Origin of the sequence: Sanguibacter hominis ATCC BAA-789, assembly GCF_012396185.1 — a bacterium.
Taxonomy (GTDB): Bacteria; Actinomycetota; Actinomycetes; order Actinomycetales; family Cellulomonadaceae; genus Flavimobilis; species Flavimobilis hominis.
Genome location: NZ_JAAXOW010000002.1, coordinates 1 through 461373, shown reverse-complemented (window position 1 = coordinate 461373; position 461373 = coordinate 1). Strand labels below are relative to the sequence as shown.

General features: G+C 71.1%; 408 protein-coding genes, 15 tRNA genes, 1 rRNA gene, 1 other RNA gene, 6 pseudogenes, 1 riboswitch and 1 other annotated feature (1 of these 433 only partly in view). Of the genes and pseudogenes, 189 read left to right on the top strand and 242 right to left on the bottom strand.

Features of this window, described 5'->3' with window-relative positions; all coding sequences use genetic code 11:
- From HF995_RS08660 to HF995_RS14120, 12 genes are all read left to right on the top strand, one after another.
- On the top strand, positions 1-99 hold the end of the coding sequence (locus tag HF995_RS08660; protein ID WP_168447382.1) for an acyltransferase family protein. The gene continues 1923 nt to the left of window position 1, outside the view; 99 of the gene's 2022 nt are visible here — the last part of the coding sequence; its start codon lies beyond the left edge, outside the window; its stop codon occupies positions 97-99.
- A 447-nt stretch (positions 100-546) separates the two neighbouring features.
- Positions 547-2370 (top strand): YhgE/Pip domain-containing protein, encoded by a 1824-nt coding sequence (locus HF995_RS08655; protein ID WP_168447381.1) that lies wholly within the window; start codon positions 547-549, stop codon positions 2368-2370.
- Positions 2371-2520: 150 nt separating this feature from the next.
- On the top strand, positions 2521-3453 hold the full coding sequence (fmt, locus tag HF995_RS08645; protein ID WP_168447598.1) for a methionyl-tRNA formyltransferase: 933 nt from the start codon (positions 2521-2523) through the stop codon (positions 3451-3453).
- Positions 3450-4973, top strand: a complete 1524-nt coding sequence (locus tag HF995_RS08640) for an RsmB/NOP family class I SAM-dependent RNA methyltransferase (protein WP_168447380.1) — start codon at positions 3450-3452, stop codon at positions 4971-4973. The genes fmt and HF995_RS08640 overlap by 4 nt, the downstream gene beginning before the upstream one ends.
- A 43-nt stretch (positions 4974-5016) precedes the next feature.
- Positions 5017-5679, top strand: coding sequence for a ribulose-phosphate 3-epimerase (rpe, locus tag HF995_RS08635; RefSeq protein WP_168447379.1), 663 nt, complete (start codon positions 5017-5019; stop codon positions 5677-5679).
- A gap of 95 nt (positions 5680-5774) precedes the next feature.
- A riboswitch (FMN riboswitch) is annotated at positions 5775-5917 on the top strand.
- A gap of 89 nt (positions 5918-6006) precedes the next feature.
- Positions 6007-7134 carry a bifunctional diaminohydroxyphosphoribosylaminopyrimidine deaminase/5-amino-6-(5-phosphoribosylamino)uracil reductase RibD gene (gene ribD, locus HF995_RS08630; protein ID WP_168447378.1) on the top strand — a complete coding sequence of 376 codons (1128 nt, stop codon included), beginning with the start codon at positions 6007-6009 and terminating at the stop codon, positions 7132-7134.
- Positions 7134-7733, top strand: coding sequence for a riboflavin synthase (locus tag HF995_RS08625; protein ID WP_168447377.1), 600 nt, complete (start codon positions 7134-7136; stop codon positions 7731-7733). The genes ribD and HF995_RS08625 overlap by 1 nt, the downstream gene beginning before the upstream one ends.
- Positions 7730-9040 carry a 3,4-dihydroxy-2-butanone-4-phosphate synthase gene (gene ribB / locus HF995_RS08620; RefSeq protein WP_168447376.1) on the top strand — a complete coding sequence of 437 codons (1311 nt, stop codon included), beginning with the start codon at positions 7730-7732 and terminating at the stop codon, positions 9038-9040. The genes HF995_RS08625 and ribB overlap by 4 nt, the downstream gene beginning before the upstream one ends.
- Entirely contained in the window at positions 9037-9504 is a 468-nt protein-coding gene (gene ribH / locus HF995_RS08615; protein ID WP_168447375.1) for a 6,7-dimethyl-8-ribityllumazine synthase, read from the top strand. The genes ribB and ribH overlap by 4 nt, the downstream gene beginning before the upstream one ends.
- 55 nt (positions 9505-9559) lie before the next feature.
- Positions 9560-9823 (top strand): phosphoribosyl-ATP diphosphatase, encoded by a 264-nt coding sequence (locus tag HF995_RS08610; protein WP_168447374.1) that lies wholly within the window; start codon positions 9560-9562, stop codon positions 9821-9823.
- 66 nt (positions 9824-9889) lie between these two features.
- Positions 9890-10735, top strand: coding sequence for an ATP phosphoribosyltransferase (gene hisG / locus HF995_RS08605; protein WP_168447373.1), 846 nt, complete (start codon positions 9890-9892; stop codon positions 10733-10735).
- Positions 10732-11193, top strand: a complete 462-nt coding sequence (locus HF995_RS14120) for a PH domain-containing protein (RefSeq protein WP_168447372.1) — start codon at positions 10732-10734, stop codon at positions 11191-11193. The genes hisG and HF995_RS14120 overlap by 4 nt, the downstream gene beginning before the upstream one ends.
- A gap of 117 nt (positions 11194-11310) precedes the next feature.
- Here the strand turns inward: HF995_RS14120 and HF995_RS08595 are convergent, their stop codons facing one another.
- Both HF995_RS08595 and HF995_RS08590 read right to left on the bottom strand, forming a co-directional pair.
- Positions 11311-13296 carry a DEAD/DEAH box helicase gene (locus tag HF995_RS08595; protein ID WP_168447371.1) on the bottom strand — a complete coding sequence of 662 codons (1986 nt, stop codon included), beginning with the start codon at positions 13294-13296 and terminating at the stop codon, positions 11311-11313.
- Positions 13297-13518: 222 nt separating this feature from the next.
- Complete coding sequence (locus tag HF995_RS08590) at positions 13519-14127, bottom strand: DUF4126 domain-containing protein (RefSeq protein ID WP_168447370.1); 609 nt, start codon at positions 14125-14127, stop codon at positions 13519-13521.
- Positions 14128-14258: 131 nt separating this feature from the next.
- On the opposite strand from HF995_RS08590, the gene HF995_RS08585 reads away from it, so the two are divergent.
- From HF995_RS08585 to HF995_RS08555, 7 genes are all read left to right on the top strand, one after another.
- Positions 14259-15170: a DUF881 domain-containing protein gene (locus HF995_RS08585; RefSeq protein WP_350308803.1), complete on the top strand. Its 912-nt coding sequence runs from the start codon at positions 14259-14261 to the stop codon at positions 15168-15170.
- Between the two features lie 22 nt (positions 15171-15192).
- Positions 15193-15525: a small basic family protein gene (locus tag HF995_RS08580; RefSeq protein WP_168447369.1), complete on the top strand. Its 333-nt coding sequence runs from the start codon at positions 15193-15195 to the stop codon at positions 15523-15525.
- Positions 15522-16403 (top strand): DUF881 domain-containing protein, encoded by an 882-nt coding sequence (locus HF995_RS08575; protein ID WP_168447368.1) that lies wholly within the window; start codon positions 15522-15524, stop codon positions 16401-16403. Before HF995_RS08580 ends, HF995_RS08575 begins: the two co-directional genes overlap by 4 nt.
- A gap of 125 nt (positions 16404-16528) precedes the next feature.
- A complete protein-coding gene (locus HF995_RS08570) occupies positions 16529-17020 on the top strand; it encodes an FHA domain-containing protein (protein ID WP_168447367.1) in 492 nt (163 codons plus the stop codon).
- The gene (gene ftsR, locus HF995_RS08565) at positions 17017-17790 is read left to right on the top strand and encodes a transcriptional regulator FtsR (protein WP_350308802.1); all 774 of its coding nucleotides are present in this window, start codon (positions 17017-17019) and stop codon (positions 17788-17790) included. Before HF995_RS08570 ends, ftsR begins: the two co-directional genes overlap by 4 nt.
- A 160-nt stretch (positions 17791-17950) precedes the next feature.
- Positions 17951-18562 carry a MerR family transcriptional regulator gene (locus tag HF995_RS08560; protein WP_434060852.1) on the top strand — a complete coding sequence of 204 codons (612 nt, stop codon included), beginning with the start codon at positions 17951-17953 and terminating at the stop codon, positions 18560-18562.
- 17 nt (positions 18563-18579) lie between these two features.
- Positions 18580-18801 (top strand): hypothetical protein, encoded by a 222-nt coding sequence (locus tag HF995_RS08555; protein ID WP_168447031.1) that lies wholly within the window; start codon positions 18580-18582, stop codon positions 18799-18801.
- 52 nt (positions 18802-18853) lie between these two features.
- On the opposite strand, the gene HF995_RS08550 is transcribed toward HF995_RS08555, so the two are convergent.
- A complete protein-coding gene (locus HF995_RS08550; protein WP_350308800.1) occupies positions 18854-20092 on the bottom strand; it encodes a phospholipase D-like domain-containing protein in 1239 nt (412 codons plus the stop codon).
- 198 nt (positions 20093-20290) lie between these two features.
- Between HF995_RS08550 and bsh the strand changes: the two genes are divergently transcribed.
- The gene (gene bsh, locus HF995_RS08545) at positions 20291-21238 is read left to right on the top strand and encodes a choloylglycine hydrolase (RefSeq protein ID WP_168447365.1); all 948 of its coding nucleotides are present in this window, start codon (positions 20291-20293) and stop codon (positions 21236-21238) included.
- Between the two features lie 107 nt (positions 21239-21345).
- Entirely contained in the window at positions 21346-21822 is a 477-nt protein-coding gene (locus tag HF995_RS08540; protein ID WP_210727272.1) for a GNAT family N-acetyltransferase, read from the top strand.
- 87 nt (positions 21823-21909) lie between these two features.
- Here HF995_RS08540 and HF995_RS14205 read toward each other — a convergent pair whose 3' ends face one another.
- Complete coding sequence (locus tag HF995_RS14205) at positions 21910-23040, bottom strand: ATP-binding cassette domain-containing protein (protein WP_434060851.1); 1131 nt, start codon at positions 23038-23040, stop codon at positions 21910-21912.
- A 1589-nt stretch (positions 23041-24629) separates the two neighbouring features.
- Between HF995_RS14205 and HF995_RS08530 the strand changes: the two genes are divergently transcribed.
- A complete protein-coding gene (locus HF995_RS08530) occupies positions 24630-24974 on the top strand; it encodes an RNA polymerase-binding protein RbpA (RefSeq protein WP_168447363.1) in 345 nt (114 codons plus the stop codon).
- A gap of 92 nt (positions 24975-25066) precedes the next feature.
- Here the strand turns inward: HF995_RS08530 and HF995_RS08525 are convergent, their stop codons facing one another.
- The 10 genes from HF995_RS08525 to HF995_RS08480 form a co-directional block, all read right to left on the bottom strand.
- Positions 25067-25840 (bottom strand): polyprenol monophosphomannose synthase, encoded by a 774-nt coding sequence (locus HF995_RS08525; RefSeq protein ID WP_168447362.1) that lies wholly within the window; start codon positions 25838-25840, stop codon positions 25067-25069.
- Positions 25837-27390 carry an apolipoprotein N-acyltransferase gene (gene lnt / locus HF995_RS08520; protein ID WP_168447361.1) on the bottom strand — a complete coding sequence of 518 codons (1554 nt, stop codon included), beginning with the start codon at positions 27388-27390 and terminating at the stop codon, positions 25837-25839. Before lnt ends, HF995_RS08525 begins: the two co-directional genes overlap by 4 nt.
- Before the next feature lie 77 nt (positions 27391-27467).
- Entirely contained in the window at positions 27468-29129 is a 1662-nt protein-coding gene (locus HF995_RS08515; RefSeq protein WP_168447360.1) for an amidohydrolase, read from the bottom strand.
- 107 nt (positions 29130-29236) lie between these two features.
- Entirely contained in the window at positions 29237-32119 is a 2883-nt protein-coding gene (locus tag HF995_RS08510; RefSeq protein ID WP_168447359.1) for a DEAD/DEAH box helicase, read from the bottom strand.
- A gap of 39 nt (positions 32120-32158) precedes the next feature.
- A complete protein-coding gene (locus HF995_RS08505) occupies positions 32159-33073 on the bottom strand; it encodes a diacylglycerol/lipid kinase family protein (RefSeq protein WP_168447358.1) in 915 nt (304 codons plus the stop codon).
- The gene (gene tatC / locus HF995_RS08500) at positions 33070-33855 is read right to left on the bottom strand and encodes a twin-arginine translocase subunit TatC (RefSeq protein WP_350308799.1); all 786 of its coding nucleotides are present in this window, start codon (positions 33853-33855) and stop codon (positions 33070-33072) included. Before tatC ends, HF995_RS08505 begins: the two co-directional genes overlap by 4 nt.
- Positions 33856-33858: 3 nt before the next feature.
- Entirely contained in the window at positions 33859-34203 is a 345-nt protein-coding gene (locus HF995_RS08495) for a twin-arginine translocase TatA/TatE family subunit (RefSeq protein WP_168447357.1), read from the bottom strand.
- A gap of 72 nt (positions 34204-34275) precedes the next feature.
- Positions 34276-34602, bottom strand: a complete 327-nt coding sequence (locus HF995_RS08490; protein WP_168447356.1) for a hypothetical protein — start codon at positions 34600-34602, stop codon at positions 34276-34278.
- Between the two features lie 57 nt (positions 34603-34659).
- Entirely contained in the window at positions 34660-35625 is a 966-nt protein-coding gene (locus tag HF995_RS08485) for a helix-turn-helix transcriptional regulator (protein WP_168447355.1), read from the bottom strand.
- Entirely contained in the window at positions 35618-36655 is a 1038-nt protein-coding gene (locus tag HF995_RS08480; RefSeq protein WP_350308798.1) for a helix-turn-helix transcriptional regulator, read from the bottom strand. The genes HF995_RS08485 and HF995_RS08480 overlap by 8 nt, the downstream gene beginning before the upstream one ends.
- A 33-nt stretch (positions 36656-36688) precedes the next feature.
- On the opposite strand from HF995_RS08480, the gene HF995_RS08475 reads away from it, so the two are divergent.
- The gene (locus HF995_RS08475) at positions 36689-37804 is read left to right on the top strand and encodes a DUF3866 family protein (RefSeq protein ID WP_168447354.1); all 1116 of its coding nucleotides are present in this window, start codon (positions 36689-36691) and stop codon (positions 37802-37804) included.
- A gap of 103 nt (positions 37805-37907) precedes the next feature.
- Positions 37908-38528, top strand: coding sequence for a Dps family protein (locus tag HF995_RS08470; protein ID WP_350308797.1), 621 nt, complete (start codon positions 37908-37910; stop codon positions 38526-38528).
- Between the two features lie 9 nt (positions 38529-38537).
- Here HF995_RS08470 and HF995_RS08465 read toward each other — a convergent pair whose 3' ends face one another.
- Positions 38538-38987 (bottom strand): hypothetical protein, encoded by a 450-nt coding sequence (locus HF995_RS08465; RefSeq protein WP_168447352.1) that lies wholly within the window; start codon positions 38985-38987, stop codon positions 38538-38540.
- Positions 38988-39287: 300 nt separating this feature from the next.
- On the opposite strand from HF995_RS08465, the gene HF995_RS08460 reads away from it, so the two are divergent.
- From HF995_RS08460 to HF995_RS08440, 5 genes are all read left to right on the top strand, one after another.
- Complete coding sequence (locus tag HF995_RS08460) at positions 39288-41759, top strand: glycogen/starch/alpha-glucan phosphorylase (RefSeq protein ID WP_350308796.1); 2472 nt, start codon at positions 39288-39290, stop codon at positions 41757-41759.
- Positions 41760-41998: 239 nt separating this feature from the next.
- Positions 41999-43144, top strand: coding sequence for an LLM class flavin-dependent oxidoreductase (locus HF995_RS08455; RefSeq protein ID WP_168447350.1), 1146 nt, complete (start codon positions 41999-42001; stop codon positions 43142-43144).
- Positions 43141-43647, top strand: a complete 507-nt coding sequence (locus HF995_RS08450) for a MarR family winged helix-turn-helix transcriptional regulator (RefSeq protein ID WP_168447349.1) — start codon at positions 43141-43143, stop codon at positions 43645-43647. Before HF995_RS08455 ends, HF995_RS08450 begins: the two co-directional genes overlap by 4 nt.
- Positions 43644-44261, top strand: coding sequence for an FMN reductase (locus tag HF995_RS08445; protein ID WP_168447348.1), 618 nt, complete (start codon positions 43644-43646; stop codon positions 44259-44261). The genes HF995_RS08450 and HF995_RS08445 overlap by 4 nt, the downstream gene beginning before the upstream one ends.
- A gap of 62 nt (positions 44262-44323) precedes the next feature.
- Positions 44324-44539 carry a hypothetical protein gene (locus HF995_RS08440; RefSeq protein ID WP_168447347.1) on the top strand — a complete coding sequence of 72 codons (216 nt, stop codon included), beginning with the start codon at positions 44324-44326 and terminating at the stop codon, positions 44537-44539.
- 162 nt (positions 44540-44701) lie between these two features.
- Here HF995_RS08440 and HF995_RS08435 read toward each other — a convergent pair whose 3' ends face one another.
- Both HF995_RS08435 and ppdK read right to left on the bottom strand, forming a co-directional pair.
- Positions 44702-45211: a gluconokinase gene (locus HF995_RS08435; RefSeq protein ID WP_168447346.1), complete on the bottom strand. Its 510-nt coding sequence runs from the start codon at positions 45209-45211 to the stop codon at positions 44702-44704.
- 107 nt (positions 45212-45318) lie between these two features.
- The gene (gene ppdK, locus HF995_RS08430) at positions 45319-48027 is read right to left on the bottom strand and encodes a pyruvate, phosphate dikinase (protein WP_168447345.1); all 2709 of its coding nucleotides are present in this window, start codon (positions 48025-48027) and stop codon (positions 45319-45321) included.
- A gap of 246 nt (positions 48028-48273) precedes the next feature.
- On the opposite strand from ppdK, the pseudogene HF995_RS08425 reads away from it, so the two are divergent.
- Positions 48274-50076, top strand: a pseudogene (locus tag HF995_RS08425) (heavy metal translocating P-type ATPase); the annotation flags it as partial.
- Between the two features lie 34 nt (positions 50077-50110).
- Here the strand turns inward: HF995_RS08425 and HF995_RS13885 are convergent.
- The gene (locus HF995_RS13885; protein ID WP_286189413.1) at positions 50111-51469 is read right to left on the bottom strand and encodes an APC family permease; all 1359 of its coding nucleotides are present in this window, start codon (positions 51467-51469) and stop codon (positions 50111-50113) included.
- Positions 51470-51585: 116 nt separating this feature from the next.
- Between HF995_RS13885 and HF995_RS08420 the strand changes: the two genes are divergently transcribed.
- From HF995_RS08420 to HF995_RS08410, 3 genes are all read left to right on the top strand, one after another.
- A complete protein-coding gene (locus tag HF995_RS08420) occupies positions 51586-52176 on the top strand; it encodes a DUF2238 domain-containing protein (protein WP_168447343.1) in 591 nt (196 codons plus the stop codon).
- Positions 52176-52907 carry a glycosyltransferase family A protein gene (locus HF995_RS08415; RefSeq protein ID WP_286189412.1) on the top strand — a complete coding sequence of 244 codons (732 nt, stop codon included), beginning with the start codon at positions 52176-52178 and terminating at the stop codon, positions 52905-52907. Before HF995_RS08420 ends, HF995_RS08415 begins: the two co-directional genes overlap by 1 nt.
- 113 nt (positions 52908-53020) lie before the next feature.
- Positions 53021-53206 carry a hypothetical protein gene (locus HF995_RS08410; protein WP_168447341.1) on the top strand — a complete coding sequence of 62 codons (186 nt, stop codon included), beginning with the start codon at positions 53021-53023 and terminating at the stop codon, positions 53204-53206.
- Positions 53207-53267: 61 nt separating this feature from the next.
- Here the strand turns inward: HF995_RS08410 and HF995_RS08405 are convergent, their stop codons facing one another.
- Positions 53268-54071, bottom strand: a complete 804-nt coding sequence (locus HF995_RS08405) for a TspO/MBR family protein (protein WP_168447340.1) — start codon at positions 54069-54071, stop codon at positions 53268-53270.
- 128 nt (positions 54072-54199) lie between these two features.
- Between HF995_RS08405 and HF995_RS08400 the strand changes: the two genes are divergently transcribed.
- Together HF995_RS08400 and HF995_RS08395 are read left to right on the top strand one after the other, a co-directional pair.
- Positions 54200-54787, top strand: coding sequence for a M15 family metallopeptidase (locus HF995_RS08400; protein WP_168447339.1), 588 nt, complete (start codon positions 54200-54202; stop codon positions 54785-54787).
- A 73-nt stretch (positions 54788-54860) separates the two neighbouring features.
- On the top strand, positions 54861-55268 hold the full coding sequence (locus tag HF995_RS08395; protein ID WP_168447338.1) for an HNH endonuclease: 408 nt from the start codon (positions 54861-54863) through the stop codon (positions 55266-55268).
- Between the two features lie 106 nt (positions 55269-55374).
- On the opposite strand, the gene HF995_RS08390 is transcribed toward HF995_RS08395, so the two are convergent.
- Positions 55375-55448, bottom strand: a tRNA-Pro gene (locus tag HF995_RS08390).
- 428 nt (positions 55449-55876) lie between these two features.
- Here HF995_RS08390 and HF995_RS08385 point away from each other — a divergent pair.
- The 7 genes from HF995_RS08385 (at position 55877) to HF995_RS08355 (ending at position 64042) form a co-directional block, all read left to right on the top strand.
- Positions 55877-56179, top strand: coding sequence for a WhiB family transcriptional regulator (locus HF995_RS08385; RefSeq protein ID WP_168447337.1), 303 nt, complete (start codon positions 55877-55879; stop codon positions 56177-56179).
- A gap of 113 nt (positions 56180-56292) precedes the next feature.
- Positions 56293-57072, top strand: a complete 780-nt coding sequence (locus HF995_RS08380) for a DeoR/GlpR family DNA-binding transcription regulator (RefSeq protein WP_210727271.1) — start codon at positions 56293-56295, stop codon at positions 57070-57072.
- A gap of 25 nt (positions 57073-57097) precedes the next feature.
- Positions 57098-58309, top strand: a complete 1212-nt coding sequence (galT, locus tag HF995_RS08375) for a galactose-1-phosphate uridylyltransferase (RefSeq protein ID WP_168447335.1) — start codon at positions 57098-57100, stop codon at positions 58307-58309.
- Positions 58306-59502, top strand: a complete 1197-nt coding sequence (galK, locus tag HF995_RS08370; protein ID WP_168447334.1) for a galactokinase — start codon at positions 58306-58308, stop codon at positions 59500-59502. The genes galT and galK overlap by 4 nt, the downstream gene beginning before the upstream one ends.
- A gap of 113 nt (positions 59503-59615) precedes the next feature.
- Positions 59616-61799 carry an MMPL family transporter gene (locus tag HF995_RS08365; protein ID WP_168447333.1) on the top strand — a complete coding sequence of 728 codons (2184 nt, stop codon included), beginning with the start codon at positions 59616-59618 and terminating at the stop codon, positions 61797-61799.
- Positions 61796-62296 (top strand): MarR family winged helix-turn-helix transcriptional regulator, encoded by a 501-nt coding sequence (locus tag HF995_RS08360; RefSeq protein ID WP_350308795.1) that lies wholly within the window; start codon positions 61796-61798, stop codon positions 62294-62296. The genes HF995_RS08365 and HF995_RS08360 overlap by 4 nt, the downstream gene beginning before the upstream one ends.
- Positions 62297-62353: 57 nt before the next feature.
- Positions 62354-64042 (top strand): long-chain-fatty-acid--CoA ligase, encoded by a 1689-nt coding sequence (locus tag HF995_RS08355; RefSeq protein WP_168447332.1) that lies wholly within the window; start codon positions 62354-62356, stop codon positions 64040-64042.
- A gap of 75 nt (positions 64043-64117) precedes the next feature.
- Here the strand turns inward: HF995_RS08355 and HF995_RS08350 are convergent, their stop codons facing one another.
- The 7 genes from HF995_RS08350 to HF995_RS08320 form a co-directional block, all read right to left on the bottom strand.
- A complete protein-coding gene (locus tag HF995_RS08350) occupies positions 64118-65764 on the bottom strand; it encodes an ABC transporter ATP-binding protein (RefSeq protein WP_168447331.1) in 1647 nt (548 codons plus the stop codon).
- Positions 65764-66744, bottom strand: a complete 981-nt coding sequence (locus tag HF995_RS08345; protein WP_168447330.1) for an ABC transporter permease — start codon at positions 66742-66744, stop codon at positions 65764-65766. Before HF995_RS08345 ends, HF995_RS08350 begins: the two co-directional genes overlap by 1 nt.
- Before the next feature lies 1 nt (position 66745).
- Positions 66746-67831 (bottom strand): ABC transporter permease, encoded by a 1086-nt coding sequence (locus HF995_RS08340; protein WP_350308794.1) that lies wholly within the window; start codon positions 67829-67831, stop codon positions 66746-66748.
- A gap of 64 nt (positions 67832-67895) precedes the next feature.
- The gene (locus HF995_RS08335) at positions 67896-69539 is read right to left on the bottom strand and encodes an ABC transporter substrate-binding protein (RefSeq protein WP_168447329.1); all 1644 of its coding nucleotides are present in this window, start codon (positions 69537-69539) and stop codon (positions 67896-67898) included.
- A 200-nt stretch (positions 69540-69739) separates the two neighbouring features.
- Positions 69740-71251 (bottom strand): leucyl aminopeptidase, encoded by a 1512-nt coding sequence (locus HF995_RS08330; RefSeq protein ID WP_168447328.1) that lies wholly within the window; start codon positions 71249-71251, stop codon positions 69740-69742.
- A gap of 13 nt (positions 71252-71264) precedes the next feature.
- Positions 71265-73064, bottom strand: coding sequence for an SLC13 family permease (locus tag HF995_RS08325; protein WP_168447327.1), 1800 nt, complete (start codon positions 73062-73064; stop codon positions 71265-71267).
- Between the two features lie 21 nt (positions 73065-73085).
- The gene (locus HF995_RS08320) at positions 73086-74723 is read right to left on the bottom strand and encodes an AbgT family transporter (RefSeq protein WP_168447326.1); all 1638 of its coding nucleotides are present in this window, start codon (positions 74721-74723) and stop codon (positions 73086-73088) included.
- A 310-nt stretch (positions 74724-75033) separates the two neighbouring features.
- Here HF995_RS08320 and HF995_RS08315 point away from each other — a divergent pair, with 310 nt between their 5' ends.
- Both HF995_RS08315 and HF995_RS08310 read left to right on the top strand, forming a co-directional pair.
- Positions 75034-76302 (top strand): nucleotide sugar dehydrogenase, encoded by a 1269-nt coding sequence (locus tag HF995_RS08315; RefSeq protein WP_350308793.1) that lies wholly within the window; start codon positions 75034-75036, stop codon positions 76300-76302.
- A gap of 93 nt (positions 76303-76395) precedes the next feature.
- Complete coding sequence (locus HF995_RS08310) at positions 76396-76959, top strand: GNAT family N-acetyltransferase (protein WP_210727269.1); 564 nt, start codon at positions 76396-76398, stop codon at positions 76957-76959.
- On the opposite strand, the gene HF995_RS08305 is transcribed toward HF995_RS08310, so the two are convergent.
- The 5 genes from HF995_RS08305 to HF995_RS08285 all read right to left on the bottom strand — a co-directional run bounded on the left by HF995_RS08305 (position 76956) and on the right by HF995_RS08285 (position 80150).
- Positions 76956-77378, bottom strand: a complete 423-nt coding sequence (locus HF995_RS08305) for a CoA-binding protein (RefSeq protein ID WP_168447325.1) — start codon at positions 77376-77378, stop codon at positions 76956-76958. The two genes, HF995_RS08310 and HF995_RS08305, sit on opposite strands and share 4 nt — an antisense overlap.
- Before the next feature lie 43 nt (positions 77379-77421).
- Entirely contained in the window at positions 77422-77850 is a 429-nt protein-coding gene (locus HF995_RS08300) for a VOC family protein (RefSeq protein WP_168447324.1), read from the bottom strand.
- 134 nt (positions 77851-77984) lie between these two features.
- Positions 77985-78056, bottom strand: a tRNA-Val gene (locus tag HF995_RS08295).
- 86 nt (positions 78057-78142) lie between these two features.
- Complete coding sequence (locus HF995_RS08290; RefSeq protein ID WP_168447323.1) at positions 78143-78985, bottom strand: aminotransferase class IV; 843 nt, start codon at positions 78983-78985, stop codon at positions 78143-78145.
- 55 nt (positions 78986-79040) lie between these two features.
- A complete protein-coding gene (locus HF995_RS08285; RefSeq protein ID WP_434060846.1) occupies positions 79041-80150 on the bottom strand; it encodes a chorismate-binding protein in 1110 nt (369 codons plus the stop codon).
- 165 nt (positions 80151-80315) lie between these two features.
- Between HF995_RS08285 and HF995_RS08280 the strand changes: the two genes are divergently transcribed.
- From HF995_RS08280 to HF995_RS08270, 3 genes are all read left to right on the top strand, one after another.
- Positions 80316-80387, top strand: a tRNA-Gly gene (locus HF995_RS08280).
- A 40-nt stretch (positions 80388-80427) separates the two neighbouring features.
- A tRNA-Cys gene (locus HF995_RS08275) sits at positions 80428-80498 on the top strand.
- A gap of 13 nt (positions 80499-80511) precedes the next feature.
- Positions 80512-80586, top strand: a tRNA-Val gene (locus HF995_RS08270).
- Positions 80587-80644: 58 nt separating this feature from the next.
- Here the strand turns inward: HF995_RS08270 and HF995_RS08265 are convergent.
- On the bottom strand, positions 80645-81700 hold the full coding sequence (locus HF995_RS08265) for a 2,3-butanediol dehydrogenase (protein WP_168447322.1): 1056 nt from the start codon (positions 81698-81700) through the stop codon (positions 80645-80647).
- Positions 81701-81863: 163 nt separating this feature from the next.
- On the opposite strand from HF995_RS08265, the gene HF995_RS08260 reads away from it, so the two are divergent.
- The 11 genes from HF995_RS08260 (at position 81864) to HF995_RS08210 (ending at position 94571) form a co-directional block, all read left to right on the top strand.
- Positions 81864-81935, top strand: a tRNA-Gly gene (locus tag HF995_RS08260).
- Positions 81936-81975: 40 nt separating this feature from the next.
- Positions 81976-82046: transfer RNA gene (locus tag HF995_RS08255), tRNA-Cys, on the top strand.
- A 13-nt stretch (positions 82047-82059) separates the two neighbouring features.
- A tRNA-Val gene (locus HF995_RS08250) sits at positions 82060-82134 on the top strand.
- Positions 82135-82246: 112 nt separating this feature from the next.
- The gene (locus HF995_RS13625) at positions 82247-83023 is read left to right on the top strand and encodes a helix-turn-helix transcriptional regulator (RefSeq protein ID WP_210727268.1); all 777 of its coding nucleotides are present in this window, start codon (positions 82247-82249) and stop codon (positions 83021-83023) included.
- A 190-nt stretch (positions 83024-83213) separates the two neighbouring features.
- Positions 83214-84521, top strand: coding sequence for a nitrate/nitrite transporter (locus tag HF995_RS08240; RefSeq protein ID WP_168447321.1), 1308 nt, complete (start codon positions 83214-83216; stop codon positions 84519-84521).
- Positions 84522-84545: 24 nt separating this feature from the next.
- Positions 84546-88334 carry a nitrate reductase subunit alpha gene (locus HF995_RS08235; protein WP_168447320.1) on the top strand — a complete coding sequence of 1263 codons (3789 nt, stop codon included), beginning with the start codon at positions 84546-84548 and terminating at the stop codon, positions 88332-88334.
- Complete coding sequence (gene narH / locus HF995_RS08230) at positions 88334-90001, top strand: nitrate reductase subunit beta (RefSeq protein WP_168447319.1); 1668 nt, start codon at positions 88334-88336, stop codon at positions 89999-90001. The genes HF995_RS08235 and narH overlap by 1 nt, the downstream gene beginning before the upstream one ends.
- The gene (gene narJ, locus HF995_RS08225; RefSeq protein ID WP_350308792.1) at positions 89998-90741 is read left to right on the top strand and encodes a nitrate reductase molybdenum cofactor assembly chaperone; all 744 of its coding nucleotides are present in this window, start codon (positions 89998-90000) and stop codon (positions 90739-90741) included. The genes narH and narJ overlap by 4 nt, the downstream gene beginning before the upstream one ends.
- Complete coding sequence (narI, locus tag HF995_RS08220; RefSeq protein ID WP_168447318.1) at positions 90738-91472, top strand: respiratory nitrate reductase subunit gamma; 735 nt, start codon at positions 90738-90740, stop codon at positions 91470-91472. Before narJ ends, narI begins: the two co-directional genes overlap by 4 nt.
- A 45-nt stretch (positions 91473-91517) precedes the next feature.
- Positions 91518-93683, top strand: a complete 2166-nt coding sequence (gene glgX, locus HF995_RS08215; RefSeq protein WP_168447317.1) for a glycogen debranching protein GlgX — start codon at positions 91518-91520, stop codon at positions 93681-93683.
- Between the two features lie 27 nt (positions 93684-93710).
- Positions 93711-94571, top strand: coding sequence for a PPK2 family polyphosphate kinase (locus HF995_RS08210; RefSeq protein WP_168447316.1), 861 nt, complete (start codon positions 93711-93713; stop codon positions 94569-94571).
- Between the two features lie 7 nt (positions 94572-94578).
- Here the strand turns inward: HF995_RS08210 and zapE are convergent, their stop codons facing one another.
- Positions 94579-95616: a cell division protein ZapE gene (zapE, locus tag HF995_RS08205; RefSeq protein WP_350308791.1), complete on the bottom strand. Its 1038-nt coding sequence runs from the start codon at positions 95614-95616 to the stop codon at positions 94579-94581.
- Positions 95617-95669: 53 nt separating this feature from the next.
- Between zapE and HF995_RS08200 the strand changes: the two genes are divergently transcribed.
- The 3 genes from HF995_RS08200 (at position 95670) to HF995_RS08190 (ending at position 98304) form a co-directional block, all read left to right on the top strand.
- Entirely contained in the window at positions 95670-96479 is an 810-nt protein-coding gene (locus HF995_RS08200; RefSeq protein WP_168447314.1) for a dihydrofolate reductase family protein, read from the top strand.
- Between the two features lie 21 nt (positions 96480-96500).
- Positions 96501-96986, top strand: a complete 486-nt coding sequence (locus tag HF995_RS08195; RefSeq protein WP_168447313.1) for a hypothetical protein — start codon at positions 96501-96503, stop codon at positions 96984-96986.
- 91 nt (positions 96987-97077) lie between these two features.
- A complete protein-coding gene (locus tag HF995_RS08190; RefSeq protein ID WP_168447312.1) occupies positions 97078-98304 on the top strand; it encodes a carboxylate--amine ligase in 1227 nt (408 codons plus the stop codon).
- Here HF995_RS08190 and HF995_RS08185 read toward each other — a convergent pair whose 3' ends face one another.
- Together HF995_RS08185 and gnd are read right to left on the bottom strand one after the other, a co-directional pair.
- The gene (locus HF995_RS08185; RefSeq protein WP_168447311.1) at positions 98305-99465 is read right to left on the bottom strand and encodes a DegT/DnrJ/EryC1/StrS family aminotransferase; all 1161 of its coding nucleotides are present in this window, start codon (positions 99463-99465) and stop codon (positions 98305-98307) included. It abuts the gene before it with no gap.
- 101 nt (positions 99466-99566) lie between these two features.
- Positions 99567-101000: an NADP-dependent phosphogluconate dehydrogenase gene (gene gnd / locus HF995_RS08180; protein WP_168447310.1), complete on the bottom strand. Its 1434-nt coding sequence runs from the start codon at positions 100998-101000 to the stop codon at positions 99567-99569.
- Between the two features lie 304 nt (positions 101001-101304).
- Here gnd and HF995_RS08175 point away from each other — a divergent pair, with 304 nt between their 5' ends.
- The 7 genes from HF995_RS08175 to HF995_RS08145 all read left to right on the top strand — a co-directional run bounded on the left by HF995_RS08175 (position 101305) and on the right by HF995_RS08145 (position 109110).
- On the top strand, positions 101305-101880 hold the full coding sequence (locus tag HF995_RS08175; protein WP_168447309.1) for a DUF3000 family protein: 576 nt from the start codon (positions 101305-101307) through the stop codon (positions 101878-101880).
- 84 nt (positions 101881-101964) lie between these two features.
- Positions 101965-103227, top strand: a complete 1263-nt coding sequence (locus HF995_RS08170; protein WP_168447308.1) for an HRDC domain-containing protein — start codon at positions 101965-101967, stop codon at positions 103225-103227.
- A gap of 23 nt (positions 103228-103250) precedes the next feature.
- Positions 103251-104252: a lipid II:glycine glycyltransferase FemX gene (locus tag HF995_RS14115; protein ID WP_168447307.1), complete on the top strand. Its 1002-nt coding sequence runs from the start codon at positions 103251-103253 to the stop codon at positions 104250-104252.
- A 109-nt stretch (positions 104253-104361) separates the two neighbouring features.
- Complete coding sequence (locus HF995_RS08160; protein WP_168447306.1) at positions 104362-105615, top strand: thiolase family protein; 1254 nt, start codon at positions 104362-104364, stop codon at positions 105613-105615.
- A gap of 9 nt (positions 105616-105624) precedes the next feature.
- Positions 105625-107763 (top strand): 3-hydroxyacyl-CoA dehydrogenase NAD-binding domain-containing protein, encoded by a 2139-nt coding sequence (locus HF995_RS08155; RefSeq protein ID WP_168447305.1) that lies wholly within the window; start codon positions 105625-105627, stop codon positions 107761-107763.
- Positions 107764-107951: 188 nt separating this feature from the next.
- Positions 107952-108791, top strand: coding sequence for a sulfurtransferase (locus tag HF995_RS08150; RefSeq protein WP_168447304.1), 840 nt, complete (start codon positions 107952-107954; stop codon positions 108789-108791).
- 28 nt (positions 108792-108819) lie between these two features.
- Positions 108820-109110, top strand: coding sequence for a DUF1416 domain-containing protein (locus tag HF995_RS08145; protein WP_168447303.1), 291 nt, complete (start codon positions 108820-108822; stop codon positions 109108-109110).
- A 111-nt stretch (positions 109111-109221) separates the two neighbouring features.
- Here the strand turns inward: HF995_RS08145 and pflA are convergent, their stop codons facing one another.
- From pflA to HF995_RS08115, 5 genes and pseudogenes are all read right to left on the bottom strand, one after another.
- The gene (pflA, locus tag HF995_RS08140) at positions 109222-110103 is read right to left on the bottom strand and encodes a pyruvate formate-lyase-activating protein (RefSeq protein WP_168447302.1); all 882 of its coding nucleotides are present in this window, start codon (positions 110101-110103) and stop codon (positions 109222-109224) included.
- Between the two features lie 47 nt (positions 110104-110150).
- Positions 110151-112549 (bottom strand): annotated as a pseudogene (gene pflB, locus HF995_RS08130) (formate C-acetyltransferase).
- Between the two features lie 175 nt (positions 112550-112724).
- Positions 112725-114605, bottom strand: coding sequence for a 1-deoxy-D-xylulose-5-phosphate synthase (dxs, locus tag HF995_RS08125; protein WP_168447299.1), 1881 nt, complete (start codon positions 114603-114605; stop codon positions 112725-112727).
- Between the two features lie 124 nt (positions 114606-114729).
- Complete coding sequence (locus HF995_RS08120; protein ID WP_168447298.1) at positions 114730-114969, bottom strand: hypothetical protein; 240 nt, start codon at positions 114967-114969, stop codon at positions 114730-114732.
- A gap of 11 nt (positions 114970-114980) precedes the next feature.
- Entirely contained in the window at positions 114981-116225 is a 1245-nt protein-coding gene (locus tag HF995_RS08115) for an inorganic phosphate transporter (RefSeq protein WP_350308790.1), read from the bottom strand.
- Between the two features lie 196 nt (positions 116226-116421).
- Between HF995_RS08115 and guaB1 the strand changes: the two genes are divergently transcribed.
- The 4 genes from guaB1 to HF995_RS08095 all read left to right on the top strand — a co-directional run bounded on the left by guaB1 (position 116422) and on the right by HF995_RS08095 (position 121417).
- Positions 116422-117870, top strand: a complete 1449-nt coding sequence (gene guaB1 / locus HF995_RS08110; RefSeq protein WP_168447297.1) for a GMP reductase — start codon at positions 116422-116424, stop codon at positions 117868-117870.
- A gap of 53 nt (positions 117871-117923) precedes the next feature.
- On the top strand, positions 117924-118661 hold the full coding sequence (locus tag HF995_RS08105; protein ID WP_168447296.1) for a type 1 glutamine amidotransferase: 738 nt from the start codon (positions 117924-117926) through the stop codon (positions 118659-118661).
- A 1-nt stretch (position 118662) separates the two neighbouring features.
- Positions 118663-119331 carry an NUDIX hydrolase gene (locus HF995_RS08100; RefSeq protein ID WP_350308789.1) on the top strand — a complete coding sequence of 223 codons (669 nt, stop codon included), beginning with the start codon at positions 118663-118665 and terminating at the stop codon, positions 119329-119331.
- Between the two features lie 79 nt (positions 119332-119410).
- Positions 119411-121417, top strand: coding sequence for a S9 family peptidase (locus tag HF995_RS08095; RefSeq protein ID WP_168447295.1), 2007 nt, complete (start codon positions 119411-119413; stop codon positions 121415-121417).
- A gap of 124 nt (positions 121418-121541) precedes the next feature.
- Here the strand turns inward: HF995_RS08095 and acnA are convergent, their stop codons facing one another.
- Positions 121542-124292 (bottom strand): aconitate hydratase AcnA, encoded by a 2751-nt coding sequence (gene acnA / locus HF995_RS08090; RefSeq protein WP_168447294.1) that lies wholly within the window; start codon positions 124290-124292, stop codon positions 121542-121544.
- A gap of 249 nt (positions 124293-124541) precedes the next feature.
- Here acnA and HF995_RS08085 point away from each other — a divergent pair, with 249 nt between their 5' ends.
- Positions 124542-125060, top strand: a complete 519-nt coding sequence (locus HF995_RS08085) for a glutathione peroxidase (protein WP_168447293.1) — start codon at positions 124542-124544, stop codon at positions 125058-125060.
- Positions 125061-125072: 12 nt separating this feature from the next.
- On the opposite strand, the gene HF995_RS08080 is transcribed toward HF995_RS08085, so the two are convergent.
- Together HF995_RS08080 and HF995_RS08075 are read right to left on the bottom strand one after the other, a co-directional pair.
- Entirely contained in the window at positions 125073-126428 is a 1356-nt protein-coding gene (locus tag HF995_RS08080) for a class I SAM-dependent RNA methyltransferase (RefSeq protein WP_168447292.1), read from the bottom strand.
- Positions 126425-128440, bottom strand: coding sequence for an APC family permease (locus HF995_RS08075; RefSeq protein WP_168447291.1), 2016 nt, complete (start codon positions 128438-128440; stop codon positions 126425-126427). Before HF995_RS08075 ends, HF995_RS08080 begins: the two co-directional genes overlap by 4 nt.
- A gap of 86 nt (positions 128441-128526) precedes the next feature.
- On the opposite strand from HF995_RS08075, the gene HF995_RS08070 reads away from it, so the two are divergent.
- Positions 128527-129177 (top strand): potassium channel family protein, encoded by a 651-nt coding sequence (locus tag HF995_RS08070; protein ID WP_168447583.1) that lies wholly within the window; start codon positions 128527-128529, stop codon positions 129175-129177.
- Entirely contained in the window at positions 129177-129863 is a 687-nt protein-coding gene (locus HF995_RS08065; protein ID WP_168447290.1) for a potassium channel family protein, read from the top strand. Before HF995_RS08070 ends, HF995_RS08065 begins: the two co-directional genes overlap by 1 nt.
- Here HF995_RS08065 and HF995_RS08060 read toward each other — a convergent pair.
- From HF995_RS08060 to dut, 4 genes are all read right to left on the bottom strand, one after another.
- Positions 129784-130572, bottom strand: coding sequence for a DUF3159 domain-containing protein (locus HF995_RS08060; protein WP_350308788.1), 789 nt, complete (start codon positions 130570-130572; stop codon positions 129784-129786). The two genes, HF995_RS08065 and HF995_RS08060, sit on opposite strands and share 80 nt — an antisense overlap.
- Positions 130573-130592: 20 nt before the next feature.
- Complete coding sequence (locus HF995_RS08055) at positions 130593-130967, bottom strand: OB-fold nucleic acid binding domain-containing protein (protein WP_168447289.1); 375 nt, start codon at positions 130965-130967, stop codon at positions 130593-130595.
- A gap of 42 nt (positions 130968-131009) precedes the next feature.
- Positions 131010-131726 (bottom strand): DUF3710 domain-containing protein, encoded by a 717-nt coding sequence (locus HF995_RS08050; RefSeq protein WP_350308787.1) that lies wholly within the window; start codon positions 131724-131726, stop codon positions 131010-131012.
- Between the two features lie 198 nt (positions 131727-131924).
- Positions 131925-132410: a dUTP diphosphatase gene (gene dut, locus HF995_RS08045; RefSeq protein ID WP_350308786.1), complete on the bottom strand. Its 486-nt coding sequence runs from the start codon at positions 132408-132410 to the stop codon at positions 131925-131927.
- 57 nt (positions 132411-132467) lie between these two features.
- Between dut and HF995_RS08040 the strand changes: the two genes are divergently transcribed.
- Entirely contained in the window at positions 132468-132971 is a 504-nt protein-coding gene (locus HF995_RS08040) for a DUF3093 domain-containing protein (RefSeq protein WP_168447287.1), read from the top strand.
- 172 nt (positions 132972-133143) lie between these two features.
- On the opposite strand, the gene HF995_RS08035 is transcribed toward HF995_RS08040, so the two are convergent.
- From HF995_RS08035 to HF995_RS08025, 3 genes are all read right to left on the bottom strand, one after another.
- Positions 133144-133443, bottom strand: coding sequence for a DUF4193 domain-containing protein (locus HF995_RS08035; RefSeq protein ID WP_098456800.1), 300 nt, complete (start codon positions 133441-133443; stop codon positions 133144-133146).
- A 279-nt stretch (positions 133444-133722) separates the two neighbouring features.
- Positions 133723-134565, bottom strand: coding sequence for an inositol monophosphatase family protein (locus HF995_RS08030; RefSeq protein WP_286189408.1), 843 nt, complete (start codon positions 134563-134565; stop codon positions 133723-133725).
- A gap of 2 nt (positions 134566-134567) precedes the next feature.
- Complete coding sequence (locus HF995_RS08025) at positions 134568-135215, bottom strand: trimeric intracellular cation channel family protein (RefSeq protein ID WP_350308785.1); 648 nt, start codon at positions 135213-135215, stop codon at positions 134568-134570.
- A gap of 124 nt (positions 135216-135339) precedes the next feature.
- Between HF995_RS08025 and sepH the strand changes: the two genes are divergently transcribed.
- Complete coding sequence (gene sepH / locus HF995_RS08020) at positions 135340-136449, top strand: septation protein SepH (protein ID WP_168447285.1); 1110 nt, start codon at positions 135340-135342, stop codon at positions 136447-136449.
- A 65-nt stretch (positions 136450-136514) separates the two neighbouring features.
- On the opposite strand, the gene HF995_RS08015 is transcribed toward sepH, so the two are convergent.
- From HF995_RS08015 to HF995_RS08005, 3 genes are read right to left on the bottom strand one after another with little or no spacing between them, the layout of a single operon-like run.
- Positions 136515-137699, bottom strand: coding sequence for an alkaline phosphatase family protein (locus tag HF995_RS08015; protein WP_168447284.1), 1185 nt, complete (start codon positions 137697-137699; stop codon positions 136515-136517).
- Positions 137696-138292, bottom strand: a complete 597-nt coding sequence (locus tag HF995_RS08010; protein WP_168447283.1) for a DUF5998 family protein — start codon at positions 138290-138292, stop codon at positions 137696-137698. The genes HF995_RS08015 and HF995_RS08010 overlap by 4 nt, the downstream gene beginning before the upstream one ends.
- 38 nt (positions 138293-138330) lie before the next feature.
- A complete protein-coding gene (locus HF995_RS08005; protein ID WP_168447282.1) occupies positions 138331-141126 on the bottom strand; it encodes a GNAT family N-acetyltransferase in 2796 nt (931 codons plus the stop codon).
- 117 nt (positions 141127-141243) lie between these two features.
- Between HF995_RS08005 and HF995_RS08000 the strand changes: the two genes are divergently transcribed.
- Both HF995_RS08000 and metH read left to right on the top strand, forming a co-directional pair.
- A complete protein-coding gene (locus tag HF995_RS08000; RefSeq protein WP_168447281.1) occupies positions 141244-143706 on the top strand; it encodes a DNA gyrase/topoisomerase IV subunit A in 2463 nt (820 codons plus the stop codon).
- A gap of 282 nt (positions 143707-143988) precedes the next feature.
- Entirely contained in the window at positions 143989-147537 is a 3549-nt protein-coding gene (gene metH / locus HF995_RS07995; RefSeq protein ID WP_168447280.1) for a methionine synthase, read from the top strand.
- A 31-nt stretch (positions 147538-147568) separates the two neighbouring features.
- Here metH and HF995_RS07990 read toward each other — a convergent pair whose 3' ends face one another.
- Positions 147569-148630: an EcsC family protein gene (locus HF995_RS07990; protein ID WP_168447279.1), complete on the bottom strand. Its 1062-nt coding sequence runs from the start codon at positions 148628-148630 to the stop codon at positions 147569-147571.
- Positions 148631-148936: 306 nt separating this feature from the next.
- Between HF995_RS07990 and HF995_RS07985 the strand changes: the two are divergent.
- The 3 genes and pseudogenes from HF995_RS07985 to HF995_RS07970 form a co-directional block, all read left to right on the top strand.
- Positions 148937-149290: pseudogene (locus HF995_RS07985) on the top strand (transposase); the annotation flags it as partial.
- Between the two features lie 6 nt (positions 149291-149296).
- Positions 149297-150052, top strand: a pseudogene (locus tag HF995_RS13875) (IS3 family transposase); the annotation flags it as partial.
- A gap of 418 nt (positions 150053-150470) precedes the next feature.
- Positions 150471-152315, top strand: a complete 1845-nt coding sequence (locus HF995_RS07970; RefSeq protein WP_168447277.1) for a DUF262 domain-containing protein — start codon at positions 150471-150473, stop codon at positions 152313-152315.
- Positions 152316-154234: 1919 nt separating this feature from the next.
- Here HF995_RS07970 and HF995_RS07960 read toward each other — a convergent pair.
- The 14 genes and pseudogenes from HF995_RS07960 to HF995_RS07895 all read right to left on the bottom strand — a co-directional run bounded on the left by HF995_RS07960 (position 154235) and on the right by HF995_RS07895 (position 168208).
- Complete coding sequence (locus tag HF995_RS07960) at positions 154235-154720, bottom strand: abortive infection family protein (protein WP_491044408.1); 486 nt, start codon at positions 154718-154720, stop codon at positions 154235-154237.
- 387 nt (positions 154721-155107) lie between these two features.
- Positions 155108-155290 (bottom strand): hypothetical protein, encoded by a 183-nt coding sequence (locus tag HF995_RS07955; RefSeq protein WP_168447274.1) that lies wholly within the window; start codon positions 155288-155290, stop codon positions 155108-155110.
- A gap of 310 nt (positions 155291-155600) precedes the next feature.
- Positions 155601-157172, bottom strand: a complete 1572-nt coding sequence (locus tag HF995_RS07950; protein WP_168447273.1) for a methyl-accepting chemotaxis protein — start codon at positions 157170-157172, stop codon at positions 155601-155603.
- A 98-nt stretch (positions 157173-157270) separates the two neighbouring features.
- On the bottom strand, positions 157271-157951 hold the full coding sequence (locus tag HF995_RS07945) for a DUF5701 family protein (RefSeq protein WP_168447272.1): 681 nt from the start codon (positions 157949-157951) through the stop codon (positions 157271-157273).
- A gap of 77 nt (positions 157952-158028) precedes the next feature.
- Positions 158029-158277, bottom strand: a pseudogene (locus HF995_RS07940) (HipA domain-containing protein); the annotation flags it as partial.
- A 42-nt stretch (positions 158278-158319) separates the two neighbouring features.
- The gene (locus tag HF995_RS07935) at positions 158320-158607 is read right to left on the bottom strand and encodes a helix-turn-helix domain-containing protein (RefSeq protein ID WP_168447271.1); all 288 of its coding nucleotides are present in this window, start codon (positions 158605-158607) and stop codon (positions 158320-158322) included.
- Positions 158608-158799: 192 nt separating this feature from the next.
- Positions 158800-159615 carry an ECF transporter S component gene (locus tag HF995_RS07930; RefSeq protein ID WP_168447270.1) on the bottom strand — a complete coding sequence of 272 codons (816 nt, stop codon included), beginning with the start codon at positions 159613-159615 and terminating at the stop codon, positions 158800-158802.
- Positions 159612-161264: an ABC transporter ATP-binding protein gene (locus HF995_RS07925; RefSeq protein WP_168447269.1), complete on the bottom strand. Its 1653-nt coding sequence runs from the start codon at positions 161262-161264 to the stop codon at positions 159612-159614. The genes HF995_RS07930 and HF995_RS07925 overlap by 4 nt, the downstream gene beginning before the upstream one ends.
- Entirely contained in the window at positions 161261-162349 is a 1089-nt protein-coding gene (locus HF995_RS07920; protein WP_168447268.1) for an energy-coupling factor transporter transmembrane component T, read from the bottom strand. The genes HF995_RS07925 and HF995_RS07920 overlap by 4 nt, the downstream gene beginning before the upstream one ends.
- Positions 162346-163071, bottom strand: coding sequence for a hypothetical protein (locus tag HF995_RS07915; protein WP_168447267.1), 726 nt, complete (start codon positions 163069-163071; stop codon positions 162346-162348). Before HF995_RS07915 ends, HF995_RS07920 begins: the two co-directional genes overlap by 4 nt.
- Entirely contained in the window at positions 163071-164162 is a 1092-nt protein-coding gene (locus HF995_RS07910; RefSeq protein ID WP_168447266.1) for a prenyltransferase/squalene oxidase repeat-containing protein, read from the bottom strand. The genes HF995_RS07915 and HF995_RS07910 overlap by 1 nt, the downstream gene beginning before the upstream one ends.
- A gap of 97 nt (positions 164163-164259) precedes the next feature.
- A complete protein-coding gene (locus HF995_RS07905) occupies positions 164260-164970 on the bottom strand; it encodes a lysoplasmalogenase family protein (protein WP_168447265.1) in 711 nt (236 codons plus the stop codon).
- Positions 164971-165048: 78 nt separating this feature from the next.
- Positions 165049-166038 (bottom strand): GNAT family N-acetyltransferase, encoded by a 990-nt coding sequence (locus tag HF995_RS07900; protein WP_168447264.1) that lies wholly within the window; start codon positions 166036-166038, stop codon positions 165049-165051.
- Between the two features lie 43 nt (positions 166039-166081).
- A complete protein-coding gene (locus tag HF995_RS07895) occupies positions 166082-168208 on the bottom strand; it encodes a DNA gyrase/topoisomerase IV subunit B (RefSeq protein ID WP_168447263.1) in 2127 nt (708 codons plus the stop codon).
- A 145-nt stretch (positions 168209-168353) separates the two neighbouring features.
- Between HF995_RS07895 and HF995_RS07890 the strand changes: the two genes are divergently transcribed.
- The gene (locus HF995_RS07890; protein ID WP_286189404.1) at positions 168354-168578 is read left to right on the top strand and encodes a DUF7455 domain-containing protein; all 225 of its coding nucleotides are present in this window, start codon (positions 168354-168356) and stop codon (positions 168576-168578) included.
- Positions 168579-168813: 235 nt separating this feature from the next.
- On the opposite strand, the gene HF995_RS07885 is transcribed toward HF995_RS07890, so the two are convergent.
- Positions 168814-170349 (bottom strand): RNA polymerase sigma factor, encoded by a 1536-nt coding sequence (locus tag HF995_RS07885; RefSeq protein ID WP_168447262.1) that lies wholly within the window; start codon positions 170347-170349, stop codon positions 168814-168816.
- A 228-nt stretch (positions 170350-170577) separates the two neighbouring features.
- The gene (locus HF995_RS07880) at positions 170578-171666 is read right to left on the bottom strand and encodes a DUF4192 domain-containing protein (RefSeq protein ID WP_168447261.1); all 1089 of its coding nucleotides are present in this window, start codon (positions 171664-171666) and stop codon (positions 170578-170580) included.
- A gap of 144 nt (positions 171667-171810) precedes the next feature.
- Here HF995_RS07880 and HF995_RS07875 point away from each other — a divergent pair, with 144 nt between their 5' ends.
- Entirely contained in the window at positions 171811-172917 is a 1107-nt protein-coding gene (locus HF995_RS07875; RefSeq protein WP_168447260.1) for a polyprenyl synthetase family protein, read from the top strand.
- Between the two features lie 19 nt (positions 172918-172936).
- Here the strand turns inward: HF995_RS07875 and HF995_RS07870 are convergent, their stop codons facing one another.
- Positions 172937-173344: an Rv2175c family DNA-binding protein gene (locus HF995_RS07870; RefSeq protein ID WP_168447259.1), complete on the bottom strand. Its 408-nt coding sequence runs from the start codon at positions 173342-173344 to the stop codon at positions 172937-172939.
- An 86-nt stretch (positions 173345-173430) separates the two neighbouring features.
- Here HF995_RS07870 and pknB point away from each other — a divergent pair, with 86 nt between their 5' ends.
- Positions 173431-175515 (top strand): Stk1 family PASTA domain-containing Ser/Thr kinase, encoded by a 2085-nt coding sequence (pknB, locus tag HF995_RS07865; RefSeq protein WP_350308783.1) that lies wholly within the window; start codon positions 173431-173433, stop codon positions 175513-175515.
- Positions 175516-175624: 109 nt separating this feature from the next.
- On the opposite strand, the gene HF995_RS07860 is transcribed toward pknB, so the two are convergent.
- The 3 genes from HF995_RS07860 to HF995_RS07850 all read right to left on the bottom strand — a co-directional run bounded on the left by HF995_RS07860 (position 175625) and on the right by HF995_RS07850 (position 179076).
- Positions 175625-176974 carry a class II 3-deoxy-7-phosphoheptulonate synthase gene (locus HF995_RS07860; RefSeq protein ID WP_168447258.1) on the bottom strand — a complete coding sequence of 450 codons (1350 nt, stop codon included), beginning with the start codon at positions 176972-176974 and terminating at the stop codon, positions 175625-175627.
- On the bottom strand, positions 176971-178188 hold the full coding sequence (locus HF995_RS07855) for a pyrophosphate--fructose-6-phosphate 1-phosphotransferase (protein ID WP_168447257.1): 1218 nt from the start codon (positions 178186-178188) through the stop codon (positions 176971-176973). The genes HF995_RS07860 and HF995_RS07855 overlap by 4 nt, the downstream gene beginning before the upstream one ends.
- A 93-nt stretch (positions 178189-178281) precedes the next feature.
- Positions 178282-179076 (bottom strand): lysophospholipid acyltransferase family protein, encoded by a 795-nt coding sequence (locus HF995_RS07850; RefSeq protein WP_434060845.1) that lies wholly within the window; start codon positions 179074-179076, stop codon positions 178282-178284.
- A 59-nt stretch (positions 179077-179135) separates the two neighbouring features.
- Here HF995_RS07850 and HF995_RS07845 point away from each other — a divergent pair, with 59 nt between their 5' ends.
- Positions 179136-179702: a hypothetical protein gene (locus HF995_RS07845; RefSeq protein WP_168447030.1), complete on the top strand. Its 567-nt coding sequence runs from the start codon at positions 179136-179138 to the stop codon at positions 179700-179702.
- A gap of 59 nt (positions 179703-179761) precedes the next feature.
- Here HF995_RS07845 and HF995_RS07840 read toward each other — a convergent pair whose 3' ends face one another.
- On the bottom strand, positions 179762-180712 hold the full coding sequence (locus tag HF995_RS07840) for an ROK family glucokinase (RefSeq protein ID WP_168447256.1): 951 nt from the start codon (positions 180710-180712) through the stop codon (positions 179762-179764).
- Between the two features lie 265 nt (positions 180713-180977).
- Here HF995_RS07840 and HF995_RS07835 point away from each other — a divergent pair, with 265 nt between their 5' ends.
- From HF995_RS07835 to HF995_RS07825, 3 genes are all read left to right on the top strand, one after another.
- Positions 180978-182792 (top strand): AMP-dependent synthetase/ligase, encoded by a 1815-nt coding sequence (locus HF995_RS07835; RefSeq protein WP_168447255.1) that lies wholly within the window; start codon positions 180978-180980, stop codon positions 182790-182792.
- Between the two features lie 101 nt (positions 182793-182893).
- Positions 182894-184864 (top strand): DEDD exonuclease domain-containing protein, encoded by a 1971-nt coding sequence (locus tag HF995_RS07830; RefSeq protein ID WP_434060844.1) that lies wholly within the window; start codon positions 182894-182896, stop codon positions 184862-184864.
- Positions 184864-185145 carry an Lrp/AsnC family transcriptional regulator gene (locus HF995_RS07825; RefSeq protein ID WP_168447254.1) on the top strand — a complete coding sequence of 94 codons (282 nt, stop codon included), beginning with the start codon at positions 184864-184866 and terminating at the stop codon, positions 185143-185145. The genes HF995_RS07830 and HF995_RS07825 overlap by 1 nt, the downstream gene beginning before the upstream one ends.
- A gap of 107 nt (positions 185146-185252) precedes the next feature.
- On the opposite strand, the gene trpD is transcribed toward HF995_RS07825, so the two are convergent.
- Positions 185253-186293 carry an anthranilate phosphoribosyltransferase gene (gene trpD / locus HF995_RS07820; RefSeq protein WP_168447253.1) on the bottom strand — a complete coding sequence of 347 codons (1041 nt, stop codon included), beginning with the start codon at positions 186291-186293 and terminating at the stop codon, positions 185253-185255.
- A 21-nt stretch (positions 186294-186314) separates the two neighbouring features.
- The gene (locus HF995_RS07815) at positions 186315-186743 is read right to left on the bottom strand and encodes a response regulator (protein WP_168447252.1); all 429 of its coding nucleotides are present in this window, start codon (positions 186741-186743) and stop codon (positions 186315-186317) included.
- 293 nt (positions 186744-187036) lie between these two features.
- Here HF995_RS07815 and ctaE point away from each other — a divergent pair, with 293 nt between their 5' ends.
- The 6 genes from ctaE to HF995_RS07785 all read left to right on the top strand — a co-directional run bounded on the left by ctaE (position 187037) and on the right by HF995_RS07785 (position 192345).
- Positions 187037-187696 carry an aa3-type cytochrome oxidase subunit III gene (gene ctaE / locus HF995_RS07810; protein ID WP_168447251.1) on the top strand — a complete coding sequence of 220 codons (660 nt, stop codon included), beginning with the start codon at positions 187037-187039 and terminating at the stop codon, positions 187694-187696.
- Between the two features lie 47 nt (positions 187697-187743).
- Entirely contained in the window at positions 187744-188526 is a 783-nt protein-coding gene (gene qcrC / locus HF995_RS07805; RefSeq protein ID WP_168447250.1) for a cytochrome bc1 complex diheme cytochrome c subunit, read from the top strand.
- Positions 188523-189548 (top strand): cytochrome bc1 complex Rieske iron-sulfur subunit, encoded by a 1026-nt coding sequence (qcrA, locus tag HF995_RS07800; RefSeq protein WP_350308782.1) that lies wholly within the window; start codon positions 188523-188525, stop codon positions 189546-189548. The genes qcrC and qcrA overlap by 4 nt, the downstream gene beginning before the upstream one ends.
- Positions 189545-191227: a cytochrome bc1 complex cytochrome b subunit gene (gene qcrB / locus HF995_RS07795; protein ID WP_168447249.1), complete on the top strand. Its 1683-nt coding sequence runs from the start codon at positions 189545-189547 to the stop codon at positions 191225-191227. Before qcrA ends, qcrB begins: the two co-directional genes overlap by 4 nt.
- 159 nt (positions 191228-191386) lie before the next feature.
- On the top strand, positions 191387-192010 hold the full coding sequence (locus tag HF995_RS07790; RefSeq protein WP_168447248.1) for a superoxide dismutase: 624 nt from the start codon (positions 191387-191389) through the stop codon (positions 192008-192010).
- A gap of 134 nt (positions 192011-192144) precedes the next feature.
- Complete coding sequence (locus tag HF995_RS07785) at positions 192145-192345, top strand: hypothetical protein (RefSeq protein ID WP_168447247.1); 201 nt, start codon at positions 192145-192147, stop codon at positions 192343-192345.
- 87 nt (positions 192346-192432) lie between these two features.
- Here HF995_RS07785 and HF995_RS07780 read toward each other — a convergent pair whose 3' ends face one another.
- Genes HF995_RS07780 through ctaC form a run of 3 tightly spaced genes read right to left on the bottom strand, consistent with a single transcriptional unit; the run spans position 192433 to position 195559 of the window.
- Entirely contained in the window at positions 192433-192831 is a 399-nt protein-coding gene (locus tag HF995_RS07780; protein ID WP_168447246.1) for a cytochrome c oxidase subunit 4, read from the bottom strand.
- On the bottom strand, positions 192828-194639 hold the full coding sequence (gene ctaD / locus HF995_RS07775; protein ID WP_168447245.1) for an aa3-type cytochrome oxidase subunit I: 1812 nt from the start codon (positions 194637-194639) through the stop codon (positions 192828-192830). Before ctaD ends, HF995_RS07780 begins: the two co-directional genes overlap by 4 nt.
- Positions 194639-195559 carry an aa3-type cytochrome oxidase subunit II gene (gene ctaC, locus HF995_RS07770; RefSeq protein ID WP_168447244.1) on the bottom strand — a complete coding sequence of 307 codons (921 nt, stop codon included), beginning with the start codon at positions 195557-195559 and terminating at the stop codon, positions 194639-194641. Before ctaC ends, ctaD begins: the two co-directional genes overlap by 1 nt.
- Before the next feature lie 190 nt (positions 195560-195749).
- Between ctaC and HF995_RS07765 the strand changes: the two genes are divergently transcribed.
- On the top strand, positions 195750-196931 hold the full coding sequence (locus HF995_RS07765; RefSeq protein ID WP_168447243.1) for a cysteine desulfurase family protein: 1182 nt from the start codon (positions 195750-195752) through the stop codon (positions 196929-196931).
- Positions 196928-197155, top strand: a complete 228-nt coding sequence (locus HF995_RS07760) for a sulfurtransferase TusA family protein (RefSeq protein WP_168447242.1) — start codon at positions 196928-196930, stop codon at positions 197153-197155. The genes HF995_RS07765 and HF995_RS07760 overlap by 4 nt, the downstream gene beginning before the upstream one ends.
- Positions 197156-197245: 90 nt before the next feature.
- Here the strand turns inward: HF995_RS07760 and erpA are convergent, their stop codons facing one another.
- Both erpA and HF995_RS07750 read right to left on the bottom strand, forming a co-directional pair.
- A complete protein-coding gene (gene erpA, locus HF995_RS07755) occupies positions 197246-197596 on the bottom strand; it encodes an iron-sulfur cluster insertion protein ErpA (RefSeq protein WP_168447241.1) in 351 nt (116 codons plus the stop codon).
- Positions 197597-197739: 143 nt separating this feature from the next.
- Entirely contained in the window at positions 197740-198933 is a 1194-nt protein-coding gene (locus HF995_RS07750; protein ID WP_168447240.1) for a glycerate kinase, read from the bottom strand.
- 68 nt (positions 198934-199001) lie between these two features.
- On the opposite strand from HF995_RS07750, the gene nadA reads away from it, so the two are divergent.
- The 3 genes from nadA (at position 199002) to HF995_RS07735 (ending at position 201461) form a co-directional block, all read left to right on the top strand.
- Positions 199002-200213 carry a quinolinate synthase NadA gene (nadA, locus tag HF995_RS07745; RefSeq protein ID WP_350308781.1) on the top strand — a complete coding sequence of 404 codons (1212 nt, stop codon included), beginning with the start codon at positions 199002-199004 and terminating at the stop codon, positions 200211-200213.
- A gap of 68 nt (positions 200214-200281) precedes the next feature.
- Positions 200282-200812 carry an acyl-CoA thioesterase gene (locus HF995_RS07740; RefSeq protein ID WP_168447239.1) on the top strand — a complete coding sequence of 177 codons (531 nt, stop codon included), beginning with the start codon at positions 200282-200284 and terminating at the stop codon, positions 200810-200812.
- A 40-nt stretch (positions 200813-200852) separates the two neighbouring features.
- A complete protein-coding gene (locus tag HF995_RS07735) occupies positions 200853-201461 on the top strand; it encodes a DUF3043 domain-containing protein (RefSeq protein ID WP_168447238.1) in 609 nt (202 codons plus the stop codon).
- 94 nt (positions 201462-201555) lie between these two features.
- Here the strand turns inward: HF995_RS07735 and HF995_RS07730 are convergent, their stop codons facing one another.
- From HF995_RS07730 to HF995_RS07715, 4 genes are read right to left on the bottom strand one after another with little or no spacing between them, the layout of a single operon-like run.
- Positions 201556-201774, bottom strand: coding sequence for a hypothetical protein (locus HF995_RS07730; RefSeq protein WP_168447237.1), 219 nt, complete (start codon positions 201772-201774; stop codon positions 201556-201558).
- Entirely contained in the window at positions 201771-202781 is a 1011-nt protein-coding gene (locus HF995_RS07725; protein WP_168447236.1) for a quinone-dependent dihydroorotate dehydrogenase, read from the bottom strand. Before HF995_RS07725 ends, HF995_RS07730 begins: the two co-directional genes overlap by 4 nt.
- Before the next feature lie 29 nt (positions 202782-202810).
- A complete protein-coding gene (locus HF995_RS07720) occupies positions 202811-203242 on the bottom strand; it encodes a hypothetical protein (protein ID WP_168447235.1) in 432 nt (143 codons plus the stop codon).
- Between the two features lies 1 nt (position 203243).
- Positions 203244-203600: a hypothetical protein gene (locus HF995_RS07715; protein WP_168447234.1), complete on the bottom strand. Its 357-nt coding sequence runs from the start codon at positions 203598-203600 to the stop codon at positions 203244-203246.
- Between the two features lie 86 nt (positions 203601-203686).
- Between HF995_RS07715 and HF995_RS07710 the strand changes: the two genes are divergently transcribed.
- Positions 203687-205153: a leucyl aminopeptidase gene (locus HF995_RS07710; RefSeq protein ID WP_168447233.1), complete on the top strand. Its 1467-nt coding sequence runs from the start codon at positions 203687-203689 to the stop codon at positions 205151-205153.
- Between the two features lie 90 nt (positions 205154-205243).
- On the opposite strand, the gene HF995_RS07705 is transcribed toward HF995_RS07710, so the two are convergent.
- Positions 205244-205597, bottom strand: a complete 354-nt coding sequence (locus HF995_RS07705) for an oxidoreductase (RefSeq protein ID WP_168447232.1) — start codon at positions 205595-205597, stop codon at positions 205244-205246.
- A gap of 135 nt (positions 205598-205732) precedes the next feature.
- Here HF995_RS07705 and lpdA point away from each other — a divergent pair, with 135 nt between their 5' ends.
- The 3 genes from lpdA to HF995_RS07690 all read left to right on the top strand — a co-directional run bounded on the left by lpdA (position 205733) and on the right by HF995_RS07690 (position 209912).
- On the top strand, positions 205733-207118 hold the full coding sequence (gene lpdA, locus HF995_RS07700; RefSeq protein ID WP_168447231.1) for a dihydrolipoyl dehydrogenase: 1386 nt from the start codon (positions 205733-205735) through the stop codon (positions 207116-207118).
- 30 nt (positions 207119-207148) lie between these two features.
- Positions 207149-208903, top strand: a complete 1755-nt coding sequence (gene sucB, locus HF995_RS07695) for a 2-oxoglutarate dehydrogenase, E2 component, dihydrolipoamide succinyltransferase (RefSeq protein WP_168447230.1) — start codon at positions 207149-207151, stop codon at positions 208901-208903.
- A 103-nt stretch (positions 208904-209006) separates the two neighbouring features.
- The gene (locus tag HF995_RS07690) at positions 209007-209912 is read left to right on the top strand and encodes a TIGR01777 family oxidoreductase (RefSeq protein WP_168447229.1); all 906 of its coding nucleotides are present in this window, start codon (positions 209007-209009) and stop codon (positions 209910-209912) included.
- Here the strand turns inward: HF995_RS07690 and HF995_RS07685 are convergent.
- On the bottom strand, positions 209896-211533 hold the full coding sequence (locus HF995_RS07685; protein ID WP_168447228.1) for a hypothetical protein: 1638 nt from the start codon (positions 211531-211533) through the stop codon (positions 209896-209898). The genes HF995_RS07690 and HF995_RS07685 overlap by 17 nt on opposite strands.
- Positions 211534-211600: 67 nt before the next feature.
- Positions 211601-212650, bottom strand: coding sequence for a Gfo/Idh/MocA family protein (locus HF995_RS07680; protein WP_168447227.1), 1050 nt, complete (start codon positions 212648-212650; stop codon positions 211601-211603).
- A gap of 33 nt (positions 212651-212683) precedes the next feature.
- Here HF995_RS07680 and lipB point away from each other — a divergent pair, with 33 nt between their 5' ends.
- The 3 genes from lipB to HF995_RS07665 all read left to right on the top strand — a co-directional run bounded on the left by lipB (position 212684) and on the right by HF995_RS07665 (position 215229).
- Complete coding sequence (gene lipB / locus HF995_RS07675) at positions 212684-213355, top strand: lipoyl(octanoyl) transferase LipB (protein WP_168447226.1); 672 nt, start codon at positions 212684-212686, stop codon at positions 213353-213355.
- Positions 213356-213460: 105 nt separating this feature from the next.
- Positions 213461-214462, top strand: a complete 1002-nt coding sequence (gene lipA / locus HF995_RS07670; RefSeq protein ID WP_168447225.1) for a lipoyl synthase — start codon at positions 213461-213463, stop codon at positions 214460-214462.
- Positions 214463-214482: 20 nt separating this feature from the next.
- Positions 214483-215229, top strand: a complete 747-nt coding sequence (locus tag HF995_RS07665) for a DUF4191 domain-containing protein (RefSeq protein WP_168447224.1) — start codon at positions 214483-214485, stop codon at positions 215227-215229.
- 87 nt (positions 215230-215316) lie between these two features.
- On the opposite strand, the gene HF995_RS07660 is transcribed toward HF995_RS07665, so the two are convergent.
- A complete protein-coding gene (locus HF995_RS07660) occupies positions 215317-215751 on the bottom strand; it encodes an RDD family protein (RefSeq protein WP_168447223.1) in 435 nt (144 codons plus the stop codon).
- Positions 215752-215935: 184 nt separating this feature from the next.
- Here HF995_RS07660 and glnA point away from each other — a divergent pair, with 184 nt between their 5' ends.
- Positions 215936-217360 carry a type I glutamate--ammonia ligase gene (gene glnA / locus HF995_RS07655; RefSeq protein ID WP_168447222.1) on the top strand — a complete coding sequence of 475 codons (1425 nt, stop codon included), beginning with the start codon at positions 215936-215938 and terminating at the stop codon, positions 217358-217360.
- A gap of 132 nt (positions 217361-217492) precedes the next feature.
- Positions 217493-218653 (top strand): AI-2E family transporter, encoded by a 1161-nt coding sequence (locus HF995_RS07650; RefSeq protein ID WP_350308780.1) that lies wholly within the window; start codon positions 217493-217495, stop codon positions 218651-218653.
- Here HF995_RS07650 and HF995_RS07645 read toward each other — a convergent pair.
- Together HF995_RS07645 and HF995_RS07640 are read right to left on the bottom strand one after the other, a co-directional pair.
- The gene (locus tag HF995_RS07645; protein ID WP_168447221.1) at positions 218641-221712 is read right to left on the bottom strand and encodes a bifunctional [glutamine synthetase] adenylyltransferase/[glutamine synthetase]-adenylyl-L-tyrosine phosphorylase; all 3072 of its coding nucleotides are present in this window, start codon (positions 221710-221712) and stop codon (positions 218641-218643) included. The two genes, HF995_RS07650 and HF995_RS07645, sit on opposite strands and share 13 nt — an antisense overlap.
- A gap of 14 nt (positions 221713-221726) precedes the next feature.
- Entirely contained in the window at positions 221727-223064 is a 1338-nt protein-coding gene (locus HF995_RS07640) for a glutamine synthetase family protein (protein ID WP_168447220.1), read from the bottom strand.
- A 94-nt stretch (positions 223065-223158) separates the two neighbouring features.
- Between HF995_RS07640 and HF995_RS07635 the strand changes: the two genes are divergently transcribed.
- On the top strand, positions 223159-224799 hold the full coding sequence (locus HF995_RS07635; protein ID WP_168447219.1) for an NAD+ synthase: 1641 nt from the start codon (positions 223159-223161) through the stop codon (positions 224797-224799).
- A 55-nt stretch (positions 224800-224854) separates the two neighbouring features.
- The gene (gene panB, locus HF995_RS07630; RefSeq protein ID WP_168447218.1) at positions 224855-225700 is read left to right on the top strand and encodes a 3-methyl-2-oxobutanoate hydroxymethyltransferase; all 846 of its coding nucleotides are present in this window, start codon (positions 224855-224857) and stop codon (positions 225698-225700) included.
- Between the two features lie 63 nt (positions 225701-225763).
- Here panB and HF995_RS07625 read toward each other — a convergent pair whose 3' ends face one another.
- Both HF995_RS07625 and HF995_RS07620 read right to left on the bottom strand, forming a co-directional pair.
- The gene (locus HF995_RS07625; protein ID WP_168447217.1) at positions 225764-226723 is read right to left on the bottom strand and encodes a DUF6636 domain-containing protein; all 960 of its coding nucleotides are present in this window, start codon (positions 226721-226723) and stop codon (positions 225764-225766) included.
- Between the two features lie 4 nt (positions 226724-226727).
- Entirely contained in the window at positions 226728-226928 is a 201-nt protein-coding gene (locus tag HF995_RS07620; RefSeq protein WP_350308779.1) for an SPOR domain-containing protein, read from the bottom strand.
- Positions 226929-226985: 57 nt separating this feature from the next.
- On the opposite strand from HF995_RS07620, the gene map reads away from it, so the two are divergent.
- Both map and ppgK read left to right on the top strand, forming a co-directional pair.
- A complete protein-coding gene (gene map / locus HF995_RS07615) occupies positions 226986-227861 on the top strand; it encodes a type I methionyl aminopeptidase (protein ID WP_168447215.1) in 876 nt (291 codons plus the stop codon).
- The gene (gene ppgK / locus HF995_RS07610; RefSeq protein ID WP_168447214.1) at positions 227858-228625 is read left to right on the top strand and encodes a polyphosphate--glucose phosphotransferase; all 768 of its coding nucleotides are present in this window, start codon (positions 227858-227860) and stop codon (positions 228623-228625) included. The genes map and ppgK overlap by 4 nt, the downstream gene beginning before the upstream one ends.
- Positions 228626-228684: 59 nt before the next feature.
- Here the strand turns inward: ppgK and HF995_RS07605 are convergent, their stop codons facing one another.
- The 3 genes from HF995_RS07605 to HF995_RS07595 all read right to left on the bottom strand — a co-directional run bounded on the left by HF995_RS07605 (position 228685) and on the right by HF995_RS07595 (position 230444).
- A complete protein-coding gene (locus HF995_RS07605) occupies positions 228685-229062 on the bottom strand; it encodes an STAS domain-containing protein (protein WP_286189401.1) in 378 nt (125 codons plus the stop codon).
- 118 nt (positions 229063-229180) lie between these two features.
- Positions 229181-229537, bottom strand: a complete 357-nt coding sequence (locus HF995_RS07600) for a DUF2510 domain-containing protein (RefSeq protein WP_168447213.1) — start codon at positions 229535-229537, stop codon at positions 229181-229183.
- Positions 229538-230165: 628 nt separating this feature from the next.
- The gene (locus HF995_RS07595) at positions 230166-230444 is read right to left on the bottom strand and encodes a hypothetical protein (protein ID WP_168447212.1); all 279 of its coding nucleotides are present in this window, start codon (positions 230442-230444) and stop codon (positions 230166-230168) included.
- An 82-nt stretch (positions 230445-230526) separates the two neighbouring features.
- Between HF995_RS07595 and HF995_RS07590 the strand changes: the two genes are divergently transcribed.
- From HF995_RS07590 to dnaN, 5 genes are all read left to right on the top strand, one after another.
- Positions 230527-231621, top strand: coding sequence for a type I restriction endonuclease (locus HF995_RS07590; RefSeq protein WP_168447211.1), 1095 nt, complete (start codon positions 230527-230529; stop codon positions 231619-231621).
- Positions 231622-231727: 106 nt separating this feature from the next.
- A complete protein-coding gene (locus HF995_RS07585) occupies positions 231728-232999 on the top strand; it encodes a replicative DNA helicase (protein ID WP_168447210.1) in 1272 nt (423 codons plus the stop codon).
- Positions 233000-233234: 235 nt separating this feature from the next.
- The gene (locus HF995_RS07580; RefSeq protein WP_168447209.1) at positions 233235-233456 is read left to right on the top strand and encodes a hypothetical protein; all 222 of its coding nucleotides are present in this window, start codon (positions 233235-233237) and stop codon (positions 233454-233456) included.
- Positions 233453-233656, top strand: a complete 204-nt coding sequence (locus HF995_RS07575) for a hypothetical protein (RefSeq protein ID WP_168447208.1) — start codon at positions 233453-233455, stop codon at positions 233654-233656. Before HF995_RS07580 ends, HF995_RS07575 begins: the two co-directional genes overlap by 4 nt.
- A complete protein-coding gene (gene dnaN / locus HF995_RS07570; RefSeq protein WP_168447207.1) occupies positions 233653-234747 on the top strand; it encodes a DNA polymerase III subunit beta in 1095 nt (364 codons plus the stop codon). The genes HF995_RS07575 and dnaN overlap by 4 nt, the downstream gene beginning before the upstream one ends.
- Here dnaN and HF995_RS07565 read toward each other — a convergent pair whose 3' ends face one another.
- Positions 234748-235050 (bottom strand): hypothetical protein, encoded by a 303-nt coding sequence (locus tag HF995_RS07565; protein ID WP_168447206.1) that lies wholly within the window; start codon positions 235048-235050, stop codon positions 234748-234750.
- A gap of 169 nt (positions 235051-235219) precedes the next feature.
- Between HF995_RS07565 and HF995_RS07560 the strand changes: the two genes are divergently transcribed.
- From HF995_RS07560 to HF995_RS07550, 3 genes are all read left to right on the top strand, one after another.
- On the top strand, positions 235220-235444 hold the full coding sequence (locus HF995_RS07560; RefSeq protein ID WP_168447205.1) for a hypothetical protein: 225 nt from the start codon (positions 235220-235222) through the stop codon (positions 235442-235444).
- Between the two features lie 296 nt (positions 235445-235740).
- Positions 235741-236181: a hypothetical protein gene (locus tag HF995_RS07555; RefSeq protein WP_286189399.1), complete on the top strand. Its 441-nt coding sequence runs from the start codon at positions 235741-235743 to the stop codon at positions 236179-236181.
- A gap of 412 nt (positions 236182-236593) precedes the next feature.
- Positions 236594-238078, top strand: a complete 1485-nt coding sequence (locus tag HF995_RS07550) for a phage terminase large subunit family protein (RefSeq protein ID WP_168447203.1) — start codon at positions 236594-236596, stop codon at positions 238076-238078.
- 142 nt (positions 238079-238220) lie between these two features.
- On the opposite strand, the gene HF995_RS07545 is transcribed toward HF995_RS07550, so the two are convergent.
- The gene (locus tag HF995_RS07545; protein WP_168447202.1) at positions 238221-238601 is read right to left on the bottom strand and encodes a hypothetical protein; all 381 of its coding nucleotides are present in this window, start codon (positions 238599-238601) and stop codon (positions 238221-238223) included.
- 214 nt (positions 238602-238815) lie between these two features.
- Between HF995_RS07545 and HF995_RS07540 the strand changes: the two genes are divergently transcribed.
- The gene (locus HF995_RS07540) at positions 238816-240297 is read left to right on the top strand and encodes a hypothetical protein (RefSeq protein ID WP_168447201.1); all 1482 of its coding nucleotides are present in this window, start codon (positions 238816-238818) and stop codon (positions 240295-240297) included.
- Between the two features lie 81 nt (positions 240298-240378).
- Here HF995_RS07540 and rnpB read toward each other — a convergent pair.
- Positions 240379-240749: RNase P RNA component class A (gene rnpB, locus HF995_RS07535), an RNA gene on the bottom strand.
- Positions 240750-240862: 113 nt separating this feature from the next.
- Here rnpB and HF995_RS07530 point away from each other — a divergent pair.
- Complete coding sequence (locus tag HF995_RS07530) at positions 240863-241645, top strand: YaaA family protein (protein ID WP_168447200.1); 783 nt, start codon at positions 240863-240865, stop codon at positions 241643-241645.
- Positions 241646-241657: 12 nt separating this feature from the next.
- Here HF995_RS07530 and HF995_RS07525 read toward each other — a convergent pair whose 3' ends face one another.
- Positions 241658-242398 (bottom strand): zinc ribbon domain-containing protein, encoded by a 741-nt coding sequence (locus HF995_RS07525; protein WP_168447199.1) that lies wholly within the window; start codon positions 242396-242398, stop codon positions 241658-241660.
- A 115-nt stretch (positions 242399-242513) separates the two neighbouring features.
- Positions 242514-243377 carry a Nif3-like dinuclear metal center hexameric protein gene (locus HF995_RS07520; RefSeq protein WP_168447198.1) on the bottom strand — a complete coding sequence of 288 codons (864 nt, stop codon included), beginning with the start codon at positions 243375-243377 and terminating at the stop codon, positions 242514-242516.
- A gap of 65 nt (positions 243378-243442) precedes the next feature.
- Here HF995_RS07520 and HF995_RS07515 point away from each other — a divergent pair, with 65 nt between their 5' ends.
- From HF995_RS07515 to HF995_RS07500, 4 genes are all read left to right on the top strand, one after another.
- A complete protein-coding gene (locus HF995_RS07515) occupies positions 243443-244822 on the top strand; it encodes a sensor histidine kinase (protein ID WP_168447197.1) in 1380 nt (459 codons plus the stop codon).
- Positions 244815-245492, top strand: a complete 678-nt coding sequence (locus tag HF995_RS07510) for a response regulator (protein ID WP_168447196.1) — start codon at positions 244815-244817, stop codon at positions 245490-245492. Before HF995_RS07515 ends, HF995_RS07510 begins: the two co-directional genes overlap by 8 nt.
- A 155-nt stretch (positions 245493-245647) precedes the next feature.
- Complete coding sequence (locus HF995_RS07505; RefSeq protein ID WP_168447195.1) at positions 245648-246583, top strand: ABC transporter ATP-binding protein; 936 nt, start codon at positions 245648-245650, stop codon at positions 246581-246583.
- Entirely contained in the window at positions 246580-247722 is a 1143-nt protein-coding gene (locus HF995_RS07500) for an ABC transporter permease (RefSeq protein ID WP_168447194.1), read from the top strand. Before HF995_RS07505 ends, HF995_RS07500 begins: the two co-directional genes overlap by 4 nt.
- Before the next feature lie 39 nt (positions 247723-247761).
- Here HF995_RS07500 and HF995_RS07495 read toward each other — a convergent pair whose 3' ends face one another.
- Both HF995_RS07495 and HF995_RS07490 read right to left on the bottom strand, forming a co-directional pair.
- Positions 247762-248613 (bottom strand): SDR family NAD(P)-dependent oxidoreductase, encoded by an 852-nt coding sequence (locus HF995_RS07495; RefSeq protein WP_168447193.1) that lies wholly within the window; start codon positions 248611-248613, stop codon positions 247762-247764.
- A gap of 28 nt (positions 248614-248641) precedes the next feature.
- The gene (locus HF995_RS07490) at positions 248642-249478 is read right to left on the bottom strand and encodes an aldo/keto reductase (RefSeq protein WP_350308778.1); all 837 of its coding nucleotides are present in this window, start codon (positions 249476-249478) and stop codon (positions 248642-248644) included.
- Positions 249479-249614: 136 nt separating this feature from the next.
- Between HF995_RS07490 and HF995_RS07485 the strand changes: the two genes are divergently transcribed.
- Positions 249615-250043 (top strand): ScoMcrA-related endonuclease, encoded by a 429-nt coding sequence (locus HF995_RS07485; RefSeq protein WP_168447192.1) that lies wholly within the window; start codon positions 249615-249617, stop codon positions 250041-250043.
- A 96-nt stretch (positions 250044-250139) separates the two neighbouring features.
- On the opposite strand, the gene HF995_RS07480 is transcribed toward HF995_RS07485, so the two are convergent.
- Positions 250140-250772: a DUF3060 domain-containing protein gene (locus HF995_RS07480; protein WP_168447191.1), complete on the bottom strand. Its 633-nt coding sequence runs from the start codon at positions 250770-250772 to the stop codon at positions 250140-250142.
- Between the two features lie 202 nt (positions 250773-250974).
- Here HF995_RS07480 and HF995_RS07475 point away from each other — a divergent pair, with 202 nt between their 5' ends.
- On the top strand, positions 250975-251340 hold the full coding sequence (locus HF995_RS07475) for a hypothetical protein (protein ID WP_168447190.1): 366 nt from the start codon (positions 250975-250977) through the stop codon (positions 251338-251340).
- 49 nt (positions 251341-251389) lie between these two features.
- Here the strand turns inward: HF995_RS07475 and HF995_RS07470 are convergent.
- From HF995_RS07470 to HF995_RS07460, 3 genes are all read right to left on the bottom strand, one after another.
- A tRNA-Val gene (locus HF995_RS07470) sits at positions 251390-251463 on the bottom strand.
- 36 nt (positions 251464-251499) lie between these two features.
- Positions 251500-251964 (bottom strand): peroxiredoxin, encoded by a 465-nt coding sequence (locus HF995_RS07465; protein ID WP_168447189.1) that lies wholly within the window; start codon positions 251962-251964, stop codon positions 251500-251502.
- Positions 251964-252395: a DUF3052 domain-containing protein gene (locus HF995_RS07460; RefSeq protein WP_168447188.1), complete on the bottom strand. Its 432-nt coding sequence runs from the start codon at positions 252393-252395 to the stop codon at positions 251964-251966. The genes HF995_RS07465 and HF995_RS07460 overlap by 1 nt, the downstream gene beginning before the upstream one ends.
- A gap of 327 nt (positions 252396-252722) precedes the next feature.
- On the opposite strand from HF995_RS07460, the gene aceE reads away from it, so the two are divergent.
- Entirely contained in the window at positions 252723-255464 is a 2742-nt protein-coding gene (gene aceE / locus HF995_RS07455) for a pyruvate dehydrogenase (acetyl-transferring), homodimeric type (protein ID WP_168447187.1), read from the top strand.
- An 87-nt stretch (positions 255465-255551) separates the two neighbouring features.
- On the opposite strand, the gene HF995_RS07450 is transcribed toward aceE, so the two are convergent.
- Positions 255552-256253, bottom strand: coding sequence for a hypothetical protein (locus HF995_RS07450; protein ID WP_168447186.1), 702 nt, complete (start codon positions 256251-256253; stop codon positions 255552-255554).
- Between the two features lie 115 nt (positions 256254-256368).
- Here HF995_RS07450 and HF995_RS07445 point away from each other — a divergent pair, with 115 nt between their 5' ends.
- The 5 genes from HF995_RS07445 (at position 256369) to HF995_RS07425 (ending at position 261320) form a co-directional block, all read left to right on the top strand.
- Complete coding sequence (locus HF995_RS07445) at positions 256369-257598, top strand: PucR family transcriptional regulator (RefSeq protein WP_168447185.1); 1230 nt, start codon at positions 256369-256371, stop codon at positions 257596-257598.
- A gap of 88 nt (positions 257599-257686) precedes the next feature.
- Complete coding sequence (locus tag HF995_RS07440) at positions 257687-258679, top strand: ACP S-malonyltransferase (RefSeq protein ID WP_168447184.1); 993 nt, start codon at positions 257687-257689, stop codon at positions 258677-258679.
- On the top strand, positions 258676-259677 hold the full coding sequence (locus tag HF995_RS07435; RefSeq protein ID WP_168447183.1) for a beta-ketoacyl-ACP synthase III: 1002 nt from the start codon (positions 258676-258678) through the stop codon (positions 259675-259677). The genes HF995_RS07440 and HF995_RS07435 overlap by 4 nt, the downstream gene beginning before the upstream one ends.
- Positions 259678-259724: 47 nt before the next feature.
- Positions 259725-259973, top strand: a complete 249-nt coding sequence (locus HF995_RS07430) for an acyl carrier protein (protein WP_098456704.1) — start codon at positions 259725-259727, stop codon at positions 259971-259973.
- 102 nt (positions 259974-260075) lie between these two features.
- Positions 260076-261320, top strand: coding sequence for a beta-ketoacyl-[acyl-carrier-protein] synthase family protein (locus HF995_RS07425; RefSeq protein ID WP_168447182.1), 1245 nt, complete (start codon positions 260076-260078; stop codon positions 261318-261320).
- 78 nt (positions 261321-261398) lie between these two features.
- Here the strand turns inward: HF995_RS07425 and HF995_RS07420 are convergent, their stop codons facing one another.
- The 6 genes from HF995_RS07420 to HF995_RS07395 form a co-directional block, all read right to left on the bottom strand.
- Positions 261399-261899 carry a DUF3145 domain-containing protein gene (locus HF995_RS07420; RefSeq protein WP_168447181.1) on the bottom strand — a complete coding sequence of 167 codons (501 nt, stop codon included), beginning with the start codon at positions 261897-261899 and terminating at the stop codon, positions 261399-261401.
- A gap of 158 nt (positions 261900-262057) precedes the next feature.
- A complete protein-coding gene (gene def, locus HF995_RS07415; protein ID WP_098456701.1) occupies positions 262058-262546 on the bottom strand; it encodes a peptide deformylase in 489 nt (162 codons plus the stop codon).
- Positions 262547-262622: 76 nt separating this feature from the next.
- Positions 262623-263456, bottom strand: a complete 834-nt coding sequence (locus HF995_RS13865; protein WP_286189396.1) for a hypothetical protein — start codon at positions 263454-263456, stop codon at positions 262623-262625.
- Entirely contained in the window at positions 263453-264097 is a 645-nt protein-coding gene (locus HF995_RS07405; protein ID WP_168447180.1) for a SatD family protein, read from the bottom strand. Before HF995_RS07405 ends, HF995_RS13865 begins: the two co-directional genes overlap by 4 nt.
- A gap of 46 nt (positions 264098-264143) precedes the next feature.
- A complete protein-coding gene (locus HF995_RS07400; protein ID WP_168447179.1) occupies positions 264144-265778 on the bottom strand; it encodes an ABC transporter permease in 1635 nt (544 codons plus the stop codon).
- Positions 265775-266740: an ABC transporter ATP-binding protein gene (locus tag HF995_RS07395; protein WP_168447178.1), complete on the bottom strand. Its 966-nt coding sequence runs from the start codon at positions 266738-266740 to the stop codon at positions 265775-265777. The genes HF995_RS07400 and HF995_RS07395 overlap by 4 nt, the downstream gene beginning before the upstream one ends.
- Before the next feature lie 127 nt (positions 266741-266867).
- Between HF995_RS07395 and HF995_RS07390 the strand changes: the two genes are divergently transcribed.
- Entirely contained in the window at positions 266868-268817 is a 1950-nt protein-coding gene (locus HF995_RS07390) for an acyltransferase family protein (protein WP_350308777.1), read from the top strand.
- A 124-nt stretch (positions 268818-268941) separates the two neighbouring features.
- Here HF995_RS07390 and HF995_RS07385 read toward each other — a convergent pair.
- Positions 268942-269014 (bottom strand) — tRNA-Asn (locus tag HF995_RS07385).
- Between the two features lie 65 nt (positions 269015-269079).
- On the bottom strand, positions 269080-269604 hold the full coding sequence (locus HF995_RS07380) for a hypothetical protein (RefSeq protein WP_168447177.1): 525 nt from the start codon (positions 269602-269604) through the stop codon (positions 269080-269082).
- A gap of 80 nt (positions 269605-269684) precedes the next feature.
- Between HF995_RS07380 and HF995_RS07375 the strand changes: the two genes are divergently transcribed.
- Both HF995_RS07375 and HF995_RS07370 read left to right on the top strand, forming a co-directional pair.
- Positions 269685-269758, top strand: a tRNA-Ile gene (locus HF995_RS07375).
- A gap of 4 nt (positions 269759-269762) precedes the next feature.
- A complete protein-coding gene (locus HF995_RS07370; RefSeq protein WP_168447568.1) occupies positions 269763-270209 on the top strand; it encodes a GNAT family N-acetyltransferase in 447 nt (148 codons plus the stop codon).
- 4 nt (positions 270210-270213) lie between these two features.
- Here the strand turns inward: HF995_RS07370 and dnaG are convergent, their stop codons facing one another.
- From dnaG to HF995_RS07340, 6 genes are all read right to left on the bottom strand, one after another.
- A complete protein-coding gene (gene dnaG / locus HF995_RS07365; RefSeq protein WP_168447176.1) occupies positions 270214-272175 on the bottom strand; it encodes a DNA primase in 1962 nt (653 codons plus the stop codon).
- 50 nt (positions 272176-272225) lie between these two features.
- A complete protein-coding gene (locus tag HF995_RS07360; RefSeq protein WP_168447567.1) occupies positions 272226-273446 on the bottom strand; it encodes a deoxyguanosinetriphosphate triphosphohydrolase in 1221 nt (406 codons plus the stop codon).
- 83 nt (positions 273447-273529) lie between these two features.
- The gene (locus tag HF995_RS07355; protein ID WP_168447175.1) at positions 273530-275389 is read right to left on the bottom strand and encodes a glycoside hydrolase family 13 protein; all 1860 of its coding nucleotides are present in this window, start codon (positions 275387-275389) and stop codon (positions 273530-273532) included.
- Positions 275386-276291: a sugar ABC transporter permease gene (locus HF995_RS07350; protein ID WP_168447174.1), complete on the bottom strand. Its 906-nt coding sequence runs from the start codon at positions 276289-276291 to the stop codon at positions 275386-275388. Before HF995_RS07350 ends, HF995_RS07355 begins: the two co-directional genes overlap by 4 nt.
- Position 276292: 1 nt before the next feature.
- Positions 276293-277927 carry an ABC transporter permease subunit gene (locus HF995_RS07345; protein ID WP_168447173.1) on the bottom strand — a complete coding sequence of 545 codons (1635 nt, stop codon included), beginning with the start codon at positions 277925-277927 and terminating at the stop codon, positions 276293-276295.
- 157 nt (positions 277928-278084) lie between these two features.
- The gene (locus HF995_RS07340; RefSeq protein ID WP_168447172.1) at positions 278085-279344 is read right to left on the bottom strand and encodes a sugar ABC transporter substrate-binding protein; all 1260 of its coding nucleotides are present in this window, start codon (positions 279342-279344) and stop codon (positions 278085-278087) included.
- Between the two features lie 267 nt (positions 279345-279611).
- Between HF995_RS07340 and HF995_RS07335 the strand changes: the two genes are divergently transcribed.
- From HF995_RS07335 to HF995_RS07325, 3 genes are all read left to right on the top strand, one after another.
- A complete protein-coding gene (locus HF995_RS07335; RefSeq protein WP_350308775.1) occupies positions 279612-280628 on the top strand; it encodes a LacI family DNA-binding transcriptional regulator in 1017 nt (338 codons plus the stop codon).
- 113 nt (positions 280629-280741) lie between these two features.
- Positions 280742-282460, top strand: a complete 1719-nt coding sequence (locus HF995_RS07330; RefSeq protein WP_350308774.1) for a glycoside hydrolase family 13 protein — start codon at positions 280742-280744, stop codon at positions 282458-282460.
- A 62-nt stretch (positions 282461-282522) separates the two neighbouring features.
- Complete coding sequence (locus tag HF995_RS07325) at positions 282523-283167, top strand: MOSC domain-containing protein (RefSeq protein WP_168447170.1); 645 nt, start codon at positions 282523-282525, stop codon at positions 283165-283167.
- 29 nt (positions 283168-283196) lie between these two features.
- Here the strand turns inward: HF995_RS07325 and dusB are convergent, their stop codons facing one another.
- The 3 genes from dusB to HF995_RS07310 form a co-directional block, all read right to left on the bottom strand.
- Positions 283197-284390: a tRNA dihydrouridine synthase DusB gene (gene dusB / locus HF995_RS07320; protein ID WP_168447169.1), complete on the bottom strand. Its 1194-nt coding sequence runs from the start codon at positions 284388-284390 to the stop codon at positions 283197-283199.
- Positions 284391-284424: 34 nt separating this feature from the next.
- Positions 284425-284964, bottom strand: a complete 540-nt coding sequence (locus HF995_RS07315) for a hypothetical protein (protein WP_168447168.1) — start codon at positions 284962-284964, stop codon at positions 284425-284427.
- A 95-nt stretch (positions 284965-285059) separates the two neighbouring features.
- Positions 285060-286448: a glycine--tRNA ligase gene (locus tag HF995_RS07310; RefSeq protein ID WP_168447167.1), complete on the bottom strand. Its 1389-nt coding sequence runs from the start codon at positions 286446-286448 to the stop codon at positions 285060-285062.
- Between the two features lie 127 nt (positions 286449-286575).
- On the opposite strand from HF995_RS07310, the gene HF995_RS07305 reads away from it, so the two are divergent.
- The 5 genes from HF995_RS07305 to HF995_RS07285 are packed head-to-tail and all read left to right on the top strand — an operon-like array spanning position 286576 to position 290157.
- Positions 286576-287520: a metal ABC transporter substrate-binding protein gene (locus HF995_RS07305; protein ID WP_168447166.1), complete on the top strand. Its 945-nt coding sequence runs from the start codon at positions 286576-286578 to the stop codon at positions 287518-287520.
- The gene (locus HF995_RS07300) at positions 287513-288316 is read left to right on the top strand and encodes a metal ABC transporter ATP-binding protein (protein WP_168447165.1); all 804 of its coding nucleotides are present in this window, start codon (positions 287513-287515) and stop codon (positions 288314-288316) included. Before HF995_RS07305 ends, HF995_RS07300 begins: the two co-directional genes overlap by 8 nt.
- Position 288317: 1 nt before the next feature.
- Entirely contained in the window at positions 288318-289214 is an 897-nt protein-coding gene (locus tag HF995_RS07295; RefSeq protein ID WP_168447164.1) for a metal ABC transporter permease, read from the top strand.
- 5 nt (positions 289215-289219) lie between these two features.
- The gene (locus HF995_RS07290; protein WP_168447163.1) at positions 289220-289597 is read left to right on the top strand and encodes a Fur family transcriptional regulator; all 378 of its coding nucleotides are present in this window, start codon (positions 289220-289222) and stop codon (positions 289595-289597) included.
- Positions 289594-290157 (top strand): DedA family protein, encoded by a 564-nt coding sequence (locus tag HF995_RS07285; RefSeq protein ID WP_286189392.1) that lies wholly within the window; start codon positions 289594-289596, stop codon positions 290155-290157. The genes HF995_RS07290 and HF995_RS07285 overlap by 4 nt, the downstream gene beginning before the upstream one ends.
- On the opposite strand, the gene HF995_RS07280 is transcribed toward HF995_RS07285, so the two are convergent.
- The 9 genes from HF995_RS07280 to HF995_RS07240 all read right to left on the bottom strand — a co-directional run bounded on the left by HF995_RS07280 (position 290118) and on the right by HF995_RS07240 (position 301794).
- Entirely contained in the window at positions 290118-290936 is an 819-nt protein-coding gene (locus HF995_RS07280; RefSeq protein WP_168447162.1) for an isoprenyl transferase, read from the bottom strand. The two genes, HF995_RS07285 and HF995_RS07280, sit on opposite strands and share 40 nt — an antisense overlap.
- Complete coding sequence (recO, locus tag HF995_RS07275; RefSeq protein WP_168447161.1) at positions 290937-291722, bottom strand: DNA repair protein RecO; 786 nt, start codon at positions 291720-291722, stop codon at positions 290937-290939.
- A gap of 134 nt (positions 291723-291856) precedes the next feature.
- Positions 291857-293611: a 2-isopropylmalate synthase gene (gene leuA / locus HF995_RS07270; RefSeq protein WP_168447160.1), complete on the bottom strand. Its 1755-nt coding sequence runs from the start codon at positions 293609-293611 to the stop codon at positions 291857-291859.
- A 221-nt stretch (positions 293612-293832) separates the two neighbouring features.
- A complete protein-coding gene (locus tag HF995_RS07265; RefSeq protein WP_168447159.1) occupies positions 293833-295782 on the bottom strand; it encodes a variant leucine-rich repeat-containing protein in 1950 nt (649 codons plus the stop codon).
- 113 nt (positions 295783-295895) lie between these two features.
- On the bottom strand, positions 295896-297815 hold the full coding sequence (locus tag HF995_RS07260; protein WP_168447158.1) for a DUF7937 domain-containing protein: 1920 nt from the start codon (positions 297813-297815) through the stop codon (positions 295896-295898).
- A gap of 139 nt (positions 297816-297954) precedes the next feature.
- Positions 297955-298893, bottom strand: coding sequence for a GTPase Era (gene era / locus HF995_RS07255; RefSeq protein WP_168447157.1), 939 nt, complete (start codon positions 298891-298893; stop codon positions 297955-297957).
- On the bottom strand, positions 298890-300233 hold the full coding sequence (locus tag HF995_RS07250) for a hemolysin family protein (protein ID WP_168447156.1): 1344 nt from the start codon (positions 300231-300233) through the stop codon (positions 298890-298892). Before HF995_RS07250 ends, era begins: the two co-directional genes overlap by 4 nt.
- Entirely contained in the window at positions 300230-300682 is a 453-nt protein-coding gene (gene ybeY, locus HF995_RS07245) for an rRNA maturation RNase YbeY (RefSeq protein WP_168447155.1), read from the bottom strand. Before ybeY ends, HF995_RS07250 begins: the two co-directional genes overlap by 4 nt.
- Positions 300679-301794, bottom strand: coding sequence for a PhoH family protein (locus HF995_RS07240; protein WP_168447154.1), 1116 nt, complete (start codon positions 301792-301794; stop codon positions 300679-300681). Before HF995_RS07240 ends, ybeY begins: the two co-directional genes overlap by 4 nt.
- A gap of 145 nt (positions 301795-301939) precedes the next feature.
- Between HF995_RS07240 and HF995_RS07235 the strand changes: the two genes are divergently transcribed.
- Complete coding sequence (locus tag HF995_RS07235; protein ID WP_168447153.1) at positions 301940-302440, top strand: Gmad2 immunoglobulin-like domain-containing protein; 501 nt, start codon at positions 301940-301942, stop codon at positions 302438-302440.
- 29 nt (positions 302441-302469) lie between these two features.
- On the opposite strand, the gene HF995_RS07230 is transcribed toward HF995_RS07235, so the two are convergent.
- From HF995_RS07230 to HF995_RS07210, 5 genes are all read right to left on the bottom strand, one after another.
- Entirely contained in the window at positions 302470-303243 is a 774-nt protein-coding gene (locus HF995_RS07230) for a 16S rRNA (uracil(1498)-N(3))-methyltransferase (protein WP_168447152.1), read from the bottom strand.
- 27 nt (positions 303244-303270) lie between these two features.
- Positions 303271-304383, bottom strand: a complete 1113-nt coding sequence (gene dnaJ, locus HF995_RS07225; RefSeq protein WP_168447151.1) for a molecular chaperone DnaJ — start codon at positions 304381-304383, stop codon at positions 303271-303273.
- Between the two features lie 60 nt (positions 304384-304443).
- Positions 304444-305463, bottom strand: coding sequence for a heat-inducible transcriptional repressor HrcA (hrcA, locus tag HF995_RS07220; RefSeq protein ID WP_168447150.1), 1020 nt, complete (start codon positions 305461-305463; stop codon positions 304444-304446).
- Between the two features lie 148 nt (positions 305464-305611).
- Complete coding sequence (locus HF995_RS07215; RefSeq protein WP_168447149.1) at positions 305612-306487, bottom strand: hypothetical protein; 876 nt, start codon at positions 306485-306487, stop codon at positions 305612-305614.
- Positions 306480-307142 carry a DUF6318 family protein gene (locus tag HF995_RS07210; protein WP_168447148.1) on the bottom strand — a complete coding sequence of 221 codons (663 nt, stop codon included), beginning with the start codon at positions 307140-307142 and terminating at the stop codon, positions 306480-306482. Before HF995_RS07210 ends, HF995_RS07215 begins: the two co-directional genes overlap by 8 nt.
- A 123-nt stretch (positions 307143-307265) precedes the next feature.
- Here HF995_RS07210 and HF995_RS07205 point away from each other — a divergent pair, with 123 nt between their 5' ends.
- Complete coding sequence (locus HF995_RS07205; RefSeq protein WP_168447147.1) at positions 307266-308120, top strand: DUF3097 domain-containing protein; 855 nt, start codon at positions 307266-307268, stop codon at positions 308118-308120.
- Between the two features lie 66 nt (positions 308121-308186).
- Here HF995_RS07205 and HF995_RS07200 read toward each other — a convergent pair whose 3' ends face one another.
- The 4 genes from HF995_RS07200 to lepA form a co-directional block, all read right to left on the bottom strand.
- Positions 308187-309089 carry a DUF2189 domain-containing protein gene (locus HF995_RS07200; protein ID WP_168447029.1) on the bottom strand — a complete coding sequence of 301 codons (903 nt, stop codon included), beginning with the start codon at positions 309087-309089 and terminating at the stop codon, positions 308187-308189.
- A gap of 197 nt (positions 309090-309286) precedes the next feature.
- Positions 309287-310261, bottom strand: a complete 975-nt coding sequence (locus tag HF995_RS07195; RefSeq protein WP_168447028.1) for a hypothetical protein — start codon at positions 310259-310261, stop codon at positions 309287-309289.
- A gap of 88 nt (positions 310262-310349) precedes the next feature.
- Complete coding sequence (hemW, locus tag HF995_RS07190) at positions 310350-311624, bottom strand: radical SAM family heme chaperone HemW (protein ID WP_168447146.1); 1275 nt, start codon at positions 311622-311624, stop codon at positions 310350-310352.
- Positions 311621-313516, bottom strand: coding sequence for a translation elongation factor 4 (gene lepA / locus HF995_RS07185; RefSeq protein ID WP_168447145.1), 1896 nt, complete (start codon positions 313514-313516; stop codon positions 311621-311623). The genes hemW and lepA overlap by 4 nt, the downstream gene beginning before the upstream one ends.
- 90 nt (positions 313517-313606) lie before the next feature.
- Between lepA and HF995_RS07180 the strand changes: the two genes are divergently transcribed.
- Positions 313607-314194, top strand: coding sequence for a type II toxin-antitoxin system PemK/MazF family toxin (locus HF995_RS07180; protein WP_168447144.1), 588 nt, complete (start codon positions 313607-313609; stop codon positions 314192-314194).
- Positions 314195-314421: 227 nt separating this feature from the next.
- Positions 314422-314682 (top strand): 30S ribosomal protein S20, encoded by a 261-nt coding sequence (gene rpsT / locus HF995_RS07175; protein WP_168447143.1) that lies wholly within the window; start codon positions 314422-314424, stop codon positions 314680-314682.
- A gap of 87 nt (positions 314683-314769) precedes the next feature.
- On the opposite strand, the gene holA is transcribed toward rpsT, so the two are convergent.
- The 4 genes from holA to HF995_RS07155 form a co-directional block, all read right to left on the bottom strand.
- A complete protein-coding gene (holA, locus tag HF995_RS07170; RefSeq protein WP_168447142.1) occupies positions 314770-315780 on the bottom strand; it encodes a DNA polymerase III subunit delta in 1011 nt (336 codons plus the stop codon).
- Positions 315781-315799: 19 nt separating this feature from the next.
- Positions 315800-317389, bottom strand: coding sequence for a ComEC/Rec2 family competence protein (locus tag HF995_RS14105; RefSeq protein ID WP_168447141.1), 1590 nt, complete (start codon positions 317387-317389; stop codon positions 315800-315802).
- Complete coding sequence (locus HF995_RS07160; protein WP_168447140.1) at positions 317386-318216, bottom strand: ComEA family DNA-binding protein; 831 nt, start codon at positions 318214-318216, stop codon at positions 317386-317388. The genes HF995_RS14105 and HF995_RS07160 overlap by 4 nt, the downstream gene beginning before the upstream one ends.
- Positions 318217-318326: 110 nt before the next feature.
- On the bottom strand, positions 318327-319190 hold the full coding sequence (locus HF995_RS07155) for a DegV family protein (protein ID WP_168447139.1): 864 nt from the start codon (positions 319188-319190) through the stop codon (positions 318327-318329).
- 55 nt (positions 319191-319245) lie between these two features.
- Between HF995_RS07155 and HF995_RS07150 the strand changes: the two genes are divergently transcribed.
- Positions 319246-321090 (top strand): helicase HerA-like domain-containing protein, encoded by a 1845-nt coding sequence (locus HF995_RS07150; RefSeq protein WP_168447138.1) that lies wholly within the window; start codon positions 319246-319248, stop codon positions 321088-321090.
- Positions 321091-321096: 6 nt separating this feature from the next.
- Here HF995_RS07150 and HF995_RS07145 read toward each other — a convergent pair whose 3' ends face one another.
- From HF995_RS07145 to leuS, 4 genes are read right to left on the bottom strand one after another with little or no spacing between them, the layout of a single operon-like run.
- Complete coding sequence (locus HF995_RS07145; RefSeq protein ID WP_168447564.1) at positions 321097-324435, bottom strand: ATP-binding protein; 3339 nt, start codon at positions 324433-324435, stop codon at positions 321097-321099.
- Between the two features lie 5 nt (positions 324436-324440).
- Positions 324441-325256 (bottom strand): DUF4194 domain-containing protein, encoded by an 816-nt coding sequence (locus HF995_RS07140; RefSeq protein WP_168447137.1) that lies wholly within the window; start codon positions 325254-325256, stop codon positions 324441-324443.
- Positions 325253-326782: a DUF3375 domain-containing protein gene (locus HF995_RS07135; protein ID WP_168447136.1), complete on the bottom strand. Its 1530-nt coding sequence runs from the start codon at positions 326780-326782 to the stop codon at positions 325253-325255. The genes HF995_RS07140 and HF995_RS07135 overlap by 4 nt, the downstream gene beginning before the upstream one ends.
- 3 nt (positions 326783-326785) lie before the next feature.
- Positions 326786-329638 carry a leucine--tRNA ligase gene (gene leuS / locus HF995_RS07130; RefSeq protein WP_286189439.1) on the bottom strand — a complete coding sequence of 951 codons (2853 nt, stop codon included), beginning with the start codon at positions 329636-329638 and terminating at the stop codon, positions 326786-326788.
- Between the two features lie 251 nt (positions 329639-329889).
- Between leuS and HF995_RS13855 the strand changes: the two are divergent.
- The 3 genes and pseudogenes from HF995_RS13855 to HF995_RS13845 all read left to right on the top strand — a co-directional run.
- Positions 329890-330387: pseudogene (locus tag HF995_RS13855) on the top strand (transposase); the annotation flags it as partial.
- A 50-nt stretch (positions 330388-330437) separates the two neighbouring features.
- Positions 330438-330758 (top strand): transposase, encoded by a 321-nt coding sequence (locus HF995_RS13850; protein WP_286189391.1) that lies wholly within the window; start codon positions 330438-330440, stop codon positions 330756-330758.
- Positions 330716-330830 (top strand) — a sequence feature (AL1L pseudoknot). It overlaps the preceding gene by 43 nt.
- 339 nt (positions 330831-331169) lie before the next feature.
- Positions 331170-331676: an IS3 family transposase gene (locus HF995_RS13845; RefSeq protein ID WP_434060843.1), complete on the top strand. Its 507-nt coding sequence runs from the start codon at positions 331170-331172 to the stop codon at positions 331674-331676.
- Here HF995_RS13845 and HF995_RS07115 read toward each other — a convergent pair.
- From HF995_RS07115 to HF995_RS07070, 10 genes are all read right to left on the bottom strand, one after another.
- The gene (locus tag HF995_RS07115; RefSeq protein WP_168447134.1) at positions 331673-332146 is read right to left on the bottom strand and encodes a hypothetical protein; all 474 of its coding nucleotides are present in this window, start codon (positions 332144-332146) and stop codon (positions 331673-331675) included. The genes HF995_RS13845 and HF995_RS07115 overlap by 4 nt on opposite strands.
- Positions 332147-333712 carry an RHS repeat-associated core domain-containing protein gene (locus HF995_RS07110; RefSeq protein WP_491044407.1) on the bottom strand — a complete coding sequence of 522 codons (1566 nt, stop codon included), beginning with the start codon at positions 333710-333712 and terminating at the stop codon, positions 332147-332149.
- Positions 333664-334326 (bottom strand): vitamin K epoxide reductase family protein, encoded by a 663-nt coding sequence (locus tag HF995_RS07105; protein WP_168447132.1) that lies wholly within the window; start codon positions 334324-334326, stop codon positions 333664-333666. Before HF995_RS07105 ends, HF995_RS07110 begins: the two co-directional genes overlap by 49 nt.
- An 80-nt stretch (positions 334327-334406) precedes the next feature.
- The gene (locus tag HF995_RS07100; protein WP_350308772.1) at positions 334407-335648 is read right to left on the bottom strand and encodes an MFS transporter; all 1242 of its coding nucleotides are present in this window, start codon (positions 335646-335648) and stop codon (positions 334407-334409) included.
- Positions 335645-336352 carry a metal-dependent transcriptional regulator gene (locus tag HF995_RS07095; RefSeq protein ID WP_168447131.1) on the bottom strand — a complete coding sequence of 236 codons (708 nt, stop codon included), beginning with the start codon at positions 336350-336352 and terminating at the stop codon, positions 335645-335647. The genes HF995_RS07100 and HF995_RS07095 overlap by 4 nt, the downstream gene beginning before the upstream one ends.
- A gap of 4 nt (positions 336353-336356) precedes the next feature.
- Positions 336357-337190 carry a metal ABC transporter permease gene (locus HF995_RS07090; RefSeq protein ID WP_168447130.1) on the bottom strand — a complete coding sequence of 278 codons (834 nt, stop codon included), beginning with the start codon at positions 337188-337190 and terminating at the stop codon, positions 336357-336359.
- Complete coding sequence (locus tag HF995_RS07085) at positions 337187-337996, bottom strand: metal ABC transporter ATP-binding protein (RefSeq protein ID WP_168447129.1); 810 nt, start codon at positions 337994-337996, stop codon at positions 337187-337189. The genes HF995_RS07090 and HF995_RS07085 overlap by 4 nt, the downstream gene beginning before the upstream one ends.
- Positions 337993-338931, bottom strand: coding sequence for a metal ABC transporter solute-binding protein, Zn/Mn family (locus HF995_RS07080; protein WP_168447128.1), 939 nt, complete (start codon positions 338929-338931; stop codon positions 337993-337995). Before HF995_RS07080 ends, HF995_RS07085 begins: the two co-directional genes overlap by 4 nt.
- 69 nt (positions 338932-339000) lie before the next feature.
- Entirely contained in the window at positions 339001-339675 is a 675-nt protein-coding gene (locus tag HF995_RS07075; RefSeq protein ID WP_168447127.1) for a YceI family protein, read from the bottom strand.
- 72 nt (positions 339676-339747) lie between these two features.
- Complete coding sequence (locus HF995_RS07070; RefSeq protein WP_168447126.1) at positions 339748-341574, bottom strand: metallophosphoesterase family protein; 1827 nt, start codon at positions 341572-341574, stop codon at positions 339748-339750.
- Positions 341575-341657: 83 nt separating this feature from the next.
- On the opposite strand from HF995_RS07070, the gene HF995_RS07065 reads away from it, so the two are divergent.
- Positions 341658-342647 (top strand): glutathione S-transferase family protein, encoded by a 990-nt coding sequence (locus HF995_RS07065; RefSeq protein WP_168447125.1) that lies wholly within the window; start codon positions 341658-341660, stop codon positions 342645-342647.
- 36 nt (positions 342648-342683) lie between these two features.
- On the opposite strand, the gene HF995_RS07060 is transcribed toward HF995_RS07065, so the two are convergent.
- Positions 342684-345146, bottom strand: coding sequence for an ATP-dependent DNA ligase (locus HF995_RS07060; protein WP_168447124.1), 2463 nt, complete (start codon positions 345144-345146; stop codon positions 342684-342686).
- 44 nt (positions 345147-345190) lie between these two features.
- Between HF995_RS07060 and ku the strand changes: the two genes are divergently transcribed.
- Positions 345191-345994 (top strand): non-homologous end joining protein Ku, encoded by an 804-nt coding sequence (ku, locus tag HF995_RS07055; RefSeq protein ID WP_168447123.1) that lies wholly within the window; start codon positions 345191-345193, stop codon positions 345992-345994.
- Positions 345995-346033: 39 nt separating this feature from the next.
- Here the strand turns inward: ku and pip are convergent, their stop codons facing one another.
- Positions 346034-347014, bottom strand: coding sequence for a prolyl aminopeptidase (gene pip, locus HF995_RS07050; RefSeq protein ID WP_168447122.1), 981 nt, complete (start codon positions 347012-347014; stop codon positions 346034-346036).
- Between the two features lie 134 nt (positions 347015-347148).
- Between pip and HF995_RS07045 the strand changes: the two genes are divergently transcribed.
- Both HF995_RS07045 and mqo read left to right on the top strand, forming a co-directional pair.
- Positions 347149-348771, top strand: coding sequence for a methyl-accepting chemotaxis protein (locus HF995_RS07045; protein ID WP_286189389.1), 1623 nt, complete (start codon positions 347149-347151; stop codon positions 348769-348771).
- 126 nt (positions 348772-348897) lie between these two features.
- Positions 348898-350385 carry a malate dehydrogenase (quinone) gene (gene mqo / locus HF995_RS07040; RefSeq protein WP_168447121.1) on the top strand — a complete coding sequence of 496 codons (1488 nt, stop codon included), beginning with the start codon at positions 348898-348900 and terminating at the stop codon, positions 350383-350385.
- Positions 350386-350394: 9 nt separating this feature from the next.
- Here the strand turns inward: mqo and HF995_RS07035 are convergent, their stop codons facing one another.
- Both HF995_RS07035 and rnhA read right to left on the bottom strand, forming a co-directional pair.
- A complete protein-coding gene (locus HF995_RS07035) occupies positions 350395-350883 on the bottom strand; it encodes a flavodoxin domain-containing protein (RefSeq protein WP_168447120.1) in 489 nt (162 codons plus the stop codon).
- A 161-nt stretch (positions 350884-351044) separates the two neighbouring features.
- Positions 351045-351533, bottom strand: coding sequence for a ribonuclease HI (gene rnhA, locus HF995_RS07030; protein ID WP_168447119.1), 489 nt, complete (start codon positions 351531-351533; stop codon positions 351045-351047).
- Positions 351534-351630: 97 nt separating this feature from the next.
- Between rnhA and HF995_RS07025 the strand changes: the two genes are divergently transcribed.
- Entirely contained in the window at positions 351631-352293 is a 663-nt protein-coding gene (locus tag HF995_RS07025; protein ID WP_168447118.1) for a hypothetical protein, read from the top strand.
- 61 nt (positions 352294-352354) lie between these two features.
- On the opposite strand, the gene HF995_RS07020 is transcribed toward HF995_RS07025, so the two are convergent.
- From HF995_RS07020 to HF995_RS07010, 3 genes are all read right to left on the bottom strand, one after another.
- On the bottom strand, positions 352355-355114 hold the full coding sequence (locus HF995_RS07020) for an alpha/beta hydrolase (protein WP_168447117.1): 2760 nt from the start codon (positions 355112-355114) through the stop codon (positions 352355-352357).
- A 199-nt stretch (positions 355115-355313) separates the two neighbouring features.
- Complete coding sequence (locus tag HF995_RS14100) at positions 355314-357386, bottom strand: Ig-like domain repeat protein (protein ID WP_168447116.1); 2073 nt, start codon at positions 357384-357386, stop codon at positions 355314-355316.
- A 187-nt stretch (positions 357387-357573) separates the two neighbouring features.
- Positions 357574-358626 carry a DUF2804 domain-containing protein gene (locus HF995_RS07010; protein ID WP_168447115.1) on the bottom strand — a complete coding sequence of 351 codons (1053 nt, stop codon included), beginning with the start codon at positions 358624-358626 and terminating at the stop codon, positions 357574-357576.
- Positions 358627-358740: 114 nt separating this feature from the next.
- Here HF995_RS07010 and HF995_RS07005 point away from each other — a divergent pair, with 114 nt between their 5' ends.
- Complete coding sequence (locus tag HF995_RS07005; RefSeq protein ID WP_168447114.1) at positions 358741-358878, top strand: hypothetical protein; 138 nt, start codon at positions 358741-358743, stop codon at positions 358876-358878.
- Between the two features lie 67 nt (positions 358879-358945).
- Here HF995_RS07005 and HF995_RS07000 read toward each other — a convergent pair whose 3' ends face one another.
- Positions 358946-359809, bottom strand: a complete 864-nt coding sequence (locus HF995_RS07000) for an SDR family oxidoreductase (RefSeq protein WP_168447113.1) — start codon at positions 359807-359809, stop codon at positions 358946-358948.
- A gap of 121 nt (positions 359810-359930) precedes the next feature.
- Between HF995_RS07000 and HF995_RS06995 the strand changes: the two genes are divergently transcribed.
- Positions 359931-360923, top strand: coding sequence for a Gfo/Idh/MocA family protein (locus tag HF995_RS06995; RefSeq protein WP_168447112.1), 993 nt, complete (start codon positions 359931-359933; stop codon positions 360921-360923).
- Positions 360924-360977: 54 nt separating this feature from the next.
- Here the strand turns inward: HF995_RS06995 and HF995_RS06990 are convergent, their stop codons facing one another.
- The 3 genes from HF995_RS06990 to HF995_RS06980 are packed head-to-tail and all read right to left on the bottom strand — an operon-like array spanning position 360978 to position 364116.
- A complete protein-coding gene (locus tag HF995_RS06990; RefSeq protein WP_168447111.1) occupies positions 360978-361694 on the bottom strand; it encodes a glycosyltransferase family 2 protein in 717 nt (238 codons plus the stop codon).
- Entirely contained in the window at positions 361691-363055 is a 1365-nt protein-coding gene (locus HF995_RS06985; protein WP_168447110.1) for a PIG-L family deacetylase, read from the bottom strand. Before HF995_RS06985 ends, HF995_RS06990 begins: the two co-directional genes overlap by 4 nt.
- Positions 363052-364116: an acyl-CoA dehydrogenase family protein gene (locus HF995_RS06980; protein ID WP_168447109.1), complete on the bottom strand. Its 1065-nt coding sequence runs from the start codon at positions 364114-364116 to the stop codon at positions 363052-363054. The genes HF995_RS06985 and HF995_RS06980 overlap by 4 nt, the downstream gene beginning before the upstream one ends.
- Before the next feature lie 179 nt (positions 364117-364295).
- Between HF995_RS06980 and HF995_RS13615 the strand changes: the two genes are divergently transcribed.
- Positions 364296-364607 (top strand): YtxH domain-containing protein, encoded by a 312-nt coding sequence (locus HF995_RS13615; protein ID WP_210727260.1) that lies wholly within the window; start codon positions 364296-364298, stop codon positions 364605-364607.
- Positions 364608-364642: 35 nt separating this feature from the next.
- On the opposite strand, the gene HF995_RS06970 is transcribed toward HF995_RS13615, so the two are convergent.
- The 3 genes from HF995_RS06970 to HF995_RS06960 all read right to left on the bottom strand — a co-directional run bounded on the left by HF995_RS06970 (position 364643) and on the right by HF995_RS06960 (position 369216).
- A complete protein-coding gene (locus HF995_RS06970; RefSeq protein WP_168447108.1) occupies positions 364643-366766 on the bottom strand; it encodes an acyltransferase family protein in 2124 nt (707 codons plus the stop codon).
- 123 nt (positions 366767-366889) lie between these two features.
- Positions 366890-368683, bottom strand: coding sequence for an alpha/beta fold hydrolase (locus tag HF995_RS06965; protein ID WP_168447107.1), 1794 nt, complete (start codon positions 368681-368683; stop codon positions 366890-366892).
- Between the two features lie 65 nt (positions 368684-368748).
- The gene (locus HF995_RS06960) at positions 368749-369216 is read right to left on the bottom strand and encodes a DUF4260 domain-containing protein (RefSeq protein ID WP_168447106.1); all 468 of its coding nucleotides are present in this window, start codon (positions 369214-369216) and stop codon (positions 368749-368751) included.
- 124 nt (positions 369217-369340) lie between these two features.
- Here HF995_RS06960 and HF995_RS06955 point away from each other — a divergent pair, with 124 nt between their 5' ends.
- On the top strand, positions 369341-370168 hold the full coding sequence (locus tag HF995_RS06955; RefSeq protein WP_168447105.1) for a MerR family transcriptional regulator: 828 nt from the start codon (positions 369341-369343) through the stop codon (positions 370166-370168).
- A gap of 55 nt (positions 370169-370223) precedes the next feature.
- Here the strand turns inward: HF995_RS06955 and HF995_RS06950 are convergent, their stop codons facing one another.
- Genes HF995_RS06950 through HF995_RS06940 form a run of 3 tightly spaced genes read right to left on the bottom strand, consistent with a single transcriptional unit; the run spans position 370224 to position 371920 of the window.
- Positions 370224-370838 carry a M23 family metallopeptidase gene (locus HF995_RS06950; RefSeq protein ID WP_350308771.1) on the bottom strand — a complete coding sequence of 205 codons (615 nt, stop codon included), beginning with the start codon at positions 370836-370838 and terminating at the stop codon, positions 370224-370226.
- A 10-nt stretch (positions 370839-370848) separates the two neighbouring features.
- Positions 370849-371283: an NAD(+)--rifampin ADP-ribosyltransferase gene (gene arr, locus HF995_RS06945; RefSeq protein ID WP_168447104.1), complete on the bottom strand. Its 435-nt coding sequence runs from the start codon at positions 371281-371283 to the stop codon at positions 370849-370851.
- Positions 371284-371332: 49 nt separating this feature from the next.
- Positions 371333-371920 (bottom strand): transglutaminase-like domain-containing protein, encoded by a 588-nt coding sequence (locus tag HF995_RS06940; RefSeq protein ID WP_350308770.1) that lies wholly within the window; start codon positions 371918-371920, stop codon positions 371333-371335.
- 43 nt (positions 371921-371963) lie between these two features.
- Here HF995_RS06940 and HF995_RS06935 point away from each other — a divergent pair, with 43 nt between their 5' ends.
- Positions 371964-372386, top strand: a complete 423-nt coding sequence (locus tag HF995_RS06935; protein ID WP_168447102.1) for an OsmC family protein — start codon at positions 371964-371966, stop codon at positions 372384-372386.
- A gap of 2 nt (positions 372387-372388) precedes the next feature.
- On the opposite strand, the gene HF995_RS06930 is transcribed toward HF995_RS06935, so the two are convergent.
- The 14 genes from HF995_RS06930 to HF995_RS06865 form a co-directional block, all read right to left on the bottom strand.
- Positions 372389-373012, bottom strand: coding sequence for a CueP family metal-binding protein (locus HF995_RS06930; RefSeq protein WP_168447101.1), 624 nt, complete (start codon positions 373010-373012; stop codon positions 372389-372391).
- Between the two features lie 135 nt (positions 373013-373147).
- Complete coding sequence (locus HF995_RS06925) at positions 373148-373603, bottom strand: DUF6153 family protein (protein WP_168447100.1); 456 nt, start codon at positions 373601-373603, stop codon at positions 373148-373150.
- Positions 373604-373730: 127 nt separating this feature from the next.
- Positions 373731-373803, bottom strand: a tRNA-Ala gene (locus HF995_RS06920).
- A 65-nt stretch (positions 373804-373868) separates the two neighbouring features.
- Positions 373869-374549 (bottom strand): histidine phosphatase family protein, encoded by a 681-nt coding sequence (locus HF995_RS06915; protein ID WP_168447099.1) that lies wholly within the window; start codon positions 374547-374549, stop codon positions 373869-373871.
- Complete coding sequence (gene rsfS / locus HF995_RS06910; protein ID WP_168447098.1) at positions 374546-374962, bottom strand: ribosome silencing factor; 417 nt, start codon at positions 374960-374962, stop codon at positions 374546-374548. The genes HF995_RS06915 and rsfS overlap by 4 nt, the downstream gene beginning before the upstream one ends.
- A 59-nt stretch (positions 374963-375021) precedes the next feature.
- Positions 375022-376509: a hypothetical protein gene (locus HF995_RS06905; RefSeq protein ID WP_168447097.1), complete on the bottom strand. Its 1488-nt coding sequence runs from the start codon at positions 376507-376509 to the stop codon at positions 375022-375024.
- Positions 376496-377128 carry a nicotinate-nucleotide adenylyltransferase gene (gene nadD / locus HF995_RS06900; RefSeq protein ID WP_350308769.1) on the bottom strand — a complete coding sequence of 211 codons (633 nt, stop codon included), beginning with the start codon at positions 377126-377128 and terminating at the stop codon, positions 376496-376498. The genes HF995_RS06905 and nadD overlap by 14 nt, the downstream gene beginning before the upstream one ends.
- Before the next feature lie 30 nt (positions 377129-377158).
- The gene (locus HF995_RS06895) at positions 377159-377308 is read right to left on the bottom strand and encodes a hypothetical protein (protein ID WP_168447096.1); all 150 of its coding nucleotides are present in this window, start codon (positions 377306-377308) and stop codon (positions 377159-377161) included.
- Between the two features lie 120 nt (positions 377309-377428).
- Positions 377429-378742 carry a glutamate-5-semialdehyde dehydrogenase gene (locus HF995_RS06890; protein ID WP_168447095.1) on the bottom strand — a complete coding sequence of 438 codons (1314 nt, stop codon included), beginning with the start codon at positions 378740-378742 and terminating at the stop codon, positions 377429-377431.
- Between the two features lie 76 nt (positions 378743-378818).
- Positions 378819-379952, bottom strand: a complete 1134-nt coding sequence (gene proB, locus HF995_RS06885; protein ID WP_168447559.1) for a glutamate 5-kinase — start codon at positions 379950-379952, stop codon at positions 378819-378821.
- A gap of 210 nt (positions 379953-380162) precedes the next feature.
- The gene (obgE, locus tag HF995_RS06880; RefSeq protein ID WP_168447094.1) at positions 380163-381683 is read right to left on the bottom strand and encodes a GTPase ObgE; all 1521 of its coding nucleotides are present in this window, start codon (positions 381681-381683) and stop codon (positions 380163-380165) included.
- A gap of 81 nt (positions 381684-381764) precedes the next feature.
- Complete coding sequence (gene rpmA, locus HF995_RS06875) at positions 381765-382019, bottom strand: 50S ribosomal protein L27 (protein WP_098458801.1); 255 nt, start codon at positions 382017-382019, stop codon at positions 381765-381767.
- A 71-nt stretch (positions 382020-382090) separates the two neighbouring features.
- Positions 382091-382399 (bottom strand): 50S ribosomal protein L21, encoded by a 309-nt coding sequence (rplU, locus tag HF995_RS06870; protein WP_219810427.1) that lies wholly within the window; start codon positions 382397-382399, stop codon positions 382091-382093.
- A 272-nt stretch (positions 382400-382671) separates the two neighbouring features.
- Positions 382672-386094 (bottom strand): Rne/Rng family ribonuclease, encoded by a 3423-nt coding sequence (locus HF995_RS06865; RefSeq protein ID WP_168447093.1) that lies wholly within the window; start codon positions 386092-386094, stop codon positions 382672-382674.
- Between the two features lie 453 nt (positions 386095-386547).
- On the opposite strand from HF995_RS06865, the gene HF995_RS06860 reads away from it, so the two are divergent.
- Genes HF995_RS06860 through HF995_RS06840 form a run of 5 tightly spaced genes read left to right on the top strand, consistent with a single transcriptional unit; the run spans position 386548 to position 394394 of the window.
- Entirely contained in the window at positions 386548-388089 is a 1542-nt protein-coding gene (locus HF995_RS06860; protein ID WP_168447092.1) for a cytochrome ubiquinol oxidase subunit I, read from the top strand.
- Between the two features lie 30 nt (positions 388090-388119).
- Entirely contained in the window at positions 388120-389157 is a 1038-nt protein-coding gene (cydB, locus tag HF995_RS06855; protein ID WP_168447091.1) for a cytochrome d ubiquinol oxidase subunit II, read from the top strand.
- Between the two features lie 13 nt (positions 389158-389170).
- Positions 389171-390907, top strand: a complete 1737-nt coding sequence (gene cydD / locus HF995_RS06850) for a thiol reductant ABC exporter subunit CydD (protein WP_168447090.1) — start codon at positions 389171-389173, stop codon at positions 390905-390907.
- Positions 390904-392691, top strand: coding sequence for a thiol reductant ABC exporter subunit CydC (cydC, locus tag HF995_RS06845; RefSeq protein WP_350308768.1), 1788 nt, complete (start codon positions 390904-390906; stop codon positions 392689-392691). Before cydD ends, cydC begins: the two co-directional genes overlap by 4 nt.
- Entirely contained in the window at positions 392688-394394 is a 1707-nt protein-coding gene (locus HF995_RS06840) for a sensor histidine kinase (protein WP_168447089.1), read from the top strand. Before cydC ends, HF995_RS06840 begins: the two co-directional genes overlap by 4 nt.
- A 22-nt stretch (positions 394395-394416) precedes the next feature.
- Here the strand turns inward: HF995_RS06840 and HF995_RS06835 are convergent, their stop codons facing one another.
- The 10 genes from HF995_RS06835 to HF995_RS06790 form a co-directional block, all read right to left on the bottom strand.
- Entirely contained in the window at positions 394417-395838 is a 1422-nt protein-coding gene (locus HF995_RS06835) for a dipeptidase (protein WP_350308767.1), read from the bottom strand.
- A gap of 29 nt (positions 395839-395867) precedes the next feature.
- Positions 395868-396539, bottom strand: a complete 672-nt coding sequence (locus HF995_RS06830) for a response regulator (protein ID WP_168447088.1) — start codon at positions 396537-396539, stop codon at positions 395868-395870.
- Between the two features lie 63 nt (positions 396540-396602).
- Complete coding sequence (gene mutM, locus HF995_RS06825) at positions 396603-397541, bottom strand: bifunctional DNA-formamidopyrimidine glycosylase/DNA-(apurinic or apyrimidinic site) lyase (protein WP_168447087.1); 939 nt, start codon at positions 397539-397541, stop codon at positions 396603-396605.
- A complete protein-coding gene (gene rnc, locus HF995_RS06820) occupies positions 397534-398235 on the bottom strand; it encodes a ribonuclease III (RefSeq protein WP_168447086.1) in 702 nt (233 codons plus the stop codon). The genes mutM and rnc overlap by 8 nt, the downstream gene beginning before the upstream one ends.
- A complete protein-coding gene (locus HF995_RS06815) occupies positions 398232-398765 on the bottom strand; it encodes a YceD family protein (RefSeq protein ID WP_168447085.1) in 534 nt (177 codons plus the stop codon). Before HF995_RS06815 ends, rnc begins: the two co-directional genes overlap by 4 nt.
- 188 nt (positions 398766-398953) lie before the next feature.
- A complete protein-coding gene (locus HF995_RS06810; RefSeq protein WP_168447084.1) occupies positions 398954-399439 on the bottom strand; it encodes a hypothetical protein in 486 nt (161 codons plus the stop codon).
- Positions 399436-399933 (bottom strand): pantetheine-phosphate adenylyltransferase, encoded by a 498-nt coding sequence (coaD, locus tag HF995_RS06805; protein WP_168447083.1) that lies wholly within the window; start codon positions 399931-399933, stop codon positions 399436-399438. Before coaD ends, HF995_RS06810 begins: the two co-directional genes overlap by 4 nt.
- Before the next feature lie 63 nt (positions 399934-399996).
- Entirely contained in the window at positions 399997-400569 is a 573-nt protein-coding gene (gene rsmD, locus HF995_RS06800; RefSeq protein ID WP_168447082.1) for a 16S rRNA (guanine(966)-N(2))-methyltransferase RsmD, read from the bottom strand.
- A gap of 31 nt (positions 400570-400600) precedes the next feature.
- Positions 400601-402817 (bottom strand): ATP-dependent DNA helicase RecG, encoded by a 2217-nt coding sequence (locus HF995_RS06795; protein WP_168447081.1) that lies wholly within the window; start codon positions 402815-402817, stop codon positions 400601-400603.
- A complete protein-coding gene (locus tag HF995_RS06790) occupies positions 402814-404385 on the bottom strand; it encodes a DAK2 domain-containing protein (protein ID WP_168447080.1) in 1572 nt (523 codons plus the stop codon). The genes HF995_RS06795 and HF995_RS06790 overlap by 4 nt, the downstream gene beginning before the upstream one ends.
- Before the next feature lie 298 nt (positions 404386-404683).
- On the opposite strand from HF995_RS06790, the gene rpmB reads away from it, so the two are divergent.
- Positions 404684-404875, top strand: a complete 192-nt coding sequence (gene rpmB, locus HF995_RS06785; protein WP_098458786.1) for a 50S ribosomal protein L28 — start codon at positions 404684-404686, stop codon at positions 404873-404875.
- Positions 404876-405028: 153 nt separating this feature from the next.
- On the top strand, positions 405029-405550 hold the full coding sequence (locus HF995_RS06780) for a GNAT family N-acetyltransferase (RefSeq protein ID WP_168447079.1): 522 nt from the start codon (positions 405029-405031) through the stop codon (positions 405548-405550).
- 19 nt (positions 405551-405569) lie between these two features.
- On the opposite strand, the gene HF995_RS06775 is transcribed toward HF995_RS06780, so the two are convergent.
- Positions 405570-406589, bottom strand: coding sequence for a thiamine-phosphate kinase (locus tag HF995_RS06775; RefSeq protein ID WP_168447078.1), 1020 nt, complete (start codon positions 406587-406589; stop codon positions 405570-405572).
- 40 nt (positions 406590-406629) lie between these two features.
- On the opposite strand from HF995_RS06775, the gene HF995_RS06770 reads away from it, so the two are divergent.
- Complete coding sequence (locus HF995_RS06770; RefSeq protein ID WP_168447077.1) at positions 406630-407127, top strand: DUF3515 domain-containing protein; 498 nt, start codon at positions 406630-406632, stop codon at positions 407125-407127.
- Positions 407128-407182: 55 nt separating this feature from the next.
- On the opposite strand, the gene HF995_RS06765 is transcribed toward HF995_RS06770, so the two are convergent.
- Positions 407183-408361 (bottom strand): D-alanine--D-alanine ligase family protein, encoded by a 1179-nt coding sequence (locus HF995_RS06765; protein ID WP_168447076.1) that lies wholly within the window; start codon positions 408359-408361, stop codon positions 407183-407185.
- Positions 408362-408437: 76 nt separating this feature from the next.
- Here HF995_RS06765 and HF995_RS06760 point away from each other — a divergent pair, with 76 nt between their 5' ends.
- Positions 408438-409598: a trans-sulfuration enzyme family protein gene (locus tag HF995_RS06760; protein WP_168447075.1), complete on the top strand. Its 1161-nt coding sequence runs from the start codon at positions 408438-408440 to the stop codon at positions 409596-409598.
- 63 nt (positions 409599-409661) lie between these two features.
- On the opposite strand, the gene HF995_RS06755 is transcribed toward HF995_RS06760, so the two are convergent.
- The 5 genes from HF995_RS06755 to leuC all read right to left on the bottom strand — a co-directional run bounded on the left by HF995_RS06755 (position 409662) and on the right by leuC (position 415200).
- Complete coding sequence (locus HF995_RS06755) at positions 409662-410708, bottom strand: NAD(P)H-dependent glycerol-3-phosphate dehydrogenase (protein WP_168447074.1); 1047 nt, start codon at positions 410706-410708, stop codon at positions 409662-409664.
- Positions 410701-411510, bottom strand: a complete 810-nt coding sequence (locus HF995_RS06750) for a lysophospholipid acyltransferase family protein (RefSeq protein WP_168447073.1) — start codon at positions 411508-411510, stop codon at positions 410701-410703. The genes HF995_RS06755 and HF995_RS06750 overlap by 8 nt, the downstream gene beginning before the upstream one ends.
- Positions 411511-411552: 42 nt before the next feature.
- On the bottom strand, positions 411553-412869 hold the full coding sequence (murA, locus tag HF995_RS06745; protein ID WP_168447072.1) for a UDP-N-acetylglucosamine 1-carboxyvinyltransferase: 1317 nt from the start codon (positions 412867-412869) through the stop codon (positions 411553-411555).
- A 172-nt stretch (positions 412870-413041) separates the two neighbouring features.
- Positions 413042-413683, bottom strand: a complete 642-nt coding sequence (gene leuD, locus HF995_RS06740; protein WP_168447071.1) for a 3-isopropylmalate dehydratase small subunit — start codon at positions 413681-413683, stop codon at positions 413042-413044.
- A 35-nt stretch (positions 413684-413718) separates the two neighbouring features.
- Positions 413719-415200, bottom strand: coding sequence for a 3-isopropylmalate dehydratase large subunit (leuC, locus tag HF995_RS06735; RefSeq protein ID WP_168447070.1), 1482 nt, complete (start codon positions 415198-415200; stop codon positions 413719-413721).
- A gap of 116 nt (positions 415201-415316) precedes the next feature.
- Here leuC and HF995_RS06730 point away from each other — a divergent pair, with 116 nt between their 5' ends.
- Positions 415317-416036: an IclR family transcriptional regulator gene (locus HF995_RS06730; RefSeq protein ID WP_098458778.1), complete on the top strand. Its 720-nt coding sequence runs from the start codon at positions 415317-415319 to the stop codon at positions 416034-416036.
- A 69-nt stretch (positions 416037-416105) separates the two neighbouring features.
- On the opposite strand, the gene HF995_RS06725 is transcribed toward HF995_RS06730, so the two are convergent.
- The 3 genes from HF995_RS06725 to HF995_RS06715 all read right to left on the bottom strand — a co-directional run bounded on the left by HF995_RS06725 (position 416106) and on the right by HF995_RS06715 (position 416570).
- A tRNA-Glu gene (locus HF995_RS06725) sits at positions 416106-416178 on the bottom strand.
- A gap of 171 nt (positions 416179-416349) precedes the next feature.
- Positions 416350-416422, bottom strand: a tRNA-Glu gene (locus HF995_RS06720).
- A 76-nt stretch (positions 416423-416498) separates the two neighbouring features.
- Positions 416499-416570 (bottom strand) — tRNA-Gln (locus tag HF995_RS06715).
- Between the two features lie 267 nt (positions 416571-416837).
- Between HF995_RS06715 and HF995_RS06710 the strand changes: the two genes are divergently transcribed.
- Entirely contained in the window at positions 416838-417497 is a 660-nt protein-coding gene (locus HF995_RS06710; RefSeq protein ID WP_168447069.1) for a hypothetical protein, read from the top strand.
- Positions 417498-417500: 3 nt separating this feature from the next.
- On the opposite strand, the gene HF995_RS06705 is transcribed toward HF995_RS06710, so the two are convergent.
- Genes HF995_RS06705 through HF995_RS06690 form a run of 4 tightly spaced genes read right to left on the bottom strand, consistent with a single transcriptional unit; the run spans position 417501 to position 421598 of the window.
- A complete protein-coding gene (locus tag HF995_RS06705) occupies positions 417501-418271 on the bottom strand; it encodes an HAD family hydrolase (RefSeq protein WP_168447068.1) in 771 nt (256 codons plus the stop codon).
- Positions 418268-419902 carry a glutamate--tRNA ligase gene (gene gltX / locus HF995_RS06700; RefSeq protein WP_168447067.1) on the bottom strand — a complete coding sequence of 545 codons (1635 nt, stop codon included), beginning with the start codon at positions 419900-419902 and terminating at the stop codon, positions 418268-418270. Before gltX ends, HF995_RS06705 begins: the two co-directional genes overlap by 4 nt.
- A gap of 57 nt (positions 419903-419959) precedes the next feature.
- On the bottom strand, positions 419960-420742 hold the full coding sequence (locus HF995_RS06695; RefSeq protein WP_168447066.1) for a fumarylacetoacetate hydrolase family protein: 783 nt from the start codon (positions 420740-420742) through the stop codon (positions 419960-419962).
- A 10-nt stretch (positions 420743-420752) separates the two neighbouring features.
- On the bottom strand, positions 420753-421598 hold the full coding sequence (locus HF995_RS06690; protein ID WP_168447065.1) for a class I SAM-dependent methyltransferase: 846 nt from the start codon (positions 421596-421598) through the stop codon (positions 420753-420755).
- Between the two features lie 80 nt (positions 421599-421678).
- Here HF995_RS06690 and HF995_RS06685 point away from each other — a divergent pair, with 80 nt between their 5' ends.
- The 4 genes from HF995_RS06685 to HF995_RS06670 all read left to right on the top strand — a co-directional run bounded on the left by HF995_RS06685 (position 421679) and on the right by HF995_RS06670 (position 426211).
- Entirely contained in the window at positions 421679-422278 is a 600-nt protein-coding gene (locus tag HF995_RS06685) for a sugar O-acetyltransferase (protein WP_286189376.1), read from the top strand.
- A gap of 24 nt (positions 422279-422302) precedes the next feature.
- Positions 422303-423337 (top strand): aldo/keto reductase, encoded by a 1035-nt coding sequence (locus HF995_RS06680; protein WP_168447064.1) that lies wholly within the window; start codon positions 422303-422305, stop codon positions 423335-423337.
- 221 nt (positions 423338-423558) lie between these two features.
- Complete coding sequence (locus HF995_RS06675; protein WP_168447063.1) at positions 423559-425193, top strand: methyl-accepting chemotaxis protein; 1635 nt, start codon at positions 423559-423561, stop codon at positions 425191-425193.
- A 100-nt stretch (positions 425194-425293) separates the two neighbouring features.
- Positions 425294-426211 (top strand): 3-methyladenine DNA glycosylase, encoded by a 918-nt coding sequence (locus tag HF995_RS06670; protein ID WP_168447555.1) that lies wholly within the window; start codon positions 425294-425296, stop codon positions 426209-426211.
- A gap of 22 nt (positions 426212-426233) precedes the next feature.
- Here the strand turns inward: HF995_RS06670 and HF995_RS06665 are convergent, their stop codons facing one another.
- The 5 genes from HF995_RS06665 to HF995_RS06645 form a co-directional block, all read right to left on the bottom strand.
- Positions 426234-427394, bottom strand: coding sequence for an ABC transporter ATP-binding protein (locus HF995_RS06665; RefSeq protein ID WP_168447062.1), 1161 nt, complete (start codon positions 427392-427394; stop codon positions 426234-426236).
- Complete coding sequence (locus HF995_RS06660; protein ID WP_168447061.1) at positions 427391-428296, bottom strand: ABC transporter permease; 906 nt, start codon at positions 428294-428296, stop codon at positions 427391-427393. The genes HF995_RS06665 and HF995_RS06660 overlap by 4 nt, the downstream gene beginning before the upstream one ends.
- Positions 428293-429216: an ABC transporter permease gene (locus tag HF995_RS06655; RefSeq protein WP_210727258.1), complete on the bottom strand. Its 924-nt coding sequence runs from the start codon at positions 429214-429216 to the stop codon at positions 428293-428295. The genes HF995_RS06660 and HF995_RS06655 overlap by 4 nt, the downstream gene beginning before the upstream one ends.
- The gene (locus HF995_RS06650) at positions 429216-430364 is read right to left on the bottom strand and encodes an ABC transporter substrate-binding protein (protein WP_168447060.1); all 1149 of its coding nucleotides are present in this window, start codon (positions 430362-430364) and stop codon (positions 429216-429218) included. The genes HF995_RS06655 and HF995_RS06650 overlap by 1 nt, the downstream gene beginning before the upstream one ends.
- A 130-nt stretch (positions 430365-430494) precedes the next feature.
- Entirely contained in the window at positions 430495-431025 is a 531-nt protein-coding gene (locus HF995_RS06645; protein ID WP_168447059.1) for a DUF488 domain-containing protein, read from the bottom strand.
- 85 nt (positions 431026-431110) lie between these two features.
- On the opposite strand from HF995_RS06645, the gene HF995_RS06640 reads away from it, so the two are divergent.
- Entirely contained in the window at positions 431111-433729 is a 2619-nt protein-coding gene (locus HF995_RS06640; protein WP_168447058.1) for a DEAD/DEAH box helicase, read from the top strand.
- A 42-nt stretch (positions 433730-433771) separates the two neighbouring features.
- On the opposite strand, the gene HF995_RS06635 is transcribed toward HF995_RS06640, so the two are convergent.
- Complete coding sequence (locus tag HF995_RS06635) at positions 433772-434236, bottom strand: VOC family protein (protein ID WP_168447057.1); 465 nt, start codon at positions 434234-434236, stop codon at positions 433772-433774.
- A 90-nt stretch (positions 434237-434326) separates the two neighbouring features.
- Here HF995_RS06635 and HF995_RS06630 point away from each other — a divergent pair, with 90 nt between their 5' ends.
- Complete coding sequence (locus HF995_RS06630; RefSeq protein ID WP_168447056.1) at positions 434327-435307, top strand: helix-turn-helix transcriptional regulator; 981 nt, start codon at positions 434327-434329, stop codon at positions 435305-435307.
- Here HF995_RS06630 and HF995_RS06625 read toward each other — a convergent pair.
- Positions 435304-435921 (bottom strand): GNAT family N-acetyltransferase, encoded by a 618-nt coding sequence (locus HF995_RS06625; RefSeq protein WP_168447055.1) that lies wholly within the window; start codon positions 435919-435921, stop codon positions 435304-435306. The two genes, HF995_RS06630 and HF995_RS06625, sit on opposite strands and share 4 nt — an antisense overlap.
- Positions 435922-435975: 54 nt before the next feature.
- Between HF995_RS06625 and ybaK the strand changes: the two genes are divergently transcribed.
- On the top strand, positions 435976-436485 hold the full coding sequence (gene ybaK / locus HF995_RS06620; RefSeq protein WP_168447054.1) for a Cys-tRNA(Pro) deacylase: 510 nt from the start codon (positions 435976-435978) through the stop codon (positions 436483-436485).
- Positions 436486-436503: 18 nt separating this feature from the next.
- Here ybaK and HF995_RS06615 read toward each other — a convergent pair whose 3' ends face one another.
- Both HF995_RS06615 and HF995_RS06610 read right to left on the bottom strand, forming a co-directional pair.
- Positions 436504-436890 carry a YccF domain-containing protein gene (locus HF995_RS06615; protein ID WP_168447053.1) on the bottom strand — a complete coding sequence of 129 codons (387 nt, stop codon included), beginning with the start codon at positions 436888-436890 and terminating at the stop codon, positions 436504-436506.
- A 28-nt stretch (positions 436891-436918) separates the two neighbouring features.
- Complete coding sequence (locus HF995_RS06610) at positions 436919-438373, bottom strand: DUF2079 domain-containing protein (protein WP_168447052.1); 1455 nt, start codon at positions 438371-438373, stop codon at positions 436919-436921.
- A 45-nt stretch (positions 438374-438418) separates the two neighbouring features.
- Here HF995_RS06610 and HF995_RS06605 point away from each other — a divergent pair, with 45 nt between their 5' ends.
- The 4 genes from HF995_RS06605 to HF995_RS06590 all read left to right on the top strand — a co-directional run bounded on the left by HF995_RS06605 (position 438419) and on the right by HF995_RS06590 (position 440086).
- On the top strand, positions 438419-439144 hold the full coding sequence (locus tag HF995_RS06605) for a YggS family pyridoxal phosphate-dependent enzyme (protein WP_168447051.1): 726 nt from the start codon (positions 438419-438421) through the stop codon (positions 439142-439144).
- Positions 439145-439264: 120 nt separating this feature from the next.
- The gene (locus tag HF995_RS06600; RefSeq protein WP_168447050.1) at positions 439265-439483 is read left to right on the top strand and encodes a hypothetical protein; all 219 of its coding nucleotides are present in this window, start codon (positions 439265-439267) and stop codon (positions 439481-439483) included.
- Positions 439483-439674 carry a helix-turn-helix transcriptional regulator gene (locus HF995_RS06595; protein ID WP_098458760.1) on the top strand — a complete coding sequence of 64 codons (192 nt, stop codon included), beginning with the start codon at positions 439483-439485 and terminating at the stop codon, positions 439672-439674. Before HF995_RS06600 ends, HF995_RS06595 begins: the two co-directional genes overlap by 1 nt.
- The gene (locus HF995_RS06590) at positions 439664-440086 is read left to right on the top strand and encodes a hypothetical protein (RefSeq protein WP_168447049.1); all 423 of its coding nucleotides are present in this window, start codon (positions 439664-439666) and stop codon (positions 440084-440086) included. The genes HF995_RS06595 and HF995_RS06590 overlap by 11 nt, the downstream gene beginning before the upstream one ends.
- Before the next feature lie 69 nt (positions 440087-440155).
- Here HF995_RS06590 and lplAB read toward each other — a convergent pair whose 3' ends face one another.
- Positions 440156-441223, bottom strand: a complete 1068-nt coding sequence (gene lplAB, locus HF995_RS06585; RefSeq protein WP_168447048.1) for a lipoate-protein ligase LplAB — start codon at positions 441221-441223, stop codon at positions 440156-440158.
- Positions 441224-441288: 65 nt separating this feature from the next.
- Positions 441289-442878 carry a citramalate synthase gene (gene cimA, locus HF995_RS06580; protein ID WP_168447047.1) on the bottom strand — a complete coding sequence of 530 codons (1590 nt, stop codon included), beginning with the start codon at positions 442876-442878 and terminating at the stop codon, positions 441289-441291.
- A 402-nt stretch (positions 442879-443280) separates the two neighbouring features.
- Between cimA and HF995_RS06575 the strand changes: the two genes are divergently transcribed.
- Positions 443281-444063 carry an Ig-like domain repeat protein gene (locus HF995_RS06575; RefSeq protein WP_168447046.1) on the top strand — a complete coding sequence of 261 codons (783 nt, stop codon included), beginning with the start codon at positions 443281-443283 and terminating at the stop codon, positions 444061-444063.
- Between the two features lie 255 nt (positions 444064-444318).
- Positions 444319-445128 carry a hypothetical protein gene (locus HF995_RS06570; protein ID WP_168447045.1) on the top strand — a complete coding sequence of 270 codons (810 nt, stop codon included), beginning with the start codon at positions 444319-444321 and terminating at the stop codon, positions 445126-445128.
- 73 nt (positions 445129-445201) lie between these two features.
- Here the strand turns inward: HF995_RS06570 and HF995_RS06565 are convergent, their stop codons facing one another.
- Positions 445202-446326, bottom strand: coding sequence for a branched-chain amino acid aminotransferase (locus HF995_RS06565; protein WP_168447044.1), 1125 nt, complete (start codon positions 446324-446326; stop codon positions 445202-445204).
- A gap of 96 nt (positions 446327-446422) precedes the next feature.
- Positions 446423-447466 carry a 3-isopropylmalate dehydrogenase gene (locus HF995_RS06560; protein ID WP_168447043.1) on the bottom strand — a complete coding sequence of 348 codons (1044 nt, stop codon included), beginning with the start codon at positions 447464-447466 and terminating at the stop codon, positions 446423-446425.
- A gap of 186 nt (positions 447467-447652) precedes the next feature.
- On the opposite strand from HF995_RS06560, the gene HF995_RS06555 reads away from it, so the two are divergent.
- Positions 447653-448567 carry a hypothetical protein gene (locus HF995_RS06555; protein ID WP_168447042.1) on the top strand — a complete coding sequence of 305 codons (915 nt, stop codon included), beginning with the start codon at positions 447653-447655 and terminating at the stop codon, positions 448565-448567.
- Between the two features lie 78 nt (positions 448568-448645).
- On the opposite strand, the gene ilvC is transcribed toward HF995_RS06555, so the two are convergent.
- The 11 genes from ilvC to rrf form a co-directional block, all read right to left on the bottom strand.
- Positions 448646-449671, bottom strand: a complete 1026-nt coding sequence (ilvC, locus tag HF995_RS06550; protein ID WP_168447041.1) for a ketol-acid reductoisomerase — start codon at positions 449669-449671, stop codon at positions 448646-448648.
- Positions 449672-449764: 93 nt separating this feature from the next.
- Positions 449765-450289 carry an acetolactate synthase small subunit gene (gene ilvN, locus HF995_RS06545; protein WP_168447040.1) on the bottom strand — a complete coding sequence of 175 codons (525 nt, stop codon included), beginning with the start codon at positions 450287-450289 and terminating at the stop codon, positions 449765-449767.
- 15 nt (positions 450290-450304) lie between these two features.
- Positions 450305-452170, bottom strand: a complete 1866-nt coding sequence (locus HF995_RS06540) for an acetolactate synthase large subunit (RefSeq protein WP_168447039.1) — start codon at positions 452168-452170, stop codon at positions 450305-450307.
- Positions 452171-452487: 317 nt separating this feature from the next.
- Positions 452488-454191, bottom strand: coding sequence for a dihydroxy-acid dehydratase (gene ilvD, locus HF995_RS06535; RefSeq protein WP_168447038.1), 1704 nt, complete (start codon positions 454189-454191; stop codon positions 452488-452490).
- A 133-nt stretch (positions 454192-454324) separates the two neighbouring features.
- Complete coding sequence (ilvD, locus tag HF995_RS06530; RefSeq protein ID WP_168447037.1) at positions 454325-456187, bottom strand: dihydroxy-acid dehydratase; 1863 nt, start codon at positions 456185-456187, stop codon at positions 454325-454327.
- A 106-nt stretch (positions 456188-456293) separates the two neighbouring features.
- A complete protein-coding gene (locus HF995_RS06525) occupies positions 456294-456959 on the bottom strand; it encodes a 4a-hydroxytetrahydrobiopterin dehydratase (protein WP_168447036.1) in 666 nt (221 codons plus the stop codon).
- A gap of 199 nt (positions 456960-457158) precedes the next feature.
- Positions 457159-457749 (bottom strand): GNAT family N-acetyltransferase, encoded by a 591-nt coding sequence (locus HF995_RS06520; protein ID WP_168447035.1) that lies wholly within the window; start codon positions 457747-457749, stop codon positions 457159-457161.
- Between the two features lie 3 nt (positions 457750-457752).
- Positions 457753-459258 (bottom strand): Asp-tRNA(Asn)/Glu-tRNA(Gln) amidotransferase subunit GatB, encoded by a 1506-nt coding sequence (gene gatB / locus HF995_RS06515; RefSeq protein WP_168447034.1) that lies wholly within the window; start codon positions 459256-459258, stop codon positions 457753-457755.
- Complete coding sequence (gene gatA, locus HF995_RS06510; RefSeq protein ID WP_168447033.1) at positions 459255-460766, bottom strand: Asp-tRNA(Asn)/Glu-tRNA(Gln) amidotransferase subunit GatA; 1512 nt, start codon at positions 460764-460766, stop codon at positions 459255-459257. The genes gatB and gatA overlap by 4 nt, the downstream gene beginning before the upstream one ends.
- Positions 460767-460768: 2 nt before the next feature.
- Positions 460769-461065, bottom strand: coding sequence for an Asp-tRNA(Asn)/Glu-tRNA(Gln) amidotransferase subunit GatC (gene gatC / locus HF995_RS06505; protein ID WP_168447032.1), 297 nt, complete (start codon positions 461063-461065; stop codon positions 460769-460771).
- A gap of 208 nt (positions 461066-461273) precedes the next feature.
- Positions 461274-461373: ribosomal RNA gene (gene rrf, locus HF995_RS06500) — 5S ribosomal RNA — on the bottom strand; the annotation flags it as partial.

The following is a 461373-nucleotide window of genomic DNA, read 5'->3' as shown; positions in this document are numbered from 1 at the left end:
GGCGAGGGGCTTGCCGCGGACGGCGTGCACCCGAACCGGGACGGGGCGAAGATCTACGCCCGTGTCGTGATGGACGCCTACACGCACCTTCCGCGCTGAACCCCTGACCAAGGTCCCATCTCGGCCTGAGCCGGGCCTGTGGGCGTCGTCGAGGCGGGATCGGGGAGCCGAGCAGCATCGGGGCGGTCGAGCCGCTGTGCAGGTCAGAGCCGTGTGGCGGGAGCTGCCGGGGTGAGCGCGCCACACCGTCGGTGTGATTCAGTTCACAAAAGGTCGGGTTCTTGGTAGGCTCTTTGCAGAGGTACCTAGTACTTCAAGTATCACTTAACCTCCGGCCCGGCTGATCTGGCCAGGAGGGGAGACCTGCCGACCCGCGGTGACCACCGCCCGACCCACGGACGTTCAACGACGAACGCGCCGAAGCCACTCCACCCAGCGCTGCGCGACCCAGCCACGGCGAATCCCCAGCGCGCCCTCAAGAGACCCGTGCCAGCCTCCGGCTGCTGAGAGACGCGCGCCAACGACGGCCGCGGACAGGAACGCCCCATGACATCACCCCGCTCAGCCGCACCCAGATCGTCCCTGGCGACCACGATGCACGTGATCGGTCACGTGCTTCTCGCACTCACCGCGATCGCACTGATCACCTTCCTGCTCGTCTTCCACGGGAAGGTCCGCGACGGCTCGATCAAGCTCTCCGACGGCTCCGGCCAGGTCGACGAAGGAGCGGCCACCCTCGCGGCCGGCGCCAGCACGGCCGCCGAGGGCGCCACGACGCTCGCGACCGGCGCCTCCGACCTCAAGACCGGCGCCGGTTCCCTGGACGAGGGCGCCACCCGCCTCGCCGAGGGTGCAGGCTCGCTCGCCGAGGGCACCGGCAAGCTTGTCGACGGATCGACCACGCTCGCCGAAGGCCTCGGCACCGCCGACGCCGGCGCGGCCCAGCTCGCTCAGGGCGCGACGAAGGCCTCGTCGGGGGCGGCCAGCCTCGCCGCGGGGTCGGCCGACCTCAACGCAGGAGCCGCCAAGCTGCACGCCGGCACCGGGACGCTCACCCAGGGATCCAAGACGCTCTCGAACGGGGCCGCCGCAGCGGCCGACGGCGCCGCTGCTGTCAACAAGGGTGCGCGGAGCCTCAAGGCCGGTGCGGAGAAGCTCGCCGACGGGAGCGACAAGCTCAACAGCTCGGCCGGCACCCTCGCCGATGGGATCAAGTCGGCCGACGGCGGCGCGGGCAAGGTCTCGGACGGCGCGGTCGCGCTGCGCGACGGCGCGCAGGGTGCGCTCGCTGCGTTCGCGGGCGACGAAGGTCTCGTCGCAGGTGCCTCGCAGCTCGCGACCGGGCTCGCGGCGGCCCCCTCGGGGGCGCGTGGACTCGCGGCTGGTGCCGCCGAGCTCGACTCGGGCCTGGCAGGGTCAGGGCCGGCCTTCGCGGCGATCGAGGGCATCCTCGCCGACGGCGAGGTCACCCCCGCCGAGTTCGGCACGCTCGACGCGATGGTCGCGGCGCTCGAGGGCGGCGTCAGCGACGCTCGGGCCGGAGCCCAGCAGATCAGCGCTCAGGCGACCGGTTTCGCCACGAAGCTCGACGGCGCACTCGCTGGCGCCAAGCGCCTCGAGGGCGGCACCGTGAAGTTCCGGGACGAGGCGCTCAAGCCGCTCGTCGGCGGCAGCAAGGAGCTGGCGGCCGGTACCGCAGAGCTCAAGGCCGGGACGGCGAAGCTCGCCGCGGCGACCGGTCCGCTCACGAACGGTACCGGCCAGATCGCCGACGGCAGCAGCGCCCTGGCGAAGGGCGCCAAGGACCTGCTCGCGGGCACCGACGCGCTCGCAGCGGGCACGGGCAGCCTGAAGACCGGCGCGTCGAGCCTGCTCTCCGGCGCACGCGACCTCCGCAGCGGTGCGGGCACCCTGGCGGCTGGCACGGGCACCCTCAAGGACGGCGCGTCGACGCTCGCGGCCGGCAACCAGGCGCTCGCGACCGGCGCGACCTCGCTGCAGTCGGGCACGGCGCGCCTCGCCACGGGCGCCGTCACCTTGCGTGACGGCCTCGTCGCGGCAGACGCCGGGGCTGGCGACCTGGCCGAGGGGAGCGACAAGCTCGCCGAGGGCGCCGATCGCCTCGCCGAGGGCAGCACCACGCTGGCCGACGGCGCCGCCCAGCTCTCCGAGGGCAGTGCGACGCTCTCCGCCGGCGCTGCTGACCTCAGCTCCGGCACGAACCGGGTCGCTGACGGCAACGCGAAGCTGCGTGCCGACGTCGAGGAGAGCCCGACGACGTCGCTCGCCCTCGGCGGTGGCGTGCTGACCGCGCTCGCGATCGGCGCCGCAGCGACCGGGCTCGCCCGTCGCAACCGCCTGGAGGACTGACCGACGACCGGACGTGGGGTGGGACGGCGTGACCGCCGTCCCCCCCCCCCCCCCCCCCCCCCCCCCCCCCCCCCCCCCCCCCCCCCCCCCCCCCCCCCCCCCGCGCCCAGGCCCGGTCTCAGGCGCGCCCGACGCCTAGGATGGGTGACCATGCGCCTCCTGTTCGCCGGCACGCCTGACGTCGCCGTCCCCACGCTCGACGCCCTCGTGGCCTCGCCGCACGACGTCGTCGCGGTCCTCACCCGGGCGGACGCCCCTGCGGGGCGTGGCCGGAAGCTCGTGCCGAGCCCCGTCCGGGTGCGCGCCGAGGAGCTCGGCATCGAGGTCATCACCGGCCGTCCGCGCGACCCCGAGGTTCTAGCGCGGTTGCGTGAGCTCGACCTGGACTGCGCCGCGGTCGTCGCGTACGGCGAGCTGCTCCGGCCCGAGGCGCTCGAGGTCCCGCGCATCGGCTGGGTGAACCTGCACTTCTCGATCCTTCCGGCGTGGCGTGGCGCAGCCCCCGTGCAGCGTGCGCTCATGGCTGGCGACGAGGTGACGGGCGCGACGACCTTCCTCATCGACGAGGGGCTCGACACCGGTCCGGTGCTCGGCACGCTGACCGAGACGATCCGACCTCGCGACACGTCGGGAGAGCTCCTCGAGCGTCTCGCGTCCGCGGGCGCGCCGCTGATGGTCGCGACGATGGACGGCCTCGCCGGCAACCAGCTCGGCCCGGTCGCGCAGCCGGCCGACGGCGTCTCCCACGCCGCCAAGCTCACTCCTGCCGACGCTCAGGTCGACTGGACGGTGCCTGCGCTCGCCGTCGACCGTCGCATCCGTGCGTGCACACCCGCTCCGGGAGCGTGGACGACCCTCCCGGGCGGCGAGCGCCTCGGGCTCGGTCCGGTCCAACCGGTCGCCGACACGACGGACCTCGCCCCGGGCGAGGTCCAGGTCTCGAAGCGCGACGTGCTCGTCGGCACTGCGACGGCGGCCGTCCGCCTGGGCGACGTCGTCCCGGTCGGCAAGAAGAAGATGGCTGCGGCGGACTGGGCGCGCGGCGCCCGGCTCGAGGCCGGCACCGTCCTGGGGGCACTGTGAGCTCCACCGAGCGTGCCGACGGCAGCGGACGCAGGCGCAACTCCCGGGGCCACGAGCGCGGCGCCGTCCGCCGTCCCGACCAGAAGGGCGCGCTCGCGCCGTCGCAACGCCGCCGGGGCTCCGACCCGGCTCGTGAGGTCGCCTACGAGGTGATCCGAGAGGTCGCCGAGCAGGGCGCGTACGCCAACCTGGTGCTGCCCCCCGCCTTGCGGCGCGCGCGCCTCAAGGGCCGTGACGCGGCATTCGCGACCGAGCTCACGTACGGCACGCTGCGCCTGCGGGGGCGCTACGACGCCGTCCTCGCCAGGTGCCTCACGAGGCCCCTCGACCAGGTCGACCCGCCGGTGCTCGACGTGCTGCGCCTCGGCGTGCACCAGGTGCTCGGCATGCGCGTGCCCGCGCACGCGGCCGTCTCGGAGACCGTGGGGCTCGCACGTGCCCACGTCGGTGCGGGAAGCGCCCAGCTCGTCAACGCCGTCCTGCGCAAGGTCGCCGCCACCCCTGCTGAGGAGTGGTGGCAGACCCTCGCGGCGGGGGAGACCGACGACCTGGCACGCGCGGCCCTGCTCGGCTCCCACCCCGTCTGGGTCGCGCGCGCCCTGCGCGACTCCCTCGCGGGCAACGGCCGCGACCCGGCGGAGCTCGAGGACCTGCTCGACGCCGACAACGGCTCTCCGCGCGTGACGCTCGTCGCCCGTCCGGGCCTGCTCGACGTCGCGGAGCTGCGCGCCGAGGCGGTCGAGTCGCTCGGCGAGCACGACGGCGCGCTCGTCTACGGCAGCTTCGCGGCGACCGCGGCGGTCCTCCCTGGCGCCGACCCGTCGAGCATCCCGGCGGTCCGCGCCGGAGCGGCGGGCGTGCAGGACGAAGGTTCCCAGCTGGTCACCCTTGCGTTCGCCGCGGTACCCGTCGACGGCTCGGACGAGCGCTGGCTCGACATGTGCGCGGGGCCGGGCGGCAAGGCTGCGCTCCTGGCTGCGCTCGCCGGGGAGCAGGGCGCGCGTCTCGTCGCGAACGAGGTCGCGCCGCACCGCGCACGTCTCGTCGAGAACGCCCTCGCCGCGGTCCCGGCGGACGCGGTCGAGGACGTCGTCGTCGGCGACGGTCGGCGCTTCGGCGAGGAGCAGCCCGGCGCGTTCGACCGCGTGCTGCTGGACGCGCCGTGCACCGGGCTCGGGGCGCTGCGCCGCCGGCCCGAGGCGCGGTGGCGGCGAGAGCCTTCGGACGTGCCCGCCCTCGCGGCGCTGCAGCGTGAGCTCCTCCGTTCGGCGCTCGCCACGGTCCGCGTCGGGGGAGTGGTCGGGTACGTGACCTGCTCGCCGCACCTCGCGGAGACGCGCGTCGTCGTCGACGACGTCCTGCGGGAGCGCGACGACGTCGAACGGCTCGACGCTGCGGCCGCGGTGCGGGAGGTGAGCGTCTCGCCGATCGATGTCGGCGACCGGGAGGACGTGCAGCTGTGGCCGCACGTGCACGGCACCGACGCGATGCACCTCACCCTGCTGCGACGCACCCGCTGAGAGCGTGCCCGGGCTGCGACCTGCACGCGGATAGGCTGACGCCATGGGCATCGCGATCAACCCGAGCATCCTCTCCGCCGACTTCACGAACCTGGAGCGTGACCTCCAGGCGATCGCGACGGCGGACGCGGCGCACGTCGACGTCATGGACAACCACTTCGTGCCGAACCTGACGATCGGGCTGCCCGTCGTCGAGCGCATCGTGCAGGTCAGCCCGGTGCCTGTCGACGTGCACCTCATGATCGAGGACCCGGACCGCTGGGCGCCCGGCTTCGCCGAGGCAGGCGCCGCCTCGGTCACGTTCCACGCGGAGGCCGCAACCGCGCCTGTCAGGCTCGCTCGCGAGCTGCGGCGCCTCGGTTCGCGCGCTGCTCTCGCGCTGCGACCTGCGACCCCGATCGAGCCTTACCTCGACCTTCTGCCGGAGTTCGACATGGTGCTGGTCATGACGGTCGAGCCCGGTTTCGGCGGCCAGTCCTTCATCGAGGGCACGCTCCCGAAGATCCGCCGCCTCCGTGAGGCGATCCGCTCGTCCGAGCTGTCGCTGCAGCTGCAGATCGACGGCGGCGTGTCGCGCACGACGATCGAGCGCGCCGCCGAGGCCGGCGCGGACGTGTTCGTCGCAGGATCAGCCGTGTACGGCGCCGACGACGTCCCCGGCGAGATCGAGACGCTGCGTCGCATGGCCGCCGCGCACCAGCACTGACCGTCGTGCGCACCGCGGATACCCGGGGTCCGCGCACCGAGACGTGCGCCACGATGCTGCTCAGGACGCGCCGGATGTGGGATGGTGGGGTCGAGCACGTGCTCCGGGGTCGGTGAAAATCCGAGCCGGCGGTGATAGTCCGCGAACCTGATCGTCCGCTCCACCCGGTGCGGACGTGACGGCCGACCTGGTGGAACTCCAGGACCGACGGTCAAAGTCCGGATGAGAGGCGTACGTGTCGCAGGTCTCGGCGACCCTCGTGGTCGTGCGCGCCTGCGCGGATCGTCGTCGCCGATCCTCGCCCCGGAGCTGACCTTCGGGAGCAGCATGAGCACCCTGGAACCCGGCGCGGTGACGGTTCCGTCCGTGGCGACGCTCGACGACGCCGTGGCGCTCGCCCTGAGCCTTGCCACGCTCGGTCCCGCGCACGGCCCCAACCCTCGCGTGGGTTGCGTCCTGCTCGCTCCTCCCCAGGCTGGCGCTCCCGCGCGCTCTCCGCGGCGCGTCCTTGGCGCGGGCTATCACCGCGGCGCCGGGACGGCGCACGCCGAGGTCGACGCGATCGACGACGCACGACGCCGCGGGAACGACGTCCGCGGTGCGACCGCCGTCGTCACGCTCGAGCCGTGCAACCACACCGGCCGCACCGGACCGTGCGCCGAGGCGCTGCTCGCCGCCGACGTCGCCGAGGTCTGCCACCTCGTCCCGGACCCCAACCCCTCCGCTGCCGGGGGTGCGGAGCGCCTCCGGTCGGCTGGCGTCCACGTCCCGGGTCCGCTCGAGGATGGCGCTGGACCGGGTCACGACCTGCTCCGCGTCTGGCTCCACGCGGTGACGACCGGCCGACCGTTCGTCACCCTCAAGACCGCGACCAGCCTCGACGGCCGCGTCGCTGCGATCGACGGGACGAGCCGGTGGATCACCTCCGCGGAGAGCCGCGCGCACGCCCACCGCGTCCGCCGCGCCGTAGACGCGATCGCCGTCGGCACGGCGACCGTGCTTGCGGACGACCCGACGCTCACGGCGCGCACCCCGGGCGACGGGACGCCGGGCGACGCCGACCACCAGCCGGTGCGTGTCGTGGTCGGGCGGCGCGACGTGCCGCCGCGCGCCCGGTTGCGCACCGTGCCGGGCGGGCAGCTCGTGCACGTGCGGACCCACGACGTGCGCGAGGTCCTCGCGGAGCTCGCGCGCCGCGACGTCCGGCACCTGCTCGTCGAGGGCGGGCCCACACTGGCCGCGGCCTTCCTGCGCGCGGGACTCGTCGACGAGGTGCACGCCTACGTCGCTCCCGTCCTCCTCGGCGCCGGGCCGCCCGCGCTCGCCGACCTCGGTGTCACGACGATCGACGAGGCCCTGCGCCTCGAGACCCTCGGCACCACCGCCCTCGGGACCGACGTCCTCGTCGTCGCCCGCCCTCAGCCAGTCCGTACCACGCACCACCAGGAGGCCTGATGTTCACCGGAATCGTCGAGGAGGTCGGCGAGGTCGTCGACGTCGAGGACCTCGGCACCGACTCGCGGCTCGTCCTGCGCGGGCCCGTCGTGGTCCCCGGGACCGTCCACGGCGCGTCGATCGCGGTCGACGGCGTGTGCCTGACCGTGACCGCGGCCGACGAGGCCGCGGGGACGTTCGCCGCGGACGTCATGCCGGAGACCTTGCGCCTGACGACGCTCGGCGACCTGCGGCCCGGCTCCCGCGTCAACCTCGAGCGCGCCGCGCGCGCGGACAGCCGCCTCGACGGTCACATCGTCCAGGGGCACGTCGACGGCGTCGGGCACCTCGTGTCGCGCACGCCCGGGCCGCGCTGGGACGACCTTGTCTTCGCGGCACCTGCCGATCTGCTGCGGTACGTCGCGACGAAGGGCTCGATCGCCGTCAACGGGACGTCGCTCACCGTCACCCACGTCTCGGACGAGGGCTTCGGCGTCTCGCTGATCCCCACGACGCTCGAGGCGACCAACCTCGGGCGGCTCGAGCCGGGGGACCGCGTCAATCTCGAGGTCGACGTGATCGCCAAGTACGTCGAGCGTCTGCTGGGGGCCCGGTCATGAGGCTCGCCAGCGTGGAGGAGGCGCTCGCCGAGCTCGCGGCGGGACGTCCCGTGCTCGTCGCCGACTCGCCCGAGCGTGAGAACGAGGCGGACGTCGTGCTCGCGGCGTCGACCGCGACGGCCGAGTGGGTCGCGTGGACCATCCGGCACTCGTCTGGCTACCTGTGCGCGCCCATGCCTGCCGGCCGTGCCGACGCGCTCGACCTGCCGCTCATGGTTCCCCACAGCCAGGACCCGCGGCGCACGGCGTACACGGTCACGGTCGACGCCGCGACGGGCGTGACGACCGGCATCTCGGCCGCCGACAGGACGCGCACGCTGCGCGTCCTCGCGGCGCCCGGCTCGGGTGCCGAGGACCTCATCCGGCCGGGTCACGTGCTCCCGCTGCGCGCGGTCCCTGGGGGCGTCCTGCATCGCGCGGGACACACCGAGGCTGCCGTCGACCTCGTCCGCCTCGCGGGGCTCGGCGAGGTCGGGGCGATCGCGGAGCTCGTCAACGACGACGGCACGATGATGCGCCTGCCCGACGCCGCGGCCCTCGCCGAGCGGGACGGCCTCGTGCTGATCACGATCGCCGACCTCATCGCGTGGCGTTCCGTGAACGACCCGGTGGAGGCCGTCGCCGAGACGGACGCGCCGAGCAGCCCGCGCGTCGCACAGACGGCCGTGGCCGCGCTGCCGACCGCCCACGGGGAGTTCCGGGTTCTCGGCTTCCGCGACCTGCGTACGGGGGCGGAGCACGTCGCGCTGGTCCCGGCCGCCGCTCCGAGCGCTCCCGGTGACCGACCGGTCGTGCGCGTGCACTCCGAGTGCCTCACGGGCGACGCGTTCGGCTCGTTGCGCTGCGACTGCGGGCCGCAGCTCCACGCCGCGATGCGCACGGTCGCCGAACGCGGGGGAGCGGTCGTCTACCTGCGGGGTCACGAAGGTCGGGGGATCGGCCTGCTCGCCAAGATCGGCGCGTACGAGCTCCAGGACGCCGGGCTCGACACGGTCCAGGCGAACCTCGAGCTCGGGTGGCCCGCGGACCGCCGCGAGTACGGTGCCGCGGCTGCGATCCTCGCCGAGCTCGGGCTCACGGAGATCGACCTGCTCACGAACAACCCGGCCAAGGTCGTCGGGCTGCGCGCGGACGGGATCACCGTGACCAGCACGATCCGGCTCGAGGTGGGCCACGGCCCGCACAACCACGACTACCTGGTCACCAAGAAGGTCCACATGGGCCACGTGCTCGACACCGTCCAGGTGCCGACCACGACCACGACAGCGGCGCCGGGCGCCGCCGACCACGAGGAGGACGCTCGATGAGCGGAGCAGGAGCACCCACGGTCCGGACCGACGGCGCAGGCCTGCGCGCGGCGCTCGTCGCCGCCAGCTGGCATACCCAGGTCATGGACGGTCTCATCGCGGGCGCACGCCGCGCCTTCGCGGAGTGCAACGTGACCGACGTCGTCGAGGTGCGCGTCCCGGGCTCCATGGAGCTTCCGGTGGCCGCAGCGACTGCCGCCTACCAGGGCTACGACGTCGTCGTCGCGCTCGGCGTCGTCATCCGCGGCGGCACGCCGCACTTCGACTACGTGTGCCAGGGCGTCACCCAGGGACTGACCGACGTCTCGGTGCGCAGCCGGGTACCCGTGGGCTTCGGTGTCCTCACGACCGACGACGAGGCGCAGGCCCTCGACCGTGCTGGCCTTCCCGGATCGAGCGAGGACAAGGGCGCCGAAGCGGTCGAGGCTGCCGTCGCGACAGCCGTCGCGCTGCGCGCGCTGTGACCGGCTGGCGGGACGCGCCACGAGGCGCGTCCCGCCTTCGATAGGCTTGACCCTCGTGAAGACCTTTGAGGACCTGTACGCAGAGCTGACCCGCAAGGCGATCGAGCGACCCGAGGGCTCGGGCACGGTCGCAGAGCTGGACGCCGGGGTCCATGCGATCGGCAAGAAGATCGTCGAGGAGGCCGCAGAGGTCTGGATGGCGGCCGAGTACCAGAGCAAGGCTGAGCTCGCCGAGGAGATCTCGCAGCTGATCTACCACGCCCAGGTGCTGATGGTGGCCAAGGGGCTCACGCTCGAGGACGTGTACTCCTACCTCTAGGCGGCCCCGCGTCCCCGCCCCGTTCACGCGCCCGCGCTGCGGGCTCCACCCGAAGGAACTGCCCCCGTGCTCCGTATCGCCGTCCCCAACAAGGGATCACTGTCCGAGCCCGCCACCGACATGCTCCGCGAGGCGGGCTACCGCCAGCGGCGCGACTCCCGCGAGCTCGTGCTCGCCGACCCCGAGAACGACGTCGAGTTCTTCTTCCTGCGCCCGCGCGACGTCGCGGTCTACGTGGGTTCCGGGACCGTCGACGTCGGCATCACGGGCCGTGACCTCCTGCTCGACTCGGGCGCTCAGGCCGACGAGCACCTCGCTCTCGGTTTCGCCGGCTCGACGTTCCGCTTCGCCGCGCCCGCGGGCACCGCGTCCTCCCTGGAGGACATCGCGGGCAAGCGCATCGCGACGTCGTACAACGTCCTCGTCGCGAGCTACCTCGCGGAGAAGGGCATCGAGCCTGCGGGCATCGTGCACCTCGACGGCGCGGTCGAGAGCTCGGTCAAGCTCGGCGTCGCCGACCTGATCGCCGACGTCGTCGAGACGGGCACGACGTTGCGCGCAGCCGGCCTCGAGGTCTTCGGAGAGCCGATCCTGCGCTCCGAGGCGGTGCTCATCAAGCGTCACGGCGTGGATGCCGCAGGCGTCGACACGCTCACCCGCCGCCTCCAGGGTGTCTTGACCGCGCGCGAGTACGTCCTCATGGACTACGACATCCCGCTCACGCTCGTCGACGCCGCGGTCGCGATCACGCCCGGCCTCGAGTCGCCGACCGTCTCCCCGCTGCACGACCGCGAGTGGGCGGCCGTCCGTGCGATGGTCCCGCGCAAGCAGACGAACCGCGTCATGGACGACCTCTACGACACGGGTGCGCGCGCGATCATCGTCACGTCGATCCACGCGTCGCGCCTGTGACGAACGAGCCCGCGGCGACGTCGCCCTACGCCCCCTTCCGGCCGCGCCTGACGCGGCTCTTCGGGAGGGTGACCGCCGTGGTGCTCGTGATCGGTGGCATCGTGCTCCTGTACACGTCGCCGGGCGCTGAGGGCCCCTGGTACGACCCCCTCAACACGATGGCGATGGCCCTGCTGGTCGTGCTGTGCGTGCTCCTCGTCCTGCGGCACTCGACGGTGTTCGCGCTCGTGGACCCGCAGGGGATCCGCGTGCGCAACCTCGTACGGTCGACGACCCTGAGGTGGGACCAGATCGAGGGTGTGCGGTTCGGCTCGGGCGAGCCGTGGGTCACGCTCGACCTGGTCGACGGCCACACGGTCGCGGTCATGGCGATCCAGTCGGCGGACGGCGCGTTCGCGCACCACGAGTCCCAGCGTCTTGCGTCGCTCGTGATCGCCGGGGGCGGGGGAGCCCGCTGATCGCTGCGACGGTCGCGTCCGTCTCTGCACCCTGATCACGCCGTACGGGCAGACGAGAGAGGCCGGGGGCCAGGCACGATGTGCCTGGCCCCCGGCCTCTGTGCTGTGCTCGCGGGGTCAGCCGCGCGTGCGCGGCTTGCGCGGCCCGTCGAAGCTACGGTCGTCGCGACGCGCCGAGTCACGGTAGCCACCCTCGCGGCGACCGGCCGGGGCTGCGTCGCGACGGTTGCTCCAGCCCGAGTCGCGACCGGAGTCGCGGCGGGCGCTCGGCGCACCGTCGTGGCTGCGCTCGTGCGAGCGCTCGGGGCGCGGGCCACGAGCGCCCGGTCCCTGGTCGATCGTGATGCGCAGCATCCGACCACCGACGCGGGCCCGCGAGATGCGGTCGATCGCGCCAGCATCGAGGGGGGCGATGATGTCGACGAGGGAGAAGCTCGGGAAGATGTCGATCTTGCCGAGGTCCTTGCCCTCGAGGCCACCCTCGTTCGTCAGCGCGCCGACGATGCCACCGGGCTGGACGCCGTGGTTGAAGCCGACGGCGAGGCGGTAGCGCGTGCCCTGCGCGTCGCGGGGGCCGTTCTCGCGACGTGGGCGACGGTCGCCGTCGCGCTGGTCGCGACGGCCGCCCTCGTCGTCGAAACGACCCGGGCGACGGGCGCCGCGCTCGGCGAGACGCTTCGCCTCGGCGCGCTCCTCCTCGGCTGCGACCTGCTCCGCGTGGGCACGAGGGCCGTCGTCGCCGACGTGGAGGGCGAGCATGACGGCAGCGAGCTCGGCGCCGTCGACGTCACCGTCGTTGTTCGCCAGGAACTCGTCGACGAGACCGCGGTAGAGCTCGAGACGACCAGACTCGCGGCGCTCCGCGATCTGGCCGAGGAGCGTGCGGGCGCCGTGGGCGGAGACGTCGGCGGGCGTCGGCACCTCGGTCAGCGTGAGCTGGGTGCGGATGGTGCGCTCGATGAACTTCAGGCGGTTGCGCTCGGCGGGCGTCACGAAGCTGATCGCCTTGCCGGTGCGGCCGGCGCGACCCGTACGCCCGATGCGGTGCACGTACGCCTCGGGCTCGCCCGGGAGGTCGAAGTTGACGACGAGGCCGATGCGGTCGACGTCGAGGCCGCGGGCGGCGACGTCCGTCGCGACGAGCACGTCGAGCGCGCCCGAGCGGAGGCGCTCGACGATCTTCTCGCGCTCCTTCTGCGCGACGTCGCCCGAGATGGTCGCGGCCGAGATGCCACGCTCGACGAGGGCTGAGCCGACCTCCTCGGCAGCACCGCGGGTGCGGCAGAAGACGATCGCGGCGTCGGCGTCGGACGTGGCAAGGATGCGAGTGAGGGCCCCCGTCTTGTGGCGGAAGGGCACGACGGCGTAGGTCTGCTCGACGGAGGTGACCGTCGAGGACTGGCGCGCGACCGTGATCTCGACGGGCGACGTGAGGTGCTCGGTCGCGACGCGGCGGATCTGCGGGGGCATCGTCGCGGAGAAGAGCGCGACCTGACGCTGCTCGGGGGCCTGGGCGAAGACCTTGTCGACGTCCTCCGCGAAGCCCATGCGCAGCATCTCGTCGGCCTCGTCGAGGACGAGGAAGCGGACGTCGGCCATCTTGAGCGCGCCCCGCTCCATGTGGTCGATCACGCGGCCGGGCGTGCCGACGACGATCTGGGCGCCACGCTCGAGCGAGCGCTGCTGCGGGATGTAGGGGGCGCCGCCGTACACCGAGACGACCTCGATGTGCGGGAGGTGCGACGCGAACGAGCGGATGGCGTCGGCGACCTGCATCGCGAGCTCACGCGTCGGAGCGAGGACGAGGGCCTGCGTGGCGCGCAGCGTCGGGTCGATGCTCGCGAGCATCGGGATGCCGAACGCGGCGGTCTTGCCGGTTCCGGTCTGGGCGACACCGGTGATGTCGCGGCCCGCGAGGAGGGCGGGGATCGCCTGCACCTGGATCGCGGAGGGGGTCGTGAAGCCCAGGTCGCGGACGGCGGCCATGAGCGGCTCGGGAAGGCCGAGCTCGTCGAAGCGGGGGGTGTCGGTGACAGCCGTCTCGAGGGCGGCGTCGGAGGTGCTGAGGGCGCGCGAGGGCGCGCTGATGTCAGAAGACGTCATGCGTGGGGAGACCCAGTTTCTTGAGGTTGTTCGGAGCCGGTGCACGGGACTTCTTGACCCGTACGGTCGCAATCCCGAAAACCCCAGCCCGACGGGCCACAAGAATCGATCTCTGTCTCGAGATCACACGCGGGACGCGCGACACACTCCAAGGTGACTGGACGAGCATACCGTCCGGAGGCGCGCTTGTCCGGGACGAGCCCCGGTGAGGTGCACCACGTGCTAGGCGGGCGCTGCTGCCGAGCGCCTCCGCGTGCGCTCGTCCCTCCGGCGCCGGAGCCTGCGCACGAGGAGCACGACGACGGTGACGGCACCGACAGCGGCGAGCACCGGGACGACGACCGCCGCGATGGTGAGCGCGACCGAGCCCGCGTCCTCGGCGACCGACAGGACAGGCGCGGCAAGGCCGCCGGTGACCGTGTTCGCGACGGGCCGCACCGACGCCTTGAGCAGGTGCACGACGAGCGCGACGCCGACCCCGACGAGGACCGGTACCCACGTGTTGTCGGCGAAGAACGCCGACGGGTCGTCGACACTGACGGTCTGCGACGTCGTGCCCGCCGCGAAGACCATGCCTCCCGAGGCGGGCCGGACCACGGTCTGCAGGACGTCGTTGATCGAGTCGACGACCGGCACCTTGTCGGCGACGGTCTCGACCACGAGGAGCACTGCCACGACGGCGAGCAGGCGCTCGTCCGTGAGCCAGGCCCACGCCTCCGGGAGCGTCACGAGACCGGTGAACCGGGCGAGCAGCCCGACGCCGAGCAACGGCAGGTAGGCGTTGAGCCCTGCGGCGGCTGCAAGGCTCGTGCCGGTGAGGACCTCGATCATGCGCGAACCTCCCTGTCGGGCGTGTGCGTGACGTCGCCACGCCCCCATAGGATGGCAGGCGTCGCGGCGCGTGACGAGCGCTGCGCCGCCCGGCGCGGACGGAGCCCCGGGGCGACGACGGGGGAGGGTGCGTGTCCACGAGCACGAACGTCTCCCGGCCGCGCCCCGACGCGTCGATGGTGCTCCTCGACGAGGTGATGCGGCGCCCCCTCGACCCTGGGTACGCCGAGGCCGCCGCGCGCCGTGCCGCCGGCACCGCGCCCCACCGCGGGCCCGTCCGGCTGACCCTCCTGCTCGCTGCGGCCGTCCTCCTCGGCGGCGGCACGGCCGCCGCTGCCGAGACGCTGCGCGCGCCGGTCGACGGCGTGCTCTCGTCGACGGCGATCCTCGAGGACCAGATCGTCGAGCGTCGTGCGGCAGTCGACGACCTCGTCGCGTCCATCCAGGAGACCACCGACGAGATCGAGTCCCTGCAGAACGACGCGCTCGGTGACCAGTACCCGCTCCTCCTCGACGCCGCCCAGCGCGACGGTGCGGCAGCCGGGACGACGGCAGTCACGGGTCCAGGCCTCGTGATCAAGCTCAACGACGCCGTCCCGCTCCTCGGCGAGACCGACGAGGCCGCTCGCGTCCAGGACTACGACGTCAAGGTCGTCGTCAACGCGCTGTGGGCCTCGGGGGCGGAGGCGGTCGCCGTGAACGGCCAGCGGCTGACGAGCACGAGCGCGATCCGCAGCGCGGGGGAGGCGATCCTCGTCGACCTCGTCGGGCTTTCCCACCCGTACACGATCGAGGCCATCGGGGACCCGGACACGCTTCCCGCCTTCTTCGCGCGCTCCCTCGGCCAGGAGCACATGATCGCGCTGGGCTCGCGGTACGGGATCACGTCGTCCGTGTCGCAGGACTCATCGATCATCCTGCGCGCGGGTCGTGCGCCCGACCTCCTCAGCGCGAGCCGAGGAACCTCCGCCGGGGGCGAGGGCGAAGACACGCGCACCGACGAGACACGCACCACCACGAGCATCGGGGGAGTACCCCGGTGAGCCCGACGAAGGAGCCCAACCCGTGATCGCTGTCATCGGCCTGCTGATCGGTGCCCTGCTGGGAGTGTTCTTCCAGCCTGACGTACCGGTCGCGCTGCAGCCGTATCTCCCGATCGCCGTCGTCGCTGCGCTCGACGCCATCTTCGGCGGTCTGCGCGCGCTGCTCGACGGCATCTTCGACGACAAGGTCTTCGTGGTCTCCTTCCTGTCGAACGTCGTCGTCGCTGCGCTCATCGTGTTCCTCGGCGACCAGCTCGGGGTCGGTACGCAGCTGTCGACGGGCGTCGTCGTCGTGCTCGGCATCCGGATCTTCTCGAACGCGGCCGCGATCCGCCGCCACCTGTTCAAGGCATGACGGCGTCCGAGCACCCCGACGAGGGGCCCGCACCCGAGGAGACGGCTGTCCCGGCTCAGCCGAAGGCTCCGGACGTGGCGGCGGCCGCGCCTGCTCCAGCAGGCACCGGGCAGCCCGTCCCCGGGCACGGCCGCCACGAGGCCGCTCCTGCGCCGCCACCGTCCGCCTGGCGGACCCTCGGCAAGGCCCTGCGTCCACGCCTCACCATGTCGCAGCTGGTCGCCGCCCTCCTGTGCGGGCTCCTCGGCTTCGCGCTCGCTGTCCAGCTGACTGCCGACGAGCGGAGCTCGCTCGCCGGACTGCGACAGAACGAGCTGGTGCGCATCCTCGACGAGGTCACACGTCGGGGGGAGGACCTCGAGCAGCAGGCGCAGACGCTCCGCGGGCAGCTCGCCGAGCTGCGCAGCAGCACGGACGACCGCGCGGCCGCGGTCGATCTGGCGCTCGCCCGGGCCGAGGTCCAGGGCATCCTGTCGGGACGGCTTCCTGCCGAAGGACCGGGCGTCGTCGTGCGCATCGACGAGGGCGACACGGCGCTCCCGGGGACCACGATGCTCTCCGTGCTCCAGGAGCTGCGGAACGCCGGCGCCGAGGTGATCGAGCTCAATGACGTCCGGATCGTCGCGTCGTCTGCGTTCACCGACACCCCTCAGGGCCTCCTGCTCGACGGGACGCTGCTCTCCTCGCCGTACGTGTGGCACGTGATCGGTTCCGCCGACACGCTGACACCGGCGCTCGAGATCCCGGGCGGCGCGATGGCCTCCGTCCGGAATGCGGGCGGCAAGGGAACCGTCACGGCGCAGAAGGAGATACGGATCGACGCGGTTCGCGAGCCCTCCGCACAACGGTTCGCGACGCCCGTGGCTCCCGCGCAGTGAGGATCCCCGCCCAGGTCGCGACAACATCGCTATGGCTCTGCGGCGGATCATGCATAAAGTGGAGGTGCAGGTCGACCGATGTGTGAGTGGTCGCGCAGGTGCGCGACCAAGGCCGAGGAGGGTGCATGACTGACGGTACGCACGAACAGGTTCCCGGCGGCTCGGTCGAGCCCCCGTCGGGGATCGAGGCGACCGTCGTCTTCGGCGCCGTCCCCCGAGACGCGGCCCCGTCGGCGCCACCGGCCGACGCGACCGCCGCGCTCGGCACCGAGGACCAGGCCGCGATCGCCGCCCTCCCGGCCGACTGCGCGCTCCTGATCGTCCAGCGCGGGCCCGGGGCGGGAGCCAGGTTCCTCCTCGACTCGGACCGTATCCTGGTCGGCCGCTCCGAGCGCTCGGACATCTTCCTCGACGACGTCACGGTCTCGCGCAAGCACGCGAACTTCGTGCGGGCGGGAGGCGAGTTCTCGGTACGCGACTCGGGTTCGCTGAACGGCACGTACGTCAACCGTGAGCGGGTGGACGCCGCCGTCCTCCGGTCGGGTGACGAGGTGCAGGTCGGCAAGTTCCGCATGGTCTTCTTCCCGAGCCGCCGCGCTGCGGGAAGCAGCCAGTGAGCCCGGCGTCCCCGCAGGCCTCGTCCGCGGAGGAAGGCGCTGGCGCGCGCCTCCCTCAGCTCGTCGAGACGTGGCCCGCTGGTGTGTCGACGCGGGCGTCGATGCGCATCTCCGACGTTCTTGCGGCGCTGCGGCCGGAGTTCCCGGCCCTGACGAGCTCCAAGCTCCGTTTTCTCGAGGACCAGGGGCTCGTCGAGCCTGTACGCACCCCGGCCGGGTACCGGCAGTACTCGCCTGCGCACGTCGAGCGGCTGCGCTTCGTCCTCGGGCAGCAGCGGGACCACTATCTGCCGCTCAAGGTGATCAAGGATCGTCTCGCGGAGATGGATGCCGGGCTCTACGAGCCAGCGCCCGTGGTTCCGCACCTGGCGACGGCCGACGGTGAGCGCGCAGACCTGCGTCCCGCTGACAGGCTGACGGCTGCGACGCTCGCGGCCGAGGCAGGCGTCGAGGTGCGGGTCGTCGAGGAGCTGTTGGAGGCGGGGATCATCCGAGCCGACGCTCGCGGCCGGTTCGACTCGTGGGCGCAGCAGATCGTCGTTCACGCCGCTGCGCTGCACCAGCACGGGATCGGGGCCCGTCACCTGCGTGCGCTCAGATCGTCCGCGGACCGGCAGCTCGCACTCGCTGAGCAGGTGGTCGCTCCTGTGCGGTCGCAGGGCACGCCTGCGGCGCGCGCGAGGGCGGACGCGACGGCGGTCGAGCTGGGGGAGTCCTTCATCCAGCTCCACGCGGCCCTCGTGCGGCAGGCGCTGTCTCACCAGGACTAGGTATTTCGAGCAGGGGGTCGCACCGCTGGGAGCGAACTCTCAACCTCAACTTGAACGTGAGACACGTCTCGCGACACGCCGAAACGACTTGACGGCACGGTCGTTGACGCTGTCAGGGGCGGCCCGTAGCGTAGCCATCAGAGACAGGGCCATGACGGCCGTGCAGGTCAAACAGGAGGCTGGCGTGAGCACCACGAGCGAGACCGGCGAGCAGCCGGCGGCGCGGGCAGCAGCCGCCTCGCAAGGACTGCTGTTCGGCGATGATCTCACGGAGCAGGACTCGGCGACCGGTTACCGCGGGCCTACGGCGTGCCGCGCCGCGGGGATCACGTACCGGCAGCTCGACTACTGGGCGCGGACCGGGCTGGTCGAGCCGACCGTTCGCCCCGCGAACGGCTCCGGGACGCACCGTCTCTACAGCTTCCGCGACATCCTCGTGCTCAAGGTGGTCAAGCGACTCCTGGACACGGGGGTCTCGCTCCAGCAGATCCGCACTGCGGTCTCGCACCTGCGTGAGCGTGGTGTCGACGACCTCGCCCAGATCACGCTCATGAGCGACGGGGCGAGCGTGTACGAGTGCACGAGCGCTGACGAGGTGATCGACCTGGTCCAGGGCGGCCAGGGAGTGTTCGGCATCGCTGTCGGCCGCGTGTGGCGCGAGGTCGAGGGGTCTCTCGCCGAGCTGCCGACCGAACGTCTGGGCGACGAGGAGTCGGCCAGCACCCCGACGGACGAGCTCGCTGCTCGCCGTCGTGCCCGCACCGCTGGATGATCTAGCCGGAGGCCATCATGGCCGAGAACACCGATCCTGCTGACGTCGCTGCAGCCGAGCTGGCTGCGCACCCGGAGTTCGCCGAGGTGCCGGTGATCGAGGCCGACGAGACCGTCCCGCCGCGGCCCGAGGAGGAGATCGCAGACGTGGTGCGGTCTGTCCCCGATCACCGCGAGGCGTTCAAGCACCGCGGGGCGACTGAACGCGCCGAGCCAAGACCCTCCTCGTCGCACGTCTGATCTCGAGCGGCGGCGGTTTGGGCGAGTGGGGCCGACCCGGGCGGCACGCGTGTCACATGAGGGGACGCAGGGGAGCGAGCACCCTCTCGCTGATGCGCGCGATGCGACCGCGGTTCTCCCATTCCTCGGCCGTGAGCTCGCGGCAGTTGCTGAGGTCGGTCTCGAAGACCTGTTCCATCTGCTTCGCGAGCCCTTCGTCGTAGATCTCCATGTTGATCTCGTAGTTGCCCGAGAGGCTCAGACGGTCGATGTTCGCTGTGCCGATCGTGGTCCACACGCCGTCGATCGTCGCGGTCTTCGCATGCACCATCGCATCCTGGAAGAGCCAGATCGTCACTCCGCCGGCGAGCAGGCTCGAGTACAGCCCGCGCGACAGCCAGTCCGTGACGACATGGTTCGAGTTGTCCGGGACGATCACCCGGACGTCGACACCGCGGCGGGCCGCCGCGAGCAGGGCGTCGAGGATCTCGTGGTCGGGGATGAAGTAGGCCTGCGTGATGTAGATGTGGCTCTGCGCCCGGTCGATCGCCTGGAGGTAGATGCCGCGGATCGGGAACAGGAGGTGGCCCGGCGCGTTGCGAGCTGGCCGGATGTGCGGCTCCCAGTGGTCGGAGCCCGGGTCGGGCAGGACCGGGAGGTGCGGGCGGCGTGTGCTGTTCCAGAAGTCGACGAAGGCGTTGCGCAGGTCCCACACCGCGGGTCCTTCGAGGCCGAGGTGCGTGTCGCGCCAGTCGGTCGCGTACAACGAGCCGATGTTGTACCCGCCGACGTAGCCGATCTCGTCGTCGACCACGAGGATCTTGCGGTGGTCGCGACCGGAGTGGCGCACGTTGAGCGTCAAGAGACCTGGCCGGAACGCGGGGTAGCGAAGCACGTGGATGCGCTCGGGGAACCGGAGGAACTCACGCGGGACGACGAGGTTCGCGAAGCCGTCGAAGATCACGTAGACGTTGACGCCGCGGTCCGCGGCCTCGATGAGCGCCTCTTTGAACTCAGCGCCGATCGCGTCGCCCTTCCAGATGTAGGACTCGAGCATGATCGTGTGCTGGGCGCCGCGGATCGCAGCGAGCATCGACGCGTAGAGATCCTCGCCGTACGTGAAGAGGCGCGTACGCGTCCCGGCAACCTCGCCGTCGAGCGGTGGCAGGTGCGGGAAGCTCACCTCCGCAGCGTCGCGGCGGTACTTCTTGATCGCGTCGGTCACGATGAGCGACGCAGCGACAGCGAACGGCGCAGCGACGGTCAGCGCGCCTGCTCGAACCACAGCGCGGGGGAGTCGGGGTCTGGGCACGCTGCCAACCTATATCCGCCTCCCTGCGGCAGCGAACCAGATCCGGGTGCCCGGGGCGGCGATACGTGCCACCGCGCCCGGGGTGCGCGGCGCGGATGGCAGCGGAACTCTGGAACTAGGGCAAAGGGCGCAGTTCCACATGCGCAGCACCCCGACGAAGCCCGGTACCGTCCGGGCCCGACCGAAGGAGCGGCCAGCATGTGCACCAGCATCAGGTTCTCGGACAGCGATGGGCACGCGTACCTCGCGCGCAATCTTGACTGGACGAACGGATACGGGGAGGGCGTCGTCATCACGCCCACCGGGTTTGTCCCTCGCTCACCGTTCGGTGCCATCCACGACGTCGAGCACGCGGTCATCGGCATGGCGATAGTTGAGGAGGATGTCCCGCTGTACTACGACTGCGGCAACGACGCGGGGCTTGCTGTCGCGGGCCTGAACTTCCCCGGCTACGCGCAGTACGCACCTGGTCCGCAGGAGGGCGCGACGAACATCGCAGCATTCGAGTTCCCGCTCTGGGTGACATCGCAGTTCACGACCGTCGACGAGGTCCAGGCGGCGCTGAGGAGCGTCGTCATCGTCGACCGTCCCATCAATGAGAGATTCCCGAGCGCGATGCTGCACTGGATCGTCGCGGACGACGACCGCTCGTTCGTCGTGGAGCAGACGGCGCACGGGATGCAGGTGTTCGACGACAACATCGACGTCCTCACCAACCAACCAGGGTTCGCCTGGCACCACGAGAATCTCCGCAACTACCTGAACGTGGCCCCTGGCTTCCCGGCCGAACAAGCGCTCGGGGGAGCGCGCCTGTCACCCTTCGGGTCAGGCTCCCAGATGCGCGGACTGCCCGGTGACTACTACTCGCCCTCACGCTTCGTGCGTGCCGCCTACGTCAACGCGCACTACCCGCAGAAGACCACGGAGGAGGAGAACGTCAGCCGCGCCTTCCACACGCTCCAGCAGGTCGCGATGGTCGAGGGAGCTGCAACGATGGAGACGGGCGAGTTCGAGAAGACGATCTACACGGGCCTGTTCTCGTCCCGCACGTCGACGTACTACTGGAACACGTACGACGATCCTGCGATCCGAAGCGCATCGCTCGGGGACCATGCGTCGACGGGCACCGATCTGGTGATGCTCTGAAGAGGAGGGGTGGGGCCGCCGCACAACCCGGGCGGGTGAGGGTGAAGTGACATAATGTAACTTATCGGCGACTAGGGGACGCGTGGCTCAGGAGTAGGATCCCGCCCGTGCGCAGCATCGAGGTCGTCGATCCCGGTTCTCCCATGGCCGCTGAGATCGTGCGCTCCTACATGCACGACGTGGCATCTCGTTACTACGGGCGCCCGGCAACGCCCGCCGAGGTCGACCAAGCGCTCCTGGACGAGCCTCACGACGACCTGACCGTCCCGACCGGAGTCTTCCTCCTGGCCTTCCAGGACGACGAGCCCGTCGGGTGCGCCGGCGCGCGGTTCATCGGCGACACAGCCGAGCTCACCAAGGTCTTCACGACCCCGGCCGCACGCGGATCAGGCCTGGCGCGCCAGCTTATCGCGAGACTCGAACAGATGTTCGCAGGGCGCGGAATCGTCACCGTCCGCCTGGACACGCACAGTCGTCTCGTCGAAGCTTGCGCGATGTACGAGAGGCTCGGGTACCGCCGGGTCGAACCGTTCAACGACGAGCCCTACTCGGACCGCTGGTACGCCAAGCCCGTCCCTCGCTGAGCCATCGCCGCACACGCACGCCGGGCCGGCGCGGCCCACGCGTCCCGGTGTCGCCAGAGCGTCAGGACCAGCACCGCTCGACGAGACTCACACCCCGACATACTCCGCGAGATGCTGACCGGTGAGCGTCGACCGGTCCGCGACGAGCTCTGCTGGCGTTCCCTCGAACACGACCCGTCCACCTTCGTGGCCTGCGCCTGGCCCCAGATCGATGATCCAGTCCGCGTGCGCCATGACCGCCTGGTGGTGCTCGATGACGATGACGGACTTCCCCGCGTCGACGAGCCGGTCGAGAAGTCCAAGGAGATGCTCGACGTCGGCGAGGTGCAGACCGGTCGTCGGCTCGTCGAGGACGTAGACGCCGGCCGCCTCCCCCATGTACGTCGCGAGCTTGAGCCGCTGGCGCTCACCACCGGACAGCGTCGTGAGCGGTTGCCCCAGGCTGACATAAGCGAGGCCCACGTCGACGAGTCGCTCAAGGATCTTGTGCGCCGCCGGGACGCGTGCCTCGCCCTCGGCGAAGAACGCCACCGCCTTCTCAACAGGCAGCGCGAGCACCTCCGAGATGTCGAGCCCGCCGAGTCGGTACTCGAGCACCGCCGGCTGGAACCTCTTGCCCTCGCACGCGTCGCACGTGCTCGAGACGCCCGCCATCATGCCGAGGTCCGTGTAGATCACGCCCGCACCGTTGCAGGCCGGGCAGGCACCCTCGGAGTTGGCGCTGAACAGTGCAGGCTTGACGCCGTTCGCCTTGGCGAACGCCTTGCGGATCGGCTCGAGCAGCCCGGTGTAGGTCGCGGGGTTGCTGCGGCGCGAGCCCTTGATCGCGCCCTGGTCCACCGTCACGACTCCCGCGTCCCGTGGCATCGAGCCGTGCACGAGCGAGCTCTTCCCCGACCCGGCCACACCGGTGACGACCGTGAGCACCCCGAGCGGGACGTCCACGTCGACGTCCGCCAGGTTGTTGGCCGTGGCACCGCGGATCGCGAGGTGGTCCCTCGGGGTCCGTACGGTGTCCTTCAGGCGCGCCCGGTCGTCGAGGTGCTGCCCGGTGAGGGTGCCGCTCCCCCGCAGTCCTTCGACCGTGCCCTCGAAGCAGATCTCCCCGCCCGCGGTGCCCGCGCCTGGACCGAGGTCGACGACGTGGTCCGCGATCGCGATGACCTCGGGCTTGTGCTCGACGACCAGCACCGTGTTCCCCTTGTCCCGCAGCCGCATCAGGAGGCGGTTCATCCGCGCGATGTCGTGCGGGTGCAGACCGATGCTCGGCTCGTCGAACACGTAGGTGACGTCAGTCAGCGCGGAGCCGAGGTGCCGGATGAGCTTGGTCCGCTGAGCCTCGCCGCCCGACAACGACCCGGACGGCCGGTCGAGCGACAGGTACCCGAGGCCGATCTCGACAAAGTGCTCGAGCGTGCTGTGCAGCGCCACGAGCAGCGGCCGGGCGGCGGGCTCGTCGAGCGCCGCGATCCACTCGGCGAGGTCGCTGATCTGCATCGCACAGAGGTCGGCGATGTTCTTGCCGGAGATCCGGGACGACCGTGCCTCCGCGCTGACGCGCGTCCCCTCGCACTCGGGACACACGGTGAACGTCACCGCACGGTCCACGAAGGCACGGACGTGCGGCTGCATCGCCTCACGGTCCTTGGAGAGGAACGACTTCTGGATCTTCGGGACGAGCCCCTCGAAGGTGACGTTGATCCCGTCGACCTTGATCTTGGTCGGTTCCTTGTAGAGCAGGTCGTGCAGCTCGCGCTTCGTGAAGTCACGGATCGGCTTGTCCGGGTCGAAGAACCCGGAACCCCGGTAGATGCGCCCGTACCAGCCGTCCATCGTGTAGCCCGGGATCGTGAGGGCGCCATCGCTGAGCGAGAGGTTCTCGTCGTACAGGGCCGTCAGGTCGAAGTCGTTGACCTTCCCCATGCCCTCGCACCGCGGGCACATGCCGCCGAGCTGGTTGAACGTCGCCTTCTCGGCCATCGTGCGACCGCCGCGCTCGACGGTGATCGCGCCGCTCGCGTGCACCGACGGCACGTTGAACGAGTACGCGTTCGGCGGGCCGATGTGCGGGTCCCCCAGACGGCTGAAGAGGATGCGCAGCAGCGCGTTGACGTCCGTCACCGTGCCGACGGTCGAGCGCGGGTTGGCCCCCAGACGCTCCTGGTCGACGATGATCGCCGTCGTGAGGCCCTCGAGGACGTCGACCTCCGGCCGACCCACGGTGGGCATGAACCCCTGCAGGAACGCGCTGTAGGTCTCGTTGATCATGCGCTGAGACTCCGCAGCGATCGTCGAGAAGACGAGCGAGCTCTTCCCGGACCCGGACACTCCGGTGAAGACCGTCAGGCGCCGCTTCGGGATCTCGAGACTGAAGTCCTTGAGGTTGTTCTCCCGTGCACCGCGCACGCGGATCACGTCGTGCGCGTCGGCGGCGTGAGCGACCGCTGCACCCGGCTGAGACTTGTTCACCGTGTCTCCCATGTTCGATCGGTCCGCGCGACGACGAGGCCGCACCAAGGCCATCATGCCTGGCGCGTCCGACACCTGTGTGGTCAGGCCCACGCGCCGCGGGAGCCCGGGACGCGTGCAGGACCGCCTCTCCCCCGTGTAATCTTCCGGGTGGCGCCATGCCATTTGCACGGCAGGATGGTTCTCAAACAGGCCGCTCGCACCGCGAGCCGGCAGGTGCAGTTCACCAGACCTTCACCGCCGACCTCCCGATCGACGGAACAAAGCAGCGCCCGACGAACGTTCTACCTGCAGACCCTGCACACGCAACGGCTGCACACAGCCCTCTGGAGGACACCATGGCCGACCGGTCACTGCGCGGAATGAGCATCGGCTCCAAGAGCATGGAGACTGACGAGGGAGTCGACTTCGCGCCTCGGTTCCAGGCGCACTACGACTGCCCCAACGGGCACACGATCATCCTCCCCTTCTCGACCGAGGCCGAGGTCCCGGTTGAGTGGGAGTGCCGGTGCGGCGAGCTCGCCCTGCTGCGCGACGCCGACCGCCCCGAGCCCAAGGCGACCAAGCCCGTCCGCACGCACTGGGACATGCTGCTCGAGCGCCGCACGATCAAGGAGCTCGAGGAGCTTCTCGACGAGCGTCTCGACCTCCTGCGGGCCGGAAAGCTGCGCCGCAGCGCCTGACGGACACACACGACGAGGGTCGGTTCCCACAAGGAACCGACCCTCGTCGTCATCTCTGCACCCGTCACGCACACCCGTTGAGGTCGTGCTGATCAGCGGCGGGAGAAGACCCGTGCCACCTGACGCCCGCGGCGTTGCAGACCCCACAGAGTCACCTTGCCGAGCGCCTCGACGATGATCGACCGGCTCATCTTCGACACGCCCGCCTCACGCTCGACGAAGGTGATCGCGACCTCGCCCACCGCTCCCCCGGCGTCGATCACGCGCTTGGTCATGTCTACCTGGAAGCAGTACCCGTGCGACGCGACCGAGCCCAGCTCGAGCCGGCCCAGCATGGGGGCGCGGAACGCCCGGAAGCCGCCCGTCGCGTCACCGACGCCGAGGCCGAGCATCACCCGCGTGTACACGTTGGCGCCGCGCGAGAGGATCTCGCGGTGCAAGGGCCAGTTGACGACCTTCCCGCCTGGCACCCAGCGAGCCCCGATCACCAGGTCGACGCGCGGCTCACCCTCGAGCCGCGCGAGCAGCACTGGCAGCTCTTCCGGCCGGTGGGAGCCGTCCGCATCCATCTCGCACACGACGTCGTAACCACGCTCGAGCGCCCAGCGGAACCCGGCGATGTACGCGGAGCCGAGTCCCTGCTTTCCGGAGCGGTGCATGACGTGGACGGCCGGGTCCTCCGCGGCGATCCGCTCCGCGAGGTCACCGGTCCCGTCCGGGCTGCCGTCGTCGACCACGAGGACGTCCGCGTCGGGGACGGCGCGACGCAACCGCTCGAGCGTCCCGGGAAGAGTGAGCGACTCGTCGTAGGTCGGCACCACGACCACCGTGCCCCGACCCGCGGCCCCCTGACCACCGTCCGTCATGACTTCCTCCTGCCCTTGCGCGCGCTCACCGCGACGATCATCCCCGCCACCGTAGTGGCTGAGGCCACGGCGACGACGATCCACGCGGGCACGGCACCCGCGCGTGTCGCGGGTGTCAGCGTGCTGCGCAGCGGCACAGACGCGACGAGCTGAGCAGGCTCGAACAACCGCGTGCGCTGCTGCACGCGCCCGGTCGCGTCGATCACGCCGCTCACGCCGACCGTCGAGATCTGGATCGTCGACCGCCCGGACTCGATCGCGCGCATCCGCGACATCGCGAGCTGCTGCGTGGACTCGGCGCTGTAGCCGAAGTTCGAGTTGTTCGTCTGGACGAGGAGCACCTCCGCGCCGCCCGCGACGGCGTCACGCACGACGTCGTCGTACGCGACCTCGAAGCAGATCACGGAGCCGAGGACGACCGTCCGCCCGAGGCGCGGTGACTCGAGCGGCAGCGTGCCGATCTCCTTGCCCGGGAGCATGTCCGTCGTGACGAGGTCCGTCATGTCGGAGAACCGGCTGAAGAAGGAACGCATCGGGATGTACTCGCCGAACGGGGCGGGGCGCTGCTTCGCGTAGAGGTCGACGATGCCCACACCCGGCTGCCACAGCAGGCTCTGGTTGTAGCGGCCGTTCTCGACGTACTGCTGCGACCCCACGAGCAGCGGTGCCGCGACGTCACGCGCGGCCTGGTCGATGACGTCCCACGCCTGCTGGTCCTTGCGGGGGTCGACGTCAGACGCGTTCTCCGGCCAGACGACGAGGTCGAGCTCTCCGGGCTCGACCGAGTCGAGCAGCGCACGGGTGCCGTCCGCGTGGAAGCCGAGCACCTGGTAGCGCGTCGCGAACGCGCGCAGCCCGGGCTCCGCCACGTTGCCCTGGACGGCGCCCACGGAGAGGCGCCCGCCCTCCGGCTGCGTCGTGAGAGGCACGAACAACCCGCCCGCGACGAGCACGAACGCGACGATGACGGCAGCGCCCGCACGCCCGAGGCGCAGCCGCACCAGGCTCAGGACGGCGAGCGCGACGAGGGCTCCGACGAGAGCGACGAGGAACGACACGAGGACGGTACCGCCGAGCCAGGCGTACCGACCGAGCGGCGAGTCGGCCTGGGAGAACGCGAGGCGGCCCCACGGGAAGCCGCCGAAGGGCCACGAGCTGCGCAGCACCTCGCCTGCCGTCAGCGCGAACGCGAACGTGATCGCGCTGAGGGCTTCCCGTCGCGCGATCACGGGGATCCGTGCGGCCCAGGCGAAGGCGGCGCACGAGACGCCGACGAGCAAGCCCTCCGCGGTCGCGAGCGCGAACCAGGGCAGGTCGCCTGCCGCGAAGCCGGCCCACGACAGGTGCGGGACGAAGAACGCGACGCCCCACACGCTCCCGATCACGAACGCCGCGCGCGCCCGGTGGCCGCGCAGCGCGATGAACAGGAGGCCGACGGCGACGTACGCGAGGGGCCAGACGCCGCGGTCCGGAAACGCTACGTCGAGCCCGAGCCCTCCGACGACCGCCAGCGGGAGGGCGAGCAGCAAGGGCGTCGGGCGAGGTAGCACGAGGGAAGCCTACGCGATCAGCCTGGGCTGACCGCGCTGCTCAGCGCCGTGCCCGAGGATGCGCGAGCCGCCCCGGCTCAGCCGAGCGCGTCGTAGATGACGACGCCGTCGCGCAGCGTCTGCAGGCATGTCGGAGCGGGCTCGTCAGGACCCAGCGCCGGCAGGAGCGGCGTCCCCGAGCGGGCGTCGGTGCTCCACGCCGCGATCGTCGTGTGCGGACCCTGGACGCCGAGGTGCTCGGCACGCCACAGCGCGAGGTGGGCGGGAGCCCCGACCCGGATCTCGCCCGCCCCCGTGTGGTCGAGCCCTGCGAGCCGCCAACCACCGCGCGTGTGCGCACGGAACGCCGCGCGGGCCGAGATCCGCTGGTCGGCGGCGTTGAGGAAGAGCGACGCGGCGACGCCACCCCACGGGTCGAAGGGCGTCACCGGCGTGTCCGACCCGAGAGCGAGCGGAACCCCTGCACCCGCAAGGTCGGCGAGCGGGTTCATCGCCTCGGCACGCAGCTTCCCGAGCCGCTTCTCGTAGAGGCCGCCCGGGCCGCCCCAGACGGCGTCGAACGCCGGCTGGACGGAGAGGCGGACACCCATGAGGACGATTGCTGCGAGGGCGCTCGCGTCGATCATCTCGGCATGCTCGAGCCGGTGGCCGGCGCCGCGGATCGCCGCGAGCCCCTCGAGGTCCGCAGCAGCCTGGAACCCGAGCACGACCTCGCTCATGGCGCGGTTGCCGATGACGTGGAACCCCGCCTGCACCCCGGCACGTGTCGCAGCGAGGACGTGGTTGCACACCTGCTCCGCCGTCAGCTCGAGGACGCCCGTGCGCAGGGGGTCGGTGGGGTCCCTGAGGTCGACGTACGGGCTCGTGAGCGCCGCCGTGTGCGAGCCGACAGAACCGTCGACGGGCATGTCGCCGCCCACCCCGGTCAGCCCGGGAACGGCCGTGAGAAGCTCGTGCACGTCGTCGGTCGTCTCGCACAGCTCGCCGCGGTAGCCGACGACGAGCGGCAGCCCGGAGTCTGCGGTGCGCGTGCGTGCGATGAGGTCCGCGAGGCCTGCGCGCGTGTCCGTCGACGGGAGCGAGTGCTCGTGGACGGACACGATGCCGCGGCTCGCGGCCAGCTGGAGCGCACGGTCGGTCAGCTCGCGGTGGCGGGCGTCGGCGTCGGCGCGCAGCTCGGCCATGACGGTCTCGTGGGCGTCGCCCGTGAGCCAGCCCTCGTCGGCCCAGCCTGCGCGGCGGTCGAGACCGAGGCGCTCGCAGACTGCCGTCGACGCGAGGCTCGAGTGCAGGTCGGGACGCACGAGCACGACAGGCGCACCCTCCGCTGCGCCGTCGAGGGCCCTGCGCGTCGCGCGGACCGCGTCAGGCCACGCAGAGGTGTCGCACCCCCACCCGACGAGCGGCCCACGCGACTGCGCCTCCCCGCGACGCAGGTCACGCACCCGGTTAGCGACGGCGGCAAAGGCCGACGTGGCGGTCGCGACGTCCGCCTCGAGCGACAGGTCGAGCCCTTCGAGGGCCATGCCGGTCGAGAGCAGATGAACGTGCGCGTCGACGAACGCCGGCGTCACGAGGGCGCCGTCGAGGTCGACGACCGTCTCGGCGCGCGACACGAACGAGCTCGCGGAGTCCTCGGCGCCGAGCCATGCCACGACACCATCCTCGACGAGGAGGGCTTCGGCGAACGGGTCCGCGGGCGAGTGGATCACGCCGTTGCGGTAGAGGATGGAGGCCACGAACGTTCACGATAAGCCACGGCGGACGTCCTCGGAGCGGTCTCGCCCGCCCCGTGACGCGCCTCACCCGCCGTGTCTGCCCCCACGGCCCTGCCGGCAGGCTCGTGTCACACGGACGTGTACGCGACGACGCCGCGCCTCAGCAGCCCGACCGCCTCGTGCGCGGAGAGCGCCGTCTCCTGGTCGGGGGCGGCGACCGAGATCTGGTCGAGGACGTCGATCACCTGCTTGCACCAGCGGACGAAGTCGCCGGCAGCAAGCTCTGTGCCCCGCAGGACCGACTCGAGCGAGCGTCCCTGAGCCCAGCGGTAGACCGGCGCGACGAGGGTCGTGTCGACGACCGGCGTGGGCTCGACCCGGTGCGCGACCTCGACGTCCTCGAGCCGAGACCACTCGCGCACCGTGCCCTCGACGGCCCGCCCCAGGCGCCCCTCCGGACCGCCCGGGAGGTGCGGCTCCTCACCGCCGTCGTCCCGGCGCGCCTCGTACACGACCGTCGAGACGACTGCGGCGAGCCCTGCTGCGTCGAGTCCTGACCACACGCCCGACCGCAAGCACTGCGCGAGGAGGAGGTCGTTCTCCGCGTACAGGCGCTTGAGCGCCTTGCCGTGGCCCGTGACCGTCGTGCGCAGGCGCGCCTCGGCGTCGTCGTGGTCGACGTCGTCGGTGTCGCGCGCAGGCCGCACCCGCAGGTACCCCAGGTCGACGAGCACGTCGCAGACCCGGTCGAACTCGCGTGCGATCGTGCCCGTGCGCCCCTCGATCCGGCGCAGGAGCGCGCGATGCTCCTTGTCGAGCCGCGTCCACCGCTCCGCCCAGCGCGCGTGCGCCTCCCTGTCCGGGCACGCGTGGCACGGGTGCTGGCGCAGCTCGCGGCGCAGGTGCTCGAGCTCGCGGTCGTCGGCCGCGCTGGCCCTGCCCTTGCCGCGGGGACGCGACGGCACGTCCTCAGCCTCGGCGAGGGCGGCACGCATGCGTGCGACGACGTCGCGGCGCTCCCGCGGGACGCGCGTGTTGAGCTGCTTCGGCAGCCGCACGCGCGTGACCTGCTCGACGGCCTCCGTGAGCTCCGTGACGCTCAGGCGGGACACTTTGCCGTCCTCGGTGAGGACCGTGGGCCGGGGCCCTTCGAAGGCCTCGGTCGTCCCGGCGTCGAGCACGACGGCGTAGCCCGCACGCCGCCCCGACGGCACCGTGACGACATCGCCCCGGCGCAGAACGCCGAGGGACGCCGCGACCAGAGCGCGGCGTCGCCCCTGGTCACGCTTGCGCAGCTCGCCCTCGCGGCTGGCGATCGCCGATCGCAGCCGCGAGTACTCGCGGAAGTCGCCGAGGTCGCACGTCATCGCCTCCGCATACCCTGCGAGGGCCTCCGCGTGCGATCGCGCCTGCTTCGCAAGACCCACGACACCACGGTCCGCCTGGAACTGCGCGAAGCTCGTCTCGAGGATCTCGCGTGCGCGCTCGCGGCCCACGCGGTCGACGAGGTTGACGGCCATGTTGTACGTCGGGCGGAAGCTCGACCGCAGCGGGTAGAGGCGCCGTGACGCGAGCCCGGCGAGCGCGACCGGGTCGAGCTGCGGGTGGTCGACGACGACCGCGTGCCCCTCGACGTCGATCCCGCGCCGCCCGGCGCGCCCGGTGAGCTGGGTGTACTCCCCCGGCGTCAGGTCGGCATGGGCGCGACCGTCCCACTTGACGAGCTTCTCGAGGACGACCGACCGTGCGGGCATGTTGATGCCGAGCGCGAGCGTCTCGGTCGCGAACACGACCTTGACGAGCCCGCGGGAGAACAGGTGCTCGACCGTCTCCTTGAAGATCGGGAGCATCCCGGCGTGGTGCGCCGCGAGCCCACGCGCGAGCCCCTCGACCCACGTGACGTAGCCGAGGACAGCGAGGTCGGAGGGCGCGAGCGTCGCGCACCGCTCCTCGGCGATCTGCCGGATGCGCGCTTCTTCCTCGGGGGACGTGAGGGAGATGCCCGAGGCGAGGCACTGCGCGAGCGCCCCTTCGCACCCGGCGCGGGAGAAGATGAAGTAGATCGCCGGGAGCAGACGCTTCTCGTGCAGGGCGTCGACGACGGAGAAGCGCGAGAGCGGGCGTCGCGACGGACCCCGCTCGAGGCGGCCTCCCCTGTCTCGCGCGTCGCGGGGGCCGCGCGCACCGCGGTTGCGGCCGTGCCGCGCGAACGGCTCCTGACCGCGTCGTAGGGCGATGCTCAGGTCGGGGTTGATCGGCGGGTTCACACCCGGGTCGGTGGGGTCGACGTGGCCCGCGTACAGGTCGAGGAGCTGGGCGCTGCGCTCGTCGGCGCGGGTCGCGACGTGCTGCCACAGCGGCACGGGCCTGCGTTCCTCGACGACGACGGCGGTATCGCCCCGCACCATCTCGAGCCAGTCGCCGAACTCCTCGGCGTTCGACACGGTCGCGCTGAGCGACACGAGCTGGACCGGCTCGGGCAGGTGGATGATCACCTCTTCCCACACGGGCCCGCGGAAGCGGTCGGCGAGGTAGTGGACCTCGTCCATGACGACGAACCCGAGGTCGTCGATCGTCGAGGACCCGGCGTACAGCATGTTGCGCAGCACCTCGGTCGTCATGACGACGACGTCCGCCCCGCCGTTGACGGACGTGTCACCCGTGAGGAGACCGACCCGGTCGGCGCCGTGGCGCGCGACGAGGTCGTGGTACTTCTGGTTGCTCAGCGCCTTGATGGGCGTCGTGTAGAAGGTCTTGAGCCCGCGCGCGAGGCCCAGGTGGACGGCGAACTCGCCGACGACGGTCTTGCCCGCACCGGTGGGCGCGGCGACGAGGACGCCCCGCCCCTTCTCGAGCTCGCGGCAGGCGTGCACCTGGAAGTCGTCGAGGTCGAACTCGAAGGACTCGCGGAAGCGGGCGAGCTCGGTGCGCTCGTCGACCTGACGCTGACGGGCCGCGGCGTAGCGCTCCGCGGGAGACATGGGCTGGTCCACCCCGGAGGCTGTGCTCATGGCGTCCACGGTAGTCGAGCGAGCGGCGCCCCCGCCGTCTCAGACGAGCAGCCGCACCGCCCGGGCGTGCACCTCGACGTGCAGCGGCAGCGGACCGATCGACTCGCCGTCGGCCATCGCGACGGGCGGGGCGAGACCTGCGTCGGTGGGCTCGACGAGGACCGACGTCGCCCGCACGACGTCGACGCTCGGGTGGCTGAGGTGAGTCCCGGGGTACAGGCGCGGCAGGATGCGCATCGCGCCCCACCGGGTGAACGGCCCGGCGAGCACGACGTCGAGCTGGCCGTCGTCGATCTCCGCGTCCGGCGCGATCCGTAGGCCGCCGCCGAAAGCGGGACCGTTGGCGACCGAGACGAGCGTGCCGGCCGACTCCCAGACCCGCTCCGCCATGGTTACGCGGTACCCGAACGGCTTGAACGCGCCGAGCTCGCCGACGAGCGCACGCAGGTACTTCAGGTGCCCGCGCGGGAACGACAGCCGGTTGGCGCGGTCGTTCACCGCCGCGTCGAGCCCTGCGGACAGGACGCCGGCGAACCAACGCCCGTCGAGATGCCCGGGAACGTTGACGTGGGCCGCGTCGACGGCGCGGAACCGGGAGCGCCCGAGCGCGTCCAGCAGGACGTCGACCGACGCGTCGACCCTGTGCCGCGGGAGGCCGGTCGCGCGGGCGAAGTCGTTGCCCGAGCCGACCGCGACGATGCCGAGCGGCACGGTCGTCGCCGCGACGGCGTTGAAGCCGAGGTGGACCATCCCGTCGCCGCCGACCACGACGAGCGCGTCGAGACCGTCGATCACGCCCTGCCGGGCATGGTGCATCGCGTCGAGCAGCGACGCCCCGGACAGGTCCACGACCGAGTGCCCCGCTGCGGTCAGCCGCTCGCGCGTGCGCGCACCCGCGGTGGCCCCTCGACCCTTTCCCGACGTCGGGTTGACGACGAGCCCGATCCGGCTCACAGGCCGTCCTCCTGCTCCTGCGCGGCACGGCGCCGATCACGCCGCCGGTCGTTGAGGGCAGACACGCCGACCGCCGCGAAGTACAGCACGATGATCGGGAGCGTCATCGCGAGCATCGTCACGACGTCGGGCGTGGGTGTCATGACGGCCGAGAACACGCACGCGAGGACGACCGCCCACCGCCATCCGCGCAGGTACGTGCGTGCACGCACGATCCCGACCATGTTGAACGCGACCATGAACACCGGCAGGAGGAACACGAGCCCGAACGCGAGGATGATCTGCGCGACGAACGACAGGTACGCCTGCGCGTCCTGGATGTTAAGGGCCTGGTCAGGGACGAACTCGACGAGGAGCACGACCGCGCGCGGCAGGACCCACCAGGCGAGGCACGCGCCCGCGAGGAAGAGCGGGACGGCCGAGCCGAGGAACCCGAGCGTGTAGAGCTTCTCGCGGCGGGTGAGCCCGGGGACGACGAACGCCCACACCTGGTAGAGCCACCACGGGCTCGACACGATCAGGCCGAGCCAGACGGCGATCTTCACCTGCATGTCGATCGCGCTCGCGACGCCGGCGAAGTTGAGGGCGACCGTGCGGCCCTTCTCGGCGGCGACGTCGAGGATCGGCTGCTGGAGCAGCTCGAAGACAGGTTCGTAGAGGAACCAGCCGACGACGGTCCCGACGAGGATCCCCAGCCCTGCGAGGAAGAGGCGGTTGCGCGCCTCGACCAGGTGCTCGCGCAGCGACATCCGTCCGTCACGAGCACGCTGCTGCGTGCGCACGGCTCAGTCCTTCGCGGGGGCGTCCCCGGAGTCTGGGTCGGCCGTCGGCACGGGAGCCGCGGGCGGCTGCGGGGCCGCCGGGGCGGCTTCAGCCGCTGGCACCGCGGGGGCAGCGGGGGCCGCCTGTGGAGCAGCGGGTGCCGGGGCGACGGGCGCCGGTGCCGTCGGCGCGGGGGCCGGGGCCGGGGCCGGGGCGTCCTCCTCCCGGAGCTCCTTGACCTCCTTCTTCACGATCTTCAGAGCGCGCCCCATGTTGCGGGCGAGGTCCGGGAGCTTCGAGGAGCCGAACAGCATCACGATGATGAGGATGAGGACCGGGATGACCCAGGGATGTGAGCGAAGGCCCATGACGGCGTTCTCCAGACTGTTCGGCGGACGGGGCAATCCTAGACCGCGCGCTCGGCGCGGATGTGCGAGGTCTCAGCGCCAGACGCTGCGCCAGCGCTCCCACACCTCGGGGCGCGGGCGCCTGCGCCACGCCTTGCGGGCGAGCCGCTCCTGGCGCAGCCGGTCGACCCGAGCGCGCAGCTCGGCGCGCGGCGCGGTCACGGTCGGTGCGGTCGACGGCGACTGTGCGAGGCGCTCCTCGGTGCGCTCTGCGGCGCGTTCCCAGACCTGGCCGAGCCGACCGGCCGACCCGCTCACCTCCGTGGCGGCGCGCCGGAAGCGGCGCCACGCGTCACGCCACACGAAGAACGCGGCGAGAGCGGCACCGAGCACGAGGGCCGTCCAGATCCAGAACCACACGGGTGCCACGCTACCTCGCAGCAGTCAGGCGAGGGGCCGTGCACGGCGGACCAGACGTCACGCGTAGCAGGCGAGGGCGTCGCGCGCCGCGCTCGCGACATCGTCGGCGACCCAGGCCGGCTCGATCGAGCGGACGTGGCGGGCGTTCTGCAGGAGAAGCTGTCGCAGCCACGCAGGCTCGGCGACGACGAGGTCAACGGCGAAGTCGCCGTCGTCCAGGTCGGTGACCGCTTCGACGGGGATCTGCTCGGCGATCCAGCGGGCCGGGCTCGCGAGCACGAGCCGGACGTGGTGCGTCGGCCCCGCGACGTCTCCGGGCCGGAACATCGCGTCCTTGATGCCCACGTGCTGCTCGGCAGGCTCGTCGAGGACGGTTGCCTCGAGGATCCGATCGGTGCGGAAGGACCGTTCGTCGTCCGCCCGCGTGCACCACGCGACGAGGTACGAGTGCTCGTCCTCGACCTGCAGGCGGATCGGGTCGACGACGCGCTCGGTGACGACGTCGGCGACGCTCGCGTACCGGATCAGGAGGCGGCGGCCCGACGTGAGGGCTGCGCCGAGCGCGGCCGTCACGGCGGGCGAGCCGCGCTCCGCGAGGCGGACGTCGAGAGCGGCCGCAGCCTCGCCCGTCGCCGCGGTGAGCACGGCGAGCGTCCCCTCGACCTCCTCGCCCAGGCGTGGGTCGATCGTGTCGTCGAGCGTCTCCTTCATCGCGCGCAGCGCGGCGATGAGCGCGACGGCTTCCCGCGTGCCGAGGCGCAGCGGGGTCGTCATCCCCTGCGGCTGCACGAGCGCGACGGTCCCGGCCTCGTAGTCGAGGTCGAAGTCGATCAGGTCGTCGGTCCAGTGCCCCGGAGTCCCGGACACCCACAGGAGGTCGAGGTCCTTGACGACCTGCTCGACCGTGACGCCGAAGTGCGCGGCAAGGTCGGCGATCGCGACCCGCGGCCGCTCACCGCCCGCGTCGAGGTAGGTGATGATCCCGAGGAGGCGGACGAGCCGCTCGCTCGTGCGCTCAGCCATGGTGGTCCTCCGTCGCGTGCTGGGCCTTGTCGGGAAGGTCTGCTGCGGCGTCGAGCATCGCGACGACGGCCGCGCGCACCTGCGGGGGCGCGAGGACGACGACGGCATCTCCGTAGCCGACGATCTCACCGGCGAGGGCGTCGGGGTCGTCCGCGTCGACGGCGAGGATCTCACGACCGACGAGACGCTCGGGGAGCTGGGCGGGAGCGCCGAGCTCGACTGCCTCGGCCGGGGTCACGACGCGGGCGTGGGCGCGCAGCGCGGCGGCGCGCTCCGGCACGACTGCGACGACGGCCGGCACGGCCACGCGGCTCGTCCCGAGCAGGTCGTCGACGTCGAGGTCCGCGGGGACGGGGAACGCGTTCTCCGGCCCGACGGCGCGCACGCGGCCCGCGATCCGGCTGAGGCGGAACGCGCGCGCTGCGTCGCGGCTGCGGTCGCGGCCGATCACGTACCAGCCGCCGCCGCGCGCGACCACGCGCCACGGCTCGACCGTGCGGCGAGTCAGCTCTCCCGTGCTCGCCGCCCGGTAGTCGAAGGTGACCGCCCGGCGCGACGTGGTCGCGTCGAGAAGTGGGCCGTAGGCGTCACCGGCCTCGCGGACGCGGGGCGCGAGAGCCGCGACCGCGGCACCCTCGGTGTCCGGCGCCGGTCCCCCGGCGGCGCGCAGCTTCGTGAGCGCGCGCGCAGTGTCGTCGCGGAGCATGCGGTCCTGCCAGAGCTCGGCGGCGACACCGAGGACGGCGAGCTGCGCGGGCGACAGCTCGAGCGGTTCGAGCGCGTACGCGTCCATGTCGATCCGGTAGCCCGTCTCGGTCGCGTGGGCGCCCTCGACGGTGACGATCGGTACGCCGAGCTCGCGCAGCAGGTCCTTGTCGCGTTCGAAGGTCCGCTCGAACGCGGCGTCCGACGTGCCGGCGTAACCGACGACCGAGGCCCGGATCTGCTCGCGTGTCATCCGGCGGCCGGCGTTCACCAGGGCGATCACCAGGTTCAGCAGCCGCTCGGCGGCAGGGGTCGTCTCGCTCACCGGCACCACGCTAGCGGGCGGTACCGTGTCTGCGTGATCAACTGGCGCGATGGGGTCGTGGTGTCGCTCGGCCGCGAGTGGGACGGTGCGCTCGAGACGACCGTGCGCACGTCCGACGGCGCGGAGGTGCGTGCGCTCGCGTACCCCGGCCTCGTCGGACGCCCGGTCGAGGGCGACCGGGTCCTCCTCAACACGACGGCGCTCGAGCGCGGCCTCGGGACCGGCGGCTACGCCCTCGTGGCTGCGCTCCCCGACGCGCTCCCCGTCGCGCAGCCGCACGGGCCGGGCCACCTCGTCAAGGCGCGGTACACCCCGCTCCAGACCATGGTCCTCGGCGTGGACGAGCAGGAGTCCGACCACCACGAGACGCTCCGCGAGGCCGACTCGCTCGACGGCATGCCCGTCGTCGTCGCCGACCTGCACTCGGCGCTGCCCGCGATCGTCGCGGGCATCCGCGAGCAGGCGCCCGACGCGCGGGTCGCGTATGTCATGACCGACGGCGGAGCCCTCCCTGCGTGGTTCTCCCGGACCGTCGCGCAGATGCGTGACGAGGGCCTGATCGTCTCGTGCCTGACCGTCGGCCAGGCGTTCGGGGGCGACCTCGAGGCCGTCACCGTCCACTCTGGCCTCCTGGCGGCGCGTCGGGTCGTCGGTGCCGACGTGGCGGTCGTCGCGCAAGGCCCCGGCAACCTCGGGACGGGCACCCGCTGGGGGTTCTCCGGCGTCGCGGCCGGCGAGGCCGTCAACGCTGCTGCGACGCTCGGCGGGCGGCCTGTGGGCTCGCTCCGCGTGTCGGCGAGCGACGCGCGGCCGCGCCACGTCGGCGTCTCGCACCACTCGACCACGGCCTACGGTCGCGTCGCGCTCGCCGCGGCGGACGTCGTCGTGCCTGTGCTCGACGAGAGCGTCGACGTGCCGGTGTCCCTCGGTGGACCGACGGGGCTCAACGCCCTCGTCGAGGAGCAGGTCGAGGAGCTCGCGCCGCTGCACCGGCTCGTGCGCCGCGCGGCGGGCGCACCGCTCCTGGCGGCGCTGCGCCGCTCCCCCGTCCGGATGTCCTCCATGGGCCGTGACCTCGCGGCGGACCCGACTCCGTTCCTCGCCGCCGCTGCTGCGGGTGAGCACGCGGCTGCGCTCCTGCGCGACTGAGGGCTCCTGTCCTGCCAGCGTGCGGGAGGCGTCGAGCCGTCGGATGCTGGAACGGCAAGGCCGCCCGTGCGGAGGGCGGCCACGACGACGAAGGAGCATCACGGTGGCATCCTCGAAGGGCAGCGCGAAGAAGAGCACGAAGAGCACCGAGGCGAGCTCAGGCCTCCCCGCCTACACGGTCCCGTCGCTCACCCTCGACGAAGGCGCACAGACCGCCCAGATCCTCCAGGCGCGGCTGCACGCGCTGATCGACCTCGCGCTCACGCTCAAGCACATCCACTGGAACGTCATCGGCCCGCACTTCATCGCGGTCCACGAGATGATCGACCCGCAGGTCGACGCGGTGCAGGCGATGGTCGACGAGACCGCGGAGCGCATCGCGACCCTCGGCAGCGTGCCTGTCGGCACGCCGGGCGCGATCGTGGCCAGCCGCACGTGGGACGACTATTCGATCGGGCGGGCGAGCACGATCGCCCACCTCGGGGCTCTCGACGAGGTGTACCGCGGGTTCATCACAGACCACCGCGAGGCGGCGACCGCGACGGAGGAGCTCGACGACGTGACGAACGACATGCTGATCGGCCAGCTGGGGTCGCTCGAGCAGTTCCACTGGTTCGTCAGGGCGCACCTGGAGTCGACGTCGGGCGAGCTGTCGACCTCGGACGCGCGCACCGAGAAGGGTGCGGCACGCAGCGCGGAAGCCGACGCCAAGGGTCGCGCCTGATCCCTGAGATCACCAGCTCCAGCCCCGGGCGCCCAGCTCCAGCTCACGCCGGAACCGGGCGTCCGGGTCGCCGAGCGTCTGCGTGCTGATCTCCGAGATCTCGTCCGGCAGGTCTTGCGCGGAGAGTGCGCGCTGGAGCGTCGACACCTCGACGGCGGGGCCCGCGTCCCGTTCGTTCTCGGCCCCGGCCAGCTGGCAGGCCTCCCTCAGGAGGGCGTCGTAGGCCCAGAGGGCGGCGCGCAGGTGGTGCGCCCGGGCGAACATCGTGGGGTCCGCGTCGACCCAGCGGATCCGCTCGGCCGCGACGGCGAGCTGGTGCTCGAGCTCGAGGACCAGGAACGGGTCGACCTGGGCGAGCTTCTCCTCCTCGTGGGCGATCGAGGTCGTCCTGACTGCCCACAAGACGCAGCCGACAACGAGCATGGCGAGCACGCACCAGACCAGGAGCACGGCGACCACCGCCTCAGATCCGCACCGTCGGGGACGTCTCCAGCGTAGGCACCTGGCGACCCGGACGGAAGGGCGCGACCCGGACGGGGACCTCTGCAACGATCCTGCAACTTTCAGCACACGTTGCAACGGAAGACGGTGGGACGCGGCCCCGGCCTGCACGTCGGGTACTCCCATGTTGTCGCAGGTCAGCGGGGTCAAGGTGGTCCTGAGGGGCAGCATTCCGGATCGCTTGCAGGAGATGTACGCGTACATGTCCTGAGCCGAAGGTCATGGCAAAAGGGGGCTCTCACCGGTAGCGTGCTGCAGGTGACTGAAACCACCGAGAGGTCCACCTCTACCCCCGCAACCGTTGATTCGTTCAAGGACGAGTTCCTCCGGCAGTTGCGCTACGAGCAGGGCGTCGAACTGGGCACCGCCAGCCGTGACGACCTGTTCCAGGCACTCGCCAAGACCGTCCGCAACTACATGGTCGACAACTGGCTGACCACGGTCGAGACGCAGAAGGCCGCTGGCTCCAAGGTCGTCGCCTACCTGTCCGCCGAGTACCTCATGGGCCCGCAGCTGGACAACGCGCTCCTGTCGACCGGCCTGACCGACGTCGCGGACGCTGCCCTCGACTCCCTCGGCCTCTCCCTGGACCACGTCCGCGCGACCGAGGTCGAGCCTGGTCTCGGCAACGGTGGCCTGGGCCGCCTCGCCGCATGCTTCATCGACTCGCTCGCGACGAAGAACATCCCGACCATCGGCTACGGCATCCGCTACGAGTACGGCATCTTCCGCCAGACGTTCGTCGACGGCCGCCAGGTCGAGCAGCCCGACTCGTGGCTCACGAACGGCACCCCCTGGGAGATCCCCCACACCGAGCAGGCCGTCGAGGTCCGCTTCGGTGGCCACACCGAGCAGGCCATCGACCAGACCGGTCGCTCCGTGACCCGCTGGATCCCGGGCGAGACCGTCCTCGCGGTCCCCTACAACTACATGGTGCCGGGCTACGGCACGGCCAACGTCAACACGCTGCGCCTCTGGAGCGCGAAGGCGACGAACGCGTTCGACCTGCACATCTTCAACTCGGGCGACTACGAGGCTGCCGTCCGTGCGCAGACCGTCGCGGAGAACATCTCGAAGGTGCTCTACCCCGAGGACTCCACGCCTCAGGGCAAGGAGCTGCGCCTCAAGCAGCAGTACTTCTTCGTCGCGGCGTCGATCGCCGACTTCCTGCGGACGCTGCCCGAGGGCTTCGACCTCAAGAAGCTTCCCGAGCGCATCGTGTTCCAGCTCAACGACACGCACCCCGTCATCGGCGTGCCCGAGCTCATGCGCATCCTCGTCGACGAGCGGGGCCTGTCGTGGGAGGACGCGTGGGACATCACCCGCCGCTCCTTCAACTACACGTGCCACACGCTGCTGCCCGAGGCTCTCGAGGTGTGGTCCGTCGACCTCCTCGGCCGACTGCTGCCGCGCCACCTCGAGATCATCTACCGGATCAACGAGCAGTTCCTCGCCGGCATCCGCGCCACCTACCCGGGCGACGAGCTCCGGGTGCGCCGCATGTCGATCATCCAGGAGCGGCCGGAGCGCGCCGTGCGCATGGCCTTCCTCGCGACGGTCGGCTCGACCAAGGTCAACGGTGTGGCTTCGCTGCACTCCGACCTGCTGCGCGACAAGGTCCTCGATGACTTCTCGGCGTACTGGCCCGAGAAGTTCACGAACGTCACGAACGGCATCACGCCGCGTCGCTTCGTCCAGCTCTCGAACCCGACCCTCGCGAGCCTGATCGACGAGACCATCGGCGCTGGCTGGCTGAACGACCTCGAGCGCCTCAAGGAGCTCGAGCCGTACGCCGAGGACGCCTCGTTCCGCAAGGCCTTCCGTGAGGTCAAGCAGGGCAACAAGGACCGTTTCGTGTCGCTGCTCGCGCAGCGTGACGGCATCGAGCTCGCGTCTGACGCCCTGTTCGACGTCATGGTCAAGCGTCTGCACGAGTACAAGCGCCAGATGCTCAAGCTCCTGCACGTCGTCACGATCTACGACCGCGTGCTCAAGGGCGAGATCAAGGCTGCTGACCTGACGCCGCGCGTCGTGGTCTTCGGCGCCAAGGCCGCTCCCGGGTACAAGATGGCGAAGGAGATCATCTTCCTCATCAACTCGGTCGCGAACGTCGTCAACAACGCTCCGGAGCTCGAGGGCCGTCTCCGTGTCGCGTTCCCCGCGAACTACAACGTCACGCTCGCCGAGAAGCTGATCCCTGCTGCTGACCTGTCCGAGCAGATCTCGCTCGCAGGCAAGGAGGCGTCGGGCACGGGCAACATGAAGTTCGCCCTCAACGGCGCGCTCACGATCGGTACTCTCGACGGCGCGAACGTCGAGATCCACGACCTGGTCGGCGGGGAGAACTTCTTCCTCTTCGGCATGACCGAGCCCGAGGTGCAGAGCCTGTCGGACGCCGGGTACCACCCGACGTCGTTCTACGAGGGCAACGCCTCCCTGCGGGGCGCGATCGACCTGATCTCGTCGGGCATCTTCTCGGGCGGCGACCGTACCGCGTTCGAGTTCGTCATCTCCGACCTGCTCTACAAGGACCGCTTCATGGTGCTCGCGGACTACCAGACGTACATCGAGGCGCAGGACCGCGTCGAGGCCGCGTACGCCGACCAGGAGTCCTGGTCGCGCATGGCGATCCTCAACGTGGCCCGCACCGGGTTCTTCTCGTCCGACCGGTCGATCCAGGACTACCTCGACCGCATCTGGCACGCGCCTGCGGTGCCGATCCGCAAGTGATCTGACCTCGACCTGCTGGAGCGCCGCCTGTGCGGCGTGAGGCGTGCAGCGCCGGACCCCATCCCGGCACTGCTCATGCGACCCCGTCCCCGGTTCTCCGGGGGCGGGGTCGCGCTGTACGCGACGTGTCGCGGATCACGGAGCCTCGTCGGGAATTTTCATGCGTCTGCATTGATTGAAGGGTAAAGTAGATGCCAGACGATTCCCGCGGCGACGCGGCCACACGACAGGAGCGCACGATGCAGTTCGGAATCTTCACGGTCGGCGACGTCACGACAGACCCCACGACCGGCCGCACCCCCACCGAGAACGAGCGCATCAAGGCCACGGTCGCGATCGCCAAGAAGGCCGAGGAGGTAGGACTCGACGTCTTCGCGACGGGCGAGCACCACAACCCGCCCTTCGTCGCCCCGCCGAACCCGACGGTGCTCCTCGCGCACATCGCCGCACAGACCGAGCGCATCGTCCTGTCGACCTCGACGACGCTCATCACGACGAACGACCCGGTGCGCCTCGCTGAGGACTACGCCTACCTCCAGCACCTCGCGGACGGCCGCATCGACCTCATGATGGGACGCGGCAACACCGGCCCCGTCTACCCGTGGTTCGGCAAGGACATCCGCCAGGGCATCGAGCTCGCAGTCGAGAACTATGCGCTGCTCCACAAGCTGTGGCGCGAGGACGTCGTCGACTGGCAGGGCCGCTTCCGCACACCGCTGCAGGGCTTCACCTCCGTGCCGCGACCGCTCGACGGCGTCCCCCCGTTCGTCTGGCACGGGTCGATCCGCACCCCCGAGATCGCGGAGCAGGCCGCCTACTACGGCGACGGCTTCTTCCACAACAACATCTTCTGGCCTATCACCCATACGAAGCAGATGGTCGCGCTCTACCGGCGCCGGTTCGAGCACTACGGCCACGGCTCCGCCGACCAGGCCATCGTCGGCCTCGGCGGCCAGGTCTTCATGCGCAAGAACTCCCAGGACGCGAAGCGTGAGTTCCGCCCCTACTTCGACAACGCGCCCGTCTACGGGCACGGACCGTCGATGGAAGACTTCACCGAGCAGACACCGCTCACAGTCGGCAGCCCGCAGGAGGTCATCGACCGCTACGCGACGATGCGCGACCACGTCGGCGACTACCAGCGGCAGCTCTTCCTCATCGATCACGCCGGCCTGCCGCTCAAGACCGTCCTCGAGCAGATCGACATGCTCGGCGAGCAGGTCGTGCCGGTGCTGCGCAAGGAGCTCGACTCGAAGCGCCCGGCGCACGTCCCGGACGCACCCACGCACGCCGCGCGGGTCGCTGCTGCCGGAGGTTCGCACGACTCGACCGTCTACGCGCCCGCTGACGACGTCACGGGCGCCTCCCCGGCGGCCGCGCGATGAGCACCCCGACCCACCTCGCTGGCTCCGCCGCCGCGAACGCCTGGGAGGCTCTCTTCCGTGCCCAGGTCGCCGTGCTGCGCGAGCTCAGCGCCGACAACATCTGGCGTGAGCTGTCGATCAAGGAGTACGACGTGCTCTTCACGCTCTCGCGCGCCGAGGGGCGCGGCATGCGGCTCAAGGACCTCAACACCGAGGTCCTCATGCCCCAGCCGTCCCTCTCAAGGCTCGTCGAGCGCCTCGAGGCTCGTGGCCTCGTGACCCGCAGGACCGTGCCGGACGACCTGCGCGGCACCTGGGTCGAGCTGACCGACGCTGGCGCCGACGCCCAGCGCTCGACCGGCCGCCGTCACGTCGAGTCGATCGAGCGCCTCGTCGGCTCCGCCCTGAGCCCGGACGAGCTCGACACTCTCGAGATGCTGTGCACGCGCCTGCGTGCGCATGCTGTGTCGAGCAGCGCGGACTCTCTCGTCACCACCGCGTCCCACCTGGAGGATCGCTCATGAACACCCGCAGGATCGTCGCAGTCTCCGCCGGTCTCTCGCAGCCGTCGTCGACACGCATGCTCGCCGACCGGCTGTCCGCCGCGACCGCTGACGCGCTGCACGAGCACGGACAGGACGCCACCGTCGAGGTCGTCGAGCTGCGCGACCTGGCTCACGATGTCACCGACATGATGCTCACGGGGTTCCCGAGCGTCCGGCTGTCGACCGTGATCGACGCCGTCAAGGGCGCCGACGCGCTCGTCGCCGTGACTCCCGTGTTCACCGCGTCGTACTCGGGGCTGTTCAAGTCGTTCTTCGACGTCCTCGACTCGAAGTCGCTCGTCGGCAAGCCGACGCTGCTCGGCGCGACCGCCGGTACCCCGCGGCACTCCCTCGTGCTCGAGCACGCGCTGCGGCCGATGTTCGCCTACCTGCGCGCCGACGTCGTGCCGACCGCGGTCTTCGCGGCGACGGACGACTGGGGGGACAGCGACGCCGAGGGGGCCACGCTCCCGGGCCGCGTCCGTCGCGCTGCCGGTGAGCTCGCCACCCGCGTCGCGGGCTACTCCCCCGGGCCCGACCTCACCGACCCGTTCGCGACCCTCGTGCCGTTCGACCAGCACCTCTCGCGATAGTCTCGGACGAGGCGCGCCGCGCGAGACGCGCAGCGTGCAGAGCACTGCGGAGGGGAATCCTGATGGATCAGCACGACCACGACGCGACCGACGGAGCCGACGCTCCGGTCCCGACCGCGTTCAGCGCCCTGTTCTTCCTCGTGACGATGGCGATCTTCGTCGCCGGGTTCTGGGGCATGGCCGAGGGCTACAGCCAGGAGAGCGCGCTGTTCTTCAGCGCAGGTCTGCTCGCGTCCTGCGTCGCAGTCGCGATCGCGGTCCACGCGAAGCAGGACTGACGCACAGGTCGTCGGCGCAGGAGCCGACGGTCGACGACGCACCCGGCACCGACAGGGGCCGTACCGCCACGCGGTACGGCCCCTGTCGCGTCTGCTGGGCGGGTGGGCGCCGGGCCAGGCCGTGCGCCTTCGCGCGATGACCGGCCGCACGGACCGGACGAGTCAGAGAGAGCCGAGGCGTGCGCGGACCTCGTCGAGGATCTCGGGTACCGCCTGGTCGACGTCGACCACGAAGCCTCGCTCGTCGTCCTCGAGCAGCTCGAGCGTCGCGAGCTGGGAGTCGAGCAGGGTCGCGGGCATGAAGTGGTCGCTGCGGCCCTCGAGGCGCGCGCCCAGGACGTCACGGGTGCCGTGCAGGTGCACCATGACGGCGCCGGGCGCCCGCGCGACGATCGCGTCGCGGTAGGCGCGCCGCAGCGCCGAGCACGCGACGACGACGCCGCCCTCGCTCGTCGCGAGCACACGCCCGACCGCGGCGAGCCACGGCCAGCGGTCCTCGTCCGTGAGCGCCGTCCCGCCCGCCATCTTCTCGATGTTCTCGACCGGGTGCAGCGAGTCACCGTCGACGAACGGGACCCCCAGCTCGTGCGCGACGAGCGCCCCGATCGTCGACTTGCCCGACCCGCTGACGCCCATGACGACGACGGCGGGAGCATTCGTGGACGAGGTCATGGTGCTCCTTCGCGTGGGTGCGGGCGGGCGTCTGACGACGCGAGGGCGCCCTGCACCGCAAGTGTCGGTGCAGGGCGCCCTCCTCGGCAAACGGTTGCCGCGCCTTGTCAGGCCGTCGCGTCACCTCCGGCCTCGACCGCGGCCCGCCCAGCCTCGAGCCGGGCGATCGGCACGCGGAAGGGCGAGCAGGACACGTAGTCCAGCCCGACCTGCTGGAAGAAGTGGATCGACTCCGGGTCGCCACCGTGCTCGCCGCACACACCGACGTGCAACGACGGTCGCGTCGCCCGACCACCCTCGACACCGACCCGCACGAGCGCCCCGACACCCGCGGCGTCGAGCGTCTCGAACGGGGAGATCGTCAGGACGCCGTTGTCGAGGTAGTCCGTGAAGAACGCCCCCTCCACGTCGTCCCGCGAGAAGCCCCACGTCGTCTGCGTCAGGTCGTTCGTGCCGAACGAGAAGAAGTCGGCCTCCTCGGCGATGCGGTGCGCCGTCAGCGCTGCGCGCGGCAGCTCGATCATGCAGCCGATCGGCAGGTCGAGCCGGACGCCGGCCGCTTCGCCGACCTCGCGGAGGATCCCCTCCGCCTCCTCCCGCACGATCTGCAGCTCACGCACGGACCCGACGAGCGGGACCATGATCTCCGGCCGTGGATCGAGCCCACGACCGCGCAGCTCGACGGTCGCCTCCGCGATCGCGCGGATCTGCAGGCCGAAGAGCCCAGGCACCTTGAGGCCGAGCCGCACGCCGCGCAGGCCGAGCATAGGGTTCTGCTCGTGCATGCGCCGGACCGCGGCGAGCAGCTTCACCTGGTGCTCGTCGACCTTGCCGTCCCGCTCGGCGAGAGCGACCGCGACGGACAGCTCCGTGAGGTCCGGGAGGAACTCGTGGAGCGGCGGGTCGATCAGCCGGATCGTCGTCGGCAGCCCGTCCATCGCCTCGAGCAGCCCGACGAAGTCCTCGCGCTGCAGCGGCAGGAGCTCGGCGAGCGCGGCCTCGCGCTGGGCGTCGTCCTCCGCGAGGACCACGTGCTCGATGTACGTACGCCGGTCGCCCAGGAACTGGTGCTCGGTGCGGCACAGGCCGATGCCTTGCGCCCCACGCGCTCGCGCGCGGGTCGCGTCGAGCGCCGTGTCGGCGTTCGCCCGCACCTCCATCGTCCTGGTCGCGTCGGCGTGCTCGAGGACACGGTGGACAGCGAGCACGAGCTCCTTGGTCGGCTCGTCCGGCGCTGCGGAGAGCCCCGCCTCGAGACCGTCGGAGATGTACCGCATGACGGGCGAGTCCGTGACGGGGACCTCGCCGAGGAACACCTCACCCGTGGACCCGTCGATCGCGATGACGTCGCCGGGCCGCAACGTGTGCCCAGCGACCCGGACCTCCTGCGCCGCGACGTCGACATCGAGCTCCTCGGCCCCGACGACCGCGCACTTGCCCATGCCGCGCGCCACGACAGCCGCGTGCGACGTCTTGCCGCCGCGGGCCGTGAGGACACCGTCGGCTGCGATCATGCCCTCGAGGTCGTCCGGGTTGGTCTCCCGCCGCACGAGGATCACGTGCGCACCGGAGGCCGCCCGCGTGATCGCCTGCTCGTTGTCCATCACGATCTCGCCGACCGCCGCGCCCGGCGACGCTGCCATGGCCTTCGTCAGGAGCGTCGTGTCACCGCTGCGGTCGAACTGCGGGAACATCAGCTGCGAGAGCTGCTCGCCGCTCGTCCGTGCGATCGCCTCGTCCATCGTGATGAGGTGCTCGTCGACGAGCTGGGTCGCGATCCGGAACGCCGCCGCCGCGGTGCGCTTGCCGACCCGCGTCTGCAGGAGCCACAGCTTGCCGCGCTCGATCGTGAACTCGATGTCGCACAGGTCTCGGTAGTGCGTCTCCAGCCGGCGCATCGCCTGAAGCAGCTCGCGATAGCTGTCGGCGTCGATCTCCTCGAGCGCCGCGAGCGGGAGCGTGTTGCGGATGCCCGCCACGACGTCTTCACCCTGAGCGTTCGACAGGTAGTCGCCGTACACACCGGCCTGGCCCGTGGAGGGGTCACGCGTGAAGCACACGCCCGTGCCCGAGTGGCTGCCGAGGTTGCCGAACACCATCGTCACGACGTTGACCGCGGTGCCGAGGTCGTCGGCGATGCGCTCACGGCGGCGGTACAGACGCGCCCGTTCGGTGTTCCACGACCCGAAGACGGCCTCGATCGCGAGGTCGAGCTGCTCGCGCGGGTGCTGCGGGAACTCCTTGCCCGTCTGCTCGAGCACGATGTGCTTGAACGTCGTGACGAGGTCGCGCAGGTCCTCAGCGCTCAGGTCGACGTCGGTCGCGGCGCCGACCTCGGCCTTCTTCGCGTCGAGCGCGGCGGCGAAGAGCTCCCCGTCGAGGTCGAGGACGGTCTTGCCGAACATCTGGATGAGGCGGCGGTACGAGTCCCAGGCGAAGCGCTCGTCACCGGTGAACTCCGCGAGGCCCTTCACCGACGCGTCGTTGAGACCGACGTTGAGGACCGTCTCCATCATGCCGGGCATCGAGAACTTTGCGCCCGAGCGGACCGAGACCAGCAGGGGCTCGTGGAAGTCGCCGAGCTGGCGGCCGAGCGTGTCCTCGATCTCACGGATCGCCATGGTCACCTCGACGCGCAGCTCAGGAGGGACGACGCCTTCCCTCATGAACTCTCGGCACGCCTGCGTGGTGATCGTGAACCCGGGCGGGACGGGAAGGCCGATCTTGACCATCTCGGCCAGGTTTGCCCCCTTGCCGCCCAAGAGGTCCTTCTGGTCCTTGTCCCCCTCGCTGAACCTGTACACGTACTTGGCCATGTAGGACCTCCTCGGTACGGGAACGCTCCATCGCGCTCCTTGAAGGGCACCGCTCGCGGCGCATCGTCGGTGACGCGTCTGCGGTGTCGTTCCTCTCCATCATTGCTTACCGGCGCCACCTTGCGCCGTCCTGGTACCAAGGTCCCGGAGGCCCGGAATCATGCGCCGGCCGACGGCGCGCCACGAGCGCGTAGGACAGGCTCACCATGCTGGCGGAGAGCCCTTCCGAGGGCATATGAGTGGAGCATGGCTTTCATCGTGCGCGCCGGACGCAGGTACCCGTGGGTCGTCGCGACCCTCGTCGTGGGGGTGCTCGGCGGTGTCCTGTCGATGCTCTCGTACGGGCGAGCGACCACGCTCCTCCTCGGGGGGTTCGCGATCCTCGTCGCCGCCCGCTCGGCGTGGTCGATGGTGCGGGAGCTCCGCGAGGGGACCTTCGGCGTCGACATCCTCGCCGTGACGGCGATCGGTGCGTCGGTCGCGGTCGGCGAGCTGTGGGCTGCGCTCGTCATCGTCCTGATGCTCACCGGCGGTGAGGCGCTCGAGGACTACGCCGCGTTCCGGGCCCGCGCAGACCTCTCGGCACTCCTCGAGCGCGCGCCGCAGGTCGCGCACCGGACCCGCGCGGACGGCACGCTCGAAGACGTGCCCGTCGACGAGGTCACCGAGGGCGAGCAGGTGGTCGTCCGGCCCGGAGAGGTCGTCCCTGTCGACGGGACGCTCGAGTCCGCCGCCGGCGAGCTCGACGAGTCGTCCCTCACCGGCGAGAGCCTCCCGGTCGAGCGCGTCGCAGGAGACGTCGTCCTGTCGGGTGGTGTCAACGGCTCCGTCCCGCTCACGCTGCGCGTGCTCCGCCCGGCACGGGAGAGCCAGTACCAGCAGATCGTCGCGCTCGTCGCCGAGGCGTCCGCGAGCAGGGCCCCGATGGTGCGCCTCGCCGACCGCTACGCGATCCCGTTCACAGCGCTGTCCCTCGCCATCGCGGGCGTGGCCTGGTGGTGGTCGGGAGACGCGGTGCGCTTCGCGGAGGTCCTCGTCGTCGCGACGCCGTGCCCCCTGATCATCGCCGCTCCAGTGGCCTTCATGGCCGGGATGAGCAGGGCCGCCCGCAAGGGCGTGATCGTCAAGAGCAGCGCGACGCTCGAACAGCTGTACCGGGCCAAGGCGGTCGCGTTCGACAAGACCGGCACGCTCACACGGGGCGCACCACGGCTGAGCGACGTCCGCGCGGCGGAGGGCACCGACGTCGACGAGATGCTGCGCCTGGCGGCGTCCGCCGAACAGCTCTCGTCGCACGTCCTCGCCTCGGCGATGATCGACGGCGCTGTCGAGCGCGGGCTCGCGCTGTCGAGCGCGAGCGCGGGCCACGAGGCGACAGCCAACGGCGTGACGGCCACGGTCGACGGACGCGAGGTCGTCGTCGGCAAGCGGACCTTCGTCGCGGAAGCGACAGGCCACGACGTCCCCGCGCCCGAGCTCGGCGCCGGGGAGCTCGCGGTCCACGTCGGGATCGACGGCGTGTACGCCGGCGCTCTCGTCCTGAGCGACGAGATCCGCCCGACGTCACGGGACACGGTCGCCGCGCTGCGCCGCGCGGGCGTCAACCACGTCGTCATGCTCACGGGTGACGGCGCGCAGACCGCGGCTCACGTCGCCGCCGAGATCGGCATCGACGACGTCCGATCCGACTGCCTGCCTGCCGACAAGGTCGACGCGGTGGTCGGGCTCACCGACCGGCCCGTCGTCATGGTCGGTGACGGTGTGAACGACGCCCCGGTGCTCGCCGCCGCCGATGTCGGCATCGCGATGGGCGCGCGCGGCTCGACCGCGGCGAGCGAGTCCGCGGACGTCGTGATCCTCCAGGACGAGGTCGCGCTCGTCGCGACCGCGCTCACTGTCGGGCGCGACACCGTGCGCGTCGCGCTGCAGAGCATCGGCGTGGGCATCGCGCTGAGCGTGGCCCTCATGGTCGTCGCGGCGTTCGGAGCGCTCCCGGCGGTCGTCGGAGCCTGGTTCCAAGAGGGTGTGGACGCCGTCGCGATCCTCTGGGCGTTGCGGGCCGCCGGCGGGGCGCGTGATCGCGCTACGAGGCCTCGACCGCAACCTCGGGGCGCGGCTTCTGGCTCGCCCGACGCGTCGCCAGGTGCAGCGCTGCACCGATCGCGAGAAGGATCCCCGCTCGAAGCCACGTCCCCGCACTCTGCTGGGTGAGCAGCAGCACGCAGCTGAGCACGCCCAGCACGGGCACGATCGTCGCGACCCGGAAGTGGTCCTTCTCGACGTGATCCTTGCGCAGGACGAGCACGGCGACGTTCGTCGAGATGAACACGATGAGCAGCAGCAGCACGACAGTCTCGGCGAGGGTCTGCAGCCCGCCAGTGAAGACGAGCGCGATCGCGACGAGCGTCGTCACGACGATCGCGACCGCTGGAGTCTTGCGGCCCGGCAACACACGAGCGAGGACCGGAGGCAGGAGCTGCTGCGACGCCATCCCGTAGGTGAGGCGGCTCGACATGATCATGGTCAGCAGCGCACCGTTGGCCACGGCGACCAGCGCGATGAGCGAGAAGACGGTATCGGGGACGACATCGGCGACGTGCACCACCTCGAGCAACGGGCCGGTCGACGCGGCGAGCGCGTCCGGCGACACGACCGCGACCGCGGCGACACCGACCGCGACGTACACGACGCCTGCGGTGAGCAGCGACGCGAAGAGCGCTCGCGGATAGACCCGGCGGACGTCCTTGACCTCCTCGGCCATGTTGGCCGACGTCTCGAAGCCGACGAACGAGTAGAACGCGAGCAGGGACGCTCCGAGCACGGCGAGCGCCGGGTTGACCCCCTCCTTGAAGTCCATGACGCGACCGATCTCGCCGTCAGCTCGGCCGAGGACGACGACCGCGAGCACGACGACGAGCACCAGACCGGACAGCTCCACGACGGTCATGACGACGTTCGCGCGCAACGACTCCTTGATGCCGCGCATGTTGAGCAGCGCCACGAGGACGAGGAACACGACCGCGACGAGGTTGGTCGGCAGGTCGACGAAGGTCGTGAAGTACTCCCCCGCGAAGGCGATCGAGAGCCCGGCGGCGCTCGTGACGCCGGCGGCGAGCATGCTGAAGCCGACGAGGAAGGACACTGCGGGCCGCTTGAACGCGCGCTCGGCAAAGACGGCAGCGCCGCCAGCGCGGGGGTACTTCGTGACGAGCTCGGCGTAGGAGCCCGCGGTGAGCAGCGCGAGCCCGAGCGCGACGAGGAGCGGGAGCCACACGGCGCCGCCGACCTCCCCGGCCATGATGCCGACGAGCGCGTACACGCCCGCCCCGAGCACGTCACCGAGGATGAAGACGTAGAGCAGCTTCCCGCTGACGGTCCGGGAGAGCGCGGTGGCGCCTTGGTGGGGTGCGGGCGCCTGGCCTGCGTCGGGGTGCTTGGTCATCTCGTCACCTTGACAGGCGTCGCGGAGTCTCGCAGATCGAGGAAGCGTGCCGGCGCTCGCGCTGCGAGCCGTGCCGGTCCGGGTGAGACTGCGGAGACCGCCAACCCGGAGGTCTCGTGCCCGTACCCACGCTCCGCAGCCACCTCGTGGCGGATCTCGTCCCTGGCGACGTGCTCCGCGCCGTCGCTGCACTGTCCTTGATCACGCTCGCCCTGCTCGGCGAGCCGATCAGCGCGGCCCTGTTCCTGCTCGTCCTGGGCGGGACAGTCGTCCCCCGTGCCGTGGGCGCGTCCCCGGTGCTCGACGTCGTCACCGGGACGTCGCTCGTCGTCGCCGGCTGGGCGTCGCACCTCGACTGGTACTCGGCGGTGCCCTGGCTGGACCTGGCACTGCACGCCGTGTGCACCGGCGTGCTCGCCGCTGTCGCGGAGCTCGTCCTCCGGCGCTGGGTCCGCGGCCGCGGGGCTGCGCGCGAGGGCGACGCCGCAGACGATCTCGCCGGGGCGCGCACCCGCGTCGAGACCGTGCTGCTCGTGGGTGGGCTGGGCTCCGTCCTCGCGATCCTCTGGGAGGTCGGCGAGTGGGCGGGCCACACCTTCCTCGACGAGAGCATCGGCGTCGGCTACACCGACACGGTCTCCGACCTCGTCACAGGCCTCGCGGGCTCGCTCGTCGCTGGCGTCCTCGTCGCGCGGGGCGCTCGATGATGCCGCGCCCGCAGGTCTCCGTCGTCATCCCGGTGCGCGACGACGAGCTCGAGCTCGACCGCTGCCTCGCCCTCCTCGCGCAGCAGACGGTCGCACCCGCCGAGGTCGTCGTGGTCGACAACGGGTCGAGCGACAGGTCCGCCGAGGTGGCGCACCGCTGGGGTGCCGTCGTCGTGCACGAGCCGCGCGTCGGGATCCCCGCAGCCGCTGCAGCCGGGTATGACGCTGCGCGCGGCGACGTGATCGCTCGCCTCGACGCCGACTCGCGGCCGGGACCGCGCTGGGTAGAGACGGTCGTCGCGCACATGGCGGGCGATCCGAGCCTCGCCTCGCTCACCGGGGCGGGTGCGTTCCACGACCTCCCGCGCGGTGCGCGCGGGGTCGCGTCCGTCGGGTACCTCGGTGCGTACTACGTGCTCGGGCACCTCGCGCTCGGGCACCCACCCCTGTGGGGGTCGTGCATGGCCGTGCGCGCGACGGCATGGCGCGAGGTGCGTGACGACGTCGAACGGGTGGATGCCGAGGTGCACGACGACCTGGACCTGGCGTTCCGCCTCGGGCCGGGCCGGGCGACGCGGTTCGACCGGTCCTGGCGGGTCGGGGTCAGCGCGCGGTCGCTGCGCGGGGGCGCGCAACGACGTCGGCGCATGGCGCGCGCGATCCGGACGCTCCGGGTCAACTGGACCGTGCAGCCCCCGTGGAGCCGGTGGGCCGAACGCCTGGCCCGGTGACCGGGCTCGTGCACCGGCGCTGGTCGACGGTCACCCGGTAGCCCAGCCGGGGCCTGCCTCACGACCGCAGCTCCGTCCGTGACAGTGCGCGGCGTCCGAGGGACGATGGAGGCATGGCGACCCAGGACCTCGCGCCCCCGGCGACCGACGACCCGCGGGAGATCATCACGGTGGGCGTGCTCATGGCGAACGGTCGCCTGGCACCCCGCTCGTTCGCGTCCCGCGCAGATGCCGAGGCGTGGGCGCACCCCGACGAGCAGGTCGTCGAGTACAACCTCCTGTGCGAGTGCGACCGCTGAGGGTCGATCGCCCAGGACTGACCGCGCGGGCTTGATCTGGCGTGACGGCCGCGCCGACGCTTCAGGCGGCCTGGCCGCGAGCCCCGGTCTTGCGGGCCCATGCCGCGACGGTCGCGGCGACGACGAGCACGGCGGCGGCAGCTGCCGCGACCGCGGTCACGGTCGACTCCGGTTCGGTCGCGGCGCGGCCGACGGCGATCCACCCGAGGCCCCATGCCATCGCGGCAGAGACCCCGACGCGCCCGCCGAGTCGGAACGCGAGGAATGCCCCGATGGCGGTGGCCGCCGCCAGCACGACGACAGCGAGCAGCTCGGCAGTCCCCGGCGCGGGCTCCACGCCCGAGTCTGCGAGCGTCGCGGCGATGTTGGCGACCGTCGCTACCGTCACCCAGCCGAGGTACAGCCCGAACGTTCCGTCGACGACGATCCGCTCGACCGTCCCGCCCTCAGGGCGGAGCGCGGTGAGCCGCTCCATGATGAGGCCGAGCGTCAGCGCGAGGACGACGATGACGAGGACGCTCCCCCACAGCCAGCCGGCCTGGGTCACGAGCAGCCAGCCGCCGTTGAGCAGCATCGACACCGCTGCGAGCCAGCCGATCGACCGGCCGCGCGCCGACGCGGCGTTGCGCGGGACCCACTGCCAGACGACGTAGGCGGCGAGGCCGAGATAGATCACCGACCAGATCGAGAACGCGGTGCTCGCTGGAGCCAGGAGGGTCGCGGTCGCCGACAGGCTGCCGCCGGAGGACTCCGCGACCCGCTCCCCGAGCACACCGATACCGAACAGGGTGCCGACGAGCATGGCTGCGGCACTGAGCGTCGTGGCGACCTGCCGGACGCGGTCGTTCGTCGTGACCTGGGACATCGTCTCTCCTCCGTGTCGGGTGCGTCTTACTCTGCCAAGGCTCGTGCCCGTCCGCCGGGCGAGAGCCTCACATCGTGCGCGTGCCAGCCGATGGGACACAGCGACCACAGGAGAAGGGCGGGCGGCACATGGACGGGATCACAGCGATCTCCCACCGGATGATCGAGATCCAGTCGATGCTCGGCACGCTCAACCCGCCTCAGGCGTCCACGGTGGCCGCCCAGGGCTCTGCGGCGTCGTCGTTCGACGCCGCGCTCGGCAAGGCTGTGAACGACGTCGCGACGCCTCAGGCGTCTTCTGCTCCGGAGGGGTCCTGGGCCAGCGCAGGGGTCCCGGCTGACCTGGCGCAGTACGGCAACGGCAAGATCCCGGCTGAGGCGCTCACGCAGATCTCCGGCAGCAACCACCGCCTCTGGGCGCCTGCGGCAGGTGCGTTCGAGCAGCTTCGCGCTGCGGCTGCGAAGGACGGTGTGACCATCGGCATCACCGACTCGTACCGGTCGTACGAGGCTCAGGTCGACGTCGCGCAGCGCAAGGGCCTGTACAAGAACGGCGGCCTCGCCGCGGTTCCCGGCACGAGCCCGCACGGGTGGGGTGTCGCCCTCGACCTCAAGCTCGACTCGCAGGCGCAGGCGTGGATGCGCACCAACGCAAGTCAGTTCGGCTACGTCGAGGACACGCCGCGCGAGCCGTGGCACTGGGTCTTCAAGAAGTAGCAGGACCCGCCGCTCCGCGTTCCGGCGTTGCGACACGTCTACGCGGGCGCCTGACGATCCGTAGACTCACCCCATGCCCGTGAGCCAGACGCGCCGTGCGCGCGCCGCACGCCGCCGCTCACGTCGGGTGGCAGCCGCTGACAACGACCTCACCCCCGCGCAGTGGGACGCGCTCGTGGAGACGTGGGGTGCGTGCGCCTACTGCGGTGACACCGCGGGGCCGTTCCAGAAGGACTGCGTCCTTCCCATCTCACGCGGGGGCCGCTACACGTTCGAGAACGTCGTACCCGCCTGCCGTTCGTGCAACGCGAGCAAGTGCAACAGCGAGGTCACCGGCTGGCTGCGGCGCAAGCGGCTGGACGAGCGAGCGTTCCTGCTCCGGCACGTCGCCATGCTCGCCGCGTTCCGCAAGAGCGTCGAGCTGGCGGAGACAGAGCTCGATCCGGACCATGGCCTGGTGGGGCCAACGGCCACCGGCTGACGGCGCCCTCGCGAGCCGTGCGGATACGCGAGAGGGGCGGCTCTCGGAGTAACCGAGAACCGCCCCACTCCGGCAGCTCTCCCGCGGAGCTCCGCGGGATCTTCTGTCGGGATGACAGGATTTGAACCTGCGACCCCTTGACCCCCAGTCAAGTGCGCTACCAAGCTGCGCCACATCCCGTCGGACGCCGAGGCGTCCTGACCAGCCCCGAAGGGCCGACAGAAATACTACCCCACGTTCGACGGCGTCCCCGCCACGCGGAGGGACGCCACGTACCCCCGCGCGACGGGTCGACGATGCGCAGCGCCTGAGCCGGGACGAACCCGACATCACCGGCGGCACACACCTCTTCGAGTCTGCCCACCTTGTCGACATGTCGAGCCGGACCTGAATCGCGCCAGGGGGTTGACAGCCATCCCCGAGATCCTGACCTGCACAAACGCTAGTTCGACGGCGGGCTGAAACGATTTGGCGGGAGGCTTGCACAACTTCTGAAGCGGTTGTACTGTCATGACACGAGCACAAGGGACCTTCGACCTGGAGGGTCGCTCGCAACGGCAACAGGGTCGGCCTCGGGGATCGGGGCCGTGACGAGAAGGGGATTCACCATGGCTGAGCTGTCTCGCCTCCCGGGGCCTGTGATGGACCTCTGGGAATGGCAGTTCGAGGGCGCGTGCCGCGACCTGGACGACTCGATGTTCTTCCACCCTGAGGGTGAGCGCGGCGCGGCGCGACGGCGTCGCATCGAGGCAGCCAAGGCTGTCTGCAACTCGTGCCCCGTGATGATGCAGTGCCGCGAGCAGGCGCTCGCGATCCGTGAGCCCTACGGCGTGTGGGGCGGCCTCAGCGAGGAGGAGCGCGAGGCGATCATCGCCCAGCGCCGCACGGCTCGCCTCACCGTCGCAGGCTGATCCGTCCCAAGACCGCCGCCGACCGCACAGCGGTCGGCGGCGGTCTTGTCATGCGCGCCCCAAGCACACCCCAGGGTGTTGGTTTCTGATAGGTCATGTGCGAACATGTTCATATGCTCGTCGACCAGCGACACTCCCTCATCCTCGACCGCATCGCCGCGAACGGGGCGGTCCGCGTCGCGGACCTGAGCACGGAGCTCGGTGTCTCTGACATGACCGTGCGCCGCGACATCGCCGACCTCGCCGCACGCGGCCTCGTCCGCAAGGTCCACGGAGGCGCCGTCGACGCACGCCCCTCAGCACACGAGCCGGGCTTCGCCTCCAAGCAGTCGCTCGCCACCGCGCAGAAGCTCGCGATCGCCGACGCCGCGATGGACCTCGTCCCCGCAGGCGCCTCGATCGCGCTGTCCGCAGGTACCACCACGTGGGCGATCGCCACGCGCCTCGCGCAGCGCGCCGACCTGCGACCGCTCGCCGTCGTCACCAACTCCCTGCCCGTCGCTGACGCCCTGCACGCTGCTGGTGACGTCTGCGACGTCGTGCTCACGGGCGGCAGCCGCACCCCGTCCGACGCGCTCGTCGGGCCGCTCGCCGTCGCAGCGCTCGAGACCCTCCACGTCGACCTGCTCTTCCTCGGCACCCACGGCATCGACGCCGACGCAGGACTGACCACCCCCAACCTGCTCGAGGCCGAGACCAACCGCGCCCTCGCCCGCAGCGCACGCCGCACCGTCGTCGTCGCCGACTCGAGCAAGTGGGGCACCCTCGGCATGGCGCGCTTCCTCACGCTCGCCGACATCGACGTCCTCGTCACCGACGAAGGCCTGCCCGACGACGCACGCACACTCCTCGCGGACGCCGGCGTCCGCGTGATCCTCGCCCCCGCCACCTGACCCACCCCGTCCACCGGAGGAACCGATGACCACCGTCCGACGCACGTCGACCCACCTCGCCGACGGCCGCGAGCTCATCTACTACGACGACTCGGAGCCGTACGTGTCAGGCGGCGCGACCCGCCGCCTCGACGACCCGCGGCCCCTGACGCCCCGGTTCGTCCCCGACATGGTCGGCCCCGAGATGCGCCGCGACCCCCTTACCGGCGAGTGGATCCCCATGGCGACGCACCGCCAGAACCGCACGTTCCTGCCGCCCGCCGACGCCAACCCGCTCGCCCCGGCAAAGCCTGGCGCGGCCTACTCCGACGGCGAGATCCCCGACACGGACTACGACGTCGTCGTCTTCGAGAACCGCTTCCCCTCGCTCGTCCGCGTGCCCGACCAGCCCGACGACGTCACGCACGTCGACGGCGAGGAGATCTGGCAGGTCCGTCCGGCCGCAGGGCGCTGCGAGGTCATCTGCTTCTCCCCCGACCCGACCCAGTCCCTGCGGGACGTCACGGTGCGGCGCATGCGGACGATCATCGAAGCGTGGGCCGACCGCACGGCCACGCTCTCGTCGCTCCCGGGCGTCGAGCAGGTCTTCTGCTTCGAGAACCGCGGCGAGGCGATCGGGGTGACGCTGCACCACCCGCACGGCCAGATCTACGCCTACCCCTACCTGACCCCGCGCACCGCGACCATGGTCGAGCGTGCACGCGAGCACCGCGCCGTGACGGGCCGCAACCTGCTCGCCGACGTCATGGAGGCCGAGAAGCGCTCAGGCCGGCGCGTCGTCGCCGAGACCGAGCACTGGCTCGCTTACGTCCCCGCAGCGGCGCGCTGGCCCGTCGAGGTGCACGTCGCGCCGAAGGACACGAGCCGCCCCATCCCCGACCTCGCCTCGCTGACCGACGCGGAACGGGACGACCTCGCGCCGCTCTACCTGGAGATCCTCGCGCGGTGCGACCGCTTCTTCCCCGCACCCGACGGCACCCCCGCGAAGCTGCCGTACATCGCCGGCTGGCACCAGGCTCCCGTCACCGAAGGGCGCGACGACCTGCGGCTGCACCTCGAGCTCGTCTCGATCCAGCGCGGACCGGGCCGCCTGAAGTTCCTCGCGGGCTCGGAGTCCGGCATGGGCGCGTGGATCTCGGACACCGTCCCCGAGAAGATCGCCGACCGCTTCCGCGAGGTCGCCTCGCCGACGTGGACGGACGCGACCGCTGCCGGCACGACGGGTGGTGACCGATGACCGGGATCGTCTGGAACCGCGCCTGGGACCGTGAGGAGGGCGAGTCGCGGGTGCGGTCGCTCTTCACCCGCACGTTCGGTGCGGGTCAGCTGCCCGACGGCGTGTGGTCCGCGCCGGGACGCATCAACCTCATCGGTGAGCACACCGACTACAACGGGGGCTCCTGCCTGCCGTTCGCACTTCCCCACCGGACGTACGTGGCCCTGCGCCGCCGTGAGGACGATCTCGTCCAGCTCTCGTCGGGTCAGGAGGACGGGCTCTGGACGGCGCGACTGTCCGAGGTCGGCCCGGTAGGCACGTCCGGGGAGGTCTCCGGGTGGGGCGCGTACGTCGTCGGCGTGGCGTGGGCGCTGCGCGAGGCTGGGCACGACGTGCCCGGCTTCGACGCGGTCGTCGACTCGTGCGTGCCGTACGGTGCGGGCCTGTCGAGCTCCGCGGCGCTCGAGGCGGCGTTCGCCGTCGCGCTCGGTGACGCGTCCGACGACGCGGCGCGTGCAGCGCTCACCGCAGCGTGCGTGCGTGCGGAGAACGAGATCGCGGGAGCGCCCACGGGCGGGATGGACCAGTCTGCGGCGCTCCGCAGCACGGCGGGGCACGCGCTCCTGCTCGACTGCACGACGTGGGCGGCGCGGCAGGTGCCGTTCGCGCCGGGTGCGCACGAGCCTGCCGGCGAGGTGCTCGTCATCGACACGAAGGCGCCGCACCAGCTCGTCGACGGGCAGTACGCCGCCCGGCGCGCGGCGTGCGAGGACGCGGCACGCACGCTCGGTGTGGCGACGCTCTCCGAGGTCACGAGCCTGCCGGACGCGCTCGCGCAGCTGCCTGACGATACGGCGCGCCGCCGGGTGCGGCACGTCGTCACGGAGATCGCCCGCGTGGACGAGGTCGTGGGCCTGCTGTCCTCGGGCGGGGACCTGCCTGCGGTCGGTCGCGTCCTCGTGGCGGGACACGAGTCCCTGCGCGACGACTACGAGGTCACGGTCCCCGAGCTCGACGTCGCGGTCGAGGCTGCCGTCGACGCGGGAGCGTTCGGCGCGCGGATGGTCGGCGGCGGCTTCGGAGGTTCCGTGATCGCGCTCGTGCCGGCGGGGTCTGCGGTCGACGTCGCGGCGCACGTCGCTGCCGTGTTCGCGGCGCGCGGCTTCGCTGCCCCGGCGTTCCTGCTGGCAGAGCCGTCGGACGCCGCTTCCTGACAACCAGGCGCGCCCGGCCCGTTGCTCGGGACGGGCGTGCCTGGCGTTTCTGGCACCGGGTGCTAATATTGCTAGCCTATCTAGCAATCTGGTACCCGACCCCGGAGCGCCTCGTGCCCAAGTCCTCCCCCGCACTCCACGCCGGCCGCACCTCCCGCGGCAACCGGCGCTGGCTGCGCACCTTCCTCCCCGCCGTCCTGGTGCTCGTCTGGCTCGGCCTCGCCGCCGTCGGCGGACCGCTCTTCGGCCGGGTCGAGGAGGTCTCGTCGAACGACGCGACGGCGTTCCTCCCCACGAGCGCAGACGCCACACAGGTGCAGAAGGCGCTCGGGGAGTTCCAGGGCACCGACGCGATCCCCGCGATCGTCGTGCTCGCCTCCGAGCAGCCGCTCACCGAGCAGCAGCTCGGCGAGATCGGCACCCTCGTCGGGACCCTCGCGTCTCTGCCCGAGGTCCCGACCGAGCCGAGCCCGCCGATCCCCTCCGAGGACGGCAAGGCCGTCCAGGTGTTCGTCCCGCTCGACGCCGAGGGTGAGATCGCCGAGAACGTCGAGACGCTGCGCACCGCGCTCGCCGACGGGGCACCCGAAGGCGTCACCGCCCAGGTGACCGGACCGGCAGGGTTCACCGCCGACCTCACCGAGGCGTTCGCCGGCATCGACGGCATCCTGCTGCTCGCTGCGCTCGGCACGGTCCTGGTCATCCTGATCGTCGTCTACCGGTCGCCGATCCTGCCGTTCGTCGTCCTCTTCACCTCCCTGTTCGCCCTGTGCGCGGCCCTCATGACCGTCTGGTTCCTCGCCCGCGAAGGCATCGTCCTGCTCAGCGGACAGACGCAGGGCATCCTCTTCATCCTCGTCATCGGCGCCGCGACCGACTACGGCCTGCTCTACGTCGCCCGGTTCCGCGAGGAGCTGCGCAACTTCTCGAGCACCTGGGACGCGACGCGGGCCGCCGTCAAGGGCTCGGCAGAGCCGATCCTCGCCTCGGGTGGCACCGTCATCACCGGCCTCCTCTGCCTGCTGCTCTCCGACCTGCAGTCCAACCGCTCGCTCGGCCCGATCGCATCGATCGGCATCGTGTTCGCGCTGCTCGCAGCGTTCACGCTCCTGCCCGCGATGCTCCAGCTCATCGGCCGCGCCGCATTCTGGCCGCGCCGGCCGGTGCTGCTCCCCGAGGGGGCGAGCGCCGACGAGGACGCCCACCTGCCCACCCGCGGCGTCTGGCGCGCGATCCCCCGCGCCGTCTCGCGCCGCCCCCGCACGCTGTGGGTCGCCACGACCCTCGTCCTCGTCCTCGCGTGCGCAGCGCTCCCCCAGCTCAAGGCGTCCGGCGTCCCGTCGAGCGACCTCGTCCTCGGCTCGTCCGAGGCCCGCGACGGTCAGAAGACCCTCGGAGAGCACTTCCCCGGCGGCTCCGGCACCCCCGCCTACGTGCTGACCCCCGAAGCGGACCTGCAGCAGGTCGCCGACACGCTCCTCGCGACCGACGGCGTGGCCTCCGTCGCCGTCACGGCTGCAGACTCCCCGAGCGGGTCCGCACCCGTCACCGCGGAAGGGATCACCGCGTTCGGCCCGCCGGGCACGCCCGCGCCGGCCCCGACCGTCTCCGACGGCAAGGTCCTGCTCCAGGCGACCCTCACCGACGCGTCCGACTCCGACGCCGCGGCCGAGACGGTCCGCGCGCTGCGCGACGCCGTGGGACCCGACGTCCTCGTCGGCGGCGTCACCGCCACCTCCGTCGACTCCAACGACGCGTCCGTCCACGACCGCAACCTGATCATCCCGGTCATCCTCGTGGTGATCCTGCTGATCCTCATGCTGCTGCTGCGCTCGATCCTCGCGCCCGTGCTGCTCATCGCGACCGTCGTGCTCTCGTTCGGGTCCGCCCTCGGCATCTCCGCCCTCGTCTTCAACCACGTGCTCGGCCTGCCCGGCGCCGACCCGGCCGTCCCGCTGTTCGCGTTCGTGTTCCTCGTCGCGCTCGGCATCGACTACAACATCTTCCTCATGACCCGCGTCCGCGAGGAGACCATCAAGCACGGCACGCACGCCGGCATCACCCGAGGCCTCGCGATCACGGGCGGCGTCATCACGTCCGCAGGCCTCGTCCTCGCGGCGACCTTCGCGGCGCTCGCGGTCATCCCGATCCTGTTCCTGCTGCAGCTCGCGTTCATCGTCGCGTTCGGCGTCCTGCTCGACACGATCGTCGTCCGCACGATCCTCGTGCCGGCGCTCGCGCACGACATCGGCCGCACGATCTGGTGGCCGTCGAAGCTCGCGAAGGCCGCCCGGTGACCGACGAGCCCACGTCTGCCTACTGGTTCGCCGAGGCCGGCATCCGCGAGCTGCTCGAGGCGGTGCGCCGGTTCCGGCGAGCCGACCAGCAGATGCGGCGCCGCGCCTCGGCGGCCATGGGCATGAACGTCACGGACATGCAGGCGCTCCAGGAAGTCATCTCGGCCGAGAGGCGCGGGGTTCTCGTGACCGCCAACCTGCTCGCGACGAACCTGGGGATCTCGACGGCGTCGACCACCAAGCTCCTCGACCGGCTCACCGCCTCCGGCCACCTCGAACGGCGGCCGCACCCCCACGACCGCCGCGCGGTCGTCGTCGTCGCGACCGAGCACGCCCACTGCGAGGTGCGGTCACGTCTGACGAACATGCACGACGTCATGGCCCAGATCGCCGCAGCCGTCCCGCCCGAGTCGCGCGGCGACGTCGCGCAGTTCCTCACCGCGCTCGCCGCGCACCTCGACGACGTCGAGGGGCCGACGCCGCTGCGCCCCGCCTAGGCGAGGCGCTGCACCACGTTTTCCCCGGACCAGCACAGCGGGTGGACAATGGGCACCATGTCGAACGTCGAAGAGATGCCCTGGGTGAAGAACTACCAGCCGGGCGTGCCCGCGCAGATCCAGCTCCCGACCGAGTCGCTCGTCTCGATGTTCGAGCACTCCGTCGCCGAGGCCGGCAAGCACCCCGCGACCGAGTTCTTCGGCCGGCGCACGACGTACGCAGAGCTCGGGGACCAGGTCGCCCGCGCCGCCGAAGGCCTGCGGAAGCTCGGCGTGCGCAAGGGCGACCGGGTCGCGCTCATCCTCCCGAACTGCCCCCAGCACGTCGTCGCGTTCTACGCGGTGCTGCGCCTCGGCGCTGTCGTCGTCGAGCACAACCCGCTCTACACGTCCCGCGAGCTGCGTCACCAGTTCGAGAGCCACCAGGCGCGCGTCGTGATCGCCTGGGACAAGGCCGTCGCGGCGCTCCGCGAGTTCCCGAGCGACATCACGATGGACCACATCGTCTCCGTCAACCTCCTCGAGGCGTTCCCCGCGGTCAAGCGCGCGGCGCTGCGCGTGCCGCTCAAGAAGCTGCGTGCGACACGCGCCTCGCTCACCGCGCCAGCGCCGGGCACCGTCCCGTGGAGCAGGCTCCTCCAGAACGACCGCATCGCGACGTCGCACCCACGCCCCGGCGTCGACGACCTCGCGGCGATCCAGTACACGTCAGGCACGACCGGGCAGCCCAAGGGCGCGATGCTCACCCACTACAACCTCTACTCCAACGCCCTCCAGGGCGAGGCGTGGATGCACGGCGCCGAGTACCGCAAGGAGATCTTCTACGCGATCCTGCCGATGTTCCACGCCTTCGGCATGACGCTCTACCTGACGTACGGCGTCCGCAAGCAGGCGCTCCTCGTGCTGTTCCCCAAGTTCGACCCGGACATGATCCTCGACGCGATGAAGAAGTCGCCCGCGACGGTCTACTGCGCCGTCCCGCCGATCTACGAGCGCACCGCCCTCGCGGCGAAGGAGCGCGGGATCTCGCTCAAGTCCTGCAAGTACTGCATCTCCGGCGCGATGAACCTCCCCGACCACGTCGTCGAGCTGTGGGAGTCCATGTCCGGCGGCCTGCTCGTCGAGGGCTACGGCATGACGGAGTCCTCCCCCGTCGCCCTCGGCAACCCGTTCCACCCCACGCGTCGCCCCGGCACGATCGGTGTGCCGTTCCCGTCCACCCTCATGAAGGTCGTCGATCAGGACGACCCGACCCGCGAGGTGCCGCAGGGCGAGCCCGGTGAGCTCCTCCTCAAGGGCCCCCAGGTCTTCCAGGGCTACTGGAACAACCCTGACGAGACCGCGAAGACGCTCACCGAGGACGGCTGGCTGCGCTCCGGCGACATCGTCACGGTCGACGCCGACGGCTTCACGACGATCGTCGACCGCGCCAAGGAGCTCATCATCACGGGCGGCTTCAACGTCTCCCCGAGCGAGGTCGAGGCCGTCCTGCGGCTCCATCCCGACGTCTCCGACGCCGCCGTGATCGGCAAGCCGCTCGAGCGCGGCGGCGAGATGGTCGTCGCCGCGGTCGAGCTGGAGCCGGGCAGCACGCTCGACGAAGAGGCGCTGCGTCAGCACTGCCGCGCCCACCTCGCGGCCTACAAGGTGCCGCGCCGCGTCGTCGCGATCGAGGACACGCCACGTTCCCTGCTCGGCAAGGTGCTGCGCAAGCAGGTGCGCGACCAGGTGCTCCCGCTCGTCTGAGAGCACCCGCTCCGTCAACGACGCGAGGGGCGGTGCAGCAACGCTGCGCCGTCCCTCGTCGCGTCTCCCGACAGGTCAGCGCGTGAGCCTCGCGAGGGCGATGCGCCGCTTCGCCTGCTCGTCCGGGTCCGGGACCGGGACGGACGTCAGCAGCCGCTGCGTGTACGGGTGCTGCGGCGACGCGAGGACGTCGACGCTCGGTCCCTCCTCGACGAGCTCGCCGCGGTAGAGCACGCCGACCCGGTCCGCGACCATCCCGACGACGGCGAGGTCGTGGCTGATGAAGAGCGTCGCGAACCCGAGACGTTCCTGCAGCTCGAGGAAGACCTCGAGCACGCGCGCCTGCACGGACACGTCGAGCGCCGACGTCGGCTCGTCCGCGATCAGCAGGTCCGGGTCGAGCGCGAGCGCACGTGCGAGGCTCGCGCGCTGGCGCTGGCCTCCAGAGAGCTCGTGCGGGAAGCGCTTCGCGAACTCCTGGGGCAGGTGCACGGCGTCGAGCAGCTCCGCGACCCGCGGACGCGCGGCACGCCAGTCCCGGGCCCTGCCATGGATCACGAGCGGCTCGGCGAGCCCCTCGGCGATCGTCATCTTCGGGTTGAAGCTCGTCGCCGGGTCCTGGAACACGAAGCCGATGCGCTGTCGCAGCGGCCGGAACTCGCGCTCCTTGTAGCCCACCATCTCGTGCCCGAGGACCGAGAGAGAGCCGCCCGACGCGTGCGTCAGTCCGGCGATCGCCCGGCCGATGGTCGTCTTGCCCGAGCCGGACTCCCCGACGAGGCCCAGCACCTCGCCGGGCCGGATCTCGAAGTCGACGCCCTTGACCGCGCGGAACGCCGGGCGCCCGAGCCGCCCGGGGTACGCGATCTCGAGGCCTCTTGCCTGGACAACCGGCGCAGCAGTGAGGTCTACCGGCGTCGAGCGGTCGCGGGTCTGGGTGCCGAGGACAGGCACGGCCGCGAGGAGCGACCGCGTGTACTCGTGCTGCGGGTTCGCGAAGATCGACCGCACGTCCGACTGCTCGACGATCTTGCCCTGGTTCATGACCGCGACGCGGTCGGCGAGGTCGGCGACGACCCCCATGTTGTGGGTGATGAGGACGATCGCCCGGCCGAACTCGTCACGCACGCGGCGCAGGAGGTCGAGGATCTCCGCCTGGACCGTGACGTCGAGCGCGGTCGTGGGCTCGTCCGCGACGATCACCTTGGGCTCGAGCGCGAGGGCCATCGCGATGACGATGCGCTGCTTCTGCCCGCCCGAGAACTGGTGCGGGAAGTGGTCGACCCGCTCCTCGGGGTCGGGGATGCCGACCTTGCCGAGGATCTCGATCGCTCGCGCGCGAGCCTCCTGCTTGGAGACCTCGCCGTGCGCGCGCAGCCCCTCGGCGATCTGCCAGCCGACCGTGAAGACGGGGTTCAGCGCGGTCGACGGCTCCTGGAACACCATGGCGACGTCGCGGCCACGGGCGGCGCGCATCTGCGCTGGCGACAGGGTCACGACGTCCTGGCCTGCGAGGACGACAGCCCCTGACACGGTCGTGTTCTCGGGCAGGAGGCGCAGGATCGTCTTCGCCGAGACGCTCTTGCCGGACCCGGACTCACCGACGATCGCGAGCACCTCGCCGGCGTTCACCTGGAAGCTCACGCCGTCGACGGCGCGCACCTCGCCCGCGTCCGTGGTGAAGTCGACGCGCAGGTCCTTGATGTCGACGACGGTCTCCATCACTCGACTCCCTTCGTCTCGGTCGCCGCGGCCGCGCGGCGCGGTGCCCTGCGGATGCGCAGGCGGGGGTCGGCGAGGTCGTTGAGGCTCTCACCGACGAGCGTGACGCCCATGACCAGCAGGACGATCGCGACGCCGGGGAACACCCCCGTCCACCAGATGCCGCTCGCGACGTCGGCAACCGCACGGTTGAGGTCGTAGCCCCACTCGGCCGCCTTGGTCGGGTTGATGCCGAAGCCCAGGAAGCCGAGACCTGCGAGGGTGAGGATCGCCTCGGACGCGTTGAGCGTGACGATGAGCGGGAGCGACCGCGTCGCGTTGCGCAGGACGTGCTTGCCGAGGATCCGCGACGTCGGTGCGCCCAGGACCCGCGCGGACTCGACGAACGGCTCGGCCTTGAGGCGGACCGTCTCGGCGCGCACCACGCGGAAGTACTGCGGCACGAACACGACGGTGATCGAGATCGCCGCAGCGATGATGCCGCCCCAGAAGCTCGACTGCCCGCCGGAGATGATGATCGACACGACGATCGCCAGGAGCAGGGACGGGAACGCGTAGACGGCGTCGGCGACCATGACGAGGACCCTGTCGAGCCAGCCGCCGAGGTATCCGGACACGAGGCCGAGCGCGACGCCGAGGAAGATCGACGCGATCACCGCGAGGACGACGGTCAGGAGCGCGGTCTGGGTGCCCCAGACGACGCGCGAGAAGACGTCGTACCCGCCGACGGTCGTGCCCCAGACGAACTCGTCCGACGGCGCGGCCTGACGTGGGAACGACCCGTCGGCGTCCGAGAGCTGGCTGAAGCCGTACGGGGCGATCTGCGGCGCGAACAGGGCCACGATCACGAAGACCGCAGAGATCAGGAGCCCTGCGACGAGCATCCCGCGCTGCAGTCCGGTGCTGTGGAACAGGTGCCAGACGATCGGCAGCCGCCGCCAGCGGGGCTCGTGGGTCACGCCCACAGGCTGCGTAGCCATGTCAGTACCTCACTCTCGGGTCGATGAGCGCGGCGACGACGTCGACGACGAAGTTGGTCACCGCGACGATCACCGCGAGCAGCGCGACGATCCCCTGGACCGCGACGTAGTCGCGTGCGGCCAGGTACTGCGCGAGCTGGAAGCCCAGGCCACGCCACTCGAACGTGGTCTCCGTGAGGATCGCGCCACCGAGCATGAGGGCGATCTGCATGCCCATCACTGTGATGATCGGGATGAGGGCGGGCTTGTACGCGTGCTTGCGCAGGAGCCGGCCCTCGGACACGCCGCGCGAGCGTGCCGCGTCGACGTAGTCCATCGAGAGCGTCCCGATGAGGTTCGTGCGGACGAGCCGCAGGAACACGCCCGCGGTGAGGAGGCCGAGCGCGACGGCGGGCAGGACGGCGTGCGAGAGGACGTCGGAGATGAGGTCCCACCGGCCGGTGCGCAGGGCGTCGATGATGTTGATGCCGGTCGACCCGTCGATGCGGTCGAGGATCAGCTGGGTCTGCGGCGTCGACCGGCGGCCGAGCGGGAGCCACCCGAGCTGGACCGAGAACACGAGCTTGAGCAGGATGCCCGCGAAGAAGACGGGGGTCGCATACGCGAGGATCGCCAGCACCCGCAGGGTCGCGTCCGACCATCGGTCGCGGCGGTAGGCAGCGATCCGGCCGAGCGGGATGCCGATGACGAGCGCGATCACGAGCGCGAACGTCACGAGCTCGAACGTCGCGGCGCCGTACGTCAGCAGGATCTCGCTGATCTCCCGGTTGTCCGTGACGGTGCGACCGAAGTCCCCCGTGAAGATCTCCTTGAGGTACTCGACGTACTGCACGAGCACGGGACGGTCGTAGCCAGCGGCGGCGAGCCGCTCGGCAAGCTGCGCCTCGGTGAGGCGCCCGCCGACGGACGCCGTGATGGGGTCCCCGACGACCCGCATCAGGAAGAACACGAGACTGACGAGGATGAGCACGGTCGGGAAGATCAGCAGGAAGCGGACCAGGATGTAGCGTCCCAGCCCTCCGCCCGGTGCTGCTGAGGTGGGTTTGGCCGCAGCGGCGGCTGCGGGCTCGTCCGTGAGCGCGGTCACGTTCTCTCCTTGGTACGCGGACGGGACGCCGCGTGCGGCGTCCCGTCCGGTGTGGTGCGGGTGGTCAGCGACCGAGCGGCGCGTAGCGGAACTTGAAGGACGCGTCGAGCGTCACGCCCGTGACGTCCTTGCCCGCGACGGCCACCTGCGAGCCCTGGAGGAACGGCAGGGTCGAGAGGTCCTCCGCGACGATGCGCTGCGCCTCCTCGATGAGCGCGACGCGCTTGGCCTCGTCAGGCTCGCTCGCCTGGCCGAGGATCGCCTTCGTGGCGTCGTCGTTCTCGTAGTGGTTGCCGAGGAAGTTCTCCGGGAGGAAGAACGGCGACAGGTAGTTGTCGGCGTCCGAGTAGTCCGGGAACCAGCCGAGCTGGTAGGCCGGGTAGACGTCCTCACGACGCTCGGTCGAGTAGACGTCCCAGAGCGTCGACTGGAGCGTGATATCGAACAGGCCCGTCGCCTCGAGCTGCGCCTCGACCATCGCGTACTCCTCGTCGGAGGAGTTGCCGTAGTGGTCCGGGCTGTACTGGAGGTTGAGCTTGACCGGGGTCGCGACGCCCGCGTCGGAGAGCGCCTTGGCGGCCTTGTCCGCGTCCGGCCCGCCGTTGCCGTCGCCGTACAGCTCCTTGAGCGGCTCGGCAGCCCCGGTCAGGCCCTCGGGGACGTACGAGAAGAGCGGCGCGAAGGAGCCCTGGTAGATCTCCTCGCTCAGCTTGTCGCGGTCGAGCAGGTGCGCGACCGCCTGGCGGACGGCGAGCGCCTTCGCCGGGTCGGCGTCGGCCGTGTCGGTGCCGAACGGCTGGGTCGCGAAGTTGAAGACGATGTAGCGGATCTCGCCGCCCGGGCCCTCGTGGACCTTCACCTTGTCGTCCTTCGCGAGGTCTGCGAGGTCTGTCGGGGACAGGCTGCGGAACGCGACGTCGACGTCGCCCTGCTGGACGGCGAGCTTGAGCGAGGTCTCCTCGGTGAAGTACTGCGCCGTGACGACCTTGGTGACGGCCGGCTCGAGCAGGCCCTTGTAGCCGTCGAACGCCTCGTAGCGGATGAGCTCGTTCTCGGTGTAGTCCGTGATGAGGTACTGCCCGGCGAACGCCTTCTCGGAGACGATCTTGTCCGCCGGGGTGAGCTCGGTCGCGGAGAAGACTTCCTCGTCGACGATCGGACCGACGGGCGAGGACAGGATCTGGGGGAACGTCTGGTCGTTCTCGCTCTTGAGCTTGAAGACGACGGTCAGGTCGTCCGGGGCCTCGAGGGAGTCGAGGTTGTACAGGAGCGACGACGGGCCGTTCGGGTCCGCGATGGCGAGCTGGCGGTCGAAGCTGAACTTGACGTCCGACGCCGTCAGGGCGTGGCCGTTCGCGAACGTCAGGCCCTCCTTGAGCTTGACGGTGTACTCGCTCGGGGCGGTGAACTCGGCGCTCTGCGCGATGTCGGGGGCGACGTCGGGGCTGCCGTACGGCGAGTTCAGCAGGAACGGGAACACCTGGTTCTGCACGGCGAACGAACCGTTGTCGTACGAGCCGGCGGGGTCGAGCGACGTGATCACGTCGGTGGTGCCGACCGAGATCGCCTCGGCGCCGCCGCCGGTGCCTCCTGTGCCCGTCGTCGGGCCGTCTGACTCGCTCGTGTCCGCGCACGCGGTCAGCACGAGACCGAGCGCGGCGAGCGCGCCCACAGCGCGTACGGCGCGGCGTCCAGTTCCTGCAGCCATTGCTCACATCCTCACTGCATCGCGCCGGAGCGGGGGGCACCGGCGCTTGGTTGACGGGTCATGGACCAAACCCTGACGCTGTTCTTACCACGGGACGTAAGACCTATGCCGGGCATGACCGCTTGCGATACGCATTCGAAACAAAACGTGACCAGGCGGAAACAGTCTGCTGACGACCGTCCGCCGTCGGGAACGACCCATCAGGCGGGCGGACGGAAAGCAGACACGACCTCCGCGAGCAAGCGCGCCCCGTAGCCCGTCGCGCCCTTGACGCGCCACGCGGAGTCCGCGTCGACACGCATCGGCCCCGCGATGTCGAGGTGCGCCCACGGCGTGTCCTCGACCCACTCAGCGAGGAACAGGGCGGCGACGATCGCACCGGCCGACTCCCCGCCAAGGTTCTTGATGTCGGCGATCTCTGAGTCGAGCCACGGTCGATAGGCGCGCTCGAGCGGGAGCTCCCACACCTGCTCGTCCGTGCGGGCGGCCGCCGCACGCACCTGGGCGACGAGGTCCGGCGACGTACCGATGAGCCCAGCCGTCCGCGGCCCGAGGGCTGCGAGGCACGCGCCCGTGAGCGTCGCGACGTCCACGATCGCGTCGACACCGTCCTCGTTCGCCAGGGTGAGGGCGTCCGACATGACGAGCCTGCCCTCGGCGTCGGTGTTGACCACCTCGATCGTCCTTCCGGACCGCGTCGTCAGCACGTCACCGAGCTTCGTCGCCGAGCCGGAGGGCATGTTGTCCGTGCATGCGAGGTATGCGCTCACCGCGACCTCGGTGCCCAGCTCACGGAGGACCGACATGGCCGCCAGCACCGCGCCTGCGCCGGTCATGTCCATCTTCATCGCCGCGTGCATGGCGTTCGAAGGCTTGAGGCTGATACCACCCGAGTCGTACGTGATTCCCTTGCCGACGAGCCCGAGGTGCGGGACGTCCTCTCCGGGCACCACAGGCCGATAGCGCAGCACGATCATCTGCGGCTCCGATACTGATCCGGCGTTCACGCCGAGCAGCCCGCCACAGCCCATCTCCACGAGCGCCGCACGGTCGTGCACCACGATCTCGAGCCCGGACTCCGCAGCGACCTGACGCGCGACCAGTGCGAGAGCCGGCGCGTCGAGATGCCCTCCAGGGGCGTTCGCGAGGTCGCGCGAGAGCGCTCCCGCGCGGGCGAGGACGAGGCCTCGCGCCGCGCCGAGCTCCAGGTCTTCCGTGACGTCGCCGCCGGCTGCGCCGACGACGAGGACGATCTCGACGAGGGCCGTCGCGGCAGACGACCTCAGCTCGTCGAACGAGTACCGGCCGAGGACGACACCTTCGACGAGCGCGGCACCGAGATCGTGCGCGTCGGCCCGCACGGCGTCGGGCAGCGTCGACACGTCCAGCACGACCACCGGGTCCGCTCGCACTGCACGGGCAGCCTCTCCGGCCGCGTCACGCACGGCCGCGACGTCGACCGCGGCAGGCGAGCCGAGGCCCACGAGCACGACGTCAGGGCCCTGCGCCACCGGGAGGTTGACGACGGTCGACGCCTTCCCGGTGAAACCGAGCCGCTCGACCTGCTCGCGCGTGAACGGCGTGCGGGTCGGCGGGGCGCCGTCCGTCGCCAGGAACGCGACGATCGCGGCCGCGTCAGGTGGTGGTTCCGCGACGACGGTCACCGCCACGGCGCGCACAGCGTCGGGAGAAGGGGTCAGGTTGACGGACATGGGGACTCCTCGGCTAGAGCGGCCAGAACACGGGGACGAGAAGGAGGGTGATCGCGAGCCACGCGAGCATCATGACGAGGCCGAGCCGCCAGTAGTCGCCGAACCTGTAGCCGGCCGGTTCCATCACCATCATGTTGGCGGGCGTGGCGATCGGGGTGAGGAAGGACGCCGCCCCGGCGACGGCCATGAGCATCAGCACGGGCTGCGCCGGCACGTTCGCCGTCTGCGCGGCGACGAGCGCGATCGGCACCATGATGAGCGTCGTCGCGGTGTTCGACACGACCTGACCGAGCACCGCGGTCACGAGGAAGAGGACCACGAGCAGCACGTACGGCTGTCGTCCGCCCGCCGCCACGATCACGTCCGCGACGATGTCGGCGGCCCCGCTCGCGCGGATCGCCTCGGACATCGGGATGAGCGCACCGATCAGCACGACCGTCTGCCACGAGACCGCCCGGTAGGCCTGGTCCGACGTCAGGACCCGCAGCCCCACCATCGCGGCCGCACCGGCGAGCCCCGCGACGGCGGGCGCGACGACGCCGCTCGCGAGGAGCGCGACCGTCGCCGCGAGCACGGCGAGCGCCCTCCCGGCCCGGGAGCCCAGCGGGACGACCTGACGCCGCACCGCGTCCGGCTGGTCGACGAGCAGCAGCTCCCGGTCGTGGCTGAGCGCCTCGACCGCGGGCCACCCGCCGTGGACGAGCAGGGCGTCTCCCTGCTCGAGCGCCGTCGGGCGCAGGCCGCGGTCTTGACCGAGACGGCGCACGGCGAGGATCGTGAGCCCGCTCGCGCGCCGCATGCCCGGGAACACGGAGAGCCCCCGCAGGGGCGACCGGGGCGGCACGACGACCTCGGCGACGCCCTGGTCGCGCGAGAGCAGCGGGCCGCCGTCGGGCGCCGAGAGAGCCACCATCTCGAGGTCCAGGGCGCTCGTCGACGCGAACCGCTCAGCGTCGGTGCGCGCCCCGGCGACGACGATCGAGTCCCCCACCTGGAGCGCCTGGCGCTCGGTGACGCCGAGACCTGCGACGTCGTGCGCCCCGACGAGCTCGAGGCCGTCCGGCATCACGACGCCCGCGAACGCGCTCCCGACGACGCTCGATCCTGGCCGCACGCCGAGCCGGAACACCCCGCCGCTGAGCCCGTAGTGCTGCGTGACGGTCGACCGGTAGGTCGAGAAGTCTGGCGGGAGCAGCGCGGACGTGCGCTCGGGGAGTAGGCGGGGGCCTAGCCACACCCCGATCACCGCGGTCACGGCGACGAGCGGCACGCCGACGAGCGCGAACTCGAAGTAGCCGAAACCAGGACCTCCCGCACCGCGTGACGCATCCGAGACGATCACGTTGACGACCGAGCCCGAGAGCGTGAGCATCGCTCCCGCGCTCGCGGCGAAGGCGAGCGGGAGGAGCAGGCGGGACGGCAGCACGTCGACGCGCCGCGCGACCACGACGGCGACCGGGAGCATCGCGGCGGTCGCACCGTTCGGTGTGATGACCGCCGCGAGGGCAGCGCACACTCCCAGGAGCGCGAGGACGATGCGCGCACGCCCGACGCCGTCGGCGCGTGTGAGCCTCTCGCCGGCCCACGCCGTGACGCCCGTCTCCTCGAGGCCGGCGCTGATGACGAAGAGGGTCGCGAGGAACACGACGACCGGGTCGCCGAAGCCCGCGACCACGCGCTCCGGACCCACCTGACCGGTCACGAGGAGCGCGAAGGCGGTGATCACCGCGACGAGGCCGACGGGCCATCGGTTCCATACGAACAGCACGATCGAGCCCGCCAGCACGAGCAGGGTGATCGTCGCGTCCGTCACGTCAGCACTCGCCTGCGTCTCTCAGAGGTAGATCGAGCCGCCGGGTCCGAGCGGGATCCCGAGCAGGTACCAGGCCACGAGAAGCACGGTCCACGCGAGGAGCAGGATCACGGAGTACGGCAGCATGAGGGAGATGATCGAGCCCACGCCGACCTTGCGCCGGTAGCGCTCGGCGAAGATCACGATGAGGGCGAAGTACGGCATCAGGGGTGTGACGACGTTGATCGGCGAGTCCCCGACCCGGTAGGCGGCGACCGCGAGGTCGGGTGAGATGCCGAGCTGGACGAACAGCGGGACGAAGATCGGCGCGAAGATCGCCCACTTCGGCACGACGCCGCCGATGAAGATGTCGATCACCGCTGTCATCGCCACGAGGCCGACGATGAGCCAGACGGTCGGCAGGTTCGCCTCCTCGAGCGCGTCCGCCATGTTGACCGCTGCGATGGTGCCGAGCTGCGAGTACGTGAAGTACGCGATGAACTGGCTGATCACGAGGAGCAGGAAGAAGAGGCCGGCGAGCCCCGCGACGGTCTTGGTCATGGGGTTGATGACGTCCATCGAGCCTCTGATGGTCCCCGCCCCGATGCCGTAGCAGAGCCCCATCACGAAGAAGTACAGCAGGATCAGGAAGATGATCGATCCCATGAGGGGCGAGCTCTCGACGAGGCTGCCCGTCTCGGGGTTGCGCAGCGGCCCCCACGACGGCAGCGCGAGCAGCAGCACGAGGGCGGTCACCCCGAGCAGGCCGAAGCCCGCGAACCGCAGGCCACGCTGCTCGACGGCGGTGAGGTCACCGTCCGCGGGCGCAGCAGCGCCCGCTGCGTCATCGTCCTCAGGCGCCTCCGACTCGTCATAGCGGCCGAGCCGGGGCTCGACGACGAGCTCGGTCAGGGCGGTCACGACGACGGCGATGACGATCGTCGACACGATGCCGAAGAAGAGGTTCCCCGTGATGGAGACGTGCTGCGCCGGGTCGGCGATTGACTCGTTCGTGATCTCGGCGAGCATGCCGTCGACGGGGGTGATGAGCACGTTCACCCCGAACCCGCCGCCGACACCGGCGAAGGCTGCAGCGAGGCCTGCGAGGGGGTGCCGCCCGAGCGAGCGGAACACCGCCGCGGAGAGGGGGATCAGGACGAGGTAGCCCGCGTCGGTCGCGATCGAGGAGATCACGCCGAGCAGCACGATGATGAAGGTGACGAACCGCTTCGGCGTCACCTTGACGAGGCGCTTGATGAACGCGCTGATGAGGCCGGCCTCCTCGGCGAGCCCCACGCCGAGCATCGCGACCATGATCACGCCGACGACGCCGAAGCTGTTGAAGTTGTCGACGGGCGACGTGAAGATGAACCGGATCCCCTCGGCCGTCAGGAGGCTGCGCGCCTCGACCGTCACCTCTTCGACCTGCGCCTCGCCCGCGGGAGCCTCGACCTCGTTCTCACCGACGAGCTGCTCCGCGCTCGGGTCCACCTGCTCGGTGACGTAGGCCTGCTCGAAGGTCACAGACGTCCCGGTCGCGTAGAACACGTGGGACATGACGACGAGCAGCACGATCAGCCCGAGGAAGATCACGACGGGGTGCGGCACCTTGTTGCCGACGCGCTCGATGGCGTCGAGGGCCCGCTCAAGCGGGCTGCGACGCACGACCTCCTGGGTCATGTGGTGCCTTCCGCCTGGCGGCACAGCCGCTCGTGGCACGTGCGGGGTCCGGCGAGCCGGACGTGGCGCCGCGGGGCCGGAGCCACACGGCGCGGACGACGGACATTCAGGACATGACGCCCATGTCCCACCCTGGCACCGCGGCTCACGAGCGTCAACGGCGCCCGGAGCTCACCCGCGACCACCCCAGGCTCACCCACGGGTCTCGCACCACGTTCACCCCCGCCCACCCGTCGCCGGCGTCACGGACCGCAGTAGCGTCGATAACGGCCGACCGCGGGAGTCGGACCGAGCCTGAGGGGGAAGCACAGTGGACGCCAGCAGCCAGAAGATCGTGATCATCGGGCAGGGCTACGTCGGCCTCCCGGTCGCCATGCGCGCGGTCGAGGTGGGCTACGACGTCGTCGGTCTGGATCTCGACGAGCCACGCGTCAAGCGCCTCTCGGAAGGCAGGTCCTACGTCGGTGACATCGCCGACGAGATGCTCCGGGCGGCGCTCGACAGCGGCCGCTTCCTCCCCACGAGCGACTACGCCGCGGCTGAGGGCTTCGACGTCGCCGTCATCACTGTCCCGACGCCCCTCAAGGAGACGCTCCCCGACCTCAGCTTCATCGAGCAGTCGGGTCAGAGCCTCGCCCCGTACGTCACGCCCGGCTCCGTCGTGGTGCTCGAGTCGACGACGTACCCGGGCACCACCGAGGAGATGCTCGTGCCGATCCTCGAGGCCGGCAGCGGGCTGCGCGCGGGGACCGACTTCCACGTCGGCTACTCCCCCGAGCGCATCGACCCGGGCAACAAGAAGTACGGCTTCGTCGAGACGCCCAAGGTCGTCTCGGGGATCGACCCTGCGTCGCTCGCCCGCGTCGACGCGTTCTACTCCTCGCTCATCGAGCGCACCGTGCCGGTCTCCGGCACGAAGGAGGCGGAGCTGACGAAGCTCCTGGAGAACACGTTCCGTCACGTCAACATCGCGCTCGTCAACGAGCTCGCCGTCTTCGCGCACCAGCTCGACATCAACATCTGGGAGTCGATCGACGCCGCGTCCTCCAAGCCCTTCGGGTTCATGGCCTTCACGCCGGGCCCTGGCGTCGGCGGTCACTGCCTCCCGGTCGACCCGAGCTACCTGTCGTGGCAGGTCCGCCGCACCCTCGGGCAGAGCTTCCGCTTCATCGAGCTCGCGAACGACGTGAACGAGCACATGCCGAACCACGTCGTCACGCGGCTCGCGACGCTCCTCAACGACGAGCGCAAGGCCGTCCGCGGTTCGAAGGTGCTGCTGCTCGGACTCGCGTACAAGCGGGACACCAACGACATCCGCGAGTCGCCCTCGCTCAAGATCGTCGAGCTGCTCACGGCGCTCGGTGCCGACATCCTCGCGGTCGACGACCTCATCGACGACTCGCGCTGGCCCGCCGGCGTGACTCGGGTGGCGCTGACCGACGAGACCCTCGCCGACGTCGACGCCGCGCTCGTCGTCACCGCGCACTCGGACCAGCCGTACCACCTGCTCGTCGACAACGACGTCCCGACGCTCGACACGCAGCGCGTCCTGCGCGGGCCGAAGGTCTCGGTGCTCTGAGCGTCTGCGTGCTCTGAGCGTCTGCGCGCCGACACAGCGCGCACCTGGCTGAATCACGTGGACCGCAGCGAGGCGCGGTGAGATCGTCGTCGAGTGACGACCACACCAACCCTCGACGTGGGCGCGCCCGTCTGGCACGCCCCGGACCTCTCCCCTGCGGTGTCGCTGCACCGGCTCGACCTCGCGACGATCGACGCGCTCGCGCGCGGCGACCTCACAGCGGCACGCGGCTCGTCCGGGTTGGCCCTCGACCCGCACCTGGCGGCACCAGGGTCCCGAGGTGTCTGGCAGATCCGCAGCGCCCAGCTGGACGAGCACCCCGAGCACGGACCCTGGATCACGCGCGCCCTCACCCTGGGTGACGAGGTCGTCGGCAAGGCAGGCTTCCACGGCCCGCCCGAGCCGGGCACCGGCATGGTCGAGATCGGCTACTCGGTCGCACCGGAGCGTCGTCGGCAGGGCCTCGCCCGTGCGGCGTTCCGGCTCATGCGCGCCGTCGCCGCGCACGCCGCGGACGCCCACGTCCTCCGGGCGACGGTCTCGCCCGACAACGCCGCCTCGCGCGCCCTCGTGCTCTCCGAGGGCCTCGTCGAGGTCGGCGAGCAGTGGGACGAGGAGGACGGCCTCGAGATCGTGTACGAGGCCCGGCTCGACTAGCCCGCGTCCAGCCCCAGGCGTGGCCCCTCGATCGCCGGGCACGTGTCCATGACGACGTCGAGCCCGGCCGCGCGCGCCCGCGCGGCAGCGGCCTCGTCGATCACGTCGAGCTGCAGCCAGACGGCTCGCGCGCCGATCGCGATCGCCTCGTCGACGACCGCTCCGGCGAGCTCGGACCGCACGAAGACGTCGACGACGTCGACCTTCCCGGGCACGTCGGCGAGCGACGCGTAACCGGTCTCGCCGTGCACCACGGAAGCCTGGGGGTGCACCGGGACGATCGTCATACCGATGGCCTGCAGGTACCGGGCAACCCCGTACGCGGCGCGCTCGCGGTTCTCGGACAGGCCGACGACGGCCCAGCGGCCCTCGCTCGTGAGCAGCCGTCGGATGACCTCAGGATCGTTCGTTCGAGTCATAGGACTACCGAACCACACGCGAGCGGCAGCGCGGGACGACCGGTCAGGAGGGCTCCGTCTGCTGCGGGCCCTGCTCAGCCGCGACCGGGTCCATCCAGAACACCGAGAACAGGTTCCCGTCAGGGTCCTCGAAGTCGCGCCCGTACATGAAGCCCATCTCTTGCGGGCCCCTGTGCGCGGTCCCGCCGGCCGCGACCGCAGTCGCGATCATCTCGTCGACGGCCTCCCGGGAGTCCATGCTCAGGGCGATCTCCGCCTGGACCGCCGTCGCGGGATCGACGATCGGCTTGTCGGTGAAGGTCGCGAAGAAGTCGCGGGTGAGCACCATGAGGTAGATCGCGTCGTCGATCCGCACGCACGCCGCGTTCTCGTCGGTGAAGTTCGGTTCGATGCGCCAGCCGATGCCTTCGAAGAAGGCCTTCGACCGGTCGAGGTCGCTCGTCGGGATGTTGACGAAGATGTTCGTGGCCATGCGTGCTCCCAGGGTGACGGTGGGTGACCGGACGTGTCGGACATCACGATCGTCTCCCAGCACGGTCCCGTCGGCACCTCGACGCGACCGACGACGAAGGCCCCCGAGCGTGAGCTCGGGGGCCTTCGTGCGGGTGGGCGATACTGGGTTCGAACCAGTGACCTCTTCGGTGTGAACGAAGCGCGCTACCACTGCGCCAATCGCCCGTGCGTGGTGCGGTGACAACCCTAGCGCGTGATCGTCGGAGACGAAAATCGGTCGCGGCCTGCCCACCCGCACGCGCGGGCCACGCTCACGGGTCGAGGTCCTCCGTCTGCTTCCGGGCGAAGAGCTCTTGCGCGGCGAGGCACAGTTCGCCTGCGGAGACGTCCTGGCCGTCGAGCGCGGCGAGCGGCGAGACGTTGCGCGTCGAGGACGTGAGCGCGGCGTGCGCCCGCCCCTGCACGACGTCGTCGAGCACCTCGAACGGGAGCGTCGCCTCACGCACGGGAAGCCCCGCGGCGGCGCCCCACTCGAGCAGGAGCTCGCGCGTGATGCCAGCGAGGCAGCCGGAGTCGAGCGGCGGGGTGAGCAGCTCGCCGTCCCGCTCGACGACGATGTTCGACCCGGTCCCCTCGCACAGCTCGCCGCGCGTGTTGGCGAGCAGCGCCTCGTCGGCGCCGTACTCGGTCGCGGCGGCGAGCGCGACCACGTTCTCCGCGTACGACGTCGTCTTAAGGCCCGCGACGGCGGAGCGCTCGTTGCGCACCCAGCTGACGCGGGCGGCGCGCGACGCACGGGCGACCGTCGCCGGGCCGGCGGCGACGAGGACGGTCTGGGCGAGGCCGTCGCGACCGGAACCGAGCGGTCCGGGACCGCCTGTCACGGTGATCCGCAGGCGTCCTGTCTCGGGAGGCGCGACCGCGAGCACTGCGCTCACACCGTCGCGGATCTTGTCCTCGTCGGGCGGGAGGAGGCCGAGGCCGGTCGCGCTGCGCGCGAGCCGCGCGAGGTGCCGGGTGAGGGCGAACGCCCTGCCGTCGAGGACGAGCATCGTCTCGAAGACGCCGTCACCCACGGTGATCCCGTGGTCGAGCGCTCCGACGAGCGGCTCCTCGGCGTCGCGCAGCCGTCCCTCGAACCAGACGATCGTCATCGGTCTCCCCCTCGGGTCTCGTGCCTGCGTCGGCGCAGGCGGTCCGTCGATCTTGTCAGGACGAGGCGAGCGCGACCAGCCTGCGCGCCTTGAGCTCCGTCTCGTCCCACTCTCCGCCGGGGTCGCTCCCCCACGTGATGCCGGCTCCCGTGCCGAAGCGCAGGACGCCGTCGCGCCACCAGAAGGTGCGGATCCCGACGGCGAGCTCTGCTGTGCCTCGGTCGGCGTCGACCCAGCCGATCGCGCCGCAGTAGGGGCCGCGCGGCTCGTCCTCGAGCGTGTCGATGATCCGCAGCGCGGAGGACTTGGGCGCGCCTGACACGGACGCGGGCGGGAAGGTCGCGTCGAGGACCTGCGCCCAGCCGACGTCGTCGCGTAGCTCTCCCGTCACGGTCGAGACGAGATGGACGAGGCCCGGGTGCTGCTCGACGGCGAGGAGCGACTCGACGCTCACGGTCCCCGGCTGGCAGACGTGCTGCAGGTCGTTGCGCACGAGGTCCGTGATCATGATGTTCTCGGCCTCGTCCTTGGGGAGCAGCCCGCCCACGTCGGCGGCTGTCCCCTTGATCGGCGCGGACGTCAGGGTCGTGCCGTCGCGGCGCAGGAACAGCTCGGGTGAGGCGGTCACGACCCACACGGGCTCGACGCCGGCCCCTGCGGGCACGTGCACGTAGCCACCGAACGGGGCAGGGTTGCCTGTCGCTAGCCTCGTGGCCAGAGCAGTGGCGTCAGGCTCTTGTCCTCCTGTGGCGGGAAGCGGCGCGGAGAGCACCCGGCAGAGGTTGACCTGGTAGACGTCACCCTCCCGCACGCGCTCCCGCACACGAGCGACGTCGTCGCGGTAGCGGTCGGCGCCAGCCGAGCTTCGCCACGTGTCCGCAGCGGGTCCACGCCATGCGGTGCGCACGGGCACCGGGGCCGAGGCGGCACGGTCGTCCGCCGCGCCGTCGCTGGTGCGCTCGGCGAACCGCCACGCGTGACCGAGTCCGTCGAAGTCGAGGACGACGAACCACAGGCCTTCGTCGTCGAGACGGGCGCGCCCCTCGACCGTCGCGAGGTCGACGCAGTCGGTCACGCCGTGCGCGCTCGTTCCGCCGAGCGACGCGCTGCCGCGGGCGACGAGCCGCTCAGGCTCGTCGGGAGGGGCGGGACGGGCTCCGTTCACGGGGTCAACCTACCCGGGTGGCGGGCGACGCCGCGCAACGTCGGCGACGGCTCTGGCGACGGAGGACGGAAGATCACACGGGTGTCAGTTGGACGTTTCAGGGAACGTTCGACTAGTGTTTGTCAGGCGCCGCGGGCCGGAGATATCCGACCTGCTGGTGTGCATGCGGACGTGGCTCAGTGGTAGAGCATCACCTTGCCAAGGTGAGGGTCGCGGGTTCGAATCCCGTCGTCCGCTCGGAGACGCGGCACCGGTCCACCGGTCGCCCGACTCGAACGGTGGAGTGGCCGAGAGGCGAGGCAGCGGCCTGCAAAGCCGTACACACGGGTTCGAATCCCGTCTCCACCTCGCAGCACAGCACGGGCGATTGGCGCAGCGGTAGCGCGCTTCCCTGACACGGAAGAGGTCACTGGTTCGATCCCAGTATCGCCCACCACACGAAGGCCGCCCCACGGGGCGGCCTTCGGCGTCTCCGCGACGCACCGGTCAGCGGGTCACGGGTGGACGAGGATCTTCACGGCCGTGTCGTTGCGGTTGATGAGCGTGTCGAGCCCCTCGTCGACCAGGTCGCCAAGGTCGATCCGCGCGGTGATGAAGGGGGCGAGGTCGACCTTGCCCTCCTGGACGAGCCTGATGACCTCCGCGTGGTCGTTGACGTAGGCGATCGTGCCTCGCAGGTCGATCTCCTTGAGCACGATCTTCATCATGTCGATCGTGGCCGGCTTGCCCCAGATCGAGACGTTGACGACGACTCCCCCTGGCTTGACGGCATCGACGAGCGCATCGAGGACCGCATTGACAGACGAGCACTCGAAAGCGACGTCGACACCTCGCCCGTCGGTCAGCTCGAGGACGCGGGCCTGAAGGTCTTCGGCAGTCGGGTCGATGACGTGGTCCGCCACGCCCGTATCGACCGCCTTGGCCTTGCGCGCCTCGCTCAGCTCCGACATCAGGACGGTCAGGCCCTGGGCCTTGAGCACCGCCGCTGTCAGCAGACCGATCGGTCCGGCGCCGCCGATGAGCGCGACGTCACCCGCCTTCGCACCTGACCGGACGTACGCGTGGTGACCCACGGACAGCGGCTCGATGAGGGCCGCCTGGTCGAGCGGCACGTCCCCCACAGGGTGCACCCAGCGCCGGTCGACGACGACCTTCTCGCTGAGCCCGCCGCCGCCTCCGGACAGCCCGATGAAGCCCATCGACCGGCAGAGGTGGTACTTGTCCGCGCGACACATGTCGCACTCACCGCAGGTGAAGTACGGCTCGACGACGACGCTCTCCCCGACGGTCAGGTCAGCGACGCCCGCACCGAGCGCCGAGACCGTTCCGGAGAACTCGTGCCCCATCGTCACCGGCAGCTCTTCGCCCGACAACGGGTGGGGATGGCCGGGGGGCGGGATGAAGATCGGACCTTCGAGGTACTCGTGGAGGTCGCTGCCGCAGATGCCGCACCAAGCGACCTCGATCTCGACTGCCCCTGGCCGCAGGACCGGCTCGGGGATCTCGTCGATCGTGATGTTCCTCCGACCGTGAAAACGTGCTGCCCTCATCGTTGATCGCCTCCACACGAACGTGAGACACGCCTTCTTTGAAGACTACGCCGACCCCAGGGGCACACAAGGGTGGGCAGGTCGCCGGTTTGGGCAATCGTCGGATCGTCGTCTAGTGTGTACACGCACCGATCACCTCCGGCCTGCCGGACGAGATCGCGTTGCGGACGTGGCTCAGTGGTAGAGCATCACCTTGCCAAGGTGAGGGTCGCGGGTTCGAATCCCGTCGTCCGCTCGGAGACGCGGCACCGGTCCACCGGTCGCCCGACTCGAACGGTGGAGTGGCCGAGAGGCGAGGCAGCGGCCTGCAAAGCCGTACACACGGGTTCGAATCCCGTCTCCACCTCGCAGCACAGCACGGGCGATTGGCGCAGCGGTAGCGCGCTTCCCTGACACGGAAGAGGTCACTGGTTCGATCCCAGTATCGCCCACCACACGAAGGCCGCCCCACGGGGCGGCCTTCGGCGTTCCCGCCGTCCTCGGCCTTCGTCCGGGTCGAGCCAGAGGTCCCAAGAACTGATGCCCGGACCTCCGGATAATCAGTACATGACAGCCCGTCGCGTCAACGCCTACCGCGCCCTCGCCTCAGCGAGCCGGGTGACGCTGCTCGACGCGCTCCAGCAGCGCGACGGGATGACGATCACCGAGCTCGCCGAGGTGTCGGGCCTCCACACCAACACCGCGCGCGAGCACCTCGGCCGCCTCATCGACGCAGGCTTCGTGACGTGCGAGCCGGAGGAGCGGCACACCCGCGGTCGCCCGCGCATGCTGTACCGCGCTGTCGCCGGCAGGGAGACGATCAACGCCGAGGCGCACGAGCAACACACGAAGGACGCGCTCGCGCGCGCCGAGCTGACCCGCATGCTCCTCGCCGGCTTCGGCTCAGGCACGCTCGAGGATGCGGGCAAGGCCCGCGAGCTGGGCGAGGCGGCGGCGCAGCAGCACTCCTCGTTCCTGGGCGCCCCCGCCCTGACTCCCCCGGCTGGCACGTCGGACGAGCGGTGCGAGCGCCAGCAGCTCGACGTGCTCGAGGACCACTTCGACCAGATCGGCTTCGAGGTCGACGTCGACGTGCCGAACCTCGAGCTCCACCTGAGGCACTGCCCGTTCTACGACCTCGCACGACAGCGCCCCGAGGTCGTGTGCCGCGTCCACGAGGGCCTCGCCGCCGGAGTCCTCGCACGCGTCGCCGGTCCACTCTCACTCGAACGGATCACCCCGTTCGTCGGTCCCGAGCACTGCATCGTCCGTCTCAACCGGCGCGACGCCGACGACCAGGTCGGCACGAGCACGACACCGGTCGGTCTCCCGCCGCTCCACTGACGACCCCGGCTCGCGAGGCCGCCGGAGACACCGTCTCGCAGGTGCCCGCGGCAGCCTCTCCAGGGGAGTCGGACAAGAAAAACGGAGTTTGCCGAATAAAAACGGCGTTTGCGGCTGTGCACGGCTAGCCGAGCAGCGCGAGCATCAGTAGCGTGAGCAGCACTGACGACCGCCGCCGCTGGAGGCTCTGATGTCAAGGACCACGTCAAAGACGCCTGTGGACCTGTCCGACTGGGACCCTGAGGACCCGGAACGGTGGGACAGCAGGTTCGCCTGGCGAACACTCTGGATCACCACCTACAACCTGACCCTCGCCTTCGCGGTGTGGTTCCTCGTGAGCGCGGTCGCACCCCGGCTGAACTCGATCGGGTACGACCTGAGCGACGGTCAGCTGTACTGGCTCGTCGCGATCCCCGGCCTCGCTGGCGGGTTCATGCGCATGATCTACATGTTCCTGCCGCCGATCGTCGGCACCCGCACGCTCGTCGGCGGCTCGGCGACCCTCCTGCTGCTCCCGATGATCGGCTGGACGTTCGCCATCCGCGACCCGCAGACCTCCTATTCCGTCCTCGTCATCCTCGCGATCATGTGCGGCATCGGCGGCGGTGCGTTCTCGGGGTTCATGCCGTCGACCAGCTACTTCTTCCCCAAGAGGATGTCCGGCACCGCCCTCGGGCTCCAGGCGGGCATCGGCAACTTCGGCGTGAGCCTGATCCAGCTCCTCACCCCCTGGGTCGTCGGCTTCGGGCTCCTCGGCACGGCAGCACTCACCCCGCAGTCGACGGCCGACGGCGAGGTGTGGCTGCACAACGCCGCGATCGTCCTCATCCCCTGGTGCATCCTCGGCATGATCCTGGCCGCCGTGTACCTGCGCCGTGTGCCCATCACCGCGAACTTCCGCCAGCAGCTCGACATCTTCCGTGAGCCGCACACATGGATCATGACCCTGATCTACCTGATGACGTTCGGTGCGTTCTCCGGGTTCGCGGGCCAGCTGGGGCTGCTCATCCGCGCGGAGTGGGGGGGCTTCGCGGACGCGCCCGACCCGCTCAAGTTCGCGTTCCTCGGGCCGCTCCTCGGGTCGGCGTCGCGCGCGGCGTTCGGCCCGTTGTGCGACAAGTTCGGCGGCGCCGTCTGGACGCTCGTCGCCGGCATCGGCATGACGCTCAGCACCGCGTTCTGCGTGTTCTTCCTCGACCCGACGTCGGTCGGACAGTTCTGGTGGTTCCTCGGCGGGATGCTCGTGATGTTCACGTTCGCGGGCATCGGCAACGCCGGCACCTTCAAGCAGATGCCCATGATCTTCCCGCCCCGGCAGGCCGGCGGCGTGATCGGCTGGACGGCGTCGATCGCCGCGTTCGGCCCGTTCGTCGTCGGCATGGGTCTCAGCGCTGTCGCGCCGCGCACGTTCTTCATCGGGTGCACCGTCTTCTTCGCCCTGTGCACCTACCTGACCTGGCACTTCTACGCGCGACCGGGCGCGCCGCGCCCCAGCTGACGAGCGACGGAGACGAGAGAGCACATGAGCACGCACACGTCCGAGAGCACGTCAGGCGCACCGAGCGCCGCCGGGGTCGACAACGCCGCCGTCGACGCGCTGGTCCGCATGGGCAGGCACCTGCGGCGCGGCACGGTCTCGACCGACCTGCGCTCGATCTTCCTGGAGGGTGGCCGCCAGGGCGACGCGTTCTACCGGGACCGCTGGTCCCACGACAAGGTCGTGCGGTCCACGCACGGAGTCAACTGCACCGGGTCGTGCTCGTGGAAGGTGTACGTCAAGGACGGCATCATCACGTGGGAGACCCAGCAGACCGACTACCCGACCGTCGGCGCAGGCTCCCCCGAGTACGAGCCTCGCGGCTGCCCGCGCGGAGCCGCGTTCAGCTGGTACACGTACTCACCGACGCGGGTCCGCTACCCGTACGTGCGCGGCGTCCTCCTCGAGGCGTACCGCGCCGCCAAGGCGCGCACCGGAGACCCGGTGCTGGCGTGGGAGGCCGTCACCACCGACCGTGACGTCGCGCGGGCCTACAAGAAGGCGCGCGGGAAGGGCGGCCTCGTCCGCGCGTCGTGGGACGAGACCGCTGAGATCGTCGCCGCCGCGCACGTGCACACGATCAAGGCGTACGGCCCCGACCGCATCGCGGGCTTCTCCCCCATCCCCGCGATGTCGATGGTCTCCCACGGCGCGGGCTCCCGCTTCATCACGATGCTCGGCGGTTCGATGCAGTCGTTCTACGACTGGTACGCCGACCTACCGGTCGCCTCGCCCCAGGTGTTCGGGGACCAGACCGACGTGCCCGAGTCGGCCGACTGGTGGAACGCCGGCTACCTCATGATGTGGGGCTCCAACGTCCCCGTCACGCGCACCCCGGACGCCCACTTCATGACCGAGGCCCGGTACCGCGGGCAGAAGGTCATCACGGTCTCGCCGGACTATGCCGACAACACCAAGTTCGCGGACGAGTGGCTCGCCCCGCACCCCGGGACGGACGGCGCCCTCGCGCAGGCGATGGGCCACGTCATCCTCACCGAGTTCCACGTGCGCAACCGCACCCCCGAGTTCCGCGACTACATGTCGCGGTTCACCGACGCGCCGTACCTCGTCACCCTGGAAGGTCGCGACGGCGCCTACGTCCCCGGGCGCTTCCTCACGGCGGACCGTCTGCCCGACGCCGACCCGGCGGTCGAGAACGCCGCGTTCAAGACGGTACTGCTCGACTCGGACGGCACCGTCGTCGTCCCGAACGGCTCGCTCGGGCACCGCTACGCACCCGGAGACGCGGGCCGGTGGAACCTCGACCTGGGCGACGTCGTCCCGGCACTGTCGATCGCCGACCTGCCCGGACGCGCGGGCGCCGCGCCGTCGAGCGTGTCGGGCGAGACGGTCGAGGTCGACCTCCCACGCTTCGACGTCGCCCCTGAGGAGGGAGCCGAGCACCAGGGTGGCGCCGGCGCCGTGCGGCGCGGAGTCCCGGTGCACCGCGTCGGCGAGCACCTCGTGACGACCGTCTACGACCTCCTCCTTGCGCAGTACGGGGTCGCCCGCGACGGCCTGCCGGGTACGTGGCCCACGGGATACGACGACGCGAGCACGCCGGGTACCCCGGCGTGGCAGGAGGAGATCACCTCGGTCCCCGCCGAGAAGGCCGCACGGATCGGCCGCGAGTTCGCGCAGAACGCCCTCGAGTCGGGCGGCCGGTCCATGATCCTCATGGGCGCCGGCACCAACCACTGGTTCCACTCGGACACGATCTACCGCACGTTCCTCGCGCTCGTCACGATGACCGGCTGCCAGGGCGTCAACGGCGGCGGCTGGGCCCACTACGTCGGCCAGGAGAAGGTCCGCCCGATCACCGGGTTCGGCCAGTACGCGAACGGGCTCGACTGGGTCCGCCCGCCACGGCTGATGATCGGTACCGCGTTCTGGTACCTCGCGACCGACCAGTGGCGGTACGACGGCCTTCCCGCCGACGCGCTCGCGAGCCCGCTCGGCACCGGCAGGTTCGCCGGACGCACGACGGCGGACTGCCTCGTCGAGTCCGTGCGGCGCGGCTGGATGCCGAGCTACCCGACGTTCAACCGCAACCCGCTCGACCTCGTCGACGAGGCCGAGGCAGCGGGCAAGGACCCCGTCCAGCACGTCGTCGACCAGCTCGCGTCAGGCGAGCTCGACTATGCGTGCGCCGACCCGGACGCGCCCGAGAACTTCCCGCGCGTCCTGACGGTCTGGCGGGCGAACATCCTCGGCTCGTCCGGCAAGGGCAACGAGTACTTCCTCAAGCACCTGCTCGGCACCGACTCCGCGGTGCGCGCACCCGAGGCCGGCCCGGACCGGCGCCCGCGCGACATCACGTGGCGTGAGGAGGCGCCCGAGGGCAAGCTCGACCTGCTCGTCACCGCCGACTTCCGGATGACGTCGACGACGCTGTTCTCGGACGTCGTGCTCCCTGCCGCGACCTGGTACGAGAAGTACGACCTGTCCTCGACTGACATGCACCCGTTCGTGCACTCGTTCAACCCCGCGATCGCTCCGCCGTGGCAGACGCGCACCGACTTCGACATCTTCCACACGCTCGCCACGAAGGTCTCCGAGTACTCGGTCGAGCACCTCGGAGTCCGCAAGGACGTCGTCGCAGTCCCTCTCGCGCACGACACGCCCGACGCGATGGCGACACCGCACGGCGAGGTCCTCCCGCAGGGCGACCTCATCCCGGGCGTCACGATGTCCAAGCTCGTCGTCGTCGAGCGCGACTACCCCGCTTTCGCAGCCCGCATGGCCGCGCTCGGCCCGCTCACGGCAAAGCTGGGCATGGTCACGAAGGGCGTGAAGTTCGACCCGACACGCGAGGTCGCGCACCTCGCCGACGTCAACGGAGTCGTGCCCGAGGGGCCGACGGCCGGCCTTCCGCGCCTCGCGACCGACCGGCAGGTCTGCGAGATGATCCTCACCCTCTCCGGGACGACGAACGGGCGCCTCGCCGTGCAGGGCTTCGAGGACCTCGAGAAGCGCACCGGGGTCGAGCTCGCGGGGCTAGCCCGCGACCACGAAGGTCGCCGCATCACCTTCAGCGACGTCCAGTCGCGGCCCGAACCCGTCATCACCTCACCCGAGTGGTCCGGGTCCGAGCACGGCGGACGGCGCTACACCGCGTTCGCGATCAACGTCGAGCATCTCAAGCCGTGGCACACGCTCACCGGCCGCATGCACTTCTTCCTCGACCACGACTGGATGACCGAGCTCGGCGAGCAGCTTCCCGTGTACCGCCCGCCGCTCGACATGCACCGGCTGTTCGGCGACTCGAGACCCGGCGACACGAGCCCGACCGGGGCCCGGGGTTCCGAGGGCTATGCCGAGGTCGCGGTGCGGTACCTCACGCCCCACTCCAAGTGGTCGATCCACTCGGAGTACCAGGACAACCTGTTCATGCTCTCCCTGTCCCGCGGCGGGCCCACGATCTGGATGAGCCCGCAGGACGCCGAGAAGGTCGGGGTACGGGACAACGACTGGATCGAGTCGTACAACCGCAACGGCGTCGTCGTCGCGCGGGCGATCGTGTCGCGCCGCATGCCCGAGGGCACCGTGTACATGTACCACGCGAAGGACCGCACGGTGGACGTCCCTCGCACCGAGACCTCGGGGCAGCGCGGCGGCATCCACAACTCGCTGACCCGGGTGCTGCTCAAGCCGAGCCACCTCATCGGGGGGTACGCCCAGCTCTCCTACGCGTTCAACTACATCGGGCCGACCGGTAACCAGCGCGACGAGGTGACGGTCATCCGCCGCCGCAGCCAGGAGGTGGAGTACTGATGCGTGTCATGGCGCAGATGTCGATGGTCATGAACCTCGACAAGTGCATCGGCTGCCACACGTGCTCGGTCACGTGCAAGCAGGCGTGGACGAACCGCACCGGCGTGGAGTACGTCTGGTTCAACAACGTCGAGACGCGTCCGGGCGTCGGCTACCCGCGGTCCTACGAGGACCAGGAACGGTGGGGCGGCGGCTGGGTACGGACCAAGCGTGGGCGCCTGCAGCTGCGCTCCGGTGGACGCTTCGCCAAGCTCGCCCGGATCTTCTCGAACCCGAAGCTCCCCGAGATCCACGACTACTACGAGCCGTGGACGTACGACTACGACATGCTGCTCAACGCCCCGGCAGGCGAGCACACGCCCGTCGCACGGCCGAAGTCCCTGCTCACCGGCGACGACATGAAGATCTCGTGGTCGGCGAACTGGGACGACAACCTCGGTGGTTCTCAGGAGACGCTGCAGGAGGACCCGATCCTGCGGTCGATGAGCGAGAAGATCCGCGACGAGTTCGAGAACACGTTCATGTTCTACCTGCCGCGGATCTGCGAGCACTGCCTCAACCCGTCCTGCGTCGCGTCGTGCCCCTCGGGCGCGATGTACAAGCGCGCGGAGGACGGCATCGTGCTCGTCGACCAGGACCAGTGCCGGGGCTGGCGCATGTGCGTCTCCGGCTGCCCGTACAAGAAGGTGTACTTCAACCACAAGACCGGCAAGGCCGAGAAGTGCACGATGTGCTACCCCCGCATCGAGGTCGGGCTGCCGACGGTGTGCTCCGAGACGTGCGTAGGCCGGCTCCGCTACATCGGACTCGTGCTGTACGACGCCGACGCCGTCCTCGCCGCCGCCGCGGTCGAGGACGAGGCCGACCTGCTCGAGGCCCAGCGCAGCGTGTTCCTCGACCCGGACGACCCTGCGGTCGTCGCCGCGGCACGCCGCGACGGCATCCCGGACGACTGGATCGACGCGGCACAGCGGTCTCCGATCTGGGCGCTCATCCAGAAGTACCGGGTCGCCCTGCCGTTGCACCCCGAGTACCGGACGATGCCGATGGTCTGGTACATCCCACCGCTCTCGCCGGTCGTCGACACGGTCGCGGGCACGGGGAACGACGGCGAGGACCACCGCAACCTCTTCGCGGCGATCGACAAGCTGCGCATCCCCGTCGAGTACCTCGCCGGCCTGTTCTCCGCGGGTGACACCGGTCCTGTCGAGGAGAGCCTGCACCGGCTCGCCGCGATGCGGTCGTACATGCGCGGCGTGAACCTGTCGCAGACGCGTGACGAGTCGATCGCCCGGGCGGTAGGCATGTCCGGTACCGAGGTGGAAGCGATGTACCGTCTGCTCGCGATCGCGAAGTACGAGGACCGGTACGTCATCCCCGCTGCCCACTCGGAGACGGCGCGTCAGCTCGAGGAGCTCGGGAACGAGGGCTGCTCCCTCGACTACGACGGCGGCCCGGGCATGGGCGGCGCCGGCCCGTTCGGGCTCTCGTCCGGGACTCCCGTCCCGGTCGCCGTCGAGAACTTCCACGCGCTGAAGAACCGGCAGACGGCAGACTCGCCTGCAGGTCCGTCGACGTCGGGGCGGGTCAACCTCCTCAACTGGGACGGGAACGGCACCCCGGACGGGATGTTCCCACCGCGTCACGGCAAGGAGGCGGACGAGTGAGCGCGCTGCCTGCGGCCGGGCCACGGCGCCGTCGTCGGCACGATGCGCCCGGCTCGGCGCTGCCTCCGGCAGCGCCCGTGGTGGGCCTCACCGACGCCGAGCGCCGGGCGACGCACATGGTGACCTCGCTCCTGCTCGACTACCCGCGTGAGCGGACCGTCCAGGAGGAGTCGGACATCGATGCCGCGGTGGCGGGCCTGCCCGAGCCTGTGCGCACGTCGCTCGCGGCGTTCCGCGAGCAGACGTCCTGCATGCGCCTGTCCGACGTCGAGGCTCACTACGTCCAGACGTTCGACCTCAAGCGGCGCTGTGCGCTCTACCTCACCTACTACCAAGCGGGTGACACGCGGCGGCGCGGGATGGCGCTCGTGACGTTCGTCGAGGCGTACCGCGCCGCAGGCTGGGAGCCCGAGCCCGACGAGCTCCCCGACTACCTGCCGACGGTCCTCGAGCTGTCCGCGCGGACCGCCGACCCGGTCGCGCACCAGCTCCTCGCCGCGCACCGTGACGGTATCGAGGTGCTGCGCAGCTCCTTGCACGACCTGGGCACCCCGTACGCGCACCTCCTCGACGCGGTGTGCGCGACGCTGCCCGAGATCGATGCTGCCGCGGAGGCGCGGCTCGTCGCGCTCATCAACGCCGGGCCGCCGACCGAGACGGTGGGGCTCAGCCTCGTCGCCGCCCAGGCCGCCCTCGCCCCGTACGGGGCCCCCGGAGCCGACCGATCGGAGCTGTCATGACCACCGCCGACGCCCTCGTGTGGGTCGCGCTACCCTACGCCGCGATCGCGGTCTTCGTCGTCGGTCACCTGTGGCGGTACAGGTACGACAAGTTCGGGTGGACGACGAGGTCGTCGCAGATCTACGAGAACCGGCTGCTCCGGGCGGGCTCCCCCATGTTCCACGTCGGGATCCTCATGGTGATCGGCGGTCACGTCGTGGGACTCCTGATCCCTCGCACGTGGCTCGAGTCGATCGGGGTGACCGAGCACGCCTACCACCTCGGCGCCACGTGGCTCGGGACGATCGCCGCGGCCCTCACGCTCGCAGGCCTCGCGATCCTCGTGTACCGACGGCGCACGGTGGGCCCGGTGTTCCTCGCCACGACCGTCATGGACAAGGTCATGTACGTCGTCCTGGGCGCGACGCTCGCGTTCGGGACGATCGCGACCGTGCTGTTTCAGGTGCTCGGCGACGCCTACGACTACCGCGGCTCGATCTCGCCGTGGATCCGTTCGATCCTGTCCTTCCAGCCCGAGGCCTCGCTCATGGTCGGTGTGCCCTTCTGGTTCCAGCTCCACGTCGTCACCGCGATGGTCCTCTTCGCGCTGTGGCCGTTCACCCGTCTCGTGCACGTGTTCTCTGCGCCCGTCGGGTACCTGACGCGGCCGTACATCGTGTACCGATCGCGCGACCAGCACCAGGGCTCACGGTCGCTGCGGCGGGGCTGGGAACCGACCAGGCGTCCCTGACCGCTCCGTCCGCGAACCGCCCGGCGACGTGGCAGTCTGTTCCCCATGCTCAACTGGCCAGGTCAGCCCTACCCCCTCGGAGCCACGTTCAACGGCTCCGGCACCAACTTCGCGCTGTTCTCCGAGGTGGCGGAACGCGTCGAGCTCTGCCTCTTCGACGACGACGGGAGCGAGACCCGCGTCGAGGTGACGCAGACGACGGCGCACGTCTGGCACACGTACCTTCCCGACGTGCAGCCTGGCCAGCGGTACGGCTACCGGGTCCACGGTCCGTACGACCCGGCGAACGGGCACCGCTGCAACCCGGCGAAGCTGCTGCTCGACCCGTACGCGAAGGCGATCGACGGCGAGGTCTCTGCGGACCCGTCGCTGTACTCGTACACGCCCGCCCAGCCCGGTGTGGTCGACGACGCCGCGCACCTCAACACGGACGACTCGGCAGGCGCGACCATGAAGTCCGTCGTGGTCAACCCGTTCTTCGACTGGGGCCACGACCGTCCGCCGGGCCACGAGTACCACGAGCTCGTCATCTACGAGGCGCACGTGCGCGGCCTGACGATGACGCACCCGCTGGTACCCGAGCACCTTCGAGGCACCTACGCGGCGCTGGGCCACCCCGCGATCGTCAGCTATCTCAAGGATCTCGGCGTGACCGCCGTCGAGCTCATGCCGGTCCACCAGTTCGTCAACGACACGCACCTGCAGGACCGCGGGCTGAGCAACTACTGGGGCTACAACACGATCGGCTTCCTCGCGCCGCACGGCGCGTACGCCGCCGGAGGCACCCGGGGTCAGCAGGTCCAGGAGTTCAAGGCGATGGTCAAGACGCTCCACGAGGCGGACATCGAGGTGATCCTCGACGTCGTCTACAACCACACTGCCGAGGGCAACCACCTCGGCCCGACCCTGTCGTTCCGCGGGCTCGACAACCGTGCCTACTACCGTCTCGTCGACGACGACCTCGCGCACTACTTCGACACGACCGGGACCGGCAACTCGCTGCTCATGCGCTCGCCGCACGTCCTCCAGCTCATCATGGACTCGCTGCGCTACTGGGTCACCGAGATGCACGTGGACGGGTTCCGCTTCGACCTTGCTGCGACGCTCGCGCGCCAGTTCCACGAGGTGGACCGGCTCTCCGCGTTCTTCGACATCGTCCAGCAGGACCCGGTCATCTCCCAGGTCAAGCTCATCGCCGAGCCGTGGGACCTCGGCAGCGGCGGCTACCAGGTGGGTGGCTTCCCCCCGCTGTGGACCGAGTGGAACGGTCGCTACCGCGACACGGTCCGTGACTTCTGGCGGGGTGAGCCTGCGACCGTCCCCGAGCTCGCGAGCCGTTTGACCGGTTCCTCCGACCTGTACGAGGGCGGCGGCCGCACCCCGTCGGCGTCGATCAACTTCGTCACCGCGCACGACGGCTTCACGCTGCGCGACCTCGTGGTCTACGAGAAGAAGCGCAACGAGGCCAACGGCGAGGACAACCGCGACGGCGAGAGCCACAACCGGTCGTGGAACTGCGGTGTCGAGGGCCCGACGGACGACCCGCAGATCAACGCTCTGCGTGCTCGTCAGCAGCGCAACATGCTCGCGACCCTGCTCCTGTCCCAGGGCGTGCCGATGATCGCGCACGGCGACGAGATCGGCCGGACGCAGGGCGGGAACAACAACGGCTACTGCCAGGACAACCCCACGACGTGGATGGACTGGGACCTCGACGACGACTCCCGCGAGCTGCTCGCCTTCACGCAGCACCTCATCCGGCTGCGGCACGACCACCCGGTGCTCCGCCGCAGCAAGTTCTTCACGGGCGCCCCGACCCAGGAGGGCGGCCTGCGGGACGTCGCCTGGTTCGACACGTCCGGCGACGAGATGAACGCGGAGGACTGGGACGCGGACTATGCGCGGACGCTCATGGTCTTCCTCAACGGGGAAGCCATCACCGAGCCAGACGTGTACGGCGAGAGGATCGTCGACGACTCGTTCCTCGTGCTGTTCAACGGGCACCACGAGGATGTCGAGTTCACCGTCCCGGCCCGCACGTACGGCGAGCGATGGAGCATGATCGCGTGCACCGACCCGGAGGTTCCCGTCGATGACGCGGACGGCATCCTCACCGCCGGGGAGAAGATCTCCGTGACGGCCCGGAGCGTGCTGGTGCTCGGCCGTCCACCGCTCGAGCCAGGAACACCACCGGTCACCGAGGTCCGCTGAGCGGGCCCCCCGACGAAGGAGCAGGTCATGTCGAAGAAGCCGTCCCTGTCCTCTGAGCTCACCGAGCTGCTGCGCGTGCGCGAGGGGTTCGACCTCGCGTCGTTCGACCGCGGCAGCCGTCCGGGCCTGAAGGGAGGGTCGAGCGCCGCCGAGGACCTGCTCGCCGACCAGGGCGAGGTGCTCGACGAGCTCCAGGAGGAGCTGTACGCACACGGCCGCACCGGCGGCACACGCAGCGTCCTGCTCGTGCTGCAGGGCCTGGACACTGCGGGCAAGGGCGGGATCGTCCGCCATGTCGTGGGGCTCGTCGATCCGCAGGGCGTGACGATCCGCTCGTTCGGTGTGCCGACGGCGCAGGAGCGCGAGCACGACTTCCTGTGGCGGGTCCGGCGCGCGCTGCCCGAGCCGGGGCGCATCGGCGTCTTCGACCGGTCGCACTACGAGGACGTGCTCGTCGCGCGTGTGGACGCTCTCGTCCCGCCCGAGGTGTGGGAAGCACGGTACGACCTGATCAACGAGTTCGAGGCCGAGGTGGTCGCGGCCGGCACGGTCGTGGTCAAGGTCGCGCTGATGGTCTCCTACGAGGAGCAGGGCGAGCGGCTCGCCGAGCGGCTCGAGCGCCCGGACAAGCACTGGAAGTACAACCCGTCGGACATCGACACCCGGCTGCGGTGGGACGACTACCAGGAGGCGTACCAGGCGGTCTTCGACCGGACGAGCACGGAGCACGCGCCGTGGCACGTGATCCCGGCAGACGACAAGGACTATGCCCGGGTCGCCGTGTCGCAGCTCCTCGTGGAGGCGCTCGAGAGCCTCGATCTCGACTGGCCCGAGGCAGACTTCGACGTCGCCACCGAGAAGGCCCGGCTCGAGGCGACACGACGGTGACCCGCGCTCAGGAGGAGGCGCTGACGAGCGTGCGCCCCTCCTCGGCGAGCGCGCCGAGGCGTGAGAGCGCCCTGAGGTACTTCTTGCGATAGCCCCCTGCAAGCATCGCTGGCGGGAAGAGCGCTGTCTCGCCGCTGCCACCGAGCAGGACGGGCACGTCGCGGTCGTACAGCCGGTCGACGAGGACGACGAAGCGCAGCGCCTCCGCCTGGCTCTCGATCGTCCGCACGCCGCGCAGCGCCACGAGCGAGACGCCGTCGAGCATCGCGCCGTAGCGGCTCGGGTGCACCTGCGCGAGGTGCGCGAGGAGGTCGTCGAAGAAGTCGAGCGTCGCGCCTGCGCGGTGCTCCGCGGACTCGACGAGCTCGGCGTCGGGCAGGGGCTGCGCTTCCGTCACGACGGCGCGGTGCCGGTAGTCCTCGCCGTCGACGCGCAGCACCTCGAACCGCGCGGCGAGCGCCTGGATCTCCCGGAGGAAGTCCTCGGCCGCGAAGCGGCCCTCACCGAGCGATCCGGGCAGGGTGTTCGACGTCGCCGCGATCGCGACGTCGCGGTCCGCGAGCTCGCGCAGGAGGCGCGACATGAGGACGGTGTCGCCCGGGTCGTCGAGCTCGAACTCGTCGATGCAGACCAGGTCCTTGTCGCCGAGCGCCTCGACGGTCGGGGCGAACCCGAGCGCTCCGACGAGGTTCGTGTACTCGACGAACGTGCCGAACGCGGCACGCTCGGGCCCGAGCGCGTGCGCGAGGGACGCGAGCAGGTGCGTCTTGCCGACCCCGAACCCGCCGTCGAGGTACACCGCGGGTGCGCTCCCGCGGCGCCGTCGCAGCAGGGCGCCGAACCCGCGCGCGGGCGCGACGAGCGTGCCCGCGACCTCGGCGAGTCGTTCGACGGCGCGCTGCTGGCTCGGGTGCGCCGGGTCCGGCCGGTAGGACGCGAACGACGCGTCGGAGAAGTGCCGGGGCGGGACGAGGTCACGCAGGAGACGGGTGCGGTCAGCGGTCGGCCGGACGTCGCAGAGCGACGGTGGTGGGACGAAAGTCACCCCGCGAGCGTAGACCAGGCGCACCCTGGCGGTTGGCGACCTACAGTGGCCGCATGACCTCCGCACCGACGTTCGACCTCCTGATCGACGGCGGCCGCGCCGTCGATCAGGCCACGCGCATCGCCCCCGAGCCGGGCGAGCCACGCCTGGGCGAGCTCCTCGCTCACCCGGAGCCCCGCGACGGCCGCCGGGTCCACGTCCGCGCGAACATGGTCGCGTCGGTCGACGGCGGGGCCTGGGGCGCCGACCACCGCTCCGGGTCCATCAACGATGCGGCCGACCTGCGGGTCTTCGAGGTGCTGCGCGCGCTCGCCGACGTCGTCCTCGTCGGGGCCGGCACGATCCGCGCAGAGCGCTACGGCCCCGTCGAGCGCCCCGCGCGGCTCGCGGCGCTCACCGCCGCGGCAGGCAGGTCTCCCGGGATCGTCACCGCGGTCGTCTCGCGGACCGGGGTCCTCCCGCCGTCCCTCCTCGACGAGGCTGCGCAGACGATGCTCCTCACCACCTCCGAGGGCGCCGCGGCACACCGGGGCTCCGACCTCGACCGGGACGGCCGGCTCGTCGTCGTCGACGACGGCGCAGGCGGGGTCGACCTCCGCGCTGCGCTCGACGCGCTCGCCGAGCGCGGCCTGACGCGCGTCCTCACCGAGGGCGGTCCGCACCTGCTCGCGACCCTGCTCGACGAGCGTCTCGTCGACGAGCTCATGCTCACGACGAGCCCGCGCCTCGTCGGACCCGCGCCCGGCCGCATCGTCGCCGGGCCGCGCAGCCTCCAGGACGCGCTCGACATGCACGCCACCCCGGCCGTGCTGCTGCACGCCGGAGGGACCCTCATCACGCGCTGGGTGTTGCGGGGCCGCTGACCCGGCGAGATAGTCGAGGACATGGACACGACCCTCGTCCTCGCGCAGGACGCACTGACCTCGTTCGACGTCTCCCACATCCTCGCGGCCGCCCCGGCGTCCGAGGTCCGGTACCACGTGCTGGTCCCCGCCGACACGGAGCGCAACCTGCTGGTCGGGCTGCTCGACGACATCTACACGGACGGCTTCCGTGAGGCGTTCGCCGCGGCGCGCCGAGGCATGCCGGACTCGCGGACGGCGACCATCACGGCCCAGCAGTCGCTCGACGCGAGCATCGTCGAGCTCTCCGCCGCCGGCGCGACAGCGACCGGCGAGATCGTCGCCGACGACCCGTTGCCCGCGCTTCGCGCCGCGGTCGCGGCGGACCCGAGCGTGACGTCGGTCGTCGTCGTGACGGACCCGCACGCGGTCGAGGACACGTTCCGTCAGGACTGGGCGTCCAAGGCGCGGGACGCGCTCGACCTCCCCGTGCTGCACCTGTACCGCGGCACGAGCATGCTCGGCTGAGCGGCGGCCGCCGAGGCCGTGACGCCGGACACGTATCATCGACCGTGCGCCCCGCCCCCTCTCCCGCCACCTGAACGGACTCCTGCGCCACATGACCTCGACCCCTGATTTCGTGCCTGTCATCCTCGGCACGAACATCAACGCGTACAACGTCGCACGCTCGATCCACGAGGCCTACGGGGTGACGTCGATCGCGCTCGGGCGCGCTCCCCTGCCCGCCACGCGCGACTCGAGCATCGTCGACGTGCGGGTCGACCGGCACCTGGACCAGCCCGAGGTGCTCGTCGCACGGCTGAAGGAGCTCGCCGCGGAGATCGGCGACCGTCCGAAGGTGCTGTTCGCCAACATCGAGCTGTACACGAACATCGTCGTCGCACACCGCGACGAGATCGGCGCGGACTACCTCGTCCCGCTGGTCGGCCCGGACCTGGCCGCGAAGCTGATGAACAAGACGGACTTCTACGCGACGTGCGCAGAGCTCGGCGTGCCACACCCCGAGAGCGTCATCGTGCGCCCGGGGCCGCTCGACGGCGTCGGTGACGCTCTGCCCTTCCCGTACCCCGTGATCCTCAAGCCGTCGAACACCGACATCTACCCGCGGCTGCGCTTCGAGGGGCAGCAGAAGGTGTACCTCGTCGAGGACGCTGCGTCGCTGCGTGACGTGGCGGCGCGCATCTTCGCCGCCGGGTACGACGACGACCTCGTCGTCCAGGAGTACCTCGCGGGCGACGAGTCGGTCATGCGGGTCGTCAACACGTACTCCGACCGGCACGGCCGCATGCGGTTCCTGTCGGCGGGTCAGGTCGTGCTGACGGAGTACGACCCGCGCGAGGTCGGCAACAACAACGCGATCGTGTCGATCCACGACCCCGCGCTGACGGACTCGGTACGGCGTCTGCTCGACGGCGTCGGGTACACGGGCCTCGCGAACCTCGACGTCATGCTCGACCGTCGGACCGGCGAGAACAAGATCCTCGAGGTGAACCTGCGGCTCGGCGCGACGAGCTACTACACGCGCGCCGCGGGCGGCAACGTCACCGAGCACGTCGTCGGCGACCTCGTCGAGCACGCCGAGCTCGCCGACACGGTGACGACTGCCGAGCGCCTGTGGGTCAACGTCCCGTACCTCGTCGTCCTGCGGTTCGCGCCGCGCGCGCTGCGCCCGCTGCTGCGTGCCGCCAAGAAGCGCGGTGGGCCCGTCCACACGCTGCGCTACCGGCCGGACATGACGTGGCGCCGACGTCTGATCGTGGCGCGCGAGGACCTGCGGCGCTCGCGCAACTATGTGCGCTACGCGGCCACGCGGCTCAACCGCTGATCAGCGCCCGAGGAGCTCGCGGACGTGCCCGACGATCTCGCGGGCACGCTCCACGCTGACGTTCGTCGGCAGGTTCACGAGCCGCGCGACGAGGTCCTCCGACACCGCGAGGCGCGGGTCGCCGGGGACATACCCGTACGCGGCCGCGTCGAGCGCGCCCGGGAAGAGCGCGGGGCGGTACCAGCGGCCCGCGTACACGCCGCGCTGCGCGAGCCCTTCGACGAGCCGCTCGGCGGCGGTCTCGTCTGCGGCGAGGAACGGCATCCGCACGAGCGGCTGCCCGCTGCGCGTCCCACCGGGCACGTCGACGACGTCGCTCAGCCCTTCGACGTAGACGCCGACCGCTGCGGCGCGCACCTGCTCCTGCTCCGCGAGGTGTGGAAGCGCCGCCGCAGCCTGCGCGACGATGTACGGCGACGGCGCAGCCGGCGCGTGCGGCAGTCCGCCGCGCTGCTCGACGGGCGCGATCGCGGGCTCGAGCAGGCCTGCCTTGACGAGCCCGCACCGCAGCGGTCGCGAGACCGCTCCGGGCAGGCGGTTGAGCACGCGGTTCTGCGTGCGGTAGGTCCGCGTCACGAGGTCGAGGCGGCGACCGATGGGCTCGAGCGCACCGAGCGCCGCGACGATCTCGTCACGCAGCCCGGGCTCGAGGCGGGGAGAGACCCAGACGGCTCCACCGAAGCGGGTGGGGAGCATCTTCTCGATGCCGAACGAGTGGACGGACACGTCCGCGACCGGCGCGCCGTCGTCACCGACCGCGACACGTCCCACGCAGTGCGCGGCGTCCTCGAGGAGGATCGCCCCTGCGGAATCGGCAGCGGCGCGCAGTCCGAGCGAGGTCGCCTGGTCGACGATGCCGAACGTGTGCTGCAGGACGACCGCCCGGGTGCTGCTGCCGGTCGTGAGCGCAGCGGGGGCGATCGCCGCCGTGGCGGCGTCGATGTCGGCGTACACGGGCGTGAGACCCGCGGCGATGATCGGGTCGACGGCCGTCGCGCACGTGAGGACCTGCGTGACGACGTCGCCCGTGCCGCGCACGCGGGCGAGCTCGCGCAGCACCACCTGCATCCCGTACCGCGCCTTGAAGACGAGGAACCAGTCGCTCGCGTCGGTCCCGGTGCGCCGGGCGAGCTCTCGCGTGACGGCCGTGTGCTCGGTCATGTCTCTCCGCTTCGACGGGGCCGGCTCGACGCCGGCCTGGAGCACAGGAGCGAGGCGCCCTACGGACGAACCGGTGGGGGCGCCTCGCCGCGTGCTGGTTGTCAGGCCGGCGACTCGGTGCGGTCGCCCGACCACTCGGTGTGGAAGACGCCCGGCTTGTCGACGCGCTGGTAGGTGTGCGCACCGAAGAAGTCACGCTGCGCCTGGATCACGTTCGCGGGCAGACGCTCGGCGCGGACGCCGTCGTAGTACGCGAGCGACGACGAGAACGCCGGCGTGGGCACGCCGTTGAGCGCGGCCTGCGAGACGATGCGACGCCACGCAGCGACGCCGTTGCCGACCGCCTCGGTGAAGTACGGGTCCGCGAGCAGCAGGGCAAGCTCCGGGTTGAGCTCGTACGCCTCGGTGATGCGGTTGAGGAAGCGTGCGCGGATGATGCAGCCGCCGCGCCAGATGCGAGCCATCGCCCCGCGGTCGATCTCCCAGCCAAACTCCTCGGCGGCCGCGGCGATCTGGTCGAAGCCCTGCGAGTAGGCGACGACCTTCGACGAGTAGAGCGCGAGGCGGACGTCCTCGATGAAGGCGTCACGATCGGTGACCTCCCACTCGCCCGCGACGGCGGGCAGGATGCGCCCGGCCTCACGCTGCGGCGTCGAGCCGGAGAGGGCGCGCGCGAAGGTCGCCTCGGCGATGCCCGTGATCGGCACGCCCAGGTCGAGTGCGTTCTGCACGGTCCAGCGGCCGGTGCCCTTCTGCTCGGCACGGTCGAGGACGATGTCGACGAACGCCTTGCCGGTCTCCGCGTCGACGTGCTGCAGCACGTCAGCGGTGATCTCGATGAGGAACGACTCGAGGTCGCCCTTGTTCCACTCGGCGAAGATCTCGCCGATCTCCTGCGCGGACGCGCCCAGGCCGGCCTTGAGCAGGTCGTAGGCCTCGGCGATGAGCTGCATGTCGGCGTACTCGATGCCGTTGTGGACCATCTTGACGAAGTGGCCGGCGCCGTCGGAGCCGACGTAGGTGCAGCACGGCACGCCGTCGACCTTGGCGGAGATGTCCTCGAGGATCGGGCCGAGCCACTCGTAGGACTCGCGCGAGCCTCCGGGCATGATCGACGGGCCGTTGAGAGCGCCCTCCTCACCGCCGGAGACGCCGGTGCCGACGAAGTGCAGGCCGTGGGCGCGCAGCGCCTCTTCTCGACGACGCGTGTCGGGGAAGTGCGCGTTGCCGGCGTCGATGACGATGTCCCCCTCGTCGAGCAGCGGGACCAGCTCGTCGATGACGGCGTCGGTCGGGCCGCCGGCCTTGACCATGATGACGACCTTGCGCGGCCGGGCGAGCGACGCGACGAAGTCCGCCATCGTCTCGCTCGGGATGAACTCGCCCTCGTCGCCGTGGTCGGCGATCAGGGACTCGGTCTTCGCGTACGACCGGTTGTGGACTGCGACCGTGTATCCGTGGCGGGCGAAGTTCCGGGCGAGGTTCCGTCCCATGACCGCCAGGCCAGTGACACCGATCTGTGCGCGTGCCGTCATCCGTCAATCTCCCTCTGATGAGTGTCTACGACCGTCAAGCCTAGCCGGGCCTGTCCCGGGTGCTCATGCCTGTCCACGACGGCGAGACGCGGCCGCCGAGGGCGCACGGAGGTGCGCCGGGGCGGTGGCGGGGCGGGGCTCGACGCCGGTGCCATCGTCCCACCGTCGGGCTCTCGTGTGTCGAGGTTGCCTCGCGTTGCCACGGCCTGGCCCCACGCCGCGTGGAGGTCACGGACCGGCCACGGTCCTGGCGTCTCGGCGTGGCGCCCGTCCGTGCGTCTGAGGGTCCTCCTAGTGTGTCGGCATGGTCAGTACGGCGGTCACCGAGGTCCCCGCGCCCTTCGCGCGGGCCCTCGGCGCGCTGCGCGACGCCGCCCGCACCTTGCGCATCCAGGTGCAGGAGGTTCCTGCTCCACGGGCCGCGCGGTACTCGGTCGCCCTCGAGGGCACGCTGACCGACCCGGGCGACGACGCGCACGAGCTCGCTGACGGCACGTTCGTCGTGCTGTTCGACCCGCCGACGAGCGAGGACGCCGAGGGCACCTTCCGCGTCGTCGTGCTGGTGCGAGCGGAGCTCGACGCGGAGATGAGCGTGGACCCGATGCTGAGCGAGGTCGCATGGACGTGGCTCACGGAGTCGCTCGCACGGTTCGCGGGCCCTCTCGATTCCCTCGGCGGCTCGGTCACGCGCACGATCACGACGAGCCACGGGGCGGTCAGCGCACGTCCCGGGCTCGTCGAGCTCGAGCTCCGTGCGTCGTGGACGCCGCAGACCGCCGACCTCGGCGGCCACCTCGAGGCGTGGGCGTACGTCATGCGCAGCTGTGCTGGCCTGCCGGACGTGCCTGAGGGCGTCGCGGTCCTGCCTGCCCGGGCCTGAGCCGTCCCGCTGCGGTCATACGTCACCCTCACCGCACGGCCGCGCCTGAAGGATGAGCGCGCCGGCGCGCCATAACCTGAACGCATGAACGAACCCGCACCGGCCGCGTCCGCGGTCGAGGACACGTCGGCGGACGAGCCGATCATCACCCCCCTCACGGAGCCGGCCGACGGCATCCCGGACGTCGTGGACACGCCGGAGGCGCTCGCCCGGACCGTCGCCGCCTTCGCCGCGGGGACAGGTGCTGTCGCGGTCGACGCGGAGCGGGCGAGCGGCTACCGCTACGGCCAGCAGACGTACCTCGTGCAGCTTCGCCGCCAGGGCGCGGGCACCGCGCTTGTCGACCCTGCGGCGCTGCCTGACCTGTCGTCGCTGAGCGACGCTCTCGAGGGTGTCGAGTGGGTCCTGCACGCGGCGTCTCAGGACCTGCCTGGGCTCGCTGAGCAAGGCATGCACGCGTCTGCGGTGTTCGACACGGAGCTCGCGGCCCGGCTCCTCGGCATGGAGCGCGTGGGGCTCGCCGCGGTCGTCGCGGACACGCTGGGCCTGGGGCTCGCGAAGGAGCACTCGGCGGTCGACTGGTCGACGCGCCCGCTCCCGGAGGACTGGTTGCGGTACGCGGCGCTCGACGTCGAGGTGCTCGTCGAGGTGCGCGACATCCTGGCGGAGCGGCTCGAGCGCGCGGGCAAGACCGAGTGGGCGCGTCAGGAGTTCGAGGCGGTCCGTCTCGCGCCTCCTGCGCCGCCGCGCGTCGACGCATGGCGGCGGGTCTCCGGCGTGCACACGTTGCGGCGGCCGCGCCAGCTCGCGATCGTGCGTGAGCTGTGGGCTGCGCGCGACGAGAACGCGCGCAAGCGTGACATCGCTCCGGGGCGGATCCTGCCCGACCGTGCGATCGTCGCGGCCGCGGTCGCGGCACCGCGCAGCGTCCCGGCGCTCCTGGCGGTGCCGGGGTTCACGGGGCGCTCGGCGTCGCGTCGCGCGCCCTTGTGGCAGGCCGCGATCGACCGGGCGTTCGCCCTGCCCGACGACGAGCTGCCGCCGATGCGCGGTCCGCGCACCGATGCTCCCCCGCCGCCGCGGGCATGGCCTGATCGTGAGCCGGCCGCTGCCGCACGCCTCGACGCTGCGAAGGAGGTCGTCGAGTCCTTCTCGCAGAACTACCACGTCCCCGTCGAGAACCTGCTGCAGCCCGACGCGCTGCGTCGCCTGTGCTGGGCGCCGCCTGCGGTGGTCACGGCCGGGTCTGTGACGGAGCAGCTTGCTGCGCGCGGCGCTCGGCCGTGGCAGACGGACCTGCTCGCCGACCCGCTCGCGACCGCGCTGAGGTCTGCCGAGAAGGCCTGAGCTCCGCCGAGTAGGGTTGGCGGGTGCACCAGACCGAGACAGTCACCGACCCTGCCGAGTGGGACCGCATCGTCGACGCAGCGGGTGGTCACCCGCTCCAGCTGTGGGGCTGGGGTGAGGTCAAGGCGTCCGGCCCGTGGCGCCCGGTCCGCCTGAAGGTGCTGGGGCCCGACGGCGAGGTGACGGGTGGCGCGCAGGTGCTCGTCCGGCGCCTGCCTGCACCGTTCCGCGCTCTCTCCTACGTGCCGCGCGGCCCGTTCGTCGCCCCTGACGGCGTGGGCTCCGAGCCTGCACGCACTGCGGTGATCGACGCCGTCGTCGCGTACTGCAAGCGTGAGATCGGCGGTGTGGGCGTCACGCTCGAGCCCGACTGGGACGAGAGCACGCCCATCGCGGCGCCGGGGCTGCAGCGGGCGTCGAACACGATCTTGTACCCGTCGACGCTCATCCTCGACCTGACGAGGTCTGAGGAGGAGCTGCTCGCCGCGGCCGGGAAGTCGACGCGCTACGACATCCGCAAGGCGGGTCGGTCGGGCCTCGAGGTCCGGCGGGTGACGAACGAGGCGGAGGTTCGCGACGTGATCGACCTCTACCGGGTCTCTGCCGCGCACGCGGGCTTCCCGCTGCACGACGACGAGTACTACCTCGCGATCCACCGCGAGATGGGTGACGCGTCGCTCCTCGTCGCAGCGTTCTCCGAGGGCAAGCCGTGCTCGTTCGTGTGGAGCGTCGTCTCGGGCGCGACGGCGTTCGAGCTGTACGGAGGTGTCGACGACGCGGGACGCAAGCTGAGAGCCAACGCTCCGGTGAAGTGGCACGCGACCCGTCTCGCCGCCGAGGCGGGTGTGCGTCGCTACGACATGAACGGTCTGCTGAACGACGGGATCAGCGAGTTCAAGAAGTCGTTCGCGCAGCACACGGACGAGCTGGTCGGGACGTTCGACGTGCCTTTCGGCCCGCTCTTCGCGGTCTGGGACAAGGCGTTGCCGACGGCGAAGCAGGTGTTGCGCAAGATCCGCCGCTGACACAGCTCGTTACTCATACTGGCGGTTCTTGAAACTGTCAGTACTATGAATCCTGACACCTCCCGGAACCGGGAGGCGGACAACGCCGTCCCACCTGTCAGGAGAGCTCATGCCAGCAACCACGAGGTCCGCGCGCCGCGCCTCCGCCCGTGACGTCGTCTTCGTCGAAGGCGTACGCACCCCCTTCGGCAAGGCCCGCCCCGACGGCCTCTACGCCGAGACCCGAGCAGACGACATGGTCGTCAAGGCGCTGCGCGGCCTGCTCCGCCGCCTGCCGTCCCTGCCCGCCGAGCGCATCGACGAGGTCGCGATCGCGGCGACGACCCAGCAGGGCGACCAAGGCCTGACCCTCGGCCGCTCGGCCGCAGTCCTCGCCGGGCTCCCCCGTTCCGTCCCCGGTTTCGCGATCGACCGCATGTGCGCGGGTGCGATGACCGCCGTCACCACGACCGCGTCCGCGATCGGCTACGGCCAGCAGGACGTCGCCCTCGCCGGCGGTGTCGAGCACATGGGCCACCACCCGATGGGCTTCGACGCCGACCCGAACCCGCGGTTCGTCTCCGAGCGGCTCGTCGAGCCGACCGCTCTCATCATGGGTGCGACCGCCGAGAACATCCACGACCGCATGCCGCACCTCACCAAGGAGCGCGCCGACGCCTACGGTGTCGCGAGCCAGGCCAAGTACGCGGCAGCCGTCGCCGCGGGCAGGGTCGCACCGGACATCGTCCCGATCGCGGTCCGCTCCTCGACGCTCGGATGGGGGCTCGCCGACGCCGACGAGCTCGCCCGCCCGGGCACGACGATGGAGGACATCGCGAACCTCAAGACGCCGTTCCGCCCAGGCGGACGCGTCACCGCGGGCAACGCCTCGCCGCTCACCGACGGCGCCGCGATCTGCCTGCTCGCCGCGGGCGACACCGCCGAGGAGCTCGGGCTTCCCGTCCGCATGCGCCTGGTCTCGTTCGCCTACGTGGGGGTCGACCCGGAGGTCATGGGCCTCGGTCCCGTCCCCGCGACCGAGCGCGCGCTCGCCAACGCCGGCCTCACGATCGAGGACATCGGCCTGTTCGAGCTCAACGAGGCGTTCGCAGTCCAGGTGCTCGCGTTCCTCGACCACTTCGGCATCGCCGACGACGACCCGCGCGTCAATCCTGATGGTGGCGCGATCGCGATCGGGCACCCGCTCGCGTCGTCGGGCGTCCGCCTCATGACGCAGCTCGCACGCCACTTCGAGGCGCACCCCGAGGTGCGCTACGGGCTGACGTCGATGTGCATCGGCCTCGGCATGGGCGGGACCGTCATCTGGGAGAACCCGCACCACGCCGAGTACGCCGGGCACACGACCATCGAGAACGAGAGCTGAGGACCGGTCATGACCGACACCACCACCGCACCCAGCGAGACCTCGACCAGGGGCGAGCGCGTGACGCACAGCCTCGTCCGCGACGTCCGTCTTCCCGGCGGCGCCGGGGTCATGGCGCTCGTGACGCTCGACAACGGTCTCGACCACACCAAGCCGACGACGCTCGGGCCGCAGGGCCTCGCCGAGCTGCGCGCCGTGCTCGAGACGCAGCAGGCACGCGCCGCGGCCGGCGAGATCGCCGCCGTCGGCGTGACCGGCAAGCCGTACTTCCTCGCGGCCGGCGCGGACCTCAACGCGGCCGTTCGCGTCGACGACCGCGCAGCCGCGCACGCTCTGGGGCGCGCCGGGCACGACGCGTTCCGCCTGCTCGGCGAGATGGGCGTACCGACGTTCGCGTTCATCAACGGGCTCGCCCTCGGGGGCGGCCTCGAGGTCGCGCTCAACTGCGACTACCGCACGGTCGCGTCGGACGTCCCCGCGCTCGCGCTCCCCGAGACCGGGCTGGGACTCATCCCCGGTTGGGGTGGCGCGTACATCGTGCCGCGGCTCGTGGGCATCGAGCGGGCAATCGACGTCATCCTCACCCGGCCGGCGGCGAACAAGCCGTTCAAGGCGGCGGAGGCTGCCGAGATCGGGCTCGCGGACGCGCTGTTCGACGCCGCAGACTTCCTCGAGCAGTCGCTCGAGTGGGCAGGGCGCGTCGTCGCGGGCGAGACGACGGTCGAGCGTCCGGCACCCGCTGACGCCGCGACCTGGCAGGCGGTCGTCGACACGGCGCGCAGCCGTGTCGACGCCGTCGTGCACGGGTCCAGGCCCGCCCCCGGGCGCGCGCTCGACCTGCTCGCGCTCGGCCCTGACGCCGACCGCGACACGGCGTTCGCGGCCGAGGACGACGCCCTCGCGGACCTGATCATGACCGACGAGCTGCGCGCGAGCATCTACGCGTTCAACACGATCAACAAGGCGAAACGTCCTGAGGGCGCGCCGGACCCGAAGCTCGCACAGCCGGTGACGCGGGTCGGCATCGTGGGTGCGGGCCTCATGGCGGCGCAGCTCGCGCTGCTGTTCGCGCAGCGGCTGTCTGTCCCGGTGATCATGCGTGACCTCGACGACGAGCGTGTCGCCCAGGGCCTCGCTCACGTCCACGGGTCGCTCGACAAGCTCGTCTCGACAGGCCGCATGCCGGCGACCACGGCGGACCGTATCCGCGCTGACGTGCACGGGACGACCGACCTGGACGAGATGGCCGGGTGCGACTTCGTGATCGAGGCCGTCACCGAGATCCTTGACCTGAAGAAGCGCGTGTTCGCGGAGCTCGAGACGATCGTCTCCCCCACGACCGTGCTCGCGACGAACACGTCGGCGCTCTCGGTCACGCGCATGGCGGCGGACCTGAAGCACCCGGAGCGCGTCGTCGGCCTGCACTTCTTCAACCCGGTCGCGCAGATGCCGCTCGTCGAGGTGATCCACGCCGAGCGGACGTCGATCGAGGCGACCGCGACCGCGTTCGCGGTCGCGAAGAAGCTCCGCAAGACGGCCGTGGGCGTCGCCGACCGGCCCGGCTTCGTGGTCAACCGTCTGCTCGTGCTCCTGCTCGGGGAGATCGTGCGCGCGGTCGAGTCGGGTACGCCGGTCGATGTCGCCGACCGGGCGTTGCGCCCGCTCGGCCTGCCGATGGGGCCGTTCGCGCTGTTCGACCTCGTCGGGCCTGCGGTCGGCCTGCACGTCCTCACCTCGCTGCGCGACGAGCTCGGCGACCGGTTCGCTCGCTCCGAGGGTCTCGAGCGGATCGTCGCCGAGGGGATCAAGGTCGTGCGGCCTCCGGTCGCCAAGGGCGTGCCCGCGGACGTGGACCCGACGATCCAGGAGGTCTTCGGTCGTGCTGGCGGGCCGGGCGCTCTCGACGAGGCGGGCGTGCTCGACCAGGTGCTCACCGCACTCACCGTGGAGATCGGCCACATGCTCGACGAGGAGGTCGTCGCGGGCGTCTCGCAGATCGACCTGTGCATGATCCTCGGCGCCGGTTGGCCGTTCGCGTCGGGCGGCATCGCGCCGTACCTCGACCGGAACGGGTACAGCGAGAAGGTTCTCGGCCGCAGGCTCCTGCCCGACGGCGTGGCGAACGTCCCGGAGGGCGCGCTGCGCTGACCTGGGCGCACGGACAAGGGCCCCGCGCCGGGCTGCTCAGGCAGCCCGGCGCGGGGCCCTTCGCGCGACTTTGTCCGCGCCCGGCTGAGACGCCGGTCCATCATGCGAGATTCTGCCGCGATGCCGATGTCTCGTGCCACCCCTCGGTTACGTTCGCGCCACCAGCAGCAGCCACCGCAGGAGGACCCATGGCACGCAACGACGTACTCGTCACGACCGAGTGGGCCGAGGCCAACCTCGCCACCCCCGGACTCGTCTTCGTCGAGGTCGACGAGGACACCACCGCCTACGACGCCGCCCACATCGACGGTGCCGTCAAGCTCGACTGGAAGCTCGACCTCCAGGACCCGGTCCGCCGGGACTTCGTCAACAAGGAGCAGTTCGAGGCGCTCCTGTCCGCGAAGGGCATCGCCAACGACGACACGGTCGTCCTCTACGGCGGAAACAACAACTGGTTCGCGGCCTACGCGTTCTGGTACTTCAAGCTCTACGGCCACCAGGACGTGCGGCTGATCGACGGCGGCCGCAAGAAGTGGGAGCTCGACGGCCGCCCGCTCAGCAGCGCCACCGTCACCCGGCCCGCCACGACGTACACCGCGACCGAGCAGGACCAGAGCCTGCGCGCCTTCCGCGACGAGGTCGTCGCGTCGATCGGCACGAAGAACCTCGTCGACGTCCGCTCGCCCGAGGAGTTCGCCGGCAAGATCCTCGGGCCGGCACACCTGCCGCAGGAGCACTCGCAGCGTGGCGGTCACGTCCCCGGGGCGATCAACATCCCGTGGTCCAAGGCCGCGAACGACGACGGCACCTTCCGCAGCGACGAGGAGCTCGCCGCCCTCTACGGCGCGGCCGGCCTCGACACCGACCGCCCGACGATCGCGTACTGCCGCATCGGCGAGCGCTCGAGCCACACGTGGTTCGTCCTCTCCCAGCTCCTCGGGCAGAAGGACGTCAAGAACTACGACGGTTCGTGGGTCGAGTACGGCTCGCTCGTCGGCGTCCCGATCGAGGTCCCCGCGGCGGTCTGACCGCCCTCACCCACCTCCAGGAGGAGTCATGAGCACGTGCGGTGCACCCGCCCAGGGCGGCGACGTCGTCGTCGCGCCGGGCGCCACGGTCGTCGACGGCGTCGTCGCCCGCGAGGGCGAGCCGGTCCCGGGGGCGTACGTCCGTCTGCACGACGCCGACGGTGAGTTCACAGCCGAGGTCGTCACGGGCCCGGGGGGCGAGTTCGTCTTCTACGCGCGCCCGGCGCGCTGGGAGCTGCGGGTGCTGACCCGCACGGGCTCCACGTCACAGCACGTCGAGGCCGCGGTCGGCCGCACGAGCGTGACGCTCACCGTCTGACGGGCGGCGGGCCGCTCCATCGTCAGGGGACGACGAGCGGGCACACAGGGAACGACGAAGGTCCGCGACAGGTGTCGCGGACCTTCGTCGTGTCGTCATGAGGCGTACGGGTCAGTAGACCGTGAGCCCACGCTTGCGGAAGCGAGCCCGGACCGCTTCGACCTCGTCGTTCGACGGCGGCTTCGTGTCGCCGAGCTGATAGTCGAGACCGAGCGAGTCCCACTTGTCCTTCCCCATCTGGTGGAAGGGCAGCACCTCGACACGCGACACGTTCGGCAACGTCGCCGCATACTCCGCGACCTTCTCGACGTTCTCCGGGTCGTCGGTGAGGCCGGGCACGAGCACGAACCGCAGCCACACCTCGACACCCTTGTCCGCGAGCCGTCGGCCGAAGTCCAGCGTCGGCTGCAACGCGCGACCCGTGACCTTCTTGTACGTCTCCGGGTCGCCCGACTTCACGTCGAGCAGCACCAGGTCGATGTTGTCGAGCATCTCGTCCGTGCACGCCGCGCCGAGGAAGCCCGACGTGTCGATCGCCGTGTGGATGCCCATCTCCTTCGCCCCGGCGAGGATCGTCGCCGCGAACGCAGGCTGCATGAGCACCTCCCCACCCGAGAGGGTGAGCCCTCCGCCGGTCGCGCGGAACACCGAGCGGTAGCGGCGGATGCGCCGCAGCAGCTCGGTCGCCTCGACCGGGTCTCCCGAGCGCATCTGCATCGTGTCGGGGTTGTGGCAGTACAGGCACCGCAGCGGGCACCCGGACAAGAACACGGTCATGCGCGTCCCAGGGCCGTCGACCGCGGTGACGAGCTCCCAGGAGTGCACCGAGCCGAGGAGCCCGGAACGCATCTGCGCGAAGCGCTCGGTGCGGTCGGCGTCGGACAGCTCGAGGGCCGCCGTGCCGGCGCCGACGGCGCGGCCCGCAGGTGCGTCGAAGCCCTGGTCACCGCTCGCCCCGCCGCCGACCACGGGGGCGGGAAGACTGATGGTCATCTCGTTGATCTCCGTTCTGTTCGGTCGGGGCGGGGCAGCGGTACGGCTCAGGCGCTCTGGTGGAACGTCCGCGAGAGGACGTCGAGCTGCTGCTCACGCGTCAGCTTGACGAAGTTCACAGCGTATCCGGAGACACGGACCGTGAGCTGCGGGTACTTCTCGGGGTGCTCCATGGCGTCCTCGAGGGTGTCCTTGTTCAGGACGTTGATGTTGGCGTGGTACAGGCCCTTGACCCCGCCGTTGCAGTCCCGCGCCGCCTTCATGTCGGCGAGGCGCTCGTCGAACTTCTTGCCCATCGTCGTTTCCTTCCGTCGGTCCTACGAATGTGTCGGTCGGGTCAGTCCTGCGGGATGAAGCCCGCGTCGAGGATGCCGACCAGGTTGGCGACCTGCTCGTCCTTCGTGCGGCCGAGGCCCGAGGGGGTGATCGTGTTCGTCAGCGAGATGCCGTCGAGCGCGTCGTTGTAGTCGAGCTTGCCGACCGAGAGCATCGAGGCCACCATGCCGTGCGTGTCCGCGCCGTTCTCCGGGTTGGCACCCGGGGCGAACGGGGTGCCCTTCTCGTGGCCCGAGGGGAACGAGCCGGTCGCCTTGCCGTAGACGACGTTCGACGTGATCGTCAGGACCGACTGCGTCGGGATCGCGTCGCGGTACATCGGGATCGCCTTGATCTTCGACATGACCGTGTGCACGATCGTCGCCGCGATGTCGTCAGCGCGGTCGTCGTCGTTGCCGTACTTCGGGAAGTCGCCCTCGGTGACGTAGTCGACGACCAGACCGGTCTCGTCACGCACCGGGGTGACCGTGGCGTACTTGATGGCCGAGAGCGAGTCCGCGACGATCGACAGGCCGGCGATGCCGCAGCCCATGGTGCGGATGATGTCGCTGTCGTGCAGCGCCATCTCCATCGCCTCGTAGGCGTACTTGTCGTGGCTGTAGTGGATGATGTTGAGCGCCTCGACGTAGGTGCCGACGACCCAGTCGAGCATGTCCTCGTACTTGGACCAGACCTCGTCGAAGTCGAGCGGCCCGTCACCCTTGACCGGCTCGTAGCCGGTGACGATCTGCTTGCCGCTGACCTCGTCACGTCCGCCGTTGATCGCGTACAGCAGCGACTTCGCGGCGTTGACGCGCGCCCCGAAGAACTGCATCTGCTTGCCGACCTTCATCGGGGAGACGCAGCACGCGATGGCCGCGTCGTCGCCCCAGCGCTCACGGATCTGCTCGTCGGACTCGTACTGGATCGAGCTCGTCTCGATCGAGATCGCGGCGCAGAACTCCTTGTAGCCCTCCGGCAGCTCCTCGTCCCAGAAGATCGTGATGTTCGGCTCCGGGGCAGCGCCCAGGTTGCGCAGGGTCTGCAGCAGGCGGAACGAGGTCTTCGTGACGAGGGTGCGACCGTCCTCGGCGATGCCGCCGTCGGACCAGGTGGCCCAGTACGGGTCGCCCGAGAAGATCTGGTCGTAGTCGATGGTCCGCAGGAAGCGCACGATGCGGAGCTTGATGACGAGAGCGTCGATCATCTCCTGGGCGTCCTGCTCCGTGATCGTGCCCTCGGCGAGGTCACGCTCGAAGTACGCGTCGAAGAAGGCGGAGAGGCGCCCGAACGACATCGCGGCGCCGTCCTGCGACTTCACGGACGCGAGGTAGCCGAAGTACGTCCACTGGACGGCTTCCTTCGAGTTCGCGGCAGGGCGGCCCAGGTCGAAGCCGTACTGCTCGCCGAGGTTCTTGAGCTTCTTGAGCGCGCGAATCTGCTCCGAGTGCTCCTCGCGATAGCGGGCCCAGTGCTCGCTGAACGGCTGGTCCGCAACCTTGTCCTTGTCCTTCGCCTTCTCGGCGATGAGGAAGTCGACCCCGTAGAGGGCGACGCGGCGGTAGTCACCGATGATGCGGCCGCGGCCGTAGGCGTCGGGCAGGCCCGTGATGATGTGCGACGAGCGTGCGGCGCGGATGCGCGGCGTGTAGATGTCGAAGACGCCCTCGTTGTGCGTCTTGCGGTACTTGGTGAAGATCTCCTTGACCTGCGGGTCGGGCTCGAGGCCGGCCTCGCGGATCGCGGTCTCGACCATGCGCCACCCGCCGTTGGGCATCATCGCGCGCTTGAGCGGGGTGTCGGTCTGCAGGCCGACGACGACGTCGTCCTCGGCGCAGATGTAGCCGGCGGGGAAGGCGTCGACGTCGGCGGGGGTGTGCGTGTCGACGTCGAAGACGCGCTTCGCGCGCTCGACGGAGAGGTAGTCCTTCTCCAGGGTGTCCCAGACGGCCAGCGTCTTCGTCGTCGGGCCGGCGAGGAAGGACGCGTCTCCCTCGTAGGGGGTGTAGTTGCGCAGGATGAAGTCGCGCACGTCGACGGTCTCGGTCCAGGGACCCTTGTCGAAGTTGCGCCAAGCATCAATGGTGACGGTCTCGGGGGTACCCGTGGTTCCGTCTGCGGTCGTCGTCATCGCCGTCTCCTCGTGGATGGATCATCGTTCTGATCGTGGTTCCACCGTAGGGAGAAATTGGTGGGACGACTTGGGACCTATGGCTCTGCGATGCCCGATTTGTTGAGTCGTGCGTCACAGGTCGAAGAACCCTCAGGCGACAAGGCTCCCACAGGTCACGGGGTGCGCGCCTGGGTCATCCCCCCAGGAGCCGCAGCACGTCCGCCGTGATGTCGGGCACGGTGAGCCTGTTGCCCTCCGCGACCTGCTCGCGGCTCGCGTGCGGAAGGAACGCGGTGGGCAGCCCGACCGTGTGCACAGGAGTGCGCACCCCCGCCTCGGCGGCACGTTCACGCACGAGCGCGCCGACGCCCCCGTCCGCGAGCCCGTCCTCGATCGTGACGACCAGGTCGTGCTCCCCCGCCGACTTCACGAGGGCGCTGGGAACCGGCAGCACCCACGTCGGCGAGACGACCGTGCACCCGAGGCCGAGCGCCGCGAGCTTCTCCCCCAGCCCGAGCGCGGTCTGCGCCATCGAGCCGATCCCCACGACGAGCACGCGGCGCTCCTCGCCGTCGCCCGGCTCGTGCCGCGCGAGGACGTCCACGCCGTCGAGCTCGTCGACAGCGACCAGGTCCGGGCCGACAGAGCCCTTCGGGTAGCGCACGACCGTCGGGGCGTCGTCGACGTCCACCGCCGCGCGCAGTGCCGCGCGCAACGTCGACTCGTCGCGCGGCGCCGCGAGGCGCAGCCCCGGCACGATACGCAGCATCGCCAGGTCCCACACGCCGTTGTGGCTCGCGCCGTCGTCTCCCGTGATGCCCGCGCGGTCGAGGACGAACGTGACCCCGGCACGGTGCAGGGCGACGTCCATGAGCACCTGGTCGAACGCACGGTTGAGGAACGTCGCATACACCGCGACGACCGGGTGCATGCCCGCGAAAGCCATCCCGGCCGCGGACGTGACCGCGTGCTGCTCAGCGATGCCGACGTCGAACGTGCGGTGCGGGAACTCCGCCTGGAACGGCGCCAGCCCGACCGGGTTGAGCATCGCGGCCGTGATCGCGACGACGTCAGGCCGCCGTCGGCCGATCGCGACGATCTCGTCGGCGAACACCGACGTCCATCCGAAGCGCGACGGAGCGACCGGCAGTCCCGTCTCCGGGTGGATCTGCCCGACGGCGTGGAACCGGTCGGCGACGTCCTGCTCCGCGGGCGAGTATCCGCGCCCCTTCTCCGTCATCACGTGCACGAGCACAGGACCACCGAACGCGCGCGCGGCGCTCAGGGAGCGCTCGAGCGCGGCGACGTCGTGGCCGTCGACCGGGCCGATGTACTTCAGCCCCAGGTCCTCGAACATGCCCTGCGGCGCGACGACGTCCTTGATGCCCTTCTTCAAGCCGTGCAGCGCGTCGTACGTGACGCGACCCGGCAGGCCCGACCGCTTGAGCGTGCGCTTGCCCCAGCTGAGCACTTGCTCGTACCCGCGCGTCGTGCGCAGCGTGTCGAGGTGGTGCGCGAGGCCGCCGATCGTCGGCGCATAGGACCTGCCGTTGTCGTTCACGACGATCACGAGGCGCTCGTCCGTCGAACCGGCGATGTTGTTGATGGCTTCCCAGGCCATGCCGCCCGTGAGCGCGCCGTCGCCGATCACCGCGACGACGTGCCGGTCCAGCGAACCCTTGAGCGCGTTGGCCTTGGCGATCCCGTCCGCCCACGACAGGGCGGTCGACGCGTGCGAGTTCTCGACGACGTCGTGCTCAGACTCGGCACGGCTCGGATATCCCGACAGGCCGTCGTGGCGGCGCAGCCTCGAGAAGTCCTGGCGCCCCGTCAGGAGCTTGTGCACGTAGGACTGGTGGCCCGTGTCGAACACGAACGTGTCCGTCGGCGAGCTGAAGACGCGGTGCATCGCGATCGTCAGCTCCACGACGCCGAGGTTCGGGCCGAGGTGGCCTCCGGTCCGTGAGACCGCCTGCACCAGGAACTCGCGGATCTCGGCGGCAAGCTGCTCCGTCTGCGCGATCGTCAGCGTGCGCAGGCGCGCCGGTCCCGTGATCTGCTCGAGAAGCCCCATCGCGTCGTCCTCCAGGTCTCCGGCCCCGACCGGGTACCGGACGTCCGCCGGTCTCCCACTCTACGGGGGTACCGCACGTGCGCGCCGCGCGCGGCGTCGGCGACGGTGGAGCGTCCGCGAAGGTTCAGTGCCCGCCGGAGACGATCCAGACGATGCCCGCCGCGACCGCGGCGAGCACGACGCCGAAGCACGCGACCGCACGCACACGGCCCGCGGCTGTCATGCGATCGACCCCGTCAGGACCGGTCTCGACCATGGCGGTCGAACGGATGCCGATCGCGAAGATCGCCGGCAGGCCGGCGCCGAGCACGAGGCCTACTGCGATGACCTTGGCGAGGGAGATACCGAGCTCTGCAGCGTTCATGTCCAGTCCTCTCAGACCGTGGCCGGGACGGCGGGTGACTCGACCGCGGCGCGGTCCTGCGGGCAGGCGGGCGACGCGACGTCGGTCACGCCGGCCATGGCCTCGTCGACAGCGTCGCCGAGGCTCGGCGTGGCGTCGTCCCACTCGTCGTTGACGTTGTCGGGGTTGATCGGCTCCTTGCGGGAGTGCCGCCACATCACGAAGCAGGCCGCGACGAGGATCGCGAACACCACGAGGATGCCGGTCGCTCCGCCGACCAGGTCTGCGAGGAACCAGCACGCTGCGCCCACGAGACCCGAGGCGGGCAGCGTGATGAGCCACGCGACACCCATGCGTCCGGCGACGCCCCAGCGCACCTCGGCGCCCGGGCGGCCGACGCCCGAGCCGAGGATCGAGCCGGTCGCGACGTGCGTCGTCGAGAGCGGCAGCCCGAGGCTCGACGACGTGAGGATGATCGCGGCGGACGACGTCTCAGCAGCCATCCCCTGCGGGGACGAGATCTCGACGAGGCCCTTGCCGAGCGTGCGGATGACCCGCCAGCCGCCGAGGTAGGTGCCGAGCGCGATCGCGATCGCGCACGCGGCGATGACCCAGAACGGGATGTGGTCGTCTGCGGTCACAGTGCCGTGCGCGACGAGCGCGAGGAAGATCACGCCCATCGTCTTCTGCGCGTCGTTCGTGCCGTGCGCGAGCGAGACGAGGGACGCGGAGCCGACCTGACCCCAGCGGAAGCCGCGCTCCTGCGTCTTCTCCGGGACGCCCCGCACGATGCGGTGGACGACCCAGGTGCCGATCGCGGCGACGAGGCCGGCGACGACGGGCGCGAGGAGGGCCGGCAGGAGGATCTTGGCCACGACGCCGCCCCAGACGACGCCGCTCGTGCCGAGCGCAAGCAGCGCGGCACCGATGAGGCCGCCGAACAGGGCGTGCGACGAGCTCGACGGCAGGCCGAGGAGCCACGTGAAGACGTTCCACAGGATGCCACCGACGAGGCCGGCGAAGACGATCGTCAGGAGGGCGTCCCCAGCGACGCCGTCGAGGTTGACGATGCCCTTGGCGACGGTCGCCGCGACGGCCACCGAGAGGAACGCGCCGACGAGGTTGAGGACCGCCGAGAGCGCGACCGCGGTGCGGGGCTTGAGGGCGCCCGTCGCGATCGAGGTCGCCATGGCGTTCCCGGTGTCGTGGAACCCGTTCGTGAAGTCGAATGCGAGGGCGGTGATGATCACCAGCGTGAGAATCAGGAGCTCTGCCACGTCCTCAATGATGGGGGCAGGAAAGGTGTTGTCCACCCCCTGGAGGTCCTGAACCGCGCCAGATCACGGCTGATCTGTGGACATTTCATTGCTCGTTCACCTGCCGTTCACCTAGGGGTCCGACCGAGCTTCACGGACCGGGTCGGGCAGCCCTGGGTCCCGTCCCCGTGTCGCACGGCGCACCTAGACTCGAGGCATGAAGTTCCTCCAGGGCCAGGCCCCCACGACAGACCTCACCTACGGCGACGTCTTCCTCGTCCCGTCCCGCTCGGACGTCACCTCGCGGTTCGACGTCGACCTTGCGTCGCAGGACGGCACCGGGACGACGATCCCCCTCGTGGTCGCGAACATGACTGCGGTCGCCGGGCGCCGCATGGCGGAGACGGTCGCACGCCGCGGCGCGCTCGCGGTCATCCCTCAGGACGTCCCCGTCGAGGTCGTCGCGAACGTCATCGCCGACGTCAAGACGAAGGACCCGGTCATCGAGTCGCCCGTGACGATCGCTCCGCACGACACGGTGCACACCGTGCTGACCCTCATGGGCAAGCGCGCGCACGGTGCTGCGATCGTCGTCGAGGACGACCGCGTCGTCGGGATCGTGACGCCCGAGGACTGCCGCGACGTCGACCGCTTCACCCAGGTGCGCCAGGTCATGTCGGCCGAGCCTGCGACGCTCGACGCGAGCGTCCTCGAGGGCGCCGACGGGCTGCGCCGCGCGTTCGACCAGCTGCACTCGGCGCGCCGGAAGGTCGCGCCCGTCGTGCGCGACGGCCGCCTCGTCGGCGTCCTGACCCGCAAGGGCGCGCTGCGCTCGAGCCTCTACTCCCCCGCGCTCGACGGCTCCGGCCGCCTGCGCGTCGCGGGAGCGATCGGCATCAACGGCGACGTCCGGGCCAAGGCCGAGGGCCTGCTCGCGGCAGGCGCGGACGCGCTCGTCGTCGACACCGCGCACGGTCATCAGCAGAAGATGCTCGAGGCCCTCGCCGCGGTCCGCTCGGTCTCGCCGGGCGTGCCGGTCGTCGCGGGCAACGTCGTGACGGCGGACGGCGTACGGGACCTCGTCGAGGCCGGCGCCGACATCGTCAAGGTCGGGGTGGGCCCGGGCGCGATGTGCACGACCCGCATGATGACCGGTGTCGGTCGCCCCCAGTTCTCCGCGGTCCTCGAGTGCGCCGCGGCGGCCCGCGAGCTCGGCAAGCACGTGTGGGCTGATGGCGGCGTGCGTCACCCGCGCGACGTCGCCCTCGCGATCGCGGCCGGCGCGAGCCAGGTCATGATCGGCTCGTGGTTCGCCGGGACGTACGAGAGCCCGGGCGACCTGCACGACGACGGCACGGGGCGCTTCTACAAGGAGAGCTTCGGCATGGCGTCGGCCCGCGCGGTCGCCGCACGCACGGCGTCCGGCTCCCCCTTCGACCGCGCCCGCAAGGCGCTGTACGAGGAGGGCATCTCGACGTCGCGCATGTACCTCGACCCGGCCCGTCCGAGCGTCGAGGACCTGATCGACGAGATCACGTCAGGCCTGCGCTCGTCGTGCACGTATGCCGGCGCGCGCTCTCTCGAGGAGTTCGCCGAGCGCGCGGTCGTCGGGATCCAGTCGGCCGCAGGCTACGAGGAAGGTCGCCCGCTGCCCGCAGGCTGGTGACGGGACGCGTGGGTTCACCCGTGCGCGGCCGCGACGTGCGTAGAGTCGTCCCCGTGGAGTTCAACGACGCACCCGTGCTGGTGCTGCAGCACGCCGCCTGGGAGGGCCCCGGCCTGATCGCTCGCGGTCTCGAGCAACGCGACATCCCGTGGACGGTCCGGACGGTCCTCGACGAGCACGACCCGCACCTGCCCGACGTGAGCCGCCTCGGCGGCCTCGTCGTCATGGGTGGCGCGGCTGGTGCGCTCGACGACGACGAGCACCCGGGTCTCGTCGCGGAGCGCAACCTCCTCGTCGCGGCCGTCGAGGCCGACATCCCAGTGCTCGGCGTGTGCCTCGGCATGCAGCTCCTCGCGGTCGCGCACGGGGCTGCGCTCCACGCGGGTGCGCACCACGAGCTGGGCTTCGGCCCCGTCGCGGTCACGGGCGACGGCATCCGTGACCCGTACCTCTATCCGCTCGTCGTGGATGCGCACGCGGACCCTGACGTGCTGCACTGGCACGAGGACGGCGTCGAGGCGCCGGACGGCGCGACGGTGCTCGCGTCGACGGACGTGACGCCCGTGCAGGCGTTCCGGCTGGGAAGCGCGACGGCGTTCCAGTTCCACCTCGAGGTCGACGCGCCGATGCTGGGCGCCTGGCTCGACGAGCCGGAGACCGCGGAGGAGCTGACTGCGGACCAGATCTCGGCGATCCGCGAGCAGGGCCGCGAACGGCTGCCGAGCCTCGCGCCGCGCGCGTTCGTGGGGCTGGGCACGTTCGCGGACGCCGTGAGGTATCGGCGCGGCTGACGTGGACGCTCTCGCGCAGCTGCGCGCACTCGCCGCCGAGGGCATCGACTGGCGCGCGGCGACAGGCCGGCTGCCCGACGCGGACGCGTCCCGTCCCGCGGCGGTGCTCGTGCTGTTCGGGCGGCTCGACGACGTCCCCGCGGAGCACGCGAACGACGCGCCCGCTGTCCCGGCGGACCTGGACGTGCTGCTCGTGCGGCGCGCCTCGACGCTGCGCCACCATCCCGGTCAGGTGGCCTTCCCAGGCGGTCGGATGGACCCGACGGACGACGACCTCGTCGCGGCGGCGCTGCGCGAGGCCGAGGAGGAGACAGGACTCGACACCGGAGGTGTCGAGGTGCTCGGCACGCTCGGCGCGCTCCCCCTCCCGGTCAGCGACCACCTCGTCACCCCGGTCCTCGGCTGGTGGGCGCGCCCCACGGCGGTGCGCGTCGTCGACCATGGCGAGTCGGCCCAGGTCTTCCGCGCACCCGTCGCGGACCTCGTCTCGCCGTCGAACCGGGGCACGACCGCGCTCGAGCGTGGCGGCCGCACCTATCGCGGCCCGGCGTTCGAGGTCGCGGGCAACGTCGTGTGGGGCTTCACGGCGATCGTCTTGAGCGGGATCCTCGACGGGCTCGGCTGGTCGGTCCCGTGGGACCGCGGCCGCGCGGTCGAGATCCCGTGGTGATCCGGCAGGGCTGTGCCCGACCGAGCGCATGAGACCTGGGACCCGCACGCGCGTGCCACGCATCAGCGAGGATGGCTCCATGAGCAACGACGCCCACACCCCAGCCCCGTTCGGTTCCTGGCCCTCGCCGCTCACCGCGGTCTCCCTCACGACGGACGTCGTGCGGCTGAGCGAGCCCGCTGTCGACGGTGAGGACACCTACTGGCTCGAGGGGCGCCCGCAGGAGGGCGGGCGGCAGGTGCTCGTGCGACGCGCTGCGGACGGCACGCTCACGGACGTCATCCCGTCGACCCTGCCGGACGGCTCGACGTTCGACGTGCGCACCCGTGCCCACGAGTATGGCGGCGCGTCGTACACCGTCGTGCCGGGCGGCGTCGTCGTGTCGCGGGCGGAGGACGACCGCCTGTACCGCGTCGACCGTGACGGTGACGGCTTCGCGGCGCCCGTGCCGCTCACACCTGCCGACGGCCGCCGCTACGCGGACCTCGACGTCGTGCCCGGCTACGGCCTGCTCGTCGCCGTCTCGGAGGACCACGGCGCACCCGGCGCACAGCTGACGAACCCGCCGGCTGCGATCGTCGCGGTCCCGCTCGACGGTTCCGCCTCCGACGACGGGTCGCTCGTGACCGTCCTCGTCGAAGGGCCGGACTTCCTCACGTCTCCGCGCGTGAGCCCGGACGGCGAGCTGCTCGCGTGGCTCTCGTGGGACCACCCGGCCATGCCGTGGGACGGGACCGAGCTGCGCGTCGGCGAGCTCGCGCGCGGGGTGCACGGCCTGCGCGTCCTGGAGCGCCGCACGATCGCCGGCGGCGCAGACGTCAGCGTGACCGAGCCGCTGTGGACGTCGACGGGCGAGCTGCTGCACGTCGACGACCGGACGGGTTGGTGGAACCTGTACCGCACCGAGCTGACCGGCGACACGCCCCGGACGCGCGCCGTGCGCCCGGCGGAGGTCGAGCTGTCGACCCCGCAGTGGGGATTCGGCACCCGGACGTACGCCATGCTCGACGACGAGCTCGCAGTCGTGACGTGGTCCGACGCCGGGCACCGCCGCCTTGGCTCGGTGCGGGTCACGAACGGCCAGCTCGAGGTGTGGGACGGCGAGTGGGAGCCCGCCGGTGGCGTCGCCGCGACGGAGGGCCGCGTCGTCGTCATCGCCGAGCACCCGACCCGGCCCGCGGCGCTCGTCGAGATCGATCTCGGCGCGCGACGCGAGGGCGACGGCGTGCGGGTGCTGCGGGCGAGCGCGAACCCGACTCTCGCTCCCGACGACGTGTCGGTCGCGGAGGCGGTCACGTGGCCGTCCGGCGACGGCGTCGCGCACGGCTTCTTCTACGCTCCGAGGTCCGCGGCGTACACGGGTGAGCCTGGCACGCTGCCGCCGCTCGTCGTGATGTCGCACGGCGGCCCGACGGCGGCGACGCTCCCCGGGTTCTCGCCGTCGGTCCAGTACTGGACGACGCGCGGGATCGCGGTGCTCGACGTCAACTACGGCGGCTCGACCGGCTACGGCCGTGCCTACCGGGAACGGCTGCGCGGGCAGTGGGGCATCGTCGACGTCCGCGACTGCGAGACGGGCGCGCTCTGGCTCGCCGAGCAGGGCCGCGTCGACGGGCGACGGCTCGCCATCCGGGGCGGCAGCGCGGGCGGCTTCACGACGCTCGCCGCCCTGACGTTCACCGACACGTTCGCAGTCGGCGCGAGCCTCTACGGCGTCGGCGACCTCGAAGCGCTCGCGCGTGAGACGCACAAGCACGAGTCGCACTACCTCGACTCGCTCGTGGGCCCGTACCCGGAGCGCCGCGACCTGTACGTCGAGCGGTCCCCGATCCACCACACCGACCGGCTGAGCGCTCCCATGATCTTGCTGCAGGGCACGGAGGACACAGTCGTCCCGCCGAACCAGGCCCAGACGATGGCCGACGCCGTCGCGGCGCGTGGCCTCGACGTCGAGCTGATCCTGTTCGAAGGCGAGCGGCACGGGTTCCGGAAGGCCGAGACGATCCAGCGAGCCTTCACCGTCGAGCTGGCCTTCTACGGCAAGGTCCTCGGCTTCACCCCGGCCGACGACACCGCGTCGAGCTAGGTGCACAAGGCCGCGTCGCACTCGCGGCGCGGCCTCGACCCAGGCCCCCGGGGGCGCACACTGAACGCATGGAAGCGCTTGTGGCGGTGTACTACCTCGCGTGACGCCGTCGTGAGTGCGTGCGTCAGGCCGCGACGAGCGACCGCAGGACGTACTGCAGGATGCCGCCGTTGCGGTAGTAGTCCGCCTCTCCGGGCGTGTCGATGCGGACGACCGCGTCGAACGCGACGGTGGAGCCGTCGGCCTTGGTGGCGGTCACGGCGACCGTGCGTGGCGTCGTGCCGTCGTTGAGCGCCGTGATGCCCGAGATCGCGAACGTCTCGGTCCCGTCGAGGCCGAGCGACTCGGCGTTCTCCCCCTCGGGGAACTGCAGCGGCAGGACGCCCATCCCGATGAGGTTCGAGCGGTGGATGCGCTCGAAGCTCTCCGTGATGACAGCCTTCACGCCCAGGAGCGCCGTGCCCTTCGCCGCCCAGTCGCGCGAGGAGCCGGAACCGTACTCCTTGCCACCGAGGATGACGAGCGGGGTGCCCGCCGCAGCGTAGTTCTGGGCCGCGTCGTAGATCGCGGCCTGCTCGCCAGTCGTGAAGTCGAGCGTGTACCCGCCCTCGACGTTGTCGAGGAGCTGGTTGCGCAGACGGATGTTGGCAAACGTGCCGCGGATCATGACCTCGTGGTTGCCGCGGCGCGAGCCGTAGGAGTTGAAGTCACGGCGCTCGACGCCGTTCTCCGCGAGGTAGCGGCCCGCGGGCGAGTCCGGCTTGATGGCACCGGCCGGGCTGATGTGGTCGGTCGTGACCGAGTCGCCGAGCTTCGCGAGGACGCGCGCGCCCGTGATGTCCTCGACGGGCGAGGGCGTCAGGCCCATGCCCTCGAAGTACGGGGGCTTGCGGACGTAGGTGGACTCGGAGTCCCACGCGAACGTGTCGCCCTCGGGGGTATTGAGCGCACGCCACTTGTCGTCTCCCGCGAAGACGTCCGCGTAGTCGGCGGTGAACATCTCGCGGTTGATCGACGAGTCGATCGTCGCCTGGACCTCTTCGGTGGACGGCCAGATGTCACGCAGGAAGATCGGGTGGCCCGACTCGTCACGGCCGAGCGGCTCGTGCTCGAAGTCGAACTCCATGGTCCCGGCGAGCGCGTACGCGATGACGAGGGGCGGGGACGCGAGGTAGTTCATCTTCACGTCGGGGTTGATGCGACCCTCGAAGTTGCGGTTGCCGGAGAGCACCGAGACGACGGCGAGGTCGTGCTCGTTGACAGCGGCGGAGACCTCGTCCGAGAGCGGGCCCGAGTTACCGATGCAGGTGGCGCAGCCGTAGCCGACCAGGTGGAAGCCGAGCTTCTCGAGGTACGGCCACAGGCCGGCCTTCTCGTAGTAGTTCGTGACGACCTGCGAGCCCGGCGCCATCGACGTCTTGACCCACGGCTTGGCCGTCAGACCCTTCTCGACGGCCTTCTTCGCGAGGAGGCCGGCGGCGAGCATGACCGACGGGTTCGACGTGTTGGTGCACGACGTGATGGACGCGATCGCGACCGCACCGTGGAACAGCTCGTACGTCGAGCCCTCGGGGCTCGTGACCTCGACCGTCTTGCGGACGGGCTCGGCGATCGCGGGCGAGTCGGACGCCGGGAAGGACTCCTTCTCGGCCTCGTCGATGCCGTTGAGGACCTCGGGCGCGTAGTTCGGCAGGTCGCGCGTGAACGCGCTCTTCGCGTGGGAGAGCTCGATGCGGTCCTGCGGGCGCTTCGGGCCGGCGATCGACGGGACGACCGTCGACAGGTCGAGCTCGAGGTACTCGGAGAAGACGGGCTCCTGGGCGGTGGCCGGGTCGAGCCACATGCCCTGCTCCTTGGCGTACGCCTCGACGAGCGCGACCTGCTCGTCGCTGCGGCCCGTGAGGCGCAGGTAGTCGAGCGTGACGTCGTCGATCGGGAAGATCGCGGCGGTCGAGCCGAACTCGGGGCTCATGTTGCCGATCGTGGCGCGGTTCGCGAGCGGTACCTGGGAGACGCCCTCGCCGTAGAACTCGACGAACTTGCCGACGACGCCGTGCTGGCGCAGCAGCTGCGTGATCGTGAGGACGACGTCGGTCGCCGTGACGCCCGTCGGGATCTGGCCGGACAGCTTGAAGCCGACGACGCGCGGGATGAGCATCGAGACCGGCTGACCGAGCATCGCGGCCTCGGCCTCGATGCCGCCCACGCCCCAGCCGAGCACGCCGAGACCGTTGACCATCGTCGTGTGCGAGTCGGTGCCGACGCAGGTGTCGGGGTAAGCGCGCAGCGCACCGTCGACCTCGCGGGTCATGACGACGCGGGCGAGGTACTCGATGTTGACCTGGTGCACGATGCCGGTGCCCGGCGGGACGACCTTGAAGTCGTCGAACGCCGTCTGGCCCCAGCGGAGGAACTGGTAGCGCTCGTGGTTGCGCTCGTACTCGATCTCGACGTTGCGACGGAACGCGTCGGCGCGGCCGGCGACGTCGATCTGCACGGAGTGGTCGATGACGAGCTCGGCGGGGGCGAGCGGGTTGATGCGCGACGGGTCGCCGCCGAGGTCCGCGACGGCCTCACGCATCGTCGCGAGGTCGACGACGCACGGGACACCGGTGAAGTCCTGCATGATCACGCGGGCGGGCGTGAACTGGATCTCCGTGTCCGGCTGGGCGTCCGGGTCCCACCCGGCCAGGGCGCGCACGTGGTCGGCGGTGATGTTCGCGCCGTCCTCGGTGCGAAGCAGGTTCTCGGCGAGAACCTTGAGCGAGTACGGCAGGCGGGCGAGCCCGTCGACCGCGGAGAGGCGGAAGATCTCGTAGGACGCGTCCCCCACCTCGAGGGTTCCCTTTGCACCGAACGTGTCGACACTGCTCACGATGGCTCCTTAACTCCAGCGTCGGCCGAGCCTCGACGACGTGGCGCGCAGCGCCCTCGCGTCGTCGCTTGCTCGGGTGGTGATCAGACGGGGGCACTCCCCAGCCTAGGCGGGCATGAGCGCAGTAACACCTGCGCAACCACCTGCCAGCCTACCATTTATCTTGACGTCAAGATAAGTGAGACACGCCTTGCATAATTGCCCGGCGCCGCCGGCTGCACCCGCACGAGCGACGCCTATCCTGGTCCGATGACCTTGCGCGACATCCCCCTGACCACGATCGAGGGCCGGACGACCTCCCTCGCGGAGCACGCCGACGAGGTCGTGCTCGTCGTCAACGTCGCGTCCCGCTGCGGCCTCACACCGCAGTACGCGACGCTCGAGGCGCTCCAGCGCACGTACGGCCCGCGAGGGTTCACGGTGCTCGGGTTCCCGTGCAACTCGTTCGCAGGCCAGGAGCCGGGCTCCGCCGAGAAGATCACCGAGTTCTGCTCGACGACCTACGGCGTGACGTTCCCGCTCATGGAGAAGACGAAGGTCAACGGCCGGCACAGCCACCCGCTCTACACGGAGCTGCGCAAGGTCCCCGACTCGAGCGGCCACGCGGGCCGCGTGAAGTGGAACTTCGAGAAGTTCGTCATCCTGCCGGACGACTCGGTGCACCGCTTCCGCCCGCAGACGCAGCCCGACGACGCCGCGATCGTCGCGGTCATCGAGCGCGGCCTGGCGCAGCGCGACAGCGCTGCGGCCGGCGGCGCGTCGGCCTAGAGCGGTCCGGCGTCAGGCACGTTCGAGGACCGTCACGCACTCCACGTGGTGCGTCATCGGGAACAGGTCGAACGCGCGCAGCGAGCGGACGTCGTAGCCCTGCTCGCCGAACAGACCGAGGTCGCGCGCGAGCGCGGCCGGGTCGCACGACACGAGCACGACGCGGTCAGGGGTGAGCGAGACGACCTGGTCGACGACCGCACGTCCGGCGCCGGCGCGCGGCGGGTCGAGCACGACGACGTCCGCTCCCCCGACCGCGCCGTGGCCCTCGTCGCGCAGGACACGCGCGACGTCGCCTGCCCAAAGGTCGACATGGTCCGCCCCGTGCAGGTTGCGGCGGGCGGACGCGACCGCCCGCTCGTCACCCTCGACGGACACGACCCGACCGACCGGTCCGGTCGCCGCGGCGAGCGGTGCCGTGAAGAGCCCCGATCCTGCGAACAGGTCGACGACGGTCGCGTCGAGCACGTCGCCCACCGAGTCGAGCACGGTCTGCGCGAGAAGCGCCGGCGCTTCCCGGTGCACCTGCCAGAACCCGTCAGCCGCGACCCGGAACTGGTGCTCCGTGCCGCCGACCGTCACGGTCTCGACGACCGTGCGGCGGGCGTTCGGGCGGCGGTCGACTCGCGTGCCACGCCAGGGCTCGCCGTCGACGAGGAGGATCGGCTCAGCACCGCCCTCGGGCGCGACGACGTCCAGCCGAGCGCCTGCCGTCCAGCGGCCGCTGAACACGCCGAACGCCTCGGCGGCTGCGGCGACCGACTCGGTCGCCAGCGGCATCGCGTCGAGCGCGACGACGTCGTGCGAACGGTGCCTGCGCATCCCGGCGCGGCCCTCGGCGTCGGCCACGAGCTCGATGCGCGTGCGGTAGGCGAGACCGCCGCGCTCGTCGTCGCCCGGGGCTGCCTCGACGACGACCGGGAGATCGAGGTGGGCGATGCGGCGCAGCTGCTCCTCGATGACCTGGCGCTTCCACTCGCGCTGCGCGTCGAGACGCACGTGCGCGAGCTCGGCACCGCCGACCCCGCCCGGACCAGCGGCGGGCCACGCGGACGGGACCCGGTCCGGGCTCGACTCGAGCACCTCGACCGCGTCGCCGCGCCAGAACTTCGCGTCCGGCGCAGCCGCTGTCAGGCGGACGCGCACACGCTCGCCCGGAAGGGCGTGCCGCACGAAGACGACCCGGCCCTCGTGCCGAGCGACGCAGTGACCACCGTGCGCGACCGGCCCCACCTCGACCTCGACGAGCGGCATGTCGACGGGCGCGTCGACCTCAGCACCGGGCCGCGTGCGGCGGACCGGCCGGGACGAGCCGGGACGGGGGCCGCGGGAGGAGGATCGGGCAGGTCGTGCGGGGGGCTGGGTCATGGTGCCTTCGTGTCGTCAGGTTCGGTCGGCCTCGCGTAGAGCACCGGCTCGGTGCCGGCGGTCGACGCCGTGGAGGCCAGACGCCAGGGTACCGAGGCCACGACGACTCCGGGCGTGAAGAGCAGGCGGCCCTTGAGCCGCAGGGCGCTCTGGTTGTGCAGCAGCTGCTCCCACCAGTGACCCACCACATACTCGGGCAGGTAGACGACGACGAGGTCGCGCGGGCTCTCACGGCGCACCGAGCGCACGTACGAGAGCACGGGCCGGGTGATCTCACGGAACGGCGAGTCGAGGACGCGCAACGGCATCGGCAGGTCGAGGGACTCCCAGTGCTCGACGAGCCGCGCCGTCTCGTCGGCGTCGACCGAGACCGTGACGGCCTCGAGCACGGAGGGCCTGGTCGCGCGGGCGTACGAGAGGGCGCGCATCGCCGGCTTGTGCACCTTGGAGATCAGCACGATCGCGTGGACCCGGCTCGGCAGCGCACGCTCGGTCGCGACGTCCTCGTCGAGCTCGAGCTCCTCCGCAACCGCGTCGTAGTGCTTGCGGATCGCGCGCATCACCAGGAACACGCCCGCCATCGCGAGGAGCGCGATCCACGCGCCGTGCGTGAACTTCGTCGCGAGGACGACGATGAGGACGGTGCCCGTCATCCCCAGCCCCACGACGTTGAGGACGCGCGACCGCTTCATCTTCGACCGCTGCACCGGGTCGTACGCGAGGCGCAGCGCCGTCGTCCAGTGCCGCACCATGCCGAGCTGCGAGAGCGTGAAGGACACGAACACGCCGACGATGTAGAGCTGGATCAGGCGGGTGACCTGCGCGTCGAACAGGACAACGAGCACGATCGCGGCGAACGCGAGGGACACGATGCCGTTCGAGAACGCGAGGCGGTCCCCGCGCTTGTGCAGCTGACGCGGCAGGAAGCCGTCGCGCGCGAGGATCGAGCCGAGCACGGGGAAGCCGTTGAACGCCGTGTTCGCGGCGAGGACGAGGATGAGGCCCGTGACCGCCGAGACGACGTAGAACATCGGCGGGAACGACGCGAAGATCGTGTGCGCCAGCTGCGAGAGCACCGGCACCTGGACGTAGCCGACGGGCGCGTGGCCGTCTATCAGCAGGTCCGTCGCGGGGTCCTCGACGTAGACGACACCCGTCGCCGACGCGAGCAGCAGGATCGACATGATCATGAACATCGACGTCAGGCCGAGCAGCGCGAGCGTCGTCGCAGCGTTGCGGGACTTCGGCTTCTTGAACGCGGGGACCCCGTTGGAGATCGCCTCGACGCCGGTCAGCGCGGCACAGCCCGACGCGAACGCGCGGGCGATGAGGAACGCCCCCGCGAGCCCCACGAGACCTTGGTCGAACGCGGACGACGGCACGACGTCGTACGACGCGCTCTCCGCCCGTCCCAGGTTCCCCGTGACGAACTGGACGAACCCGATGACCGCCGTCGCTCCGACCGCGGCCATGAACAGGTAGACCGGGATCGCGAACATCTTCCCGGACTCCTTGACGCCACGAAGGTTTGCGATCGTCAGCAGGATGATGAGCGCGACCGCGATCGGCAGCTCGTGCCCGCGCAGCGCGGGGATCGCCGTCGCCGCGTACTGCGCGCCCGACGAGATCGACACGGCGACCGTCAGGACGTAGTCGACGAGCAGCGCCGACGCGACCGTCAGGCCAGCGCGCGGGCTGATGTTCTCCGTCGCGATCTCATAGTCACCGCCACCCGACGGGTACGCGTGCACGTTCTGCCGGTACGACGCGACCACCACGAGCAGCACGCCGACGACCGCGACGCCGATCCACGGCGACATCGTCGTCGCCGTGAAACCGGCGAGCGCGAGCGTCAGGAGGATCTCGTCCGGCGCGTACGCGACCGAGGACAGCGCGTCAGACGCGAAGACGGGGAGGGCGATGCGTTTGGGCAGCAGCGTGTGCCCCAGGCCGTCGCTCCGCATCGGCCTGCCGAGCACGAGCCGCTTCGCCGCATCCATGATGTCCGACACGTTGAGCAATGCTAGGCCTGTTCTGGCGGTGATGGGCGCAACAAGGTCCCGGGAGGTATACCTTCAGGTCTGTGCACTTCGTGATCATGGGCTGCGGACGCGTCGGAGCGGCGCTCGCGCACTCGCTCGAGAAGAACGGCCACTCGGTGGCCATCATCGACCAGAACCCCGAGTCGTTCCGTCGCCTCGCCCCCACCTTCACCGGCAAGAAGGTCACCGGCCTGGGCTTCGACCGGGACACCCTCGAGCAGGCCGGCATCGACGAGGCGTACGCCTTCGCGGCCGTGTCCGACGGCGACAACTCGAACATCCTCGCCGCACGCGTCGTGCGCGAGACGTTCGGCGTCGACAACGTCGTCGCCCGCATCTACGACCCGCACCGCGCGGAGATCTACCAGCGGCTCGGCATCCCCACGGTCGCGACCGTGCGCTGGACGTCCGACCAGGTGATGCGGCGCCTGCTGCCGCTCGGCACCACGGACGACTACCGCGACCCGTCCGGCCAGGTGCGCCTGTGCCAGACGGACTTCCACCCCGGCTGGGTGGGCCGCTCGCTCACGGTCGTCGAGGAGGCGACCGGCGCGCGCGTCGCGTTCGTCACCCGGTTCGGCGCGGCCGAGCTGCCGCGCCCCGGCATGGCGCTCCAGGAGAACGACGTGCTGCACGTCCTCGTGCGCTCGGTCGACGTCGCCGACGTCGAACGGATCCTCACCCACGCCCCGACCGAGGAGGTCTGATGCGCGTCGTCATCGCCGGTGCCGGCTCCGTCGGCCGCTCGATCGCCCGCGAGCTGCTCGCCCACGACCACGAGGTCGTGCTCATCGACCGTCAGCCCACCGCGATGCGTGTCGCGTCGGTCGCCGAGGCGGACTGGCTCCTCGCGGACGCGTGCGAGCTGTCGACGCTCTCCGAGGCGAAGGTCGACGAGTGCGACGTCATCGTCGCTGCGACCGGCGACGACAAGGCGAACCTCGTCATCGCGCTGCTCGCGAAGACCGAGTTCGGCGTGCCCCGAGTGGTCGCGCGCGTCAACAACCCGAAGAACGAGTGGATGTTCGACGAGTCGTGGGGTGTCGACGTCGCGGTGTCGACGCCGCGCATCATGACGGCGATGGTCGAGGAGGCCGTCGCCGTCGGCGACCTCGTGCGGATCTTCACGTTCCACCAGTCCGGTGCAGGGATCCTCGAGCTCACGGTCCCGCCGGACTCGTGGCTCGTGGGCCGCACGGTCGGCTCAGTGCCGTGGCCGACTGACACGGTCCTCGCTGCGGTCGTCCGCGACGCTCAGCCGCTCGCGCCGACAGCCGACGACACGCTCGAGGCTGGCGACGAGCTGCTGCTCGTCAGTGGCCGGGACGCGGACGAGGCTGCTCTGTCCGACCTGCTGACTGGCGCACAAGGATCCACGTCCCCCACAGCGTGACCGCCCACAGCGGGATGCCCATCGCGAGCCTCGCGGTGCCCAGCCAGCCGACCTGCGACCCGACGTACAGCGGGACCTGCACGGCGAGCCGGATCGCGAACAGACCGACCCACAGCCACGTCGCGAGCGTGTAGCGGCGCACGAGCGCGTGCGACGAGCGCCACGCGCTGAAGCCCGCGAACGGGTTGGCTGGTGCGTCGTCCGCGCCCTCTTCCGCGTGGGACGGACGCGCTGCCTTCGTCTCGGCGAAGCCGAGCCGGAACAGCTCCACGACGACGCCGATCGCAGGCCATCGCACGACGATCGAGACGAGGCACGCCAGCAGGTAGGCGCCGTTCGTGAGCAGGCCCATGAGGAAGTAGTCGGAGGCCTCTCCCGAGCGCCACGCCCACACGACGCCGATCGCGACGCCGAGCAGGCCCGAGAACGCCTGCGTGACCGGGGTGCGCTGCACGAGCCGCACGAGCACGAGGAGCACGGCGATCCCGGCGGACGCGATGAGCGTCGGCGTCAGCTCGAACGTCAGCAGGTAGACGACGACGAAGACCAGCCCTGGCAGGAGCGCCTCGATCACGCCACGTACCCCGCCGACCGCCTCCTGGAGCGAGAACTCGCTCGCCGTCAGGGCGCGCATGCCGCGCGCCTGCGCGACCTGTGCCTCCGTGGGCTCCGTACCGGACGCGTCGTCGTGCGGGGTGCTCTGGTCCACGTCCTGCTCTCTCCCAGCCCTCAAGGCTGCACGTCGGTCGACTGCGGCAGCAGCTCGTACCGCGGGTTGTAGATCACGGTGCGGCCGCGGTCGCTCGTGACGAACCCGGCTACGCGCACGCGCCTGCCAGGCTCGACGCCCGCGAGACGACGACGCCCGAGCCACACGAGGTCGACCGAGCCAGAGCCGTCGAACAGCTCCGCCTCGACCGCCTGGACACGGTCCGTCGGCCGCAGCACGACAGACCGCACGATCCCCGACACCTCGGCGGGGCGACGCTCGACGAGGTCGCTGATCGCCGTCGTGCCCTGCTTCGCAGAGCGGACACGCTCCTCGGTCGCGGCGACCTCGTCCTGGCTCGCCAGGACGCGCCGCAGCGCGGTACGCAACGACATGTCAGTCCCCTCAGGCCGTCCGGGCCGCCGCACGTGCGGCGGTCACCGGATCTCGGTGATCTCGGGGCCGCGCTCGAGCGGGTTGAGGTCGGGGGCTGCGGCCTTCTCGGCCGGGGTCTCCGGCTCGGGCGCAGACTCGTCCACCTGCTTCATCTCGGGCTGGTCAGGAAGGTGCAGCGGGAGCAGCTCGCGCGGGGCGCGCGCCACCTCGTCGCGCACGACGACGACCTGGGAGAACAGCGCCTCCATGAGGCCGGCAGCCTGCGGGTCCACCGTGGCCTTGCCGGTCAGGACGCCGCGGAGGAACCAGCGCGGGCCGTCGACCCCGAGGAAGCGGATGACGCGGACGACGTCCTTGCCCTCGCCGTCCTTCGCGGGGGCCTTGACGAACAGCTCACGACCGAACCGGCCGGGGATGTCGTCGACAGTCGCACCCTGCGTCGTGAGCGACTCGCGGATCTCGTCGCGGATCTCGTCCCAGATGCCCGCGATGCGCGGAGCAGCGAACGCCTGGATCTGCAGGACAGAGCTGTCGACCATGACGGACACGCCCGTGACGGCCTGCGTGTTCTTGTCGAGCTCCATGCGCACCTGCATGCCCTGGACGCCCGGCAGGAGGATCGAGCCGAGGTCGACACGGCTCGCCCTCGCGTCGTCGACCTGGCTGACGTCCCACGGACCGTGGTCCGGGCGCGCCTCGGTCTCCTCGGCCGCGGTGGCCTCGGCGTCGGGCAGCTCCTCGCTCGGCTGTTCCTTCACACGCCGTCCAAACAGACCCACTGCGGTTCTCCTTCAGGAAAGTTGCCTTGCATGCCTGCGACGACGGCGTCGGGGCGACCCGGGCCGCAGGTTCTCGCGCGACGTTACCGTGCGCGGTCGTCCTACCACCCTATGCGCCGCGCGGGCTGATGTCGCCGACCTGCGGTGCGGACGCGCTGAGCGACGAGCAGACGCTCGTCAGCGGGCTGCGCCCGGGTCCCAGCCCCCGCTCGAGCCGAAGCCTCCCGAGCCGCGGTGCGAGCCGGGGAGCCGCTCGGCAGGGACGAAGCGCGCACGCTCCACCTGCTGGATGACGAGCTGGGCGATCCGGTCGCCGCGGCGCAGGTGCACGGGCTCGGACGCGTCGGTGTTGAGCAGCGTCACGGCGATCTCGCCGCGGTAGCCCGCGTCGACCGTGCCCGGCGCGTTGACGACCGTGACGCCGTGCTTCGCGGCGAGGCCCGAGCGCGGGTGCACGAACGCCGCAAAGCCGTCCGGCAGTGCGATCGCCACGCCCGTCGGGACGGTCGCGCGCTCGCCGGGCGCGAGCGTGACGTCCGTGCGAGCGACCAGGTCGGCGCCGGCGTCACCCGGGTGGGCGTACGTCGGGTACGGCAGCTCCGGGTCGAGCATCTGGACGAGGACCTCGAGGCCGCGGTCGGCGGCGGGTGCGTGGTGTGTCACGGCGCGATCCTAGCCGCGACGGCGCGGACGACGTCGCCCGGCTGGCATGCTGGGGACATGCCGCACGTCGAGCCCACCCTGCCGTCCGATACCGCCGACAGCCCTCGCCCCGCCACGACCGCGGCGTACAGCGAGCGGCTCTCCCCCGGCATCTGGACGTACGGCGCGATCGCGCTGTTCTGCGTGTTCGTCTTCGTGATGATCGTCATCGCGAGCCTCCCGATCGCGGCGGCCGTCTCGCTCACCCTCCTCGCCGCGGGCAGCGTCTTCGCATTCGTGACGTCACCCGTCGTGACGGTCGCTGACGGCCACCTGCAGGCGGGGCGCGCCCGCATCCCCGTGACGCTGCTCGGCAGCCCGCGCACGCTCGACCGCGCCGAGGTGAGCACGATGATGGGCCCGTCGTTCGACCCCCGCGCGTACGCGTGCCTGCGCACGAGCACGGGCGGCGCCGTCGTCATGGACGTCCTCGACCCGCAGGACCCGACGCCGTGGTGGCTCGTGTCGACGCGTCACCCCGAGGCGCTCGCCCGCGCCGTGCGCGCGGCCCAGGGCCGCTGAGCCCGCACCTGTCCCGTCCGCCCCTCCCTCGCCCGCACCGATCGCCCTGAGGCACACATGACGTGTGCATGCGGGCGATCCGTGGCTGCGGAGGGGACTTCCTCACCATCGAACGACAGCGGGGCCGCGAACCTCTCGGTTCGCGGCCCCGCTGGCTGTGGTGCAGGTGCGCTCAGGCGGCGCACTCGGTGCAGACGGGCTGGCCGTCCTTCTCGTAGGCGAGCTGGCTGCGGTGGTGGACCAGGAAGCAGCTCGAGCACGTGAACTCGTCCGCCTGACGCGGCAGGACTCGCACCGAGAGCTCTTCGCCCGAGAGGTCCGCGCCGGGGAGCTCGTAGCCCTCCGCCGCTTCCGTCTCGTCCTCGTCGACGACGCCGGAGCTCTTGTCGGACCGCCGCGCCTTGAGCTCCTCGAGGGAGTCCTCGGACAGGTCCTCCTCGGTCTTGCGGGGGGCGTCGTAGTCGGTTGCCATATGAGGTGTCACTCCAGATCGGTGAGAGGATCACGCGGATGTTCCAGCACACGACCGTGGGGCCGTGCGTTGCGGCGTCGGGGGCGTCGCGTCGCCTCCCTCGAGGACCGGTGACAGCTCGTTCCGCCGCGCGGGCGGACGTCTGTTCCGTGTCGATCAGGTTCGGCCATGGGATTGTGCATCATTTCTCCGGCAAGTGCACGCTACGGAAGCGGATATTTCGGACCGAGTGACGAAAGTCGCGATCACGCCGCACGTCCGGTCCGGAGGGTCAACGTCCTACCGGTCTGATCGGTTCCCCACTCCCGTGGGCGCGAGGATCGCCTCGAGCCGCGCGACCGTCTCGGGATGCCCCGCGAGGACGAGCGACCGTCCCGGCCGTCCGCCGTCGAGCCCGACGACGACGCCGCCAGCCTCCCGCACGATCAGCTCGCCAGCCGCGTGGTCCCACGGGCTCAGGCCCTCCTCGTAGTACGCGTCGACCTGCCGCCTGGCGACCCGGCACAGGTCGAGCGCAGCGGAACCCATGCGGCGGATGTCGCGGACGTGCTCGAGCAGCGTCGCCACGGAGCGGCCCTGGGCCGCTCGGAGCGCGTCGTCGTAGAAGAAGCCGGTCGCGACGAGCGTGAGGTCGAGCGGGACGGGCTCGGCGACCTCCAGGCGCACACCCTCGTGGTGGGCGCCGCGGCCACGGGCCGCGGACGTCGTCGCGCCCGTCGTGATGTCCGTGACGGCGCCCGCCAGGACCTCCCAACGGGCAGGGTCGGCCTCCCCCGCGACGACGGCGACGGACACCGAGGTCGACGGCAGCCCGTACAGGTAGTTGACGGTGCCGTCGATCGGGTCGACGACCCAGGTCAGCCCAGAGGTCCCTGCCGTCGCACCGCCCTCCTCCCCCAGGATCGCGTCGTCGGGCCGCTCGGCGGCGAGGATCTCGCGCAGGAGACGCTCGGCGGCGAGGTCGGCAGCCGTGACGACGTCGGACGCGTTGAGCTTCGTCCGGTCGACCGTCACGGTCTCGGGGCGCTCGCGCCGGACCTGCTCGGCCGCGGTGCGGGCGAGCCTCTCGACCAGCTCCCGGAGGGTCTCGAGCGTGGCGTCGTCGTCGTGGGTGTTCGTCATGGTCATCTCCCTGTGCGTTGTCGGCCGAAGCCCTGCCACGGGCCTGGCGCCTGCCAGTTCATCTTGAGCGACACGAGGCGCATCGTCAGGATCGCGAACGCGATCGCGGCGCCCACCCAGGGGCTGAAGACGTCGAAGTGCACGGTCGCCGCGGTCAGCATGGCGCCGAGGGTCGCCGGGATCGCGTAGAGCTCACGCTCGCGCAGCACGATCGGGGCCTCGTCGACGAGCAGGTCCCGGACGAGCCCACCGCCGATCCCGGTGAACAGGCCGACGAACACCGACGCCAGCGGTCCGACGCCGTACTCCATCCCCTTGATCGTCCCGATGACGACGAACATGGCGAGCGCTCCGGCGTCGAACACGATGATGAGCCGCCGCAGGGCGGCGAGGCGCGGGTGCATGAAGTGCACGAGGATGCCTCCGGCGAGCGCGGTGAGCACGTACCGCCAGCTCGTGATGCCGACGGGCGGCACAGCGCCGATGAGGACGTCACGCATCAGCCCGCCACCCAGCCCCGTGACCCAGGCGAGCAGGAGCAGCGAGAAGATGTCGAAGTTCTTGCGCACAGCGGCGAGCGCTCCGGAGATCCCGGCGAAGAAGATAGCGGCGAGCTCGAGCCCGTACATCGCGTCCTGGAGGATCTCCACGGGCACGATTCTGTCAGCCGCGCAGGGGTGCTGTGACGCATCCGCGAGCGGCACACCGACGGGGATGTCGGCGTCCGGCGCGCAGAGGTGGCACTGTGGTGACAGACCACGCACTGGAGGGCACATGGCTGACCTGGAACTGATCGGGCTGGACGAGGACGGCGAGCACATCGTGCTGCAGTCCTCCGACGGCGCACGGTTCAGGCTCCGCATCGACGAGCCGCTGCGTGCCGCGGTGCGACGTAACCGTCCGCAGCTCGAGCAGCTGCGCCAGACGGCGCCGGGCTCGCTCCCGCCGCGCGAGATCCAGGCGCAGGTGCGCGCGGGTCTCACGGCCGAGGAGGTCGCGCAGAACGCAGGCATCTCGGTCGAGCAGGTGCGCCGCTACGAGGGCCCTGTGCTCGCGGAGCGCGAGTACGTCGCCGAGCAGGCGCGTGCGACGCGTGTGGGCCGCGACGCGGGATCCCCCAACCTCGGCGACCTGGTCACCGACCGGCTCGCCGCTCGGCACGTCGACACCGAGGAGCTGCGCTGGGATGCCTGGCGCCCGGTCGGGTCGCCGTGGGTAGTGGCCGTCAGCTACGAGGTCGGCGACACCGAGCACCGCGCGGTGTGGGCCTTCGACCAGCAGGCGCGCACGCTGACTGCGACCGACGACGAGAGCCGGTGGATCTCGGAGACGCGCCTGCACGACGAGGTGGTGCCGCGGCGCCACCTCGCGCCCGTGCGCGGGGACGTGTTCGATGTCGAGGCGTCAGGTCCGATCGCGGATCCCGCCCCTGCCGAGCCCCCCGCCGTCGCCGACGCGACGTCGGCGCTGCTCGACGACCTGTCCGCGCGCCGTGGCGTGCGCCAGGCCCTCGACGTGGACGTGCCGGACGAGGACGACGGCCTGTTCGGCCTCGCTGCCATGACCCAGGACGACGAGCCCGGTGACGACGCGGGGGCACCGCTCCCGGTCGAGGCGATCGGCCGTCTCTACTCGCTCGGCGACCGCTCGCCGCGCTCTGCTCGCTCGGCTGCTGAGGTCGGCGAGACGTCCGAGCTGCCGGTCGCCGAGGACGTCACCGAGGCGCCCGAGCCCGAGGCTCCCGCACCGGCACCTGCTCCTGAGGCTCCCGCAGGTGACGCGACTCCCCCGCCGCTCGAGCGTGCTGCTCGTGGCGGCCGCAAGGGCCGGCCGCAGGTGCCCAGCTGGGACGAGATCGTCTTCGGCGCACGCACGGACGACTGAGCGCCGTCTGCGCTGCGCCCGAGGGGCGGCAGCCGTCGCGCCTCAGCGCGGCGAGCCCGACCGCCTCAGGCGGTCGCGACGAGCAGCGGGACCTTCATCTCGTCGGGTGTGAGCGACCCGTGCACGCCGATGAGCGCGATGGACGCGGGCGTCTGGCTCGCGCTGTCCACGACGACCGAGTTCTTCGCCATGATCACGACGAGGTCGCCGACGTCCGGGAGCGTCCGCTCGTGCACGGGACCAAACAGTCCTGCGGCGACGGCGTCGTCCCGCAGCGCGACGACGGCGTGCGACCCGAGCACGGCCTGCCACCGGGACTGGACCTCGACCGGGTCGACGCCCGGCTCGACGTAGAGGTGCGTCGCGCGGGGCTCGCCCGCGACGACGGCGACGCCGCGAGCGAGCTCTGGCTCGTCGGCGACGTCCCAGCGGGACCCGCCCGTGACGTCGACCATGCCGTGGTCGGCGGTGACGAGGACGAGCGTGCCGCGCGGGACGGACCGCACGAGGCGCCCGATCTCGAGGTCGACCTCGGCGAGCGCGTCGCCCCACTCGCCGGACTTCCAGCCGTGGTGGTGGCCAGCCTTGTCGACCTCGCCGACGTACAGGTAGGTCAGCCCGGGCGCGCGCAGGGACTCGACTGCCTGGTCGACGCGCGCGGAGAGCGTGGGCCCTGCGGCGTAGCGGGCGCCGCGCAGGGCGGCGCGCGTCATGCCGGACGTCTCGAAGCGGGCGAGGCCGACGGCGGTCGCGCGGGCGCCTGCCGCGACGGCCGCCTCGAGGATGGTCGGCTCCTGCTGCACCTGCTCGGGCTCGGGGAGGTTGGTCCACGAGAGCATGTTGGCGAGCTGGCCGGTCGCGGAGCTGCGGATCGAGTAGCCGAGCAGGCCGGTGCGGCCGGGGCTCGTCCCGGTGCCGAGCACGCCGAGCGCGGCGGCCGTCGTCGACGGGAAGGGCGCGGAGAGCGTGCGTGCGCTGGGGAGCAGGTCGCGCAGGGTGCGGGCGTGCCCGCGCCGCTCGGTGAGGAGCCGCATGCCGAGACCGTCGACGAGGACGACGCACACGCGCTTCGCGGCCGGCAGGCCGAGGGCCTTCATCGAGCCGGTCGACGTCTCGCCGTCGACGGTCGTGACGGGGATGCCGAGGGAGCCTGCAGCGCCGAGCATGACGGCCCCGAGCCCGGCGGTCCCGTAGGCGGGGCGGCGCAGGCCACGGCGGTCGAGGTCGGCCTGGAGGGCCGCGACCGTCATGCGCGGCTGCCCGTCGCCGCGGAGAGCTGCCCCGCGAAGGCGAGGGCCGCGCGCACGGCCTCCTCGCCCTCGGCTTGTGCGCTCACGCGCACGATCATGTCGTCCGGCGTCATGGTGCCGGTGAGGCCGTGGTCGGCGTCGCAGTTCGGGTCGGGGCACGTCGCAGGCTCGAGGTCGATCCGGTTGACCGCTCCCCACCCGATCGCGATCGTCACCTCGTACGGCAGCGTCCCGGGAACGTGCTGCGCGGGCGCGGCGACGAACTGCGTGACGGCGACGGAGCGGACGGCGCCGAGCGGCAGCACCTCGGTCGTCGCGGCTGCGGACGCGACGGGGTGGTGCTCGTCGGCGGGCTCATCGTCGACGTGCGCGGACACGAGCCGTGTCGGCGTCAGGACGAGCGCGGTGACGTGGCGGCGCACCTCAGCCGTCGCGAAGGTGGTCTCGGCGTGCACGAGGTGCGCGACGACCTCCTCACCTGCGAGCGCGCCGTCGAGCACGTCCATGACGAGCTCGGGGTAGTAGCCGGCGCGGTGCAGCTCGGAGCGCAGGACGTCACGGCGGTCGGAGTGGGCGTGGGTGGAAGCAGACACCCGTCCATCTTCCCATCCCCTACGGGGTGGCTCGTGGATCACCCGGGCATCGCGCGTCTGGACTCGTCAGGACGCTGCCCGTGGGCGAGCACCGCGCGGGCGGCCAGGACGTGCGCGCCGTGCGGGGAGACGACGACGGGGTACAGCTCGAGGGAGCGCAGCTCGGGGACGTCGTCGGCGAGCCGGGCGACGCGGGCGAGGACGTCCTCGATCGCGGGGACGTCCATGGGGCCGATGCCGCGATACCCGAACAGGCGTGGGGCGGCGCGCAGGGAGCGGACCATGTCGGCGACGTCGCGGTCGGTCAGTGGCGGGATGCCGTAGGAGACGTCCGCGAGGAGGTCGGTCGCGTCGCCCGCGAGGCCGAACGAGACCACAGGGCCGAAGAGGGGGTCCTCGGTCGAGCGGACGACGCACGCGACCCCGCCGGTGACCATCGTCTGCACGTCCAGGGGGGCGGCCGCGCCGAGGAGGCGCTCGGTCTCGGCGGCCATCGCGGCGTAGGCGGTGCGCAGCTCGGCCGGGTCGGTGATGCCGAGGCGGACGCCGCCGAGGTCGGCTCGGTGCCGCAGCGCTTCGGCGGTGCTCTTGAGCGCGACGGGCCAGCCGAGCGCGTCGGCTGCGGCGACGGCCTCGTCGGCCGACCCGACGGTGCGCACGGGCACGACGGTCAGGCCGTAGCAGGCGAGCAGCTCGTCGACACGGTCGGGGGCGAGCGGGAGGTCGACGTCCGGTGTGGCGTCTGCGAGCCACGTGTCGACGAGGGTCTGCGCACGGTCCGTGTCGGCGTCGGGCTGGGCGAACGTGCCGAACCCGTCGCGCCGCCACGCCGCGTACCGGGTGACGGCGCCGAGGGCGCGCACGGCGTCCTCCGGGGTCGCGTACGCGGGGACGTGGACGGTCGTGCCGTCGGGGGCGGTCGCGGCGAGCTCGTCGACGAGGCCGTGGCGGCCCAGGACGCTCGCGACGGTCGTGCGGCCCGTGCGGGCCGCCGCGTGCGCCGCTGCGCGCGCGAGCGGCCGGTCGGCGCCGCCGAGCACCGGGATGTCGACGACGACGACGGCGTCGCAGTCGGCGTCGAACACCTCGTCGACGACGCGCGCGGCGTGGGCCGCGTCGTCGCCCTCCGCCACGACGCCCGTGCGGGGCAGGACGGCGAGGCCGTTCGCGGCGGCCGCCTCGGCGACGAGGGCCGCGAGCGCGGCCGAGGACGCGACGACGCCGACACGCCTGCCTGCGGGCAGGGGCTGGGTGTCGAGGAGCTGGGCGACGTCCATCATCTCGTGCGTGTTCTCGGCGCGGATGACGCCGGACTGGCGGAGCATCTCGTCGAGCGTGCGCCGCGGCGCGAGGGTGGGGCGGACCGCGTGGCCGGGCGGCACGACCTGTCCCGAGCGTCCGGCGGTCACGACGACCACGGGCTTGCGGGTGGCGAGGCGCCGGGCGATGCGGGAGAACTTGCGCGGGTTGCCGATCGACTCGAGGTAGAGGCACGCGACGTGCGTGTCGTCGTCCTCGTGCCAGTACTGCATGAGGTCGTTGCCGGAGACGTCGGCGCGGTTGCCGGCGGACAGGAAGCTCGACAGGCCGAGGCCGCGGCGGGCGATCGTCGCGAGGAGCGTGACGGCGGTGGGTGCGGACTGGCAGAACACGCCGATGCGTCCGGGCGGGGGCGGGACGGTCGCGAGGGTCGCGTTGATCGTCCCGTCGGCGTTGGCGCGCAGCAGGCCGTACGAGCCTGGTCCGACGACGCGCATGCCGGCCGTGCGGGCGGCGCGCAGCAGGGCGCGCTGCCGCTCGAGACCGTCGGGCCCGACCTCGGCGAAGCCCTCCGAGAAGAGCAGCAGGGCGTGCGTGCGCAGGCGCGCAAGACCAGGGACGGCTGCGACGGCCTCCGCGGGGGGCGCGGCGAGCACGGCGAGGGGCCCGCGCCCGTCGTCGGGCGCGTCGCCCTCGCGGGCGTCCGCGAGCGCGGCGAGAGTCTCGTGATAGCTCACCTCGTCCGTCGACCAGAGCCGTGCGGCAGGCGGCAGGCCGACGACGTCGATGCGCGGCCGCTGCGGCCCGTCGGCCTCGGTCGCGCGCTCGGTGAGGGCGCGCGAGGCGACGAGCGCCTCGATCGCCCGCTCGATCATCTGCGCGTCCGCCGACCCGGGCTGCGTCGTCGGCGACGCGACGACCACGACCGACGCGACGTCGAACAGCGTCTGGATGCTGCGCGCCTCCGCGCGCCGCTCCCGCTCCGCCATCACGGACCGCGAGCGCTCGGTCGGGTCGAGGTCGATCGTCACCATGTACACCTCGTCCTCGAGGCGCTGGGTCAGGTCGTAGCCCGCCTCGCGGAACACGGCGAGCATGCGGGTGTTCTGCGGGAGGACCTCGGCGGAGAAGTGGCGGATGCCGCGCTCGCGGGCAGCCGCGGCGATGTGCTCGAGGAGCACCGAGCCCAGGCCGCGCCCTTGGACGTTGTCGGCGATGTTGAACGCGACCTCCGCGCTGCCGGGACCCGTGCGGTCGTAGCGTGCGACGCCGATGATCCGCTCCCCCGTGTCCTCGCCGCCCAGCGGGGCGGCGACCGCCACGAGCGCGGCGCGGTCGACGTGGTCGACGTGCGTGAACCGCGCGAGGTCCTTCTCGGGGAGCCGCGGCAGGGGCGCAAAGAAGCGGAAGTAGATCGACCGCTCCGACTGGGCGACGTGGAACGCCTGCAGCGCGTCCGCATCCTCGGGCCGGATGGGACGCACGTGCGTCGTCGAGCCGTCCCGCAGGATGACGTCGGCCTCCCAGGCGAGCGGGTAGGCGCTCGCGGGCAGGTTGTGCGCGTCGTCGGTCACAGTCCCAGGCTAGGGGCTCCGGCGGCGTTCCGGCGTGGCTGTGCCGGAGCATCGGTGTGCGGCGGCGACAATGGACCCGATCCCCTGTCCCGCGAGATACCCGGAGCGCATCGCCCCATGGCACGCAAGACCGCGACCCCCGACGCCGCCGACGACTTCACCGAGAAGATCGTCGACATCGACGTCACGGCGGAGATGGAGGGCTCGTTCCTCGAGTACGCCTACTCCGTCATCTACGCGCGCGCCCTGCCGGACGCCCGTGACGGTCTCAAGCCTGTGCAGCGGCGCATCCTCTTCCAGATGGCTGACATGGGGCTGCGCCCTGAGCGGCCGTACGTGAAGTCGGCGCGCGTCGTCGGCGAGGTGATGGGAAAGCTGCACCCGCACGGCGACTCGGCCATCTATGACGCGCTCGTGCGTCTGACGCAGGACTTCACGCTGCGCCTGCCGCTCGTGGACGGGCACGGCAACTTCGGGTCGCTCGACGACGGCCCCGCGGCCGCCCGGTACACGGAGGCGCGTCTCGCGAGCGCCGCGATGGCGATGACGACGGACCTCGGTGAAGACGTCGTCGACTTCGTGCCGAACTACGACAACAAGCTGCAGCAGCCTGAGGTTCTGCCGGCGTCGATCCCGAACCTGCTCGTCAACGGGTCGTCGGGCATCGCGGTCGGCATGGCGACGAACATGGCGCCGCACAACCTCGTCGAGGTCATCACGGCGGCGCGGCACCTGATCAAGCACCCGGACGCGGACCTCGAGGAGCTCATGCGCTTCGTGCCGGGGCCGGACCTCCCGGGGGGCGGCAAGATCGTCGGCCTCGACGGGATCCGCGACGCGTACCGCACGGGTCGCGGCTCGTTCAAGACCCGCGCGACCGCGCGCGTGGAGAATGTGACGCCGCGCCGCAAGGGCATCGTCGTGACCGAGCTGCCGTACCTCGTGGGGCCCGAGAAGGTCATCGAGAAGATCAAGGAGGGCGTGCAGTCCAAGAAGCTCTCCGGTATCACCTCGGTGCTGGACCTGACGGACCGCACGCACGGCCTGCGCCTCGTCATCGAGGTGAAGAACGGGTTCAACCCGGAGGCGGTGCTCGAGCAGCTGTACAAGTTCACGCCGATGGAGGACTCGTTCGGCATCAACAACGTCGCGCTCGTCGACGGTCAGCCGCGCACGCTCGGGCTGCGCGAGCTGCTGCGCGTGTGGGTGGACCACCGGGTCGACGTCGTGCGGCGCCGCTGCACGTACCGGCTGGCGCGGCGCCAGGAGCGCCTGCACCTCGTGGACGGGTTGCTCATCGCGATCCTCGACATCGACGAGGTCATCCAGGTGATCCGCTCCTCCGACGACTCGGAGGTGGCGCGTGCGCGGCTGCGCACGGTGTTCGACCTGTCGGAGCCGCAGGCGGAGTACATCCTCGAGCTGCGGCTGCGTCGTCTGACGAAGTTCTCGCGCGTCGAGCTCGAGACGGAGCAGGCGGCGCTGCGCGCGGAGATCGACGAGCTCGAGGAGATCCTCGCGAGCGAGACGCGCCTGCTGAACGTCGTCTCCGACGAGATGGCGGCGGTCGCGAAGGCGTACGGGACGCCGCGCCGCACGGTCCTGCTCGAGTCCGCAGGCGGGACGGCGCTCACGGGTGCGAAGGGTGCGCCGTCGTCGGCTGTGCCGCTCGAGGTCGAGGACTCGCCGTGCTGGGTGCTGCTCTCGGGGACGGACCTGCTCGCGCGGACGGCGACGGGTGACGAGCCGGTGCGTGACGACGACCGGCGCGCGCACGACGCGCTGTCCGCCGCGGTCGCGTGCACGGCGCGCGGTCAGGTCGGCGCCGTGACGAACCTCGGCCGGGTCGTGCGGGTCGACGTGCTCGACCTGCCGACGCTCCCCCCGACCGACGGCGCGCCGTCACTGTCAGGTGGTGTGCCCGTCTCCGAGATCGTCGACCTCGGCCCTGGTGAGCGTGTGCTCACGCTCGTGTCGCTCGACTCGTTCGCGCCGACGATCGTGGTCGGCACGCGCGACGGCGTGGTCAAGCGCATCGCGCGTGACGACGCGCCGAACCGCGACTCGTGGGAGGTCATCACGCTCAAGGACGGCGACGAGGTCATCGGTGCGGGCGCCTGCACGGACGACGACGACCTCGTGTTCGTCTCGACCGACGCGTCCCTCCTGCACTTCTCCGCGTCCCTCGTGCGCCCGCAGGGCCGCGCGGCCGGCGGCATGGCCGGCATCCGGCTCGACGACGGAGCCCAGGTGCGGTTCTTCGGCGTCGTGCCCGCGGGACTCGCCCCGACGACCGCCGTCGTCACCGTGTCCGGGTCGTCCTCCGCGCTGCCCGGGACCGAGGCCGGCGCCGCGAAGGTCACGCCCTACACCGCGTACCCGTCGAAGGGCCGCGCGACCGGAGGCGTGCGCTCGCACCGCTTCCTCAAGGGCGAGGACGCGCTCATCATGGCGTGGGTCGGGCCGCAGCCGCCGCACGCCGTCGGCTCCGGCGGTCAGGCGCTCGAGCTGCCGCCGGTCGACGAGCGCCGTGACGGGTCCGGCACGCCGCTAGCGGCCCCGCTCCACGCGATCGGCTGAGCGCCAGGCTAGGACTCGACCCCGGGTCCCGGGTCCTCCGGGTCCCCGACCTTCCGGATACCGGGTCCTCCGGGTCCGGTTCCCTCCCGACCCTCCCGGTCCCCGACCCTCCGGGCCGAGAATGCGCGCTATCTGTCGCTCTGGGCGACAGATCGTGCGCTTTCTTGGGAGCCAGGGCGCCGGGACCAAGGGGACGGACGGTGCGCGGGCGTTCGTGCGACGTCCGGCGTCGTCCCGTGGACACCCCGTCTCAAGTCCGCGACGCGGTCCTAGACTCGCCGCATGCTGACCGCGCGCGCCCAGTCCTTGAAGAATGCCCTCGAGACCCGGGTCGTCGTGGCCGACGGCGCGATGGGGACGATGCTCCAGGCGGCCGACCTGACGCTCGCGGACTTCCTCGACCTCGAGGGCTGCAACGAGATCCTCAACGTGACGCGGCCCGACGTCGTGGAGTCGGTGCACGACGCGTACTTCGCGGTCGGCGTGGACTGCGTCGAGACGAACACGTTCGGCGCGAACTGGTCGAACCTGTCGGACTACGACATCGACGACCGCATCACTGAGCTCGCGGAGGCGGGCGCGGTGATCGCGCGGCGTAGCGCGGAGAAGCACACGGCTGCGGACGGGCGGGAGCGCTGGGTGCTCGGCTCGATGGGCCCGGGTACCAAGCTGCCGAGCCTCGGCCACACGACGTACGCGCACCTCAAGGACACGTTCTCGCTGCAGGCAGAGGGCCTCGTCCGGGGCGGTGCGGACGCGCTGCTCATCGAGACGGCGCAGGACCTGCTGCAGGCGAAGGCCGCGATCAACGGCGCGAAGGCCGCGATGGAGCGGCTCGGGACGCACGTCCTGATCTTCGCGCAGGTGACCGTCGAGACGACGGGCACGATGCTCATGGGCTCCGAGATCGGTGCGGCGGTCACGACGTTGCGCGTGCTCGGCGTCGACGCGATCGGCCTGAACTGTGCGACGGGGCCGGCGGAGATGAGCGAGCACCTGCGCCACCTGTCGAAGCACTCCCCCGTGCCGGTGACGTGCATGCCGAACGCGGGCCTGCCGGTGCTCGGCAAGAACGGCGCGGAGTACCCGCTCTCCCCGGCGGAGCTCGCGGCGGCGCACAAGCAGTTCGTCGGCGAGTTCGGCCTGTCCCTGGTGGGCGGGTGTTGCGGTACGACGCCGGAGCACCTGCGCGCCGTCGTCGACGCCGTGGGCGGGGCGCCCGTCGTCGTGCGGGACCCGAAGCCCGAGCAGGGTGTGGCGAGCCTGTATTCGCACGTGGACTTCGACCAGGACGCGAGCTTCCTCGCGATCGGTGAGCGCACGAACGCGAACGGCTCGAAGGCGTTCCGTGAGGCGATGCTCGCGGGCGAGTGGGACGAGTGCGTGCGCATCGCGCGCGACCAGACGCGCGACGGCGCGCACCTGCTCGACGTGTGCGTCGACTATGTGGGCCGCGACGGTTCGGCGGACGCGCGGGAGGTCGTGTCGCGGCTCGCGTCGGCGTCGACGCTGCCGCTCGTGCTGGACTCCACCGAGCCCGAGGTGCTGCGGGCGGGGCTCGAGCTCGTGGGTGGGCGCGCCGTCGTGAACTCGGTGAACTTCGAGGACGGCGACGGCCCGACGTCGCGCTATGGGCGGATCATGCCGCTCGTCAAGGAGCACGGCGCGGCGGTGATCGCGCTGACGATCGACGAGGAGGGGCAGGCGCGCACGGCGGACCACAAGGTGGCGATCGCGAGCCGGCTCATCGACGACCTGGTCGGCACGTGGGGCATGGCGGTCGAGGACATCATCGTCGACACGCTCACGTTCCCGATCGCGACGGGTCAGGAGGAGACGCGCCGGGACGCGATCGAGACGATCGAGGCGATCCGCGCGCTTAAGGCGAAGTACCCGGGCGTGCACACGACGCTCGGCGTCTCGAACGTGTCCTTCGGCCTCAACCCGGCCGCGCGGACGGTGCTCAACTCGGTGTTCCTCCACGAGGCTGTCGAGGCGGGACTGGACTCGGCGATCGTGCACGCGGCGAAGATCCTCCCGCTCGCGAAGATCCCGACGGAGCAGCGCGAGGCCGCGCTCGACCTGGTGTGGGACCGGCGGCGGTACGACGACGAGGGGAACCTCGTGCACGACCCGCTCGCGCACCTGCTCGACCTGTTCTCCGGCGTCGACGCGGCGTCGATGAAGGACCAGCGTGCCGCCGAGCTCGCGGCACTGCCGCTCGGTGAGCGCCTCGCGCGTCGCATCGTCGACGGCGAGCTCAAGGGCCTGTCCGACGACCTGGATGCGGCGCTCGCGGAGGGGCTGAAGGCGCTCGACATCGTCAACGACCACCTGCTCGAGGGCATGAAGGTCGTCGGCGAGCTGTTCGGCAAGGGTGAGATGCAGCTGCCGTTCGTGCTGCAGTCCGCGGAGACGATGAAGACGGCGGTCGCGTACCTCGAGCCGCACATGGAGAAGGTCGTGGACGCGTCGGGGGCGTCGGCGAGCAAGGGCACGATCGTGCTGGCGACGGTGCGCGGGGACGTGCACGACATCGGCAAGAACCTCGTCGACATCATCTTGACGAACAACGGCTACACGGTGATCAACATCGGCATCAAGCAGTCGATCTCCGCGATGATCGACGCCGCCGAGGAGCACGGCGCCGACGTGATCGGGATGTCCGGGCTGCTCGTGAAGTCGACGCTCGTGATGAAGGAAAACCTCCTAGAGCTCAACGCACGCGGGCTCGCCTCGAAGTACCCGGCGATCCTGGGTGGTGCGGCGCTCACGCGCACGTACGTGGAGGACGACCTCGCGGACCTCTACGAGGGCGAGGTGCGGTACGCGAAGGACGCGTTCGAGGGGCTGCGGCTCATGGAGCCGCTCGTCCGTATCGCGCGGGGCGAGGCGCGTGACGCCGTCGGGCTGCCGCCGCTGAAGAAGCGTCGCCACGCGGTGGTGACGCCGACGTTCACGGACGACGCCGACCTGCCGGCTCGCTCGGACGTCGCGCTGGACAACCCGGTGCCGACGCCGCCGTTCTGGGGCACGCGCGTCGTCAAGGGCGTGCGCCTCGCGGACTATGCGGCGTTCCTGGACGAGCGGGCGACGTTCATGGGTCAGTGGGGTCTCAAGCCGTCGCGGGCCGACGACGCACTCTCCTACGCCGAGCTTGTCGAGACGGAGGGGCGGCCGCGCCTGCGGGCGTGGCTGGACCGGATCGTCGCGGAGGAGATGTTCGAGCCGACGGTGCTGTACGGCTACTTCCCCGCCTACTCGGAGGGCAACGACGTCGTGGTGCTGCACCACGACGGGCCCGACGGCGGGTCTGGCGGCGAGCCGGGCACGGAGCGGATGCGGTTCACGTTCCCGCGGCAGCGCCGCGACCGGCACCTGTGCCTCGCGGATTTTGTGCGGCCCCGGTCTTCGGGTGAGGTGGACGTGCTGGGCGTGCAGCTCGTGACGATCGGCGCGCGCGTGAACGACTTCACGGCGGCCCTGTTCGCGGAGAACAAGTACCGCGAGTATGTCGAGCTGCACGGGCTGTCGGTGCAGCTGACGGAGTCGCTGGCGGAGTTCTGGCACTCGCGGATGCGTGAGGAGCTCGGGTTCGGTGCGGAGGACCCAGCTTCTTTGGAGGGCATGTTCAAGGTGGAGTACCGGGGGGCACGGTACTCACTCGGGTATCCGGCATGCCCCGACATGGAGGACCGGCGGAAGGTCGTCGAGTTGCTGCGGGCTGAGCGGGCCGGGGTGGTGCTGTCAGACGAGCTGCAGCTGCACCCGGAGCAGTCGACGGATGCGTTTGTGTTCCATCACCCGGAGGCTAAGTACTTCTCGGTGTAGAGCGCTTCGACACGGATCTATGAGCACCGGATCAGTCGCGCTCCTCGCCCGTGGGCCTGGTGTTGCCCGACGTCAGGGACGGCACCCCGAGATCTACGTGGACGCCTGGCATTGCAGCCGCGGACCGCATCCATGCGGGGTATGGCAACCCGTATCTCTCGCAGAGCGTGCGCGTCTGGCAGTATTTCTGCGCGTCGGACGCGACCTTCCCGAGAACTGCAGCGTTGACTCCGGCCCCGATGGCAATTCCAATGAACGGAAGAACCTTGCCGACGTTCTGTACCGGTACGCGGGTGCCTGATGGCCCGAGCTTCTGCAGGAGCTTTTCGACCTGTGCGATGAGACGGTGATCCTCACGGAGCTTGGCTGACCACCGGACGCGACCCTTGATAGCTTGCGCAGCCTGTGCAGTCTCACGAAGCGGCTCCGCCTTCAATGCCTGGGCCATGAAGCTCTGACGCACCAGATCCTGTACGAAGTCCGCCTCTGCCGGGTCCTTCGCGTCGAAGCCGTATGCGTATGCAACGCGCGAGGCGATCGAGACGCTGAGGACCTGGACGACGAGCACATCAACGGTCAGCGAAAGCGGTATCCCTGCGACAGGCACGAGTGCAAGAGCTCCCATAGCGCCGCCCTCGAGCGCCCCCATGGTCCGCCAGGTAAGCGTGTTGTGAGACAGCAGGCGGTCGCAGGTCTTCAGGTCTTGATGGCGGAGTTCTTTGAAGTCCGCGATATCGAGCCCCTGCTTCTGCGCAATTCTCTTGATGTTGGCCGGGTCCTGCAGTTGTGCCGCCCAATCGTTGACGAGCTCAAGCAGGCTGACTGCAGCGGCGATCGCCGGACGAGCGGCGCGATCCACTACGGCTTCGCTGGCGTTCTGCACGGGTATACGCACGACGTCCGGGACAGCCGCACCAGCGCGTGACGCGACTTCCCGCGCAGCTGAGCCAGAACGCTCGAGAGCCGAACTCGCCCATGCAGGGATCTCCCGCCGACGTGCACGGCCTTCCCAGTGCTCGTTCAACTTCTGCCAGACCTGCGCGTCGTACTCAGTCAGCACCGGAGCATCGCCACTGTGAGCCTCGTCGATCATCTCTGAACCTCAGACTCCCCCACGTAGCGACGCGCTAGAAGATTCTTGTCCATAGAAATCATCTCCACCACGCCGGCCGCAGACTCCATTGCACGGCAACAATATCGTCGCATGCTTGGGATCCTGTCAGCTGCGCGAGCGAAGCTCAGCGACGGCCCGATCCGAGGGCGGCCCGTCACTCGCTCAGATCCCCATCCCGTCGGCGTACGCGCCGAGGTCTGCGGCCGAGACGACGGGATGAGTCGGGTAGATCAGATCGGCGTACCCCATGCCAACACGTACCGCGTCAAAGTGCCTGATCGCCGAGAAGTTGAAGCGACCTGGGGCATCTACCAGCGCATCATCGCCGCCTACCGCGAACCCAACAAGCATGCGGCCAAGACCATGATGGGGGCCGTGATCGCCTCCATCACCACCGCAGTTCCCGACACCCTCGTCGAGATCCGCAAGCCCGGCCGCACGATGAAGCAACGCGCCACCGACATCCTCGCGTTCTTCGACCGGCCCGGCACCAGCAACGGTCCGACCGAGGCGATCAACGGCCGACTCGAACACCTACGCGGCTCAGCCCTCGGCTTCCGCAACCTCACCAACTACATCGCCCGCAGCCTGCTCGAAGCCGGCGGCTTCAGACCCCGACTACACCCTCAAATGCGATGAGCCGCGAATGCGTTGTTCGATACCCACCGTGACGACCCGGAGTTCGGCCACCGTCTCCTGGCCGACGAAGCCCGCACGGCCGGGCAGCCGATGGCTGATCGCACCGCTTTCCGTATCACCTCGGCCACCGGCTGGTGGTCCTCGTTCGGCAAGGAGCGAGGCAAGAACGGCCGCTGCCCGGGCCCGCCGGCCCACGACGACCTGTGCGCTCAGGTCGACGAGCACGGTCGCACTCGGCATGTCTCTGCCGCGGAGCGCCCGGACGAGCTCTGATTGACCGACATCACCGAGCACAAGACTGCCGAGGGCAAGCTCTACATGTGTGCGATCAAGGACGCGTTCTCCGGACGGATCGTCGGGCATGCGATCGACTCTCGGATGAAGTCTCGGCTGGTCGTGCGTGCGATCGAGAACGCGGTAACGATGCGAGGGAACGTGGCCGGATGCGTCATGCACTCCGACCGGGGAAGTCAGTTCCGCAGCCGCAAGGTGCTGCGCCTCCTGGCCCGCTACGGCCTCGTCGGATCCATGGGGCAGGTCGGGGCGGCCGGCGACAACGCGGCGATGGAATCGTTCTTCGCGTTGCTGCAGAGGAACGTCCTTGATCGCCGTCGTTGGGCGACGCGGGCCGAGCTGCGGATCGCGATCGTCACCTGGATCGAAAGGACCTATAACCGCTGGCGGCGGCAGGTCCGTCTGGGGCGGTTGACCCCGGTGGAGTTCGAGACACTCATGCCCCCTCAGGTCGCACTCGCCGCCTGAGACGAACTGTCACCTATCCGTGCAGCAGCCCCAACTACACCCTGCATTGGGATGAGCCGCGAATCCCCGATCGGGACCCCGCTCGGGCTGGCTCTCGCGAGGCAACTGAACCGCGGGTCTTGTAGAGGCTCTCGGCCAGGGAGGATGGGAGTCATGGCAGCCCCCTTGGAAAGACCCCCGACGAGCCTTGGGAACGCGCAATCCGGCGCTGTCAACGCGTCGAGCAGCGGAGCGGCACTCTGCACGCCCAGGTCGTCCTCACCGCACCGGTGACGTTGCGTGCCGCGTGTCAGAGGCCCGTGATACTCAAGGTGCGGAGCGCCACGGCCGATCACGAATATGGCAGGAGTTCCGCTACATGCAACCCGACCGGCGTCGGGATGCCGGGTCTCACCGCTTACGCCAAAGGAGTAGAAAAGTGAAGGCCGATACGGTCCAGCTCGTGCACATCTTCGGTACTGACAGGCGCCACGTTGTCCCAATCTTCCAACGCCCCTATGTCTGGGAGGAAGGACGCAACTGGGCGCCGCTGTGGGACGACGTGCGTTCCGCAGCTGAGGAGGTCGAGGCCGAACAGGCAGGCGTCGTCACCGACGTCAACAAGGTGAGCAGGACACACTTCCTTGGGGCCCTTGTCCTCGAGCGGATGCCGGTCAGCCCGGGCCGGATCGTTGCGATGAGTGTAATCGACGGCCAGCAGCGACTGACAACTCTCCAGGTACTAATCGCGGCGTGCAGGGGTGCTGCCAAGGCGAACGGAGCCACGAACGCCGAAGCACTCCTCAACATGCTCCTCAACAACACCGAGCAGCTCATCCACCCTGAGCACCCGTATGAGCGGTACAAGGTCTGGCCGTCCCGTCCGGATCGTGATGCATTTCGGGACGCGTTTGTCCCGAAAATGCCGCCACGCTCCGGGGGCGAGCACGGGTTGGTCGAAGCGCGCAGGTTCTTTGACGGCGAGGTCCAGGACTGGCTCAGCGAGGTCAGCGCGGTTGGGCAGCGCCTGGACGCGCTGGTGATCGCGATCAGGGAAAGGCTTGGACTGGTAGAGATTCAGCTCGAGGAGCAAGACGACGCCCAGATCATCTTCGAGACTCTCAATGATCGCGGAACCCGGTTGCAGGCCGCGGACCTGGTCAAGAACACGCTATTTCGGCTCGCCGAGATGGAAGGGAGCGACGTCGACGCGCTCTACGAGAAGTACTGGCGACCGTTCGAAGTCCAGCGATGGCGCGAGGAAGTGACGACGGGCCGCATCCGACGGGCGCGCCTGGACCTGCTGCTCTCCTACTGGCTCTCGATCAATACGGGCTCCGAGGTGCCCGTCGAGCGGCTGTTTACCGACTTCCGCATATGGCTGCGCAAGACCAGTCTGTCGGCGGCTGACATCCTCGCCGATCTCGCACATCACGGGCGAGCCATGCAGTCCATGGAGAATCTCCAGCCGACACATCCGACTGGGCGTCTACTGCAGGTCCTAGATCTGTTGACGACCAGTACTCCCATCCCTGTCCTCCTGCACCTCTACGCTCGCGCCGGTGTCGCCGACGCGCAGCGCGAGCGGGCGGCTACCGCGGTCGAATCGTTCATCATCCGCAGAATGGTCTGCGGCCTGACTACCAAGGACTACAACCGGCTCTTCCTGACGCTGCTCCAGAACCTGCGAGTGGCGGAGGATAGCAACGTGGGCGACCGCCTCGTCGAGCTTCTGACGGACCAGACGGCAGCGTCGCGCTACTGGCCCGACGACGCTGAGTTCCTGCAGGCGCTAATGCGGGATTCGATCTACCGGACGCTTCGAGGGCCGCGACTCAGGGTGGTTCTCGGTGGCGTGGAGACAGAGCTACGGCGTGAGAAGTCAGAAGCGCATTTTGTCCCAGCGCAGGTAGCGAAGTTGAGCATCGAGCACCTCATTCCGCAGAAGTGGTCACAGTACTACCCGTTGCCGACAGACCGGCCCATTGAGGACGCCGAGCTCCGACGGCAGCGGGCGATCCACAGTCTGGGCAACCTCACTCTGACGACCACAAAACTGAACTCTGCGATCAGCAACGGCTCTTGGCCGACCAAGCGCCGTGAGCTCACGAAGCACGCGGTCCTCCTCGTGACCGCAGGTAGCGTTCTCCAAGCACCGGACGGGCTTCAGGGGGATCTCGCACGGACCTGGGGAGACACGTGGGACGAGGACCGCATCGCCCTGCGCACCGCATATCTTGCTAAGACCGCATGCGACGCTTGGAGGGGGCCAGGGGAGGTCTGAACCTCAATGCCGCGATACCTGCCCTTAAGGACCCCGACCGAGGGGTCGGCGGACTTTGCCGCGCGACGCACTTGCGGTGTCCTGCCGTGGAGCTCCCAGGATGTAACCACTTGGCGGGCCACGCGCGGACCGCAGACGAGCAACCGCTCTCCGACACGGAGTGGTCAAGCACAGCCCTGCTCACGCAGCACCGCGCAGACCGACACGACCGCAAGGACCTGGGCTCGCAGGGAGTCGATGAATCCCATGATCATCGGTTGTGGGGGTCGAGCTACCCGACGACGAAAGGCCGTCGCGGCCTTCGAGATCACGTTGTCTTCTTCCAGTAGGCGACCCCGGGCCTTGAGCGTCTTAATCTCCGCAGGTCTTCGCTGGTCACCCCGGGACGGGCGTCCGCATCGACCTCAGCCTCGGCGCGACCCTGGCGTTGGGTGGTGAGGGGTCGAGCCCCAGGACGGGGAGTTCTCACACCGCCCACTAGGACAACCACGAAATGGAAGACGCTACCTTCGGCCCTCCTGAGCCGACGACGTTCTGAGGCCCAGACGGACTGGACCTCGTCGCCGGCGGGCAGCGGTTGGAGCCCGGCCGGGCTCGCTGGCTTGCCGCGTGGTTGATGCCGACGAGTTCGGCCATTGGTGCGACGCTCAGAGCGCGCCGCGCGGCACAGTGGTGCGCCGAGTCACGCACGAGCCGTTCGGTGGGCGCCCGACTGTCCTGAAGGCTGGGGGTCGGCGATACCGGTGCGTCCGTTGCTCGCACGCGTGGCGCAGGACGCCGTTGCGGCGGCGGCCCGTGGGTGAAGCTGTCGCGAACGGCGGTGCGCCGTGACCTGACCGCGCTCGTTGCGCCCAGACCGGCTAGACGTTGGAGGCATCGTTCACGTCACTGTTCGTTGTACCAGGCGTGCCCGGCCTTTCCAGGACTGTAGGTCGGATCAAGCTCGACCGCCTCGGAGTCCGAAACAAACCGCCCTCCGTCCTCATTCTCACAGTAGTTATCATTGTGAGCATCGCGATCAAATGATGTCGTGTCGAAACACCGCCACGTAGTGAGGTCCAGCTCGGGATCCGCATCAATCTTCCGACCCCACCTAGGATCCGGCACCTGCCGCTCCGGGAACGCCAGGGCATCGGTCTTTGTTCCCCAATCTCCATTTTCCCTAATCCCGTTGCACCGCTGCCAGACCCGGACGCGTGCAGTCGTTTCTCGGCCATATGCTCCATCGACTTTGGCGCCAACCGTCTCCTGGATCTCTTCGACACTTCGCGTTGTTAGGTTGCGACCTGGCTTTCGGACATCCGGCAACGACGTGTCACAGCGCGGTTCGGGTTGAGCCCTCGCGATCTTGCTCGTCTCGACTGCCCCACGAGCGTCACCTTCGAAATCATGCGACGCATTGCATCCAGCCAGCGCACTAACGAGCAGAGTTCCGATGATGAATAGCGCAGCCATTGGGGCGCGTGCGCCGCCCAATACGGATCGAGTCATCAATGCCACCACCGTCCTATCACCACGGGTTGCTTTAGTTCACCAGTCCCGGGCCTTGATGGCCGCAGATCGAGACTAGCGTTCGAACTCTGAAGGTTGAGCCGACGGCCACGCAGTTACCCTGCGAGCCAAGGGCGACTAGCCCGTCCGCCCCCCCAGCCTCACCCCGCGTAGACGGATCGGTGAGGCATTGAGCTGCCCGGCCCTCGACCCGGGAAGGGCCTTTTCGCGCACGTACCCTTGGTCCCGATCGAAGATCGAGCCGGGTGTTCGATCGGTGCCGGCGAGGCGAGTAGAGACCGACACTCGCTTTGAGGGTGACTCCTGACAAGCCCTTCACACCAGCATGCTCGTGCGTCCAGCCCCCTCGAGGTGCGCTCGGCAGGGGCAACAGCCGGGGCGCCAGGCTCGCGCTTGCTGTTCGAGCTTCAGGTCCTGCCGTGCTCGGCGTCAAGCCGCCGAAGCATGTACTCCGCAACACTGCATGCCTCCCGCACCACGAGAAGCGCGAGGTCCTCGGTGACGCCCGTCGGCAGTGTGCGCCCGTGGCCGGTTCCTTGCAGGTTCCGCAAGTCGCTGACGTTCTTGGCGATGGTCCACGAGGACTGATGAATCGCGCGGATCGCCTCAAAGCCGGGCACGGACTTGTCAACACGCTCAGGCAGCACCCCGAGCCGCTCGCGGGCTACGTGCCACAGGGCGTCAAAGCTCATCGACGACGGCACGGGCATCCCGTTCTCCTCCAGGACGTACTTCGCCACGGACTCAAGCAGATCTTTCGCGGTTCCAATCAGCAGTGCAGGATCTGCCGTGCTGGCTCGCAGCCTCGTGAGGCTCTCATCGATGGCTTCTCGCCCTCCCGAGTCGAGATCGGCACCGGCCAAGGCGCGCAACTGACCATCATCAGTCAACATCCACCCGGCGCGCCCAAGCGCGACACGCAGCCGCTGCTCGTCGTGAGACTACTCGCTCGGGGGCAGGCCTTAGAGGTTCGCATGGCGGAAAGCAGATAGCGGCCCGTCTACGAGTTTGCGCCCGCCACCCTGTTGCTCCGCACGCCGGAATGCCTGCAGAACACGCTGCTCCTTGCTTGTGCCTTGCTGCGGGGCCGGTACACATACCCGTCGTCCAGGCCGGCGGCAATGAGCGACCTGGACACAGCGGAGTGCGAGGGTCCTTCGCCCGCATGAAAGAAGGCGGCAATAGCCGCCGCGATGTCGTTGCTCACCGGCGCGCTGCTCATCTAGACACCCTAGCGGTGCACTCCGACGCGCTCAGTCGCTTGTGGCTATGAGTGATAGTCACGGCAACCCCGCCCGGTCGAACGCCTCGATCATCGTCGTTCGGCGCCGGTACCGCTCATGCAGCTCGGCGATCGCGCCATCCACCAGCGCGAGCGCCTCATCGCTCCCTGCCTCGCGCGCGACCCGGCGCAGCCGGCCCAGGTCCGCGGCTGCCGGGCGGTACCTGCGCTGGTTCGTCACGACCTACGACTCCTCAACGACGCGCACCTGCACCCCGAGCGCCGCGACGACGTCGACCGCCTGATACGCCTGCGTCAGCGACACCACACGCCGTCGTTCCCGAGGTGCCGACGGTGCGCCGTCCGCCACGCGAGCCGCGCGAGCTTTCGCTGGTACGACTCAAGCAGCACCCTCCAGCGTGCCGACGCCCCCAGCCGTCTGGTAGTCCGCGCCGTGCTCGTTCGCCGCGGGGTACCGTCACAGGTCGCCGCCGGATGTCCGGATCAGTGGCAGGACGGCGTCGGCGAGCGGCACACTGCCCGTGCGAGGCCTACCCCACCCGCGTATCCACCACGGCCCGCACAGCCCCCACCTGGTGGGCGACAACCTCGCTGATGGTCTCCTGCGACTCGTTGATCCGGCCGACGGTGGCGCTGATGTCGGCGAGTGCCATCGTGATGCCGGTGACTTCGGTGTTGATGGCGGCGACCTTGCCCTCGACCTCCGCCGTCGCGCGGGCGGTCTGGGCGGCGAGCTCCTTGACCTCGTTCGCGACCACGGCGAAGCCCTTGCCGGCGTCGCCGGCACGCGCGGCCTCGATGGTGGCGTTGAGCGCGAGGAGGTTGGTCTGGGCGGCGATCTCCTGAATGGTGCGCACCACCTGACCGATCTCCTGGCTGGCGTGCGCGAGCGCCTCGACGCGCTCGTTCGTCGCATCCGACAGTGTGCGGCCCTCAGCGACGACGGCGGTAGCGTCGGCGACGTTCGACTCGACCGAGCGGATCGAGTCGAAGAGGTCTTGCGCGATCGCGTTGACACGCATCGACGCCTGGAACCGCTCGAGACTCTGCCCGATCATGAACGCCGTGTTCCGCAGTGCCGACTGCCGGTTCTCCGACAGCTCGATCGTGCGCGTCACGAAGAAGTCGAGCGTGCCGACGATCTCCCCACCCACCTCGACCGGCAGGCAGACGCCGGACTTCACGCCCGACCGTCGCGCAGCAGGCGCGCGCACGCAGTCGGTGACCTCGCCGAGGTCCGGCACGATGAGCATGTCGCCGCGCGCCCACGTGCGGCCCGCCACGCCCACCCCCTTGACGAACGACGCCGTCCGCGTCACCTCCCGGAACTCCGGGCTGACCGTCCCCGACTCCTGCGCGAACACGAGCGCGTCGCGCTCGCCGTCGATCGTCCAGTAGGAGCCGTAGTCCCAGCCGAACGCCGTGCGGATCGTCTCGAGCGCCGTGCCGAGCGCCTCCTCGATGCTCGTCGCCTTCGCGACCGCATGCACGACAGTCGTCAGCGCCGTGACGTCACGGTCGTGCTCGACTGCGATCTCCCGCTCCGCCGCCCGGTCGCACTGCCCCGACACGAGCATCCCCGCAGCGCGCATGATCGACTGCCGCGACTCCGACGGCGTCCCCACCCCGCTGTTGAGGAACTGCAGCACCGCCACCACCTTGCCGCGGCTGCGCACCGGCAGCGCTACACCGCTCAGCAGGCCCGAGCTCTCGATCCGCGACACGTCCACACCCGGGCCAGCCGTGCGCAGGTCGTGCAGGACGACCATGTCGTCACGCTGCCAGCACGTCCCCGCCAGCCCTTCGCCCGGGCCCAGAGCCAAGCCCTGCGCGTACTCGCGGAACTCGCGAGGAGCAGTGCCGTCGTCGTGCACCAGACGCAGCCGCTGCGACTCCGCATCCAGCTTCCACACCATCGCGTACGTCCACCCGAACGCCCGACGGATCGCCACGAGCGCCTCCGTCATCACATCCCCCGCGCACGTCGCATCACTCGCGACCGCGAGGACACGGCTCAGCGCGCTCGCATCAGCAACACTCTCCGCACGCTCGCTCTCGAGCTGGGCACGCAGTGCGGCCGAACCGCGGGTGGTGGTGAGCATGAGGAGTCTCCAGAGGTCCGGGCGAAGCGACGCAGAGTCGCGTCAGACAGATCGGCCCAATGCCCGACGACGTGAGGTGTCCTCGCCGGTCACGCGCATCACTGCGCCCTCACGCGCCCCGCCGCCGACGCGAACCCGAGCCATGTGTGCCGGTTGCCCCACCAGCACCAGCCGACCTTCGGCGCGCCCTTGCGCGCGCGGCCGTCGCGGCCCGTGCCGGATGAGATCCACAGCGCCGGCGTCCGCGTGTCCAGGTCGCCGTTCGGCTTGGTCTTGCGCGAGCCGATCGTCATGAAGCACGCGTTCGCCTCGATGATCCCTGGCGTCTGCAGCGCCCAGTGGATGCCCTCGGCCAACGTCATCGGTGTGCGGCCCGCCGCGGTCAGGGCGGGCAGCGCCTCCGCAGGCGACCAGTTCCGCATCTCATCACCGCGCGTAGGGCCGACGACGACGTACACGTCAGCGTCCGGAAGCTCCGCGTGCGCCGCGGGACGGAACTCGTCGACGTCGGTCATGTCCTCGACGACGAAACCCTCCCGTACCTCCCCCGCAGCGCCCGCGCGGCCCGGCGCCGGGAGCCGCATGAGGTGCGCGAGCTTCGAGGCGGGAAGGATCCGCTCGTGGAGCACGAGAAGGGACCCTCCTGGGGTGGCGGTCGCCAGGCGCGACACCTCGGCGCGCAGCGCATCCGGGTCAGGGACGAGTTCCAGGGAGATGAGCCGCTCAGCCTGTGCATCGAGCGGCGGGAGAACAACGGTGGGTGAAATGGACACGCTCATGAGACCTCCGGGGACGACGGCGGCTCACGCCAACGCCGTCCGATGCCCGGATATTCCAGACCTGGCTCCGGGACGTCTCAGACCGCCCCCGTCACAGCCTCAAGTCGCGGCTCGGTCGACTCCGCCATTAAACGGATCTCACGCTCTGCGTCATAGTCCCGATGCTCGCCGTCGCTTGAAGCCGTCGCCGTCATCGCGCTGATGTAGCCGACACAGTCGCCCGCCGGCGAGCGATCGAAGCGACGAAGGACAAGGACGCTGCGCTCCCCCACCCGCGTCAGCCGTCGCTCCGGAGTCCTGATCCCTGCGGCCGAGAGGAGGTCGAGCGCCGTCGCCTCCCACCGCGTCCAGCAGAACCTCCACGGTCGTCATCGCGCACGCTTCTTCGTGAGGTTGCCGGCACGCAGGCGGCCGATGTCGCTGCGCAACGGGTCGACGGCGTCGACTGTCGCCTCGAGCACGCCGAGCGCACGGAGCACCTGCGCCACGTTGCGGAAGCTCACCCCTGGGTCCCCCCGCTCGATCTTGCGGAGAGTGTCCCGCGTGATGTCCGCACGCTCGGCGACCTGTTGAGCCGTGAGCCCCAGGACCATGCGCCAGCCTCGGACATGCTCGCCAAACTCTGTCATCTGCCTGTCGATCCGGTACCCAGCCATCACGCCTCCTCCCGCTATGACGACCGTTCTATCCACTACGGTCTCTTATGGCGAGATTCATCGCCATAAGACGCGCCCCTCCGTAGTGGTGGTCGTCTCCGCATGATGTGTCCCGCGCCGGTCGTCGCCGAGCCACGCACCCGACACATCTCTCAGCGCGCGTCACCCCGCTCGACGCTCACCGGCAAGGCGCTAGCGCACACGCCCCAGAGTCGCCAGCACCGGCCGCCCCAGCGCCAGCACCCCCGCCGCCGTCACGACCGCGCGCACCGTGTCGACCGACAGCGTCGACGTCGCGAGCGAGTACGCGAGGAACCGCGGCACGTTCTCCGCGAGGCCCCCGCCCGGCACGTAGGACAGCTGCGTCGCGCCGCCGAGCGCGAACGGCCAGAACCACAGGTTCGTCGCCAGGCCGTACAGGTACGCCGCCACCACCGCGTACGCGGCGAGCGCGACGATCGCGCGCCTGCCCGGCCGCCCGCGCCCACCAGGAAGCACCACCCGCCCCACGAGCCCGGCACCCGCCCCGACCCACGCCGCCGCGAACGCCTGGAACGGCAGCCACGGCCCGACGCCAGCCGTGAGCAGCGCCGACACCAGCATCGCGAGCGCCCCGAGCGTGAACCCGAGGCTCGGCCCCAGCGCCGCGCCGGCGAGCACGAGCAGCATGAACATCGGCTCGACTCCCCCGATGCCCGTCCCCATCAGCCGCAGCGCCGCCGTCAGCGCGGCCAGCACACCGAGCAGGGCGAGCGAACGCGGGTCAGGCCGGTCGCGCGTCACCGCGGCCAGCGCCGCGGCCAAGACGAGCGGCAGCAGCACGACGACGAGCCACGGCGCGCTCTGCCCGTCCGCCCGTGGTAGCGCCGCCCCCACGAGCGGCCACCCCAGCATCGCCGCACCGAGCAAGCTCGTCAGCATCACGAGCCCGCGCGAGACCCACCTCGCGCGGTCGGGTGTCGCGACCGCGCGCTCCACCCCGCCCACGGCAGCCGGAACCGCGCTCACGCCCGTCCCCCGCGCGCGAGCCCGAACCCCCCGGCCGCGTCGAGCGCCGCGTTGTCCGCCACAGCACCCGGGCGATCAACCCGCCGCAGCTCGCCCACCGTCAACGCAGGAAGAGGCCGCACGACCCGCGCCACCTGCGGCGCGCCCGCCCACGACCCGGTCAGCACCTCCCGCGCGGGCCCGTCCGCGATCACCTCGCCTTCGGAGAGCACCACGACGCGGTCGGCAGCCTCGGCCGCGGTCTCGACGTCGTGCGTCGCGAGCACGACCATCGCACCGGCCGCCGCGCGGAACCGCAGCGCCGCGACGAGCGCGTGCCGCGCGGGCGTGTCGAGGCCGCGCGTCGGCTCGTCGAGCAGCAGCACGCCCGCCCCGGCGGCGAGCTGGATCGCGACGACGAGCGCGAGCCGCTCCCCCTCCGACAGGTCGCGCGGGTGCACGTTCGCGGGAATGCCCGGCACGAGCGAGTCCAGCAGGCTCCGCGTCGTCCCCAGAGGCGCCCCGGCGTCGCCGTCCCCGGACGCGCACTCCGCCGCGACGGAGTCGGTGAACAGCAGCGCGCCCACCTCCTGCGGCACGAGCACGACGTGCCGCCGCGCCTCCGCTGCGCCGAGCCGCGCGGGGTCCACGCCGTCGACCTCCAGCCGCCCTCGGTGCGGCAGCGCACCCGCGAGGGCGCGCAGCAGCGTCGACTTCCCCGCGCCGTTGCGCCCCATGAGCACGGTCACCTCGCCCGCGCGCAGCTCCAGGTCGAGCCCGTGCACGACGGCGGCGGTCCCCCGCCGCACCTCGACGCGCCGCGCGCGCACGGACACAGGTCCCGGGTCCACCGGCGCGGCAGGCACCCGCAGCTCGATCCGTCCCGGCTCCGCAAGGAACGCCGCCCGGGCCCCGCGCACGTCGCGCGGCACCTCGTCCCACCCGGCGACGTCGGCAAGCCGCACGAGCGGCGGCGCCTGCGGCGTCCCGCGCAGCACCTCGCGCCCGCCCGCCGTGAGCGTCCCGTCACCCGGCAGGTGCCACACGCGGTCCGCGACGCCGAGCAGCCGTTCGAGCCGGTGCTCAGCGACCACGACCGTCAGCCCGACGTCCCGAGCGAGCCGCCGCAGCGCGCCCACGACGTCGTCGGCCGCGACCGGGTCGAGCGCGGACGTCGGCTCGTCGAGCAGCAGCACCGACGGCTCCGACACGAGCACCGCGCCGAGCGCGACGCGCTGCGCCTGCCCGAGCGACAGCGTGTCGAGGCGCCGGTCGCGCAGTGCCGCGATGCCGAGCAGGTCGAGCGTGTCCTCCACCCGACGTCGCATCGTCGCGGGCGCGACGCCCTGCTGCTCGAGCCCGAACGCGAGCTCCGTCTCGACGTGGGCCGTCACGAACGACACGAGCGGGTCCTGCCCCACGTACCCGGTCACGTCCGCGCGGTCGCGCGCGGGCACGTGCAGCACGTCCCGCCCGCCGACGCGCACGGCGCCCGACGCGCGCGCGTCCGTGCCGTCGCGCAGCCCCGCGAGGGTGCGCAGCAGCGTCGTCTTGCCGACGCCCGTCGGTCCGGCGAGCAGCACGACGTCGCCCTCGGCGACGTCCGTCGTGACGCCGTCGAGCAGCGTGCGGTCGCCGATCGCGACAGTCAGGTCGTCGAGCCGGATCACCGCGCCACCCCCGCGGTCGCCAGGGCCCGCGGGGCCGCGACGCCCTCCGGCAGCACGAGCCCCACGAACGCTGGCACCGCCGCGACGACGACCGCCACGAGCACGCCGCCCGAGAGCGCGAGCCACGCGTCCGGCGTCGGCACGCGCACGGCGACCGACGCCGTCGCGACCACGACAGCCCCGACCGTCCCGCACGCCACGAGCCCGAGGGACACAGGCGTCCACCGTGGCGGCCGGTACAGCGTCGTGCGCCGCCCCTCGGCACCTCCGCGCAGCGCGAGCCACGTCAGCACGCCCGCAAGCAGGGCGAGCGCAGGCGCGGACCACCGCGGCCACGCCGGGTCGAGCACGGCGAGCAGCGCCGCCCCCGCCGCCCCGACGGCCGCGACGGTGAGCGGTGCGGCACCACGCCTCACGGCATCCGTCGTCCCGAACCCGCGCGCCTCCATCCCCGTCGCGATCGCGAACGACCGCTCGACCGCCCCCGAGAGCACAGGCACGACGACGCGCTCGAGCAGGTGCCGATCGCGCGCCCCGCGCCCCGTGAGCGTCACGCCGCGCAGGCGCAGCGCATCACGCGTGTCGAGGACGGACCGCACGAGCGACGGGAAAGTCGACACGGCGATGACAGCGGCGGTCGCGATCGGCCCGAGCGCAGCAGGCGCGTGCCGGAGCAGGCCCGCAGCGTCAGCGATCGTGTGCGCCGCGCCGACGGCGAGGATCAGCACCGCGAGCTGCAGCCCACCCGCAGTCCCGGCGAGGAGCGCTTCTCGCGTCACAGGTCCGAGCAGGGTGAGCGGCCCGACGTCGAATGCCGGCAGATCCACCAGCACCTGCACGCCGGGCGTCGCGAGCACGACGTGCGCGAGCACCCGCACCACCACGACGGCGCCCGCCACAGCGAGGTACACGCCGAAGCCCCGCGCGCCCTCGGGCTGGTGCACGCTCACCGTGAGCAGCACGACCGCGCCGAGCAGCGCGAGCAGCAGCACGTTCGTCGTCGCGGTCGCCGCGACAGCCACGCCCGACGCCCACAGCCACCACGCGCCCGGGTGCACACCCGGGCGCCTGTGCGTGTCCGTCACCGCGCCCTCCGACGACGCAGCGCGAGCATCGTCGCAGCCCCCGCGAGCACGAGCAGCAACGCGCCACCGGCGTACACGGCCACAGTTGACCCAGAACCGTCACCGTCTTCGTCGCCCGCAGGGACGCGACCCTCCCAGCCGTTCGGCAGCTCGAGCCAACGGGCCTTCTCCGGGGACATGAGCGGCGCCAACCCCGAGTCCCGACCGACCGCGTAGACGAGCGCGATCGCGTCCCGAGCGCCCAGCTGGACATCGCTGACTCCCGCCGACGCGTACGACCACTCGTCGGGCTGGGCGTCCCAGTCGGCGATCCACAGGGACCAGTACGCGTTCGCGGGCGGCGTGCGCTGGCACGACTCGGTGCGCGTCGAACCGTCCGGCAGCGTGATGATCTCGTCAGATGCGGGCCGCCCCTCGACGCGGCACACGAACGCGAGCCCCATCGCAGCGGTGCCTTCGAGCTTGACTCCCGCGGCCTGCAGCACGTCGAGGGCGCGCCCGGTCGTCGGCTCGCACTGGACGACGCCGCCGCGCTGCCCGTCAGCGTCCAGGTCGCCATGGTCGACGACGATCGTGACGCCGAGGCATCCCCCGTACGTCTGGCCGTCCGAGGCCGTGCGAGCGGGACCCGACGCCGTCGCGGCCACGTCAGCCGCGCCCGCGGCGGGTGCGAGCCCGAGCGCAAGCACGGCCGTGAGCGCCGCGACGGCGATCCTGCGCATCAGCCCTCAGCCCCCACGAGGTCGAACAGACCCGAGCCGAGCAGCGCGGGCACAGCCTGCGCGGAGGCGCGTGCGTCAGGCGCGGTGCCGTCGAACGTGATGGCGAGGCCGTCGCCGGCCGGGACGTTCTGCGACGCGAGCCAGGCGCGCGCCTCGCCGATCACCGGGTCCGTGGACGCGGCGTCCGTGAGCGCGACGAGCGCGACGCCCGCCGAGTTCGTGTTCGCCGCGGCGGGCTCCCCGGTCACCCAGGCGCGTCCCCCGTCGACCTCCGTCGCTGCAGCGGCGAGCCACGAGGCAGCCGACGTCGTGACGGCCTCGTCGAGGTCCGTCGCCCCCGAGCGGGTGTAGCCCGTGAGCGCGGAGAGCGCGAACGCCGTCGAGTCGACGTCGCCGACGCACTCCTCGGCGTCGAGCACCGCGGGGAACGACCCGTCGTCGCACTGCTGCGACGCGAGGTACGAAGTGGCCCGCGTCAGTCGCTCGGCGCCACCGTCGTTCGCGACGGCGACCGGACGGGCCAGGGCAAGCACGCCCCACGCCTGGCTCACGGTCGACGAGTAGTCGTCGGCGCCCAGGTCCGAGATGCGGCCAGACTCGGTGACGTAGGTCGCGAGACGCTCGTCCAGCACGGTCGCGAGGTCGCTGCCTGCCGCGCCGAGGACGACCGCGCCCTTCGCGGTCGAGCCCGCGTAGCCGGTCGTCGTGCCGTCACCCGCGTAGGCGTCGACGACATCAGCAGTGAACGCCCCGGCGAGCTTCTGCGCGAGCGCGTCGTCACCCGCGGCGAGGGCGGCGACGAGCACGTCGAGCGTGAGGCCCTGGTCGGGGTAGGCCGTGCCGTCGAACTCCGTGACGAACAGCCCGTCCGTCAGCTCGGTCGCCGCGAGCCACGCGAGCGCGGCCTTCGCGACGTCCTCGGGCGCGCCCGGCGCCTGTTGCGTCTCCGTCGCGGAGGGAACCGGGGCGGCGGAGGTGGCCGACGCCGTCGGCTCCTGCGCAGACGAGTCGCCGCACGCGGCGAGCGGCAGGACGAGAGCGGTGGCGAGCAGGACCGCCGCGGTGCGGGCGGTCGGGCGCGAGGTGCGCATGGGTGGCCTTTCGGTGAGGGGTCGTCGAGGCGCGGGCGTTCGCCCGGCGGTGGCGCAGTCCCCCTCTGGGGCCATCGTCCTGCGTCCGACGCCGACTCTAGCGAGCAGCGCGAGCACGCGGCAGAGGTGTCCGCGTACCGGCCCTCCCCGGCTGCGCGTGCTGCGCGACGGCGTGCGCGAGGAGCACCTGCGCCGCGATGTACGTCGACATGATGAGGAAGCCCTCCTGCGGCGGGTCGAACGACGGCGCGAACGCCCGCAGGCCGATCATCGCGTCGGACGCGAGGAACACGACCCCGCCGACGCCCGCGACCGGCCCAGCACCCCACGCGAGGACCGACGTCGTCACGAGCGCTCCCGCGTAGACGAGCAGCGCGGGCAGAAGCGGTCCAGCCTCGCCGGCGCACAGCGCGACGATCATCGCGAGGGCCGCCGCGTACGCGAGCAACGACCACGGGGCGCGCACCGCCGCGCTGCCCTGGCGCAGCGGCCAGAACGCCGACGCGTATACGACCTGCGCGACGAGGAAGAACCCGACCATCGCCAGGAACCCCGCGTCACCGTCGAGGAACCGCGGCGCCGTGTCGCCGAGCCAGGAGAACCCGAGGCCCAGGAGGAAGCGGCGCACGATGCGGGGCCGCGGCGCTCCCGACGTGCGGGCGGCGAGCCAGCCCGCGACGGTGGGCATGAGCATCACCTGCGTGACGTCAGCGAGCCCGTCGCGATCCGTGAGCTGGGCAGCCAGGTGGACGATCGACACGGTCGCGGCGACCGCCGCGGTGGTGCTGACCAGGGTCGTGGCGCGCACGGGTCCTCCTCGTCGTCGAGTGGGCCCACCTTACGTGACGGTCTGTCACCTGCTGAAAAGGGGCGAGCGCGCCGGCCCTCACGCGCCGTCCGACGTCAGCGCGAGGTGCACGCGGCGGTGGTACGCCTCGAAGCCCAGACGTTCGTAGAGCTGGAACGCGCCCGTCGGGTTCGCCGTGTCCACCGAGAGGGTCGCGTACTCGATCCCCTCCGCCGCATACAGCGCCATCGCCCGGGCGAGAAGAAGGCTCGCGACGCCTCGGCCGCGCGCCTCGCGCACCACCCCGAGGATGTCGACGTACGCGCTCGTGAAGCCCTGTGCGGGCCAGTCGTCCGGGAGCTTCTCCGACTTCAAGTAGCCCACGACCGGCGCCCCGGGCGCCTGCGTGTCGCGTGCGACGAGGCTCCACTCCCGCACGAACGCCCACCGCTGCTCGAGCCACCGCTCCGCGCCCTGCGGCTGCGACCCCCAGTGGTCGGCGAACGCGGCGTTGTGCGCGAGCCGCACCTCCTCCTCGACGTCCGCCGTCCACGGCTCAACGACGACGCCGTCTGCCGCCGCGACGTCCGGCAGCGCGACGGACAGGTCGCGGCGCAGCAGCGCGTAGTGCCGCAGCGGCGCGAGCCCGGCACGCTCGTACAGGCGCCGTGCGGCCGCGTCGTCGACGCTGAGGAAGACGCCGATGCGCCAGGGCACCCGGTCGCCGGCCGGGTGCGCGGCGACGAGCGCGTGCGCACGCTCGAGCGCCCACGGCACGAGAGCCCGCCCGATGCCGCGTCCCCGCCACTGCGGGTGCACCCCGCCGAAGACGAGCACGCGACGCTCCGACTCGTCGTCGGGCGGTGCGAGCAGCTCGATCCACGCGCGGGCGACGCCGTCGTCGTCGAGCCCGACGACCGTCTCCTCAGCCAGGTTGCGCCACGGCGCACCGAGCTCGTCCTCCAACTCGGCGAGCGACATCCGGTACGGCAGGTCAGCCGCTTCCTCGATCGCGTTCTCGAGCGCGAGCAGGGTCGTGGCGTCCTGGGGCGTGAGCGCGCGCCAGCGCAGCGACGGGTGCAGGTCCATGAAGCCCACCGTGCCCTGGGAAGGGCCCGCACGTCGAGAGATTTCAGGCGTCGATGCGCGTCCGGTCGAGCCCCTGCGCGCCCGCGACGATGAACTCCTTGCGCGGCGCGACGTCGGACCCCATGAGCAGCTCGAAGACCGTCTCGGCGGCCTGCGCGTGCTCGAGCGTCACGCGACGCAACGTCCGGTGGCGCGGGTCCATGGTCGTCTCCGCGAGCTGGTTCGCGTCCATCTCACCGAGGCCCTTGTAGCGCTGGATGTCGTCCTTGTAGCGCTTGCCGGCCTTGTCGAGCTTCTTGAGCGTCGCCCGCAGCTCGGCCTCCGAGTACGTGTAGATGTACTCGTTCTTCTTGGCTCCCGCGCCGATCACCTCGATGCGGTGCAGCGGCGGCACCGCCGCGAACACGCGGCCGGCCTCCACGAGCGGTCGCATGTACCGGTAGAACAGCGTCAGCAGCAGGGTGCGGATGTGCGCGCCGTCCACGTCGGCGTCCGTCATCATGACGATCTTGCCGTAGCGGGCGCTCTCCAGCTCGAACGACCGCCCCGAGCCCGCGCCGATGACCTGGATGATCGCCGCGCACTCCGCGTTGCGCAGCATGTCGGTGATCGACGCCTTCTGGACGTTGAGGATCTTCCCGCGGATCGGCAGGAGCGCCTGGAAGTCCGAGGACCGCGCGAGCTTGGCCGTGCCGAGCGCGCTGTCACCCTCGACGATGAACAGCTCGGACCGCTCGACGTCGTCGCTGCGGCAGTCCGCGAGCTTCGCCGGCAGCGAGGACGTCTCGAGCGCGTTCTTGCGGCGCGAGATCTCCTTCTGCTTGCGCGCCGAGATGCGCGCGCGCATCTCCGCGACGACCTTGTCGAGCAGGAGCGAAGCCTGCGCCTTGTCGTCCCGCTTGGACGACGTGAGGATCGCGCCGAGCTCCTTCTCGATGACCTTCGCGACGATCTGGCGCACCGGCGCCGTGCCGAGCACCTCCTTCGTCTGGCCCTCGAACTGCGGCTCGGCGAGCCGCACCGTGACGACCGCGGTGAGCCCCGCGAGGATGTCGTCCTTCTCGATGCGCTCGGCCGCGTCCTTCGTCGACACCTTCAGACGGCGCGCGTTCGCCTCGACCTGCTTGCGCACCAGCTTGAGCAGGCCCGCCTCGAACCCGGCGAGGTGAGAGCCGCCCTTGGGCGTCGCGATGATGTTGACGAACGTCTTGACGTTCGTGTCGTACCCGCCGCCCCAGCGCAGCGCGACGTCGACCTCGCACTCGCGCTCGACGTCCTGCGGGTTCATGTGCCCCTTGTCGTCGAGGACCGGGACCGTCTCCGTGAACGTCCCCGAACCCGTCAGGCGCCACGTCTGCGTGACAGGCGCGTCAGGCGCCAGGAAGTCGACGAAGTCGACGGTGCCGCCCGTGTGCAGGAACGTCTCCGTGTGCGGGCCGTCGGCTCCGGGCGTGCCGGGCAGCCCGCGCTCGTCGCGCAGCGTGACCGAGAGCCCGGGGACGAGGAACGTCGTCTGGCGGATGCGCGCGACCAGGTCCTCGTAGGAGAAGACGGCAGTCTTCGGGAAGACCTGCCGGTCCGCCCAGTAGCGCACGCGGGTGCCGGTGCGGCCGCGCGGGACCTTGCCGGAGACCGTGAGCTCGGACTTCGCGACGAACGGCGTGAACTGCGCGTCCGGCGTCGGGCCCGTGCGAGGGTCGTCGAAGACGCCCGGCTCCCCGCGGTGGAACGTCATGCGGTGCGTCTTGCCGCCGCGGTCCACCTCGACGTCGAGCCGCGACGACAGCGCATTGACGACGGACGCGCCGACGCCGTGCAGACCGCCCGACGCCGCGTACGAGCCGCCCCCGAACTTGCCGCCCGCGTGCAGCTTGGTGAAGACGACCTCGACACCGCTCAGCCCCGTCTTGGGCTCGATGTCCACGGGGATGCCGCGGCCATCGTCGGCGACCGTGACCGACGAGTCGGCGTGCAGCGTCACCTCGATGCTCGAGCAGTGGCCTCCGAGGGCCTCGTCGACCGAGTTGTCGATGATCTCCCAGAGGCAGTGCATGAGGCCGCGCGAGTCCGTGGAGCCGATGTACATGCCGGGACGCTTGCGCACCGCCTCGAGCCCCTCGAGGACGGAGAGGTGGCGGGCGCTGTATGACTCGATCGTGGCTGTCGACACGGTTCCCTACTGTAGGCGGTGGTGCGCCGTGCTCCGCGTACCCGCGCCGTCCAGACGCCGAGACGTGAGCGCCGCCATGTACGCCGGTGGCGAATATCGGCCCTTTCCGCCGGGCGGTCGCGCTGCGCTCTGGTTGACTGGACACATGAACATGACGACGACCACCCCTCTCACCGTGGCTGACCGTTGTGACCGGTGCGGCGCTCAGGCCTACGTGCGGGTCACCCTGCCCGTCGGCGAGCTCCTCTTCTGCGCGCACCACTCGCGCGAGCACGCTGCCGCGTACACCGAGATCGCCGTGGAGATCCAGGACGAGACGGACCGTCTCCTCGAAGAGCACGGTGCAGGCGCGGGCGCAGCCCAGCACTGACCCGGCACAGCGCGAGGGCGATGGTCCGCGCGCGGCCCCAGACGAGAAGGACCCCCGCACCGATGGTGCGGGGGTCCTTCTGTCATCCCCGGGACGACGCCGCGGCGTCTCGTCGTGAGGGCCCGCGGCGGCCACGCGTCACGTGCCTGTCGTGGCGACGCTGACCTACCTCCGGAGACGCCGACGGCGCCCGCCGTGGTGGCGGGCGCCGTCGGGACGCTGGTCGAGCGGGGGCTCAGTCGAGGTAGTCGCGCAGCACCTGAGAGCGGCTCGGGTGACGCAGCTTCGACATCGTCTTGGACTCGATCTGACGGATGCGCTCACGGGTGACCCCGTAGACCTTGCCGATCTCGTCGAGCGTCTTGGGCTGCCCGTCGGACAGGCCGAAGCGCATGGACACGACGCCGGCCTCACGCTCGGAGAGCGTGTCGAGCACCTGGTGCAGCTGCTCCTGCAGGAGCGTGAAGCTGACCGCGTCCGCGGGGACGACCGCCTCGGAGTCCTCGATGAGGTCACCGAACTCGGAGTCGCCGTCCTCGCCGAGCGGGGTGTGCAGCGAGATGGGCTCGCGACCGTACTTCTGGACCTCGACGACCTTCTCGGGGGTCATGTCGAGCTCCTTCGCCAGCTCCTCCGGCGTGGGCTCGCGGCCCAGGTCCTGGAGCATCTGGCGCTGGACGCGCGCAAGCTTGTTGATGACCTCGACCATGTGCACCGGGATACGGATGGTGCGGGCCTGGTCGGCCATCGCGCGCGTGATCGCCTGGCGGATCCACCACGTCGCGTATGTCGAGAACTTGTAGCCCTTGGTGTAGTCGAACTTCTCGACAGCGCGGATCAGGCCGAGGTTGCCTTCCTGGATCAGGTCCAGGAAGAGCATGCCGCGACCCGTGTAGCGCTTGGCGAGCGAGACGACGAGGCGCAGGTTGGCCTCGAGGAGGTGGTTCTTCGCACGACGGCCGTCGCCCGCGATCCACTCGAGCTCGCGGCGGTGCTTGGGCTCGATCTCGCCACCCTCGGCGAGCTTCTCCTCGGCGAACAGGCCGGCCTCGATGCGCTTGGCCAGGTCGACCTCCTGCTCCGCGTTGAGGAGCGCGACCTTACCGATCTGCTTGAGGTAGTCCTTGACCGGGTCGGCGGTAGCGCCGGCGGTCACGACCTGCTGGGCAGGCGCGTCGTCGTCGTCCGCGTCGGAGTAGACGAAGCCGGTCGCGCCGTCCTCGGGGGTCTCCTCCTTGGCGGCGGGCTCCTCAGCCTCGGGCTCCTCGTCGGGGGCTGCGACAGCCTCGTCGACAGGGTCGGCCTTCTTGGCGCGCGAGCGCGTCGTCGTCTTCTTGGCAGCCGCGCGCGGCGCCTTGGCGGCGGGCGCCTCCTCGACGTCGGCCTCGAGCACGTCGTCGAGGTCCTCGATCTCGGGCTCGACCTCAGGCTCTGCAGCGACGGTCGCCTTCTTGGCGCGAGTCGTCTTGGCCGCCGTGGTCTTGGCGGCGGTCGTCTTGGTCGCGCGAGCGGTCGTCGACGTCGCGCGCGGCGACGCCGCAGCGGCGACCTTGGCCGGGGCGACCGGCATGGCCACCTCGATGCCGATCATCGCGAGCGCGCGGTAGATCGCCTTGAGCCGCTTCGCGTCCGCGACGCCAGCGGCCTCGCAGGCCTCGCGGAAACTCTCGGCGTCGATGCTGCCAGCACCGGAGCCACGGCGGACAATGTCCTGCAGAGCAGGGTGCTCGAACTCGCGCGGAAGTGCGGGATTCGAAGGTGTGGACGCCACAGAAGACCTTTCGGCATGGAGCACAGGAGCGGGGCAGGCGCGGTATCCCGCTGTGAATCGTGCGGGCGTCGCTACCTACCATTATAGCCCGAGGCACCTGGATCACGAGCCCCGACGGGGCCCGCGGCCCCGGTACGGGGCGCTTTGACGGTCACGTCAACTCCCCCCGCAGCCCCGATATTCCCGCGCCCCCGGCCCTCCGCCGTCCAGGCCGCCCACCGTCGCCCGTCAGATCGGCCTGCTCGCTCGGACCCACCCCGGCGGCATCCCGGCATCGAGCGCCTGGGAGATCAGCAGCGCGAGCCGGTATCCGGGCTCGACCTCGAGCGCACGGTCGATCCAGATGCGCGCCTCCGCGCCGCCTCCTTCCCACCAGGCGATGACTCCGAGGAGCGTGAGCGCGCCGGGCGAGCCGTCACGAGAGTGCGACGCGACGTGCTTGAGAAGCGCGCGCGACGGCTCGCACACCTCAGGTGTCGGCGGGACCCCCACCGTCGGGTCGACGATCGCCGAGATGGCCCACGCGACGCGCTCGTCGTCGAGCGCCGTCCCGTACGACACGTCGGGGAAACCGTCAGCCTCCGGGACGAGCGAGATCAGGGCGGCGTCCCGGACCGTCACGTCCTCGAGCGCGGCCGCGAGGCGGCCCCACGCCGTCGGGCGCCCCGGCGCGGCCGCAGGTCCGCCGTCGCGGCGCTGCTCGCGACGCCACAGCCGGACGGACTCTTCCTCCCAGCCCGCCTCCTCGCGGCGCGCGCGCCACTCACGGGCCGCGCGTTCCGCCGTGCGCCGGGAGGACGCCGGGGCGACGGGCAGCCGCCCGAGCGCGGCCCGGTTCTCCGCGACCGCAGAGCCGAGGTAGACCATCTCCGAACCCACCTGCGAACCCGCGAGATCGTCGATCGGGAACGACTCGACCACGTCGAGGCCCGGGGAGAGATGGTGGTAGCCCGAGGGGGTCACGGCCCACAGACCTTCGACAGGCGCAGCCTCCGTGACAGCGTCAGCCAGCCGCCCGACCGCCGTCGCCGCCGTGCCCTCGAGGCCGACCTCGAGGTCGTCGACGTACAGGACGAGCACGACACCCACGGCGCCGTCCGACGCGAGGTGCGCGGCAAGGTTGCGGGAGAGCTGCTCCCCCATGCCGTCGGTCGCGAGGTCGCCGACGTCGGCGCGGGCCATCATGCCGACGCGCCTGCGCGGCGGGCGCAGGCTCACGAGCACGACCGAGTCGGTCGGGTGGAAGCCGAGCTGGAACGGGATGAGGGCGAGGAGCTCACGGGGCTCGGTCGCACGGATCGTCTTCGGGGTGGTCATGACCTCAGGTGACCTCGCCCCGCCGTCGCAGCGCGCGGCTCCCAGGCCGACCGTGGACCTGGATCCCCCACCGCCTCCGCTGTGGGCAGGCAACTGGCCACGTCGGACGCCTGCCGCAACACGCTCCGCGGCTAGTGTGGGCGCATGAGCACCCTCGCCCTCGTGGACCGCGAAGACGTACGCCCCCGGGTCGACGAGATCGTCGCCGACTACCTGACCTCGGCCCGGTTCGACCACGAGGCGCAGCACGGGCCGGAGACGCTCCCCCTCTACGACGCGATGGGGCGCATGCTCTCCGGGGGCAAGCGCCTGCGCGCCGCGTTCGCCTACTGGGCGTGGCGCGGCCACGGCGGCACGCTCGACTCGTCTGAGCGCGAAGGCGTGCTGCGCATCGGCGCGAGCCTCGAGCTGTTCCAGGCCGCCGCTCTCTTCCACGACGACGTCATGGACAAGTCCGACACCCGCCGCGGCCACCCCACCGCGCACGTCCACTTCGCGCGGGTCCACCGCGCGCAGGGCTGGCCCGGCGACTCGAACCAGTTCGGTCTCTCCGCGGCGGTCCTCCTCGGCGACCTCGCGCTCGTCGCGAGCGACGACCAGCTCGTCGACGCCCTGACGCACCTGCCCGACGACGTCTACCCGGGCGTCCGCGCGATCTACTCCGAGATGCGCACCGAGGTCACGATCGGCCAGTACCTCGACGTCCTCAACCAGGTGAGCCCCTGGACCGAGGACGCCGCCGAGGCCGAGCGCCGCGCCCGCGCCGTCATCCGATCCAAGTCGGCCCGCTACTCCGTCGAGCACCCGCTCACCCTCGGCGCCGCGGCCGCCGGTGCGGACGACGCCCGGCTCGACGCGGTGCGCCGCTTCGGTCTTCCCCTCGGCGAGGCGTTCCAGCTCCGCGACGACGTGCTCGGCGTCTTCGGCGACCCGGCCGTCACAGGGAAGCCCGCCGGCGACGACCTGCGCGAGGGCAAGCGCACCGTCATGCTGGCCCGCGCTCTCGCGGGTGCGACCCCTGCCGAGGAGACCGAGCTGCGCGGCGCCCTCGGCGCCGACGCCCTCAGCGACGCGGACGTCGCCTCGCTGCGCGAGATCTTCGAGCGGACGGGCGCACTGTCCTACGTCGAGCACCTCGTCGCAGAGCTGAGCGACCAGGCCTTCGCGGCGCTCGACGCGCTCGAGCTCGACGCCGAACCGGCATCGATGCTGCGTGCGCTGGGCTACGCGGCGGTCGAGCGTCGCGCCTGACCGGCGCGACGCCTGCCCATCACAGGAGGGCCTGGGCGACCCGTCGCACCTCGGACTTGCGCCCCTGACGCAACGCGTCGATCGGAGCAGCGCCGATCGAGTCCTCGACCGTGAACAGCCAGTCGATGATCCCCTCGTCCGAGAAGCCCAGGTCCGTCAGCACGACGAACGTTCCGGGCAGCGACGCGAGGACGACGTGCTTGACGTCCTCAGCGTTCTCGGGCGCCGGGCCGACGTCCGCCGGGTTCGCCATGTGCGCCGGCACGAAGAACTTCGCGGGCACCTGGAAGATCGACCGCTCCCCCCGCTTCACGCCGACGATCTTGCGCTCGTGCAGCAGGCCGCGCACCTTGCTGAGGTCCGTGTCGAGAAGCTCGGCGACATCAGGGATCGTGAGCCACTCGCCCACCGGGTCAGTTCCGTTCATGCCCCAACCGTAGACGCACGAGGCCTCGACCGACGTGCCGCGTCGCTTCACGGCTTCATCACACCCAGAGCCCTAGACTCGCAGGCGTGGGAGCCACTCTGACCGATCCGCTCGTCGGCAAGCTTGTCGACGGGCGCTACCGCGTCGTGTCCAGGATCGCCCGCGGCGGGATGGCGACGGTCTACCTCGCCACCGACCGCAGGCTCGACCGTGACGTCGCGCTCAAGGTCATGCACCCGCACCTCGCCGACGGCGCGGACGGCGCCGACTTCATCTCGCGCTTCCGCCGTGAGGCCCGCGCCGCGGCTCGGCTCACTCATCCCGGCCTCGTCGCCGTCTTCGACCAGGGGCTCGACGGCGAGACGAGCTACCTGACGATGGAGTTCATCGACGGGACCAACCTGCGCCACACGCTCGTGACCGAGGGGGCGCTCGAGGTGCGGCACGCGTTCTCGATCGTCGAGTCGGTGCTCGACGCGCTCGCGACCGCGCACCGCAGCAACCTCGTGCACCGCGACATCAAGCCCGAGAACGTGCTCATCGCCGAGGACGGGCGAGTCAAGGTCGCGGACTTCGGCCTCGCCCGCGCCGTCACCGAGGTCACGTCGACCGCGACGGGCACCGTGTTCGGCACGGTGGCCTACCTCGCCCCCGAGATCATCCTCACCGGTACGTGCGACGCCCGCACCGACGTCTACGCCGTCGGCATCCTCCTCTTCGAGATGCTCACGGGCAGCCAGCCACACACCGGCGAGACGCCGATCCAGGTCGCGTACAAGCACGTCAACACCGACATCACCGCACCGTCGTCGCTCGTCAGCTGGCTCCCCCAGGAGATCGACGAGCTCGTGTGCGCGCTCGCGGCACGCGCTCCTGAGGACCGCCCGACCGACGCGACGGCCGCCCTCGAGCTCGTGCGCCGCACGCGTGCGAGCCTCGACGCGAGCGACCTCGACCGACGCGCCGAGGTCGCACCGCCGACGACGCCCCCGGCCGTCCCGTCGCCCGCGGAACCTGACGACGAGGACGACGACGCGGCCGAGACCCCCGCGGCGCCGTCCGACAGCTCGGACGAGACGGCGCTCCCGCCCGTGCCCCCGCCGCCCACCCCGGGCGAGCAGCCCGCCGTCGCGACGAGCCCGCACGACGCAGTGACGCAGGCTCTCGCGATCGGAGGCGCGGGTGCGGCGTCAGGCACGACGATCGCGCTACCCATCGGCGTCCCCAGCAACGCCGAGGACGAGGCCGCTGCCCCCGCGAAGGCACGCCAGCGTCGCCGGCACCGCATCCTCGTCGCGCTCCTCACGTTCGTGCTGCTCGCCGCGGTCGCTGGCGGTGTGACCGTCTGGTGGACGGGCTACGGACCTGGCGCCTACACGAACGTCCCGACCGGCCTCGCCGGTCAGGAGCAGCAGGCCGCCATCGACATGCTCACGGGCCTCGATCTCGACCACACCGTCACCGAGCGGTACGACGACGCGATCGCCAAGGGTGCCGTCGTTGAGACGAAGCCTGCCGAGGGCGAGGAGATCAAGCGCGGCGGTGCCGTCGAGCTCGTCGTGTCCCTCGGCGTCGAGACGTTCGTCCTGCCTGACAAGCTCGTGGGCATGTCCCGGGACGAGGCCGCCGCGGCGATCGAGGCGACGGGGCTCACGGTCGGCCCCGACGACCGCGTCTACGACGACAAGATCCCCGCCGGACAGGTCATGAAGGTCTCGCACCAGGGCGGGGAGGCGATCCCGCACTACACGCCCGTCGTGCTCACCGTCTCCGACGGCCCGGCCCCCGTCACCGTCCCTCAGGTCGTCAACTCGACCCGTGAGGACGCGACGACCGTGCTCAAGAACCTCGGCCTCAAGGTCAAGGTCAAGAAGGACTTCTCGGAGACCGTCGCCGAGGGCCGCGTCGTCGCACAGTCGATCGAGCCGTCAGCCCAGGCGAAGCGCACGGACACGATCACGATCACCGTGTCGAAGGGCCGCCCCCTCGTCGAGGTGCCCGACGTCCGCGGCATGGACACCGACGCCGCGCACGCCGAGCTCGAGAAGTACGACCTCGTGCCCGAGGACCAGTTCGCCTGGGGCGGGTTCCTCGGCAAGGTGCGCTTCCAGAGCGTCGACCCCGGCGTCAAGGTGCCCAAGGGCACGACCGTCTCGCTGACGATCTTCTGAGCCGCCTGACGCTCTCCTGAGTGAGCCACAGCGACGGTCGGGCCCAGGTCTGGTCGGAACATGACGAAGGGGCGCCGAGGTTCTCGGCGCCCCTTCGTCGTGCGTTGGCTCAGGCGCGGAGCATCTCCGCGACCTGGAACGCCATCTCGAGGCTCTGCTGGTGGTTGAGCCGCGGGTCGACGAGCGTCTCGTAACGCAGCGCGAGGCCCGCGTCGTCGATCTCCTCGCTGCCGCCGAGCACCTCGGTCACGTCGTCACCGGTGAGCTCGACGTGCAGGCCGCCGGGCACCGTACCGGCGGCGCGGTGGACCTCGAAGAAGCCGCGTACCTCGTCGAGCACGTCGTCGAACCGGCGGGTCTTGTAGCCGCTGTCCGAGGTGATCGTGTTGCCGTGCATCGGGTCGGTCACCCACGTCACGGTCGAGCCGTGGTCGCGTACCGCTGCCACGAGCGGCGGCAGCGCCTCGCGGATGCGGCCCGCACCCATGCGTGTGATGAACGTCAGGCGACCTGGCCTCCCGGCCGGGTTGAGCTTCTCGATGAGCGCGATCGCGTCGTCAGCCGACGTCGTCGGGCCGAGCTTCACGCCTATCGGGTTCGAGACGTGCGAGAGGAACTCGACGTGAGCCCCGTCGATGTCACGCGTCCGCTCCCCTATCCACAGGAAGTGCCCCGACGTGTCGTACGCCTTGCCGCTGCGCGCGTCGACCCGCGTGAGCGCACGCTCGTAGTCGAGCAGGAGCGCCTCGTGGCTCACGAACATCTCGACCGTGCGCAACGCGTCGAAGTCGGCGCCGCACGCGTCCATGAAGCGGATCGCACGATCGATCTCGTCGGCCGTGCGCTCGTAGCGCGCGTACGACGGGTTGCGCATGAAGCCGCGGTTCCACTCGTGCACGCGGCGAAGGTCCGCGGAGCCTCCGGTCGTGAACGCCCGCAGGACGTTCAGCGTCGCGGCGGAGATCTCGTAGCCCTCGACGAGCTTCTGCGGATCCGGGCGGCGCGCCTCGAGGGTGAAGTCATGGCCGTTGACCATGTCGCCGCGGTATGCGGGCAGCGTCACGCCGTCCCGCGTCTCCTCGTCGGAGCTGCGCGGCTTCGCGTACTGGCCAGCCATGCGGCCCATCTTCACGACGGGCGTGCTCGCACCGTGGGTGAGCACGACCGCCATCTGGAGGATCGTGCGGATCTTGTTGCGGATGCGGTCGGCGTGCGCGTCGGCGAACGTCTCGGCGCAGTCCCCGCCCTGCAGGAGGAACGCCTCACCACGGCCAGCGGCCGCGAGACGCGTCGTCAGCAGGTCCGCCTCGGCGGGCACCACGAGGGGCGCCGCCGCCGAGAGGCGAGCAACCGCCTGGCCCAACGCTTCCGCGTCGGGCCAGGTCGGCTGCTGCTTGGCGACGAGCGTGCGGAAGCGGTCGAGCCCGTCGACCGCAGCATCGTGCGCCACGAGCGTCATGACTTCGCAGGCACCGCGCTCTGGCCGATACCGGCGAGAAGGTCCTGGAACCAGGCCTGCGAGACGTCGAACGCCTTGCCACCGGCGATACGCGGGAACTCGATCGCGCGCAGGCGGTCGCCGTTCTCCTCGTCGTGACCGACCACGCCGGACTCGCCGCGCAGGGCAGCCTCGACCGCGAAGTCCGTCATGGACTTGATCAGGCGCAGGTCCTCGGGGTTCGCAGCCGCGGCACGCGAGTAGTAGCCCGACTTCTGGACCATGGTCTTCTCGGCGCCGAGGAGCTCCGCGAACTGCTTCGCGAACCACTGGCCCGGGTTGATCGTGTCGAGCTTGACGTGACCGAACGGGTCACGCTGGACCTCGGCGCCCGAAGCCTCGAGCTGCGCGACGATCTCGTGCATGCCGGCACCCTCGGACAGGAAGATGTTCACGTTGCCGACCTCGTCCATGACGGTGCGCAGGCGCTTCGCCTCGGCCTCGATGTCGAGCGCGAGCTCCGGCACGAAGACCGCGTGGACGTCCCAGCGCTCGCGCGACAGGCCCAGGCTCGGCACCCACTCCTGCTGGTCGAGCCACTTGCGGTACTCCGCAGCCGCGGCGGCGGTCAGCCAGCCGCAGTGACGACCCATGACCTCGTGCACGATCAGCATGCGCGGGCCCGAGCGGTGCTCGCCGATGACGTTGGCCGCGAAGCCCGCAGCCTCCTCGGCAGCGGTCCACGCACCGAGGGACTGACGGATCGGCACGACGTCGTTGTCGATCGTCTTGGGCAGGCCCACGACCGTCAGCTCGTAGCCGTTCTCGTGGAGGTAGGCAGCCAGGTCGGCGGCGGTCGTGTTGGTGTCGTCGCCACCGATCGTGTGCAGGACGTCGACGCCGTCGGCCTTGAGCTGCTCGGCAGCGACCTTGAGCGGGTCCTGGCCCTCCTGGACGAGGCCGCGCTTGACGCAGTCGGCCGCGTTGGTGAGCTTCACGCGGCTGTTGCCGATCGGCGAGCCACCGAACTTGTGCAGGATGCCCGCCTTGGCGCGACCCTCGGCGTCGACGACGATCTTCGTCCCCGTCAGCAAGCCGTGGTAGCCGTGCTGGTAGGCGATGATCTCGACGTCGGGGGCGACCTCGGTGTATCGCTCGATCAGGCCGCCCACGGCGGAGGACAGGCAGGGGGCGAACCCGCCCGCGGTCAGCAGGGCAACGCGGCGTACCGCCATCACATCAACCTCTCATCGTGCCCGCGCTCTCAGCGGCGCCGGGGCGGGCGGTGGATCTGCGCGTGCGCCGCGACGTCGTCGCGCACACGTCCATCAGTCTACTGACGTGCCCGGTTCCTCCGACGGAGGTACCGGAACCTGGACGTCCGGGATCGGGCGCCCACCAGGAGCCTGCCCTGAGGTCGGCGCTCCGGCGTCGGTCTTTTGTCCCGCAGCGAGACGGGCCTTCTGCGTCGCGGCGTAGACGTCGACGTACTCCTGGCCCGACAGGCGCATCAGCGAGTACATGATCTCGTCGGTCACCGAACGGAGGATGAAGCGGTCCTCCTGCATGCCCTGGTACCGCGAGAAGTCGAGCGGCTCACCGAACACGATGCCGATGCGCACCGGACGGGGCAGGACCTTGCCGAGGGGCTGCGCGACCTCGGTGTTGATCATGGCGACCGGGACGACCGGGACGCCGGACTCGAGCGCGAGGCGGGCTACGCCCGTCTTCCCGCGATACAGACGTCCGTCGGGGCTGCGCGTGCCTTCGGGGTAGATCCCGAAGAGCCCGCCCTCACGGAGCCGCTTCAAGCCCGTGTTGAGCGCGGCCTCGCTCGCCTTGCCGCCCGAGCGGTCGACCGGGATGGTCCCGACGCCGCGGAAGAACCCGGCCTGGAGACGCCCCTTGATCCCGGTGCCCGTGAAGTACTCGGACTTGCCGATGAAGACGATCTCTCGGTCGAGCACGAGAGGCAGCACGAACGAGTCGATCACCGCGAGGTGGTTGCTCGCGAGGATCGCGCCGCCCTCGGCGGGCACGTTCTCGACGCCTCGCGTCCAGGGCCTGAAGAAGAGCTTCAGCCACGGGCCCGCGAAGACACGCTTCATCAACCAGTAGAACAACCTGCCTCCTCGTGCGCCCTGCGTTCGCGAGGTGCATCACCGACTCTAGAGTGAACAGCATGTCGGAACCGAATGCAGCGCCCCACCCCGATGGCGAGGAACTGCCGCGCGACTCCCACGCGGACGAACCGGACGGACAGGACGTCGAGCCCGCCGACGCTCCTGAGCCGCCCGACGAGCCTACGACCAGTGACGACACGGACGACACCGACGCGCGGTTCGCGAGCATCGTCGCCCAGCTGAGGTCTGACCCGATCTGGGCCGAGCCCGCGAGCCAGGCTGCCCCGACGGCGGAACCGAGGTTCCCCACGGCTCCCGGCGTCCGCCCCTTAGGACCGCGGGATCACCCTGCGACCGACGACGTCGTCGACCTCGAGGACGACCAGAGCCACTACGAGCCTCCCGAGCCGCCGCCTCTCCTCGGTGGCGACCCGTTCCTCACGCTCGGGTGGATCGCGGTGACGCTCGCGATGCTCTCGCTCCTCGCGACCGTCTTCGGTCCCAAGCCCACCCCGACGCTGTGGCTCCAGGTGACGGGCGGCGTCCTGCTCCTCGGTGTGACGATCCTGCTCTGGCGCATGCCGCACCGGCGCGACCCGGACCACGTCCCCGACGACCAGGTCTGACGGCGCGAGAGGCGCCGACGACTTCCGTCGTCGGCGCCTCTCGCGTCGTCAGGGGACCCTCAGTGGCGCGCGAGGTCGGCCGCGCCGACCATGCCCGCCTCGTTGCCGAGTCGCGCGAGCTCGATGCGAGCGAGCGCCGGACGGTGGGTGCGCGCCGAGAGGTGCTTCTCGAACGACGCGACGGTCGGGTCGAGGAGGACAGCGCCGGCGTCGCACACGCCACCGCCGATCGCGATGACCTCGGGGTCCATGAACGCCGAGAGCGACGCGGCGCCCGCGCCGAGCCACTGGCCGAGGTTCGCGAAGATCTCGATCGCGAGGGCGTCGCCCTCGTGCGCGGCCGTCGTCACCATCGGGCCCGTGAGGTTCTGCGGGACGCCGCCCGCGAGCTCGAGGAGCCGCTCTGCACGGTCCGCCTGCGCGACGAGCGCGGCGCGCGCGTCGGCGACGAGCGCGGAGCCCGAGGAGTACTGCTCCCAGCAGCCCGCCTGGCCGCAGCCGCAGAAGCGACCGTCGGGGACGACGCGCATGTGCCCCACCTCGGTGCCCATGCCGTAGCGGCCGCGCACGAGCTCGCCGCCGACGACGGCGGCGCCGCCGAGGCCGGTGCCGACCGTGAGCACGAGGAAGTCAGTCGTGCCTCGACCGGCACCGAAACGGTACTCGGCCCAGCCGGCAGCGTTCGCGTCGTTCTCGACGACGACGGGGATGTCCGGGTTCGTCAGCTCCGCGACGCGGGCGGCGAGAGGGTAGTCGCGCCACGCGGCGATGTTCGTCCCGAACAGGACCGAGTCGCGCTTCGGGCTGCAGAAGCCGGCGGCAGCGAGGCCGATCGCGCTGATCTCGTACGACGCCGAGAGCTCCTGGTAGGCCTCAGCGATCGAACGGTCGATGTTCGCGGCGTCGCGCGGGTCGGTCGGCTTGCGCACCTGCGCGAGCAGGGTCCCGTCCTCGTCGACGACGCCCGCCGCGATCTTCGTCCCACCGATGTCGACACCGAGCGCGTGCATATGTCTGTCCTCATGCTTTCCGGAGAGCTGTGCCCCGTGACGGGGTTGCCGCCCAAAGCCTGCCACACGCGAGGGCCCGTGAGACCTACCCGTCCGACCCTTGCGCGACCCGCCTCGCTCGGCATCGCGGCGCGCCCATACTCCTGGGGGTAGGACCTAGGTCTCAACTCTGCGACGATCAAGACTGATATTGGCGCGATGCCCCCACAAAGCACCTGATACCGCTAGTCTCACCTACACACGCCCACCTGCCACTGGAGTCAGCATGAGCGAAGCACGTACGCCGTTCCTCGTCGAGGTGGATCGGTCGACCAACATCAACAGCATGCTCGCGACCCGCGTCGCCGAGCGCGGACAGCACGCGATCATCGAGGTCAAGCAGGGCGACGGCGCCCCGTGGCGTCAGATCACCGCGAACGAGTTCGAGGCGCACGTCGTCGCCGTGGCCAAGGGTCTCGTCGCAGCGGGCATCGAGCCAGGACAGTCCGTCGGCATCATGTCCCGCACCCGCTACGAGTGGACGCTCCTCGACTGGGCGATCTGGGCCGCCGGCGCCGTCACGGTGCCGATGTACGAGACCTCGTCCCCCAAGCAGGTCCAGTGGATCCTCTCCGACGCAGACGTGCGCCTCGCCGTCGTCGAGACCTCACACCACGCCGAGGCGGTCGCCTCGGTCGCGAAGAAGGCCCCGTCGCTCGGCCGCACCCTCGTCATCGACGACGGAGCGATCGACACGCTCGTCCGCGAGGGCGCGGACGTCCCCGACGAGGAGATCGCACGACGCCGCTCGCTCGCCACCCTCGACGACCTCGCGACGATCATCTACACGTCCGGCACGACCGGCCGCCCCAAGGGCGCCGAGCTCACGCACGGCAACTTCGTCGAGCTGTCGCTCAACACCGTCGCGCGCCTCCAGGCGATCGTCGGCGTGCCCGGTTCCCGGACGCTCCTGTTCATGCCGCTCGCGCACGTGTTCGCGCGGTTCATCGGCGTGCTCACCGTCCCGGCCAACACCGTGCTCGGCCACACCCCCGACACCGCGACGCTGCTGCCGGACCTCGCCGTCTTCAAGCCGACGTTCATCTTGTCCGTCCCGCGCGTGTTCGAGAAGGTCTACAACAGCTCCGAGCAGAAGGCCATCGCCGGCGGCAAGGGCAAGATCTTCCACTGGGCCGCCGCGACCGCGATCGCCTACTCGCGCGGCCTCGACTCCCCGAGCGGCCCCGGGTTCGGCCTCAAGGTGCAGCACGCCGTCGCCGACGCCCTCGTGCTCAAGAAGATCCGCGCCGCGCTCGGCGGCCAGGCCGAGTGGGCCATCTCCGGCGGCGCCGCGCTCGGTGAGCGCCTCGGTCACTTCTACCGCGGCGTCGGGCTCAAGGTCCTCGAGGGCTACGGCCTCACCGAGACGACGGCGCCCGCGTGCGTCAACGTCCCCGACAAGCCGAAGATCGGCACGGTCGGTCCACCCCTGCCCGGGGCGGCCTTCCGCATCGACGCCGACGGCGAGGTCCTCATCCAGGGCCCGCAGGTCTTCCGCGGCTATCACAACAACCCGGAGGCCACCGCCGAGGCGTTCGTCGACGGATGGTTCCGCTCGGGCGACCTGGGCTCGCTCGACGAGGACGGCTACCTGCGCATCACCGGCCGCAAGAAGGAGCTCATCGTCACGGCCGGCGGCAAGAACGTCGCCCCCGCGGTGCTCGAGGACCGCGTGCGCGCGCACGCGCTCGTGAGCCAGTGCGTCGTCGTCGGGGACGCCCGGCCGTTCATCGGCGCGCTCCTGACGATCGACACCGAGGCACTGCCCGGCTGGCTCTCCGCGCAGGGCAAGCCTGCGATGTCGCTCCAGGAAGCGCTCGCCGACGCGGACGTCCAGAAGTCGCTCGACAAGGCGATCGCCCGCGCCAACAAGGCCGTGTCGCGCGCCGAGTCGATCCGCAAGTACCGCGTGCTCGAGAACGACTTCACGATCGACAACGGCTACCTCACGCCGTCGCTCAAGGTGAAGCGCAGCCTCGTGCTCGAGGACTTCGCGCACGAGGTCGAGGCGCTCTACAGCGAGGTCCAGGCGAACGCCTGACCATGTCGACGGCCGCCCGCTCGTGCGTCGAGCGGGCGGCCGCCGCCGCGCCAGGGGCGTGACGACGCTCGGTGTCAGGGGGTGCCGATAGCGTCGCGCTCGTGCGACAGGACCTGGGCGCCCGGCCCCTCAACCACCCGGGGACGCAGCTGCGCCGACCCGAGGTGGTGCCGGGCGGGACGCCCGTGCAGCTCGGCCTCGACGAGCTCGGGACGCCGCTGCATGAGGTGACGTTCGTCGTCCTCGACCTCGAGACGACCGGCGGCAAGCCGGGCGCCGAGGAGATCACGGAGATCGGCGCCGTCAAGGTCCGTGGCGGCGAGGTGCTCGGCGAGTTCCAGACTCTCGTCAACCCAGGCGTTCCTGTGCCCCCGCGCATCGCCGTTCTCACCGGGATCACGACGGCGATGGTCGTCGACGCCCCACGCGTCCGCGAGGTCCTGCCGACCTTCTGGGAGTTCATCCACGGGGCCGTGCTCGTGGCTCACAACGCGAGCTTCGACATCGGGCACCTCAAGGCGGCAGCATCCGCGATGGACCTCGCGTGGCCCGGCAACCGCGTCGTCGACACGGTCACGCTCGCGCGCCGCGTCGTCACGCGCGACGAGGCGCCCAACCACAAGCTGTCGACCCTCGCCGCCCTCTTCCACGCGACGACGACGCCCGAGCACCGCGCGCTCGCCGACGCCCGAGCGACCGTCGACGTGCTGCACGCGCTCCTCGGCCGCCTCGCACCGTGGGGCATCACGCACCTCGAGGACCTCACGACCGCGACCGACCCGGTCCCGCCGGAGGTCCGGCGCAAGAAGGGGCTCGCCGCCGGGCTCCCCTCAGGCCCAGGCGTCTACATGTTCCACGGGCCCGGCGACGAGGTGCTCTACGTCGGCACGTCTGTCGATGTGCGCAAGCGCGTCCAGAGCTACTTCACGGCGTCCGAGAAGCGCCGCCGCATGACCGAGATGCTCCGCATCGCCGAGCGCGTCAGCGCCGTGCCGTGCGCGACCCGGCTCGAGGCACGGGTCCGCGAGCTCCGCCTCATCACCGAGCACTCCCCCAGGTACAACCGACGCTCGAAGTTCCCCGAGCGCATGCCGTGGGTGCGTCTCACCGACGAGGACCACCCCCGCCTGAGCGTGGTCAACCGGACCGTCCCCGAGCCCGCACCCACGGAGCAGCCCAGCGCCTCGCGGCCCGGCGCTGTACACATCGGCCCGTTCCTCTCCCGCCGCACCGCACAGCTCGCCGTCGAGGCCGTGCACGGCGCTCTCGACCTCCGGCAGTGCACGCGCCGCCTCCCCCGGGTCGCGTCCATGACCACGAGCGCCTGCCAGCTCCTCGATCTCGGCCGCTGCAGCGGACCGTGCGTCGCCCTGCACGGCCCCGCGGGCGACCACGCTCGCGAGCAGCACGACGACGTGGCCAGGGCCGTCGTGACGGCTTTCACGACATCGCCGGCTTCCGTCGTCGAGCCGATGCTCGCTCGCATCGCCCGCCTCGCGCAGGAAGAGCGCTACGAGCAGGCGGCGACCGAGCGCGACCGCCTCGCCGCGTTCCTGGAGGGCGCCGCACGCCGCGAACGCTTCCAGGAGCTCGCGCTGTGCGCCGAGCTCGTCGCCGCACGTCGTACCGAGCGCACGCAGGGAGCGGGCGCCTGGGAGATCGTCGTCGTCCGGTACGGGCGGCTCGCCGGAACAGCCGTCGCACCGGGCGGTACCGACCCGTACCTGACGATCGACGCCGTGACCGCGACGGCCGAGCACGTCGATCCGCCCGTCGCGCCCGCGACAGCCGCCCACCCCGAGGAGTCGCTCATCCTCCTCGACTGGCTCGCCGACCCGGACGTCCGGCTCGTCCGGACGACGCGTCCGGCGTCGTGCGCCGTCCACGGCGCGCAGTCGTACGCGACGGTGAGCGACCAGGCTCGCCGTGGGCGCGCCACGACAGCCACGATCGGCGACGACGACCGGACCCGCCGTGACCTCGCCCCCGTCCCCGGGGGCGCTCAGCCTGGCAGGATGGTCCTCGAGACAGCCGGCTCGGCACTGGCCGTAACCCACGAGAGGACACCCTGATGATCACCGCGTTCGTCATGATCGACGCCATCCCCGCACAGATCCCTGAGGTCGCGGCGGCCGTCACGGCGATCGACGGCGTCAGCGAGGTCTACTCGGTCACCGGTGACACCGACCTCATCGCGATCGTGCGCGTGCGCAACCACGACGAGCTCGCGGAGGTCATCGCCGACGGCGTCAACAAGATCCCCGGGATCACCCGCACGCTGACCAACCTTGCGTTCCGCACCTACTCGGCCGACGACCTCGACCACGCGTTCGACCTCGGGCTCGGCGACTGACCGCCCCGAGGACGCCTCTCGCCAAGCCATCGTCGCGGGGAGCGCACCTCAGCGCGTGCGGCCTCCGCCGCGAGGAGGCGCGTTCACGCCCCGCGGCGCGTCTCGCTTCAGCGGGCGCTCGCGCTCGACCAGCGGTCGAGGACCTCGTTCGCCGCCCCGGAGTCGAGAGCAGCCTCAGCGTGGGCGTACGCCGCCGCCAGCCGCGTCGCGAGCGAGCCCTCGCTGGTCCCGGGCAGGCTCCCATCAGCGACGACCGCAGCTGCCGCGTTCAGCAGGACCGTCTCGCGGACCGGGCCAGCCTCGCCCGCGAGCACGGCGCGTGCCACGCCAGCGTTGTGCACGGCGTCGCCGCCACGCAGATCCTCGACCGTGATCCGCGCGAGGCCCAGGTCGGATGCCGGGTCGAGCTCGCTCTCGACGACGTCGCCGGCGCGCACCTCCCACACCCGCGCGGTCCCCGTCGCTGCGAGCTCGTCGAGACCGTCGTCGCCACGGAACACGAGCGCCGACGTGCCGCGCGCCGCGAAGACGCCCGCCATGAGCGGCGCCATCCGCAGGTCGGCGCAGCCGACCGCGGTCGCGTGGGGGCTCGCAGGGTTCGTCAGCGGTCCCAGGAAGTTGAACGCCGTGCCGATCCCCATCTCGCGCCGCGCGATCGCCGCGTGCCGCATCGCTGGGTGGAAGGTCGGCGCGAAGCAGAACGTGATGCCCGCCTCGGTGAAGATCTCCGCGACCCGCTCGGGAGCATGGTCGAGCCGCACACCGAGCGCCTCCAAGACGTCCGCCGAGCCCGAGGCCGAGCTCGACGCACGGTTGCCGTGCTTGACGACCCGCAGCCCCGTGCCGGCGATCACGATCGACGCCATCGTCGAGATGTTCACCGTGAACGCGCGGTCACCGCCCGTGCCGACGATGTCGACGGCGCGCGACGCGTCGACGTCGAGCGGTACCGCGTGCCCGACCATCGACTCCGCGAGGCCCACGAGCTCCTGCGTGCTCTCGCCCTTCGTCCGCAGCGCGACCAGGAGGCTCGCGAGCCGGACCGGGGACACGTCGCCGTCCATCACGCGATCCATGGCCCAGGCGGCCTGCTCGCGGCTCAGGTCCTCGCCCGAGACCACGATGCTGAGAAGGTCGGGCCAGGACATGTCCACGAGCGTTTCCTAACGTCAGGCCGCGGTGGCGCCAAGCTGTTCGGCGACGACACGCTGCACGGTGATCGGGTCGAGAGGTCGCGACACGGTGCCGTCGGCGAGGGACCACGACGCCAACCAGCTGTCGTGGGGCCGACCGAGCAGCACCACGACGGGCGGGCACGCGTAGACCTCGTTCTTGAGCTGGCGGCACAGTCCCATGCCGCCGACCTTGTCGGCCTCGCCGTCGAGGATAACCAGGTCGAACGCGCCCAGGTCCTGGCGGTCCAGGATCGCGTCCGCGGTCGCGACCTCGGTCCACTCGATCGCCGGTGCGCCCGAGCGCAGACGCGGCCCGACCGCGAGACGCACCTGCTCGCGGATCGTCAGGTCGTCGCTGTGCAGGAGGATGCGCGGGGCGCGGTCGCTCGGAACGCTCGTGGACGTCTGGTCCTGGGTCGACATCGTCATCGCCTTTGCAGATCGGTCGGGCACCGCGCGACCCGGACGGGCTCGCGGATCGGTCGCAGGAGGACTCTCCTGTCAGCATCTTGACACGTCGGGAAGCCCGTTCGGGCCCCGTGACACCCCGATGGAGACAGGCTGACACTATTCGTTGCTTCGTCACCAAAATCGCCGGAATCTCGCGGATTCCGCATGGTTTCGCGGGTTGCTAGACGCCTCCGCGCCCATTGTGGGCCACGTCCGAGCGGATCTCCTAGGTCCAATGGCCCCAACCTGCCTCGTTGTCGGCAATAATGGCTGCCGTGACGACTGCAACCGCTGCCTCCAGCACCCCGACGCCCACGGCTCACGCCGCGGTGAACCGACCGAACCCGGTCTCGGTGGGGACGATCGTGTGGCTCGCGAGCGAGCTCATGTTCTTCGCCGGCCTGTTCGCGATGTACTTCACGCACCGATCGGTCATGCCCGCCCAGGAGTGGGCGGAGAACTCCGCCCACCTGGCGATCCCGTTCGCGATCGCGAACACGACCGTCCTGGTGCTGTCGTCCGTGACGTGCCAGTTCGGCGTCATCGCCGCCGAGCGGTTCCAGCCCGAGCGCAGCGGTCGCCTGTTCCAGATCACCCGCTGGGGCATGAACGAGTGGTTCGTCCTGACCTTCATCCTCGGCTCGATCTTCGTCGCCGGCCAGGTCTTCGAGTACGCCGAGCTCGTCCAGCACGGCGTGACGATCTCCTCCACGGCCTACGGGTCGGTCTTCTTCCTCGCGACCGGTTTCCACGGCCTTCACGTCGTCGGCGGCCTCATCGCGTTCCTCTTCGTGCTCGGCCGCTCCTTCTCCGCGAAGAAGTTCGGTCACCACGAGGCCACGACGGCGATCGTCACCTCGTACTACTGGCACTTCGTCGACGTCGTCTGGATCGGCCTGTTCCTGGTCATCTACGGGCTTCGCTGACGCCTGCTCCTCCCCTTCCCCACCCACTGCGAGACGAGGATCATTCCGTGAAGGCACTCGCCGCCCGCCGCCACCACCGGTTCGCGCCGGTCGTGCTGCTGCTGCTGGCGCTGCTGGCCACCGGTGGCATCTACGCTGCCGTCGCCCCGAGCACCGCGCAGGCAGATAACTCTGCGAGCGTGGCTGACGTCGAGAAGGGCAAGCAGCTCTTCCAGGCCAACTGCGCCACCTGCCACGGTCCCAGCGCCGGAGGCACCGAGGACGGCCCGTCGCTCGTCGGCGTCGGCGCGGCGTCGGTCAACTTCCAGGTCAGCACCGGCCGCATGCCGATGCAGATGAGCGGGCCGCAGGCCCCCATCAAGCCCGGCCAGTTCACGGACGAGCAGGTAGACCAGCTCGCGGCCTACGTCGCGACGCTCGGCGCCGGCCCCACGGTTCCGACCGCCGAGATGGTGGATCCGGCCCTCGGCAGCTCGGCGAACGGCGCGGCCCTGTTCCGCACCAACTGCGCGATGTGCCACAACGCCGTCGGCGCGGGTGGTGCGCTCTCGGAGGGAAAGTTCGCTCCGGCGCTGTGGGACACCACGCCCACCAACCTCTACCAGGCGATGCTCACGGGCCCGCAGTCGATGCCCGTCTTCAACGACGCGAACCTCTCCCCCGAGGAGAAGCGTGACGTCATCTCGTTCCTGGTGGAGCAGCGTGAGGGTTCTGCCGGCGGCCTGACCCTCGGCTCTCTCGGACCGGTGTCCGAGGGCCTCTGGGTGTTCGTCATCGGCATGGGCCTCCTGATCGGAGCCGCAGTCTGGATCGGAGCGAAGTCCTCGTGAGCACGCACGACAACTCCCGCGACCTCACGGCGCAGAGCGCCTCGAGCGTCCCCGAGACCTTCGAGGACCCGGGGCTGCCCGAGCACAAGTACCGTCAGGCCGACCTCGACCCGAAGGCCGACAAGCGCGCGGAGCGCCAGGTCGTCGTCCTCTTCGCCCTCTCGGTCCTCGGCACCATCGGCAGCCTGGTCGCGTACTTCGTGATCACGCCCGGGGAGACGACGGCGTCCGTCCGGAACGCCAACCTCGCGTTCGGGCTGTGCCTCGCGATCTCCCTGCTCGGCATCGGCCTCGCGGCAGTCCACTGGGCCAAGACCCTCATGTCTGACCACGAGGTCGCCGAGAAGCGCAAGCCCATCGCGAGCGACAGCGAGACCCGTCGTGACGCGATCCAGGCGCTGGCGGACGGCGCCAAGGACTCCGGCATCGGCCGCCGCGGCGTGCTCAAGGGCGCCGTCCTCTCGGCCGTCGCGCTCTTCCCGCTGACGATCGCGGTGCCGCTCATCGGCTCCGTCGGCGGCGACTGGAAGATCTCCAAGTTCAAGCACACGATCTGGCGCAAGGGCACCCGTCTCGCCAAGGACCCGTCGGGCGACCCGATCAAGGCGTCCGACGTGACGATCGGCTCCGTCTTCCACGTCATCCCTGACGGACTGCGCGACCACGAGCACTGGATGGAGGAGAAGGCGAAGGCCGTCGTCCTCCTGGTCCGTCTCGACGAGCGCGACCTCAAGCACGTCCCGGGCCGCGAGAGCTGGGCCTACAACGGCATCGTCGCGTACTCGAAGATCTGCACCCACGTGGGCTGCCCGGTGGCGCTCTACGAGCAGCAGACGCACCACCTGCTCTGCCCCTGCCACCAGTCGACGTTCGACGTCGCCGACGGCGCCAAGGTCGTGTTCGGCCCGGCGAACCGGCCGCTCCCCCAGCTGCCGATCACCGTCGACGACGAGGGCTACCTGATCGCCCAGGACGACTTCGCCGAGCCCATCGGCCCGAGCTACTGGGAGCGTCTGCGATGACCACCACTGCACCCGAGACCAAGCTCGGCGGTGCCGTCGACTACCTCGACCAGCGCACCGGCGTCGGCAACGCCGTCAAGGAGTTCGCCCGCAAGGTCTTCCCTGACCACTGGTCGTTCCTGCTCGGCGAGATCGCGCTCTACTCGTTCGTCGTGCTCCTCATCAGCGGCGGCTTCCTCACGATGTTCTTCGTGCCGTCCATGGGGCTCATCACGTACCCCGAGGACTCGCTGCCCGTCGCCATGCAGGGCGTCGAGATGTCCGAGGCCTTCGCGTCGACGCTGCACCTCTCGTTCGAGGTGCGCGGCGGCCTGCTGATGCGCCAGATCCACCACTGGGCCGCGCTGCTCTTCATGGCGTCGATCGTCACGCACATGATGCGCGTCTTCTTCACGGGTGCGTTCCGCAAGCCCCGCGAGCTCAACTGGGTCGTCGGCTTCACGCTCATGATCCTCGGCCTGCTCGCTGGCTTCTCCGGCTACTCGCTCCCCGACGACGTGCTCTCCGGCAACGGTCTGCGCATCGCCGACGGCGTGGCGAAGTCGATCCCGATCATCGGCGCCTATGCGTCGTACATCCTCTTCGGTGGGGAGTTCCCGGGCGAGCACATCATCCCGCGGCTCTTCACGGTGCACATCCTGCTGATCCCCGCGCTGATCCTCGCGTTCGTCGGTCTGCACCTGCTCATGGTCGTCGTGCACAAGCACACGCAGTACCCGGGTGGCGGCCGCAGCGACAAGAACGTGGTCGGCTTCCCGCTGTTCCCCGTGTACGTCGCCAAGGCTGGTGGCTTCTTCTTCGTCGTGTTCGGCGTGCTCGCTCTCATGGGCTCGACGCTCGCGATCAACAACGTGTGGAACTACGGTCCGTACGACCCGTCGCCCGTGTCCGCCGGCGCCCAGCCTGACTGGTACATGCTCTTCCTCGAGGGCGCGCTGCGCCTCATGCCCGGCTGGGAGTGGGTCGTGGGTGGGTTCACGATCCCGATCAACATCCTCGTCCCGGGTGTCGTGATCCCCGGCATCCTGTTCACGGCTCTTGCGCTGTACCCGTTCATCGAGGCGCGCGTCTCGGGCGGCAAGGGCGAGCACCACGTGCTCGACCGTCCGCGCAACGTTCCGGTCCGCACCGGCCTCGGGGTGGCGCTGCTGACCGCGTTCGTGATCCTCGTGCTCGCAGGGTCGAACGACCTGATCGCGACGCACTTCCACATGTCGATCAACACGATCACCTGGACGTTCCGCGTCCTGTTCTTCGCCGGCCCCGTGCTCGGCTTCTGGATCACGAAGCGCATCTGCCTGAGCCTGCAGCGCAAGGACCGCGAGCTCGTGCTCCACGGTCACGAGTCCGGTCGCATCGTCCGTTTCGACAACGGCGAGTACGTCGAGGTGCACACCCCGCTCGACGAGCAGGAGCGCTGGCTGCGCGTCGGCCACCACGTCTACCGCCCGCTCGAGATCGAGCCGGCCGAGGACTCTCGTGGTGTCCGCCGCAAGGGCTACGCGGCCGACAAGCGGTGGCAGCGACTCTCCCGGTTCTTCTACGAGGACCGCGTCGAGCCGGTCACCCCGGCCGAGCTGGCCGCGGCCCACTCGCACGGCGAGCACGACGCGCTGCCCGGCTCCGACGAGCGTCCGCTGATCGAGAACGGTCCTGAGACGGACGTGCGGAATCACTGATCACGCGGTTGTGTTGAACCTATGACCCCGGGCCCTGCCCTCCGGTTCGCCGGCAGGCAGGGCCCGATGTCTTACCCTCGTGCGGCCCGTGTGCCGACGAGCAGCCATCCACAGCTCCGGCGCGACAGCCCGGGGCCCAGCACCACGGAGGAGACGACCATGGCGGACTACACCCTTCCCGACCTCGGCTACGACTACGGAGCTCTCGACCCGCACATCTCCGGCCGGATCATGGAGCTGCACCACTCGAAGCACCACGCGGCCTACGTCGCTGGCGCCAACACGGCCCTCGAGCAGCTCGCCGAGGCCCGCGCGAACGAGTCCTTCGGCACCGTGAACCTGCTCGAGAAGAACCTCGCGTTCAACCTCGGCGGGCACGTCAACCACTCGATCTTCTGGCAGAACCTCTCCCCCGAGGGCGGTGGCGAGCCTGACGGTGAGCTCGGCGCAGCAATCACCGAGTTCTTCGGCTCGTTCGACGCGTTCAAGAAGCACTTCGCCGCGAACGCCGTCGGGATCCAGGGCTCCGGCTGGTCCATCCTGGCCTGGGACACGCTCGGCAAGAAGCTGATCATCGTCCAGCTCTACGACCAGCAGGGCAACCTGCCGATCGGCATCGTGCCGCTGCTCCTCCTCGACATGTGGGAGCACGCCTTCTACCTCGACTACGTCAACGTCAAGGCTGACTATGTCAAGGCGTTCTGGAACATCGTGAGCTGGTCCGACGTCGCGGCCCGCTTCGCACGTGCACGGACGCAGGGCGAGGGGTTCCTCGTCCCCTGACGAACCCAGCACCGTGAGGGGACGCCGCCTACCGCGGCGTCCCCTCACGTGCATCTGACGCAAGGACCCCGGGCGCTCCCCAGCGCCACCGACCTGGTCGGGCGCCGGTGCGCGCGACTGAAGCAGGAGAGATGATGCACGACGCCGAGAAGGTGACCCGCGGCCGAGCGATCACCAACAAGCTCGCCAAGATCCTCGGGCCCGCACAGGTGGGCAACTACGTCGAGCCGCGACGGCCCGTCACAGACGCTCAGCAGGCGAGCGCCGAGCAGATCCGGTCCGGGTACCGCCGCGTCGTAGCACCGGACGGCACCGTGCGCCTGGAGCGCGCCTAGCGGCACCCTCCTCCCAGGCACGGCGAGAGGGCCGGTACCGACCACATGGTCGGTACCGGCCCTCTCGCCGTGTCGTGGTGCGTGGCGTCAGTGGGCGTGCTGCCCGCGGGAGAACTCGAACACCCAGCCGACGAGCGCGATCACGCTGACCGCGGCACCGATGTAGAAGACCCACCAGCCGACTGCGAGGCCCAGGAAGCAGATGCTCGCCGCGAAGGCGAGGACGAGCGGCCACCAGCTCCACGGGGCGAAGATGCCCTGGTCGCCGGCACCCTGCTCGATCTCACCGTGCGGGTCGTCCTCCGGACGGGCATCCATCTGACGCGCGGTCACCCGGAGGTAGGCCGCGATCATGCCTGAGAGCCCCACGAGCAGCAGGAGGCAGACCGAGCCGACCGGCTCGAAGTCGCTCATGAGCGCGTAGACAGCCGTGACGACCAGGAAGAAGGGCGCGAGCCAGAAGAAGAGGTTGGTCTCGATCTTCACTTCGTGTCTCCTTCGTGGGGGCGCTCGGCGTCGATGACCTTGATCGACGACTGCTCCGGCTCCTGCTCACCGGAGGCCATCTTGTTGGCGAGGTCACCGTTCTCGCCGCGGCGGTCCGCGTCGGCATAGATCTGGTCGAGCACGTTCGAGCTGCCTTCGACGTGGTCCATCGCCGCGACCTCAGGGTGGTGGAGGTCGAAGGCGGGACGCTCCGAACGGATGCGCGGCAGGGACGTGAAGTTGTGGCGCGGCGGCGGGCAGGACGTCGCCCACTCGAGGGAGGAGCCGAAGCCCCACGGGTCGTCGATCGCCACCTTGGGCGCCTTGCGCCAGGTGACGTACACGTTCCAGAGGAACGGGAGCGTCGAGGCGGCAAGAAGGAAGGAGCCGATCGTGGAGACCTGGTTCATCCAGGTGAAGCCCTCCTCCGGCATGTAGTCCGGGTAACGACGCGGCATGCCCGCCACACCCAGCCAGTGCTGCACGAGGAACGTCATGTGGAAGCCGATGAACAGCGACCAGAAGTGGATCTTGCCGAGCTTCTCGTTGAGCATGCGACCGGTGAACTTGGGCCACCAGAAGTAGAAGCCGGAGAACATCGCGAACACGACGGTGCCGAAGACCACGTAGTGGAAGTGGGCGACGACGAAGTACGTGTCAGAGATGTGGAAGTCGAGGGCCGGGCTCGAGAGGATGACGCCGGTCAGACCACCGAAGAGGAACGTCACGAGGAAGCCCATCGCCCAGAGCATCGGCGTCTCGAACGTGATCTTCCCGCGCCACATCGTGCCGATCCAGTTGAAGAACTTCACCCCGGTCGGCACGGCGATGAGCATCGTCATGAGCGAGAAGAACGGGAGGAGCACGGCGCCGGTGACGTACATGTGGTGGGCCCACACGGTCACGGACAGCGCGGCGATCGCGATGATCGCGAAGACCATGCCCTTGTAGCCGAACAGCGGCTTGCGGCTGAAGACCGGGATGACCTCGGTGATGATGCCGAAGAAGGGCAGCGCGATGATGTAGACCTCAGGGTGCCCGAAGAACCAGAAGAGGTGCTGCCACAGGATGGCGCCGCCCGTCTCCGGGTTGAAGATCTGCGCGCCGAGGCGGCGGTCGGCACCCAGGCCGAACAGCGCGGCCGCGAGCGGCGGGAACGCCATGAGCACGAGGATGCTCGTGACGAGCGTGGCCCACGAGAAGATCGGCATGCGGAACATGGTCATGCCCGGTGCGCGCATCGTGATGGCGGTGGTGATGAAGTTGACCGCACCGAGGATGGTGCCGAAACCCGTCATGGCGAGGCCGAACACCCACAGGTCTCCACCGAGCCCCGGGCTGAAGGTCGCGTTGGACAGCGGCGCGTACGCGAACCAGCCGAACGAGGCGGCACCCTGGCGCGTGAAGAAGCCGGAGACGGCGATGATGCCGCCGAAGAGGTAGATCCAGTACGCGAACATGTTGAGTCGCGGGAACGCGACGTCAGGCGCGCCGATCTGGAGCGGCATGATGAAGTTCGCGAAACCGGCGAAGAGCGGCGTGGCGAAAAGCAGCAGCATGATCGTGCCGTGCATCGTGAAGAGCTGGTTGTACTGCTCCTTGCTCTGCACGACCGAGATCCCGGGCTCGAAGAGCTCGGCCCGGATCACGAGGGCCATGAGGCCCCCGATGCAGAAGAAGATGAACGACGTGATCAGGTACATGTACCCGATGGTCTTGTGGTCGGTCGACGTGACCCACTTGACGACCGTCCGCCCCAGGGTCTGACGGGTCGGCTGGAGCCCGGGGACGTTCTGCTGGGCTTCCATCAGTGCTGCTCCTCCGTCTGGGTCAGGTCGGCGGCGTCCTGCTGCCGGTTCAGGTCGAGACCGAGAGCGCCCGTCTTGCCTGCGGCGCGCAGCTCGTCCATGTGGGCGTCGTAGTCGGCACGCGACACGACCGCGACGTTGAAGAGCATCCCGGAGTGGTGCTCACCGCAGAGCTCGGCGCACTTGCCGGCGTAGTAGCCGATGCGCTCAGGGATGATCTGCATGCGGTTCGTACGGCCGGGGATCATGTCGAGCTTGTCGAGGAACGCCGGCACCCAGAACGAGTGGATGACGTCGCGCGAGTCGAGGACCAGCTCGACCTGCTCGCCGACCGGGAGGTACAGCGTCGGGAGGGACACGTCGGTGCCCGGCTGCCCGTCGAGGCTCGTGTCGCCGCCGAGCACCGAGACGTCCTTCGCGTGCTGACCGTCGAAGTAGACGTCGTCGTCGAGGTAGTTGATGTCCCAGCTCCACTGCTTGCCGACGACCTGGATGGTCACGTCCGGCTCGGCGTCGAGCGAACGGATCTCGGTCATGTCGCGCTGCGTGTAGAAGAAGAAGACGCCGATCATCACGAGCGGGATAACGGTGTACATCATCTCGAGAGGCACGTGGTAGCGCGTCTGGATCGGCAGCGTGTGGTCGTTCTTGCGCTTCCGGTAGGCGATCGCGCACCAGAGCATCAGGCCCCAGGTGATGAGACCGACGACGAGGAGCGCGATCCACGAGCCGACCCACAGCGACGTGATGCGGTCGGTGTGGTTCGTCACGGGGCCGTCGGAGTACCCGGGCATGAAGCCGCGCTGGGTCGCCTCGGAGCAGCCGGAGACGAGCAGCACGAACGTGGCGGCGAGCGCAGGTGCGCTCAGCCGCCGGAGGATGCCGCGCTGCTGACGACTGGGTGAAGTGTGCGAGTGCAAGGGAGGCCTTTCACGTCACGTCCCAGGTCCGCGCCATCCGGCCGGACGGCACAGCACTGGGACCTTGGTCCTCGACAGTCCGAGCCTAGCGCCTCGGGAGGGACCTTCATCCCAGGAAGATGCCCGAGGTCATGGCGGTTGCCCGGTATTTGTCACCAAGGGACGTTCAGGCCCGGGTTAGCGTTGCGATGTGACCCGACCGACCACCCCTGACGCCTCCGCGAGCACTCGCCCCGCCGGGCGCTCCTACCTCGACGCCGGGGGTGCCGCCCCCCTCCACCCGCTGGCCCTGGAGGCCTTGCGGCAGGCGTCCGCCGAGGGGTGGTCGAACCCCGAGCGCCTGCACTCCGAGGCGAGGACCGCGGCGACGCTCCTCGGCGCGGCACGCGAGACGTTCGCGGCGCTCGTCGGCGCCCGCACGCAAGAGGTGCACCTGACGCCGTCGCACGTCGCGTCCCTGCACGCGGCCGTCACGGCGGTCGCGCCAGCCCGACGCCGCGTCGGGCGGGGCGTCGTGGCGTCGGCGGTCGAGCGCGCCGCGGTCCTCGCGGCCGCGCGCCACGTCGCGGGCGAGGACGGCGTGACGCTAATCCCCACCGACCGCCTCGGTCGTGTCGACGCCCTCGCGATGGCAGACGCCGTCGCGCAGCCAGGCGTGGGCCTCGCATGCCTGCAGCACGCGAACGGCGAGGTCGGGACGGTTCAGCCGCTCGCCGCCGTGCACGAGGCGGCGCGCGCAGCGCGCGTGCCGTTCCTCGTCGATGCCGGCGCGTCGCTGGGCCACGCGCACGTGCCGTCGTCGTGGGACGTGCTGGCAGCCGACCCTGCCGACTGGGGCGCGCCGCGCGGTGTCGGGCTGCTCGTGGTGCGGCAGGGCGTGCGAGTCGCGCAGACCGGGCCTGAGGACGCCGACCCGTGGGCACCGGGCGGCGTCAACGTCGCGAACGCCTTCGCGGCGGCCGTCGTGCTCAAGGCCGTCATGGCCGAGCGCCAGGAGACCGCTGCCCGGCTCTCCGTGCTCGTCGACAGGCTGCGGGACGAGGTGCCGAGGCTCGTGCCTGACGTCGAGGTCGTCGGGGACCCGGACGAACGGCTCCCCCACGTGCTCACGTTCTCGTGCCTCTACGTCGACGGCGAGGCGCTCCTGACGGAGCTCGACCGGCACGGGTTCGCGGTCGGCTCCGGCAGCGCGTGCACGTCGCTCACTCTCGAGCCGAGCCACGTGCTGCGCGCGATGGGGGTCCTCACGCACGGGAACGTGCGCCTCACGCTGCACCCCGGCGTCACGTCCGACGACGTCGACCGCTTCCTCGCGGTGCTCCCCGGGTGCGTCGCCCGTGTCCGAGACCAGCTGGGGGTGCGGGGCCTGTGAGCACCGCACCCGACGTCGACGCCCGCGGGCTGCGCTGCCCGCTGCCGGTCATCCGGCTGGCGGCCGCAGCCGCCGAGCTCCCCGCGGGCACGAGCGTCGCCGTCCTCACGACCGACCCCGCCGCGTCGACCGACATACCCGCGTGGGCGCGCATGCGCGGCCACACCCTCGTCGTCGACGAGGACCACGGCGACCACCGCCGCATCGTCGTCGAGCTGGGCTGATCGTCGCGCCCGGGCCCGGAAACCCTCCCGGGACGCGAACGAGGCCGGACCCCGCGGGGCCGGCCTCGTCGACGTGCAGGGCTCAGCGACTCAGCTGAACGAGTCCCCGCAGGCGCACGAGCTGCCCGCGTTGGGGTTGTCGATCGTGAAGCCCTGCTTCTCGATCGTGTCCGCGAAGTCGATGGTGGCGCCCTCGAGGTACGGGACGCTCATCTTGTCCACGACGACCTCGACGCCGTCGAAGTCGCGCGTCGCGTCGCCGTCGAGCAGGCGCTCGTCGAAGTAGAGCTGGTAGATCAGCCCCGAGCAGCCGCCAGGCTGCACGGCGACCCGGAGGCGCAGGTCGTCGCGGCCCTCCTGCTCGAGAAGGCTGCGCACCTTCGAGGCGGCGACGTCGGTCAGCTCGACGCCGTGCGTGGTGGTCTCAGTGGTCTCGCTCATCAGGTCTCCGGCATTCACTGGGGCAAGGGCGGGCACATGGTCAACACGGCCCCCCTTCCGGTTTGTTCCCACCAGCGTACGCGGGAGCGCCGTGTGCCGGGCGGATCGGTGAGCAATGCCACCGCTCTGCGGTACGGGGCAGGTCAGAGCACCCAGGTGCGGGCCACCCGCGCGACCCGCTCGGCGACCTCGTCGCTGCTGGTCCACCACGCGGCGTCGGCGTGACCAGTCTCGTGGACGCCCGCGACGCCGATCGCGGACCACTCACGGCGGCCCGCCTCGCTCCCCCCGACGAGGGCGGCGACGGGGACGGCATGGTCGAGCGCGACCTCGGCGACGGCGGGAAGGACGCCGTCGTGCACCTCAGCCGCGTCGATCGCGGGCGCGACGACGACGACGAGGTCGCTCGCGGCGATCCTCTCGCGGAGGTGCGCGAGGTCCGCGACGACGTCGATCGCGCGCCGGACGCGCGCGCCGAGCGCGGCGAGCATGAACCCGACCCCACCGCCCGCGGCGGCTCCGGGGGTCGCGGCCAGCGCGCGGGCGAGGTGGTCGGGCGAGGAGGTCGCGACGTCGACGGGCGCGCCCAGGAGGTCCCGGCCGACGAGCGAGCCGGAACGCGCACGCCCCACCGCGAGGGAGAGGTCGCCGAGGTTGCGCTCGAGCCGCTGTGTCGTCGCAGCGCCGACCGCGTGCTGGGAGAGCCCGGCGGCGAGGCCGCCGAGCCCGAGGAGCGTACGGTCCCCGCGCTGCGCCACGACGACGTCGCGTCCTGCGAGCGCGTCCCGCAGGGCGAGGAGGTCGGGCAGGTCGTGCGCGTCGATCCCCGCGAGGGCACCGGCGCCCTGGCGCAGCCGGTCCGAGGCACCGGGGACGCCGAGGCGCTCCGCGAGGGCCGCGAGCATGCCAGCGCCACCGTCGGCCCATGCCGTGTCGGCCCCGAGAACGTCGCCAGCGCCGACGACGATCGTGCGTGCGCGAGTCTCGAGCGCGGCTGCGAGGAGCTCGCCGACCGGTGCGGACGAGCCGTGCTCGGCGAGGTCGTCGGCCGCCCCCTCCCCGGTGCGGTCGCGGACGGCCGCGACCTCGGCGGCTGCGACCGAGGCGGTCTCGAGAAAGAGCGCGGCGCCGTCGGCGGCAGGGTCTGCGAGGTGGCCGCGTGCGGTCTCGGCGAAGCCGGCGGAGCCGTCGCTCAGCAGGACGGTCTGCACGTCGGCGTGCGGGACCGCCCGGGCCCACGCCGTCGCGACCTGCCGGGCGACAGCGTCGGCGACGTGGGCGCCCGGGGCCCCCGCCGTGGAAGGCCAGGCGGTCGAGGGGATGACAAGAACCTGCATGCCCACATGGTGCCACCGCGAGACCCTGGCCCTGCCCGGCGCCGACGGGTTGTGGGACAATTCGAGGCGTGAGCACGCCGACGATCCCCGCCTCCCCCGCGTTCAACGAGCCTGCCCCGAGCGGAGCGCTGCTCCTGCTCGGGCAAGGCGTCGACCTCGACTCCGAGCGTGGTGTCGAGTGCACGGGCGCGCTCCCTGCCGCGAGCGATCCGAACCTCGTCGAGCGGGCGCGCGCCGCACGTGCGGCGCTCGGTGACCGCGTGTTCGTCCTGGGGCACCACTACCAGCGCGACGAGGTCATCGACTTCGCTGACGTCACCGGCGACTCCTTCAAGCTCGCCCGCGAGGCCGCAGCACGCCCGGACGCGGAGTTCGTCGTCTTCTGCGGCGTGCACTTCATGGCCGAGAGCGCGGACATCCTGACCTCCGACGCGCAGCAGGTCGTGCTGCCCGACCTCGCCGCGGGCTGCTCGATGGCTGACATGGCGACGATCGACCAGGTCGAGGACGCCTGGGACGTGCTCGAGGAGATCGGCATCGCGGACCGGACGGTCCCCGTGACGTACATGAACTCGACCGCGGCGATCAAGGCGTTCACCGGTCGCCGTGCCGGGACGGTCTGCACCTCGTCGAACGCGCACGTCGCGCTCCGCTGGGCCTTCGACAAGGTCGGTGGCGTCGAGGGCGACGGCAAGGTCCTCTTCATGCCCGACCAGCACCTCGGCCGGAACACGGCGCTCCGCTACCTCGGGATGAAGCCTGAGGATTGCGTCGTCTTCGACCCGCGCAAGCCGGGCGGCGGCCTGACCCGCGAGCAGCTCGTCGCAGCGCGCATGATCCTGTGGCGCGGTCACTGCTCGGTGCACGGGCGGTTCTCCCCCCAGAACGTCCACGACATCCGGGCGGCGGTCCCGGGCGTCAACGTCCTCGTGCACCCCGAGTGCAAGAACGAGGTCGTCGAGCTCGCAGACATGGTCGGGTCGACGGAGTACATCATCAAGGCGCTCGACGCGGCCGAGCCGGGCTCGTCGTGGGCGATCGGCACGGAGCTCAACCTCGTGCGCAGGCTCGCGGCCGCCCACCCGGACAAGAACGTGCACTACCTGGACTCCACGGTGTGCTTCTGCTCGACGATGAACCGGATCGACCTCCCGCACCTCGTGTGGGCGCTCGAGTCGCTCGTCGCGGGAACCGTGGTCAACCGGATCGTCGTGGACAGCGACGACGCGTACTGGGCGCGCGTGGCGCTCGACCAGATGCTGGCGCTCCCCGGCCACTGAGCCGCGGCAGCCCTCTCGTCGAACGCAAGCGATACCCGATACCGACGGTCCGGGTTATCCTGCGTCCCATGACCCGGACGATCCAGCTCGCGTACGCCACCCGATTCCCCCGCCGCGCGGTCCCCGGGATGGCTCCCCTCGACGAGTCGGTCACCCGGATGCGCGTGCACCCCGGCGACCTCGACCTGTACCGGCACGTCAACAACGGCGTGTACCTCCAGATGATGGACGTCGCGCGGATCAACCTCATCGCCGACATGGGGCTCGCGCGCGAGCTCATCCAGCGCGGCTGGTACCCGGTCGTCGCTGCCTCCACGATGAGCTACAAGCGCTCCCTCACGCTCGGGCAGCGCTTCGAGGTGCGCAGCCGCGTCCTCGGCTGGGACGCACGGTGCGCCTACCTCGAGCAGCGTTTCGTGCGCGACGGCGACCAGATCGCCCGCGGCATCGTCGCCGGGCGCTTCCTCACCACGTCCGGCGAGCGCCTCGACCCGACGCAGATCCTCGAGCTCACCGGCCATCCCGTCGAGAGCCCCGAGCTGCCCGACGACGTGGCCGCGTGGGCCCAGGCGTTCGACGTCGCGTTCCGCGCACGCTGACGCGCGCGGCACCACCTCGCGGTTCGACTACCCTGGGACCGTGTTCTCGAAGAAGACCCGTCAGGAGCCGCAGGCAGCCGAGCCCGCGCCCGAGCTCGACCACTCGGCCCCGGTGAACGACAAGACCAAGTCCGGTCCGACGCCCAAGCGGCGTGAGCGCGAGGCCGCGAACCGCGTCCCGCTCGTCCCCGGCGACCGCAAGGCTGCCGCCCGCGCCGAGCGCGCCGCGATGCGCGTGCAGCGCGACCTCGAGTACAAGGCGCTGCAGACCGGCGACGAGCGCAACCTCCCGCCGCGCGACAAGGGCCCCGAGCGTCGCTTCGTACGCGACTTCGTGGACGCGCGCTGGAACCTCGGTGAGCTGTTCCTCTTCGTCGCGCTCGCGATGATGGTGATCATCATGGTCGTCGGCAACACCGGCAACCCTGTGCTGATCGGCTACACGACGCTCGCGCTGTACGCGGTCGTCCTCGTGACGATCCTCGACGGCTTCCTCATGTGGCGCCGGCTCAAGAAGGCGCTCCTCGCGAAGTTCGGTACGAGCCTGACGATCAAGCCGCTGCGCTGGTACGCCGTCGCTCGTGCGTTCCAGATCCGCCGTGCTCGCCTTCCCAAGCCGATGGTCCGGCACGGGCAGTACCCGTCCTGACGGACCGCACCCGGCTCATCGACAGGCATCGCCCCACGGGGTGGTGCCTGTCGTCGTCCCGGGACGCACCCAGCCAGGGCGCGGCCCGCAGTCCCTACGACGCGGCCAGCAGGTCGACGTCGGCCGCCGGGACGCGAGCGCCGTCGCCGCGCTCGAGCCGCGCGGTCGCGACACCGTCGGCAGCGCGCTCGCGCCACACCTGACCGAGCCACACCTCGGCGTCGAACCGCGAGATGAACGCAGGGCTGAGCGGACCCTCGACAGCCGCACCGCGGTCGTCGAGCCAGGTCCAGGTCCACGACGGGACGCTCACCGCGCGCTCAGGACCTTGTTGACGCGAGACGCCCAGAACGGGCCCTCGTAGATGAGCGCGGTGTACGCCTGCAGGAGGTTCGCGCCAGCCGCGAGATAGCGCTGCGCGTCCTGCGGGTTCGAGATCCCGCCGACGCCGATGATCGTCGGACCGTCGCCGAGCCGCGCCCGCAGCCGCGCGACGACCTCGACACCACGCTCGAGCTCGGGAGGGCCGGAGAGACCACCCGCTCCCAGGTCGTGCGCGATCGTCGTGTTGACCGCGACGACACCGTCGAGCCCGAGCTCGGTCACGAGGTCCGCGACGGCGTCGACGTCCTCGTCGGCGAGGTCGGGCGCGATCTTCACGAGGAGCGGCACGCGACGCTCCGGGACGGCCTCGTCCGCAGCCTCACGGACGGCGACGAGGATCGGGCGCAGCGCGTCGACCGACTGCAGGTCGCGCAGGCCCGGCGTGTTGGGTGAGGACACGTTGACGACGAGGTAGTCGGCGTAGCATGCGAGCTGCGACGCGCTGAGCGCGTAGTCCGCTGCCGCGTCCTCGGGCGGCGTCACCTTCGTCTTGCCGATGTTCACGCCGACGACAGCGCGGCGCCCCCACGAGCGTGAGCGCAGCCTGCGCAGCTCCTCCGCTGCGACGGTCGCGCCACCGTTGTTGAAGCCCATGCGGTTGCGCAGGGCGCGCTGGTCCAGGTGCCGCCACAGGCGCGGCTGCTCGTTGCCCGGCTGCGGGTAGGCGGTGATCGTGCCGACCTCGACGAACGAGAAGCCGAGCATCGTCAGCCCCTCGACCGCGCGAGCGTCCTTGTCGAATCCGCCCGCGAGCCCGAGCGGCCCCGGGAGCGTCCGCCCGAACGCACGCACCTGACCGGGCGCACGCAGCACCGAGCCGACGACGTCACGGACCACAGGAGTCCGGCCGGCGGCGCGGATCCACCCGTAGGCGAGGTGGTGCGCGGTCTCAGGGTCCAGCCGGGTGAAGAACTTCTCGAACAGCAGGTGGTACACGACTCTCCTCGTTCTCGGGCGTGGGACGGCTAGCGGACGGGCCTGGTCCGGGCGAGCCACCACAGCCCGACGAACGGCAGGACGAACGGGACGTACCCGTAGCCCTGGCCGAGGTGGGACCACACGGACGGCTCGGGGAACAGGTCAGGTCGCGCGAAGGAGACGATGCCGACGCCGACCACACCGACGAGCTCGATCGTCACGGAGACCCACGCGACGCGACGCGACAGTGCGCTCGAGCGGGCGAGGGACACGGTCGCGACGATGTAGAGCACTGCAGCGACCCCGGAGAGCGCGAACGAGAGCGGGGCGTCGTCGAAGCGCGCGAGGATCTGGTACGTCGCCCGGGCGGTCGCGGACACAGCGAAGATCGCGTAGACCATGACCATCACACGGCCGAAGCCGCTCGAGGTCGAGGCGGGCGTCGCCTGCGTCTGCGGGAGTGCGTCGTCGGCCGTCATGTCACGCACCCCAGATCTGCAGCAGCCGGTACTCGAGGAACATCACGGTGAGGGCGGCGATCGCCAGCACGACCGAGCTCCATCGGGTGCGCTCCGCGAACGCCCACAAGGCGGCGAACGGCAAGATCAGCAGCACCGTCACGAGGTAGCCCCACAGGGACACCGGGTCCGCGACGTCGGCGCCGCGCGCCACGAGCACGCCGGCGACGACGATCTGGACGACGAGCACGGCCTCGACGACCGATGCTCCCCAGAGCTGCTTGAGGATCACGGCACGGTCCTTGACGACGAACCACACCGCCCAGAGCAGGAGGAGCGCTGCGAGCGCGACGACCAGGAGCGCGAGCGGGAGGAGCACAGGCCGAGACTACCGGTCCGCCACGAGCCGGCGGTGCGATGCCCAGGTCCCGGTCCCCCGGACCAGGCGCGGGATAGCATCGTCGGGTGGCTGAACTGACTCTCACCGGCAAGGATCCCCTCTCCCTCCAGGCTGACGCGCTCGTCGTCGCCGTCGCGAGCACCGACGACGGGCCTCAGGTCCTCGACGTCGACCTCCCCGAGGCGCTGCTCGCGAGCCTGACGTCGTCCGCGAAGGTGCTGGGCCTCTCCGGCGCTGCCGACGAGGTCGTGCGCGTCCCCTCGCTCGGCGCGCTCGGCGCGACGGTCCTCGTGCTCACGGGCGTCGGCAAGGCGAGCACCGACGACGCTGAGGCGCTGCGCCGCGCCGCGGGCGCGGCACTGCGCTCCCTCGCTGGCGCCGAGCACGTCGTCGTCGCGCTCCCCGCCGCGACGCCCGCCCAGGCCGCGGCCGTCGCGGAGGGCGCCCTCCTCGGCGCCTACACCTTCACGACCTATCAGACCTCCGACCCGAAGACGTCGACCGCCAAGATCGAGCTCGCGTCGACCGCCGCGCGCAGCAAGACGACGAAAGAGGCCGTCGAGCGCGCCGTCGTCGTCGCGGACGCCGTCAACGCGACGCGCGACCTCGTGAACGCCGCACCGAACGACCTGTTCCCCGCCGCCTTCGCGGACGCAGCCAAGGCTGCGGCGAAGGGCACGGGCGCCAAGGTCACGGTCCTCGACGAGAAGGCCCTCGAGGCCGGCGGCTACGGCGGGCTCGTCAACGTGGGCAAGGGTTCCGCCCGCGGCCCGCGCCTCGTCAAGGTCGCCTACTCCCCCGCCCGCCCGGCCGCGCGCGTCGCGCTCGTCGGCAAGGGCATCACGTTCGACTCGGGCGGCATCTCGATCAAGCCCGCCGCGGGCATGGAGGAGATGAAGTCCGACATGGCCGGCGCAGCCGCCGTCCTGCACACGGTCGTCGCGGCCGCGCGCCTCGGTGGCCCCGTCGCCGTGACGGGCTGGCTCTGCCTCGCCGAGAACATGCCGTCCGGGACCGCCCAGCGCCCCTCCGACGTCATCACAATCCGCGGCGGCAAGACCGTCGAGGTGCTCAACACCGACGCGGAAGGACGGCTCGTGCTCGCGGACGGTCTCGTCGCCGCGACGGAGGAGAAGCCCGACGTCGTGCTCGACATCGCGACCCTCACCGGCGCGCAGATCGTCGCGCTGGGCAACCGCGTCTCCGCGGTCATGGGCTCCGAGGACGTGCGCGACGAGGTGCTCGCCGGTGCCCGCACCGCGGGCGAGTCGTTCTGGGCGATGCCGCTGCCCGAGGACCTGCGCCCCGGCCTCGACTCGAAGGTCGCCGACCTCGCCAACATCGGTGGGCGTCCTGGCGGCATGCTGAGCGCCGGCCTGTTCCTCAAGGAGTTCGTCGGGGACACGCCGTGGGCGCACCTCGACATCGCCGGGCCGGCGTTCAACGCGTCGTCGGCGCACGGCTACACGCCGGTCGGCGGGACCGGCCACGGTGTGCGCACGCTGCTCGCGGTCGTCGAGGGACGTGCCTGAGAGCTGAGCCGCTAGGCGACGATCTACGCGACGGCGCGGTGCTGACCCAGGTCGGCACCGCGCCGTCGTCGTTCGTCTCCGGCGCGGGTGTCAGTCGTCCGTCGTCAGGCGACGGCCGCGTGCGCGCGAGTTCCAGTCGCGATAGCGCTGGGGGTAGCCCGTGAACTGGACGTTGTACACCGGGACGCCGAGGCTCTCGGCGACCTTCCACGCGGACCGCTCGTCCGGGGCCGCACGGCGCGTCCACTCGCCCGTCGTCGCGACGAGGAGGATCGAGGGCGGCGTGTCCGTCACCGGCGGCTCGACGTAAGCCTCCACACCGACCTTCTCGCGGACGAACGAGGTCAGGTGGGCGACAGTCGCACGCCGACTCCCGGTGCCGTCGGAGGCGCGGGCAGGCTCGTCCGTGGTCGTGCGTCGCCTCAGGCGAGAGAACAGGCCCATGCTCGACATCCTAGGTGGGCGATGTTCTGAGAGTCACATCCCGTCGGGCGGCCTGGTGTTGGGACCTTTGTCATGCAGGTGCCAAGATGGGATGGATACGTCCTGGACCCCCTCCGCGCACCTAAGGAGCTGCACGTGGCCGACACCAACGGCACTGAATTCGACATCGTGGTCCTCGGAGGTGGCAGCGGCGGTTACGCCACCGCGCTCCGCGGCGCTCAGCTCGGCCTGTCGGTCGCGCTGATCGAGTCGGGCAAGCTCGGCGGCACCTGCCTCCACAACGGCTGCATCCCCACCAAGGCGCTGCTGCACGCGGCCGAGGTCGCGGACACGGCGCGCGAGGGTGCCCAGTTCGGCGTCCACACGCAGCTCAACGGCATCGACATGGCCGGGGTCAACGCGTACAAGGAAGGCGTCATCTCGCGCCTGCACAAGGGCCTCCAGGGCCTCGTGAAGTCTCGGAAGGTCACGCTGATCGAGGGCCACGGCCGTCTCGTCGGTCAGGACACCATCGAGGTCGGCGGCCAGCTCGTCAAGGGCAAGAACATCGTGCTCGCGACCGGCTCGTACGCCCGTTCGCTGCCCGGTCTGGAGATCGGCGGCCGCGTGGTCACGTCTGACCAGGCGCTCCACCTCGACTACGTCCCGAAGTCCGTCGTCGTCCTCGGCGGCGGCGTCATCGGTGTCGAGTTCGCCTCCGTCTGGAAGTCGTTCGGTGCGGACGTCACGGTCGTCGAGGGTCTCCCCCACCTCGTTCCCGCCGAGGACGAGGCGCTGTCGAAGGCGCTCGAGCGCTCGTTCCGCAAGCGCGGCATCGCGTTCTCCGTCGGCGACCGCTTCGCCGGTGTCACGCAGGACGACCACGGCGTGCACGTCAGCCTCGAGTCCGGCAAGACGTTCGACGCCGAGCTCCTCCTCGTGGCCGTGGGTCGCGGCCCGCGCACCGCCGACCTCGGCTACGAGCAGCAGGGCATCACGCTCGACCGTGGCTTCGTGATCGTCGACGAGAAGCTGCACACCGGTGTCGGGAACATCTACGCCGCCGGTGACATCGTCCCGGGTCTGCAGCTCGCGCACCGCGGCTTCGCCCAGGGCATCTTCGTCGCCGAGCAGATCGCGGGCCTCAACCCGGCCCCGATCGTCGAGTCGGGCATCCCGCGCGTCACCTACTGCGAGCCTGAGGTCGCGTCGGTCGGTGTGACCGAGGCGAAGGCCAAGGAGCTGTACGGCGCCGACTCGGTCGAGACCCTCGAGTACAACCTCGGCGGCAACGGCAAGAGCCAGATCCTCGGCACCACCGGCTTCGTCAAGCTCGTGCGCCAGAAGGACGGCCCCGTCGTCGGCGTGCACATGATCGGTGCGCGCGTCGGCGAGCTCATCGGCGAGGGCCAGCTGATCGTCAACTGGGAGGCCTACCCGGAGGACGTCGCGGCCCTCGTGCACGCGCACCCGACGCAGAACGAGGCGCTCGGCGAGGCCCACCTGGCCCTCGCGGGCAAGCCCCTGCACGCGCACAACTGACCCCAGCCGGAAACCAAGGAGAACGCAGAGATGTCTGAATCCGTGAAGATGCCCGCGCTGGGCGAGTCTGTCACCGAAGGAACCGTCACCCGCTGGCTCAAGGCCGTCGGCGAGCGCGTCGAGGTCGACGAGCCCTTGCTCGAGGTCTCGACCGACAAGGTCGACACCGAGATCCCGTCGCCCGTCGCTGGCATCCTCGAGAAGATCCTCGTCGAGGAGGACGAGACGGTCGAGGTCGGCACGGACCTCGCGGTCGTCGGCGACGGATCCGGCTCGAGCGCCGAGCCGGCCGCGCCTGCTGCCGAGCCTGCGCCTGCCGAGGCCGCCCCGGCTCCCGCCGCCGAGGCCCCTGCCGCTGAGGCTCCCGCCGCAGAGGCGCCCGTCGCCGAGGCCCCGGTCGCGTCTGCCGACGCCCCTGCGGGCGAGGGCGAGCAGGTCGTCATGCCTGCGCTCGGCGAGTCCGTCACCGAGGGCACCGTCACCCGTTGGCTGAAGTCGGTCGGCGACACCGTCGAGGTCGACGAGCCGCTGCTCGAGGTCTCGACGGACAAGGTCGACACCGAGATCCCGTCGCCCGTCGCGGGCACGCTGCAGCAGATCCTCGTCCAGGAGGACGAGACGGTCGAGGTCGGCACGGCGCTCGCCGTCGTCGGCTCCGGCTCTGCCCCGGCGGCAGCACCCGCTGCCCCGGCCGCCGCACCCGCCCCGGCGCCGGCTCCGGCCCCCGCCGCCGCAGCTCCCGCTGCGCCGGCCCCGGCCGCGCCGGCCCCCGCCGCAGCCCCGGCTGCGCCGGTTCAGCCCAAGGCCGACGCTCCGTCGGTGGCCGCCCAGGCGAGCGGCTCGTCCTACCTCACCCCCCTCGTCCGCAAGCTCGCGGCCGAGAAGGGTGTCGACGTCGCGACGCTCGTCGGGACGGGCGTCGGCGGTCGGATCCGCAAGGAAGACGTCATCGAGGCTGCCGAGAAGGCTGCGGCCGCCGCCGCTGCAGCAGCGGCCACGCCTGCCGCGGCTCCGGCCGCCCCGGCGGCCGCCCCGGCGAAGAAGACCGCACCGCTCGAGGTCTCGCCGCTGCGCGGCACCACCGAGAAGGCGAGCCGCCTGCGCAAGATCATCGCTGAGCGCATGGTCGAGGCCCTGCACACGCAGGCCCAGCTCACGACGGTCGTCGAGGTCGACGTCACCAAGGTCGCACGCCTGCGCGCCAAGGCGAAGTCCGGCTTCCAGGCTCGTGAGGGCGCCAACCTCACGTTCCTTCCGTTCTTCGCGCTCGCCGCAGTCGAGGCGCTCAAGGCCTTCCCGAAGATCAACGGTGTGCTCGAGGGCGACACGATCACGTACCACGGCCAGGAGAACGTCGGCATCGCGGTCGACACGCCGCGAGGGCTCCTCGTGCCCGTGATCCACGGCGCCGGCGACCTCAACCTTGGTGGCATCGCGCGCAAGATCGCCGACCTGGCGACGCGCACGCGCGACAACAAGGTCACCCCGGACGAGCTCGGTGGCGCCACGTTCACGATCACGAACACCGGCTCCGGCGGCGCGCTCATCGACACGCCGATCGTCCCCGGCGGCACGTCGGCGATCCTCGGCACGGGCACGATCGTCAAGCGTCCCGCGGTCATCCAGGACGAGGACGGCCAGGACGTCATCGCGATCCGGTCGATCTGCTACCTGTCGCTGTCGTACGACCACCGTCTGGTGGACGGCGCCGACGCCTCGCGCTACCTCATGGCGATCAAGCGTCGCATCGAGGAGGGCGCGTTCGAGTCCGAGGTCGGCCTCTGACGCACGCCTGAGGCGGTCAGCACCGCCAGCACGGACAGGGTCCGTCGCCTCCGGGCGACGGGCCCTGTCGCATCTGCGGCCTCGTCAGGCTAGCGTCAGGATCGTGCCGAACTCACAGACCGTCCTCGTGTCCGGAGCCAGCGGGCTCATCGGGTCAGCGTTGGTCGCGCACCTGCGGTCGCGCGGAGACACCGTCCTGCGGCTGGTCCGCGGCACCGGCGCTCCGGCGCCGGGGACGCTCAGGTGGAACCCGCAGACCGGTGACATGCCCGGGGCAGGCCTCGACGGCGTCGACGTCGTCGTGAACCTCTCTGGAGCACCGATCGGTACCCGACGGTGGACGAGCAGCTACCGCACGACGATCGTCGAGTCCAGGACCCGCACCAGCCACGTCCTGTCGACATGGATCGCCGCCCAGCCGGAGCCCCCGGCACTCGTCCAAGCGTCCGCGATCGGTCGTTATCCGGACAGCGGTGCGGTACCGCTCGACGAGTCGGCCCCCGTCGACGACTCGTTCCTCGGCCACGTCGTGGAGACGTGGGAGTCGGCCGCGACGCCGGCCAGGCGGGCGGGCGCGCGCGTCGCGTTCGCCCGCACCGGGATCGTGCTCACACCCGACGGTGGCGCCGTGCCGCCCCTGCTCCGGCTGTTGAGGCTGGGCCTGGGCGGGCCGATGGGACCTGGTCACCAGCTGTGGAGCTGGATCACGATGGTCGACGAGATCCGGGCACTGACCCATCTGATCGACTCCGACGTTGACGGGCCCGCGAACCTCGTCGCCCCCTCCCCCGTGTCGAACGCGGAGCTCACGCGAGCCCTCGCGCGTGCCCTCGGTCGACCGGCAGCCGTCCGGGCCCCGGCATGGGGCCTGCGGCTCGCGCTCGACGGTTTCGCGTCGGAGCTGCTGTCGTCCCGCAACGTCGTTCCCGCGACGCTCCTCGGCTCGGGCTTCACGTTCGAGCACCCGGACCTCGCGAGCGCGATCCGCTGGCTCATCCCGCCGCGCTGACGGTCTCGACCAGCCAGGCGTCGTTCTCCCAGACGAGCGTCAGGCGCACGCGCCGCTCCTGAGCCGTGCCCCATGGGTCGACGATCCGGTAGTCGACAGTGACCGTGGCCGCGTCCGAGGTCGTGTCGACGACGGTGGTCCCGACGACCTCTGTCGTCACCTCCGGCACGGTGCTCTGCCCGTCGAGGAGTCGGTCGACCAGCGCGAGGTCCGCCGCGAGCGAGGGTCCGTCGGTGTGGACCGCCCGCAGCGCGGTCACCAGCTCCGACCGCCGCGCGTCGGCGCTCTCGGCACCGGTCGGGCGGACACGTGCGAGCAGCTCAGCCCTGTGTGTCGTGAGCGCAGCGGCCGCTGTGCCGGGATCGGGGCGGTCCGCGGACGGGACGTCCGCTGCGGTTGTGGCGCCCTCACCGGTAGCGCCCTGGCCCCCGTTCGTGCCGGGACCGGGCGTCGGGAGGGCCACGGGCGTCCCGGACGAGGCTGGCGCCTCTGCCACCTGGGTGCCGCTGGTCCCGTCCGCGGGGGCGGAACCGCGGAGCTGGAGCGCCCCGACAGCGGAACCGAAGGCGAGCGCGGCGGCCGCGCCGACGAGGACCCTGCGCCGCGACCGACCTCGGTTCCTCGGCGCCGGGAGCATCGTGCGCAACGAACCGACGGCACCTGCGGCAGGCCTGTCCGAGTGGGGTTCCGCGCGACGCGACCGTGAGGGCGCGGGTGCGACGGCGCGTCGGCGACCCTGGGCAGGCGCTGGCTGCTGCTCGATGTGCTCGCGCCACGTGCGCGCGGACACGTCGACCTGGTCGAGCGTCAGCGCGGCCTCGGCAGGCGGTGCGACGAGCGGAGCAGGTGGCTCGGGCTCCGGCTGCGGCGCGACCAGCCGAGCCCAGTCTGCTGCGAGCGCGGGGAGGTGGATCTCGAGGCACATGGCCGCGAGCGTGCCGGGAGCCGGCGGTTCGGTCTGCGGGTCGAGGCCCGTCGCCGCGAGGAGGTGGGCGAGGTCCCGCGCCGCGCCGTCGGGCGTGACCGCGCGTGCAAGGAGGCCGTGCCCGGCGCGGGCGAGCGCTCGCACTGCCTCGCCACGCGACTGCGGGTCCTCGGAGGCGGGCCGCGACGTGAGTCCTCCGTCGGGAAGGTGCCGGACGTTGCCGTCCTCCCCCACGCGCAACGCGGCGAGGAGGTCGCCAGGCCCGGCCGCGAGGTCGTGCGCGTGCAGAGCAGCGATCGCGCGGCCCGCGGCGACGAGCGCACCCACCACGTGCCCGAGCGCCAAGCCGGAGCGCTCCACGAGCTCGTCGAGGCGCAGCCCGGGTCGTTCCCAGACGAGCGCGGCGCCGCGGGGATGCTGGGTGTCCACGCCCGGGACCGGTGCTGCGGCGAGGAGCGGCGCAAGGTGCTCGTGCTCGACAGACATGAGCCGCGTGACCCGGTCTCGCAGGACATCCCACGGGACGTCTTGCGTCGCGGGGGCGTACGTCACGAGGAAGCGGTCGCCGTCGGCCTCGGCCTCCCATCCTCTCGGCGTGCTTCCGACGACGCGCAGCCCGAGCGGCGCGATCGCACCCGCGAGGTCGTCCGGAGAGAGGTCGGGTTCGTCGGCGGAGCGCCGGGTCTGCTGGTCCACCCGTCCATCGAAGCCGAGGCGGGCGCCCTGCGGACGTTGTCCACAGGCTCGAGACGGCGAGGTGGGGTCAGACGTGGATGCGCGCCCCCGTCGAGGCGCTCTCCCGTGCGGCGTCGAGCACCCGCGCGGTCCGCACAGCGTCCCACGGGTCGACGGGCACGGGGCCGTCCTCCGTGAGCCATCGCGCGACCGCCCGGTAGAAGTCTGCGTGCCCGCCTGGGGCCTGCAGCACCGGCTCGAGCTCGCGACCGGTCGCGATCCATCCGAGGTGCCCCTCGGGAGCGGCGGCGTCGAGCCGTTCGAACGGCGAGGCGTCCGACTCGAACGACGTCACGAGGAACGCCCCTTGGTCACCGAGCACGCGCGTCCGCGGTCCCGGCGCCCCGACGAGCGAACCAGCCCACAGGTGCGAGACGACGCCGTCGGTCCCCTCGCCCGTCCCCGAGGGCTCGTGGCGCAGCGAGAGGAAGACGTCGTCCTCTGTCGGCGTCGTCAGCGCCCGCAGCTCCGCGTACACCGAGACGACGGGGCCGAAGAGCTGCGTCGCGCTGTCGACGAGGTGCGGCCCGAGGTCGAGGAGCAGGCCGCCGCCGTCGAGGTCGTTCTCCTTCCACCGCTCCTGCGGCACGGGCCGCCAGCGCTCCCACCGGCGCTCGAAGCGGTGCACGCGCCCCAGACGCGGGAGCACGGACGCGAGCGTGAGCTGCTCGGGGTCCCAACGGCGGTTCTGGAACACGGTGAGCGGGACGGCTGCTGCCTCGGCGCTCTCGACGACCGACCGTGCGGCGTCGGCGGTCCGCGCGATCGGCTTGTCGAGCACGAGGGGCACGCCGGCCGCGACGATCGTCGCAGCGTGCTGCTCGTGCAGCCCGCTCGGGCTCGCGACGACGACGAGGTCGAGGGCGGCGGCGTCGAGCATTCGCTCGAGCGAGTCGTGCAGGCCGGCGCCGGGCCAGTCCGCGGCCGCCGCCGCGCGACGCGCAGGATCACGCACGACGACGTCGTGCACCGCCATCCCTGCCTCCCGCAGGAGGCGCGCGTGGATCCCACGCCCCGCGCCGCCGTAACCGACAAGTCCGATGCGCAGGTCGTCGCGCGACCCATGGGCTTCCGTCATGCGTCCAACCTAGCCGGGGTTAGCCTGAGGCCCATGGAGCTGCTTCCTCTCGACCTGGGCCGCGCCCTCCTCGACTACGAGGAGACGTGGGAGCTGCAGCGCCGCGTGCACGCCGAGGTGCTCGACGGCGGCCCGGACCGGGTGCTGCTGCTCGAGCACGCGGACGTCTACACGGCGGGGCGCCGGACCAACCGCGCCGACCGGCCGACCGACGGCACGCGCGTCGTCGACGTGGACCGCGGTGGCAAGATCACGTGGCACGGCCCCGGGCAGCTCGTCGCCTACCCGATCGTGCGGCTCGCGGACCCGGTCGACGTCGTCGCGTTCGTCCGCGCGATCGAGACCGCCGTGATCGAGCTGTGCGCCGACCTGGGCCTGGCGACCGAGCGCGTCGAGGGACGCTCGGGCGTCTGGGTGCCCGCGTCCGAGGGGCGGCGGGCGGCGAAGGTCGCGGCGATCGGCTGCCGCGTCGCGAAGGGCGTGACGATGCACGGCGTCGCCGTCAACGCGTGCCCGGACCTCACGGCGTTCGACCGGATCGTGCCGTGCGGCATCAGTGACGCCGACGTCACGTCGTTGTCGGCCGAGCTGGGCCGGACGATCACGCCCGTCGACATCGCCGAGCCGCTGGGACGTCTGCTCCAGGTGCACGTCGGCCCGATGACGGCGGCGGCGCGGCCGGAGCATGCGACGGTCTCACCGTGACCCCTGCACCATGACCGACGTCACGTCCGGTGGGCGGGCTACCGGCGTGACTCGCGTTACTTCCGGCATAGGCTGGGGACAAACCGTCCACGAGGGAGCAGGCACGTGACGATCGCACCAGAAGGCCGCCGCATGCTGCGGATCGAAGCACGCAACGCAGCCGTGCCGATCGAGAAGAAGCCCGAGTGGATCAAGACTCGCGCGACGATGGGCCCCGAGTACACCGAGCTCAAGAGCCTCGTGCGTTCCGGCGGCCTGCACACCGTGTGCGAGGAGGCGGGCTGCCCCAACATCTTCGAGTGCTGGGAAGACCGTGAGGCGACGTTCCTCATCGGCGGTGACCAGTGCACGCGCCGCTGCGACTTCTGCCAGATCGACACGGGCAAGCCTGCCGACTTCGACGCGGACGAGCCGCGCCGGGTCGCAGAGTCCGTGCAGCAGATGGGGTTGAAGTACTCGACCATCACGGGAGTCGCCCGTGACGACCTGCCCGACGGCGGTGCGTGGCTCTACGCCGAGACCGTCCGGCAGATCCACGCGACCACGCCGGGTACCGGCGTCGAGCTGCTGATCCCCGACTTCAACGCTGATCCCGACCAGCTCGCCGAGGTCTTCTCGTCGCGCCCCGAGGTGCTCGCGCACAACCTCGAGACGGTCCCCCGCGTCTTCAAGGCGATCCGCCCCGGCTTCCGGTACGACCGCTCGCTCTCCGTCATCACGTCGGCGCGCGACGCCGGCCTCGTGACGAAGTCGAACATCATCCTCGGCATGGGCGAGACGACGCAGGAGGCCGAGGACGCGCTGCGCGACCTGCACGACGCCGGCTGCGACCTCGTGACGATCACCCAGTACCTGCGTCCCTCCCCGCGGCACCACCCCGTCGACCGGTGGGCTCGCCCCGAGGAGTTCGTGCACCTGTCGGAGTTCGCGGAGAGCCTCGGGTTCCTCGGCGTCATGTCGGGCCCGCTCGTGCGGTCGTCGTACCGTGCCGGTCGGCTGTGGGGCCAGGCGATGACGCGCCGCGGCCAGGAGATCCCTGCCGCGCTCGCGCACCTCGCCGAGCCGACGACGTCACGCCAGGAGGCTGCGAGCCTTCTGGTGCGCTGACGGGCACTAGACTCATCCCCATGGCCCGCAAGAACGATGACGCCGCCGTGCCCGCAGGCGCTGTGACGGCGAAGACGAAGAAGACCCGGAAGCCGAAGAAGCGCCGTTGGTATCACCAGGTCTGGGACGCGTACACGATGACGCGTCAGCAGGACCCGGCGGTCGTCTGGTGGATCCTCGGCACGTTCCTGGTGATCCTCGGGATCGCCCTCGGCGTCGGTTTCATCTGGGGTCACCCGATCTACATGACCGTCCTCGGCCTGCCGACGGCGGTGCTGGGCGCGATGTTCGTGCTCGCCCGCCGTGCTGAGAAGGCGGCGTACGCGCGTATCGAGGGCGAGAAGGGCGCGACGCTCGCTGCGGTCGGCACGATCCGCCGCGGCTGGACGTTTGACGAGTCCCCTGTCGCTGTCGAGCCGCGCTCGCAGGACATGGTGTTCCGCGGCGTCGGCCGTGCGGGCGTCGTCCTGATGACCGAGGGCCCGATGAGCCGGGTCCGCAAGCTCGCTGAGCTCGAGCGGAAGCGCACCCAGCGCGTCGTCCAGGGCGTGCCGGTCACGGTCATCCACGTGGGCCGCGAGAACGGCCAGGTCCCCCTGCCCGAGCTGACGAAGAAGATCCAGAAGCTCAAACCGGTCCTCAAGAAGCACGAGATCGCTGTCGTCAACAAGCGGCTCACCGCGCTGGGCGGCGCGAAGCTCCCCATCCCCAAGGGCGTGGACCCGATGCGTGCGCGTCCCGACCGCAAGGGCATGCGCGGACGCTGACAAGCACCCTGCTCAGGCATACGACGAGGGCGCGACCTGCTGGTCGCGCCCTCGTCGTATGCCTGAGCGCTGTCGCGCCCCGGGCGGTCAACGTCGGACGAGGACCGTCCGCGCCGCCTTGTCGTGGAGCCCGCGACCGTCGCGGTCCCAGATCACGGCGGGGATCACGAGACACAGGAGCGCCACGCGCAGGGCCGCAGGACCGAGACCGACGAACGGGCGGTCGCCACCGAGCCGGCGGACGACGAGGCCGAGAAGCCGGTGACCGAGCGTCGAGCCGACGGTCGCGACCAGGAGCAGGTTCTCGACCGCGAAGACGCCGAGCGTCGCCCAGGAGCTCCCGTCGAAGAAGAGGTAGGACACGCCCATCGAGGCGAACCAGTCGAGGAACAGTGCGGGGATGCGGCGGCTGAGCGTCGCGCGCGAACCGCTCCCCTCGGCGGGGAGGCCGAGCGTGGGGCCGTCGCCGTCGGGCCGGACCCCGCCGTCGAGCCAGGAGCTGATGTCTTTTCTGTCAACCACGGCACCAGCCTAGAGGCCGTGGACGGCGACGCCGCTCACCGGCTTCCAGGTTCGCGACTCACAGTCGTCACGCACGAGCCCCAGACGTAACACGACCGAAACAATGGGTACATGGTCGGGAAATCGCCCTCCCCTAGCCTGGAGGCAGTCCGATCGAAGGACCCACCCGACCAAGGAGCAACGGATGTTCAAGACCGCCGAGGAGGCAATCGCCTTCACTCGCGACGAGGGCGTCGAGTTCGTCGACGTGCGATTCTGCGACCTGCCTGGAGTGATGCAGCACTTCAACATCCCCATCTCGCAGTTCGAGGAGTCCGCCTTCACGGACGGCATGATGTTCGACGGCTCGTCGATCCGCGGCTTCCAGGCGATCCACGAGTCCGACATGAAGCTCGTCCCGGACGTCACCACGGCGTACATCGACCCGTTCCGCAAGCGCAAGACGCTCGTCGTGAACTTCTCGATCGTCGACCCGTTCACCGACGAGTCCTACTCGCGCGACCCGCGCAACATCGCCTTCAAGGCTGAGGCCTACCTGCGCAGCACGGGCATCGCCGACACCGCCTTCTTCGCCCCCGAGGCGGAGTTCTACATCTTCGACGACGTTCGCTTCGAGACGACGCAGCACTCGGCGTTCTACTCGCTCGACTCCAAGGAGGCCGCGTGGAACACCGGCCGCGAGGAGGAGGGTGGCAACCTCGGATACAAGACCCGCTACAAGGGCGGCTACTTCCCGGTGTCGCCCAACGACCAGATGGCCGACCTGCGTGACGAGATGTGCGCGGTCCTCGGTCAGGTCGGTCTCGACGTCGAGCGTGCGCACCACGAGGTCGGCACCGCGGGTCAGCAGGAGATCAACTACCGCTTCAGCACGCTGACCGCCGCCGCCGACGACCTGATGAAGTTCAAGTACGTCATCAAGAACGTGGCGTGGGAGGCCGGCAAGACGGTCACCTTCATGCCGAAGCCGCTGTTCGGCGACAACGGCTCGGGCATGCACTCGCACCAGTCGCTGTGGAAGGACGGCAAGCCCCTCTTCTACGACGAGGCAGGCTACGGCGGCCTCTCCGACATCGCCCGCTGGTACATCGGCGGCCTGCTCAAGCACGCTCCCGCGCTGCTCGCGTTCACCAACCCGTCCGTGAACTCGTACCGCCGCCTCGTGCCCGGCTACGAGGCCCCGGTCAACCTGGTCTACTCCGCTCGTAACCGCTCGGCCTGCATCCGCATCCCGATCACGGGCTCGAACCCGAAGGCCAAGCGTGTCGAGTTCCGCGTGCCGGACCCGTCGGCGAACCCGTACCTCGCCTTCGCGGCTCAGCTCCTCGCGGGCATCGACGGCATCAAGAACCGCATCGAGCCGCCGGAGCCCATCGACAAGGACCTCTACGAGCTGCCGCCGGAGGAGCACGCGCTCATCCAGCAGGTTCCGGGGTCCCTCAACGAGGCTCTCGCCGCACTCGAGGAGGACCACGACTTCCTGACCGTCGGCGGTGTCTTCACCCCCGACCTCATCGAGACATGGATCGACTACAAGCGCGCCAAGGAGATCGAGCCGGTGCAGCTGCGCCCGACTCCCCACGAGTTCGACCTGTACTTCGACTGCTGAGCGCCTGACGCTCGACCGGAGGCCCGTGCGCTCAGCGCACGGGCCTCCGTCCGTCTGCGGCGGGTCCGTGGTCGGGCCACGGACGTATGAGATAGGTTTCACCATGCTCGACCCCGGACCGCAGGAGGCACAGTGACCACGCAGGACCTCAACCACGTCCCGCCGGTCCTACCGGACCCTGCCACGCAGCCGCCGCGCTGGCTGCCGAAGGCCTTCGTCATGGCTGTCGTCACGGTCTTCGTGGGGATCTTCGTCTGGCGCTCTCTCGGGATGCTCACGGGCCTGATCATCAACCTCGTGATCGCGCTGTTCATCTCGCTCACGCTCGAGCCGCTGATCGTGGCGCTCGTGCGCCGCGGCTGGAAGCGTGGGCTCGCGACCGGCGCGGTCATGGGCGGCGCGTTCCTGACGATCGTCGGGATGATCGCGATGTTCGGGACGATGTTCGTCCAGCAGGTCATCGAGTTCGGCAAGAACCTCCCCGCGCTGTACGAGGACATCCGTGGTTGGGTCGAGAAGACCTTCGACACGCAGCTGCCCGACCAGAAGAAGCTTGTCGGCCAGGCGCTCGACGGCTGGGGCGACGACGTCGCCCAGGGTGTCGTCGGTGTCGGGACGTCGCTGCTCGGCGGCGTGTTCGCGGTCATGACGATCGGCCTGGTCGTCTACTACCTGTGCGCGGCCGGCCCGCGCTTCCGGGCCGCGATCTGCCGCTGGCTCGCACCGAAGAACCAGGCGACGGTCCTGTCGCTGTGGGACATCACGCAGTCCAAGGTGTCCGCGTTCATCAACTCGCGTCTGGCGCTCGCGTTCCTGTCGACCGCGTTCACGCTGATCTTCCTGCTGATCCTGAAGATCCCGTACTCGTTGCCGCTAGCGCTGTTCACGGGCATCGTCTCGCAGTTCGTCCCGACGATCGGCACCTACATCGGTGGCGCGCTGCCGGTCCTGCTCGCGCTCGCGGAGAGCCCGGTCAAGGCCCTCGCGGTGCTCATCTTCATCGTCGTGTACCAGCAGATCGAGAACTATCTCTTCGCGCCGAAGATCTCCGAGAAGGCGCTCGAGATGAACCCGGCGGTCGCGTTCGTCGTCGTCATCGCGTTCGGCGCGGTGTTCGGGGCCCTCGGCGCGTTCCTCGCGCTGCCCGTCGCCGCGACCATCCAGGCGGTCATGTCGACGTACCTGCAGCGGCACGAGCTCATCGACGAGACGCTCCTCGACGAGTCCCAGCCTTCCGCGGCTGCGGCGGAGACGGCCACGCCCACGACCGACGCCTCGGCTCAGGACTCGTAGAAGACCCGCTCGACGACCTGGCGGCAGCGGCGCGACGCACGGAGGTAGTCCTCCTCGAGGGCTGACGCCTCCCCCGCCGGGTAGTCGAGGATGCGCGACACGCCTGCGAGGTCGAGACGGTCGCTCGGCAGCATGTCGCCGTGCGATCCACCGACCCGACCGGACCACAGCACGACGGCGTTGCGGATGCCCGACGCGAGGACCCAGGACTCGCGCAGCACGACGGCGTCCGCCTCCGTGACGAGGCCCGCCTCGGCGAGGGCGTCGAGCGCCTCGAGCGTCGACGTCGTGCGCAGGGCCGGGATCTCGTGGGCGTGCTGCAGCTGGAGGAGCTGCACGGTCCACTCGACGTCGCTGATCCCGCCGCGGCCGAGCTTGACGTGGCGCGTGGGGTCGACGCCGCGCGGCATGCGCTCCGACTCGACGCGCGCCTTGATCCGTCGCACCTCGCGCACCTGCGCGGTCGTGAGCTCTGCCGGGTAACGCACCGTGTCGATCAGCGCGGTCATGTCGGCGCACAGCGCCTCGTCGCCAGCGACGGTGCGCGCACGCAGGAGCGCCTGCGCCTCCCACACCTCGGACCATCGCTGGTAGTACTCGGCGTACGAGTCGAGGGACCGCACGAGCGGCCCCTGACGCCCCTCGGGGCGCAGGTCCGCGTCGACCTGGAGACCGGGCTCCGGCCCCATGTCTCCCAGCAGGGAGCGCAGGCGCGAGGCCACCGCGAGCGAGTATGCGCCTGCATCGACGTCGGTCGCTCCCGGGGCCGCGCGGTGCACGAACATCACGTCGGCGTCGGACCCGTAGCCGGGCTCGCGGCCGCCGAGGCGGCCCATCGCGACGATCGCGAGATAAGCAGGTGCCTCGACGATGCCACGCTCGCGCCGGACAGCGGCCTCCGCGATCCGGAGCGCCCCCTCGAGGGTCGCGTCGGTGACGGCGCTGATCGCCTCCGCAGCGCGCACAGGGTCGCTGATGCTCAGCACCTCGCCCACGGCGGTGCGCGCGAGCTCGCGGCGCCGCAACGCCCGCAGGAGCTGGGTCGCCTGCTCGACGTCGTCGGAGCGCGTGAGCATCGCGTCGACCTCACGGCGCAGACGCTCTGCGCCCAGCGGGACGAGCTCGGCGTCGTCCGCGAGCCACGACACCGACTCGGGCGACAGCGCGAGCGCGTCCGCAGCGAACCGCGACGACGACAGCAGGCGGGCGAGGCGCTGCGCTGCCGAGCCGGAGTCGCGCAGCATCTTCAGGTACCAGTGCGTCGTCCCGAGCGTCTCCGAGAGCCTGCGGAACGCGAGGAGCGCCGAGTCCGGGTCCGCGCCCTCCCCGAACCAGCCGAGCAGGACAGGAAGCAGCTGCCGCTGGATCGCCGCCCGTCGCGAGACGCCCTCCGTGAGGGCCGCGATGTGCCGGACCGCGCCGCGAGGGTCGCGGTAGCCGATCGCGGCGAGCCGCGCCTGCTGGTTCTCCGGGCTCAGGCTCGCCTCGGCACGGGAGAGCTGCGCGACGGCAGGCAGCAACGGCCGGTAGTAGAGCGCCTCGTGCATGCTGCGGACGTCGCGACGCGTCTCCTTCCACCGGTCGAGGAGACCCGCCGCCCCCTCCTCGCGCATCCCTGCAGTGCGGGCGAGCCGGCGCAGGTCGGCCTCGTCCGTCGGCAGGAGGTGGGTGCGCTCGAGCCGGAACATCTGGATGCGGTGCTCGAGCACCCGCAGGAACCGGTAGGCGACGGACATGCGAGCGGCGTCGTCACGCGCGACGTATCCGCCAGCCGTGAGAGCGGCGAGGGCCGTGAGCGTGTGCGCGCTGCGGATCGTCTCGTCGGTACGGCCGTGCACGAGCTGCAAGAGCTGCACCGTGAACTCGACGTCGCGCAGACCACCCTTGCCGAGCTTGAGCTGACGGTCCGCCTCGGCGGCAGGGACGTGGTCCTCGACGCGGCGTCGCATCGCCTGCGAATCAGAGACGAAGTTCTCGCGGGTGACCGCCTGCCACACCATCGGACCGACCGCGTCGAGGTACGCGCGGCCGAGCTCGCGGTCCCCCGCGACCGTGCGCGCCTTGAGGAGCGCCTGGAACTCCCACGTCTTGGCCCAGCGCTCGTAGTACGCACGATGGCTCGTGAGGGTCCGGACGATCGGCCCGTCCTTGCCCTCGGGCCGCAGCGCAGCGTCGACAGGCCACAACGGCGGCTCGTTCGACGGCGCTGAGCACGCACGTGTCAGGCCCGTCACGAGCCGGGCTCCGACACGCATCGCGACCGACTCCTCGACGCCGTCGGCAGGCTCCGCGACGTAGATGACGTCGACGTCGCTCACGTAGTTGAGCTCGCGCCCACCACACTTGCCCATGCCGAGGACCGCCAGGCGCACCTCGAGCCCGTTACCCTCGATACCCGTGCGCGCGATCGCGAGGCCCGCCTCGAGCGAGGCTGCCGCGAGGTCGGCGAGAGCAGCGCCGACCGCGGGCAGGATCGACAAGGGCTCAGGTGACGTCAGGTCGGACGCCGCGATCCGCAGGAGCCGCGAGCGATACGCGCGGCGCATCGCACCGGTCGCCTCGTCGACAGGCATGCCCGCGATGGGCACGGCCGCGTCCGGGTCGGCCCCGACCGCGCGGAGCAGCTCGGCACGCACCTCGCCCGCGTCGACCCCGATGCCCGGCGTCAGGTCGGCGAGGACGTCGACGAGCTCGGGGTGACGGATGATCTCGTCGCCGAGCGCCGCGGACGCGCCGAGCACCGCAGCGGCCCGGGTGAGACCGGGACCGGGCTCCCCGACGAGCGCCGCGAGACGCTCCGACCACGACGTGCCACGGACGGTCGAGCACAGCCGCACGAGCGCGAGCAGCGCGAGGTCCGGATCGGCAGCCCCGCCCACGGCGCCGACGAGAGGAGACGTCGGACCGACCGAACCCAGCACCTCGACGAGGTCCTTGTCCTCGAGAAGGTTCTGGGCGCGCGTCGTGTCGACGAAGCCCAGACGGCGCAGCCGGCTGCTCGCCGACTCTCGGCGCGTTCCGCGCGGGCCGGGCTCTGCCACGTCCTGCACCGAGCTCATCGCGGAGGCCCGCGTCACAGGACCGGCAGGAACCGGTCCAGCTCGAACTGCGTCACCTGCGAGCGGTAGACGTCCCACTCCTGGCGCTTGTTGCGCAGCACGTAGTCGAACACGTGCTCGCCAAGCGTCTCGGCGACAAGCTCGGACTGCTCCATGAGCTCGATCGCCTTGTCGAGCGACTGCGGGAGCGGCTTGATGCCCGCCGCCTTGCGCTCCGCGTCCGTCAGCTCCCAGACGTCCTCCTCCGACCCCTCGGGGAGCTCGTAGCCCTCCTCGATGCCCTTGAGGCCCGCGGCGAGCAGGAGTGCGAACGACAGATACGGGTTGGTCGCGGCGTCGAGCGCGCGATACTCGACGCGCGACGAGTTCGTCTTGCCAGGCTTGTACATCGGTACGCGCACGAGCGAGGAACGGTTGTTGTGGCCCCAGCAGATGTAGCTGGGCGCCTCGGCGCCGCCCCACAGGCGCTTGTACGAGTTCACGTACTGGTTGGTGACGGCGGTGATCTCGGCAGCGTGCGTGAGCAGCCCCGCGATGAACGACCGGCCTGTGCGGGAGAGCTCGTACTGCGCGCCCGGCTCGTGGAACGCGTTACGGTCCCCCTCGAAGAGCGACAGGTGCGTGTGCATCCCCGAGCCAGGGTGCTCCGCCATCGGCTTCGGCATGAACGACGCGAACACGCCCTGCTCGAGCGCGACCTCCTTGATGACCGTGCGGAACGTCATGAGGTTGTCTGCGGTCGTCAGCGCGTCCGCGTAGCGCAGGTCGATCTCGTTCTGCCCGGGCCCGGCCTCGTGGTGCGAGAACTCGACGGAGATGCCCATGGACTCGAGCATCTGGATCGCCGCGCGGCGGAAGTCGTGCGCGTTGCCGCGCGCGACGTGGTCGAAGTAACCCGCCTGGTCGACCGGGACGAGCGGGTCCTTCGGCGACGCCTGCGGCCGGAACAGGTAGAACTCGACCTCGGGGTGCGTGTAGAAGGTGAAGCCCTTGTCAGCCGCACGGTCCATCGCGCGCTTCAGCACGAAGCGCGAGTCGGCGAGCGAGTGCGTGCCGTCCGGGTTGAGCAGGTCGCAGAACATGCGCGCCGTGCCGTTGCGCTCACCGCGCCACGGGAGCACCTGGAACGTCGACGGGTCAGGCCGGGCGATCATGTCCGCCTCGTAGACCCGCGTCAGCCCTTCGATCGCGCTGCCGTCGAAGCCGATGCCCTCCGCGAACGCCTGCTCGAGCTCCGCCGGCGCGATCGCGACCGACTTGAGCATCCCGAGCACGTCCGTGAACCAGAGACGGATGAACCGGATGTCTCGCTCCTCGACGGTGCGGAGCACGAAGTCCTGCTGCTTGTCCATGGACCTATCCTGCCTGAACTCTTGTTTCATCCGGATGACCTGCTCGGGTGTCGCCGCGGGCTCGCGCCCACGCCGAACACTCTAGGCTGAACTTATGGCTGAACTGCGTATCGCCCTCGCACAGATCGACACGTGCGTCGGCGACCTGACCGGCAACGCTGCGGCGGTCGCCGACTGGACCCGGAAGGCGGCGGACGCGGGCGCCCGGCTCGTCGCGTTCCCGGAGATGACACTGACGGGCTACCCGATCGAGGACCTCGCGCTGCGGGCGTCGTTCCAGCGTGCCGCTGACAGCGCCGTGCGCGCCCTCGCGACCGAGCTCGCCGAGACGGGTCTCGGCGACGTCACCGTCGTCGTCGGCTCGGTCGGCACGGGTGGCGGGAGCCGCCCGACGAACCGCGCCGTCGTGCTGCGCGGCGGAGAGGTCGTCGCGCACTACGACAAGCACCACCTGCCTAACTACGGAGTGTTCGACGAGGCACGCATCTTCGTGCCGGGTGAGGAACCCGCGGTCGTCGACGTCGACGGTGTGCGCGTCGGGCTCGCGATCTGCGAGGACATCTGGCGCGAGGGCGGGACCGTCGAGCAGCTCGCCGAGCACGGCGTCGACCTGCTTCTCGTCATCAACGGCTCGCCGTACGAGGAGGGCAAGACGCACCTTCGCCTCGAGAGCGCGGCCGCGCGCGCCGCGCAGGTCGGTGCGCCCCTCGCGTACGTCAACATGGTCGGCGGTCAGGACGACCTCGTGTTCGACGGCGGCTCGTTCGTCCTCGACAGCGACGGCACGGTCCTGGCGAGCGCCCCGCAGTTCGTCGAGCACCTGCTCGTGTGGGACGCGACGACGACCGGCGCTCCACAGCCTGGTCCGCAGGTCCAGGCGCTCGACGCCGACGAGGAGGTCTACCGGGCTCTCGTCACCGGGCTGACGGGCTACGTCCGCAAGAACGGCTTCCGGTCGGTCGTGCTCGGACTGTCGGGCGGCATCGACTCGGCGCTCGTCGCCGCGATCGCTGCCGACGCGATCGGTGGCGAGAACGTCGTCGGCGTCGGCATGCCGTCGCGCTACTCCTCAGACCACTCGAAGGACGACGCCGCGGACACGGCGAAGCGCATCGGCGCGGACTACCGGGTCGTGCCGATCGGACCGATGGTCGACGCGTTCGAGAGCAACCTCGATCTCGAGGGGGTCGCCGCCGAGAACCTCCAGGCGCGCATGCGCGGCGTCACCCTCATGGCGCTGTCCAACATGGAGGGCCACCTCGTCCTCGCGACCGGCAACAAGTCTGAGCTGGCCGTCGGCTACTCGACGATCTACGGCGACGCCGTGGGCGGGTTCGCGCCGATCAAGGATGTCGACAAGTCCCGCGTGTGGGCCCTCTCCCGGTGGCGCAACAACCACGCGATCGACCGCGGCGAGATCCCCCCGATCCCCGAGAGCTCGATCACGAAGCCGCCGTCTGCAGAGCTTCGCCCTGGCCAGGTCGACCAGGACAGCCTGCCCCCGTACCACCTGCTGGACGAGGTCATCGACGCGTACGTCGAGCGCAGCGAGGGGCGCGCCGAGCTGCTCGCTCGCGGCTTCGACGCGGACGTCGTCGAGCGCGTCGTGTCGCTCGTCGACCGCGCCGAGTGGAAGCGTCGGCAGTACCCGCCGGGCCCCAAGGTGACGGGAGTGGCTTTCGGCCGTGACCGCCGCCTGCCGGTCACGAACCGGTGGCGCGAACCCGCCGAGTGACGCCCCCGGACCCCCGAACCCAGCACGCCTGCCGAAAGACCCAGGAGCCATCAGGATGACCACCCACACCCCTGCCGAGCAGCCCCAGCACGCGGCCGCACCCCGTCGCGTCCGCGTGCACCACCTTCGCGAGGCCAAGTCGACCGGCCGCCAGCTGACGATGCTCACCGCCTACGACGGCCCGACCGCCCGCATCTTCGACGCTGCCGGCGTCGACATGCTGCTCGTCGGCGACTCGATCGGCGACAACATGCTCGGCCACGACACGACCATCCCGGTGACGGTCGACGAGATGGTCGTCGCGACCCGCTCGGTCGCCCGTGCGACGGCGCGGGCGATGGTCGTCGCGGACCTTCCGTTCGGCTCCTACGAGGCCTCCCCCGCACAGGCTCACGCGACGGCGGTGCGGATGCTCAAGGAGGCTGGCGCGCACGCCGTGAAGTTCGAGGGTGGCCGTCGCGTCGCCGCGCAGGTCGAGCTGTTGTCCGGCGCCGGCATCCCGGTCGTGGGCCACCTCGGCTTCACGCCGCAGTCCGAGAACATGCTCGGCGGCAAGCGCATCCAGGGCCGCGGGCACGAGGCCGCTGAGCGGCTCAAGGAAGACGCCCTCGCCCTGCAGGAGGCTGGCGCGATCGCGATCGTCCTCGAGATGGTCCCCGCCCCGGTCGCTGCCGCGATCACCGAGATCCTCACGATCCCGACGATCGGGATCGGCGCGGGCTCGGAGTGCGACGGCCAGGTGCTCGTGTGGACGGACATGGCGGGCATGGGTGACTGGTCGCCGCGCTTCGCCCGCCGCTTCGGCGAGGTGGGCCAGGCGCTGCACGACGCCGCGGCGAGCTTCGTCTCCGAGGTGCAGTCCGGGGCGTTCCCGACCGCGGAGCACTCGTACGACAGCTGAGCGACCGCTGGCACGCCGACGGCGCGGTACCCGCGAGGGTCCCGCGCCGTCAGCGTCTGCACGTCAGAAGAGGAGGTACGCCTCCGAGCGGAGCCAGAAGCCGTGTCCCGTCGCGTCCTCACGGCAGGCGACACCCTGGGGAGACGCCGCGCACGAGAAGCCTCCGGCCCGTGTGCTCTCGCCGTACCCGAGCACGGCCGGCATCTGGGGCAGCTCACGCTCACCCGCGCACACCGCCTGCGCGCCCCCTGCGGTGACCTGCATCGCGAGGGCCCAGCCGGCGTCGCACCCTTCGGGCGCGTCGCTGCGGTCGTACACGGCCGCCGAGATGTCGCAACGCGCCTGGCCGCCCGCGATCGTGCACACCACGTTGCCGGACGGCAACGCGAACGCGGCCACGTCCGACGTCGCAGCCTCGCCCACGAGCAGCTCGGGCGGTACGGCGGCGGCGAGCTCGTTGCGCTCCTGTGCGGCGTCGACGGCGGACCGCAGGCCGCCGTTGCGCACGTGCGCTTCAAGGACCCCCTGCACCGCAGCCGGGACGTTCGTCGCGGTGACGGCCTCGGTCGCGTAGACCGAGCCGCAGCGCACGGCGAGCTCCTCGAACGGGACGCCGACGAGCGGCTCGACCGCGCCGTCGGCGATCCACCTGTCGGGCGTGAGGGCTGAGGTCGCGAGAGTGACGATCGCCTGGCCGTCGCCGGCCGCATCGTTGCACGCGCTCGCCGTCGCATGGCCCTGTGCGGCGACGACTGCGGCGCCGAGGTCACCGGACGCGGCCGCGAGCGACGTCGCCGCGTCGGCCACCTCGCCGACGCCCTCGGCTGCGGCCTCGGCCCCGGGGGCCTGAGCATCCGCGGCGGCGTCGTTCCCGTCGCGCGGCGCACGCCAGAGGAGCACCGCTGCGACGACGACGCAGACCACGACGACGAGCGACGTGAGGAACACCGCCGTCGCGACGATCGGGCTCGGACCTCGCGGCACGACGGCGCGCTGCTGGCCCGTGCGGGGGCCACGAGTCATGGTGTCAGGCATCGCCGTCCCGTTCCGCCGCTTCACGGCGATCCTCTGCGTCCCACGCGTCGGAAGCCGCGCGCGCCTTGTCGAGCGCGTGCTCCGCCTCCTCGCGGGTCTTGTACGGTCCCATCCGCGTCGACCAGGCGCCCTGCTTGCCCTGCGTCACCTGTCCGGTCGCGGTGTCGAAGTAGTACTCGCCGTCGTCGGCCACCACATCTCCTTCGGCTTCCCGGCACGAACTCGGTCGCGACAAAAGTACACTTCAACCATGCCCACGACGACGCGCCACACCCGAGACCCGCTGCAGCCGGGGGTGGTCAGCGCCCCGCGGGCGGTCCCGGCGGGCATCGCTCGACCGGAGTACGTGGGCCGTCCGGGGCCCGCACCGTTCTCGGGCTCCGAGATCAAGACGCCGGAGACGATCGAGCGCATCCGCGTCGCCGCGCGGCTCGCCGCCCAGGCGCTGCAGACCGTCGGCGGGGCCGTCGCACCCGGCGTGACCACTGACGAGCTCGACCGGATCGGCCACGAGTTCCTCCTCGACCACGGTGCGTACCCGTCGACGCTCGGCTACCGGGGCTTCCCCAAGTCGCTGTGCACGTCGCTCAACGAGGTCATCTGCCACGGGATCCCCGACTCCACGGTGCTCGCCGAGGGCGACATCGTGAACATCGACGTCACCGCGTTCATCGGTGGTGTCCACGGGGACAACAACGCGACGTTCGCCGTCGGGGAGATCGCACAGGAGGACGCCGACCTGATCGAGCGCACCCGTGAGGCGCTCGCCCGCGGCATCGCGGCGGTCAAGCCGGGCCGCGAGGTCAACATCATCGGCCGGGTGATCGAGAAGTACGCCGCTCGATTCGGCTACGGCGTGGTCCGGGACTTCACCGGGCACGGCGTCGGAGAGTCGTTCCACTCCGGGCTGATCATCCCGCACTACGACTCGGCCCCGGAGTACTCGACCGTGATCGAGCCAGGCATGGTCTTCACGATCGAGCCTATGCTCACTCTCGGGACGCACGAATGGGTCATGTGGGACGACGGCTGGACCGTCCTCACGAAGGACGGGTCCCGTACGGCGCAGTTCGAGCACACCCTCCTCGTCACCGAGACCGGAACGGAGATCCTGACTCTCCCATGAGCACAGACCTCGAGCACGAGATCGCGTTCGGCATCGACATCGGTGGCAGCGGCATCAAGGGTGCCCCGGTCGACCTGCGCACCGGTGAGTTCACGGCGGAGCGGCTGCGCATCCCGACGCCGGGCGTCTCGACGCCAGCAGCCGTCACCGCGGTCGTCCGCGAGCTCGTCGACCACTTCGACCTTCCGGCCGCCACTCCCGTGGGTGTCGCGTTCCCGGGGCCGATCCACCACGGCCGCATCCGGTTCATCGCGAACCTCGACGAGTCCTGGGCGGGGATCGACCTGGACAACCTGCTGGCCGCGGAGCTCGGCCGTCCGATCCGTGCGGTCAACGACGCGGACGCGGCAGGCTTCGGCGAAGCGCTCTACGGCGCCGCCGCAGGCGCGAAGGGCACGATCCTCGTGACCACGCTCGGCACGGGCATCGGCTCGGCGATCATCGTGGACGGTCACCTGCTGCCGAACACCGAGCTGGGTCACATCGAGATCGACGGATTCGACGCGGAGTCCCGCGCGGCCGACTCGGCTCGCACGCGCGAGGACCTGTCGTTCCCGCAGTGGGCGGAGCGCCTGCAGCGTTACTACGAGGCGGTCGAGATGCTCTTCTCCCCCGACCTGATCGTCGTGGGCGGTGGCGTGTCGAAGCACCACGAGAAGTTCCTGCCGCTGCTCGAGCTGAGCGCACCGATCGTCCCGGCGCAGCTGCGCAACCGGGCGGGGATCGTGGGTGCTGCGGCGCTCGCGGCGGGACGCGACCTCTAAGCACGAACGACGAAGCGCGCCCGCCGGGTATCCCGGCGGGCGCGCTCCTGTCGTCTGTATCAGCTCGCGAGGGTGGTGCGGCCCTCGGGAGCCGGGTCGCCGGTCAGGCCGAGCAGCTCGGCGATGCCGAGCATCTCGATGACGTCGCGGACGAGCTGAGGAGGCTTGCGGACGACGACGTCGATGCCCTCGTCTGCGCCGATCGTGCAGAACTGCACGAGGAACGCGATGCCGGTCGAGTCCATGAACGTCACGGACTCGAGGTCGATGACGACGGGGAGCTCACGCTCGAGCGCGCTCGCGAGAACCCCGCTCGCCTCGCTCCGCAGCGCCCCATCGATCTCGCCCCACAGGACGACGCGGCTCTTGACCTCGGACAGCTCCATGTTGATGCCGCCGACGGGATCCCCGTTCCGGCCACCATGTTCGTCGCTCATCACGAGCCCCTCTTCCTCTGATTGCGCACCGCAAAGCTGCGGACTCGGCCGAGTCTCACTCTCGCACAGCCTTTCAACGCCCGCACGACAAGATCTTTGCGTTGACCAGAACCGCTGGTTACCTGGCTTCTGCGGTCTCGGACGCTCCGGCGGGCGCGTCGACGCGAGCACTCGCGCGCCAGGTCGCGTCGACCTGGACCGCCATCGCACGAGCACCGCACAGCGCGACCACGAGCGCCGCGATGCTAGAAACACCCGACGCGGAGAGGAGCGTCGGGCTGTCGATCGCCGAGGCGACGAGGCTGAGCACGAGGCTCCCGACGAGGAGGCCGATGGCCCACGTGAAGAACGGCACGCCGCTCAACGTCCCGGGACGGCGCCTGCTCGCGGCCCAGCGCGTCCCGTCGCTGTAACGCTCCCGGTCCGGGTTGGACGGGTCGTCGTGCCAGCCGCGCGCGGCAAAGGTCTCGCTCATGTGGATCTCCCCTGGTCATCGCGCCCTGGCGCGCCCTGTACTGCCGTCACGGTAGCGGGGCGCAGCAGGCGCGTCCACGGGGCGGCGGGCGATGAAGTGCGGAAGAGCCGGACTGCGTCTCGCGCGGATGGCCAGTTCCGCGGGCGCCGCGCAGGCGCGCTGTGACGACCACACTGGCGCCCAGCCAGCGACGTTGTGCACCTCGACCGCATCAGCGCATCGGTCGAAGTGATGGCTGCCACCTGACACGCCCTTGGGAGCCGTCACACGAGGCAGGTGGCGAAGAAGGGCCCAGCCTCCCCTTCCATCCACTCGATGTCGATGCTCGCAAGCGAGCGCCCGGGGAGGCTGAACGGGACGTGAAACGGCAACCCTTCGAGCGGTCTTATGGCTACCGGCATCGCCACCTGCGCATTCACCGCCCCCCTGCTTGCTACTACTGAAACTCAGCACGTTCGCGGTATTGTCTGTCGATAGGTTCAGGAGCATCCGACCGTGCTTTTCAGTCACCGGCCGCCAATTGACCCGGCGCGCCGGAGGCTGCCGTCCTCGCGCAGCTCTACCCTCCGGGAGCCCCTCACGCCGCCCTGGCCGACGCCAGTGTTGGCGCGGGCGTTCTCGACACTCTTCACCTCCTCCAGCCCGTCCCTGTGGATCTTCCCTGGAAGAACGCGACTAGCGCGACGAGCGTCGCGATGAGGCCTCCAACGGCGCTAATCCAGTTCGGGATGGCCTCCCCCCACACGCTTATCCCACCTACCCCGAACTCGACGTCGTATCGCACCATGCCTCCTGCTTGTGGAGCGCCCGTGCGCTCGACGAGGTCGAGCCTCCCAACCCTGAGAGTTGCTGTCACGCAGGGCGCACCCGCTCGGCGGTCCCGGAGCCTTATGTTGGCTTCCGACATGACGTCGGCCCAGATGCCTTGAATCGCGCCACGACGCCGATAGGCTCACCGCAACACAGGGACCAACAATCAAGGGGATACAGTGGACATCGCGGACCGGCTCGCGTCACTCGCAGCCAAGATCGAGCAGCAGAAGCCCTCCATCCAGACAGAGGAGGCGACCAAGAACGCGTTCATCATGCCGTTCATCTCCCTCGTCCTCGGCTACGACGTCTTCAACCCCCAAGAAGTCGTCCCGGAGTTCACCGCGGACGTGGGCACGAAGAAAGGCGAGAAGATCGACTACGCCATCGTCAAGGACGGCGAAGTCCAGATCCTGATCGAAGCGAAGACTGTCGGTAGCCCACTCGGCATCAACCACGCCTCGCAGCTCTTCCGCTACTTCGCGACCACTAACGCCCGCATCGCAATCCTCACCAACGGCGAGCAGTTCCACTTCTTCACCGACCTCGACCGGCCGAATCGCATGGACGACAAGCCGTTCCTCCAGCTCGATCTGTCAGACCTTGACGAGACCCTCATCCCGGAGGTCCAGAAGCTCACCAAGGACTCGTTCGACCTCGACTCCGTCGTCAACGCTGCCGAGGAACTCAAGTACATCGGAGCACTCAAGCGGGTCTTGGCGGGGCAGTTCCGTGATCCGGACGCCGAATGGGTCAAGGCCCTCACTGCCCGCGTCTACGACGGCTCCTACACGCAGAAGGTCCGTGAACAGTTCTCCACCCTCGTCCCGAAGGCGATGAACCAGTTCCTCGCAGACCAGGTCAACGACCGCATCAAGGCCGCGCTCGGCGGGCAGCGCTACCCGGACACCACGACCGCTCCCATGACCGGCACTGCTGCCGCAGAACAGGCCGTTGACGCCGAGGACGCCAGGGACGACCGGGGCATAACAACGACCATCGAGGAACTCGAAGGGTTCCAGATCATCCGCGCCATCGCATGCAGTGAGGTCCCGCCGGCCCGTATCGTGCACCGCGACACCAAGAGCTACATGGGCATCCTGCTCGACGACAACAACCGCAAGCCGCTCGCTCGCCTGCACTTCAACACGTCGCAGAAGTACCTCGGCCTGTTCGACGAGGCGAAGGTGGAGACGCGGCACCCGATCGACTCGCTCGACGAGATCTACGCGCACGCGGAGCACATCAGGAAGACAGCGCACTACTACGACTGAGAGTCATTGGGTTCAGAGTAGCCCTCGGCAGCAAGACGCCGAGGACTACTCTTTGCCCCCTTCACACCCGTGATAACACGATGCCGACCGTGCGAGAGCCCCCCACGTGCCAGCCCCGGCACCCGAACGCGCCCTCATCGGAGCGGCGCTCAACCAACCCCGACCAGAAGCCCTCCGCGCCGTCCAGCCAGACGACTTCTACCTCCCCGCACACGAGACCATCTGGGCGGCCATCCGCGACCTCGACGAAGCAGGCACCGCGATCGACGCGGTGACCGTGGTCGACCACCTCAAGACCCGCGGCACCCTCGCTTCCGTCGGCGGCCTGCCATCCATCGCCGAGCTCATCACCGAGGGCAGCAACCCGGCCGCCGCGACGTCGTACGCGCGGATCGTCGTCGAGAACGCCGCCCGCCGACGCCTCACGACCGCAGGCACGCGCATCGCCCAGATCGCCGAGTCCGGTGAAGGCAACGTCGGCGACCTGGTCGGTATCGCCCTCGCCGAGATCGAAGCCTCACACCGACCAACCGGCACCCAAACCACGACCCTCGCAGAAGACCTCCTCGCCGCCGTTCTCGACGACCTCGACCCCGAAGAAGTCGCACCCGGGATCGCATGGCCCTACGCCGACGCCGCGCGACTCCTGCACCCGATGCAGCCCGGCCAGCTCGTCATCGTCGGCGCCCGACCACGCATCGGAAAGTCCGTCACCCTCGTGGACCTAGCACGCCACGCAGCCATCCACCAGGACAAGACCGTGGTCCTGCACTCCCTCGAGATGTCCGCGGTCGAGCTAATGAAGCGCCTCCTCGCAGCCGAGGCCCGCGTCACGATGGACCGGATGATCTCCCGCGACTTGCGCGACGACGACTGGCATCGCATCACCGAAGCCGGCCTGCGCCTGCGAGGAGCACGCCTGCACATCGTTGATGACGGACAGTCCACCCTCGCCGACCTTCGCGCGTCCGTGAAGAAGCATCGGCCGGACCTGCTGCTACTCGACTACGTCCAGATCGCCCAGGTCCCCAAGGCTGAGAACCGCCGCCTCGCCATTGAGGAGTACACGAAGGGCCTCAAGCGCCTCGCGCAGGCGGAGAACCTCACCGTGGTCACGGCAGCGCAGCTCGCCCGACCAGAGAAGGGCCGCGCCGTCGACAAGGCGCCGACGATCGCGGACCTTCGCGAGGCTGGCGGGCTCGAGCAGGACGCGGACACGGTCATCCTCCTGCACCGCCCAGACGCCGTCGACCCCGAGCACGCCCGTGCCGGCGAGGTGGACTTCGTCGTCGGCAAGCAGCGCAACGGGCCCGGCGGGACCATCCACCTCGCGCACCAGATGCACTACTCACGGATCGTCGACATGGCCCACCAATAACGTGACACGGAATCCGATTCCGTGACACGGAATGACACCCCCTCCCCGACCATCGCCGGGTGGCACGAACCCCCGAGGGCGCCCAACCCCACACCACGTTCCTCAACGTCCGCCTCACCGAAGACGGACGTCGCATGGTCGACCTCGCACGCGGACAAGCATCCGCCTCCACCTACGTTCGCCGCCTCATCGCCGAGGACTGCGAACGCCGTCAGATCACCCTCGAGGAGCCCCGATGAGCCACTGCATCTGCGGTGCGCGCAAGACCCGCACCGGCCTGTGCACGCACTGCGACTTCCCACCCGTCAGCGGAGGCTGCCCCGTCGGCTGCACACGATGCCGCGAACGCGACTCGCACTGCCCGGTCTGCCACGTCAGCTTCGAGACCCGCACCGCCAGCATCGTGCACGAGTTCCAGTGCCGGCAGGCCGAGTCGCAGCGCGCGGGCCTGCCGTGACCGCCGTCGTGATGTTCTACGCGCTCGTCACCCTCATGTGGGCCGCAGCGATGCTCTGCGCCGCCAGACTCGCCCACCTCGAGCACCGCCCCACCGACCTACGCGCCGCCCTCCTCGCCACCGCCCTCGCGTGGACGTGGCCCCTCATCCTCACCACAGGCCTGACCTGGTACGCCCTCAACCGAAAGCGAATCCCGTGAAGCTCACCATCCCCTCCGACGTCCTCGCCGACGCTGTCACCTGGACCGCCCGCACCATCCCGGCCCGCCCCGCAGCCCCGGTCCTCGCAGGCATCCTCCTGACCGCCGACGGCTCCACGCTGACCCTGTCCGCGTACGACTACGAGACGTCCACCACGACGACCGTGACCGCCAACGTCACCACCCCGGGCACGGCGCTCGTCTCCGGGCGGCTCCTCGCCGACATCGTCAAAGCGCTCCCGGGCAAGCCTGTCACCCTCGAGGTCGACGGCGGCCTCTCGATCCGCTGCGGCGCATCCCGCTTCCGCCTCCTGACCATGCCGCACGACGGTTACCCCGCCCTCCCGGCCGCGCCCGCGAGCACCGTCACCCTCGACGGTCACTCCCTCGCCCACGCCGTCTCCCAGGTCGCCGTCGCAGCATCCCGCGACGACACCCTGCCCCTCCTCACGTGCATCAAGGTCGAAGCCACCCCCGGCAAGGTCACGCTCCTCGCCACCGACCGGTACAGGCTCGCCCTGCGCGAGCTCGCACACGACGGTGACCTCGACGGTGAATGGCTGCTGCGCGCCCGCACCCTCACCGAAGTCACCAAGACGACCGCAGGCCCTGTCGGGTTCGCCACCTCTGACCAGCTCGCCGCGTTCACCACCGGCGCCCGCACCCTTACGTCCCTGCAGGTCGACGGCGACTACCCGCCCGTCCGCCGTCTCTTCCCCGACGACACGCCGATCACCGCTCGGGTGAACGTCGCCGACCTCACCGCGGCGGTCAAGCGCGTCGCCCTCGTCGCTGAACGCAACACCCCCGTCCGTCTCACCTTCGACACGAACACCCTCACGCTCACCGCAGGCACCGGAGACGACGCCACCGCCACCGAAGAATTCCCCGCCACCCTCGTTGGCGCCCCGATCGCCGTCGCGTTCAACCCGACGTTCCTCATCGACGGCCTCACCGCCCTCGACACCGCCACCGTCGAGCTCGGCTTCACCCACCCGAACAAGCCCGTCGTCTTCACCGGCGTCACCGCAGACGGCGACCTCGTCAACGCATACCGGTACCTGCTCGTCCCCATCCGCTTCGCCGGGTGACTACCCGAACACCGCATCCCACAAGGCGAAGCCAGCGCCCATAAGCAGCGAAGCCCAGGCCCGCAACTCCCACTGCGTGCGCTTCCACGCACCACGCTCCCGTGGGCTCGTCGCAACGATCTCCTTCACCAGACGACGGTGCCGGATCCATCGAAGCGGACGCCACCACGGAACCTCCGACCGCAGTTCGTCTACGGCGAGCGCGTCACTCATCCAGCTCGCGGTAGTCAACGCGCGCAACGCGAGAGCCGCTTGCGCACCAGTACCGAAGATCACGAGCGATGCTGCGAGAGCGGAGACCATGCGGCGACACTAGCGGCAGGCGAGCCTCACGCCTGACCCTCGCCGCGCCCATCCCCTGGTCCCTGCATCGTCGCCGTAGCCACCCGAAGCAGTAGGTGCCGTGACAGCGCCTCTCCCGCTACGTTGGCGTCACGCCCAACGACGGGCACCGACAGACAGGGGAACCGCCATGGCAACGATCAACCTCTCAGACCTCAACGCTGCGCATCTGGGGAAGCTGACCACCGTCACTCACCCCGACGGCACCTCCATCACCGGCCGCATCACCCAGATCAACCATGAAGACGAGCGGATCGCCAACTCCAGACCCAAGACCGAGATCACGCTCTACGCCGCAGGCCACGAGATCGACGTCGACTCGCGAGGACGCACCACCATCGAGATCACCGACTGACACCCCACACCGGACACTCCCCCCAACCCCACACCACGGGGTCGGGGGGGGAGTTCCGCATTCTGTGACACGGAATCCCCATGAAGGCCATTCCGTGTCACAGAACCTCATGAAGGGACCCGAGCATGGCGCAGCGGTGCACGGCGAAGGCGAAGAGCACGGGTGTGCAGTGTGCGCGGTATGCGATTGAGGGTGCGTCGACGTGTCGTGTGCATGGGTCGGGGTCGCGGAAGGCGAAGGCTGCGGCTGCTCGTCGTGTGGAGGAGGCGAAGGCGGCTCGCGAGGCTGAGAAGGCCGTGACTACGCTCGGCCTGTCTCGGGACGTGTCGCCGTCGGAGGCGCTGCTCGAGGAGGTTCGCTGGACGGCCGGGCATGTGGACTGGCTGCGCGACCGTGTGCGCGAGGTGGAGCGCGACGAGCTCGTGTGGGGCAAGACGAAGTGGAAGCAGACGGACTCCGCTGACGGCCCGATCGAGGAGACGGTGGAGACGGCGTCGACGTCGGTCTGGTACGACCTGTACGAGCGGGAGCGCAAGCACCTTGTCGCCGTGTGCACGGCGGCGTTGCGTGCTGGCGTGGAGGAGCGTCGCGTGCGTCTGGCTGAGGCTCAGGGTGAGCAGGTGGCCGCGGTCATCAAGGCGATCCTGGGTGATCTGCAGCTGACGGCGGCACAGCAGGAGCGCGTCGGCGAAGTCGTGCCTCGGAGACTTCGGCTCCTGAGTGGCGGGCATGGATGACCCCTAGCGCCTTGCTTCGACGTCTCATGCTCAGCCACAGTCCAACTGCCGGTAGAACTACCCCCACTGAGGCAAGCCCAGCCAGGCAGAGAGATCCGTCCTCCGCCACCCAAAGCAGCACAACGTACCCCACGCCCAGCGTGATCACAGCCAACTTGGCTTGCCGGGTGCTCCGATCAACGTCAGGATCGACAAGGGCATCGATGCGACCCTCGATACTGCCGAGGAGTTTTTTGCGCATCGACGACTTACGAGGGAGAGATCTCGCTATAGCTAGGTCCTTCTCGAGCAGTTTCCGTTGCGACAAGCCATCGAAGGACCCTTGGAGGATCACCGCGAAGGTCGCGATCCCCCCCAGCGCGCTTGCGATTGCCCTAATCTCGTCCGCGGTGGTCATGGTGGGAGACTACCGGTGATCGCTTCCTGGGCGGAGCATGCCGCACGCCTGTTCGAGCCCGCACCACCACCTCGCTGGGACACCCCCGGCGACCTCGCGGCATTCCTCGACCCCAAGACCCGGCAAACCCCCGCGCTCGACGTCATCGACGCCGCACTCGTCCGCGCGTTCAACACCCCTGACTCACGACTCGTCATCTCCATGCCCCCGCAGGAAGGCAAGAGCCAACGCGCCTCCCGCCGCTTCCCCCTCTGGGCCCTCACCCAGAACCCTGACCTGCGCATCGCTGTCGCCTCGTACGAAGCGAACATCGCCCGCAGGTGGGGTCGCGCCATCCGCGACGACATCACCCAGCACGCCCGCGACCTGAACCTCTCAGTCCGTCCGGACCTGTCCGCGCAGCACGAGTGGCAGCTCGACCAGCACGACGGCGGCGTCTTCACCGCTGGCGTCGGCGGAGCCATGACCGGACGCCCCGTCGACCTCCTCCTCATCGACGACCCCGTGAAGGACCGCGAACAGGCCGACTCCCCCACCTTCCGCGAGAAGGTCTGGGACTGGTGGACCGACACCGCCTCCACCCGCCTCGCACCCAGCGCGCCCGTCATCCTCATCCTCACCAGGTGGCACGAGGATGACCTCGCCGGCCGCCTCCTCTCATCGGAAGACGGGCCACGCTGGGACGTCGTATCCATCCCCGCACAGTGCGACGACCCCGCCACGGACCAGCTCGGCCGCGAGGCGGGTGAGTTCATGTTGTCCGCCCGAGGGCGCACCCGCGAGCAGTGGGAGGCGATCAAGCGCAACGCCCCCACTCGCACGTGGGCTGCCCTGTACCAGCAGCGCCCCACCCCCGCCGAAGGCGCCGTCTGGAAGTCCCCGTGGATCGAGTCCAACCGCGGCAAGACCGGCGAGATCCATCACGACCTGCAGCGCATCGTCGTCGCCGTCGACCCCGCCGCCACCTCCAAGAAGACATCGGACATGACGGGCATCGTCGTCACGGGCATGGACTCGCAACGCCGCGGCTGGGTCCTCGACGACCGCACCCTCCGCGGCTCCCCTGTCGAGTGGGGCTGCGCCGCCTGGGACGCCGTCCTCGACTGGAACGCCACCGACATCGTCGTCGAGGACAACCAGGGTGGGGAGATGGTCCTCGAGGTGCTCAACGCCGCCTGGCGCGTCGTCACCGAACGCAGGAACACGCGCAGGCTGATGCCGCGCATCCAGCGCGTGCACGCCGTCCAGTCCAAGCGCACGCGCGCCGAAGCGATCGCCGCCCTGTACGAGACGGGGCACGTGAAGCACGCCGCCGACGGCACGGACCGCCTGTCGAAGCTCGAGGATCAGATGCTCACGTGGACGGGTGAGGGTGCGTCGCCGGACCGTGTGGACGCGCTCGTGCACGGGCTGACGGTGTTGTTCCAGCCGCATCACACCAAGGTCAACCCCGCGCGGAAGGCCGGAAGTGGGCGGTGGGGGGGTATGCGCGGACGCTAGTCCCGCTTTCGCGTCTCCGTGCCCTTCGAGCCTTCCCTGAGATTGGTGGGCCGCCAGGGGAACTTCGAGGGTGGCTTTGGCTTCTCGGCAGGCTTCTTGCCGTTGGACTTTCCGCCGCCTGTACTTTTCGACAAGGCCCCTCCTAGGAGATCCAGGTAACAACGGCAAGCGAGACAATGGCGGCTCCGAGGCATGCCACCGAGATGCTGACCAGGTCGAGGGTCGCGGTGTTGCGGGTCCGTTGCTGCACGAGCGGCGCATGGTCCCGAGTTGGCCCGAGGAGGAGCTCGCTCAGGAGGCATTCCTTGATCGCGGCGGTCGCCTCCATGTCCCGCTCTAGGTCGCGCCACGCGTCAATGTAGTTGTCGTAGTTGAGGTGGTTCGCCCGCCGAGGCAGTAATGCCCACACGGCCAGCGCAAGCGAGAAGAAGTGCCAGAAGGCCGGGATCCAATCGAGCCCAGAAACCCCGAACGATCCGTCGTCCTCGATCAGTAGCGCCAGGAGGAGGCCGTTCGTGGCCAATACTCCTAGCCCCAGCTCTCGAGCGCGCGATCCACGCTCTACCTCCAAGCCCCATGCCCACCTGAGGTGCTCCAACAGGGCGTCGACATCCTCCGCGCGGCGCCTCTGCGCTCCCTTCCCCATGCCCCTGTTTCGACTTCCTTGGGCGCTCACTTGAGTGACATGCCGCAACCAATACTCCTGAGACTCAGCATCACGCGATGGAGGCCACCCGGTGCAGCCCTACCTGAACGACCAGTACGCGCCCCTCGCGCACATCCCCGAACTCCGCGGCCACGAAGCCCTCCCCGGCAAGACGTGGATCGACCAGACCGACCGACGACGCCTCGCCGCATACGGAGTCCTCGGCGCCTACCGCACCAACACCCGCCGCTTCCACCTCCCCGAAAGCGTCTGGCAGGCAGGCGACGACTCCGACGCAGGCGGCAAGAACGTCCGCGAACACGGCGACCCATCCCTCCTCATCGACACCGCCCGCGCCCTCCTCCTCGGCGATGAGCAGACCGTCACCCTCGACGACACCGCCCCTGACGCGTTCGTCGACTGGCTCACCGACTGGGCTGACGCGGAGCGGCTCACGCAGAAGCTCCTCGAAGGCGAAGAGCACTCGATCGGCGACGGGGATGGCGTGTACGTCCTCGGCTGGTCCCCCACCAAGCATCGCCCCCGCCTGCGCGTGTTCGACCCGGGCTTCTACTTCCCCGACACCGAGAACCGTGCCCGCGTCGCAGGCTGGGAATACGACGAATACCCCGCCACCGTCCACCTCGCCTGGGAATGGAAGGACGAGACCGGTACGACGTGGATCCGCCCCCACACGTGGCAGCTGCGCAAGACCGAAAAGCCGTGGACGCCCCCGTACGGCGGGACGGCGGACTGGGTGTGCCTGTACCGAGTCGTCGACTACGACACCGCGGACCTCCTATCCGACGTCGACGTGTACTCGCCCGACCTCGCCCGCAAGGCCGGCACCCGCCCCATCACCACCCCATCCGAAGGCCTGGCGGATGGCTGGGTGAACCTCGGGATCGACTTCATCCCCGTCGTGCACGTCCCCAACGACCCCTCCACCACCAGGACGTTCGGCAGGTCCCTGCTGCTGCGCATCGCGCATATCCTCGACGACCTCGCCAACACCGACACCGACCTGGCTGCGGCGTCGCAGAGCGCCAACCCGAACATGGTCTACTCGGGCGCCGGCACACCGGAGAACACACCCGTCGGCGGTGCGATCGGCCTCCCCGAGAACGCCACCGCCGCGTTCATGGACACGTCGAAGAACCTCACCGCCCTCACCGGGCACGTCGACACACTCCTCGACCGTCTCGCCGTCAACGCCCGCCTCGCCCAAGCACTCCTCGGCCGCGTCCATCCGAACGACGTCCCCTCCGGGTACGCGCTCGAGCTCGGGTTCGCCCCCGCGAAGAACCTCCTGCGGGAGATGCGCACCGTCCGCGACGAGAAGTACCCCCTCCTACTGCGGTTTGCGATGCGTCTCGCCCAAGTCGGCGGTGTCCTGCCCGCGGGTGAGGTGCCGCGCGCGACGATCGAGCTCGGGTCCGCTCTCCCCGCTGACCTGCCGGCCGCGATCGCCGCGGTGAAGGACCTCCTGCAGATCCAGGCGATCTCCACGGCGAGGGCGGTGGATTTTGCAGACAGCTGGCCTGCCCGGTCAAGGATGCGACTGCGGAGGTAGGCCAAGTACCGCGCGCACTACGCTGAGGCACCCATCGGTCAGTGGGACTACGGGATCGTGTCTCGCGGCCGGCACAGAGTGCGGATGAGTCGGTCTGTACGCCGGGTTCTGTCCACGGGCGAGTTGCCTCGCTCCGATGGGCGGCCATCCATCTACGACGTACGTTGCCGCACGCCTCCAGCGACCTACCCGGGTGCTCGGGCGAGCAGCCCTCGAACGCACCCTGTCTGGTCTTGCTCCAGGTGGGGTTTACCTAGCCGCGACGGTCGCCCGCCGCGCTGGTGGTCTCTTACACCACCGTTTCACCCTTACCCGTCCGAGGACGGGCGGTCTGCTCTCTGTGGCACTTTCCCGCGGGTCACCCCGGGTGGGCGTTACCCACCACCTTGCTCTACGGAGCCCGGACGTTCCTCGGTGCACCAGAGGTGCAACGCGGCCGCCCGACCGACTCATCCGCCTGGCAATCGTACCGTCGCACGGGGCTGCGTCCGACACGGGTGCGACGTCGGTCACGGTGGGCGTCCAGCGCCCGGGCCGGCGCGACGGCGGCGGCTAGGGTGGGCGCGTGCTGATCCTGCTTCCCCCGTCCGAGGGCAAGACCGCCCCGTCTTCCGGCAGGCCCGTCGACCTGCACGGCCTCGTCCACGCGGAGCTTGCTCCGGCACGGCGCAAGGTGCTCGACGCGCTCGCGGCGACGTCGGCTCAGGTCGACGCTCTCGAGGTGCTCGGCGTCGGGGCCAGCCTCGCGGACGAGGTCGCGCGCAACACGGCGCTGACGACGGCTCCGGCAGCACCGGGGGCGCGGGTCTACACGGGCGTCCTGTATGCGGCGGCGGACCTCGCCGCCGTGCTCGACGGTGATGACGACGTGGCGCGCGCCCGTCTCGACGACGTCCTGACGTTCTCAGCGTTGTGGGGTCTCGTCCGGCCGACGGACCACGTGCCGGCCTACCGGCTGTCGATGTCGGTGGACCTGCCGGGAATCGGCCCGCTCGCACGGTTCTGGCGTCCCGAGCTCGCGGTGCTCGACGCGCGCGTCGAGGGCGATGTCGTCGTCGACTGCCGGTCGTCGAGCTATGCCGCTGCGTGGCGCGTGCCCGCGGGCGCGGAGCACGTGCAGGTCAAGGTGCTGCGCGAGCTGGCGGGCAAGCGGACGGTCGTCTCGCACCACGCGAAGCACACGCGTGGCCTGCTCACCGGGCACCTGCTGCGCCGCCCCGCCGACCCTCCGCGTACGGCGGCCGAGCTGCTCGACGCCGCAGGCGAGATGGTCGGTGCCCGGCTCCACGACGTCTCGCTCGTGCCGGGCACGAAGCACAGCACGCTCGAGCTCGTCGTCACTGACTAGCTCGGCGAGACCTCAGAACGCGTCATTGCCGCGCACGAGGATGCGGCCCGTGTCCTCGCAGTAGACGATCTCGTCCTCGCTGAGCGCCTTGATCCGCGAGAGCTCGGCAGGGCTGATCGGCATGCCCGACGCCTCGGACCGTCCGTGGCGGAGCGCCGCGACGGCGACGCCGCCGAGGCGTCCGCGCAGCCGCTCGTAGATCGTGACGAGGCCGTCGTCGATCCCGACGACGGTCTTGGCACGCTCGTCCGCGACCGCGCCGCGGAGCCGGTCGAGCTCGACGAACGCGGCGTCGCGCTCCGCCTCGACCTCGGTCTTCGCGGCGACGAGCTTCGCGTGCGCGGCCTCGATCTCGGCGAGGGCCGTCTCGTGCGCCTCGAGGCGCTCCATGACGTCGAGCTCGACCTCTTCGAGGTCACCCTGTCGCTTCGCGAGGGACTCGAGCTCGGAGACGAGCGCCTGCGCATCCTTCGCACCGACGGCACCCGAGTCGAGGCGCGCCTGGTCGCGCTCGGCACGGGCGCGCACCTGCTCGACGTCTGTCTCGGCCTTGGCGAGCTCGCGGCGCAGGTCGCTCGCGGCGGTGCGGGACGCGACGAGGGTCGTCGTCAGGTCGGCGAGCTGGCTGTCGAGCTCGACGAGGCGCGCGAGGGTGGGGTGCTTCGCACGCTGGTGCGCGATCTGGTCGAGGCGGGTGTCCAGCGCCTGCAGGTCGAGCAGACGTCGCTGGTCGTGAGCCGGTGCAGTCGCCATGGGGGGTGCCTCTCGATCGTGTGCTGTTGTCGGCGGCCCGGGAGCGCGCCCGGGTACCACGGTATCCGGTCCGCGCTGCATCGCGGCTCCGCGACCCGGCGCCGTGCGGGTGCGGTCAGTCGCGTGCCGGGCTCGCGAAGCGCGCAGTCCACGGGTCGGTGCGCACCGTGCTGACCCACGCCTCGATCGCGCCTCCTGCGCCGGCGACGTCGGCGACGAGGTCGTCGGCTGCGTACCGCAGCCACGGCCACTCGCTCGCGAAGTGCGCCGTGTCGATCAGGAACGGACGGCCGTCGCCGCGCAGCGCGTCGAGCTCGCGTGCGTCCGAGACGGGATGGTGCTTGAGGTCGCTCGTCACGTACACGTCGGCGCCCGCAGCGCGGGCGGACCCGATCTCCGAGTCACCGGACCCGCCGAGGACCGCGACCGTCTCGACCTGGGCGTCGAGGTCGCCCGCGACTCGGACGCCCTGCGCTGTCGCCGGCAGGACCCGGGCGACGTGCTCCGCGAAGTCGCGCAGCGAAGTCGGGGCGGAGAGGCGACCGACCCGGCCAAGGCCTGTGCCCGTCGCGGACGCAGGTGCCGGGACGAGCGGGCGTGTGTCGACGACGCCGAGGACGTCGGCGAGGGCGTCCGCGACCCCGCGCTTCGCGGCGTCGGCGTTCGTGTGCGCCGCGTAGAGCGCGCAGCCGGCGCGCACGAGCCTGTGCAGCAGGGCGCCCTTGGGCTCGTCTGCGGCGATCGAGTGCACACCGCGCAGCAGGAGCGGGTGGTGCACGACGACGAGGTCGGCGCCCCGTGCGATCGCCTCGTCGGCGACCGCCGCGACCGGGTCGACCGCGAACAGGACCGTGCGCACCGGCTGTGCGGGGTCGCCTGCGACGAGGCCGACGGCGTCCCACGGCTCGGCGGTCGTCGGCGGGTACCGACGCTCGAGGTGCGCGACGACGTCGGACAGCGTGGGCGTCTGGGGGCTCATGCGAGCAGGCTACCGACCTCTCGGGTGCCGGGCTGCGGCGCGGGCGTCCGTGACAAGATGCCGGGGTGAACACGCTGCCTCCGGCCGACCCCGATGCCCCGGGCTGGGCGCGGACCCCGGTCACCGACACGGACGTGCGCCGCGACGCGATCGCCGCCGTCGCCCTCTTTGCGGGGTCGCTGCTGTCGATGGTCCTCTGGACGATCGCGGGCCTGTACGACGACCCGCTGACAGGCCCGGGCGCCGCCGCCCTGCTCGCGGCGACCACCCTCCCCCTCGCGCTGCGTCGCCGCTACCCGGTCCCCGTGCTCGTGGCCGTGTCCGTCGCCTTCATCGCGACGGTCAGCCTCGAGGTGTCCGAGACGCTCATCCTCAACATCGCGCTGTTCACGGCGTTCTACTCGGTCGGCGCGTGGGAGCCGCACCGCAAGCGGGCGACGTGGGCGAGAGGCACGGTCGTCGTCGCCATGCTCGTGTGGCTCGCGATCGGCCTGGTGCAGGCTGCGACCGACCCGGAGACGATCAAGAAGTTCGAGGAGGACGGCGGTGTCGCGGGCGGCATGTTCTCGCCGCTCGTCGCCTACCTGCTCATCCAGATCCTCACGAACGTCCTGTACTTCGGTGCCGCGTGGAGCTTTGGTGAGCGCGCGTGGACCTCGGCGCGCGACCGCGCTCGCAACCGGTGGCGCGACCATCAGCTTCAGGTCGAGCGGATCCGCTCGGAGGCGCAGGCGATGACGATCGCGCGGCTCCAGCTCGCCCGTGAGCTGCACGACGCCGTCGCGCACCACGTGTCCGTCATGGGCCTGCAGACGTCGGCCGCCCGGGCGCTGCTCGAGGCCGACGCGGAGCAGGGCAAGGTGACGGCCGCGCTCGAGCACGTCGAGGACTCGGCGCGGCAGGCGATCGACGAGCTCCACACGCTCATCGGCACGCTCCGCGACGAAGCGACGAGCCCGGTCTCCACGGACGGTCCCGGCGACCGCACCGAGGCCCTCGCGTCGCTCGGCGTCGAGAGCATCCCGCAGCTCGTCGCCGACACCCGCGGCACCGGGACCGGGGTCGACTTCCAGGTGGTCGGCGAGCCGTTCCCGCTCACACCGGTCACGTCGCTCAACGTCTACCGGATCGTGCAGGAGGCGTTGACGAACGTGCGCCGTCACGCGGGTGCGGGCGCCCGCGCGGACGTGCGGTTGCGCTACCTCGACGACGCGCTCGAGATCGAGGTGTCCGACGACGGTGCGGGCGCGTCCCCGGCGCGTCGCTCCGGCCCGGGTGGGCTCGGCATCGTCGGCATGCGCGAACGCGTCGCGGCCGAGGGCGGCACGCTCCACGTCGGCGCCGCGCTGCCGCGCGGCTTCGTCGTCCGCGCGCACCTGCCGCGCAAGTGCACGGGCGTCGACGGGACGCGCACGGCGGTGCGCGTCGGAGGTTCCGATGAGTGACGTCCGTGTCCTGATCGTCGACGACCAGGCGCTCGTCCGTGAGGGGATCGCGACGATCCTCGACGCGCAGCCCGGCATCACGGTCGTCGGGCAGGCGGCCGACGGCGCGGCGGGGCTCGCGGAGGCCCGTCGGCTCGATCCTGACGTCGTCTGCATGGACGTGCAGATGCCCGACATGGACGGCCTCGAGGCGACACGGCTCGTCGTCGCCGACCCGACCATCCGTGCGGGCGTGCTCATCCTCACGACCTTCCAGCGTGAGGACTACCTCGTGGCTGCGCTCCGGGCGGGCGCAGCGGGCTTTCTCCTCAAGAACGCCCGCCCCGCGCAGCTCGCCGAGGCCGTCAGGTCCGTCGCCGAGGGCGACGCGCTCCTCGCTCCAGAGATGACGCGCGCCGTCCTCGAGAGAGCGGTGCTGGGCGCTCCGGCGCCGCAGGTCGAAGCACCCGAACCGTCCCTCCCCCGTGAGGTCGAGTCGCTCACCGAGCGCGAGCTCGAGGTCCTCGACCTCATGGCGCAGGGCCTGTCCAACGACGAGATCGCGGCGCGCCTCTTCCTCGGGCGCGCGACGATCAAGACCCACGTGTCCAACCTCCTCGCGAAGCTGGGCCTGCGCGACCGCGTGCAGGCCGTGGTGTTCGCGCACGAGCACGGCCTCGTCCGGCGCTGAGCCGTTCGCGCGGCCCGCTGACCTGCGCTGCGACGCCCAGGACCACGTCGTTCATCCTCGCGGACTAGCCCGTTCCACCTCGCGGCGGAAGCGTCGGGGACAGCGCCGTCCCTAGGCTCGAACCAGGCGACACCGCCACCGACGAGGGAGTGAACGTGCTGAGGCTCGACCACATCAACAGGTCCTTCGGGGACCTGCGCGCGCTGGACGACGTGTCGTTCGGCGTCGCGCCCGGCCGACTGACCGGCTTCATCGGCGCGAACGGCGCCGGCAAGACGACGACCATGCGCATCATCCTCGGCGTGCTCGCCGCGGACTCGGGAAGCGTCACGTTCGACGGCGCCCCGCTGAGCCACGCCCAGCGCCAGACGATCGGATACATGCCCGAGGAGCGCGGGCTGTACCCGAAGATGAAGGTCATCGACCAGCTCGTGCACCTCGCGAGGCTGCACGGCTACGACCGTGCGGCCGCGCGACGCAACGCGAGCGCGCTCATCGAGAGCCTCGGCCTCGCGGAGCGCGCCGACGAGCCGCTCGAGAAGCTGTCGCTCGGCAACCAGCAGCGCGTCCAGATCGCGGCCGCGCTCGTGCACGAGCCGACCGTCCTCATCCTCGACGAGCCGTTCTCCGGCCTCGACCCGATCGCGGTCGACGTGGTCGTGCGCGCGCTCGCGGAGCGCGCCGGCCAGGGCGTGCCCGTCCTCTTCTCGTCGCACCAGCTCGACGTCGTCGAGCGCCTGTGCGACGACGTCGTCATCATCTCGGGCGGCAAGATCCAGGCCGTGGGCACGCGTGACGGCCTGCGCGACGAGTTCGGGGGCAGCCGCTTCGAGATCGCGACGGGTGGGGACATCGGCTGGCTCCGGGGCGTCCCGGGCGTCGAGGTCGTCGAGTTCACCGGAGGCGACGCGGTGTTCGACGCGTCCCCCGAGACGGCCCAGACCGTCCTGGCCGACGCCGTCGCCCGTTCGTCGGTCGCCCGGTTCGGCAGGCTGCGCCCCACGCTCGGCGAGATCTTCCGCGAGATCACGAGCGAGGCCGCCAGCGTCGAGCAGTCGTCCACCCAGAGCATCGAGGAGACCGTCCGATGAGCACCGAGCACCCCACCCCGCCCAGCTCCACGAGCGCCGCGCTGATCGTCGCGGAGCGGGAGATCATCAGCCAGGTCACGACGAAGTCGTTCATCGTCTCGACGATCATCACGCTCGTCCTGGTGCTCGGCAGCATCATCGCGTCGAGCTTCTTCGCCGACGACGCCTCCGACGTCCTCGGCGGTGGTGACCCCTCCGAGCGGACGCAGGTCGCGGTCGTCGCGGCGACCTCGCAGACGGTCGGCGCGGTCCCCTCGCTCAGTCCGGTCGTCGCCGCGTCCGAGGAGGAGGCTCGCGCTCTCGTCGCCGACGAGACCGTCAAGGCGGCCGTCCTGCCGGGGCCGGAGCCGTCCGGGCTCCTCGTCGTGACCCTCACCGGGGTCGACCACGAGATCATGGACGCCCTCGCCGTCACGCCGACGACCGAGGAGCTCGAGCCGGCCACGACGTCGGAGGGCGTGCGGTACATCGTCGCCCTCGCGTTCGGGCTCGTGTTCATGATGATCGGGGCAGGCTCCGGCGGCATGATCGCGCAGTCGACGGTCTCCGAGAAGCAGACGCGTGTCGTCGAGATCCTGCTCGCGACCGTGTCGGCCCGGGCCTTGCTCGCGGGCAAGATCCTCGGCAACACGGTGCTCGCGCTGGGCCAGGCGGCGGCGATCGCCGCCACAGCGGTGCTCGGGCTCGTGCTCACGGGGCAGGACGAGCTCCTCGGCATGCTCGGCACGCCGATCCTGTGGTTCGTCGCCTTCCTCGTCGTCGGCTTCCTGCTCCTGGCTGCGGTCTATGCGGCAGGTGCGTCGCTCGTCTCCCGCGTGGAGGACACCGGGTCCGTGATCATGCCGGCCATGATGCTCACGATGATCCCGTACTTCCTCGTGGTGTTCCTCAACGAGAACGAGGTCGTCATGACCGTGCTCTCGTACGTCCCGTTCTCGGCGCCGGTCGGCATGCCGGTGCGCCTGTTCTTCGGAGAGGCGCAGTGGTGGGAGCCGCTCGTCGCGATCGTGATCCTGCTCGCGTCGGCGTACGCGGTCATGGCGGTCGCGGCCCGCATCTACTCGGGTTCGCTCCTGCGGACCGGTCCGCGGGTCAGCGTGCGCGACGCGCTCGCGTCGAGCTCGCGTGAGGCCGTCTGACGGCGAGGCGCTAGCACCGGTCAGTGACGCCGGGGGTGGTCAGGCGTGCGGGCTCGTGCCCGTCCCGGACCGCCCCCGGAACTCGTCCATGGTGTTGTAGACGTGGAAGCCCTTGTCGGCGACGACGTCCCACACGCGCGGTGGGAGCACTCCGCGCAGCGCGCGCCCGAGCGGGACCGTCCACGGCGTCGACCGCACCGGGCGGCCCGCGAGCATGGCTCGCCAGGCACGGTCGGTCGCGGTCTGCGGCGTGAGGATCGGGGTCAGCAGCGGACCGCGCACCCCGTCGAACATCCCGGTCGACACGTAGCTCGGGCAGAACGTCGTGACGCGCACGTGGCTGTTGCCCGTGCGCTCCAGCTCGAGGCGCAGCGAGTCGGACCACCCGATCAGCGCCCACTTCGAGGCTGCGTAGACGCTCATCCTCGGGTTGGCGATCGTCCCGGCGGCGGACGCGATGTTGAGGATCCGGGCTCGCCGGCGGCCCGCGATCATCGCGGGCAGGAGCTCCCGGGTGAGCACCATGGGCGCGACCGTGTTGACCTGGATCGTGCTCTCGATGTCGCGGACCTCGTGATCCCAGAAGAGCGCACCGCGCACGACGCCAGCGTTGTTGACGAGCACCTGCGGCGCCCCGCCGTCCGCGAGGTACTCCTGCGCGCGGTCCACGATCGACTGCGTGTCCCCCAGGTTGACCTCGGTCCCGACGACGGTGGCGCGCGGGTGGCGGGCCGTAAGCTCGGCGACAGTCCCGGCGAGAGCCGCGCCGTCGCGGTCCCACACGGCGACGTGCGCCGCCCCCTCACGCAGGGCTCGTTCGGCGTAGATGCGGCCCATGCCGCCGGCCCCGCCCGTGATCAGCGCCCGGGCGCCGTGCATACGGAAGCTCATGCGCACATCCTCCTCCTCGCCGTGCCGGTCAGGGGATCCAGGCCATCGTGTCGGGGTGCGACCCCGTGCGCTCTCCCCGGTCGAGCGCCGTGATGGCCGCCATGTCGTCGTCCGTCAGCCGCAGGTCGAGCGCGCGGAAGTTCTCCTCGATCCTCGCGCGGCTCGAGGCCTTCGGGAAGACGACGTCGCCGCGCTGCACGTGCCACCTGATGATGACCTGCGCGGGTGACGCGTCGTGGCGGCCCGCGATCTCCGCGATCGTCGGGTCGCCGAGGACCGCTCCGCGGCCGAGCGGCGACCACGCCTGCGTGACGATCCCGTGCTTCGCGTCGAACGCACGCAGCTCGTCCTGCACCAGGTAGGGGTGGATCTCGATCTGGTTGACGGCGGGCACGATCTCCGTCTCCTCCATGAGCCGGACGAGGTGGTGCTCCTGGAAGTTGGAGACGCCGATCGCTCGCGCGCGGCCGGACCGGTAGATCTCCTCGAGCGCCTTCCAGCGGGGGACGAAGTCGCTCACCGTCGCGAGCGGCCAGTGGATGAGGAACAGGTCGACGAAGTCGAGACCGAGCTCGTCGAGCGAGCGGTCGAACGACGCCATCGCGTCGTCGTACGTCAGCTGGTTGTTGTTGAGCTTCGTCGTGAGGAACACGTCCTCGCGGAGCAGCCCGCTCTCCCGCACGGCCTGCCCGACCTCGCGCTCGTTGCCGTACATCTGCGCGGTGTCGACGTGCCGGTAGCCGATCTCGAGGGCCTCCCGCACGACCGCGACCGCGTCCCCAGGCTCGACCTTGTAGGTGCCGAAGCCGAGCTGCGGGATCGCTACGCCGTTGTTCAGGACGAGGTGCAGGGTCTGCTGGTCCACGATGTGTCTCCTTGCTGGCTGGTCCTGGTGCTTACCCTGCCACGCCGGTGCGACGGGTGCCGGGAGCGGCACCGTCTTCGTCACACCGGCCCTCTCAGCGGCCGGGGCCGGTGCGCGCGCCGACTACCCTGGCGGGGTGGCTACCTTCTCCTCCGTGACCCGTCAGCACATCCTCCAGGCGATCGCCGAGCACGACTCCCGTGGGAGCGAGAACTTCCTCGGCGTCTACGGTTTCGAGGCTTCGGGAGGGCCGACGATCGTCCACGAGGGCACGAGCTACGACTGCGCCGCGGTCATCGGCGTCGCGCACCGCTATGCGACCGGCCGGACGGCTCTCGCGGAGGAGTTCGACGACGGAGCGATCAAGGTCGTCCGCAACCGCGGGTTCGACGTCGTCGAGCCCGGCGCTGCACGGGCGCCGCGTCGCGCGCCCGCACCCAAGCGCACCGCCGCCGCGAAGCCCGCCTCCACGCGTCGTCCCGCCGAGCCGGAGCGTCCCACGGCCATGTGCCCCACGTGCTTCATGACGCTCCCGGCGACGGGGATCTGCGACAACTGCGCCTGACGAGCGCAGGACCGCGACTATGCGCGCGACAGCAGGAGTGACGGACGAGGGCCTCGCGACTGAGTCGCGAGGCCCTCGTTCACGTCCGGACGATCGTCAGCGCGACGTGCGCACCTTGATGACGTTCCCGGTCCCGCTAACCTTCACGGTCTTCGCCTTGCCGGTCGCCGCCTTGACGTAGTTGTTCGCCCCCACGACACGGAGGCTGCGCAGGCTGGTCACCTTCACGTTGTTCCCGCTGCCGCGCACAACCAGCGTCGTGGTCTTCCCTGCACGGAGCTTGGTGCTCGCACCTTCGAGGCGGGCCGTCTTGAGCTTGTTCTTCACGGTGATGCTCACGTTGCTCGCATCTGTCTTCAGTGTTCCGAGCGAACCTCCGACCTTGAGGTTCACGCCGGTACCGGTGATCGACGCCTTGCCGACGTTCTTCGCGACGCGAACCTTCGCGTTGCTGCCCTTCACGCTGAGCGCCGTGGCAGAGGGCAGCGAGACCGTCACGCCTGTTCCCGTGATCGTGACCTTGCCGCACGCGCCCTTCAGCCGGTACGTGCCGAACGAGCGGGAGAGCTTCACGCTGCCGCGGCTGCAGTCGATGGCCGTCGCACTCGCGGCGACAGGAGCAGCCGGGGCCGGGAGCGCAGCAGCGCTCGTCGCGAGAGCGACGGAACCCGGGATACCGAGAGAAGCAGCGATGGCGAGTGCCGACAGGCGGCGAGACACACGAGTCACGGAAGGCTCCAGAGGTTGGCGACGACGTCTTCCCGACCGTACCCAGCGTCCCTCGCTCTGTCCTGTTGAACCGTGACAAGAGCACAACCGTCCCCGAGGAGGCTTCTACGCCTCACAGGCGCACCCGACATGGGGAACCGCGCGACCCGTGTCGGGCATCATGGTCCACGGAGCCGGCAGGCGACACGACAAGGAGGCACACGTGAGCACCGTCTTCTACTGGGCTGAGCACTCGCCGTACGGCCCGTCGCTCGAGTTCGTGTGCCAGGCCGAGGGCCTCGCCCAGGCGCGTGCGCTCGCCGACTCTGCCGACGGGCTGGGGCGGCCGAGCAAGGACGACCGTCTTCGCTCCAACCATCCGCTTGCCGCCGTCGCCGCGCGCCATCCGGGCGACCTGCTCTGGCGCGTGCGACGCGAAGACTTCCGCCCGCACTCACCTGAGGAGCCGCCGTGGCAGGTGGGCGCGGAAGGCGCGCGCCTCCTCCGCCAGGCCGACGTCGACCGGTTCACCGAGGTCCGCGAGGCCGCGGTCGTGAGACGGCGAGAGCGCCGCAAGCGTGCGCGCTGACGTCACTTGAGACGCAGAACGACACCTCGGGCGACCGAGGTGCCGACGGTGGGCCCGGAGGGACTCGAACCCCCGACATCCACGGTGTAAGCGTGGCGCTCTAACCAGCTGAGCTACAGGCCCTGGTGAACAGGCAGCCGTCAGACTACCTTGTCGCCGTCACAGGAGCGCGAGCGCCTCACGATAGCCGTCGAGGTCCCTGCGCTGCCCGCGCAGGTTGACGACCGCCCAGCGGACGATCCCCTCCGCGTCGATCAGGAAGCTGCCGCGCACAGCGAGGCCGTGCTCGTCGTCGAACACGCCGAACGCCTGCGCGGCCTCACCGTGCGGCCAGAAGTCCGACAGCAGGTCGAACCCGAAGCCCTCCTGCTCTGCCCACGCCTTGAGCGAGAAGACCGGGTCGCACGAGACCGCGAGGAGCGTGACGCGCGCGTCCTCGAACTGATCGAGGTTGTCCCGCAGCTCGCACAGCTCCCCCGTGCAGATCCCCGAGAACGCGAACGGGAAGAACACCACGAGCACGGGGCCGCCGCGCAGCGCCGACAGCGTCACGGGCGTGCCGTGCGTGTCCTGCAAGGTGAAGTCAGGCGCGACGTCACCGACCGCGAGCGGCACCGTCTCCATCAGCGGCCGCGGCCTCGCGTGCCGAGCTTCGTCGCCGACCAGTCGCGCGCGATCGAGAACGTGCTCGTCACGTGCAGGCCCGCCGTGCTCGCGGCCTCCTGGATGTCGTTGTGGCCGACATGGCCGTCGCGGCCCGGCTTGGGGGTGAAGACCCAGATCGCACCACCGTCGTCGAGGACGGTCTGCACGTCCACGAGCAGGTCCGTCAGGTCGTCCTCGCCGTCCCGGTACCAGACGACGACGCCGTCAGTGACGTCGTCGTAGTCCTCGTCGACCAGGTCCGTCCCCGTGATGTCCTCGATCGCCGAGCGCAGGTCGTGGTCGACGTCGTCGTCGTACCCGAACTCCTGGACGACCATCTCCCGGTCGAATCCCAGCTTCTCCGCCCCCGCGGCGCTCGTCGCGTCCTGGGGGTCCGTGCTCGTGGCCACCTGTGGTTCCCGTTCCTTCCGAAAAGACTCCAGCGGGCACCGCCCGCGCGTTGTCACCTGTGTCACAACGCCGCCCGCAGTACCGGCACCCCGCGACGAGGCGCCCACTGGCAAAGGTAGTGCACGGCAGCCGCCCGCACCCACCTCGGGTGTCACGAGGATCACGGCAAAGATCGGTGGACACGGTGTGACTTTGCCGCGACTTTGAGAACACAATGGTCATCAGGACCCGTGCGGCGCTACCGCGCCACGAGCTCAGGGTCCGGACTGGGAGCACCGGGGCGCCAGCCCCTCGGAAGTGCTCATGACGAGATAAAGAGGTTGCTGGTGGCTTCGCACGACGAGACCCGACCGCTCATCAACGGTCTGCTCAGCCAGGTACCGGACATCGACCCCGCCGAGACAGGTGAGTGGGTCGAGGCGCTGGACGGCCTGATCGACGAGCGTGGCGGACCCCGCGCCCGATACGTCCTGCTCAACCTGCTCAAGCGGGCGCGCGAGCGCAACGTCGCCGTCCCGACGTCGCTCAACACCCCCTACGTCAACACCATCGGTGTCCACGAGGAGCCCTACTTCCCGGGCGACGAGGTCATGGAGCGGCGCTACCGCTCGTGGATCCGCTGGAACGCCGCCGTCATGGTGACGCGCGCGCAGCGTCCCTCGGTCGCCGTCGGCGGGCACATCTCGTCGTACGCCTCCGTCGCGACCCTCTACGAGGTCGGCCTCAACCACTTCTTCCGCGGCAAGGACCACCCGGGCGGCGGCGACCAGGTCTACTTCCAGGGCCACGCCTCCCCCGGTGTCTACGCGCGCGGCCTCCTCGAGGGTCGTCTGAACGAGCACCAGCTCGACGGCTTCCGCCAGGAGATGTCGCACCCAGGCGGCGGCCTGCCGTCCTACCCGCACCCGCGCCTCGCCCCCGAGCTGTGGGAGTTCCCCACGGTCTCGATGGGCCTCGGCCCAGCCTCGGCGATCTACCAGGCGTGGACCAACCGCTACCTGCACGAGCGCGGCATCAAGGACACGTCCCAGCAGGACGTCTGGGCCTTCCTCGGCGACGGCGAGATGGACGAGCCGGAGAGCCGCGGCATGCTGCAGCTCGCCGCGCAGCAGCAGCTCGACAACCTCACGTTCGTGGTCAACTGCAACCTGCAGCGCCTCGACGGCCCGGTGCGTGGCAACGGCAAGATCATCCAGGAGCTCGAGGCGCAGTTCCGCGGCGCCGGCTGGAACGTCATCAAGGTCATCTGGGGCCGCGAGTGGGACGTCCTGCTCAACGCCGACAAGGACCGCGCGCTGGTCAACCTCATGAACCAGACGCTCGACGGTGACTACCAGACGTTCAAGGCGAACGACGGCGCGTACGTCCGCGAGCACTTCTTCGGGCGCGACCCGCGCACCAAGGCGCTCGTCGAGAACATGACGGACGACGAGATCTGGGAGCTCAAGCGCGGCGGCCACGACTACCGCAAGATCTACGCGGCGTACTCCGCGGCACGCGCCCACACGGGCCAGCCGACGGTCATCCTCGCGCACACGATCAAGGGCTACGGGCTCGGCTCCGGCTTCGCTGGTCGCAACTCGACGCACCAGATGAAGAAGCTCAAGAACGAGGAGCTCAAGGCGCTGCGCGACTCGCTGCACATCCCGATCACGGACGAGCAGATCGACGCCGAGCCCTACCTGCCCCCGTACTACAACCCGGGACCCGAGGACCCGACGGTCCAGTACATGCTCGAGCGTCGCCGCGCGCTCGGCGGGTTCGTCCCTGAGCGTCGCGCGAAGTACGAGCCGCTCAACCTCCCGGGCGACAAGACGTACGAGCTCCTCGCCAAGGGCTCGGGCCAGCAGGAGGTCGCCACGACGATGGCGCTCGTCCGGCTGTTCAAGGACCTCGTCAAGGACAAGGAGATCGGCAAGCGCATCGTGCCGATCATCCCCGACGAGGCCCGCACGTTCGGTCTCGACTCGATCTTCCCGAGCGCGAAGATCTTCAACACGCTCGGGCAGAACTACCGCGCGGTCGACTCTGACCTCATGCTCTCCTACAAGGAGTCCGAGGCCGGGCAGATCATGCACACGGGCATCAACGAGGCCGGCTCGGCCGCCGCGTTCCAGGCGGTCGGCACGTCGTACGCGACGCACGGCCAGCCGCTGATCCCGTTCTACTTCTACTACTCGATGTTCGGGTTCCAGCGGACGGGCGACCAGTTCTGGGCCGCCGGCGACCAGCTCACGCGTGGCTTCCTCATCGGTGCCACGGCTGGCCGCACGACACTCACGGGCGAGGGGCTCCAGCACGCTGACGGCCACTCGCCGCTGCTCGCCGGGACCATGTCGCACGTCGTGCACTACGACCCCGCGTACGGCTACGAGATCCGCCACATCGTGCGCGACGGCCTCGAGCGCATGTACGGCGAGGGCGACCGGGACCCGAACGTCATCTACTACCTCACGGTCTACAACGAGCCGATGGCTCAGCCGGCCGAGCCGGAGAACGTGGACGTCGAAGGCATCCTCCGCGGCATCCACCGCATCCACGAGGCGCAGGGCGAGGGGCCGCGGGCGCAGATCCTCGCGTCCGGTGTCGGCGTGCTGTGGGCGCTCGAGGCAGCCAAGCTGCTCGCCGAGGACTGGGGGGTCCAGGCGGACGTCTGGTCCGTGACGAGCTGGCTCGAGCTGCGCCGCGACGGCCTGGCCGTCGACGAGCACAACTTCCTCAACCCGGGAGCGGAGAAGAAGGTCGCGTACCTGACGACCAAGCTCCAGGGTGCGGAGGGGCCGTTCATCGCGACGAGCGACTACGACAAGCTCGTGACCGACCAGATCCGCAAGTGGGTCCCGGGCGACTACGACGTGCTGGGCGCCGACGGCTTCGGCTTCTCGGACACCCGTGCCGCCGCTCGCCGCCACTTCAAGATCGACGGTCCGTCGACAGCGGTCCGCGTCCTCCAGTCGCTCGCTGCTCGCGGCGCGGTCGCGCCCGACGCTGCAGCACAGGCGATCGCGAAGTACAGCCTGCACGACGTGCGCGCAGGCACGTCCGGCACGGCGGGTGGCGACTCCTGACCGGTCGGACCCACCGATGACGAAGACCCCGTCACCCGATTCCGGGTGACGGGGTCTTCGTCGTTCAGGTCTGAGGGAGGAGGAGCGTCAGGCTCCTCCGCCGACGCCCGACTCGCTCATCGCGATCTTCGTGCGCAGCTCGGCGGTGATCCGCTCGACAGCCCCCTGGTCAGCAGCGAGGGCGAGCGACTCGAGGTGATGCTTGGCCTCGCCGAGCCTGCCAGCGTCGAGCGCCGCCAGGATCAGCTGGCGCCCCGCCTCGACGGTGTGCTCGCGCGGACGCCAGTGCCCGACGCCGAGGCCGCTCGCCTCGGTCGCGTGGCCGGACTCGCGGAGCATGACGATCGCGGCCGTGAGCCCGTCACCGGACGAGTCGCGCTCAGCTGCGGTCGCGAGGCGGCGCATCGCCCCCTCGAAGTCCTCGTCGATCGACAGCCGCGCGAGCTCAATGAGCGGGTACCAGGCGCGCGGGTTGCCGGCAAGCTCCTCGGCGAGCGCCCAGACGGCGAGGTCGCCCTGTCGGCGACGCTCGTCCTGGTAGCTCTCGTCCACGTGCTCGGCGGCGAGCGGGTCCTCGTGGTGCCCGGTCGACGCAGCGCGCTGGCGGACGATCTCGACGAGCGCGCGGAAGGCGCGCTCGTTGTTCGGGTCGTCGGTCAGCATCGCGCGGAGCGCGTCCTCGTGCGGCCGGTCGCCCGGCCGTGCAGCGGTGGTCGGGCGACGCGTCCCCACGGTCGAGGCGGAGGTCGTCTTCCTCATGAGCTGGCGGAGCTTGGGCAGGAGACTCATGAACCCACCTTAGGCGTCTCTTGACGATTCCTCACCCGCCAAGCCGGATCCTGATACCTCCTGCATCTTCCGTGATTTGTGCGTTCCCCACAATCCAGGGCCGTATGCTCGACCCATGAGCCGTGCTACCCCCGCGCAGGACCGCGTCGATCCCGCGACGGCTGCCAACCCGGCCGCACCCGAGGTCGAGGACGACGAGCACCTCCGGCGCGTCCGCGCGGGCACAGGCCTGCTCACGAAGGCCGCGCTCAAGCAGCTCGACGCCGAGCTGTCCTGGTACCGCGACCTCCCTGCCGAGGACAAGTCGTGGATCGTCCTCGTCGTGCAGTCCGCGATCGCCTCGTTCGTCGCTTGGTACGAGGAGCCGACGGGCGCACCGAGCGGCGTCTCCGAGATCTTCTCCGCAGCCCCGCCGGAGCTCACGCAATCGATCTCCCTGCAGCACACGCTCCAGCTCGTCCGCGTGATCGTCGACGTCGTCGAGGCGTACTCGGACGAGCTCGCGGTCCCGGGTGCCGAGCGCGACCTGCGAGAGGCCGTCCTGCGGTACTCGCGCGAGGTCGCCTTCTCCGCCGCCGAGGTGTACGCACGTGCGGCCGAGATGCGCGGCGCGTGGGACGCGCGCCTCGAGGCCCTCGTCGTCGACGCGCTCATGCGGGGCGAGTCCGACGACGCGGTGCGCTCGCGCGTCGCCGCGCTCGGCTGGTCCGGGTCCGCGCACGTCCTGGTCATGGTCGGGACGACGACGGAGCAGCTCGACGAGGTGCGTGCGGCCGAGCTGCGCCGCGCGACGCGTCGCGTCGTCGACGACTCCCTCGTCGGCATCCAGGCGAACCGCATCGTCCTCGTCCTCGGCGGCGGGCCGGACCTCGTCGAGGCTGCCCGCTCGCTCGTCCCGCGCTTCGGTCCTGGTCCGGTCGTGCTCGGGCCCGTCGTCGGCGGCATCGGCGAGGCCGGCCGTTCCGCGACGGCGGCGCTCGCCGGGCTCGCGGCCGCGGCCGCATGGCCGCAGGCTCCTCGGCCGGTCCAGGCGGACGACCTCCTGCCCGAGCGCGTCCTCATCGGCGACCTGAGCGCGCGCCGCACGCTCGTCGACCAGGCCTACACGCCGCTCGCAGGCAGCGCGGGCGCGACGCTCGAGACGCTGTCGGCATACCTCGGCACCGGTCGGTCTCTCGAGGCTGCGGCCCGCAGCCTCTACGTCCACCCGAACACGGTCAGGTACCGCCTGCGCAAGGTCGCGGAGCTGACCGGGTGGGACCCGCTCGACGCGCGCGAGTCCTTCGTCCTGCAGGTCGCGCTCGCCCTGGGCGAGCTCGTCCGGGCGGACGCCACCCACGCATGAGCCGTTGTAGGTTCCTCACAAGTTCGTTTCCCGAGCTTCGTGCGCGTCGTGACGCCCGGGGCCGTCCTGTGGAAGGCAAGGTTGACGGGTGATCGCAGTACTGTGCCCAGGACAGGGCTCCCAGACCCCCGGCATGCTCGCCCCCTGGCTCGAGCTGCCCGGTGTCGGTGACCGTCTCGCCGAGCTCTCGGAGGCGGCGAAGGTCGACCTCCTCGCGCACGGCACGGTGAGCGACGCCGACACCATCCGGGACACGGCCGTCGCACAGCCGCTCATCGTCGCGAGCTCGCTCCTCGCATTCCGCGAGGTCCTCGCAGACCGCTCCGCAGCCGACGTCGTCGACGTCACCGCGGGGCACTCCGTGGGCGAGCTGACTGCCGCGGCCGTCGCGGGCGTGCTCGACGACGCTGGCGCCGTCGGGCTCGTCGCGCACCGCGCCCGCGCGATGGCCGCCGCGGCCGCTGCGGTCCCGACTGGCATGAGCGCCGTCGTCGGCGGCGACCCGGACGACGTGCTCGCTGCGATCGCGGCCGCGGGCCTCTTCCCCGCCAACGTCAACGGTGGCGGCCAGGTCGTCGCCGCGGGCTGCCCGGACGGTCTCGCCCGCCTCACCGCGAACCCGCCGGCACGCGCTCGGGTCATCCCGCTCCAGGTCGCGGGCGCGTTCCACACGACGTTCATGCAGAGCGCCCTCGACGCGTTCGCGCCCGTCGCCGCCGCCTGGCCCGCACGCGACCCGCAGCTCCCGCTGCTGACCAACGCAGACGGCACCGCGTACGGCTCGCGCGGAGCGGGAGCGTACGGTCACGGCACGGGGACCGACGTCGTCGAGCACCTCGTCGCACAGATCGTCGCGCCCGTGCGGTGGGACCTCTGCCAAGAGACGCTGGGGGCGCTCGGCGTCACCGCTGTGCTCGAGCTCGCGCCCGGCGGCGTCCTGACCGGCCTCGCGAAGCGCGCGCTCAAGGGGGTCGAGCTGCTCGCGATCAAGACGCCCGACGACCTCGACGCGGCGCGCGACCTCGTCACGCGGCACTCCGTCACCACCCCTGCCACCACCACCGAGGAGACCACGGCGTGACTCAGCTCAAGCAGGCGACCGGACCGCAGTTCTCGCGCATCCTCGCGATCGGCGGGGTACGCGGCGATGTCGTCGTCACGAACGACGACATCGCCGGCCCGATCGACTCGTCGGACGAGTGGATCCGGCAGCGCACCGGCATCGTCACGCGCCGCCGCGCGACCGGCGACGTCGACGTGCTCGACCTCGCGACCGCCGCCGCCGAGGACGCCCTCGCGCACGCAGGCCTCACCGGCGCCGACATCGACGCCGTGATCCTGTCGACCGTCACCTACTTCGCGCAGACGCCCGCAGGCGCCGCGATCGTCGCCGACCGCATCGGTGCCACCCCGGCCGCCGCCTACGACATCTCGGCCGCGTGCGCCGGATACTCGTACGGGATCGGTCAGGCCGACGCGCTCGTCCGCTCCGGCGCGGCCCGCCACGTGCTCGTGATCGGCGCCGAGAAGATGAGCGACTTCATCGACCCGACCGACCGTTCCATCTCGTTCCTGCTCGGCGACGGCGCAGGCGCGGCGATCGTGGGCCCGTCCGACTTCCCCGGCATCGGACCGACGGTGTGGGGCTCCGACGGCTCGAAGGCCGCGACGATCGGCCAGACGCTGAGCTGGCAGGAGTTCGCCGCCACCGAGGACGCGCCGTGGCCGACGCTCCGCCAGGACGGCCCGTCCGTCTTCAAGTGGGCCGCCTTCCAGATGGCACCGGTCGCGCTGCGCGCGATCGAGGCCGCTGGCCTCACCCCCGCAGACATCGACGTGTTCGTCCCGCACCAGGCCAACATGCGGATCATCGACCAGATGATCAAGCAGCTCGGCCTCCGTGAGGACGTCGTCGTCGGCCGGGACATCGAGGACACGGGCAACACGTCCGCCGCCTCGATCCCGCTCGCGACCGAACGGCTCATCCGGGAGGGCACCGCCAAGACCGGTCACGTGCTGCTCCAGATCGGTTTCGGCGCCGGCCTCGTCTACGCGGCCCAGGTCGTCATCGTCCCCTGACCCTCAGTCCACCCAGCTTCACCCACACCCAACCAAGGAGAACACCCATGGCTCACACCGAGAACGAGGTCCTCGCCGGGCTCGCCGAGATCGTCGCCGAGGAGACGGGTCTGCCGGCAGACACCGTCACCGCCGAGAAGTCCTTCACCGACGACCTCGACATCGACTCCCTGTCGATGATGACGATCGTCACGCACGCCGAGGACAAGTTCGGCGTCACCATCCCCGACGACGAGGTCAAGAACCTCACGACCGTGGGCGACGCCGTCTCGTTCATCACGAACGCACAGGCCTGAGCCTCCCGGTCCCACCGGACACCGTGCCGGTCGGCGCGTGCGCTCGCGCCCGCCGACCGGCGCCGCCGCACCGCGGCCCCTCCCCACCCGACAGGAGTCACCATGACCACCGTTCCCGACGTCGTCGTCACCGGCCTCGGTGCCACCACGCCTCTCGGCGGTGACGTGGCCTCCACGTGGCAGGCCGCCCTCGCTGGCCAGTCCGGCGCTCGGACCTTCGAGAACGACTGGGCCGAGAAGTACGGCATGCCCGTCAACTTCGCTGCGACGATCAAGGTCGCGCCCGAGGAGGTCCTCGCGCGCCCCGAGCTCAAGCGGATGGACCCATCCACGCAGTACGCGATCATCGCGTCGCGCGAGGCGTGGGCTGACGCTGGCATCACCGATGTCGACCACGACCGTCTCGGCACGGTCGTGTCGTCGGGCATCGGTGGCATCTGGACCACGCTCGACGCGTGGGACACGCTCCGCGAGAAGGGCGCACGCCGCGTCCTGCCGATGACCGTGCCCATGCTCATGCCGAACTCGCCGACGGCGTTCGTGTCTCTCGAGCTCGGCGCCCGTGCCGGTGCGCACGCGCTCGTGTCGGCGTGCGCGTCCGGCGCCGAGGCCATCGCGTACGGCGTCGAGATGATCCGCTCGGGTCGTGCTGACGTCGTCGTCGCAGGCGGCACCGAAGCGACGATCCACCCCATGCCCATCTCGGCGTTCGCCGCGTCGCGGACGCTGTCGCTGCGCAACGACGACCCCGCAGGCGCGTCGCGCCCGTACGACGTCGCGCGGGACGGCTTCGTCATCGGCGAGGGCGCTGCCGTCGTCGTGCTCGAGTCCGCGGCTCACGCCGCGGCCCGCGGCGCCCGCGTCTACGGGCGCATCGCCGGACTCGGCCTCACGGCCGACGGCTACCACATCACGTCCCCCGAGCCCTCGGGTGCGGGACAGATCCGCGCGATGCAGGCCGCGCTCGAGGACTCGGGCGTCTCCGCCTCGGATGTCGTGCACGTCAACGCTCACGCGACGTCGACCGTCGTCGGCGACCTGATCGAGGCGCGCTCCGTGCGCGGCGTGCTCGGGGCGGACGCGGACCACGTGGCGCTGTCCGCGACGAAGTCCATGACCGGGCACCTCCTCGGCGGCGCCGGCGCTCTCGAGACGGTCTTCACCGTGCTCGCCCTGCACGAGCGAACCGCTCCCCCGACGATCAACGTCTCGGACCCCGACCCCGAGCTCGTCCTCGACCTGGTGCGCGACACCCCGCGCGACCTGCCGTCAGGCGACGTCGCGGCGATCAACAACTCGTTCGGCTTCGGTGGGCACAACGTCGCGCTGGTCGTGACGTCGGCCTGAGCCAAGCGGTACGACGAAGGGCGCCTCCCGTCGGGGAGGCGCCCTTCGTCGTGCTCTGGGAAGCGGTGCGGAGCCGGGTCAGCCGACGCGGTGGAGCCAGCGCACGGGGGCGCCGGCGCCGGCGAACCGGAACGGCTCGAGCTCGTCGTCCCACGACTGCCCGAGCGCGAGGTCGAGCTCTTGCTTCATGCGCTCGGCGTCGCCGGCGTGCGCGAGGGCGGCACGGACACGGTCCTCCGGCACGACGATGTTGCCGTGGACGTCCGTCGCCGCATGGAAGATGCCGAGCTCAGGCGTGTGGCTCCAGCGAGATCCGTCGACGCCGCGGCTCGCTTCCTCGGTGACCTCGTAGCGCAGGTGCGTCCAGCCGCGCAGCGCGGACGCGAGCTTGGCGCCGGTACCTGACGGTGCCTGCCACGAGTGCTCGGCGCGGAGCATGCCAGGGGCAGCGGGCTGCTCCGTCCAGTCCATCGACACGCGTGTACCGAGGACGTTGGACGCCGCCCACTCCATGTGCGGCACCAGCGCGCGGGGCGCTGAGTGCACGAAAAGTACACCGCGGGTGATCGAACCAGCCATGTTGTTCCTCCCAGAGTCGAGGTTCGTCTTCCCCAACGGCCTCTGACCTGCAGGAACGGGTGTTCGCGCGGCGTGCAGCTTCCATCATGCCCCATGACGGCGGCAAAGGCGAGGCCCGGCGCCCGCCGAAGCGGCGCGCCGGGCCTGGCTGCCGTGCGTCAGAGCTGCTCGCGCAGGGCGCGCATCGCCTTCTTCCGCACCGAACGCTCGAGGCGGTCGATGTACAGGTGGCCGTCCAGGTGGTCGACCTCGTGCTGGAGGCAGCGGGCCATCAGCTCGGTCCCCTCGACGACGACCGGGTTGCCGTCCAGGTCGATGCCCTCGACCTTGGCGTACCAGGCGCGCTTGGTCGGGTACCAGAGCCCCGGCACGGACAGGCAGCCTTCGTCGCCGTCCTGGTACTCGTCCTCGGAGAGGTCCACGATCACCGGGTTGAGGATGTAGCCGATCTCGTCGTCGATGTTCCACGAGAAGGCCCGCAGGCTGACGCCGATCTGGTTCGCGGCCAGGCCGGCACGACCCTCGTCGTCGACCGTCTCCACGAGGTCCTCGACCAAGCTGCGCACACGGTCGTCGATCGTCGTGATCGGGTCGCACGGCGTGCGGAGCACAGGATCGGGAAGGATGCGGATCTCTCTCATGGCCATGAAGGCGATTGTTTCATGGATCGCCCTGTGGTTTGCGGAGACGCGAGCCCGCTGCCTCCGGACGTGGCCCGACCGGTCAGCCACGCAGGAGGAGCCGCACGAGCAGCACGCCCCCGCCTGCCGTCGCCCAGCTGACGAGGCTGCCGATGAGGAACTCCTCCGCCTTGGTCCCGTGAGCGCGGTCGGCGGAGATCTCCGGGAACCGGACGATCCCCTTGGCTGCGAGCACCGCGGCGATCACCGGATAGGCGCCGGCGAGGCCCAGCGCGAGGACGAGCAGCCGCTCGAGCGGGCCGATCAGTCGACCGCCCCGCAGCAGGGGCCCGGCGGCGTCGAGCGACGGCGCCCGCACGACCGCCGCGACGTCACGGCCACGGATGCTCAGCCGCCACCCGCCCTGTCCGCGCTCCGGGCGCGCCTGCGCTGCGCGCCCGGGAACGCCGTCGACGTCCTCTCGACGCGCCCGGGCGAGGGCCGCGCGCGTCACGACGTTGGCGGTCCGGGTCAGCGCGAGCACGACGGCGATCACGCCGAGCGCTACCTCGACGGAGACGGCCGCCGTCCCCGAGCCGAGCGACGTGCGCGCCCAAGCCCGCACGAACGGCCCGGTGAGCTCGCGCGTCGGCGCGAGGGCCCCGACGACGAGCACGACGGCGAGGACGAGCGCCGGCCACAGCCGGCGCGACTCCCCCGGCCCCTGCACGGGCATCGTGAGCGACCACGCTCCTGCGACCGCCGCAGCGCCGAGGGCCACCAGCAGCGGCACGCCGGCACCCAGGACGAGCGCTGCCGCGACGACGAGCACGGCCGCGCCGACCCACCACGCGCCGCGACGGAGCGCCTGCACGGCCGGGACCTTGCGCACCAGGTCCGCGACGGCGACGAGCACGAGCACGGTCACGGCGATCATCGAGCAACCTCCTGCAGCAGGCGGAGCGACGCCGCGACTGCGGCACCGCCGGAGCGGCGGAGCGACTGCGAGACCGCGGGCTGCGTCACACCGTGGGCGGCGGCGATCTCCGCCTGGGTCTGCCCGAGAGCGCTCGCCCCGGCGTACGCGCGTTGAGCAGGGGTCATGGCGTCGAGCATGCGGTCCCGCAGCACGAGCTGCGAGGTGAGCAGCGCGTCAGCCTCAGGGTCCGGGGTGGACGAGACATACCAGGTCCGGGTGTAGGGCGCGTCTGCGTCGGCACGTTCGTGGGCCTCGTCGATCGCAGCGCGTGCGGCCCACCAGGCGGAGCCGTCCTGGATCGGCACTCCCGTGGCGCCCGGGGCGACGTCGCGGATCTCTCCACGCCCGATCCCCACGCGGACGTCGAGCCCGTCCGGGAGGAGGAGGCGGGCCACCCCGGCGGTCCACACGGCGTCGGCGAGCCGCGTCGCGACGGCCTGGAACTCGTCCCCGACGGTGGCCCAGAGCGGGACCTCGAGCGGGACTCGCTCCCCGGCGCGTGCGAAGGCCCGCTCGACGTCCTGCTGCGCGGCGGCGCGATCGGGGAGGTCGCGAGAGCGGACGATGTCGACGATCAGGGCATATCGATCGCTTATCATTCTGCCACTATAAGCGAATCGCTTATATCTGGCTAGATATAAGGTCTCACTGGTGCGGGATGTCACGCCTCCGCAACCCGACCAGCCCGGCACCGACCAAGACAGCAGCCACCCCCACGAGCACCGCAACGCCCCCGAGCTCCGGCGCACCACCCGGGAGGCTCGGCACGTGCTCGAAGGGAGACACCTTCAACGCCCACGCCGGCAGCCCCAGCAGCCCGCCATACACGGACGCGACGAAGGCGTACGCATACCAGGCCCACATGGCCGGAAGAAGCCGCGGGACCCACCCGAAGAGGCAGGTCGCCGCACCGACGAGCACGGCGATCGCCGGCACCTGCGCACACCCCGCCAGCAGGTGCCCGCCCAGCCCGACCGAGCCCGACCCGGTCATGGTCGCGCCGACCCACAGCCCCGTCGCCGAGAGCACGAGGAGCCCGACACCCGCGAGCGCGACGACAGCCAGTCGCGCGAACATCCACCTGCTGCGGGCGACCGACGTCGCGAGCACGAACTCGAGGTGCCCGTCTACCTCGTCGGCACGCGCTCCGGAAGCCATCGCGACGCAGCAGCCCGCCACGACGAGCGCGAAGAACTTCACCATGAGCGCGACGAAGGCCTCCGTGGCGCCGTCGGCTCCCCCAAGCGCACGGGCGAGCGCCGGCATCTGCGCCGTCGCCTCGGCGACCGAGTCCACGAACGTCCCGGACGCGATCGCGAATGCCGCGACGCCGCAGGCCCACGCCGCGATCGTCGCCCGCTGCAGTCGCCACGCGAGCCCGAAGGGCCCCGCGAGCCGCTGCGAGGCGCGCGGGTTCCCCGGTCGCGCCCGCAGCAGGCCCGCCCCCAGGTCTCTCCCGCGTCCGAGCGCGCCAGCGACGAGCAGCAGCAGGAGCGTCAGCGCGAGCGACAGCAGCAGGGGCCACCACCGGAGATCGACGAACGCACGCACCTGCTGCGCCCAGCCGAGCGGCGACAGCCACGACAGCGGGCCTCCGTGCGGGCGCTGGAGATCACCCGCTGCACGCAGGACGAACGCGAGACCCAGCGCCGCGATCGCCAGGCCGGTCGCGGCGCGACCGTGCTCGACCACCTGCGCCGCCACTGCTGCGACCGCGCCGAACACGACACCCGTGGCCGCGCCGGCGAGGCCCACGGCGAACGCGCCGCCCGCCGGCAAGCCGCTGATCACCAGACCCGCTCCGGTACCGAGGGCGACGACCGCGTTCACGGCGACCACGAGGACGAACGCCGCGACGAACGGCGCGTGACGCCCGACGGTGCCGGCGCGGACCAGCTCGGCGCGCCCGGTCTCCTCCTCGGTGCGGGTGTGCCGCACGACCGTCTGGATGCTCATGATCGCGAGCGCGACGAACATCATGAGCGCCAGCTCCCCGGCGACCATCGCACCGTGGGTGTAGTCGGCGGTGCCGTAGCCAGGGCCGGTGAGGATGACCGCCGCGGGGCTGCTCATGAGCGCCGCCCGGGCCTGCCTGTCCGCGACCGTGGGATAGACGCCCTGGAGGGCGACCGACATGGCCGTCCAGAGCCCGCACACCGCGCAGGTCCACACCGCCAGGCGAGCCCGGTCGCGGTGCACGGCCAGACGCAGCACGGTGCCGACCCCGGCGAGCGCGGGGCCCGCTCGCGGTGCCATCCTGACGGCGGCCGTCGTCGTCATCGGCGTGCCCGCGGGTCGCGGTCGATGCCCTCGTCTGGCTGGAGCTCGTCGCCGTAGTGGCGCAGGAACAGCTCCTCGAGCGAGGGCGGCGCCACGGTGAGCGACTGCGGCTCGACCAGCGCGAGCCTCGAGAGCAGGAGGGCGAGCCCCGCGCCGTCGACCTGGAGCGTCGAGCGGAAGGAGTCCCGGTGCCGCTCCGTCACGACGTCGTGGACGCCGTCGAGCGCCGCAAGCCCGTCAGGTTCGACGGCGGTGACGGCGGTGACAGTCGAACGGGTCAGGTGCCGCAGCTCCGCGAGCGTGCCCGACTCGGCGGTCCGTCCCGCGCGCACGATCGTCACGGTGTCGCACAGCTTTTCGACCTCGGCGAGGATGTGGCTCGACAGCAGGACGGACGCACCACGCTGCGTCGCCTCCCGCACGCAGGTCGCGAACTGCGCCTCCATCAGCGGGTCGAGCCCTGAGGTGGGCTCGTCGAGCACCAGCAGCTCCGCATCGACCGCCAGCGCCGCGACGAGCGCGACCTTCTGCCGGTTGCCCTTCGAGTACGTCCGCACCTTGCGCGACGGGTCGAGGTCGAAACGCTCGAGCATCTCCTCGCGCCGGGGCGCCCGGTCGTACCCGCGGAGCCGGACGAGCAGGTCGATCACCTCGCCCCCCGTCAGGCTCGGCCACAGGTTGACGTCCCCCGGGACGTAGGCCACCCGATGGTGGAGCGCGACCGCGTCCCGCCACGGGTCCGCCCCGAGCACCTCGATGCTCCCGCCATCCGCGCGGAGCAGACCCATGACGATCCGCAGCGTCGTCGATTTTCCCGCGCCGTTCGGGCCGAGGAATCCCGTCACCGCGCCCTTGCGCACGGTCAGGTCGAGGGCGTCGATGGCGGTCGTCCGTCCGAAGGACTTGGTCAGGCGGCGGATCGCGACGACGTCGTCGTCTCCGTCGCGAGGTGCACTCTCCACGGGAACCCCGCTCGCCGGTGCGGTCGCGTCGCGACCGCCTCACTGTCGAGGCTAGGGGCCAGACGCCGAGGGTGTCACCCTCTCGCTCCGGGGCCGGGTGGCTCTAGCATCTCCTCATGAGCGCATCGTGCGAGCCGTCGTCGTGACGACAGCGCACGTCGCGGACGCACGCACCGGCTCGGGCGAGGCTCGTCCCGCTCGCCACGGCGGGCGGATCCGCGGTCTCGACGGGCTGCGCGCGCTCGCCGTCCTCGCGGTCATCGCCTACCACCTGTGGCCTGACGTCGTCGTGGGAGGCTTCCTCGGCGTCGACGTCTTCTTCGTCGTCAGCGGGTTCCTCATCACCACACTGCTGATGCGGCAGATGAGCGGCACCGGCCACCTCGACCTTCCCGACTTCTGGAAGCGCCGCGCCCGCCGGCTGCTGCCCGCTCTCGTCATCGTCCTCGTCGTCGCCACGGTCGCCGCGCGCCTCGTCGAGGCGGACCTGCTCGTCGGCGTGCGCCGGCAGTGGCTCGGTGCGCTCACGTTCTCGACGAACTGGCTCGAGATCGGTGCGGGCACGAGCTATTTCGACGCGACCGCCCCCGAGCTGTTCCAACCGTTCTGGTCGCTCGCGATCGAGGAGCAGTTCTACCTGCTGTGGCCCCTCGCCCTCCTCGGACTGGTGCTGCTCGCGGCGCGCCTGCACCAGCGTGCCGGGGCGCGCGCCATGGCGCTCCTCGTCGCGGCCGGGGCGGTCGCGAGCGCTGTCGCCATGGCAGCGACCTACACGCCCGGGGACGACCCGACACGGGTCTACTACGGCACAGGAACACACCTCTTCGGGCTGCTCGTCGGTGCCTCTGCGGCGATCGCGGTCACCGGGAACCTCCGCATCCCGTCCGAGGGGACCTGGCCGCGCACGCTCCCGTTCGTCGGGCTCGGCGTCCTCGCGGTCCTCGGCGCCACGATGGCGGCCGACGCCGCGTGGGCCTACCGGGGCGGCATCGCCGTCGGCTCCCTCGCGGCCCTGGCTCTCGTCCTCGCGTGCGTGCACGAAAGCCCTCCCAGCCTCCTGCGTGCGCTCGAGCTGCGGCCCGTCGAATGGGTCGGCGATCGCTCGTACGGCCTGTACCTGTGGCACTGGCCCGTCATCCTGATTGTGCGCGAGGTCTTCGGTGACGCGCCCGGCAGCGCGCTGTGGTGGCGCGTCCCGCTCGTCGCCGTCGTCGTCACGTTCGTGCTCGCTGCCGCGAGCCACCGGTTCATCGAGACGCCCGTGCGGCGTGACGGCTTTCGCGCCGTGGCGCGGCGCGTGCTCGCCGCCGTGCGCGGGCCGCGTCCGCTCGCTCGCACGGCCGCGGTCCTCGTCGCGACACTCGTCCTCGGTGCCGTGGTCTCGGTCGCGACCGCACCGCGGGTCTCGTCGACGCAGGCCGCGATCGAGGCCGCGCTGCAGGAGATCGCCGACCGCGAGGCCACACCCGCGGACGACCCGACCGACGCGCCGTCGGCCGGCCCCACGCAGGAGCCCTCGACGGATCCCTCTCACGAGCCGACACAAGCACCGGGCAGCACGCCCACGAAGAAGCCCAGCACGAAGATCGACGGCGCCGACGTCATCGCGTTCGGTGACTCCGTCCTCTCAGCCGCCGCGCCGACCCTCTACAACGAGTTCCCCCAGATCTCGATCGACGCCAAGCCGATCCGCCAGTGGGCCGACGCCCCGGCGCGCGTCCGCGCGGCCGAGAAGAAGGGACGGCTGCGCCCGGTGGTCCTGCTCAACTTCGGGACCAACGGCGGGCTCAAGCACGACGCCGCGCTCGCGGCGCTCGACGAGACGCTCGACCTCATCGGACCGGACCGGCAGGTGATCATCTACACGATCGTTGGCGTCAGCTACTGGGTGGACGACGCGAACGCCACGCTCGTCGAGCGCGTCGCGGGCCGTCCCAACGTCCACGTCGTCGACTGGCACGAGCACGTCGCCGAGCACCCGGGGTTGCTGCACGCCGACCGCACGCACCCCAACATGGCAGGGGTCGCCGCGTACGCCGACCTGTTGCGCAAGCAGCTCAAGGCCCTCGCGGCGTAGCTCTCGACGCCGCACCGGGCGCGCTGCCGAACCGGCGGGACACGGTCGGGCACCGGCTGCCGTCCGCGCGACCGGCGTGGAACGACGAAGGCCCGGAATCCTGAAGATTCCGGGCCTTCCGACGCTCCCGCGACTGGACTCGAACCAGTGACCGTCCGATTAACAGTCGGATGCTCTGCCAACTGAGCTACGCGGGATCGCGCTTGTTCGCCGTGACGAACGAGAAGAACTCTACCAGGATCGGAAGGGTGCTTCGAACCACTCAGAGGGGCAGGCCGACCGCCTCGCGGACCCTCGTCTCGGCGGCTGTGACCAGGGCGGCCGTCGCCGGGTCGTCAAGCCTGACGTAGCCGTCGCCGAGCACCTCGGAGAAGAGACCGTCGGTCTCGTCACGCCGCACCACGACGCGCACGGCCCCGCCCTGAGGCAGCTTGATGGTCTCCGCGTGGACGACCGACGACTGCACGCGCTCCCGGAACGTCCGGGCGAACGCCTGAGGCTTGTCGTCCGTCAGGGTGATGACCGTCTCCGGCGCACCGTCGACCCAGGTGATCGTCAGCTGCGCGCTCTGCGCGTCGAGCGCCCCGTGGTCGACGTCGCACCACCGGCGCACGACGACGTCCTCACCGAAGGCGAGCACGAGCCGGTGCGGCGTCGCGACGGCCCAGCCCTCGCCCGGCTCCCCCGCGCCGCGCGTGACCTGTGCGCCGGCGAGTGCACGCTCCTGCGCGTGCTGACGTGCCAGCCTGTCGTGCTCGGCACGGTGGCCGCGGCTCAGAAGTCCCATGACCCCACGCTAGCGCGCCGTGCCGTGCGGGACGGACCTTCACCACCCGGTAGATTGTCCCGCGGACCCGCAGGGTCCCAGGGGCGTTAGCTCAGTCGGTCAGAGCAGCGGACTCATAATCCGTCGGTCCTGGGTTCAAGCCCCAGACGCCCCACGTGATGCTCACCGTCGTCGACCCGGCGCACACGGATGCGCTCGTCGCCTTCCTCAGCGAGATGGACCTGACGCTCAGCGGCCTCGACGCCCCAGACGTACGGCTGTGGGTCGAGCACGAGGGCGACGACGTCATCGGTGCTACCGGTTACGAGCTCTCGCTCGACGGGCGTCACGCACTGATCCGCAGCGTCGCCGTCCGACCAGACCGACGCACGGCCGGACGTGGGAGCCGCCTCGCCCGCTTCGCCCTCGAGCAGGCCGCCGCGGAGGGTGCGACGACCGCATGGCTGTTCAGCCGGCGTTCAGGGCCGTTCTGGCAGTCGCTCGGCTTCGAGCTGGCCGACCGCGACCGGCTCGCAGACCTCCTCGCAGACTCGTGCCAGGTGCGTCTCTTCCGCCAGACCGGACAGCTCGACCGCGAGGTCGCCTGGTCGCGCCCCCTGCCCTAGGAGGTCAGTCGCCCTGGTCGAGCGAGCGCAGCTCGCGGCGCTGCGCCTCGATGCCGAGCAGCTCCGCGAAGATCGCCTGGTACCCGTCGGGGTCGGCCTGCGCGTCCGTACGCTGGAGCGCTGAGCGCAGGTCGGCGATGCGGCGCGTGTACTGCATCTCGACGAGCGACCGGACGACGCCGCGCACGTAGTCCTCGACAGCGGACTCCCGGTCCTCCGGGAGCGGTGCGACCGCGAGCTCGTTGACGATCCCGGCCACCGGAGCGGAGGCCTCCTCGAGGACGCGGGAGACCCAGTGGGCCGGATCCGTCGTCGTCTGCACACCACCGGCAGCACGGATCGCCTCGTGCACCGCGCGCCAGGCAGGTACGGAGAACGCGTCGGCGCCGAGCTCGTCGAACTCGGGCGGGACGGAGCCTGGGTGCTGCAGCACCGCCTCGAGGACCTCGCGCTCAAGACGGGCGACCGGGTCGGTGCGGTCGGGACGCGAGAAGGCGCCCGGGGCGCGCTCGGCCGGGTAGGCCTCAGACGGTGCGGCGTGGCGGCCCGGCTCGCCGTCGGGCCGCGCCTGCTTCTCCCCCGGGCCCTGCGCGGCGCGCTGACCTGCCTGCTGCGCCGAGCCGACGGCGCGACGCACGGTCTCGCCGTCCATGCCGAGCCATCCGGCGAGCATCCGGGTGTACTCCGGCTTGAGTGCGGAGTCGCGGATGCTCGCGACGGCGGGCGCCGCGGCACGCAGCGCGCCGACGCGGCCCTCAGCGGTGCTGAGGTCGAACGTCGCGAGCGTCGTGCGGATGACGAACTCGAACAGCGGCTGCCGCGCGTCGACGAGGGCACGCACCGCCTCGGGGCCGCGTGCGAGCCGCAGCTCGCACGGGTCCATGCCGCTCTTCTCGACCGCGACGAACGTCTGCGCGTAGAAACGCTGGTCCTCCGCGAACGCGCGCATCGCGGCCTTCTGCCCGGCGGCGTCGCCGTCGAACGTGAAGATGATCTCGCCGCCCGTCGAGCCACCACCCGCCAGCTGGACGCCCGAGCCGGCCGACGTGTCGCCGACGAGGCGGCGCACGACCCGCACGTGGTCGCTGCCGAACGCCGTGCCGCACGTCGCGACGGCGGTTCCGACGCCAGACAGGTGCGCCGCCATGACGTCCGTGTACCCCTCGACGACGACGACCCGCTTCGTCTTCGCGATCTCGCGCTTGGCGAGGTCGAGGCCGTACAGCACCTGTGACTTCTTGTAGACGGCAGTCTCGGGGGTGTTGAGGTACTTGGGGCCCTGGTCGTCGTCGAACAGGCGCCGCGCGCCGAACCCGATGACCTCGCCCGTCACGTCGCGGATCGGCCAGATGAGACGCCCGCGGAACCGGTCGTAGACGCCGCGGTTGCCCTGGGACACGAGGCCCGCTGCGAGCAGCTCGGCTTCCGAGAAGCCCTTGGCACGCAGGTGCGTGAGCAGCGCGCTCCACCCCTGCGGCGCGTAGCCGACGCCGAACGTCTCGGCCGCGGCGCGGTCGAAGCTGCGTTGCGCCAGGAACTCGCGCGCGACCGTCGCGCCCGGCGAGAAGAGCTGCTCCGCGTAGAACTGCGCGGCGGTACGGTTAGCCTCGATGATGCGCTGGCGCTTGCCCGGCTCCTCCGAGCGGCGCGGCCCGCCACCCTCCTCGTAGCGCAGCTGGATGCCGACGCGCTGCGCGAGGTGCTCGACCGCCTCCGTGAATCCGAGACCGTCGATCTTCTGGACGAACGAGATGACGTCGCCGCCCTCGTTGCACCCGAAGCAGTGCCAGCGGCCCACCTGCGGCCGCACGTGGAAGGAGGGGGTGCGCTCGTCGTGGAAGGGGCACAGACCCTTCATCGAGCCGACGCCCGCCGTCTTGAGCGTGACGTACGAACCCACGATCTCGTCGATGCGTGCCCGCTCGCGGACCGCGTCCACGTCCTCGCGCTTGATGAGACCTGCCACGCCCCGAGTCTAGGGCGTCGGGGCGGCCGTCAGAGCCGCCGCACAGGCTGTCAGAAGGCCGGGCCCACGAGCCGCGCGTACCACTTGCTCGCGCTCACGTCCGTGAGCGAGGAGACCTGGTCCACGACGACGCGCAGCCGGGCCGCGTCGTCGTCCGCCGCGCGCCAGTCGGCGGCGAACGACGGCTCGAGAGCCGTCGGTGCACGCTCGAGCAGCACCTCGACGAGAGAGGTGAGGAGCTGCCGCTGCGCCTGGTAGAGCGGCTCCGACTCGCGCGGCGCCATGACGTACGCGACCGCGACGCCCTTGAGCACGAGGATCTCCGCGACCGTGTCGTCAGGCACGACGAGGCTCGCCCCGTACCGGGTGAGCGGCCCGTCGCCGTACTCCGCGCGCGTCGCGCGGTGCGCGGCCTTGCAGAACCGGCCGATGAGCTGGCTCGTCGCGTTCTTGAGCTGGGCGAGCGAGCGGCGCGACCCGTCGAAGTCGTGCAGCCACAGGTCCGCGGCGTCGAGGCGGGAGATCGCCGCGTCGAGCTCGTCCTCGGTGAACCTTGTGCCGTACCAGGTGGTGAGCGCGTCGATGACGCGCGACCGCTCGTCGTCGTCGCGCGTGAGCGACAGGTCGACCTTGCCGCCGACGATCGCGTCCTCGACGTCGTGAACCGAGTACGAGATGTCGTCGGCCAGGTCCATGACCTGCGCCTCGAGGCACTTCGTGCCCTCGGGCGCGCCCTCGCGCAGCCACTCGAACACGGGCAGGTCGTCGGGGTAGACGCCGAACTTGTGGCTCAGCCGGCCCTGCGGCCCCTCCCAGAGGCGCCACGGGTACTTCACCGACGCGTCGAGGCTCGCACGCGTGAGGTTGAGGCCGACCGCCTCGCCGTCGTCCGTGAAGACCTTCGGCTCGAGGCGCGTGAGCAGCCGGAGCGTCTGGGCGTTGCCCTCGAAGCCGCCGATGTCCTTGGCGACGGCGGCGAGCGCACGCTCGCCGTTGTGCCCGAACGGCGGATGGCCGAGGTCGTGCGCGAGGCACGCGGTGTCGACGATGTCGGGGTCGCAGCCGAGCTGCTTCCCGAGCTCGCGGCCGACCTGCGCGACCTCGAGGGTGTGCGTCAGCCGGGTGCGGATGAAGTCGTCGCTCGACGGGCCGAGCACCTGCGTCTTGGCGCCGAGGCGACGGAGCGCAGCAGAGTGCACGAGACGGGCGCGGTCACGCTCGAACGGGGTGCGGGCCTTGCTCTTGGGCGGCTCGGGCACCCAGCGCTCCATGTCGGCAGGCGCGTAACCAGGCTGCGGGGCGGGATCTGACACGGCGTAAGCCTAGTCCAGCCGCCCGCGCAGCCCGTGGCTGCTCATCGCAGCCTCCACACCCCGAACGCCGGCCCGTCGCCCGGCACGACGACGCTCGTCGCGCCGTCGCGCTCCGTGACCGCGAGGTCCGCGCTGCCGTAGAGCGTCGCAGCCGCGCCGCCCGGTACCGCGAGGCGCAGCTCGGCACCTGCCCACGCGGCACGCGCGACGACGACGAGGAGCGCCTCGTCGGTCGTCTCGCGGACGTAGCCCACGGCGTCGTCCTCCGTGAGGACCCAGCGCAGCGAACCTTCGCGCAGCGCACGGTGCTCGGCGCGCAGGCGCGCCAAGGTGCGGTAGCGCTCATGGATGACGTCGTCCCGACGGTCTGGGCTGTCCCACGGCATCGGGACGCGCGAGTGCTCGCCTGTCGTGCCCGTGAGCCCGAGCTCGTCGCCCGCGAACATCGCGGGGACGCCGAGGTACGTGAACAGGAGACCGGCAGCGACCTCCTGCATCTCGCGGGAGCCGACGACCGTGCGGATGCGCGGGGTGTCGTGCGATCCGAGCATGTTCCACTGGTTCAGCAGCACCTGCCACGGGACGGCGGCGTCGAAGTCGCGCATCTCGGCGACCATCTGAGCACCGGTGCGGCGCGGCATCGCGAGCCCCTCGACTCCCATGTACCGGATGCCGTTGTCCGGCGCGGCGAGCCACGTCCACACCGGGTTCGAGAACGCCGTGTAGTTCATGTTGCCGTGCCACGTCTCGCCGGACAGGTCGCCCCGCGCGTCGTGGAAGTGCTCGCTGATGAGCGCGGCGTCGGGGTTCACCTCGGCGAGCGTCGCGCGCAGGCGACGGCCGACGTCCTCGTTGTGGTCCTCGTCGGCGTACCGACCGGTCATGTTGGCGACGTCGACGCGCCACCCGTCGAGCGACCAGGGTGCTTCGAGCCATCTGCCGATGACCGAGCGAGGTCCGTCGATCAGACGCGGGCCGAGCTCCGGCGACGCGAAGTTGAGCTTCGGCAGGTTGCTGTGCCCGAGCCAGCTCGCGTACCCCGGTCCCCCGTCGATCCAGTAGTAGAAGTCGCGCTCGGCGCAGCTCTCGTCCGTGCGGGCACGGTGGAACCACTCGTGTCCCTCACCGGTGTGGTTCGTCGTGATGTCGCCCATGATCCGCATGCCGCGGGAGTGCAGGGCCTCGCTGAGGCGCGCGAGCGCGTCGTCGCCGCCGAGCAGCGGGTCGACGTGGTCGAACGTCGACGCGTCGTACCGGTGCGCGGATCTTCCCGGGAAGATGGGCGTGAGGTAGACCGTCGTCACACCGAGGCCGGCGATGTGGTCGAGGTGCTCGATCACGCCGTCGAGGTCACCACCGTAGAGCTGCTTGCCTGTGCGGGCGCCGTGCGCGGCAGGCTCGTCGTCCCACGTGGCGGGCTCGGCCCAGTCCGGCAGCGGGCGCTCGTCTGCGGCGGCGGACCGCGCGAAGCGGTCCGGGAACACCTGGTAGACGACGGCGTGGTGGAGCCACGCGGGCGCGGGAGCGGCAGTCGTGATGCGGAAGTCGTTCTCGTCCGTCACGCCACGGTCGTGGACCCCGCGGGCGTTGAGCCAGTGCACGTCGCCAGGCAGCACGAGAGCGAACCGGTAGCTCGTGACCGGGTTGTGCAGCGGGAGCTGCGCCTCGTACCAGTGGTCGTGCTCGTCGCTGTGCGCGAGAGCGGTGCGCACCGTGCGGGGCTCGGCATCCTGGACGAAGCGCAGGAGGACGGCAGTCTCGCCGTAACCGCGCGGCACGCGCACGCGGACCGTGAGGACGGACCCGAGCTGGTAGGGGCCTTGCTGGACATAGATCTCGGAGCCGTCGTGGTGCGGGAGCGCCATGAGCGCCCCCGCACCACGGGTGGTGCGGTCGATCATCCCTTGACGGACCCCGCAGTGAGGCCGGAGACGATGTACTTCTGCAGGAAGAGGAACAGGATCACGACCGGGATGGCGGCGATGATCGCGCCTGCGGCGAACAGCGACCACGGCACGGCGCGGGGGTTGGACGCCCACTGGTAGAGGCCGACGGCGATCGTGAACTTGTCGTTCGCCTGCATGACGACCTTGGCGATGATGAAGTCGCCGTACGTCGCGACGAAGGACAGCAGGCCCACGACGGTGAGGATCGGCAGCACGAGCCGCAGGATGATCTGCCAGAAGATCTGTGCGTGCGTGCACCCGTCGAGCTTCGCCGCCTCGTCGAGCTCACGCGGGATCGTGTTGAAGAACCCGTACATGAGGAACGTGTTGCTCCCGAGCGAGCCGCCCAGGTAGATCGCGATGAGTCCGAGGATCTGGTTGAGGCCGATCAGCGGGAACACGTCGCCGAGCGAGAGCAGCAGCAGGAAGATCGCGACGAACGCGAGCATCTGCGGGAACATCTGGATGATCAGGAGAGACGTGAGCGCGCCGTGGCGCCCACGGAAGCGGAACCGGGAGAACGCGTAGGCGGCGGACGCCCCCATCAGGAGCGTGCCCAGCGCGGTGATCGTGCAGATGACGATCGAGTTCAGCGCCCACGACGGGAAGTCGGTCTCGGCGAAGAGCTTCGTGAAGTTGGCCAGGTCGATGTTCTGGAAGAGCTTGCTCGAACCGCTGATCGAGCCGCCCGGGTTGAGCGACGTCGACAGCGCGAAGACGAGCGGGAACACCGCGTAGATGATCAGCGCGACCGCGACGACGTGCCGCCAGCCGATCTGCCGCCACCACACCTGACCCTTGGGGCGCGTGTCGCGGTACTGGACGGGGGTGCCGGGAGCCGAGGTCTGGAAAGCCATGTCAGTTGATCTCCTCGAGCGAGCGGGTCTTGCGGAACCCGATGTAGGACACGATCCCCACGATCAGGAAGATGATGATGGACATGGCGCTCGCGAGCCCGTAGTCCTTCGCGCCGCCACCTTCGATCGCGATCTTGTACACGGTCGAGATGAGGATGTCCGTCGACCCGAGGCCGTACTCGTTGCCGACGTAGACCGGGCCACCCTTGGTGAGCATGTAGATCAACGAGAAGTTGTTGAAGTTGAACGCGAAGCTCGCGATCAGCAGCGGCGTCACCGAGACGAGCAGCAGCGGCAGCGTCAGGCTGCGGAACACTCGCGCAGGACCGGCGCCGTCGATGCGAGCCGCTTCGTTGATGTCGCTCGGGATCGACTGCAGGGCTCCGGTCGTGATCAGGAACATGTACGGGAAGCCGAGCCACAGGTTGACCCCGATGATCGCGATCTTGGCGAGCCACGGGTCGCCAAGCCAGTCGATGGAGGCGCCGCCGAGGAGCGTCTGGTTGATGAAGCCGTACGACCGGTTGAGCATCCCGGCCCAGATGAGCGCGGAGAGGAAGCCCGGGAACGCGTACGGGAGGATCAGCAACGACCGGTAGATCTTGCGGCCGCGGACGCGCTCGTCGTTGAACGTGATCGCGATGAAGAGCCCGAGCGCGAAGGTCGTCGCGACCGACAGGAAGGCGAACGCGAAGGTCCAGGTGGCCGCCTTGAGGAACGGACCCGAGAGGCGTTCCTCGGTGAACATGCGCGTGAAGTTGTCGAACCCGACCGCGACGCGCCATCCCGGCGTCAGGGTCGTCCCGTCTGCGGCGGTGAACGAACCGTCGTTCTCGGCGTAGTAGACGACGCCCGTCTCGACGTGCGTCATCGTGTCCTCGGCGGCGTCGTACGCGAGGGCAGGCTGGTTCCGGAACCCGTTGGCGCCGAAGTCGGTGCTGAGGCTGCCGCTCGTGGGGTCGGAGCTCCACGGGACGGTGATCACGCTGACGTCCTCGTCGAGGGTGAGCAGCCCGGCGAAGTCGACCGTCTCGAACCCGGGGGCGGACGCGATGCGCTGCGTCTTCTCTCCAGCCTGGACGACCTCGGCGTCGGGGTGCTCCTCGAGGGGGGTGTCCGCGCTGCCGATGAGGGCCTTGCCCTCGTCGACGATGCCGAAGTAGATCTCACCGTCACGCTGGAGGACCGTGAGCGGGTACGTCGGCGAGTCAGGGACACGCACCTGGTTGTACTGCTGCAGGCGCTCGATCGCCTGCTCCTTGGTGAGCATGTGCCCGGTGCCGTAGTTCGTGAAGGCGACGTAGCCCGTGTAGCCCATGACGAAGACCTGGTACACGAGCAGGAACAGGAGGCCCGGGAGCAGGTACTTGAGCGGCACCATGCGGCGCGAGAAGTAGACCCAGTTGACGGCAGCGAGGCCGACGACGAGGGACACGACGATCGGCCAGTGCCCGATCGTGGTTGCTGTGATGATCCCGTAGACGCCGAGGGCGTCGACGAGCATCACGAGCAGGAGCTTCACGAGGAAGCCCTTGCCGATGTCACGGGCGTGGGACGTGGTGCCCCGACGCGGTGTCAGGTCGGGCGCTGACGCGACCGTGGACCCTGTCTCGGACAGGGCGCTTCGCTCACTCATTTGGGGTGCCTCCGTCGGGTGTCGCCTCACCGCGCCCACCGTTGTGTCACTTCAGTCTGCTCATGATGTGGAGCCCTCGCCACAGAGGCGAGGGCTCCACATCAGTGCGTGTTGGCTGCGCGGTTGCCGGCCTCGTCAGCGCGGGCCGCGCAGGTCATCACTTCTTGAAGAGGTCGTTGATCTGGGTGCCCAGCTCGGCCCAGGCGTCGGCCGGGTTGGTGGCCTTGCCGGAGATGATCGCGACCTGGGTCTTGCCCCAGTTGCCCCAGATGGAGTCCATCTCCTTGAGACCCGGAGCGGCGACCGCGTCCTGGCCCGCGAGGGCGAAGCCCTTCAGGAGCTCGTTGTCGACGGCGGCGGCAGCCTCGGAGGCGACGGGGATACGGCCACCCTCCTTGTAGAGCTTCGTCTGGACGTCACCGCGAGCGATGTAGGAGACGAACGCGTTGGCCGCGACCTTGTTGGTGGACTCGGCGCTGACGTAGATGCCCTGGTAGCCGGCGAACGGGCGCGCCGTCTCGCCACCCGCGGACGGGATCGGGAGGACGGAGACGTCCATGCCGGTCTCGGAGAAGCGGCCCTCGCCACCCACGACGTTCCACGGACCCGTGATGATGTACGGGGTCTCGCCGTTCTTGAACGCGTCGGTCGCAACCTGACCGTCGATGTCCGCGGACAGCCAGCCCTTCTTGCCCTGCTCGGCCAGCCACTCGGCCCAGGCGTCGCCGCCCGTGCCCGTGATGCCGGCCTCGCCGATGTAGCTGCCGTCGGCGTCGGTCGCGAGGATCGAGATGCCGAAGGACGTCATCAGCGGGTTGAGGTGGTACGCGTCGCCGTCCTTGCCCTGCTGGACGACGAGCGGGTACTTGGCCTTCGTCTCGTCGTTCTGCGCGATGAGCTCGTCGATCGTCGCCGGGGTCTCCTTGACGAGCTCGTTGTTACGGATGAGCGCGATGTTCTCGACCGCGTAGGGAACGCCGTAGAGCTGGCCCTCGGACGAGAAGGCGCTGAGCGACCCGGCCGAGAGGCCGGACGCGTCCTCGAGCTGGATGGGTGCAGCGGCGCCGTTCGCGACGAGCTCGCCGACCCAGTCGTGGGCGCCGACGATCAGGTCGGGCCCCTTGCCGGTCGGGGCCTGCGCCAGGAAGTCGGTCTTCATGTCGGCGTTGGCCTTCTGGACCAGGTTGACCTTGACGCCGAACTCGGCCTCGAAGTCGGACGCGACACCGGGGAAGTCCTTGATGCGCTCCTCGTCGACCCAGAAGGTCAGCTCACCGGAGAACTTGGGGGCCTCCGACGTCGTCGTGGCCTCCGGCGCCTTGGTGGTGGTCGTCTCGGTGCCGCTGTTCCCGCCGCACGCGGTGAGCGTCAGGCCGAGCCCGACGACCGCGGCCACGAAGGGGATGCTCCGTCGCATCGCATGTCTCCCAAAATGTTGATCCATGCCCACCACGACATCCGTAGCGAGCGCTGATACGACCGACGGTAGTTCGCGACGACGACCCGATGCAAGCCGTTACGGTAACTTTCACGCAACATTGCAGAGGGGCTAGACTCGAGCGTCGCCCGGGTGGGACAAACGGCTCAACAGGCGGCGCGAACGCTCGCGCGTCAGCGACGACACGTTTCTGTCGCGGGCGTCGGATCATGGCAAGGAGGCCTGTTGTCCCGTACATTGCAACCCGTGCGCACCCGTCTATCCGATCTCGCCGTGCAGGCTGGTGTCAGCACCGCGACCGTGTCCCGGGTGCTGAACGGCAAGGCGGGCGTGTCCGGCGAGACACGCCAGGCGGTGCTCGCTGCCCTCGACCTGCTCGGCTACGAGCGACCGGAGAAGCTCAAGAGCCACTCCGCAGGCCTCATCGGCCTCGTCGTACCCGAGCTCACGAACCCGGTCTTCCCGGCGTTCGCACAGGTCATCGAGTCGCGCCTCTCCGAGCACGGATACACGCCCCTGCTGTGCACCCAGTCGCCCGGCGGCACGACCGAGGACGAGTACATCGAGATGCTGCTCGACCACGGGGTCGCCGGCATCATCTTCGTCTCCGGGCTCCACGCCGACGTCACAGCGTCGCACGAGCGGTACCACCGCCTGCGTGACCGCGGGGTGCACCTCGTGATGATCAACGGCTGGGCCGAGGGCATCGACGCACCGTTCATCTCCAACGACGACTACAACTCGATGGAGCTGTCGGTCCGCCACCTCGTGTCGCTCGGGCACCGCAAAATCGGCCTCGCGATCGGCCAGGACCGCTACGTCACCGTGCGCCGCAAGGTCGAGGGGTTCACCACGTCGATCGCCCGCCACCTCGGCGAGCACGACGTCGCACCGCACGTCGCGACGTCGCTGTTCTCGGTCGAGGGCGGCCAGGCGGCCGCGGGCGAGCTCATCGACAGCGGTCACACGGGGATCATCTGCGGCTCGGACCTCATGGCTCTGGGTGCGACCAGGGCCGCGCGGACCCGCGGGCTCAAGATCCCTCGCGACGTCTCGATCGTCGGGTACGACGACTCGCCGCTGATCGCGTTCACGGACCCGCCGCTCACGACGATCCGTCAGCCCGTCACCGCGATGGGGACCGCAGCCGTGACGTCGCTCATGTCGCAGATCGCGGGAGACCCGATCCCCCGTTCGGAGATCCTCTTCCACCCGGAGCTCGTCGTGCGCGAGTCCACCGGCGTGGCTCCGACCGCCGACTGACGCTCACGCGCAAGGCCCCGGTGGCTTCCACCGGGGCCTTGCGCGTACTGTTCATCAAATCGATTCGATAGCCCTTGTGGCGCTCACACCGACGACGACGAAACGAGGCCCCCGTGACGTTCACCCCCGTCACCGCGACCACGATCCACCCCGCACACCCCGCGCCCGCCGAGTGGTGGCGCGACGCCGTGATCTACCAGGTGTACCCGCGCTCCTTCGCGGACGCCGACGGTGACGGCATGGGCGATCTCGCGGGCATCGCCGCGCGCCTCGACCACCTTGCCCAGCTCGGCGTCGACGCGCTGTGGCTCTCGCCCTTCTACCGGTCGCCGCAGGCCGACGGCGGGTACGACGTCGCCGACTACCGCGACGTGGACCCGCTCTTCGGGACCCTCGCAGACTTCGACATGCTCCTCGAGCGCGCCCATGCACTCGGCCTCCGCGTCGTCATCGACCTCGTCCCCAACCACACCTCGGACCAGCACGCGTGGTTCCAGGCTGCGCTCGCCGCCGGCCCCGGCAGCCCCGAGCGTGCCCGCTACATGTTCCGCGACGGCAAGGCGAACGGCGAGGAACCGCCGAACAACTGGGGCTCCGTCTTCGGCGGGCCCGCCTGGACGCGCGTCGACAAGCACCCCGACGCCGCCCGCCTCGGAGCCACCGACACGCAGTGGTACCTGCACATGTTCGACTCCTCCCAGCCCGACCTCGAGTGGACCAACCCCGAGGTGCGCGCGGAGATGGTCGACATCCTGCGGTTCTGGCTCGACAAGGGCGTCGATGGGTTCCGCGTCGACGTCGCGCACGGCATGGTCAAGAAGGACGGCCTGCCGGACTGGGACGGCAACACGTCCATGGTCGACGGATCGACGGGCGAGGCCGCGAACGTCACCGCGCTCACCCCGATGTTCGACCAGCCCGGCGTCCACGAGATCTACCGCGAGTGGAACACGGTCCTCGCCGAGTGCGACGGCGACCGCGCGCTCTGCGCCGAGGCCTGGGTCGAGCCGCTCTCGGCCCTCGCCCGCTACGTCCGTCCCGACGAGATGCAGCAGGCGTTCAACTTCGCCTACCTGACGACCCCGTGGGACGCCGCGGCGCTCCGCGACGTCGTGACGACGTCGCTCGGCGCCTACGACGAGGTCGGCGCGCCGACGACCTGGGTCCTGTCGAACCACGACGTCGTGCGGCACGCGTCGCGGCTCGCGATCCCCGGCGGCGGACGACCCAACGGCATCCGCGCGCACGAGCCGCAGCCGGACGCGGTCGTGGGCCTGCGGCGCGCCCGCGCGGCCACCCTTCAGATGCTCGCGCTGCCCGGCTCCGCTTACCTGTACCAGGGCGAGGAGCTCGGCCTGCCCGAGCACACGACGCTCGACGACTCCCTGCGCCAGGACCCCGCATGGTTCCGCAGCGGACACACCGAGGCGGGCCGCGACGGATGCCGCGTCCCTATGCCGTGGGCGGGCGACGCGCCGGGGCTCGGCTTCGGCCCGAGCGCTGCGACCTGGCTCCCCCAGCCCGACAGCTACCGCGAGCTCGCTGCTGACCGTCAGCGCGGGGTCGACGGCTCGACCTACGAGCTGTACCGCACGGCGCTCGCCGAGCGCCGTCGGCTCGGGCTCGGGGCGGGTGACCTCGCGTGGGTCGACGCGTTCGCAGACGACCCGGCGGTCGTCGCCTTCCGCAACGGCGACCTGCTCGTCATGACGAACCTGGGCGGCACGCCCGTCGAGGTGCCCGTCGGGTACGAGGTCCTCGTCGCGAGCGGCCCCGTGGACGACGGCGTGCCCACCGACACGACGGTGTGGGCGCTTCCCGAGAGCGCCTGACCGCGGCGCCGCGCGCCCGCCGCACACCGGCGGGCGCGCGCGCCGCCACCTAGGATCGACGCGTGACCGAAGCCACCCTCGTCGCCGTCTGCCGCGCACCGCGCCCCGTCCACGTGCCCTCCCTCGGGAGGGAGACCTCGATCGACAAGACCGCGACGGCCGAACCTGTCGCCGTCGGTCTGCTGGGCCTCGAGGGCGACACCCAGGCGGACAAGAAGCACCACGGCGGGCCGGACAAGGCCCTGTACGCGTACGCCGAGCACGAAGCCGAGGAGTGGGCGCGGCGTCTCGGCCGGCCGGTCCCCCCGGGCCTCTTCGGCGAGAACCTCCGGGTCGCGGGCGTCGAGACGTCGGCCGCGATCATCGGTGAGACGTGGCGCATCGGCGACGACGTCGTCGTCGAGGCGACCATGCCCCGTACACCGTGCGCGACCTTCGCCGACCGGATGCGCGAGCCGCGCTGGGTGCGCCGCTTCGGCGAGGCCGGGCTCGTCGGGACGTACCTCCGGGTCCTCCAGCCCGGGACGGTGCGCGCGGGCGACCCGATCGAGCTGGTCTCGCGCCCCGAGCACGGGGTGACCGTCGCGTCGTGGTTCACCGACCCGACGCAGGAGTCGGCACGGGCGCTGCTCGACGCCCACGAGTCGGGCGCCGTGCGCCTCGCCGACCACATGGTCGACAGGGTGACGAGGGTCGCCGTCCGCTGACGACTCGCCGAGCCTCGGCGCCCGGGAGCCTAGCCGCCCGAGACGGAGAGCTCGGCCTCGGCCAGCCTGGCCCGGAAGTCGTCGTCGAGCTCACGCGAGTCGAGCCACCCCTCCGGGAGGTGCGGCCTCTTCGGCGTCCCCTGCCGTCCGCGCGTGCCCTCGGCAGCCTCGCCGGGGTACGGCTGGTCCAGGTCGAGCGCGTCGAGCAGCTCGCGCAGCTCCGCGAGCGTCGAGACCATCGCGAGGCCGCGCCGGCTGTCGCCGCCCACCGGGTAGCCCTTGAGGTACCAGGCCATGTGCTTGCGCAGGTCGCGCATGCCCTTGTCCTCGTCACCGAACTCCTCGACCATGAGCTCGCCGTGCCGGTAGATCGTGTCGGCGACCATGCGCAGGCCCGGCCGCACGCGCTCGTCGCGCCCGTCGAACGCCGCGGCAAGATCGGCGAACAGCCACGGCCGCCCCTGGCAGCCGCGCCCGACGACGACACCGTCGCAGCCCGTCTGCTCGACCATCGCGACCGCGTCCTCAGCGCTCCAGATGTCCCCGTTGCCGAGGACCGGGATCGAGGTGACCGTGCGCTTGAGCTCGGCGATCGCGGACCAGTCGGCGTGGCCCGAGTAGTACTCGGCGGCCGTGCGTGCGTGCAGCGCGACCGCAGCGACCCCCAGGCTCTCCGCGATCAGGCCTGCCTCGAGGTAGGTGTGGTGCTCGGCATCGATGCCCTTGCGCATCTTGACGGTCACCGGCACGCCGTAGGGAGCCGCCGCCTCGACGGCGGCCGCGACGATGCGCGTGAACAGCTCCCGCTTCCACGGCAACGCGGCGCCACCGCCCTTGCGCGTCACCTTGGGCACAGGGCAACCGAAGTTCAGGTCGACGTGGTCTGCGCGCCCCTCCCCCGCGATGATCTTCACCGCAGCGCCCACGGTCGCCGGGTCGACGCCGTACACCTGCGCCGAGCGCACCTTCTCGTCCTCGTCGAACGTGACGATCCGCAAGGACTCCTCGTTGCGCGCGACGAGCGCCCGTGACGTCACCATCTCCGCCACGTAGAGGCCCGCACCGTGCTCGCGGCACAGTCGACGGAACGCGCCGTTCGTGACGCCGGCCATGGGCGCGAGGACGACGGGGGTGTCGATCGAGTGCGCGCCGATCTGCAGTGGCGGGAGGAGCCGCTCGCCGGGGCGGCGTGCGGTCGTCGGGTCGAGGGCAGTGGTGCTCATGGGCTCCATCATCCCATCGCCGGACGGCTACCTCTCAGCCGGCGGTCCGGTCAGGTGTGGCCAGCCGCGCGACGATCGCTGCCGCCAGGAACGAGCCGGGCAGGCAGAACGCCACGATCGCACCGCCGAGCACGAGTGCGGCGATCCCCGCCGTGAACACGACGACGACGAGCGTGAAGCCACCGCCCATCACCGGCAGGACCACGAGCCACGCCAGGCTCGAGACGGCGCCCAGACGCCACGGCGACAAGGGCGCACCCCGTCGCAGGGATCGGTTGAGCATCGTGCGCACGAGCGTACCGAACACGAGCGCGGCGAGCGCGATGACGAGGACGAGCAACCAGAGCGTCGGGACCGCGATCAGGTCGAACAGCCCAGGCTCGACGGGACGTGCGTCGTCCGGCAGGTAGACGACCTCTCTCGGCCTGAGCACGAGCGCGAGCGGCAGCCCTGTCGTGACGAGGCCGGCGAGCGCAGCCGCGGGGACGACCCACCAGGGCAGCGCCGGGCTCTGCACCGCCCCGGGCAGCGGCGTCGCGTCCACGGCGCGCGGGAGCGACGGTTCCGGGTTCATGCGCGCAGCGTAACGTCCCGCGTCGCTCCGAGAACAACGCCGGAGGCCGGCAGCGTCGCTGCCAGCCTCCGGTGCGTCGTGGTGCTGGGGTGCTGTCAGGCGCCGATCAGGCGCGCTGCGAGGTAGCCCTCGACCTGGTCGAGCGCGACGCGCTCCTGCTCCATCGAGTCACGGTGCCGGATCGTCACGGCGTGGTCCTCGAGGGTGTCGAAGTCGACGGTGATGCAGAACGGCGTGCCGATCTCGTCCTGGCGACGGTAGCGACGGCCGATCGCGCCGGCGTCGTCGAAGTCGATGTTCCAGGTCTTGCGCAGCTGTGCGGCGAGGTCGCGGGCCTTGGGCGAGAGCTGCTCGTTGCGGGACAGCGGCAGGACCGCGGCCTTGACGGGCGCGAGTCGGGGGTCGAGGCGCAGGACCGTGCGGACGTCGACGCCGCCCTTCGCGTTCGGCGCCTCGTCCTCGGCGTACGCCTCGACGAGGAAGGCCATGAGCGAGCGCGTGAGACCTGCCGCAGGCTCGATCACGTACGGGTAGTAGCGCTCGTTCTTGGCCTGGTCGAAGTAGGACAGGTCCTTGCCTGAGATCTCCGAGTGGGTCTTAAGGTCGAAGTCGGTGCGGTTCGCGATGCCCTCGAGCTCGCCCCACTCGCTGCCCGTGAAGCCGAAGCGGTACTCGATGTCGACCGTCCGCTTGGAGTAGTGGGAGAGCTTCTCCTTCGGGTGCTCGTACAGGCGCAGGTTCTCCGGCGCGATGCCGAGGTCCGTGTACCAGGCCATGCGCGTGTCGATCCAGGTCTGGTGCCACTCCTCGTCCGTGCCGGGCTCGACGAAGAACTCCATCTCCATCTGCTCGAACTCACGTGTGCGGAAGATGAAGTTCCCGGGCGTGATCTCGTTGCGGAAGGACTTGCCGATCTGGCCGATGCCGAACGGCGGCTTCTTGCGGGAGGCGCCCTGGACGTTGGCGAAGTTCACGAAGATGCCCTGGGCGGTCTCGGGGCGCAGGTAGTGCAGCCCTTCCTCGTTGTCGACGGGGCCCAGGTAGGTCTTGAGGAGGCCCGAGAAGTTCTGCGGCTCGGTCCATGCACCCTTGGTGCCGCACGCGGAGCAGACGATGTCGGCGAGGCCGTTCTCGGGGACGCGCCCCTTCTTCTCCTCGAACTCCTCGAGCAGGTGGTCGGCACGGTAGCGCTTGTGGCAGCTCGTGCACTCGACGAGGGGGTCGGTGAAGACGGCGACGTGGCCGGAGGCCTCCCAGACCTTCTTGGGGAGGATGACCGCGGAGTCGATCCCGACGACGTCGTCGCGACCACGGACCATCGACTGCCACCACTGGCGCTTGATGTTCTCCTTGAGCTCGGCGCCGAGGGGCCCGTAGTCCCAGGCGGAGCGGGAGCCGCCGTAGATCTCACCAGACTGGAAGACGAAGCCCCTGCGCTTGGCGAGGGAAACGACTGCGTCGAGACGCTTGGACGGTGCGGCCACTGAAATCACTCCGTTGACATGGTCGACGCCCGCGCATGGCTTGCGGGGCGGTTGCAAGGTTCCAGGCTACCCGGCCCGCGAGCCCTCATTTTGACAATGGTTCTCATTACCGTTGAGAATGTGGGACGTGACCTTCCGCTCCCGCACCCTCGTGACCGCCGCAGCCGCCCTCGCCTTCGCGCTCGGCACCGCAGGCTGCTCGTCCAGCTCGAACGACCCGGACGCCGCCCTCGACGTCCTCACGTCGTTCTACCCGCTCCAGTTCGTCGCCGAGCAGGTCGGAGGTCCCGCCGTCAGCGTCTCCAACCTCACCCCGCCCGGCGGCGAGCCGCACAGCCTCGAGCTCTCCCCCGCGACGCTGCGCACGGTCGGCCAGGCCGACGTCGTCGTCTACCAGTCCGGCTTCCAGGCCGCCGTCGACCAGGCCGTCGCCGACGGCGCACCGAAGGCCGTGCTCGACGCCGCCCGCTTCGCCGAGCTCGACGCCGACGCGGAGCACGACGACGAGGGCGAGAGCGAGTCGCACGACGGCCACGACCACGGCAGCCTCGACCCGCACTTCTGGCTCGACCCGACCCTCCTCGCCGGGCTCGCCACCGAGGTGGGCGAGACCTTCGCCGCTGCCGACCCGGACGACGCCGCGGGCTACCGTGAGCGCGCCGCCGAGCTCGTCGCGACCCTGACCGACCTCGACGAGTCGTTCACGACCGGCCTCGCGAGCTGCGACAGCCGCACCTTCGTCACGACGCACGAGGCGTTCGGCTACCTCGCCCACCGTTACGACCTCGAGCAGGTCGGCATCTCGGGGCTCGACCCCGAGACGGAGCCCTCTCCCGCCCGCCTGCGGGAAGTGTCGAAGGTGATCTCCGAGGCTGGTGTGAGCACCGTGTTCTCCGAGTCTGCGGCGACCGCCAAGGTGGCGGAGGTCCTCGCCGACGACCTCGGCATCTCGACCGCCGTCCTCGACCCGCTCGAGTCCCGCACCGACGCCCAGCTCGCCGCCGACGACGACTACCTCGTCGCGATGACCGCGAACCTCACCGCTCTCAAGGAGGCGCTCGGCTGTGCCTGACCAGAATGAGCCGGCCAGCCCGGCGCTCGACGTCCGCGGCCTCGGCGTCCGGCTCGAAGGCTCCCAGATCCTGCACGGCATCGACCTGCGCGTCGAGCGCGGTGAGGTCGTCGCCGTGCTCGGCACCAACGGTTCGGGCAAGTCGACGCTCGTCCGCTCCCTCGTGCGCGCCGTCCCCGTGACGGAGGGCACCGTCGAGATCCTCGGCGCGCCGCTCGGCCCTTCCGCGCCCTGGGACCGCGTGGGCTACGTCCCACAGCGGGTCGGCGCGTCCGCCGGCGTGCCCGCGACGGTCGCCGAGATCGTCGCGTCGGGCCTCCTGACCTCCCGCTCGCTGCGCAAGCCCCGCGACTGGCGCGCCCGCGTCGACGCTGCGCTCACCGAGGTCCGGCTCGCCCACCGCCGGGACCAGGCCGTCACCGAGCTCTCCGGCGGTCAGCAGCAGCGCGTGCTCATCGCTCGCGCCCTCGTCCGCGACCCCGAGCTGCTCATCCTCGACGAGCCCGTCGCCGGCGTCGACCACCCGTCCCAGGAAGCGCTCGCCGCCACGCTGCGCCGCCTCGTCGCGAGCGGCCGCACGATCGTCGTCGTGCTGCACGAGCTCGGCGAGCTCGCCGACCTCATCTCCCGCGCCGTCGTGCTGCGCCACGGTCGCATCGTGCACGACGGCGCACCGCCGCGCGCCGCGCACGGCCACGACGCCGCCGACCACGACCACGTGCACGTCCACGGCGACCCGGAGCCCCGCTCCCTGCCACCCGTCCTGCCCGAGCACCTCTTCAGCGAAGGAGCGTGACATGGAGATCGTCGAGATGCTCCAGACGCCGCTCATGCAGCGCGCGCTCCTCGCCGCCCTGCTCGTGGGCGTCGTGGCCCCCGTCATGGGCACGTACCTCGTCCAGCGCAAGCTCTCGCTCCTCGGCGACGGCATCGGTCACGTCGCCCTCACGGGCGTCGCGCTCGGGTGGCTCGTCGGCGCCGGGCTGGGCCTCACGCAGGACGCCCTCGCGATCCCCGGTGCGGTCGTCACGGCGATCATCGGGGCCATCGGCATCGAGGTCGTGCGGGAACGAGGCCGCACGAGCGGCGACGTCGCGCTCGCCCTCCTGTTCTACGGCGGCATCGCGGGCGGTGTGCTCATCATCGAGCTCGCCGGCGGGCAGAGCTCGAACCTCATGACCTACCTGTTCGGTTCGATCTCCGTCGTCACGACGACGGACCTCGTCCTGACCGCGGTCCTCGCCCTCGTCGTCCTCGGTCTCGGGCTGGGGCTGCGCACCGCGCTCTTCGCCGTCTCGCAGGACGAGGAGTTCGCGCGCGCGTCCGGCCTGCCCGTCCGGTTCCTCAACATCGCGATCGCCGTGATGTCTGCGCTCACCGTGACCGTCGCGATGCGCGTCGTCGGGCTGCTCCTCGTCTCCGCGCTCATGATCGTGCCCGTCGCGATCGCGCAGCTCGTCACGAAGTCCTTCGTCTGGACGATGCGGCTCGCGATCATGACCGGCGTCGTCATCTGCGTCGTCGGGCTCTCCCTCACCTACTGGGTCAACGTGTCGCCGGGTGCGATGATCGTCGTGCTCGCGATCGCCGTGTACGCGGTCGTCGCGGTGGCCAGCCCCTTGCTCGCGCGGCGACGGGGGCACCACGACCCCCACCCGGACGTCACGTCCGACGTCATCCTGGAGGCACCGTGAGACGTATGACGCGGCAGCGCGCCGCCATCTGGGACACGCTCGGCCAGACCGACGAGTTCCGCTCCGCCCAGCAGCTGCACGACGCGCTCGGCGAGCGCGGCGAGAGCATCGGGCTCGCAACCGTCTACCGGGCGCTGCAGGCGCTCGCCGAGAGCGAGGACGTCGACGTCCTGCGGACAGCCGACGGCGAGAACCTGTTCCGCCGGTGCGCCCGGAGCGAGCACCATCACCACCTCGTGTGCCGCTCGTGCGGGCGCACCGTCGAGATCGACGGGCCGACCGTCGAGGCCTGGGCCGCGCTCGTGGGCGACTCCCACGGTTTCCGGGAAATCGAGCACACGATCGAGCTGTTCGGGACCTGCGAGACCTGCGCCCAGGCATGACACTTCCCGCCGCCGTCACGGCCGGGCTCCTGCCCGACGCCCACACGAGCCCCTTCTGGGTGCTGTTCGTGACGTTCGGCGGCATCGCGTTCATCCGCAACCAGGCGTTCTACTGGATCGCGCGCAGCATCACGACGCGCGCGCTCACCCAGACGGCAGACCGACCGACGCGCTTCCCGCGCTTCCGCGGCTGGATCGAGGGCGGCGGTACGGACCGCGGCGTCGCCGCGATCCACCGGTGGGGCGTCGCGATCGTGCCGGCGAGTTATCTGCTCCCCGGCACCAAGACGGTCGTCAACACGGCCGCAGGCGTCACCCGGATGCCGTTCGCCCGCTACCTCCCGGCGATGATCCTCGGCTGCGCGGCGCACGGTGTCATCTACGCGACGATCGGCTGGGCTGCCTGGACGTCGCTCGTCGCCGCGTTCGCCGGCTCGCCCTGGGGGCTCGCCGCGCTCCTCGCCCTCACGGCGATCGTCGTCGCGCACGTCGTCCGCCGCCGTGCACGACGACGCGCGGCTCAGGCCGGCTCGACGGGCGCGTCGACCGCCGCACCGTAGCGACGGTCCCGCCGCGCGTACTCCTCGACCGCGCGCCACAGCGTGCGACGGTCGAAGTCCGGCCAGGGCTCCGGGAAGAACACGAGCTCGGCATAAGCCGACTGCCACAGCATGAAGTTCGACGTCCGCTGCTCGCCCGAGCTCCGGAGGAACAGGTCGACGTCGGGCAGGTCAGGCTCGTCGAGGAACCGCTGCACGGTGCGCTCCGTGATCCGCTCCGGGTCGAGACGCCCCGCTGCGACCTCGCGGCCGATCGCCTTCGCCGCATCCGCGATCTCGGCGCGCCCGCCGTAGTTGACGCACATCGTCAGCGTGCACACGTCGTTGCCCAGGGTGCGACGCTCAGCCTCTTCGAGCTCCTTGATGACCGAGCGCCACAGCCGGGGGCGACGGCCCGACCACCTCACCCGGACGCCCCACTCGTCGAGCGTGTCCCGCTGACGGCGCAGGACGTCGCGCGAGAAGCCCATGAGGAAGCGCACCTCCTCGGGGGACCGCTTCCAGTTCTCGGTCGAGAAGGCGTACGCCGACACGTGCTTGACCCCGATGTCGATCGCACCCGCGACGACGTCGAGGAGCGCAGCCTCGCCGGCGGCGTGGCCAGCCGTGCGCGGAAGACCGCGCGCGTTGGCCCACCGGCCGTTGCCGTCCATGACGACGGCGACGTGCTGCGGCACGAGCTCGGGCGGTACCGACGGCGCGACCTCACCCGAGGGGTGCGGTGGCGGCGGCACCGGCTGGCGCGTGCCGGCGGGGCGGGCAGACGAGGACCTGGCCATCTAGCGGGCCTCCACGGGTCGGTGAGCGGGAGCTGTGGGTGCCGAGCGGTCGCGGTCGTCGCGGTCGACCATGCGCAGGGAGCGCAGCGTCCGCTCGAGGTGGAACTGGCTGTACGCGGCGACCAGACCGCTCGCCTCGCGACGGTGCCGTTCCTCGGCGAGCACGGCGTTCGCCCAGTCACCCGCGAGCAGCGCAGCGAGCAGCGCGAACGTCTCGGGAGCCGGCGCGGTCGACCCGGGCGGGCGGCACCGGCTGCACACGGCCCCGCCGGAGGCGACCGAGAACGCGTGGTGTGGTCCAGGCGTGCCGCACAGCGCACACTCGGTGAAGCTCGGCGCCCAGCCGCCGACGGCGAGGGCGCGCAAGAGGTACGAGTCGAGGACCAGGCCCGGGTCCTGGCGTCGCTCCGCGAGCGAGCGCACGGCCCCGACGAGCAGCCAGAACTGCGGGAGGGACGGCTCCCGCTCGTCGGCGACGAGCCTGTCCGCCGTCTCGAGCATGACGGTGCCAGCCGTGTAGAGCGCATAGTCCTCGCACACGGGCCGTGCGAAGGCACCGAGCGTGTCGGCCTGCGTCACGACGTCGAGCGACCGGCCGACATGGAGCTGGAGGTCGACGTACATGAAGGGCTCGAGGCGTGCGCCGAAGCGTGACGACGTCCTGCGCACGCCCTTGCCCACGGCGCGCACCTTCCCGTGCTCGCGCGTCAGGAGCGTGACGATGCGGTCTGCCTCGCCCAGCTTCTGGGCGCGCAGGACGATCGCTTCGTCTCGATACAGGGGCACCTGACCATTGTCCGCCATCCCTCTGCCACGAGCCGTCAGGAGCTCGTGCGCGCCGCGCACCTTCGCAGGTCCTCCCCGCGCACGACACCGGCCGGCCCCCTGTTGCGGGGACCTGCCGGCATCGACAGGCTGCGTCAGGCGCGACCCTTGCGGTTGATCGCGGAGATGATCGCCTTGAGCGACGCCGTCGTGATCGACGGGTCGATGCCGACACCCCAGAGGACCTCGCCGTCGACCTCGCACTCGACATAGGCCGCGGCGGTCGCGTCGCCGCCCTCGGACAGCGCGTGCTCCGCATAGTCGAGGACCTTGACGTTGACGTCCACCTTGCTGAGCGCGTCGACGAAGGCGGCGATGGGGCCGTTGCCCGCGCCCTCGAGCGTGACCGCGCGGCCACGGTCGACGAGGTCGGCCTCGATCGTGTCGGTCCCACCCTCGACGCTCGCGGCGCGCGTACCGCGCAGCGAGAAGCGTCCCCACGGCTCGAGCGGGCCGCCGGGCTCGGCCGGGAGGTACTCGTCGGCGAAGATCTGCCAGATGTCGTCGCCGCTGACCTCGCGGCCCTCGCCGTCGGTCACCCCCTGGACGACGCGCGAGAACTCGATCTGCAGACGACGCGGCAGGTCGAGGTGGCGCTCCGACTTGAGCAGGTAGGCGATGCCTCCCTTGCCGGACTGCGAGTTGACGCGGATGACCGCCTCGTAGGAGCGGCCGACATCCTTGGGGTCGATCGGCAGGTAGGGCACGGCCCAGACGAGGTCGTCGATCGTCCGCCCTTCGGCTGCGGCGCGCTGCTCGAGCGCCTCGAGGCCCTTCTTGATCGCGTCCTGGTGCGAGCCCGAGAACGCGGTGAACACGAGGTCGCCCGCATACGGGTGGCGCTCGTGGACGTCGATCTGGTTGCAGTACTCGACCGTGCGGCGGATCTCGTCGATGTCGGAGAAGTCGACCTCCGGGTCGATGCCCTGCGAGAACAGGTTCATGCCGAGGGTGACCAGGTCGACGTTCCCGGTACGCTCGCCGTTGCCGAAGAGGCAGCCCTCGATGCGGTCCGCACCGGCCTGGTAGCCGAGCTCGGCGGCGGCGACGGCGGTACCCCGGTCGTTGTGCGGGTGCAGCGAGAGGATGACGTTCTCCCGCTGCGCGAGATTGCGGTTCATCCACTCGATCGAGTCGGCATACACGTTGGGCGTGGCCATCTCGACGGTCGCCGGGAGGTTGATGATGACCTTGCGCTCGGGCGTCGGTTCGAAGACCTCGATGACGGCGTTGCAGATGCGCGCGGCGAACTCGAGCTCGGTCCCGGTGTAGGACTCGGGCGAGTACTCGTAGAAGACGGTCGTGCCGGGGACCGTGTCCTCGTACTTTTTGCAGAGCTTGGCGCCGTCGACCGCGACGTCGATGATCCCTTCCTCGTCGAGGCGGAACACGACCTCCCGCTGGAGGATCGACGTCGAGTTGTACAGGTGCACGATCGCCTGCTTGGCGCCCGCGATCGCCTCGTAGGTGCGGGCGATGAGGTGCTCACGTGCTTGCGTGAGGACCTGGATGACGACGTCGTCCGGGATCAGGTCTTCCTCGATGAGCATCCGCACGAAGTCGTAGTCCGTCTGGGACGCGGACGGGAACCCGACCTCGATCTCCTTGTAGCCCATGTCGACGAGCAGCTGGAACATCTTGAGCTTGCGCTCGGGGTTCATCGGCTCGATGAGCGCCTGGTTGCCGTCGCGGAGGTCGACGGCGCACCAGCGGGGTGCCTGGGTGATCGCGCGGTCCGGCCAGGTGCGGTCAGGGACGTGCACCGCGATCTGCTGCTGGAACGGGACGTACTTCTGGGTCGGCATCCCGGAGGGGTTCTGCGGGCCTCCGGGGAAGATCTGCTTCGTCATCTCTGAGTGTCCTTCGTACTGGTGCTGCTCGATGCGTCTGAGACGTCCGGTCGGCACCACGACCACCGCGACGAGGTTCCGACCGTTTCAGGCCTCGTCGCGGCAGGGAAGGAGCAGCAGGCGCTGCGCAGCCGAGCACATGTGTGTCACTGTACCCCTCTGCGCAGCGCCTGCTTCGTCTCGTTCACGAGACCAAAAGCTGTCGATCGTCGAGACGGGCCCTACTGGCCTGCGCCGCCGAAGGCGTCAGCGATCTCTTCCTCGCTGAGGTTCTCGCCGAACAGGTCGGCAATCTCCTCGTCGGTGAGGGGGGCATCGCTCGTGCCGTCTGCGCTGTCACCCAGGACGTCGTCGCCCTGCGGGAGGTCGCTCAGCCCAGAGCCGTCGGTCAATCCGTCGAGGCCGGTACCGTCCTCGTAGCCGTAGCTCGTCCCCGGCAGACCGCCGAGCGAGCCGAGCATCGCGAAGCCGGGCTGCTCCTGGATGTAGGCCATGAGGGCGGTGGTCTGCTCCTCGATCCATGTCTGGTCGTCGAGCTTGCCCTCCTTCTGGAGCTTCACCATCGCGTTGCCCATCGCCGTCGACGAGTCGACGAGCGACGAGATGGGGCTCAGGAACCACGAGCCCCCCTCGGAGAGGGCGACCAGGCTGGCATCCTGCATGCCCATCTCCTTGATGAGCGGCGCCTTGTCGACGCAGATCTCGCCCGAGCCCATCCCAGACACGTCGAGCTTCACGCAGGTCGGGTCAAGGGTGACGTTCGCGGTCTGGCCCTGGTCGCTGTAGGAGATCTTGAACCCGTCGAACACGACCTTGGCGACAGCGGCGTCCTTGGACCGCTCGGCGAAGCCGTTCTCGATCGTGAGACCCGCGAGGTCGGTGCCGTCGTGCTTCGGGAGGTACAGGGCGGCGAGGCGGCGCTCTGCGAGCGGGAGGGCGACCGCGAGGTCCTGCGGGTCGCCGCTCTTCATGTAGGCGAGCGTCGCGTCCACGAGTCCCGAGGCCGCAGCCGTGGGCGAGTCGAAGCCCTTGACGGCCGAGGCCGCCGGGAGGGTGCCACGCGTCCCGCCTGCGCTCTCGAGCGCGTACTCGGCGAGGGTGAGGTACGGGCTGACGTACCAGGAGCCCTCCTCCTCGACCGCGACGACGTACGCCTTCTGGCCGTCGAGGTCGGCGATGTCGCCCTTCGCGGGCAGCGACTCGTCGAGGTCCGCCTTGATCTCCGCCTTCGTCTCCTCCTTGTCGGGGAGCTCGAGCGGGAAGGCGCCCGACATGCTGCTGCCGAGCGCACTCGACGAGACCTCGTAGACGAGATCCGCGACCTCGGTCGCGATCTTGTCCGTGTCGCCGTCGAGCGAGAACGAGCCGGCGTCGAGATAGACCTTGGCGACACCCTCCGCGATCGACTCGGAGCGCACCTCGAGCCCGGTCACGTCGAGCGTGACCGCGTCGAGGACCGCTTGGTAGCTGTCCAACGCCGACTGGTACTCGTCGTTGCCCTCGGCGTTCTCGACGAACGAGTCGTACTGCGCCTTGATGTGGCTGACCTCGGCAGGTGACAACGAGCCGTACATCGCGAGGATGTCCTTGTCGGTCGCGCTCTCGACCAGCTTGGTGACGGCTGCCTCCGGCGAGTCCGAGCCACCGATCTTGTCGAAGATCAGCGTCTTGGCCGCCCAGGCGCCGCCGCCGAGCACGAGGACACCGGCAGCGACGGCGCCGCCGACGACGAGACCACGGCGTGACCGCCGCTCGGGCGCACCCGAGTCATAGCTGACGACGCCTGGCCCGCCCGCGCCGGCGTAGCCGCCAGCCTGGCCCTGCCACGCCGCCGCTCCCGGCTGAGGCTGAGGTGCCGACCATCCCTGCACGGCGGGTTGTGCCTGAGCGCTCCAGGCCTGCTCGGCGCCAGGCTGCTGCTGCGGGGCCCAGCCCGGGGCGCCCGCGGCCGGTGCTCCGGCCGCACCGGCCGCGGGGGCCGACGTGCGCGCGGCGATCGCAGCGTTGACCTGGGGGTCGCCGAACGCACCGAGCCACGTGAGCAGCTCCGGGTAGGCCGACGGGTTCGCGGCGATCGTCGCGCGAAGGTCCGGACGCTCGTAGGCGATGCGGGCGAGCGTCTCGCCCGGAGTCCGCGGGTCCGCGGCCTGCTGCTGGATCTGGTCGGTCATGCTGTGTTCTCCCCTGTCATGCGGACACGCTCGTCCGGCTCACCGTCTCGTCAGCCGTGCCCATGCTCCCACAGGGGGCGCCAGGACGGCGCCCCCTGCGGGAGGTTTCTGAGTCAGTTCACCCGAGCGGCGAGAGCCGCGTCGACCTCAGGGTCGCCCAGCTGCCCGAGCCACTCGAGGAGTGCCGGGTAGGTGGTCGGGTTCGACGCGACCGCAGCCCTCAGGGTCGGGGCGTCCTGGACGATCTGGGCGAGAGTCGCTGCAGGGGTCGACGGGTCGGCCGCCTGGGCCCACGTGAACCCACCCTCCTCCCGACCGGCCTGGTCGATCGGGTCGCTCAGCGCGACCTTCTCGGTCGGAGAGACGATCTCGTGCGCTTCAGGTGCACCGATCTCCGTCGACGTCGCGGCGGGCAGGACCGTCGTCGTCTCCTGTGCCGAGGGCACCTCGGCGGGCGCCGCAGGCGCGGGCGACTCGACGGGCACCATGCCGTAACCGCTCGAGTCGGGCGCGAGGGCCGGGGCGGTCGGGGACGACTGCGCGGGGGCGGGTGCGCCCTGAGGCGCTGGCGGGTAGCCGACCTCGTGCCCGCTCACGGCGGACGGGTACGACGCCTGAGCAGGAGCCGGGCGGGCCGCCTGCGGTCGCTCGGGGCGCGGCGTCCAGCGGTACGCGGCCGAGCCGTCCCCCGGCCGGGGCGTCCGCGGGTTCGCCGCGAGGTACTCACGGACCGGGTCCGGGACCGTCAGTGCGAGGATCACCGCGGCCGGCAGGACGAGCGCGATGGCGAGCCTGATGACAAGGAACGGCAGGAAGACGCGCAGCGGACCGCCGGTCATGCCGAGCAGCACGCACCCGGTGACGAGCGAGGCACCCATGAGCACGAGGACCGTGCCACGCGAGTCTGCGGGGCTCTTGCGCCCCACGGTCGACAGCGCACCGAGGGCGAGGCCTGCGATCAGCAGGAGGACGACCGCCGCCGGGACGAGATCGGCGACACGGCTCCCGGTGATCCAGATCTGCAGCACGCTCGCCACCGCGAGGACGACCGCGAGCAGCGCCTGCAGCAGGAGCGTCACGCGGACGGACTCGAACCAGGCGACCGCGACGTTCTGCGTCGCCCTGCGACGCACCGCGGGGCTAGCCGCCAGGACGGCGACCGCGGGCAGGAGGAACAGCCCGAACCCGTTCGGCAAGAAGAGGACGTCCCGCAGCGGGTGGAGGGTCTCGACGAGCGACCGGACCTGGTCGCCGTCCGTCACGAACAGGACCAGCACGTGCGCGACGGCGAGAGCGACGAGCGCACGCGACCAGGCGATCGTCCGACCGAGGGCGGCGGCAAGGACCGGAGCGAGCAGCGCCAGGGCGACCAGCGTCGTCGCCACCAGGGCGATGACGACGCTCGTACGGTTGCCCGACGACGTGCGCGACGAGATCTCGACGACGTACAGGACGATCCATGCGAGCAGGCCGATCCCCGAGACGGCGGCGACGAGCGCGGCGACGCGCGACCACGTCGACGTCGCGGCGCGGTCCTGCTCGACGGGGCCGAGCTCGCTCGCTCGCGGGGTCGCCGCGAGGAGCGCACCCGCGAGCCCGAGGGCGGCAGCTGCGCCGACCCCTTCGAGGCGCGACCGCACAGCGGCGTCGAGAACGACCTGCGCCACGACCGCAAGGATGTACGGAAGGTTGAGCAGGACGCGCGCGCGACGCGTCGTGTGCACCGTCCACGACGCCGGCAGCGCCCCGAAGCGCGCGAGGTACGGCAGCGCGAGCGACACGACCGACAGAAGCGTCGGTGCGAGCACCCACGCGACGCCGGCCGCGCTCTCGCCCGCACCGTTCCAGACGAGCTGGAGCGACACGAGGAGCAGCAGGGCGCTCACGATGTCACGCACATAGTCGGAGTCGGGGACGCCCGCGAACGGCTTCGCCGGGGCCTGGGCCTCCGTCAGGTCGATCACGTCCGTGGCTGCCGCGGGCGGCGGATAGCCGTGCTGGTCCGGTGTCGGAGTGTCGTGCTGCTCGCTCATGAGGCTTCTTTCTCTCGAACATGGAGCCCGCCGCCTGCGTACGACGACGACTGGCCGCCCCGAATCTAGCGAGGATCAGCCGCCCTCGCGCGGCGAGACGCCCGGCGGGTGAACGGTGGACGCCGTCGCGCCGTTGTGGTCAGAAGCCGAGACGGCCGAGCTGCTTCGGGTCGCGCTGCCAGTCCTTCGCGACCTTGACGTGCAGATCGAGGTAGACCCTGCTGCCCAGCAGGCGCTCGATCCCCTGGCGTGCCCGGGTGCCGACGTCACGCAGGCGCGCGCCACCCTTGCCGATGATGATCGCCTTCTGCGAGTCCCGCTCGACGAACAGGTTGACGCGCACGTCGACGAGCGGATCGTCCTTGCGACCGCCCTCCCTCGGGACGATCTCGTCGACCACGACGGCGAGCGAGTGCGGGAGCTCGTCGCGCACCCCCTCGAGCGCCGCCTCGCGCACGAGCTCGGCGACCATGACGGCCTCGGGCTCGTCGGTCAGCTCGCCGTCCGGGTAGAGCATCGGGCCGACGGGCAGCCGCGACACGAGGACGTCCGCGAGCTCGTCGACCTGGTAGCCGCCGACGGCAGAGACAGGGACGATGTCCGCCCAGTCACCGAGCGCCGAGACAGCCAGGAGCTGGTCCGCGAGCTCCTGCCGGGAGACCTTGTCCGCCTTCGTGACCGCGGCGACGACCGGCGTGGGCCGCCGGCCGCGCATCAGGGCCGCGAGCTCGCTCGCGATGAACCTGTCGCCCGGGCCCACCTTCTGGTCCGCCGGCAGGCAGAAGACGATCACGTCGACCTCCGTCAACGTGTCCCGCACGAGCGTGTTGAGCCGCTCGCCGAGCAGCGTGCGCGGACGGTGCAGCCCAGGGGTGTCGACGAGCACGAGCTGCGCGTCGTCGCGGTGCACGATGCCGCGGATCGTGTGCCGCGTCGTCTGCGGACGACCCGACGTGATCGCGACCTTCTCGCCGACGAGCGCGTTCGTCAGGGTGGACTTGCCCGCGTTCGGGCGCCCCACGAGGCAGGCGAAGCCGGAGCGGAACTCCCCGGCGTCGTTCGAGGGCTTGCGGCTCATGAGTCACTCCTGCGGTCGTTGCGGTCGGCACGGTCGTGCCGCGACGCGCGCTGCTCGCGCTGGTCGCTGTCGCTGTGGTCGTTCTCGGGCGGCGCCACCCGGTGGGCAAGGATGGTCGAGACGCGCTTGCGTCTGCCCTCGACACGTTCCGCGACGAGGTGCACGCCCGAGACCTCCGCGTGCGAGCCGAGGAGCGGAACCCGGCCCAGGGCCTTGGCGAGGAGCCCCGCGACCGTGTCGACGTCGTCGTCCTCGAGCTCGAGGCCGAGGAGCTCGCCCAGCTCCCAGAGGTTCGTGCGGGCGGGCACGCGGTACTCGCCCGGGCCGGTCTCGACGATCTCCGCCGCGTCCGGGTCGTGCTCGTCGGTCACCTCGCCGACGATCTCCTCGATCGCGTCCTCCATCGTCACGAGGCCAGCGGTGCCGCCGTACTCGTCGACGACGAGCGCCATGTGCGAGCGCGACTCCTGCAGGTCGCGCAGCAGGTCGTCGACAGGCTTCGACTCGGGCACGAAGTGCGCGGGACGCATGACGTCCTCGACGGTTGTCGTCGCCTCAGCCGGGTCCACCACCCCCGAGACCGGGTCTCCGTGCAGGCGGTCGACGACGTCCTTGAAGTAGACGACGCCGCGGACGTCGTCCTCGGAGTCTCCGACGACGGGGACACGGGAGAAGCCCGAACGCTGGAAGAGCCGCAGGACGCTGGGCAGCAGCGTCGTCGTCGGGGTCGTGACCATGTCGGTGCGCGGCACCATGACCTCGCGCGTGAGCGTGCTGCCGAGACCGAAGACGGAGCGGATCAGCTCGCGCTCCTCCTCCTCGATCACCTCGGACTCGTTGACGCGGTCGACCATCTCCTGGAGCTCGTGCTCGCCGACGTCCTCCGACGACGAGATCGACGTCCCGGCCGTCCAGCCGGCCAGTCTCAAGGCAGCCAGCAGCAGGGGTCCGAGCGCCACGAGCACGCTCGCAGGGTGCCGCCGACCGAAGGAGCGCGGGCTCAGCCGCACGAGGACGAGCGCGACGAGCGACGAGATGACGACAGCAAGGCCGAGCACGTGCCACCAGACGTCGAGCGCATGCTCGAGGCTCAGGGTGATGCACGCGGTCGCAGTCATCTCGGCGACGATGCGCCAGAACGCCGCAGCGGACGCCGTCCGCCGCGGATCGACGACGAGGGCCGCAGCCCTGCGGCCTGCCTTCGTGCCGTTCTCCGCGACCTCGGCCATCGACGACCGGGTGACGCGCTGGACGGCGACCTCGCCCGAGCTCAGGAGTGCGGCCAGCACGATCCCGAGCGTCGCGCCGACGAGCAGCGCGGGGACCGGGACCTCGCTCATCGACTCGCGAGGAACGTCAGCAGCAGCTTGCGCTGGAGGGCGAACATCTCCTTCTCCTCCTCCGGCTCCGCGTGGTCGAACCCGAGGAGGTGCAAGATCCCGTGCGTCGTCAGCAGCAGCATCTCCTCGATCGTCGAGTGGCCGGCCACCTTCGCCTGCTGCGCGGCAACCTCGGGACACAGCACGACGTCGCCGAGGAGGCCTGCGGGCGTCACGTCGCCCTCACGGCCGGGCCGCAGCTCGTCCATCGGGAACGACAGGACGTCGGTCGGCCCAGGCTCGTCCATCCACTGCACGTGCAGCTCGGTCATGACGTCCGTGCCGACCATGAGGATCGACAGCTCCGTCTGCGGGTGCAGGTGCATCGCGTCGAGGACGTAGCGGGCGAGCGCGGCGAACTCCGCCTCGTCGACCTCGAAGCCCGACTCGTTGTTGACCTCGATCGTCATGCGTGCCTCTCCTGGCTCTCCGGGCGGGTGCGTTCTGGTCGGCCGGACGGCCGGGTGGTGGGCTGTGCGGCCTGCTTCTCGACGTCCCACCGGGCATACGCCTCGATGATCTCGCCGACGAGTCGGTGGCGGACGACGTCCTCGCTCGTGAGGTGGCAGAACTCGACGTCGTCGACACCGCTCAGGACGTCCTCGACGACCCGCAGCCCGGAGCGGACGCCGCCCGGGAGGTCCACCTGCGTGATGTCGCCCGTGACGACCATCGTCGAGCCGAAGCCGAGGCGGGTGAGGAACATCTTCATCTGGTCGGGCGTCGTGTTCTGCGCCTCGTCGAGGATGATGAACGCGTCGTTCAGGGTGCGCCCACGCATGTACGCGAGCGGTGCGACCTCGATCGTGCCGGACTCCATGAGCCGCGGGATCGACTCCGGGTCGATCATGTCGTGCAGCGCGTCGTACAGCGGACGCAGGTAGGGGTCGATCTTGTCGGTGAGCGTGCCGGGCAGGAACCCGAGCCGCTCCCCCGCCTCGACCGCGGGCCGCGTCAGCACGAGGCGGCTGACCTTCTTCGCCTGGAGCGCCTGGACGGCGGTCGCCATGGCGAGGTACGTCTTGCCGGTACCGGCCGGCCCGATGCCGAACGTGACGGTCGACGACGCGATCGCGTCGACGTAGCGCTTCTGCCCGAGCGTCTTGGGGCGGATCGTCCGGCCGCGGTTCGACACGATGTCGTGGCTGAGCACCTCGGCGGGACGCGGTGCACCCTGCGAGGCGAGCATCGCGACCGATCGCGTCACCACGTCGGGGCTGAGCGGCGTGCCAGCCTCCGCGAGCTCGACGAGCTCGTCGACGAGGCGGACGGCGAGCGCGACGTCACCGGCCGGGCCGCTCACCGTGATCTGGTTGCCACGCGCGTGCACGTCGACACGCTCGAAGCCCTCCTCGATCGCTCTGAGCACGCCGTCCTGCGGGCCGAGGAGGGCGACCATGTCGACCTGCGGCGGGACGACGATCCGGTGCTCGAGGCGTGCACCGGCACGCGTCCGGGGGCGAGCGGGAGCTGCGTCGTCGTCGGGGCGTCCCGGTCCTGCTGTTGCTGTGGTCTCTGGCATGGGCCGGCCTGAGCCGTCGTCCTCCGCGCTGGTGCGTCCTGGTCACGAGCAGTCTACCGACGCCGTGCCGTGTCGACCGCCCCGCGGGGACGACCTCCTGGCAGAGTGGGTGCACGGCCATGTCCGCACACGCTCTGGAGGCACCATGTCCCGCTCGACCGTCCGCTCCGCGCTCGTCGTCGCGCTGCTCGTCGGGTCTCTCGCCGCGTGCGCAGACGAGTCGACGCCTGCCGCGACGGACCCGACGTCGACGGCAGCCACGACGACCCCGGCTCCGACGACGGCACCCGCTCCCACGACGACGTCGCCCGAGGCCGAGCCGACCCCCGGGCAGTCCGCGACGAACGGGACGACGGTCCTCACCTCGCCCGTCGACGGCGCCGTCGTCACCGGACCGAGCGTCGCCATCACGGGCGAGGCGACCGCGTTCGAGGGCAACCTCAGCTGGGTCGTCTATGCGGAGGGCGGTTCGCTCGAGGAGCCTTCGCAGGAAGGCAGCACCATGACGGGCGCGAACGGCGAGGTCGGGCCCTTCGAGACTACGGTCGACCTCGAGCCCGGCACCTGGACGGTCGCCGTCTTCGAGTCGTCAGCGATGGACGGTCAGCCGCTCAACCTCGTCTCGGCGACGATCACGGTCAAGTGACGCGCTGAGCCGCTGGCTCTAGCGGTCGCTCAGCGACCGCCCCAGAACCCCAGCCGGTCCGCGAGGAGCGCGAGCGCCACGGGCCCTGCGGTCGAGGTGCGCAGGACGTGCGGACCCAGCAGGACGGGCTGTGCGCCCGCCTCGGTGAGCTCTGCAAGCTCCTCGCCGGCGATGCCGCCTTCTGGCCCGACGACGACGAGCACCTGAGCCTCGGCGGCCGGTTCCGGGACGTTCGCGGCGGAGATCGGCGTCGTCGCCTCCTCGTGCAGGACGAGAACAGCGCCCCCACCCGACACGACCTCGGCGGTGCGCGCGGCGAGGCGCGACGTCGTCAGCGCCTCCTCCACCTCGGGGACCCGCGCGCGGCGCGCCTGCTTCGTGGCGGTGCGGACGGTCGCGACCCAGCGGGCTCGCGAGCGCGCGGCGCGGTCGCCGCGCCACACGACGATCGACCGTGACGCCTGCCACGGGATCACACAGTCGACGCCGACCTCGGTCGCGGCCTCGATCGCGAGCTCGTCGCGGTCCCCCTTGGCGAGGGCCTGGACGAGCACGAGGCGCGGGGCCGGGTCGCGGTCGCGGCACACCTCGTCGACCTCGAGGGTCACCTGAGAGTCGTGGACGTCGCGGATCGTGCAACGCAGGCGGAGGCCCTCGCCGTCGACCACGTCGATCTGCTCGCCAGCACGGCGTCGTTGGACGACACCCGCGTGCCGGCCCTCCGGTCCGTCGAGCACGTACACCGACCCGGCGGGGTACTGCTCGAGGCGGGCGGACTCAGCCAGGAATACCGGAGCGCTCATCTGCGCACCCTCTCACGTCGAGTGCGGTCAGCGGCCTGCGATCTTCTCACGCAGCCGGGCGAAGACGCCCGGGTGCGCGGCCGAGACCTTCGCCTCGGGCTTCTCCTCTCCGCGCAGCGCGGCGAGACGGCGCAGGAGCTCGGCCTGCTCCTCGTCGAGCGAGGTGGGGACGACGACGTCGACGTGGACCTCGAGGTCGCCGCGACCGCCGACGTGCAGGTGACCGACGCCAAGGTTGCGCAGGGTGACGGTGTCACCGGGCTGCGTGCCGGGCGGGCACACGACCTCCTGGAGCCCGTCGAGGGTCTCGAGCTCGATCGTCGTGCCGAGCGCGGCTGCCGTCATCGGGATCTCGAGCGTGCAGTGCAGGTCGTCGCCGCGGCGGATGAAGCGCTCGTGCTTCTTCTCGCGGATCTCGACGTAGATGTCGCCGGCAGGGCCACCGGCGGGGCCCGCCTCACCCTGGCCGGTCATCTTGATCCGGGTACCCGTGTCTACACCGGCGGGGACCTCGACGACGAGCGTGCGGCGGCTGCGCACGCGGCCCTCGCCCGCGCAGTCCGGGCACGGCTCGGGGACGGTCGTGCCGTGGCCCTGGCAGGCTGAGCACGGCGCGGTCGTCATGACCTGGCCGAGGAAGGAACGTGCGACCCGCTGGACCGAGCCCCGGCCGCCGCACACCTCACAGGTGCGGACTGACGTCCCCGGTCGGCAGCACGAGCCGCCGCACGTGCTGCAGACGACAGCCGTGTCGACGGGCAGCTCGCGGCGCGTGCCGAACGTCGCCTCTGCGAGGTCGATGTCGAGGCGGACGAGCGCGTCCTGGCCGCGGCGCGAGCGCGGCACCGGACCACGCTGCGCCTGGCCGCCACCGAAGAACGTCTCGAAGATGTCCTGGAAGCCGAACGCGCCACCCTGGCCGCCGCCGGGCGAGGACGGGTCGGTGCCCATGTCATACGACTGGCGCTTGTCCGGGCTGCCCAGAACCTCGTACGCGCGAGTCACGTCCTTGAACCGGTCCTCGGCGTCCGCCCCGGCGACGTCCGGGTGGAGCTCGCGCGCGAGCTTGCGGTAGGCCTTCTTGATCTGGTCCTGGGTCGCGTCACGCGGGACGCCGAGGATCTCGTAGTAGTCCGTCACGAAGCTGCTTCCTGGTGGTGGGTCGAGGGTGGCGCGTTCCCGCAGCGCGGGCGCGTCCGGTCAGGTGGCGAGGATGCGTGTGAGATAGCGGGCGACCGCGCGCACGGAGGCGATCGTCCCCGGGTAGTCCATCCGGGTCGGACCGATCGAGCCGAGGAGCGCGACCGAGTCACCCTCAGTACCGTAACCGGTGCTGACGACAGAGGTGACGGAGAGCCCGGCATGCTGCGTCTCATGACCGATGCGCACGGCCACGCCGCGCGAGTCCTCGGACATCTCGGTGAGCAGGCCGAGCAGGACGACCTCCTCCTCGAGCGCCTCGAGGACGGGCCGCAGCGAGCTTTCGAGCCCGGCGTCGCTGCGCGCAAGGTTGGATGCTCCGGAGAGGACGATGCGCTCCTCCGTCTCCTCTGCGAGGGTGTCGGCAAGGAGGTCGAAGATCTCCTGGACGAGCGGTCGCTGCGTCTCGTCGAACTGCTCGAGCAGGCCGGGCAACGCCTCCCGGATCTCCGGGAGCCGCCGTCCGAGGACGGCCGCGTTGAGGCGGCCGCGGACGATCGCGATCAGCGCCTCGTCGACGTCCTCGCTCAGGGACAGGGTGCGCTGCTCGACGCGGCCCGTGTCCGTGATGATGACGACGAGCAGGCGGCTGCCGGGAACCGGGACGAGCTCGAGGTGGCGCAGCCCCGACCGCCGGAGCGACGGGTACTGCACGACGGCGACCTGCTGCGTGAGGTGAGCGAGGAGTCGCGAGGCCCGGAAGATCACGTCGTCGAGGTCGACGGCTTGGTCGAGGAACACGGAGATCGCGCGGCGCTCGGGCCGCGAGAGGGGCTTGACCTCCGCAAGCTGGTCGACGAAGAGCCGGTAGCCGCGGTCGGTCGGGACGCGACCTGCCGACGTGTGAGGCTGCGCGATCAGGCCCTCTTCCTCGAGCGCCGCCATGTCGTTGCGGATCGTCGCCGGAGACACGCCGAGGCTGTGCCGCTCGGCGAGAAGCTTCGAGCCCACGGGCTCGCGCGTCGTCACATAGTCCTCGACGATCGCACGCAGCACGTCGAGCCTGCGCTCTGAGCTCATCTTGCGCCGCCTCCTCCGTCGCGCCGGACCGATCCCGGGGCGCCAGCTGTTCGCACTCCCGGCCTTCGAGTGCCAATCTTAACGGGCCGCGCGATGTTGGGACGGCGGTCTTCGTCACGCTGTGCGCGAAGTCGCACCGAGGGCCGGTTCAGTCCGCCAACGGGCCGGCGACGAGGCGCGTGCGGTACTCGCGCAGCTCAAGGGGCTCGTCGACGCTGGTCGTCGTCGCCATGCCGCTCACCGGCAGCCACGCCTGCGAACCCGCCAGGCGGTAGCGTCCGCTCCACGTCGTCGTCAGCCTGATCTGCACCGTCTCCAGACGTGTGTAGACGTGGCTCACAGACTTGTCGGGGTACGGCCCTCCCGTCTTGGTCGTGACCAGAGGCCGAGAGCCGTCCCCGAAGTCCCACGAGAACTGGACCGGGGTCATCTCGAGCTCGACCGCCTGCCCGAGGATCGTCAGGTCGAACACCTGCGGCACCGCGTCCGTCCACACGATCGTGTCCGTCTGCACGTAGGTCACTGCCGTGCCCGGGCTTCGCCCCAGCGGCGAACCCTTCAGCTCCAGCCGCTTGATCTCCCGCTCGACCTCCGCACCGACATCACCCTCGCCCGGGTCCCCGTCGCCCTCACAACCCGCATCCCGGTAGAGAGTCCACGGACCCCACGCCCCGGTTGTCGCGTCCCAGACGCTACGCAAGTACGGCACCCGGAACCGCTCGTCCTCCGCACAGCCAGCGGACTCCCCGATCGCCGCCGAGCACCAGAACGCCACACCAGGGTTCGCCGTCAGCTCAGCGAGCGAGCACTCCCCCGGATCCATCGCCCGCGTCCGCGCGACAGGATGCGGCTCTCGCCTGTCGCGGCGCTCGCCTTCCCTGACTCGCGTTCCTGAGGTGAGAACTCCATCGCCATCGGCGTCGGTCGTCACTCCCACGTCGCCGCTATTGCCAGAGATCGCGAGCGTGAAGAGAAGGCCGGCACTGCTGACTATCGTCGAAGCACGCGACGTCCAGTCAGGCATCATCATCGCGAACGGTCAGCACCTTCGTGAACTCCCATACGTCGCCAAGCTCAAGCACAATGTGCAGCCGCGCTTCCTGACCGTCGTGGACCTCGGGCTCGGCAACAGGCGTCCGCCGGACCAGTCCGCCGTTCTGCTTCAGTTCGACCTGAAACTCGAAGTAGAACGGTGTCGCCGTATCTGGAAGGTACTCAGCGCTCAAGATCTCGACAGCCAGCCCTGAGGCGGCCCCGCCGTCGGCGTGGAGCTTCTCGATCCGGTCCATCAGCTTCATGCAGTAGCCGCACGCGTTGCCACTGACGTCCTTGAGACCTTCGATGTCGCCCGTCGCATACGCGTACGGGTAGAGGTCGTAGAAGTACCTGATCGCCGACAGCGCCCCCTCGGGGGTCGGGTCATCGAGAGTGTCAGGTGCGACGGGCCTCGGCGGCGGCGGCGCGATCGTGGGACCCGGGACGGGCGCCTCCGACGGCGTCGGGTCCAGTGTCCCCGAAGGCGCTGGCGTCGGGGCGGACGAGACACCGCCAGCGGTGCTCGTACCGGCAGGCGGCTGAACCTCGGCCTGCGCCGTGCACCCCACCAGCAACAACACCACGGCAACCCACGCTGCGCTCGCCCGGACCCCGACCTTCACTCCCCGCACCCCCTGAGACATGACCGACAAACTAGGGCACCCACGCTCGCGGCGCGACCGATACAACAGGCCTGTGGACGGACGCCGCGATCAGCGTCACACACGCTTACCCAGCGATCTCCGGCCGCCAGCTAGGGTGGCCAGGTGCACGATCGCTATGGCTCTGACGTCCTGTCCGGCGGCTCGGACCACCACCCCCGGCGCCCCGTCTCCCGTCCCGTGCCCGCCGAGCGCGGGACCGTCGTCGAGGAGGTCATGACCGGCTGGGTCGGCGCCGTCGTCCGCGTCGAGAAGTCCGGCGGTCAGCACGTCGTCGAGCTTGAGGACCGCGCCGGCCGGACACGCACGTTCCCGCTCGGCCCAGGGTTCTGGATCGACGGCGAACCTGTCATCCTCACCGCGCCCGTCGGCCGCGCTACCGCCGCCCCGACGCGCACCGCGTCCGGGTCGACGGTCGTACGCGACGCACGCGCCCGCGTGGCTCGCGGCTCACGCATCTGGGTCGAGGGCAAGCACGACGCCGAGCTTGTCGAGCGCGTCTGGGGCGACGACCTGCGCGTCGAGGGTGTCGTCGTCGAGCTGCTCGAGGGAGTCGACAACCTCGCCGACGCGCTGCGTGAGTTCCGACCGACCCGAGAGAGACGCGTCGGCGTACTCGTCGACCACCTGCTGCCCGGGACGAAAGAGCGGCGGCTCGCCGACGAGGCGCTGCGCCTCGTTCCGAACGGCACCGTCAAGGTGCTGGGCCACCCGTTCGTCGACGTGTGGCAGGCCGTCCGGCCGGCGCGCATCGGTCTCGAGAAGTGGCCCATCATCGAGCGAGGCACCGAGTGGAAGACCGGGATCCTGCGCGAGCTCGGCTGGCCCCACGCAGATCAGGCGGATGTCGCGCAGGGCTGGAAGCGGATCCTCGGAACCGTGCGGTCCTACGCGGACCTCGAGCCCGCACTCCTCGGGCGCGTCGAGGAGCTCATCGACTTCGTCACCGAGCCGGTCTGATCCCCTGCACAGACATGCGAGAGGCCCGGCACACCCTTCGGTGTGCCGGGCCTCCTGCTGAGCGCGTCAGGCGGGCTGCTGGCCCACCACGCGGCGGTAGCAGTATGCGGTCGCGATCATCGCGACCGGCATCGACACGATGAGGCCGACCCCGCAGAGCGCGCTGCCGACAGAGTTGGCGACGTAGACGAGCAGCATGAGGAGCGCCACCTGACCGGCGTTCTTCAGTGCGACGTCGATGCTGGCCTTGATCGCGTCGACGGCACCGAGCCCCTTGTCGATCGCAAAATGGAGCGCGAAGATCCCGAAGAACCCGACGGCGAGCGGGCCGACGACGACGATCATGGACACCGCGGTGGCAACGCCGACCAGGAGTGCTGTCAGCAGAGCCTTCGAGAAGTTCGGGATCGAGAAGAAGTCACCGACCGTGATCGAGCGACCTGTCGTCGCGACGAGCCCGACGTTCGTCGCAGCCGCCTGGAAGAACACGCCGAGCAGCAGCGAGACGCCGAGGAAGAGAACCATGCTGCCGAAGCCGACCGCGAGGAAGCCCCCGTCAGAGTCGAGCGACGACGCCGCGGCGGCGCCACCGATGATGATGGCGTAGAAGATCCCGATCAGGATGCCGATACCGACCGCCCACGCGAGCGAGCCCAGGAGGATCGGGCCGATGTTCTTCGTGAACTTGTCCCAGCCGTACGAGAAAGCGGCCCCGACATCGATCGGGCTCTGCCCGGGCGCGCCCTGGTACGGCTGCTGGCCGTAGGGCTGCTGGCCGTAAGGCTGACCCGCAGGCGGCTGCTGGCCGTAGGGCTGCTGGCCGTAAGGCTGACCCACGGGCGGCTGCTGGCCGTAGGGCTGCTGACCCGGAGCGGGCTGCCCCGGCGGCGGCGTCGGCGCGCCGTACGGCGGCTGGCCGTCCGGACCGGGCACCTCGCCCGGGTACGGCGGGACGTTGCTGTCAGACATTGTTCGCTCCTCAGATCGGGGCCGGACACACCGGCGGGCGCCGGGACTCCGCGCGATACCGCACGTCATCGCCCCACAGCGTAGTGACGAAAGGCCCAAATACCCAGGGGACATGCACCCTCTGCCGACCTTCACCCGGGCGAAGGAGCAGGACGGGCGGCGGCACCAGGTGCCGCCGCCCGCTGGCGCGGTCGGCCTCAGCCGATCGGACGCCCCAGGATCCGCTGGAACCCGTACCCGCTGTACAGCGACGCGAGCGGGACCGCCACGAGCAGCCCGACGCAGCACGCGATGAAGCCGCCGAGGATCAGGAGGAACCCGCCGGCGAAGGTCGCAAGGGCTGCGCCCGGACGCTGGATGAAGAGCTGGACGCTCTCCTGGACAGGGCTGATGCCCCTGGCGCCGGGCTCGGCCGCGAACGCGCCGACGAAGATCGTCATCGCGGTCAGGGCGACACCCGCGAGCGGCCCGATGAACGGCGCGCGGTCGACCAGGATCGTCGCCGCCGCGATGACGAACGCAGAGATGATGGTCGCGTTCCCGTTGACCGTCGTGAAGAACGAGCTGAACGTCACCTGCTCACCGCGGACCTGACGCACGGCGTGCTGCGTCAGCTTGATCGTCAGGATCGCGACGACAAGCTGCGCGGCCAGGTCCCGCAGGAGGGCAGTCGCGGCCCACGACGGGCTCGGGAAGAGGTTGGCCGCACTGAACGACTCCCCGTTCACGTTCGCGTTCCAGTCCACCGGACCGCCGAGGAACGCCGAGGTCGCCAGGCTCACGACGGCGCAGATGGCCATCAGGCCCAGCCACATCCCCGCTCGCGCCCCGAACGCGCGCCACGCGACGGTGAAGCCCTCGCCGAACGAGAAGGGGCCGTGCGCAGGGACGCCGAGTGTGCCGCCGCCCGCGTTCGGGAACTGGCCGTAGGGCTGCTGACCGAACGGTGACTGCTGGCCATAAGGAGGCTGCTGACCGAATTGCTGACCGTAGGGAGGCTGCTGGCCATAGGGCTGACCGTACGGCGGCTGCGCGCCGGGCTGCTGGCCGAATGGAGGCTTCTGGCCGTAAGGCTGACCGTACGGCGGCTGCGCGCCAGGGTCCTGCGGCTGACCGCCCGAGCCGGGCACTCCGTCGGTGCCGTCCGGGTTAGGGGGAAAGTTCTCGCTCATCGTGTCTCCGCTGGTCGGTGCATGACGTCCGTCGGACCGTAGCAGCGTGAGAGCCCCGCCGCGCGACGCGACGCACCCCGTCCAGCCGTCAGTCGGTGAGGTCTCGTACGACGGCGTCCGCGAGGAGGCGGCCCTGTCGGGTCAGGAGCGCCCGCCCCCGGACCGCGGCCCGACCGTCCAGCAGGCCCGAGGCGACATGACCGGCCACAGCCCGCCGACCGGCGTCGGACAGGACGGACAGGTCGAGGCCCTCCGCGAGGCGGACGCCCAGCATCACCCGCTCGAGCGCAGCGGTCGACGCATCGATCGCCTCGCGCCCCGCCGCGGGGCTCTCCCCCCGCTCGAGCGACGCGGCGTACCGCCGCGGGTGCTTGACGTTCCACCAGCGCATCCCGTCGACGGACGTGCCGTCGTCGGCGGCGAGCGGTCCTCCCACGTACGAGTGCGCTCCAGGTCCCACTCCCCACCAGTCGTCGCCACGCCAGTACGCGAGGTTGTGGCGGCAGGCCGCGACAGAACCGTCGGGCCGGGTGCGCGCCCAGTTCGAGACCTCGTACCAGTGCAGGCCTGCGGCGCTGAGCAGGTCGTCGGCGAGCTCGTACTTCGCGGCCTGGTCGTCCTCGTCGGGCAGCGTCAGCTCGCCGCGACGTACCTGCACCGCCATCTTCGTGCCCTGCTCGACGACGAGAGCGTAGGCCGAGACGTGGTCGACGCCCGTCGCGAGCGCCGTCTCGACGCTCGTGCGCCAGTCGGCGAGCGACTCCCCCGGCGTCCCGTAAATGAGGTCGAGCGACACGTCGAGCCCAGCCGCGCGCGCCCACGCCACGACGTCGGGGATGCGGGCCGGGTCGTGCGTCCGCTCGAGCGTCGAGAGCACGTGCGGCACCGCCGACTGCATCCCGAACGAGACTCGCGTGAAGCCTGCCGCCGCGAGCGTCGCGAGGTACTCCGGGGTCACCGAGTCGGGGTTCGCCTCGGTCGTGACCTCGGCGCCCTCCTCGAGACCCCACGCGTCACGGATGCCGTCGAGCAGCCGGGCGAGGTCGCTCGCCGCAAGGATCGTCGGGGTGCCACCGCCGAAGAACACCGTCGAGACAGGACGACGCGGGAAGCCTGCGCGCTCGAGCACACCGCGCCCGAGCGTGATCTCGCGCAACGCCGTGTCAGCGTACGACTCCTGGCTCGCACCCCCGCCGAGCTCGGTCGCCGTGTACGTGTTGAAGTCGCAGTAGCCGCAACGGACGGTGCAGAACGGCACGTGCACGTACACACCGAACCTGCGGTCCGACGTCGTGCCGCCTGCCCAGCGGGGCAGAGCGCCGTCGAGCGGCGCCGGCTCCCCCTCCGGCAGGGCGGGCGTCACTTCTTGCCCTTGTCCTTCGGGTCAGCAGCGTCGGACGAGAGCGCGGCGATGAACGCCTCCTGGGGGACGTCCACGCGACCGATCGTCTTCATGCGCTTCTTGCCCTCCTTCTGCTTCTCGAGCAGCTTGCGCTTGCGGGAGATGTCACCGCCGTAGCACTTGGCCAGCACGTCCTTGCGGATCGCCCGGATCGTCTCGCGGGCGATGACGCGCGCGCCGACGGCTGCCTGGATGGGCACCTCGAACTGCTGCCTCGGGATGAGGTCCTTGAGCTTGCCCGTCATCATGACGCCGTAGGCGTAGGCCTTCTCCTTGTGCACGATCGCGCTGAACGCGTCGACCTGCTCGCCCTGCAGCAGGATGTCGACCTTCACCAGGTCGGCGGCCTGCTCACCGATCACGTCGTAGTCGAGCGACGCGTAGCCGCGGGTCTTCGACTTGAGCTGGTCGAAGAAGTCGAACACGATCTCCGCGAGCGGCAGGAAGTAGCGCAGCTCGACACGGTCCGCCGAGAGGTAGTCCATGCCCTGGAGGTCACCGCGCTTCGTCTGGCAGAGCTCCATGATCGCGCCGATGAACTCGCTCGGCGCCAGGATCGTCGCCTTGACGACCGGCTCACGGACCTCGCCGATCTTGCCGCCCGGGAACTCGCTCGGGTTCGTCACCGTGACGACGGACTTGTCCTCCATCGTCACCTCGTAGATGACGTTGGGGGCGGTCGAGATGAGGTCGAGGTCGAACTCGCGCTCGAGGCGCTCGCGCACGATCTCGAGGTGCAGCAGACCCAGGTAGCCAACGCGGAAGCCGAAACCGAGCGCGACCGACGTCTCCGGCTCGTAGACGAGCGCAGCGTCGTTGAGCTTGAGCTTGTCGAGCGCGTCCCGCAGCACCGGGTAGTCGGAGCCGTCGATCGGGTACAGCCCCGAGAAGACCATCGGCTTCGGGTCGCTGTAGCCGCCGAGCGCCTCGGACGCTGGCTTGCCCGCGTTCGTGACCGTGTCGCCGACCTTCGACTGCCGCACGTCCTTGACACCCGTGATGAGGTAGCCGACCTCGCCGACCCCGAGCCCCTGCGTGGGGTGCGGCTCGGGCGCCGAGACGCCGATCTCCAGCAGGTCGTGCGTCGCCTTCGTCGACATCATGACGATGCGCTCACGTGGGTTGAGCTTGCCGTCGACGACGCGGACGTACGTCACGACGCCGCGGTACGTGTCGTACACGGAGTCGAAGATCATCGCGCGTGCCGGGGCGTCCGGGTCGCCGACAGGCGCGGGGACGGTCTCGACGATGCGGTCGAGCAGCTCGGTGACGCCCACGCCCGTCTTGCCGGACACCTTGAGGACCGTCTCCGGGTCGACACCGACGAGGCCGGCGATCTCCTCCGCGTACTTCTCCGGCTGCGCGGCCGGGAGGTCGATCTTGTTGAGCACCGGGATGATCGCGAGCTCGTTCTCCATCGCGAGATAGAGGTTGGCGAGCGTCTGCGCCTCGATGCCCTGCGCGGCGTCGACGAGGAGCACCGCGCCCTCGCACGCGGCGAGAGACCGCGACACCTCGTAGGTGAAGTCGACGTGGCCCGGGGTGTCGATCATGTTGAGCGCGTACGGTGTCGAGACGCCGTCCGCGTCGCTGTGCGCCCACGGCATGCGCACCGCCTGCGACTTGATCGTGATGCCACGCTCGCGCTCGATGTCCATGCGGTCGAGGTACTGCGCACGCATCGCGCGCTGCTCGACGACGCCGGTGAGCTGGAGCATGCGGTCGGCGAGGGTCGACTTGCCGTGGTCGATGTGGGCGATGATGCAGAAGTTGCGCAGCAGCTCGGGCGCGGTGGCGGCGGGCTTGATGCGGGCCGTCTGGGCTGCTGTGGGAATCGGGGTCACGGGTCCCATTGTCCCATGACCGCCACGGCCGTCGAACTCGCCGTCCACACCCTCTCGCCCGCCCGTCGCGGGAACGCCGACCGCCGTATCCTGGCGCGCATGCCGACTCGTCCCTGGTCCGACCTCCTCGCAGGAGCCGCTCGCGCCGCCGCTGCTCTGCTCACGTCGTCGCGCAGCAGCGGGCGCACGACGACAGGGACCACCACCCGGTCTCCTCGTCCAGCACGCAAGGACCGTGCGACACCGCGTCCCGCGCCCTCGCGCTCCACGTCGACGCCGTCGGCCGGCCGCGACGTCTACCCCGGCGACTTCACAGGGCCGATCGACCCGGTCTATGCACCCGCGATCGACGGCGACGCCGACCCGGGCGAGATCGTGTGGACGTGGGTGCCCTACGAGGAGGACCACACGCAGGGCAAGGACCGTCCCGTGCTCGTCGTCGGGCACGACGGCCCGTGGCTCCTCGCCCTCATGCTCACGAGCAAGGACCACACGCGCGACGCCGCGTCCGAGGCGCAGCGAGGACGCCGCTGGCTCGACATCGGGTCAGGCCCCTGGGACACGCGCGGACGCGACTCGGAGGTGCGGCTCGACCGTGTGCTGCGGATCGACCCGGAGCAGGTCCGACGCGAGGGCGCGATCATGGACCGGGCGACGTTCTCCCTGGTCACCGCGCAGATCGGCTGACACAGAGGGCAACGCTCGGACGCGGCCGGCGGCGTGACGCCCGTCGCGTCGCAGAGGGTCGACCCGGTCCGGGGCGGCTGGTAGCATTGATCTCTGCGTGTCCGCCCAGGTCGGCGGGCACAGGTCCAGCGCCTCTCCACGGGTTCCCCACCCCAAGTCCCGGCGTTGGAGCAGTCCTCTACGACCTGTCAGCTCGCCTTCGGGCGAACACACCAGAAAGTCCATACGTGGCGAACATCAAGTCTCAGATCAAGCGCATCCGCACCAACGAGAAGGCGCGCCTGCGTAACAAGGCCGTGAAGACGGAGCTCAAGAGCAACGTCCGCAAGGTCCGCGAGGCCGTGGCCACCGGCGACAAGGACGCGGCGACCGCTGCGCTCCTGGTTGCGTCCAGGAAGCTGGACAAGGCCGTGTCGAAGGGCGTCATCCACGCCAACCAGGCTGCGAACCGCAAGTCCGCGCTGGCGAAGGCCGTCAACGGCCTGTGATGTGCCTCCCGGCCTCCACGCCGGGAACGTGAGTTGCTGAAGGCGCCGCCCCTCGGGGTCGGCGCCTTCGGCATGTCCGGGACGGGGTCAGTCCTGGGTCGCGGCACAGATGCGGAGCACGGCACGCTCGACCGCATAGACGGGGTCCCGGCCCGCGCCCTTGACCTCGGCATCCGCCTCGGCGACGGCCGTGATCGCCTGCGCCAGCCCCTCGGGCGTCCAGCGCTGCAGATCCTTGCGTGCCTTGTCGATCTGCCACGGAGCCATACCGAGCTGACCGGCGGTCGCTCCCCCGCGGCCGCGCATCGCAGCGACCTTCGCGAGGGCGCGGAGCTTCATCGCCAGGACGGCGACGATCGGCACGGGGTCGACACCGGTCGAGAGCGCGTGCCGGAGGAGCGCGACCGCCTCGGCGCGGTTCCCTGCGACGGCGGCATCAGCGACGCGGAAGCCGGTCGCCTCGACGCGCCCGCCGTAGTAGCGGCCGACCACACCCTCGGAGATCGTGCCGGTCGTGTCGGAGCAGAGCTGCGAGCATGCGGACGCGAGCTCCCGCAGGTCGGAGCCGAGAGCCTCGACGAGAGCACGGACCGCGCCGGCATCAGCACGGCGCCCGGCCGCGCGGAACTCGGCAGCGGCGAACGCGACCTTGTCGGCGTCCTTCTTGATCGGCTCGCACACAGCGACGGGAGCCCCAGACGCCTTGACCGCGTCGAGCAGCTTCTTGCCGCGCTGACCGCCGCGGTGCTCGACGACGAGGAAGACGTCCGGCGCAGGAGCGGCGAGATAGTCGAGCACGTCCTGCGTGAGGTCGTCGCTCATCGCCTCGGCGCCGCGCACGATCACGAGGCGCTCCTCCGCGAACAACGAGGGGCTCGTCTCGACTGCGAGCATCCCGCTCTGGTACGTGCTCGCCTCGACGTCGACCACCTCGACCTCGGGCATCGCCTCGCGGGCGAGGGCCGTGAGGCGCTGGACCGCGCGCTCGACGAGCAGCCCTTCGGCGCCGTGGACGAGCACGACGGGAGCGAGGCTCACGGTGTCCCAGGTCGCAGATCCAGCGGCAGGGCGGGAGGACGGACGAGCACGCGAGACCATGCTCCAAGAATCCCACGGATCACCGACACCGACGCACGGCCGAGCCGTCGCGACGGCTCCTGGCGACCGCGCGGTGACGCCGACGTCGCACCCGCGCGTCCTGCCAGAACCACCGGGCTGCCGGTATCGCGGCGACCGCCGCCCACGCCGTGAGGGTCGCGGCCGCGAGCAGCACCGCTCCAGGCACACCTTCAGGCCACGGCAGCGCGGCACCCGGCCAGCCTGCGAGCGTCGTGGACACCCACGCGATCCATCGGGCCGCCCAGCACGCGGGCAGCACGACGACGCCCGCGACCGCGGGCCACACCGTGCTCAGCAGCGCGGCGAGCACGCCGCTCACCGTCGCCGGCGCGACGACGGGCGCGACGACGACGTTCGCAAGGATCGCGTAGGTGGGCAGCGCGGGCGACAGGAGCACGACGACGGGCCCGCACGCGAGCTGCGCGACGGTCGGCACCGCGACGGCGAGCGCGAGCCAGGACGGCACACGACGTCGCTCGAGCACAGCGGCGAGCGGAGACGCGCCGAGCACGAGCGCCCCCGTCGCCACGACCGACAGCACGAAGCCGAACGAACGCGCGAGCCACGGGTCCACGACGAGCAGCACGACCACCGCACCGGCGAGCGCCGGGAGCGCACTCGCTGGCCGCCCGGCAGCGATCCCGAGGAGCGCGACGCCACCCATCGCGGCAGCCCGGAGCACCGAGGCGTCCGGCCGCACGAGGATGACGAACGCGGCCAGCGCGACGACGAGGACCGCGACCCTCGCGCGCGGCGGCACCTTGAGCGCGGCCAGCAGGACGAGGAGCGTCCCGATGACGATCACGACGTGCGCGCCCGAGACAGCCGTCAGGTGCGTCAGCCCCGTGGTGCGCATCGCAGCGTCGAGCTCGGGGGCGAGAGCGGCCCGGTCACCGACGGTCATGCCCCGCACGAGCCCGGCGACGTCGTCGTCCTGGTTCGCGACGGTCGCGGCGAGCCCGGCACGGACGTGCGCGGCAGCCCGGAACAGGGCGCCCGCAGGCGCGACGACGACGGGCTGCGCGGGCCGGGCGAGCTCGAAGCGCTCGGGACGAGAGCCGTCGGCGGGCCGCAACGTGCCCGACGTCGTGACGGTCGACCCGTACGCCACGTCCGCCCACGCACCGTTCCCGACGACCGACACCGGGAGCCGCACGTCCTGCGCGGTGCGGTGCGAGAGATCGGAGCCCGACTCGAGGCGCATGACGCGCAACGTCACTGCGCTGCGCGTCGGCGGGCCTTCCTCCCACGGGGCAGCCATCGGTCGTGGGTCCGACGTGACGACGGCGGTGAGCCAGACGGGAGCGCCGGCCCGGGCGGCGCCGTCCGCGAGGGACGAGGACGCTCGCGCGGTCGTGATCGCGGCTGAGGCCGCGACCGCCGCGACGACGGCGAGGGTCACCGCGGCGAGGGTGCCGAGCCTGCCGCGCCCAGCCCGCACGAGGACAGCCGCCAGGATCGTGCCGAGGACGAGAGCGCCCACCGCGGCGACGACCGCAGCTCGCGCACCCGCGGGGGCGAGCACCGCCGCGCAGCCCCACGCGGCGAGCGCGGCGGGCACGAGACGGACGTCGAGCCGCTTGCTCACCCCACCCGCACCAGGTCGCGCAGCCGGTCGAACGTCGCAGGCCCGATGCCGCTCACGTCCTGCAGCGCGTCGACCGAGGCGAAGGGCCCGTGCTGGTCGCGGTGGCTCACGATCCGTTCGGCGAGCACAGGACCCACCCCGGGGAGGGTCTCGAGCGTCGCGGCATCGGCGGTGTTGAGGTCGAGCGCGCCACCACCGGCACCACCCGTGCTGCCCGCGGGGTCGCCACCCGACGACTGCGGGTTCGTGAGCGCCACCTCCCCCGGCTTCGGGACCCGCACCTGCTCCCCGTCCGTGACGGGCGCGGCGAGGTTGAGGGCCGCGAGGTCTGCGGTGCGCTTCGCGCCGCCGGCAGCCTCGATCGCGTCGCCGACGCGCGAGCCGGGCGGCAGCCGGACGACGCCCGGCTCCCGCACCTCCCCGACGACGTGGACGAGGAGCGTAGGCGTGCCAGGCGCCTGCGTCCCCTCGCCTGCCTCGCCACCGGGCGTCGCGCCCTCGGACGACGTGCCGGGCGCTGCGCCGGCCGGCGCGCTCGCGCCGGGTGCTCCCGTCGTGAGACCCGCCGTGTCTGGGAGGACGACGACGTCGCCGGGGCCTCCCCGCCACAGCAGCACGCCGAGCACGGCCACGGCGAGCACCAGGACGACGGCGACGGCGGTCGCGGCGCGTCCCGAGACCTCCCACCGGACGGGACCTGACTCCCACGGCTCGTCCTCGACCTCCGGGGCCTCCGCTGTCCGGCGCACGCTCGGAGGCTCGACGTGCCCCCGCAGGCGAGCGCGCAGTGCGGTGACGTCGTCGGTCTCGGGCAGCGGCAGGGACATGACGCCACCGTCCTTCGCGGACGGCCGCCTCGTCAGGGCTCACGCGCGCAGCGTGCGACCCGCGTCGAGAACGCAACCCTGTGGGCAGCCGCGTGCCTGCCCGGGAGCTGTCAGCCCCGCGGGTCGGCGTCGGCCACGACGACCGCGAGGAGCCCGGGACCCACGTGCGCACCGAGGACCGCCCCGACAGGCGTCACCCGAGCCGCGACCCCGGTCGCTCCCGTGAGCTCGACCGCCAGCTCACCGGCGTCGTGCGGGGAGTCGAGGTGGTGCACCGTGACGACGGGCGACGAGCAGCCGCGCACCTGGCCACGTGCGATCTCCGCGAGCCGCTCGATCGCGGCGGCCCGCGTACGCACCTTCGCGAGCACCTCGACGCGACCGTCCACGACCGTCAGGAGCGGCTTCATCGCGAGCATCCCGCCGATCGCGCTCGCCGTCCGGCTCAGGCGCCCGCCGCGGCGCAGGTAGTCGAGGGAGTCGACGAGAAAGGTCGCGTCAGAGGCCTCGGCCGTCCGCCGCGCGCGCTCTGCGACGTCCTCCCCCGTCGCGCCGCCCGCCGCGGCGCGCGCCGCGACCTCCGCGGCCGTGCCGAGCGCACCGGCCACCGTGCGCGAGTCGACGACGTGCACCGGGACGCCGACCTCGCGCGCACCGAGCGCGGCGGCACCGACCGTCCCGGACAGCTCGCCCGACAGGTGCACCGACACGATCTCCTGCGCCCCCTCGCTCGCGAGCCGCGCGTACGCCTCGGCGAACATCGCGGGGGTGGGCTGCGACGTCGTCACACGCTCCGGGCCGGCGACGAGCGCCGCGACCTGCTCCGGCGCGAGATCGACACCCTCCAGGTAGACCGTGTCGCCCACGTGGACGTGCAACGGCACGACCGTCATCCGCAGGCGCTCGAGCGTCGCGGCAGGCAAGGACGCCGTCGAGTCGGTGACGACCCGCACGGCGTGGGAGAGGTGTGGCATCGCTCGCAGACTACGCCAACACGCCGCCGCAGCACGTGGGTCATAAGATGCCCGCATGAGCGACGACGCCCACGGTCCTGCCGACCTCGCGGCTCTGCGCGCCGCAGCCGCCCACGCTGCGGCAGAGGCCGCTGAGGCCCGCGCGGTCGCCGCGCAGGCCGCGCTCGAGGCGGCCGAGGCCGCCGCCACGCTTCCCCCGCCCGCCTCGCCCGCGCCTCCCGCCGCCGCGCCGAGCGCCCCCGCGCCTCCCGCTCCCGCGGCGCGCAACGAGCACGCCCAGCGTGTCGCGGACGGCTACACGTTCGCCGGCCCCATGCTCCGCCTCGGCGCGCTCCTCTCCACCGACGGCGGCGCCGAGGCGGTCCCGCTCCCCGACGTCCAGGTCGGCCTCCCGCTCGCGATGCTCAACCGGCACGGCCTCGTCGCTGGCGCGACCGGCACCGGCAAGACACGCACGCTCCAGCTCATGGCCGAGGAGCTCTCGACGCACGGCGTCCCCGTGTTCGTCGCGGACATCAAGGGCGACCTGTCCGGCATGGCTGTCCCGGGCGCTGGCGGCGAGAAGCTGCTCGCACGCACGGCGAGCCTCGGCCAGGACTGGACAGCGGCAAGCTTCCCGGTCGAGCCGTTCTCGCTCGGAGGCATGGGCGTCGGCACGCCGGTCCGCACCACCGTCACGGACTTCGGGCCGCTCCTGCTCGCGAAGGTCCTCGGGCTCAACGACACGCAGGAGTCGTGCCTCGGGCTGATCTTCCACTGGGCAGACACGCAGGGCCTCGCACTGCTCGACCTCAAGGACCTGAAGGCGACGATCTCGTACCTCACCTCACCCGAGGGCAAGGCCGAGCTCACGACGCTCGGCGGGGTCTCGGCAGCGACGGCGGGCGTGATCCTGCGGGAGATCGTCGCGCTGCAGGCGCAGGGCGCGGACGCGTTCTTCGGCGAGCCCGCCTTCGACACGGCCGACCTGCTGCGCACCGCGCCGGACGGGCGCGGGGTCGTCTCCGCGCTCCAGCTGCCCGCGGTGCAGGACCGTCCGCAGCTGTTCTCGACGTTCCTCATGTGGCTGCTCGCCGACCTGTTCGGCGAGCTTCCCGAGGTGGGCGACGTCGACAAGCCGCGCCTCGTGTTCTTCTTCGACGAGGCGCACCTGCTGTTCACGGGCGCCTCGAAGGACTTCCTCACGCAGGTCGTGCAGACAGTCCGACTCATCCGGTCCAAGGGCGTGGGCGTGTTCTTCGTGACGCAGAGCCCGAAGGACGTGCCAGCGGACGTGCTGGCGCAGCTCGGCAACCGGGTCCAGCACGCCCTGCGCGCGTTTACGCCCGACGACGCCGCGGCCCTGCGTGCAGCCGCGCGCACCTACCCGACGAGCGACTACGACCTCGAGCGCCTCCTGCAGGAGCTGGGCACGGGCGAGGCCGTCGTGACGGTGCTGAGCGAGAAGGGCGCACCGACGCCCGTCGCGTGGACGCGGCTGCGCGCGCCCCAGGGATCGATGGACCCGGCACCGGCCGCGACCCTCGACAGCCTCGTCGCGGCGTCGCCCCTCGCGCCGCGCTACGCGACCGCCGTCGACAACGAGTCCGCGTACGAGCTGCTCGCGCAGCGCGTCGCCGCGCAGGCGGCCGCTGCGGAGGCGCAGCGGCTGGCCGGGGAGCAGGCGAAGGCGGACGAGGCCGCCCGCGCTGCCGCCGAGAAGGAGGCGAAGAAGCAGGCCGCCGAGCTCGAGCGCATGCGCGCGAAGCTCGAGCGCGACGCCGCCCGCCCTGCCCCGCGGGCGCAGAGACGGTCACGCAGCAGCGGTGCGAGCGGCGGGCTCGACGCGCTCCTCCGCTCAGCCGGGACACAGCTCGGTCGCGAGATCACGCGCACGATCTTCGGCACGCGCAAGCGCTGAGACAGGTCAGGACGCCGCGACCCACTGCACGCGCGAGCGCCCGACCTCGTCCTTGACCGCCTGCAGCACCAGGTCCACGTGCGGCTCGAGCGCCGACACCTTGTCGAGCGGCGCACCGATGATCAGCTGGAACCCGAGCCCCCGCCACGCACCGACCGCCCGCCCGGCGAACCGCGAGTCCGCCTTGATGAACGCCTCGTCGAGGAACACAGGCGCGTACCGCGGCCGCTCGGCGTCCGCGTCGCCGAGCTGGTAGCGCAGCGCCGCGCCGACGATGAACGCGATGAGCTCCTGCGACTCGCCGCCAGACTTCCCCGCGATGTGGTCATAGACGCTCACGTGGTTGCCCTCGAGGTCGACGCACTCCGCACTGATCCGCACGTGCTCGCGCACGTCCACGAGCCGGCGGCGCTCCGGGCTGTCCGGCCGGATGCGGGCGAGGAGCTTCGCCATCCGCGCGTAGCGCCGCTCGCGCTCGACGGGCGTCGCGTCGTCGGGCACGTCCTTCGCGAGGGCCCGCAGCTCGCGACGGAACGTCGTGATGTCGTGCGCCTCCGTGACGGTCGCGGTGATGCGCAGGCGGTGCGCGTCGTCGTGGAAGGGCAGGACCGAGAGGATCTCGTTGACGGGTTCCATGCGCGCGCGGATGTCCGCGACCGCCTGCTCGATCGCCGTGTCGAGCATGGTCAGGTCGCGGCCCGAGAGGCGTGAGATCGCACGGCTCCACCGCTCGCGCAGCGAGTACATGCGCTGATGCTCGATCTCGCCGAGGATCCGCCTGAAGTCGTCGTAGGAGTCGTCGGGGTCCGTGCCGAGGTTCGGGTTGGGCCACATCTCGACGAAGCGCTCGAACGTCCGCGCGAGCGTGTCCTGCGCGGACTGCAGGTCGTGCGCAGCGAGCTCGTGCGCGTGCACGAGATCGGCCCGCATGGCCGCGACCGCGCTCGTGAACGCCCGGAGGTCGCCCCCGTCCCAGCCCGACGCCGCGAGGCGGTCGTCGAGCAGCGTCACCTGGACGTCGGTCGCCGCGACGCCCGCGTCCTCGAGCTCGGCGAGACCGTCGGAGAGCTCGTCGACCTCGTCGGTGAGCGTCCCCCACGCAGTCTCGAGGCGCTCCATCTCGACCGCGGCGCGCGACGACTGCGTGCGCAGGTCCTTGAGCCTCGCGGCGAGACGCTGCTCGTCCTCGCGCAGAGCGCGCAGCACGTCGCTGCCCGCGGCGAGCTCGTCGAACCGTTCGCGACGCTCGGCGACGCGGCGCGTCGCGCCGCGCACGTCGATCTCGTCCCACGCGAACCCGCCGATGGCCTGGTAGGCGGCGAACTGGTCGGTGAACGCGCGGGCTGCAGCCTCGGCGTCCTCGACGTCCCGGCGACGCTCGGCGACCGCGACGGTCGCCTCGCGGCGCTCCTCGTCGATCTGCGCGAGGCGCCGCTCGTTGGAGAACCCGAGGACGCTCGGCCGGCCGCGCCCACCGTGCGCTCCCCTGCTGCCGTCGTTCGTCTGGCCCGTGCGCGTGAGCGCCTTCGCGTGCTTGCCGAGGTCGGCGGGGTCGTCGACGCACACGTACGCGAACTGCCGGGCGAGGCGGTCGGTGAGCCAGCCTGTGAACGGGCCGTGCTTGACGTCGAGACGCCCGTCGAGCCGGGAACGGTCGGCCTGCTCGACGACGGGCAGGCCCGTCCGTACGCCCTCGAACCGGAGGCGACGGCGCAGGTCCACGTCGTTGATCGCACGGCGGAACGCGGTGAGGTGGTCGGCGTCGACGAGGAGCGTCGTCGCGAAGCCCCCGAGCGCGAGGCCGATCGCCTCGCGCCACGGCTCGTGCTCGGCACGGACGTCGAGCAGCTCCGCGACGAACGGGAGCTCGTCGGGCGTCAGTCCGGCCGCCTGAGCGAGCAGGCACCGCGCCTGGTGGTCCTCGGCCGCGACGTTGCCACGGCGCACCGCGAGGGACGCCTTCTCACGGTCGAGCGTCTCGAGGCCGCGCACAGCCTCAGCCTGCGCGGCACGCGCCTCGTAGACCGCGTCGGCGAGCTCACGCTCACGCGCGTCACGCGAGTCGACGAACGCGGCCGCGGTGCGTCGCAGCGCCTCGAACTCGCTCTTCGACGTGACGGGCACGCCGACGACGGCGCGGTGCTGCTCGAAGCGCGCGTGGCGGACCTCGGTGTCGCCGAGGGCATCCTCGAGCGCCGCGATCTCGCGTTCGAGGCGAGCGATCTCGTCGCCGCCGTTGCGACGCTGGTTGTCCTTGACCTCCTCGTGCTCACGCTCGGTCACGAGGATCTGCGCGTCGAGCCCGACCTTGCGCTCCTCGGCCTGCGCGTGGGCGCGCCGGTTGGCGACCTCCTGGGCGCGGGCGAGCTCGAGGCGCCGTGAGTCGTGCCAGTGCGCGAACGGCGTCGTGCGCTCGGACGCGCGCTCGACGCCGAGCGTCGAGACGACCTCGAGCTGCTCGCGAGCCGCCTCGACGCGCTGGCGCAGCCCCACGATCGGCGAGAGGACCTCGAGCTGCCGCTGCGCGGTCAGCATCTCCTCGCGGACCTCGCTCAGCTCGTCGAAGTGGTCGATCGCCTCCTGCGCCTTCGCGAGCGTCTCCGGCTCTTCGAGGACCATCGACTTGTAGAGCGCGTCGACGGTCGTGATCTGCTGCCCGGCCTGGATGCGGGCGAGCAGGCCCATGGCCTTCGCCCCGTCGCCTGCGGCGCCGATGCCGAGGGTCGCGTGCAGGCGCGTCGTGAACGCGATGTCCGTGTCGTGCAACGCGAGGCCGAGCCGCTCCTGGAGCGGGCCGCGCGGGAAGCGCCCGGTCGCGAACGGCTCGAGCGAACGCAGGTCGAACGCCGAGTCCGTCGTCGCGCGCACGAGCGTGCACTCGTCGTTGCGGGTCGCGGCGGCGGGGACGTAGTAGGCGCGGACCGCGGTGAACGTCTGCCCGACCTGGTCGGCCCACGTCATCGCGATCGCGGACCACGTGTCGGTGCCGTCCCCGCGCAGGACCGCGTCGCGCGACGAGCTCGTGCCCGCGACACGGGCCTCGTCGAGCTTGCCGCGTGCGTACGAGAGCACGTTGCGCTGCTCGCGGCCGCGCGCCCGGCCCGACGCCGCGCCGTTGGACGCACCGTTGAACGGGGTCGTGTGGCTCATCGTCAGCGCGATGTACGCGTCGAGGAGCGTCGACTTGCCGGTGCCCGACCCGCCCGACAGGAGCGTGGCGGTCGAGGCGAACGCGACCTCGTGGAAGCCGTGGTAGCCGCCCCAGTTGATGAGCTGCATCGAGCGCGCGACCCACTGCTGGCCCGTCGACGCGGTCGGGATCAGCCCGAACAGGGACTGGCTCATGGTCGTCACAGCAGCGCCTCCTCGGCGTCGTCGTGCGGGGCGTCCGCGGTGCGCGGCGCGGCCTCGTCGGTCGCGTCGTCCTCGGGCGCGACGTCGTCGAGAGGTTCGTCGTCGGCGTCGCCCTCGTCGAGGGCGCTGTCCAGGTGAGCGGCCCCGTCGGCGTCCGCGCCACCAGGGTTCCGCAGCCACCGCGCGAGCTCGTGGAGGCGGTCCACCGGGAGCAGCACCTCGATCACGGGCAGGATGCGGTAGCGCCCTTCGCCGACCTCGTCGAGGACGTGCTCGCGCACGAGCGTCGCGATCGCGTTGTCCGCCTCGCGGCGGCGCGCAGCAAGGTTCGTCTCGTCCCGCGCGAGGTAGCTCAGCGCGTACTCGACCAGTTCCTCGGCATCGATGAACGCGACCCGCTCGCCCGCACCCTGCTGCTGACGGAACGCGTTGCGCAGGTGCACCATCATGAGCGTCTCGACGCGCTTGTACGGCTCGTCCTTGAGCAGGATCGGCACGGCGAGCCCGTCCTCGCGGACCTGCGTCTTGTACGCCAGCTCGTAGTCACGGTCGACGACGAGCTGCAGGAACAGGTCGTGGCAGCGGCTCTCGAGGACGTCCTGGTGGGCGAGCAGCGCACGCCACTCCCCCGGGTTGTCCGCCGCGGAGAGGTAGCGCGAGCGCAGGAGCAGCGCGAAGGCGCGCCGCGCCTCGTACGGGAGCTGGCCCTTGTCGCCGTCGAACAGGACGGCCGAGTCCTCCTCCATGGCGACCGTGTCGACGAACGCGCCGGGGCCCGGCGAGAAGGGCACCGTGGTCAGGTCCTCGGTCATGGTCGTCCTCCGGTGTCGGGCGGGGCAGGGGTCAGGTTCTCGTCGCTGGGGGTCGGTCGCAACGGCACGCGCGGCACGACAAACGTGCGCTGCGTGCCGTCCGGCCTGCGGGCCACGACGCTCTCGACTGGTACCTCGGCGGCCGCGGTCGTCGGCGTCGCGTCGGCGAGCTCGAGGTAGCCGAGCAGGTCGACCGGGCGGCGCAGCTCTTCCGTGCCCGCCGCGAACGCCTCGGCTACGGAGACGTCCGTGCCGGCGGCGAGCAGCGCGCGCACGTGCGCGTCGATGTCGGCGTGCCGTGGGCCGCCCATCGAGCGGATCTGCGCGAGCTCGGCCTCGTCGAGCCCGGGCTCGTCGTCGGCCCAGTCGTCGAGGACCGGGGGCGGCGACTCGGGCCGCAGGTCGTGCAGCGAGTCGCGCAGCCTTCCGAGGTGGGCGCGGCCGAGCCACGTGAGCGGCTCGACGCGGGCACCGCGCGCCGTCTGCGGGAACCACTCCGACAGCGCGGAGACGACGTCACGGATCGCGTGGTCGAGCTCGCGGTCGCGCAGCGGGTTGTGCGAGCGGATCTGCGCGGTGAGCGTCCGCGACGCGCGCGCCTGCTCGGCGAGCACGACCTCGATCGACGAGACGATCTGGTGCCGGATGCCGCGCAGAGCGGTGCGCTGGCTGCGCGTGAGCCGGTCGGCGAAGCGGTGCTGGAGGATCGCCGCGAGGTCGGCGTCGAGCCGCGCGAGCAGCCCCGGGTCACCGAGCAGCTCGAGCGCACCGAGGAACGCACGCCCCTCGGGCGTGTTCTCCATGAGGTTCTCGGACGCGGTCAGGTACTCCTCGAGGATCTCGCCCGTAGGCCGGTCGTCCTCGCGGAGCTGCTGGATGATCGTGCGCTGCAGCTCCTTGATCGACTCCGCGACGCGCGTGAAGTCGGTCGGCAGCTCGCGCATGAGCAGCAGGAGGTGGTCGTGCTGCTCCTCCATGCGGGCGTCGGGCACGGGCTCGACAGCGCCGCCGCGGGCGAGCCGGTCGCGCTCGGCGCTCAGCCGGGCGATCTGCTCGTCGAGCGACGCGATCCGTGCGTCGCGGTCGGGGTTGGCGTCCTGCGCGAAGTGGTCGACGGCGTCGAGCAGCGCGCGGATGCGCGACTCCGAGACGAGGGAACGGGCACCGCCGGCGCGTGCGACGAAGTCGAGCGCCTCCTGAGCGTGCGAGGTGAGCTGGTACTCCTCCTCGTCCGCGTCGTTGACGTTCTTGATGAGCCACCGCTCGCGGACCCAGCGCGCGCACAGGACGCGCGCCGGGTCGTCCGGCACGTCAGGGGTGCCGGCGCGCGTGAGCTCGGCGAGCAGGTCGGAGACCTCGAGGTGCAGCTGCTCGACGCCGATCGACTGCCGCCCTTGGAACGCGGACGCGAAGACGGCGACGACGAGCGGCGCGCTCTGCTTGTGCAGGAGCGTGAGCGTCGGGCGCTCGAAGGCGCGTTGCGCACCGGCGAGCGCACCGCCGATCGCGGTGTGCGGGATCTCCACCCGTCAGATGACGACGTTGACGAGCTTCGGCGCCTTGACGATGACCTTCCGCACGGGACGGCCGTCGAGGAAGCGCACGAGCGCGGGCTCGGCGAGGGCGGCGGCCTCGAGGTCGGCGTCGCTGATCGACGGCGACACCTCGAGACGTGCGCGGACCTTGCCCTGGACCTGGACGACGCACGTCACGGTGTCCTCGACGAGGTACGCCTCGTCGGCGACCGGGAAGGGCTCGTAGGCGAGCGACTCGGTGTGGCCGAGGCGCTCCCACAGCTCTTCGGCGATGTGCGGCGCGACGGGCGCGGTCATGAGCACGATCGCCTCGGCTGCGACGCGCGGGACGGCGGGCAGACTCGTGAGGTGGTTGTTGAGCGTGATGAGCTTGGCGATCGCGGTGTTGGGGCGCATCGCCTCCATCTCGGCGCGCACGTCCGCGATCGCGCGGTGCAGCACGCGCAGCGTCGCGGTGTCGGGCTCGTCGTCTGTCACGGTCACGGCGCCGTTCGTCTCGTCGACGACGTTGCGCCACAGCCGCTGCAGGAAGCGCTGCGAGCCGACGACGGCGCGCGTCTCCCACGGGCGCGACAGGTCGAGCGGACCCATCGACATCTCGTAGACCCGGAAGGTGTCGGCGCCGTACGCGTCGTACATCTCGTCGGGCGTGACGACGTTCTTGAGGGACTTGCCCATCTTGCCGTACTCGCGCTGCACGACCTCGCCGTGGTAGCGGTACTCGGTCTCGCCGTCGGCGCCCGTCGTCTCCGTGACCTCCGCAGCGGGGACGTAGGCGCCGCGCGCGTCCGTGTAGGCGTACGCCTGGACGTAGCCCTGGTTGAAGAGCTTGTGGAACGGCTCCGCACCCGAGACGTGCCCGAGGTCGAAGAGGACCTTGTGCCAGAAGCGTGCGTAGAGCAGGTGCAGCACGGCGTGCTCGACGCCGCCGACGTACAGGTCGACGCCGCCCGCGGCGCCGGCGGTCGCGTTGTGGTCGGGGCCGAGCCAGTACTTCTCGAGCTCGGCGGACACCGCCGCGTCGGCGTTGGTCGGGTCGAGGTAGCGCAGGTAGTACCAGCACGAACCGGCCCAGTTGGGCATCGTGTTCGTGTCGCGGCGGTACTCGCGCGGGCCGTCGCCGAGGTCGAGGGTGACGGTGACCCAGTCCTCGTTGCGGCCGAGCGGGGGCTCGGGCGACGACTGGGCGTCCTGCGGGTCGTACGTGCGCGGCGAGTAGTCGGGCACGTCGGGCAGGTCGACGGGCAGGGCGGAGTCCGGGATCGCGATGGGCAGGTCGTTTTCGTCGTACACGATCGGGAACGGCTCGCCCCAGTAGCGCTGACGGCTGAACAGCCAGTCGCGCAGACGGTACGTGATGGTGCCCTCGCCGATGCCGCGCTCCTCGAGCCACGCGATCATCGCGGCCTTGGCCTCGGGGACGGACAGGCCGTCGAGCGAGATCGAGTCGTTCGACGAGTTGATGATCGCGCCGTCTCCCGTGCGCGCGCCGTCCGGCGTGCCCTCGGGCGCGTCGACGGTGTAGACGACGGGCACGTCGAAGGCCTGGGCGAACGCGTAGTCGCGCTCGTCGCCGCCCGGGACGGCCATGATCGCGCCGGTGCCGTAGCCCATGAGGACGTAGTCGGCGGTGAAGACGGGGAGCAGCTCACCGTTGACGGGGTTGGTCGCGAGGTGGCCGGTGAACACGCCCGTCTTGCGGCCGGCGTCGGCCTGACGCTCGACGGCGGTCTTCGCAGCAGCCTCGGCGCGGTACGCGGCGACGGCCTCGGCGGGGCTCGCGTGCCCGCCGGTCCAGACGTCGCGCGTGCCGTCGGGCCATGCTGCGGGGACCTCATCGAGGACCGGGTGCTCAGGGGCGACGACCATGAAGGTCGCGCCGAAGAGGGTGTCGGGGCGTGTCGTGAAGACCTCGACCTCGGTGCCGCCCTGCACGGCGAACGTGACCTTGGCCCCCTGGGAGCGGCCGATCCAGTTGCGCTGCATCGCCTTGACCTTGTCGGGCCAGTCGATGTCCTCGAGGTCGTCTGCCAGGCGGTCGGCGTACGCGGTGATGCGCATGTTCCACTGGCGCAGGCTGCGCTGGAACACGGGGAAGTTGCCGCGCTCGGAGCGGCCGTCGGCCGTGACCTCCTCGTTCGCGAGGACCGTGCCGAGGCCCGGGCACCAGTTCACGGGCGACTCGGAGACGTAGGCGAGCCGGTAGGAGTCGACGAGGCGGCGCCGCGCGACGGCGTCCATGTCGGCCCACGGCGTGCCGTCGGGCGTCGGGCGGGTGCCGTCCGCGAGCTCGGCCTCGAGCTCGGAGATCGGGCGGGCCATGCCCGTGCCGCCGTCGGGCCGGACGGCCGACTCGTCGTACCAGGAGCTGAAGATCTGCAGGAAGATCCACTGCGTCCAGCGCACGTACTCGCTGTCCGTCGTCGCGAACGAGCGACGCTCGTCGTGGGCGAGGCCGAGGCGACGCAGCTGGCGCTGCATGTTCGCGATGTTCTGGTCGGTCGTGATGCGAGGGTGCTGACCCGTCTGGACCGCGTACTGCTCGGCGGGCAGGCCGAACGCGTCGAAGCCGAGCGCGTGCAGCACGTTGTCGCCGCACATGCGGCGGAAGCGCCCGACGACGTCGGTCGCGATGTAGCCGAGCGGGTGGCCGACGTGCAGGCCCGCACCCGAGGGGTACGGGAACATGTCCATGACGAAGAAGCTCGACGACGACGGGTCTGCGTGGCGGCCCTTGCCGTCCGTGAGCGCCCCGCTCGGGTTCGCGGCCCAGAACGTGCCGCGCTCAGCCCAGCGGTCCTGCCAGCGCAGCTCGATTTCCTCGGCGAGCTGCGGCGTGTAGCGCAGTCGCGGCTCCTCCGTGGACGTAGCGCCGGAGCGCGCGGGAGCAGGCTGGTTCGGGACGCTGGGGTTGTCAGTCACTCTCGCGAGTTTACCGGCCCGCGGGGAGCGGGCGGTCATCGCGTCGCCTGCACGACTTCACGGCACCACGACAACGATCCCTGCGAACCAAGCGGATTCAACCTGTCGTCGTAACACCTTGAGCTCGGAGGTGTTCAGGGATGGCGACGGCGGTGTGGAGTAAGAAGACCAGCGAGATGCCCGAAGGGCTTCGCCGACAGTGGCGTGCCGATCGAGCCCTCAGGCCGGCGATGCGCTCGCCCGGTCGCCCGGAGCCATCGCGAGCTGTACGGCGGGAGTTCTGGCGGCTGATCGCAACGGGCATCACCTCAGCCGAGGCGGCGCTGACAGTGGGCGTATCTGTGCCGGTCGGGACCCTCTGGTTTCGCCACGCTGGCGGCATGCCACCGATCTCGCTCGCCGAGCCCAGCGGCCGTTACCTGACCTTCGAGGAACGCGAGGAGATCGCGCTGCTCAAGGTCCAGGGCAAGGGCGTGCGTGAGATCGCCCGCACTATCGGGCGTGACTCTGGAACGATCTCTCGAGAACTGCGTCGCAACGCCGCCACTCGTAGTGGGAAGCAGGGGTACCGCGCGGTGGTCGCGCAGTGGAAGGCACAGCAGGCCGCCAAGCGGCCCAGGACCGCGAAGCTTGTCGAAAACCCAAGGCTGCGGGAGTACGTCCAGGAGCGGCTTGAACCGCCCCGGGTTTCGTAGAGGCTCTCAATCCACGGAGGATGAGAGTCATGGCAGCACCCAGGAAGTACCCCGATGAACTTCGCGAGCGTGCGGTCCGGCTCGTGCTCGAGGCGAAGAAGGATCCAGGCTCGGCGGCTGGCGCGTGTCGGCGTATCGGTGACCAGCTCGGTATCAACCCCGAGACGTTGCGCGGCTGGGTTCAGCGGACTGAGATCGACGCCGGCACCCGCCCGGGGACCACGACCGCCGACGCCGAACGCTTGGCGGAGCTCGAGCGGGAGAACCGCGAGCTGCGCCGAGCGAATGCGATCCTGCGCAGTGCGTCGGCTTTCTTCGCGGCGGAGCTCGACCGCCCGTCAGTCAGGTAGTGGAGTACATCGATCAGAACCGTGGGGAGTTTGCCGGTTGTGCCGATCTGCCGTGAGCTGCAGGTCGCCCCGAGCACCTACTACGCCGCCAAGGCCCGCCCGCCCTCGGCGAGGGCCGTCGCCGACGCGAAGCTGAGCGAGGTCATCGCCACCGAGCACGCGGCGAACTACGGCGTCTCCGGCGCGCGGAAGATGCGCCAAGCACCTGAACCGCCTCGGCCACCCGGCCGCCCGTTGCACGGTCGAACGGCTCATGCGCGCCGGCGGCCTGCGCGGGGTCGTGCGCGGTGGGGTCAAGCACACGACAATCCCGGCCAAGGACGGGTGCCGGGCGGGAGACCTGGTCAATCGGGTCTTCACGGCGACGGCGCCGAACGAGTTGTGGGTGGCGGACTTCACCTACGTGCGCACGTGGGCGGGTTCGTCTACGTGGCGTTCATCATCGACGTGTTCTCGCGGCAGATCGTGGGCTGGAAGGCCGATACGAGCATGCGCGCGGACCTCGTCACCGACACCCTCGAGATGGCCGTCTGGGCCCGCCAGCGTGCCGGAATCGCGGATCTAAGCGGCGTCATCCACCACACGGACGCCGGGTCTCAATACGTCTCGCTGGCGCTGACCGAGCGCCTGGCGGCCCTCGGGATGCGGGCCTCGATCGGGACGGTCGGGGACGCCTACGATAACGCTCTGGCTGAGTCGACGATCGGGCTCTACAAGACCGAACTGATCCGCCGCAGAGGACCGTGGCGGACACTCGACCACGTCGAGATCGCCACCCTGGAGTGGGTGGACTGGTTCAACAATCGACGCCTCCACACCGAGCTCGGCCACGTCACACCGGCCGAGCGCGAAGCAGATTTCTATCAGCAACAACCGGTCGCTACGATGGCCGCGACCAGAGAACCGAGCCTCCACTAAACCCGGGGCGGTTCAGCGCGGGCCCAGCCGTTCAATGTAGCGACCACTCGGCTTGTCTGTCGTGCCGAACTCAAGAACGTGAATCTGGTCAGAACACCGAGCCTGACATCCTCATGCATCTCGCGCGAGCCCACTATCTCCACCGTCTTCGCGCCCCACCAGACCTCCCCCTCATGCGCTTCAAAGGACCAAGCGCCTTCAAGCACCGTGCCGAAGGGCCATTGCGCCGTTCGAATCGCACCAGGACGTCGCGTCACAGACTGCGCGGCCCCATACCAAACCGTCACTAGCCCAAAGCCAATCCCAATCACAGCGACCGCAATGCTTGGCGGATCTTCCTCGACTTCAAAGAAGTTCTGCACCGCAGGTGTCATAACTAGGCCAACGAAGCACCACATCGCTCCAACGACGAGCAGGCCGATCATATTTAGCAAACCCACCAGGCGCCGATTGCCAATAATGACGATCATCTATCTCTTCCTCCTGAGCGCGGCGCTCTTTGAGAACACATAGGGCGCGGTCACACCCAAACTGAGCGCTCGGCCGGTCTTTTTCCCAACATGCCACGATTTAACATACGTCCCGCGCGAGTTGTAGATCGGGTTGCCCATCCGGCCGCATTTTGCCATTCGCATTGGGGTACCAATAACGCCAAATCCTGCCACTGTCGCGACCCCGTCAAACAGATTTGCCTTGAGATTCTTCTTTGTCAGCCCCCGCTGCTGTGCGCGAACCGCGTAGGCCCCCGCTTGGAGAGCCGCGCACGATGCCCAACCCACCGCGGGTATAGCACACCCTGCCGTCGCACCCAGACTTACGATGGTTCCACGATTCCTAATGCCCCACTTCACCACACTTGAGCCAGCGCCCTTCAGTCGCCTCAGCCAACTGCGCCCGTCGAGGTCGAGCTTGTTGACCGGGTCGTTCGGGTAACCGTAGATGGTCTCATTCCCACCTTCGACCGGGTCGACGGAGGTGAACAGGCCGGTGACGGAGTTGTACAACCGTACGCCCATCAGGACCAGGCCTGACGAGTCCGCCGCCCTCTCCTTGCCGCCCAGCCATCCGTAGCTGACGGCTCCGGTGGACGGGCCGGAGGTGATGGCGTTGCCGTACTCGTCGTAGACGCCCAGGCCTGCCACCGTGCGCGTGGCACCGTCGAGGGTCACCGTGGTGGCGATGGATCCGAGCGGGTCGACAACGTCCAACGTCACCCGCGAACCGGTCACCGTGGCGGCAAGGTCCCCGTTGATGCCCGAGACATAACGCGAGACGACCGGTTCACTACCGTCCGTGGTCGCCGTGGCCCACCCCGGGTTGTCGGAGGAGTCGGTGTAGTGCCGCTGAACGGTCGTCCGCGAGCCGGCTGTGACGGTCGTCTGCGCTGCTCGCCGCTGCGCAGCGTCAAGGGTGAACGTCGTCGCCGCGTCCCCTTGCGTAATGGAGCGCGCCAGGTCGTTGTCGAAGTATCCGACGGACAGCGCCCCACCGTCAGCGCCCACCACAGTATCGACGCCCGGCACGCTCGTCTGGCGTCCGAACACGTCATACACGTACGCACCCTGACCGTTCGCGCCGGTCTGGACCCGCTCCGCGCCGTCGTAGGTCCACGCCCTCTCCTCGACCGCAGCCTCGCCGACGCACGATTCTCCCTCGAAGGACTTGACCGTCTTCGACCGACGGTTCCCCCCGTGGTCGAACCCGTAGTCCCGCGTCGTGCACATGCCGTCGAGCACGTCCTTGACGGACACCAGACGATCAGCCCCGTCATACGCGAACGACTGCGTGCGACCCTCCGTGCCAGCGCTCGGCCCCTCCTGGACCGTGACCCGCCCTTGGATGTCGTATCCCATGGACCACGCGGCAAGCTCGGCGTCACCCGAGGCATACGTCAACGCCGTGCGCTGCCCAGCCCGGTCGTACGTGTTGGTCAACGTCAACTGGGACCGAGCCCGTGTACGGCGTCCGAGCCGACCTCGACGGGGAGTCAGGCGAAGGCGCCCGCGATGCTCGGGCCGAGACCGACGACGATCCATGCGAGGAGCCCGACGAACATCGCGGCGAGCAGGAGGCCGCGCTGACGCACGATGCCCGCGGACGCGGTGCCGCCGAACAGCCCGTCCTGGACGTTGCGCACGAGAAGGAACCAGAAGATCGGCAGCGTCGCGAACCACACGACCATGCAGTACGGGCACAGCGCGACGAGCACCTCGAGGCTCGTGTACACGAGGTAGCCGATGAGCCCCATGGCGGCGGTCGCGACGGCGAGGAACGTCCGCCAGAACCAGCGCGGGAGCGCGATGCCGGGGACGGCGAGGAGCACGACGCCGATCGTGACGACGACGGGGAACGCGCCGAGGCCGATGTACGGGTTGGGGAACCCGAGGAGGCTGCCCGCGTCGGACGCCATCGCCGGGCTGCACGTGAGCAGCGCGTTGATCGAGCAGGTCGGCTGGTGGTCCGGGTCGACGAGCGACAGGTAGCGCTCGATCGCGAGCGCGAGCGAGCCCGCGAAGCCGACGAGGCCGAGGACGACGAGGAGGCGGCCGAGGGTGCGGTCCGCGAGCGGGCGCGGCGTGAGAGCGGCGTCGTCGGTCTCGTCGAGCTGCGACGCGCCGTCGGGCGCGTGGGCGGCGGTCCTGTCGGTCACTGGGCGCTCCTCGGTTCCAGGCCGCCCGGCTGCGGCCGGGACCATGGTCCCATGCGTGTCTGAACGTCGGCTGGGCGGCGTCACGCCTCGTCAGCGGGCTCGTCCTCGAGGCTGCGGCGAACCCGCTCGGCGACAGGCAGACCGACGCGCTGGCGCCCGGCGACGAGCACGATCACGAGCCCGACGGCGGTCAGCGCCGCCCCGACCCACGCGGTCGAGAGGTAGCCCCAGCCAGCGTCGATCACGAGCCCGCCGACGAACGCCCCCTCCGCGTTGCCAGCGTTGAGCGCTGAGTGGCACAGCGCTGCCCCGAGCGACGGCGCGAGCGGCGAGAGGTCCATCAGCCGGGCCTGCATCGCGAGCCCGAGCACCTGCGAGGTCACGCCGAGCGCGACGAGCCCGACGACGAGCATGACGGGCGCGGAACCCGTCGCCCCGAGGACGACGAGAGCGAGCAGCGTCGACACGAAGCCGAGCACGACCGTGCGGAGCACGCCGCGGTCGACGAGCCGCCCGCCGAAGAACACCCCGACCGTCATCGCGAGCCCGAACAGCCCCATGACGAGCGGCACGCTCGAGTCCGCCATGCCGCCGACCTCGGTGACGAGCGGAGCGACGTACGTGTAGACGGCGAACAGGCCGCCGAAGCCGATCGCACCGGCCGCGAACGCGATCCAGAGCGGTCCGTTGCCCAGGGCGCGCACCTCGCCACGGACCGACGACCCCTCGCCGCCGGCGCCGCGCGGCACGAGACGCCAGAGCGCGAGCATCGTGAGCAGCGCCAGGACGGCGACGATCCAGAACGTCGCACGCCAGCCCCACAGCTGCCCGACGCGCGTCGTGAGCGGAACGCCGATCATGTTCGCGATGGTCAGGCCAGCCATCATCATCCCGATGGCCTTGCCGCGGTTCTGCGACCCCGCGACCGCAGCCCCGACGACCGCGCCGACGCCGAAGAACGCGCCGTGCGGCAGCCCCGCGAGGAACCGCGCCACGATCAGCAGGCCCATCGAGCCGGCGAGCGCGGACAGCACGTGCCCGATCACGAACATGCCCATGAGGATCAGGAGCAGGCGGGTGCGCTCGACGCGTGCCGCGAGGACCGTGAGCGTCGGCGCGCCCGCGACGACGCCCACGGCGTACGCGGTCACCGCGTGCCCGGCGGTCGGGACCGAGACCGCGAGGTCGTCGGCGATGAGCGGGACGAGCCCCATGGACGCGAACTCGGTCGTGCCGATCGTGAAGCCTCCGACCGCGAGCGCGAGGAGCGCGGGCATCGCTGCCCGCAGCCCGGGCGTCTGGCGGTCCGTCGCGGCGGTCACTCCCCCGCCTCGGCGTCCACGACGTCGACCCACACGGCGCGTGCGGCGGGGAGGCCGAGGTCGGCCTGCCGCTCGGGTCCGCCGTCGCCTGGCGTCCAGGCGACCGTGACGACGCCGGCGAACTCGCGCCGGGCGCGGACCTCGACGCGCGCGTCGAGACCGAGGCCAAGGTCCGTGAACCAGCGCAGCATGTCGCCGTCGGCGTCGGAGATGCGGGTGACGACTCCGGCCGTGCCCTGCGGCAGCTCGTCGATCGTGCGGGCGGAGCTCGGTTCGAGCTCGCCCTGCGCCGTGGGGATCGGGTCGCCGTGCGGATCGCGGCGCGGGTGGCCGAGCGCGGCGTCCATGCGGTCGATGAGCAGATCGGAGACGGCGTGCTCGAGAACCTCGGCCTCCTCGTGGACCTCGTCCCACTGGTAGCCGAGGCGCTCCACGAGGTAGGTCTCGAGCAGGCGGTGCCTGCGGACCATGGCGACGGCGAGGTCGCGGCCCTCCTCGGTGAGCGAGATCGCGCCGTAGCGCTCGTGCTCGAGGAGACCCATGCCGCACATGCGACGGACGGTCTCCGAGACGGTCGACGCGCCCACCCCGAGCCGCTCGGCGAGCTGCTTGGTCGTCACAGGGGTGTCGGACCACTCCTGGGCCGACCACACGACCTTGAGGTAGTCCTCGACGACGGGGGTGATGTCGATGTCGCGGCGCACAGGCTCACGATAACCGTCGGCGCGTGAGCCACGTGCCGAGGTGCACGCACGTGAACACGACGCCCTGCGCGAGGACGACCATGCCGGCGGGCGACGCGTCGAGCGCGTACGACGCGGTGAAGCCGACGACGGCGCACACGGCCGCGACGAGGGGCGCGACGACGAGCATCCGGTCGATCCGGTCGCTCATCAGGTAGGCGGTCGCGCCGGGGATGATGAGCATCGCGACGACGAGGATCACGCCGACGGCCTGCAGGGCGACGACGACGGTCACGGCGAGCAGGCCGAGGAGCAGCGCGCCGAGCCGCCGCGGCGAGAGACCGATCGCGTGGGCGTGCGCAGGGTCGAACGCGTAGAGCGTGAGGTCGCGTCGCTTCGCGAGGAGGGCGACGACGACGATCGCGCCGAGGACCGCGACCTGCACGAGGTCGGCGGGCGCGACGCCGAGGACGTTGCCGAACAGGATGTGGCTGAGGTCGACCTGGCTCGGGGTGACGGAGACGAGCACGAGGCCGAGCGCGAAGAGGCTCGTGAAGACGACGCCGATCGCGGTGTCCTCCTTGAGCTTCGACGTGTCGCGCACGGTGCCGATGAGGGCGACCGACCCGATCCCGAAGACGAGGGCGCCGACGGCGAACGGCACACCGGCGAGGTAGGACAGCACGACGCCGGGCAGGACGGCGTGCGACACGGCGTCGCCCATGAGGGACCAGCCGACGAGGACGAGCCAGCAGGAGAGCAGCGCGCACACGATCGACGCGACGAGCGTGACGGCGAACGCGCGCTGGAGGAACCCGTACTGGAAGGGCTCGACGAGCGTGGCGAGGACGTCGTTCATGAGGCGCTCCTCGGCGTCGTCGGGATGGTGGGGATGCATCCGGAGGGAGTACGCAGGTCCCCGATCCGTCCGAGGTCGAGGCCGGTGAACGCCTCGACGAGACGTTCGGGCGCGAGCGCCTCGTCGGGCGGGCCTGCGAACAGGACGCGGCGCTGGAGGAGGACGACCTGGTCGACCAGGCCGGGGAGCGTCGGGAGGTCGTGGGTGGACACGAGCACGGAGGTACCGTCGGCGGCGAGGCCGCGCAGGAGCGCGAGGATCCCGGCCTCCTGGGTCTTGTCGACACCGGAGAACGGCTCGTCGAGCAGGAGGACGTCCGCTTCCTGGGCGATAGCCCGGGCGAGGAAGACGCGCTGCCGCTGCCCGCCGGACAGCCGGCCGACCTGGCGGTCGGCGAGATCGGTGAGCCCGACGCGCTCGAGCGCCTCCGCGACGGCCGCGCGGTCGTGCGCGCGGAGCCGGCGCATCGGGCCGAGGTGCGGGTAGCGCCCCGTCTCGACGACGTCGCGCACGACGACGGGGAACGTCCAGTCGACGTCCTGGCTCTGCGGCAGGTGGGCGAGCGCGCCCGCGCGCCGCGCCGTGTCGGCGTGACGTCCGAGGATCGTCACGGTCCCGCTCGTGGGCCGGACGGCGCCGACGACGGCGCGCATGAGCGTCGACTTGCCGGAGCCGTTGACGCCGACGAGACCCGTGACTGAGCCTCGCGGGAGCGTGAGGCTCACGGAGTCGAGGGCGACGACGTCTCCGTAGCGGACGCTGAGGTCGTGGACCTCGAGCGCGGGCGATGTGGCTGCGGGGTTCACAGCTCCTCCTGGGTGAGTCCGGCGACGATCGTGGTCGTCGTGTGGCGGAGCAGGTCGAGGTAGGTGGGTACGGGCCCGTCGGGGCCTGAGAGGGAGTCGACGTAGAGCGGCCCGGCGAGGTGCGTGCCTGTCTCGCGGGCGACCTGGCGCTGCGCGACGTCGGGCACGGTCGACTCGCAGAAGACGGCGCGCGGGCCGCCCCGGCGCACCGCGTCGACGACGGCGACGGCCGAGCGCGGGGTCGCCTGGGACTCGGCGTTGACGGGCCAGAGGTACGCCTCGCGCAGGCCCGCGTCGCGGGCGAGATAAGAGAAGGCGCCCTCGCACGTCACGAGGAGGCGTGCGGGCTCGGGGACGGTCGCGACGGCGTCGGCGAGCTCGCGAGCGAGGCCTGCGAGCTGCTCGCGGTAGGCCGCAGCGTTGGCCCGGTAGTCGGGAGCACCGTCGGGATCGGCTGCGGCGAGCGCGTCGGCGATGTTCGTGACGTACGTCTGGCCTGCGGTCGGCGACATCCAGGCGTGTGGGTTTGGGTGGCCCGCTGCCTCGCCCGACGTGATCGGCTGCGGGACGATGCCGTCGCTCACCGTGACGTGCGGCGCGTCCACGTCGTCGAGGAAGCGTGCGGACCACGCCTCGAGGCCGAGCCCGTTGTCGACGACGAGGTCGGCGCCCTGCGCGCGGACGAGGTCGGCGGGTGTCGGCTCGTACCCGTGGATCTCGGCGCCAGCCTTGGTGATCGACTCGACGCGGACGCGGTCGCCGCCGACCTCGGCGACCATGTCGGCGAGCACGGTGAACGTGGTGACGACGTGGAGGCGGTCGTCGGCGGACGGCGCCGGGGCAGCCGCAGGCTTCCCGCTGCAGGCTGCGACCGCGGCGGTCGCAAGGACGATCCCCAGGAGTGGTTCGTAGTGGCGAAACCGAAAGTTCGGCATACCGAACTTTCGCACGTCGAGAGGACACCTCGCAACGGCCACGAGCACCGCCCGCGGCGGTGCGGCAGGTCAGGCGCGCGCGAGGACCAGGAGCATCTCGATCGTCCCGGCGTCCTCGACCTGCACGAACCCCAGGTTCGGCGCCTCGATCTCGAAGTCGGTGAACGTCACGGGGATCGAGCCGCTCACACGCACGCCGTCGCCGGACCGCTGCGCCTGCATACTCACCGCGACCTCGCGCGCGACGTCGCGGATCGTGAGCGTCCCCGTCACCTCGACCGCGACCGGCTCTCCCGTGAGCTCGGGAAGCACGACAGGCGCTCCGAGCTCGAACGTCGCGTCGGGGAACGTGCTCGTCTCGAGCGTTTCTCGAAGGAAGCTGTCGCGCGGCCCCACGCCCGTCTCGATCGTCGCGGTCGTGACCGCGACCGTCGCCGTGGTGAGCTGGCCGTCCGCGATCGTGACGTCACCCGTCACGTCCTTGCTGCGCCCGACGACGGTCACGTCCTCGCCGCGCAGCACCTCCTCGACCCGGTACCCGGCCTCAGATCCCGCGCCGACGGTCCACGCACCGTCAGGATCGAACGGCCCGGACGCAGGCGGCTCCGCGGGGGCGCTCGTGAGCGTGATCGGGTCAGGGTTGCGGCTCTCCTGCCAGCGCGAGTACAGCGGCGGACCTGCGAGGACCGCGAGCAGCGCGACCACGACGACGGACACGAGGATGACGACCATGCGGCGGCTCATGCCGCCATCGTCGCACCGCGCTCCCGTCCCGGCCCGCGCCCGCTCACGGCGTCTCGACCCGTGAACGCCCGCTCACTGCTGCGCGTCCTGCTCCTGGCCAGGCCCGCCCGACGGCACGCTCTCGGCGCCCGTGCCCTCCGCCCGCTGCGGCGACGGCGACGGGAACGCGACCGCACCACCGACGGTGACGCTGCCGTCCGGTCGCGCGACGACGACGCGCATGTCGAGCATCCGGTGCGTCGTGCGGTCGAACCGCAGGACGGTCATCTGCGACTCGCCGCGCAGCGGACCCACTGTGAGCTGGCCCTCCGCAGCCCCCGCCGTCGTCGAGCTGACGTACCGCACGCCGAGCCCGACACGCGTCGGGCCGATGCGACGGTGCACGTGCCCGGAGAGCTGCGTCGCGGCACAGCCGCTGCTGAGCGCAGCCGTCCCGGAGCGCGGCGTGTGGACCATGAGCAGGTCGACCCGCTCGTCCTCGTCGCACGCGACCCGCATCATCCGGTCGGCGAACGCCTCGACATCCTCCTCGCTGGTCAGCTGCGTGCCGATCCCCGGACGCGTCTCGTTCGGGTCCCCGTCGCCGAGGATCCGCACGCCCTCGACGTCGATCACGCCGCCGTCGAGGACCGTCATGCCCGCCGCGCGAGCCTGCCTGGCCGTCTCGGCCGAGTCGTGGTTGCCCGTGATGAGGACGTACGGCGCGCCGTCGGGCGCAGCACCGGCGAACGTCGTCACGCAGAACCGCTCGACAGCCGTGCCGTTCATCGTGAGGTCGCCCGTGTCGAGGATCGCGGCGGCTCCCGAGAGCTCGGCGATGCGTCGGATCACAGGGGCCATACCCACGTTGCAGTGCAGGTCGGAGACGTGCAGGAGCGTGACGACGTCGTCGGGGTCCGGCTCCTCGGTCGGCTCCGGGGAGGGGTCGGTTGTCTCGTCAGCCGACGGCGCGGAGCTCGGCGTGCCTGTCGAGCCGTCACCTGCACCGGACGGGTCCGGCGTCCGCTCCCCGTCCGCCGTGTCGCCCGACCCCACGAGGCCCTCGAACCCGGTGCCGTCGGGCGCCGGGGGGCGCGGTAGCCGCAGCGACACCGCGGCCGAGTCCTGCTCCGCGCGTTCGACCCATGCCGCCTCCGCGGCGGCAGCGAGCTCCGCGTAGTACGTCTCGTTGTCCTCGTACACCTTGACGAGCTGCCCGCCATAGGTCTCGACGACGCCCGCGAGGCGCCCCGTGATGCGCGCCCCTTCGAGCGCCGTGCCGGCGAACACGGTCGTCTCCCGCTGGCCCGCGGTGTTGCGCTCGACCGTCGAAGGGTTGGTCACGACGAGCGTCGCGACGAGCAGCACGACCGCCCACGACACGGTCGCCGAGTGCGGCGCGAACGCGTGCGCAAGCTCGTAGCGTCGCGGCGATCCCGCGAGCAGGAGCGCGAGCCCGAGCACGAGGGCCGCGCCCGCCAGGAGAAGGACGAACCTCGTGGCCGCGTCCCGGAGCAGGCCGTCGATCGCGTCGTGGATCGTCGCGGACGGGCCGCCGAAGAACTGCAGGTAGGCCTGGAGGTCGTTCGTGAGCGCCTCGAGCGTCGGGCTCTGCTCGAGCGCGGAGAGGTCGGACGGGATCTCCTTGACGGTGACGAGCACGCCGAGCCCCGCCGGGGCCGGCGAGTCGAGCTCGATCGTGCCGAGCGGCCCCAGGTCGACCGTGACCTGACCGTCGATCGTCACCTCGTAGCGCGCCTCGTGCGGCCCCAGGCTCAGGTCGGTGCGAGCGGTCACGAGAGCGACGAGCGCGCTGACGACGACGACCGCGAGCGCGACCGACGACCAGCGGAACCACCGGGGCGGGACCCGGTGCCCTGGCCGCCACCGTGCGTTGCGCGCCGGTCCGCTCTCGTCCATCGGTCCCTCCCTCGTGCCGCAGCCACGAGCGTAGCCGCCAGTCCCGGGCGGCGCGGCCCGGGTCCGCCGTCTAGCCTGCTGTGATGACGTACGCCTCCCCCGAGTACACCCGTGACGCTCGGTACATCGCCACCCGGATCACCGCCGACGGCGCGGACGGCTACCCCGTCGAGGCCGGCCGCTACCGTCTCGTCGCGGCGCGCGCCTGCCCATGGGCCAACCGGGCGCTCATCGTGCGGCGCCTCCTCGGTCTCGAGGACGCGATCTCCCTCGGTCTGTGCGGGCCGACGCACGACGAGCGGTCGTGGACCTTCGACCTCGACCCGGGAGGGGTGGACCCGGTGCTGGGCATCGAACGCCTCCAGGAGGCGTACTTCACGCGCGTGCCCGGCTACGAGCGCGGCATCACGGTGCCGGCGATCGTCGACACGCGCGACGGCGCGGTCGTGACGAACGACTTCGCGCAGATCACCCTCGACCTGAGCACCGAGTGGAGGGCGCTGCACCGCGCGGGAGCGCCCGACCTGTATCCCGAGAACCGCCGTGACGAGATCGACGCGCTCGTCGAGGACATCTACCGCGACGTCAACAACGGCGTGTACCGGTGCGGCTTCTCGACGTCGCAGGCCTCGTACGAGCGCGCGTACGAGCGTCTCTTCGCGCAGCTCGACCGGCTGAGCGACCGGCTCGCGGTACAGCGGTACCTCGTCGGCGACACGATCACCGAGGCGGACGTGCGGCTGTTCCCGACGCTCGTACGGTTCGACGCCGTCTACCACGGACACTTCAAGTGCAACCGCTCCAAGCTCACCGAGATGCCGGTGCTGTGGGCGTACGCGCGTGACCTGTTCCAGACGCCCGGCTTCGGCGACACGATCGACTTCGGCCAGATCAAGGACCACTACTACAAGGTGCACCGCGACGTGAACCCGTCGGGCGTCGTCCCGGCTGGCCCCGACCTGTCGGGGTGGCTCACGGAACATGGTCGTGACTCGCTCGGCGGGCGACCGTTCGGCGACGGCACCGCACCGGCGCCCGTGCGCCGCGAGGAGGCTCCGCCGGCGATCGGCTGAGCCTGGACGTAGCTCGCGGGAGCGGCGGTCCCGCGGTCAGGCGTCGACGGTCCCGTCGGGGGACGCGGTGAGGTCCGGGCGCAGGCCGCGCCACACCGGGTGCCGCAGCCGCCCGCTTCCCGTCCAGCCCCCGTGCTCGACCTCAGCGAGGAGCCCGCGCGCCAGCCAGCGCGCGTCGCGCGACTCGGCCGCCGGGACGTCCCCGACGATCGGCTCGTCCGCCGCGAGCGGCTCGACCTTCTTCTCGAGCCGTGCGAGATCGCGGTCGGAGAGACCCGCGCCGACACGGCCCGCGTACCGCAGGCCGTCGGACGTGCGCGTCGCGACGAGGAGCGACCCGATGGACCCGGTGCGCTCGCCGCGCCCGGGACGCCACCCCACGACAACGACATCCGTGTGCTGCGCGTGCTTGATCTTGCGCCAGTCCGTCGACCGGACCCCGGGCCGGTAGACGGAATCGCGTCGCTTCGCGAGGACCCCTTCGAGCCCGAGCTTCTCGGAGACCGCGAGCGCGTCCTCGAGCGGGAGGGTGACGGCGTCGGGCACCTGGATCGTCCCGCCGGCGTCGACGACCATCTCGAGAGCCTCGCGCCTCTGCGTGTACGGGAGCGAGGTGAGGTCCTGACCGCTCGCCCGCAGGGCGTCGAACAGCACGAGCTCGACGGGGGCGGTGCGCCGGGCGCGCTCGACGTCACGCGGCTCCGTGAGGCCGAGGCGCGTCTGCAACCGTGAGAAGTCGGGCGTCCCGTCGGGTCCGGGCGCGATGATCTCGCCGTCGAGGACGGCCGGGACGTGGACGCGGTCGACGAGCTCGGCAAGCTCGGGGTAGCCGGCCGTGACGTCGTGGCCGCCCCGGGTGCGCACGGACCACGTCCTCGCGTCCGGGTCGACGGTGACGATCGCGCGGATGCCGTCCCACTTCATCTCGAGCGCCCACGGGCTGTCGTCGGCCCCCGCACGGGCCAGGTCGCGGCGCACGACGGCGTCGGCGGGCGAAGCGAGCATCGGACGCAGGTCCTGCGCGGGCTCGGGCGGCGCGCCGTCGTCGGGACCCGCTGCCGGCAGCAGACCGCGGCGGCGCAGCGACTCGCGGTGCTTGCGCTTGTCCATGCGGTGGATGAGCCACTGCCTCTTCTCCGCGTCGGTGCGGATGAGGACGAACGTCGGGGGCTGCGGGCCGCCGTCGTTCGCGAGGCCGCCGTCCGGCCGCCCTGCGAGCTCGACGATGATCTCGTCGTCGCGCATCTTCTCGGCCTGGTAGGTGCCCGCGTCCCAGATCGTCACGGTGCCTGCGCCGTACTCGCCCTTCGGGATCGTGCCCTCGAACGTGCCGTAGTCGAGCGGGTGGTCCTCGGTCTGCACGGCGAGGTTGTTGCGGCCCGTGCTCGACGGCGTCAGTCGCGGCAGCGCCCAGCTCAGCAGCACGCCGTCGTGCTCGAGGCGGAAGTCGTGGTGGTGGCGGCTCGCGTGGTGGTCCTGGATGACGAAGGTCGGCGGGCCGCCGGCGTCCCTGCCGGACGACGTGAACGGCTCGGGCGTGCGCGACTCGTCGCGCTTGGCGCGGTACTGCGCGAGCCGGTCCTCGGCTCCCTCGCCCGTGCCTGCGACCGCCATCGGGTCGCCGATCCGGGCGACGCGGTCGAGCACCTCCTGCGGCCCGAGCTGCGCGAGGTCGTCGTCGAGCTCGTCCCACGTGCGGGGCGCGGCGACCGCGGGGCGTTCGCGGCCGCGCAGCGAGTAGGGCGCGACGGTCGTCTTGTTGCCGCTGTTCTGGCTCCAGTCGACGAGGACGCGGCCCTCGCGCAGGGACTTCTTCATGTCGCTCACGACGAGATCGGGATGGTCGGCCTCGAGGGACCGTGCGAGCTCGTGCGCGACGGCGGACACGTCGTCGCTCGCGAGCGTCCCGTCGAGGCGCGCATACAGGTGGATGCCCTTCGAGCCGCTCGTGACGGGGACAAGGTCGAGGCCCATCCCGGAGACGATCTCGCGGCACAGGCGCGCGACGGCGACGCACTCGGCCAGTCCTGCGCCGGGGCCGGGGTCGAGGTCGAGGACCATCCGGTCGGGGTGGTGGACGACCTTGCCGCGCGCGGTCGTGTCGTCGACGAAGCGCCACTGGGGCACGTGCACCTCGAGGGCGGCGAGCTGCGCGAACCAGGCGAGCGTCGCGGCACCGTCCTCCTCCTCGACGAGCGGGTAGGTGTTCGTGTGGTCGCGGTGCGCGAGGTCCTGGCGGTGCACCCACGACGGCGCGGACGCCTCGAGGTTCTTCTGGAAGAACACCTCCCCGGGCGCGTCCGCCGTCCCGACGCCGTGGACCCATCGCTTGCGCGTCACGGGACGCCCCGCGACGTGCGGGATCATCGTCGGGGCGATCGCGAGGTAGTAGTCGAGCACGTCGCCCTTGGTGGTCCCGGTCGCCGGGTAGATGACCTTGTCGAGGTTCGTGACGCGCAGCGAGCGGCCGTCGACCTCGATCGTCGTCGTGCGCACCATCTGTCCATCCTGCGACCCCGGCGGAAACGTCGCACACTGGGACCGTGCGGTCGGTGTGGAAGGGTGCGATCTCGTTCGGGCTGGTCAACGTGCCGGTCCGGCTCTTCAGCGCGCTCGAGGAGCACGACGTCCCGCTGCACCAGGTGCACGACGCCGACGGCGGGCGGATCCGCTACCAGCGCCGTTGCGAGGTGTGCGGCGAGGTCGTCGACTTCCAGCACATCGACAAGGCGTTCGACGACGGCGAGAAGACGGTCGTCGTGACGAAGGAGGACCTCGCGTCGCTCCCGTCGGAGCACAGCCGCGAGATCGAGGTCGTCGAGTTCGTGCCGTCGGACCAGATCGACCCGATCCTCCTCGACCGGACGTACTACCTCGAGGCCGACCCGAAGACGCGCAAGCCGTACGCCCTCCTGCTCAAGACGCTCCAGGCGTCCGAGCTCACCGCGATCACACGGTTCGCGATGCGGCAGAAGACGCGGCTCGCGGCACTGCGGGCTCGCGGCGACATCCTCACGCTGCAGACGCTCCTGTGGGCGGACGAGGTGCGCAGCCCCGACGAGCTCGAGGGGGGCGCCGGAGCGAAGGTGACTCCTCAGGAGCTGAAGATGTCGGCGTCGCTCGTCGAGTCGTACGCGGGTGACTTCCACCCCGAGCAGTACACGGACGACTACCAGGCCGAGTTGCGCAAGCTCATCGACGCGAAGCTCGAGAAGGGTGAGGCGCTCGACACCGAGGCGACGTTCGGCACACCGGCCGAGGGTGACGAGGAGGGCGGCGGCACGGTCGTCAGCCTCATGGACGCGCTCAAGCGCAGCGTCGAGGAGGCGCGGCGCCGGTCGGGCTGATCGAGCGCCTCCCTGCCCCGCGTCAGGGCTTCGCGTCCGTCAGCGGTCGGCGAACCTGTCCGTCGCGGCCACGAGCGCGGCGAGGATGCCGGGCTCCTCGAGCGAGTGGCCGGCGTCCGGCACCATGACGAGCTCCGAGCCGGGCCACGCCTGGTGAAGCTCCCACGCGGACACGGCCGGGCAGACGACGTCATAACGTCCCTGGACGATCACGCCCGGGATCCCGGCGAGCGTCGCGGCGTCGGCGATGAGCTGCCCCTCCTCGAGCCAGCCGCCGTGCATGAAGTAGTGGTTCTCGATGCGCGCGAACGCGGTCGCGTGCTTCGGGTCGGCGGCCCTCGCGACGGACTCCTCGTCGAGCAGGAGCCTGACGGTCGAGGCCTCCCACGTGGTCCATGCGACACCTGCAGGCACGTGCACCGCGGGGTCGGGGTCGGTCAGCAGGCGGTGGTACGCGGCCATGAGGTCGCCGCGCTCGCTCTCGGGGACGGGGGCGAGGTACTGCTCCCACAGCTCGGGGAACATCATCGACGTGCCGTGCTGGTAGAACCACTCGAGCTCCGCGCGGCGCAGCGTGAAGATGCCCCGCAGGACGAGCTCGGTGACCCGCTCGGGGTACGTCTGCGCGTACGCGAGGGCGAGCGCGCTCCCCCACGAGCCGCCGAACACCTGCCAGCGCTCGATCCCGAGGTGGGTGCGCAGCTTCTCGAGATCACCGACGAGGTGCCATGTCGTGTTCGTCGACAGGTCGGCGTCGGGTGAGCTCGCGTGGGGCAGGCTGCGGCCGCAGCCGCGCTGGTCGAGGACGACGATCCGGTAGCGCGCGGGGTCGAACACGCGGCGGTGGCGCGGCGTCGCGCCTCCACCTGGTCCGCCGTGCAGGAAGACGGCGGGCTTGCCGTCCGGGTTGCCGCACTGCTCGTAGTAGATCTGCTGCCCGTCGCCGACGTCGAGGAGCCCCTGGTCGTAGGGCTCGATCTCGGGGTACAGGGGCGTCGCTCGGTTGACCACGGACGTCATGATGCCACCGCACCCGAGGACCGGCGAGCCACGCCACGGGCGCCGAGGGTCTTCGTCACAGTGCACGAGCGTTCACGGGAGCGCGCAGTCGTCCGATCGGGATGGGGTTCCCCAGACGTGACGAAGGGCCCCTCATGACCAGCACCACCTCCCGTTCCAGCAACAGCTCCGACGCCGGCAGGCGGCGGCGCTTCGGCGACCTCCCCGTGGCTGTCCGGATCGGCAGCGCGGTCGGCGCGCTGGCGGTCGTGGCGACCGGCATGGGCGCGCTCGCGCTGACCACCGCCCAGGCTCTCAGCGACGGTCAGGAGCGGATGTACCTCGAGCACGTCGTACCGCTCGACGAGCTCGACGAGATCCAGCGGATGATGCAGGGCAACCGCGTGCGCGCGAACCTCTTCGCGTTCGAGTCCCCAGCCGACCGCGCCGCGTTGCGCGCAGAGCTCACAGAGCGCACGGCGACGCTCGAGGCGCTCGTCGCGGACTACATGCCCCGCGCTGTCGACCCTGACCGGACGGCCGCAGGCCTCGACTCCGCGCGCGCGTTCGTGGCCGCGTTCGAGTCGGAGTTCGTCCCCGCCGTCGAGAGCGGCGCGACGAACCTGGACGTCGTCTACCACGACAAGATCTACCCGGTGGGCGATGCCGCTCTCAACGCCTTCTCCGAGGAGGCCGAGGCCCACGCGACCGCCACCTCCGCGGCCTATGACGAAGGAGAGGCGCTCATGTCGTCGCGGCGGACGATCCTCGTCGTCGCGCTCGTGCTGGGGCTGGGCGCGGCCCTCGCGCTCGCCTGGACGGTCGTGCGTGGGATCACGCGCACCGTCACCGACGTGCAGCGGACGGCGGACGCGATGGCGACCGGCGACCTGACGCGCGATCCCGCGGTCACGTCGCGCGACGAGCTCGGCGAGATGGCGGGAGCGCTCGTGCGAGCGCAGGCTTCGCTGCGCGAGACGCTCGCGAAGGCGGGGAGCGCGTCGGGAACGATCGCTGCGAGCTCCGAGCAGATGTCGGCGGCTGGGACGCAGGTCGCAGCCGGGGCCGAGGAGACGTCGGCGCAGGCCTCGGTCGTGGCCGTCGCCGCAGAGCAGGTCTCGCGGAACGTCGAGGCGGTGTCAGCCGGGGCAGAGCAGATGGGCGCGTCGATCCGCGAGATCGCGCTGAACGCGCACGAGGCCGCACGGGTCGCGCAGCAGGCGACCTCGGTCGCCGCGACGACCAACGAGACGGTCAGCCGCCTGGGCAGGTCCAGCCACGAGATCGGCAACGTGGTCAAGCTGATCACGTCGATCGCCGAGCAGACGAACCTGCTCGCCCTGAACGCCACGATCGAGGCAGCGCGCGCCGGTGAGGCCGGCAAGGGCTTCGCGGTCGTCGCGTCCGAGGTGAAGGAGCTCGCGCAGGAGACGGCGCGTGCGACGGAGGACATCGTCCGCAAGGTCCAGGTCATCCAGGACGACAGCGGCGACGCCGTCGCGGCGATCGCCCAGATCACGGACATCATCGCGAGCATCAACAGCTTCCAGATGACGATCGCGTCGGCGGTCGAGGAGCAGACCGCGACCACGGCCGAGATCTCTCGCGGCGTGATCGAGGCCGCGACCGGTTCGAGCGAGATCGCCGCCAACATCACCGGGGTCGCGACTGCCGCCTCGACCACGACGGAGGTCGTCACCCAGATGCAGGAAGCGACCCGCGAGCTCGCGCACATGTCGGTCGACCTGAAGGCCCACCTGGACACGTTCAGGTACTGAGCCCGATGCACCCTGTCCGGCTCCGGGGTCAAGCCCCGGAGCCGGATTCGTCGACGTGGCATTTGTCACGCAACCAACCGTGAGACGCAGGCCTTTCGTCCCAGTCGTCCCACCTAACATCGACGAATGGCCAAGGCGAACAACACCGTGGATGTCGTCCTCATCGGCGGCGGGATCATGAGCGCGACGCTGGGCTCCCTGATCTCCCTGCTCGAGCCCACCTGGAACATCGAGATCTTCGAGCGGCTCGACGACGTCGCCCTCGAGAGCTCGAACCCGTGGAACAACGCGGGCACCGGGCACGCGGCGCACTGCGAGCTCAACTACACGAGCGAGCGCGCCGACGGGTCGATCGACATCTCCAAGGCCGTGACGATCAACGAGCAGTTCGAGGTCTCGCGAGAGTTCTGGAACCACCTCGTGACCGCCGGGCTGATCGGCGACCAGAGCACGTTCCTCAGCTCCACCCCGCACATGACCTTCGTGCGCGGTGAGAAGAACGTGGACTTCCTCCGCCGCAGGCACGCGACGCTCGCCGCCCACCCGCTCTTCTCCGACCTCGAGTTCTCCGACGATCCCACGGTCATCGCGCAGTGGGCGCCGCTGCTCATGGAGGACCGCCACGGTGACGAGCCCGTCGCCGCGACACGCGCCACGTCCGGGACCGACGTCGACTTCGGCTCGCTGACCCGATCCCTCTTCGACCACCTGACTGCGCAGGGACACCGCCTCCACCTCCAGCACGAGGTCCGCGACCTGCGCAAGCGCCGCGACGGCAGCTGGGACGTCAAGGTTCGCGACCTCTCGTGGAACGCGTCTCCCGTGCGGCGCACGGTCAACGCGCGCTTCGTCTTCGTCGGCGCGGGCGGCGGGGCCCTCCCGCTCCTGCAGAAGTCCGGCATCAAGGAGATCCGCGGCTACGGAGGCTTCCCGATCTCCGGTCAGTTCCTGCGCACGACCAACCCGGAGATCGTCGCGAAGCACCACGCGAAGGTCTACGGGAAGGCCGACGTCGGCGCTCCCCCGATGTCCGTCCCGCACCTCGACACCCGCGTCGTCGACGGGCAGGCCTCGGTCATGTTCGGGCCGTACGCCGGGTTCTCGACGAAGTACCTCAAGCGCGGCTCGCTGCTCGACCTGTTCATGTCCATCCGACCTGGGAACGTCGTCACGATGCTCGGCGCCGGCCTCGACAACGTCGACCTCACCGCCTACCTCGTCAAGGAGGTCGCCAAGACCCCTGAGGCGAAGTTCCGGACGCTGCGTGCGTTCATGCCGACCGCGCACCCCAAGGACTGGGAGCTCATCACGGCGGGCCAGCGCGTCCAGGTGATGAAGCGCGACAAGGCCAAGGGTGGACGGCTCGAGTTCGGGACCGACGTGGTCGCGTCGGCCGACGGCACGATCGCCGGCCTGCTCGGCGCCTCACCGGGAGCGTCGACCGCGACGAGCGCCATGATCGACCTGCTCCAGCGCTGCTTCCCGGAGGACAGCGTCCGATGGGCACCGACGATCGCCGCGATCGCGCCGTCGAGCCACGCGGGTGCGTGGGACACGCCGGAGGAGCGCGACGCCCTGACCCCCTTCGAGGTCGCCGCGGAGCCAGGCGCCTGAGCGTTCGCCCTACGAGGCCCTGAGTGCCTCGTCGACGTGATCGGCCCAGGCCCGGATCGTGTCCCAGTCGCGAGTGTCGGCATCGGGAGCGCGCAGCGCCCGTGCGACCGCACGCTCGACGAACGACAGGACGGTCTTGTCGAGGCGGCCTCCGAACATGACGTGCTCGCGCGCGTCGAGCGCGGTCATGGTCCCGTCGATCGCGATCGTCGACTCCTCGACGCTCGTCGGCTCGCCGTCGGGCGCGACTGGTCCGCTCGAGAACAGCCACACCGGCCGTCCGTCGACGCGGTCCGCCAGGTCGTCGACCAGGTCGTTCGCCTCGTTCGGCCATCGACCGAAGTACACGGCCCCGCCGAGGACGAGCGCCTCCGCCTCGTCGAGGTCCTCCGCGCTCGTCGATGCCATGTCGTGCTCGGTCACGTCATGGCCGAGCTCCCGCAGCCGTTCCACGACCGCGTGTCCGATCTCCTTCGTGGCCCCGTGCTTGCTGGCCACAGCAACCGCGATCCTCATGAGCACGCCTCCCCGTCGAGATGTACGTCCACGATGGCCCGGCGGTGCCGGGTCGGGCCAGTGACCTTCGGCCCTGTTGTCCGCGCCGATCACCGTCTGGAGCGCCGGACCTCGCTGTCGAGACGCCGCGAGGGCCGTGCGGCTCAGCGCGCGCGCACCTCGTCGACCCCACGGTTCGCGAGCTGGTCCGCCCGCTCGTTGCCCGGGTCGCCCGCGTGCCCCTTGACCCAGACCCAGCGGACGTCGTGCCTCGCGACCTCGGCCTCGAGCTCCTGCCAGAGCTCCTGGTTCTTGACGGGCTTCTTGTCCCCGGTGCGCCAGCCGTTGCGCTTCCACCCGGCGAGCCACTTCGTCATGCCGTTCATGACGTAGGACGAGTCGACGTGGAGCGTGACCTGGCACGCCCTGTTGAGAGCGCGCAGACCTTGGATGACAGCCATGAGCTCCATGCGGTTGTTGGTCGTGTGCGCCTCCCCGCCCCAGAGCTCGCGCTCGTGGCCGCCGGCACGCATCCATGCGCCCCAGCCGCCCGGTCCCGGGTTTCCCTTGCACGCGCCGTCGGTCCACATCTCGACGACCGTGGCGCTCGTCGCGGGGGTCGTGGGCGGGGTCGCGGCGGGGTCGTCGAGCATCCGATCATCCTAGTGGGAGGCGCGCGGATGGTCGGCCGCGGATTTTCCCTCACGAGATGGGATTCCGCATCTTGAAAGCACCGACTATGGTGTGGCCATGAGAGCCGATGACGTCTCCCCGGCCATGACGCCGGGACATGCAGCACCCGTGGCGACCTCGCCGTACGCCCGCCCCAGCACGGGCCCTCAGCCGGTCGTGCCGTCCAGCGCGCACCCTGAGCAGGTCCGCGCCGACCTGCTCTACGAGTTCGAGCTCGAGCTGCGCCACACCGCCAAGGCGCTCGCGCGTGGCAAGGCCGCTCCGGCGCCCATCCTGGTCGCGGTCCCGGTTCCTGACGCGAAGCCGGGGGTTCCCGACGTCTCGTGGCGGACGACCGAGGTGCGCGGCTGGATGGTCGGGCCGCGGCTCGCCGTCCTCGAGGACGGCTCGTGGGTGCCGCACACGGTCGGGCGCACGCACAAGCTCGACAAGCCCCGCCACCAGAAGTTCTTCGGCGACGCGAACACGAAGGAGTACGCGCAGCGCTGGCAAGACCTCACGGATGCGGGCGTCCCACCCGGTGGCGCGTACATCTACATCGACCTGGAGAACGAGCCGATGCTCGGCGTCGGCCGCCATCCCCGCCGGGCAGAGCTGTTCGAGGTCCAGCAGATCAGCGGGGCACCGCACCTCGTCATGCTCTACGACCGCGGCACCGCAGGCGTGAAGGTCTCGGACGTTCGTGAGGACCTGCAGAAGAGGCTCAAGGACTACCTCTGACGCGAGCGAGCCAGGCCACGACGGCGGCGCCGCCCCTCGAGGGTCGGCGCCGCCGTCTGCGTCATCCGGTGATCGTGCCCCTGAGCGTCACGGGCGCGGTGAGGTAGCCCTCCTGCGGCAGCTCGAGCCGCACCGCACCGCCTGCAGCTGCCGTCCTGCGGACGGGTATCTCGAAGACTGCTGACGTCGCCCCTGCGGGGATGACCGCCTCGATGGCGAGCCCGGCGTCGGCGAGGCTCGTGCGCGGGTCCACGGCGGGCACGCGCAGCGCCGCCCAGGCGGGCACGAGGTCGGAGACCCGGATCGGCGTCCCGCTGACAGGCGCGGCGGTTGCGGTGAGGTAGGTCTCCTGGCTGACCGGCCCTGAGAGCCGCACCTGCCACACGAGAGAGCCGCCGGGGGCTGCCGTCACGTCGGTCTGGACGATGCTCAGCGTCGGCCTGGGCGACCGGGAGCGGGTGTGGACCGCGCCGAGGTACGTGTCGACGACGGCGTTTCGCCGAGCCGTCGCCACGATCGTGTAGCCCGCCAGGTCACCGGACGACTCGTCGACGTACACGTCGTCCCCGTAGTACGTGACGGCCACGTCGACGTACCTCTGCCCCGGCTTGATCGTCCGCAGCCCCGAGCCGTTCACCCCAGGACCGCGCTGAGCGTCGATGACGTCGACCCAGACCTTGGCTGTGCTGGCGAACGAGCCACGCACAGGGATGCGGACCGTCGCGGTCTGCTCCCCGTCGGCGACCGCGGTGACGAGTGTCGCGGCGGGCACGTCGAGGAACGCGACGTTGCGCACGTTCGCCGTGGTCACCGCAGGCTTCGCCTTCGCCGCCGTGACGTCGAGCAGCACGACCTTGCCGGCGGCCGAGCGTGACGTGAGCGTCAGGCTCGTGACGCTCGCGAGGTCGATCTTGCTCGCTGCAGGGAGTCGGTAACGGACGTTCTGCGCCCAGGCGTGGTTCCAGGCGCCGGACGGCAGGCGCTGTGCGCTCGCCTGCGGACGCAGGGTCACGCGGCGGCCCCTGCCGTCCTTGAGCACGACGGAGAGGTCCGGCTTGCCGCGCCCGGGCATGACGACCAGTCGCAGGTCGAGGTACGACTTCCCGTCGAGCGCCGGGGTGTCAGGAAAGGTCACCCGCGCCCCCGCCTTGCGCCACGACACGAGAACGCCACGGACCGGGTCGGCGGTCGTCTCGAAAGCGGGCGCAGGCCAGTGCGGGGACGAGAGGCTCTGCGTCGGGTCGCACGACTGCGGCCCCTCCGACTGGCCGCCCTCGCAGACGAATGCGGTCGCCCCCCGCGCGGCCTTGATGGTGAGCCCCGCCGACGGCCGGACGACCGTGCGGCGGTTGCCGCCCGTCGCGTGGACGAGCGCGACGGCCCTGCCCGCAGACCTTGCGCGGACGGGGGTCCCGTCGAGGAGCGGGGCCGCTGACCTGTTCGACGTGAGATAGGTCCGCGCCGCGGCCGCGATGTAGGTCGCCCCGACGTCGCGCTGCTGCTTGGCCGACAAGCGGGTCGGCGCGGTCTTCCCGCAGAGCGGGTCGTCGCCCCACACGTCGTCGTCGGCCGGGGCCTTGGCGACGCCAGGGGTCCACTGCGTGTTGAAGAAGTTGTGGTTCGTGCCCATGATCAGGACCGACGTCTTGAGCGAGCGGTCGCCCGCCGCGATGCGGGCCCCCTGGTCGACGTACTGCTGTCCCTGAAGATCGGAGACGTCGCCGTCGCAGAAGGGCAGGAGCACGGTCGTCGGGACACCGACGGCGACCTGACGGCCGAAGTCGGTCGGCGCGACGAGCACCTGACCCTTGATCCTGAACCGGTCCCCCGAGCCTGCCCGGATCGCAGCGCGGACGACACCTTCGCCCCCGCGGGAGTGTCCCACGGTCATCACCCTGCGCAGGTTCATCGCGCCCTTGAGCTTCGTGCGCGCCGCGGGCCCGCGCCCCTTGCCGACCTGCCAGTCGGCGAGGACGTCGAGGTGGCGACGGACGAGATCCGCGCGTGCCTTGGATCCGCCGTCCGGGTCAGCCCAGTCCTGGCCGTTGATGCCGTTCGCCGAGATCGACACGGTCACGTAGCCCTGGCTCGCCAGGAGCTTCTGGGCGTAGACATAGCCGAGGTGGCTCGGGATCGGCTTGGCAGGCGCGAGGCACGGCCAGTCGCCGGTGACCTCCCCGCCGACGTAGCACGTCGCGTGACGTCCGTGGAGGAAGACGACGACGGGTCGCTGGCCCCGGGCGCCGACGGGCATCACGACGTGGCCCTTCATCTCGACCCTCGCGGCGTATCCCTCGACGCGGACGCCCGGAAGCTTGTAGTCGAAGCTCGTGGTCTTGAGCTTCCCGGGCTTGCCCGGGTCCGACGTGATGGTCTTCGAGGGCGCCTTGACCGCTGTCAGGGCGGCCGCGCCGGCCCCGACGTCCCCTGCCGCGCCAGCGGCGACGGAGCCGACCGTGGCGCGCGCACCGGCCGCGGCCGCGCTCGCGGGCCCGTCGAGCAGCCGCCCGGACGCCACGACCGCGATGCTCGAGGCGTTCAGGGCGGTGGCGCCGGCCACGCGCAGGCGAAGCACGGGCCCGAACCTCGTCGGCACACCGAGCACGGCGCCGTCGGCGAAGAACTCGGGACGCGCATCTCCCAGAGGGAGGTCGCCCTCGTGACGCCAGGTGATCGTCGAGCCGTAGTCGTCGGTCGCCACCGTGACACGCCCGGCCTCGCTCGTGCTCGGGCCTGGCGCGGTGACAGGGGCGAGCGGTGCGACGCTCGCCTGGGGAGCGGCACCGGCGACACCACCGGGCGTCATGAGAGCGAGGGCCAAGGCGACAGCAAGCGCTCCGCGCCTGCCTCCCGCCCTCGGCGGCTGCGAGCCGCGAGGGGTCGTTCCGAACGTCGAGCGCATGCGCATGAGTGCCTCAGTCCCTGTGGCGGGGGCGCCCCCTGCGTCCCGTATGGGACGACACTATCCGTGTCGTCCCATACGGGACATCCTCCGCGGGAATGAGTGCCGGGGTGGTTCCCTACCGGGCTCGCTTCGACGTCGTGACCGTCGTCTTCGCGAGGTTCTTCGACGCAGCCTTCGCCGGCGCGTAGACCACCTTGATCTTGCCCTTGGGCAGCTTCTTCGTCGTGACGACGGCGATCCAGCGCCCCTTCGACTTCTTGAGCTTGACGATCTTCGAGACGGTCTTGGAGCCCACCTTGACGGCGATCTTGCCCTGGGGCTTGGTCGAAGACGTCCCGGTCACCTGGATGGTGAGGCGAGCGCTCTTGCCAGCCTTGAGGTTCTTGGCCTTGATGATCTTGGCCTTGACCTTCGCCTTCGCGACCTTGATCGTGCGCGTGCTGCTCGATCCGGCCAGCGCGGTCGAGCCGCTGTAGACCGCCTTGAGGCCGTGCTTGCCAGCCTTGGTCGACGCGGGGAGGTACAGGGTGGCCGTCCCGTCGAGCGCGAGCGACCTGGCGCCGATCTTCTTCGAGCCGTCGTACAGCGTCACGCCGCCGAGCGGGCGGACCCCACCGGTGACCTTGATCTTGACCTTGGTCTTCTTCCCGTGCGTCGCCTTGGCGACCGAGAGGGAGGTCGTGCTCGCGCTCGCACCCGTGACCCTCACGGTCGCGGTGCCCCCACCGACCGCCTCGGCCGTGATCTTCAGCTTGCCGTCGCGGGTGGTGAGCGACTCGCCCGCCGTGATGGTCGAGTGCCAGCTGCCCCCGCGCCAGGCGCCGAGCGTCAGCACGCGCCGGCCGAACTTCTGGTCGAGCTGGTAGACGCGCACGCCCGGGCTCGCATCGATGTTCTGCCAGCCTGCGCTGCCAAGCTCGGAGTAGAAGGTGCCGGTGTCGGTGCCGGCGCCGTCGCGGTACTCGACGAAGTACATCCGCTGGGCACTGTCGTAGAAGGCCAGGCCCTTGGTGCCGGAGGCCGCAGTCACGGGGCTGAGCGTGGTCGCCCCGGTCGCGCTGCCTGTCGTGATCGCACCGGCAGGCGCCGTGTCGAAGAACCACTCGTACGCGACGTCGAGCGATGGCGTCGCGTACGTGGTCGTGTAGGCCATATCCCGGAACATCGCGATGCCCTGGACGCTGTGCACGCCGAGGTAGGACTCCTCCTTGCCGTCGCGCAGGATGTCCGAATGGCCGAGGCCGAAGTTGTGGCCCAGCTCGTGCGCGACCGTGTGGTCGTCGCCCATGGCGAGCATGACCTGTCCACCGGAGGCCAGGCCCGTGTTGATCCGAGCCATGCCGGTCCAGCCGATCAGCCCCTCGTCGAAGCAGCCGCGCGGCACGAAGACCACGAGGTGGCTCGCGTTCGCGCTCGTGAACGCCTGGGTCGGGAAGTAGGTGTCCCAGATCTGCGACCAGACCTGCTCGACCCCGTAGCTCCCGTTGCTCGCGATCGTGGTGCACACGTCCGTGGTCTTGTGCGTGACGACCTTCTTGACGGCGATGCCGTTCACCACGCCGCCGGTCTCCCGCTTCCAGTAGCCGGCACCGGCGGCGATCGACGCTCGAGCCTGAGCCTCGGTGTAGTCCCCCGCCGCCGTGGCGTCGTCGATGATCGCGACGTACGCGTCGTGCGTCTTCGCGGCAGCGGCCGCGGCGACCGCACCGCCCGCTAAGGTGCTGCCAGCCAGCTCGGTGGGCGTTTCCTCGTCCACGACCGTCGCGGTCGCGGCGACGACCGGGGTCTCGACCTCCGCAAGGGCGTCAGCGACCAGGTCTGCCGCGGCCCCGCCCGCGAGAGCAGCGTCGCTCAGGCCGTCGGCGCGCAGCTCGGCTCGCACGTCCTGAGGGACGACGACGGTCACGGCGACCTCGGCGCCCGAGGCCGCCTGTGCGAGCGACTCTGGCGCGGTGTCCGCGTCGATCGGCACGGTCGCACCTTCGTCGGTCCGCACCGACACGAGGGTCTTCTCGACCCCCGGCCCGTGTGCGACGGCGACAAGAAGCTCGCCCTCGATCGTCGCGCGCACCTCGCGAGCGAGGCTCGACGCTGACGCGTCGACCTCCGCTGCGGATGCGGTCGCGGGAAGCGTGACAGCAGCCAGCGCCATGACGCACGCGGCTGCGATCCCCCTGGTCCGAATCACAAAAAGCTCCTCGACGAGCACCGCGACGTCCTCCGACGCCGCTCCACCAGCACGACGTCCTCGCCCCGTCACCGTGCCGTCGGGCCTCCAGGCCCGCGCTCAGGCTAGCGCGACCGACCGACTCCGTGCGGGGTGAACCCGCGCCTCGACCGCCATGGCGCCGGGTGAATCCGGTGCCGCAACCCCGTCACCACCGGTGGTGGACGTCCTCTGCCCAGCCAACGACGTCGGCGACACGCACCCACGTGCCTGCTTCGTCACGCACGCGTCCTGACCACACGCCGAAGCACTGGTGCGTGCGCCCCGACACGACCTTGAGGTCCATCTCGGACTCCTTGACGTGGAACGGGGTGAGGGTCAGGTCGACCGACTCGCCCTCGACGCGCCACGGGCGCATCCAGTCCTCGACGTCGTACGTCCACACGAGCTCGTCGCTGATCTTCGTGAGGCGCCCGTCGACGAGCAGGGAGTTCTCGACGGCACCGGTCCCGTCTGTCCAGCGTCCGCCGACCTGGATACCGACGACCCGCCCGTCGGTCCGGCCGGAACCTGCGCCCCAGTTCCACGAGATCGCATAGGGCCAGCGGCCGCGGCCGTGGTCGAGCGTCCCCCAAGAGTCCCCGTCGGGAAGGTGGTGCGCCACGCCGTCGACCCAGATCCTGCCGGTGGCCGGGCGGGCGACGTCCTTGACCGTGTACTGGAAGAGGCGCTCGTCCCACGGCACGACGACGCCGAGGCACTCGTGCCCGTCGGGACGGTGCGCGACGACGTCGAACCGCACGCGCGCCGACCGACCGCACAAGCGCGTGCCGCCCTCGACCTCGTCGACCGCGAGACGGAAGGTCCTCGTCGTGGCGCGGGCCGGGCCGCGGCCCAGCGTCCCGGGCAGGGACGTGCCGCGCCCGAACGGCCGCACGGCTTCGAGGTCGATCTCCTCGCCCGTCGCACGGTCGAGCAGGAACAGGCTCGGGACGGCCGCGTACCCGATGTCGGAGATGACGAGGGCGAGGACGTGCGTCGGCGTCGTGACGGCCCAGTACTCCCAGCGCTTGTTGCGCCCCCAGCCCACGCGTCCGTGGCCGATGCTGTCCGTGTCGTGGAGCGGGGTGCGGGTCCAGCCGACCGCGTGGGGGTTGAGGCGTCCGTCGGGGCGTGTGAGGGAGACGGGCGCGGTGATCTCCCGCTCGTCCGACCGGTGCGAGGCGTGCGGGGGCTGACCAGCCTCGTTGCTGTCGCGCATGGCGGCACTCTACGCGGCGTCCGCACACCGCACGAGCCACCCTCCGGATGCGGGAGGCGCCGCCACGGCACAAGGTGGAGGCACGACATCCCCCAGGACCAGGAGGAGCGCAGCATGAGCGACGAGCACGAGACCCCGACGGCGGGGACGGACGGCGCCACGACTCCCGAGACGACGCCCGGCCCACCCGAGACGGACCTGCACAACGAGAAGGTCGACGAGACGCCCGACGAGCGTTTCGACGCCGGGTGAGCCCGGCACGAACGCACGAGGGCCGGGGCCCCGACGCAGCAGCGTCGGGGCCCCGGCCTGTTGACCGTCAGAAGACGGGCTTGCCACCCGTGACGCCGAGGACGGTCGCGGAGACGTAGCTCGAGTCCGCGTCGTTGGCGAGGAAGACGAACGCCGGGGCGCACTCGGCGGGCTGGCCTGCTCGGCCGAGCGGCGTGTCCTGGCCGAACTTCTCGACCTTCTCCTCGGACTGCGTCGCGGGCTGCAGCGGCGTCCAGATCGGGCCGGGTGCGACAGCGTTGACGCGGATGCCGCGCTCCCCCACCTCGGCCGCGAGGTTGACGGTGAAGTTGTTGATCGCGGCCTTCGTCGACGCGTAGTCGAGCAGCGTGGTCGACGGCTGGTACGCCTGGATCGACGAGACGTTGATGATGCTCGCGCCGTCGGGCAGGTGCTCGAGCGCCTCCTGCGTGACCCAGAACAGGGCGTACAGGTTGGTCTTGAGCACGCGGTCGAGGTCGTCCGTCGTGACGTCCGCGATGGAGTCGCGGCGCGCCATCTGGAAGCCCGCGTTGTTGACGAGGACGTCGAGTCCACCGAGCGCCGCGACCGCGTCGCGCACGACCTTGCGGGAGGTCTCCTCGTCGCGCAGGTCGCCGGGGAGCAATGTGACAGAACGGCCCGCCTCGCGCACCCACCGCGCGGTCTCCTCGGCATCCTCCTGCTCCTCGGCGAGGTACGACAGCGCGACGTCGGCCCCCTCGCGGGCGTAGGCGATCGCGACCGCGCGACCGATGCCGGAGTCGCCCCCGGTGATGAGGGCGCGCTTGCCCTCGAGCCGGCCGTGGCCCACATAGCTCGCCTCACCGTGGTCGGGCTGCGGCTGCATCGGTGCCGTGAGGCCGGGGGGCTCCTGCTGCTGGGCAGGGAACGAGGTCGGGTAGTCGGTCATGGCGTTCTCCTCGTCGTGCGGGGAAGGCCGGGCTTCCGCTGCGCTCCGACCCGCCTTCCACGCTCTGGCACACTCCGCCAGCCCGCAACCTGAGACGGCGGAAGGCCGTTACCGTGACGGCATGACGACACGACTGGACCATGTCCGCTGGGGGATCATCGGCGTCGGCGACGTCACGGAGCGCAAGTCGGGACCAGGTCTGCAACGCGCCGAGCGGTCGTCGCTCGTCGCCGTCATGCGGCGCGACGGCGCCAAGGCGGCGGACTTCGCGCGCCGGCACGGGGTGCCGCGCTCGTACGACGACGCGGACGCGCTGATCGGCGACCCTGAGGTGGACGCGGTGTACGTCGCGACGCCACCCGACTCCCACGCGCACTACACGCTGCGCGCCGCGGCGGCCGGCAAGCCCGTCTACGTCGAGAAGCCGATGGCGCGCACAGCGGACGAGGCGCGCACGATGATCGAGGCGTGCGACGCGGCGTCGGTCCCGCTGTTCGTCGCCTACTACCGCCGCGCGATGCCGCGGTTCGCGACGATCGTCGATCTGGTGCGCGGCGGTGCGATCGGCGACGTGCGGACGGTCACCGTGCAGAACCTCTCGCCACGCGAGATGTGGGAGCCGGGGCACGCACCGTGGCGGCTGCAGCCGGAGGTCTCGGGCGGCGGGCTCTTCGTCGACCTCGGGTCCCATGCGCTCGACTTCCTCGACCTCCTGCTCGGTCCTGTCGAGGAGGTCCACGGGATCGCGTCCAACCTCGCGGGCGCGTACGACGCCGAAGACCACGTGGTCGGCGCGTTCCGCTGGGCGAGCGGCGCCGTCGGGACGGGCACGTGGGGCTATGACGCGGACGAGCGCACCGACCGCGTCGGGCTCGTCGGGACGCGTGGCCGGCTGACGTTCTCGATGTTCGGCGAGGACCCGCTCGTCCTGCGCAGCGGCGGCACGGAGCGGCGCATCGAGGCGCCCTACCCCGAGGTGGTGCAGCAGCCGCTCATCCAGACGGTCGTGGACGAGCTCACCGGGCACGGGACGTGCCCGAGCACGGGCCGCACCGCGTTGCGCACGGCCGAGGTCGCCGATGCGCTGCTCGCCGGGTACCGCGCAGGCGCCTGAGGCTCAGGTGACGGCGCGCGGACGCGAACGACGCCTCTGCCCGGTCCGCGTCCGTCACGCGGGCGCGAGGTCCTCGCGCAGGTACCGGGCATACCCACCGGGTGCTCTGCCGACCGTGCGGCCTGACGTGAGCACGTCGACGACGTCGGACGCCACGACCACGACGCCCGGCGCGGTGCGAAGCCGCTCGGCGAGGTGCACGTCCTCGTGGAGCGGCTCGGGCGCGAATCCCCCGGCCGCGAGGTAGGCGCTCGCACGCACACCGAGGTTCGCGCCGTGCACGTGCCCGTTCGGGCGACCTGGGACGCGCGTGCGCGCCCAGGCGAGGAGCTGCCGCTCGGAGAGGTCGGCCGGGTCGGGGCGGACGGTGCCGACGACGACATCCGCTCCCCTGTCCGCGAGCGCCACCTGGTCGAGGACCCAGCCGGGCGGGACGCACGAGTCGGCGTCGGTGTGGGCGAGCCAGACGGCGTCGAGCGGCGCGTCGACGCCCGCGAGGGCTGCGGACGTGCCGAGCGCGCGGGCGACGCCCACCGAGCGGGCGTCGGTCTCGACGACGTCGAGCGGGACGGGCAGGTCGGCGGCCGCGACGACGTCCGCGGTGCGGTCGTGGCAGTCGTCAAGCACGACCGTGACGCGCACGTCGATCCCCGCGGTGGCCGCGCGGCCCGCTGCGGCGGCGAGGCCTGCGAGGCACCGGCCGACGAGCGCCTCCTCGTCGTGCGCCGGCACGACGACGCACACCGTGCGGATCGCGGGTCGGCTGGTCATACGAGCCCCTCTCGCCGCGCGACCGATCGTGAGTCACGGGCGTGGACGGTGAGCGTGAAGTCCTCTTCGACGTGCCGGACGAGCTCGGGCAGACCGAGGTGCCGGTCGACGACATCCTGCACGTCGTCCCCGCTCAGGGGGTAGTCCTGCACGGGGTGGCGCCAGTGGCACGCGAGGACCGTGCCCCCGTCGGCGAGCAGGGCGGGCAGGCTCGAGACGAGGTCGACGAGCTCCGCGTGCCCGAGGTAGTACCCGACCTCGGACAGCACGACCGTGTCGAACGGACCATCAGGCAGGGCGCCGTCGCTCGTGTCGACGAGCGCGAGGCGGTCGGCGAGACCCGCGTCCTCGAGGCGCGCACGGCAGCGCTCGAGCGCTGTCGCCGACACGTCGGTCGCGACGACCGCCGTCGCGCGCGCAGCGAGCTGCTCGGTGAGGACCCCGACCGAGCACCCGATCTCGAGGACCCGGCCGAGGTCGCGCTCAGGCAGGGCGCTGAGGGTGACAGCGCGCTTGCGCTCCTCGTACCAGCGGGTCGCGAACCCCCACGGGTCGGCCTTGCGGCCGTGCAGCTCCTCGAAGTACCCCGAGGGCATCGTGCTGTCCTCTGGCTCGGGGCGGTCGCCTGCGGCGGGCGTGCGCCTCGGCGTCTCGATGAACACCTCGACGTCACGGTCGAACGCCGTGAGGAAGCGCCCGTGCAGCACGGGCGGCCCGTCCGCGTCGAAGACCTGGCTCGCGTGCGTCCGGATGGCGCGCGCCTTGAGCACGACCTCGCGGTCACGCAGCGGATAGGCGCGCATCGCTGCGGTCGGCAGGCTCGGGCTGTCGGGTGTCGCCCAGTGCCACATCCACACGGGGTACTCCCACAGGCGCGCGCCCGTGCGCTCGGCGACCTCGGCGCACACCTCGCCGACGACGCGGTGGTCGCGGTGGCCGTCGCCGCGCCACGGCGCGACGAGGAGCGTGCGCGCGCCGTCACCGACGATGTCGTGGAGCCTGCGCGTGACGTCGCTGCGGCGGTCGGACGTGCCGCCGTCGGGCATGCCGAGGAGCGTGAGGGTCGCGCGCGGGCACAGCAGCGCGACCGCGTCGCGCACCTCCTGGGCGCGCACGTCCGCCAGGTCGCCCGGGGCCCCGGGGTGGGACGCGGCACCGTCCGTGACGACGACGACGTCGACCCGCACGGACCGTCGTGCGAGCGAGGCGAGCAGGCCGCCCGCGCCGAGGCTCTCGTCGTCGGGGTGGGGCGCGACGACGACGACGTGGGTCGCGTCGCCGGTGTGCGTCGAGGGGAGCCGTGCGACGAGAGCGTCCCACGCGCGCGGGTCGGTCCCTGGGTCGCGTGCGTCGAACGTCACCACGGCTCCCCCTGCGCGTTCTCACGCTGCGCGAGCACCTTGCGGCCTAGCGACACGAGGTCGCGCTCCGCGTGGTGCTGGCGCACGTACAGCTCGAGGTCGGCGACCCGCTTGACGTGCTCGGCGTCGAGGGCGAGCGGCGCGGGACCGAGCGCGTGCGCCGACGCACGCAGGACCCTCTCGACCGTGCGCGCGACGGTGGCGCGGACGCGCGCGGCACCGAGCTTCGTCGGGCGCCCCTCGGCGACCTCGCCGGCCACCTCCGTGAGAGCGGCGCGCGCGGCGACGAGGTGCTCGTCCACGTCCCCGAGGTGCATGAGGAGGAGCTCCGCCTCGGGACGTGCGGCGACGGACGCGACGAGGGTCCGGGCGAGGCCGACGGCGCCGCCGTACCAGCAAGCCGCGACGCCTGCGCCGCCCCACGCGAAGCCGGGGCGACGGAGGTACCAGCCGGGCCCACCGACCGGGACGGCTGGGACGTCGTGGAGGTGCAGGGACGCGCTCGGGATCTCCGTGAGCCCGCGTGCAGCCCACGGCTCGTCACCCTGACGGACACCAGGGTGGCGCAGGTCGATCGCGAACAGCGCACGCTCGCCGTCGGGCAGGTGCGCGGTGACGAGCGCAGCCGTGAGGCTGCTCGCGAGCGAGCACCACGGCTTGGTGCCGTCGAGCCGGACGGTACCGCCGACGCCGTCGGTTGCGTCGACGCGGACCCCCGGGCCCTCGGCGGCGAACACACCCCACGTCCGCGCCTCGACGGGCCCGACGACGGTCGTCAGCGCGGCGTCGTCGACCTGCGCCTGCTCGAGGATCGCGAGCGCGTCCAGGTGCGGCTCGATCGCGCGGGCGACCGCGAGGTCGCGCGCCGCGACCGTGGCGAGGACCTCCCAGAGTGCGGCCGTCCCGGGACCGCCCGGGCGCAGGCCCGACGGGAGGTCGGGGGCTGCCGCGAGCGCGTCGTCGACCGTCTGCACGCCCTCGAGCCGGGCGAGCGCGGCGTCGCGCAGCGCACCTCCCCCGAGAGCCTCCGTCAGCCGTACCGCTGCGTACTTCTGCGTCATGAGCGTCCTCCCAGGTCAGCGGTCTGGAAACGATGATCACCCCGCGGTTCGCGGCGCGCGAGCCGGGCGGGCTGTGACCCGCACCCTATGCGCAGCCGGCCGCCGCGGCCCGACGTGCAGGCGCGCGCGGGTGCCCGCAGGATGGGAAGGACAGACCACAGGCCGACGGAAGGACGACGATGGGTTCCAAGGCAGCATTTCTGCTCGGCGCGGGCGTGGGATACGTCCTCGGGACGAAGGCGGGCCGTGCCCGCTACGAGCAGATCAAGATCAAGGCCGACCACTTCATGCAGGACGAGCGCGTGCAGAGCGCGGTCGCGACCGCGAAGGACAAGCTCGGCGACGTCGCAGGTGCAGCGGGCGCGGCGGTGAAGGACAAGGTGGCCGACACGGCCGCTGAGGCGGGCGAGGCGCTCAAGGCGAAGGTCTCGTCGATCCGGCACCACGACGACGCCGCGGACGGGCAGGAACCACCGGCGGCACACATCTGAGAAGACCGGTCGCCTGGCCCAGCGCCGTGCGGGCGTCACCGCCCGAGCGCTGATCGCACCTCGGGGGCGAGCGCGGGCGCGAGCGTCCGCGCGTACGACGCGGACATGTGCCCGCCGTCGAAGTAGACGATCAGCCCACCGACCGTCGAGTAGCACGTCTCGTCGCGGCAGAACCGGTCCGTGAGGTCGAGCACCCGCACGAGCGGGCTCGGGTGCGCCTCGGCGGCGTCGGCGAGCGGGTCGACCTGCTCGCGGTCGCGTCCGCCGTCGCACGCCGCAAGATCGCTCGCGTGCGCGGCGACGCAGTCGGGCACGCTCGGCAGGCCGGTGTGCGGCGTGTCCCGGAGCACGATCGTGGGCACGCCGCCGCCGACCCACCGGTCGAGCGAGCGGCCGTAGGCCGTGCGCGCGGCAGACTCCTGCTCGCCCGCGGGCACGCCTGCGAGCGGCATCCCGAACAGGTTCGAGACCACGACGAGGTCGTACCGGCCGTCGGACGTCTCGGAGAGCACGCGCTCGTTCCAGCGTTGGCACGCCTGCGTGCGCGGGTCCCCGAAGTCGAGCGGCTCCGTCACGGTGTAGCACCGTGACGCGAGGTAGGTGTGGATCCGGAGGTTCTGCTCCTCGGCGATCACCTGCAGCGCGGGCAGCCAGTGGCCGCCGTGCGAGTTGCCGACGAGCGCGATGTCTCGGGCGTCGGGCGCCGTCGACCCGTAGGTGCAGACCTTCTGGTCGGTGAGGGTTCCGAGCACCCAGCAGTCGTCGTCGTACGGGTCGGGCATGTCGTTCATCGCGACGACCGGGGCGTGCACGATCTCGGGGCCGTGCGGGTCGCATCCCGCCGTGACGAGGGCCGCGGCGCCGAAGCACGGCCCGGGCAGTGCAGCCGCTGCGGCCAGGCTCAGCTCCGCGTCCCTGACGACGCGGCGAAGGTCGGCGCGCACGACCAGGGCGAGCGTGACGAGCACGATCATGCCGAGCGCCATGAAGACGTATGTCCGCCGCAACGGGACGCCGAGCGGGTGGCGTCCGCGCAGCGGGTCCTCGACCCCTACCTTCGTCGCTGCCGCGAGCGCGACGGTCAGCGCGCCGATCGCGACGGCGTCGAGAAGCGTCCGGTCGCGGCCCAGCGCGAGCGGGACCAGGACGATGAGCGGCCAGTGCCACAGGTAGATCGCGTACGAGACAGAACCGACGTACTGGACCGGGCCGGGGGTCAGCAGACGTTCGGGCGAGCCGCGTCCCTCGCTCGATGCCGCGATGACGGCGACCGTGCCGAGCACGGGCGCGAGCGCGACGGCCCCCGGGAACGGAGCCGATGCGTCGAGCACGAGTGCGGTGGCGACGATGGCGGCGAGACCAGCCCACGCGAGGACCGCACGAGCGACCCGCCAGCCCTCGAGCGCCCGCGCGACGACGGGTGCCGCACCTGCCAGCAGCGCCCCGGCGCCGAGCTCCCACACGCGGACGTGCGTCGCGAAGTAGGCCTGAGCAGGGTCCGTCGCGGTGACGAGCACGGATGCGGAGAACGACAGGGCGACGACGCCGGCGAGCCCGCCCGTGACCCAGAGCCGCACCTGCTCCGTGCTGCCTGTGCGGCGGGCGACCAGCCGCGCGAGCACCGCCAGGACGAGGACGAGCACGGGCCAGCCGAGGTAGAACTGCTCCTCGACGCCGAGCGACCAGAAGTGCTGGACAGGCGTGGGCGTCGAGTCGGCGGCGAGGTAGTCCACCGCACGCTTCGCGAGCGCCCAGTTCTCGAGGTAGAACGTCGACGCGATGATCTGGCGCGTCGTCTCGGCCCACTGGGACGGCGGCGCCACCCACCACGTGGCGAGCAGCGTCACAGCGAGCACGAGGAAGGACGCCGGCAAGAGGCGGCGGATGCGTCGCCCCCAGAACTCCGCGAGGTCGCGCGGCGTCCGGGGCGGGTGCTGCAGCAGGTGGGACGTGATGAGGAACCCCGAGACGACGAGGAACACGTCGACGCCGATGAACCCGCCGGTCAGGACGTCGGGCCAGAGGTGGTAGACGACGACGAGGGTGACCGCGAGCGCGCGCAGGCCTTCGATGTCCTTGCGGACGGTACGCCCTCGCCCGCTGCGCGCGAGTGCGGGCCCCACCTGCGCGGCCGTGTCGACCGTCGCGGTCCCCGTCACCCTTGCCGTCTCGGATGTCATCGATGTCCCCCCGGACCAGATGCCGCAATTCCGACAGACTAGACGGATCGCTGCTGGAGGGGACGGGCGGTTTAGCCCGGGTGAGCCGTCAAGGCATAGCCGTCAGGAGCCGCCGCACGTGTCGGTGCCGTCCTCCCCCGCAAACCTCTCGCGGGTCCAGCTCTCGAGCCGTTCGCTGAGCTGCGACCCGTCCTCCAGGACGTCGAGGTGCCCGCCTCCGGGGAGGCGCACCAGCTCGATCGGTTGCCCTGCTGTGCACAGGCGCGCAGCGAGGTCGTCGCTGAGCCGTGCGGGCACGACAGTGTCCGCGTCCCCGTGGACGACGAGGAGCGGCGCTGGCCACGGGCCTGCGGGGACGTTCTCGGCGAGGCGTGCACCGAAGGGCCCGTCGAGGGCGCCGGTGTCGACGATCGGCTGGTCCTTGCCGATCGCGAGGCCTGCGAGGATCGTCACGAGCGTGCCGCCCTGCTCCGTGCACCTGCTCGCGGCCTCACGGACGATGGTCCGGGCGGACGGCGCGACGACGTCGTCGACCTCGAGCTCAGGGTAGTAGCGGGTGTACGCGTCGACGACGAAGGACATCGCGAGGCTCGCTCCCGGGCTGCCGGGATGGGCGAGCACACCTTCGGCGAGCGCGAGCGGGTCGCTCGCGGGCGACAGTGCGGCGGTCCCGGCGACGGCGAGGTCGGGGGCGTACGTGTCGGCGAGCTGGCCCGCCCACAGCGCGGCGTGGCCGCCCTGGGAATGACCCCAGACGACCGTGCGGTCGCCCAGGCCTGCACCGGGGACCTGGCGGGCGGCCCGGGCGGCGTCGAGCACCGCGCGGCCCTGCCCCTCGCCGATGAGGTACGGGAACGGGCCATCGGTCCCCATGCCCGGGTAGTCGGTCGCGACGACCGCCCACCCGTTGCGGACGAACGCGTCCGAGGCGGGCAGCGTCGTCGTGGCGACGGCGTCACGGCCGAGCGAGGGCGCGCACGAGCGCGCGACGCCGACCGTCCCGTGCGCCCACGTGACGAGCGGCGCCCCGGTCACCCCGTTGGGCAGCGCGAGGACGGCGCTCGCGAGGACCGGGGTGCCCGACGCGTCCGTGGTGACGTAGAGCAGACGGGAAGCGGTCATCCCGGCGATGACGTCGCCGTCGTACGAGTCCCACCGCACGAGCGTGCCCGGGGTCGTGGGGAGCGTGTCGGGCGCGTCGTAGAAGGCGTCGACGACAGGTATGCCGTCACGGAACGCGTGGCTGATGAGCGCCGTCCCGGCGGCGAGGGCGAGGACGAGGCACGCGCCAACCCAGCGCGCGGCGGTCACGGGCCTGCGCGCCCGCGCGGACGGATCTGGTGCCCGGCCCCGCACGCGGGCGGCGATGCCGCCCGCCGCGAGGGAGAGCCCGACGAGGGCGGTGCGTCCGCCGAAGAGGATCGCGACGACGACGAGCGTCGCGTCCGGCCACAGCAGCGCGAGCAGACCGAAGACGACCTCCGCGACGCCGACGGCTGCCCGCCACCAGCGCTCGGTGCTGCGCTCGCGCACGAGACGTACGAGCGCGAGGACTCCGGAGAGGACGAGCGCGGCTGCGACGAGCGGCACGAGCACCGCGACAGAGCGCCCCGCCCACACGACAATGACGACTCCGAGCACGACCCAGCCTGCCGCGGTCGCCCGCGCCGTGCGACGTCCGGAGGATCCGTCGCCGCGGCGGACGGACAGCTCCGCGACGCCGGACAGCACACAGCTCAGGCCGAGGTACCACCCCAGGACGGCGAGCGCGGCGAGCGGCCGGGTGACGAGCAGCGTCCCCACGACCACGAGCGCGACTCCCCCGACGACCGCTGCCCACCACGGCGCACGTCTCTGGAGCGTGCGGCGCGTGATCGCGAGCGGAGGCAGGGTCATGTCGTCCTCCGGATGCTCGGCTGCTGCTTCACGTGCAGCCTAGCGACGGCCCGCGAGCGCTCGGGTCAGTCGTCGAGCATGTCGTCCGTGGCGCGGCTGCCGGACTGCTGCGGCTGGGCCTTCTGCGCTGCCTGGAGGCTGCCGAGGTGCGTGTGCCCGAACCCGTGGAGCTTGAGCCCGAACCCGAGCGCCCGGTCGACGGAGACGTGGAACGCCCAGCAGGCGGCGAGAACGACGAGCCAGTCGGGTCGCGCGTCCCCGGCGAGGAAGTAGCCGGCGAGTGCGGCAGCGGGGCCCGTGTAGTTGTGCACGACGTTGTAGGTGACTGCGCCGAGGCGCGGGCTGCGCGCGTATCCGACCATCGAGAGGTCGAAGAGCAGGAACGACGCGGCGAGCCACCATGCGGGCAGGTCGAGCGCGACGAGCGCGACGACGATCATGGCGGCGATCGCGCCGTTCTCGAGGCGCTGCAGGACGACGACGTCGCGCGCGCCCGTCGGCGCGCCGTCGTCCACGGTCTCCGGTGTGCTCATGCTGGGTCTCCGTCCTCGGTGGTGGTCGGTCCAGCACCAGTCTGGTGCACCAGGCGGCGGTGTCGCGTGCGCGGTGCACCGCCGGGCTTGCTTCTGCCATGGTGTCAGGGTGTGCAGTGAGGGCATGGATCACGACAGGTTGCTGCGGATCGGCACGTTCTCAACGTTGTCGAGGATCAGCGTGCGGATGCTGCGCCACTACCAGGAGCACGGGGTGATCGCCCCGGACTGGATCGACCCTCTCTCGGGTCGTCGGTTCTACCGACCGGAACAGCTCGCCACCGCTCAGCTGGCAGTTCAGCTGCGCGACGCGGGCTTCCCGGTCGCGACGATCGCTCAGCTTCTCGGGTCGACCGATCCTTCCAGGATCGACGCTGCGCTCAGCGCGCAGCGGGTCGTCCTCTCGCAGCAGCGTGAGGACCTCCGCGGCAAGCTCGCCGCCCTGGATCGTGTCAGCACCGCACTGAGAGGACAGACCATCATGAGCACGATCGACGTGACCGTCGCGCACCTTCCCGAGATGACGTTCGCCAGCCTCCGCAGGACGCTGCCCGGCTACGGCGACGAGGGCCTGCTCTGGCAGGACCTCGTGCCGCTCGCGGCACGGTCAGGCGCAGAGCTCGCGCCGGACGGGATCTCGGGCGCCACGTTCCACGACCCGGAGTACCGCGAGACGGACGTCGACGTCGAGGTCTGGATGCAGGTCACAGGGCCGTTCGCACCCGTGGCGCCGCTCTCCTGCCGCCACCAGCCCGCCCAGAAGATCGTCACGGCCACGCTCGTCGGCGACTACTCGCGGATGCCGGTCGTCACCGGCGCCATCGGTGCGTATCTCGCCGAGCACCAGCTCCGGACGGGACCGATGTTCAACATCTACCGCGTGAGCCCGTCGCAGGATCCCGACCCGAGCGCGTGGGTCACGGACGTCTGCTTCCCGATCCTGGGGAGCTAGGGCCGCTCCTGGGGACCGTCCGGGCTGACGGTCCCCACGGGCGCGGTCCAGGGCGTCAGCCTGCGTCGACGATCTCGCCGTTGCGGGGGACCGCCCCTCGGAAGGTGAGCGGCACGGCGGAGGCACGGGCGACGTCGACCCGGTCGACTGCCTGCACGTGGAGGTGCGGCTCGGTGGAGTTTCCCGTGCTCCCGCACCTCGCGAGCACGTCGCCTGCCCTCACCTGCTGCCCCACCTGCACGTGCAGGCTGCCGTGCGCGAGGTGGCACAGCGCGACGACGACGCCCTCGCCTGCGACGAGCACGTGGTTCCCCGCGAGCGCGCGCCAGCCTCGGCGCACCCGACGTCGCTGCGTCAGGGCATACCCGATCGACCGCAGCCCGCGGTACGCGGGGTGGTCTCGCTCGTCGCGCTCGGCTGCGACGACCGCCCCGTCGAGCGGAGCCAGCACCTCACGTCCGAACCCGGGGAACACGTCAGGCGGCTCGGGCAGCACGGCCGACCGGAGGGTGAACGGTGCCGTGCTATCACGTGCGCCGACAGGCACGAAGTCGATCGCCCACGACGACGCGAAGAGCATCGTGCCGTGGCTGGGCACGCGATCGGCGGGACTGTTCTGCACGAGCCACCGCCCGGTGAAAGGGTAGGCGAGGTCGACGGCGCGGGACACGCTCGCTTCCTCAGTCGATGATCTGTGCCGCGCCGGCCTCGCGCAGGCGTCGAAGGTTCGCGAGCATCGTCTCGACCTGCTCGGGCGGGTGACCCTGCCAGTCGTCGATCTCCCCGACCACTCGGACGGGGGCGGTGCTGCGGTAGGAGCGAGTCGGGTTGCCGGGGAACCGCTTGTCGGTGACGTTCGGGTCGTCCTCGAACTCCCCTGTCGGTTCGACGACGTAGATCCGCCCTCTGCCGTCACCGCGCGCGAGCTCTGCTCCCCATGTCGCGGCGTCGAGGGTCGCGGTGAAGTACACGTGCCGCATCTCGAGCCCGTCCTCGAAGTTCGACGCACGGCCCGGTCCGAGCAGCTCGCCGGGCGCGAGGTCTGCTCTGGTCCCGTGGAGGTAGACACCCTCGGCGTAGAGCTCGAAGGGGACGGGTGCTCGTCGGCTCGCCATGCGTCCGACGATATCGACGATCCGGGGCCTTCCGCCCGGTTGCGTCGCCCTACGGTTGCGCAAGCTCAGCGGGGAGCTGGCACACGAGCACGTCGGAGGCGCTGCTGAGCGCCGCGACGACCTCGGGCGCGGGCTCGTCGTAGAGCGTCCGGTAGTCCCGCTCCCCCACGCTCTCGTCGACGCGGTAGACGAGGCTCTCGGTACCGATCGAGAACTGCGCGTCGACGCCCGGCTTGTTCCCTCGCGGGTCCTGACGGTGCCATGCGCCGTCGAGGTGCACGGACACGAGCCCATGGAGCACGAACCCGCCGCTCGACGACCTGAGGCGCTGGTAGCCGAGAGCGGCCGGGACGCCCTGGCTGCGCAGCACGGCGGCGTACAGGACCGACTTCGCGTAGCAGAGCCCTACCCGCTCGTGCAGGACGTCGGTGGCGGACAGCGTGACCCGCGGGTCCTTCACGTCGTACGAGTGCGCGACCTCGTCACGCACCCACTCGAACGACGCGCGCGCGAAGTCGACGTCGTCCGGGTGCGCGGCACGCAGCTCGGTGCCGAGCCTGACCACGTCAGGGTGGTCGGACTCGACCCAGGCGTTGGCGCGGAGGTAGTCGGTCGGTGTCGGAGCCTCGGTCGTCACGTGGCCATTGTGCCGAAGATCCGGTCGGCCGCACGATGTCCCCATGCTCGATTTCGAGGTCGTCGTGGGCGCCGGGACGCTGCGCAGCCCGTCCGAGGCAGCCGTGCGCTTCCCGCACCGCTGGACGAGCGAAGGCGTCACGGTCGAGGCTCAGTTCACGGGTGGGCATCTCTGGGTGCTCGCCCCGGCAGGGTGCGTCCTCAACGACGTCTACCGGGAAGCAGCCGCGCTCGACGTCCCCGTCGAGGGGGTGCAGGTCAGGGCTGTCGGCCGCCTCTCCGAGGAGACGTGGCTGTCGGAAGGGATCCGTTACACGGTCGACGTCGACAGCACAGCACCCGCGTCGGCGGTCGACGCCCTGCTCGCCAGGGTCGACGTGGTCGCGGAGATCCCGAGGGCGCTGCGTGCGCCCAGCGCCGTGGAGCGCGTCCCCGCAGGACGCGCTCCCGGCGCAGGACCATCCTGAGATCAGGTGAGCTGCATGGTCGTGACGCAGGTCGGGTCCTCCACGCTCGTCGTGGAGATCTTCGCAGACCCGCTGACGCCGTCCTGGCTCACGACGAGCTCGCCCGAGAAGTCCCGAGGCACCCAGAAGCCCATGAACCCGTTGTCGTAGGTCGTGCGCGTCTCGTCGAGGACGACGGTGCCGTCCGCGCTCGTGAGCACGACCTGGACGTCCTCGTTGGCCATCTCGCCGCGGCACGTCGTGAGGCTGTGGAAGTAGCAGTCGTGGGTGTCGTTGCGGTACGGCGCGACCGAGACGTACACCTGGTCGTCGGGCATCGGCAGGCGAGTCTCGCGGTCCTGGTCGTCGGTGAGGATCAGGACGTCCGGTCGCACCGACGCCATGAGGTCAGCGGGACGGTCGGCGACGGCCATGGTGTCGAGCCGGTCGACGACGGTGCGGGCGTCGAGCCCGTCGAGGCCGTGCTCGGACAAGATGCTGGTCGCGGGAGACGAGGTGGACGACGGCGCTGGCGAAGGGTCGGGCGAGGCGCAGCCCGCGAGGGCGAGACCGGAGGCGAGGAGTGCAGCAGTCGCGAGGATCCGCCGCCGAGGCGTGGCGGGGTAGGGCGTGGCGAGGTCAGGCATGGTGAGCTCCAGATGTGATGGGTGTGGCGGCTCGGGAGTGGGCACCGAGCGCCGAGGTGTCGAGGGGCGACGGGGGTACGTCGAGCTTGCGGCTCGCGGGACGCGGGTGGCGAGGCACGGGCACCCCTGGCGGCGTCAGGTCCGGCTGACGCAGAGGACGTGGAGCGACGGCGGTCGCGGGAGCACGTGCGACGTCGGGCCTGTGCGCCGGGCGACACGTGCGGCCAGAGGCAGCCATCTGGTCGGAGCGCGAGGAACGACGAGAACGACGAGCGCGAGCAGCAGCCCGAGCGCGCAAGCCATCGCAACGGTCACATGACCGGCCGCTCCGCACCCGCCGCACGGGTCGCCGTGATCGCCCAGGATGGCGCCGCTGCTGACGGCCGCGTCGAGGCTCTGCTGGGCGTGGTGCGTGATCGCGGTCGCCACCGAACCGTCTGGTGCTGCGGCCGCGGGAGGCGCGAGCGCGCTCGGGCCGTGCATCGACAGCAGCCCGGCGACGATCGCGGCTGCGAGGAGGGTGCGCAGGACAGCGACCCGGACCAGGCGTGCCGCCCTGGTGCCTGTCGGTGCGAGTTCCACTGCTCCCATGGCATGACGCTAGCCAGTCGGGGCCGGCACGTCCCGGGCCCGACGTCCCTGTCCCCCGCCTGCGGCGTCGCCGCCGGGTGTGAACGACAAACGAGGCCCGACCCCGCTGGGGTCGGACCTCGAATTGTGGAGCTGAGGGGACTCGAACCCCTGACCCCCTGCATGCCATGCAGGTGCGCTACCAGCTGCGCCACAGCCCCGGGACCAGCGGCTTCCTCGGGAGGACGCCGCAGTTCCGGCCCCGCCTCAGCGGGACTCCGTAATCTTAGACCGATCCTCGCTCGATCGCGAAATCGGGTCCGGCGACCCAGTGCTCGACCGGATAGTCGGGCCCGACGTTGTGTGCGGTGAGCCGCCACGCCGGTGTGGCACCGGCTCCGGAGGCGCGCAGCACGGACCAGTGGGCGTTGTGCATGCCCTGGATACCCTTCCAGCCGTCAGGGTCGATCCCGAGCAGCGCGGTGATCGCGATCGAGATCGCAGCACCGTGCGAGACGACCGCCAGCACGTCCTTCGGCCCGAGCGCCTCCCCGTGCTCGGCGACCGCAGCAGCGAACCGCTCGCCCACGTCCGTGCGACGCTCGGCACCGATCGTGGTCGGCTCGCTTCCGCTCTTCCACCCCGCGTACTCGTCGGGCCAGCCCGTGACCATCTCGTCGGCTGTGAGACCTTCCCACGCCCCAAAGCTGCGCTCGCGCAGGCGGGCGTCGTAGGCGACCTCGAGGCCGACGGCGTCGCCCAGGTACTGCGCGGTCGCCGCGGCGCGCTGCAGGTCCGACGACACGATCGCCGTCGGCGAGAAACGCGCGAGTAGCGCCTGCGCACCGACCTCGGCCTGCCAGCGGCCGACGTCGTCGAGCGGGATGTCGACCTGCCCCTGCAGGCGCTGCGCCGCGTTGTACTCGGTGCGCCCGTGGCGCACGAGCACGAGCGTCCCGGCGGTCACTCCTGGCCGCCAGCCTCGCCGTCGGCCAGGTCAGCGTCGGCAGGCGTGCCGTGCACGTCGGCGGGCAGCTCGACGACGGGGCAGTCCTTCCAGAGGCGCTCGAGCGCGTAGTAGACGCGGTCCTCGGAGTGCTGGACGTGCACGACGACGTCGCCGAAGTCGATGAGCACCCACCGTGCCTCCGACTTGCCCTCGCGGCGCAGCGCCTTGGCGCCGGCCTTGTGCATGGCCTCCTCGACGGCGTCGACGATCGCGACGACCTGACGCTCGTTGCTCGCGGACGCGATCAGGAAGACGTCGGTCAGGACGAGCTGCTCGCTGACGTCGAGGGCGATGATCTCCTCGGCCTTCAGGTCGCTGGCCGCGCGGGCGGCGACGATGGCAAGCTCGGTGGCGCGCTGGGTGGCGGGCACGGTTCTCCTCGGGTACTTGGGTGTGTACCCCCAGTATGCCTGCCGCAGCGCGGCAGACGTCAGGCGGAGCCGGGAGACGCCCCCTGCACGACCGCGACGATGGCCTGTGCGGCCTTCGCGGCCGAGTCGGAGGTCGCGGAGAGCAGCTGCCAGCACACGAACCCGAGCACGAGGCCGATGACGACGAGGATCACGTAGTGGAAAGGCGTGTAGCCGAGCCACGAGTCGTTCGTCGCAGGCTCCTCGTCGATCTCCTCGCCCGGCTGCTCTGGCGCGGCGACCGGGGAGAACGGCGACGCGTCGGCGACGGGCTGCGAGCCTCCTCCGCCCAGGACGGCATCCCAGCTGGGCACGCCTGGCTCGTCAGCGGAGCCTGCGGCCGGCTGGAAGGACGCGGGTCGTGGCGCTGCGGCTGAGTACCCGACGGCCGACGGCTGTGCGGGAACGGCTGGCTGGTCAGGGGCGGGCTGATGACCGGGAATCGTGGGCTGAACCGGCGCGAACTGCTCACCCGGCGCGACCTGCTGCCCCGCTCCGGCTGCAGGCTGCCCGGCTGATGTCGGAGCCCACCCCTGCTGGCCGCGTGCCTGAGCAGGCGCCTGCTGGACGGGTGCCTGCCGGGCGGGAACCTGAGCGGCGGGCGCGACAGACCCGTACTGCGCTGGCGTCGGCGGCCCTGCGGGCCGCGCGGTCTGCGAGCTGAGACGGGACGGCTGGTTGGGCTCCGCGGGGTAGGGCGTGGTCCCGGCCGGGTAGACGCGCGGCGCCGTGTTCTGCTGCGCCTTCGCGACGGCATCGCGCACCCCGACGCGGCTGGGCTGTCCCGACGCGGCGCGCGGGTCCGGCTCGACGACCGGGACGCCGTCCGAGCTGACGGCGACCGCAGGCGTGAGCCGTCCGGTCCCGTCGATACGCCGCACCGCACCGGTCACGGGCGGAGGCGCGACCACGGGCGCCTGCTGAGGACGTGCCTGTGCGGCAGCACGCTCGGCCTGGGTGCGCGCGGCCGCCTGCGCGGTGCGCGACGGCGGCTCGACGGGACGCTGCGGGAGCGGCCTCTGCTGCTGGGGCTGCGGTGCGGCCACGGGAGCCTGATGCCGCTGGACGGGCGCACGCACGCCCCGCGGGGCCGGCGCCTCCGCGGCAGCAGGACGCTGCACTGGCTGACGCACGGGCGCACCCGCCGCTGGCATGACGCTCGGTCGCGCCTGACGACCCGGGGCGGCCTGGGGCTCCTGCTGAGGGTGTCCGGCTGCGGGCCGCTGAGCGGGAGCACCCGGTGCAGCCGGGCGCTGAGGTGACGGAGCAGCCGCGGCCTGCGCGCCCTGCGCCGGACGCGGCGTGGCGGCAGCGGGACGCTGCGCGACGCTCTCGCGAGCGTCCTGGTCGAGGGAGTGCTCGCGCATCGCACGGCGCGAGAGCGGCGCCTGCTGCTGGCCAGGGTTCGTCGGGCCTGCGTCCTGGGCCGTCTCCTGGCTCACCGCACGCTCGCGCATCTGCCGGCGCGTCAGAGGCGCCCCAGCGCGGTCGTTCTCAGAACTGGCCATCGATCGATTCCCGGTAGAGACGATGCTTGCTGATGTACTGCACGACGCCGTCCGGAACGAGATACCAGACCGGCAGCCCCGAAGCGGCGCGCTCACGGCACTCGGTCGACGAGATCGCCAGTGCAGGCACCTCGACGGCCGTGACCGACTCCGGGGCCAGACCCTCGAGCGACATCGTGTGCCCTGGACGCGTCACCGCGACGAAGTGTGCCAGATCGAAGAGCTCCGGAGCATCCTTCCACGACAGTATCTGCGCGATCGCGTCGGCCCCGGTGATGAAGAAGAGGTCCGAATGTGGACGTTCCCGGCGAAGGTCCCGCAGGGTGTCGATCGTGTAGGTCAGACCGACACGGTCGATGTCGACCCGGCTGACCGTGAACCGCGGGTTGGACGCCGTCGCGACGACAGTCATGAGGTAGCGGTGCTCCGCCGGCGTGACGACCGAATCCTGCTTGAAGGAGGGCCGCCCGGTGGGGACGAACACGACCTCGTCGAGGTCGAAGCGTGCAGCCACCTCGCTCGCGGCCACGAGGTGACCGTGGTGGATCGGGTCGAACGTGCCGCCCATGACCCCGAGACGGGTGCGCCTGGGCGCGCTGCGCTCCCCCGAGGTGCTCACTCGATATCCAGGTCGGACCGTCGCGCGACGTCAGTGGCGCTTGCCGACGCTCCGGAAGGCGAAGGTCACGAGGAGCAAGGAGATCAGCCCCACGAACGCGATGATCCCGTAGGCGCTCGGCTCGATCGGGAGCTCAGTGACGACAGCGCTCTCGGAAGCCAGCAGGGTGGCCGCGACCATGGGATCCTCCAAGGTGGTTCGGGGGTACGTCCGCAGCGGCAGGGGCCCGCGGCGGGCAAGTCACCAGTCTCTCACGGGAGGCGCTGCGCTTGAAGACGCGCCACGCTCACCGTCAGCGGGTCAGCCGCGCACCTGGCCGTCGCCGTTGACGATCCACTTCGTGGTCGTCAGCTCGGCGAGGCCCATGGGGCCGCGCGCGTGCAGCTTCTGCGTCGAGATGCCGATCTCGGCGCCGAGGCCGAACTGTCCACCGTCCGTGAACCGCGTCGACGCGTTGACGTTGACGACCGCCGAGTCGAGCTCGGCGACGAACCGCTCGGAGGAGGCGAGGTCCTTCGTGACGATCGCCTCGGTGTGCCCCGAGCTCCACGTGCGGACGTGCTCGATCGCGGCGTCGAGGTCGTCGACGACCTTGACCGCGATCTCCGCGGCCAGGTACTCGGTCCCCCAGTCGACGTCGGTCGCCGGGACGACGTCGACCCCGCTGGGCGCGAGGGCGGCGGTCTGGTCGTCACCGTGCACGACGGCACCCGCCGAGGCGAGCGCGCTGAGCGCGACCGGCAGGAAGTCCTCCGCGGCGTCGCGGTGCACGAGCAGCGTCTCGACGGCGTTGCACACGCCCACGCGCTGCAGCTTCGAGTTGAGCAGAATCTGCAGGGCCATGTCGCGGTCCGCGCTCGCATCGACGAAGAGGTGGCAGTTGCCCACGCCCGTCTCGATCACGGGCACGATCGACTCACGCACGACCGTCTGGATCAGGTCCGCGCCGCCGCGCGGCACGAGCACGTCGACGAGGCCGCGGGCGCGCATGAGCGCGACGCCGCCGGGCCGGCCGAAGCGGTCGATCGACTGCACCAGGTCAGCGGGCAGCCCCTGGGTCTCGAGCGCCTCGCCGAGGACGCGCACGATCACCTCGTTCGAGCTCGCAGCAGCCGAGCCACCGCGCAGCACGACCGCGTTGCCGCTCTTGAGCGCAAGGCCAGCAGCGTCGACCGTGACGTTGGGGCGTGCCTCGTAGATCATCCCGACGACACCCATCGGCACGCGCAGCTGGCGCAGTCGCAAGCCGTTGGGGAGGGTCGAGCCGCGCACGACCTCACCGACCGGGTCGGGCAGCGACGCGAGCTCGCGCAGCGCGTCGGCGATCGCGCCGACCCGCTCAGGCGTCAGCGTGAGCCGGTCGAGCAGACCGTCCGTCATGCCGCCGGAACGTCCGCGCGCGACGTCGTCCGCGTTGGCCTCGACGATCACGCCGGCCTGGGCGACGAGCGCGTCCGCGAGGGCGTGCAGCGCCGCGTCCTTGACGCCGCGCGGCGCGTTCGCGAGGGCGCGCGAGGCGACCTTCGCGCGGCGGGCGACGTCGAAGACCTGCTCGGTGACGTCGTCCGACGTCGTCGCGGCCTTCGCGGACAGGGTGGGAGACTCGACGCTCATGCGGGCGAGCCTAGTCCGCGCCCGTGTGTCGCGGCAGAGGGGGTCCACCGCGCGGACGCGGCGGGATCCGGGCGGGTCAGGCCTTGCTCGGACGGCGCCGCACGACGACAAGGTCGTCACGGTGCACGACCGTGCGGTCGTATCCCTCGCCGAACTTCTCCCGCAGCTCGGCGGTCGTCCGTCCGAGCAGCGCAGGCAGCTCGCTCGACCCGAACGACACGACGCCGCGAGCGACCACGCGCCCGTCGCCGTCGTGCAGCTCGACGACGTCCCCCGGGGCGAACTCGCCGTCCACCGCCGTGACGCCCGCAGCGAGCAGCGATGCCTTGCCGCCCTCGACCGCCCGCACCGCGCCGTCGTCGAGCGTCAGCACACCGTGCGCGCGAGCCGCGTGCGCGAGCCACATCGCACGCGCAGAGCCGCGCTTGCCGAACGGCGAGAACCACGTGCCCGTGTCCTCCCCTGCGAGCGCCTCGCGGACGCGCGGTGCGGCCGTGAGGACGACGGGGATGCCAGAGCTCGTCGCCATCCGCACCGAGTCGAGCTTCGTGAGCATGCCGCCGGTGCCGACGGCCGAGCCGCGCCCCGTGACCTCGATACCTGCGAGGTCTGCTGCCGAGCGCACCTCGGCGATGCGCCGCGCCCCCGTGCGGGACGGCGGAGCGTCGTAGAGCCCGTCGACGTCGGTCAGCAGCACCATCGCGTCGGCGCGCACGAGGTGCGACACGAGCGCCGCGAGGCGGTCGTTGTCCCCGAACCGCAGCTCGTCGGTCGTGACCGCGTCGTTCTCGTTGATGATCGGGACCACCCCGAGGGCGAGGAGCCGCTCGAGCGCGCGCTGCGCGTTGCGGTAGCGCGACCGGCGGATCGTGTCCTCGGCGGTCAGGAGGATCTGGCCGACCCGGATGCCGTGGTACGCGAACGCCTCCGTGTACCGGGCGATGAGCTGACCCTGCCCGACGGACGCAGCGGCCTGCTGCGTCGCGACGTCGCGCGGGCGCGTGGTCAGGCCGAGCGGGAGCAGCGCAGCCGCGACAGCGCCAGACGTCACGAGGACGACCTCGACACCGGCACGCCGCCGCTCCGCGATGACACCGACGAGCGCCCCGAGCGCGTCGAGCGAGAGGTGGCCGTCCGGTCGCGTGAGCGAGGAAGAACCGATCTTCACGACGACGCGGCGCGCGTCAGCGATCTGGGCGCGCGTCTGCACGGCGCTCTGCTGGTCGGTGCCGTGCCGGACGTAGCTGAGCCCGTAGGCGTCGTCGTCCTGCACGTCAGGGCTGTCGTGCTGCACTTGGTCGTTCACCACGCCCACATTGTCCACCACACACGGGCGTGGTCGGACGGCGTCCCACGACCGCGCCGTGCAGGGGAACGAGGACGGCGCCGCTGGGCTCAGCGGCGCCGTCTCGAGGCAGGGTCACTCGTCAGCGGCGTCCGTCCACTTGCCCGCCTCGCGCTCGGTCCACAGCTCGTTGCGGGCCTCCGCCTTTGCGTCCATGCGGTCGTGGTACCGCTCGCGCTTCTCGTTGCGGCTCGGACGCGAGTGGTCCTCGAGGCGCAGGTCGGTGCCTCGGGGGCCCGTGAGGAGCTCGGCGCCCGTCATGAGGGTGGGCTCCCAGTCGAACACGACCGCGTTGTCGCCTGCGCCGATGAGGACCTCGGCACCGGCGCGGGCGCCTGCCTTGAGGAGCGCCTCCTCGACGCCGAGGCGTGCGAGCCGGTCTGCGAGGTAGCCGACGGCCTCGTCGTTGTTGAAGTCGGTCTGGCGCACCCAGCGCACGGGCTTGGTGCCCGTGACGCGGAAGTACTCCTGACCGTCCTCCTCGACGCGCGTCACGCTGAAGCCGGAGTCGTCGACGGCCTTCGGGCGCAGCACGATGCGGGCGGGCTCAGGAGCTGGCGCCTCTCGGCGCGCCTTCTCGACGAGCTCCGCGAGTGCGAACGTGAGCTGCTTGAGTCCCTCGTGGCTCACCGCGGAGATCTCGAAGACGCGCAGGCCGCGCCCTTCGAGCTCGGCGGTGACGAAGTCGGCGAGCTCGCGCGCCTCGGGGACGTCGATCTTGTTGAGCACGACGAGGCGGGGGCGCTCGGCGAGCGGCACGCGCGAGCCGTCGATGTCGAGGTCCGCCGAGTAGGCGGCCAGCTCGGCCTCGATGACGTCGAGGTCCGAGATCGGGTCACGACCGGGCTCGAGGGTCGCGCAGTCGAGGACGTGCACGAGGACGGCGCACCGCTCGACGTGGCGCAGGAACTCGAGGCCGAGGCCCTTGCCCTCGCTCGCACCGGGGATGAGGCCGGGCACGTCGGCGACCGTGTAGCGGGAGTCGCCCGCCTGGACGACGCCGAGGTTCGGCACGAGCGTCGTGAACGGGTAGTCCGCGATCTTGGGGCGTGCTGCTGAGATCGCGGCGATGAGCGAGGACTTGCCGGCGCTCGGGTATCCGACGAGCGCGACGTCGGCGATCGTCTTGAGCTCGAGGACGACGTCTGCCTCGTCGCCGGGCTCGCCGAGGAGGGCGAAGCCGGGTGCCTTGCGCTTCGCCGACGCGAGCGACATGTTGCCGAGGCCGCCGCGGCCGCCGGCCGCGACGATGTACTCCGCGCCCTCACCGACGAGGTCCGCGAGGATGTTGCCGTCCAGGTCCTTCACGACGGTCCCGTCGGGGACGCGCAGCACCAAGTCCTGGCCGTGGGCGCCCTGGCGGTAGTCCCCCATGCCCATCGCGCCCTTGTCGGCGCGGCGGTGCGGCGAGTGGTGGTACTCGAGCAGGGTCGTCACCTGGGGGTCGACGACCAGGCGGACGGAACCGCCGTCGCCACCGTTGGCGCCGTCCGGTCCCGCGAGGGGCTTGAACTTCTCTCGACGGATCGACGCACAGCCGTTGCCGCCGTCACCGCCGAAGGCGTGAAGGACGACGCGGTCGACAAAGCTGGCCATGGGGGTTCCTCAATGCTTGCGGTGAAAATTGCGAGAGGGGCGCACCGTACCGGTACGCCCCTCTCGAAGATGATCTGACGATCAGGCAGCAGCCTCGATGTCGACGACCTTGCGGCCACGACGGGTGCCGAACTTGACGGCGCCGGCCTCGAGGGCGAACAGCGTGTCGTCCTTGCCACGGCCGACGTTGACGCCGGGGTGGAAGTGCGTGCCGCGCTGGCGGACGATGATCTCGCCGGCCTTGACGACCTGGCCACCGAAGCGCTTGACGCCAAGACGCTGAGCGTTGGAGTCACGACCGTTGCGAGAGGAGCTCGCACCCTTCTTGTGTGCCATGACGGCAACCTACCTTCTTGCTGAACGAATAGGACATGCTCCGGGCTGCTCAGGCGCGGCCCGGAGGAAGATCACTTGATGCCGGTGACCTTGAGGCGCGTGAGGGCCTGGCGGTGGCCGATGCGCTTGCGGTAGCCGGTCTTGTTCTTGTACTTGAGGATGTCGATCTTCGGGCCCTTCTCGTCCCGAACGATCTCGGCGGTCACCGTCACCTTGGCCAGGGCCGCAGCGTCGGAGGTCACCTTCTCACCGTCCACAAGGAGGAGTGCGGGCAACTGAACGGACTCACCGGACTTGCCGGAGAGACGGTCGACGACGACGACGTCACCAACAGAGACCTTCTCCTGGCGGCCACCAGCCTTGACGATCGCGTACACCACGTTGCTGCTCATCTCTCTAGGTCTTCTCGGCGTGCTCATCACCGGAAGGATCCGGGAGCACACGGGAACAGGCGCGAACCAATACGCGCCGACGTTCAAGGTTACGGAACTTGGAGCGGGGGGTCAAATTGCTCGACTCCCCCACGACGTTCGGGGCGTCGCTCGCCCCCACATCATCTCGCGAGGTCGGCGCCCGCACCAGGTGCGACGCGCCGATCTGTCCGTGTGAGGCGTCACACCGGGGTACTGAGGACCCCGGCGCTCCGTCTCGTTCAGCCCTCGTCGGGGCTGCTGCTCGGTGCGCCAGCGGCGCGCGTCGACCGGCCGCGCGACGAGGCCCGGCGCCGCTTGGGCGCCGTCGTCGCGGGCTCTGACGACGGGCCCGCGGGGACCGCGATGTCGTCGACCGACGTGATCGTGTCGCCGCTGGGCTCGGCGGACGTCTCGGAGCCGGCGTCCCGGCGCACCGAGGCGAGCTCGGCGAGGACGTCGAGGACCGGCGCCTCGGACGGGGCGTCCGTGGTAGCGGGCTCCGCCCCGCCCTCCACGGCCTGTACCGCAGGAGCAGCCGGACGGGTCGCCGCACGACGACGGCGCTTCGGCTCGGGGGCGACGGGCTCGGCGGCGACGGGCTCAGTGGCGACCGGCTCAGCCACGACGGGCTCCGAGACGGCTGCCGCGACCGGCGCAGGCTCGACGTCAGGCGTCACCGCGGGCTCAGCCTCGACAGCCGGCTTCTCCGCGTGGTCGTGCTCGTGGGCGTGCGCCGCAGCGGCAGCGATCGTCGCGAGGGTCTCCTTGACGGCCTTGCGCGCCTCCTCCTTCGGGAGGACGGGGACCGCCGGGGCCGCCGACGAGGACTCGTCCTTGTCTCCACCACCGCGCTTGCGGCGGGACCGCTTGGACTCGCCCTCGGGACGGTCCTGGCCAGCGCCGTTCTGGCCGCCGTTGCCCTTCTCGATGGGCTCGGCGTGCACGAGGAAGCCGCGGCCGTTGCAGTGCTCGCACGTCGTGCTGAACGCCTCGACGAGGCCCTGTCCGACGCGCTTGCGCGTCATCTGCACGAGGCCGAGCGACGTGACCTCCGCGACCTGGTGCTTCGTCCGGTCCCGGCCGAGGCACTCGACGAGACGACGCAGCACGAGGTCACGGTTGGACTCGAGGACCATGTCGATGAAGTCGATGACGATGATCCCGCCGATGTCCCGCAGGCGGAGCTGACGGACGATCTCCTCAGCGGCCTCCAGGTTGTTGCGGGTCACCGTCTCCTCGAGCGTGCCTCCCGAGCCGGTGAACTTGCCCGTGTTGACGTCGACGACCGTCATCGCCTCGGTGCGGTCGATCACGAGCGAGCCGCCCGACGGGAGCCATACCTTGCGGTCCATGCCCTTGGCGAGCTGCTCGTCCACGCGGTGCGACGCGAAGACGTCCTTCTCGCCCGTCCAGCGGGTGACGCGCTCGGCGAGGTCGGGAGCGAGCTCGCCGACATAGCTCGAGATCTCGTCCCACGCGGACTCGCCCTGGACGACGAGCGACGAGAAGTCGTCGTTGAAGATGTCGCGGACGACACGGATCGCGAGGTCGGGCTCACCCTGCAGCAGGGCGGGCGCCGAGGCGGTCTTCGCCTTCTTCTCGATCTTCGCCCACTGGTCCTGGAGGCGGGTCACGTCGGCGCGCAGCTCGTCCTCGCTCGCCCCCTCGGCGGCGGTACGGACGATGACGCCGGCGTGGTCGGGGACGATCTCCTTGAGGATCTTCTTCAGGCGCGCGCGCTCAGTGTCGGGGAGCTTGCGGGAGATACCCGTCATGCCGCCACCGGGGACGTACACGAGGTAGCGACCCGCGAGCGTGACCTGCGACGTGAGGCGTGCGCCCTTGTGGCCGATCGGGTCCTTCGTCACCTGGACGAGGACCGAGTCGCCCGACTTGAGCGCCTGCTCGATGCGGCGCGGCTGACCTTCGAGGCCCGCAGCGTCCCAGTTGACCTCACCGGCGTACAGGACAGCGTTGCGGCCCTTGCCGACGTCGATGAACGCAGCTTCCATGCTCGGCAGCACGTTCTGCACGCGACCGAGGTACACGTTGCCAGCCATCGAGGCCTGCTCCTGCTGGGAGACGTAGTGCTCGACGAGCACGCCGTCCTCGAGCACGGCGATCTGCGTGCGGCCGTCGCGCTCACGCACGACCATCGAACGCTCGACTGACTCGCGGCGGGCGAGGAACTCGGCCTCGGTGATGATCTGACGACGACGGCCCGCGTCACGGCCCTCGCGGCGGCGCTGGCGCTTCGCCTCGAGACGAGTCGAGCCCTTGAGCGCGGTGACCTCGTCGGCCCCCGTGCCACGACGTGCACGGGTCGAGGTCGTCGTGCTGGTCGACTCCGTGTCGCGACCGCCGGGGGTGCGGCGGCGACGGCGACGGCGACGGCTCGACGAGCTGCCGCCCTCGGCGTCCTCACCTGCCTCGTCCTCGTCCTGGTCCTCGTCGTCCGTGTCGCTCTCGGCCTCGGTCGTCTCGGCGGCACGGCCCGGGCCGCGGCGCGAACGGCTGCGCGAGCGGCCCGAAGGCTTCTCAGCGTCGGTCTCGTCGCCCTGCTGGGCGTCAGGCTCGTCGTTCTCGTCGGAGGCTTCGGTGTCGGTCTCGTCACCCTGCTCGCCCTGGGCGGAGCTGCGGCGCCGGCCACGGCCACCACGACGGCGACGACGGCGCTGGCCACCCGCGGAGCCGGACTCCTGGTCCTCGCCCTGCTCGGCGTCGTCAGACTCGTCGTCCGTCTCGGCGTCGACGTCCACCTCGGGCGCGTCCGCGTTGTCCTGGTCGGTCTCGGCGACGACCACGTCGACGATCTCCTCCGACTCCTCGTCGGACTCCTCGTCGGGGACGGGGACAATCGCTTCCGGCGGGCCCGCCGGAGTAGACACGCGACGACGACGGGCGCGGCCCTTGGTCGGGTCCGGCGCCTGGAACAGGAGGGCGGTCATCGGGAGCCGGGTCTCGACGACCGGCTCTTCCTCGGCCGCATCGGCAACGGTCTCGGCCTGCGGCGCCACGGTCGCGGGCTCCTCGACGCGCGGCGTGGTCGTACGGCGGGACCGGCGCGCAGGCTTCTCGGGAGCCTCGTCCGTGGTCGCGTCGACCGCCGGGGCCTCGGCCGGCGCAGCCTTCGCCCGGCTCGAGCGACGAGCGCGGGGAGCGGTCTTCTCGACAGCGGTCTCCTCGACGGCGGGCGTCTCGGTCGTCTTCTCAGCACGAGCGTCGACGACGTCGGCCGCGGCGGCTGGCTTTGTCGCGCGGCGGCTGCGCGTCGTCTTCGTCGGCGCGGGTGCCTCGGCACCTGCGTCCCCGGCGAGAAGCTCGGAAGCGACGCCTTCCGTCGCCGCAGCGGGCGCGGCCGCACGGGTCGCACGGGTGCGCCGCTTCGGCGCAGCAGCCTCGGCCTCAGCCGCAGGTGCCTCGGTGACTGTCGCCTGGTCGGCGGGTGACTCGGTCACGGGCCGGGCCTTGCGGGTGCGGGGAGTCTTCGTCTGCGGCGCGGTCGTCGCCTCCGTCGCCGAGACGGCCGGCGCGGCTGCGCTCGTCGCCGTCTCGCTCTGCACGGGAGCGGGCGTGCCCGCCGACCGCACGACGCGGCGACGCGTCTTCTTCACGGGCTCGGTCGAGCCCTCGGCGTTCGCGGTGCTGTTGTCGAGGTTCACTCGTGGTACTCCTGCCCCAGGCTGCGCCACACACCGGGCGGGCCCGAGAAGCTCGGTCGTCGCTCACCCGCAGGCGGCGACGGAAGTCGTCGAGACGGCCCGGCAGCGCAGTCGGGGCGGTCGCGCGTCGATGTCGACGGCTGCGTTCCGCGACGACGGGTCCAGGGGCGTCGAGGACGGCGTCTCACGCCGATCCCGCGCCTCGCGGACCGATCGGTGGACCGGTGCCTGCTGCGAGCTCGTCGCAGAGGTCCGTGGTGTGACGGGCCCCCGCTGCCGCAAGTATCTCACAGCGCCCCCTCCGCGCCCGGGAAGCGACGCGACTCACAACGGCGGCTCATTCGGGACCAAGGTCCTGGCCCGTCTAGTACCGAGGTCCTAGGTTCGACTTGTCACGACAGTGCGTCACCTCGTGACTACTTGTGCACCTCGGAACCGGACCAAGGAAGACCAGTGGACGTACTCGATCTCGGCAGGTGGCAGTTCGGCATCACGACCGTCTACCACTTCATCTTCGTCCCGCTCACGATCGGCCTCGCGCCGCTCGTGGCCGGCCTGCAGACCGCCTGGGTCCGGACCGGGGACGAGAAGTGGCTCAAGCTCACCAAGTTCTTCGGCAAGCTCCTGCTGATCAACTTCGCGATCGGAGTCGTGACCGGTATCGTCCAGGAGTTCCAGTTCGGCATGAACTGGAGCGAGTACTCACGGTTCGTCGGTGACGTCTTCGGCGCCCCGCTCGCCATGGAAGCCCTCGCCGCGTTCTTCGTCGAGTCGACGTTCCTCGGCCTGTGGATCTTCGGGTGGGGCCGCCTCCCCAAGAAGATCCACCTCGCATGCATCTGGGCCGTCGCCCTCGCGACCAACCTCTCCGCCTACTTCATCCTCGCCGCCAACTCGTGGATGCAGCACCCCGTCGGCTCGATCTTCAACGAGGAGACCGGCCGCGCCGAGCTCGTCGACATCTGGGCGGTGCTGACCAACAACACCGTGCTCGCCGCCTTCCCGCACACGATCACCGCCGCCTTCGTCACCGCAGGAACGTTCGTGGCCGGGATCAGCGCCTGGTGGATGGTCCGTCTCGTCCGCTCGAAGAAGGCCGAGAACATCACGCTCGCGAAGACCGTCTACCGCTCCGGCCTGCGCCTGGGCATGTGGGTCATGCTCGTCGCCGGAGTCGGTGTCGCCTTCACCGGCCACTGGCAGGCACAGCTCATGTTCGACCAGCAGCCCGCCAAGATGGCTGCCGCCGAGGGCCTCTGCCACAGCGAGAAGGGCGCCGACTTCTCGATCCTGACGATCGGCAACCTCAACGGCGACTGCGCGAGCGTCAAGCACATCATCGCGCTGCCGAACCTCACGTCCTTCCTCGCGACGAACACGTTCGACGCCGAGATCAAGGGCACGATCCAGATCCAGGACGAGATGGCGCAGAAGTTCGGCGCCACCCGCGGCGAGCACGCCGCGATCGTCGGCGTCGACGCCCCCACGGACGGCACCGCCGACCAGGGGCTCAGCTACATCCCCAACCTCGCCGTCACCTACTGGTCCTTCCGCCTCATGATCGGCTTCGGCGTGTTCTCCGCAGCGCTCGCGCTCGCGGGCCTGTGGGTCACCCGCAAGGGCGGCGTCACCGACTCGAAGTGGATCAAGCGCCTCGCGCTCGTCGCCATCCCGGCCCCGTTCCTCGCCTCCGCGTTCGGCTGGATCTTCACCGAGATGGGCCGCCAGCCCTGGGTCGTCTACCCCAACCCGAACCCGAGCGGTGTCGACGGCGTCTGGATGATGACGTGGCGCGGCGTCTCGAACGGCGTCGGGCCCGGGACGGTCATCACGTCCCTCGTCGCCTTCACCCTCGTCTACGGCGCCCTCGCGGTCGTCTGGGGCAAGCTCATGCACCGCTACGCGATCGAGGGCGTCCCGACCGAGGTCCACGACGAGTCGCCCGAGGCGAACCCCGACAAGGACGAGGACGCTCCGCTGTCCTTCGCCTACTGAGCCGACAGAGAAACGAGAGAAGAAGCGATCATGGGCCTCCCCGACCTCTGGTTCATCCTCATCGCCGTCCTGTGGACGGGCTACCTCGTCCTCGAGGGATTCGACTTCGGCGTGGGCATGCTGCTGCCCGTCCTGGGCCGCAAGGACAAGGACCGGCGCGCGATCATCAACACCATCGGTCCCGTCTGGGACGGCAACGAGGTGTGGCTGCTCACGGCAGGCGGCGCGACGTTCGCCGCCTTCCCCGAGTGGTACGCGACCCTGTTCTCCGGGTTCTACCTCCCGCTGCTGCTGATCCTGCTCGCGCTCATCATCCGCGGCGTCTCGTTCGAGTACCGCGGCAAGATCGCGGACACCCGCTGGGCCGCCTGGTGCGACCGCGGGATCATCGTCGGCTCGTGGGTCCCGTCGATCCTCTGGGGCGTCGCGTTCGCGAACCTCGTGCGCGGCGTCGAGCTGGACGCGTCGCACACGTTCACGGGCGGCTTCTTCTCGCTCCTGAACCCGTTCGCGCTCCTCGGTGGCGTCGTCACGCTCGGCCTGTTCCTCACGCACGGCGCCGTGTTCCTCGCGCTGAAGACCGACGGCGACATCCGCGTGCGTGCCCGCGCCCTCGGCCTGCGCTTCTCGGTCGGCACGACCGTGGCCGCCGGCACGTGGGCCGTGTGGGCGCAGCTCGCCTACTCCGTCGCGTGGACCTGGGCCGCTGTGGCCGTCGCCGCCGTCAGCCTCGTGCTCGTCGTCGTCATGGTCGCCAAGGACCGCGAGGGCTTGGCGTTCCTGTTCTCCGCGCTCGGCATCGTCGCGGCCGTCGTGCTGATCTTCGGGTCGATGTACCCGGACGTCATGCCCGCGATCGACCCCGCGAACTCGCTCAACGTCGACAACGCAAGCTCGACGAACTACACGCTGACCGTCATGACCTGGGTCGCCGCCGCGCTCGTACCCGTCGTCCTGCTCTACCAGGGCTGGACGTACTGGGTCTTCAAGAAGCGGATCACGGTCGCCCACATCCCGGAGCCGATCGGCCTCTCCCTCACGAAGACCGACGACGTCACCTCCGCGTGATTCCATCGACCCTGTGAAGCCGCTCGACCCCCGACTCCTCAGGCACGCCCGTCCCGCCCGTCGCTACGTCCTGCTGACGGCGGCGACGGGCGTCGCCACGACCGGGCTCGTCGTGGCCCAAGCGATCCTCATCGCGGCGATCCTCGCGCCGGCGGTCTCGACCGCGCGGCCGCTCGGTGAGGCGTGGGACCTCGTCGGATGGCTCGCCGCGGTCGTCGCAGCCCGGGCTGGCGTGGTCCACCTGCAGGAGCGGTTCGCCCACCGCGCTGCTACGCGCACGATCATCGACCTGCGCCGCCAGGTCGTCACGGCAGCCGTCGCGCGCGGGCCGCGCTGGCTCGCGGGCGGCGACGGCCCCGCGACCGTCACCCTCGCGACACGCGGGCTCGAGGACCTCGAACCGTACTTCGTGCGCTACCTTCCCCAGCTGCTCCTCGCGGCGACGCTCACACCGGCGACGCTCGTCGTCGTCTGGTGGCACGACTGGGTGGCCGGCGTGATCATCCTCGGCACGATCCCGCTCGTGCCGATCTTCATGATCCTCGTCGGCCAGCTCACCCAGGGCGTCTCGGACCGTCGGCTCGCCACGATGCAGAGGCTCGGCTCGCAGGTCCTCGACCTCGTCGCAGGCCTGCCCACGCTGCGCGCGCTCGGTCGCGAGAAGGGCCCGGCCGCCCGCGTGCGGGCCCTCGGCGACGCGCACCGCCGCGCGACGATGGGCACGCTGCGCGTCGCGTTCCTCTCCGGGATGGTGCTCGAGCTGCTGACGACGCTGTGCGTCGCGGTCGTCGCAGTCTCGGTCGGTCTGCGCCTCGTCGACGGCGGCTTCGACCTGCAGACGGGCCTCGTCGTCATCGTGCTCGCCCCCGAGGTGTTCCTCCCGCTGCGCCAGGTCGGCCTGCACTTCCACGCGTCGACCGACGGCCTGGCCGCAGCCGATGCTGCGTTCGCCGTCATCGAGTCCCCCGACGCCCGGCCCGACCACCGCGGTACGGCCGACCCGTTCGACGGCGGCACGTTCGCCGGCGTCCGGCTCGAGGGCGTGAGCGTGCGAGCGCCAGGCCGCGGCGTCGTCGCGCCGGACCATCTCGACCTCGACGTCGTCCCCGGCCGGGTCGTCGCCCTCGTCGGCCCCAACGGGGCCGGGAAGTCGACCGCCGTGCTCGCCCTGCTGGGGCTCGAGCCGGTCGACGCCGGGACCGTGGCCGTCCGCACGACCGACGCCGACGGCCGGCGCACCGAGACCTCGCTCGACGACCTCGACCTCGCCGCCTGGCACCGCCAGGTCGCCTGGGTGCCGCAGCGCGCCCTCCTCACCCCCGGCACGATCATCGACGCCGTCCGTGGCACCACGCCCCTCACGGCCCACGAACCCGCGGACGGCGACCCGTCCCCCGAAGAGCTCGCCGCCGCCCGGCTCACCGGCCTCGACGACGTCGTCGCCACGCTGCCCGCAGGCTGGCGCACGCGCGTCGGCACCGGCGGGATCGGCCTGAGCCTCGGCCAGCGTCAACGTGTGATCCTCACGCGCGCCCTCGTCGACGACAGACCGGTCGTCGTCCTCGACGAGCCGACCGCGCACCTCGACGCGCTCTCCGAGCAGCAGGTCCTCGACGCGGTCGCCACGATGCGCGACGCCGGGCGTGCCGTCCTGGTCGTCGCGCACCGCGCCGCGCTCGTCGACCTTGCCGACGACGTCGTCGAGGTCAGCGCACGATCGCTCGACGCTCGCACCGAGGTGACCCCGTGAGCGCCCCCGCCAGCGCTCCCGTGCGCCCCGACGTGCTGCGCCGCGCGATCGCCCTGCTCGACGTCGACCGGCGCAGGGTCGTCAGCGCCGTCCTGCTCGGCAGCCTCGCCCTCGGCTCCGCCGTGGCGCTCGCCGCCGTCTCCGCGTGGCTCATCGCGCGCGCGTCGCAGATGCCGCCCGTCCTCACCCTGTCCGTCGCGACCGTGTCCGTGCGCGCGTTCGGCATCTCCCGCGGCGTGTTCCGCTACCTCGAGCGCCTCGCGTCGCACGAGGTAGCGCTGCGTGGCATGGCGAACCTCCGCACCACGGTCTACGAGCGGCTCGCTGTCGGCAGGCTCGACGCGGTCGCAGCACTGAGGCGCGGTGACCTGCTGGCGCGCGTCGGCGCGGACGTGGACTCGGTCGGCGACGTCGTCGTGCGGGCCCTCGTCCCCGCGGGCGTCGCCGCCGTCCTCGGCATCGGGTCGGTCGCGCTCGTCGCGGCATTCCTCCCGTCGGCCGCCGTCGTGCTGCTCGGGTGCCTGCTCGTCGCGGGCGTCCTGTCCCCGTGGCTCACCGCGCGCGCGACGCGCGCGACCGAGGTCGCGTCCGCGGCCGCGCGCGCAGAGATGTCTGACGCCGCGCTCACCGTCCTCGAGGACTCCGCAGCCCTGCGCGTCTCGGGACAGCTCCCCGCGCAGCTCGCGCGTCTCCAGGCTGCCGAGGACGGCCTCGCCGCGGCGGTCGACCGCGGGGCACGCCCGCTCGCGACGAGCGCCGCGCTCGCGAACGCCGCGCTCGGCGTCGCGGTCCTCGGCGCGATACTGCTCGGTGTCCCCGCTGTCGGGGCGGGCACGCTCGCCCCGGTCGAGCTCGCCGTCGTCGTCCTCGCCCCGCTCGCCATGTTCGAGGCGACGAGCGTCCTGCCCGCCGCGGCGGTCCAGGTGCTCCGTTCGCGCGAGGCCGCGGCGCGCATCCTCGAGCTGCTCGACGGCGCGGCCGACGCGCCAGCCGCCGACGCGCCCGCCACGTCGGCCGCTCCCCTCGCAGGAGGCCCCGCCCGGATCAGCGCGCGCGGCGTCACCGTCGGCTGGCCCGAGCACGGCCCGGTACTCGACGCCCTCGACGTCGACCTCGCCCCGGGCCGCCTCGTCGCCCTCGTCGGGCCGAGCGGCGTCGGCAAGACCACGACGCTCCTGACGCTCGCCGGCCTCGTCCCGCCGCAGGGCGGCGCCCTCGTGACCCGCCGCAGCGACGTCGCCGTGACGCCCGAGGACGCCCACATCTTCCGCACGACCCTCCTCGAGAACCTTCGCGTCGCCCGCGGCGACGTCACCCCGGACGAGGCACGCGCGGCACTCGGGGCTGTCGGCCTCGACGGGTGGCTCGCAGGCCTGCCCGACGGCATCGACACCGACCTGGGCCCCGGCGGGGCCACCGTCTCGGGCGGCGAACGACGCCGCCTCCTCCTCGCCCGCGCGCTGCTCACCGAGGCGCCGCTCGTCGCGATCGACGAGCCCGCCGAGCACATGGACGACGCCGCGGCACGGTCCCTCTTCGCCGAGGTCCTCCCCCGGCTCGTCGCCGACGGCCGTGGGCTCATCCTCGCGACCCACCGCCTCTCCGGGCTCGAGGCGGCCGACGAGGTGCTCGTCCTCGAGCGCCGACCTGACGGAGTGGCGCACGTGGCCCGGCGCGGCACCCACGAGTACCTCCTCCACCACGATCCTGCGTACCGTGGGGCCTACGACCACGAGCAGGCCGCCGACCGGCCCGCCCAGGAGCACGGGAGCCCCACCGCATGAGCGTCACCGAACCACGCCGCACCGAGCAGGAGGTGCTCGACGCCGTCCTAGCCCTCGCAGCCAACCTCGAGCTGCCCGACGTGCTCCAGACCTTCGTCGAGACGTGCTCACGCCTGACCGGAGCGCCGTACGCGGCGATCAACGTCACGGACAAGAACGACCAGTCGACGACGTTCGTCCAGGTCGGCATCGACGAGCGCACCGCCGCGCAGCTCGAGCACCCGCCGGGTCACCACGGCGTCCTGTCGACGATCCCGGCACACGGGACGCTCGTCCTGTTCGACCTCATGAAGGACCCCGCGTTCAAGGGCTTCCCTCCCGGCCACCCGCCCATGCACCAGTTCCTCGGTGCGGCGATCCGCGTCGGCGACTCCGTCTACGGGCACCTCTACCTCGCGGAGAAGCCGGGCGGCTTCACCGAGGACGACTCGCGGATCGTCATGGCGCTCGCCGCTGCCGCGAGCGTCGCGGTCGAGAACGCTCAGCTCTACGACCTCGCGGCGCGACGGGAGCGCTGGCTGCGCGCCGGTCAGGAGCTGACGACCCTGCTGCTGTCGGGCGAGAAGGACGAGGAAGAGGTCCTCCAGGAGATCGTCTCGACGTCGCGCTACATCTCGGGTGCGGACACGGCCGCGCTGATCCTCCCTGGCGTGCGCGGCCGGCTGTTCATCGAGTTCGCCGAGGGATGGTCCGCACAGGACATCATCGGCACGGAGGTGCCGCCCGACGGCGTCGCGGGGACTGCCCTCGCGTCCGGGTGGGGCACCCTGCTCGACCTGTCGACCGCACCCGGCATCCGCGTGCCCGTCATGCGTCGCTTCGGTCCTGCTCTCTACGCGCCGATGGGCACCGTCGAGGACCCGGTCGGTGTGCTCGTGCTGCTGCGCCAGATCGGCGCGGAACCGTTCGACGAGACGGACCTCGCGACCGCGGAGACCTTCGCGGGCCAGGCAGCGATCGCGATGATCCTCGCGTCAGCGCGACAGTCGCAGGCGGAGGCCGAGCTCGCGGGCGAGCGTGACCGCATCGCGCGCGACCTCCACGACCTCGCGATCCAGCAGCTCTTCGCGACGGGGATGCAGCTCGAGACGGTGCGCCGCCGTGCCGCACGCGGCGTGGACGCGACCGAGCTCGTGAGCATCGTCGAGGAGTCGCTCGACAACGTCGACTCGACCGTGCGACAGATCCGCGCGATCGTCCACGCGCTGCGCGACCCGGACGCTGCGACGAGCGTCGTCGAGCGGCTGCGGCGCGAGGCGTCGCTCGCGCGCACGGGCCTGAGCTTTGCTCCGTCGATGGTCATCACGCTCGACGGGCACGTCATCGGGTCGGAGCACACGGAAGGGCTCCAGGTCGACGAGTCGGTCATCGACGACCTCGTGACGGACGGTCTCGCGGACGACGTCGTCGCGGTCGTGCGCGAGGGTCTCGCGAACGCGGCCAGGCATGCGCACGCGTCGTCGGTCCAGGTCACCGTCGACGTCACGAGCACCCACCCGGACGTGCTGCCGGGCGTCATCCTGCCCGGCGAGGTCGTCGTGACGGTCACCGACGACGGCGTCGGCCTCGCGTCGGTGTCCGGGCGCCGATCGGGCACGGGGAACCTCGCGGCGCGCGCTCGTCAGCACGGCGGGACGTTCGAGATCACGCCCAACCCTGAGGGCGCCGGCACCGTCATCCGATGGCAGGCGCCGCTCGGCTGACCCGTCGGCAGGCCGCGTCCGTTCAGGCGGTCGCGGCACCCAGTCGCGTGAGGAACAGCGCCTCACCGAGGGCGAGGTGCTCGATCTCGCGCGGGGACACGCTCTCGTTGGGCGCGTGGATGAGGGCTGCAGGCTCCTCGCAGCCCATGAGCACGATCTCCGCGTCGGGGTTGACCTCCTGGAACACGGAGCACAGCGGGATCGACCCGCCCTGACCGGCGGTCACGGTCGAGTCGACGCCGAACGCGTCGGCGAGCGCCTGCCCGAGCACCGCGAACGTGGGGCCGTCGGTGCGGGCGCTGAACGGCTTGCCGGGGGCGTCGCGGTCGATCGTCAGGTGTGCGCCCCACGGCACGCGCCGCTCGAGGTGCGCGACGAGGAGGTCCTGCGCCACGGCCGGGTCGGTGCCCGGCGGGACGCGGAGGTTGAGGTGCGCGCGAGCGCTCGCCTGGACGGCGTTGACGGCGCCGACGACGCGCGGGCCGTCGATGCCGGTGACCGTGAGCGCGGGACGCGCCCACAGGGTGTCGCTCACGCTGCCGCGCCCCGTGATCGCGACCCCCTCGAGGATGCTCGCGTCCGTGCGGAACACCTCAGGGTCGTACTGCGCGCCGTCCCACGTGCCGCTCACGTCGAGACCGTCGATCGTGACGACGCCGTCGGCGTCGCGCAGGCTCGCGAGCATCGCGATGAGCGCGGCGAGCGGGTCGGGTGCGGCGCCGCCGTACTGTCCCGAGTGGAGCGGGCCTGCGAGCGTGCGGACCTCGACGTCGATGTCGGCGGAGCCGCGCAGCGACGTCGTGAGCGTCGGGACGCCCTCGGCGACGTTGCCTGCGTCAGCGACGAGCACGACGTCGGCCGGGAGCTCGTCGGGGTGCGCGAGCAGGTACTGCTCGAGACCGCCGGTGCCCTGCTCCTCAGAGCCCTCGACGACGACGCGCAGCGTCACCGGATAGCCTTCCGTGCCCGCGGCCTCGGCCTCGTCGCGCAGGGCGCGCAGCGCGGTGAGATGGGCGACGATGTTGCCCTTGCAGTCCGCGGCGCCGCGCCCGTAGAGGCGGCCGTCGCGCTCGGTCAGCTCGAACGGCGGCGTGGTCCAGGCGGCCTCGTCCAGAGGCGGCTGGACGTCGTAGTGCGCATACAGGAGGACCGTCGGAGCGCCAGCCGGTCCTTCGCGGTACCCGATGACCGCGTCGGTGCCGTCCGGCGTCGGGACGAGCTCTGAGTCGATACCGAGGTCGCGCAGCGCGTCACGCACCCACAGCGCGGCCTCTGTGCAGCGCTCGGGCGGGACCACCTGCGGGTCGGCGATCGACGGGATCGCGACGAGCTCCGCCAGCTCCGCGAGCCCGCGCGGCATGTGCCGCTCGACGGCGGTGCGCAGCCGGGCGACGTCCCCGCCCGCCGACGTGGTGCTGGTCAGGTCGGGCGTGGAGTCGCTCACGGTCGTACCTCTCGTCGGGGTGCTGCAGGTCAGTGGGGGTCGGTCGACCACTCGCGGTTCTTGCGACCGGCGGCCCACGCGGCGACCTGAGTGCGTCGCTGCAGCCCCATCTTCGCGAGGAGCGAGGTGATGTGATTCTTCACGGTCTTCTCAGCGACGGAGAGCCTCTCCGCGATCTCGCGGTTCGACAGGCCCTCGCCGATGAGGTCGACGACGCGCAGCTCGCTCGGCGTGAGGTCCGCGGTCGGGTCCTCGTGCTCGGCGCGCCGACGCGTGACGGTGCGCTCGTCGAGCAGGACGCGTCCCGCTGCGACAGCGTGGATGACGTCGGAGATCTCAGCACCGCGCACGCTCTTGAGGAGGTACGCGGCGGCGCCCGCGTCGAGCGCCTCGGCGAGCGCGCGGTCGTCGTCGAACGACGTGAGCACGATCGCGCGGGCCGACGACCCGGACGTGGCCAGGCGGCGGATCAGGTCGATGCCCGTCCCGTCGGGGAGCTGCAGGTCGACGAGGATCACCTGGGGCTGGACGAGCGCCGCGCGGCGCTGGCCCTCGGCGACCGACCCGGCCTCAGCGACGACGCTGAGACCTTCAGACCGGTCGACCACCTCGGCGATCCCACGACGGACCACCTCGTGGTCGTCGACGATCATGACGGTGATCGGTCCGGCGCTCGGCTCAGGGGCGTTGGTCGCTCGCATAGGACTATGGTACCGATCCTTCGCCGCGGCTCATGCCGCGGCGCACGGCACACGCCGAGCAGATCAGGCGGGGTGCACGCCGCGCGGACGAGGTTGGCAGCGCGTGCACACGTGCGAGGAACGGTTCATGAAGCTCATCCGCTCGATCGGCGTACCGCAGCGCGAGCAGGGCTGGCCCGCACGGCCGTACGCCTCGAGGCTGCGGGAGAAGTACCCGGACTCGCCGTTGACGTTGACGTAGAGCGAGTCGAAGCTCGTCCCGCCGGCTCGAAGCGCCGCGGACATGACGGCGCGGGCAGACTCGAGCACGTCGCGCACCTGCCCGGGCCGCAGCGCGTCGCCGCGCCGCTCGGGGTGCACGCGGGCGCGCCACAGCGCCTCGTCCGCGTAGATGTTCCCGACGCCGGAGCTCAGGGTCTGGTCGAGCAGGATGCGCTTGATCCCGCTCGTCCGACGCCGCACCTGCGCCACGAGAGCCGCCAGGTCGCGCTCGTCGAGGCTCGGGTCCAGCAGGTCGCGCCCGACGTGCGCGACCGAGCGCGGCAGCGCTGCGACGTCCGTCCCGAGCCCGCCGGGACGCCCGTCGCTCGTCGGGACGAGCTCCTCGACCGCGAGGTGACCGAACGTGCGCTGGTCGACGAAGTCGAGGTGCCGCACGTCGCCGTCGGGCATCTCGACGCGCATGCGGACCCGCAGGTGCCGATGCGCAGGCGCACCGTCGTCCGCGTGAGCTACGAGGAGCTGGCCGCTCATGCCGAGGTGGACCAGCAGCGCCTCCCCCGTCGGCTCCGTCCCGGCGGACAGCGGCACCCAGAGGTACTTGCCCCGGCGCACCGCGCCCTCGAGCCGCGCGCCGTCGAGGCGGGCCGCGAGATCCACCGGGCCACCGACGTGCCGGCGCACGGAGTAGTCCCGGAACACCTGCACGTCGCTGACACGACCGCCGACGACGTGCCGCGCGACCCCGTCCCGGACTGTCTCGACCTCGGGAAGCTCAGGCATCCTGCCCGGTGACCCAGCGGTAGGCCGCCTCGGCAGCCTGCTGCTCGGCGTGCTTCTTCGCCGACCCGGTGCCGATCCCCCGCACCTCGCCGCTCAGCCGGACGCGTGAGGTGAACACGCGCGCATGGTCGGGCCCCTCGGCGACGGACTCATAGTGCGGGACGCCGAGCGCCTGCTCCGCGGCCGCCTCCTGCAGGCTCGTCTTCCAGTCGAGTCCCGCGCCGAGACCAGCTGCGGTCGCGAGCAGCGGGTCGACGAGCGAGTGCACGAACGTCCGCGCGGTCTCGAGGCCGTGGCTCAGGTACACCGCGCCGATGATCGCCTCGACCGTGTCCGAGAGGATCGAGTCCTTGTCGGCACCGCCCGTCCGCGTCTCCCCCTTGCCCAGGAGGATGTACGAGCCCAGGTCGAGCGTCCGCGCCACCTCGGCGAGCGCGCGCTGCGACACGACCGCCGACCGCATCTTCGCGAGCTCGCCCTCGGGCAGGTCCGGGAAGCGGCGGTAGAGCGCCTCGGTCGCCACGACGCCGAGGACCGAGTCCCCGAGAAACTCGAGGCGCTCGTTCGTCGGGATGCCGCCCGCCTCGTGAGCGAAGCTGCGGTGCGTCAGGGCGAGCACCAGGATGTCCGGGTCGAGCTCGACCCCGAGGGTCTCCGCGAGCTGGGCGGGAGTGGGACGGGCAGTGACGCTCACCGGTCCGTCTCCTCGGCGTCGCTCCCCTCGCCCTCCTCGCCGAGCGCGGGCAGGCCCTGGAGCGCCTTCCAGCGCGGGTCGATCGACTCGTGGTGGTGATCCTCGTTGCCCGAGTCGCTCAGGCGCACGCCGCACTCGGAGCACAGTCCGCGGCAGTCAGGCTGGCACAACGGGCGGAACGGCAGCGACATGACGACGGCGTCGCGCACGACAGGCTCGAGGTCGAGCAGCTCGTCGCGGACCTCGAAGACCTCGTCGGCCTCCTCGTCGTCCCCCTCCGCTGCGGCCGCCGCCGCGCGCTCCGGGTAGACGAACAGCTCGGTGAGATCCGTGTCGAGGTCCTGGCGGACCTCGTCGAGGCAGCGCACGCACTCGCCGACAGCCTCGCCGATCACCGTGCCCGTCACGAGCACGCCCTCCATGACCGACTCGAGACGCAGGTCGAGCTCGAGCTCGTCGCCCTCCGGCACCCCGATGACACCGCTGCCGAGCTCGGCAGGAGCAGGGACGGTCCGTGTCAGGGTGCGCATCGACCCGGGACGGTGCGACAGGTCGTGAACGTCGACGACCCAGGGGGATCGACGGTCAGGCGTTCTGGTGTCCACGGTTCTCACTCCTGCTCGGTTGCCTCGTCCTCCGGGTCCACCGGAGAACACCCCATCCTAGTGGCCTGACGCCGTCGCACCTGGTGGACCGTGTGCCAGGTCTCGCAGTCCTGCTATCTGCCGGCGCCCTCGTCGAGCCGTTCGGCGAGGCGTGCACGGCCGGCCTGCACCTGCGTGAGGACCTTGCCGAGGTCGATCTCGAACTCGGCGAGCCTGCGGTCGCAGTAGTCGTCGGCCTCGAGGCGCATCTGCGTCGTCTCCTCCTGCGCCCGCGTGACGAGCTCGTGGGCGTGCGCCTGCGCCTGGACGGCGACCTGCTCCTGCGTGACGAGCTGGGTGGCTCGTGCCCGGGCGGCCGCGATGATGCGCTCAGCCTGCTCCTCGGCGTCGGCGAGCCGCTGGTCCGCCTCCGAGAGCACCTCGTCGGCGCGCGAGAGCTGCTCGGGCAGCGCGGCGCGGACCTGGTCGAGGAGGTCGAGCATCTCAGCACGGTTGACGAGCACGGACGCCGACATCGGCATGGCGCGGGCGCTGTGCACGATGTCGGTGAGGGCGTCGAGCAGCGCGAGCGGGTCCTGCTGCTGGGTGTCGTCGGTCATCGGCCGGCCTCCTGGGTACGAGCGGCGAGTGCGGCACGGACGGCGTCCGCGACGCCGGACGGAACGAGGTCGTCGACCGGGCCGCCGTAGCGGGCGACGTCCTTGACCATCGACGAGGCGACGTGCGCGAGGGACTGGTCGCCGATGACGAAGACGGTCTCGACGCCGACGAGATGCCGGTTCATGAGGGCCATCGGCGTCTCGGCGTCGAGGTCTGCGCCTCCACGCAGGCCCTTGACGATCGCCCGTGCCCCGACCTCGCGACAGAAGTCGACGAGCAGCCCCGGGACCACGTCGACACGCACGTTGGGGAGGTCCGCGACGGCCTCCCTCGCGAGCCGGACCCGCGTCTCAGGGTCGAGGAGCGCGTTCTTCGCGGAGTTCCGGGCGACGCCCACGACGACGACGTCGAAGAGGGACGCAGCGCGGCGGACCACGTCGAGGTGGCCGAGCGTGAAGGGGTCGAACGACCCGGGGCAGACGGCGACAGTCACGTTGTCACGGTAGTACAGGTGCTCGCGGTCGCACGGGGTGCGAGCGTGCGGCGACGCGGCCACTCAGGCCGGGGTGTCGTCCTCCGCAGGCCCCGCGAGCCAGACGCTCGTCTCCCCGTAGTCCTTGTGGGTGAGCGCCTCCCAGCCGGTCGGCCACGTCGGCGGAGCCGAGCGCTTCGAGCGCTCGACGACGACGATCGCGCCGGGCGTGAGCATCTCCGGAACGGCGAGCGCCTCGAGCACTGCGTCGACGACACCCTCCGGGACGTCGTACGGCGGGTCGAGCAGGACGAGGTCCCACGGCGCCGTGGGCACGTCGAGGACGAACCGCTCCGCACGGTCGAGGACGACCGAGACCACCGTCAGCCCGAGCTCGCGGACGTTGCGGCGACACACCTCGACGGCCTGGCGCGAGGAGTCGACGAGCGTCACGTGTGCCGCACCCCGGCTCGCCGCCTCGAGGCCGAGGGCACCCGATCCTGCGTACAGGTCGAGCACGCGCGCGTCGTCGACGACGTCGAGGTGCTCGAGACGGGAGAAGAGCGCCTCGCGCACCTTCTCGCTCGTGGGTCGGGTGCCCTTCGGCGGCACCCGCAGGCTGCGTCCTCCGGCGGAGCCGGCCACGATTCTCGTCACCCTCCCAGGGTAGAGGCCCGTGGGCCGCGCGTCAGGCTCGCTCGAGGAACTCCGGGTCCACCTCGGCGAGACGCGCCCGCACGGCCGCCGCGAGCCCCGGCCAGGTCTCGAGCGTCGGGTCCTCGCCCACGAGCTCCTCGGCGTCAGCACGCGCGCGCGCGATGACGTCCGCGTCGCGGACGACCCGCAGCAGCCGCAGCGACGTCCCGCGGCCCGACTGCGACGCCCCCAGGACGTCGCCCTCGCTGCGCGTCTCGAGGTCGAGCTGCGCGAGCTCGAAGCCGTCGGTCGTCGCGGCGAGCCGCGTCAGACGCTCGAACGACGCCGTCCCCTCCTCGGCGGACGTCACGAGGAAGCACGTCCCCGGGCGGTCGCCACGGCCGACGCGGCCGCGGAGCTGGTGGAGCTGGGAGATGCCGAACCGGTCCGCGTCGAAGATGACCATGACGGTCGCGGCAGGGACGTCGACACCGACCTCGATCACGGTCGTCGAGACGAGCACCGGCGAGCGGCCCTGCGTGAAGTCCGTCATCACACGGTCCTTGTCGGACGGCGCGAGGCGCCCGTGCATGACGCCGATCGACGCACCGCGCAGCGCGGGCTCCGCGGCCAGCTGCTCCGCGACCTCGAGGACCGCCCGCAGAGGCGGGCGGGCGCCCGCGCTCTCGTCCGTCACCATCGGCTCGCCGCCGTCGTCGTCCGCGGGGTTCGCGTCGTCGGGGTCGATGCGCGGGCAGACGACGTACGCGAGCTCGCCCGCGTCGAGGCGCTCGCGGACGATCTGCCACACGCGCGCCATCCAGCGCGGCCGGTCCGCGAGCGCGACGTGCGTCGTCACGGGGGTGCGCCCGGCCGGGACTTCGGTGAGCGTCGACACCTCGAGGTCGCCGAAGACGGTCATCGCGACGGTGCGCGGGATCGGGGTGGCGGTCATGACGAGCATGTGGGGCGCGACCTCGGCGCGGTTGCGCAGCGCGTCGCGCTGCTCGACACCGAAGCGGTGCTGCTCGTCGACGACGACCAGACCGAGGTCGGCGAACTGGACCTTCTCGCCGAGGAGCGCGTGCGTGCCGACGACGATCCCGGCGCGGCCGGACGCCGCATCGAGGAGCGCCTCCTTGCGGGCCGCGGCGCCGAGCGAGCCCGTGAGCAGGGTGACGCGCGTCGCGTGGTCCGCGCCGCCGAGCATCCCCTCGTGCGCGAGCGGCCCGAGCATCGCGGTGATCGTCCGAGCGTGCTGCGCCGCGAGCACCTCGGTCGGTGCGAGCAGCGCTGCCTGGCCTCCCGCGTCGACGACCTGGAGCATCGCGCGCAGCGCGACGACCGTCTTGCCTGACCCGACGTCGCCCTGCAGGAGCCGCTGCATGGGGTGGGGCCGTTCGAGGTCGGCGGCGATCTCCTCGCCGACCTCGCGCTGGCCGGCGGTCAGTGCGAAGGGCAGCGCGGCGTCGAAGTCGGCGAGGAGCGTGCCACCGCCGGAGCGCGGACGGGCTCTGGCCGGCAGGTCGACGGTGAGCGCACGACGCCGAACGAGCTCGGCCTGCAGCACGAGCGCCTCCTCGTACCGCAGCCGGGCCCGGGCCTTGTGGGCGTCTGCGACCGTCGCGGGCGTGTGGATGCTCGTGAGCGAGTCGAAGAGCGACGGGTACCCGTGCCGTGCGAGGAGGGCGGCTGGCACCGGGTCGGGAAGGTCGGCGGCCGTGAGCGGGCCGAGCACGACGCCGACGGCGTTCGCGACCTTCCACGACGCGATGCGCGTCGATGCCGGGTAGATGGGGCTCGGCCGGACGGTCCGCTCGAACGCCTCCTCGGCGGACTCCTCGTCCTCGTCGAGGAACCAGTAGTCGGGGTGCGTGAGCTGCGGCGCGCCGCGGTAGAGCTGGACGGTCCCGGAGAACAGGCCGGTGCGCCCCGGGACGAGCCTGCTCTCGTGGCTGCGCAGGAACCCTGAGGACTTCCCGAAGAACGTGAGGCTCAGCTCGCGGGACCCGTCCGTGACGCGCGTCTCGAGGAGGGCGCCGTGACGTGCCCGCATCTGCCGCACGGTCGTCGAGACGATGCGCGCCATGACGGTCACGTGCGCGCCGTTCTCGAGCGATCCGAGGTCGGTGAGCTCGCCCGGCTCGGCATAACGGCGCGGGTAGTGGCGCAGGAGGCTCCCCGCGGTCGTCAGGCCGAGCGTCGCCAGGCCGTCGGCGGTGCGCTTGCCGACGAGCCGCTCGAGCGGCGCGTCGGGATCGAACGTCACAGCGTCCCCGCCCGGACGACAGCGTCCGCATGCCCCGAGGGGAGGGTCACGACCTCGGCACCGAGCCCGGACGCGAGACGGTCGCTCGCGGCGGTCACGGTCGCCGTGGGCACGTGCGCCCCGACGAGCAGCATCGCGAGACCGACCTCCCGCTCGGGCGCGCGGGCGACCAGGTCGTCGACGAGGACGTCCGCGTCGGCGGCGTCAGCCCGTCCCCACGTGAGCGAGCCGACCGCGCCGCGCATCGCGACGAGCGCCTCGTCGTCGTCGGCGCCCCTGCCGAGAGCCTCCTCGCGCGCGGCGAGCGCCGCGACGACATGCAGGTCGTCGGGCACGACGATCGTGTCGACCGCGAGACCGGGCAGGCGGTGCAGCGTGCGCCGCAGGGTCGAGGTCGAGTCCTGGCGCAGGATCGCGACCACACGGTCGCTCGCCGCGTCCTCGAGGACGCGACGGAGCTCGTCGGGAGCCCAGGACCGGTCGGTGCGCGCGAGGATGACGGCCCCGCTCCGAGCCGTCTCCGCGAGGAGAGCAGGGCTGCGGACGCCCGCGACGACGCCAGACCGCAGGGCGCCCTCGGCCTCGGCCGGCCGCGCCACGAGGCTCCGTATCCGGACCTGTCTCAGCGCGGCGACGCCAGCCGCGGCGAGAGCCGCGGCCGGGTCGTCGGTGTGGACGTGCACCTGCCACAGCCCGTTGCCGCCCACGACGACGACGGACTCACCGATCTCCTCGAGGCCGGCACGCAGTCCGCGCGCGACGTCGGAGCCGCACTCGGGGGCCGCCTCGACGACGTACATGACCTCGAACTCGCCGTCCGGGTCGTCGCACCTCCCGTGGCCGTGCACCGGCGGCGCGGACGGCTCGGGGTCGCGTCCGCCGGAGATCACGAGCCGGGGCGGGAGCCCGACGGATTCCCCCGGGCTGTCCTCGGCCAGGTCCGTCCGGGTGACTGCAGCGCACAGGGCGCCGAACACGAGCGTGAGGCCGTAGGCGCCTGCATCGAGCACGCCGTGCCGCGCGAGCACCTCGAGCTGCTCGGGCGAACCGAGCACGGCCGCGCGTGCGCCCGCGAGCGCGCCCTCGGCGACGCGGACGACGTCGTCCGGCGCGCCCGTGGCCACGTGCTCCGCGGCCGTCGCCGCGCCAGCCGCAGCGGTGAGCATCGTCCCGGGGGCTGGCCTTGCGACCGCGGCGTGCGCCGCGTCGGCTCCTGCGCGCAGGGCACGCGCCACCCGGGCGCCCGCAGCCGACGACGAGCCCTCGGCGAGCAGGGAGACGGCCATCCCGCGCAGCAGCTCGCTCGCGATGATCCCGGAGTTGCCGCGCGCCGCGAGGAGCGCTCCCTGCGCGAAGTCCTCGAGAGCGCCCGCGGCGTCCTGCTCAGCTAGGTCGATCGCCGCGGCGCCCGCGCTGATCGTCAGCCAGAGGTTGGTGCCCGTGTCCGAGTCCGCGACCGGGAAGACGTTCGCAGCGTCGATACGGTCCCTCGCGCCAGCGAGCGCCTCGGACGCGAGCATGGCCCAGGCCCGCACGGCTCCGGCGTCGAACGCCACGTCCTGCGTCACCGCTCTCCTCCCGCTCGTCCGGCTCGCCGCCTGTGTGCGAACCTCGACCACGATGCCACGAACCACCGACGCGGCCGTGCTGGCGACGCCGTGTGACGAGGGTGACACGTGACGCGCGGGCATCTGTGCGGCCGAGGTTTGAGGTCCCGGCACGTCTTCAGGTACTCTATCCAGGTTGCCCGGGTTGAACTCGGCACCTGCGTGCGCTCCGGACGGCCTTGTGGTCGCCCAGGGCCGCGCCACCCACCGACCAGGTTTTCGCCGCAGATGCGGCGTTGCACGACTTTCAGGAGAGACAGTGGCCGCCAACTGCGACGTCTGCGCCAAGGGCCCGAGCTTCGGGCACTCCATCTCGCACTCGCACGTGCGCACCAAGCGCCGCTGGAACCCGAACATCCAGCGTGTGCGCGCGATCGTGAACGGCGCCCCCAAGCGCCTCAACGTGTGCACCTCATGCCTCAAGGCCGGCAAGGTCCAGCGCCCCGCCTGAGCCGCACCGCTTCGACGAGAGCCCGCGAACCGCACGGTTCGCGGGCTCTCGTGCGTGATGACGCCGCCGTCCGCACGCGCACAGGACCCGCCTTTCCCTGCGCTTTGCCATCGACCGGTTGGCGCATGACCGATTCGATGGCAGTCTGACTCTATGACGGACAGCGACGACCTCATCATCAGACCGGCGACCCTCGACGACGCACGGCAGATCGCCGAGGTCAACGTCGCCTCCTGGCGCGAGGCCTACACGGGCATCGTCTCAGCCGAGTACCTCGCCTCTCTCGACCCTGCGGACCGCTACGACCGCGTCGCAGCCCTCCTCGGCGACCCGGACGTCACGACGTGGATCGCGACGAGCGACGGCACCGACGTCCTCGGGTTCGCGACGCTCGGCCCCGCACGCGACGAGGACGCCGAGCGGGGTGACCTCGAGCTGTACTCGATCTACCTCGACCCCGACGCATGGGGCCAGGGCATCGCGCGCACGCTCCTGCGCACCGTGCTCGCGGCGGCGCCTCAGCAGGTCCGGCTCTCGCTCTGGGTCATAGAGGAGAACGAGCGCGCCCGCCACTTCTACCGGCGCAACGGCCTCGTGCCCGACGGCGTCGAACGTCGTGAACCCTTCGGCGGGATCGCCCTGACCGAGGTCAGGTACGTCCGGCCCACCACCTGACGCGCGGCAGCTCTCGCAGTCAGGTGCGCGCGGTCCCTCCGAAGTGGTCCCAGCCCCCGCCCCGTGACGCCGGCTGGCCAGCGACGAGCACCTCGTCCTCAGCCCGATCGAGGACCGCACCGATCGCACGGAACCCCGGCGGCAGCTCGACGTCGGGCGGCAGAACCGCGAGCATCCCGTGATCCTCACCCCCCGTGAGGATCCAGGCCCGCACGAGCGCGGGATCGCCGAGCGACGCGGCAGCCGGAGCGAGGAGCGCCGCCTCGTCCGCGAACACGTCGAGCGGCTCGTCGAGCGCGAGCGTCACGCCCGACGCCGCCGCGAGACGGCGCGCGTCGCGCACGAGGCCGTCCGACACGTCGATCATCGCTCGCGCACCCCCTCGCGAGGCGGCGAGCCCGGCGTCGACGGCCGCGACCGGGCGAAGGTAGCCTGCACGCACCGCGTCGAGATCCCGGCTCCCTGCTGCGCCCAGCCCGGCCGACAGGAGCGCGAGCCCGGCCGCAGAGCGGCCGCGCACCCCCGCATGCACGACGACGTCCCCCGGTCGTGCGCCTGAGCGGAGCACAGGGTCACGTCCCTCGAGCGATCCGTGCACCGTGACGGCGACGACGGTGGCAGGTCCGCCGCTCAGGTCGCCCCCGACCACGCCGGCACCCCACGGGGCTGCGGCGTCCGACAACCCGCGCGCGAGGTCCTCGACCCAGCCCACCTCGACATCACCGGGCAGAGCGAGCGCAACCACGAACGCCGTCGGCACGGCCCCCATCGCCGCGACGTCGGCCAGGTTCTGCATCGCTGCGCGCCACCCGACGTCGTAGCCAGAAGACCACTCGCGCCGGAAGTGACGGTCCTCCACGAGGACGTCCGTCGACACGACCGTCCGGCCGTCGGGCGACGCCACGACCGCCGCGTCGTCCCCTGGTCCCACGATCGTCGCGTTCGCCGGGGCGAGCAGCGGGAAGATCCGCGCGAGCAGCTCGGTCTCAGACAGGTCTGCGACGGTGGCGGCGGGCGCGTCGGAGGGGTTCGGATGCACCCGGTCACGCTAGCGCAGCGCAGCCCGGTACCGTGGTGGCGTGCCGTCGCTCGCCCCCCGCTCCCCTGCCCGGTCTCCACGCGCCCGACGCTGGTCGGGCGCCGCTGCCGCCGTCGGCCTCGTCACTCTCGGCGCCTGCACGCCGACGATCACGGTCGAGGTGGCGCCGGACGCGACGGACCCGCTGTGCGCGTCGATCGTGCTCGCGCTGCCCGAGGAGCTCGGCGGCGCCGAACGCCTGCGCACCACGAGCCAGGCGACGACCGCGTGGGGCACGCAGAGCAGCGCGATCACGCTGCGGTGCGGCGTCGAGCCGCCCGGCCCGACGACCGAGGCCTGCCAGGCGATCGAGGACGTGTCCGGCACGAGCGTCGACTGGCTCGTCGTCGAGGACGAGGACGAGGGCTCGTGGGTCTTCACGACGTACGGCCGGGTCCCGGCCGTCGAGGTGACCGTGCCCGACGGCGTCGCGACAGCCCCCGTCGTCGACCTCAACCGTGCGGTGAGCCTCGCGCCGCAGTCGCGGCACTGCTACTGAGCCGGCTCCGACCGGTTCAGCCCGCGACGGGCCTGCTCAGCCGCGACCTGCCGGCTCAGCGCAGACCCGTCGGACGCTCGAGCGCGAGCTCGATCAGCTCGTCGATCAGCTCGCCGTAGGGCAGGCCGGTGCGCTCCCACATGCGCGGGTACATCGAGAACGGCGTGAAGCCGGGCATCGTGTTGATCTCGTTGACGATCACGTCGCCCTCGGGGGTCACGAACACGTCGACGCGGGCAAGACCCTCACAACCGACGGCCTCGAACGTGCGCACCGCGAGCTCGCGCACACGCTCGACCAGCTCGGGTGCCAGGTCGGCCGGGCACGTCAGCTCGACGGACGACTCGTCGAGGTACTTCGCCTCGAAGTCGTAGAACGCGTGCTTGTCCCCGTGGACGACGATCTCGCCCGGGAGGGAGGCACGAGCGCGGTCCCCCGCGCGGCCGCCCAGCACGGCGCACTCGATCTCACGACCGACGACGCCCTGCTCGACGATGACCTTCGGGTCGTGGCGCCTGGCTTCCGCGATCGCTGCGGGCAGGTCGGCGAGGTCGGCGACCCGAGTGATCCCGAGGCTCGAACCGGCGCGTGCAGGCTTGACGAACACGGGCAGCCCGAGCTTGTCGATCTCAGCGCGGCAGCCCGCCTCGTCCCGCTCCCACTGACCGGGGAGGATGACTGTCCACGGCGCGACCGGCAGCCCGCGTCCCGCGAGCACGATCTTCATGAAGTCCTTGTCCATGCCGACCGCCGACGCGAGCACGCCCGCACCGACGTAGCGCACGTCGGACATCTCGAGGAGACCCTGGAGCGTGCCGTCCTCGCCGAACGGACCGTGCAGGAGCGGCAGCACCACGTCGACGTCGCCGATCGCCGACGGGACCTGGCCCGGCTCGATCACCTGGAGCGTGCGCTCCCCCGACGCCATGGGCAGGACGACGTCGCCGTCCGAGCCCGGGACGAACGGCAGCGTGCCGTCGGTGATGGCCCAGCGGTCCGGGTCGTCGACCGCGAGCACCCACTGGCCCGCCGTCGTGATGCCGACCGGGACGACGTCCCAGCGGTCCCGGTCGATCGCGCGCAGGACGGCGCCCGCCGTCGCGCAGGAGATCGCGTGCTCGCCCGAGCGCCCGCCGAACAGGACCATGACGCGACGACGCGGCTCCTGCGGGGTGGGGACGGGCGAGACAGCAGTGGTCGGGGCGGCGCCTGGCGCCGGTGCGTTCGTGTCCATCACGCACGAGCGTACCCGCCGGACCGGCCACGGACACCGGCGACGGGCGGGAGCGCTGCGGCGTACGCTCTGGCGCATGACCGAGCCGCACGCAGCCGCCCATCCTCAGGACTCGCTCGCCGCATCGACCCGCGCCGTCGTCGTCGGGCGCCCCGGCCGCGCGCAGGGCGACCCGGTGAACCCGCCCGTCGTGCTGTCCTCGACGTACGTCTCCCGCGGCGTCCAGGGACCGGGCGAGAAGCTCTATGCGCGGATCGGCACCGAGACGTGGGAGCCGTTCGAGGAGGCCGTCGCGTCGCTCGAGTCCACGGACCTGCCGGGCGTGGTGATGTCGTCGGGCATGGCCGCGATCGCGGCGGTCGCGTCGCTCGTCCCCGCAGGTGGCCGCATCGTCGTCGCGCGGCACGCTTACCAGGTCACGCTCGGCCTGTTCGACGACCTCGCGGCGCGCTACGGCACGACCGTCGTCCGCGTCGACATCGACGACACGGACGCCGTCGTCGCGGAGCTCGAGGGCGCCGACCTGCTGTGGGTCGAGTCCCCCACGAACCCCATGCTCGAGGTCGCGGACATCCCTGCGCTCGCCGCTGCGGGTCGCGCCGCGGGCGCGATCGTCGCGGTCGACAGCACGTTCGCGACGCCGCTCGTCCAGCGACCGCTCGAGATGGGTGCCGACGTCGTCGTGCACTCCGCGACGAAGTACCTCGCGGGGCACTCGGACGTCGTCCTCGGTGTCGTCGTCTCGCGCGACGCCGCGATCGTCGACGCCGTGCGCGCCTACCGGACGCTGCACGGCGCGATCGCCGGACCGTTCGAGGTGTGGCTCGCCCTGCGCGGGCTGCGCACGCTCGCGCTGAGGGTCGAGCGCTCGCAGGCGAACGCCGCCGAGATCGCGGTACGCCTGCACGGCCACCCAGCGGTCGTCGACGTGCGGCACCCGAGCCTGCCCGACGACCCCGGCCACGAGCGCGCCACGAAGTTCATGGAGGGCTACGGCTCGATCATCGGCCTCCGGCCGGTCGGCGGGGCCGACGGCGCGGACCGGGTCGTCGAGGCCCTCCGCCTGTGGGTGCCGGCGACGAGCCTCGGAGGTGTCGAGTCGAGCCTCGAGCGGCGTCGGCGGTTCGCGACCGAGTCGCTCACCGTGCCGGAGGACCTGCTGCGCATGAGCGTGGGCGTCGAGGACGTCGAGGACCTGTGGGCAGACCTGGACGCAGCGCTGCGCACCCTGCTCTGACGCAGGCGTCGCCCGGCGGACCGAGGCCGCTGGCCGTACCCGCCGACGGGCGCAGACTGGGCGTCAGAGCCCTTCAGCGCGCTTCGGCCGTGCGAGCAGCGACGACGCCATCTCCTCGACGGGCAGCCCCTCGTGCAGGACGCCCGCGACCGCCGCGGTGATGGGCATCTCGACGCCGTGGGCGCGAGCGAGCTCGAGCACCGAGCGTGACGACTTCACGCCCTCGGCGGTGCCGCCCGTCGCGGTGATCGCCTCGTCGAGCGTGAGACCCGCACCGATGTGCTTGCCGAGCGTGTGGTTGCGCGAGAGGGGCGACGCGCACGTCGCCATGAGGTCGCCCATGCCCGCGAGGCCGGGGAATGTCTCGACGTTCGCGCCGAGCGCGAGGCCGAGCCGGGTGATCTCGACGAGACCGCGCGTGATGACCGTCGCGGTCGTGTTGAGGCCGTAGCCGCAACCCTGCGCGATACCGACCGCGACCGCGATGACGTTCTTGACCGCGCCGCACAGCTCGACGCCGACGACGTCGGCGTTCGTGTACGGACGGAAGTACGGTGTCGAGCACGCCCGCGCGACGAGCGAGGTCGCTGCGGCGTCCGTGCCGGCAACGACCGTCGCCGTCGGCTGACGCTCCGCGATCTCACGAGCGAGGTTCGGACCCGACACGACGACGACGCGGGCGTCGTCGATACCGAGCGCCTCGGCGACGACCTCGCTCATGCGGCGGTCGGTCTCGAGCTCGACGCCCTTCATGAGGGAGACGACGACGGCACCGTCCGGGACGTCGGCGCGGAGCGCCGTGAGCGTCTCGCGGGCGCTCTGCGACGGGATGGCGATGACCACGAGCTCCGCGCCGTCGAGCGCAGCGGCCGCATCGGTCGTCGCCCGGATCGACTCCGGCAGCCGGATGCCCGGGAGGTTCCGCGAGTTGCGGTGCTCGCTCATGATCTGGTCGCACACCTGCTGGCTGCGGCCCCAGATCGTCACGTCGCAACCGGCGTCGGCGAGAACCATCGCGAAGGTCGTGCCCCAGGCCCCCGAGCCGAGGACGGCAGCCCGGAGGCGGGGCTCGGTGGTCGCCGTCGGCTCGGTCGTCAGGGGCTCAGTCATGCGGGTTCTCCTCGTCGCCCGACGGACGGGTGCTGTCGGGCTCGTTCTCGGTCGTGGTCTGCTCTGGTGCGTCCGCTGCGCGCTGCGGGACACGATCACCCGTCCGCGGGTCCACGCGACCTTCCGGCGCCTTCTCCTGACGGATCTCCTCGAGGAGGGCCGTGATCGCGTCCATGACCCTGTTCGTCGCCTCGTGGAGCGTCGCCGCGTCACGAGGCCGGTCGTAAAGGTCATCGAGGTCGACGGGCGGTCCTGCCCACACGCTCACGAGCTTGCGGGGGAGCGGCCGGAACCTCTTCGAGTACTGCGGGAGGATGTTCTGCATCCCCCACTGCGCGATCGGGACGACCGGCACGCGAGCCTCGAGGGCGAGCCGGGCGACACCCGTCTTCGCGACCATCGGCCACAGGTCCGGGTCGCGCGTGAGCGTCCCCTCGGGGAACACCGCGACGCACGACCCCTCACGCAGCGCCTCGACGCCGGTCGTCAGGGAGTGCGCGGCCGCCGACGAGTTGCGCAGCACGGGGATCTGTCCGGTGCGCAGGAGCAGCGTGCCCACGACCGGGATCGTGAACAACGACGCCTTCGCGAGGACGCGCGGAGCGTGGCCGTGGTCGTACAGGAAGTGCGCGAACGTCAGCGGGTCGATGTTCGACATGTGGTTGCCCGCCGCGATGAAGCCGCCGGAGGACGGCAGGTGCTCCCCGCCTCTCCAGTCACGCTTCGTGATCGAGAACAGGAACGGCCTGACGACGGCCGCGATGGCGCGGTACGTCCTGCTGGCGGGATGAGCGATCGTCACGAGGAGCGATCCTACCGTCGGCGGTGCCGGGCGGGGCGGGTGTCAGTCGCGGCTGAAGTCTGCGCCGAGCGCTGCGAGCTTGTCCGTGAACGACTCGTAGCCCCGGTCGATGAGCCCGATGCCGCGGACCTTCGACGTGCCCTTCGCGGCGAGCGCAGCGATCAGGTGGGAGAAGCCGCCACGAAGGTCCGGCACCTCGATCTCGGCCGCCTCGAGGGGCGTCGCGCCGGAGATCACGGCGGAGTGGTAGAAGTTCCGCTGGCCGAAGCGGCAGGGCCGCCCGCCGAGGCACTCCTTGTAGACCTGGATGTTCGCGCCCATGCCGCGCAAGGCGTCGGTGAATCCGAAGCGGTTCTCGTAGACGGTCTCGTGGACGATCGACAGTCCTGACGCCTGGGTCAGCGCGACGACCAGCGGCTGCTGCCAGTCGGTCATGAAGCCGGGGTGCACGTCGGTCTCCAGCACGATCGAGCGCAGCTCGCCGCCCGGGTGGTAGAAGCGGATGCCGTCGTCCTCGACCTCGAACTCCCCGCCGACCTTGCGGAAGGTGTTGAGGAACGCGGTCATCTCGGGCTGGGTCGCGCCCTTGACGACGATGTCTCCACCCGTCGCGAGAGCCGCCGAGGCCCATGAGGCAGCCTCGATCCGGTCCCCGAGAGCCGTGTGCCGGAAGCCGCGGAGCTTCTCGACGCCCTCGATCCGGATGACGCGGTCGGTGTCGACCGAGATGATCGCGCCCATCTTCTGCAGGACGTTGATGAGGTCCATGATCTCGGGCTCGATCGCCGCATTCGACAGCTCGGTGATGCCCTCGGCACGGACCGCGGTCAGCAGGAGCTGCTCGGTCGCACCGACGCTCGGGTACGGCAGCGAGATCTTGGTGCCGCGCAGGCCGTTCGGGGCGGTGAGGTGGATGCCCTGGGCGCGCTTGTCGACGACGGCACCGAACTGGCGCAGGATGTCGAGGTGGTAGTTGATCGGCCGGTCGCCGATGCGGCAGCCACCCAGGTCGGGGATGAACGCCTCACCGAGGCGGTGCAGGAGCGGGCCGCAGAACAGGATCGGGATGCGGCTCGACCCGGCGTGCGCGTCGATGTCCGCCACGTGAGCAGACTCGACGTTCGACGGGTCGAGACGGAGCACGCCTGCAGCCGCGTCGTAGTCGACGTGGACCCCGTGGAGCTCGAGCAGGCCGGACACGATCTCGACGTCGCGGATGAGCGGCACGTTACGCAGCTCGCTCGGCCCCTCCCCCAAGAGCGAGGCGACCATCGCCTTGGACACGAAGTTCTTGGCGCCGCGGACGGTGATCGTGCCGTTGAGCGGCGTGCCGCCGTTGACCGTGAGGAGATCGTTCATTGTCCTATCGTCGCCTATCGCTCGGTTCGGGTTCGCCTGTTGGTGGGAACGAGTCGTGTGGAGTTCGTGCACGGGCCCGTGCATCGCCCGAGGAAGGGCGCGTGCCGACATGACGAACGCCGGGTGCGCCCTCCGATGTTCCTGGAGGACGCACCCGGCGTCGTCGATCGTGTCAGGCGTCGACCGGTCGCGCGGCCTCGATGTCGACCTTCGGCAGGTGCTTCGCCGGCAGGGTCTTGGGACGCCACGCCTCGCGGCTCGCCTCGAACGCCTTGATCTCGTCCTCGTGCTGGAGCGTGAGCCCGATGTCGTCGAGGCCCTCCATGAGGCGCCAGCGCGTGTAGTCGTCCAGGTGGATCTGCACGGTCACGTCGCCGGCGGACGCCGTGCGCTCGACGATGTCGACGGTGACCTCGGTGCCCGGCTCGTTCTCGAGGACCTTCCACAGCAGCTCGATGTCCTCCTGCGCGGCGATCGCAGCGACGAGGCCCTGCTTGCCCGAGTTGCCGCGGAAGATGTCGGCGAAGCGCGAGGACAGGACGGCCTTGAAGCCGTAGTCCTTGAGGGCCCACACGGCGTGCTCGCGCGACGAGCCCGTACCGAAGTCGGGGCCCGCCACGAGGACGCTGCCGTTCGCGTAAGCAGGCTGGTTGAGGACGAACGACTCGTCGCCGCGCCAGGCGGCGAACAGCGCGTCCTCGAAGCCCGTGCGCGTGACCCGCTTGAGGTACACGGCGGGGATGATCTGGTCCGTGTCGACGTTGCTGCGACGCAGCGGCACTCCGACACCGGTGTGGGTGGTGAACTTCTCCATGGAACTGGTCCCTTCGGGTTCTCGGCGTGCGGCGGTCAGACCTGAACGAGGACGTTCGGGTCGAGCGGCGCCAGCGGCGTCCCGTCGAAGGACGTCAGGTCGACGTCGGCCGGCAGGTCGAGGTCGGACAGCGAGGACAGCGTGCCGCGGATCGCGGTCGCTGCGGCGACGAGCGGAGACACGAGGTGCGTGCGCCCGCCCTTGCCCTGGCGGCCCTCGAAGTTACGGTTCGACGTCGACGCAGCGCGCTCGCCCGGGGCGAGCTGGTCGGGGTTCATGCCGAGGCACATCGAGCAGCCGGCGTTGCGCCACTCCGCACCGAAGTCGAGGAAGATCTTGTCGAGGCCCTCGGCCTCGGCCTGGAGGCGGACGCGTGCGGAGGCGGGCACCACGAGGACGCGCACGTCGTCGGCCTTCGTGCGGCCCCGGAGGACCTTGGCGACGGACCGCAGGTCCTCGATACGGCCGTTCGTGCACGAGCCGATGAAGACCGTGTCGACCTTGATGTCGCGCAGCGGGGTGCCCGGGACGAGACCCATGTACTCGATCGCACGCTCGGCGGTGACGCGCTCGTTCTCGTCGGCGATGAGCTCGGGGACCGGGACGTTCGCGGAGAGCGGGAGGCCCTGGCCGGGGTTCGTGCCCCACGTGATGAACGGCTCGAGGTCGGAGGCGTGCAACACGACCTCGGCGTCGAACGTCGCGTCGTCGTCGGTGCGCAGCGTCTTCCAGTACTCGACGGCGGCGTCCCAGTCGGCGCCCTCGGGCGCGTGCGGGCGGCCCTTGAGGTACTCGAACGTCGTCTCGTCGGGCGCGATCATGCCGGCGCGGGCGCCGGCTTCGATCGACATGTTGCAGATGGTCATCCGCGCTTCCATCGAGAGCTTGCGGATGGCCTCGCCGCGGTACTCGAGCACGTAGCCCTGGCCGCCACCGGTGCCGATCTTCGCGATGATCGCGAGGATGATGTCCTTCGACGTGGCGCCGGGGGGCAGCTCGCCGTCGACCGTGATCGCCATCGTCTTGAACGGAGCGAGCGGGAGGGTCTGCGTCGCGAGGACGTGCTCGACCTCGCTCGTGCCGATGCCGAACGCGAGGGCACCGAAAGCGCCGTGCGTCGAGGTGTGCGAGTCGCCGCAGACGACGGTGAGGCCCGGCATCGTCAGGCCGAGCTGCGGCCCGACCTGGTGCACGATCCCCTGGTCGGCGTCGCCGAGCGAGTGGATGCGGACGCCGAACTCCTGGGCGTTGTTGCGCAGCGTCTGGATCTGCGTACGGCTCGTGAGGTCCGCGATCGGCAGGTCGATGTCGAGCGTCGGGGTGTTGTGGTCCTCGGTCGCGATCGTCAGGTCGGTGCGGCGGACCTGACGGCCTGCGAGGCGGAGCCCTTCGAATGCCTGGGGGCTCGTCACCTCGTGCAGGAGGTGGAGGTCGATGTAGAGGAGGTCCGGCGCGCCGTCGCTCCCACGACGCACGAGGTGTGCGTCCCAAACCTTCTCTGCCAGCGTCCCCGCCATGGTGCGTCCTCTCGATCACTGCAGCGCTCCCTCGCGCGAGGGAGCGGCTCAAGAATTGCGACGACTCGCCGTGCTCTGCACTTGCGTCTCAGCCTTCGAGACTGCAATATCGTCCTATGGACAATTCTAGCGGAGTTGGCGTGCTGGACAAGGCCGCCTCGGTTCTCGGTGCTCTCGAGGCCGGCCCGGCGACGCTCGCACAGCTCGTGGCAGCGACTCATCTGGCCAGGCCCACGGCCCACCGCCTCGCCGTCGCCCTCGAGCACCACCGCCTCGTGGCACGCGACATGCAGGGACGGTTCGTCCTGGGGCCGCGTCTCAACGAGCTCGCGACCGCCGCAGGTGAGGATCGGCTGCTCGCCGCAGCCAACCCTGTCCTGACGGCTTTGCGCGATCATACCGGTGAAAGCGCGCAGCTGTACCGCCGCCAGGGCGACCAGCGCATCTGCGTCGCTGCGGCAGAGCGCCCGATCGGTCTGCGCGACTCGATCCCCGTCGGCGCGACGCTCACGATGCAGGCCGGCTCCGCCGCCCAGATCCTCCTTGCATGGGAGGAGCCCGACCGCCTGCACCGCGGGCTGCAGGGCGCCAAGTTCACCGCGACGATCCTCTCGGGCGTGCGTCGTCGCGGCTGGGCCCAGTCCGTCGGCGAGCGTGAGCCGGGCGTCGCGTCCGTCTCCGCCCCGGTCCGCGGCCCCTCGGGCCGTATCGTCGCAGCCGTGTCGATCTCCGGGCCCGTCGAGCGCCTCAGCCGCCAGCCTGGGCGCCTGCACGCCGGTTCGGTCGTCGCGGCCGCCAACCGCCTCACCGAGGTCCTGCGCCGCGCGGCGAGCTGAGCCCGCCCGTCCCGATCCACCACGCAGAAGAGGCCCGGTCATCGTGAGATGACCGGGCCTCTTGCGCTGTACCCCCGACGGGATTTGAACCCGTGTTACCGCCGTGAGAGGGCGGCGTCCTAGGCCGCTAGACGACGGGGGCCGGACCGACGTTCGCGCTGACCATTCGGCCTGCGCTGTGCGCCGGGTAGGAACATTACACAGACGCCGGGGCTGAATGCCAATCGTCGACCTGTGATGCGCGCCACGGCTCTCCCGCTGCGTGTTGGCGCACGAAAAAGCCCGACCGCCAGATGGCGGTCGGGCTCAGACGTACCCCCGACGGGATTTGAACCCGTGTTACCGCCGTGAGAGGGCGGCGTCCTAGGCCGCTAGACGACGGGGGCTAGAACTGCGATCGAACCGAGGTTGTCACGCTTCACGACAGCGCTCACGATCCGCAGGATCGTGCCGCTCTCGCAGCTGGGGTACCAGGACTCGAACCTAGAATGACGGTACCAGAAACCGTTGTGTTGCCAATTACACCATACCCCAAGGGGGTAACCCACCAGTCCGTCGCCAGCCCTCGCGACGCTTGCGCACCACGTGACTGACCCGTTTTCCAGGGGTTGTCCCGAGGAAGAACACTACCTGAGGATCGCCACGGGTCAAAACCAGCGCCGTCCGTGCGGCCTCTCCCCCGCCGACCCGCACGGACGACTCGGGGCGAAACGTCTCGGAACGGTCTCGGCCTGATAACACCTCGGCGCGAACTCCCGTCCCGACCCGGGTCATCCCATCACTTTGACCTACTGTCGAGAGGTGATCACGCCTCCACCGTCCCGTGCGCCCGGCGCAGCCCTCGCCGACCGCATCTCGGGGGAGGACGTCGTGGCGGCCGCCGCATGGTTCGGTTCCCAGCTCGAGAACGCGCCCGAGAAGGACCTCTCGCGCTACGCAGGCACCCTCGCCTGGACGTGCTGGCGCGCCGTCGAGCACGTGATCGACGACCTGATCGCCTACGCGCTCCAGCTCGCCGCCCAGGCGCCGCTCGCCTACGTCCCGCTCGTCGGACCACGCGGCGAGGACGAGATCGCGCACGTCGACCCCGAGAGCGGTCCGCTCGGCCTGTCCGAGGCGCTGCGGGCCTCGGCGGCGCTCCTCGCGACGCAGGTCGCGTCAGCAGGCCCCGAGGCGCGCGCCTTCCACCCCTTCGGGCTGTCCGACGCGGAGGGCTTCGCCGCGATGGGCGTCCTCGAGATCCTCGTGCACGCGCACGACGTCCAGATCGGTCTCACGGGCCAGAGCGTCGACCTCCCCGAAGACATGTCGGCCGCAGTCCTCGCGCGACTCTTCCCGGACGTCCCGGACTCCCTCGCCTCCGAACCCGCCGGGCAGCGGCTCCTCTGGTGCACGGGGCGGATCGCTCTCGGCGACCAGCCGCGTCGCACACGGTGGCGCTGGGACTCGTCGGTCCGCTGACGCTCAGGCGCGCAGCACGCCGTCGGGGCGCGCAGCGACGAGGCCCGGGAGCGCGTCGAGCGTCGTGACGACGTCGACCCCCGCCTCGGCAGCCGCAGCAGGGTCCTCGAGGTGCACGCCACCCCGGCGGGTCCCAGGCCGGTCCAGCCACACCCCGCGCAGACCAGCCCGACGCGCCGCGGTCGCATCGATGTCGAGCTCGTCACCGACGTACAGCGTGCGTCCCGGGTCCGTGCCCAACCGCCGGCACGCCTCCACGAAGACCTCCGGCGCAGGCTTGCCCACGCCGAGCGTGTCGACGCCGACGAGCATCGGCACCCGGTCACCCAGACCGACCGTGGCGAGCTTGCGCACCTGGTACTCGACGGCGGCGTTGGACAGCGCGCCCACGCGGACGCCGTCCGCCAGGAGCGCGTCGACCGCACGGGGTGCGTCGTCGAACGCGCGCCACGCGGCGGCGAACGCCGACTCGAAGACGCCGTCCCACGCGTCGAACGCCGCGTCGTCGAGCACGGGACCAGCGAACTGCGCGTGCAGCTCGTTCGCCCGCGTCATGCGCTGCGTCCGGAAGTCCACCTCACCGCGCGTGTAGGCGCGGTAGTGCCCACCGACGTCGCGCCGCCAGACGGCGAGCACGTCCCCGTGCCGCTCGGGCGGCAGGTGCGGCAGGTAGACGCCGGCCAGCACCGACATCGCCGACGCGAACGCGCCGCGCGTGTCGACGAGCGTGTCGTCGACGTCGAACAGGACTCCCTCGATGCCGTACCCCGTCACAGCGCAGCACGCAGTGCGCGCAGCCGCGCGAGCGACGACTCCTTGCCGAGGATCTCCATCGACTCGAAGAGCGGCGGCGAGACGCGCCGACCCGTGATCGCGACGCGCAGCGGCGCGAACGCGAACTTCGGCTTGACCCCCATGCCCTCGATGAGGGCAGCCTTCAGCGCGTCCTGCGTCGTCTCCGGGTCGAACGCCGTGAGGCCCTCGATCGTCGCGACAGACACGTCGAGCATCTCGCGCAGACGCTCGCGCACCTGCTCCTTCGACCCCTCGGAGAGCGTGAGGGGGGTGCCCTTCGGCGCGTCTGCGGGCAGCTCGTCGAACACCGCGTCGACGCCCGTCAGCACACCCTTGAACGTGTTCTTGTCGACGAGCGCCGCGAGCGACTCCGGGTCGAGCGCGACCGCGTCGTCCGCCACGAAGAGGAAGCCGAGCATCCCGACGACCTCGCCGAGCAGCGTCATGCGCTCCTGCACGAGCGGCGCACCCGCGTCGAGCAGCCGAGCCTGGGCGGCAGGGAGCGCGTCGTACGAGTCAGCCGTGACGAGACCGGCCGCGTGCAGGTACGGCACGAGCCGCCCGCGGAAGTCCTCGGGCGCCAGCATGCGCAGGTGCGTCGCGTTGATCGCCTCGGCCTTCTTGAGGTCGAAGCGCGCCGGGTTCGGGTTGACGTCGGCGATGTCGAACGCCGCGACGAGCTCCTCGACGGAGAAGATGTCGCGGTCCGCGGCGATGGACCATCCGAGCAGCGCGAGATAGTTGAGGAGGCCCTCGGGCGTGAAACCACGCTCGCGGTGCAGGAAGAGGTTCGACTCCGGGTCACGCTTCGAGAGCTTCTTGTTGCCCTCACCCATGACGTACGGCAGGTGCCCGAACTGCGGCGTCACCTTCGCGACGCCGAGCTCGCGCAGCGCGCGGTACAGGACCACCTGGCGCGGGGTCGAGGACAACAGGTCCTCACCGCGCAGCACGTGCGTGATCTCCATGAGGGCGTCGTCGACCGGGTTGACGAGCGTGTAGAGCGGCTGGCCGTTGCCCCGCACGATCACATAGTCCGGGACCGAGCCCGCCTTGAACGTGACCTCGCCGCGAACGAGGTCCGTGAACGAGACGTCCTCGTCCGGCATGCGCAGACGCAGCACCGGCTCGCGGCCCTCCGCGCGGAACGCGGCCTTCTGCTCCTCGGTCAGGTCACGGTCGAAACCGTCGTAGCCCATCGCCTCGGGGCGCCCGGCCGCGAGGTTGCGCTCCTTGATCTCCTCGGGCGTCGAGAACGACTCGTACGCGTAGCCGCCCTCGAGCAGCCGGCGCGCGACGTCGCGGTACAGCTCACCGCGCTGCGACTGCCGGTACGGCTCGTGCGGCCCGCCCACCTCGACGCCCTCGTCCCAGTCGAGCCCGAGCCAGCGCAGCGCCTCGAGGACCTGCTGGTAGCTCTCCTCGGAGTCGCGTGCGGCGTCGGTGTCCTCGATGCGGAACACGAACGTGCCGCCGACGTGACGGGCGTACGCCCAGTTGAACAGCGCCGTCCGGATCAGGCCCACGTGCGGCGTCCCTGTCGGGGACGGGCAGAAGCGGACGCGGACGTCCGAGCCGGACGGGATCGGAGAGACGGTGTCAGTGGTCAAGACGCACCTGGGTTTCGGGTCGTTCGGGTGGGGGTGACAGGGAGGCAGAGAGGTGGGTCAGTCGCGGCGGATGACGGGGTTGCGCAGCACGCCGACCCCTTCGACCTCGCACTCGACGACGTCGGCGTGCACGATCTCGCCGACCCCGGCGGGCGTGCCCGTGAGGATGACGTCGCCCGGGAGGAGCGTGAACGCCTCCGAGATGTAGGAGATGAGGTAGGCCGTGTCGAAGACCATCTGCGACGTGCGGCCGTCCTGGCGGGTCTCACCGTTGACCCGGGAGCGCACGGCCAGGTCCTCGACGTCGAGGCCCGTCGTGATCCACGGACCGATGGGGCACGACGAGTCGAACCCCTTGGCGCGCGCCCACTGGTCCTCGGCGCGCTGCACGTCGCGCGCCGTCACGTCGTTGGCGACCGTGTAGCCGAAGACCTTGCCGAGCGCCTGCTCGGGGCTCACGTTGCGGGTCACCTTGCCGATGACGACGGCGAGCTCGGCCTCGTAGGAGACCTCGTGCGAGAAGGGCGGGAGGACGATCGGGTCATCCGGGCCGATGACGGCCGTGTTCGGCTTGAAGAACAGCAGCGGGGTCGTGGGGACCTCGTTGCCCATCTCCTTGACGTGGTCCGCGTAGTTGCGGCCGACACCCACGATCTTCGAGCGCGGGATCACCGGGGCGAGCAGGCGGACGTCGTCCGTGATCGGGACGACCTCGCCCGTCTCCTGGACCGGCGTGTAGATCGGGTCGCCCGTGATGACACGGAGCACCTCGTGGCCCGGCTCGCCGTCGACGACGGCATAGCGTGGATCGTTGCCCTGGGAGAATCTCGCGATACGCACGAGTCCCAGCCTACTTCCGCGCGAGGACCTCACCGTGCGTGATGGCGAACCACCCGTCGGGCTCGCGGGCCCAGTCGCGCCAGCCAGCCGCGATCTCCTCGAGCGCGACGTCGTCGGCGAGGCCCGTCGAGCGAGCCTGGATGCCGAACTGCGACGACAAGCAGCGGTCGGCCCAGAGGTTGCCCCACCACGTCCGGTCGGCCTCGGTCGCGTAGCACCACACGCCCGCCGAGGGGGTGATGCCCTCCGGCGGGAAACCTGCCTCGCGGACCCAGGACAGCAACCGGCGCCCGGCGTCAGCCTGCGCGCGGTTGGCGGCCGTCACCTCGTGGTAGAGCTCGTTCCACTCCGTGAGCGCCTCGCTCTGCGGGTACCAGGCCATCGCCGCGTAGTCGGCGTCACGGACCGCGACGAGGCCGCCCTCCTTCGTGACGCGCTTGATCTCGCGCAGCGCCGCGACCGGGTCGGACAGGTGCTGGAGCACCTGGTGGGCGTGCACGATGTCGAACGCGCCGTCCTCGAACGGGAGCTCGTAGACGTCCGCCTCGACGAACGTCACGTTCCGCACGCCCTGGTCGGCGGCGAACGACGTCGCCTGCTCGAGCACCTTGGCGGACGTGTCGATCCCCGTCACGACGCCGGGCGCGACGGTGCGCGCGAGGTCCACTGTGATCGTGCCCGGCCCGCAGCCCACGTCGAGGACGCTGAGCCCGCTCGCGAGGTGCGGCAGGAGGTAGGCGGCGGAGTTCTCGGCGGTGCGCCAGCGGTGAGAGCGCAGGACCGAGTCGTGGTGCCCGTGGGTGTAGGCGTCACGCGGGTGCGTCGCCCCTGCGACGTCGTCGGTGCTCGAGGTCATGGGCCAGGATGCTAGTCGCGGGGCCGCTCGCCCACCCCGCCCGACCACATGGTGGGCCCGCACGCCCGTACGCTCGGACCATGACTCTCAGCGCTCCCCCGGCCGACGCCGCCGACGATCCCCGCAGCGAGCACGACAAGATGGTCGCCGGCGACTGGTACCGCTACCGCCTCGACCCTGCGCTCGCGGAGATGACGACGTCGACCCAGCGCACGTGCCGCAGCATCACCGAGCTGTACGACACGGACCGGCCTGCCGCCGAGCAGATGTTCCGCGACATGCTCGGCTCGGTCGGCGAGGGCGTCGACTTCCGCCCGCCGCTGTACCTCGACTACGGGACGCGCCTGCACGTCGGCGACGGCACCTTCATCAACGCGGACTTCCTGGCGCTCGGCGGCGGTCTCGTGACGATCGGGCGCAACGTGCTCATCGGGCCGTCGGCCCGCATCTACACCCCGCAGCACGCGATGGACGTCGAGAGCCGGCGAGCCGGGTGGGAGCGGGTGGAGCCTGTGACGATCGAGGACGACGTGTGGCTCGGCGGGAACGTCGTCGTGCTGCCGGGAGTGACGATCGGTGCGCGCAGCGTCGTCGGAGCGGGCTCGGTCGTCGTGCGCGACGTGCCGAGCGACGTCGTCGTGGTGGGCAACCCGGCACGGGTCGTGCGCTCGCTCGCCTGACCGGGCGGGGGCTACGTTGGCCCCATGACGACGCCGCAGACCGTTCCCGCGACCGCTCCGGACCTCGACGCCTCGCCCGGCGCGGGCCCCGGTCTGCGCCGGCTCGGCCGCTCCGGCCTCGTCGTGTCGGTCGTCGGGCTGGGCTGCAACAACCTCGGCAGGACGGGGACCGCGACGCGCGACGCGGAAGGCGCGACCGCCGTCGTGCGCGCGGCGCTCGACGCCGGGATCACCTTCTTCGACACCGCCGACAACTACGGTGCCGAGCCCGGTCTGAGCGAGACGCTGCTGGGGGGCGCGCTGGGGAGCGACCGTGACGACGTCGTGGTCGCGACGAAGTTCGGCATGGACGTGCGCGGGCTGAACGGTCCGGACCGCGGGGCTCGCGGGTCGCGTCGTTACATCGTGCGCGCGGTCGAGGGGTCGCTGCGCAGGCTCGGGACCGACCGGATCGACCTGCTGCAGCTGCACACCCCCGACGTCGGCACGCCGATCGAGGAGACGCTGCGCGCGCTCGACGACCTCGTGCACGCGGGGAAGGTCGTCTACGTCGGGCACTCGAACCGCGCGGGCTGGCAGATCGCCGACGCCGAGCACGTGGCTCGTGCGATCGGCACCGAGCGGTTCGTGTCGGCGCAGAACCACCTGAACCTGCTCGACAGGCGGGCGGAGCTCGAGGTCCTCCCGGCCGCCGAGGCGTACGGCCTGGGGGTCCTGCCGTACTTCCCGCTCGCGAACGGCCTGCTCAGCGGAAAGTACCGCAGGGGCGAGGCCCCTGCGGGCTCGCGCCTGACCCACTCGCGGCGCTACCTGCTCGAGACGGCCGACTGGGACCAGCTCGAGAGGTTCTCCGCGTTCGCGTCGGAGCGCGGGATGACCGAGATCGAGGTGGCGTTCTCGTGGCTGGCGTCCCGCCCCCAGGTCGCCTCGGTGATCGCGGGCGCGACGCGTCCGGAGCAGGTCGTGCAGAACGCGCGCGCTGTGCGCCGTCTGACGGCGCAGGATCTTGCGGCGCTCGACGAGATCTTCCCCCCGGCGCCGAAGGTGGCGCTCTTCTAGCCCTGCACGTGACGCCCGTCACAGGCCACCTATCCGATCCGCACCAACGCGCGGCACAGGTGGAAGCACCCTTGACGTGGGGACTTTCGTCCTTTCGGGTTCCTACCACCGTGCATGGTCCGACCGATCGGGCACAACGCAGCGCCGAACGGCGCCCGCGCCCCGCGCCCTGACCACCAGCGGCCTCCGGGGCACACCCCCCACGTCTCGGGAGCATGCCCATGTCCGACCCTGCCCTCCCCACACCGAAGCACCGTGGCCTCATGGCCCGGTTCTACGACGCACCTATCCGCACCAAGATCCTCCAGCTCGTCGCCACCGGCATCGTCGGCTGCGTGCTGATCGGTCTTCTCGGCACCTGGGGCCTCCTCCAGGCGCGGGCGAGCATGGCAGAGGTGGGCAGCACAGCCGGAGAGCTCAACGCTGACGCCATGGCGCTCAACGACGAGGTCTGGGCCACCCGCGCAGCCGCGCTCTCGCTCATGGCCGCCGAGCCGGACCAGGTCGACGAGGAGATCGCGAAGATCGAGACCGTGCAGACCAGCGCCGACGCTGCCGCAGCCGCACTCTTCCAGGACTACACCCGCTTCATCGGCGCGGACCTTCCGAACCGGGAGACCCTCGTGACGGGCTGGGAGAAGTACGTGTCCGTCGTGACCGAAGGGCTCGCACCCGCGATCCTGACCGGAGACCGGACCACCGCCCAGCGGCTGCGCACCGGAGACGCCGCGCTCGCAGGCGACGCCCTCATCACCGAGCTGACGACCACGATGGAGCACGTCGACGCGGCGGTCAACGAGATCCGCGAGAGCGCCAACGCCCAGGCCACGGCGACCATCGCGATCGTCGCCGGGGTCATCGTCGGCGTCATCGTCCTGTGCCTCGCCTTCGGCCTCTTCGTCGCCGGCCGCATCCGCCGCCCGATCGAGACCGTCCGCGACGCCCTCCAGTCCCTCGCGACCGGTGACCTCACCTCGACCGTCGAGATCACCTCGAAGGACGAGATCGGTCAGATGGCAGCCGCGCTCACGACCGCGCAGCGCAACCTGACCGCGACCCTCTCGGGCGTCGTCGAGACCGCGCACACCGTGGCCGCGTCCTCCGAGGAGCTGGCCGCGTCCAACACCCAGGTCGCCGCAGGCGCCGAGGAGACCTCGGTCCAGGCTGGCGTCGTCGCTGCCGCTGCCGAGCAGGTCTCCCGCAACGTCCAGACCGTCGCCGCCGGCGCCGAGCAGATGGGTGCCTCCATCCGCGAGATCGCCCAGAACGCCTCCGAGGCCGCCGACGTCGCCAACCGCGCCACCACCCAGGCAGCCGACGCGACCGTGACCGTCACCCGCCTGGGCACCTCCAGCCAGGAGATCGGCAACGTCGTCAAGTCCATCACCTCGATCGCCGAGCAGACCAACCTCCTCGCCCTCAACGCCACGATCGAGGCCGCCCGCGCCGGCGAGGCCGGCAAGGGCTTCGCCGTCGTCGCCTCCGAGGTCAAGGACCTCGCCCAGGAGACCGCACGCGCCACCGAGGACATCGCCCGCAAGGTCGAGGCCATCCAGGCCGACACCGACAACGCCGTCCACGCCATCACCGAGATCTCCGGCGTCATCGCCAAGATCAACGACTACCAGCTCACGATCGCCTCCGCCGTCGAGGAGCAGACCGCCACCACCAACGAGATGTCCCGCTCCGTCTCCGAAGCCGCCACCGGCTCGGGCGACATCGCGCAGAACATCAACGGCGTGGCGCACGCCGCGACCACGACGAGCGACGTCGTCGCCCAGTCCACGACTGCGGTCGACGAGCTCGCGCGGCTCTCCGCGGACCTGCGCGAGAAGGTGTCCGGCTTCACCTTCTGAGCCGCCCCCTGGACGCGGACCCCTGACTGCACCCCCGGCGGTCGGGGGTCCGCTCTCTCACGGACCTCCCCCGGCCGTGCCCTAGCCTGGACAGGTGAGCATGACCGCAGCGGACCGCACCACCTCGCGCGCCCGCCCCCTCGAGGCCGCACAGTGGCGCGAGGCCCTGGCGGCGCACGCCGGACGCGCCGACGAGCTCACCGCCGTCTTCCGGGAGCGCCGCCAGCACGGCGAGAAGCACGCGGTCGAGGACTTCCTCTTCACGTACTACGCAGCCCGCCCGGCGCGACTTCGCCGCTGGCACCCCGGCGTCGGCGAGACGCTCCTGCCAGGATCGGCACCCGACGACGTCACGGAGGTCCGCGAGCGCCTCACCTGGCGCTGGCACGCGCCCGCCGGCGACGGCGTGACGCTCGACGTCGCGGCGTTCCTCGCCGATCGTGGCGACACGGTGCGCTACGTGCGCAACCTGCTCGCCCGCACCTCCAGCCGCCCCGCGAACGTCGGCTGCTTCGGCCTGCACGAGTGGGCGATGGTGTACCGCCAGGGTGACGCGACCCGGCACCCCCTCCCCCTGCGCCTCGGCGCCCGCGGCACCGACGAGGTCGTCGAGTCCCATCCCGTGCGGTGCTCGCACTTCGACGCGTTCCGCTTCTTCACGCCCGAGGCAGCACCGCTCAACCGGCTGCAGCCGACGCGCGAGAACCAGCCCGAGCTCGAGCAGCCCGGCTGCCTGCACGCCAACATGGACCTGTTCAAGTGGGCCGAGAAGCTCGGCCCCGCCGTACCCGGCACGCTCCTGCTCGACTGCTTCGAGCTGGCACGGGACGTGCGCTACCTCGACATGCAGGCCTCCCCCTACGACGTCTCGTCGTACGGCCTGCCGGCCGTCGCGATCGAGACGGCCGAGGGCAAGGCCGAGTACTCCGCCCGGCAGCGCGGCTTCGCGGACCGCGCAGCGTCCCTGCGCGAACGTCTCGTCGCGGTGTGCGACGACGCGCTCGGCACCATCAACTAGGCCGCGGCGCCCACCGCCCAGGTCAGCGCACGTCCACGCCGTCCGCCGCCGACCGCTCGACCGCGAGCGCAGGCACCGTGTCGAACGTCAGGCCGACCGCGTCCCCCGGGCGCAGCGAGGCAGCGTCGTCGACCCGGAGCTGCGCGACGACGTCGAGCCGCCCCGGGAGCGCGACCCGCACCTGGGCGTGCGTGCCCAGGAATGACACGTCCGCGACGCGCGCACCTCGGGAGTCGGCGGCGCCGACACGCACGTGCTCAGGGCGCACGAGGAGCGTCACCTCGCCCTGCGCCGACCCAGGAAGCAGCGGCACCGGCCCCCACCCCTCGACGAGTGCCGTCCCGTCCGACGCGAGTGCACGCACACGGTTCGTCGCGCCGATGAACGTCGCGACGAACTCGTCACGCGGCCGCTGGTAGAGCCCCTGCGGCGTGTCGACCTGCACGACCGCGCCTGCGCGCATGACCGCGACCTGGTCGGCGACGACGAGCGCCTCCTCCTGGTCGTGAGTCACGAACAGCGTCGTGATGCCGGTCTGCGACTGGATGCGTCGGATCTCGTCACGCAGCGACACGCGCACCTTGGCGTCGAGAGCGGACAACGGCTCGTCCAGCAGGAGCACGGCGGGGCGCACCGCGAGCGCGCGGGCGAGGGCGACGCGCTGCTGCTGCCCGCCCGAGAGCTGGTGGGCGTACCGGTCGCGGTGCGAGCCCAGCCCGACCAGCTCGAGATGCTCGTCGACGATCGCGGCCCGCGCCCGCCGCGGGACGCCGCGCAGCTCGAGCGCGAAGGCGACGTTCTCGCCTGCCGTCATGTGCGGCATGAGGGAGAACGCCTGGAAGACCATCGCGTTGTCACGGCGGTGCGCCGGGACGTGGGAGACGTCCCGGCCCGCGACCCGCACCGCGCCGGCGTCGAGGTCCTCGAGCCCGGCGAGCACGCGCAGAGCCGTCGTCTTGCCGCAGCCGCTCGGGCCGAGCAGCGCGACGAGCGTCCCGGCCGGGACCGTCAGGCTCATGCCGGCGAGAGCCTGCACGTCGCCGAGGCGACGCCACAGGCCGTCGAGCACGACGTCGGACGCGTCTCCGTCGGCCGTGCGACGCCGGGCGGTGGCCACGTCCAACGTCTCGGGCCGAGGGCCGGCGTCGGAGGCGGGCACGGTCGGGGCGGGCTGGGTGATCATCGACGGTCTCCTCGGGGCTCACGCCCGACGCCGGGCCGGGAAGGCTCGGTGCCGCGCGGACGGGCGGTGCGGGCAGTGCGCGTGGCGAGCAGCTCGAGCGTGACGAGCAGTACCGTCGTGCCGGCCAGGAGCACGAACGCCATCGCGGCGGCGACCTGGCTGTCGGACAGGTTCACCTGGAACAGGGCGGTCTGGAGGTTCTCGCGCGCGAGCAGCCGCGCGACCGTGAACTCCCCCAGCACGACGGCGACCGTCACGAACGACGAGGACACGATCGCCGGGCGGAGGTTCGGCACGACGACCCGCAGCAGGATGCGGGACCAGCCGCCCCCGAGCGTGCGAGCGGCCTCCGCGAGCGTGACGAGGTCGATCGCCCGCAGCCCGGCGTCGAGCGCCCGGAACGCGAACGGCAGGACGAGGATCACGTAGGCGAACGACAGCCAGACGGTCGACGACCCGAGCGGCGTCCCCGCGAGGAAGCGGTACACGGGCGCGAGGCCGACGACGAGCACGACCGCGGGGATGGACAGCGGCAGCAGGCACACGAGCTCGAGCGTGCGAGCCGCCCGGGGGGCACGCAGCCGCACCCACACCATGGTCGGCAGCAGGAGGCCGAGCATGATCGCGACCGTCAGCGCGCACATGACCAGGGAGCTCGTCAGGCCGGACCACAGCGGGGCGAGCGACTGGTACTCGGTCGTGCGGCCCGCGACGATCTTGCGCCATGCCGAGAGGTCGACGGCTCCCGTGAGCGGGAAACGCACGGAGTACTCGAGGAGCGCGACGACCGGGACGAGCATCGCGACCGTCCCGACGCTGAGGACGGTGCGGCGCATCACGGCCTGACGTCGCCTGGCACGGCCAGCGTGCGAGGTGCCGGCTGTGAGCGTGGGGGCGGTCATCGGGCGTCCTTCGTCCAGCGGGCGGCTCGGCGCAGCAGGAGGGCGTGCGCGCCCATGACCAGGGCGACGACCACGACCATGCCGAGCGCGAGCACCTGCGCGTACGAATCCATGCCGGTGTTGTTCTCGTTGCGGATCGCCGACTCGATCGCCATCGGCACGAGGACCGTCTGCTGCGAGATCAGGGCGGCAGCGGTCGCGAACGCGGAGAACGCGTTCGCGAACAGCAGCAGGAAGGCTCCGAGGACCTGAGGCAGGAGGATCGGCCCGGCGACACGACGCCAGAACTGCGCGGTCGTCCCACCCATGACGGCGGTCGCCTCGCGCCACTGCGGGCGCACCCGGTCGAGCGCAGGCAGGAAGACGATGACCATGAGCGGCACCTGGAAGTAGGCGTACACGACGACGAGCCCCGTCATGCTCGACAGCAGGTCGGGCGGGACCTGCAGGCCGAGCTGCTCGTGCACGACCCGCGTCACCATGCCGTTGGTGCCGAGCGTCGCGATGAACGCGAACGCGAGCATCACCCCGCCGAACTGCGCGAGGACCGAGGAGAAGCCCGTGAGCACCTTCCGCGGGACGCTCGTGACCGGCGCCGTGGACAGCGCGTAGGCGAGCACGCCACCGACGACGGTGCCGATCGCCGCCGTGACGGCGGACAGCCACGTGGAGGTCCAGAACACCTGAGCGGTGCGGGCCGTCGCGGCGTCCCGCAGCCCGTCGAGCGTGAGCGCGCCGTCGGCTCCTCGGAAGGCGCCGTCGACCACGATGAGCGTCGGCAGCAGCAGGAACACGGCCGTGTACCCGAAGAAGGGCGCGAGGCCCGCTCCCGCTCGCAGCCGGGCGGCGGCCCGGCTGCGAGCAGGAGCCGCGGGGCGCGCGGCGCGCACGCTCCCGACGGGCAAGGTGGCTGTCACCATCAGGAGACCGTGGATTCCCAGCTCTGCGCGAGGACGGTGTTGGCCTTCTCGGCCTGCTCGATCGTCGGCGTCTGAGGAGTCCCGGACACCTCGGGCAGCGTGTCAGCAGCGGCCGTGTCGAGGCTCCCGTCAGCCTCGAGCGCGTCGAACAGCACGGGGCGGGCGCCCCCGGCGAGCCAGAGGTTTTGGGCCTCGGGCGAGAAGAGGTACTCCTGCCACAGGCGGGCCGCCGCCGGGTGCGGCGCGTCCTTGTTGATGGCCTGGTTGTAGAACGAGGCGATCTCGCCACCCTCAGGGACGAACACCTTCCACTCGACGCCCTTCTCGGCGAGGCGCGCCTGCGTCGAGAGCTGGTTGTAGGACCAGTCCATGACGACGCCGTGCTCGCCGGCGTCGACGGTGCCGGCCGTCACGTCCTTGACGTTGAGCGTGCCCGCCTCGGCGAGGCTCGCGAAGAAGTCGAGCCCGGGCTGCAGGTCGTCGAACGTGCCACCCTTCGCCGCGTTGGTCATGAGGAAGCCGTTGAACGCGGCGCCCGCCTCCGCAGGCTTGCCGTTGAGCGCGACGGCTCCGCGGAACTTCTCGTCGGTCAGCTGGTCGAGCGACGTGATCTCACCGTACTTCGTCGCGTTGTAGCCGACGCTCATGATGCCCGTGTAGTCGTTGACCCACAGGCCAGAGGCGTCCTTGTTCTCGGCGGGGATCTTCTCCCACGCCTCGACCTTGTAGGGCGCGAAGTAGGCGGTCGACTCGAGTGCGACGTTCGTCCCCAGGTCGAAGACGTCGGGCGCCTGATCGGTCCCCTTGTTCGCCTCGGCAGCCGCGATCTCCTCCTTCGAGGAGGCGTCGGGGAGGATCGAGTTGACCGTGATCCCGTACTTCTTCTGGAAGCCAGCCTTGACGGCGCCGTAGTTGGCCCAGTCGTCCGGGAGTGCGATCACGTTGATCTGCCCCTCCGCCTTCGCAGCCGCGACGAGGGCGTCGAGGCCCCCGAGGTCGGCGGCGGTCGTGGCCGTGGCCGCCTTCGAGGCGCCGCCCGACGCGGACGTGGCCGGGGTGTCTGCGGCTGCGCCGGTGCCGCACGCGGCGAGGGCGAGAGTCATCGTGGCGGCGAGAGCGGTGGCCGTCCAGCGGCTGTGCACTGACATGGGATCGTCGTCCTTCAAGGCTCGGGAGGGGTCCGTCCGGACCGTCACCGACACCTTGACCTGGGCTGATGTCTGCACACCGTCCGAGGGGCGTCCCCCGGGTGAACCGGTCGGGACATCCTGGCTGCGCTCAGGCAGGTCCGTCCCAGACGACGCCTTCGCTGACGAGGCGTGCGCCTTCTGCAGGGGCATGGTCGACGAGGCGGCCGTCGTGCATGAGGTGACGTACCTCTGCCGAGCGGGCGAGCGCCGCGACGTCCGAGATCACGCGGCGGTGGCAGCGCCACCAGACCGACTCGCTGCACATGATCGCGACCGTGCGCGCGGCCGCGTCGTCGAGCAGCTCGGTGAGCGCCTCACCGAACTCGGGAGTGCGCGTCCAGGCGGAGTAGGCGCGGAACGCCTCGACGCGCCACCACGTGTCACGCGGCTCCTCACCCGGCCGGATGCGTCGGCGACCACCGAGGCGCTCGTCCCACCGGTACGAGATCCCTTCCTCGGGGAGCCACGACGGCAGCACGTCCCGTGACACGTCGAGGTTGCGCCGCGAGCCCGGGAAGCGCCGGACGTCGACGAGCGTGGCAACCCCCGCAGCCCGCAGCAGCTCACCGAGGCCCGCGCGATCGAGCGTGCCATGACCGACCGTCAGAAGCTGGACCATGCTTCGTTGCTAGCACTGCACCGTGCAGTCCGCGAGCGGGCGGATCACCCCTCGGGCCGCAGCGACCTGAGACGATGGAGCCACGATGAGCATCCACACCGCGAGCCTGACCGCTGCCCTCCCTGCCACGACCGACGCTGACGCCCTGTTCGAGGCGTTCGAGGAGTGGACCGCCGGACGAGGGCTCGCGCTGTACCCGGCGCAGTCCGAGGCGCTCATGGAGCTCGTGTCGGGCTCGCACGTGATCCTGTCCACGCCGACCGGGTCGGGAAAGTCGCTCGTCGCGACGGGCGCGCACTTCGCGGCCCTCGCCGCGTACCGCGCGGGAACCGGCGGGCGGACGTACTACACGGCTCCGCTCAAGGCGCTCGTGAGCGAGAAGTTCTTCGCGCTCGTCGACGTGTTCGGCTCGGAGAACGTCGGCATGATGACGGGCGACTCCGCGGTCAACCCGGAGGCGCCGATCATCTGCTGCACGGCGGAGATCCTCGCGAACATCGCGCTGCGCGACGGCGGCACGCGCACGGGGCAGGACGCGATCTCGCAGGTCGTCATGGACGAGTTCCACTTCTACGCCGACCCGCAGCGCGGCTGGGCATGGCAGGTGCCGCTGCTCGAGCTGCCCGACACCCAGTTCCTGCTGATGAGCGCGACGCTCGGCGACACGTCGTTCTTCGTCGAGGACATCGAGAAGCGCACGCGTCGTCCGGTCGCGCTCGTCACGGGTGCCGAGCGTCCCGTACCGCTCAGCTTCGAGTACGTCGTCGAACCGCTCGGCGACGTCATCGAGGAGCTCGTGCAGACGCACCGCGCGCCCGTCTACATCGTGCACTTCACGCAGAAGGACGCCGTCGACCGCGCGCAGGCGCTGCTCTCCATGAACGTCGCGACGCGCGCGGAGCGCGACGCGATCGCCACGGAGCTCGGAGACTTCCGGTTCTCGTCGGGCTTCGGCCGGGTGCTCAGCAAGTTCTTGCGGGCGGGCATCGGTGTGCACCACGCGGGGATGCTGCCGAAGTACCGCCGTGTCGTCGAGCGCCTCACGCAGCAGGGCCTGCTCAAGGTCGTGTGCGGGACGGACACGCTCGGCGTCGGCATCAACGTGCCGATCCGCACGGTCCTGTTCACGAGCCTCGTCAAGTACGACGGCGAGCGCATGCGCCACCTCACGGCGCGCGAGTTCCACCAGATCGCCGGGCGCGCAGGGCGCGCAGGCTTCGACACGGTCGGCGACGTGCTGGTCATGGCGCCCGAGCACGTCATCGAGAACCGCAAGCTGCTCGCCAAGGCCGGCGACGACCCGAAGAAGCTCAAGAAGATCGTCCGCAAGAAGGCCCCGGAAGGGTCGGTCAACTGGACCGACAAGACGTTCGAGCGCCTGCGCGACGCCGATCCGGAGCCGCTCACGAGCCACTTCACCGTCAACCACGCGATGGTCCTCAACGTGCTGGCCCGCGCCGAGCGGGACGACGACGGGACCGCCGCGATCACGGCGATGCGCCACCTGCTCACCGCCAACCACGACGCGGACGCGGCGAAGGCGCGGCACGTCCGCCAGGTGTTCCGCATCTACCGGTCGCTGCGGCAGGCGGGCATCGTCGAGAAGTCCCGCGTGACGGGGCCAGACGGCATGACGCGCCCGACCGTGCGCCTCACGGTCGACCTGCCGCGGGACTTCGCGCTCAACCAGCCGCTGTCCCCCTTCGCGCTCGCGGCGCAAGAGCTGCTCGACGTCGACTCGCCGACGCACGCGCTCGACGTCGTCTCGATCGTCGAGGCGACGCTCTCGGACCCGCGGCAGGTGCTGTACGCGCAGGAGCGGGCGGCCCGGGGCGAGGCGATCGGCGCGCTCAAGGCCGAGGGCTACGAGTACGAGGAGCGGATGGCGCTGCTCGAGGAGGTCTCGTGGCCCAAGCCGCTCGAGGACCTGCTCGTCCCCGCGTTCGCGTCGTACAAGAAGGGCAACCCTTGGGTCGCGGACCAGGAGCTGAGCCCGAAGTCGGTCGTGCGGGACATGATCGAGCGGGCGCAGACGTTCTCGGAGTTCGTCTCGCGCTACCAGCTGGACCGCACCGAGGGCGTGCTGCTGCGCTACCTCGCTGATGCGTACCGCACGCTGCGGCAGACGGTCGCGGCCGAGCACCGCACCGAGGAGGTCGAGGAGCTCGTCGAGTGGCTCGGCGAGGTCGTGCACGGCACGGACTCGAGCCTGCTCGACGAGTGGGAGCGGCTCGCCAACCCGGTCGACGACGACGCGGACACGCTCACGGGCGACGGACCCCTCTCGGGCACCGGCGCGGAGGCGCCCGCGCGCCCCGTCACGGGCAACGTCCGCTCGTTCCGCGTGCTCGTCCGCAACGCCATGTTCCGCCGCGTCGAGCTCGCGTCGCGCGAGGCGTACTCGGCGCTCGGCGCGCTCGACGCCGCGGACGGCTGGGACGCCGACGCGTGGGCGGACGCGCTCGACCCGATGTTCGAGGAGTACGGCGACGACGCGATCGGCATCACCGGCGCGGCACGGTCGCCGAAGCTCGTGGAGATCACCGAGCAGGTCGACGGCGACCCGCGCCGCTGGGCCGTGCGCCAGGTCCTCGACGACCCGGACGGTGACCGGGCGTGGCACGTCCGCGCCGTCGTCGACCTCGACGCGTCGGACGAGGCGGGCGAGGTCGTGCTCCAGGTGACCGAGGTCGGGACGCTCTGACGCGCGTCCCTGCGGCGGCACCGGCCGCCGCAGGGAGTCCCGTCAGGCTGCGTGCGCGGGTGCGACGTCGATCACCCAGGTGACACCGAACGGGTCGACGAGCATGCCGAAGCCTGGGCTCCACGCGGATGCTGCGAGCGGCTCGACGACGCTCCCGCCCTCGGCGAGTCCCTCGAACAGGCGCTGCACCTCGGCGAGCCCGGAGCCGCGCACGGACACGAAGAACGGCTGCTCGGTGAGCGTCGCGCCGTTCTCGCGGCGTGTCGTTCCCGCGGTGATCGGTACGCCGTCGCCCGTGCCGGGCACGTCATAGGCCATGAGGCGGAAGCCGTCGCCCGTGTCGACCTGGCCGAAGACGACGAGCCCTGCCCCGGGCGCGTCGGCCGGCATGCCGACCTCGGCGTAGGTGGTGAGAGTCAGAGCGCCGCCGAACACCTCCTGGTAGCGCTCGAGGGCGGCGCGGGCGGTTCCGCGGAAGTTCAGGTGGGGGGTCGTCGAGATGCTCATGGTTGCTCCTTGGGTGCGTGGATGCTGACGAGACCACTCTCGAGGGCGATGCGGACAGGTCCTGTCCTCGATCGCGGCTAGGTTGAGCGCATGACGACCTCGTCGAGCACCGCGCGGCTGCTCGGGCTCCTCTCGCTCCTGCAGGCTGGCCGCCCCTGGTCCGGTCCCGAGCTCGCGCGCCGCCTGGCGGTCAGCCACCGGACCGTCCGCCGCGACGTCGACCGGCTCCGCGACCTGGGGTACGCGATCGACGCGACGCCCGGCACCGACGGCGGATACCGTCTCGACCACGGCCGCGAGCTGCCGCCCCTCCTGTTCGACGACGACCAGGCTCTCGCCCTCACGCTCGCCCTCCAGGCGGCGACCGCGACCGACGCCGGGATCGAGGAGGCCGCGCTGCGCGCCCTCACGACGCTCAAGCAGGTGATGCCGGCACGCCTGCGCCGGCGCCTCGAAGCCCTCGAGTTCACGGTCGCCCTCCCTGCGTCGGATGCCGTGGTGCCGCACGAGACGCTCGTCGAGATCTCGGCCTCGGTCCGGGCACGGGAGGTGCTGCGCTTCGCCTACGAGCGGGCCACCACACCCGCCAGCGAGAGCCTCCCGGCCTCGCCTCGGCGCGTCGAACCGCACCGTCTCGTTGCCGCCCGCGGGCGCTGGTACCTGCTCGCCTGGGACCTCGACCGTGACGACTGGCGCCTGTTCCGTGCCGATCGCATGACCCTCCGCACGCCCCGCGGGGCCCGCTTCACGCCGCGCGACCTGCCGAACCCCGACGTCGCGGCGTACGTCGCCGCACGCCTCAAGGGCGCGGCAGCCGAGGACCGCTGGCCGTGCGAGGGCACGGCAGTCCTGCACCGCCCCGCCGGGGAGGTCGCGCCCTTCGTGCCCGACGGCGTCGTCATACCGGTCGACGCCGACCGGTGCGAGGTCACGAGCGGGTCGTGGTCGTGGACCGGGCTCGCGGCGTCGCTCGCCCGCTTCGAGGCGGACGTCGACGTCGTCGGGCCCGACGAGCTGCGAGCCGCCTTCGCAGGCCTCGCCGAACGCGCAGCCCGCGCCGCGTCCCGCTAGGCCGTCTGGCCGGAGCCGTCGTCCCACGGGCCCTGCGGCCCTGCAGGGTCGTCGCGGTGCCGCGTAGCGACCCACGCGTCGGTCGACTCGCCGCGATGGTCGAGCCACGCGTGCATCGTGCCGCCGAACGTGAACCCGCTCTTCCAGGCGACACGGCGCGAGCCGACGTTGCCGACGTTCGCGTACCAGACGACGACCCGCAGGCCGAGCATGTCGAAGGCGTAGCGCAGCAGCAGGTCGACGGCGGTCGTCATGACCCCGCGCCCGCGGATGTCGGGGTGCGCGCCGAACGCGATCTCACCGCGCCCTGGGCCGGCGTCACGCACGGAGACCGTGCCGGAGAAGCGGCGAACGCCGTCGGGGTGGGTCGACTCGATCGCGAACGCGTGCTCGGTGCCGGCCTCCCAGCCACCCGGGACGACCTCACGGATCCAGCCGCGCCCCATCTCGAGGTCGTACGGGTGCGGCACGGTCGTCCACCGGACGGAGACCGGGTCGGTGCACTGCACGACGACGTCGGGCGCGTCCTGCTCGCGGTGCGCGCGAAGCGTCACGTCGCCCTCCGTCAAGGTCGGGACGTCGTCGGGGAAGCGGGGGGTTCCAGGTAGCGCCATCTCGCCATGAAACCACGTCAGACCGTGGCGCCCCGAACGGATATCGTCGCTCGCATGGCGAAGAAGTCGGGCGCAGCACGCGGCGGGACCCCGGCGGTCGCGGCTCTCGAGGCCGCGGGCGTGGCCCACACCGTGCACGCGTACGAGCACGACCCGCGCAGCGATCTCGGCTACGGCCTCGAGGCCGCGCACGCGATCGGCGTCGACCCGGCGAGGGTGTTCAAGACGCTCCTCGCGGTGGCCGACGGCGCACTCGTGGTTGGTGTCGTCCCCGTCTCCGGGCAGCTCAACCTCAAGGCGCTCGCGCACGCGGTCGGCGCGAAGAAGGCGGTCATGGCCGAGCCTGCCGCCGCGGAGCGCGCGACGGGCTATGTCGTCGGCGGGATCTCGCCGCTCGGCCAGCGCCAGCGGCTGCGCACGGTCGTCGACGACAGCGCCCTCGAGCACGAGACGGTGCTCGTCTCGGGCGGGCGGCGCGGCCTCGACCTCAGCCTCGCGCCCGGTGACCTCGTCGCGCTGACGGGCGCGGTCGTCGCGCCGATCGGTCAGGGGGCACGCCGCTAGGCACTCGTGCGCCCCAGTTCAGAACCCTGCGCGGGCGGTCGGCACGATGTCCTTGCCGAGCGGGACGAGCGACACCGGGATGAGCTTGAAGCACGCGATGCCCATCGGGATGCCGATGATCGTCACGCACAGGGCGATGCCGGTGACGAGGTGCTCGAGCGCGAGCCACCAGCCGGCGACGAGCACCCAGATCACGTTCCCGATGGTCGCACCCACCCGCATGCCGGGCTTGGGCACGACGGTCCGACCGAACGGCCACAAGACGTAGCTCGCGATGCGGAACGAGGCGATGCCGAACGGGATGGTGACGATCAGCAGGCAGCAGATCACCCCGGCGACGAGGTAGCCGACCGCGAGCCAGAACCCGGCGAAGACGAGCCAGACGACGTTCAGGATCGTGCGCACGAATGTCCTCTCGAGAGGGTGGGCGTGGTCAGGAGGTGCGGCGGGCGACGAGGTAGCCGCCGTCGTCGAACACCGTCTCGTAGGTGTGCCCAGGGTAGAGCAGCTCGGCGTACTCGGCCGCGTCGGTCGGGCCGTCCGGGCCCCAGCCGTGCTCGGTGCGGATCGCGACGTAGTCGGTCGCCGGGTTCCCGTCGGTGCCGACCCAGTAGGCACGGTGCTCCGTCGCGAGCCGGACGATCAGCCCGAGGTCCGTCGTCACGGACGAGCCTGGCGGGATCGTCGCCAGGGCTGCGGCCCCGGCGGCGGCGTGCTCAGGGACCTCGTACGTGCTGGGGCGCGCGAGATCGCCGAGCGGGAACGACGGCAGCAGCGCGGCGCTCACGAGCACCATCACGACCGGTGCCGCGCGTCCGTACCCGCGCAGCACGCGCGAGCGTGACCCGAGGAGCCGCTCGCATCCGTCGATCGCTGCGACGAACACGATCGGCATGAGGATGAGCGAGTAGTGCCAGGTCGGCCCCCAGTAGAACTCGGTCGAGCCCGCGTACCGCCACACCATCGTGGGCACGATCATGAGCAGGAGCGGCGAGCGCAGGGCAACGAGCCCCGAGATCACGACGATGAGCAGGAGCGTCGTGATCTTCTGCCCGGGGACGAAGAAGTGGGTGACGATCCGCCACAGGCCCGCGAGGAGCGAACCCGCAGATGTAGCAGTGTCGCCGCCGTCCTCACCGAGCTTGCCCCAGTAGTCGTACTGGTGACGCGGGTTGAACAGCGGGATGACCGCCCCGAGGACGAGGGCCATGCCCCCGAGCCCGATCGCGACCATCTGCCACGCGCGGCGGCGTTCCCCCCAGAGCCACAGCACCGCCCCGAAGCCGGCCACGGTCAGGCCCATGTCCTCCTTGACGAGCAGCAGGAGGGCGATCCAGACGCACGCGGGCGTCCACCGCTTCTCGAGGGCGGCCTTGAGGCCGAAGGCGAGGATCGGTGCGGCGAACGCGTACTCGTGGAACTGCACGTCGATCGCCGACTGCACGCCCCACGACGAGGCGTACGCGGCACCGACCAGCAGGCCGGGCACAGCGCCCAGCCGACGGCGCGCGAGGACGGTCAGCGGCACGACCGAGATCGCGACGAGCACGCACTGCGCGACGAGCAGCGTCACGGGCGACGGGAACACGCGGTAGAACGGCGCGACGAGCGCGATGATCGGCGAGAAGTGGTCGCCGAGCTGGTTGAACTCGTGCCCCTTGATGTCGACGATCGGCCAGCCAGGCCCGGCCCATCCGCGGATGCCCTGCTCGAAGATCGCGTTGTCCCAGCTCGGGGTGTCCCAGCGGTTCCACCGCGCGAGGCTGAGCGTCAGGTAGGCGCCGAACGCGACGGCCGCGAGCGCGGCGGCAGGCCACGCGGAGGTGGGAGCCGGTGTCGGGGCTGCGCCGCGCTCACGGGTCTGGGCGCCGGCTGCCGTCTGCGTCATGGGCCCATCATGGTGCATGGACCCGCGCGACTACCATGGACCGTCATGAACACCGAAGCGATCTCCGCCGCGATCGCGCAGGTCACGGCGCGGATCGAGTCCGCGTGCGCGACCGCCGGACGCGACCCGCAGGACGTCGCGCTCGTCGTCGCGACGAAGACCGTGACGACGGAGCGGACGGTCGAGGCTGTCCGGGCCGGCGCTGCCCTCCTCGGGGAGAGCCGCGTCCAGGACGTCGCCGCGAAGGCGCCGACGCTCGCCGCTCTCGCTGAGCGACCCCGCGTGCACATGATCGGCCGGCTGCAGTCGAACAAGATCAACGCCCTGCTGCGGGCGGGCGACGTCGTCACGTGCGTCGAGACGGTCGACTCCCTGTCGCTCGCGCAGGCTCTCGGGTCCCGGGCCGCGGCCGCGGGCCGCACTCTCGACGTGCTCGTGCAGGTCAACGTGTCGGGCGAGGAGACCAAGGCGGGCGCGACGCCCGACGACGCGGTCGCGCTCGCGACGGCCGTCGCCGTTGTGCCGGGGCTGCGCCTGCGCGGCCTCATGACGATCGGTGCGAACTCCCGCGACGCGGCGCTCGTCCGAGCGGGCTACGCCCGCCTGCGCGAGCTGCGCGACGCCGTGCTCGCGTCCGGTGCGCCCGGCACCGAGGAGGCGACCGAGCTGAGCATGGGCATGAGCGCCGACCTCGAGCTCGCGATCGCCGAGGGCGCCACGATCGTGCGCGTCGGCACGGCGATCCTCGGCGCCCGCCCGGTCGCGGGCTGACACTTCGGCCCGCCGGTCCGTGCGGGTACGCGCGCAGCTCGTGGCGTCAAGCGACCTTGACACACCCAACCCTGTCAAGCATGCTTGACGTATCAAGCGTCCTTGACACCGGAGGTCCCGATGAACCGCTCACAGCTCACCCTCACCACCGCACCCCTGCTCCTCATCGGGGTAGTTGGCCTCGTCCGGCAGGCGGAGGCCGGCACGCTCCTGTCCGCACCGACGGTCGCGGGCATCGTCACCGGGGTCGTCGTCGGCATCGTCGCGCTCCTCGCCGGACGCCACCCAGGCGTGCGCGCTCGCCTCGGCCTCGAGGCCGGGCGCACCGAGGGCGCGTGATGCGCAACGACGTCCGTGCGCTCCGCGAGGCCGAAGGACTCTCGCAGGCGGCGCTCGGCGCCGAGCTGGGCGTCTCCCGCCAGACCGTCAACTCGATCGAGACCGGGAAGTACGACCCCTCGCTCCCCCTCGCCTTCGCCATCGCCCGCCGCTTCGGCACCACCATCGAGGAGATCTTCCATGTCGACTGATCAGCGCAAGCTCGTCCTCAAGGCGAGCGTCGGCCTGCTCGCAGCGACCGCGGTCCTCGTCCCGCTCGTGCTCATCCTGAACCGCTACGGTCCCGGCGACATGGGGCGTGGAGCGGCCGTCGGCGGCAGCGCCGTGCTCGTCGGGTTCGCGCTCGCCGCGTGGCGAGCCATGCGGCGCCCCGAGTCGACGTCGACGCTCGACCGTGTCTTCACGCGGACCGGCGACGAGCGCGACGACGCCGTAGCGACGGCAGCGCTCGCGATCGTGGGCGTCGTCTCCCTGCCGGCCTCCGCGATCGCGACGGCCGCGGTGGCGGTCGGGGCGCCCGCACTCCCGACCCTCACGATCCTGCTCTACGCGCTCCTCGCCGTCGCGATCGTCGCGTACGTCGTCCAGGGCCGGCGGCACTGAACCTCACGCACGACGAGAGGGGCACGCGCCGCGGCGCGTGCCCCTCTCGTCGTTCTCGGCCGCAGCGCGTCACGGGACGCGCGCGGTCCACTCCTGCGTGCCGAACTTCGTCTCGACGAGCTCCTCCGCGCGAGCACGCTCGGCGTCCGTGACCCCACCCTCGACCGCGTCGTAGCGCGACCGGAAGTGCGCCTTGAACGCCTCGATGACGTCCGCGCGGGACATCCCCGACTGCGAGCGCAGCGGGTCGACGCGCTTGTTCGCGCTCTTCGTACCCTTGTCGCTCATCTTCTCGCGGCCGATGCGCAGCACCTCGAGCATCTTGTCCGCGTCGATGTCGTAGGCCATCGTCACGTGGTGCAGCACGGAGCCGCCCACCAGGCGCTTCTGCGCCGCGCCCGCGATCTTCCCTGCGGGCGACGCGATGTCGTTGAGCGGCTGGTAGGTCGCCTTGATACCGAGCTCGCCGAGGGCGCCGAGGACCCAGTCGTCGAGGAACGCGTAGGACTGCTCGAAGCTCAGCCCCTCGACGAGCGAGCCCGGAACCGTGAGCGAGTACGTGATCGTGTTGCCCGGCTCGATGAACATCGCGCCGCCACCGGAGATCCGACGCACGACCGTGATCCCGTGCTTCTCGGCACCCTCCGGGTCGACCTCGTTCTTGAGGGACTGGAACGACCCGATCACGACGGCGGGGGCGCCCCACTCCCAGATCCGCAGGGTGGGCCTGCGCTCGCCGGCATCGACCGACTCTGCGAGCGCCTGGTCGAGCGCCATGTGCATCGCGGGCGACTGGGCGGGCTCGTGCACGATCTCGAACGTGTGGTCGTGCCAACCGGTCGCGTGGCCGAGCGCGCGGCGCACGGCGATCGCGACGGCCTCGGCCGTGAAGCCGATCATCGTGACGTCGTCACCGAGAGCTCCCTCGATCGCGCTCGCGAGCTGCCCGACGCCGGCGGTGGCCGGCATGCCGAGCAGCGCGGCGTCGATGTCCTCGAGAGCCGTGTCGGGCTCGAGGAAGAAGTCGCCCGAGATCGCGACGTGCGTCAGCCGCGCCGGACCTGCCTCACCCTCGTCGGTCGTCTCGACGTCGACCGCGACGAGCTTGCCACCTGGGACCTTGTATTCGCCTCTCACGGTCACCAAGCCTAAGCCCGCCCCGGCGGGCGGCCACCGTGGCGTCGGTCACGGGCTCGAGCACCTCAGCGCGGGCTCACGCCCGACTTGAGCAAGCCGAAGATCGCGGAGTCCGTGAGCGCCTCCCAGGACGCCTCGAGCAGGTTCGGACCGACGCCGACGGTCGACCACGACCGCTCGCCGTCCGTCGTCTCGATGAGGACGCGCGTGATCGCGTCGGTGCCGTGCGTCTGGTCGAGGATGCGCACCTTGAAGTCGATCAGCTCGAACTTCTCGATCTCCGGGTAGACACGGCCGAGCGCCTGACGCAGCGCCTGGTCGAGCGCGTTCACGGGACCGTTGCCTTCGCCCGTCGAGACGATGCGCTCGCCTCCGGCACGGAGCTTCACGGTCGCCTCGGAGGCAGTCTCGGTGCCGCGGCTGCCGGTGCGCTCGACGATCGAGCGCCACGACTCGACCGTGAAGTACGCGGGACGCTCGCCGGTGACCTCCTCGCGGAGGATGAGCTCGAACGACGCGTCCGCGGCGTCGTACGTGTAGCCGTTCGCCTCGGCGTCCTTGATGCGGTTCGTCACCCGGGATAGGACGTCGCTCTGACCGGCGAGGTCGAAGCCGAGCTCGCGACCCTTGAGCTCGATCGATGCGCGACCGGCCATGTCGGAGATGAGCATCCGCATGTCGTTGCCGACGGCGCGCGGGTCGATGTGCTGATAGAGGTCCGGGTCCACCTTGATCGCGCTCGCGTGCAGGCCAGCCTTGTGAGCGAAGGCGCTCGCGCCGACGTACGGCTGGCGCGCGTAGGGCGAGATGTTGGTCAGCTCGGAGATGGCGTGCGCGATGCGGCTCGCCTCCGCGAGACCGCGCCCGGCGAGCAGGGCGCGCCCGTGCTTGAGCTCGAGGTTCGCGACGACCGTGATGAGGTCGGCGTTGCCGGTGCGCTCGCCGTAGCCGTTGACGGTGCCCTGGACGTGGCTCGCGCCGGCCTCGACCGCGGCGAGCGAGTTCGCGACGGCGCAACCCGTGTCGTTGTGGGCGTGCACCCCTAGCCGATGGTCCAGCCCGACGGCGTCACGGACGTCCGCGACGATCTCGCCGACCCAGCCGGGTAGCATCCCGCCGTTCGTGTCGCACAGCGCGACGACCTCGGCGCCCGCCTCGAAGGCGGCTGCGACAGCCGCGAGGGAGGCCGTCCGGTCGAAGCGGTAGCCGTCGAAGAAGTGCTCGGCGTCGACGAAGACCCGGCGCCCCTCGCTCGTGAGGAACCGGACCGTGTCTTCGATCATCGCGAGGTTCTCCTCGGCGGTCGTCCGCAGGGCACGCTCGACGTGGCGCACGTCAGACTTCGCGACGAGCGTGACGACGGGCGCCTGGGAGTCGAGCAGCGCGCGGACCTGGGGGTCCTCCTCGACCTTGACGCCGACCTTTCGCGTCGCGCCGAACGCGGCCAGCACAGCATTCTTGAGCTTCAGCTCGCTCGCCGCACGTGCGAAGAACTCGGTGTCCTTGGGAACCGCGCCGGGCCAGCCGCCCTCGATGAAGCCGACGCCCAGCTCGTCGAGCAGGGGCGCGATCGCGAGCTTGTCCGTCACGGACAGGTTCATGCCTTCCTGCTGCGCGCCGTCGCGCAGGGTGGTGTCGTACACGTGGAAGCTCATCGGTCGCTCTCTTCACATCGAGTCCGGCGCCGCGCGAGGCACCGACCTGCAGCGGTCCAACAAAAAGACCCCCCGGAGGACGGAGGGTCAGCGCGCTCGGCATAGGTGGTGCCGGGCGCGCTAGTCGATAATCACGGTGAGGTCGATCACACGGCCATGATGCCACACGCACCTGCCCGCTCGAGAGCACCGGTCGCATCCCGGAACGCCGTCCCGCGAGCGTCGGGCAGCATCCCGTGAGTCTCGAATCCTGAGAGCGGAGGCCGTTTTCCGGGCACACTGTCCGGTTTGCCGGTTCTCGACGCGCGCATCGAACGCATGAACAGTATCTTCGCGACGGGCAGGAGACGCACCTACCCCCCAGCACACCCGGGGCAAGCCCCGCAGAACGACAGGGAACCCATGAAGAATCTCGCAAAGCGCGCCGTCACGGTCGCAGCAGCCCTTGCTCTCTCGGTCGGCGCACTGCCCGCCACCGCCTCGGCCGCCCCCGTCAGCACGGCAGCGCCCGCGACCGCCGTTGCGACGGCCAAGGTCGCGACCGCCAAGGCTGGCACGAAGATCGCGATCAAGGCGTCCGCCAAGTCCTTCCACCACGGCCAGACCGGCCCGAAGATCACGGTCGCCGTGAAGAAGGGCAGCAAGGCTGCAAGCGGAAAGGTCACCTTCTTCGACGGCAAGAAGAAGATCAAGACGGTCAAGCTCAAGAAGGGCAAGGCCACGATCCGCCTGAAGTCGAGCCTCAAGGTCGGCAAGCACAAGATCACGGCGAAGTACGGCAAGGCGTCGAAGTCCGTCAAGATCACGGTCCACAACTCCGCGCTCAAGGTCACGAAGGCGGAGTTCACGGTCTCCAAGTCTGACCCGTACGGCTTCAACCTCGACCCGGTCGCAGCCGAGGGTCAGAAGCTCACGGGCACGGTCAAGTACAAGGGCAAGCCCGCCAAGAAGGGCTACGTCGACATCTACCGCAACGGCAAGACCAAGGGCGGGGCTTCCTCGCCCGACTACATCACGATGACGGGCGTCCAGGACGGGAAGTTCTCGTTCTCCTCGTCCTGGCTCGCCCGCGTCGCTGAGAAGCTTCCGGTGGGAACCCACAAGTTCAAGGCGTTCTACACCCCCGGCTACGCGTTCGACGACTACGTCCACTCGTCGTGGATCACCGTCACGGTGACCGCATAGCGTCCGGGCGGGGGGGCGGCTTATCCAGAAGCAGCCCTCCGCCCCACCTGCGGCCCGCGCACGGGCCGCAGGTGGCCACCTCCGCTGAGTCTTGAACCCTGAGATCTCCTTCCTCGTCGCGCGTCGCCGCCCGAGCTGCGGGTTGTCGCCGCGCGCATCACGCTCCGCATCACTGTCTTCGCCAGTGGCAGGAGCCGCTCATGTCATATCCAGCAAGACCGCGGGGCAGGGGCCCCGCTGAACGACAGGGACAGCATGAAGACACTGACTAGGCGCGCCTTCGCGCTCGGGACCACGCTTGCGCTCACCGCGGGCGCCGCGCTCGTGGCGACCACCCCGGCGCAGGCTGCGGTCGCGCGCACCCACGCGGTGACCATCGCCAGCAACCCCGGCAAGGTCACGACCTCCTCGACGTCCGGCGGGAAGAGCTTCAAGATCACCGCCACGTTCTCCGGCACCGCTAGCGACGGCGGCTACTCGGACAAGAACGGCGACGGCGTCGGCCTCTGGTACTTGGCGAGCTACCCCGAGCTGAAGCTCGTGAGCTCACGAGTCGCCAGCCCCAACAAGCCCTACGTGGTCAACGTGGCCAAGGATTCGAACCCGGTCCCCGGCTCGAAGATCACAGCGACGATCCGCGTCTCGGCCTCGACATCCCCCGGCGTCTACTCGGTGACGTTCCCGGTCAAGCAGTTGGCCTACGTCGGAAGCCAGTACGTCGAGAGCACCAAGATGGCCACCGCGAAGTTCACGGTCTACGCCAACAAGAAGGTCTCCGTCAGCGAGACCAGCCTCGCCTCCTCGTACTGGCGTGCGGGTCAGACCGCGAAGCTCACGCTCCGCGCGCCCGACTACCAGCGTGGCGCCAAGGCGACCCTCTACGTGAAGAAGAAGGGCAAGAAGAAGTACGTCAAGCACTCGACCAAGAAGCTTCGCGAGGACGGCTACCGCTCGTCTGCGAAGTTCAGCGTCAAGAACCTGCGCAAGGGCGACAAGCTCTACTTCAAGGTCACCAAGGCGAAGTACGCCCCGGCGTACAAGTCCACGGTCGCGAAGGTCCGCTGACCTCCGCCTCGGTACGACAGGAGCGCCCGGGCCGTCCGTGAGGACGAGCCCGGGCGCTCCTGTCGTCTGCGCGTCAGGCGAGGCGGTGCATCCACCCGCGCGTGTCGGGACGCTTGCCGTTCTGGATGTCCGTCAGCTCTTCACGCACGGACATGGTCAGCTCACCTGAGGTACCGTCGCCGACCTTGAGGTCGAAGCCCTCCCCCGCGAGCCGCCCAATCGGTGTGAGCACAGCGGCTGTCCCGCACGCGAAGAGCTCGAGGATCGATCCGTCCTCGAGGCCCTGGCGAACCTCCGCGAGGGTGATGGTGCGCTCCTGGACGTCGTAGCCACGGTCGGCCACGAGCTCGAGGATCGAGCGACGCGTGACCCCTTCGAGGATCGAGCCGGTGAGCGCTGGCGTCGACACGGTGCGGTCCGCACCCACGACGAACAGGTTCATGCCCCCGAGCTCTTCGAGCGCGGTGTTCGTTGACGCGTCGAGGAAAGCGACCTGGTCGCAGCCCTTGTCGGCGGCTTCCTGCTGCGGCAGAAGGCTCGCAGCGTAGTTGCCACCGCACTTCGCAGCACCGGTGCCGCCGGCGCCAGCGCGATGGAAGTCCTGTGCCACCCAGATCGAGACCGGGTTGACGCCCTTGGCGAAGTACGGACCGACCGGTGAGGCGATCACGAGGTACTCGACCTCGCGCGAGGCACGCACCCCGAGGAAGGTCTCGGAGGCGTACATGAACGGACGAAGGTACAGGCTCGCCTCGTCCCCCGACGGTATCCACGCAAGGTCCGCCCGCACGAGCGCCTCGAGAGACCCGAGGAAGTCCTCGGTGGAGAGCTCTGGCAGAGCTAGGCGACGAGCCGAGGCGGCGAACCGCGCGGCGTTAGCCTCGGGACGGAAGGTCCACACCGAGCCGTCTGCGTGGCGGTACGCCTTGAGCCCTTCGAAGATCTCCTGCCCGTAGTGCAGGACGGCAGCCGCGGGATCGAGCCGCAGAGGACCGTACTTCTCCACGCGGCGGTCGGCCCAGCCTCCCTCGGCCGTCCACCTGATGCGTGCCATGTGGTCCGTGAACACGGTGCCGAACTTCGGCGCCGCAAGACTCGCCTCGCGCTGCTCGGCAGGCGTGGGCGTGTCCGTGAGGCGGACGTCGAAAGCCGCCGCGGCGTCGGACAGCGATGCGGTGGTGGTGCTGGTGTTGCTCATCTTGATGGCCTTTCACCCGGCGGGCGCGCACGGCGCGCAGCCCGCCACAACGGACGTTACCCGGTGAAGACGGCCGAGGGCACTGACCCGGAAGGGTCAGTCGGCCACGCGCTGTGCGAGGTCGGTGCCGATCTCGGCCGTCGACCGTACTCGTCCGGCCCGCTCGGCGAGGTCAGCCGCGACGGCCGCCTCGACCTTCGCCGACTCGGCGTCGTAGCCCAGGTGGGCGAGCAGCATCGCGACCGACAGGACGGTGGCGGTGGGGTCCGCCTTGCCCTGTCCCGCGATATCGGGCGCCGAGCCGTGGACCGGCTCGAACATGGACGGGGCGGTGCGGTCCGGGTTGATGTTCGCGGACGCTGCGAGCCCGATGCCGCCGGTGATGGCCGCGGCCTGGTCGGTGAGGATGTCGCCGAAGAGGTTGTCCGTGACGATCACGTCGAAGCGCGACGGGTTGGTCGTCAGGAAGATGGTGGCCGCGTCGACGTGCAGGTAGTCCGTCGTGACGTCAGGGAACTCGGCGTTGACGGCCTCGACCGTGCGGCGCCACAGGTGGCCCGCGTGCACGAGGACGTTGTGCTTGTGCACGAGCGTGAGGTGCTTGCGGGGACGCGCCTGGGCGCGGGCGAAGGCGTCGCGGACGACGCGCTCGACGCCGAACGCGGTGTTCACGGACACCTCGTTGGCGACCTCGTGCGGCGTCCCGGTGCGGATGGACCCGCCGTTGCCGACGTACGGCCCCTCGGTGCCCTCGCGGACGACTACGAAGTCGATCTCGCCAGGGTTGGCGAGCGGCGACTGCACGCCCGGGTAGAGCTTGCCAGGGCGGAGGTTGACGTAGTGGTCGAGGCTGAAGCGCAGCTTGAGGAGGAGCCCGCGCTCGAGCACGCCCGACGGCACCGTCGGGTCGCCGATGGCGCCGAGCAGGATCGCGTCGTGCGTGCGGATCGCGGCGAGGTCCTCGTCGGTGAGGGTCTCGCCGGTCGCGTGCCAGCGCTTCGCACCGAGGTTGAAGGCGGTCTGGTCGACCTTCACGTCGGACGAGGCGAGGGCGGCCTCGAGGACCTTGAGGCCCTGCTCGACGACCTCGATACCGATGCCGTCTCCAGCGACGACTGCGAGATTGATGTTGCGCGTCATGCCGGAATGCTACGCCGTGCGGGAACCCGCGCGGACGACCGTCTCACCAAATTCTGAGACAGATCGTTCCGGCAGTCGAGTGCGTCTCTCGGGCCGTGCAGCGTCCGGCTCGACGGCCCGGAAGCCCGGCTCCGCCGCATGAGCGGGGTCGCGCAAGAAGATCCGCCTCGGCGACACAGGACAGACATGCGAACCCGCGCCCGCCGGCCACGCGCACAGTCACGCCTCCTGCGAGTCTTCGCCCTCTTCGCGCTCCTCGGGGCGTGCGCCGACCCGGCGCTACTGCCAGCAGGCTCCGGCCCTGGCACGCGGGCGACGCCGCTGCCGCTCGCCGCCCACGCCGTCGGCACGTGGACGGTGCACGACGTCTCCGCGCCCTTCGAGGGCTCTGTCCTCCAGCTCGACGGGTCGTACGCGACGCTGTGGCGCGAGTGCGGCACGCTCGACTACGCGGCGCTCGTCGGCCCCACCGGCCGGCTGCGCGTCCGGCTCCAGGGCGGCGGGGGTGCGTGCGACGTCGATGCTGGCCTCCCCTGGCTCGAGGCGGCCACGACCCTTGACGCTGACGGCGAGAGGCTCATTCTCGAGGGCGCTGACGGCACGCGTCTCGCAACCCTCGAGCGTGGCGGCACTCCCCCGGTGCACGACTCGATCGCACCAGAGCTGGCCGACGATCCGGTGCTCACCGACGAGGTCGAGGCGACGCTGACCGCACCGGCGATCGAGACACCCGCGGGCCTGACACCCGCGGCTGAGGACGAGGTGACCGGACGGTGGTACCCGGACCGGCACTCGCCGGCCAACCCCGACGCCGCGTGGCTCGAGCTCCGCGCAGACGGCACCTGGGCGGGGAGCGACGGCTGCAACGGGCAGGGCAGCGTGTGGCTGCTCGAACCGAGCGGCTGGTTCCGCACCGGGACCTGGGCTCAGACGGAGATCGGGTGCGGCGGGTTCGACGTCGGCCGGGCGCTCGCTTCATCTGTCGCGCTCACGTTCGACGTCGACGGTGCGCTCGTCGCGCTCGACGAGGACGGCACGACGACCGGCCGCTTCGTGCGCGACCTCTCAGACTCTCTCGCCGACCCGTCGATCACCGTCTAGCTCGCCCCGCTGGACGCCCAGAGCGGGCGACGGCCCGTCCGCACCGAGGTGCGGACGGGCCGTCGGACGATCGATGGGTCAGCGCGCGGCCGAGCCCTCCACGTAGTCGGCGTCCTGCTGCTTCCACGCGAAGAGGGAGCGGAGCTCACGGCCGACCGTCTCGATCGGGTGCTGGGCCGCCTTCTCGCGCAGCTGCGTGAACTCGGGAGCGCCCGCGTCCTGGTCGTTGATGAAGCGCTCCGCGAAGGCACCCGACTGGATGTCTGCGAGGACGGCCTTCATGTTCTCCTTCACCTCGGGGGTGATGACTCGCGGGCCGGAGACGTAGTCGCCATACTCTGCGGTGTCGGAGACAGACCAGCGCTGCTTGGCGATGCCGCCCTCCCACATGAGGTCGACGATGAGCTTGAGCTCGTGGAGAACCTCGAAGTAGGCGATCTGCGGCTGGTAGCCAGCCTCGGTGAGGACCTCGAACCCGTACTGGACGAGCTGCGAGGTGCCACCGCACAGGACGGCCTGCTCACCGAACAGGTCGGTCTCGGTCTCCTCGGTGAAGGTCGTCTTGATGACGCCGGCACGCGTGCCGCCGATCGCCTTCGCGTAGGAGAGCGCCGTCGCCCAGGCGTTGCCCGAGGCGTCCTTCTCGACGGCGATGATGTCCGGGATGCCGCGGCCCGCGACATACTCGCGGCGCACCGTGTGGCCCGGGGCCTTCGGCGCGACCAGGATGACGTCGACGCCCTCAGGGGTCTCGATGTAGCCGAAGCGGATGTTGAAGCCGTGCGCGAAGGCGAGCGTCTTGCCCTCGGTGAGGTGCTGCTGGATCTCGTTCGCGTAGATCGAGCGCTGGTGCTGGTCCGGAGCCAGGATCATGATGAGGTCGGCCCACGCGGCGGCGTCGGACACCGTCTTGACCTCGAAGCCGTCGTCGGACGCCTTGGCGATCGACTTCGACCCCTCCTTGAGCGCGATGACGACCTCGACGCCCGAGTCACGCAGGTTCTGCGCGTGGGCGTGACCCTGCGAGCCGTAGCCGACGATCGCGACCTTCTTGCCCTGGATGATGGACAGGTCGGCGTCGTCGTCGTAGAAAAGCTCAGCCACCGTAGTTCTCCTTGTTGTCGTGACTCGTGTTGCGGGAGTTCGTGCGTCACCGTCAGGACCAGTCTTACCGGACCGTGCCCGACGGCGGGTTGATCATGCGAGGCGTGAGACGCGCTCGAGCGCCCGGTCGGTGATCGAGCGGGAGCCGCGGCCGATGCCGACGGTCCCGGACTTGACGATCTCGCGGATGCCGAACGGCTCGAGCGCCGCGAGGAGCGCGCGCAGCTTGTCGGGGTTGCCGGTCGCCTCGATCGTCACGGCGTCCGTGACGACGTCGACGACGTGCGCGCGGAACAGCTCGACGACCTGCAGGACGTGCCCGCGGCTCGAGGTGTCGGCCTTGACCTTGACGAGCAGCAGCTCGCGCTGGACGGAGGCACCCGGGTCGAGCTCGACGATCTTGATGACGTTGATGAGCTTGTTGAGCTGCTTCGTCACCTGTTCGAGCGGGAGCTCGTCGACGTCGACGACGACCGTGATGCGCGAGATCTCCTCGTGCTCGGTCGGGCCGACGGCCAGGGAGTGGATGTTGAACGAGCGCCGGGCGAACAGGCCAGCGACGCGCGTGAGCACGCCGGGCTTGTTCTCGACGAGGACGGAGAGGGTGTGCCGGGTCATCGTGGGGTTCCCTTCTCAGTCTTCACGGTCCCACGCGGGCGAGATGCCGCGCGCGTACTGGATGTCGTCGTTGCTCACGCCTGCGGCGACCATCGGCCAGACCATCGCGTCGCGTGAGACGTTGAAGTCGATGACGACCGGCTGGTCGTCGATCTCCCTGGCGCGCTTGATCGCGGCCTCGACCTCGGAGGCGTGCTCGACGCGGATGCCGACGCACCCGTACGCGTCCGCGAGCTTGACGAAGTCCGGCACTCGCGCCGTGCCCGACCCGGTGTGCAGGTCGGTGTTGGAGTAGCGCTTCTCGTAGAAGAGGGTCTGCCACTGGCGGACCATGCCGAGCGACGAGTTGTTGATGAGCGCGACCTTGATCGGGATCTCGTTGATCGTGCAGGTCGCGAGCTCCTGGTTGGTCATCTGGAAGCAGCCGTCGCCGTCGATCGCCCACACCTCGCGGTCCGGGTCGCCGACCTTGGCGCCCATCGCGGCGGGGATCGAGAAGCCCATCGTGCCCAGGCCGCCGGAGTTGAGCCAGGCGTTGGGGCGCTCGTAGCGGATGAACTGCGCGGCCCACATCTGGTGCTGGCCCACGCCCGCGACGTAGACAGCCTCCGGGCCGGCCATCTCGCCGAGCTTGGCGATGACGGCCTGCGGCGCCAGGGCGCCGTCGTCGGTCGGCGTGTATCCGAGCGGGTACGTCTCGCGCCAGTCGTCGAGCTGGCGCCACCAGGCCTCGAGGTCTGGCTTGCCGTGCTTCTCGTGCTCGGCGGCGAGCTCGGGGACGAGGTCCGCGATGATCTCCTTGAGATCGCCGACGATCGGGACGTCGACGACGCGGTTCTTGCCGATCTCCGCGGGGTCGATGTCCGCGTGGATGATCTGGGCGCCGGGAGCGAAGGACGAGAGCTTGCCGGTGACGCGGTCGTCGAACCGTGCACCGAGCGCGACGACGAGGTCGGCCCGCTGCAGCGCGGCGACTGCCGGCACGGTGCCGTGCATGCCGGGCATGCCGAGGTTCTGGGGGTGCGAGTCAGGGACGGCACCGCGCGCCATGAGGGTCGTGACCACAGCCGCGCCTGACAGGTCGACGAGCTTGCGCAGCTCGGCGGACGCACCGGAGCGGATCGCGCCGCCGCCGACGTACAGGACGGGCCTGCGCGCGGTCGCGAGCAGCTTCGCGGCCTCGCGGATCTGCTTCGTGTGGGGCTTGGTGACCGGGTGGTACCCAGGCAGGGAGAGCTCGGTGGGCCACTCGAACATGGTCCGGGACTGCATCGCGGACTTGGCGATGTCGACGAGGACGGGTCCGGGACGGCCGGTGCGCGCGATGTGGAACGCCTCGGCGATCGTGCGCGGGATGTCGTCGGGGTTGGTGACGAGGAAGTTGTGCTTCGAGACGGGCATCGTGATGCCGACGATGTCGGCTTCCTGGAACGCGTCCGTCCCGATGAAGCTCGCTCCGACCTGGCCCGTGATCGCGACGAGAGGCACGGAGTCCATGTTGGCGTCGGCGATCGGGGTGACGAGGTTCGTGGCGCCCGGGCCCGAGGTCGCCATGCAGACGCCCACCTTGCCCGAGGTGTACGCGTAGCCCTGGGCCGCGTGACCGCCGCCCTGCTCGTGCCGCACGAGGATGTGACGCAGCTTGGTCGAGTCCATGAGCGGGTCGTAGGTCGGGAGGATCGCCCCGCCCGGGATCCCGAACACAGTGTCCGCTCCCGCGGCCTCGAGCGACCGGACGATCGCCTCGGCGCCGGTCATCTCCTCGCGCGCTGGGACGCTCGTCCTCGAGCGCTCGTGGGCGCCGGCGGCCTGCGTCGGTGAGGGCGCGGGCTTCGGGACTGCTCCCGCCGCCTGCGGCGTCGGGTGGGAACCCTGGACCATCGGTTACTCCCTGGCTGTGGTGCTGTGACTTTCGAGGACTGCCCGGGTCCCTGCCGTGTGTGGCAGGCATTCCGAGGCATAAAAAAGCCCCTCGCGCCCGGGTGGGGCCGTTCGAGGGGTGAGCGCGCGGCTGCGACCGGTGGTGTCCGGTGTCAGGCTGCGCGCCCGGGAAGTACTACGAGGATCGTCTGCACGCTCGACACACTACGCCTCCCCCTCTCTGATGTCACACACCAGGCACGCGGGTCTCACGCCCTAAGACGTGCGCATCCGCGGGAGGCGGTCGGACCTGAGCGGCAGGCACCTGCCGCGCGACCTCAGGCGAGCACCGCCCCTGTCGACGCGGACTGGACGAGCTTCGCGTACCGCGCGAGGACGCCGCGCGTGAAGCGCGGGGGCAGCGGCGCCCACCCTTCCCTGCGGGCGGCAAGCTCGGAGTCGTCCACGAGCAGGTCGAGCCGCGCGTTCGCGACGTCGAGGCGGATCCTGTCGCCGTCGCGCACGAACGCGATGGGGCCGGCGTCAACGGCCTCGGGTGCGACGTGCCCGACGCACAGGCCGGTCGTCCCGCCGGAGAACCGACCGTCGGTGAGCAGCAGGACGTCCTTGCCGAGCCCGGCACCCTTGATCGCACCGGTGATCGCGAGCATCTCCCGCATGCCGGGCCCGCCCTTCGGACCTTCGTAGCGGATGACAACGACGTCGCCCGCCTGGATCGCGCCGTCCTCGAGGGCGTCGAGCGCGGCGCGCTCACGCTCGAAGACGCGCGCGGTGCCCTCGAACACGTCGGTGTCGAAGCCGGCGGACTTCACGACGGCGCCGTCGGGTGCGAGCGAGCCCTCGAGGATCGTGATGCCGCCCGTGCGGTGGATCGGGTTGTCGAGCGCACGCAGGATCTTGCCGTCAGGGTCAGGCGGCGCGACGTCCGCGAGGTTCTCCGCGACGGTGCGGCCGGTGACGGTGAGGCAGTCGCCGTGGAGGAGCCCGGCGTCGAGCAGCGCCTTCATGACGACAGGCACTCCCCCGATCCGGTCGACGTCCGCCATGACGTAACGGCCGAACGGCTTGAGGTCGCCCAGGTGCGGCACCTTGGCGGCGACGCGGCGGAAGTCGTCGAGCGTCAGGTCGACCTCGGCCTCGTGGGCGATCGCAAGGAGGTGCAGGACGGCGTTCGTCGAGCCGCCGAACGCCATGACGACGGCGATGGCGTTCTCGAACGCTTCCTTCGTCATGATCTGCCGCGCGGTGATCCCCCGTCGCAGCAGCTCGACGACCGCCTCGCCCGAGCGCTGAGCGAACGAGTCACGACGCCGGTCCGCCGAGGGCGGTGCCGCTGAGCCGGGCAGCGACATGCCCATCGCCTCGGCCACAGACGCCATCGTGTTCGCCGTGTACATGCCCCCGCACGCGCCCTCCCCCGGGCAGATCGCGCGCTCGATGCGGCCCAGGTCCTCCGTGCTCATGAGGCCGCGCGCGCACGCTCCGACCGCCTCGAAGGCATCGATCAGGGTCACGTCCTTCTCGGTGCCGTCCTCGAGCTTGACCCACCCGGGAGCGATCGTGCCGGCGTAGAGGAAGACGGACGCGAGGTCGAGCCGCGCGGCGGCCATGAGCATGCCGGGCAGCGACTTGTCGCACCCCGCGAGGAGGACTGAGCCGTCGAGCCGCTCAGCCATCATCACGGTCTCGACGGAGTCCGCGATGACGTCGCGCGAGACGAGCGAGAAGTGCATGCCCTCGTGGCCCATCGAGATGCCGTCGGAGACGGAGATGGTCCCGAACTCGAGTGGGTAGCCGCCGCCCGCATGGACGCCGTTCTTCACGGCCTTCGCGAGGCGGTCGAGCGACAGGTTGCACGGAGTGATCTCGTTCCACGAGCTCGCGACGCCGATCTGCGGCTTGTCCCAGTCGTGGTCGCCCATGCCGACGGCGCGGAGCATCCCGCGCGAGGCCGTCGCCTCGATCCCGTCCGTGACCTGCCGTGACCTGGGCTTGATGTCGATCGCGTCGTCGCTCGCCATACCGCGAGTATCACCCGCATGCCCTCGCGAGGCCACAGGTGCAGCAGCCCGCGCCCTGCCCGGGGACGTCAGCGCCCGGGGACACGGACAGGCCCGGGTCCGCCGAAGCGGTCCGGGCCTGTCGAGGAGCGTGTCAGCGGCGGCGCAGCAGCGACACGTCGCGCACGGCGCCACGGTCCGCAGACGTCGCCATCGCGGCGTACGCCTGCAGTGCGGGCGACACGTAGCGGTCACGGTCCTTGGGCTGCCACGGGTTCTCGGACGCCTCCATCTTGGCGCGGCGCTCGGCGAGCACCTCGTCGGGGACGTTGAGGCGGATGACTCGGGTGTCGACGTCGATCTCGATCTCGTCGTCGTCCTCGACGAGGCCGATGAGGCCGCCCGCGGCGGCCTCCGGCGAGACGTGTCCGATCGAGATGCCCGACGACCCTCCCGAGAAGCGACCGTCGGTGATCAGTGCGCACACCTTGCCCAGGCCGCGGCCCTTGATGAACGACGTCGGGTAGAGCATCTCCTGCATGCCCGGGCCGCCGGCGGGGCCCTCGTAGCGCACGACGACGACGTGGCCGGGCTGGACCTGCTTGGTGAGGATCTTCTCGACCGCCTCGTCCTGGGACTCGCAGACGAGTGCCCGTCCGACGAAGTGGAAGACGTCCGGGTCGACGCCCGCCGTCTTGAAGACGGCGCCGTCCTCGGCGAGGTTGCCGCGCAGGACGGCGAGGCCACCCTCGACGGTGTAGGCGTGCTCGAGGTCGCGGATGCAGCCTCCGGCCGCATCGGTGTCGAGGGACTCCCAGCGGTTGGACGTCGAGAACGCCTGCGTCGTGCGCACGCCGCCGGGGGCAGCGTGGAACAGCTCGACCGCACGCTCGGTGGCCTTGCCGCCGCGGACGTCCCAGTCGTCGAGCCACTCGCGCAGCGTCGGCGTGTGCACGGACGTCACGTCGTGGTCGAGCAGGCCGGCGCGGTCGAGCTCGCCGAGGAGCGCAGGGATCCCGCCAGCACGGTGCACGTCCTCCATGTGGTACGCCGGGTGGTTCGGCGCGACCTTGGACAGGCACGGCACGCGACGCGAGATGTCCTCGATGTCGGCGAGCGTGAAGTCGACCTCCGCCTCCTGGGCGGCCGCGAGGATGTGCAGGACCGTGTTGGTCGAGCCACCCATCGCGACGTCGAGCGTCATCGCGTTCGCGAACGCCGCCTTGGTCGCGATCGAGCGCGGCGCAGCCGAGTCATCCTCGTCGTCGTAGTAGCGCTTCGCGAGCTCGACGATCGTGCGACCGGCCTCGAGGAAGAGCTCCTTGCGGGCGGCGTGCGTCGCGAGCGTCGAGCCGTTGCCGGGGAGCGAGAGGCCGAGGGCCTCGGTCAGGCAGTTCATCGAGTTGGCGGTGAACATGCCGGAGCACGAGCCGCACGTGGGGCAGGCGTTCTCCTCGACCTTGGCGAGCGCATCGTCGGACACGTCGTCGTCGGCCGCGTAGTTGATCGCGTTGACCAGGTTGAGCGGGGTGCGTGCGACGCCGTCGGCCACGACAGCCTTGCCCGCCTCCATGGGCCCGCCCGACACGAAGATGACGGGGATGTTGAGGCGCAGCGCGGCGTTGAGCATGCCCGGCGTGATCTTGTCGCAGTTGGAGATGCAGACGATCGCGTCGGCGCAGTGCGCGTTGACCATGTACTCGACCGAGTCGGCGATCAGGTCGCGGCTCGGGAGCGAGTAGAGCATGCCGCCGTGGCCCATCGCGATCCCATCATCGACGGCGATCGTGTTGAACTCCTTGGCGACGCCGCCGGCCTCCACGATCGCGCTCGCGACGAGGTCACCCATGTCCTTGAGGTGGACGTGACCGGGTACGAACTGCGTGTACGAGTTGGCGATCGCGATGATCGGCTTGCCGAAGTCCTCCGAGCCCATGCCGGTCGCGCGCCAGAGCGCGCGGGCGCCGGACATGTTGCGGCCGTGGGTGGAGGTCCGGGAACGCAGCGGACGGCTCATGCAGGTCAGCTCCTCGATGTTGCTCGGCACTCACGTCGACATGCCGGTCGCCCAACCCTACGGCTGACGCGCGGCGCTCGAAGTCAGCGTCCGGAGCGTGGTCCTCTCACCCCTCGTCCTGCGACCCCTGGCTCGCGCGCGGCTGCCAGGTGCACAGGCATGCCTCGTTCCCCTCGGCGTCGGCGACGACCCACCACGACGGCGCGAAGCGGTCGGTGACGAGCGTCCCGCCCGCGGCGAGCGCGGCGTCGAGCCGCGCCTGCACCTCGTCGTGGGGCACGTACACGTCGAGGTGGATGCGGTTGCGCTGCGGCCGCGGCTCATCCATCTGCTGGAACCAGACCCCGGGGAGCGCGCCGAGCGGGTCGGCGAGGTCTTCGTCGTCGCCCTCGTAGCCCAGGACTGCGCGCCAGAACGGGGCGACGGCGCCGCTGACCATGACGTCGATCCCGATCTCGACGACGCCCGGCGCCTGGCTCGTCGCGACGCCGAGGTCCTGGGCGATCTGGGAGATGACGAGCGCGAGGTCGACGTCGGCGGAGGTGATCGCCCCGACGTCGTGCGTCGTGAGCGCGACGTCGACGTGCGTGTACCGCAACGTGACGTCGGGATGGTGCTGCTGCGCCTCGGCCGCGGCGGTGAGCCGTTCGACGAGCTGGACGCCGCGGACGAACGTGCCGGTGGTGAACCGGGCGCGGATCGCTCCTGCGACGACGCGCCAGCCGGCGTCGTAGACGGCTTCCTGGGCCCGGGCGGTGTCGAGAGGTTCCATGTCCCCAGCGTCGCACTGGGCCCGCTGTCGCGACAGCCGAAAGAGGTCCGCTCGAGGACAGCGCCGTGGTTCGGCTGAGCGGCTGGCGTTTCGTCCCGTGATCGCCGTCGGGCTCTGCCGCACGGGCCAGTCACGCGAAGGACGCCGCGACCGTGAGGTCGCGGCGTCCTTCGACTGCGTGTCGTTCAGGTGTGGCGTGTCAGAGCGCGACGTCGTCCTGCGGGCCCGGCTCCTCGTGCTCGTCGGCGAGGATGCCCATGACGACGAGGTCGGCCCACCCCTCGCCGTCGCGCACGGCTTCGCGCAGCGTGCCCTCGACCGTGAAGCCGAGCGACTCGTAGAGCATGCGTGCACGCGGGTTGATGCTCAGCACGCGCAACGAGACCCGGTGCAGGCCGAGCCCGTCCGGCGCGAACGCGAACGTCAGGACGTGCGCGATCGCCTCGCGGCCGTAACCCCTCCCCCGATAGTTGGGCAGGAGGTTGAGGCGCAGGTTGGCCGTCGAGTTCTCGGCGTCGATCTCGTCAAGGACGATCTCGCCGAACATCTCGTCGGCGACGAACACGCCGTCGCGCTGCACGGCCGACGTGATCGCCCAGTCGTAGCGGCCATCGAGCGTCGGCGCCTCGTCGAGCCACCGCTGGATCTCCTCGGGTGTGTACGTCCGGGTAGACCCGGTGAGACGCATCGCCTCGGGGTCTTGGACGAGCTCGCCCAGGCGCGGCGCATCCGACGGCCGCATAGGCCGCAGACGCACCATCTCACCGAGTCTCTCGGGGCCGGCGACCATCGCTCAGCCGATCCTCTCGAGCACCAGCTCGCGGACGCGACCGGCGTCGGCCTGCCCGCGGGTCGCCTTCATGACGGCTCCGATGACGGCACCGATCGGGCCGAGGTTACCGCTCTTGATCTTCTCGACGATGTCGGGCTGCGCAGCGAGCACCTCGTCGATGACGGCGAGGAGCGGACCGTCGTCGGAGACGACCTCGAGGCCGCGGTCCGCGACGATCTGTGCGGCGCTGCCCTCGCCCGCGAGGATGCCCTCGAGCACCTGGCGCGCGATCTTGTCGTTGATCTTCCCGTCGTCGACGAGCTGCTGGAGCTCGACGATCTGCTGCGGGGTGACGGGCAGCTGCTCGAGCTCGATCTCGTCGGTCTTGGCGCGTCGGGCGAGCTCGCCCATCCACCACTTGCGAGCGGCGGCGGCGCTCGTGCCGGCGGCGACCGTCGCCTCGATGAGGTCGAGTGCGCCCGCGTTGACGACGTCGCGCATCTCCGGGTCGGCATAGCCCCACTCGGCCTGCAGCCGGTTGCGGCGTGCGACGGGCATCTCCGGGAGGCTCGTGCGGATCTCCTCGACCCATTCGCGGCTGGGCGCGACGGGGACGAGGTCAGGCTCGGGGAAGTACCGGTAGTCCTCGGCGTCGGACTTCACACGGCCCGACGTCGTGATGCCGGTGTCCTCGTGCCAGTGCCGGGTCTCCTGGATGATCGTCTCGCCCGCGTCGAGCACTGCGGCCTGGCGGGAGACCTCGTAACGGACGGCACGTTCGATCGACCGGAACGAGTTGACGTTCTTGGTCTCGGTACGCGTGCCGAGCGGCGACTCGGGCGTCGCGCGGAGCGAGAGGTTGACGTCGGCGCGGACGTTGCCGCGCTCCATGCGGGCCTCGGAGACGTCGAGAGCGCGGAAGATGTCGCGCAGCGTCTGGACGTAGGCGCGCGCGACCTCGGGCGCGCGGTCACCTGCGCCGACGATCGGACGCGTCACGATCTCGACGAGCGGGATGCCTGCACGGTTGTAGTCGACGAGCGAGTACTCGGCTCCGTGGATCCGGCCGGTGGAGCCACCGACGTGCGTGTTCTTGCCTGCGTCCTCCTCCATGTGGGCGCGCTCGATCTCGACACGGAACACCGAGCCGTCGTCCAGCTCGACGTCGAGGTGACCGTCGAACGCGATCGGCTCGTCGTACTGGGACGTCTGGAAGTTCTTCGGCACGTCCGGGTAGAAGTAGTTCTTCCGCGCGAACCGGCACGACTCGGCGATCTCGCAGTTGAGCGCGAGGCCGATGCGGATCGCGTACTCGACCGCGGTGCGGTTGACGACGGGCAAGGCACCGGGGAGGCCGAGCGAGACCGGCGTGGTCTGAGAGTTCGGCTCGCCGCCGAACTCGACCTCGGCGGCGCAGAACATCTTGGTACGAGTCCCGAGCTCGACGTGCACCTCGATGCCGATCACGGGGTCGTAGCGGCGGACCGCGTCGTCGTACGCGACGAGGTCGACGGTGGTGGCGCTCATCGTGCGATCTCCAGTTCCGGGGCCTGCGCGATCAGCGGCGCACCCCACGTGTTCTCGAGTGCGGCCTCGAGGGCCGCACCGACGCGGTACAGACGATCGTCGGCCTTCGCCGGCGCGAGGATCTGGAAGCCGACGGGAAGCCCGTCGTCAGACAGGCCGTTCGGGACGGAGATCCCGGGGATGCCTGCGAGGTTCGCGGGGATCGTGGCGACGTCGTTGAGGTACATCGCGAGCGGGTCGTCGAGCTTCTCCCCCAGCTTGAAGGCCGTCGTCGGGGCGGTCGGCGAGACGAGCACGTCGGCGACCTCGAACGCGGAGTCGAAGTCACGCTGGATGAGCGTACGGACCTTCTGCGCGCTGCCGTAGTAGGCGTCGTAGTACCCGGCCGACAGAGCGTAGGTGCCGAGGATGACGCGGCGCTTGACCTCGTCGCCGAAGCCGGCGCCGCGGGTCGCGGACATGACGCGCTCCGCGGTCGCAGGGCCGTCGGTGGGTTCGACACGAAGCCCGAAACGCATGCCGTCGAACTTGGCGAGGTTGCTGGACGCCTCGGACGGCATGATCAGGTAGTACGCGGCGAGCGCGTACTCGAAGTGGGGGCAGGAGACCTCGACGACGGTCGCACCCGCCTTCTCGAGGAGAGCGACCGACTCAGCGAAGCGGGCGCTCACCCCGTCCTGGTATCCATCGCCGGAGAGCTCCTTGACGATGCCGACGCGCAGCCCGGTCAGATCGCCGAGCGCACCCTGGCGCGCGGCCTCCACGAGGTTCGGGAGCGGCTCGTCGATCGACGTCGAGTCGCGCGGGTCGTGACCGCCGATGAGCTCGTGGAGCAGAGCGGAGTCGAGGACGGTCCGCGTGACCGGTCCTGCCTGGTCGAGCGACGATGCCATGGCGATGAGGCCGTAGCGCGAGACGGAGCCGTACGTGGGCTTCACCCCGACGGTGCCGGTGACTGCGCCCGGCTGCCGGATGGAACCACCGGTGTCGGTGCCGATCGCGAGGGGCGCCTCGAATGCGGCGACGGCGGCGGCGGAACCACCGCCGGAGCCGCCGGGGATCCGGTCGAGGTCCCAGGGGTTGTGCGTGTTGCCGTAGGCGGAGTGCTCCGTCGACGACCCCATCGCAAACTCGTCCATGTTGGTCTTCCCGAGGATGGGCAGCCCTGCGTCCTTGATCCGCTCGATGAGGGTCGCGTCGTAGGGCGGGATCCAGCCGTCGAGGATCTTGGATCCAGCAGTGGTGGGGAGCCCCTCGGTGACGACGACGTCCTTGATGGCGATCGGCACGCCTGCGAGGGGGTGGAGCCTCTCCCCCGCAGCCCGGCGTGCGTCGACGTCCGCAGCGGTCTTGAGCGCTTCGGCGTCAGAGATGTGGAGGAAGGCGTGCACCTGGCCGTCGACGGCGTCGATCCGGTCGAGGTGGGCCTGCGTGACCTCGACAGAGGTCACGGTGCCCGCGGCGAGAAGCTCGGCCAGCTTGGCTGCCGAGAGTCGGGTGAGGTCCATGGTCACTCTTCTCCGAGGATCTGGGGAACGAGGAATCGGCCGTCCTCGTGGGCGGGTGCCCCTGAGAGCGCGGCCTCCTGGCTGAGGGGCGCGACGGGCACGTCTTCACGGAAGACGTTCGTCAGCGGCAGCGGGTGGCTCGTCGCGGGGACGTCGGCCGTGGCGACCGTGCTGACCTTCTCGATCGCGGTCACGATGACGGCGAGCTCACTGGCCAGCTTGTCGACATGTTCTGGGCTGAGGTCGATGCGCGCCAGCTCGGCGACGCGCGCCACCTCGTCACGGGAGAGTGAGGACATGGAACCAGTCTAGTTGGTGCTGAGGCGACGTCCGGCCCCCACAAGGCACGGACCCTCAGCGCGCCTTGACGCCGCCGTCGAACCGCCCAGCGCCCGCAATAGATTGAACCCGCCGCCGCAGGCGACCTCACATGTTCAGCCTAGGCCGGGGTTGTCTGGGTACGCCAAAGGCCCACCCCGATCGGGGGTGGGCCTTTGGTGAATGGTTGTCCGGCGGCGTCCTACTCTCCCACCCCGTCTCCAGGGCAGTACCATCGGCGCTGAGAGGCTTAGCTTCCGGGTTCGGAATGGGACCGGGCGTTTCCCTC

What these genes read in the sequence shown, in the direction of transcription:
- HF995_RS08160 (WP_168447306.1), top strand. Translation starts at nt 104,362, where the DNA reads ATGCCAGCAACCACGAGGTCCGCGCGCCGCGCCTCCGCCCGTGACGTC.
- HF995_RS06560 (WP_168447043.1), bottom strand. Translation starts at nt 447,466, where the DNA reads ATGACGCGCAACATCAATCTCGCAGTCGTCGCTGGAGACGGCATCGGT.
- HF995_RS08570 (WP_168447367.1), top strand. Translation starts at nt 16,529, where the DNA reads ATGACTGACGGTACGCACGAACAGGTTCCCGGCGGCTCGGTCGAGCCC.
- HF995_RS07210 (WP_168447148.1), bottom strand. Translation starts at nt 307,142, where the DNA reads ATGTCTCAGGGGGTGCGGGGAGTGAAGGTCGGGGTCCGGGCGAGCGCA.
- HF995_RS08235 (WP_168447320.1), top strand. Translation starts at nt 84,546, where the DNA reads ATGAGCACGCACACGTCCGAGAGCACGTCAGGCGCACCGAGCGCCGCC.
- gnd (WP_168447310.1), bottom strand. Translation starts at nt 101,000, where the DNA reads ATGACGGCACGCGCACAGATCGGTGTCACTGGCCTGGCGGTCATGGGA.
- bsh (WP_168447365.1), top strand. Translation starts at nt 20,291, where the DNA reads ATGTGCACCAGCATCAGGTTCTCGGACAGCGATGGGCACGCGTACCTC.
- HF995_RS07450 (WP_168447186.1), bottom strand. Translation starts at nt 256,253, where the DNA reads ATGAGTCTCCTGCCCAAGCTCCGCCAGCTCATGAGGAAGACGACCTCC.
- rpmA (WP_098458801.1), bottom strand. Translation starts at nt 382,019, where the DNA reads ATGGCACACAAGAAGGGTGCGAGCTCCTCTCGCAACGGTCGTGACTCC.
- panB (WP_168447218.1), top strand. Translation starts at nt 224,855, where the DNA reads ATGACCACCCACACCCCTGCCGAGCAGCCCCAGCACGCGGCCGCACCC.
- HF995_RS08655 (WP_168447381.1), top strand. Translation starts at nt 547, where the DNA reads ATGACATCACCCCGCTCAGCCGCACCCAGATCGTCCCTGGCGACCACG.
- HF995_RS08080 (WP_168447292.1), bottom strand. Translation starts at nt 126,428, where the DNA reads ATGACCCAGCCCCCCGCACGACCTGCCCGATCCTCCTCCCGCGGCCCC.
- HF995_RS08290 (WP_168447323.1), bottom strand. Translation starts at nt 78,985, where the DNA reads ATGACGATCGTCTGGTTCGAGGGACGGCTGCGCGACGCCGAGGAGCCG.
- HF995_RS13850 (WP_286189391.1), top strand. Translation starts at nt 330,438, where the DNA reads ATGGCAGCACCCAGGAAGTACCCCGATGAACTTCGCGAGCGTGCGGTC.
- HF995_RS06625 (WP_168447055.1), bottom strand. Translation starts at nt 435,921, where the DNA reads ATGGCGCTACCTGGAACCCCCCGCTTCCCCGACGACGTCCCGACCTTG.
- HF995_RS06555 (WP_168447042.1), top strand. Translation starts at nt 447,653, where the DNA reads ATGCGAACCCGCGCCCGCCGGCCACGCGCACAGTCACGCCTCCTGCGA.
- HF995_RS07845 (WP_168447030.1), top strand. Translation starts at nt 179,136, where the DNA reads ATGTCGGAACCGAATGCAGCGCCCCACCCCGATGGCGAGGAACTGCCG.
- HF995_RS07260 (WP_168447158.1), bottom strand. Translation starts at nt 297,815, where the DNA reads ATGAGCGAGCAGCACGACACTCCGACACCGGACCAGCACGGCTATCCG.
- HF995_RS07370 (WP_168447568.1), top strand. Translation starts at nt 269,763, where the DNA reads ATGCTCACCGTCGTCGACCCGGCGCACACGGATGCGCTCGTCGCCTTC.
- HF995_RS08030 (WP_286189408.1), bottom strand. Translation starts at nt 134,565, where the DNA reads ATGACGAACACCCACGACGACGACGCCACGCTCGAGACCCTCCGGGAG.
- HF995_RS08170 (WP_168447308.1), top strand. Translation starts at nt 101,965, where the DNA reads ATGAACGAACCCGCACCGGCCGCGTCCGCGGTCGAGGACACGTCGGCG.
- HF995_RS07350 (WP_168447174.1), bottom strand. Translation starts at nt 276,291, where the DNA reads ATGGCTTTCCAGACCTCGGCTCCCGGCACCCCCGTCCAGTACCGCGAC.
- HF995_RS08575 (WP_168447368.1), top strand. Translation starts at nt 15,522, where the DNA reads ATGACGGCGTCCGAGCACCCCGACGAGGGGCCCGCACCCGAGGAGACG.
- rnhA (WP_168447119.1), bottom strand. Translation starts at nt 351,533, where the DNA reads ATGCTCGACGACCCCGCCGCGACCCCGCCCACGACCCCCGCGACGAGC.
- HF995_RS07200 (WP_168447029.1), bottom strand. Translation starts at nt 309,089, where the DNA reads ATGTCTGACAGCAACGTCCCGCCGTACCCGGGCGAGGTGCCCGGTCCG.
- HF995_RS07355 (WP_168447175.1), bottom strand. Translation starts at nt 275,389, where the DNA reads ATGATCGACCGCACCACCCGTGGTGCGGGGGCGCTCATGGCGCTCCCG.
- mutM (WP_168447087.1), bottom strand. Translation starts at nt 397,541, where the DNA reads ATGCCTGAGCTTCCCGAGGTCGAGACAGTCCGGGACGGGGTCGCGCGG.
- HF995_RS08525 (WP_168447362.1), bottom strand. Translation starts at nt 25,840, where the DNA reads ATGACGGACGGTGGTCAGGGGGCCGCGGGTCGGGGCACGGTGGTCGTG.
- HF995_RS07495 (WP_168447193.1), bottom strand. Translation starts at nt 248,613, where the DNA reads ATGAGCTTCCGTATGCACGGCGCCCGGGCGCTGATCACGGGCGGGGCC.
- HF995_RS08455 (WP_168447350.1), top strand. Translation starts at nt 41,999, where the DNA reads ATGCAGTTCGGAATCTTCACGGTCGGCGACGTCACGACAGACCCCACG.
- dusB (WP_168447169.1), bottom strand. Translation starts at nt 284,390, where the DNA reads ATGAGCACCACTGCCCTCGACCCGACGACCGCACGCCGCCCCGGCGAG.
- narI (WP_168447318.1), top strand. Translation starts at nt 90,738, where the DNA reads ATGACCACCGCCGACGCCCTCGTGTGGGTCGCGCTACCCTACGCCGCG.
- HF995_RS08355 (WP_168447332.1), top strand. Translation starts at nt 62,354, where the DNA reads ATGTCGAACGTCGAAGAGATGCCCTGGGTGAAGAACTACCAGCCGGGC.
- map (WP_168447215.1), top strand. Translation starts at nt 226,986, where the DNA reads ATGCCCACGACGACGCGCCACACCCGAGACCCGCTGCAGCCGGGGGTG.
- HF995_RS13885 (WP_286189413.1), bottom strand. Translation starts at nt 51,469, where the DNA reads ATGACCAAGCACCCCGACGCAGGCCAGGCGCCCGCACCCCACCAAGGC.
- HF995_RS06660 (WP_168447061.1), bottom strand. Translation starts at nt 428,296, where the DNA reads ATGACCGCCCCCACGCTCACAGCCGGCACCTCGCACGCTGGCCGTGCC.
- HF995_RS08335 (WP_168447329.1), bottom strand. Translation starts at nt 69,539, where the DNA reads ATGGCTGCAGGAACTGGACGCCGCGCCGTACGCGCTGTGGGCGCGCTC.
- HF995_RS07250 (WP_168447156.1), bottom strand. Translation starts at nt 300,233, where the DNA reads ATGAGCGAGGTCCCGGTCCCCGCGCTGCTCGTCGGCGCGACGCTCGGG.
- metH (WP_168447280.1), top strand. Translation starts at nt 143,989, where the DNA reads ATGCTGACCGCGCGCGCCCAGTCCTTGAAGAATGCCCTCGAGACCCGG.
- HF995_RS06935 (WP_168447102.1), top strand. Translation starts at nt 371,964, where the DNA reads ATGCTCGATTTCGAGGTCGTCGTGGGCGCCGGGACGCTGCGCAGCCCG.
- HF995_RS08485 (WP_168447355.1), bottom strand. Translation starts at nt 35,625, where the DNA reads ATGGCTGAGCGCACGAGCGAGCGGCTCGTCCGCCTCCTCGGGATCATC.
- HF995_RS08380 (WP_210727271.1), top strand. Translation starts at nt 56,293, where the DNA reads ATGCTCGTCGACCAGCGACACTCCCTCATCCTCGACCGCATCGCCGCG.
- HF995_RS06570 (WP_168447045.1), top strand. Translation starts at nt 444,319, where the DNA reads ATGAAGACACTGACTAGGCGCGCCTTCGCGCTCGGGACCACGCTTGCG.
- HF995_RS08000 (WP_168447281.1), top strand. Translation starts at nt 141,244, where the DNA reads ATGGCACGCAAGACCGCGACCCCCGACGCCGCCGACGACTTCACCGAG.
- HF995_RS06925 (WP_168447100.1), bottom strand. Translation starts at nt 373,603, where the DNA reads ATGGGAGCAGTGGAACTCGCACCGACAGGCACCAGGGCGGCACGCCTG.
- HF995_RS08440 (WP_168447347.1), top strand. Translation starts at nt 44,324, where the DNA reads ATGGATCAGCACGACCACGACGCGACCGACGGAGCCGACGCTCCGGTC.
- ybeY (WP_168447155.1), bottom strand. Translation starts at nt 300,682, where the DNA reads ATGACGATCGAGGTCAACAACGAGTCGGGCTTCGAGGTCGACGAGGCG.
- HF995_RS08435 (WP_168447346.1), bottom strand. Translation starts at nt 45,211, where the DNA reads ATGACCTCGTCCACGAATGCTCCCGCCGTCGTCGTCATGGGCGTCAGC.
- HF995_RS07080 (WP_168447128.1), bottom strand. Translation starts at nt 338,931, where the DNA reads ATGCCGAACTTTCGGTTTCGCCACTACGAACCACTCCTGGGGATCGTC.
- ilvN (WP_168447040.1), bottom strand. Translation starts at nt 450,289, where the DNA reads ATGACCCGGCACACCCTCTCCGTCCTCGTCGAGAACAAGCCCGGCGTG.
- HF995_RS06595 (WP_098458760.1), top strand. Translation starts at nt 439,483, where the DNA reads ATGCGCAACGACGTCCGTGCGCTCCGCGAGGCCGAAGGACTCTCGCAG.
- HF995_RS08445 (WP_168447348.1), top strand. Translation starts at nt 43,644, where the DNA reads ATGAACACCCGCAGGATCGTCGCAGTCTCCGCCGGTCTCTCGCAGCCG.
- HF995_RS08300 (WP_168447324.1), bottom strand. Translation starts at nt 77,850, where the DNA reads ATGGCCACGAACATCTTCGTCAACATCCCGACGAGCGACCTCGACCGG.
- HF995_RS08155 (WP_168447305.1), top strand. Translation starts at nt 105,625, where the DNA reads ATGACCGACACCACCACCGCACCCAGCGAGACCTCGACCAGGGGCGAG.
- HF995_RS07520 (WP_168447198.1), bottom strand. Translation starts at nt 243,377, where the DNA reads ATGAGCCCCCAGACGCCCACGCTGTCCGACGTCGTCGCGCACCTCGAG.
- HF995_RS07825 (WP_168447254.1), top strand. Translation starts at nt 184,864, where the DNA reads ATGATCACCGCGTTCGTCATGATCGACGCCATCCCCGCACAGATCCCT.
- HF995_RS06635 (WP_168447057.1), bottom strand. Translation starts at nt 434,236, where the DNA reads ATGAGCATCTCGACGACCCCCCACCTGAACTTCCGCGGAACCGCCCGC.
- HF995_RS07870 (WP_168447259.1), bottom strand. Translation starts at nt 173,344, where the DNA reads ATGAACGGAACTGACCCGGTGGGCGAGTGGCTCACGATCCCTGATGTC.
- HF995_RS07945 (WP_168447272.1), bottom strand. Translation starts at nt 157,951, where the DNA reads ATGAGCGTGTCCATTTCACCCACCGTTGTTCTCCCGCCGCTCGATGCA.
- HF995_RS08350 (WP_168447331.1), bottom strand. Translation starts at nt 65,764, where the DNA reads ATGGAGACCGTCGTCGACATCAAGGACCTGCGCGTCGACTTCACCACG.
- HF995_RS07280 (WP_168447162.1), bottom strand. Translation starts at nt 290,936, where the DNA reads ATGGCCAGGTCCTCGTCTGCCCGCCCCGCCGGCACGCGCCAGCCGGTG.
- arr (WP_168447104.1), bottom strand. Translation starts at nt 371,283, where the DNA reads ATGGCGAGCCGACGAGCACCCGTCCCCTTCGAGCTCTACGCCGAGGGT.
- HF995_RS08145 (WP_168447303.1), top strand. Translation starts at nt 108,820, where the DNA reads ATGAGCACGTGCGGTGCACCCGCCCAGGGCGGCGACGTCGTCGTCGCG.
- HF995_RS07705 (WP_168447232.1), bottom strand. Translation starts at nt 205,597, where the DNA reads ATGGGCCTGTTCTCTCGCCTGAGGCGACGCACGACCACGGACGAGCCT.
- fmt (WP_168447598.1), top strand. Translation starts at nt 2,521, where the DNA reads ATGCGCCTCCTGTTCGCCGGCACGCCTGACGTCGCCGTCCCCACGCTC.
- HF995_RS07645 (WP_168447221.1), bottom strand. Translation starts at nt 221,712, where the DNA reads ATGAGCTCGGTGCAGGACGTGGCAGAGCCCGGCCCGCGCGGAACGCGC.
- HF995_RS07875 (WP_168447260.1), top strand. Translation starts at nt 171,811, where the DNA reads ATGAGCACCCTCGCCCTCGTGGACCGCGAAGACGTACGCCCCCGGGTC.
- HF995_RS07005 (WP_168447114.1), top strand. Translation starts at nt 358,741, where the DNA reads ATGAGCGACGAGCACGAGACCCCGACGGCGGGGACGGACGGCGCCACG.
- HF995_RS07635 (WP_168447219.1), top strand. Translation starts at nt 223,159, where the DNA reads ATGGCTGAACTGCGTATCGCCCTCGCACAGATCGACACGTGCGTCGGC.
- HF995_RS06650 (WP_168447060.1), bottom strand. Translation starts at nt 430,364, where the DNA reads ATGTCAGTGCACAGCCGCTGGACGGCCACCGCTCTCGCCGCCACGATG.
- HF995_RS07525 (WP_168447199.1), bottom strand. Translation starts at nt 242,398, where the DNA reads ATGGCGACTGCACCGGCTCACGACCAGCGACGTCTGCTCGACCTGCAG.
- HF995_RS07295 (WP_168447164.1), top strand. Translation starts at nt 288,318, where the DNA reads ATGGAGATCGTCGAGATGCTCCAGACGCCGCTCATGCAGCGCGCGCTC.
- HF995_RS06905 (WP_168447097.1), bottom strand. Translation starts at nt 376,509, where the DNA reads ATGGCCAGTTCTGAGAACGACCGCGCTGGGGCGCCTCTGACGCGCCGG.
- HF995_RS06965 (WP_168447107.1), bottom strand. Translation starts at nt 368,683, where the DNA reads ATGACCCTGCCTCCGCTCGCGATCACGCGCCGCACGCTCCAGAGACGT.
- HF995_RS07065 (WP_168447125.1), top strand. Translation starts at nt 341,658, where the DNA reads ATGACGTACGCCTCCCCCGAGTACACCCGTGACGCTCGGTACATCGCC.
- guaB1 (WP_168447297.1), top strand. Translation starts at nt 116,422, where the DNA reads ATGAAGTTCCTCCAGGGCCAGGCCCCCACGACAGACCTCACCTACGGC.
- HF995_RS07010 (WP_168447115.1), bottom strand. Translation starts at nt 358,626, where the DNA reads ATGCGCGACAGCAACGAGGCTGGTCAGCCCCCGCACGCCTCGCACCGG.
- HF995_RS06780 (WP_168447079.1), top strand. Translation starts at nt 405,029, where the DNA reads ATGACGGACAGCGACGACCTCATCATCAGACCGGCGACCCTCGACGAC.
- HF995_RS07785 (WP_168447247.1), top strand. Translation starts at nt 192,145, where the DNA reads ATGCACGACGCCGAGAAGGTGACCCGCGGCCGAGCGATCACCAACAAG.
- HF995_RS08040 (WP_168447287.1), top strand. Translation starts at nt 132,468, where the DNA reads ATGCCGCACGTCGAGCCCACCCTGCCGTCCGATACCGCCGACAGCCCT.
- HF995_RS07565 (WP_168447206.1), bottom strand. Translation starts at nt 235,050, where the DNA reads ATGGTCTCCGCTCTCGCAGCATCGCTCGTGATCTTCGGTACTGGTGCG.
- sepH (WP_168447285.1), top strand. Translation starts at nt 135,340, where the DNA reads ATGGCTGACCTGGAACTGATCGGGCTGGACGAGGACGGCGAGCACATC.
- HF995_RS08095 (WP_168447295.1), top strand. Translation starts at nt 119,411, where the DNA reads ATGAGCAACGACGCCCACACCCCAGCCCCGTTCGGTTCCTGGCCCTCG.
- HF995_RS07790 (WP_168447248.1), top strand. Translation starts at nt 191,387, where the DNA reads ATGGCGGACTACACCCTTCCCGACCTCGGCTACGACTACGGAGCTCTC.
- HF995_RS14205 (WP_434060851.1), bottom strand. Translation starts at nt 23,040, where the DNA reads ATGCGGCTGCGGGACAAGGGGAACACGGTGCTGGTCGTCGAGCACAAG.
- HF995_RS08495 (WP_168447357.1), bottom strand. Translation starts at nt 34,203, where the DNA reads ATGGGCCTTCGCTCACATCCCTGGGTCATCCCGGTCCTCATCCTCATC.
- HF995_RS07860 (WP_168447258.1), bottom strand. Translation starts at nt 176,974, where the DNA reads ATGACGCTCGTGGCGCACGATGCTGCGGTCGACGGGCTCGACCGCTTC.
- cydB (WP_168447091.1), top strand. Translation starts at nt 388,120, where the DNA reads ATGGGCCTCCCCGACCTCTGGTTCATCCTCATCGCCGTCCTGTGGACG.
- pip (WP_168447122.1), bottom strand. Translation starts at nt 347,014, where the DNA reads ATGACGTCCGTGGTCAACCGAGCGACGCCCCTGTACCCCGAGATCGAG.
- HF995_RS13615 (WP_210727260.1), top strand. Translation starts at nt 364,296, where the DNA reads ATGGGTTCCAAGGCAGCATTTCTGCTCGGCGCGGGCGTGGGATACGTC.
- HF995_RS08405 (WP_168447340.1), bottom strand. Translation starts at nt 54,071, where the DNA reads ATGTCCCAGGTCACGACGAACGACCGCGTCCGGCAGGTCGCCACGACG.
- dxs (WP_168447299.1), bottom strand. Translation starts at nt 114,605, where the DNA reads ATGGGGCTTCTCGAGCAGATCACGGGACCGGCGCGCCTGCGCACGCTG.
- HF995_RS08395 (WP_168447338.1), top strand. Translation starts at nt 54,861, where the DNA reads ATGCCCGTGAGCCAGACGCGCCGTGCGCGCGCCGCACGCCGCCGCTCA.
- glnA (WP_168447222.1), top strand. Translation starts at nt 215,936, where the DNA reads ATGTTCAAGACCGCCGAGGAGGCAATCGCCTTCACTCGCGACGAGGGC.
- HF995_RS07835 (WP_168447255.1), top strand. Translation starts at nt 180,978, where the DNA reads ATGAGCGAAGCACGTACGCCGTTCCTCGTCGAGGTGGATCGGTCGACC.
- ctaE (WP_168447251.1), top strand. Translation starts at nt 187,037, where the DNA reads ATGGCTGCCGTGACGACTGCAACCGCTGCCTCCAGCACCCCGACGCCC.
- erpA (WP_168447241.1), bottom strand. Translation starts at nt 197,596, where the DNA reads ATGAGCGAGACCACTGAGACCACCACGCACGGCGTCGAGCTGACCGAC.
- HF995_RS07230 (WP_168447152.1), bottom strand. Translation starts at nt 303,243, where the DNA reads ATGAGCGCTCCGGTATTCCTGGCTGAGTCCGCCCGCCTCGAGCAGTAC.
- HF995_RS07340 (WP_168447172.1), bottom strand. Translation starts at nt 279,344, where the DNA reads ATGCGACGGAGCATCCCCTTCGTGGCCGCGGTCGTCGGGCTCGGCCTG.
- holA (WP_168447142.1), bottom strand. Translation starts at nt 315,780, where the DNA reads ATGGTCTCGCGTGCTCGTCCGTCCTCCCGCCCTGCCGCTGGATCTGCG.
- HF995_RS07890 (WP_286189404.1), top strand. Translation starts at nt 168,354, where the DNA reads ATGAACATGACGACGACCACCCCTCTCACCGTGGCTGACCGTTGTGAC.
- HF995_RS07950 (WP_168447273.1), bottom strand. Translation starts at nt 157,172, where the DNA reads ATGCTCACCACCACCCGCGGTTCGGCCGCACTGCGTGCCCAGCTCGAG.
- hrcA (WP_168447150.1), bottom strand. Translation starts at nt 305,463, where the DNA reads ATGAGCTCAGAGCGCAGGCTCGACGTGCTGCGTGCGATCGTCGAGGAC.
- HF995_RS06995 (WP_168447112.1), top strand. Translation starts at nt 359,931, where the DNA reads ATGACGACACGACTGGACCATGTCCGCTGGGGGATCATCGGCGTCGGC.
- glgX (WP_168447317.1), top strand. Translation starts at nt 91,518, where the DNA reads ATGCTCAACTGGCCAGGTCAGCCCTACCCCCTCGGAGCCACGTTCAAC.
- ilvD (WP_168447037.1), bottom strand. Translation starts at nt 456,187, where the DNA reads ATGAGCCGTCCGCTGCGTTCCCGGACCTCCACCCACGGCCGCAACATG.
- sucB (WP_168447230.1), top strand. Translation starts at nt 207,149, where the DNA reads ATGTCTGAATCCGTGAAGATGCCCGCGCTGGGCGAGTCTGTCACCGAA.
- HF995_RS08190 (WP_168447312.1), top strand. Translation starts at nt 97,078, where the DNA reads ATGACCTCGACCCCTGATTTCGTGCCTGTCATCCTCGGCACGAACATC.
- HF995_RS07115 (WP_168447134.1), bottom strand. Translation starts at nt 332,146, where the DNA reads ATGATCGTCATTATTGGCAATCGGCGCCTGGTGGGTTTGCTAAATATG.
- HF995_RS07075 (WP_168447127.1), bottom strand. Translation starts at nt 339,675, where the DNA reads ATGAGCCGCCGCATGGTCGTCATCCTCGTGTCCGTCGTCGTGGTCGCG.
- HF995_RS07990 (WP_168447279.1), bottom strand. Translation starts at nt 148,630, where the DNA reads ATGATCGACGAGGCTCACAGTGGCGATGCTCCGGTGCTGACTGAGTAC.
- gatB (WP_168447034.1), bottom strand. Translation starts at nt 459,258, where the DNA reads ATGAGCGCCACCACCGTCGACCTCGTCGCGTACGACGACGCGGTCCGC.
- HF995_RS07605 (WP_286189401.1), bottom strand. Translation starts at nt 229,062, where the DNA reads ATGAGCGACGAACATGGTGGCCGGAACGGGGATCCCGTCGGCGGCATC.
- HF995_RS07215 (WP_168447149.1), bottom strand. Translation starts at nt 306,487, where the DNA reads ATGCCTGACTGGACGTCGCGTGCTTCGACGATAGTCAGCAGTGCCGGC.
- mqo (WP_168447121.1), top strand. Translation starts at nt 348,898, where the DNA reads ATGGCCAAGGCGAACAACACCGTGGATGTCGTCCTCATCGGCGGCGGG.
- HF995_RS06525 (WP_168447036.1), bottom strand. Translation starts at nt 456,959, where the DNA reads ATGGAACCTCTCGACACCGCCCGGGCCCAGGAAGCCGTCTACGACGCC.
- HF995_RS08555 (WP_168447031.1), top strand. Translation starts at nt 18,580, where the DNA reads ATGGCCGAGAACACCGATCCTGCTGACGTCGCTGCAGCCGAGCTGGCT.
- HF995_RS08400 (WP_168447339.1), top strand. Translation starts at nt 54,200, where the DNA reads ATGGACGGGATCACAGCGATCTCCCACCGGATGATCGAGATCCAGTCG.
- HF995_RS06520 (WP_168447035.1), bottom strand. Translation starts at nt 457,749, where the DNA reads ATGGTCGCCGGCCCCGAGAGACTCGGTGAGATGGTGCGTCTGCGGCCT.
- HF995_RS06890 (WP_168447095.1), bottom strand. Translation starts at nt 378,742, where the DNA reads ATGAGCGTCGAGTCTCCCACCCTGTCCGCGAAGGCCGCGACGACGTCG.
- leuD (WP_168447071.1), bottom strand. Translation starts at nt 413,683, where the DNA reads ATGGAGAAGTTCACCACCCACACCGGTGTCGGAGTGCCGCTGCGTCGC.
- lepA (WP_168447145.1), bottom strand. Translation starts at nt 313,516, where the DNA reads ATGGGACCCGTGACCCCGATTCCCACAGCAGCCCAGACGGCCCGCATC.
- HF995_RS06610 (WP_168447052.1), bottom strand. Translation starts at nt 438,373, where the DNA reads ATGACGCAGACGGCAGCCGGCGCCCAGACCCGTGAGCGCGGCGCAGCC.
- HF995_RS08210 (WP_168447316.1), top strand. Translation starts at nt 93,711, where the DNA reads ATGTCGAAGAAGCCGTCCCTGTCCTCTGAGCTCACCGAGCTGCTGCGC.
- pflA (WP_168447302.1), bottom strand. Translation starts at nt 110,103, where the DNA reads ATGACCATCAGTCTTCCCGCCCCCGTGGTCGGCGGCGGGGCGAGCGGT.
- HF995_RS07195 (WP_168447028.1), bottom strand. Translation starts at nt 310,261, where the DNA reads ATGAGCGAGAACTTTCCCCCTAACCCGGACGGCACCGACGGAGTGCCC.
- HF995_RS07160 (WP_168447140.1), bottom strand. Translation starts at nt 318,216, where the DNA reads ATGTCCCTGCCGCTGCCCGAGACCGACGACGTCACCGCACTGCGCGCT.
- HF995_RS07430 (WP_098456704.1), top strand. Translation starts at nt 259,725, where the DNA reads ATGGCTCACACCGAGAACGAGGTCCTCGCCGGGCTCGCCGAGATCGTC.
- HF995_RS07405 (WP_168447180.1), bottom strand. Translation starts at nt 264,097, where the DNA reads ATGATAAGCGATCGATATGCCCTGATCGTCGACATCGTCCGCTCTCGC.
- HF995_RS08185 (WP_168447311.1), bottom strand. Translation starts at nt 99,465, where the DNA reads ATGACCGAGCACACGGCCGTCACGCGAGAGCTCGCCCGGCGCACCGGG.
- HF995_RS08415 (WP_286189412.1), top strand. Translation starts at nt 52,176, where the DNA reads ATGCCGCGCCCGCAGGTCTCCGTCGTCATCCCGGTGCGCGACGACGAG.
- HF995_RS06670 (WP_168447555.1), top strand. Translation starts at nt 425,294, where the DNA reads ATGACCGCAGCGGACCGCACCACCTCGCGCGCCCGCCCCCTCGAGGCC.
- HF995_RS06675 (WP_168447063.1), top strand. Translation starts at nt 423,559, where the DNA reads ATGTCCGACCCTGCCCTCCCCACACCGAAGCACCGTGGCCTCATGGCC.
- HF995_RS07560 (WP_168447205.1), top strand. Translation starts at nt 235,220, where the DNA reads ATGGCAACGATCAACCTCTCAGACCTCAACGCTGCGCATCTGGGGAAG.
- HF995_RS07580 (WP_168447209.1), top strand. Translation starts at nt 233,235, where the DNA reads ATGAGCCACTGCATCTGCGGTGCGCGCAAGACCCGCACCGGCCTGTGC.
- HF995_RS08510 (WP_168447359.1), bottom strand. Translation starts at nt 32,119, where the DNA reads ATGAGCACAGCCTCCGGGGTGGACCAGCCCATGTCTCCCGCGGAGCGC.
- HF995_RS06960 (WP_168447106.1), bottom strand. Translation starts at nt 369,216, where the DNA reads ATGAGCACACCGGAGACCGTGGACGACGGCGCGCCGACGGGCGCGCGC.
- gatA (WP_168447033.1), bottom strand. Translation starts at nt 460,766, where the DNA reads ATGGACCTCACCCGACTCTCGGCAGCCAAGCTGGCCGAGCTTCTCGCC.
- HF995_RS06605 (WP_168447051.1), top strand. Translation starts at nt 438,419, where the DNA reads ATGAACACCGAAGCGATCTCCGCCGCGATCGCGCAGGTCACGGCGCGG.
- ribB (WP_168447376.1), top strand. Translation starts at nt 7,730, where the DNA reads ATGAGGCTCGCCAGCGTGGAGGAGGCGCTCGCCGAGCTCGCGGCGGGA.
- HF995_RS07750 (WP_168447240.1), bottom strand. Translation starts at nt 198,933, where the DNA reads ATGCAGGTTCTTGTCATCCCCTCGACCGCCTGGCCTTCCACGGCGGGG.
- ctaD (WP_168447245.1), bottom strand. Translation starts at nt 194,639, where the DNA reads ATGGAAGCCCAGCAGAACGTCCCCGGGCTCCAGCCGACCCGTCAGACC.
- HF995_RS06645 (WP_168447059.1), bottom strand. Translation starts at nt 431,025, where the DNA reads ATGGTCCAGCTTCTGACGGTCGGTCATGGCACGCTCGATCGCGCGGGC.
- HF995_RS06630 (WP_168447056.1), top strand. Translation starts at nt 434,327, where the DNA reads ATGACGACCTCGTCGAGCACCGCGCGGCTGCTCGGGCTCCTCTCGCTC.
- HF995_RS07665 (WP_168447224.1), top strand. Translation starts at nt 214,483, where the DNA reads ATGGCCCGCAAGAACGATGACGCCGCCGTGCCCGCAGGCGCTGTGACG.
- ppdK (WP_168447345.1), bottom strand. Translation starts at nt 48,027, where the DNA reads ATGGCCAAGTACGTGTACAGGTTCAGCGAGGGGGACAAGGACCAGAAG.
- HF995_RS07110 (WP_491044407.1), bottom strand. Translation starts at nt 333,712, where the DNA reads ATGGATCGTCGTCGGTCTCGGCCCGAGCATCGCGGGCGCCTTCGCCTG.
- era (WP_168447157.1), bottom strand. Translation starts at nt 298,893, where the DNA reads ATGAGCCGCAAGCCCTCGAACGACGCCGGGGAGTTCCGCTCCGGCTTC.
- ilvD (WP_168447038.1), bottom strand. Translation starts at nt 454,191, where the DNA reads ATGGCGAGCGACGACGCGATCGACATCAAGCCCAGGTCACGGCAGGTC.
- HF995_RS08195 (WP_168447313.1), top strand. Translation starts at nt 96,501, where the DNA reads ATGGACACGACCCTCGTCCTCGCGCAGGACGCACTGACCTCGTTCGAC.
- HF995_RS07815 (WP_168447252.1), bottom strand. Translation starts at nt 186,743, where the DNA reads ATGTCGACCCAGGACCAGACGTCCACGAGCGTTCCGAGCGACCGCGCC.
- HF995_RS07420 (WP_168447181.1), bottom strand. Translation starts at nt 261,899, where the DNA reads ATGGCTGGTTCGATCACCCGCGGTGTACTTTTCGTGCACTCAGCGCCC.
- HF995_RS07240 (WP_168447154.1), bottom strand. Translation starts at nt 301,794, where the DNA reads ATGCCAGAGACCACAGCAACAGCAGGACCGGGACGCCCCGACGACGAC.
- HF995_RS08410 (WP_168447341.1), top strand. Translation starts at nt 53,021, where the DNA reads ATGGCGACCCAGGACCTCGCGCCCCCGGCGACCGACGACCCGCGGGAG.
- HF995_RS07880 (WP_168447261.1), bottom strand. Translation starts at nt 171,666, where the DNA reads ATGACCACCCCGAAGACGATCCGTGCGACCGAGCCCCGTGAGCTCCTC.
- HF995_RS07600 (WP_168447213.1), bottom strand. Translation starts at nt 229,537, where the DNA reads ATGAGCGAGACCTTTGCCGCGCGCGGCTGGCACGACGACCCGTCCAAC.
- HF995_RS08330 (WP_168447328.1), bottom strand. Translation starts at nt 71,251, where the DNA reads ATGTCCGTCAACCTGACCCCTTCTCCCGACGCTGTGCGCGCCGTGGCG.
- HF995_RS08175 (WP_168447309.1), top strand. Translation starts at nt 101,305, where the DNA reads ATGGTCAGTACGGCGGTCACCGAGGTCCCCGCGCCCTTCGCGCGGGCC.
- HF995_RS08305 (WP_168447325.1), bottom strand. Translation starts at nt 77,378, where the DNA reads ATGACTCGAACGAACGATCCTGAGGTCATCCGACGGCTGCTCACGAGC.
- HF995_RS06895 (WP_168447096.1), bottom strand. Translation starts at nt 377,308, where the DNA reads ATGGTCGCGGCCACCCTGCTGGCTTCCGAGAGCGCTGTCGTCACTGAG.
- HF995_RS07285 (WP_286189392.1), top strand. Translation starts at nt 289,594, where the DNA reads ATGACACTTCCCGCCGCCGTCACGGCCGGGCTCCTGCCCGACGCCCAC.
- HF995_RS08055 (WP_168447289.1), bottom strand. Translation starts at nt 130,967, where the DNA reads ATGTCGTTGCGTACCGCGCTGCGGCGCGTCCTGGCGAGCCAGGACGAG.
- HF995_RS08625 (WP_168447377.1), top strand. Translation starts at nt 7,134, where the DNA reads ATGTTCACCGGAATCGTCGAGGAGGTCGGCGAGGTCGTCGACGTCGAG.
- HF995_RS07025 (WP_168447118.1), top strand. Translation starts at nt 351,631, where the DNA reads ATGAGAGCCGATGACGTCTCCCCGGCCATGACGCCGGGACATGCAGCA.
- HF995_RS07315 (WP_168447168.1), bottom strand. Translation starts at nt 284,964, where the DNA reads ATGAACCCGGAACCGTCGCTCCCGCGCGCCGTGGACGCGACGCCGCTG.
- HF995_RS13865 (WP_286189396.1), bottom strand. Translation starts at nt 263,456, where the DNA reads ATGATCGCCGTGACCGTGCTCGTGCTCGTCGCCGTCGCGGACCTGGTG.
- HF995_RS07595 (WP_168447212.1), bottom strand. Translation starts at nt 230,444, where the DNA reads ATGTCGGAAGCCAACATAAGGCTCCGGGACCGCCGAGCGGGTGCGCCC.
- HF995_RS07935 (WP_168447271.1), bottom strand. Translation starts at nt 158,607, where the DNA reads ATGGCTGGGTACCGGATCGACAGGCAGATGACAGAGTTTGGCGAGCAT.
- cimA (WP_168447047.1), bottom strand. Translation starts at nt 442,878, where the DNA reads ATGAGCTTCCACGTGTACGACACCACCCTGCGCGACGGCGCGCAGCAG.
- HF995_RS08015 (WP_168447284.1), bottom strand. Translation starts at nt 137,699, where the DNA reads ATGACGGTCGCGGCCCTCCAGGCCGACCTCGACCGCCGTGGCCTGCGC.
- HF995_RS06540 (WP_168447039.1), bottom strand. Translation starts at nt 452,170, where the DNA reads ATGGTCCAGGGTTCCCACCCGACGCCGCAGGCGGCGGGAGCAGTCCCG.
- HF995_RS07465 (WP_168447189.1), bottom strand. Translation starts at nt 251,964, where the DNA reads ATGGAGACGGTGCCGCTCGCGGTCGGTGACGTCGCGCCTGACTTCACC.
- leuA (WP_168447160.1), bottom strand. Translation starts at nt 293,611, where the DNA reads ATGACGAAGCAGATCTTCCCCGGAGGCCCGCAGAACCCCTCCGGGATG.
- HF995_RS06755 (WP_168447074.1), bottom strand. Translation starts at nt 410,708, where the DNA reads ATGACTGAGCCCCTGACGACCGAGCCGACGGCGACCACCGAGCCCCGC.
- HF995_RS07090 (WP_168447130.1), bottom strand. Translation starts at nt 337,190, where the DNA reads ATGAACGACGTCCTCGCCACGCTCGTCGAGCCCTTCCAGTACGGGTTC.
- HF995_RS08065 (WP_168447290.1), top strand. Translation starts at nt 129,177, where the DNA reads ATGCGCGTCGTCATCGCCGGTGCCGGCTCCGTCGGCCGCTCGATCGCC.
- HF995_RS07445 (WP_168447185.1), top strand. Translation starts at nt 256,369, where the DNA reads ATGAGCCGTGCTACCCCCGCGCAGGACCGCGTCGATCCCGCGACGGCT.
- HF995_RS08240 (WP_168447321.1), top strand. Translation starts at nt 83,214, where the DNA reads ATGTCAAGGACCACGTCAAAGACGCCTGTGGACCTGTCCGACTGGGAC.
- HF995_RS07900 (WP_168447264.1), bottom strand. Translation starts at nt 166,038, where the DNA reads ATGGACCTGCACCCGTCGCTGCGCTGGCGCGCGCTCACGCCCCAGGAC.
- HF995_RS08035 (WP_098456800.1), bottom strand. Translation starts at nt 133,443, where the DNA reads ATGGCAACCGACTACGACGCCCCCCGCAAGACCGAGGAGGACCTGTCC.
- qcrB (WP_168447249.1), top strand. Translation starts at nt 189,545, where the DNA reads ATGACCACCACTGCACCCGAGACCAAGCTCGGCGGTGCCGTCGACTAC.
- HF995_RS07915 (WP_168447267.1), bottom strand. Translation starts at nt 163,071, where the DNA reads ATGCGCAGGATCGCCGTCGCGGCGCTCACGGCCGTGCTTGCGCTCGGG.
- HF995_RS07720 (WP_168447235.1), bottom strand. Translation starts at nt 203,242, where the DNA reads ATGACGGCCGACGACGCACTCCCGCAGACGCAGGCGACGCCCGCCTCG.
- ribH (WP_168447375.1), top strand. Translation starts at nt 9,037, where the DNA reads ATGAGCGGAGCAGGAGCACCCACGGTCCGGACCGACGGCGCAGGCCTG.
- HF995_RS06990 (WP_168447111.1), bottom strand. Translation starts at nt 361,694, where the DNA reads ATGACCAGCCGACCCGCGATCCGCACGGTGTGCGTCGTCGTGCCGGCG.
- HF995_RS08085 (WP_168447293.1), top strand. Translation starts at nt 124,542, where the DNA reads ATGACCTTGCGCGACATCCCCCTGACCACGATCGAGGGCCGGACGACC.
- HF995_RS06930 (WP_168447101.1), bottom strand. Translation starts at nt 373,012, where the DNA reads ATGCCTGACCTCGCCACGCCCTACCCCGCCACGCCTCGGCGGCGGATC.
- HF995_RS06575 (WP_168447046.1), top strand. Translation starts at nt 443,281, where the DNA reads ATGAAGAATCTCGCAAAGCGCGCCGTCACGGTCGCAGCAGCCCTTGCT.
- HF995_RS06565 (WP_168447044.1), bottom strand. Translation starts at nt 446,326, where the DNA reads ATGAGCAACACCAGCACCACCACCGCATCGCTGTCCGACGCCGCGGCG.
- trpD (WP_168447253.1), bottom strand. Translation starts at nt 186,293, where the DNA reads ATGTCCTGGCCCGACCTTCTCAGCATCGTGGTCTCGGGCGAGGACCTG.
- HF995_RS07625 (WP_168447217.1), bottom strand. Translation starts at nt 226,723, where the DNA reads ATGACTCGTGGCCCCCGCACGGGCCAGCAGCGCGCCGTCGTGCCGCGA.
- HF995_RS08595 (WP_168447371.1), bottom strand. Translation starts at nt 13,296, where the DNA reads ATGACGTCTTCTGACATCAGCGCGCCCTCGCGCGCCCTCAGCACCTCC.
- HF995_RS07290 (WP_168447163.1), top strand. Translation starts at nt 289,220, where the DNA reads ATGACGCGGCAGCGCGCCGCCATCTGGGACACGCTCGGCCAGACCGAC.
- HF995_RS07400 (WP_168447179.1), bottom strand. Translation starts at nt 265,778, where the DNA reads ATGACGACGACGGCCGCCGTCAGGATGGCACCGCGAGCGGGCCCCGCG.
- HF995_RS07145 (WP_168447564.1), bottom strand. Translation starts at nt 324,435, where the DNA reads ATGAGCCAGTCCCTGTTCGGGCTGATCCCGACCGCGTCGACGGGCCAG.
- HF995_RS07510 (WP_168447196.1), top strand. Translation starts at nt 244,815, where the DNA reads ATGAGTGACGTCCGTGTCCTGATCGTCGACGACCAGGCGCTCGTCCGT.
- HF995_RS06730 (WP_098458778.1), top strand. Translation starts at nt 415,317, where the DNA reads ATGGACAATTCTAGCGGAGTTGGCGTGCTGGACAAGGCCGCCTCGGTT.
- HF995_RS08385 (WP_168447337.1), top strand. Translation starts at nt 55,877, where the DNA reads ATGGCTGAGCTGTCTCGCCTCCCGGGGCCTGTGATGGACCTCTGGGAA.
- HF995_RS06840 (WP_168447089.1), top strand. Translation starts at nt 392,688, where the DNA reads ATGAGCGTCACCGAACCACGCCGCACCGAGCAGGAGGTGCTCGACGCC.
- galT (WP_168447335.1), top strand. Translation starts at nt 57,098, where the DNA reads ATGACCACCGTCCGACGCACGTCGACCCACCTCGCCGACGGCCGCGAG.
- HF995_RS07500 (WP_168447194.1), top strand. Translation starts at nt 246,580, where the DNA reads ATGAGCACCGAGCACCCCACCCCGCCCAGCTCCACGAGCGCCGCGCTG.
- HF995_RS06980 (WP_168447109.1), bottom strand. Translation starts at nt 364,116, where the DNA reads ATGACGCAGAAGTACGCAGCGGTACGGCTGACGGAGGCTCTCGGGGGA.
- leuC (WP_168447070.1), bottom strand. Translation starts at nt 415,200, where the DNA reads ATGGCGGGGACGCTGGCAGAGAAGGTTTGGGACGCACACCTCGTGCGT.
- HF995_RS07640 (WP_168447220.1), bottom strand. Translation starts at nt 223,064, where the DNA reads ATGGACAAGCAGCAGGACTTCGTGCTCCGCACCGTCGAGGAGCGAGAC.
- HF995_RS08530 (WP_168447363.1), top strand. Translation starts at nt 24,630, where the DNA reads ATGGCCGACCGGTCACTGCGCGGAATGAGCATCGGCTCCAAGAGCATG.
- HF995_RS08150 (WP_168447304.1), top strand. Translation starts at nt 107,952, where the DNA reads ATGGCACGCAACGACGTACTCGTCACGACCGAGTGGGCCGAGGCCAAC.
- HF995_RS06600 (WP_168447050.1), top strand. Translation starts at nt 439,265, where the DNA reads ATGAACCGCTCACAGCTCACCCTCACCACCGCACCCCTGCTCCTCATC.
- HF995_RS07680 (WP_168447227.1), bottom strand. Translation starts at nt 212,650, where the DNA reads ATGACGGAAGCCCATGGGTCGCGCGACGACCTGCGCATCGGACTTGTC.
- murA (WP_168447072.1), bottom strand. Translation starts at nt 412,869, where the DNA reads ATGAACGATCTCCTCACGGTCAACGGCGGCACGCCGCTCAACGGCACG.
- HF995_RS07180 (WP_168447144.1), top strand. Translation starts at nt 313,607, where the DNA reads ATGCCGACTCGTCCCTGGTCCGACCTCCTCGCAGGAGCCGCTCGCGCC.
- lipB (WP_168447226.1), top strand. Translation starts at nt 212,684, where the DNA reads ATGGAGCTGCTTCCTCTCGACCTGGGCCGCGCCCTCCTCGACTACGAG.
- HF995_RS08320 (WP_168447326.1), bottom strand. Translation starts at nt 74,723, where the DNA reads ATGACCCAGGAGGTCGTGCGTCGCAGCCCGCTTGAGCGGGCCCTCGAC.
- rpe (WP_168447379.1), top strand. Translation starts at nt 5,017, where the DNA reads ATGGGCATCGCGATCAACCCGAGCATCCTCTCCGCCGACTTCACGAAC.
- HF995_RS07425 (WP_168447182.1), top strand. Translation starts at nt 260,076, where the DNA reads ATGACCACCGTTCCCGACGTCGTCGTCACCGGCCTCGGTGCCACCACG.
- HF995_RS06955 (WP_168447105.1), top strand. Translation starts at nt 369,341, where the DNA reads ATGGATCACGACAGGTTGCTGCGGATCGGCACGTTCTCAACGTTGTCG.
- HF995_RS06680 (WP_168447064.1), top strand. Translation starts at nt 422,303, where the DNA reads ATGACGACGCCGCAGACCGTTCCCGCGACCGCTCCGGACCTCGACGCC.
- HF995_RS07380 (WP_168447177.1), bottom strand. Translation starts at nt 269,604, where the DNA reads ATGGGACTTCTGAGCCGCGGCCACCGTGCCGAGCACGACAGGCTGGCA.
- galK (WP_168447334.1), top strand. Translation starts at nt 58,306, where the DNA reads ATGACCGGGATCGTCTGGAACCGCGCCTGGGACCGTGAGGAGGGCGAG.
- HF995_RS08120 (WP_168447298.1), bottom strand. Translation starts at nt 114,969, where the DNA reads ATGAACGCTGCAGAGCTCGGTATCTCCCTCGCCAAGGTCATCGCAGTA.
- HF995_RS07070 (WP_168447126.1), bottom strand. Translation starts at nt 341,574, where the DNA reads ATGGACGAGAGCGGACCGGCGCGCAACGCACGGTGGCGGCCAGGGCAC.
- HF995_RS07840 (WP_168447256.1), bottom strand. Translation starts at nt 180,712, where the DNA reads ATGCACGCGCTCGGTGTCGACATCGGTGGGACGAAGATCGCGGCGGGC.
- gatC (WP_168447032.1), bottom strand. Translation starts at nt 461,065, where the DNA reads ATGTCCTCACTCTCCCGTGACGAGGTGGCGCGCGTCGCCGAGCTGGCG.
- HF995_RS07740 (WP_168447239.1), top strand. Translation starts at nt 200,282, where the DNA reads ATGACCCGGACGATCCAGCTCGCGTACGCCACCCGATTCCCCCGCCGC.
- HF995_RS08450 (WP_168447349.1), top strand. Translation starts at nt 43,141, where the DNA reads ATGAGCACCCCGACCCACCTCGCTGGCTCCGCCGCCGCGAACGCCTGG.
- HF995_RS07060 (WP_168447124.1), bottom strand. Translation starts at nt 345,146, where the DNA reads ATGGTGCGCACGACGACGATCGAGGTCGACGGCCGCTCGCTGCGCGTC.
- HF995_RS06590 (WP_168447049.1), top strand. Translation starts at nt 439,664, where the DNA reads ATGTCGACTGATCAGCGCAAGCTCGTCCTCAAGGCGAGCGTCGGCCTG.
- HF995_RS07345 (WP_168447173.1), bottom strand. Translation starts at nt 277,927, where the DNA reads ATGAGTGAGCGAAGCGCCCTGTCCGAGACAGGGTCCACGGTCGCGTCA.
- HF995_RS07140 (WP_168447137.1), bottom strand. Translation starts at nt 325,256, where the DNA reads ATGACCGAGGACCTGACCACGGTGCCCTTCTCGCCGGGCCCCGGCGCG.
- def (WP_098456701.1), bottom strand. Translation starts at nt 262,546, where the DNA reads ATGGCCATGAGAGAGATCCGCATCCTTCCCGATCCTGTGCTCCGCACG.
- HF995_RS06690 (WP_168447065.1), bottom strand. Translation starts at nt 421,598, where the DNA reads ATGACCTCGAGCACCGACGACGTCGCAGGGGCGACGCACCCGCGTGAC.
- HF995_RS07000 (WP_168447113.1), bottom strand. Translation starts at nt 359,809, where the DNA reads ATGACCGACTACCCGACCTCGTTCCCTGCCCAGCAGCAGGAGCCCCCC.
- HF995_RS06665 (WP_168447062.1), bottom strand. Translation starts at nt 427,394, where the DNA reads ATGATCACCCAGCCCGCCCCGACCGTGCCCGCCTCCGACGCCGGCCCT.
- HF995_RS06685 (WP_286189376.1), top strand. Translation starts at nt 421,679, where the DNA reads ATGACTCTCAGCGCTCCCCCGGCCGACGCCGCCGACGATCCCCGCAGC.
- HF995_RS08070 (WP_168447583.1), top strand. Translation starts at nt 128,527, where the DNA reads ATGGGCTGCGGACGCGTCGGAGCGGCGCTCGCGCACTCGCTCGAGAAG.
- ybaK (WP_168447054.1), top strand. Translation starts at nt 435,976, where the DNA reads ATGGCGAAGAAGTCGGGCGCAGCACGCGGCGGGACCCCGGCGGTCGCG.
- HF995_RS13625 (WP_210727268.1), top strand. Translation starts at nt 82,247, where the DNA reads ATGACAGCCCGTCGCGTCAACGCCTACCGCGCCCTCGCCTCAGCGAGC.
- HF995_RS08200 (WP_168447314.1), top strand. Translation starts at nt 95,670, where the DNA reads ATGACCTCCGCACCGACGTTCGACCTCCTGATCGACGGCGGCCGCGCC.
- HF995_RS08590 (WP_168447370.1), bottom strand. Translation starts at nt 14,127, where the DNA reads ATGATCGAGGTCCTCACCGGCACGAGCCTTGCAGCCGCCGCAGGGCTC.
- HF995_RS07960 (WP_491044408.1), bottom strand. Translation starts at nt 154,720, where the DNA reads ATGTTGACTGATGATGGTCAGTTGCGCGCCTTGGCCGGTGCCGATCTC.
- HF995_RS07910 (WP_168447266.1), bottom strand. Translation starts at nt 164,162, where the DNA reads ATGCGCACCTCGCGCCCGACCGCCCGCACCGCGGCGGTCCTGCTCGCC.
- HF995_RS07360 (WP_168447567.1), bottom strand. Translation starts at nt 273,446, where the DNA reads ATGGAGCGCTGGGTGCCCGAGCCGCCCAAGAGCAAGGCCCGCACCCCG.
- HF995_RS07855 (WP_168447257.1), bottom strand. Translation starts at nt 178,188, where the DNA reads ATGGCGGTACGCCGCGTTGCCCTGCTGACCGCGGGCGGGTTCGCCCCC.
- HF995_RS07045 (WP_286189389.1), top strand. Translation starts at nt 347,149, where the DNA reads ATGACCAGCACCACCTCCCGTTCCAGCAACAGCTCCGACGCCGGCAGG.
- HF995_RS08265 (WP_168447322.1), bottom strand. Translation starts at nt 81,700, where the DNA reads ATGAGGGCAGCACGTTTTCACGGTCGGAGGAACATCACGATCGACGAG.
- HF995_RS06640 (WP_168447058.1), top strand. Translation starts at nt 431,111, where the DNA reads ATGAGCATCCACACCGCGAGCCTGACCGCTGCCCTCCCTGCCACGACC.
- ribD (WP_168447378.1), top strand. Translation starts at nt 6,007, where the DNA reads ATGAGCACCCTGGAACCCGGCGCGGTGACGGTTCCGTCCGTGGCGACG.
- HF995_RS06760 (WP_168447075.1), top strand. Translation starts at nt 408,438, where the DNA reads ATGACCGAGCCGCACGCAGCCGCCCATCCTCAGGACTCGCTCGCCGCA.
- HF995_RS06765 (WP_168447076.1), bottom strand. Translation starts at nt 408,361, where the DNA reads ATGGACACGAACGCACCGGCGCCAGGCGCCGCCCCGACCACTGCTGTC.
- ppgK (WP_168447214.1), top strand. Translation starts at nt 227,858, where the DNA reads ATGAGCACAGACCTCGAGCACGAGATCGCGTTCGGCATCGACATCGGT.
- HF995_RS07265 (WP_168447159.1), bottom strand. Translation starts at nt 295,782, where the DNA reads ATGACCGACCAGATCCAGCAGCAGGCCGCGGACCCGCGGACTCCGGGC.
- HF995_RS06815 (WP_168447085.1), bottom strand. Translation starts at nt 398,765, where the DNA reads ATGCGCACCCTGACACGGACCGTCCCTGCTCCTGCCGAGCTCGGCAGC.
- HF995_RS06810 (WP_168447084.1), bottom strand. Translation starts at nt 399,439, where the DNA reads ATGACCGACGACACCCAGCAGCAGGACCCGCTCGCGCTGCTCGACGCC.
- HF995_RS07150 (WP_168447138.1), top strand. Translation starts at nt 319,246, where the DNA reads ATGAGCGACGACGCCCACGGTCCTGCCGACCTCGCGGCTCTGCGCGCC.
- narH (WP_168447319.1), top strand. Translation starts at nt 88,334, where the DNA reads ATGCGTGTCATGGCGCAGATGTCGATGGTCATGAACCTCGACAAGTGC.
- HF995_RS06830 (WP_168447088.1), bottom strand. Translation starts at nt 396,539, where the DNA reads ATGCGAGCGACCAACGCCCCTGAGCCGAGCGCCGGACCGATCACCGTC.
- HF995_RS07155 (WP_168447139.1), bottom strand. Translation starts at nt 319,190, where the DNA reads ATGCCACACCTCTCCCACGCCGTGCGGGTCGTCACCGACTCGACGGCG.
- HF995_RS06655 (WP_210727258.1), bottom strand. Translation starts at nt 429,216, where the DNA reads ATGGTGACAGCCACCTTGCCCGTCGGGAGCGTGCGCGCCGCGCGCCCC.
- HF995_RS08345 (WP_168447330.1), bottom strand. Translation starts at nt 66,744, where the DNA reads ATGGCTACGCAGCCTGTGGGCGTGACCCACGAGCCCCGCTGGCGGCGG.
- obgE (WP_168447094.1), bottom strand. Translation starts at nt 381,683, where the DNA reads ATGGCCAGCTTTGTCGACCGCGTCGTCCTTCACGCCTTCGGCGGTGAC.
- HF995_RS07235 (WP_168447153.1), top strand. Translation starts at nt 301,940, where the DNA reads ATGTCCCGCTCGACCGTCCGCTCCGCGCTCGTCGTCGCGCTGCTCGTC.